The sequence below is a fragment of the Arthrobacter halodurans genome (genome assembly GCF_041877255.1).
GTDB classification, from domain to species: Bacteria; Actinomycetota; Actinomycetes; order Actinomycetales; family Micrococcaceae; genus Arthrobacter_N; species Arthrobacter_N halodurans.
The window spans coordinates 55261-465864 of the sequence record NZ_JBHDLJ010000002.1 but is presented as its reverse complement, the minus strand read 5'-3'; the positions used below and the strand labels follow the sequence as shown (position 1 = coordinate 465864).

General features: G+C 71.2%; 382 protein-coding genes, 4 tRNA genes, 1 pseudogene and 1 riboswitch. Of the genes and pseudogenes, 183 read left to right on the top strand and 204 right to left on the bottom strand.

What is annotated here, in order from left to right:
* The first annotated feature begins 401 nt into the window (after positions 1-401).
* Positions 402-2099 (top strand): ABC-F family ATP-binding cassette domain-containing protein, encoded by a 1698-nt coding sequence (locus ACETWP_RS04545; RefSeq protein ID WP_373971007.1) that lies wholly within the window; start codon positions 402-404, stop codon positions 2097-2099.
* Between the two features lie 142 nt (positions 2100-2241).
* On the opposite strand, the gene ACETWP_RS04540 is transcribed toward ACETWP_RS04545, so the two are convergent.
* Positions 2242-2706, bottom strand: coding sequence for an Hsp20/alpha crystallin family protein (locus ACETWP_RS04540; RefSeq protein WP_373971006.1), 465 nt, complete (start codon positions 2704-2706; stop codon positions 2242-2244).
* Positions 2707-2953: 247 nt separating this feature from the next.
* On the opposite strand from ACETWP_RS04540, the gene ACETWP_RS04535 reads away from it, so the two are divergent.
* Complete coding sequence (locus tag ACETWP_RS04535) at positions 2954-3313, top strand: hypothetical protein (protein WP_373971005.1); 360 nt, start codon at positions 2954-2956, stop codon at positions 3311-3313.
* Here the strand turns inward: ACETWP_RS04535 and ACETWP_RS04530 are convergent.
* From ACETWP_RS04530 to ACETWP_RS04520, 3 genes are read right to left on the bottom strand one after another with little or no spacing between them, the layout of a single operon-like run.
* Positions 3310-5514 carry a dipeptidyl-peptidase 5 gene (locus ACETWP_RS04530; RefSeq protein WP_373971004.1) on the bottom strand — a complete coding sequence of 735 codons (2205 nt, stop codon included), beginning with the start codon at positions 5512-5514 and terminating at the stop codon, positions 3310-3312. The genes ACETWP_RS04535 and ACETWP_RS04530 overlap by 4 nt on opposite strands.
* Positions 5515-5536: 22 nt before the next feature.
* Positions 5537-6598 (bottom strand): amidohydrolase family protein, encoded by a 1062-nt coding sequence (locus ACETWP_RS04525; RefSeq protein ID WP_373971003.1) that lies wholly within the window; start codon positions 6596-6598, stop codon positions 5537-5539.
* Positions 6595-7563, bottom strand: a complete 969-nt coding sequence (locus ACETWP_RS04520; RefSeq protein WP_373971002.1) for an ABC transporter substrate-binding protein — start codon at positions 7561-7563, stop codon at positions 6595-6597. Before ACETWP_RS04520 ends, ACETWP_RS04525 begins: the two co-directional genes overlap by 4 nt.
* Before the next feature lie 117 nt (positions 7564-7680).
* On the opposite strand from ACETWP_RS04520, the gene ACETWP_RS04515 reads away from it, so the two are divergent.
* On the top strand, positions 7681-8460 hold the full coding sequence (locus ACETWP_RS04515) for an IclR family transcriptional regulator (RefSeq protein ID WP_373971001.1): 780 nt from the start codon (positions 7681-7683) through the stop codon (positions 8458-8460).
* Positions 8461-8557: 97 nt separating this feature from the next.
* Positions 8558-9112: a DUF1697 domain-containing protein gene (locus ACETWP_RS04510; protein WP_373971000.1), complete on the top strand. Its 555-nt coding sequence runs from the start codon at positions 8558-8560 to the stop codon at positions 9110-9112.
* Here the strand turns inward: ACETWP_RS04510 and ACETWP_RS04505 are convergent, their stop codons facing one another.
* Together ACETWP_RS04505 and ACETWP_RS04500 are read right to left on the bottom strand one after the other, a co-directional pair.
* The gene (locus ACETWP_RS04505; RefSeq protein ID WP_373970999.1) at positions 9113-10381 is read right to left on the bottom strand and encodes an MFS transporter; all 1269 of its coding nucleotides are present in this window, start codon (positions 10379-10381) and stop codon (positions 9113-9115) included.
* 1 nt (position 10382) lies between these two features.
* Positions 10383-10925 (bottom strand): TetR/AcrR family transcriptional regulator, encoded by a 543-nt coding sequence (locus ACETWP_RS04500; protein WP_373970998.1) that lies wholly within the window; start codon positions 10923-10925, stop codon positions 10383-10385.
* 117 nt (positions 10926-11042) lie between these two features.
* Between ACETWP_RS04500 and ACETWP_RS04495 the strand changes: the two genes are divergently transcribed.
* Positions 11043-12593 carry an MFS transporter gene (locus ACETWP_RS04495; protein ID WP_373970997.1) on the top strand — a complete coding sequence of 517 codons (1551 nt, stop codon included), beginning with the start codon at positions 11043-11045 and terminating at the stop codon, positions 12591-12593.
* Between the two features lie 27 nt (positions 12594-12620).
* Here ACETWP_RS04495 and ACETWP_RS04490 read toward each other — a convergent pair whose 3' ends face one another.
* The 3 genes from ACETWP_RS04490 to nirB are packed head-to-tail and all read right to left on the bottom strand — an operon-like array spanning position 12621 to position 17466.
* Entirely contained in the window at positions 12621-13730 is a 1110-nt protein-coding gene (locus tag ACETWP_RS04490; protein ID WP_373970996.1) for a uroporphyrinogen-III synthase, read from the bottom strand.
* Positions 13727-14752: a uroporphyrinogen-III C-methyltransferase gene (gene cobA / locus ACETWP_RS04485; RefSeq protein ID WP_373971027.1), complete on the bottom strand. Its 1026-nt coding sequence runs from the start codon at positions 14750-14752 to the stop codon at positions 13727-13729. Before cobA ends, ACETWP_RS04490 begins: the two co-directional genes overlap by 4 nt.
* Positions 14752-17466, bottom strand: coding sequence for a nitrite reductase large subunit NirB (gene nirB / locus ACETWP_RS04480; RefSeq protein WP_373970995.1), 2715 nt, complete (start codon positions 17464-17466; stop codon positions 14752-14754). The genes cobA and nirB overlap by 1 nt, the downstream gene beginning before the upstream one ends.
* Before the next feature lie 333 nt (positions 17467-17799).
* Between nirB and nirD the strand changes: the two genes are divergently transcribed.
* The 3 genes from nirD to ACETWP_RS04465 all read left to right on the top strand — a co-directional run bounded on the left by nirD (position 17800) and on the right by ACETWP_RS04465 (position 19514).
* Positions 17800-18312, top strand: coding sequence for a nitrite reductase small subunit NirD (gene nirD / locus ACETWP_RS04475; protein ID WP_373970994.1), 513 nt, complete (start codon positions 17800-17802; stop codon positions 18310-18312).
* On the top strand, positions 18309-19070 hold the full coding sequence (locus tag ACETWP_RS04470; RefSeq protein WP_373970993.1) for a sirohydrochlorin chelatase: 762 nt from the start codon (positions 18309-18311) through the stop codon (positions 19068-19070). Before nirD ends, ACETWP_RS04470 begins: the two co-directional genes overlap by 4 nt.
* Before the next feature lie 240 nt (positions 19071-19310).
* A complete protein-coding gene (locus tag ACETWP_RS04465; RefSeq protein WP_343901574.1) occupies positions 19311-19514 on the top strand; it encodes a cold-shock protein in 204 nt (67 codons plus the stop codon).
* Positions 19515-19606: 92 nt separating this feature from the next.
* Here ACETWP_RS04465 and ACETWP_RS04460 read toward each other — a convergent pair whose 3' ends face one another.
* The 4 genes from ACETWP_RS04460 to ACETWP_RS04445 all read right to left on the bottom strand — a co-directional run bounded on the left by ACETWP_RS04460 (position 19607) and on the right by ACETWP_RS04445 (position 24615).
* On the bottom strand, positions 19607-20602 hold the full coding sequence (locus ACETWP_RS04460) for an ABC transporter substrate-binding protein (protein WP_373970992.1): 996 nt from the start codon (positions 20600-20602) through the stop codon (positions 19607-19609).
* 283 nt (positions 20603-20885) lie between these two features.
* The gene (locus ACETWP_RS04455) at positions 20886-22541 is read right to left on the bottom strand and encodes a thiamine pyrophosphate-binding protein (RefSeq protein ID WP_373970991.1); all 1656 of its coding nucleotides are present in this window, start codon (positions 22539-22541) and stop codon (positions 20886-20888) included.
* Positions 22542-22551: 10 nt separating this feature from the next.
* Positions 22552-23595: an ABC transporter substrate-binding protein gene (locus ACETWP_RS04450; protein ID WP_373970990.1), complete on the bottom strand. Its 1044-nt coding sequence runs from the start codon at positions 23593-23595 to the stop codon at positions 22552-22554.
* A gap of 144 nt (positions 23596-23739) precedes the next feature.
* The gene (locus tag ACETWP_RS04445) at positions 23740-24615 is read right to left on the bottom strand and encodes a LysR family transcriptional regulator (RefSeq protein WP_373970989.1); all 876 of its coding nucleotides are present in this window, start codon (positions 24613-24615) and stop codon (positions 23740-23742) included.
* Positions 24616-24792: 177 nt separating this feature from the next.
* On the opposite strand from ACETWP_RS04445, the gene ACETWP_RS04440 reads away from it, so the two are divergent.
* Positions 24793-25662, top strand: a complete 870-nt coding sequence (locus ACETWP_RS04440) for a methylenetetrahydrofolate reductase (RefSeq protein ID WP_373970988.1) — start codon at positions 24793-24795, stop codon at positions 25660-25662.
* Between the two features lie 120 nt (positions 25663-25782).
* On the opposite strand, the gene ACETWP_RS04435 is transcribed toward ACETWP_RS04440, so the two are convergent.
* Positions 25783-26766, bottom strand: coding sequence for an ABC transporter substrate-binding protein (locus ACETWP_RS04435; RefSeq protein WP_373970987.1), 984 nt, complete (start codon positions 26764-26766; stop codon positions 25783-25785).
* Positions 26767-27055: 289 nt separating this feature from the next.
* Here ACETWP_RS04435 and ligM point away from each other — a divergent pair, with 289 nt between their 5' ends.
* Both ligM and ACETWP_RS04425 read left to right on the top strand, forming a co-directional pair.
* Positions 27056-28477: a vanillate/3-O-methylgallate O-demethylase gene (ligM, locus tag ACETWP_RS04430; protein WP_373970986.1), complete on the top strand. Its 1422-nt coding sequence runs from the start codon at positions 27056-27058 to the stop codon at positions 28475-28477.
* Between the two features lie 165 nt (positions 28478-28642).
* Positions 28643-29254: a PadR family transcriptional regulator gene (locus ACETWP_RS04425; RefSeq protein WP_373970985.1), complete on the top strand. Its 612-nt coding sequence runs from the start codon at positions 28643-28645 to the stop codon at positions 29252-29254.
* 114 nt (positions 29255-29368) lie between these two features.
* On the opposite strand, the gene ACETWP_RS04420 is transcribed toward ACETWP_RS04425, so the two are convergent.
* Both ACETWP_RS04420 and ACETWP_RS04415 read right to left on the bottom strand, forming a co-directional pair.
* A complete protein-coding gene (locus ACETWP_RS04420; protein ID WP_373970984.1) occupies positions 29369-29617 on the bottom strand; it encodes a hypothetical protein in 249 nt (82 codons plus the stop codon).
* Entirely contained in the window at positions 29614-30258 is a 645-nt protein-coding gene (locus tag ACETWP_RS04415; protein WP_373970983.1) for an ArsR/SmtB family transcription factor, read from the bottom strand. The genes ACETWP_RS04420 and ACETWP_RS04415 overlap by 4 nt, the downstream gene beginning before the upstream one ends.
* Before the next feature lie 110 nt (positions 30259-30368).
* On the opposite strand from ACETWP_RS04415, the gene ACETWP_RS04410 reads away from it, so the two are divergent.
* The 3 genes from ACETWP_RS04410 to ACETWP_RS04400 all read left to right on the top strand — a co-directional run bounded on the left by ACETWP_RS04410 (position 30369) and on the right by ACETWP_RS04400 (position 32926).
* Positions 30369-31403: an LLM class flavin-dependent oxidoreductase gene (locus tag ACETWP_RS04410; RefSeq protein ID WP_373970982.1), complete on the top strand. Its 1035-nt coding sequence runs from the start codon at positions 30369-30371 to the stop codon at positions 31401-31403.
* Positions 31404-31591: 188 nt separating this feature from the next.
* Complete coding sequence (locus tag ACETWP_RS04405; RefSeq protein WP_373970981.1) at positions 31592-31903, top strand: hypothetical protein; 312 nt, start codon at positions 31592-31594, stop codon at positions 31901-31903.
* A gap of 90 nt (positions 31904-31993) precedes the next feature.
* The gene (locus tag ACETWP_RS04400; protein ID WP_373970980.1) at positions 31994-32926 is read left to right on the top strand and encodes a LysR family transcriptional regulator; all 933 of its coding nucleotides are present in this window, start codon (positions 31994-31996) and stop codon (positions 32924-32926) included.
* Positions 32927-33035: 109 nt separating this feature from the next.
* On the opposite strand, the gene ACETWP_RS04395 is transcribed toward ACETWP_RS04400, so the two are convergent.
* From ACETWP_RS04395 to ACETWP_RS04380, 4 genes are all read right to left on the bottom strand, one after another.
* On the bottom strand, positions 33036-33896 hold the full coding sequence (locus ACETWP_RS04395; protein ID WP_373970979.1) for an IclR family transcriptional regulator domain-containing protein: 861 nt from the start codon (positions 33894-33896) through the stop codon (positions 33036-33038).
* An 87-nt stretch (positions 33897-33983) separates the two neighbouring features.
* The gene (locus tag ACETWP_RS04390) at positions 33984-34640 is read right to left on the bottom strand and encodes a CoA-transferase (protein WP_373970978.1); all 657 of its coding nucleotides are present in this window, start codon (positions 34638-34640) and stop codon (positions 33984-33986) included.
* A complete protein-coding gene (locus tag ACETWP_RS04385) occupies positions 34637-35311 on the bottom strand; it encodes a 3-oxoacid CoA-transferase subunit A (protein WP_373970977.1) in 675 nt (224 codons plus the stop codon). The genes ACETWP_RS04390 and ACETWP_RS04385 overlap by 4 nt, the downstream gene beginning before the upstream one ends.
* Before the next feature lie 38 nt (positions 35312-35349).
* Positions 35350-36561, bottom strand: coding sequence for a thiolase family protein (locus ACETWP_RS04380; RefSeq protein ID WP_373970976.1), 1212 nt, complete (start codon positions 36559-36561; stop codon positions 35350-35352).
* Positions 36562-36928: 367 nt separating this feature from the next.
* On the opposite strand from ACETWP_RS04380, the gene ACETWP_RS04375 reads away from it, so the two are divergent.
* Together ACETWP_RS04375 and ACETWP_RS04370 are read left to right on the top strand one after the other, a co-directional pair.
* Positions 36929-37969 carry an enoyl-CoA hydratase/isomerase family protein gene (locus ACETWP_RS04375; RefSeq protein WP_373970975.1) on the top strand — a complete coding sequence of 347 codons (1041 nt, stop codon included), beginning with the start codon at positions 36929-36931 and terminating at the stop codon, positions 37967-37969.
* Between the two features lie 8 nt (positions 37970-37977).
* The gene (locus ACETWP_RS04370; protein ID WP_373970974.1) at positions 37978-38757 is read left to right on the top strand and encodes an IclR family transcriptional regulator; all 780 of its coding nucleotides are present in this window, start codon (positions 37978-37980) and stop codon (positions 38755-38757) included.
* Here the strand turns inward: ACETWP_RS04370 and purU are convergent.
* The 10 genes from purU to ACETWP_RS04320 form a co-directional block, all read right to left on the bottom strand.
* Positions 38754-39617, bottom strand: a complete 864-nt coding sequence (gene purU, locus ACETWP_RS04365) for a formyltetrahydrofolate deformylase (protein WP_373970973.1) — start codon at positions 39615-39617, stop codon at positions 38754-38756. The genes ACETWP_RS04370 and purU overlap by 4 nt on opposite strands.
* Positions 39618-39871: 254 nt before the next feature.
* On the bottom strand, positions 39872-40858 hold the full coding sequence (locus ACETWP_RS04360) for an ABC transporter ATP-binding protein (protein ID WP_373970972.1): 987 nt from the start codon (positions 40856-40858) through the stop codon (positions 39872-39874).
* On the bottom strand, positions 40848-41624 hold the full coding sequence (locus tag ACETWP_RS04355; RefSeq protein ID WP_373970971.1) for an ABC transporter permease: 777 nt from the start codon (positions 41622-41624) through the stop codon (positions 40848-40850). Before ACETWP_RS04355 ends, ACETWP_RS04360 begins: the two co-directional genes overlap by 11 nt.
* Complete coding sequence (locus tag ACETWP_RS04350; RefSeq protein WP_373970970.1) at positions 41621-42472, bottom strand: ABC transporter permease; 852 nt, start codon at positions 42470-42472, stop codon at positions 41621-41623. Before ACETWP_RS04350 ends, ACETWP_RS04355 begins: the two co-directional genes overlap by 4 nt.
* Positions 42472-43455 (bottom strand): ABC transporter substrate-binding protein, encoded by a 984-nt coding sequence (locus ACETWP_RS04345; protein ID WP_373970969.1) that lies wholly within the window; start codon positions 43453-43455, stop codon positions 42472-42474. The genes ACETWP_RS04350 and ACETWP_RS04345 overlap by 1 nt, the downstream gene beginning before the upstream one ends.
* Before the next feature lie 140 nt (positions 43456-43595).
* Complete coding sequence (gene menE, locus ACETWP_RS04340; RefSeq protein ID WP_373970968.1) at positions 43596-45134, bottom strand: o-succinylbenzoate--CoA ligase; 1539 nt, start codon at positions 45132-45134, stop codon at positions 43596-43598.
* Positions 45135-45264: 130 nt separating this feature from the next.
* Entirely contained in the window at positions 45265-45720 is a 456-nt protein-coding gene (locus tag ACETWP_RS04335) for a MaoC family dehydratase (protein WP_373970967.1), read from the bottom strand.
* 185 nt (positions 45721-45905) lie between these two features.
* Positions 45906-47141, bottom strand: coding sequence for an acyl-CoA dehydrogenase family protein (locus ACETWP_RS04330; RefSeq protein ID WP_373970966.1), 1236 nt, complete (start codon positions 47139-47141; stop codon positions 45906-45908).
* Positions 47138-47971 (bottom strand): amidohydrolase family protein, encoded by an 834-nt coding sequence (locus ACETWP_RS04325; RefSeq protein ID WP_373971026.1) that lies wholly within the window; start codon positions 47969-47971, stop codon positions 47138-47140. The genes ACETWP_RS04330 and ACETWP_RS04325 overlap by 4 nt, the downstream gene beginning before the upstream one ends.
* 62 nt (positions 47972-48033) lie before the next feature.
* Positions 48034-48960, bottom strand: coding sequence for an SDR family oxidoreductase (locus ACETWP_RS04320; protein WP_373970965.1), 927 nt, complete (start codon positions 48958-48960; stop codon positions 48034-48036).
* Positions 48961-49115: 155 nt separating this feature from the next.
* Here ACETWP_RS04320 and ACETWP_RS04315 point away from each other — a divergent pair, with 155 nt between their 5' ends.
* The 7 genes from ACETWP_RS04315 to pcaC all read left to right on the top strand — a co-directional run bounded on the left by ACETWP_RS04315 (position 49116) and on the right by pcaC (position 55333).
* A complete protein-coding gene (locus tag ACETWP_RS04315; protein ID WP_373970964.1) occupies positions 49116-49592 on the top strand; it encodes a MarR family winged helix-turn-helix transcriptional regulator in 477 nt (158 codons plus the stop codon).
* Positions 49593-49720: 128 nt separating this feature from the next.
* Positions 49721-50917, top strand: coding sequence for a 4-hydroxybenzoate 3-monooxygenase (locus tag ACETWP_RS04310; protein WP_373970963.1), 1197 nt, complete (start codon positions 49721-49723; stop codon positions 50915-50917).
* Between the two features lie 58 nt (positions 50918-50975).
* Positions 50976-51800, top strand: coding sequence for a protocatechuate 3,4-dioxygenase subunit beta (gene pcaH / locus ACETWP_RS04305; RefSeq protein WP_373970962.1), 825 nt, complete (start codon positions 50976-50978; stop codon positions 51798-51800).
* The gene (pcaG, locus tag ACETWP_RS04300) at positions 51801-52379 is read left to right on the top strand and encodes a protocatechuate 3,4-dioxygenase subunit alpha (RefSeq protein WP_373970961.1); all 579 of its coding nucleotides are present in this window, start codon (positions 51801-51803) and stop codon (positions 52377-52379) included. It begins immediately after the preceding gene.
* Between the two features lie 146 nt (positions 52380-52525).
* Positions 52526-54070, top strand: a complete 1545-nt coding sequence (locus ACETWP_RS04295) for a lyase family protein (RefSeq protein ID WP_373970960.1) — start codon at positions 52526-52528, stop codon at positions 54068-54070.
* Positions 54067-54885, top strand: a complete 819-nt coding sequence (locus ACETWP_RS04290; RefSeq protein ID WP_373970959.1) for an alpha/beta fold hydrolase — start codon at positions 54067-54069, stop codon at positions 54883-54885. Before ACETWP_RS04295 ends, ACETWP_RS04290 begins: the two co-directional genes overlap by 4 nt.
* Before the next feature lie 40 nt (positions 54886-54925).
* On the top strand, positions 54926-55333 hold the full coding sequence (gene pcaC, locus ACETWP_RS04285; protein ID WP_373970958.1) for a 4-carboxymuconolactone decarboxylase: 408 nt from the start codon (positions 54926-54928) through the stop codon (positions 55331-55333).
* A gap of 78 nt (positions 55334-55411) precedes the next feature.
* On the opposite strand, the gene ACETWP_RS04280 is transcribed toward pcaC, so the two are convergent.
* Together ACETWP_RS04280 and ACETWP_RS04275 are read right to left on the bottom strand one after the other, a co-directional pair.
* Positions 55412-55822: a DUF302 domain-containing protein gene (locus tag ACETWP_RS04280; protein WP_373970957.1), complete on the bottom strand. Its 411-nt coding sequence runs from the start codon at positions 55820-55822 to the stop codon at positions 55412-55414.
* Between the two features lie 59 nt (positions 55823-55881).
* Entirely contained in the window at positions 55882-56139 is a 258-nt protein-coding gene (locus ACETWP_RS04275) for a metal-sensitive transcriptional regulator (RefSeq protein WP_373970956.1), read from the bottom strand.
* Positions 56140-56326: 187 nt separating this feature from the next.
* Between ACETWP_RS04275 and ACETWP_RS04270 the strand changes: the two genes are divergently transcribed.
* Positions 56327-56497 (top strand): DUF8730 family Cys-rich protein, encoded by a 171-nt coding sequence (locus ACETWP_RS04270; RefSeq protein ID WP_373970955.1) that lies wholly within the window; start codon positions 56327-56329, stop codon positions 56495-56497.
* Positions 56498-56520: 23 nt separating this feature from the next.
* On the opposite strand, the gene ACETWP_RS04265 is transcribed toward ACETWP_RS04270, so the two are convergent.
* Together ACETWP_RS04265 and ACETWP_RS04260 are read right to left on the bottom strand one after the other, a co-directional pair.
* Entirely contained in the window at positions 56521-58344 is a 1824-nt protein-coding gene (locus ACETWP_RS04265) for an FMN-binding glutamate synthase family protein (RefSeq protein WP_373970954.1), read from the bottom strand.
* Between the two features lie 10 nt (positions 58345-58354).
* Positions 58355-58936, bottom strand: a complete 582-nt coding sequence (locus ACETWP_RS04260; RefSeq protein WP_373970953.1) for an acyl-CoA thioesterase — start codon at positions 58934-58936, stop codon at positions 58355-58357.
* Between the two features lie 135 nt (positions 58937-59071).
* Here ACETWP_RS04260 and ACETWP_RS04255 point away from each other — a divergent pair, with 135 nt between their 5' ends.
* The gene (locus ACETWP_RS04255) at positions 59072-60379 is read left to right on the top strand and encodes an MFS transporter (RefSeq protein ID WP_373971025.1); all 1308 of its coding nucleotides are present in this window, start codon (positions 59072-59074) and stop codon (positions 60377-60379) included.
* Positions 60380-60438: 59 nt separating this feature from the next.
* On the opposite strand, the gene ACETWP_RS04250 is transcribed toward ACETWP_RS04255, so the two are convergent.
* Positions 60439-62295, bottom strand: coding sequence for a glycoside hydrolase family 15 protein (locus ACETWP_RS04250; protein WP_373971024.1), 1857 nt, complete (start codon positions 62293-62295; stop codon positions 60439-60441).
* A gap of 268 nt (positions 62296-62563) precedes the next feature.
* Between ACETWP_RS04250 and ACETWP_RS04245 the strand changes: the two genes are divergently transcribed.
* From ACETWP_RS04245 to ACETWP_RS04225, 5 genes are all read left to right on the top strand, one after another.
* The gene (locus ACETWP_RS04245; protein ID WP_373970952.1) at positions 62564-63349 is read left to right on the top strand and encodes a DeoR/GlpR family DNA-binding transcription regulator; all 786 of its coding nucleotides are present in this window, start codon (positions 62564-62566) and stop codon (positions 63347-63349) included.
* Positions 63346-64302: a 1-phosphofructokinase family hexose kinase gene (locus ACETWP_RS04240; RefSeq protein WP_373970951.1), complete on the top strand. Its 957-nt coding sequence runs from the start codon at positions 63346-63348 to the stop codon at positions 64300-64302. The genes ACETWP_RS04245 and ACETWP_RS04240 overlap by 4 nt, the downstream gene beginning before the upstream one ends.
* Before the next feature lie 23 nt (positions 64303-64325).
* Positions 64326-66458, top strand: a complete 2133-nt coding sequence (locus ACETWP_RS04235; protein WP_373970950.1) for a PTS fructose transporter subunit IIABC — start codon at positions 64326-64328, stop codon at positions 66456-66458.
* A 36-nt stretch (positions 66459-66494) separates the two neighbouring features.
* The gene (locus ACETWP_RS04230) at positions 66495-68186 is read left to right on the top strand and encodes a putative PEP-binding protein (protein WP_373970949.1); all 1692 of its coding nucleotides are present in this window, start codon (positions 66495-66497) and stop codon (positions 68184-68186) included.
* A 163-nt stretch (positions 68187-68349) separates the two neighbouring features.
* Positions 68350-68628 carry an HPr family phosphocarrier protein gene (locus ACETWP_RS04225; RefSeq protein ID WP_373970948.1) on the top strand — a complete coding sequence of 93 codons (279 nt, stop codon included), beginning with the start codon at positions 68350-68352 and terminating at the stop codon, positions 68626-68628.
* A gap of 99 nt (positions 68629-68727) precedes the next feature.
* Here ACETWP_RS04225 and ACETWP_RS04220 read toward each other — a convergent pair whose 3' ends face one another.
* Positions 68728-72333: a proline dehydrogenase family protein gene (locus ACETWP_RS04220; protein WP_373970947.1), complete on the bottom strand. Its 3606-nt coding sequence runs from the start codon at positions 72331-72333 to the stop codon at positions 68728-68730.
* A 226-nt stretch (positions 72334-72559) separates the two neighbouring features.
* Here ACETWP_RS04220 and ACETWP_RS04215 point away from each other — a divergent pair, with 226 nt between their 5' ends.
* From ACETWP_RS04215 to ACETWP_RS04185, 7 genes are all read left to right on the top strand, one after another.
* Positions 72560-73585: a LysR family transcriptional regulator gene (locus ACETWP_RS04215; protein WP_373970946.1), complete on the top strand. Its 1026-nt coding sequence runs from the start codon at positions 72560-72562 to the stop codon at positions 73583-73585.
* A 149-nt stretch (positions 73586-73734) separates the two neighbouring features.
* Positions 73735-75261 (top strand): sodium/proline symporter PutP, encoded by a 1527-nt coding sequence (gene putP / locus ACETWP_RS04210; RefSeq protein ID WP_373970945.1) that lies wholly within the window; start codon positions 73735-73737, stop codon positions 75259-75261.
* 228 nt (positions 75262-75489) lie between these two features.
* The gene (locus tag ACETWP_RS04205) at positions 75490-75738 is read left to right on the top strand and encodes a hypothetical protein (protein WP_373970944.1); all 249 of its coding nucleotides are present in this window, start codon (positions 75490-75492) and stop codon (positions 75736-75738) included.
* A gap of 165 nt (positions 75739-75903) precedes the next feature.
* Positions 75904-77487, top strand: a complete 1584-nt coding sequence (locus ACETWP_RS04200; RefSeq protein WP_373970942.1) for a S10 family peptidase — start codon at positions 75904-75906, stop codon at positions 77485-77487.
* Positions 77488-77673: 186 nt separating this feature from the next.
* Complete coding sequence (locus tag ACETWP_RS04195) at positions 77674-77934, top strand: GlsB/YeaQ/YmgE family stress response membrane protein (RefSeq protein ID WP_373970941.1); 261 nt, start codon at positions 77674-77676, stop codon at positions 77932-77934.
* Positions 77935-78268: 334 nt separating this feature from the next.
* Positions 78269-79669, top strand: coding sequence for a DUF1731 domain-containing protein (locus ACETWP_RS04190; protein ID WP_373970940.1), 1401 nt, complete (start codon positions 78269-78271; stop codon positions 79667-79669).
* A gap of 109 nt (positions 79670-79778) precedes the next feature.
* Positions 79779-80201: a hypothetical protein gene (locus tag ACETWP_RS04185; protein WP_373970939.1), complete on the top strand. Its 423-nt coding sequence runs from the start codon at positions 79779-79781 to the stop codon at positions 80199-80201.
* Here ACETWP_RS04185 and ACETWP_RS04180 read toward each other — a convergent pair.
* Both ACETWP_RS04180 and ACETWP_RS04175 read right to left on the bottom strand, forming a co-directional pair.
* Positions 80176-81027: an SDR family NAD(P)-dependent oxidoreductase gene (locus ACETWP_RS04180; RefSeq protein ID WP_373970938.1), complete on the bottom strand. Its 852-nt coding sequence runs from the start codon at positions 81025-81027 to the stop codon at positions 80176-80178. The genes ACETWP_RS04185 and ACETWP_RS04180 overlap by 26 nt on opposite strands.
* A gap of 140 nt (positions 81028-81167) precedes the next feature.
* A tRNA-Ala gene (locus ACETWP_RS04175) sits at positions 81168-81240 on the bottom strand.
* A gap of 178 nt (positions 81241-81418) precedes the next feature.
* Here ACETWP_RS04175 and ACETWP_RS04170 point away from each other — a divergent pair.
* Complete coding sequence (locus tag ACETWP_RS04170; protein WP_373970937.1) at positions 81419-82654, top strand: AI-2E family transporter; 1236 nt, start codon at positions 81419-81421, stop codon at positions 82652-82654.
* A 6-nt stretch (positions 82655-82660) separates the two neighbouring features.
* On the opposite strand, the gene ACETWP_RS04165 is transcribed toward ACETWP_RS04170, so the two are convergent.
* The gene (locus ACETWP_RS04165; protein WP_373970936.1) at positions 82661-83935 is read right to left on the bottom strand and encodes an MFS transporter; all 1275 of its coding nucleotides are present in this window, start codon (positions 83933-83935) and stop codon (positions 82661-82663) included.
* 179 nt (positions 83936-84114) lie between these two features.
* Positions 84115-85359: an NAD(P)/FAD-dependent oxidoreductase gene (locus ACETWP_RS04160; RefSeq protein WP_373970935.1), complete on the bottom strand. Its 1245-nt coding sequence runs from the start codon at positions 85357-85359 to the stop codon at positions 84115-84117.
* A gap of 204 nt (positions 85360-85563) precedes the next feature.
* On the opposite strand from ACETWP_RS04160, the gene ACETWP_RS04155 reads away from it, so the two are divergent.
* From ACETWP_RS04155 to ACETWP_RS04135, 5 genes are all read left to right on the top strand, one after another.
* Entirely contained in the window at positions 85564-85929 is a 366-nt protein-coding gene (locus tag ACETWP_RS04155; protein WP_373970934.1) for a hypothetical protein, read from the top strand.
* A 13-nt stretch (positions 85930-85942) separates the two neighbouring features.
* Positions 85943-86596, top strand: coding sequence for a VWA domain-containing protein (locus tag ACETWP_RS04150; protein WP_373970933.1), 654 nt, complete (start codon positions 85943-85945; stop codon positions 86594-86596).
* Positions 86593-87201 (top strand): protein-tyrosine phosphatase family protein, encoded by a 609-nt coding sequence (locus tag ACETWP_RS04145; protein WP_373970931.1) that lies wholly within the window; start codon positions 86593-86595, stop codon positions 87199-87201. Before ACETWP_RS04150 ends, ACETWP_RS04145 begins: the two co-directional genes overlap by 4 nt.
* A gap of 82 nt (positions 87202-87283) precedes the next feature.
* Complete coding sequence (locus tag ACETWP_RS04140; RefSeq protein ID WP_373970930.1) at positions 87284-88561, top strand: glycosyltransferase; 1278 nt, start codon at positions 87284-87286, stop codon at positions 88559-88561.
* Positions 88558-89643, top strand: coding sequence for a glycosyltransferase (locus ACETWP_RS04135; protein ID WP_373970929.1), 1086 nt, complete (start codon positions 88558-88560; stop codon positions 89641-89643). Before ACETWP_RS04140 ends, ACETWP_RS04135 begins: the two co-directional genes overlap by 4 nt.
* On the opposite strand, the gene ACETWP_RS04130 is transcribed toward ACETWP_RS04135, so the two are convergent.
* Entirely contained in the window at positions 89637-90533 is an 897-nt protein-coding gene (locus ACETWP_RS04130; RefSeq protein WP_373970928.1) for a glycosyltransferase family 2 protein, read from the bottom strand. The two genes, ACETWP_RS04135 and ACETWP_RS04130, sit on opposite strands and share 7 nt — an antisense overlap.
* A 68-nt stretch (positions 90534-90601) precedes the next feature.
* On the opposite strand from ACETWP_RS04130, the gene ACETWP_RS04125 reads away from it, so the two are divergent.
* From ACETWP_RS04125 to ACETWP_RS04110, 4 genes are all read left to right on the top strand, one after another.
* Positions 90602-91783 carry a glycosyltransferase gene (locus ACETWP_RS04125; protein WP_373970927.1) on the top strand — a complete coding sequence of 394 codons (1182 nt, stop codon included), beginning with the start codon at positions 90602-90604 and terminating at the stop codon, positions 91781-91783.
* A complete protein-coding gene (gene mscL / locus ACETWP_RS04120) occupies positions 91783-92241 on the top strand; it encodes a large conductance mechanosensitive channel protein MscL (RefSeq protein WP_373970926.1) in 459 nt (152 codons plus the stop codon). Before ACETWP_RS04125 ends, mscL begins: the two co-directional genes overlap by 1 nt.
* A gap of 143 nt (positions 92242-92384) precedes the next feature.
* A complete protein-coding gene (locus tag ACETWP_RS04115) occupies positions 92385-92723 on the top strand; it encodes a hypothetical protein (protein WP_373970925.1) in 339 nt (112 codons plus the stop codon).
* A 112-nt stretch (positions 92724-92835) separates the two neighbouring features.
* On the top strand, positions 92836-94029 hold the full coding sequence (locus ACETWP_RS04110; RefSeq protein WP_373970923.1) for a M15 family metallopeptidase: 1194 nt from the start codon (positions 92836-92838) through the stop codon (positions 94027-94029).
* Positions 94030-94098: 69 nt separating this feature from the next.
* Here ACETWP_RS04110 and ACETWP_RS04105 read toward each other — a convergent pair whose 3' ends face one another.
* Genes ACETWP_RS04105 through ACETWP_RS04090 form a run of 4 tightly spaced genes read right to left on the bottom strand, consistent with a single transcriptional unit; the run spans position 94099 to position 97175 of the window.
* A complete protein-coding gene (locus ACETWP_RS04105) occupies positions 94099-95361 on the bottom strand; it encodes an MFS transporter (protein WP_373970921.1) in 1263 nt (420 codons plus the stop codon).
* Between the two features lie 12 nt (positions 95362-95373).
* Entirely contained in the window at positions 95374-96351 is a 978-nt protein-coding gene (gene trxB / locus ACETWP_RS04100) for a thioredoxin-disulfide reductase (protein ID WP_373970920.1), read from the bottom strand.
* Positions 96352-96390: 39 nt separating this feature from the next.
* Positions 96391-96822 carry an arsenate-mycothiol transferase ArsC gene (locus ACETWP_RS04095; RefSeq protein ID WP_373970919.1) on the bottom strand — a complete coding sequence of 144 codons (432 nt, stop codon included), beginning with the start codon at positions 96820-96822 and terminating at the stop codon, positions 96391-96393.
* Positions 96823-96827: 5 nt separating this feature from the next.
* Positions 96828-97175 carry an ArsR/SmtB family transcription factor gene (locus ACETWP_RS04090; protein ID WP_373971023.1) on the bottom strand — a complete coding sequence of 116 codons (348 nt, stop codon included), beginning with the start codon at positions 97173-97175 and terminating at the stop codon, positions 96828-96830.
* A 189-nt stretch (positions 97176-97364) separates the two neighbouring features.
* On the opposite strand from ACETWP_RS04090, the gene ACETWP_RS04085 reads away from it, so the two are divergent.
* The 8 genes from ACETWP_RS04085 (at position 97365) to ACETWP_RS04050 (ending at position 105137) form a co-directional block, all read left to right on the top strand.
* On the top strand, positions 97365-98855 hold the full coding sequence (locus tag ACETWP_RS04085) for an FAD-dependent oxidoreductase (RefSeq protein ID WP_373970918.1): 1491 nt from the start codon (positions 97365-97367) through the stop codon (positions 98853-98855).
* A gap of 5 nt (positions 98856-98860) precedes the next feature.
* Positions 98861-100027, top strand: coding sequence for an ArsO family NAD(P)H-dependent flavin-containing monooxygenase (locus ACETWP_RS04080; protein ID WP_373970917.1), 1167 nt, complete (start codon positions 98861-98863; stop codon positions 100025-100027).
* Between the two features lie 126 nt (positions 100028-100153).
* A complete protein-coding gene (arsB, locus tag ACETWP_RS04075; protein WP_373970916.1) occupies positions 100154-101251 on the top strand; it encodes an ACR3 family arsenite efflux transporter in 1098 nt (365 codons plus the stop codon).
* Between the two features lie 3 nt (positions 101252-101254).
* Positions 101255-101704, top strand: coding sequence for an arsenate reductase ArsC (locus ACETWP_RS04070; protein WP_373970915.1), 450 nt, complete (start codon positions 101255-101257; stop codon positions 101702-101704).
* A gap of 39 nt (positions 101705-101743) precedes the next feature.
* Positions 101744-102397, top strand: a complete 654-nt coding sequence (locus ACETWP_RS04065; protein ID WP_373970914.1) for an arsenate-mycothiol transferase ArsC — start codon at positions 101744-101746, stop codon at positions 102395-102397.
* A gap of 645 nt (positions 102398-103042) precedes the next feature.
* Positions 103043-103966: a sensor histidine kinase gene (locus ACETWP_RS04060; protein ID WP_373970913.1), complete on the top strand. Its 924-nt coding sequence runs from the start codon at positions 103043-103045 to the stop codon at positions 103964-103966.
* Positions 103963-104682, top strand: a complete 720-nt coding sequence (locus tag ACETWP_RS04055; protein ID WP_373970912.1) for a response regulator transcription factor — start codon at positions 103963-103965, stop codon at positions 104680-104682. The genes ACETWP_RS04060 and ACETWP_RS04055 overlap by 4 nt, the downstream gene beginning before the upstream one ends.
* Positions 104683-104912: 230 nt before the next feature.
* Complete coding sequence (locus ACETWP_RS04050; protein ID WP_373970911.1) at positions 104913-105137, top strand: helix-turn-helix domain-containing protein; 225 nt, start codon at positions 104913-104915, stop codon at positions 105135-105137.
* A gap of 152 nt (positions 105138-105289) precedes the next feature.
* Here ACETWP_RS04050 and ACETWP_RS04045 read toward each other — a convergent pair whose 3' ends face one another.
* Together ACETWP_RS04045 and ACETWP_RS04040 are read right to left on the bottom strand one after the other, a co-directional pair.
* Positions 105290-106156 carry an alpha/beta hydrolase gene (locus ACETWP_RS04045; protein WP_373970910.1) on the bottom strand — a complete coding sequence of 289 codons (867 nt, stop codon included), beginning with the start codon at positions 106154-106156 and terminating at the stop codon, positions 105290-105292.
* Between the two features lie 321 nt (positions 106157-106477).
* Positions 106478-106753 carry a three-helix bundle dimerization domain-containing protein gene (locus tag ACETWP_RS04040; protein WP_373970909.1) on the bottom strand — a complete coding sequence of 92 codons (276 nt, stop codon included), beginning with the start codon at positions 106751-106753 and terminating at the stop codon, positions 106478-106480.
* Positions 106754-106982: 229 nt separating this feature from the next.
* Here ACETWP_RS04040 and ACETWP_RS04035 point away from each other — a divergent pair, with 229 nt between their 5' ends.
* The gene (locus tag ACETWP_RS04035; protein ID WP_373970908.1) at positions 106983-108500 is read left to right on the top strand and encodes a CYTH and CHAD domain-containing protein; all 1518 of its coding nucleotides are present in this window, start codon (positions 106983-106985) and stop codon (positions 108498-108500) included.
* Between the two features lie 498 nt (positions 108501-108998).
* Here ACETWP_RS04035 and ACETWP_RS04030 read toward each other — a convergent pair whose 3' ends face one another.
* On the bottom strand, positions 108999-109955 hold the full coding sequence (locus tag ACETWP_RS04030) for a hypothetical protein (RefSeq protein WP_373970907.1): 957 nt from the start codon (positions 109953-109955) through the stop codon (positions 108999-109001).
* 1610 nt (positions 109956-111565) lie between these two features.
* On the opposite strand from ACETWP_RS04030, the gene ACETWP_RS04025 reads away from it, so the two are divergent.
* Positions 111566-111928 (top strand): hypothetical protein, encoded by a 363-nt coding sequence (locus tag ACETWP_RS04025; protein WP_373970906.1) that lies wholly within the window; start codon positions 111566-111568, stop codon positions 111926-111928.
* Positions 111929-112551: 623 nt separating this feature from the next.
* On the opposite strand, the gene ACETWP_RS04020 is transcribed toward ACETWP_RS04025, so the two are convergent.
* A complete protein-coding gene (locus ACETWP_RS04020; RefSeq protein ID WP_373970905.1) occupies positions 112552-113013 on the bottom strand; it encodes a hypothetical protein in 462 nt (153 codons plus the stop codon).
* Entirely contained in the window at positions 113010-113435 is a 426-nt protein-coding gene (locus tag ACETWP_RS04015) for a hypothetical protein (RefSeq protein WP_373970904.1), read from the bottom strand. Before ACETWP_RS04015 ends, ACETWP_RS04020 begins: the two co-directional genes overlap by 4 nt.
* Before the next feature lie 222 nt (positions 113436-113657).
* On the opposite strand from ACETWP_RS04015, the gene ACETWP_RS04010 reads away from it, so the two are divergent.
* Positions 113658-114575 carry an Ltp family lipoprotein gene (locus tag ACETWP_RS04010; protein WP_373970903.1) on the top strand — a complete coding sequence of 306 codons (918 nt, stop codon included), beginning with the start codon at positions 113658-113660 and terminating at the stop codon, positions 114573-114575.
* Positions 114576-114997: 422 nt separating this feature from the next.
* On the top strand, positions 114998-115513 hold the full coding sequence (locus ACETWP_RS04005; protein ID WP_373970902.1) for a tyrosine-type recombinase/integrase: 516 nt from the start codon (positions 114998-115000) through the stop codon (positions 115511-115513).
* Here the strand turns inward: ACETWP_RS04005 and ACETWP_RS04000 are convergent.
* The 4 genes from ACETWP_RS04000 to ACETWP_RS03985 all read right to left on the bottom strand — a co-directional run bounded on the left by ACETWP_RS04000 (position 115504) and on the right by ACETWP_RS03985 (position 117927).
* Positions 115504-115576: transfer RNA gene (locus ACETWP_RS04000), tRNA-Ala, on the bottom strand. The two genes, ACETWP_RS04005 and ACETWP_RS04000, sit on opposite strands and share 10 nt — an antisense overlap.
* Before the next feature lie 120 nt (positions 115577-115696).
* Positions 115697-117124, bottom strand: coding sequence for a phytoene desaturase family protein (locus tag ACETWP_RS03995; protein WP_373970901.1), 1428 nt, complete (start codon positions 117122-117124; stop codon positions 115697-115699).
* 14 nt (positions 117125-117138) lie between these two features.
* Complete coding sequence (locus ACETWP_RS03990) at positions 117139-117657, bottom strand: hypothetical protein (RefSeq protein ID WP_373970900.1); 519 nt, start codon at positions 117655-117657, stop codon at positions 117139-117141.
* Between the two features lie 63 nt (positions 117658-117720).
* A complete protein-coding gene (locus ACETWP_RS03985; RefSeq protein ID WP_373971022.1) occupies positions 117721-117927 on the bottom strand; it encodes a helix-turn-helix domain-containing protein in 207 nt (68 codons plus the stop codon).
* Positions 117928-118342: 415 nt separating this feature from the next.
* Here ACETWP_RS03985 and ACETWP_RS03980 point away from each other — a divergent pair, with 415 nt between their 5' ends.
* Positions 118343-118822, top strand: coding sequence for an Lrp/AsnC family transcriptional regulator (locus ACETWP_RS03980; RefSeq protein WP_373970899.1), 480 nt, complete (start codon positions 118343-118345; stop codon positions 118820-118822).
* A gap of 93 nt (positions 118823-118915) precedes the next feature.
* Here the strand turns inward: ACETWP_RS03980 and ACETWP_RS03975 are convergent, their stop codons facing one another.
* Complete coding sequence (locus tag ACETWP_RS03975) at positions 118916-120382, bottom strand: SDR family oxidoreductase (protein WP_373970898.1); 1467 nt, start codon at positions 120380-120382, stop codon at positions 118916-118918.
* The gene (locus tag ACETWP_RS03970) at positions 120379-121215 is read right to left on the bottom strand and encodes a TspO-related membrane protein (protein WP_373970897.1); all 837 of its coding nucleotides are present in this window, start codon (positions 121213-121215) and stop codon (positions 120379-120381) included. The genes ACETWP_RS03975 and ACETWP_RS03970 overlap by 4 nt, the downstream gene beginning before the upstream one ends.
* A 120-nt stretch (positions 121216-121335) precedes the next feature.
* On the opposite strand from ACETWP_RS03970, the gene ACETWP_RS03965 reads away from it, so the two are divergent.
* The 8 genes from ACETWP_RS03965 to ACETWP_RS03930 are packed head-to-tail and all read left to right on the top strand — an operon-like array spanning position 121336 to position 128904.
* Complete coding sequence (locus ACETWP_RS03965; RefSeq protein WP_373971021.1) at positions 121336-121851, top strand: MarR family transcriptional regulator; 516 nt, start codon at positions 121336-121338, stop codon at positions 121849-121851.
* Positions 121848-123005 (top strand): polyprenyl synthetase family protein, encoded by a 1158-nt coding sequence (locus ACETWP_RS03960; RefSeq protein ID WP_373970896.1) that lies wholly within the window; start codon positions 121848-121850, stop codon positions 123003-123005. The genes ACETWP_RS03965 and ACETWP_RS03960 overlap by 4 nt, the downstream gene beginning before the upstream one ends.
* Positions 123006-123009: 4 nt before the next feature.
* The gene (locus ACETWP_RS03955) at positions 123010-123894 is read left to right on the top strand and encodes a phytoene/squalene synthase family protein (protein ID WP_373970895.1); all 885 of its coding nucleotides are present in this window, start codon (positions 123010-123012) and stop codon (positions 123892-123894) included.
* Entirely contained in the window at positions 123894-125729 is a 1836-nt protein-coding gene (crtI, locus tag ACETWP_RS03950; RefSeq protein WP_373970894.1) for a phytoene desaturase family protein, read from the top strand. Before ACETWP_RS03955 ends, crtI begins: the two co-directional genes overlap by 1 nt.
* A complete protein-coding gene (locus ACETWP_RS03945; protein WP_373970893.1) occupies positions 125726-126091 on the top strand; it encodes a lycopene cyclase domain-containing protein in 366 nt (121 codons plus the stop codon). The genes crtI and ACETWP_RS03945 overlap by 4 nt, the downstream gene beginning before the upstream one ends.
* Positions 126088-126402: a lycopene cyclase domain-containing protein gene (locus tag ACETWP_RS03940; protein ID WP_373970892.1), complete on the top strand. Its 315-nt coding sequence runs from the start codon at positions 126088-126090 to the stop codon at positions 126400-126402. The genes ACETWP_RS03945 and ACETWP_RS03940 overlap by 4 nt, the downstream gene beginning before the upstream one ends.
* On the top strand, positions 126399-127253 hold the full coding sequence (locus ACETWP_RS03935) for a prenyltransferase (RefSeq protein WP_373970891.1): 855 nt from the start codon (positions 126399-126401) through the stop codon (positions 127251-127253). Before ACETWP_RS03940 ends, ACETWP_RS03935 begins: the two co-directional genes overlap by 4 nt.
* Before the next feature lie 40 nt (positions 127254-127293).
* Positions 127294-128904: a cryptochrome/photolyase family protein gene (locus tag ACETWP_RS03930; RefSeq protein WP_373970890.1), complete on the top strand. Its 1611-nt coding sequence runs from the start codon at positions 127294-127296 to the stop codon at positions 128902-128904.
* An 85-nt stretch (positions 128905-128989) separates the two neighbouring features.
* On the opposite strand, the gene ACETWP_RS03925 is transcribed toward ACETWP_RS03930, so the two are convergent.
* Genes ACETWP_RS03925 through ACETWP_RS03915 form a run of 3 tightly spaced genes read right to left on the bottom strand, consistent with a single transcriptional unit; the run spans position 128990 to position 132878 of the window.
* Positions 128990-130516 carry an APC family permease gene (locus ACETWP_RS03925; protein ID WP_373970889.1) on the bottom strand — a complete coding sequence of 509 codons (1527 nt, stop codon included), beginning with the start codon at positions 130514-130516 and terminating at the stop codon, positions 128990-128992.
* A 56-nt stretch (positions 130517-130572) separates the two neighbouring features.
* The gene (locus ACETWP_RS03920) at positions 130573-131454 is read right to left on the bottom strand and encodes a universal stress protein (protein ID WP_373970888.1); all 882 of its coding nucleotides are present in this window, start codon (positions 131452-131454) and stop codon (positions 130573-130575) included.
* Positions 131455-131456: 2 nt separating this feature from the next.
* The gene (locus ACETWP_RS03915; RefSeq protein WP_373970887.1) at positions 131457-132878 is read right to left on the bottom strand and encodes a flavin monoamine oxidase family protein; all 1422 of its coding nucleotides are present in this window, start codon (positions 132876-132878) and stop codon (positions 131457-131459) included.
* Positions 132879-132990: 112 nt separating this feature from the next.
* Here ACETWP_RS03915 and ACETWP_RS03910 point away from each other — a divergent pair, with 112 nt between their 5' ends.
* Positions 132991-133671, top strand: coding sequence for a TetR/AcrR family transcriptional regulator (locus tag ACETWP_RS03910; protein WP_373970886.1), 681 nt, complete (start codon positions 132991-132993; stop codon positions 133669-133671).
* A 113-nt stretch (positions 133672-133784) separates the two neighbouring features.
* Positions 133785-134126 carry a YciI family protein gene (locus tag ACETWP_RS03905; RefSeq protein ID WP_373970885.1) on the top strand — a complete coding sequence of 114 codons (342 nt, stop codon included), beginning with the start codon at positions 133785-133787 and terminating at the stop codon, positions 134124-134126.
* A gap of 33 nt (positions 134127-134159) precedes the next feature.
* Here ACETWP_RS03905 and ACETWP_RS03900 read toward each other — a convergent pair whose 3' ends face one another.
* Entirely contained in the window at positions 134160-134660 is a 501-nt protein-coding gene (locus tag ACETWP_RS03900; protein ID WP_373970884.1) for a DUF456 domain-containing protein, read from the bottom strand.
* Between the two features lie 122 nt (positions 134661-134782).
* On the opposite strand from ACETWP_RS03900, the gene ACETWP_RS03895 reads away from it, so the two are divergent.
* From ACETWP_RS03895 to ACETWP_RS03875, 5 genes are all read left to right on the top strand, one after another.
* Positions 134783-135703 (top strand): hypothetical protein, encoded by a 921-nt coding sequence (locus tag ACETWP_RS03895; RefSeq protein ID WP_373970883.1) that lies wholly within the window; start codon positions 134783-134785, stop codon positions 135701-135703.
* Positions 135704-135807: 104 nt separating this feature from the next.
* Entirely contained in the window at positions 135808-136566 is a 759-nt protein-coding gene (locus tag ACETWP_RS03890) for a LamB/YcsF family protein (RefSeq protein WP_373971020.1), read from the top strand.
* Positions 136563-138431: a 5-oxoprolinase subunit B/C family protein gene (locus tag ACETWP_RS03885; protein WP_373970882.1), complete on the top strand. Its 1869-nt coding sequence runs from the start codon at positions 136563-136565 to the stop codon at positions 138429-138431. Before ACETWP_RS03890 ends, ACETWP_RS03885 begins: the two co-directional genes overlap by 4 nt.
* Positions 138428-140170, top strand: a complete 1743-nt coding sequence (locus tag ACETWP_RS03880) for an acetyl/propionyl/methylcrotonyl-CoA carboxylase subunit alpha (protein ID WP_373970881.1) — start codon at positions 138428-138430, stop codon at positions 140168-140170. Before ACETWP_RS03885 ends, ACETWP_RS03880 begins: the two co-directional genes overlap by 4 nt.
* Positions 140171-140237: 67 nt before the next feature.
* The gene (locus ACETWP_RS03875; RefSeq protein ID WP_373971019.1) at positions 140238-140918 is read left to right on the top strand and encodes a GntR family transcriptional regulator; all 681 of its coding nucleotides are present in this window, start codon (positions 140238-140240) and stop codon (positions 140916-140918) included.
* Between the two features lie 37 nt (positions 140919-140955).
* On the opposite strand, the gene ACETWP_RS03870 is transcribed toward ACETWP_RS03875, so the two are convergent.
* Positions 140956-141519, bottom strand: coding sequence for a TetR/AcrR family transcriptional regulator (locus ACETWP_RS03870; RefSeq protein WP_373970880.1), 564 nt, complete (start codon positions 141517-141519; stop codon positions 140956-140958).
* Between the two features lie 94 nt (positions 141520-141613).
* Between ACETWP_RS03870 and ACETWP_RS03865 the strand changes: the two genes are divergently transcribed.
* A complete protein-coding gene (locus ACETWP_RS03865; protein WP_373970879.1) occupies positions 141614-142450 on the top strand; it encodes an alpha/beta fold hydrolase in 837 nt (278 codons plus the stop codon).
* 111 nt (positions 142451-142561) lie between these two features.
* Here ACETWP_RS03865 and ACETWP_RS03860 read toward each other — a convergent pair whose 3' ends face one another.
* The 6 genes from ACETWP_RS03860 to ACETWP_RS03835 form a co-directional block, all read right to left on the bottom strand.
* Entirely contained in the window at positions 142562-143344 is a 783-nt protein-coding gene (locus ACETWP_RS03860) for a putative hydro-lyase (protein WP_373970878.1), read from the bottom strand.
* Entirely contained in the window at positions 143335-144567 is a 1233-nt protein-coding gene (locus ACETWP_RS03855) for an NRAMP family divalent metal transporter (RefSeq protein ID WP_373970877.1), read from the bottom strand. The genes ACETWP_RS03860 and ACETWP_RS03855 overlap by 10 nt, the downstream gene beginning before the upstream one ends.
* Before the next feature lie 166 nt (positions 144568-144733).
* Entirely contained in the window at positions 144734-146488 is a 1755-nt protein-coding gene (gene treZ / locus ACETWP_RS03850; RefSeq protein WP_373970876.1) for a malto-oligosyltrehalose trehalohydrolase, read from the bottom strand.
* On the bottom strand, positions 146485-148800 hold the full coding sequence (gene treY / locus ACETWP_RS03845) for a malto-oligosyltrehalose synthase (protein WP_373970875.1): 2316 nt from the start codon (positions 148798-148800) through the stop codon (positions 146485-146487). Before treY ends, treZ begins: the two co-directional genes overlap by 4 nt.
* On the bottom strand, positions 148797-150983 hold the full coding sequence (gene glgX, locus ACETWP_RS03840; RefSeq protein ID WP_373970874.1) for a glycogen debranching protein GlgX: 2187 nt from the start codon (positions 150981-150983) through the stop codon (positions 148797-148799). The genes treY and glgX overlap by 4 nt, the downstream gene beginning before the upstream one ends.
* Positions 150984-151144: 161 nt before the next feature.
* On the bottom strand, positions 151145-151636 hold the full coding sequence (locus ACETWP_RS03835) for an Lrp/AsnC family transcriptional regulator (protein ID WP_373970873.1): 492 nt from the start codon (positions 151634-151636) through the stop codon (positions 151145-151147).
* A gap of 199 nt (positions 151637-151835) precedes the next feature.
* Between ACETWP_RS03835 and ald the strand changes: the two genes are divergently transcribed.
* Positions 151836-152960, top strand: coding sequence for an alanine dehydrogenase (gene ald / locus ACETWP_RS03830; protein WP_373971018.1), 1125 nt, complete (start codon positions 151836-151838; stop codon positions 152958-152960).
* Here the strand turns inward: ald and ACETWP_RS03825 are convergent.
* Together ACETWP_RS03825 and ACETWP_RS03820 are read right to left on the bottom strand one after the other, a co-directional pair.
* Positions 152957-153430, bottom strand: a complete 474-nt coding sequence (locus ACETWP_RS03825) for a DedA family protein (RefSeq protein WP_373970872.1) — start codon at positions 153428-153430, stop codon at positions 152957-152959. The genes ald and ACETWP_RS03825 overlap by 4 nt on opposite strands.
* Before the next feature lie 41 nt (positions 153431-153471).
* Entirely contained in the window at positions 153472-154728 is a 1257-nt protein-coding gene (locus ACETWP_RS03820; protein ID WP_373970871.1) for an MFS transporter, read from the bottom strand.
* Positions 154729-154870: 142 nt separating this feature from the next.
* On the opposite strand from ACETWP_RS03820, the gene ACETWP_RS03815 reads away from it, so the two are divergent.
* Both ACETWP_RS03815 and ACETWP_RS03810 read left to right on the top strand, forming a co-directional pair.
* The gene (locus ACETWP_RS03815; RefSeq protein WP_373970870.1) at positions 154871-155806 is read left to right on the top strand and encodes an NAD(P)H-binding protein; all 936 of its coding nucleotides are present in this window, start codon (positions 154871-154873) and stop codon (positions 155804-155806) included.
* 9 nt (positions 155807-155815) lie between these two features.
* Entirely contained in the window at positions 155816-156760 is a 945-nt protein-coding gene (locus ACETWP_RS03810; RefSeq protein ID WP_373970869.1) for a hypothetical protein, read from the top strand.
* Between the two features lie 64 nt (positions 156761-156824).
* On the opposite strand, the gene ACETWP_RS03805 is transcribed toward ACETWP_RS03810, so the two are convergent.
* From ACETWP_RS03805 to ACETWP_RS03795, 3 genes are all read right to left on the bottom strand, one after another.
* Entirely contained in the window at positions 156825-157157 is a 333-nt protein-coding gene (locus ACETWP_RS03805; protein ID WP_373970868.1) for a bifunctional 3-phenylpropionate/cinnamic acid dioxygenase ferredoxin subunit, read from the bottom strand.
* 79 nt (positions 157158-157236) lie between these two features.
* A complete protein-coding gene (locus ACETWP_RS03800) occupies positions 157237-159015 on the bottom strand; it encodes an MDR family MFS transporter (protein WP_373970867.1) in 1779 nt (592 codons plus the stop codon).
* The gene (locus tag ACETWP_RS03795) at positions 159012-159638 is read right to left on the bottom strand and encodes a TetR/AcrR family transcriptional regulator (RefSeq protein ID WP_373970866.1); all 627 of its coding nucleotides are present in this window, start codon (positions 159636-159638) and stop codon (positions 159012-159014) included. Before ACETWP_RS03795 ends, ACETWP_RS03800 begins: the two co-directional genes overlap by 4 nt.
* A gap of 285 nt (positions 159639-159923) precedes the next feature.
* Between ACETWP_RS03795 and ACETWP_RS03790 the strand changes: the two genes are divergently transcribed.
* Both ACETWP_RS03790 and ACETWP_RS03785 read left to right on the top strand, forming a co-directional pair.
* Complete coding sequence (locus tag ACETWP_RS03790) at positions 159924-160184, top strand: hypothetical protein (RefSeq protein WP_373970865.1); 261 nt, start codon at positions 159924-159926, stop codon at positions 160182-160184.
* Between the two features lie 4 nt (positions 160185-160188).
* Positions 160189-161082: an FHA domain-containing protein gene (locus ACETWP_RS03785; RefSeq protein ID WP_373970864.1), complete on the top strand. Its 894-nt coding sequence runs from the start codon at positions 160189-160191 to the stop codon at positions 161080-161082.
* 61 nt (positions 161083-161143) lie between these two features.
* On the opposite strand, the gene ACETWP_RS03780 is transcribed toward ACETWP_RS03785, so the two are convergent.
* Complete coding sequence (locus ACETWP_RS03780; RefSeq protein WP_373970863.1) at positions 161144-162136, bottom strand: aldo/keto reductase; 993 nt, start codon at positions 162134-162136, stop codon at positions 161144-161146.
* Positions 162137-162261: 125 nt separating this feature from the next.
* Positions 162262-163350: a carboxylate-amine ligase gene (locus ACETWP_RS03775; protein ID WP_373970862.1), complete on the bottom strand. Its 1089-nt coding sequence runs from the start codon at positions 163348-163350 to the stop codon at positions 162262-162264.
* A gap of 326 nt (positions 163351-163676) precedes the next feature.
* Between ACETWP_RS03775 and ACETWP_RS03770 the strand changes: the two genes are divergently transcribed.
* The 3 genes from ACETWP_RS03770 to ACETWP_RS03760 all read left to right on the top strand — a co-directional run bounded on the left by ACETWP_RS03770 (position 163677) and on the right by ACETWP_RS03760 (position 167281).
* Positions 163677-164222, top strand: coding sequence for a hypothetical protein (locus ACETWP_RS03770; RefSeq protein ID WP_373970861.1), 546 nt, complete (start codon positions 163677-163679; stop codon positions 164220-164222).
* 190 nt (positions 164223-164412) lie between these two features.
* Positions 164413-165879: a cardiolipin synthase gene (gene cls, locus ACETWP_RS03765; RefSeq protein ID WP_373970860.1), complete on the top strand. Its 1467-nt coding sequence runs from the start codon at positions 164413-164415 to the stop codon at positions 165877-165879.
* Positions 165880-165904: 25 nt separating this feature from the next.
* Positions 165905-167281: a hypothetical protein gene (locus ACETWP_RS03760; protein ID WP_373970859.1), complete on the top strand. Its 1377-nt coding sequence runs from the start codon at positions 165905-165907 to the stop codon at positions 167279-167281.
* 41 nt (positions 167282-167322) lie between these two features.
* On the opposite strand, the gene ACETWP_RS03755 is transcribed toward ACETWP_RS03760, so the two are convergent.
* The 4 genes from ACETWP_RS03755 to ACETWP_RS03740 all read right to left on the bottom strand — a co-directional run bounded on the left by ACETWP_RS03755 (position 167323) and on the right by ACETWP_RS03740 (position 169628).
* Complete coding sequence (locus tag ACETWP_RS03755) at positions 167323-167892, bottom strand: potassium channel family protein (RefSeq protein ID WP_373970858.1); 570 nt, start codon at positions 167890-167892, stop codon at positions 167323-167325.
* Positions 167893-167941: 49 nt separating this feature from the next.
* Positions 167942-168511, bottom strand: a complete 570-nt coding sequence (locus tag ACETWP_RS03750) for a potassium channel family protein (RefSeq protein ID WP_373970857.1) — start codon at positions 168509-168511, stop codon at positions 167942-167944.
* Positions 168512-168581: 70 nt separating this feature from the next.
* The gene (locus ACETWP_RS03745) at positions 168582-168971 is read right to left on the bottom strand and encodes a hypothetical protein (RefSeq protein ID WP_373970856.1); all 390 of its coding nucleotides are present in this window, start codon (positions 168969-168971) and stop codon (positions 168582-168584) included.
* Between the two features lie 231 nt (positions 168972-169202).
* Positions 169203-169628 (bottom strand): hypothetical protein, encoded by a 426-nt coding sequence (locus tag ACETWP_RS03740; protein WP_373970855.1) that lies wholly within the window; start codon positions 169626-169628, stop codon positions 169203-169205.
* 285 nt (positions 169629-169913) lie between these two features.
* Here ACETWP_RS03740 and ACETWP_RS03735 point away from each other — a divergent pair, with 285 nt between their 5' ends.
* Positions 169914-170744 carry a class II glutamine amidotransferase gene (locus tag ACETWP_RS03735; protein ID WP_373970854.1) on the top strand — a complete coding sequence of 277 codons (831 nt, stop codon included), beginning with the start codon at positions 169914-169916 and terminating at the stop codon, positions 170742-170744.
* 275 nt (positions 170745-171019) lie between these two features.
* Here ACETWP_RS03735 and ACETWP_RS03730 read toward each other — a convergent pair whose 3' ends face one another.
* Entirely contained in the window at positions 171020-173647 is a 2628-nt protein-coding gene (locus tag ACETWP_RS03730) for a LuxR C-terminal-related transcriptional regulator (RefSeq protein WP_373970853.1), read from the bottom strand.
* A gap of 65 nt (positions 173648-173712) precedes the next feature.
* Positions 173713-174933: an AI-2E family transporter gene (locus ACETWP_RS03725; protein ID WP_373970852.1), complete on the bottom strand. Its 1221-nt coding sequence runs from the start codon at positions 174931-174933 to the stop codon at positions 173713-173715.
* Positions 174934-175074: 141 nt separating this feature from the next.
* On the opposite strand from ACETWP_RS03725, the gene ACETWP_RS03720 reads away from it, so the two are divergent.
* From ACETWP_RS03720 to ACETWP_RS03705, 4 genes are all read left to right on the top strand, one after another.
* Complete coding sequence (locus tag ACETWP_RS03720) at positions 175075-176352, top strand: ion channel protein (RefSeq protein ID WP_373970851.1); 1278 nt, start codon at positions 175075-175077, stop codon at positions 176350-176352.
* Between the two features lie 93 nt (positions 176353-176445).
* Entirely contained in the window at positions 176446-177303 is an 858-nt protein-coding gene (locus tag ACETWP_RS03715; RefSeq protein WP_373970850.1) for a transporter substrate-binding domain-containing protein, read from the top strand.
* 124 nt (positions 177304-177427) lie between these two features.
* Positions 177428-177586 (top strand): substrate-binding domain-containing protein, encoded by a 159-nt coding sequence (locus tag ACETWP_RS03710; protein ID WP_373971017.1) that lies wholly within the window; start codon positions 177428-177430, stop codon positions 177584-177586.
* 191 nt (positions 177587-177777) lie between these two features.
* Positions 177778-178080, top strand: a complete 303-nt coding sequence (locus ACETWP_RS03705; protein WP_373970849.1) for a DUF4193 domain-containing protein — start codon at positions 177778-177780, stop codon at positions 178078-178080.
* 431 nt (positions 178081-178511) lie between these two features.
* Here ACETWP_RS03705 and ACETWP_RS03700 read toward each other — a convergent pair whose 3' ends face one another.
* The 3 genes from ACETWP_RS03700 to ACETWP_RS03690 are packed head-to-tail and all read right to left on the bottom strand — an operon-like array spanning position 178512 to position 180544.
* Complete coding sequence (locus ACETWP_RS03700; RefSeq protein WP_373970848.1) at positions 178512-179279, bottom strand: SCO1664 family protein; 768 nt, start codon at positions 179277-179279, stop codon at positions 178512-178514.
* A complete protein-coding gene (locus ACETWP_RS03695) occupies positions 179279-179827 on the bottom strand; it encodes a DUF3090 domain-containing protein (protein ID WP_373970847.1) in 549 nt (182 codons plus the stop codon). The genes ACETWP_RS03700 and ACETWP_RS03695 overlap by 1 nt, the downstream gene beginning before the upstream one ends.
* A 24-nt stretch (positions 179828-179851) precedes the next feature.
* Positions 179852-180544 carry an MSMEG_4193 family putative phosphomutase gene (locus tag ACETWP_RS03690; protein ID WP_373970846.1) on the bottom strand — a complete coding sequence of 231 codons (693 nt, stop codon included), beginning with the start codon at positions 180542-180544 and terminating at the stop codon, positions 179852-179854.
* A gap of 142 nt (positions 180545-180686) precedes the next feature.
* Between ACETWP_RS03690 and ACETWP_RS03685 the strand changes: the two are divergent.
* Positions 180687-180938 (top strand): annotated as a pseudogene (locus ACETWP_RS03685) (ATP-binding protein); the annotation flags it as partial.
* A 28-nt stretch (positions 180939-180966) separates the two neighbouring features.
* On the opposite strand, the gene ACETWP_RS03680 reads toward ACETWP_RS03685, so the two are convergent.
* The 5 genes from ACETWP_RS03680 to ACETWP_RS03660 all read right to left on the bottom strand — a co-directional run bounded on the left by ACETWP_RS03680 (position 180967) and on the right by ACETWP_RS03660 (position 184413).
* Positions 180967-181422, bottom strand: a complete 456-nt coding sequence (locus ACETWP_RS03680) for an SRPBCC family protein (protein WP_373970845.1) — start codon at positions 181420-181422, stop codon at positions 180967-180969.
* A gap of 182 nt (positions 181423-181604) precedes the next feature.
* Positions 181605-181856 (bottom strand): SOS response-associated peptidase family protein, encoded by a 252-nt coding sequence (locus tag ACETWP_RS03675; protein WP_373970844.1) that lies wholly within the window; start codon positions 181854-181856, stop codon positions 181605-181607.
* Between the two features lie 234 nt (positions 181857-182090).
* Positions 182091-182879 carry a TspO-related membrane protein gene (locus ACETWP_RS03670; RefSeq protein ID WP_373970843.1) on the bottom strand — a complete coding sequence of 263 codons (789 nt, stop codon included), beginning with the start codon at positions 182877-182879 and terminating at the stop codon, positions 182091-182093.
* A 765-nt stretch (positions 182880-183644) separates the two neighbouring features.
* A complete protein-coding gene (locus ACETWP_RS03665) occupies positions 183645-183950 on the bottom strand; it encodes a transcriptional regulator (RefSeq protein ID WP_373970842.1) in 306 nt (101 codons plus the stop codon).
* Positions 183943-184413 carry a hypothetical protein gene (locus tag ACETWP_RS03660; RefSeq protein ID WP_373970841.1) on the bottom strand — a complete coding sequence of 157 codons (471 nt, stop codon included), beginning with the start codon at positions 184411-184413 and terminating at the stop codon, positions 183943-183945. The genes ACETWP_RS03665 and ACETWP_RS03660 overlap by 8 nt, the downstream gene beginning before the upstream one ends.
* Positions 184414-184783: 370 nt before the next feature.
* Between ACETWP_RS03660 and ACETWP_RS03655 the strand changes: the two genes are divergently transcribed.
* Positions 184784-185443 (top strand): Type 1 glutamine amidotransferase-like domain-containing protein, encoded by a 660-nt coding sequence (locus ACETWP_RS03655; protein ID WP_373970840.1) that lies wholly within the window; start codon positions 184784-184786, stop codon positions 185441-185443.
* Positions 185444-185806: 363 nt separating this feature from the next.
* The gene (locus tag ACETWP_RS03650) at positions 185807-186043 is read left to right on the top strand and encodes a hypothetical protein (protein ID WP_373970839.1); all 237 of its coding nucleotides are present in this window, start codon (positions 185807-185809) and stop codon (positions 186041-186043) included.
* Between the two features lie 281 nt (positions 186044-186324).
* On the opposite strand, the gene ACETWP_RS03645 is transcribed toward ACETWP_RS03650, so the two are convergent.
* Positions 186325-186885 carry a TspO/MBR family protein gene (locus ACETWP_RS03645; RefSeq protein WP_373970838.1) on the bottom strand — a complete coding sequence of 187 codons (561 nt, stop codon included), beginning with the start codon at positions 186883-186885 and terminating at the stop codon, positions 186325-186327.
* Positions 186886-187231: 346 nt separating this feature from the next.
* On the opposite strand from ACETWP_RS03645, the gene ACETWP_RS03640 reads away from it, so the two are divergent.
* The 3 genes from ACETWP_RS03640 to ACETWP_RS03630 all read left to right on the top strand — a co-directional run bounded on the left by ACETWP_RS03640 (position 187232) and on the right by ACETWP_RS03630 (position 191877).
* Positions 187232-188110, top strand: coding sequence for an NmrA family NAD(P)-binding protein (locus ACETWP_RS03640; RefSeq protein ID WP_373970837.1), 879 nt, complete (start codon positions 187232-187234; stop codon positions 188108-188110).
* Positions 188111-188634: 524 nt separating this feature from the next.
* On the top strand, positions 188635-190014 hold the full coding sequence (locus tag ACETWP_RS03635) for an exonuclease domain-containing protein (protein ID WP_373970836.1): 1380 nt from the start codon (positions 188635-188637) through the stop codon (positions 190012-190014).
* Positions 190015-190611: 597 nt separating this feature from the next.
* On the top strand, positions 190612-191877 hold the full coding sequence (locus ACETWP_RS03630; RefSeq protein WP_373970835.1) for a 4-hydroxybenzoate 3-monooxygenase: 1266 nt from the start codon (positions 190612-190614) through the stop codon (positions 191875-191877).
* Between the two features lie 428 nt (positions 191878-192305).
* On the opposite strand, the gene ACETWP_RS03625 is transcribed toward ACETWP_RS03630, so the two are convergent.
* From ACETWP_RS03625 to ACETWP_RS03615, 3 genes are read right to left on the bottom strand one after another with little or no spacing between them, the layout of a single operon-like run.
* Positions 192306-192650, bottom strand: a complete 345-nt coding sequence (locus ACETWP_RS03625) for a DUF202 domain-containing protein (protein ID WP_373970834.1) — start codon at positions 192648-192650, stop codon at positions 192306-192308.
* Complete coding sequence (locus tag ACETWP_RS03620; protein WP_373970833.1) at positions 192650-193027, bottom strand: YidH family protein; 378 nt, start codon at positions 193025-193027, stop codon at positions 192650-192652. Before ACETWP_RS03620 ends, ACETWP_RS03625 begins: the two co-directional genes overlap by 1 nt.
* A 57-nt stretch (positions 193028-193084) precedes the next feature.
* Entirely contained in the window at positions 193085-193882 is a 798-nt protein-coding gene (locus ACETWP_RS03615; RefSeq protein ID WP_373970831.1) for an SDR family oxidoreductase, read from the bottom strand.
* A 169-nt stretch (positions 193883-194051) separates the two neighbouring features.
* Between ACETWP_RS03615 and ACETWP_RS03610 the strand changes: the two genes are divergently transcribed.
* Both ACETWP_RS03610 and ACETWP_RS03605 read left to right on the top strand, forming a co-directional pair.
* Positions 194052-195431 carry an aldehyde dehydrogenase family protein gene (locus ACETWP_RS03610; RefSeq protein WP_373970830.1) on the top strand — a complete coding sequence of 460 codons (1380 nt, stop codon included), beginning with the start codon at positions 194052-194054 and terminating at the stop codon, positions 195429-195431.
* Positions 195432-195451: 20 nt separating this feature from the next.
* Positions 195452-196393 carry an MBL fold metallo-hydrolase gene (locus ACETWP_RS03605; RefSeq protein WP_373970829.1) on the top strand — a complete coding sequence of 314 codons (942 nt, stop codon included), beginning with the start codon at positions 195452-195454 and terminating at the stop codon, positions 196391-196393.
* Positions 196394-196541: 148 nt separating this feature from the next.
* Here ACETWP_RS03605 and ACETWP_RS03600 read toward each other — a convergent pair whose 3' ends face one another.
* The 8 genes from ACETWP_RS03600 to ACETWP_RS03565 all read right to left on the bottom strand — a co-directional run bounded on the left by ACETWP_RS03600 (position 196542) and on the right by ACETWP_RS03565 (position 204764).
* Positions 196542-197921, bottom strand: a complete 1380-nt coding sequence (locus ACETWP_RS03600) for an MFS transporter (protein ID WP_373970828.1) — start codon at positions 197919-197921, stop codon at positions 196542-196544.
* 146 nt (positions 197922-198067) lie between these two features.
* Entirely contained in the window at positions 198068-199267 is a 1200-nt protein-coding gene (locus ACETWP_RS03595; RefSeq protein WP_373970827.1) for a cytochrome P450, read from the bottom strand.
* A 16-nt stretch (positions 199268-199283) separates the two neighbouring features.
* Positions 199284-200264, bottom strand: a complete 981-nt coding sequence (locus ACETWP_RS03590) for a PDR/VanB family oxidoreductase (protein WP_373970826.1) — start codon at positions 200262-200264, stop codon at positions 199284-199286.
* Between the two features lie 217 nt (positions 200265-200481).
* Positions 200482-201276, bottom strand: a complete 795-nt coding sequence (locus ACETWP_RS03585; RefSeq protein WP_373970825.1) for an IclR family transcriptional regulator — start codon at positions 201274-201276, stop codon at positions 200482-200484.
* A 79-nt stretch (positions 201277-201355) separates the two neighbouring features.
* The gene (locus ACETWP_RS03580; protein WP_373970824.1) at positions 201356-202345 is read right to left on the bottom strand and encodes an ABC transporter substrate-binding protein; all 990 of its coding nucleotides are present in this window, start codon (positions 202343-202345) and stop codon (positions 201356-201358) included.
* A gap of 27 nt (positions 202346-202372) precedes the next feature.
* Positions 202373-203218, bottom strand: coding sequence for an ABC transporter ATP-binding protein (locus ACETWP_RS03575; RefSeq protein ID WP_373970823.1), 846 nt, complete (start codon positions 203216-203218; stop codon positions 202373-202375).
* A gap of 2 nt (positions 203219-203220) precedes the next feature.
* Positions 203221-204006, bottom strand: coding sequence for an ABC transporter permease (locus tag ACETWP_RS03570; protein WP_373970822.1), 786 nt, complete (start codon positions 204004-204006; stop codon positions 203221-203223).
* On the bottom strand, positions 204006-204764 hold the full coding sequence (locus ACETWP_RS03565; protein ID WP_373970821.1) for an ABC transporter permease: 759 nt from the start codon (positions 204762-204764) through the stop codon (positions 204006-204008). Before ACETWP_RS03565 ends, ACETWP_RS03570 begins: the two co-directional genes overlap by 1 nt.
* 241 nt (positions 204765-205005) lie before the next feature.
* Between ACETWP_RS03565 and ACETWP_RS03560 the strand changes: the two genes are divergently transcribed.
* Together ACETWP_RS03560 and ACETWP_RS03555 are read left to right on the top strand one after the other, a co-directional pair.
* Positions 205006-205923 (top strand): LysR family transcriptional regulator, encoded by a 918-nt coding sequence (locus ACETWP_RS03560; RefSeq protein WP_373970820.1) that lies wholly within the window; start codon positions 205006-205008, stop codon positions 205921-205923.
* A gap of 86 nt (positions 205924-206009) precedes the next feature.
* On the top strand, positions 206010-207302 hold the full coding sequence (locus tag ACETWP_RS03555; RefSeq protein WP_373970819.1) for an MFS transporter: 1293 nt from the start codon (positions 206010-206012) through the stop codon (positions 207300-207302).
* Between the two features lie 426 nt (positions 207303-207728).
* Here the strand turns inward: ACETWP_RS03555 and ACETWP_RS03550 are convergent, their stop codons facing one another.
* Positions 207729-208748 (bottom strand): carbon-nitrogen hydrolase family protein, encoded by a 1020-nt coding sequence (locus ACETWP_RS03550; protein ID WP_373970818.1) that lies wholly within the window; start codon positions 208746-208748, stop codon positions 207729-207731.
* A 148-nt stretch (positions 208749-208896) separates the two neighbouring features.
* Here ACETWP_RS03550 and ACETWP_RS03545 point away from each other — a divergent pair, with 148 nt between their 5' ends.
* Positions 208897-209865, top strand: a complete 969-nt coding sequence (locus ACETWP_RS03545; protein WP_373970817.1) for an AraC family transcriptional regulator — start codon at positions 208897-208899, stop codon at positions 209863-209865.
* A gap of 403 nt (positions 209866-210268) precedes the next feature.
* On the opposite strand, the gene ACETWP_RS03540 is transcribed toward ACETWP_RS03545, so the two are convergent.
* The 8 genes from ACETWP_RS03540 to ACETWP_RS03505 all read right to left on the bottom strand — a co-directional run bounded on the left by ACETWP_RS03540 (position 210269) and on the right by ACETWP_RS03505 (position 219698).
* A complete protein-coding gene (locus tag ACETWP_RS03540; RefSeq protein ID WP_373970816.1) occupies positions 210269-211774 on the bottom strand; it encodes a glycoside hydrolase family 32 protein in 1506 nt (501 codons plus the stop codon).
* Positions 211775-211863: 89 nt separating this feature from the next.
* The gene (locus ACETWP_RS03535) at positions 211864-212784 is read right to left on the bottom strand and encodes a carbohydrate kinase family protein (protein ID WP_373971016.1); all 921 of its coding nucleotides are present in this window, start codon (positions 212782-212784) and stop codon (positions 211864-211866) included.
* A gap of 97 nt (positions 212785-212881) precedes the next feature.
* The gene (locus ACETWP_RS03530) at positions 212882-213832 is read right to left on the bottom strand and encodes an ATP-binding cassette domain-containing protein (protein ID WP_373970815.1); all 951 of its coding nucleotides are present in this window, start codon (positions 213830-213832) and stop codon (positions 212882-212884) included.
* Positions 213829-214863, bottom strand: a complete 1035-nt coding sequence (locus tag ACETWP_RS03525; RefSeq protein ID WP_373970814.1) for an ABC transporter ATP-binding protein — start codon at positions 214861-214863, stop codon at positions 213829-213831. The genes ACETWP_RS03530 and ACETWP_RS03525 overlap by 4 nt, the downstream gene beginning before the upstream one ends.
* A gap of 3 nt (positions 214864-214866) precedes the next feature.
* Positions 214867-215805 carry an ABC transporter permease gene (locus tag ACETWP_RS03520; RefSeq protein ID WP_373970813.1) on the bottom strand — a complete coding sequence of 313 codons (939 nt, stop codon included), beginning with the start codon at positions 215803-215805 and terminating at the stop codon, positions 214867-214869.
* Between the two features lie 13 nt (positions 215806-215818).
* Positions 215819-216796, bottom strand: coding sequence for an ABC transporter permease (locus tag ACETWP_RS03515; protein ID WP_373970812.1), 978 nt, complete (start codon positions 216794-216796; stop codon positions 215819-215821).
* Between the two features lie 135 nt (positions 216797-216931).
* On the bottom strand, positions 216932-218605 hold the full coding sequence (locus ACETWP_RS03510; protein WP_373970811.1) for an ABC transporter substrate-binding protein: 1674 nt from the start codon (positions 218603-218605) through the stop codon (positions 216932-216934).
* Positions 218606-218657: 52 nt separating this feature from the next.
* Positions 218658-219698: a LacI family DNA-binding transcriptional regulator gene (locus ACETWP_RS03505; RefSeq protein ID WP_373970810.1), complete on the bottom strand. Its 1041-nt coding sequence runs from the start codon at positions 219696-219698 to the stop codon at positions 218658-218660.
* 1316 nt (positions 219699-221014) lie between these two features.
* Here ACETWP_RS03505 and ACETWP_RS03500 point away from each other — a divergent pair.
* The 4 genes from ACETWP_RS03500 (at position 221015) to ACETWP_RS03485 (ending at position 224113) form a co-directional block, all read left to right on the top strand.
* Complete coding sequence (locus ACETWP_RS03500) at positions 221015-222076, top strand: AMP-binding protein (RefSeq protein ID WP_373970809.1); 1062 nt, start codon at positions 221015-221017, stop codon at positions 222074-222076.
* 2 nt (positions 222077-222078) lie between these two features.
* Positions 222079-222420 (top strand): hypothetical protein, encoded by a 342-nt coding sequence (locus ACETWP_RS03495; RefSeq protein WP_373970808.1) that lies wholly within the window; start codon positions 222079-222081, stop codon positions 222418-222420.
* 266 nt (positions 222421-222686) lie between these two features.
* Positions 222687-223196 carry an ASCH domain-containing protein gene (locus ACETWP_RS03490; protein WP_373970807.1) on the top strand — a complete coding sequence of 170 codons (510 nt, stop codon included), beginning with the start codon at positions 222687-222689 and terminating at the stop codon, positions 223194-223196.
* Between the two features lie 317 nt (positions 223197-223513).
* Complete coding sequence (locus ACETWP_RS03485; protein WP_373970806.1) at positions 223514-224113, top strand: putative glycolipid-binding domain-containing protein; 600 nt, start codon at positions 223514-223516, stop codon at positions 224111-224113.
* Between the two features lie 65 nt (positions 224114-224178).
* Here the strand turns inward: ACETWP_RS03485 and ACETWP_RS03480 are convergent, their stop codons facing one another.
* Positions 224179-224742, bottom strand: coding sequence for a TetR/AcrR family transcriptional regulator (locus ACETWP_RS03480; RefSeq protein WP_373970805.1), 564 nt, complete (start codon positions 224740-224742; stop codon positions 224179-224181).
* Positions 224743-224791: 49 nt separating this feature from the next.
* On the opposite strand from ACETWP_RS03480, the gene ACETWP_RS03475 reads away from it, so the two are divergent.
* Positions 224792-225496, top strand: a complete 705-nt coding sequence (locus tag ACETWP_RS03475; protein WP_373970804.1) for a DUF998 domain-containing protein — start codon at positions 224792-224794, stop codon at positions 225494-225496.
* A 97-nt stretch (positions 225497-225593) separates the two neighbouring features.
* A complete protein-coding gene (locus ACETWP_RS03470; RefSeq protein WP_373970803.1) occupies positions 225594-226187 on the top strand; it encodes a uridine kinase family protein in 594 nt (197 codons plus the stop codon).
* A 1-nt stretch (position 226188) separates the two neighbouring features.
* On the opposite strand, the gene ACETWP_RS03465 is transcribed toward ACETWP_RS03470, so the two are convergent.
* Positions 226189-226887, bottom strand: a complete 699-nt coding sequence (locus ACETWP_RS03465; protein WP_373970802.1) for a helix-turn-helix transcriptional regulator — start codon at positions 226885-226887, stop codon at positions 226189-226191.
* Between the two features lie 73 nt (positions 226888-226960).
* On the opposite strand from ACETWP_RS03465, the gene ACETWP_RS03460 reads away from it, so the two are divergent.
* On the top strand, positions 226961-227701 hold the full coding sequence (locus tag ACETWP_RS03460) for an alpha/beta fold hydrolase (protein WP_373970801.1): 741 nt from the start codon (positions 226961-226963) through the stop codon (positions 227699-227701).
* Positions 227702-228053: 352 nt separating this feature from the next.
* Here the strand turns inward: ACETWP_RS03460 and ACETWP_RS03455 are convergent, their stop codons facing one another.
* Positions 228054-229232: an acyl-CoA dehydrogenase family protein gene (locus ACETWP_RS03455; RefSeq protein ID WP_373970800.1), complete on the bottom strand. Its 1179-nt coding sequence runs from the start codon at positions 229230-229232 to the stop codon at positions 228054-228056.
* 237 nt (positions 229233-229469) lie between these two features.
* On the opposite strand from ACETWP_RS03455, the gene ACETWP_RS03450 reads away from it, so the two are divergent.
* From ACETWP_RS03450 to ACETWP_RS03400, 11 genes are all read left to right on the top strand, one after another.
* Positions 229470-230222, top strand: coding sequence for an enoyl-CoA hydratase/isomerase family protein (locus tag ACETWP_RS03450; RefSeq protein ID WP_373970799.1), 753 nt, complete (start codon positions 229470-229472; stop codon positions 230220-230222).
* A gap of 31 nt (positions 230223-230253) precedes the next feature.
* A complete protein-coding gene (locus tag ACETWP_RS03445; RefSeq protein WP_373970798.1) occupies positions 230254-231408 on the top strand; it encodes a TAXI family TRAP transporter solute-binding subunit in 1155 nt (384 codons plus the stop codon).
* On the top strand, positions 231398-233413 hold the full coding sequence (locus ACETWP_RS03440) for a TRAP transporter permease (protein WP_373970797.1): 2016 nt from the start codon (positions 231398-231400) through the stop codon (positions 233411-233413). Before ACETWP_RS03445 ends, ACETWP_RS03440 begins: the two co-directional genes overlap by 11 nt.
* A gap of 15 nt (positions 233414-233428) precedes the next feature.
* A complete protein-coding gene (locus tag ACETWP_RS03435) occupies positions 233429-234226 on the top strand; it encodes an enoyl-CoA hydratase/isomerase family protein (protein ID WP_373970796.1) in 798 nt (265 codons plus the stop codon).
* Between the two features lie 74 nt (positions 234227-234300).
* Positions 234301-235182 carry a 3-hydroxyacyl-CoA dehydrogenase family protein gene (locus ACETWP_RS03430; protein ID WP_373970795.1) on the top strand — a complete coding sequence of 294 codons (882 nt, stop codon included), beginning with the start codon at positions 234301-234303 and terminating at the stop codon, positions 235180-235182.
* 42 nt (positions 235183-235224) lie between these two features.
* Positions 235225-236439, top strand: coding sequence for a CaiB/BaiF CoA transferase family protein (locus tag ACETWP_RS03425; protein WP_373970794.1), 1215 nt, complete (start codon positions 235225-235227; stop codon positions 236437-236439).
* Complete coding sequence (locus ACETWP_RS03420; protein ID WP_373970793.1) at positions 236436-236891, top strand: acyl-CoA thioesterase; 456 nt, start codon at positions 236436-236438, stop codon at positions 236889-236891. Before ACETWP_RS03425 ends, ACETWP_RS03420 begins: the two co-directional genes overlap by 4 nt.
* Entirely contained in the window at positions 236888-238291 is a 1404-nt protein-coding gene (locus ACETWP_RS03415) for an MFS transporter (protein ID WP_373970792.1), read from the top strand. The genes ACETWP_RS03420 and ACETWP_RS03415 overlap by 4 nt, the downstream gene beginning before the upstream one ends.
* Positions 238292-238340: 49 nt before the next feature.
* Positions 238341-239576, top strand: coding sequence for an acyl-CoA dehydrogenase family protein (locus ACETWP_RS03410; protein WP_373970791.1), 1236 nt, complete (start codon positions 238341-238343; stop codon positions 239574-239576).
* Positions 239577-239618: 42 nt separating this feature from the next.
* Positions 239619-240818, top strand: coding sequence for a thiolase family protein (locus ACETWP_RS03405; protein WP_373970790.1), 1200 nt, complete (start codon positions 239619-239621; stop codon positions 240816-240818).
* Positions 240818-241669, top strand: coding sequence for a 3-hydroxyacyl-CoA dehydrogenase family protein (locus ACETWP_RS03400; protein ID WP_373970789.1), 852 nt, complete (start codon positions 240818-240820; stop codon positions 241667-241669). The genes ACETWP_RS03405 and ACETWP_RS03400 overlap by 1 nt, the downstream gene beginning before the upstream one ends.
* A gap of 88 nt (positions 241670-241757) precedes the next feature.
* Here ACETWP_RS03400 and ACETWP_RS03395 read toward each other — a convergent pair whose 3' ends face one another.
* The 3 genes from ACETWP_RS03395 to ACETWP_RS03385 all read right to left on the bottom strand — a co-directional run bounded on the left by ACETWP_RS03395 (position 241758) and on the right by ACETWP_RS03385 (position 244509).
* Positions 241758-242705: a LysR family transcriptional regulator gene (locus ACETWP_RS03395; RefSeq protein WP_373970788.1), complete on the bottom strand. Its 948-nt coding sequence runs from the start codon at positions 242703-242705 to the stop codon at positions 241758-241760.
* A 369-nt stretch (positions 242706-243074) separates the two neighbouring features.
* The gene (locus ACETWP_RS03390) at positions 243075-243773 is read right to left on the bottom strand and encodes a class I SAM-dependent methyltransferase (protein WP_373970787.1); all 699 of its coding nucleotides are present in this window, start codon (positions 243771-243773) and stop codon (positions 243075-243077) included.
* A 139-nt stretch (positions 243774-243912) separates the two neighbouring features.
* Positions 243913-244509: a class I SAM-dependent methyltransferase gene (locus ACETWP_RS03385; RefSeq protein WP_373970786.1), complete on the bottom strand. Its 597-nt coding sequence runs from the start codon at positions 244507-244509 to the stop codon at positions 243913-243915.
* A gap of 68 nt (positions 244510-244577) precedes the next feature.
* Here ACETWP_RS03385 and ACETWP_RS03380 point away from each other — a divergent pair, with 68 nt between their 5' ends.
* Positions 244578-244730, top strand: coding sequence for a hypothetical protein (locus tag ACETWP_RS03380; protein ID WP_373970785.1), 153 nt, complete (start codon positions 244578-244580; stop codon positions 244728-244730).
* A gap of 197 nt (positions 244731-244927) precedes the next feature.
* Here the strand turns inward: ACETWP_RS03380 and ACETWP_RS03375 are convergent, their stop codons facing one another.
* The 5 genes from ACETWP_RS03375 to ACETWP_RS03355 all read right to left on the bottom strand — a co-directional run bounded on the left by ACETWP_RS03375 (position 244928) and on the right by ACETWP_RS03355 (position 252611).
* Complete coding sequence (locus ACETWP_RS03375; RefSeq protein WP_373970784.1) at positions 244928-246358, bottom strand: APC family permease; 1431 nt, start codon at positions 246356-246358, stop codon at positions 244928-244930.
* A gap of 106 nt (positions 246359-246464) precedes the next feature.
* A complete protein-coding gene (locus ACETWP_RS03370; RefSeq protein ID WP_373970783.1) occupies positions 246465-247799 on the bottom strand; it encodes a M20 family metallo-hydrolase in 1335 nt (444 codons plus the stop codon).
* Positions 247796-249478 (bottom strand): amidohydrolase, encoded by a 1683-nt coding sequence (locus ACETWP_RS03365; protein WP_373970782.1) that lies wholly within the window; start codon positions 249476-249478, stop codon positions 247796-247798. Before ACETWP_RS03365 ends, ACETWP_RS03370 begins: the two co-directional genes overlap by 4 nt.
* Complete coding sequence (locus ACETWP_RS03360) at positions 249475-251130, bottom strand: thiamine pyrophosphate-dependent enzyme (RefSeq protein ID WP_373970781.1); 1656 nt, start codon at positions 251128-251130, stop codon at positions 249475-249477. The genes ACETWP_RS03365 and ACETWP_RS03360 overlap by 4 nt, the downstream gene beginning before the upstream one ends.
* 128 nt (positions 251131-251258) lie before the next feature.
* Positions 251259-252611 carry an MFS transporter gene (locus ACETWP_RS03355; RefSeq protein ID WP_373970780.1) on the bottom strand — a complete coding sequence of 451 codons (1353 nt, stop codon included), beginning with the start codon at positions 252609-252611 and terminating at the stop codon, positions 251259-251261.
* 161 nt (positions 252612-252772) lie between these two features.
* Between ACETWP_RS03355 and ACETWP_RS03350 the strand changes: the two genes are divergently transcribed.
* On the top strand, positions 252773-253960 hold the full coding sequence (locus tag ACETWP_RS03350) for a helix-turn-helix domain-containing protein (protein WP_373970779.1): 1188 nt from the start codon (positions 252773-252775) through the stop codon (positions 253958-253960).
* Between the two features lie 61 nt (positions 253961-254021).
* A complete protein-coding gene (locus ACETWP_RS03345) occupies positions 254022-254882 on the top strand; it encodes a fumarylacetoacetate hydrolase family protein (RefSeq protein WP_373970778.1) in 861 nt (286 codons plus the stop codon).
* A 34-nt stretch (positions 254883-254916) separates the two neighbouring features.
* On the opposite strand, the gene ACETWP_RS03340 is transcribed toward ACETWP_RS03345, so the two are convergent.
* Entirely contained in the window at positions 254917-255303 is a 387-nt protein-coding gene (locus tag ACETWP_RS03340; RefSeq protein ID WP_373970777.1) for an SHOCT domain-containing protein, read from the bottom strand.
* Between the two features lie 310 nt (positions 255304-255613).
* On the opposite strand from ACETWP_RS03340, the gene ACETWP_RS03335 reads away from it, so the two are divergent.
* On the top strand, positions 255614-256357 hold the full coding sequence (locus ACETWP_RS03335) for an ANTAR domain-containing protein (protein ID WP_373970776.1): 744 nt from the start codon (positions 255614-255616) through the stop codon (positions 256355-256357).
* Positions 256358-256694: 337 nt separating this feature from the next.
* The gene (locus ACETWP_RS03330; RefSeq protein ID WP_373970775.1) at positions 256695-256973 is read left to right on the top strand and encodes a DUF2630 family protein; all 279 of its coding nucleotides are present in this window, start codon (positions 256695-256697) and stop codon (positions 256971-256973) included.
* Between the two features lie 46 nt (positions 256974-257019).
* On the opposite strand, the gene ACETWP_RS03325 is transcribed toward ACETWP_RS03330, so the two are convergent.
* On the bottom strand, positions 257020-257487 hold the full coding sequence (locus tag ACETWP_RS03325; RefSeq protein ID WP_373970774.1) for an SRPBCC family protein: 468 nt from the start codon (positions 257485-257487) through the stop codon (positions 257020-257022).
* A 145-nt stretch (positions 257488-257632) separates the two neighbouring features.
* On the bottom strand, positions 257633-258070 hold the full coding sequence (locus ACETWP_RS03320) for a DUF6766 family protein (RefSeq protein WP_373970773.1): 438 nt from the start codon (positions 258068-258070) through the stop codon (positions 257633-257635).
* Positions 258071-258533: 463 nt separating this feature from the next.
* On the opposite strand from ACETWP_RS03320, the gene ACETWP_RS03315 reads away from it, so the two are divergent.
* Complete coding sequence (locus tag ACETWP_RS03315; protein WP_373970772.1) at positions 258534-258758, top strand: helix-turn-helix domain-containing protein; 225 nt, start codon at positions 258534-258536, stop codon at positions 258756-258758.
* A 114-nt stretch (positions 258759-258872) separates the two neighbouring features.
* On the opposite strand, the gene ACETWP_RS03310 is transcribed toward ACETWP_RS03315, so the two are convergent.
* Entirely contained in the window at positions 258873-259490 is a 618-nt protein-coding gene (locus ACETWP_RS03310) for a class I SAM-dependent methyltransferase (RefSeq protein ID WP_373970771.1), read from the bottom strand.
* Between the two features lie 100 nt (positions 259491-259590).
* Between ACETWP_RS03310 and rraA the strand changes: the two genes are divergently transcribed.
* Together rraA and ACETWP_RS03300 are read left to right on the top strand one after the other, a co-directional pair.
* Positions 259591-260055: a ribonuclease E activity regulator RraA gene (rraA, locus tag ACETWP_RS03305; RefSeq protein WP_373970770.1), complete on the top strand. Its 465-nt coding sequence runs from the start codon at positions 259591-259593 to the stop codon at positions 260053-260055.
* A gap of 214 nt (positions 260056-260269) precedes the next feature.
* Positions 260270-260473 (top strand): cold-shock protein, encoded by a 204-nt coding sequence (locus tag ACETWP_RS03300; RefSeq protein WP_373970769.1) that lies wholly within the window; start codon positions 260270-260272, stop codon positions 260471-260473.
* Positions 260474-260644: 171 nt separating this feature from the next.
* Here ACETWP_RS03300 and ACETWP_RS03295 read toward each other — a convergent pair whose 3' ends face one another.
* Together ACETWP_RS03295 and ACETWP_RS03290 are read right to left on the bottom strand one after the other, a co-directional pair.
* Positions 260645-261949: a cation:proton antiporter gene (locus ACETWP_RS03295; protein ID WP_373970768.1), complete on the bottom strand. Its 1305-nt coding sequence runs from the start codon at positions 261947-261949 to the stop codon at positions 260645-260647.
* 239 nt (positions 261950-262188) lie between these two features.
* Positions 262189-263034 carry an HpcH/HpaI aldolase/citrate lyase family protein gene (locus ACETWP_RS03290; RefSeq protein WP_373970767.1) on the bottom strand — a complete coding sequence of 282 codons (846 nt, stop codon included), beginning with the start codon at positions 263032-263034 and terminating at the stop codon, positions 262189-262191.
* A 119-nt stretch (positions 263035-263153) separates the two neighbouring features.
* On the opposite strand from ACETWP_RS03290, the gene ACETWP_RS03285 reads away from it, so the two are divergent.
* Complete coding sequence (locus ACETWP_RS03285; RefSeq protein ID WP_373970766.1) at positions 263154-263450, top strand: DUF503 domain-containing protein; 297 nt, start codon at positions 263154-263156, stop codon at positions 263448-263450.
* A 45-nt stretch (positions 263451-263495) separates the two neighbouring features.
* On the opposite strand, the gene ACETWP_RS03280 is transcribed toward ACETWP_RS03285, so the two are convergent.
* The 4 genes from ACETWP_RS03280 to ACETWP_RS03265 form a co-directional block, all read right to left on the bottom strand.
* Entirely contained in the window at positions 263496-265082 is a 1587-nt protein-coding gene (locus tag ACETWP_RS03280) for a GMC family oxidoreductase (RefSeq protein ID WP_373970765.1), read from the bottom strand.
* Positions 265083-265086: 4 nt separating this feature from the next.
* A complete protein-coding gene (locus ACETWP_RS03275; RefSeq protein WP_373970764.1) occupies positions 265087-266595 on the bottom strand; it encodes an aldehyde dehydrogenase family protein in 1509 nt (502 codons plus the stop codon).
* Positions 266592-268766, bottom strand: coding sequence for a choline BCCT transporter BetT (gene betT / locus ACETWP_RS03270; RefSeq protein ID WP_373970763.1), 2175 nt, complete (start codon positions 268764-268766; stop codon positions 266592-266594). The genes ACETWP_RS03275 and betT overlap by 4 nt, the downstream gene beginning before the upstream one ends.
* Positions 268767-268993: 227 nt before the next feature.
* Positions 268994-270172: an NAD(P)-dependent malic enzyme gene (locus tag ACETWP_RS03265; protein ID WP_373970762.1), complete on the bottom strand. Its 1179-nt coding sequence runs from the start codon at positions 270170-270172 to the stop codon at positions 268994-268996.
* 286 nt (positions 270173-270458) lie between these two features.
* Between ACETWP_RS03265 and ACETWP_RS03260 the strand changes: the two genes are divergently transcribed.
* From ACETWP_RS03260 to ACETWP_RS03245, 4 genes are all read left to right on the top strand, one after another.
* On the top strand, positions 270459-272000 hold the full coding sequence (locus ACETWP_RS03260) for a glycoside hydrolase family 1 protein (protein ID WP_373970761.1): 1542 nt from the start codon (positions 270459-270461) through the stop codon (positions 271998-272000).
* 7 nt (positions 272001-272007) lie between these two features.
* Positions 272008-272433, top strand: a complete 426-nt coding sequence (locus tag ACETWP_RS03255) for a helix-turn-helix domain-containing protein (protein WP_373970760.1) — start codon at positions 272008-272010, stop codon at positions 272431-272433.
* A gap of 165 nt (positions 272434-272598) precedes the next feature.
* Positions 272599-273276, top strand: a complete 678-nt coding sequence (locus ACETWP_RS03250; RefSeq protein ID WP_373970759.1) for a GerMN domain-containing protein — start codon at positions 272599-272601, stop codon at positions 273274-273276.
* A gap of 106 nt (positions 273277-273382) precedes the next feature.
* Positions 273383-274657: an aminotransferase-like domain-containing protein gene (locus ACETWP_RS03245; protein WP_373971015.1), complete on the top strand. Its 1275-nt coding sequence runs from the start codon at positions 273383-273385 to the stop codon at positions 274655-274657.
* Between the two features lie 270 nt (positions 274658-274927).
* Here ACETWP_RS03245 and ACETWP_RS03240 read toward each other — a convergent pair whose 3' ends face one another.
* Together ACETWP_RS03240 and ACETWP_RS03235 are read right to left on the bottom strand one after the other, a co-directional pair.
* On the bottom strand, positions 274928-276595 hold the full coding sequence (locus ACETWP_RS03240; protein WP_373970758.1) for a ribonuclease J: 1668 nt from the start codon (positions 276593-276595) through the stop codon (positions 274928-274930).
* Positions 276596-276839: 244 nt separating this feature from the next.
* A complete protein-coding gene (locus ACETWP_RS03235) occupies positions 276840-277628 on the bottom strand; it encodes an NUDIX hydrolase (protein WP_373970757.1) in 789 nt (262 codons plus the stop codon).
* 80 nt (positions 277629-277708) lie between these two features.
* Between ACETWP_RS03235 and ACETWP_RS03230 the strand changes: the two genes are divergently transcribed.
* Positions 277709-278323 (top strand): flavin reductase family protein, encoded by a 615-nt coding sequence (locus ACETWP_RS03230; RefSeq protein ID WP_373970756.1) that lies wholly within the window; start codon positions 277709-277711, stop codon positions 278321-278323.
* 25 nt (positions 278324-278348) lie between these two features.
* Here ACETWP_RS03230 and idi read toward each other — a convergent pair whose 3' ends face one another.
* The 6 genes from idi to hisC form a co-directional block, all read right to left on the bottom strand.
* Entirely contained in the window at positions 278349-278960 is a 612-nt protein-coding gene (gene idi / locus ACETWP_RS03225) for an isopentenyl-diphosphate Delta-isomerase (protein ID WP_373970755.1), read from the bottom strand.
* A 66-nt stretch (positions 278961-279026) separates the two neighbouring features.
* On the bottom strand, positions 279027-279863 hold the full coding sequence (locus tag ACETWP_RS03220) for a Gmad2 immunoglobulin-like domain-containing protein (RefSeq protein WP_373970754.1): 837 nt from the start codon (positions 279861-279863) through the stop codon (positions 279027-279029).
* Between the two features lie 80 nt (positions 279864-279943).
* On the bottom strand, positions 279944-281485 hold the full coding sequence (locus ACETWP_RS03215; RefSeq protein WP_373970753.1) for a dihydrolipoamide acetyltransferase family protein: 1542 nt from the start codon (positions 281483-281485) through the stop codon (positions 279944-279946).
* A gap of 54 nt (positions 281486-281539) precedes the next feature.
* Positions 281540-282514, bottom strand: coding sequence for an alpha-ketoacid dehydrogenase subunit beta (locus tag ACETWP_RS03210; protein WP_373970752.1), 975 nt, complete (start codon positions 282512-282514; stop codon positions 281540-281542).
* Complete coding sequence (gene pdhA / locus ACETWP_RS03205) at positions 282511-283719, bottom strand: pyruvate dehydrogenase (acetyl-transferring) E1 component subunit alpha (protein WP_373970751.1); 1209 nt, start codon at positions 283717-283719, stop codon at positions 282511-282513. Before pdhA ends, ACETWP_RS03210 begins: the two co-directional genes overlap by 4 nt.
* Before the next feature lie 120 nt (positions 283720-283839).
* Positions 283840-284961, bottom strand: a complete 1122-nt coding sequence (gene hisC, locus ACETWP_RS03200; RefSeq protein ID WP_373970750.1) for a histidinol-phosphate transaminase — start codon at positions 284959-284961, stop codon at positions 283840-283842.
* A 193-nt stretch (positions 284962-285154) separates the two neighbouring features.
* Between hisC and ACETWP_RS03195 the strand changes: the two genes are divergently transcribed.
* The 4 genes from ACETWP_RS03195 to ACETWP_RS03180 are packed head-to-tail and all read left to right on the top strand — an operon-like array spanning position 285155 to position 290911.
* Positions 285155-286663, top strand: a complete 1509-nt coding sequence (locus tag ACETWP_RS03195) for an MFS transporter (RefSeq protein WP_373970749.1) — start codon at positions 285155-285157, stop codon at positions 286661-286663.
* Between the two features lies 1 nt (position 286664).
* Positions 286665-288947, top strand: a complete 2283-nt coding sequence (locus ACETWP_RS03190; protein WP_373970748.1) for a molybdopterin oxidoreductase family protein — start codon at positions 286665-286667, stop codon at positions 288945-288947.
* Positions 288944-290473 (top strand): FAD-dependent oxidoreductase, encoded by a 1530-nt coding sequence (locus ACETWP_RS03185; protein ID WP_373970747.1) that lies wholly within the window; start codon positions 288944-288946, stop codon positions 290471-290473. Before ACETWP_RS03190 ends, ACETWP_RS03185 begins: the two co-directional genes overlap by 4 nt.
* Before the next feature lie 33 nt (positions 290474-290506).
* Positions 290507-290911: a phage holin family protein gene (locus ACETWP_RS03180; protein WP_373970746.1), complete on the top strand. Its 405-nt coding sequence runs from the start codon at positions 290507-290509 to the stop codon at positions 290909-290911.
* On the opposite strand, the gene ACETWP_RS03175 is transcribed toward ACETWP_RS03180, so the two are convergent.
* The gene (locus ACETWP_RS03175) at positions 290880-292313 is read right to left on the bottom strand and encodes a hypothetical protein (RefSeq protein ID WP_373970745.1); all 1434 of its coding nucleotides are present in this window, start codon (positions 292311-292313) and stop codon (positions 290880-290882) included. The two genes, ACETWP_RS03180 and ACETWP_RS03175, sit on opposite strands and share 32 nt — an antisense overlap.
* A complete protein-coding gene (locus tag ACETWP_RS03170) occupies positions 292313-292597 on the bottom strand; it encodes a hypothetical protein (protein ID WP_373970744.1) in 285 nt (94 codons plus the stop codon). The genes ACETWP_RS03175 and ACETWP_RS03170 overlap by 1 nt, the downstream gene beginning before the upstream one ends.
* A gap of 171 nt (positions 292598-292768) precedes the next feature.
* Between ACETWP_RS03170 and purB the strand changes: the two genes are divergently transcribed.
* The 3 genes from purB to ACETWP_RS03155 all read left to right on the top strand — a co-directional run bounded on the left by purB (position 292769) and on the right by ACETWP_RS03155 (position 295806).
* Positions 292769-294178, top strand: a complete 1410-nt coding sequence (gene purB, locus ACETWP_RS03165) for an adenylosuccinate lyase (protein WP_373970743.1) — start codon at positions 292769-292771, stop codon at positions 294176-294178.
* A gap of 120 nt (positions 294179-294298) precedes the next feature.
* Positions 294299-295363, top strand: coding sequence for an FUSC family protein (locus ACETWP_RS03160; RefSeq protein WP_373970742.1), 1065 nt, complete (start codon positions 294299-294301; stop codon positions 295361-295363).
* A gap of 2 nt (positions 295364-295365) precedes the next feature.
* The gene (locus ACETWP_RS03155; RefSeq protein WP_373970741.1) at positions 295366-295806 is read left to right on the top strand and encodes an acyl-CoA thioesterase; all 441 of its coding nucleotides are present in this window, start codon (positions 295366-295368) and stop codon (positions 295804-295806) included.
* An 18-nt stretch (positions 295807-295824) separates the two neighbouring features.
* Here ACETWP_RS03155 and ACETWP_RS03150 read toward each other — a convergent pair whose 3' ends face one another.
* The 12 genes from ACETWP_RS03150 to ectA form a co-directional block, all read right to left on the bottom strand.
* On the bottom strand, positions 295825-296430 hold the full coding sequence (locus ACETWP_RS03150; RefSeq protein WP_373971014.1) for a response regulator transcription factor: 606 nt from the start codon (positions 296428-296430) through the stop codon (positions 295825-295827).
* Positions 296427-297539, bottom strand: a complete 1113-nt coding sequence (locus tag ACETWP_RS03145) for a sensor histidine kinase (RefSeq protein WP_373970740.1) — start codon at positions 297537-297539, stop codon at positions 296427-296429. Before ACETWP_RS03145 ends, ACETWP_RS03150 begins: the two co-directional genes overlap by 4 nt.
* Entirely contained in the window at positions 297536-298288 is a 753-nt protein-coding gene (locus ACETWP_RS03140; protein WP_373970739.1) for an ABC transporter permease, read from the bottom strand. The genes ACETWP_RS03145 and ACETWP_RS03140 overlap by 4 nt, the downstream gene beginning before the upstream one ends.
* Positions 298285-299274 (bottom strand): ABC transporter ATP-binding protein, encoded by a 990-nt coding sequence (locus ACETWP_RS03135; protein WP_373970738.1) that lies wholly within the window; start codon positions 299272-299274, stop codon positions 298285-298287. Before ACETWP_RS03135 ends, ACETWP_RS03140 begins: the two co-directional genes overlap by 4 nt.
* 78 nt (positions 299275-299352) lie before the next feature.
* Complete coding sequence (locus ACETWP_RS03130; RefSeq protein ID WP_373970737.1) at positions 299353-299730, bottom strand: DUF2695 domain-containing protein; 378 nt, start codon at positions 299728-299730, stop codon at positions 299353-299355.
* Between the two features lie 171 nt (positions 299731-299901).
* Positions 299902-301059 carry a pyridoxal phosphate-dependent aminotransferase gene (locus tag ACETWP_RS03125; RefSeq protein WP_373971013.1) on the bottom strand — a complete coding sequence of 386 codons (1158 nt, stop codon included), beginning with the start codon at positions 301057-301059 and terminating at the stop codon, positions 299902-299904.
* 119 nt (positions 301060-301178) lie between these two features.
* The gene (trxA, locus tag ACETWP_RS03120) at positions 301179-301538 is read right to left on the bottom strand and encodes a thioredoxin (protein ID WP_373970736.1); all 360 of its coding nucleotides are present in this window, start codon (positions 301536-301538) and stop codon (positions 301179-301181) included.
* A gap of 86 nt (positions 301539-301624) precedes the next feature.
* Positions 301625-302386 carry an oxygenase MpaB family protein gene (locus ACETWP_RS03115; RefSeq protein ID WP_373970735.1) on the bottom strand — a complete coding sequence of 254 codons (762 nt, stop codon included), beginning with the start codon at positions 302384-302386 and terminating at the stop codon, positions 301625-301627.
* 247 nt (positions 302387-302633) lie between these two features.
* Positions 302634-304001 (bottom strand): dual-specificity RNA methyltransferase RlmN, encoded by a 1368-nt coding sequence (gene rlmN, locus ACETWP_RS03110; RefSeq protein WP_373970734.1) that lies wholly within the window; start codon positions 303999-304001, stop codon positions 302634-302636.
* A gap of 67 nt (positions 304002-304068) precedes the next feature.
* The gene (locus ACETWP_RS03105; protein WP_373970733.1) at positions 304069-304467 is read right to left on the bottom strand and encodes an ectoine synthase; all 399 of its coding nucleotides are present in this window, start codon (positions 304465-304467) and stop codon (positions 304069-304071) included.
* 47 nt (positions 304468-304514) lie between these two features.
* Positions 304515-305789, bottom strand: coding sequence for a diaminobutyrate--2-oxoglutarate transaminase (gene ectB, locus ACETWP_RS03100; protein ID WP_373970732.1), 1275 nt, complete (start codon positions 305787-305789; stop codon positions 304515-304517).
* 166 nt (positions 305790-305955) lie between these two features.
* Positions 305956-306504 (bottom strand): diaminobutyrate acetyltransferase, encoded by a 549-nt coding sequence (gene ectA / locus ACETWP_RS03095; protein WP_373970731.1) that lies wholly within the window; start codon positions 306502-306504, stop codon positions 305956-305958.
* Between the two features lie 305 nt (positions 306505-306809).
* Between ectA and ACETWP_RS03090 the strand changes: the two genes are divergently transcribed.
* Complete coding sequence (locus ACETWP_RS03090) at positions 306810-307628, top strand: CPBP family glutamic-type intramembrane protease (protein WP_373970730.1); 819 nt, start codon at positions 306810-306812, stop codon at positions 307626-307628.
* 10 nt (positions 307629-307638) lie between these two features.
* On the opposite strand, the gene ACETWP_RS03085 is transcribed toward ACETWP_RS03090, so the two are convergent.
* Positions 307639-308265 (bottom strand): DedA family protein, encoded by a 627-nt coding sequence (locus tag ACETWP_RS03085; protein ID WP_373970729.1) that lies wholly within the window; start codon positions 308263-308265, stop codon positions 307639-307641.
* 96 nt (positions 308266-308361) lie between these two features.
* Between ACETWP_RS03085 and ACETWP_RS03080 the strand changes: the two genes are divergently transcribed.
* A complete protein-coding gene (locus ACETWP_RS03080; protein ID WP_373970728.1) occupies positions 308362-308820 on the top strand; it encodes a pyrimidine dimer DNA glycosylase/endonuclease V in 459 nt (152 codons plus the stop codon).
* An 83-nt stretch (positions 308821-308903) separates the two neighbouring features.
* Here ACETWP_RS03080 and ACETWP_RS03075 read toward each other — a convergent pair whose 3' ends face one another.
* From ACETWP_RS03075 to ACETWP_RS03055, 5 genes are all read right to left on the bottom strand, one after another.
* Complete coding sequence (locus ACETWP_RS03075; protein ID WP_373970727.1) at positions 308904-310151, bottom strand: hypothetical protein; 1248 nt, start codon at positions 310149-310151, stop codon at positions 308904-308906.
* Positions 310152-310234: 83 nt separating this feature from the next.
* The gene (locus ACETWP_RS03070; protein WP_373970726.1) at positions 310235-310648 is read right to left on the bottom strand and encodes a DUF779 domain-containing protein; all 414 of its coding nucleotides are present in this window, start codon (positions 310646-310648) and stop codon (positions 310235-310237) included.
* 107 nt (positions 310649-310755) lie between these two features.
* Positions 310756-311787, bottom strand: coding sequence for an alcohol dehydrogenase AdhP (gene adhP, locus ACETWP_RS03065; protein WP_373970725.1), 1032 nt, complete (start codon positions 311785-311787; stop codon positions 310756-310758).
* 148 nt (positions 311788-311935) lie between these two features.
* A complete protein-coding gene (gene adh, locus ACETWP_RS03060) occupies positions 311936-313459 on the bottom strand; it encodes an aldehyde dehydrogenase (RefSeq protein ID WP_373970724.1) in 1524 nt (507 codons plus the stop codon).
* A gap of 184 nt (positions 313460-313643) precedes the next feature.
* A complete protein-coding gene (locus tag ACETWP_RS03055) occupies positions 313644-315002 on the bottom strand; it encodes a GAF domain-containing protein (protein ID WP_373970723.1) in 1359 nt (452 codons plus the stop codon).
* Between the two features lie 224 nt (positions 315003-315226).
* Between ACETWP_RS03055 and ACETWP_RS03050 the strand changes: the two genes are divergently transcribed.
* Positions 315227-315661: a VOC family protein gene (locus tag ACETWP_RS03050; RefSeq protein ID WP_373970722.1), complete on the top strand. Its 435-nt coding sequence runs from the start codon at positions 315227-315229 to the stop codon at positions 315659-315661.
* A 10-nt stretch (positions 315662-315671) separates the two neighbouring features.
* On the opposite strand, the gene ACETWP_RS03045 is transcribed toward ACETWP_RS03050, so the two are convergent.
* Entirely contained in the window at positions 315672-315839 is a 168-nt protein-coding gene (locus ACETWP_RS03045) for a hypothetical protein (RefSeq protein WP_373970721.1), read from the bottom strand.
* A 72-nt stretch (positions 315840-315911) separates the two neighbouring features.
* Positions 315912-317420 (bottom strand): SulP family inorganic anion transporter, encoded by a 1509-nt coding sequence (locus ACETWP_RS03040; protein WP_373970720.1) that lies wholly within the window; start codon positions 317418-317420, stop codon positions 315912-315914.
* A 368-nt stretch (positions 317421-317788) separates the two neighbouring features.
* Between ACETWP_RS03040 and ACETWP_RS03035 the strand changes: the two genes are divergently transcribed.
* The 3 genes from ACETWP_RS03035 (at position 317789) to ACETWP_RS03025 (ending at position 320857) form a co-directional block, all read left to right on the top strand.
* Positions 317789-318139 (top strand): MerR family transcriptional regulator, encoded by a 351-nt coding sequence (locus ACETWP_RS03035; protein WP_373970719.1) that lies wholly within the window; start codon positions 317789-317791, stop codon positions 318137-318139.
* 176 nt (positions 318140-318315) lie between these two features.
* The gene (gene nhaA / locus ACETWP_RS03030; RefSeq protein ID WP_373970718.1) at positions 318316-319671 is read left to right on the top strand and encodes a Na+/H+ antiporter NhaA; all 1356 of its coding nucleotides are present in this window, start codon (positions 318316-318318) and stop codon (positions 319669-319671) included.
* A 10-nt stretch (positions 319672-319681) separates the two neighbouring features.
* Entirely contained in the window at positions 319682-320857 is a 1176-nt protein-coding gene (locus ACETWP_RS03025) for a phosphate ABC transporter substrate-binding protein PstS (RefSeq protein ID WP_373970717.1), read from the top strand.
* A 53-nt stretch (positions 320858-320910) separates the two neighbouring features.
* Here the strand turns inward: ACETWP_RS03025 and ACETWP_RS03020 are convergent, their stop codons facing one another.
* Positions 320911-322059, bottom strand: coding sequence for a lipid II:glycine glycyltransferase FemX (locus tag ACETWP_RS03020; protein WP_373970716.1), 1149 nt, complete (start codon positions 322057-322059; stop codon positions 320911-320913).
* 108 nt (positions 322060-322167) lie between these two features.
* Between ACETWP_RS03020 and ACETWP_RS03015 the strand changes: the two genes are divergently transcribed.
* From ACETWP_RS03015 to ACETWP_RS03005, 3 genes are all read left to right on the top strand, one after another.
* On the top strand, positions 322168-322497 hold the full coding sequence (locus ACETWP_RS03015; RefSeq protein WP_373970715.1) for a metal-sensitive transcriptional regulator: 330 nt from the start codon (positions 322168-322170) through the stop codon (positions 322495-322497).
* A 23-nt stretch (positions 322498-322520) separates the two neighbouring features.
* Complete coding sequence (locus tag ACETWP_RS03010) at positions 322521-322829, top strand: heavy-metal-associated domain-containing protein (protein ID WP_373970714.1); 309 nt, start codon at positions 322521-322523, stop codon at positions 322827-322829.
* Between the two features lie 77 nt (positions 322830-322906).
* Positions 322907-325420 (top strand): heavy metal translocating P-type ATPase, encoded by a 2514-nt coding sequence (locus tag ACETWP_RS03005; protein WP_373970713.1) that lies wholly within the window; start codon positions 322907-322909, stop codon positions 325418-325420.
* Positions 325421-325472: 52 nt separating this feature from the next.
* Here the strand turns inward: ACETWP_RS03005 and ACETWP_RS03000 are convergent, their stop codons facing one another.
* Entirely contained in the window at positions 325473-325808 is a 336-nt protein-coding gene (locus ACETWP_RS03000; RefSeq protein ID WP_373970712.1) for a hypothetical protein, read from the bottom strand.
* Positions 325809-325856: 48 nt separating this feature from the next.
* Positions 325857-326831 (bottom strand): EamA family transporter, encoded by a 975-nt coding sequence (locus ACETWP_RS02995; protein ID WP_373970711.1) that lies wholly within the window; start codon positions 326829-326831, stop codon positions 325857-325859.
* Positions 326832-326919: 88 nt separating this feature from the next.
* Here ACETWP_RS02995 and ACETWP_RS02990 point away from each other — a divergent pair, with 88 nt between their 5' ends.
* The gene (locus ACETWP_RS02990; RefSeq protein WP_373970710.1) at positions 326920-327477 is read left to right on the top strand and encodes a CGNR zinc finger domain-containing protein; all 558 of its coding nucleotides are present in this window, start codon (positions 326920-326922) and stop codon (positions 327475-327477) included.
* Between the two features lie 71 nt (positions 327478-327548).
* Positions 327549-327878 (top strand): hypothetical protein, encoded by a 330-nt coding sequence (locus ACETWP_RS02985; protein WP_373970709.1) that lies wholly within the window; start codon positions 327549-327551, stop codon positions 327876-327878.
* Between the two features lies 1 nt (position 327879).
* On the opposite strand, the gene ACETWP_RS02980 is transcribed toward ACETWP_RS02985, so the two are convergent.
* The 12 genes from ACETWP_RS02980 to ACETWP_RS02925 form a co-directional block, all read right to left on the bottom strand.
* Positions 327880-328179 (bottom strand): hypothetical protein, encoded by a 300-nt coding sequence (locus ACETWP_RS02980; protein ID WP_373970708.1) that lies wholly within the window; start codon positions 328177-328179, stop codon positions 327880-327882.
* Between the two features lie 37 nt (positions 328180-328216).
* A complete protein-coding gene (locus ACETWP_RS02975; protein ID WP_373970707.1) occupies positions 328217-328783 on the bottom strand; it encodes a hypothetical protein in 567 nt (188 codons plus the stop codon).
* Positions 328784-328792: 9 nt separating this feature from the next.
* On the bottom strand, positions 328793-330037 hold the full coding sequence (locus tag ACETWP_RS02970) for an alpha-hydroxy acid oxidase (protein ID WP_373970706.1): 1245 nt from the start codon (positions 330035-330037) through the stop codon (positions 328793-328795).
* Between the two features lie 96 nt (positions 330038-330133).
* Positions 330134-331597, bottom strand: coding sequence for an MATE family efflux transporter (locus ACETWP_RS02965; RefSeq protein WP_373970705.1), 1464 nt, complete (start codon positions 331595-331597; stop codon positions 330134-330136).
* 49 nt (positions 331598-331646) lie between these two features.
* Complete coding sequence (locus ACETWP_RS02960; protein ID WP_373970704.1) at positions 331647-332897, bottom strand: cation:proton antiporter domain-containing protein; 1251 nt, start codon at positions 332895-332897, stop codon at positions 331647-331649.
* A gap of 171 nt (positions 332898-333068) precedes the next feature.
* Positions 333069-334307 carry an MFS transporter gene (locus ACETWP_RS02955; protein ID WP_373970703.1) on the bottom strand — a complete coding sequence of 413 codons (1239 nt, stop codon included), beginning with the start codon at positions 334305-334307 and terminating at the stop codon, positions 333069-333071.
* A complete protein-coding gene (locus tag ACETWP_RS02950) occupies positions 334308-335081 on the bottom strand; it encodes a CPBP family intramembrane glutamic endopeptidase (RefSeq protein ID WP_373970702.1) in 774 nt (257 codons plus the stop codon).
* Positions 335082-335146: 65 nt separating this feature from the next.
* Positions 335147-335893, bottom strand: a complete 747-nt coding sequence (locus tag ACETWP_RS02945; RefSeq protein ID WP_373970701.1) for a pentapeptide repeat-containing protein — start codon at positions 335891-335893, stop codon at positions 335147-335149.
* A 45-nt stretch (positions 335894-335938) separates the two neighbouring features.
* The gene (locus ACETWP_RS02940) at positions 335939-338131 is read right to left on the bottom strand and encodes an ABC transporter ATP-binding protein (RefSeq protein ID WP_373970700.1); all 2193 of its coding nucleotides are present in this window, start codon (positions 338129-338131) and stop codon (positions 335939-335941) included.
* On the bottom strand, positions 338132-339865 hold the full coding sequence (locus tag ACETWP_RS02935) for an ABC transporter ATP-binding protein (RefSeq protein WP_373970699.1): 1734 nt from the start codon (positions 339863-339865) through the stop codon (positions 338132-338134). It abuts the gene before it with no gap.
* Between the two features lie 212 nt (positions 339866-340077).
* On the bottom strand, positions 340078-340875 hold the full coding sequence (locus tag ACETWP_RS02930; protein ID WP_373970698.1) for a dioxygenase family protein: 798 nt from the start codon (positions 340873-340875) through the stop codon (positions 340078-340080).
* 100 nt (positions 340876-340975) lie between these two features.
* Positions 340976-341419, bottom strand: coding sequence for an SRPBCC family protein (locus ACETWP_RS02925; protein ID WP_373970697.1), 444 nt, complete (start codon positions 341417-341419; stop codon positions 340976-340978).
* 100 nt (positions 341420-341519) lie between these two features.
* Here ACETWP_RS02925 and ACETWP_RS02920 point away from each other — a divergent pair, with 100 nt between their 5' ends.
* From ACETWP_RS02920 to ACETWP_RS02895, 6 genes are all read left to right on the top strand, one after another.
* Positions 341520-342674, top strand: coding sequence for an exo-alpha-sialidase (locus ACETWP_RS02920; protein ID WP_373970696.1), 1155 nt, complete (start codon positions 341520-341522; stop codon positions 342672-342674).
* Between the two features lie 7 nt (positions 342675-342681).
* Entirely contained in the window at positions 342682-342969 is a 288-nt protein-coding gene (locus tag ACETWP_RS02915) for a MoaD/ThiS family protein (protein ID WP_373970695.1), read from the top strand.
* A gap of 18 nt (positions 342970-342987) precedes the next feature.
* Positions 342988-345780, top strand: a complete 2793-nt coding sequence (locus tag ACETWP_RS02910) for a cation-translocating P-type ATPase (protein ID WP_373970694.1) — start codon at positions 342988-342990, stop codon at positions 345778-345780.
* A gap of 34 nt (positions 345781-345814) precedes the next feature.
* Positions 345815-347119, top strand: coding sequence for a kynureninase (gene kynU, locus ACETWP_RS02905; RefSeq protein WP_373970693.1), 1305 nt, complete (start codon positions 345815-345817; stop codon positions 347117-347119).
* Positions 347120-347182: 63 nt separating this feature from the next.
* A complete protein-coding gene (locus ACETWP_RS02900) occupies positions 347183-348175 on the top strand; it encodes a pirin family protein (protein WP_373970692.1) in 993 nt (330 codons plus the stop codon).
* 29 nt (positions 348176-348204) lie between these two features.
* On the top strand, positions 348205-348546 hold the full coding sequence (locus ACETWP_RS02895) for a GNAT family N-acetyltransferase (RefSeq protein WP_373970691.1): 342 nt from the start codon (positions 348205-348207) through the stop codon (positions 348544-348546).
* Positions 348547-348595: 49 nt separating this feature from the next.
* Here the strand turns inward: ACETWP_RS02895 and ACETWP_RS02890 are convergent, their stop codons facing one another.
* A complete protein-coding gene (locus ACETWP_RS02890) occupies positions 348596-351601 on the bottom strand; it encodes an aminotransferase (protein ID WP_373970689.1) in 3006 nt (1001 codons plus the stop codon).
* Positions 351602-351724: 123 nt separating this feature from the next.
* Here ACETWP_RS02890 and ACETWP_RS02885 point away from each other — a divergent pair, with 123 nt between their 5' ends.
* The gene (locus ACETWP_RS02885; protein WP_373970687.1) at positions 351725-352261 is read left to right on the top strand and encodes a GyrI-like domain-containing protein; all 537 of its coding nucleotides are present in this window, start codon (positions 351725-351727) and stop codon (positions 352259-352261) included.
* 14 nt (positions 352262-352275) lie between these two features.
* Here ACETWP_RS02885 and ACETWP_RS02880 read toward each other — a convergent pair whose 3' ends face one another.
* Together ACETWP_RS02880 and dnaB are read right to left on the bottom strand one after the other, a co-directional pair.
* A complete protein-coding gene (locus ACETWP_RS02880; RefSeq protein ID WP_373970686.1) occupies positions 352276-353184 on the bottom strand; it encodes a ZIP family metal transporter in 909 nt (302 codons plus the stop codon).
* 24 nt (positions 353185-353208) lie between these two features.
* Complete coding sequence (gene dnaB, locus ACETWP_RS02875) at positions 353209-354576, bottom strand: replicative DNA helicase (RefSeq protein WP_373971012.1); 1368 nt, start codon at positions 354574-354576, stop codon at positions 353209-353211.
* A 535-nt stretch (positions 354577-355111) separates the two neighbouring features.
* Here dnaB and ACETWP_RS02870 point away from each other — a divergent pair.
* Together ACETWP_RS02870 and ACETWP_RS02865 are read left to right on the top strand one after the other, a co-directional pair.
* Positions 355112-355369, top strand: coding sequence for a hypothetical protein (locus tag ACETWP_RS02870; RefSeq protein WP_373970685.1), 258 nt, complete (start codon positions 355112-355114; stop codon positions 355367-355369).
* 30 nt (positions 355370-355399) lie between these two features.
* Positions 355400-355852, top strand: coding sequence for a hypothetical protein (locus ACETWP_RS02865; RefSeq protein WP_373970684.1), 453 nt, complete (start codon positions 355400-355402; stop codon positions 355850-355852).
* Between the two features lie 106 nt (positions 355853-355958).
* Here ACETWP_RS02865 and ACETWP_RS02860 read toward each other — a convergent pair whose 3' ends face one another.
* The 13 genes from ACETWP_RS02860 to ACETWP_RS02800 all read right to left on the bottom strand — a co-directional run bounded on the left by ACETWP_RS02860 (position 355959) and on the right by ACETWP_RS02800 (position 366767).
* Positions 355959-356465, bottom strand: a complete 507-nt coding sequence (locus ACETWP_RS02860) for a flavin reductase family protein (RefSeq protein WP_373970683.1) — start codon at positions 356463-356465, stop codon at positions 355959-355961.
* A 60-nt stretch (positions 356466-356525) separates the two neighbouring features.
* Positions 356526-356640: riboswitch (SAM riboswitch) on the bottom strand.
* 250 nt (positions 356641-356890) lie between these two features.
* Positions 356891-357346, bottom strand: a complete 456-nt coding sequence (gene rplI, locus ACETWP_RS02855; protein WP_373970682.1) for a 50S ribosomal protein L9 — start codon at positions 357344-357346, stop codon at positions 356891-356893.
* Between the two features lie 15 nt (positions 357347-357361).
* A complete protein-coding gene (gene rpsR / locus ACETWP_RS02850; protein WP_149956646.1) occupies positions 357362-357601 on the bottom strand; it encodes a 30S ribosomal protein S18 in 240 nt (79 codons plus the stop codon).
* A gap of 63 nt (positions 357602-357664) precedes the next feature.
* A complete protein-coding gene (locus ACETWP_RS02845) occupies positions 357665-358270 on the bottom strand; it encodes a single-stranded DNA-binding protein (RefSeq protein WP_373970681.1) in 606 nt (201 codons plus the stop codon).
* A gap of 40 nt (positions 358271-358310) precedes the next feature.
* A complete protein-coding gene (rpsF, locus tag ACETWP_RS02840) occupies positions 358311-358616 on the bottom strand; it encodes a 30S ribosomal protein S6 (RefSeq protein ID WP_373970680.1) in 306 nt (101 codons plus the stop codon).
* Between the two features lie 217 nt (positions 358617-358833).
* Positions 358834-359424: a GNAT family N-acetyltransferase gene (locus ACETWP_RS02835; protein ID WP_373970679.1), complete on the bottom strand. Its 591-nt coding sequence runs from the start codon at positions 359422-359424 to the stop codon at positions 358834-358836.
* Positions 359425-359513: 89 nt separating this feature from the next.
* Positions 359514-360800 (bottom strand): M18 family aminopeptidase, encoded by a 1287-nt coding sequence (locus ACETWP_RS02830; RefSeq protein WP_373970678.1) that lies wholly within the window; start codon positions 360798-360800, stop codon positions 359514-359516.
* Positions 360784-361011 carry a Bax inhibitor 1 family protein gene (locus ACETWP_RS02825; protein ID WP_373970677.1) on the bottom strand — a complete coding sequence of 76 codons (228 nt, stop codon included), beginning with the start codon at positions 361009-361011 and terminating at the stop codon, positions 360784-360786. Before ACETWP_RS02825 ends, ACETWP_RS02830 begins: the two co-directional genes overlap by 17 nt.
* Before the next feature lie 3 nt (positions 361012-361014).
* Positions 361015-361785 (bottom strand): response regulator, encoded by a 771-nt coding sequence (locus ACETWP_RS02820; RefSeq protein WP_373970676.1) that lies wholly within the window; start codon positions 361783-361785, stop codon positions 361015-361017.
* Complete coding sequence (locus ACETWP_RS02815; protein ID WP_373970675.1) at positions 361769-363091, bottom strand: sensor histidine kinase; 1323 nt, start codon at positions 363089-363091, stop codon at positions 361769-361771. Before ACETWP_RS02815 ends, ACETWP_RS02820 begins: the two co-directional genes overlap by 17 nt.
* A 99-nt stretch (positions 363092-363190) precedes the next feature.
* The gene (locus ACETWP_RS02810; RefSeq protein ID WP_373970674.1) at positions 363191-364063 is read right to left on the bottom strand and encodes an ABC transporter permease; all 873 of its coding nucleotides are present in this window, start codon (positions 364061-364063) and stop codon (positions 363191-363193) included.
* A 2-nt stretch (positions 364064-364065) separates the two neighbouring features.
* Positions 364066-365016 carry an ABC transporter ATP-binding protein gene (locus tag ACETWP_RS02805; RefSeq protein WP_373970673.1) on the bottom strand — a complete coding sequence of 317 codons (951 nt, stop codon included), beginning with the start codon at positions 365014-365016 and terminating at the stop codon, positions 364066-364068.
* An 80-nt stretch (positions 365017-365096) separates the two neighbouring features.
* Positions 365097-366767 (bottom strand): glycosyltransferase family 87 protein, encoded by a 1671-nt coding sequence (locus tag ACETWP_RS02800; protein ID WP_373970672.1) that lies wholly within the window; start codon positions 366765-366767, stop codon positions 365097-365099.
* Positions 366768-366977: 210 nt separating this feature from the next.
* Between ACETWP_RS02800 and ACETWP_RS02795 the strand changes: the two genes are divergently transcribed.
* The gene (locus tag ACETWP_RS02795) at positions 366978-367955 is read left to right on the top strand and encodes a hypothetical protein (RefSeq protein ID WP_373970671.1); all 978 of its coding nucleotides are present in this window, start codon (positions 366978-366980) and stop codon (positions 367953-367955) included.
* Between the two features lie 84 nt (positions 367956-368039).
* Positions 368040-369125, top strand: a complete 1086-nt coding sequence (locus ACETWP_RS02790) for an inositol-3-phosphate synthase (protein ID WP_373970670.1) — start codon at positions 368040-368042, stop codon at positions 369123-369125.
* A gap of 82 nt (positions 369126-369207) precedes the next feature.
* On the opposite strand, the gene ACETWP_RS02785 is transcribed toward ACETWP_RS02790, so the two are convergent.
* From ACETWP_RS02785 to ACETWP_RS02775, 3 genes are all read right to left on the bottom strand, one after another.
* A complete protein-coding gene (locus tag ACETWP_RS02785; RefSeq protein ID WP_373970669.1) occupies positions 369208-370869 on the bottom strand; it encodes a formate--tetrahydrofolate ligase in 1662 nt (553 codons plus the stop codon).
* Positions 370870-371799: 930 nt separating this feature from the next.
* The gene (locus ACETWP_RS02780; protein WP_373970668.1) at positions 371800-372390 is read right to left on the bottom strand and encodes a histidine phosphatase family protein; all 591 of its coding nucleotides are present in this window, start codon (positions 372388-372390) and stop codon (positions 371800-371802) included.
* Complete coding sequence (locus ACETWP_RS02775) at positions 372387-373835, bottom strand: CCA tRNA nucleotidyltransferase (protein WP_373970667.1); 1449 nt, start codon at positions 373833-373835, stop codon at positions 372387-372389. The genes ACETWP_RS02780 and ACETWP_RS02775 overlap by 4 nt, the downstream gene beginning before the upstream one ends.
* Before the next feature lie 163 nt (positions 373836-373998).
* Here ACETWP_RS02775 and ACETWP_RS02770 point away from each other — a divergent pair, with 163 nt between their 5' ends.
* The 5 genes from ACETWP_RS02770 (at position 373999) to trxA (ACETWP_RS02750) (ending at position 379585) form a co-directional block, all read left to right on the top strand.
* Positions 373999-374481 (top strand): NUDIX hydrolase, encoded by a 483-nt coding sequence (locus ACETWP_RS02770; RefSeq protein WP_373970666.1) that lies wholly within the window; start codon positions 373999-374001, stop codon positions 374479-374481.
* On the top strand, positions 374471-376168 hold the full coding sequence (murJ, locus tag ACETWP_RS02765) for a murein biosynthesis integral membrane protein MurJ (RefSeq protein WP_373970665.1): 1698 nt from the start codon (positions 374471-374473) through the stop codon (positions 376166-376168). Before ACETWP_RS02770 ends, murJ begins: the two co-directional genes overlap by 11 nt.
* A gap of 97 nt (positions 376169-376265) precedes the next feature.
* A complete protein-coding gene (locus ACETWP_RS02760) occupies positions 376266-378146 on the top strand; it encodes a hypothetical protein (RefSeq protein WP_373970664.1) in 1881 nt (626 codons plus the stop codon).
* 110 nt (positions 378147-378256) lie between these two features.
* The gene (gene trxB / locus ACETWP_RS02755) at positions 378257-379237 is read left to right on the top strand and encodes a thioredoxin-disulfide reductase (RefSeq protein WP_373970663.1); all 981 of its coding nucleotides are present in this window, start codon (positions 378257-378259) and stop codon (positions 379235-379237) included.
* A gap of 24 nt (positions 379238-379261) precedes the next feature.
* Positions 379262-379585 carry a thioredoxin gene (gene trxA, locus ACETWP_RS02750; protein ID WP_373970662.1) on the top strand — a complete coding sequence of 108 codons (324 nt, stop codon included), beginning with the start codon at positions 379262-379264 and terminating at the stop codon, positions 379583-379585.
* A 3984-nt stretch (positions 379586-383569) separates the two neighbouring features.
* Here trxA (ACETWP_RS02750) and ACETWP_RS02745 read toward each other — a convergent pair.
* From ACETWP_RS02745 to rpmH, 8 genes are all read right to left on the bottom strand, one after another.
* Positions 383570-385078 carry a ParB/RepB/Spo0J family partition protein gene (locus tag ACETWP_RS02745; protein WP_373970661.1) on the bottom strand — a complete coding sequence of 503 codons (1509 nt, stop codon included), beginning with the start codon at positions 385076-385078 and terminating at the stop codon, positions 383570-383572.
* 92 nt (positions 385079-385170) lie between these two features.
* On the bottom strand, positions 385171-386148 hold the full coding sequence (locus tag ACETWP_RS02740; RefSeq protein ID WP_373971011.1) for a ParA family protein: 978 nt from the start codon (positions 386146-386148) through the stop codon (positions 385171-385173).
* Positions 386149-386442: 294 nt separating this feature from the next.
* Positions 386443-387096, bottom strand: coding sequence for a 16S rRNA (guanine(527)-N(7))-methyltransferase RsmG (gene rsmG / locus ACETWP_RS02735; protein ID WP_373970660.1), 654 nt, complete (start codon positions 387094-387096; stop codon positions 386443-386445).
* A 37-nt stretch (positions 387097-387133) separates the two neighbouring features.
* Positions 387134-387679, bottom strand: coding sequence for a Jag family protein (locus ACETWP_RS02730; protein ID WP_373970659.1), 546 nt, complete (start codon positions 387677-387679; stop codon positions 387134-387136).
* A 2-nt stretch (positions 387680-387681) separates the two neighbouring features.
* The gene (yidC, locus tag ACETWP_RS02725) at positions 387682-388638 is read right to left on the bottom strand and encodes a membrane protein insertase YidC (RefSeq protein WP_373970658.1); all 957 of its coding nucleotides are present in this window, start codon (positions 388636-388638) and stop codon (positions 387682-387684) included.
* Between the two features lie 6 nt (positions 388639-388644).
* On the bottom strand, positions 388645-389016 hold the full coding sequence (yidD, locus tag ACETWP_RS02720; protein WP_373970657.1) for a membrane protein insertion efficiency factor YidD: 372 nt from the start codon (positions 389014-389016) through the stop codon (positions 388645-388647).
* Complete coding sequence (gene rnpA / locus ACETWP_RS02715) at positions 389003-389383, bottom strand: ribonuclease P protein component (RefSeq protein ID WP_373970656.1); 381 nt, start codon at positions 389381-389383, stop codon at positions 389003-389005. The genes yidD and rnpA overlap by 14 nt, the downstream gene beginning before the upstream one ends.
* Positions 389384-389467: 84 nt before the next feature.
* Positions 389468-389605, bottom strand: coding sequence for a 50S ribosomal protein L34 (gene rpmH / locus ACETWP_RS02710; RefSeq protein WP_003800212.1), 138 nt, complete (start codon positions 389603-389605; stop codon positions 389468-389470).
* Between the two features lie 547 nt (positions 389606-390152).
* Between rpmH and dnaA the strand changes: the two genes are divergently transcribed.
* The 12 genes from dnaA (at position 390153) to ACETWP_RS02650 (ending at position 403126) form a co-directional block, all read left to right on the top strand.
* Positions 390153-391568 carry a chromosomal replication initiator protein DnaA gene (gene dnaA, locus ACETWP_RS02705; RefSeq protein ID WP_373970655.1) on the top strand — a complete coding sequence of 472 codons (1416 nt, stop codon included), beginning with the start codon at positions 390153-390155 and terminating at the stop codon, positions 391566-391568.
* A gap of 415 nt (positions 391569-391983) precedes the next feature.
* The gene (gene dnaN, locus ACETWP_RS02700; RefSeq protein ID WP_373970654.1) at positions 391984-393105 is read left to right on the top strand and encodes a DNA polymerase III subunit beta; all 1122 of its coding nucleotides are present in this window, start codon (positions 391984-391986) and stop codon (positions 393103-393105) included.
* Between the two features lie 67 nt (positions 393106-393172).
* Complete coding sequence (gnd, locus tag ACETWP_RS02695) at positions 393173-394060, top strand: phosphogluconate dehydrogenase (NAD(+)-dependent, decarboxylating) (protein ID WP_373970653.1); 888 nt, start codon at positions 393173-393175, stop codon at positions 394058-394060.
* Positions 394061-394071: 11 nt separating this feature from the next.
* Entirely contained in the window at positions 394072-395304 is a 1233-nt protein-coding gene (recF, locus tag ACETWP_RS02690; RefSeq protein ID WP_373970652.1) for a DNA replication/repair protein RecF, read from the top strand.
* Complete coding sequence (locus tag ACETWP_RS02685) at positions 395301-395864, top strand: DciA family protein (protein WP_373970651.1); 564 nt, start codon at positions 395301-395303, stop codon at positions 395862-395864. Before recF ends, ACETWP_RS02685 begins: the two co-directional genes overlap by 4 nt.
* Before the next feature lie 382 nt (positions 395865-396246).
* The gene (gene gyrB / locus ACETWP_RS02680; protein WP_373971010.1) at positions 396247-398286 is read left to right on the top strand and encodes a DNA topoisomerase (ATP-hydrolyzing) subunit B; all 2040 of its coding nucleotides are present in this window, start codon (positions 396247-396249) and stop codon (positions 398284-398286) included.
* Between the two features lie 54 nt (positions 398287-398340).
* The gene (gyrA, locus tag ACETWP_RS02675; protein WP_373970650.1) at positions 398341-401016 is read left to right on the top strand and encodes a DNA gyrase subunit A; all 2676 of its coding nucleotides are present in this window, start codon (positions 398341-398343) and stop codon (positions 401014-401016) included.
* Complete coding sequence (locus ACETWP_RS02670) at positions 401013-401621, top strand: DUF3566 domain-containing protein (protein ID WP_373970649.1); 609 nt, start codon at positions 401013-401015, stop codon at positions 401619-401621. Before gyrA ends, ACETWP_RS02670 begins: the two co-directional genes overlap by 4 nt.
* Positions 401622-401732: 111 nt before the next feature.
* Positions 401733-401806 (top strand) — tRNA-Ile (locus ACETWP_RS02665).
* 37 nt (positions 401807-401843) lie between these two features.
* Entirely contained in the window at positions 401844-401960 is a 117-nt protein-coding gene (locus ACETWP_RS02660; RefSeq protein ID WP_373970648.1) for a DLW-39 family protein, read from the top strand.
* A 10-nt stretch (positions 401961-401970) separates the two neighbouring features.
* Positions 401971-402043 (top strand) — tRNA-Ala (locus ACETWP_RS02655).
* A 189-nt stretch (positions 402044-402232) separates the two neighbouring features.
* A complete protein-coding gene (locus ACETWP_RS02650; RefSeq protein ID WP_373970647.1) occupies positions 402233-403126 on the top strand; it encodes a DMT family transporter in 894 nt (297 codons plus the stop codon).
* Between the two features lie 26 nt (positions 403127-403152).
* On the opposite strand, the gene ACETWP_RS02645 is transcribed toward ACETWP_RS02650, so the two are convergent.
* A complete protein-coding gene (locus ACETWP_RS02645) occupies positions 403153-403992 on the bottom strand; it encodes a glycosyltransferase family 2 protein (protein ID WP_373970646.1) in 840 nt (279 codons plus the stop codon).
* 79 nt (positions 403993-404071) lie between these two features.
* Positions 404072-404998, bottom strand: coding sequence for a hypothetical protein (locus ACETWP_RS02640; RefSeq protein ID WP_373970645.1), 927 nt, complete (start codon positions 404996-404998; stop codon positions 404072-404074).
* 159 nt (positions 404999-405157) lie between these two features.
* Between ACETWP_RS02640 and ACETWP_RS02635 the strand changes: the two genes are divergently transcribed.
* The 5 genes from ACETWP_RS02635 to ACETWP_RS02615 all read left to right on the top strand — a co-directional run bounded on the left by ACETWP_RS02635 (position 405158) and on the right by ACETWP_RS02615 (position 410585).
* Entirely contained in the window at positions 405158-405703 is a 546-nt protein-coding gene (locus ACETWP_RS02635) for a peptidylprolyl isomerase (protein ID WP_373970644.1), read from the top strand.
* Between the two features lie 235 nt (positions 405704-405938).
* A complete protein-coding gene (locus ACETWP_RS02630) occupies positions 405939-406808 on the top strand; it encodes a rhomboid family intramembrane serine protease (RefSeq protein ID WP_373970643.1) in 870 nt (289 codons plus the stop codon).
* 1021 nt (positions 406809-407829) lie between these two features.
* Entirely contained in the window at positions 407830-408789 is a 960-nt protein-coding gene (locus ACETWP_RS02625; protein ID WP_373970642.1) for a GNAT family N-acetyltransferase, read from the top strand.
* 61 nt (positions 408790-408850) lie between these two features.
* Entirely contained in the window at positions 408851-410029 is a 1179-nt protein-coding gene (locus ACETWP_RS02620; protein WP_373970641.1) for a PQQ-dependent sugar dehydrogenase, read from the top strand.
* 67 nt (positions 410030-410096) lie between these two features.
* On the top strand, positions 410097-410585 hold the full coding sequence (locus tag ACETWP_RS02615; protein ID WP_373970640.1) for an SRPBCC family protein: 489 nt from the start codon (positions 410097-410099) through the stop codon (positions 410583-410585).
* The last annotated feature ends 19 nt before the right edge of the window (positions 410586-410604 follow it).

Below are 410604 nucleotides of genomic sequence, written 5' to 3'. Positions count from 1 at the left end.
ACACCGCCGAGGACCCCACGGCAACCGGCGCCGCACCCGCGGGACAAGCCGCGAGACCGGCCGCGCCCGGAGCGCCGGGCGTTGCGGCGGGACTGTCGGGCGGGCAGGCGGGCCCCGCGGCCTCGCCGACGACGGGCGCCGGTTCAGGGGAGGAACCCGGCCCCGACACCGCCGCACGCACGGGATGCGCGGTGCCGTCCACGGGTTCGATAGCCATGAACCAAGATTAGAAGATCAGTATGATACTTTGGGTAATGAGGAACTCCTTGTGGAATACTTCTTCGATTAAGCCAAGGTGGAAGTCCACTGACGAGGAGCCGCGGGGCCGCCTGGGGCTACGGTCCGCCGCGAGGGCCTTGCATCCGCGATCCTCGCGGATTACCCGCCGATAGGATGGGCTGATGGGCCATATAGACGTCGCCGGGATCGACTACTTCCTTTCGGATGGATCACAACTGCTGAACGGCGTGTCCTTCAAGGTGGGGGACGGCAGCAAGACGGCACTCATCGGGCCCAACGGAACCGGCAAGACCACTCTCTTCAAGGTGATCGCGGGCGACTTGGTGCCCGACGCGGGCACGGTCGGCCGCTCCGGCAGCATGGGGATCATGCGCCAGTTTGTCGGACAGGTCCGCGATGAGTCGACGGTTCGGGACCTCCTGGTCTCGGCGGCGCCACGCGCGATCGCCGAGGCTGCCGCGGAACTGACGGCTGCCGAGGATGCGATGATCGCAGACCACTCGTCCCCGGCGGCGGAGGAGAAGTCGCAGATGCGCTACGCACAGGCGATTGTCGACTGGGGCGACGCCGGGGGGTACGAGCAGGAAACAGTCTGGGACGAGGTGTGCCTGTCATCCCTTGGCATCCCCTACGACCGCGCGCAGTACCGGGCGGCGTCCACGCTGTCGGGCGGCGAGCAGAAGCGGCTCGTCCTGGAGGCGCTCTTCTCTGGACCCGACGAGGTCCTGCTCCTCGACGAACCGGACAACTACCTCGATGTACCCGGGAAGCGCTGGCTAGAGGCGAAACTCAACGATTCGAAGAAAGCCGTGCTGTTCATCAGCCACGACCGTGAGCTGCTTAACGTCGCGGCGGAGCGCATCGTCACCCTGGAACCGGGAGTCAACGGTGCCGGAGCCTGGATCCACGGAGGCGGCTTCGGTTCCTACGTCGAGGCACGCTCGGACCGCAACGCCAGATTCGAGGAGCTGCGCAAGCGGTGGGACGAGGAGCATGCCAAGCTCAAGGAACTGGTGAACATGTACAAGAACAAGGCCGCGTTCCGCTCCGACATGGCCAACCGCTACCACGCCGCCCAGACGCGGCTCGCGAAGTTCCTGGAGGCCGGCCCGCCCGAGGCCCTGCCGATCGAGCAGAACGTGCGCATGCGGCTGCGCGGCGGCCGCACCGCCAAGCGCGCCGTGGTCGCCGAAAAGCTCGAGCTCACCGGGCTCATGAAGCCGTTCTCCACCGAGATCTGGTTCGGCGACCGCGTCGGCGTCCTCGGGTCCAACGGATCGGGCAAGTCGCACTTCCTCCGGCTGCTCGCCAACGGCGGCACGGACCCCGAGAAGGAACACGTGCCCGTGTCCGACGTCGTCATCGCCGAGGTGCCCCACAACGGCACCGTGCGCCTCGGCGCCCGGATTCGCCCGGGCTACTTTGCACAGACGCACGTCCGCCCCGACCTCGCCTCGCGCAGCCTGCTCGACATCCTTCACCGCGGCGACGAGCACCGTTCCGGGCTCGGACGGGAGGCGGCCTCCGGCGCGTTGGACGGCTACGGGCTCGCGGGCCAGGCCGAGCAGTCCTTCGACTCGCTCTCGGGCGGCCAGCAGGCGCGGTTCCAGATCCTGCTCCTGCAGTTGTCCGGGGCGACGCTGCTCCTCCTCGACGAGCCGACGGACAACCTGGATCTCCACTCCGGCGAGGCGCTGGAACGCGCCATCGACGCGTTCGAGGGAACAGTGCTGGCCGTGACGCACGACCGCTGGTTCGCGAAGTCCTTCGATCGCTTCCTGGTCTTCGGGTCCGACGGCCGGGTCTACGAGTCCGACGCGCCCGTGTGGGACGAAAAACGCGTCGAGCGCGCGCGGTAAAGGCCCGCCCCGCGCGCGTCGGGACGGACGCCGGCCCCGGCGCTCCCCAGCGTGGGAACACCGGAGCCGGACGTCGCCCGGGACTCCAGACTCATGGACTCCACCTCGATGTGGGCTTGGGGAGTCGCCGGGATGGAGGTGCCTAGGATTCGACCTGCCCCTTCGACGAGGGGGCGTCCTCCAGCTGTCCGCCTTCAACCATGCCGTCGCCGCCCGTCTCGATGACGATCTTGCGCGGCTTGGCGCTCTCCCGCACGGGGATCGTGACGCTGAGGACGCCGTTGTTGTAGTGGGCGGCGATGGCGCTGGTGTCGATGCCTTGGCCGAGGTTGAGCTGGCGGATGAAGCTGCCCCCGCGGCGCTCCCGCGTGATCCACTTGACGTTGTCGTTGGACGCCAGCGTGCGCTCCGCCCGGATGGTGAGCAGCTGCCCGTCGACGTCGACGTCGACCGACCCCGGGTCGATGCCCGGAAGGTCCGCGGTGAGGATGTAGTGGTCGCCCTCGCGGTACAGGTCCATCGGCATCTCGCGCAGCGCCGACCGTGTGTCGAGGAGAGCTCCGGCCATGCGGTCGAAGTCGCGGAACGGATCGAAGTTGTGTGCCATGTTAATCAACTCCTGGTGTGTCTGCCGCCGGCGTTGACCGGCCATTCTTGTGGGTTCGAGAGTTGAGCGCCCTCCGCTCAACTACTATGAAATTAGCACTCCCCCCGTGAGAGTGCCAGAGGGTTTCCGGCGTGTTCTTCGTGGGCGAACACCGGTGGCCGGGGTCGCGGCGGGTGGGGTCGCGGCGGGTGGTGTCCGTGGTCCTTCCTCAGGCCCCACACACAGGTTCGGACCCTAGAATGGGGGCATGCTCCGCTCAGCCCGTCTCTTCGCCGCCCTTCCCGCCGCAGCCGCCGTCGTCCTGCTCGCCGCCTGCGGCGACGTGGGCCAGGTCGCCCAGGATGCGGCCGAGAGCGCCGTGTCCCAAGTCGCCGCGACGGGCAAGGCGGAACTCACAAAGCAGATCTGCGCCCCCGTAACGGACGGGACGCTCAGCGCCGAGGACCTCACCCTGCTCACCGGGCTGGTCGACGCCGCCGACACGGCGGGGTTGCCGTCGGACATCACCGAACCGCTGGGGGAACTCGCCGCCGCCGGGGACCAGGCCCCCGAGGACGCCCTGCAGAAGCTCCGCGACGGCTGCGCGGACGCGGCCGAGGCCGGTTAGGGCACCCGCGAGGCCGTCCCGGCGACGAGCTCGATCTCCGCGACGTCGGCGTCGAAACCGAACACCCTCGCGTAGAACGCCAGTGTCAACTCGTACGCCTTCACGATGTTCTCGGCCCGCCGGAATCCGTGCTGTTCGCCCGCGAACAGCACGTACGCGTGCGGGATGCCCTTGGCGGCGAGCGCGTCGGCGAACGCCTGCGACTGGCTCGGCGGAACCACCCTGTCCTCGTCCCCCTGCAGCAACAGCACCGGGCAACTCAGGCCGTCCACGTGGTTCACGGGGGCCCGATCCCGGTAGAGCTCCCGGGCCTCGGGCCACGGCCCCACCAGCCCCTCCAGATACCGCGATTCGAAGTCGTGGGTGTCGGTGACGAGGGCCTCGAGGTCCGCGACGCCGTAGCGCGAGACGCCGGCGTCGAACGTGTCGGTCGAGGTCAGACACGCGAGCGCCGTCCAGCCGCCCGCGGAACCGCCCTCGATGGCGAGCCGGCGGCCGTCCGCGATGCCGGCGGCCACGAGTCCGTCCATCACGGCCACGGTGTCCGCGACGTCCACCACGCCCCACTGTCCCTTCAGCCGCTCGCGGTAGGCGCGGCCGTACCCGGTGGAACCGCCGTAGTTCACGTCGACCACGCCGATGCCGCGGCTCGTGTAGTACGCGATCCCCAGCGACAGCCCGGCGCGGGCCTGGCTCGTCGGGCCTCCGTGGACGAAGGCGACGAACGGCGGCAGCTCCCCCTCGAGACCCGCGTAGCCCGCCATCCGCGGGGCGTAGACGTTCGCGTAGACCGGGCCATCCGGCGTGGGAAACTCCATCGACCGCACCTCCGGGAGCAGATCCGGATCCGGCCGGTCCGCGAGGGCGAGCCGCACGTCCCGCACGGCGCCCGTTTCCAGATCGATCAGGCGGATGCCGTCGCCCGCGTCGAGCGTGGTGGAGGTGGCGAGCACCTCGAACCGCGGCGCCGCGCCGTCGCGCGCCCCACCCGGAGGGCCTTCGACGGGCGGGTCTCCGGCGGGCAGGTCTTGCGTGGGCAGGTCGCCGGCGTACGGATCTTGCGCGGGCAGGTCGCCGGCGTACGGATCTTGCGCGGGCAGGTCAGCGGCGGGCAAGTCTCCCGCGGGCCCCAGCGCGCGCACGGCCGCGGGCAGGGCGTGGGTGAAGGGCAGGTCGAGGTCGGTGAGGCGCCCGGATTCCACATCCAGGACCCCGAGCCGCATCCCGTGGGTCCCGTGGGCGACCAGCAGACGGCCCGCATCCAGGACCCGGTACCACGCGGTCCCGACCTGCCAGAGCGGCCCGGCGAACTCCTCCTCGAGGGGGCAGAGCGGCCGCGCGGGTCCCGCGCCGCCTTCCACGGACTGCGCGTAGAGGTTCCACCACCCGCTGCGGTCCGACACGAAAACGAGCGTCCCGTCGTCGAGCCATTCGGGCTGCAGCACGGACTCGGAGGCCGAGCCGGCGACGTCCCGCACGCCCGTCGCCACGCCGTCGCGCAGGTCGGCGACGCGCAGGACGGTCCCGTCCCACGGCATCTGCGGGTGCTCCCAGCAGATCCACGCGATGCGGCGGCCGTCGGGGCTGACGCGCGCGCCGGCGACGAAACGCGACGACGGCGTCACGCGGCGCAGCGCGCCGGCGTCGGCGGCCGCCGATCCGTCGAGGGGGATGGCGACGACGTAGCGCTCGATCCGTGTGCCGCGGTGGTCCTCGCACTGCGCCAGGAGCTCTACGGCGTCGGTCCCGTCGGCCCCGGCCGACCGCGTGAACTCGGCGAAGCGCAGGGCCGGGTCGCCACCGTCGGTGCCCGTGGAGACGGGCGTGAGCGGCCGCGGCCCGCCCCCCGCGGGATCCAACAGGTAGGCCCGCTGGTCCGCGAAGTTCACGAACACGAGACGATGCCGGCCGCCGAGTTCCACCGAGGCCCAGGGAGTTCCGCCGTATTCGTTCACGCGGCTGCGCACGTTGAACGGCGCTTTGACCAGTTCCCGGGGCTCGGCGCGTGCGGCGTCCCGCGCGGCCCCTCCGTACCGGGCCTGCGCGAGGATGGTCATCCGGCCGCCCTCGGCGGGGCGTCCCTCGAGCCACCACAGCTCGTCGCCCGCAAACCCGGGGGACCCCAACGGAACGGTGCCGACAGCGAGCTGCCGTGCGGTGATCGGGGATGGCCAGGAACCGTAGGCTGCGCGGAGGGTCATGGCCAGAGCCTACCGCCGCTCCTCAGAACGACAGCCCGAACACGTCCCGCGCCGTCGTTTCGAAGAACGCCTTCTTCTCCCCCGGGCCGATCGGCAGGTTGTCCTGCGCCACGACCTCCGAAGCGTCGAACTGGTACGGATAGTCCATCGCGTACATCACGCGGTCCGCGCCCACGACTTCCCGCGTGAACATGATGGCCGGTGCCCACGGCATGCCGCTGGTGGTGATCCAGATGTTGCGCCGGAAATACTCGGAGGGCTTCATCTCGAGCGGCTTCAGGAACTCGTAGCGGCCCGCGCCGATCTGCTTGTCGTACCGGTTGTCGATGCGGTGCAGCCAGAACGGCAGCGCCTCGCCGAGGTGCCCGACGACCAGCTTCAGCGTCGGCAGGCGGTCGAAGATGCCCGAGGTCACGATCCGCAGCAGATGGAGACCCGTCTCGACGCCGAACCCGTAGATGGAACCGTCGAGTCCGGCCTCGAGGAACGGCGCGATCATGGAGGCCGGCGGCGCGGTGGGGTGGAGGTAGATCGGCACCCCGAGCTCCGCCACCGCCTCGAGGATCGGGAAGAACTTCGGATCGTCGATGTACTCGCCGTTGATGTGGGAATTGAGGATGACGCCCTTCAACCCCAGCTCGAGCACCGCCCGGCGCAGCTCGCGCACCGCGGTCTTTGGGTCCTGGTAGGCGACCGCGGCGAGCGCCGAGAAGCGGTCGGGGTGCCGGGAGCAGGCCTCGGCGAGCCGGTCGTTCGCCAGGGCCGCGATGCGCCGCGCGTCGGGCGCGGACATCATCTGGGTGCCCGGGGCCGTCAGCGCCATCACCTGATGGTCGATGCCCGCGCCGTCCATGTCCGCGATCCGCAGGTCGCCGGCGTCCTGCAGCTTCTCGAGGACCGAGCGGGGGTGTGCCCCGGGGCTCAACGCGTAGTGTCCCACCAGGCTCCGGAACCCGGGGTCGTCCACGCTGCCGTCCCGGAGCTGGCTTCGGAACAGCTCGTACATCTCGGGAAGCGCGTAGGCCTCTTCCGTGGCGATCCGGAGGTAGCCGGGGTTCGGCTCCGGGCGCAGCGCGGCGCTCATTCCGCCACCAGCGCATCGATGTCGACCGCCTCGTCGAAGAGCCCGTACTCCACGGACTTCTCGTTCAGGAACTCAAGCGATTCGCGGCTGACTCCCGGCTTCCACTCGGGCAGGTTCATCGAGGTCGCCGCGGCCTCGCTGACCTTCGCGTACTCCGGCAGCGCCGCGCGGAATGCGTCCGGATCGCTCGCGATGGACGCGCTCGTGTCCTCGAGTCCCTGCCGGAAGGCCGCCACGACCTCGGGGTTCCCGTTCAGGTAGTCCTCCGTGGTGATGTACGCGCCGACCATCAACCCTGGCATCGACTGCGCGTAGGGGCTGAGGACCGCGCGGGCGCCGTCCTCGACACCCATCGTCACGAAAGGCTCGATCGACAGCGCGGCGTCGACGTGCCCCTGCTCCAGCGCGGGCAGCATGTCCGGCAGCCCCAGCTCAACGAACTCGATGCTCGAGGCGTCGGCCCCGAGGTTGCCCAGTGCCGCGCGTAGCGAGACCTCGCTGATGTTGGCGAGCGTGTTGACCGCGACCTTGCGCCCGGCCAGGTCCGCGACGTCCTCGATGTCGCTGTCCCCCGCGACAAGCACCTTCGAGAAGTCCAGCTCGGCGCTTTCGGCGGTTCGCGTTCCGGGAGCGATGACCTTCAGCGGAAGCCCCTTCGACGACGCGATGAGCACGCTGACCGCATTCGATCCCGCGAACTGGATGTTCCCGCTGACCAGCGCCGGGACCGCGGCGGCACCGCCGGCGCTGACGTCGACGTTGACGGTCAGCCCCCGGTCGGCGAAAAACCCCTGGTCGACGCCGTATTGGAGAAAGGCGGACGGCACGCCGGTCGTCTCGGCGACGTTCACGGTGGTCGGCGCCTCGGTGTCCGGACCGGAGGCGGGGGTTGCGGCCGGTGCCGCGCAGGACGTGAGGGCCAGCAGGGCGGCGACCCCGGCGGCGTAGAGGATGCGCTGGTTCATGGATGCGCCTCGCCATTTCTGTGAGTCGGGTGGTTCCGGAAGGGATGGATATGGTTCCGGGGCCCACGGTAGAACCGTATCCCGCAGGAGGGAACGAAACAGACGTACCATTCCTCTATGCGGAACGAACAGGAGGACACCGGGCGGCCTCCCCATCTCATCGGGTCCGTGGACCACGCGCTCACGGTGTTGCTGCTCCTGCAGGAACGCGGCGAGCTGCGGGTGCGCGACGTGGCCCGCGAACTCGGGGTGGCGCAGTCCACGGCGCACCGGCTGCTGGCCACCCTGGCGTGGCGCGGTTTTGTCGTTCAGGACCGCGGCGGGAGGACCTATCGGGCCGGGAACGTGCTCGTGGGCATCGCGCTGGCGTCGATCAAGGACCTCGACGTGCGGCGCCAGGCCCGGACGCACATGCAGCGCCTGGCCCGCGAGCTCCACGAGACGGTGAACCTCATCGTCCTCGAACACGGGGGTTGCCGCTTCATCGAGGGGGTCGAGGGCGACCGGATGGTGCGGGTGACACCACGGACGGGCACGTTGCTGCCCGCGTCGTCGACCTCCGGGGGAAAGGTCCTGCTGGCCGAACTCGACGACGATCGCGTCCGCGCCTTATTCGGCGATGGCCTGCGGACGCTCACGGACCGAACCATCCGCACCGTGGACGAGCTGCTGCGGGAGCTCGCCGCTGTCCGCTCCCGCGGCTTCGCGACGAATCTCGGGGAGACCGAGGCGGGCCTGCACGCGGTGGCCGTTCCGGTCCGCGACCGCTCGGGCCACGCGGTGGCGGCGCTCGCGGTCGCCGCGCCCTCGGGACGCCTGAACTCGCAGACGATCCCGGTGGCGCTGGAACGGCTGCGCTCCACCGCCGAGGCAATCCGGGCCGACCTCCTGTCGTAGGAGCCGAACCGGAGCGGCGTCCGGCGAGGGCCGGGTGCCCCGGCGCGCCACGGCGGCGGGCTTCCCCTCCGGGCCCCCGCCGCGAAAGAATGCGGGCATGACGACCTTTGCGGTGTTCCTGCGGGGCATCAACGTGGGCGGGGTGCGGATCGCCATGAAGGACCTGCGGCAAGTCCTGACGGAAGCGGGCTACGGCAACGTCACCACCCTGCTGGCCTCGGGCAACGTCGTCCTGTCCGCGCAGAGCTCCGACCCCGCCCGCGTCAAGAGCCACATCGAGACGATCCTGCGCGAAGCGTTCGGCTACGAAGCCTGGGTCATCGTGAAGACGCCCGCCGAGATCGCCGAGATCGCCGCGGGCTATCCGTTCGTTCCGCCGGACGACGGCGTTCCCCGCCACGCGTACGCCGTCCTCACCACCGGCGCCGCGACGGCCCGTGAGGCCGCCGCCGAATGCCCCGCGCCGTCGCCCGGGGAACGGTATGCCGCCCGGGGGGACGTCCTGTACTGGGAGGTGCCCAAGGGTTCGTCCCTGGACACCAATGTGGCCAAGCAGCTCGCCCGGGCTCGGTACAAGCCGCTGGCCACCACCCGCAACCTGAACACCCTGCATAAGGTCCTCGCCGCGTGCGACGCCCTGCCGGAACGTTGATCAGGCAACCGGGACCCTAGCGCGCTCCGGGGCGGGGTCCTCGATGCGCCGCGGGCCGTTGATCATCACGGCACCCACCATCATGACGATGAGGCAAACCCCCAGCATGGCGAAGGACGCCCCCCAGCCGCCCGTCGCGTCGTGCACGACGCCGAAAAGCAGCGGGGCCACGCCGGCCCCCGCGTAGCCGAGCCCTTGGCTGAAGCCGGACAGCACCCCGGATCCGTGGGTCGTCCGCGAGCGCAGGTTCATCATGAGCAGCGCCGTCGCGAAGGTCCCCTGACCCAGGCCGGAGAAGGCCACCCACCACCACGTCCCGGCCGTCGGGGACAGGTAGAGGCCAGTGTGGCCGACGCTCCAGCAGGCGGCGAAGAGGGCGATCGCGATAATCGGATGGCGCATCCGCGGCACGACGAGCGGCACGACCAGGCTCACCGGCAGGCCGAGGATCGCGAAGAACGCCAGCGCGCTGCCCGCGGCCCCGGCATCGAGCCCCTGCCCGGCCAGGTAGGGCGGCAGCCAGGTGAAGTACACGTAGGTCTGCGCCGAGTTGCCCGCGAGGAAGATCGCCAGCCCCCAGGCGACGGGGTGGCGCCACGGGTTCAGGGGCGCCTCGGCGGCCCGGGCGCCGTACCCCGGCGCCGCGTGTCCCGCGCGATGCGCCGTCGGGTGGTCGGCTGCCGCCCGCCGCCGGTCCGCGGCCAGCTGCGCGCCCCACGGCAGCAGGACGGCGGCGCTCGCCAGGGACCAGACGGCGATCGAAACGCGCCAGTTGGCGGCCTCGGCCAGGGGTACGGCCAGCTGCGGGCTCATGGCCGTGCCGACGGCGAGCAGCGTGACGTAGCCGGCGGTCACGGGTCCCAGCCGGTCGGGGAAGTACTTCTTCACGAGCGGCGGCAGCACCACGTTGCCCATCCCGTAGCCCGCCATGGTCACCGCCGAGAGTCCGAGGAAGGGCCAGACACCGCCCACCAGGGCGCGGCCGACCTGCCCGGCCACAGCCAACAGCACCGCCGCCACCAGCACGCGCTCCAGGCCGTGGGAACGGATGAGCCGCGGCGTCGCGAGCCCGGCGCCGGCGAAAACGAGCGGCGCCAGCATCGCCAGGACGCCCGTGCTCACCGAGTCGAAACCGAGCTCCGGCCCCATGGTCCCCAGCAGCGGCGGGACCGCGGAGACCGCCGCGCGCAGGCTCAACGCCATCAGCAGAATGCCCAGCAGCGCGCCGATCCTCCCCCGCCACGGTTGGCGCGGCAGCCTCAGGGACACGTCAGCTCCCGGACTTCAGCCGGTCGACCTGGCGCAGCAGCTCGTCCAGGGATTCCACGAACGTACCCCGCGACCAGGTCCCGGGCAGCGTGGAGTGGTAGTAGAGGCCCTCGCCCATGAGCATGATCGCGCCCGCAGCGTGCGGGTCGCCGACCTCGCGCTGGATCAGCTCCAGCCAGCCGCGGTGCACGGTGTCCAGCGCGCGCACCGCCGGTTCGTAGGCGCCGGCGGCCAGCCGCACGACGGCGGAGTACGTGGTGTCCAGGTCCGATCCGCTCTGCAGGGACGTCCGCACGAAGTAGCGCGAGGCGCCCTCCTCCGCCGTCGCCATGACGGCCTGGTCCCGCTCGGCGGCCGCCAGCAGGCGCTCCACCACGGCCTCGGCCAGGGCGTCCTTGGACTTGAAGTGGTACAGCAGGCCGCCCTTGGACACCCCGGCCAGCGCGGCCGTGGAATCCATGGTCGCGGCGCGCTCGCCGTCGCGGCGGAGCAGGTCGCAGTAGGCGTCGAGGATCTTCTCCCGGGCGGCTGGCGGTCTGGACATGCCTGAAACTCTAGCGGCTCGGCGTGTGGCGAAGGCCATCTGCAGCGGCTTTTCTCTATACCGTCCAGACGGTATAGTTATGATTTCGACACCCAGCCCACCGATCCGGGAACAGCCATGACCACGCACCTGAACCACCACACCCCGCAGGCCCACGGCACCGCCGCCCGCGCGCGGCGCTGGGCCGCGCTGGCCGTGCTCATGTTCCCCGTGCTGCTGGTCGCCGTGGACAACACCGTACTGAGCTTCGCGGTCCCGGCGCTCTCCACCGCGCTGGCGCCGTCCGGCCAGCAACTCTTGTGGATCATCGACATCTACCCGCTGGTGCTGGCGGGCCTTCTGGTGCCCATGGGCAGCCTCGGCGACCGGCTGGGCCGGCGCCGCCTGCTGCTGATCGGCGGCACCGGCTTCGCCGCGGTGTCCGCCGCGGCGGCGTTCGCGCCCACCGCGGAGACGCTCATCGCCGCGCGCGCCCTGCTCGGGGTGTTCGGCGCGATGCTGATGCCGGCCACCCTCTCCCTGATCCGCAACATCTTCACCGACGACTCGGAGCGCCGCACGGCGATCGCGGTCTGGGCCGCCGGCTTCTCCGGCGGCGCCGCGCTCGGCCCGATCCTCGGCGGCTGGCTGCTGGAGCACTTCTGGTGGGGCTCCGTGTTCCTGCTCGCCGTTCCCATGATGCTCCCCCTGCTGGTGTTCGGGCCGTTCCTGATCCCCGAATCCAAGGACCCCCGGCCGGGCCGTCTGGACCCCCTGAGCGTCCTGCTCGTGATCGCCACCCTGCTGCCGGTCGTCTACGCGATCAAGGCCGCGACGACGTCGGGCTCGATCCTGGTCCCCGCGGCGTCGCTGGCCCTCGGGCTGGCCTCCGGCGTGGTCTTCGTCCGCCGCCAGCTGCGGCGCCGGGACCCGATGCTGGACGTCCGGCTGTTCCGCAACCCCGTGTTCTCCGGCGCGCTGACGGTGAATCTGCTCAGTGTGTTCTCGCTCGTGGGATTCATCTACTTCCTGGCGCAGCACCTGCAGCTGATCGCGGGCAAGTCGCCCGTCGAGGCCGGCGTCCTCATGCTGCCCGGCCTCGCCCTGACCGTGGCCTGCGGCTTCGCGGCCGTGCCGCTGGTGCGGCGCTTCCGCGCCTCGACGGTCATGGTCGCCGGGCTGGGGCTGAACGCCGTCGCCTACGGGATCGTGTTCGCCCTGGGCCAGACGGGGTCCGTCACCGCCCTGATGGTCGCCTTCGCCGTGCTCGGAGCCGGCGTCGGCATGGCCGAGACCATCTCCAACGACCTCGCCCTCTCCGCGGTCCCGCCGGCCAAGGCGGGGGCCGCCTCGGCCATCTCCGAGACGGCCTACGAGGTCGGCTCGGTCCTGGGCACCGCGGTGCTCGGCAGCATCCTGAACGCCGCCTACACCTCGGGAGTGCGCCTGCCCGCCGAGCTCAGCGCGGAACAGGCCGACCGGGCGCGGGAGACCCTGGGCGGCGCGGTCGACGTCGCGGGCGAACTGCCGGCGGACTCCGGGGCGGCCGCCGACGCGCTGCTGGAGTCGGCGGCCCACGCGTTCGACGCCGGGGTGACGGTGACCAGCGCGATCGCCGTGGTGCTCGCGGTCGTGGCCGCCGTCGTCGTCGCACGGGCCCTGCGCGTCGGGACCGCCCCCGCGCGGTAGCCCGGCGCTTCCCGGCCCGGGCGCGTCCTAGACGTTGAGGCGATAGCCGCGCTTGATGACGGTGGCGACCAGCTTGGCGTCGGGAAGCGCCTGCCGCAGGCGGCTGACGGCCATGTCCAGGGCGTGGTCGCCCTGCCCGTCACACAGCAGGCCGGCGAGCTCGGCGCGCGGGAGCACCGCACCCTGCGCGTCGGCGAGCACGCGGAACAGGGCCAGCTGCGACGCCGTCAGCTCGGTCCGCGCCCCGTCCAGTTCGACGGCGTTCCCGCGCACGCTGCAGGGGCCCAGCGCCGTCTCGAAGCGGTGCGTCCCGCGCCCTGACAGGTGTTCCACGACCAGGCGGATCATCGCACCCATGCGGAACCGGTCCGGAACCAGCGGCTCGATACCGGCGTCGACCAGCGGCTGCGCCGTGACGCTGCCGACCGCCGCCGCCGTCAGGTGCGTCTGGAACGCCTCCATCAGCCGCCAGTAGCGTCCGCTCTTCTGCGCGGCGCTCCACAGCGCGTCGACGGCCGGGGCCGACGTGAAGGTCACGACGTCGAGCCCGCCCGTGCAGGCGGCCTCGAGCAGCCGGTCTACCCGCTCCTCGCTGTCCGGAGGCGCCACCCACCGGTAGGGGGAGACGGTGAGGACGGCCGCGCCCGCGGCTCGCAGCCGCTCGAGCCCCTCGAGGTCGGCGTGGCCGTGGAGCTGGACGGCGACCGTGCGGTCCGCGATCCCCCGGGCGATGACGTTGTCCACCAGGGTGGCGGTGCGCTCGTCCGGGCTGATGCCGTCGTCGGTGAACCCCGCGGCCCGCACGGCCCCCCGCGCCTTCGGGCCGCGCACGTGGATGCTCGCCGACTCCAGGACGTCGGCAAGCTGCTCGCCGAGGCCGTGGGCGTCGGCGGCCTCGATCCAGCGGCGCATGCCGTAAGCGGTGGTCACCAGCAGGACGTCGGGGCGCGCGGCGATGAGCGCCTCCGTCTCGGCGACCAGTTCCGCGTCCTCGGCCACGGGGGCGATCTTCAGCACCGGCGCGTGCAGGACGGTGGCCCCGCGCCGTTCGAGGGCGTCGATGAGATCCGCCGACCTCCGGTCCGACGTGACGCCGATCCGGAACCCGGCGAGCGGCTGGTCGGCCGCGCCGCTCATCGCCGCGCCCCGGCGGGGGCGTATCCGGCGAGCTCGGCGGCGGCGTCCGCCCCGACCGCGACGACGTCCCCGATCACGACGACGGCGGGCGACGTGCAGCCCGCGAGGCCCGCCGCGACCACCAGTCCGTCGATCCGAGCGACCGTGCTGCGCTGCGTGTCGCTGAAGCCCCGTTCGACGATGGCCGCCGGGGTCGCGGGGTCCAGCCCGTGGCGCAGCAGCCCCCCGACCGTCTGCGGCAGCGTGCCGACGCCCATCAGCACGACGATCGTGCCGCCGAGCCCGGCCAGGTGCTCCAGCTCGGCCTCGGAGAAGGGCTGGTGCCCGGAGGCCACGGTGAACATGCGGCTGACCCCGCGGTGCGTGACCGGGATCCCGGCGGCGCCCGGCACGGAGACGGCGCTGGTGATGCCGGGGACCACGGTCACCGAGATGCCGGCGGCCACGCACGCGGCGACCTCCTCGCCGCCGCGCCCGAAGACGAACGGGTCCCCGCCCTTGAGGCGCACCACGGACTTCCCGGCGAGCGCCGCCTCGACGACCAGCCGCTCGATGAGCAGCTGCGGGACCTTGTGGTGGCCCGGCAGCTTGCCGACGTCGACCAGCTCGGCCCCCGGGGCGAGCCCGGCCACGGTGCCGTAGGGGCCGAGCCGGTCGTAGAACACCACGTCGGCGCGGGCCAGCGCCTCCGCGCCGCGCACCGTGACCAGGTCCGCGGCGCCCGGGCCGCCGCCGACGAGGGTGACCGACCCCGCGTCGGGAGCGGGCCGCTCCCGCACCAGCAGGATCCGCCGCTCGCGGCACAGCGCGGGGAGGATGTCCCACCCGGGATTGCCGTCGTCGACGGCGACCACCAGGGAGGCGCGCCGCAGCGCCGGGTCCAGCGTCGCCAGGGACGACGGCGCGACGGCGGGCGTCACGTCCGCGCCGAGGGCGCGGCACCGCGCGACGGCGTGGCGCGCCGCGCGCTCGGCGCCGGCGACGACGACCCGGTGCCCGCGCAACTCCGGCGTCCCGCCGATCACAGCGACCCCCCGGACGCTGCGCCGCCCTGCGGGCCCACCGGGATCGTCGCGCCGAGCGGGACCGGCTCCGCGGGCCGCAGCTGACCGCGCTCCCGCACGTAGGCCAGCGACGTGTCCCGCTGGTCGGGCGCGTTGACGAACGACCGAAACCTCCGGAGCCGGTCGGGGTCGGCCAGGGTCGCGGCCCACTCGTCCTCGTAGGACTCCACGTGGCGCGCCATGGCCGCCTCGAGCTCCTCCCCCAGGCCCAGCGAGTCCCCGACCACCACCGCGCGGACGTGGTCGATCCCGCCGTCGAGGTCCGCCATCCAGTGGGCTGTGCGCTGCAGCCGGTCCGCCGTGCGGATGTAGTACATGAGGTAGCGGTCGACGTACTTGAGCAGCGTGGCGTCGTCGAGGTCCTGGGCGAGCAGCTGGGCGTGCGCCGGGTTGGCGCCGCCGTTGCCGCCGACGTACAGGTTCCAGCCGTCCGCGGTGGCGATCACGCCGACGTCCTTGCCGCGCGCCTCGGCGCACTCCCGCGCGCAGCCCGAGACGCCCATCTTGAACTTGTGCGGGGCCCGCAGCCCCCGGTAGCGCAGCTCCATCCCGATCGCCATGGCCACGGAGTCCTGCACACCGAAACGGCACCAGGTGGATCCCACGCAGCTCTTGACGTTGCGCAGCGCCTTGCCATACGCCTGCCCGGACTCGAAGCCGGCGTCCACGAGCTCGCGCCAGATCTCGGGCAGCTGCTCCAGCCGCGCCCCGAACATGTCGATCCGCAGCGCCCCGGTGATCTTCGTGTACAGCCCGTACTCCCCGGCGACGCGAGCGATGACGGCCAGCTTCTCCGGGGTGATCTCCCCGCCGGGGATGCGCGGGACCACGGAGTACGTCCCGTCCTTCTGCATGTTCGCGAGCGCGCGGTCGTTGGTGTCCTGGAGGGCGCCGAGGCCGGCGTCGAGCGGGTACGCCGAGTGCTGGGAGGCGAGGATCGAGGCGATCGCCGGCTTGCAGATGTCGCAGCCGGACCCGGTGCCGAAGCGCTCCATGATCGCGTCGTAGGACGCGAGCCCCGCCAGCCGCACCGCCTCGAAGAGCTCGGCGCGGGACAGCGCGACGTGTTCGCACATGGCGCGGGAGACCTCGACGCCGCCCTTCACGAGCTCGCGCTCGAGCAGTTTCTTGAGCATCGGGACGCAGGAGCCGCACTGGGTCCCGGCCCGGGTGCAGGTCTTCAGCCCGCCGAGGTCCTGCACGGGCCCGTTGCCCTCGCAGGTGCCGCAACCGCCGACGGCGTCGCGGATGGCCCCGGCGGCGACGTTGTTGCACGAGCACAGGATCGCGTCGTCGGGCAGCTCGGTGTCCGGCGCGTCGCCGCCGCCCGCGGCGGAGAGGTAGGCGCCGGGCTCGGCCGGCAACTCGCGGCCCAGCAACGGGCGCAGTGAGGTGTAGGGCGCCGCGTCGCCGACGAAGATGCCGCCGAGCAGCGTCTTCGCGTCGCCCGTGACCACGATCTTCTGGTAGACGCCGCGGGCCGGGTCCGCGTAGACGACCTCGAGCGCGCCGTCCGCCTTCGCGAAGGCGTCGCCGAAGCTGGCCACGTCGACGCCCGACAGCTTGAGCTTCGTGGCGGTGTCGAAGCCGGAGAACGTCGCGTCGCCCCCGCAGAGCCGGTCCGCCGCGATCTCGGCCATCGTGTTGGCCGGCGCCACGAGGCCCACGCACAGGCCGCCGAAGTTCGCGACCTCGCCGACCGCCCACACGTGCTCGACGTCGGTCGCGCAGCCCTCGTCGATGACGATGCCGCCGCGGGCGCCCAGGCGGAACACGGGCACGAAGTCCTCGTCGCCCAGCTCGTCCGCGCCGATCCCGGCTGCGGCCGCCGCCTCGGCCCGGGCCCGGGCGTTGACCGCCCGGGCCAGCTCGTCGCGCGGCCGCACGCCGATGGACACGACGACCATGTCCGCGTCGATGATCCGCCCGTCCGCCATCTCGACGCCGGTGACGCAGGCCGCGCCGTCGCGTTCGCCGGTGAGGACCGCCGCGGGGTAGACCCCGCCGTGGACCTCGAGCCCCTTGCCCGCGACGAGCCGTCCCATGGCCTGTCCGGCTCCCTCGTCGAGCTGGGTTCCCATCAGCCACTTTCCGCCGTCGATGACGATCGGGCGGGCGCCCAGGGCCTGCAGCCCCGCCGCCGCCTCCAGGCCCAGCAGGCCGCCGCCGATCGTGACCGCGTTGACTTCCCGGCCCAGGGTGGCCCTGAGTTCGGCGACCTGGCGGTTGATGGACCAGACGTCCTCCAGCGTGCGGTACACGGACGTGTGCTCGTGGCCCGGCAGGGGAAGGGTCGCGGCGTTGGAACCGGTCGCGATGACCAGCTCGTCGTAGGGGTGCCGTCCGCCGTCGGCCGTGAGGACCTCCCGCGCGTCGAGGTCCAGGTCGACGGCCCGGGCGCCGGTGACGAGCGTGACGGCGTCGTGCCCCCACACGCCGCCACCGAGGGTGAGGTCGACGTCCGTCTCGGTGAGGGCACGGCTGAGGGCGACGCGGTCGTAGGGGACGTGGGCCTCCTCCGTCAGGACGGTGACGCGTGAGCCGGCGAGGCCGCGCGCGGCCATCGCCTCGGTGAACCGGTGCGCGGCCGGGCCGCCCCCGATCACCACGATCCTCCGGGGCCCGCTCGGGTCGCTGGTGGGTGCGGTTTCGCTGCCGGATGCCGTGCTCATGTGTCCTCCGTGGGGCGTGCTGGCCGGGTCTCGAGGCGTGGCGCCGCCTCCCGTTTCCCAGCGTAGGGAGGCGCCTTTGCCCGGCAGTTTCCCTCCTGTTTCGACCGCGATACGTTGTTTTGCGGGATCCCCGGAACTCCGGTGAGGACGGGGAAACATCCCGGAAACACGGCCCCGGGCGGCTCACAGGCGCCGCCGGCACGCCGTGAGCCTGGATTTACGGCGGGGAAACACGCTCCGGCACGGCGCGAAACACGCCGTTCCTAGGCTGGGATGAGCCCACGGGCCGCCCGAGGACCCACGGCGGCCCCCGACGACCCAGGAGCCAAACGCATGAGCGCTGTTGTTGAGGACACCGCAGTACAGGACGCGGAAGCAGGCTCCGGCGCCGCCGGGGACGCCGCGCCCGGGAACACCGCAACGGGGCTGGCCGCGGAGGCGGGAGTGGACGCGGGGGTGGCCGCGGAGGCGGGCGGGCCCGGCGGGCCGGCACGCCGCCCGCGACCGCTGACCTGGCACAACGTCTGCGACGTGACCGACCTGGAGGCCGGATGGGGCGAGGCGGCGTGGATCGGCTCCGGGCAGATCGCGCTGTTCCGGCTCGCCGACGGCTCCGTCCACGCGACCGATCAGCGCTGCCCCGCGACCGGCGCCCACGTGATGGCCCGCGGCATCGTCGGCGGCCGGTCCACCGACGCCGGGACCGTCGCCACCGTCGCGAGCCCGCTGCACAAGCAGGTCTACCGCCTGGACTCCGGCGAGTGCCTGAATGCCCCGGAGCTGCGCCTGGCCGTGCACCCGGTCCGCATCGAGGACGGCCACGTCTGGGTGGGGGTCTCGCTGTGAGCGCCGCGCTGCTGGCCCCGGCGTCGAACACGGCGTGGGGCGGCTGGGAACCTCCCGTGGAGGCCACCACGCTGGTCGCCGCCTCGCACGGGACCAACAGCCCCGCGGGGCAGGCGGCGATCGCCGGGCTCGTCGCGGCCGTCGCCCTGGCCCGGCCCGGGACGCGGGTCGAGCCCGCGTTCGTCGACGTGCAGCAGCCCGACGTCGGGGCCGTGCTCCGGGCGGCCGGCGGGCGGCCGCGCATCGTCCCCCTGCTGCTCTCGGCGGGCTTCCACACCCGGCACGACCTCGCGGGCGAGGCCGCGGCGGCACCGGGCACCACGCTCGCCCGCGCGCTGGGACCGGATCCGCGCCTTGCCGCGGTGCTCGAGCTGCGGCTGCGGGCGGCCGGCCTCCGCCGCGGCGACCGCGTGATCCTGGCCTGCGCCGGGTCCACCGACCCCCAGGGGGTCCGCGACTGCCGGATCACCGCGGACCTGCTGGCCTCCCGGTTGGAGCGGCCCGTGGAGGCCGCCTTCGTCTCCGCCGCGTCCCCGTCCCTGGAAGAGGCGCTCGGGGCAGCCGCCGCGCGGTCGGCGCGCCGGTGGAGCCGGGCGGGCCGCGTCGTCGTGGCCACCTACCTTCTGGCGCCCGGGCATTTCGCGGCCCGTGTCGCCGGATGCGGCGCGGACGTCGTCTCCCGCCCGCTGCTGGTCCCGGGCGAGGCGGTCCCCTCCGAGCTCGTCGAGCTGGTCCTGGAGCGCTTCGACACGCTGTAGCCGAGGGCACCGGCGGGCCCGTCCTTTCGCCCCCGGTGACCGCCGGATAGGTTTTGGGCCGGGCATCCCGTAGGGTTGACGTTGTAGTCGTAGTTTTCTCGCAGTAGTTTCAGTGCCAAGTCCCCGCTCGCGGGGCGTGTCTCTTTTTGACTCGCGGTTAATACTCGTAGCTGCATGGGGCCATCAAGTCCGGTGGTTCCAACCCCTACGTCCCCTGCGGACAGTCTGAAAGGACACATCATGGCAATTGGTACCGTCAAGTGGTTCAACGCTGAAAAGGGCTTCGGCTTCATCGCTCCGGACGACAACTCCGACGACGTGTTCGCGCACTACTCCGCGATCCAGTCCAACGGTTTCCGCTCCCTCGAAGAGGGCCAGCGCGTTGAGTTCGAGGTGACCCAGGGCCAGAAGGGCCTGCAGGCCACCGACATCCGCGCTGTCTAAGTAGCGGATCGGCTCGTTTGATCGAGCTTTTCTGACACCGCTCAACGGCGGCACCCGATTCGGGTGCCGCCGTTGTTCTTTAAGCGGTGGTCCTAGTTGACGACGATCTGCGTCAGGTCGGGCTCCTGGGACAGGAACTCGTACTTCACCGTCAGCCCGCCCATCTGTGTCAGCTGCTCGGTCGGGACCTCGGCGGACCAGGTTTCCATCTTCAGGCCCTCCGCCACCTCGGCGTCCATGCCCATGAAGTCCGGGAGAAGCGCCTTGGCCTCGTCCTGGTTCGCCTCGGCCTCGGTCAGGACCTCGGTCATCGCCTCCCGGAACTTGTCAACGGTTTCGGGGTTCTCCGTGGCGTAGGCGCCGCTGGTGAACGTGACCATGGTGGGCAGGCCCGGGATGGCCTTCTGGTTCGGGTAGCCGAGCAGCTTGTTCGCGGGATCGGCCAGGGCCTTGCTGAGGAAGGGCTCCGGGATCCAGATCGCGTCGGTGTTGCCGCGCTCGAGCTGCGCCTCCATGTCCGGGAACGGCATCTCGCTGAATTCCAGCGCGGAGGCGTCGCCGCCGTCGATGGCCGCCGACTCCATGATGGTCAGGTCGCCCTGGGTCTTGAGGGCGTTGATCGCCGTCGTCTTGCCGGCGAGGTCGGCGAAGGACTCGATGCCGGAGTCCGCCTTGACGACGACCCCGTTGATGTCCTCGCCCTCGGCCTTGGAGTTCGAGTACCCCGTGACGATCCGCATGTCCAGGCCCCTGTCCGCGGCGGTCATGACGGACAGGCCGTTGCCCACGGCGAAGTTCATGGTGCCCGTGGACACCGCCGGGAGCATGGCCGCGCCGCCCTGGCCGGTCTGCAGCTCCACCTCGAGGCCGTGCTTCTCGAAGAGTCCCTCCTCGATGCCGTACTGCATGGCGACCGACGGGGCGATCGCCAGGACGCCCACCACGATCTTCTCCAACTCGCCGTCCGAGGCTGCCCCGGACGACGGCGCCGCACCGGTCGAGCCCGACGGCGAACCCCCTCCACAGGCGGTCAGCAGCAGCGACGCGGCCGCTCCCAGAACGAGGATCTTCGGTAGGTGCTTCTTCATGGTCTCTCCTTCGAGACGACCCCGGGGTCGGGGTGGTGCGGGCGGATCGGGGATCTCCCGCGCGGCTGCGCGGAGGTACCCGGCGGGACGACACCCGGGCCCGGATGCGCGCCGCTGGCCGCCGCGCGACCCGGGGGCCGGATGGAACGTGTCCCGCATCACAGGCTAACTATGTCGATAGGTATCCGCAAGGGTCATGCCCGCCCGCGAACCCCGCCGAGCCCGACCGCCGTCGCCCCAGCCCCGCGGGGCCTCGACCCGCGGCACACCACCCCCGGCGCGCCTACTCGCCGTCGAACGTGTGGGCCAGCACCCAGGACGGGAAGGCCGCGATCTTCGCGTCGATCACCAGCGGCCGGTCGCGGGGCCCGGAGAGCCACGCGCGGACCGGTTCGAGGTCCTCGACCGCGCGGACGGTCAGCGCCTCGCAGCCGAATCCGCGGGCGATCGCCGCGATGTCCGTCTCCGGGAACTCCACGATGCCCAGGCGGTCGGTCTCGTGCTCGAAGTGGTGCACCTCGGCCCCGTAGGCGCTGTCGTTGTAGACAACGACCACCATGCCCAGGCCCAGCCGCACCGCGGTGTCCAGCTCCACCAGGCTCATCATCATCCCGCCGTCGCCGACGCCGACCACCGGCATCCGCCCCGGCAGGGCGACGCCGGCGCCGATCCCGCTGGCGAGGGCGAGCCCGATGGACTGGAAGGCCAGCGGCACGCAGTAGCCGAGGTGGTCCGGGACGCGGAACAGCATGGCCGGGTACGCGTTGAAGTTGCCGCCGTCCGGCACCACGACGCGGTCCATCGGCAGCATCGCGTCCAGGGCGTTGGTCAACGCGCGCGGATCGACGAGGCCGTCTCCCCCGCGGTCCTCGAACGGCTGCTCCGACCAGTGGCGCGAGGCACGCACGGCGTGGCCCGTCTCGGCCGTCCGGTAGCCGCGGCGTCCGTCCGGGGCCAGTTCCGCGAGCTCGGCGGCGACGGCCGCGGCGACGGCGGCGCTATCGCCGAGCACCCCGAGGTCCACGGGACGGTGGAAGCCGATCGCCTCCGGGGTGTCGTCGACCTGGACGACGCGCGCGCCGCGCAGCAGCGAGCCCGAGCGGGTGGTCCAGCGGTTCAGGCTGGCGCCGAAGGCCACGACGAGGTCCGAGCGCGAGATGAGCTCCGCGGCGCCGTCGGTGGAGAACCCACCCATGACGTCGAGATGCCACTCGTCCCCGGCGAAGAGCCCGCGCCCGGCGGCCGATGTCGTCAGCAGCGCGCCGGACGCCTCGGCCAGGCGCCGGAGCTCGGCGACGGCGCCCCAGGCCCCGCGCCCGCCGACGATCACCGGACGCTCGGCGTCCGCGAGGAGCCGCGCCAGGCGTCGGACGCCGTCGGGCGACGCCGCGGGCGGGATCCGTTCGAGCAGCTCCGGGACGTCCGCCTCGGAGAAGTCGACCATCTGCTCCTGCAGGTCGATCGGCAGCGACAGCACCACGGTGCGGCGCAGCAGCAGGGCGGTGGAAAACGCGCGGGCGGCGTCCGCGACGGCCGTCTCCGCCGCATGGATCCGCTCGGCGACGGCCCCGACGGAGCGGGCCGCGGAGTCCTGGTCGATCCAGAAGTTGGACATCTTCTGCGTCGGGGGCGTGTCGCCGGCCACGACGAGCACGGGCGTGCGGCACTTTGCGGCCTCGCCGACCCCCGTCAGCGCGTTGGTGAACCCGCATCCCTGGTGCACGCTGACGACGGCCACCCGGCCGGTGGCGCGGGCGTACGCGTCGGCCATGCAGGCGGCGCCCATCTCGTGGCGCGTGGCCGTGAAGCCGACGCCCGCGGCGAGCAGGGCGTTGGTGACGTGGAAGTTGCCGCTGCCCACCACGCCGAAGACGTGTGCCGCACCGAGGTGGGCGAGCGTCCGGCCCACGGCCTCGGAGACCTTGATTCGTTCGGTCATCACCGGTCTCCTATTCCGCCGGAAGCAGGGCGTCGAGGTCTGGCTCGTTGGCGAGGGTCCCGTACTTCACGGCCGCCCGCCCGAGCTCGGCCGCCGCGTCGCGGCTGAACTCGGGGACAAAGCGCGGCAGCTTGATCCTCTCCAGCAGTTCGGGGCCCGTCTTGGTGTAGGTGCCGATGGTCTCGCGGACCTCGTCCGGGTGCTCCTGGGCGTAGGCGAGGGACTTCTCCATCGCTGCGGCGAAGGCCGCGGCCGTCTCGGGGTCCTGGTCGATCCGCTCGCCCGTCGAGAAGTAGCCGCCGATGTCGAGCCGCTCGTGCGTCCCGGCGTAGGGCCACAGCACGGCGCGCCCGCCCTGGTCCAGCGCCGGCGTGAGGAACGGCTCGAGGATCAGCGCCGCGTCGACCTGTCCGGATTCGAGCGCCCCGAACGCGTCCGGGAACGCCATCTCCACAAAGGTCAGCCGGGAGCCGTCTCCACCTTCCCGGTCCACGGTGGCGCGGATGGCCGTGTCCCCGATGTTCGCCAGGTTGTTGGAGGTGACGGTCTTACCCTCCAGGTCCGCGGGACCCGTGATGGGCGAGTCCTCCGGGACGACGACGGCGGCGAAGTCCGCGCCGGCCTCGCCCGTGGTCGACGCGCCGTTGGACACGTACCGGACGTCGAGCCCCTTGTCGCGGGCGACCATCAGCGAGACGAGGTTGCCGAACGCGAAGTCGTAGCTGCCGGCCACGACGCCGGGCACGGCCACGGCTCCGCCGGTGGTGTCCTCGATGGTCAGGTCCAGCCCCTCCTCCTCGAAGAATCCCTTGGCCTTGCCCAGATGGACGGGGGCGACGTCCCCGATGGGGATCGCCCCGACCGTCACCGCGGTCAGCGGGCCCGCGTCGGTGTCGGTCGCGGGTTCGGAGCCCGCGGCCCCGGACGGCGAACCGGATCCGCAGGCGGCCAGCCCGCCGAGGAGCGTCAGGGCCGCGAGCGTGGCGAGGCCGCGGCGGGTGCCGCCGGCGGAGGCCGGGCGCCGGCGGGCGGTGGTGTGGAGCGTGTTCGTCATTGAGCATCATTCCTTGGGTCGGGGGGTCCGCCGGATGGGTGTCCCCCGACGTGCGCGGGGACTGCCGGCGGCTCCGATCCCATGCTCCGCCCGCGGGCGGGAACCCGTCCAATGAATGTTTTCGGGGTCATCCATGTCCGATATCTATGGATTGGCGTCGCGCACGCGCTCCCTGACCAGGGCGACGAACCAGGCGACGTCGGCCGCCGTCCCGGCGCGCCAGTGGAGCCGCACCCGCAGCTCCCGGACCGGAAAGGGCAGCGGGTCCAGGCGGATCGGCCAGCGCGTGGCCCACCCCTGGGCGATCGTCTCCGGCGCAATCGCGAGCATCCCGCAGTGCCCCACCAGCCGGGGCAGGGCGGCGAAGGTCTGGACGGTCACCACGGAGGGCGGGACGAGCCCCGCCTCCTCCATCGCCGCGAGCGGCGCCTCGTGGCCGACTGCCGGGCTGACCACCGCCAGCGGCGCGCCGGCGAACACGTCGCGCGTCAGCTCGCCGTTCCAGGAGTCGGGACGCAGGCACACGTACCTCTCCCGCTTGATGACCACGCTGTCGACGTCGGGACCCAACAGTGTGGAGGCGATGGCCGCGTCCGCGTCGCCGCGGCCGAGCAGGGCCGGGGCCTGCTCGGCATCCATCGGAAGGATTTCGAGGGACGCGCGCGGGGCGGCGGCGCGGAGGCCCGCCACGATCCCGGGCAGGAAGTCCAGCTCCCCGATGTCGGAGAGACAGAGGCGGAAGGTCCGCTCCGCGGCGGCCGGGTCGAACGTCCGGTGGCGCGAGACGGCCGCGTCGAGCGAGCCCAGGGGGTCGCGGACCTCCCGGTAGAGCGCGTCGGCGCGGGCCGTGGGGACGATGCCGCGCCCGGCCCGCAGGAAGAGGTCGTCGTTGAGTTCACGCCGGAGGCGGGCCAGGGCGTGGCTGACGGAAGGCTGGCTGGTGTTGAGCCGCCGCGCGGCCGCGGCCAGCCCGCCCTCCTCGTAGATGCAGGCGAAGACGTGGAGCAGATTGAGGTCCACGGCGGCTCCTCGGGTCGGTGGGCGTGTGTCGCGCGGCGGTCGGCGCACCACGAGCCTAGGCGCAGCACCATAGACACACCACTATGGGCATAGATAGTCTGGCCGTGCCCGACCCCGCAGGAACGCGACACCGCCGTCGCGCCGCGGGACGCCCACGGACCCGAAGGACGTGCACCCATGTCAGCAGAACCGTCACCCGTCGACAGCCCGGTACGCCGGCTGCTTGCCGACTTCTCGCTGGAGATGACCGGGAAGGACATCCCGGGTCTCCAGGAGGCGAAGAACTCGATCCCGCCCGGCACGCGCATCAACGTCACGTTCCTCGGCAACGAGGACCTGCCGATGCGCGTGGCCGCCGCGCGCGCCGTCCGGGAGCTCGGATTCGCCCCGGTCCCCCACGTGTCGGCGCGCCGGCTCGCCTCCGAGGCCGAGTTCGAGGAGTTCCTCGAGGCGCTTAAGGCGCAGGCCGCCGCCACGGACCTCTTCGCCGTCGGCGGCGACCCCGCCGAGCCGATGGGCCCGTACCCCGACTCGCTGTCCCTGATCCGCTCCGGGCTCCTGGAGCGCCACGGCTTCGGCCACGTGTCCATCAGCGGCTACCCCGAGGGGCACCCGGACATCGACGACGCCACGCTGTGGCGGGCGCTCGAGGACAAGAACGCCGCGCTGCGGGAACGGGGGCTGGAGGGGACGATCATCACGCAGTTCGGCTTCGACACCGAGCCCGTGCTCGCGTGGCTCGCCGAGGCACGGCGGCGCGGCGTGGACTACCCGGTCCGCATCGGCGTGCCGGGCCCCGCGGGCATCCGCAGGCTCCTCAGCTTCGCCAAGCGCTTCGGCGTCGCGTCCTCGGCCGGGATCGCGCAGAAATACGGATTCTCCCTCGCCAACCTGCTGGGCACGGCCGGGCCCGACCGCTTCATCAAGGACCTGGCCGCCGAACTCGACCCGGACGTGCACGGCGAGGTCCGCCTGCACTTCTACACCTTCGGCGGGCTGCTGGCGACGGCGGACTGGATCGGGGACTTCCTGCGGCGCACCCCGTAGCCGTCCCGGAACGCGGGAGGAGGGGCGCCCGCCGGCCGCGGCCGGCGGGCGCCCCTCCTCCCGTGCGCGCGCCGTTCCGACGCGCCGCTGGCTTCCGGGCGGTTCCCCGCCCGGCGGACCCTATTCGGCCGGCAGCAGGGCCGCCAGATCCGGGACTTCCTCGATCAGGCCGCGGTCCAGCGAGATCTGGGCGATCTCCTCGATGGACGCGCTGTTGACCTCGGTCGGGAACTTCGGGAGCGTCAGCTGCTCGATCACGTCCGGCTCCAGCGTGGTGTAGGTCGGAAGGATCTCGCGGACGCGGTCCGGGTTGGCCTCCGCGAACTCCAGGGACGCCTTCATCGCCCGCGCGAACTTCTCGGCCGTCTCGGGGTTCTGCTCGAGGTACTGGTCCGAGGTGAAGTAGGTGGCGACGGTGAGGTTCTCCACCGGCTCCGCGTAGTTGGAGAAGACCCGGACGTTGCCGTCGCCCTCGGCGATGGTGACGAACGGCTCGACGGCGGCGATCGCGTCGACGTTGTCCGCATCCAGCTGCCCGGCCATGTCGGGGAACGGCATCTCCACGAAATCGATCTGCGTGTAGTCGCCGCCGGCCTGCTTGACGGCCTCGGAGATCGTGGAGTCGGAGATGTTGTTGAGGGTGTTGACGCCGACCTTCTTGCCCACGAGGTCCTGGATCTCCTCGATGCCGCTGTCCGGCTTGGTCATCACCGCCGCGAAGTCGTCCTCGACGTCGCCGGTGGTGTTGGCCCCGGCCGCCACCATGCGCAGCGGCAGGCCCTTGGAGCGGGCGACGACCATGGACGTGACATTGGAGAAGCCGAAGTCCATCTGGCCCGACGTGATGGCCGGGACGATCGCGGCGCCACCCTGCGCCAGCGTCAGCGTCACGTCCAGGCCCTCCTCCTCGAAGAGGCCCTCCTCGACGCCGAGATAGATCGGCGCCACGTCGACGATGGGGATGACGCCGACCTCGATCGCCTCCAGCCCGCCGGCCGCGCCATCGGCGCTTCCGCCGTCCGCCGGCGCCGACGGCGAGCCCCCGCCGCAGGCGGCGAGGCCCATCACCGCCGCGAGGGCGATGGTGATCTTCAGTTTCTTCATGGTTTTCTCCGATTCCCGGCGCGACAGGCCCCGAACTGGCTTGCTGGTGATGTAGAGCACACACTACCTACACCGATAGCCATTGGGTAGGGCCTCCTCCCGCCGGACCGCCGCCGCCCAAGGGAAGCGCACCGGCGGAAAACTCCTCGAGCCCGACCCTCGACATACCTATGCTCATAGTCATATGGTCGAGGGAGACGGTGTGGTCCACATCACCGCGAAGTCTCCGAGCGCACCCCGGCCCAACGACGGGCCGCCGGACCGCTCCCGATGGATAGGAATGAAGCCCATGGCACCCAGGAACCTGCAGGACGTCCTCGACGCGGCCGGAAACACGGTGGAGCTGCTCCGCAACTCCCAGATCGGCGCGTACATCTACCCCGTCGTCGCACCCGAGTTCTCCAACTGGCGCAGCGAGCAGCGCGCGTGGCGCGAGACGGCCGTGCTGTTCGACCAGTCCCACCACATGGACAACCTCTTCATCAAGGGACCGGACGCGCTCAAGCTGATCTCGGACACCGCGATCAACAGCGTCGCGAACTTCCCCGTGAACAAGGCCAAGCAGTACGTCCCGACCACCCCGGCGGGCCACGTCATCGGCGACGGCATCCTGTTCCGCGAGGGCGAGGACGAGTACGTCTACGTGGGTCGCGCGCCCGCCGCCAACTGGCTGCTGTTCCACGCCGAGACGGGCGGCTACGACGTCGAGGTCGTCGCGGACCGCCGCTCGCCGTCGCGCCCCATGGGCAAGCCCGTGCAGCGCCGGTACTGGCGCTTCCAGATCCAGGGCCCGAAGGCCTGGGAGGTCATCGAGAAGGTCAACGGCGGCCCGGTCGAGCAGCTGAAGTTCTTCAACATGGACTACATGAACATCGCCGGCGAGCGCGTCCGCACGCTCCGCCACGGCATGGCCGGCGCACCGGGGCTGGAGATCTGGGGCCCGTACGAGTCCTACGACAAGGTCCGCGACGCCATCGTGGAGGCCGGCGCCGAGTTCGGCCTGCTGCCCGTGGGCTCGCGCGCCTACCCCTCGAACACCCTGGAATCCGGCTGGATCCCGTCGCCGCTTCCCGCGATCTACACGGGCGAGGAGCTGCGCGCCTACCGCGAGTGGCTCGGCGCCGACAGCTACGAGGCCACCAACGCGGTGGCCGGCAGCTTCGTCTCCGACAACATCGAGGACTACTACCTCACCCCGTGGGACCTGGGCTACGGATCCTTCGTGAAGTTCGACCACGACTTCATCGGCCGCGAGGCGCTGGAGGCGATGGACCCCGCCGCGCGCCGCAAGAAGGTCACGCTCGCCTGGAACGAGGAGGACCTGGCCAAGATCTTCACGTCGCTGCTGGACACCGAGGGCACGCCCTACAAGTACTTCGACCTGCCGCTGGCGAACTACGGCTCGTCCAACTACGACCGCGTGGTCGACGCCGACGGCAACACGGTGGGGCTGTCCATGTTCACCGGCTACAGCGCCAACGAGCGCCGGGGGCTCTCCCTGGCGACGGTCGACGCCGACGTCCCCGAGGGCACGGAGCTGCGCGTCGTCTGGGGCGAGCCCGACGGCGGGACGCGCAAGACGACGGTCGAGCCGCACCGCCAGCTCGAGGTGCGCGCCGTCGTCAGCCCGATCCCCTACTCCACGGTCGCGCGCCAGGACTACCAGGGCGGCTGGCGCACGTCCGGCAAGACGGTCGACGCCCTCTCCTGACGCGTGCGGCGGCGGCGCGGCCGGGCGGCCGGCGCGCCGCCGTCGACTCCCGCTGACGGTGCGCCAACGGGCGTGCCGGCGCGCCGCCGTCGTCCCGTCGGACGGGCGGGCGCCGGCACGCCGCGGACGTAGGATGGGCAGGATCCGCCCAAGGAAAGGGGAACCGTGAGCCTCCGCTACGCCCTGCTCGCGCTGCTGAACGTGGAGCCGATGACGGGCTACGACCTGTACAAGGTTTTCGAGGCCTCGGTGGGTCACGTCTGGTACGCGCCCGACTCCCAGATCTATCCCGAACTGCGGAAAATGGAGCGCGACGGACTCGTCCTGGGCGAGGACGTGCCGTGGGGCAAGAGCGGCACCAAGCGCCGGTACCACATCACCGATGACGGCCTGCGGGCCTTCCGGGACTGGATGAACGCGCCCATGGACTTCTCCCGCGTCCGCGACCCCGCGCACCTGCGCGCCGCGTACCTGGAATGGGCCACCCCCGAGGCCATGCGCGCCCAGATGCGCGACCACATCGCCCACAACACCGCGCTGCTGCGCCAGTGGGAGCTGAAGGTGAGGGAAATCGACACGGGCACCAGCTCCATGCTCAACCGGCGACTCGAACACACGGCCGACGCGGACAAGGCGCGCACCGTCTCGTTCAAACGCTTCGCCTACGAGGGGCTGATCGCGCGCGCCGAGGCGGAGATCGCCTGGGCCAACCGCGGGCTGCGACTCGCCAACGAGCTCTATGGCGACGAGAACGCGGCCCGGACCGCGATGGGGTAGCCGCGGGAGCGGCGCACCCGGGTGCGGCCGTCGGGGCAACGGCCCCGGCCCGACGCCGGCCGAGACTGCCGGCGTCAGGCCGGGACCACCGGCGTCAGGCCGGGACCGCCGGCGTCAGACCCGGAGCCCGGAGTGGGACAGCGAGACGGCGTCGCGGCGGAACTCGGCCCGCCGCTCGAGCAGGGCCGCGTCGACGCGCGGCCGGACCGCCCGGCGGGCGGCGATGCGCTCCCCCCAGGCGACGAGGACCGAACCGGCCCCGATGAGTGCGGCGCCGAGCCCCGACGGGACGGTGCGGACGCCCGCGGCGCGGGACGGCCCGCGGGTTCCCTGGAAGGCGAGGACTGCTGTGGTGGACGTCATGGCCTGGTCTTTCCTGAAGAGTGCCTGCGGTGGGGGACGGCCTGCTCGGCCGGATCGATGACGGGAAACGCGTTGAAGTGCAGCTGGACGGGGCGGGCGTCGGGGCCGCCGCGGTCGCGGTACTCGTCGGCGAGGCCGGCGAGGAAGTCGAGCACCCGCTGGGAGATCTCCCCGAGCTGTGCCGCGTCGACCCTCAGGTTGGCGGTGTTGAGGACCGTGGCCTGGAGCCATTCCTCCCCAAAACTCTCCTCGCCGAAGCGGAGGAAATCGCTCAGCGCCTCCGCGCGGTGTTGCTCGAGCTGGCGCGCGACGAGCTTGACGGCCGTCGTCGTCGAGGGGCCGGCGGACGGGTCGGCCGCCACCTGGATGGCCCCGGGATACCGGCGCCACCAGCGCTCGCGCGCGGATCCCCGGTCCGGGACCTCCTCGACGAGGCCGTGTTTCGCCAGCTGGCGCAGGTGGTAGCTGGTGGAGCCGCTGGACTCCCCGAGCCGACCGGCCAACCCGCTGGCGGTCTGCGGTCCGAACGTGGACAGGGCATCGAGGAGTTCGACCCGGAGCGGATGCGACAACGCCTTCAGCGCCGCCAGGTCCAGCCTGCGCGGCTCGTCGTGGGGGCGCTGTCCGGGATTGTTTTCCATGCACCGATCGTAAGACTGCAAAGGAATCTTTGCAATGGTTTATTTGCAATGAAATCTTTGGACATGTCCGCCGCGGGAATGAAGCCCACCCCGGGCCGGTTGGCATCAGGGTGAGCATTCCCCTTTCGATCCTTGACCTTGCCCCCATCGCGACCAACGGCACCGCCGCCGGCACCTTCGCGGAGTCCGTGGAACTTGCGCGGACCGCAGAGGCGTTCGGCTACTCGCGCGTCTGGTACGCGGAGCACCACAACATGGCGGGCATCGCCTCCAGCGCGACCGCCGTCCTCATCGGGCACATCGCCCACCACACCTCCAGGATCCGCCTCGGCGCCGGCGGCATCATGCTGCCCAACCACTCGCCGCTGGTGATCGCGGAGCAGTTCGGGACCCTCGAGACCCTCTTCCCCGGCCGCATCGACCTGGGCCTGGGCCGCGCGCCCGGCAGCGACCAGGCCACGTTCCGCGCGCTCCGCAGGGATCCAGCGGCCTCCGACGCGTTCCCGCAGGACGTGCAGGAGCTGCAGGCGTTCCTGGGCGCCACGTCGCGGATCCCCGGCGTCAGCGCCTACCCGGGGCGCGGCACCAACGTGCCGCTCTACATCCTCGGCTCCAGCCTCTTCGGCGCGCGCCTCGCGGCCCAGCTCGGGTTGCCGTACTCCTTCGCGTCGCACTTCGCGCCCGACGCGCTGACGCAGGCCGTGGCCCTCTACCGCGCCGAGTTCCGCCCCTCCCCGCAGCTCGCCGAGCCGCACGTGATCGCGGGGGTGGGCGTCGTGGCGGCGGAGAGCAACGCGCAGGCGCAATCCATCATGGAGTCCGTGCGACGCGACCGGATCCAGCGTTTCCTGGGCCGCGGGCGGGAAACGCCGTTCACGGAGGACGAGGTGGACATGCTCCTCGAGTCCCCCGCCGGCGAGTCCATCCTGCAGATGCTCGCCTACACGGCGGTGGGCACCCCGGCGGCCGTGAAGGAGTACCTCGAGGGCTTCGCCGAGCACGCCCGGGCGGACGAACTCATCACGGTGCACAACGCGCCCGAGGCGGCGGACCGGCTGATGTCCGTGCGGTTGACCGCGCGGGCGATGGGCCTCGCCGCGGCGGCCGGCGCGGACGCGGACGCGACGCTGGCGGCGCGGGCCTAAAACTGCGGGCCCAGAACCGCGGGCACAGCGCCCCGCATGCATGGACCGCCCGGGCGACGGGGCACGCGGCCGGGTGGCCGGGTGGCCCGCCGCGAGGGCGGTTCCCTTGCAGTCGTCCCCGTCCTAGGCTGTAGCCACGGACACAACAGGTTCAGCGGACCCCGTACCGCCTTAGCCAGGAGGCGCTCATGAGCGACTATTTCGATGACACGGTTTTCGACGATCCGGCGGCGGACGACCTCAACGAGCCGGAGGACGGCCGCGACGGACAGCCGCCAGAGGGGTCCTCGGACGCTCCCGAATCGATGGAAGCCATCGATCCGCTCCACAAGCACACCTACCTGCTGGACGAGGGCCTCGAGACAGAGCAGGACCTCGACGACGAGGACGCCGAAGAGGAGTGGGACGACGAGGACGCGGATGCCCCGCTCGACGACGACCGGCCGGTGGTGCTCGACGAGCCCGAGGAGGGGGAGATCGTCCTCAAGGACGACCAGTAGCGGACGGCACCATAGCCGGGCCGCCGCGGGGGACCGCTAGGATGGACCAGCAAAGCCGTTCATTCGGGCCGTCCACCGCAAGGGATCCTGATGGTCAACCCCGTGCACCTGCGCACGCTGCTCGAGGTCGTCAACCAGGGGTCGTTCGCGGCGGCCGCCACGAGGCTGGGCTACACGGCGTCCGCCGTCTCCCAGCAGATGTCCGCGCTCGAGCGGGACGCCGGCATCGCGCTGTTCCGCCGCTCCGCGCGGGCGATCGAGCCGACGCCCGCCGCGACGACCATGGTCCGGCACGCGCGGAAGGTCCTGACGGACATCGACGCCCTGCTGGCGGCCACGACGGCGGCCGCGGCCGGCCCCGACGGCACGGGGGCCCGGGAGCTCCGCTTGGGCATCTTTCCGTCGCTCGCCACGTACGCGTTGCCCCGGCTGCTGGGCGCCCCCGACTGGCAGTCCCTGGGCATCAGCCTGCGTGTCAGCGTGGGCGAGCCGCACCAAACGATCCAGGGCCTCCACGCGGACGGTGAGTTGGACCTGGCGCTGATCTTCCAGGTCGGCCAGGCGGGACTCGCGTGGCCCAGCACGCTGAACCGGCAGTGGATCGGCGACGACAACTTCCGCGTCGTGCTCCCCCGTTCCTGGCGGATCGCCGACGGGTCGGAGGTCAGCGCCGAGCAGCTGGCCCACATGCCCTGGATCATGCACCACCCGGGGACCTCGGACGCCACGGTCATCTCCCGGCTGTTCGCGTCCTGCAACCTGCACCCGCGCGTCGTCGCCTACTGCGACGACTTCAACGCCTCCCTCCACCTTGCGGCCGCCGGATTGGGCGCCGCGCTGGTCCCCGACCTGGCGCTGCAGAGCCGGCCCGACGGCGTCGTCCTGGTCGACGTTCCCGAGATCCGGCTGGCGCGCAGCATCTTCGCGCTCCAGCCCAACGACCGCCGCAGCTCGCAGGTGGACGTGGTCATGGACCGGCTCGCCGCCGTCCTCGCCGAACTCAGCATCAGCCCGCGCCGCTGACGGGCCGGCGGCGCGGACGCCGCGGCGGGACCCGCTCCCCCGGCGGCGCGGCTGGCGGCGCGCGGCTAGCGGCCGCGCAGCTAGCGGCGCGCGGCTAGCGGCCGCGCAGCTAGCGGCGCGCGCGCAGGGCGCTCTCGATCCGCCGCGCGGCCGACTGCAGGGCGGGCAGGACCTCCAGGGCCGCCGTCGTCGGGTCGGGATCGCTGTGCGCGGTGCCCGGGAGCGTGCTCATGGAGACGTTCAGCGCCGCCGCCACCGTGCCGTCGGGCGCGAACACCGGGACCGCGAGGGAGCGCAGGCCCACCTCGAGCTCCTGGTCCACGAGGCACCAGCCGCGCTCGCGGACGGCGGCGAGCTCGGCCCGCAGCGCATCTGGGTCCGTGATGGTGTTGGGCGTCAGCGCCTGGAGGGGCCGGGCCCGCAGCGCCCGCTCCAGCCCCTCGGCAGGAAGGTGTGCCAGCAGCACGCGGCCCATCGACGTCGCGTACGCCGGGAAGCGCGTGCCGACGGAAATGCCGACGCGCATGATGCGGCGGGTGTGGACCCGCGCGACGTAGACGACGTCGGCGCCGTCGAGCACGGACGCCGAGGCGGACTCGTTGAGCTCGGCCGAGAGCTCCTCGAGCACCGGTGCGATCAGCTGGGGCAGCGTGTGGCTGGACAGGTACGCGTAGCCGAGCTGGAGGACCTGCGCGGTGAGCTCGAAGTACTTGCCGTCGGTGCGCACGTAGCCCAGCTCGGTGAGCGTCAGCAGGAAGCGGCGAGCCGTCGCCCGCGAGAGGCCTGTGAGCTTGGCGACGTCGGTCAGCGTCATCGACGGGTGTTCCGCGTCGAAGGCCCGGATGACCTCGAGGCCGCGGGCCAGCGACTGGACGAACTGGCCCCCCGCGGCCTCGGCGTGCGGGCCGGCGTCCTCGGCCCGCGCGGCGGGTCCCGTCCGGGTGTCGGCGGCTCCGGCGTCGTTCTCCATGGGGTCCTTTCGGGAATGCGGCGCGGCCGCCTCGACGGCGGGGCCAGGCACCATCCTACGGGCGGCGTCCGGTCCCGGCCGGGCCGGTCAGGCCCGCTCGAGCGGGACGGGCAGGCGCTCGGCGAGTTCGTCGAACGTGATGCCGTGCGTGGAGCGGACCCGGACCGTGCCGTCGCCGAGGAGGAAAACCGCGGACTCCGTGTAGATCCGCGAGACGCAGCCCAGCCCGGTGGCGGGATAGGTGAGGGCCTCGACGAGCTTCGAGGAGCCGTCCTTGGCGAACAGGCCCATCATGACCCATGTCGCCTTCGCGCCGATGGCCAGGTCCATGGCGCCCCCGACGGCCGGGATCGCCCCGGGCGCCCCGGTGTGCCAGTTCGCCAGGTCGCCGCCCCGCGACACCTGGAAGGCCCCGAGCACGCACACGTCCAGGTGGCCCCCGCGCATCATCGCGAAGGAATCGGCGTGGTGGAAGTACGACGCTCCCGGCAGCTCGGTCACGGGGATCTTGCCGGCGTTGATGAGGTCGGCGTCGATCAGGTCGCCGGTCGCCTCCGGGCCCATGCCCAGCATGCCGTTCTCCGTGTGGAGCGTGACGTCCTGCTCGGCGGTGAGGAAATTGGAGACGTTCGTCGGCTGCCCGATGCCGAGGTTGACGAACGCCCCGGGGGCGATGTCGGCGGCAACCAGCCGGGCCATGTCGTCGCGGCCGAGCGCGGCGTCGGTGGAAAGGTCTTCGCTCATGGGTTCTCTCCCGTGATGGTGACGAGGGTGTCGACGTAAATGCCCGGGGTCACCACGGCCTCCGGGTCGATGCCGCCGGCCGGGACGATCTCCGAGACCTGCACGATCGCGTGCGTCGCGGCGGCCGCCATGACCGGCCCGAAGTTGCGCGCCGTCTTCCGGTAGACGAGGTTTCCCTTCTCATCGGCGCGGAGCGCCTTGACCAGGGCGAAGTCGGCGTGGAGCGGCGCCTCGAGGACGTAGCCCCGGCCGTCGATCACCCGGGTCTCCTTGCCCTCCGCGAGCATGGTTCCGTAGCCGGTCGGCGTGAAGAACCCGCCGATGCCGGCCCCGGCGGCCCGGATGCGCTCGGCCAGGTTGCCCTGCGGGACGAGCTCCAGCTCGATCTCACCGGCCTTGTAGGCCGCGTCGAAATGCCAGGAGTCGGACTGGCGCGGGAACGAGCACACGATCTTCGCGACGCGGCGTTCCTTGATGAGCAGGGCCAGGCCGGCGTCGGCCTGGCCGGCGTTGTTGTTCACGATGGTCAGCCCGGCCGCGCCGCAATCCAACAGCGCGTCGATGAGTTCCATTGGCTGCCCGGCGTTGCCGAAGCCGCCGATCAGCACGGTCGCCCCGTCCCGGATGCCGGCGACGGCGTCCGCGGCGGAGGTGGCGATGCGTGGTGCCATGGGTTGCCCCTACTTCCTCTGGTGGTCGGTGTCCCGCGTCAGCGGGTGGCGTCGGTGTTCTCGAGCACGACGGCGAGGCCCTGACCCACGCCGATGCACAGGCTGGCGACGCCGTAGCGGTCCCCGGACTCCCGGAGACGCCGCGCCAGCGTGCCGAGCACCCGGAGGCCGGAGGCCCCGAGGGGGTGGCCGATCGCGATGGCCCCGCCCCAGGCGTTGACGATGTCGCCGTCGATCCCCCACTGCCGGACACAGGCGAGGGACTGCGCGGCAAACGCCTCGTTGAGCTCGACCGCGGCGACGTCGGACCAGCCGATGCCGGCGCGCCGCAGCGCGAGGTTCGCGGCCTCGACGGGCGCCTCGCCGAAGTACTGCGGCTCGTTGGCGGCGGCTCCCCGGCCGGCGATGCGCGCCAGCGGCTCCGCGCCCAGCAGCCCGGCGGCCCGCTCCGAGCCGAGCCAGGCCGCGGAGGCCCCGTCGTTCATCGGCGATGCGTTGCCGGCGGTGACCGTGGCGTTCTCGCCGGACCGGAAGACGGTGCGCAGCCCGCCGAGCGTCTCGGCCGTGGAGTCGGGGCGCACCGTCTCGTCGCGCGCGAACTCCGCGCCTTTGGGGGAGTTCGGCGGCACCGGAACCACCAGGTCGCCGTACTTACCCTCCTCCCACGCCCGCGCCGCGAGCCGGTGGGAGCGGGCCGAGAAGACGTCCTGGTCCTCGCGGGTGATGCCGTGCTTCTCGCGCAGCTGCTCGGTGGCCTCGCCGAGGGACACGGTCCATTCGGGCGGCATCTCCGGGTTGACCAAGCGCCAGCCGAGCGTGGTGTTCGCGAGCTCCAGGTTGCTCATCGGGAACGGGCGGTCCGTCTTCGGCAACACCCAAGGCGCCCGGCTCATGGACTCGACGCCGCCGATAAGCATCAGGTCCGCCTCGCCCACCTCGATCTGCCGCGAGGCCATCATCGCGGCGTCCAGCGAGGAACCGCAGAGGCGGTTGACGGTGGTGCCGGGCAGAGACGTGGGCAGGCCGGCCAGGAGCGTGGCCATGCGCGCCACGTTGCGGTTCTCTTCCCCGGCGCCGTTCGCGTTGCCGAAGACCACCTCGTCGATCGACTCCGGGTCCAGGCCGGGCGCCCGGTCCACCAGCGCGCGGACGACGTGCGCCGCCAGGTCGTCCGGCCGGTGGCCCGCCAGGGCGCCCCCGATCTTGCCGAAGGGCGTGCGTACCGCGTCGTACACGAAGGCCTGCTGCATCCGAACTCCTGCATTGTCAACGAATGTTCACTGAATGAACGTGTGTGCGTAATTTGAACTTTAGCAGTGGGCCGGGGGCACCACAAGGGTCCCCGGCCCACCCCGTTGCAGCCCGGCGGCAGCCCGCGCCACATCGGCCCGCGCCGGGCCACCCCGTGCAGCCCGGCGGCCAGCCCGCGCCACATCGGGTCCCTGCCCGCGGGACCGTCGGCGCGCCACGGGCCGCATGGCGCGGGCTGCCGAGGGACGCGGGGCCCCGGACCCACGGTCCGCCCCGCGGACGGCGGGCAATGTGGCGCGGGCCATCCGCCGCCTGTAGCGTCGATGGCGGAATCGTCACCGCACGGAACGGAAGGGGCGCGACACCATGGGAGAACACATCCTCGCCGAGGTCGGCGACGGCCTGGGCATCATCACCCTGAACCGGCCGGAGAAGATCAACGCCCTCACGCGCGAGATGGTCGCAGACATCGGGGCCGCCCTGGAGGCCTGGCGGGACGACGCCTCCGTGGGGATCGTGGTGCTCCGCGGCGCCGGCACGCGGGGCTTCTGCGCCGGCGGGGACATCAAGGCCTTCTACGAATCGATCCGCGGGGACCGCCACCAGGACTTCCTGGACTTCCTGGCGGAGGAGTTCGCCGTGGACAGCGCGGTCGCGACCTACCCGAAGCCGGTCGTCGCGCTTATGGACGGCCTCTGCATGGGCGGAGGGGTCGGCCTCGCCGGGCACGCGTCCGTGCGCATCGTGACCCCGCGGTCCACGGTGGGCATGCCGGAGACGCGGATCGGCTACTCCCCCGACGTCGGCGGCACCCACCTGCTGGGCCAGGCGCCGGGGAGGCTGGGCGAGCACTACGGGCTGACTGCGGGCAGCATGGGCGCGGGCGACGCCATCGAGGCCGGGTTCGCCGACCTCTGCGTCGCCGAGGACGCGCTCGACGACGTCCTGGCGACCCTGCCGGACCTGGCGGGCCTGGCCGCGCCGGAGGTCGCCGCGGCGCTGGAGGTCCTGCACGGCACGCCCGCGCCGCGCGGGACGTCCACCGTGGCGTCGGAACGCCCATGGATCGACGCCGCCTATGCGGCCGGGACGGTCGCCGAGATCCTCGCCGCCCTGGATGCGACGCCGTACCCCGGCGCCGCGGCGGCGGCCGCCGCCATCCGGGCGAATTCGCCGCTGGCCACCGAGACGGCGCTCCGGGCCATCCGGGCCGCCCGCGCCGAGGGGACCCTCCCGGAGGCGCTGGCGCGCGAGCACCGCGTCGCCGCGTTCCTCATGGACCACCCCGACCTCCCCGAGGGCATCCGGGCGCAGGTCATCGACAAGGACCGCTCGCCGCGCTGGGTGCCCTCGGATCCCGCGGAGCTGGACCTCGCGTCCATCGCCGGCGTCATGCCGGGCCCCTGACGCGCGCCGTGGCCAATTCCCCCTCCGGCGACTCCATGCTGGACCGCCTGGTCCGCATCCTCGACGCGTTCGGCCCGGAGCAGCCCGCGCTGACCGTCAGCGCGCTGGCGCGGCGGGCCGGCGTGCCGCGCGCGACGGCGTACCGGCTGGTGGACGAGCTGGTCCGCCACGGCTTCCTCGCCAGGGACGACGACGGATCGGTCCGGCTGGGGCTGCGGCTGTGGGAGATCTCCAACCGCTCCTCCAGCACGCGCGACCTGCGGCTCGTGGCGATGCCGTTCATGGAGGACGTCAACCAGGTCGTCCGGCAGAACACCCAGCTCGCGGTCCTGCACGACGACGACGTGCTGATCGTGGAGCGCCTGTCCCGCCCCGGATCGGTGGTCAACCAGGCGCAGGTCGCGGGTCGGATGCCCGTGCACCTCACGTCGATGGGCATGGCGCTCCTGGCCTTCGCGCCGGCCCCCGTGCGGGAGGACTACCTGGCCCGGCACGCGGAGGAGGTCGCGGCCCGGCACCCGGACATCCGCCGCGAGCTCGCGCACATCCGGCTCAACGGCTTCGCCACGTTCGACGGTTTCATCGACGCGGAGACGACGGGCGCCTCCGTGCCCATCCTCGACGCGCGCGGCCAGGCGATCGCCGTCCTCGCCGTCGTGATGCCCCGGGGGTCCGAGCAACTGCCCGCCGCCGTCATGGCCCTGCGCACCGCCGCGCGCGGCATCGCCCGGGGGCTGGCGCAGCCGCGCCCGGGCACCGGGTCCGGAGCGGGCGACGGATCCGGTTAGGGAAACACCACCGTGCGGTGCCCGTTGAGCAGCACCTTGTTCTCGCTGTGCCACTTCACGGCGCGGAACAGCGCCGCCCGCTCGGCGTCCCGGCCGGCGAGGGTCAGCGCCCGGGCGTCGTAGGTGTGGTCCACCCGAAACACCTCCTGCTCGATGATGGGTCCCTCGTCGAGGTCGCCGGTCACGTAGTGGGCGGTCGCGCCCACCAGCTTGACCCCGCGCTCGAACGCCTGGTGGTAGGGCTTGGCGCCCTTGAACCCGGGCAGGAACGAGTGGTGGATGTTGATCGCCCGGCCGGCCAGGCTCCGGCAGAGCCCGTCGCTTAGGACCTGCATGTAGCGCGCCAGGACCACCAGCTCGGCCCCGTGCTCGTCCACGAGCTCCAGCAGGCGGCGCTCGGCCGCGGGCTTCGTCTCCGGGGTCACGGGCACGTGCTCGAAGGGGATGCCGGCCGCGCGCGCGATCGGCTCCAGGTCGGGGTGGTTGGAGACGATCACCGCGATGTCGATCCGGAGCGCGCCGGAGCGGATGCGGTAGAGCATGTCATTGAGGCAGTGGTCGAACTTGGAGACCAGCACCATGACGCGCATCGGCACCGCGGCGTCGACCATCGTCCAGTCCATGCCGAAGGAGCCGGCGATCGACTCAAACCCCGCGCGCAGCGCGGCCAGCTCCGCGGCACCGCCGTTGCGCGCCTGCACGCGCATGAAGAAGCGCCCCGACTCCGGGTCGTCGAACTGCTGGCTGGAGGTGATGTTGCAGCCGTGGTCGGCGAGGAAGCCGGAGACCGCGTGGACGATGCCGATCCGGTCGGTGCAGCTCAGTTTCAGGACGATGTCCGCGGGTGGGGTGGGGGACATGGCTCGCGCCGCCTCGCTTTCGGATGGCTCTCGGTGGCTGTTAGGGCTGTTCGGGCTTCTCGGGCATCTGGGGCCGCCTCGCGGCGCTGGCGGGACCCCCGGATCCGGGACGTCCCGCGCGCTGCGCACTGAGGCGTGCGATGCAGCTCACACTATCTATGGACATAGTGACTTTGCAAGGGTCGCGGGACAACGCGGGGCCGGGCACCGTACGGTGCCCGGCCCCGACGGGATCGGCGAGACGCCGCGGCAGGCTAGGAGAGCTTCTCCGCGTCCGGCCGGTGGCCCTTCTTCGCCAGCTGGATCTGCTCGTACACGTGGTGGCGCAGCTCGGTGAAGCGCGGGTTGGAGCGGGTCTCGAGCTGGTCGCGCTCGGCCGGGAGGTCGATCACGATGTCCTCCTGGACGACCGTCGGCGACGAGGACAGGATGATGACCCGTTCCCCGAGGTACACGGACTCGTCGATGTCGTGCGTGACGAACAGCACGGTCACGCCCAGCTTCTTCCACACGGAGCGGATGAGGTCCTCGAGGTCCGCCCTGGTCTGCGCGTCCACCGCCGCGAACGGCTCGTCCATCAGCAGGACCTCCGGCTGGTAGGCCACCGCCCGGGCGATCGCCACGCGCTGCTGCATGCCGCCGGAGAGCTGCCAGGGGTAGGACTTGGGCACGTGGGACAGCCCCACGGCCTCCAGGGCCTCCTCGACGCGGCGCTTCCGTTCGGCCTTCGGGACCCCGGCGTTCTTCAGCGGAAGCTCGACGTTGTCCGCGACGCGCAGCCACGGGAACAGCGAGCGCCCGTACTCCTGGAACACGACCGCCATCTTCTTCGGCGGGCCGGTGACCTTCTGGCCGTCCAGCCGCACCTCGCCCTCGGTCGCGCCCATGAGCCCGGCGATCACCTTCAGGAGCGTGGTCTTGCCGGACCCGGACGGTCCGACCAGGCAGACCAGCTCCCCGTGCCCGAGGTCGAACGTCAGGTTGCGCACGGCCTCGATCTCGCCGCCGTCGGTCTTGTAGACCTTCTTGACGTTGCGCACGGACAGCAGCGCCTCGCCCTCCGGGAGCGTGCGCCCGGCCGGCGCCGCACCGGCGTCGCGCGCCGCCCCGGCGGGCTGGGAGATGTGGTCGCCCGGAACGCCGGCGGTCGCCGTGGCGCCGGGTCCCGGCGCCGCGCCGGCCCGCACGGGCTCGGGGGCGGACGGCGTCCCGGAAACGGGGTTGTGGGTCTCAGGCTGCATTTTCTACCTCTTTAAGGCCGTGGTACCAGCGCAGGACGCGCCTCTCGCACCATTGGAAGATGAAGGACATCGCGACGCCGATGAGGCCGAGCACCGCGATGCCGGACCACATCTCGGGGATGGCGAACGAGCGCTGGAACTGCACGATCGTGAAGCCGAGCCCGGAGGACGAGGCGAACATCTCGGAGATCACCATCAGGATCAGGCCGATCGACAGGCACTGCCGGATCCCGGCCATGATCGACGGCGTCGCCGCGGGCAGCACCTGGTAGCGGATCCGGCTGAAGCCGGAGATGCCGTAGGAGCGGCTGGTCTCGTTCTGCACGGGGTCGATGGAGCGCACGCCCTCGATCGTGTTCAGCAGCACCGGCCACACGCAGCCGGAGATGATGACGGCGACTTTCATGCCGTCGTTGATGCCGACCAGCAGCATCAGGACGGGCACGAGCACCGGCGGCGGGAGCGCGCGGAAGAACTCGAACACCGGCTCGGTCAGGGCGCGCAGCGTCCGGTTCAGGCCGACGAGCAGCCCGACGACGATGCCCAGCACGATCGCGATGCCGACCCCGACGACGAGCCGGCCGATGCTCGGGATCACGTCGGAGGCGATCCGCTCGCCGTCGAACCAGGTCTCGCCGAACTTCTCCACCAGCAGGGCCGGCGTCGGGACGAAGAAGTTCGTCTCGCCCAGCGTCCCCACCCACCACAGGCCGATCAGGATGGCCGGAAGGGCCACCAGGTAGCCCAAGGACTTCAGCGTTTTCATACCGTCGCCTCCCCGCGGATCGAGGGGTGCCACGCGAGCACGCGCTTCTCCACGAACCGCATCGTCACGTTGATGAGCACACCGAGCAGGCCGGTGGCCAGGATGAGCGCGTACATGCCCGAGATCGCCCCGCCGGACTGGGCGAGCGCGATCTCCCGGCCCAGTCCCGGCGAGCCGATGACCAGTTCCGCGGTAATCGCGAGGATCAGCGCGACGGACGCCGCCAGCCGCAGGCCCGTCATGAGGTACGGCAGGACGGTGGGGAAGACGACGTCGCGGATCCGCTGCCATGTCGAGAAGCCGTACGACTTGGCCGTCTGCATGGCCACGTTGTCGACGTCGGCGACCCCGTAGAGCACCTGGATCAGCACCTGCCAGAAGCAGGCGTACATCACGAGCATCAGGGTCGACTCGATCTTCACGCCGAAGAGCAGGACGGCGAGGGGAATGAGCGCGACGGACGGGATGGGGCGCAGGAACTCGATCGTGGAGTTCGTGAAGCGGCGCAGGAACGGCGACATGCCGATCAGCAGCCCCACCACGGTCGCGATCGCCACCGAGGCGGTCAGGCCGATGAACCAGGCCAGCATGGTCTCGCCGACGGCCTCCCAGAAGGCGGTCAAGCCGAAGTCGGTGACGAGCGCCATGAGCACCTCGGAGGCCGGCGGCAGGTAGCGCGCCTGGATGATGCCGAGCGCGGGGATCAGCTCCCAGATGGCGAGGAAGCCGATCACGCCGATCAGGCCCATCACCGGCTTGGGGAGCCCCCCGCGGGACTTGCCGCGCACCGGCGCCGGGGTGCCGGCGCGGGTCCCGGGACCGCTTTCAACTACGTTCGGGGCGGACATCAGGGCAACAGCTTCTCGAGGTCGGCGTCGTTGGACAGCGTGCCGTACTTCTTCGCCGAGTCGGCGAGCTTCTGCGCCGCCTCCTGGTCGAACTCGGCCCGGTACCGCGGCAGGACGATCTCCGCGCGGGTTTCGTCGTCGATCTTCGTGTACGTGCCGACGATGTCGCGGACCTTCTCCGGGTTCTCCTGGGCGAACTCGAGGGACGCGTTCATGGCCCGCGTGAACCTCTCCACCAGTTCGGGCTCGGCGTCGATCTTGGCCTGGCTGGTGAAGTAGCCGGCGATGTCGAGCTCGGGGTGGAAGTCGACGAAGTTGGACGAGACCAGGCGCGCCCCGCTGTCGACCGCCTGGGTCAGGAAGGGGTCGACGATCCACGCGGCGTCGACCACCCCGTTCTCCAGGGCCGCCGGCGCGTCCGGGAAGGGCACCTCGACGAACTGCACCGAGGCCGCGTCCCCGCCGTCGGCCTCGATGACGTCCTTGATGGTCGTGTCGCCGATGTTGGACAGGTTGTTGACGGAGACCTTCTTGCCCGCCAGGTCCTTCGGCGTCCGGATGTCCGAATCGGCGTTGACGACGACGCCGCCGAAGTCGTGCTCGGCGTCGCCCGTCGTCGTGGCCCCGTTGGCCACCACGGACATGTCCAGGCCCTTGTCGTTGGCGACCATGATGGAGATCAGGTTGGAGAACGCGAAGTCGTAGCTGCCCGACTGGACGCCCGGGACGATCGCCGAGCCGCCCGTCGCGGTCTGGATGTCGAGGTCGAGGCCCTCCTCGGCGAAGAGGCCCTCGGCCTCGCCCAGCCAGATGGGGGCGGTGTCGACGATGGGGATCACCCCGACGGTGACCGGGGTCAGGCCCTCCCCCCCGGCCGCCGGGCTCCCGGAGGCGTCCGTTCCGGCGCTCGGCGAGCCCGAGCCGCAGGCGGCGAGGCCCAGGACGGCGGCGGCCGCCGCCGCCGTCTTCAGGAGATGTTTCATGGGTGACTTCCTTGTCGTACCGGTGAACGGTGGATCGTGGTGTTCGCGATGCGAACTATTGTGCGGATAACGCTCTTATCAACTTAGCCGCGCTCGGTGTGATTGAAAACACCCTGGGATAACGAATGGCAAACATTGGCCTATCCGCCGAAGTCCCGGCGCAGGTCGGCCTTGCGGATCTTCCCCGACGCGGTGCGCGGGAGGTCCTCGACGAACACCACGGTCTTGGGGATCTTGTACCGGGCCAGGCGGGTGGACAGGTGCTCCGTGATCTCGCGCTCGGACAGCCGCCCGCCCTCGGCGCGCGCCACGACGGCCCGCGGCACCTCCCCCCACTTGTCGTCGGGGATGCCGATCACCGCGACGGCGGACACCGCCGGCAGCTCCATGATCGCCTGCTCCACCTCGGCCGGGTAGATGTTCTCCCCGCCCGAGATGATCATGTCCTTCAGCCGGTCCGAGATGTAGAGGAAGCCCTCGTCGTCGACGTAGCCGATGTCGCCCGACCGGAACCAGCCGCCCTCGGCGTAGGCCTCGGCCGTCGCCTCCGGACGCCGCCAGTACTCGCGGATCACGTTCGGGCCGGAGATCTGGATTTCCCCCACGGTCCCGGGCGGCCGCTCCTCGCCCATCGCGTCCACGATGCGCACGTCGGTGAAGAAGTGGGGCAGTCCCGCCGACCCCGCCTTCTCGCGGGAGCGCTGGGGCTGCAGCGAGGTCGCGCCGGGCGCGGTCTCCGTCATGCCGTAGCCGCCGGAGAAGGACAGGCCGCGGTCCTCGTACGCGTCCATGACGCGCGCCGGCACGGCGGACCCGCCGCAGGTGAGCTTGCGCAGGGAGGTCAGGTCCGTCGTCGCCCACGCCGGGTGCTCGGCCAGCATCTGGAACGTGGTCGGCACGCCGGAGAGCGAGTTCACGCCGTGCCGCTCGATGGCCTTCAGCGCCTGGCCCGGCTCGAACCTGTCCTGCAGCACCAGCGTCCCGCCCTTGAGCAGCGTCGGCAGGGCGCCCATGCCCAGCGACGCGACGTGGAACATCGGCGCGATGAGCAGAGCCACCTCGCCGCCGACGACGTCGTAGTCGACGAGCACGTTGATCGAGTTCCAGGTCATGTTGCCGTGCGTGAGGACGGCCCCCTTGGGGCGTCCGGTCGTGCCGGACGTGTAGAGGATGATCGCCGGGTCCTCCAGGGAGACCTCCACGTCGCGCCGTCTCTCCGCGGCGGCGGCCACGGCGTCCGCGTACGCCACGGTGCCGGCCGGCGGCGCGCCGGCGTCCGCGACGTCGTCGACCACCAGCCGGAGTCCGACGGCGGTGCCGCGGCTCCCGGCCTCGGCCAGCGGCTCGAGGCTCCGCGCCCCGACGAGGACGGTGCTGCCGGAGTCCTCGAGCGCGTAGGCGATTTCCCGCGGCGCCAGCCGCGTGTTCAGCGGGACGAACACCGCGCCCAGGAGCCCGACGGCGAACAGCGTCTCCAGGAAGGCCGGATGGTTGTTGCCCAGGTAGGCCACGCGGTCCCCCGGACGGACGCCGCGGTCGGCGAGCGCGTTGGCCAGTCTGTCGACGCGCCCGGCCATGTTGGCGTAGGTCAGCTCGGCGTCCCCGCTGACCACGGCCACCGTCCCGGCGGACTTCACCCGCCGGCGGTGGATCCAGTTCCCCAGCCCTTGGTTGCGCATCGGTGTCCCTTCCCTTTCCTCTTCTGCGTTCCTGTGTGGCGGTTCCCGCATAACCGGCACGGCGTCGGACGGCGCGCGCGGCGGCTTCCTCGCGGGCACGACTCCCCGGTGTCCGTGCCCGGTGCCCGTTCTAGGCGTAGAAGCGGTAGATCCCGCGCGAGACGACGGACGGCTTTGCGGCGCCCTCCACCTCGACGACCTGGTCCACCGCGATCTGGTAGCCGCCCTTGACCTCTTCGACCTCGGCGATGGCGGCCTTCATCCGGACCCGCGATCCCACGGGCACGGGCGCCGGGAAGCGCACCTTCTCCAGCCCGTAGTTGACCTTGGTGGCCACGCCCGTCACGTCGAAAAGCTCGGTCCAGAACGCGATCTGGAGCGACAGCGTCAGGTAGCCGTGGGCGATGGGCCCGCCGAACGGTCCCGCCTTGGCCCTCTCGGGGTCCGTATGGATCCACTGGTGGTCGTCGGTCGCGTCGGCGAACGTGTTGACCTGCTCCTGCGTGATGGTGCGGTATTCGCTGTAGCCGAGGTCGGTTCCGGCCGCGTCCGCGAGGTCCTGGTAGCTGATGACCGTCTGTGCCATGGGGCGTGCTCCTTGAGTGGGTCTGGTGGGTGAAGTCGATGGGTCGGTGTCGGATGGGGGGCGGTTGGCCCGGTGCGGATGGACCGGCGCGGATGGCCCGGGGGCGGCGGGGCGCCGCGGCTGGGGCGCCGCGGCTGGGGCGCACCGGAGCCGGGCGGGCGGGACGGGCGACGCGTCCGGGGGCGCTAGCGGAAGGCGCCGATCCCGGTGACGGCCCGGCCGACGACCAGGGCGTTGATCTCGTGCGTCCCCTCGTAGGAGTAGATGGCCTCCGCGTCCGCGTGGAAGCGCGCGACGTCGTTCTCCAGCAGGATCCCGTTGCCGCCGACGACCTCCCGGGCCAGGGCCGCGGTCTCCCGCAGGGCCCGGGCGGTGAACATCTTGGCCAGCGCCGAGTTCTCGTCCCGGTAGACCCCCGCGTCCTGCTGCTGGGTCAGCCGGACCGCCATGCCGAGGCTGGCGGTGACGTTCCCGAGCATGGTCGCGAGCTTCTCCTGGACCAGCTGGAAGCCGCCGACCGGACGCCCGAACTGCTCGCGCGCACCGACATACCGCACGGCCGCCTCGTAGGCGCCCGCCGCCGCGCCCGTGGCGATCCACGCGACGTCGGAGCGCATGTTGCGCAGGCACGCCGCGACGTCGGGCCAGCCGTTGATGTTCGCCAGCCGCGCCGACGCGTCCACGCGCACGCCGTCCAGGACGATGTCCGCGTTCTGCATGATCCGCAGGCTCGTCTTGCCGCGCATCTTCGTGATCGTCAGCCCGGCCGCGTCCGTGGGTACCAGGAAGCACTTGACCAGGCCGTCGGCCTCGTCGCGGGCGAAGACCGCCAGCACGTCGGCCCCCGCCGCGCCGCCGATCCAGCGCTTGGCGCCGTCGATGGCCCACGAACCCCGGCCCGCCGAGCCCGCGCCGGTCCGGGCGCCGGACCCCGCCCGGGCATCCGCGCCGGCCGGCTCGAACCGCGCGCGGGTCTCCAGCCCGCCGGCGATGTCCGAGCCGTGGCCCGGTTCGGTCAGCGCGAAGACGCCCTTGAGTCCGAACGACCGGATCCGCGGCTCCAGTTCCGCCACCTGCGCCGCGTCGCCGCCGAGGCCCACGGTGGTGCGGAACAGCCCGGACTGCGCGTTGTACCAGGTGGCCACGGAGGCGTCGGCGCGGGCGAGCTCGAAGTTGCGGAACCCCGCGTACAGCCCGCCGGGGGTCTCGCCGGCCGCGGCCACCTCGGCGGGTTCCATGAGGTTCAGTCCGACCAGCGGGGCCACGATGGCGTCCGGGAACTCCCCGCGCTCCCAGTGGTCCGCGAGCAGCGGCCGGACCTGCCCGTCCAGCACGGCGCGCAGGCGCAGCAGCGCGGCGCGTTCCGCGTCGGTGAGCAGTTCCGCGTAGCCGTACCGGTCGCTCGGGTAGAAGCCGCTCACGCCAGCCCCAGCAGACGCACGGCGTTGTCCCGGAGGATCCCCGGCCGGACCTCGTCCTTCAGCGGCAGGTCGGCGAACGCGTCCAGCCACTTGCCCGGGGTGATCAGCGGGTAGTCCGTGCCGAACAGGACCTTGGAGGAGAGCACGTTGTTGCTCAGCCGCACCAGCGACTCCGGGAAGTACTTGGGGCTCCAGCCGGAGAGGTCGATGTGGACGTTGGCCTTGTGCGTGGCGATGGAGTTGGCCTCGTCCTGCCACGGGACGGAGGGATGCGCCATAATGACGGTCAGGCCGGGGAAGTCCGCCGCCACGTCGTCGAGCAGGAGGGGGTTCGAGAAGCGCAGCTTGATGCCGCGCCCCCCGGGCAGGCCCGCGCCCATCCCGTTCTGGCCGGTGTGGAACAGCGCGGGGAGCCCGAGCTCCTGCAGCGCGTCCCACAGCGGGTAGAAGGACGGGTCGCTGGGGTCGAAGCCCTGGAGCGAGGGGTGGAACTTGAAGCCCCGGACGCCCAGTTCGCCGGCCTGCCGCCGCGCCAGCGCGACCGCGTCCGCGCCGGTGCGGGGGTCGACGGAGCCGAAGGGGATGAGCACGTCGTTGTTGCGCGCGGCGCCCGCGACGAGGTCCTCCACCGAGTTCGGCACGTGGCCCAGCGCGGTGCGCGCGTCGACGGTGAAGATGACCGCGGCCATGTCCAGCCCGCGGTAGACCTCCGCGATGCGGTCCACCGAGGGAGTGCGCTCGCCGGACCGGAAGTAGGCGGCCGAGGCGTCGAAGAGGTCCTGCGGCATGGCCTTGTGGCCGTGCCCGTCGACCTCCAGGTGGACGTGCATGTCCAGGGCGGCCAGCGACGACGCGTCGACCGCGCACTCGTAGCGGACGGGGGCGGCCACGGCTACCGGTCCTCCGGCCGCAGATCGGCGGGGAGTTCCGGAAAGCTCTCGCCGACGCCCTGCAGCCTGCCGCCGAAGAGCCTTCCGAAGTCTGACGCCAGGGTCTCGTAGTCCCAGCCGCCGTCGTGGAACTCGGTCGCGACGGCCTCGGGGTGGGACCAGAGCTGCAACCGGTCGCCGCCGACGCCGATGGCCTGTCCCGTGACGTCCGCCGCGGCGTCCGAGGCGAGGTAGGCGACGAGGCCGGCCACGTCCTCCGAGGTGCCGAAGCCGAGTTCGCGGCGGAAGAAGTCCGGCATCGGCTCCCCGCGCTCCTCGGCCTCGACGGCCTTCTGGAAGTACGGCACCGTCTTGGTCATCGCCGTGGCGGCGACCGGGATCACCGCGTTGGCGGTGACCCCGGCGCGCTTCATCTCGAGGGCCCAGGTGCGCACCATGCCCACGATGCCGGCCTTCGCCGCCGCGTAGTTGGTCTGCCCGAAGTTGCCGCGCTGGCCCGTGGGCGAGCCGATGGCGATGACGCGGCCGGCGACGCCGTGCGCCTTGAAGTGCGCGTAGGCCTCGCGGACGCAGGTGAACGTGCCGCGCAGGTGCACGTCGATGACCGTGTCGAAGTCCTCGTCCGTCATCTTCAGGAGCGACTTGTCCCGGAGCACGCCCGCGTTGGTGACGAGGATGTCCAGCCCGCCGAAGGACTCGACCGCCGCGGCGACGAGCTGCCGAGCCACCGCGGAGGAACCGACGGGGGCGACGACGGCGACCGCGCGGCCGCCCTCGGCGGCGATGGCGTCGACCGCCTCCGCGGCGACGGCCCCGTCGACGTCGTTGACCACGACGGCCGCGCCGCGCCGGGCGAGTTCGCGGGCGTAGGCGAGGCCGAGCCCGCGCCCGCTGCCGGTGACGATCGCTGTTTTTCCTGCCAGTGACATGCTGGGCTCCTTTGCCCGGACCGGCGCCTGCCGTCCGCGGTGGTCGAATGCTGGAAGAACGTGAGTCTTGCCTTCGATCCATGACAACCAATATTCTTGAGAAAGTCAACGATTATTTTTCTCACGGTTTCCAAGCCGATCCGACGGGAGGGCCCTTGGCCCGCAACGACTCCACCGCCGCAACGCCGGGCGCCAACCGGCTGCTCGTCTCCGACCTGGCGCAGGACCTGAGCTTCCTCGTGGCGCGGCTCCGCTCGCAGGGCTCGGCGGCCGCGAACACGCGCCTGGCCCCGCTGGGGCTCAAGGTCCGCTCCTACTCCGTGCTGTCACTGGCCTGCGGGGACCCGGCCCCCACGCAGCGCGAGCTTGCGGAGTTCCTCTGGCTCGATCCCAGCCAGATCGTCGCGCTCGTGGACGGACTCGAGGGCGGGGGGCTCGTCCACCGTGAGACCGACCCCTCCGACCGCCGGTCCAAGCTGGTCGTCGGCACTCCCCGCGGCCGCGAGCTCTGCGCGCGGGCCAGGGCCGCGGCATCCGCCGCTGAGGACGACTCGCTGCGGGCCCTCGGGGCCGCGGAACGCGCCACCCTCCGGGCGCTCCTGGCCCGGGCCGCGTTCGGTCCCGAGGACTGACCGGCGCTTTTCCCATTGAATGGGACGAGCGTTGGCGCCGACAATGTGCACCGGGACACACTGGGGGCATTCCGCGGCCGGTCCACGGATCCGCCTGCCCGTCCGACCCACCCCGAGGAGCCCAGCCCATGGCCAATGAACGCACGGTCCTGAGGACCCGCGTCGGCATCGTCGGCGGCGGACCCGCCGGGCTGATGCTCAGCCACCTCCTCGCGCGCGCCGGCATCGAGAACATCGTCGTCGAGTCCCGCGACGCGGACACCATCAGCACCACGCACCGCGCCGGCATCCTGGAGTCCGGAGCGGTCGCCCTCCTCACGGACACCGGGGTGGACGGCCGCGTGCTGACCCTGGGCGACGAGCACGCCGGCATCGACCTGCGCTTCAACGGCGAGTCCCACCCGCTGGACTTCCGCGAACTCGTCGACGCCACGGTCACCCTCTACGCGCAGAACGAGGTCTTCGTGGACCTGGCCGCGGCCCGGGAGCGCGACGGCGGGGACGTGCGGTTCGGATCCGAGGTCACCGCGGTCCTGGATCTGGAGACCGAGACGCCGAAGTTCCGCTTCACGGCGGCCGACGGCGGCGAGTTCGAGGTGCACTGCGACCTCCTGGTCGGCGCCGACGGCTCGCGCAGCTTCTGCCGCCGGCAGATCCCCGAGTCCAACCGCCGGGACTTCACCGTCAAGTACCCGTTCGCCTGGTTCGGCATCCTCGCCGAGGCGCCGAAAAGCTCGCCGGAGCTCATCTACGCGAACTCGCCGCACGGCTTCGCCCTGGTCAGCCAGCGCAGCGAAACCGTGCAGCGGCTGTACTTCCAGTGCGATCCCGGCGAGGACGTGGACGCGTGGAGCGAGGACCGCATCTGGTCCGAACTCCAGCGGCGGGTCGACGGACCGGACGGGTTCACCCTCAAGACCGGGCCGATCTTCGAGAAGACCGTGCTGCCCTTCAGGTCCTTCGTCCGCGAACCGCTCAGCCACGGGCGCCTGTTCCTGGTAGGCGACGCCGGGCACACCGTCCCGCCGACCGGCGCCAAGGGCCTGAACCTGGCCTTCGCCGACGTCAGGGTGCTCTTCGAGGCGATCGACTCGTTCTACTCGACCGGGAATGCGGGACTGCTCGAGGGCTACTCCGACACCGCGCTCCGACGCGTGTGGAAGGCGCAGAACTTCTCCTACTGGATGACGACCATGCTGCACACCCCGCCGGACGCCGAACCGTTCATGCTCAAGCGGGCCCTCGGCGAACTCGACACCGTCACCGGCTCGCGCTACGGCCAGCAGTACCTGGCGGAGTCCTACACGGGCTGGCCGCATGGCTAGCCCGGGTGCGCAGACCCCCAGCCCCCCGCCACCCACCACCACGAAAGGAGCCGCATCCATGTTTGAGGAAGAGTTCGACGACAGCCACACGATCGACACGAACCCCGACTCCGCCGCGGACTCGCAGGACCGGATCAACGACGAGATGCGGCACATCCACGACGCCTACGAGGCCGCCAAGGGCTCCGGCGGCGCCGAGGAGACCCAGCCGCGCATCGACTTCGCGCCCTACCGCAGCTCGCTGCTGCGCCACCCGACGAAGAGCCTGCACCACGCCGACCCCGAGACGATCGAGCTGTGGAGCCCGGCCTTCGGGCACCGCGACGTGCACGCCCTGGAGTCGGACCTGACCATCCAGCACAACGGCGAGCCCATCGGCGAGCGGATCGTCGTGAGCGGCCGCGTCCTGGACGGAGACGGCCGCCCCGTCGCCGGCCAGCTGGTGGAGATCTGGCAGGCGAACGCCGCCGGCCGCTACATCCACAAGCGCGACCAGCACCCCGCGCCGATCGACCCCAACTTCACCGGCGTCGGACGGGCCATCACCGGCGCCGACGGCTCCTACGAGTTCACGACCATCAAGCCCGCCCCGTACCCGTGGAAGAACCACCACAACGCCTGGCGGCCGGCCCACATCCACTTCTCGCTGTTCGGCACGGACTTCACGCAGCGCATGATCACCCAGATGTACTTCCCGGGCGACCCGCTGTTCCCGCTGGACCCGATCTACCAGTCGATCACGGACCAGCGGGCCCGCGATCGGCTCGTGGCCACCTACGACCACAACGTCACGAGCCACGAGTGGAACACGGGCTACCGCTGGGACATCGTCCTGACGGGCAGCAACCGCACGTGGATGGAGAACGAGGAGGAGGAGCACTAAATGGCACAGGCACCCGCACTCAAGCTGGTCCCGACCCCCGGCCAGACGATCGGCCCGTTCTACGGCTACGCGCTCCCCTTCCGGGACGGGCAGAAGCTGGTGGACCGGGCCCATCCCGGCTCGATCCGACTGCACGGCACCGTCTACGACGGCGAGGGCGAGACCATCCCGGACGCTCTCCTGGAGATCTGGCAGGCCGACGAGCACGGGAGGGTCCCCCGGGAAACGGGCTCGCTCGTCCGCGACGGGCACACGTTCACGGGCTTCGGCCGCGCCGCCGTGGACAACGAGGGCCACTACACGTTCACCACGGTCAACCCGGGACCGACCGACGAGGGCAAGGCGCCGTTCATCCTGATGACGGTCTTCGCGCGCGGACTGCTGAACCGGCTCTTCACGCGCGTCTACCTGCCCGAGGACGCCGCGGCGCTGGAGGCCGACGCGCTGCTGTCCTCCCTGCCGGCGGAGCGCCGCAGTACGCTGGTGGCAACGCGCGAGGCCAACGGGGACCTGCATTTCGATGTCCGCCTCCAGGGCGCCGGGGAGACGGTCTTCCTGGAATACCCGCGCGGCGGCTGAGACACCGCGGCTTCGGCCCCGGCGGACACGTCGGGGCCGGGGCCGCACCGCGCGCCGCGGCGCCACGCGGCCGCTGACCTGTCGCGGCACCGCCGGGCGCCGACCCGCGCGGGATCCGCGCCGACGATTCTTGACGAGGGAGCACCATGAGCACCGCGGACCACGGCCTGCTGTCCCCGGCCTGGGCCGGCACGCCGGCCGCCGCCGCGACGTCCGACGAGGCCGTCCTGCAGGCCATGCTCGACGTCGAGGCGGCCTGGGTGGCCGTGCTGGCCGACGCCGGCCTCTGCGACCCCGCCGACGCGGACGCCCTGGACGCGGCGGCCGACGCGGCGCTGTACGACACCGCGTCCGTCGCGGCACGTGGGCGCGACGGCGGCAACCCGCTGATCCCGCTGCTGGGCGACCTGCGCCGGGAGCTGCGCGGGCAGGGGATCTCCGAGACGGCCGCGGCGACCGTCCACCGCGGCGCGACCAGCCAGGACATCGTGGACACCGCGCTGATGCTGGTGTGCGTGCGCGCCGGCGAGCTGCTGCGCGCCGATCTGGCCCGGGCGGCCGATGCCCTCGCCGGCCTGGCGACGGCGCACGCGGACACCGTCTGCGTCGCCAGGTCGCTCACGCAGCACGCGCTGCCGACCTCGTTCGGCCTGCGTGCCGCCAACTGGCTCGCGGGCGTCGTGGCGGCAGGCCGGCGGCTCGACGCGGCCCTCGACTCCGCGCCGCTGCAGTGGGGCGGCGCCGTCGGGACGCTGGCCTCGCTCACCGACCGGCTCGCCGCGGACGGCGCCGACGGCGGGACCGGCAGCGGGCCCGGCAGCGGAACCGCCGACGCCGTGCCCTCGCTGACCGCCGCGCTGGCCGACCGGCTCGGGCTCACCGATCCCGTCGCGCCCTGGCACACGAACCGGCTCCCCGTCACGGCGTGGGGCGCCGCCCTCGCGGACGTGACCGCCGCGGCGGGCAAGGTCGCCGCCGACGTGCTCATCCTCGCCCGCCCCGAGATCGGGGAGGTCGCCGAGCCGGGCGGCGAGGGGCGCGGCGGCTCCTCCGCCATGCCGCAGAAGCGCAATCCCGTCCTGTCCGTCCTCATCCGCTCGGCCGCCCTCGCCGCCCCGCAGCAGGCCGCCCAGCTGTTCCTCGCCGCGGGCACGGCCGTGGACGAGCGCCCCGACGGCGCGTGGCACTCCGAGTGGGCCGCCCTGCGCGAGCTGCTGCGCCTCGCGGCCGGCGCCGCGGAGAAGCTGGCGGAACTCGCCACGGGGCTGGAGGTGGACACCGCCGCCATGGGGCGCAACGTCGGGATCTCCGGCGACCTGCTCGTCAGCGAGCGGATCGTGGCGCGCGCCGCGCCCCTGCTGGGCCCCGGAGCCCCCAGCGGGACCGCAACCGCGGGAGGAACCCCGCCCGCCGGAGGCACCGGGCCCGCCGGCTCCGCCGGCGACGGGGCGGCCGGCGACGGGGCGGCCGGCGACGGGGCGGCCGAGGTCCGGCGCCTGGTGCTCCAGTCCCTGAACGACGGCGTTCCCCTGCGCGGGCTGTTGCGCCGCGCGATCGACCCCGCCCTGCTCTCCGACGACCAACTCGCCGCCCTGTTGGATCCGTCCGGCTATCTCGGCCAGTCCCGCGCCTTCATCGACCGCATCGCGGCGGACCACAGCGAGTGGGCCGCCTCCCGGAAGGAACCATGACCGAACCCCAGCTGACCGCCACCGCCCTCAACGTTTCGGCCGACGACGCCGCGGGCAAGCCCACCCTGGTGCTGGGCCCCTCGCTGGGCACCGGCGCCGCGGCCCTGTGGGGTCCGATCGTCCCGTATCTCGGCGACGACTTCCGCCTGGTCGCCTGGGACCTCCCCGGGCACGGCGCCGGCGTCCCGTCGTCCGCGGAGTTCTCCATGGCGGAGCTGGCCTCCGCCGTCGTTTCGCTCGTGCGCGGGCTCGAATCCGAGGGCCGCGTGGACCCCGCGCTCCCGGCCTTCTACGCCGGCGTGTCCGTCGGCGGGGCCGCGGGACTCCAGCTGGGGCTCGACTACCCGGGGCTGTTCTCCGGACTGGCGATCATCTGCTCCGCGGCGAAGATCGGCACGCCGGAGGGCTGGACGGATCGTGCGGAGCTGGTCGCGAAGGCCGGGACGCCGACCATGGTCGCCGGGTCCGCGGAACGCTGGTTCGCCCCGGGCTTCATCGAGAAGAACCCCGTCGTCACCACCGAGCTGCTGCACACGCTGCAGGACGCGGACCGCTTCTCCTACGCCCACGCCTGCCGCGCGCTGGCGGGCTTCGACCTGCGCGGCGAGCTGGGCCGGATCACCGATCCCGTGCTCGCCATCGCCGGCGCGCACGACGCCGTCTGCCCGCCGGCCGACGCCGAGGCCGTGGCGGCCGGCGTCGCCCGGGGGCGCTCCGCCGTCGTGCCGTCCGCCGCGCACCTGGCCCCCGCCGAGGATCCGGAGGCAACCGCCCGGCTGCTGCTGGAGTTCTTCACCGGGACCGACGGCGCCTGACGCCCGGCCCCTCCCCCGCCACCCCACCACAAGGAGCGACATGCCCGACACATCCCGCCTGCCCGGCGATCCCTACGACGCCGGGATGGCGGTGCGGCGCGAGGTGCTCGGCGACGAGCACGTGGACCGCGCGACGGCCGCCGCCGACGCGTTCACCGGCGAGTTCCAGGAGATGATCACCCGCTACGCGTGGGGCACCGTCTGGACCCGCCCGGGCCTGTCCCGCACGACGCGCTCCGCGATCACGCTCACCGCCATGATCGCCGGCGGCTACTGGGAGGAACTGGAGATGCACGTGCACGCGGCCCTGCGCAACGGCATGACGGCGGAGGAGATCCAGGAGGTCTTCCTGCAGTCGGCGATCTACTGCTCGGTTCCCGCGGCGAACGTGGCCTTCAAGATCGGCAAGCAGGTGCTCGCCGAGTACGAGGCGCGCCCGGAGGCCTGACGCGGGGCCGGGCGTCCCCCGCCGCGACCGGCGCGAGCGCCGGGGCCGGCGCCCCCACCGCGCGGCGGCGGGGGCCGGCTACCGCGCGATCAGGTCGGCCAGCGCCGCGCGCAGGCGGGTCTCGGCATCCTCGGCGACGAGCCGGACCTCGGCGCTGTCGCTGAGCTGGACCATCGTCTGCGGATCGATGGTCTCCACGGTGGTCGCCTCCGCGCCGGGCGCGCGGCGCACGACGACGTTGCATGGCAACAGGGCGCCCATCTCCGGCTCGGCGGACAGCGCGCGGCTGGCCAGGCCCGGGTTGCAGGCGCCCAGGATGATGTATTCGCCGAGCGCCTCCGCGGCTTCGGCGCCCAGCTTCGACTCGAAGGTCTGGCGGACGTCGATCTCCGACAGGATGCCGAACCCCTGCGCGGCCAGGGCCTCGCGCGTGCGCACGAGGGCCCCGTCCCAGTCCAGCGGTACGACGACGGTGTGCGTGTAGGCCATGGTGCTCCTCGGGTTCGTGGTGCGGCGTGCCGCCGGCGCAGTGCCGGCGGGTGAACGGGTCAGGCGAGGGACAGGAAGAGCTTCTCCATGTCCTTCTTGTTCATGGTCGAATCCTCGCTGAGGAGGCACTGCTCCAGCCCGGTCGCGATGATCGCGAAGCCGGCGCGGTCCAGGGCCTTGGAGACGGCGGCGAGCTGCGTGACGATGTCCTTGCAGTCGCTCCCCCCTTCGAGCATCCGGGTGACGGCGGCGAGCTGGCCCTGGGCGCGCTTGAGCCGGTTGATGATGGGGGTGACTTCTTGGGTGTCGAGCTGCATGGGGGTTCTCCAGGTCGTGGGCTGCCGGTTCCGTTCCGGGCTTCGCGGCTCCCGCCCGCCCGGTGCGGACCTGCCCTCAAGGCTAGCGGATCGGCTCCCGATTGGATACCCCGGGGGGTAGTTTGATACCCCGGGAGGTATGTGGGACGATGGGTGGGCGCCAACCCGCCGACCCCAGGAGAACACCATGTGCCGAGCCGTCAAGTGCCGCAGCTGCGGGAAGACCACGTGGGCCGGATGCGGCAACCACGTCCAGGACGTCATGCGCCACATCCCGAAGTCCGAGCGCTGCACCTGCGACCGCACCGCCACGACCGGGAACGGCGGGGGCTGGTTCGCCCGGCTCCTCGGCAAGTGACGCGGCGCTGAGTGGCGCCGCCGCTAGGGGCGGCCCTCCGGGCGCACCGCGTCCCCCGCGATCCGCGGCGTCGCCGGACCCCCCGGGCCGGCCCCCGGCTCGGTGCGGCGGGGCTCGGCCAGGATCACGACGACGGAACGTCCGCGGCGCCGCGCGCCGTCCGGCCTGCGCCACCCCTTCCCGGACGCCTCGGCGAACACCGAGCGCTGGCGCTCCAACGCCGCGGCCTCCGACGCCGTCGGCTCCAGCCACGGGGTGTCGGCATGCTCGCCGAAATGGTCGGCGTCCGATTCCTCCCAGTCCAGCCGCCAGCCGCGCGGCGGGTCCATCAACAGCTCCCCCGGCCGCAGCCAGTGGTAGAGCGAGGCGTAGCTCCGCGTGGTCAGGTGGTCGACGCGCCGCCGGAGCATGCGCTGATTGAGCCGGCCGGGATCGGCGACGCCGAGGGACGCCATGATCTGCTCGGCCTCCCGGACGGTCAGCTTGTGGTAGTTGTGCACGCGGTTCCCCTTGTCCTCCACGTCGAGGGCGCGCATGAGGCGCGCGTCCTGCGTGGCGACGCCGACGGGACACTCGTTGGTGTGGCACTTCTGGGCCTGGATGCAGCCGGTGGCCATCATCATGGCGCGCGCGCTCATCGTGAAGTCCGCGCCCTGGATCAGCCGCTTCACGATGTCGCTTCCGGTCGCGACCTTGCCGGCGGCGCCGAGCTTGATCCTCTCGCGCAGCCCGCAGCCGACGAGCGCGTTGTGCACCAGCATGAGCCCCTCGGTCAGGGGCGTCCCCACGTGGTCCTCGTACTCCAGCGGGGCCGCGCCGGTGCCGCCCTCGGAGCCGTCGACGATGATGTAGTCCGGGGTGACGCCCGTTTCCATCATGGCCTTGCACATCGCGAGGACGTCGGTCCGCGAGCCGACGCAGAACTTGTAGCCGATCGGCTTGCCGCCGGAGAGCTCGCGCAGCGTCCGCACGAACACCATGAGCTCGCGCGGCGTGCGGAAGGCCGAGTGCGACGCGGGCGAGACGCAGTCCACGCCCTGCGGGACGCCGCGGGCCTCGGCGATCTCCTCGGTGACCTTGGCCGCGGGCAGGACACCGCCGAGGCCGGGCTTGGCGCCCTGGCTGAGCTTGATGGTGATGCCCTTGACGTTGGGGTGCGCGGCCTTGGCCGCGAAGGATTCGGGGTCGAAGCGGCCGGCGTCGTCCCGGCACCCGAAGTACCCGGAGCCGATCTCCCAGAACAGGTCCGCCCCGTGCTCGAGGTGGTGCCGCGTCAGCCCGCCCTCGCCGGTCTCCTGGAGGAATCCGCCGAGCGCTGCCCCCTTGTTCATGGCCAGCACGGCGTTCTTGGACAGCGAGCCGAAGCTCATCGACGAGATGTTCAGCAGGGACGCGTCGTAGGGCCGCGCGCAGTCCGGGCCGCCGATGCGCACGCGGTGCGGCGACGACGGCGGCGCCACCGGGACCGTGGAGTGCAGCAGGTACTCGTAGCCCAGCTCGTTGACGTCGCGCTCGGTGCCGAACGCTTTGTGGCTGTCCGCCCCCTTGGCGCGGGCGTAGACCAGGGACCGGGTGTCGCGGTCGAACGGGCGCCCGTCGTAGTTCCGCTCGATGAAGTACTGCTGGATCTCCGGCCGGATCGACTCCAGCAGGTAGCGCAGGTGCCCGAGAACCGGGAAATTGCGCAGGATCGCGTGCCGGGTCTGGAGCACGTCGTGGACGCCGAGCCCGAGCACCAGCAGCACGGCGGCCGCGAGCACCCACCAGCCCGCCGAGCCGAAGGCCGCGGCCACAACGGTGGCGAAACCGAGGGACGCCAAGAGGGCCAGGATGAGGAAGCGCACCATGGGGGCGAGCCTACTCCCCGCGGAGGGCACCGTCCCGGGCGCCGCGGCCCCAGTGGTGCGGGGCCGGCTTGCGCGACCCCGGCAGCGCGGTCCGCGCCCGCCACTCGGCCACCCACTCCGGGAGCACCAGGTCCGCCGGGGGCTGCTCACCGAGCGCCGCGAGGATCTCCGCATTGGGCACCGGGCCGTGCTTGGACAACAGCCGGGTGGCGATGTGCGCGCTGGCGTAGACCTCGCCGTCGGCCACGATGCGCTGCTCGAAGTAGATGCACCTCTCGTCGAAGCCGGCCACCCGCGTCTCCTGGGTGAAGCGCTGGTTGAAGACCACGGACTTGCGGAACGTGATGGTCTCGGCCTGCACCACGGGGCTCCAGCCGTTGCGCCTCATGACGTCCCAGGCCCCGGCGCGGATCATCAGGTCGAAGCGCCCGAGGTCGAACAGCGAGAAGTACACGCCGTTGTTGATGTGCCCGGCGACGTCGATGTCCGTCAACAGCGCGCGCATAGGCAGCGAACCGGGCTCGAAGAGCGAGAGCGCGGGGCGGCGCCTGGCCGTGGCCAGCAGGGCGAGGAAGCGGAAGAGCATGTGCATGCCCCGATACTACCCACAGGTAACTTGCGCGGACCGGGACTGCGCCGGGCTTCGCCGTCCCTCAGTGATTGACATCATTCAATCACTCAGGCGATACTGGGGTGGACGCGCCCGGCCGGCGCGCCCGCGGCACCGATCCGAAAGGGACTTCCCATGGCTCCGCGCGCCCTGCGGCCCTTCGCCCACCGCGACTACCGCACGCTGATGGCGGCCCTCGTCGTCAGCGTCTTCGGCCACGGCATGTGGGCGGTCGCCATGGTCTACCAGGTCAGGCGGCTCGGCGGCGGACCGGTCGAGCTGTCCGTCGTCGCGACGGCCACCAGCGTGGGGTTGCTCGCGTTCGTCCTGGTCGGCGGCATCGCGGCCGACCGCGTCTCCTGCCGCCGGATCATCGTCTCCGTCGAGGCGGCCAGCCTGACGGTGATGTCCACCGTGGCGGTGCTGGCGCTCACGGGCGCCGTCGCCCTGTGGCACCTCGCCGTCGCCGGGTTCCTGGTCGGCGCCGGGGCCGCGTTCTTCTTCCCGGCCTACTCCGCGCTGTTGCCGCGCATGCTCCCGGCGGAGGACCTGCTCGCCGCCAACGGGATGGAGGGCACGCTGCGCCCCGTCCTGCAGCAGGCCGCCGGGCCCGCGGCGGCCGGCATGGTCGTCGCCGCACTGTCGCCGGCCCACGCGATCGCGGGCATCGCGGCCTGCCACCTCGCGGCCCTCCTCGTCCTCACCACGCTGGCACACGACCGCCGCTACGACGCGCACCTGCCGCCCGGCCGGCAGCGGCCGAGCGTCGTCGCCGATCTCCGCGAGGGCGTCTCCTACACGGTGCGCACCCCGTGGCTGCTGTGGACGCTGCTCTTCGCCGTGATCGCGGTGCTCAGCTTCATCGGCCCCCTGGAGGTGCTGCTCCCGTTCGTCGTCGAGGACCAGCTCGGCGGCGACGCCGAGACGTTCGGCTTCCTGCTGGCCGCCTTCGGCGTGGGCGGCGCCGTCGGATCCCTGGGGACGGCCTCGCTGCCGCTGCCGCGGCGGTACCTCACGTGGATGATCATGGTCTGGGGCTTCGGCGCCCTGCCGCTCGCCGCCGTCGGCTTCGTCGACGGCTTCTGGCAGCTCGCGACGCTCCTGTTCGTCGTCGGCGTCACGGGCGGGATCGGGCAGGTCATCTGGGGCACGCTGCTGCAGCGCCGCGTGCCGCCGCACATGCTCGGCCGGGTCTCCAGCCTGGACTTCTTCGTGTCGCTGTCCCTCATGCCGCTGTCGATGGCGCTCGCGGGACCGATCGGCGAGGCCGTGCCGCTCTGGATCGTCTTCGTGGTGGCCGGCGTCGTCTCGCCCGTGGTCGGCGTCGTCGCGTGGCTGGCCGCGCGCATGGCGCGGGACGAGATCGCACATCCGCTGGACGCGCCGGCGGCGCAACCGGAGCCCGCGGCGGACGCCGGACCGTAGCCGCCGGTCCGCCGCGGGCGCGCCGCAGATCGGCAGCCTCGGCGGGCCGCATCGACGGGCTACAGCGGCGGCTGGGCGTGGCCGTTGATCGCGTCGGCGGCCCTGATGAGCGCCAGGTGGGAGAACGCCTGCGGGAAGTTCCCGGCCATCCGCCCGCCGACGGTGTCGTACTCCTCGGACATCAGGCCCAGTCCGTTCGCGAAACCGACCAGCCGGTCCATGAGGGCGCGCGCGTCGTCGATCCGCCCCGAGCGCGCGTACTGCTCCACGAGCCAGAAGGAGCAGGCGAGGAAGGGGTGCTCCCCCGGCGGCAACCCGTCGGCGGCGGCCGCGGTCCGGTAGCGGCGCAGCAGACCCGCGTCGTCCATGAGGTCGCGCTCGAGGCGCGCCACGGTCCCGAGCATCCGCGGGTCGTCGTGCGCGACGAAGCCAACCTGCGCCAGGACCAGCAGCGACGCGTCCACCTCCCGGGACCCATAGGACTGGGTGAACGAGCCGAGCTCCTCGTCGAACCCCTCCTCCAGAAGCTCGTCGCGGAGCCGGTCCCGGAGCTCCTCCCAGCGGCCGGCGTCGCCGTCGAGCCCGTGGTCGCGCACCGCGCAGACGCCCCGGTCGAAGGCCGCCCACATCATGGCCCGCGAGTGGGTGAAGTGCCGCGGCTCGCCGCGCATCTCCCAGATGCCGTGGTCCTTCCGGTCCAGGTGGCGCTCCACGTACGCCAGGAGCGCCTTCTGCAGCGGCCAGGAGAAGTGGTCCTCCACCCCGCCCAGGTTCCGGAGCTTCTCGAGCGCGACGAGGACCTCGCCGACGACGTCGCCCTGGTACTGGGCGACCGCGCCGTTGCCGATCCGCACCGGCCGCGAGTCCGCGTACCCGGCCAGGTGGCCCAGCTCGCGTTCCGGCAGCTGGCGCTCCCCCGCCAGCCCGTACATGATCTGCAGGTCCTCGGGATCCCCCGCGACGGCGCGGAGGAGCCAGTCGCGCCACTGCAGCGCCTCCCGGCCGTAGCCGTGGGTCATCATCGCCTCCAGCGTCAGCGCGGCGTCGCGCAGCCAGCAGAAGCGGTAGTCCCAGTTGCGCTCGCCGCCGAAGTGCTCGGGGAGCGAGGTGGTCGGCGCCGCGACGATCCCCCCGGTCGCGTCGTGCGTGAGCGCGCGCAGGACCAGCAGCGAGCGCTGCACGATCGAGTGGTACGCCTCCTGCGCCGGCAGCGCCTTGGCCCAGTCCCGCCAGTACGACGACGTGTGGTGCAGCCGCGCGCCGGTCGCCGCGCGCGGCGGGACCTCGCGGTGCGACGGGTACCAGCAGAGCTCGAGGTCGACGACGTCGCCGGCGGAGACGGTGAACACCCCGGTATGCCGGCGGCCCTCGGCGTGCGGCAGCCGGTCCCCGTGCAGCACGATCGCGTCCGGCCCGGCGACGGCCACAATGGACTCCACTCCGGCCTCGTCGGTGTGGCGGCGGACCCACGGCACGACGTCGCCGTAGCCGAAGCGGATGACGAGCTCCTGGCGCATCCGCACCTCGCCCGCCAAGCACTCGACCCGGCGCACGAGCGACGCGCGTTGGTCCCCCACGGGCATGAAGTCGGTCACGAGCACCTCGCCGCCGGACGCGCGCCACAGCGTGTGCAACACGAACGTCCCCTCGACGTAGGAGCGGCCGACGACCTCCGGGACGTCCGCCCCCGCGGCGGCGAACCCCTCGGCACAGTCGTCCACGGCACCGTGCGGCGCCAGCAGCCAGCGGCCGTCGCGGGCGTCGCCCAGTAGGGCGGCGAAGGCGGACGGGGAGTCGAAGCGGGGCAGGCAGAGCCAGTCGACGCTGCCGGTCCGGGAGACGAGCGCGCCCGTGCGCAGATCCGACAAAAGGGCGTAGTCCTCGATGGGGGAAGCCATCCCCCCAGCCAATCCCAGTTCCCGAACCCGCGCAACACGCCGCCTCCCGCGCCGCGTCCGCCGCTCCGCCGGAAGGCGTGGCGGGCCGCCACGCGCCGGGGACCGCCGCTCCGCCGGGAGACGTGGCGCGTCGCCACGCACCGGGGACCGCCGCAGCCCCACCCCCCGATTTTCTGTGTTTATGTTGCTTTCTGTTGACATCTTTGTTTCGGGGAGACTAAGGTCAGGTAAACGCAGAAAGCATGTGATCCGCATCACGAGCGGATCCGACCGGGAGGATTCCGCAATGTTTGCCGAAGAACGCCACCGCCTGATCGGGGGCCTGGTCACCAGCAAGGGCCGCGTCACCGTGGCCGAGCTGTCCGGGAGGTTCGAGATCACCCGGGAAACCGTCCGCCGCGACCTGGCGCAACTGGAGCAGGTCGGCGTCCTGCGCCGCGTGCACGGCGGCGCGGTCGCCGCCGGCAAGGCCAGCACCTCCGAGGAGAGCCTCTCCGCCCGCACCAGCCGCAGGCACGCCGAGAAGGAGCGGATCGCCGCGAAGGCGCTGGGGCTGCTCCCGGTCGGCGAGGCCTCGGTTGTCCTCGATGCGGGCACCACCACCGAATTGCTGGCGGGGCTCATGGCCGACCAGCTGCCGCGGGAGCGCGCCGCCGAGCTGCTCGTCATCACGCACGCCGTCCCCATCGCCTACCGCATCTCCTCCGCGGCCGCGTTCCAGCTCGAGGTCATCGGCGGCCGCGTCCGCGGCCTCACCAGCGCCGCGATCGGCAACCGCACCGTCGTCCAGCTGGAGGCGCTGCGCCCGGACATCGCGTTCGTGGGCGCCAACGGCGTCGACGCGTCCTTCGGCCTGAGCACGCCCGACCCGCTCGAGGCGGCCGTGAAGTCGACCATCGTCCGGTGCGCGCGGCGCGTCGTGGTGCTGGCGGACTCCACCAAGCTCGACCAGGAGGCCCTCGTCCGCTTCGCCGGCCTCGACGAGGTCGACACGCTCGTCACCGACCGCCAGCCGGAGGCCGGCCTGGCCGCCGCGCTGGAGGCGGCCGACGTCGAGGTGGTCCTGGCATGATCGTCACCCTGACCGCGAACCCCAGCATGGACCGCACCGTCGAACTCGTCTCGGCCCTCGTCCGCGGCGGCGTGCAGCGCGCGTCGTCCGCCTCCGCCCAGGCGGCCGGCAAGGGCGTCAACGTCTCCCGCGGCCTCGTCGCGGCCGGGGTGCCCACCCTGGCCGTCCTCCCCGGAGACGCCACGGACCCCGTCGTGCTGGGGCTCCTCGAGGCCGGGCTCCCCCACCGCGCGCTGCCCGTGGGCCAGCCGCTGCGCAGCAACATCACGCTCGCGGAGCCGGACGGCACCACCACCAAGGTCAACGAGCCCGGGCCCGTGCTCACCGCGGAGCACCAGCGGCTGCTCGCCGCCGCGACGGTCGCCGCGTCCTCCGGGGCCGCGTGGGCCGTCCTGGCCGGCTCGCTGCCGCCCGGCGTCGACGCGGGCTTCTACGCCGCGCTCACCGTCCAGCTGCGCCGCGAACTGGGCGACGCGGCGCCGCGGATCGCGGTCGACACCTCCGGCGATCCCCTGCGGGCCCTCTTTGCGGCCGGGCGCGACAGCGCCCCGGACCTGATCAAGCCCAACGCCGAGGAGCTCGCCGAGCTGACGTCGCTCGGCAGCGAGGCGGAGTTCGAGGCCGATCCGCGCTTCGCCGCCACCGCCGCCCGCTCGCTGGTCGACTCCGGAACAGGGGCCGTCCTGGCCACGCTCGGCGCCCGGGGCGCCGTGCTGGTCACCGCGGACGGCGCCTGGCTCGCCACGCACCCGCCCGTCGCCGCCCGGAGCACCGTCGGTGCCGGCGACTCGTCGCTGGCCGGCTACCTGCTGGCCCACAGCCGCGGGGCCTCGGCCCCGGACTGCCTCCGCCAGGCGGTGGCACACGGCTCCGCCGCCGTGTCCCTGCCCGGATCCACCATCCCCACCGTCGAACAGACGGCACCCGCCTCCGTCACCGTCGTCGAACTCTGATGTCCCACCCTAAGGAAAAAGCCATGTCCCGACTGATCACCGAAGAGCTCGTCCTGCTCGACACCGACCTCGGTTCCACCAGCACCGACGTCATCGCCCGCCTCACCGAGACCGTGGTCGCCGCCGGCCGCGCGTCCGGCTTCGAGGGCCTCTACAACGACGCCGTGGCCCGCGAGCGCAAGACCGCGACCGGTGTGCCGGGCGGCATCGCCATCCCGCACTGCCGCTCGACCGCCGTGCTCGAGCCCACCCTGGGCATGGCCCGGCTCCGCCCCGCCGTCGACTTCGGCGCCAAGGACGGCCCCGCCGACCTGGTGTTCTTCATCGCCGCCCCCGAGGGCGCGGACCAGGAGCACCTGAAGCTCCTCTCGAAGCTGGCGCGCTCCCTGGTGAAGAAGGACTTCACCGCGGCGTTGCGCGCGGCCGCCACCGAGGCGGAAATCGTCGCGCTCGTCGAGCAGGCCGTGAGCCCCGCCCCGGCCGCCGCCCCGGAGAGCGCCGCCGGCGCCCCCTCGGCGCCCGCCGCGGCGGGTGCCGCCGGTTCGGCCGCCGCCTCGCCCGGCGGGCCGGGCTTCGCCGCCCCCGGGACACCGGCCGACTCCGGGACCCCGGCCGCCGGAACACCGGCGCCGTCCGCCGGCGCCTCCACCCGGCCGACCCTGGTCGCGGTCACCGCCTGCCCCACCGGCATCGCCCACACCTACATGGCCGCCGACTCGCTCGTCGCGGCGGCCGAGGAGGCCGGCGTCGACCTGCAGGTGGAAACCCAGGGCTCCTCCGGCGCGACGCCGTTGGACCCCGCGGTGATCGCGGCGGCCGGAGCCGTCATCTTCGCCGTCGACGTCGACGTCCGCGGCAAGGAGCGCTTCGTCGGGAAGCCGGTCATCCAGTCGCCCGTCAAGCGCGGCATCGACGAGCCCGACGTCATGGTCGCGGAGGCGCTCGCCGCCGCGAAGGACCCCAACGCCCGCCGGGTGGTCGGCTACGGCTCCGGCGAGGATTCAGAATTCGGCGCCTCCGGGGGCCGCGAGAGCGTCGGCGCGCTGCTCAAGCGCGCGCTGCTCACCGGCGTCAGCTACATGATCCCGTTCGTCGCCGGCGGCGGCCTGCTGATCGCCCTGGGCTTCCTGCTCGGCGGCTACGACATCACGGACATTGCCGACGACGTGGTGCTGGAGAACAGCTTCGCCAACCTGCCCGAGGGCGGGCTGGGCATCTACCTCGGCGCCGTCCTGTTCAAGATCGGCGCCCTGTCGATGAGCTTCCTGATCCCGGTGCTCGCCGGCTACATCGCGTTCGCCTTCGCCGACCGCCCGGGTCTGGCGCCCGGATTCACCGCCGGCGCCGTGGCCGGGTTCATGGGCGCCGGGTTCCTCGGCGGCATCGTCGGCGGACTGCTCGCCGGCGTCGTGGCCCGCTGGATCGGCTCCTGGAAGGTCCCGCGCTGGCTGCGCGGCCTGATGCCCGTCGTCATCATCCCGCTGCTCGGCTCGATCATCGCCTCCGGCGCCATGTTCCTGTTCCTCGGCGGCCCGATCGCCTACGCCAGCGCCGGCCTGAACAGCTGGCTCGGCAGCATGACCGGCGCGGCCGCACTGCTCCTCGGGCTCATCCTCGGCCTGATGATGGCGTTCGACCTCGGCGGCCCGGTCAACAAGGTGGCCTACTCCTTCGCCGTCGCCGGCCTCGGCGCCGCGACCGTCGCCAACCAGGCCCCGCTGCAGATCATGGCCGCCGTCATGGCGGCCGGCATGGTCCCGCCGCTGGCCATGGCGCTGGCCACCCTGCTGGACCACAAGCGCTTCTCCCTCGCCGAGCGCGAGAACGGCAAGGCCGCCTGGCTGCTCGGCGCGGCATTCATCTCCGAGGGCGCCATCCCGTTCGCCGCGGCCGACCCGCTGCGCGTCATCCCCGCGAGCATGCTCGGCGCCAGCGTCACCGGCGCCCTGGTGATGTCGACGGGCGTGACCTCGCAGGCACCACACGGCGGGATCTTCGTCTTCTTCGCGATCGGCAACGTGGCGATGTTCATCATCTCCATCGTCGTCGGCACGGTGATCTCGGCGCTCGCGGTCATCGCCCTCAAGCGCTACGCCGTGCGCGGCGCCCGGGCCGAGGCGCACGCCGACACCGCCCGCGCCGACGTCATGGCCTAGACCGCAGCCACCACGAGAAGGATTCGAGGTTCCATCATGAGTACCATCCACGGAGTGGGCGTCAGCCCCGGCCGCGTCGTCGGTCCCGTCCTGACGATGCCGCCGGCCATCGCGCCGCCCGTCGCGTCGGCGCCGCTGCCCGCGGGCGCGACACCCGAAACGGAGGCCGAGCGCCTGCGCGCGGCCGGAAAGTCCGTCTCGGCGGACCTCAAGGCCCGCGCGTCGGCGGCGACCGGCGACGCCGCCGACGTCCTGCAGGCCACGGCACTCATGGCCGCGGACCCGATGCTGCTCAAGACCGCGGTGAAGCTGCTGGGAACCGGCCTGAACGCCGAGGCGGCCGTCTGGGAGGCGGCCGAGAAGGTCGCCGCGCAGCTGGCCTCGCTCGGCGGCTACATGGCCGAGCGGGCCACCGACGTGCTCGACGTGCGCGCCCGGATCGTTGCCGAGCTCCGCGGGGTCCCCGCCCCGGGGATCCCGCACTCGGACCGGCCGTTCGTGCTGTGCGCCGAGGACCTGGCGCCCGCCGACACGGCCACGCTCGACCCGGCGCGGGTGATCGCGCTGGTCACCTCGGGCGGCGGGCCGCAGTCGCACACGGCGATCATCGCCCGCGCGCTCGGCCTGCCCGCCGTCGTCGCGGCGGCCGAAGCCGCGGATCTGGCCTCCGGGGCCGAGGTCTTCGTCGACGGCGCCGCGGGCGTCGTCGTCCCGGACCCCGGACCCGCCGAGCGGGCCGCCGCGCAGGCCTACGCCGACCGCGCTCCGCTGCCCGTCTTCAACGGGACGTGCGCGACCGCCGACGGGCACCGCGTGCCGCTGCTGGCGAACGTCGGCGGCGGCGCGGACGCCCGCGCGGCCGCCGCGGCGGGCGCGGAGGGGGTGGGCCTGCTGCGGACCGAGTTCTGCTTCCTGGGCCGCGATGCCGAGCCCGGCCACGACGAGCAGGTCGCCGCATACCGCGGGGTCTTCGACGCGTTCCCGGGCCGCAAGGTGGTCCTGCGCACGCTCGACGCCGGGGCGGACAAGCCGCTGCCGTTCCTCACCGACACGGCCGAGCCGAACCCGGCCCTGGGCGTGCGCGGCTACCGGACCGACACCACCGTGCCGGGCGTCCTGGCCCGCCAGCTGGCCGCGGTCGCGCAGGCCGAGGCCGAGTCCGGGGCCGAGGTCTGGGTGATGGCGCCGATGGTGTCCACCGCCTCCGAGGCCGCCGACTTCGCCGCCCTGTGCGCCGAGGCCGGCCTGCGCGTCCCGGGCGTGATGGTGGAGGTCCCCTCCGCCGCGCTCACGGCCGGCGCCGTGCTGCGGCACGTCGACTTCGCCTCGATCGGCACCAACGACCTCACCCAGTACACGATGGCCGCGGACCGGCAGCTGGGCCCGTTGGCCGCGCTGAACGACCCGTGGCAGCCCGCGGTGCTGGCGCTCGTGAAGGCCACGGCCGACGGCGCCGCCCGCGCCGGGACCGAGGGGTCGCCCAAGCCCGTGGGCGTGTGCGGCGAGGCGGCCGCCGACCCGGCCCTCGCCGTCGTGCTCGTCGGTCTGGGGGCGACCAGCCTGTCGATGACCGCGCGGGCCCTCGAGCAGGTGGCCGCGGTGCTCTCGACCGTCACGTTGGAGCGGGCCCGCGAGCTCGCCGCCCTGGCGCTGGATGCCGAGAGCGCGGTCGACGCGCGGGAGGCGGTGCGCGCGAGCCTGCCGATTCTGGAACAGTTGGGGCTCTAGCCGGGCGGCGCCGGCCCGGGCCACCGCCCGATCCGGCACCACCCGGGCCACCGGCCCACCAGACCGAACGTCCACCCCGAACCCCGCGACCACACCCCACACCGCAACCGCAACCCCGCAACCCCATCCCCGCAACCGCACCCCCGCAACCAAGGAGAATCCCATGGCAGAACGCACCGCAACCATCGCCAGCCGCGTCGGCCTGCACGCCCGCCCGGCCGCCATCTTCGCCGAGGCCGCCGCCGACCAGCCGGTCGAGGTCACCATTGCCCTGCAGGGCGAGCCGGCCGAGGACGCCCTCGACGCCTCCAGCATCCTCTCCCTCATGGGGCTGGGCGCGGAGTACGGAACCGTCGTCGTGCTGCGCGCCGAGGGTGACGGCGCCGACGGCGCCCTCGAGGTTCTCGTCCAGATCCTGGAGACGGACCACGACGCCGAGTAGTCCCGCCGAGGGCGCTTAACCACGGACGCTCCCCGGGAAGTGCGGCGTATGGCGGGTCCATACGCTGCGCATCCCGGGGAGCGTCGTGGTTTCAGGTGGCTAGATCAGCCCGTCGCTGAGGTGGTTCGGCGTGCCGAAGCGGTGCGCCGTGATGGACACCGCCTGCTCGTGCAGGAACGTCAGCAGCTCCACCCGGCCGGCGGAGACCACATCGCCCGCGTAGATCGCGACGTCCGGCTTGCCGCCCGTGGCCTCTGCCGTGTCCAGGACGCGGCCGCCGATCAGGCGGATCCTCGAGGCCGAATCGGGACCCGTCTTCGCGGCCAGCCGCGCGGCGCGCGCGGCCCAGGCCGCGGAGTCCTCGACGGCCAGCACGACGCCGGCGGCGCGGAGCGCCCGCTCCACGGGGCCCGGGAGCGCGACGGCGGTGCTCACCGTCAGGCGCGAGCCCGGCCGCGTGCCGTCCTCGGCGGACGCGTCGGCCCAGGCCCGGACGCCGGCCGCGACGACGCGGACGAGCTCCGCGACACCGTGGCCCGACGTCGCGGCCTCGAAGCGCACGGTCACGGGCACGGCGCGGTAGCGGAAGACGTTCCGCTCGGCCTGCAGCCCGGAGACGTCCCGGGCCGTGCCGAACTCGGCGCGCCAATCGGCGGCGTCCGTGGACAGCGCCGCGGCCAGCCACTCGGTGTCGGCGGCGGACAGCGCGTCCGAGGAGCGCACGGCGTCGAGCAGGGCGGACGCCGGCCCGGTCGGGTCGTCGGCGCCGGCGGCGGAGCGGCGCACCGGGGCGTCCTTCCACGAGCCCAGCCCCACAAGGTAGTTGGGCCCGCCGGCCTTGGTGCCGGTCCCGACGGCCGACTTCTTCCAGCCGCCGAACGGCTGGCGGCGGACGATCGCGCCCGTGATGCCGCGGTTGACGTAGAGGTTGCCGGCCTCGATGTTCCGCAGCCAGTAGTCCAGCTCCGTGGGGTCCAGCGAGTGCAGGCCGGACGTCAGGCCGAAGTCGACGTCGTTGACCAGCGCGACGGCCTCCTCGAGGGTCCGCGCCGTCATGACGCCCAGCACGGGGCCGAAGTACTCGGTGAGGTGGAACTCGGAGCCGCGCTCGACGCCGGCGCGCACGCCCGGGCTCCACAGCTGCCCGGAGTCGTCCAGGGGCCGCGGCTGCAGGATCCACCGCTCGCCCTCGCCGAGCTCGGTCAGGCCGCGCAGCAGCTTGCCCGCCGCGGGCTCGATGACGGGGCCCATCTGCGTGCGCGCGTCCGTCGGGTAGCCGACCCGCAGCGAGCGCACCGCGTCGACGAGCTGGTGGTGGAACCTCCGGGACGTCGCGACGGAGCCGACGAGGATCACCAGCGAGGCCGCCGAGCACTTCTGTCCGGCGTGCCCGAACGCGGAGGCCGCGACGTCCTTCGCCGCGAGGTCCAGGTCCGCGGACGGGGTGACGATGAGCGCGTTCTTCCCGGAGGTCTCCGCCAGCATCGGCAGGTCCTTGCGGAACGAGCGGAACAGCTCGGCCGTCTCGTACCCGCCGGTGAGGATCAGGCGGTCGACGGCGGGGTGCGAGACCAGCGCGGTGCCGAGGTCGCGCTCGGAGAGCTGGACGTACTGCAGCACGTCGCGCCCGATCCCGGCCTCGTCGAGCGCCTCCCACAGCGCCTCGACCATGACGGCCCCGCTGCGCCGGGCCTGCCGGGCCGGCTTGATGACGACGGCGGAGCCCGCGGCGAGCGCGGAGAGGGTGGAGCCGGCCGGGATGGCGACCGGGAAGTTCCACGGCGGGGTGACGACGGTGAGCCTCGACGGGACGAACTCGGCGCCGTCGACGGCGTCCAGCCCCTTGGCCAGCTCCGCGTAGTAGTGGGCGAAGTCGATGGCCTCGGAAACCTCCGGGTCGCCCTGGTCCAGGGTCTTCCCGCACTCGCTGGCCATGACCTCGAGCAACCGCGCCCGGCGCGCCTCGAGGCGGACCCCTGCGCGGTGCAACACGGCGGCGCGCTCGGCGCCGGAGAGGCGGCCCCAGGCCTCCCCCGCGGCGACGGCGGAGGCCACCACGGCCTCCAACGCGTCCCCGGTGGACAACGTGCCGCCGTCGGCCGTCGCCGTGCCGGCCTCGGAGCCGGGCACGCGGGCGAGGATTTCCCGGCCCCAGGCCCGGTTGGCCGGGAGGTCGGGGTCGGTGTCCGGGGTGTTCTCGAAGCTCTCGACGGGCCCGCCGACGCCGGACGGACCCCCGCCGTCCTCGGAGCGCGCGGCCCGGGCGTTGACGGTCTCCAGCGCCGCCACGGCGTCGAACGCGGAGCGGTCCTGGATGCGGTTGGGGCCCGGGACCTCGTCCGTGAGTCCGGCCAGCGAGTCGAGGAAGCGGTTCTTCTCCCGCTCGAACAGCGCCTCGTTGGCGTCGAGCTCGAACACGGCGGACATGAAGTTGTCCTGGCTCGCCCCCTCCTCGAGGCGGCGGATCAGGTACGCGATCGCGACGTCGAACTCGGCCGGGTGGACCACGGGGGTGTAGAGCAGGAGGGAGCCCACGTCGCGGCGCACGGCCTCGGCCTGCCCGGTCGCCATGCCGAGGAGCATCTCGAACTCGATGCCCCGCTCCACGCCCCGGGCCTTGCCGAGCAGCCAGGCGAGGGCGATGTCGAAGAGGTTGTGCCCGGCGACGCCCAGGCGGACGTTCCCGATCCGGTCCGGGTGCAGGGCGTAGTCCAGGACCGCCTTGTAGGAGGTGTCCGTGGCCTGCTTGCTGTGCCACGTGGCCAGCGGCCAGCCGTGGACGTCGGCGTCCATGGTCTCCATGGGCAGGTTGGCGCCCTTGACCAGGCGGACCTTGGTGGGCGCGCCGCCGGCGCGGACGCGGGCGGCCGACCAGTCCTGCAGGCGGATCATGGCGGACAGCGCGTCCGGCAGGTACGCCTGCAGCACGATTCCGGCCTCCAGCTCCTTGAACTCCGGCAGGTCGAGCAGGCGGGTGAAGACCGCGATCGTCAGGTCGAGGTCCTTGTACTCCTCCATGTCCAGGTTGATGAATTTCCCGGGGGTCGACGAGGCGGCCAGCCGGTACAGCGGCGCGAGGGTCTCGACGACGTGCTCCACGGCCTCGTCGAACGCCCAGTGGTTGTGCGGGGACACCGTCGAGGAGACCTTGATGGAGACGTAGTCGACGTCGTCGCGGGCGAGGAGCCGGCGCGTGCCCTCCAGCCGGCGGCCGGCCTCGCCCTCGCCGAGGATGGCCTCGCCGAGCAGGTTGACGTTGAGGCGGATGCCCTCCTTCCGGAGGCCCGCGATCGACTTGCCGAGCTTGGCGTCGGTCGCGTCCACGATGAGGTGCCCCACCATCTCGCGCAGCACGCGGCGCGCGATGGGAATGACGACGGCGGGCGCCACGGGCGCCACCGCGCCGCCGAGGGCGACGGCGGACTTCATGTACCAGGGCAGGAAGGAGGGGACCTTGGGCGCGAGGGCCTTGAGGTTGCGCGCCGCGACGGCGAGGTCCTCCGGGCGAACGACGCCGTCGACGAAGCCGACCGTGAAGTCCAGGCCGTTCGGGTCCTTCAGCACGCCGGCGAGCTGCTCGGCCGAGGCGTCGACCGGGTACGCGGCGGCCTCGGTCAGCCAGCGGCGGACCAGGGCGACGGCCTCGTCGGCGAGGTCCTGCGGGCGGGTCTGGTTCAGTCCCGCGTCGGTGGTGGGGATGCTCACGTCGTCGGTGCTCCTTGGTGGTGGCGGCCGGTCGGCCTGCTGGGGTTCCGGGTGGGGGTCCGGCGGATGGGTGGTTCCCGCGGCGCCGCGGCGCCTCGGCCCGCGGCGTTGGCACACGGGGTCTCAGGATTCAGTATCTGCCCGGGGTTGGTTAAGCAAAAGCGACGTTTCCCGAAGGATAATGTTCGGTGTCACCGAATGTTCGCGCCACCCCGGGAGGCACACCATGCTCGACGTCCGACGGCTCCGGCTGCTCCGCGAGCTGAGTATCCGCGGAACCGTCGCCGAGGTCGCCGCGGTCCTGAACTACAGCCCCTCGTCCGTGTCCCAGCAGCTGTCGCAGCTCGAGCGGGAGGCCGGCGTCGAACTCCTGCGCAAGAGCGGCCGCAGGCTGCAGCTCACGCCGCAGGCGCAGGTGCTCGTGGCGCACACCGCCGAACTGCTGGAGTCCCTGGAGCGGGCCGAGGCCGCGCTGGCCGCGACCCAGCCCGGAGTCGGCGGAACCGTGCGCGTCGCCGTGTTCCAGACCGCGGCGCTCGCGCTGATGCCGAACATGCTGCGCGCCCTCCGCGAGTCGCACCCCGAGGTCCGGGTGGAGATGGTGCAGCACGAACCGGAAACGGCCCTGCACGAGACCTGGGCGCGCAACTTCGACCTCGTGGTCGCCGAGGAGTATCCGGGCCATTCCGCGCCCCACTACCGGGAGCTCGAGCGCGAGCCGCTGCTCCACGACACCGTGCGGCTCGCCCTGCCCGACGGCGGACCGGGCGGCGGACCGGAGTCGGGGGCCGCCCGGTGGGCCGGCGGCGCCGACGGCCGGTCCGACACCTGGTCCGACACCGGCGGCGCGGGGACCCCGTCCGAGTTCCGGCGGGTCGACGCGCTCTCCCAGGCCGCGCACCTCCCGTGGGTCATGGAGCCGCACGGCGCGGCCTCCCGCCATTGGGCCGAGCAGGCCTGCCGGTCCGCCGGCTTCGAGCCGGACGTGCGCTTCGAGACGGCCGACCTCCAGGCGCACGTCCGGCTCGTCGAGTCCGGGAACGCCGTGGCGCTGCTCCCGGACCTCGTGTGGGCAGACCGACGCGCGGCGGTCCGGCGGGTTGCGCTGCCGGGCCTGCCCCAGCGGACCGTGTTCACCGCCATGCGCACCTCCAGCGCCCGGCACCCCGCGATCGCGGCCGTGCGGTCGGCCCTCCGCGCGCAGGCCGAAACCCTCGCCCGAAGCTCCCCGAACATGGTCACGGAACGGTAACGGCGGCGTGACCCCGCTCACAACGCCGGACGGCCGGCTGTCATACTGGGGAAACCCACCACCTCTGCGCGATATTTGTGGGTACCCAAAATGCCGGCGCGGCGTCGGTTTCCCCCGCCGACGCGCCGCACCGATCCACAAGGACGACCATGACTGACCAGACCTACCAGCTGCTCGCCATCGGCGTTTATATGGTCGCCATGCTGGCGATCGGCTACTTCGCCTTCAAGCGCACCAGCGACCTCGACGACTACATGCTCGCCGGCCGCGGGCTCAAGCCCGGGGTGGCCGCGCTCTCCGCCGGCGCCTCCGACATGTCCGGGTGGCTCCTCATGGGGCTCCCCGGCGCCATCTACGTTTCCGGCCTGATCGAGGCCTGGATCGCGATCGGCCTCACCATCGGCGCGTGGCTGAACTGGAAGTTCGTGGCGCCCCGCCTGCGCTCCTACACGCAGGTCTCCCAGAACGCCATCACCGTCCCGAGCTTCTTCGAGAAGCGCCTCAAGGACAAGACGCACGTGCTGCGCATCGCGTCCAGCGTGATCGTGCTGGTCTTCTTCACGTTCTACGTCTCCTCGGGCATGGTCGCGGCGGGCAAGTTCTTCGAGGGCTCCTTCGGTTGGCCCTACCTGGCCGGCCTGGCCACGGTCACCATCGTCACCCTGACCTACACCCTGTTCGGCGGTTTCCTGGGGGCGACGCTGACCGACGTCGCCCAGGGCCTCCTGATGCTGGCCGCGCTCATCGCCGTGCCGATTGTCGCGCTCATCCAGACGGGCGGCATCAGCGCCGCCGCCGAGGGCATCCGCGAGGTCAACCCGGACGCGCTGAACCTCTTCGCCGGCTTCGGCGAGGGCAACAACCTCATCTGGGCGCTCGGGATCTTCTCCACGGCCGCGTGGGGCCTGGGCTACTTCGGACAACCGCACATCGTCGTCCGGTTCATGGCCCTGCGCACCCCGCAGGACGCGAAGGCCGGTCGCCGCATCGGCATCGGCTGGATGATCCTGACCGCCAGTGGCGCCATCGCCACCGCCCTGATCGGCATCGGCTACTTCGCCGGCGACCCGGCCAAGGAGCTCACCGACCCCGAGACCGTGTTCCTGCTGATGTCGCAGATCTTCTTCCACCCGTTCGTCGCCGGCCTGGTGCTGGCCGCCGTGCTGGCCGCGATCATGTCCACCATCTCCTCGCAGCTGGTGGTCTGCTCGTCGGCCCTCGTCGAGGACCTGTACAACATCGTCGGCCGCGAGGCCACGCCGAAAAAGCAGGTCATGCTCGGCCGCACCGGCGTGCTCGTCGTGGCCGTGGTCGCGGCGCTGCTCGCCCTGGACCAGAACTCCACCATCCTGGATCTCGTGGCGTTCGCCTGGGCCGGCTTCGGCGCGGCGTTCGGGCCGCTGGTCCTGCTCAGCCTCTACTGGCGCAAACTGACCGCGACCGGTGCGCTCGCGGGCATGCTCGTCGGCGCCACGACCGTGTTCGTCTGGGGCAACATCCCCGCCCTCGCCGACGCGATGTACGAGATCGTCCCCGGCTTCATCCTCAACCTCGTCGTGACGGTGGTCGTCTCCAAGATGACCTACAAGCCGAACGCCGTCATCGAGGAGGAGTTCTCGCTCATGGAGCATCAGGTCTCCCCGAAGGCCGCGCGCACCGAGCCTGTCGCCGGCTAGGCCCGTCGCCCGGACCGCGGAGTCACCGCGTGCCGGGCCTCCGCGCGAAGGAGGCATCCTGCAGGGCACCCGGCCCCGCAGGGTGCCTCCCGCGCTTTCCGGCCGCGTTCGTTCCGTCCGCGTGGCGCCCAAACATCACGCGCGCCTAACCGCCCGGTAACAGCTCCGAAACACCGCGGCGGCAGAGTGGGGTCATCGACAACCCGCACCACCGCCGAGGAGCACACGATGAGCATCTCCATCTCCCACCAGGAACTCCACATCAGGGATCTGCGCACGCTCGGCCCCGGCGACACCGTCGAGGCCCTGCGCCACGGCGACGTCCACTACCGGGGGCGCGTCGAGGCGACCGCGCCGGACCACGGCGTCGTGTGGGTTCGCGACGACTCCACCGGCTGCCGCGCCATGCTCCACGGGAACGTCTACGACGTGTTCCTCCTGCGCCGCGCCATGGCGGGCCTGGCCCGGGCGGCCTGATTCCCCCGGAGGCCCGAGTCCCGCGGCAACCCGGCGCCCCCTGGCAACACGGCGCCCTCTGGCAACCCGGCGCGACCGGGTCCTCTGGAAACCCGGTGCGACCGGGTCCGGCGGCGTCGCGCGGTCCCGTCACTCCGGTCCCACCGGCCCCGGTACGCTCTACCCATGGCCGATGAGACACCCACGACACCCAGTCCCACACCCAGCTCCGCGCCCGCCGCCGAGCCTCCCGCGGAGGCGGCGGACGACTTCGTGGTCCGGCGCCACACCTCCCCCACCGGCCTCGCCTACACGACGACGACCGGACGCCTGGTGCTGCGCCGCGAGGAGACCGCGGACGGGAAGGCCGACGGGTTCCACCCCAAGGCGGAGATCTTCCTCGTCGCCTACACGGCGGACGGCCCCCCGCCCCAGGCCACCGGCCCGGACGCCGCGCCCGGCGCCAACGAACCGGACGCCTCGCCCGCGGCGCAGCCCCTGCCGCCCCACGGGGCGCGGCAGGGGCCGCCCGCGGCGAACCGCCGGCCCGTCGTGTTCGCCTTCAACGGCGGACCCGGCTCGGCCAGCGTCTGGCTGCACATGGGACTGCTCGGTCCCCGCCTCGTGGACTCCGGCGACGTGGGCGCCATGACCCCCGCGCCGTACGGCCTCCTCGACAATCCGGAGAGCATCCTCGAACACGCGGACCTCGTGATGATCGACCCGGTCAACACCGGCTTCTCCCGCGTCGTGCACGGCGGGAAGTCCGACGAGTTCCACGCCTTCGTCGAGGACCGGGACCTGGTCGCCGAGGTGATCCGTCTCTGGGTCACCCGGAACCACCGCTGGCTCTCGCCCAAGTTCCTGGTCGGGGAGAGCTACGGCACGCTGCGCGCGGTGGCGGTGGCCCGCCGCCTCTACGAGGCCTACGGCCTGGCCGTCAACGGACTCGGGCTCATCAGCACCGTCCTGAACCTGTCAACCCTCGACTTCCAGCCCGGTAACGACACCCCGTACGCGCTCCACCTGCCGACGTACGCCGCGATCGCCCACTACCACGGGCGCCACGGCGTCCGGCCCCTGGACGACGTCCTGCGCGAAGCCGAGGAGTACGCCGCCGGCGACTACGTCCTGGCGCTGCACCGGGGGAGCCGGCTCCCCCGGCACGCCCACGACGCCGTGGTGCGCCGCCTCGCCGAGCTCACCACGCTTCCCGAGGCGTTCATCCGGCGGACCAATCTGCGCTGGGAATACATGGAGTTCGCCACCGAGCTGCTCCGCGGCGAGGGAAGGATGGTGGGTCGGATCGACGGGCGCTTCTCCGGGCAGCCGCCGCGCCTGCAGGAGTCCCACACGTGGGACGACCCGAGCCTGCGCGCCATCGCCGGTCCCTACTCGGCCGCCATCAACCACTACGTCCGCGCGGAGCTCGGCTACGAGAGCGACCTGCCGTACGAGGTGCTGACGGGACGCGTCCACCCGTGGAGCTACCGCACGTTCGAGGGGGCGCCGGTGGACGTGTCCAAGGACCTGGAGCGGCTCCTCGTGGATCTCCCGGAACTGCGCGTCCACGTGGACTACGGGTACCACGATGGAGCCACGCCGCACGCGGCGGCCGAGTACGTCTGGGCCCACATGGACCTCCCGCCGGGGGCGAGCGAGCGGTTCACGCACCACTTCCACGAGGCCGGGCACATGATGTACCTCAACCCGCGGTGCCGCGCGGACCAGCTGCGGGAGCTCGCGGCATTCGTCGGTACTCCCGGCTAGGGCGTTCGCCGCAGGGTGCGTGAACCCGCCGAAACAACGGCGTCACAATCGGGGAACCGATTTGCGTTTCCCCGGTTCACAAGGAACGACAAATGCGTATCATGGTGCCTGTCACACCGGTGGCCTCCGCTGCCGGGGCGCCAACGTCCGTTCCAAGGGGGAATGGACCCAAGGGAGGAAAACCGCATGAATTTCCTGGCTTTTCTGCTTCTCGGCCTCATCGCGGGCGCCATCGCCAAAATGATCCTGCCCGGTCGGCAGGGCGGCGGCTGGCTGGCAACCCTGCTCCTCGGCGTCGTCGGCGCCGTCCTGGGCGGCTGGATCGGCAGCCTCTTCGGCAGCGGCACCGCCGGCTTCTTCGATCTGGTGTCGTGGATCTGGGCCATTATCGGCTCCCTGGTGGTCCTCGCCATCTGGGGATTCATCACCAGCAAACGGGCCGCCTAGCCACCCGGCGGGGCGGACTCCTCCGAGCTGCCGCCGCCGGCGGCCATTCCCCGGGATGGCCGCCGGTTTCGTGCCGGGAGCGGGTCCGGATCCGATATTGACAAGAATTTTCTGTCAAGACATTGACTGCGCGTGGTCCGCGGCAGAGACTGGGTCCACCAGACCGGGGGGTCTGCATTCGCGGAGGGGCGCGGCGTCGCGGCACGGGCGTCGGCCGGACTCGGCGGGCAGTGGGGGCGGGCGGCGACCTGACGCCGCTTGATTGTCCGGCGAGTCGTTGGGGGCGCGCCCGCCCCTCCGCCACCACCCGTCGCGCGCTGGCTAGGCTGGCGCCATGGCCTCCTGGAACCGCACGCAGTCCCATCACTTCGACCTGGCGCCCGAGGTCCTCTGGCCGGTCATCGCGGACCCGTCGGCGCTCCCGCTCTGGAACCGGGCCGTCGCCGCGCTGGTTCCCCGCACCGCGGACCCGGCGCCGGGGACCGCGCTGGATTTCGAACCGCGACCGGCCCTCATCGGGGCCATCCACGCCCGGACGGCCCCGCCCGCCGTGGTGGTGCGGCGCGTGGCGGGCAGGGAGTTCTCCTGGCGCCAGCCGCAGCCCGGCGGCGGACTGCTGGTGCGGTGGGAGCTCCGTCCCGAGCACGGGGGCACCCGCCTGGTGCAGACCGTGTCCGTCGACGGCCCCGGGACCCCGCTGTTCGGGCCGTCGTCGGCCGGTCCGCTGGCCGCGGGCTTCGCCGAGAACTGCGCGCGGCTCCACCGGCTGGCCGGGGGATCCGCGACCCGGGAACCGAAGATCGTCATCGCGGGCGGTTCCGGCTTCCTCGGTCGGCGCCTGGCCGCGGACCTCGCGTGCAGGAACCACGACGTCGTGGTGCTGACCCGCTCCCACGATCCCGGCTCCCCCTTCCGGCAGGTTGCCTGGGACGGCGCCGGCCCGGGCGCCTGGACGCGGGAGCTGGAACACGCCGGACCTGTCGCCGTCGTCAACCTCGCGGGCCGGAGTGTGGACTGCCGGCCCTCGCCTGGCCACGTCGCGGCGCTGCGCGACTCGCGCGTCCGATCCACCCGCGCCCTGGTCGAGGCCTGCGCCGCCCTGCCGCGGCCCGTGTCGCGCTGGGTTCAGGCCAGCACGACGGCGGTCTACGGCGACGCCGGGGAGGACCGGCTCGACGAACACTCGGCGCTACCGTCCGGCGGCGCCGCGCTGCCCCAGATGACGGGTGTTGCCGTGCCGTGGGAAAAGGCCGCAGCGGGGGCGAACACCCACCACCAGACGATCCTGAGGACCGCGATCGTGCTGGAGCGGGAGTGCCCCGCATTCGACCGGTTGTCCCTGCTCGCCCGTGCGGGCCTGGGCGGCCCGGTGGGCGACGGGCGCCAGTGGTTCAGCTGGATCCACCTGGAGGACTGGCTCGGCGTGGTGCGCGCTGGGCTGGGTCTCGAACCCTCGGTGGAGTTGCCGTCGGGAGTCGTTGTCGCCGCGGCGCCCGAACCGGTCCGCAACGCCGAGCTGATGTCCATGCTCCGCGAACGGCTGGCGCCGCGGCGGCTGCGCCGGTGGTCCGTCCCGGCCCCGGCGCCGCTGGTGCGGCTCGGGGCCCTGGCGCTGGGCACCGACCCTGCGCTCGGACTGACCGGCCGGCACGCCACGTCCGCGGTCCTGGGGGACGCCGGGTTCGCGTTCCGGCACCCCCGGCTCGGCGCGGCCCTGTCCGACATCACCGGATAGCCGTGTGAAAATCGGCGGTTCCAGACGGCCCGCCCGGGGCTACCCTTAAGGGGAGGGGCGGCCCGGCGGCGCGCCCGGACGGCGCCTCTCCCCAGCAGAGGGACCCGCCATGACCGTCGTCAGCATCGTCTACCACCGCCACCACCGTGCCACCCGGGAGTACGCCCAGCTGCTCGCGGACCGGTTGCACGTCACGGGCCACGCGCCTCAGCTGGTGGCAGTCTCGGAAGCCTCGCCCCACGAGGTCGTCTACTCGGGGGCGCTGGTCCTGCTCTCCCCCGTGATGTTCGGCAGGATCCACGGCGCCGCGCTGGCCAGGATCATCGCCGGCGTCCGGCCCACCGCGGTCCTGGTGGTTGGCGACGCCCGGTTGCGCGGCCGCGTGAGCCGCCTCTTCAGCGCGGAGCAGCTGCGCAACATCACGGTCTTCTCCGCGGCCGGCCGCGACCCGCAGGTGTCCGAGGTCGTGCCGGTGGCGGACTGGGTCTCCGGGCTGCCGGGGGCCCCTACCGGGCCCCTGGACGACCGGTGAAGCCGCCCATGCTGGAGTAGATGCCGAAGACCCGGCCCGCGAGGAAGTCCCACGCGGGCCGGGGTAGCGCTCCCCGGGCGAGCTGTGCGAGCTTCACGGTCCAGGGCATGAGCAGCAGCGGCCGACCCTCGAGCATGGACGCCCAGACCACCTCGACGACGTGCTCCGGCGTCATCAGCGGGGTCATCAGCATGCCCCGGGCGCCGGCGAACATGCCGGTCGACACGTAGGTGGGGCAGACCGTCGTCACCTTCACGTGCCGGTGCCCCGCCTGTTCCAGCTCGAGCCGCAGCGAGTCGCTCCAGCCCAGGGCCGCGGCCTTGGACGCGGCGTAGACGCTCATGCGGGGGTTGGAGACGAGCCCGGCAGCGGACGCGATGGTGACGATCCTCGCCGGGCGGCCGGCGGCGATCATCGCGGGCAGGAACGCCAGCGTCGTGCGCATCGGGGCCAGCGCGTTGACGGCCATCGTCGCATCGATGTCCGCGCGCGTGTGCTCCCAGAAATACGCCCCGCGGACGATCCCGGCGTTGTTGATGAGCACGTCGGGCACGCCGCGCTCAGCGACCCGGGCCGCGGCGGCCGCGAGCGCCGCCCCGTCCGCGAGGTCCACGGCCTGCGCCTCCACGACGGTCGCCCCGGCCGCACCCCGCCGGCGGTCGGCCGCGGACTGCAGTGCCGCGCGCGCCGCCTCGAGTCCCACGGCGTCGACGTCCCACAGGATCAGGCGGGCGGCTCCCTCGGCGACTGCGCGCCCGGCGTAGAGCCGCCCCATCCCCTGTGCCGCGCCGGTGACGAGCACCGTCGTCCCCGCCACGTCCGCCATTTGTCCCCTGACCACCACGCCACCCGACCCTCCAACGCCGCCTCTGCCACCCCGAGCATACGGGGGCCACCGCCGGCGAAGCGGGGAATCCGGGCATGAAAAAAGCACCCCGGCCCTGAGGGCCGGAGTGCTTTCCACGGTGGAGGTAAGGGGATTCGAACCCCTGACCTTCTGCATGCCATGCAGACGCGCTACCAACTGCGCCATACCCCCGCGGGGTGGATCGGACCGGCGGAAACCGGCGCCCGAGCCGAGTTAACAATCTACAGCATCGCGGCGTCACCGCGCCAATCGTCCGGGCGGGGGCGGGCATGCCGTCATCCGAAAGGGCGACCCTCTGCCGCGGACCCCGGCCATAGAATGGCCGCGGAGGGCAACCATGACTGCAGGGATGTCGAAAGGGCACGCGCCGAACGGCCCGGAGCCGGCCGGCGCGCCACGGGCCGCGGCGCCGCGGCTGGTGCTGATCGCCGTCGGCCTGGCGGGGGTGGCCGTCTTCCTCACCTTCGTCCACGAGCTGCGCGACGTCGTCGCGCCGGTCTTCCTCGGCCTGAACCTCATGATCGCGGCCTTCCCCCTGCAACGCTGGCTCTCGGTCCGCATCCACCGCTACGCCGCCGCGGTCCTGACCCTGCTGCTGGTGCTGGCGGTTCTCGGCTTCTTCTTCACCGCGACGGGATGGGCGGCCGGCGAGCTGGTGCGCGAGCTCCCCGGCTACAACGCGGAGCTCAGACAGCTCTGGATCGACGCGGCCGGATGGCTCGCCGGACTCGGCGTGAGCGAGGCCATGCTGATGGACCAGTTCCGCGGCATCGAGGCCTCCAGTGTCCTGGGGCTGCTGACCCCGCTGGTCGCCAACGTCTCCAGCGTCCTCGCCGTTCTGGTCACCGTCGTTATGGCCGTGTTCTTCCTGAGCATGGACTCGACCTCCATCCAGCGCCGCATGGCGATGCTCGGGCGCGGCTACCCCGGCGCCGCGGCGGCGATGTCGTCCTTCAGCCACGGCGTGCGCCGCTACTGGATCGTCACCACCGTGTTTGGGCTCATCGTGGCCCTGCTCGACGTCGTCATCCTGGCCATCATCGGCGTCCCGCTGATCTGGGTCTGGGGCGTCCTGGCCTTCCTGACCAACTACATCCCCAACATCGGCTTCGTGATCGGGCTCGCGCCACCTGCCCTGCTGGCCCTGCTGGACGGCGGCCCGGGCCCGGCACTCGCGGTCGTGGCCGCCTACAGCGTGCTCAACTTCTCGGTGCAGTCCATCGTGCAGCCCAAGTTCACGGGCCAGTCGGTCGGGGTCACCCCGACCGTCTCCTTCCTGTCGCTCTTGTTCTGGTACTGGGTGCTCGGCTGGCTCGGCGCGCTGCTCGCGCTGCCCGCGACGCTCCTGCTGAAGGCCGTCCTGATCGACGCCGACCCGCGGGCCCGCTGGGTCAACGCCCTGATCTCCAGCAATCCCGAGCGCGAGGTGCCGCCGGCCATGCGGACCCCGCCGGCGCCCGGGCCGGGCGCCCGGACCGCGGGGACGGCGCCCGGCGGGGGCGGCACGTCCGCCGGAGGCCGCGCCGGCGCCGGTCCCGCCGCGGCGGGACCGGCGGCACCGGACCCGTCGTCCGCCGACCCCTAGTCTTCGCTACGAGGGGACGGACGCCCCGGCCCCGGACGGTGCGGACGTGGCCTGCTCGGGCGTGGCCTGCGCAGCGGCCACCGCGGCGGCCGCCGCACGGCGCCGGGCACCCCACCCGGACGCCAGCGCCAGCAGCAGCCCCAAAAGGGCCAGTCCGGCGCCGAGGAAGGCCGGCGCCCGGTAGCCGAGCCCGAGGCCGATGACGACGGCGCCCAGCGCGGCGCCGAGCGCGTTGGCGACATTCAGCGCCGAGTGGTTCAGCGACGCGGCCAGGGACTGGGCCTTCGGCGCGGAGTCCATGAGCAGCGCCTGGAGGCCCGGCACCAGGATGGATCCGGTCCCCCCGAGGATGAAGACCAGGATCAGGGCGGGCACCGGGTACGGGGAGAGCAGTCCGAACGCGGTCATGAAGACCACCATGGCGCTGGTGGCGATGTAGATGCTCCCGCGCACCGACCAGTCGGCCAGTCGTCCGCCGGCGATGTTGCCGATGACCATGCCGACGCCGTAGAGGCCGAGCACCAGCGGGACGGACTGGATCGGGAGCCCCGTCACGTCGGTGAGCGTGGGGCTGATGTAGGAGTAGACCGCGAAGAAGCCGCCGAAGCCGATGACGCCGGTGAGCATGGCCAGCCAGACCTGGCCGCTGCGCAGGGCCGTCAGCTCCCGCCGGATGCTGGCCTCCGCGTGGGCCGGGCTGAACGGGACGAACGCCTTGATGCTCACCCAGGTCACCGCCCCGACGAGTCCGACGGCGGCGAACATCCAGCGCCAGCCCAGCTGTTGCCCCAGCCAGGTGACGAACGGGACGCCGAGCACGTTGGCGACGGAAAGCCCGAGCATGACCCAGGCGATGGCCCGCCCGCGCATGGACGCGGGCACCAGGGACCCCGCGAGGATCGCGGCGATGCCGAAGTAGGCTCCGTGCGGCAGCCCGGAGAGGAAGCGGGTGAACAGCATCCACTCGTAGTTCGGGGCCAGCATCGACGTCATGTTGGCCACGGTGAAGAACGCCATCAGCCACAGGACCATGGTCTTGCGCGGCGCGCGCGCGCCGATCGCCGTGATCGCGGGCGCGCCGACGACCACGCCGAGGGCATAGGCGGAGATCAGCAGCCCCATGTCGGGGTTGGTCACGCCGAGGTCGGCCGCGCCCTCCTGAAGCAGGCCCATGATGCTGAACTCGGTGGTGCCGATGCCGAAGCCGCCCAGGGCGAGGGCGACGACGGCCAGCAGGAGCGGGCGTCCGCGGAGCTGGGTGCTGCGGGCGGTGGGAGTCATGCGGGGGCCTGCCTTTGGGGGTGCACGGATGCGCGGACTGAAGAGTGCGGCAACACTGGCGCGGAAGCTTCCAGTCTACGGAACGCTTCCCGGGCCCACCCTCTTCCCGAGACGACCGCCACTATGCCGTTCGCCATGCCCGTCCGGCTCGCCCGGGGCGGCGCGCGGGGGCGCGCCCCTCAGAGGTCCTCGAGCTCGATGCCCGCATCCGCCAGGCGTTCCCGGGGAACCTCCCGCCCGACGATCCCCCGCAGGACGTCTCCGACGTCCCAGATGTTGACGTTCATCGCGGCCGTCACGCGGCCCCCCTCCGTCCAGAACGCGATGAATTCCCCGGAGTCCGGGTCTCCCCGCACCACGACGTCGGCGCCGCCGCCGGCCCGCCCGACGTACTCCATGCCGACGTCGTACTGGTCCGTGAAGAAATAGGGCAGCCAGTCGTAGAGGGCACCGCCGCCCGCCTCCGCGGCGGAGCCCGGGACGGAGTCCGCGAGGATGGTCGCGGCGGCCAGTTTGCCCTGGCGGATGGCGTTGTCCCAGTGCTCCACGCGTAGGCGGCCCAGGCTCGCGTGCTCGGCGTTGGCGACGTCGCCCGCGGCCAGGACGGACGGGTCCCGGGTGCGCAGGCGCGCATCCACGACGACGCCGTTGTCGACCTCCAGCCCGGCCGCCGCGGCGAGCGCGGTGTCCGGCGCGGCGCCCACGGCGACCAGGACGAGGTCGGCCCAGACCTCGCCGGCGTCCGTGGCAAGGCCGGCCGCGCGCCCGTTGGCCTCCAGGATTCCGGTGACGGAGGTGTTCATCCGCAGGTCCGTGCCGTTGCGGCGGTGCAGTTCGGCGAAGTAGCGGCCGATGTCGGGCCCCAGCGCCGCCTCCAGCGGGACGGCGTTCGGCGCCACGACCGTCACCTCGAGGCCGGCCTGCCGCGCGGACGACGCGACCTCGAGGCCGATCCATCCAGCGCCGACGATCGCCAGGCGCCCGCCGGTGTCGAAGGCCGCGCGCAGGACGTCGGCGTCGCCGATCCGCCGCAGGGTGTGCACGCCCGGCAGGGACGCGCCGGGGACGTCGAGCGTCCGGGGCACCGCGCCGGTGGCCAGCACCAGGCGGGTGTAGGGGACCCCTTCCCCGGTCGCCAGCCGGACCGTCCGCGCGTCCCGGTCGATTCCCTCCGCCCGGGTGCCCCAGCGCGCGTCGATCCCCCGTTCCGCGTACCAGCCGGCGTCGTGGACGAAGACCTCCGCGAGCTTCTTGCGGCCCTGCAGGTACTCCTTCGAGAGCGGCGGGCGCTCGTACGGGGGCACCGGCTCGTCGCCGATGAGGGTGATGGAGCCGGCGTAGCCTCCCTCGCGGAGCGCTTGGACGGTGTGGGCGGCGGCAAGCCCCGCCCCCACGACGACGGTGTGGTCCGATTCCGCGGACATGGCGCCTCCCTCGCTGCGGCGCCGCCGACGGGCGGCGCCCCTGCGGCCAAGCTATGGCCCGGGGGCGGGGCGGTCAAGGGTCGCCCCCGCCGGCCGCGCTGCGGGTCACCGCGCGGTCGGCGCGCGCGCGGCGCGTGCGCCCGGGCCCGAGAAACCATCATGCGCAGTATTTACATATGTGCAGTTTATGCGCATACTGGGAACATGAACACGACGAACCGGACCGGGGTCGAGCGGGCCCTGCGGCTGCTGGAGAACCTGCCGGAGGACGCGATGGAAGCCGTCGCGTGCCTCGGCGAGGCGCGCGGGCTCCTCGACGAGGCGTTGAACGACGCCATGGCCGAGGCCGCGCTGCAGGGCGCGTCCCTGCGCTCGGTGGCGCTGCGGGCGGGCCTGTCCCCGAACGCCGTGCCGCCGCGGTTGGCCCGGACGGACTCCCTCGGCGCCTACACGGACCCGGACGGCAAGGTCAGCAGCACCTCGGTGGAGCGGGCCCGCTACGACTCGGAGCTCGGCCGCCCGGCCCCGGAACCCCGGATGGCGTTCAAGCGCCGTCGCCCCACCTCCTGAAGGGAAACGTCCCATGACCAACACCGACTCCACCCTGCTCGTCTTCCTGCTCGACCGTTCCGGCTCCATGCAGTCCATCAAGGACGATGTCGAGGGCGCCTTCAGCGCCTACATCGAGGACCAGCGGAAGGTCGGGGGCAGCGCCACCGTCTCGCTCCACCAGTTCGACGACAGGTACGAGGACGTGTACCTGGACCGCCCCCTCGCCGAGGTCCGCCCGCTTCAACTGCGCCCGCGCGGCAGCACGGCGCTGCTCGACGCCATGGGACGCACCATCACCGCCACCCGGGAACGCATTGCAGCCCTGCCCGAGGACCGGCGGCCGGGGACGGTGCACTTCAACATCATGTCCGACGGGCACGAGAACGCCTCGCGGGAGTTCACGCGGCCCGCGATCCGCCGCATGGTGGAGGCGCAGGAGAAGGCGGACAACTGGCTGGTCGCCTACATGGGCTGCGACCAGGACGCCGTGGAGATCGGGGCGGCCCTCGGCGTCTCCGCCGACCGTTCGCTGACGTTCACCCGCGACACGGTGGTCAGCGCCATGGCGTCCGTCAGCGCCATGACGACGTCGGCGCGCGACACCCGGCGCGCCGGGGCCTCCATGGACGAACTCCGCGCGGCCTCCGCCTTCAGCGCCGACCAGCGCCGGGACGCCGGGGAATGACCGTCCGGGCCAACCTGAGCTGGGTCGCCGCCGACCTCGCCGTCGGCGGCGACCTCTCCTACGATCCGGCCAAGGCGGCCGCGCAGTTCGCGAACATCCTCGCCTCGGGCGTCACGCACATCGTGGACATGCGCAGCGAGGCCAACGACGCCGCGCGCTGGTCGGGGTCCGGCGTCGAGTACAAGTGGCTGGGCACCGACGACCGCGCCGGGCACACCGTGGACCCGCGCCTGTTCGACGCCGGAGTCCGCTTCGCGCGCACCGCGCGGCGATCCGGCGGCAAGGTGCTGGCCCACTGCCACATGGGCGTGAACCGGGGGCCGTCGATGGGCTTCGCGATCCTGCTGGACCGCGGCCACGGGGCCGTCGAAGCCTTCGAGATGATCCGCGCGGCCCGCCCGCAGGCGTTCATCGCCTACGCCGAGGACGCCCTGCTGGCGCACGGCGCGCGGCACGTCGCGAAGGGCGGCCACGCCCGCACCTGCCGGCGCGAGCTGAAGCTGCTCCGCGCCCACGTCGCGGAGACCATGACCCCGAGCAAGGTGGGCTTCATCCAGCGGGCCATGCGCCAGCACCGGCTCGACGACCTCCGCCCTCCCGCCTGACCCGGGATCCGCGCCGCGTCCCGGGATCTCCGGCGGAAGCATCAGACTTACGATATAAGCCGAATCCTGAGATGATGGCGAAATGACCCGCAACGCCCTGCCCGTCCGGAGGCACGACCACCTGAAGATCGCCCTCCTGGCCCACCTGCACCACCCCATCGCCAGCCCCTACGCCGGCGGCCTCGAGGCCCACACGGCCCACCTCGCCGAGGAACTGGCCCGCCGCGGCCACGACGTGACGCTCTTCGCCAAGGGCGGCACGTCCTCCCGCGCCCACGTCGTGCCGGTCCTCAGCAAGCGGTTCCGCGTGAGCGGCTACCCGGACGACGCCCGCCGCGACCACCAGCACGCCGCCCTGGACGGCGCGATGCTCAAGGCGGTCCGCCGCGCCCGCTCCGACGGATTCGACGTCGTCCTGAACAACTCCCTGAGCCCCGTCCCGTACCGCGGGCTGGCGGGCATGCCCACGCTCAACGTCTTCCACACGCCGCCGCTGCCGCGCGTCGTCGGGCTCTTCGAGAGCCCGGGGTGGATCCCGGATCCACTCCACGCATTCGCGAGCGTGTCCGAGTCCAACGCCCGGCTCTGGCGCCGGTACCTTCCTCACGTCACGGCGATTCACAACGGCATCCCGCTGGAGCAGTGGGGGCCGGACGCGCGGCGCCGGCCGGACCAGGCGATGTGGTCCGGCCGCATCACCCCGGAGAAGGGCACGCACCTGGCCATAGCCGCCGCGCGCCGGGCCGGCATGGACCTCACACTGGCCGGGCCGATCTTCGACGAGGAGTACTTCCGGGTCATGGTGCAGCCCGAGCTCGACGACTCCATCCGCTACGCGGGACACCTCGAGCACCGCGGCCTGCGGACCCTGCTGTCCCGCGCCGGCGTCTTCGTCAGCTCACCGCTGTGGGAGGAGCCCTTCGGCCTGAACGTGGTGGAGGCGCTGGCGTGCGGGACACCCGTGGCCGCGCTGCCCTCGGGCGCCATGCCCGAGATCGTGGGGCCCGACGCCGGCGTCGTCGCCGCGGGCCTCGACGCCGGCGCGCTCGCCGATGCGATGCTCGCCGCGCGCGAACTGCCCACCGTGGGAGTGCTGCAGGCCGCGCGGCACTTCTCCATCGAAGCCATGGTCGACCGCTACGAGGAGCGGCTGTGGGACGTGTCGCGGCGCCGCGCGGCACTCTCCGGCCAGGCCGTCGGCCGGGGCGGCGCGGGCCTGGCTGGCGGCGCGGGTCTGGCGGGCGGCGCGGGTCTTGGGGACGGCGCGGGGCCGACGGACGGCGCGGTCCCGCGCGAGACGGCGGAGCGGGGCGGCGAACAGGCTCCCGACGCCGCCGGTGAACCCGCGGCGGGGCATTGAGCGCGGCCGGGACGCCGGGGCGGCGGCCCCGGCTCGCCTACTACGCGCACCATCACGGGACCGGCCACCTGCGCCACGCCCAGAACATCGCCTCCTTGGACGTCGTGGACCTGCTGGTGACCAGCACCGGCGAGCGCGACCCCGCGCTCCTGCCCGGCCCCGCAGGCTACGTCGCGCTGGAGCCGGACGTCGGGGCCGGCGGCGAGCCCCTGCCGCAGGAGCCGGTCCGCGGGTTCCACTACCTGCCGACCGGCCCGCTCATCCGGAAACGTTTCGCGCGGCTGGCCGCGGCCTGGGACGCGTTCGGCGCGGAAGCCGTGCTGGTCGACGTCTCGGTGGAGGTCGCCGTGTTCGCCCGCCTCGCCGGCTACCCGGTGATCTTCCGGCGCATGCCGGGCCGGCGCGTGGACGACGCCCACCGCCTGGCGTACGACGCCGCCAGCCGGCTCGTCGCGTACTACCCGTCGGACCTCGAGGATCCGGAGCACCTCTCGGCGCACGGCGCGCGAAGCACCTACCTGGGAATGCTGGCCCCCGCACCGTTGCGCGGTCCGGCCGGGAGAGCCGGCGGACGCCGTCTCGTCGTCGTGCAGACCAGCCTCGGCGGCTCCCTGGGACTCGGCGGGATCGCGCGGGCCGCCGCCGCCACGCCCGGCTGGGACTGGATGGTGGCCGGGAACGTGGAGTCCCCGGTCGGCGTCGCGGCGCCGCCCAACCTGCGGCTGCTCGGCGTGGTGCCGGACCCGGCGCGCCTCATGGGGTCCGCGGACGTCGTCGTGACCTCGGCCGGCCACAACGCGATCGCGGCGGCCGCGTTCGCCCGGCGCCCCGCCGTCGTCATCCCGGAGGACCGGCCGTTCGGCGAGCAGGCCGCGTTCGCGGAGCGCCTCCGCGGCCTGGACGGGGTCGTCGTGGCGCGGGACTGGGACGCCGTGCCCGATTGGGGCTCAACGCTCGGCGCCGCGGCGGCCGGGGTTCCCGACGGCCTTGCCCAGGCCCTGCTCGTGGACCGCGCGGAGTTCCGCGCCGGCTTCGAGCGGATGGTCGGCCGCGTCGTGGGGGGCTGTCCCGGACCTCAGTAGGGTCCGCCGTGCGCCGCGGCCGCGACCTCGTCCGGCGTCGGCCCGCGCAGGACCGCGATGTCCCGCGCGTCCGGGGTCCAGTCCACGAGGCCGCGCTCGGCGAAGGCCGCCAGCCACCCCTCCATGGGCCAGCCGCCCCACTTCTCGCGGAACACGCGGGCATTGGCGACGATGTCCGCGAAGTGGTTCAGCGGCGGACGGTGCGATCCGTGGTGCTGGTGGAACATCGTGGCGCCCGAGTACGCCAGCGGAACTCCGAGCTCCCGCGCGGAGAACGCGAAATCCGTGTCCTCCGCCCCGTAGCCCGTGAACGACTCGTCGAACCCGCCGATCCGCCCGAACGTCCGCGCGTCGACGGCGAAACCCAGCGTCCAGAACATCTCGTAGCGCCCGGAGGCCCGGACGGGGCCGTCCGGGACCAGCCCGGCGCGGCTGGCGTGCGGGACGGAGCGGTCCAGCAGGACGGCGTCGTCGACCGCGGCGCCGGCGGGAAGCGGCGCCCCCAGGTACCGGGGGGTCGCCATGGCGATGCCGCCGACGGCGGCCGCGGCGGCCGGCAGGACCGCGAAGAAGTCGCGGGACGGGATGCAGTCGACGTCCAGGAACACCAGCGTGCCGCATGAGGCGGCCCCGGCGGCCAGGTTGCGGGCCGCGGCCAGCGGCAGGGTACCCCCGCCGGGGTCGTCCAGGTGGAGCTGGCGCAGCGGCACCGCGGACGGGACGGGCGGCGCCGTCGGCTCCCCCATGTGGACCACCACGATCTCCGCCGGGCGCGGATCCGCGCGGTTGACCCCCTCGACCAGGCGCCGCAGGTGCTCCCGGCGGCCGCTGACGATGACGAGCAGCGAGCAATCCGCGGTGTGCGGCGGCGCGGACGGCTGCGCGTGCATCCCCGATCCCTCCCGGCATGGCCTAAAGTCTGACGGGTCCAGCCTATCGGCCAGCAGAGAGGTCACACGTGCAGCAGGCAGCCGCCGATACCCCGATCCGGGTGGCGTCCATCCCCTACAGCCAGGTCTACATCCGTCACCTCGAACCGCCCCGGCCCGGCTCCGGCGCCGTGCTGCGGCTCCCGGATCCGGACCCGGCGGGCGGCGGGAAATTCACCCAGTCGGTGTGGTGGCCCCCGGTCATGCTGTCGGCGGGGTGGGTCGCGGAGCACCACGACGAGTTCGACCTCATGCACATCCACTTCGGTTTCGACGCGATCTCCGCGGCGGACCTGCGGGAGCTCGTCGACGAGCTGCGGCGTCGCGGGAAGCCGCTCGTCTACACGGCCCACGACCTGCGCAACCCGCACCATCCGGATCCCGGCGCCCACGACGCGCACCTTGACATCCTCATCCCGTCCGCGGACCGGGTCATCACGCTCACGCACGGCGCGGCCGACGCCATCCGCGCGCGCTGGGGCGTCGACGCCGTCGTCCTGCCGCACCCGCACGTCGTGGACTTCCCCACCCTGGAGAAGCTCCAGGCCGGGCGGCGGGACCCGGCCACCGGGCGGGTCCCGCCGCCGAGCGCGGACCGCCCCTTCCGGGTCGGCGTCCACCTCAAGAGCATCCGCGCGAACATGGACCCGGACATCGTGGACGCCCTCGCGGACGCGCTCGCCCCGCTCCCGCACGCGCGGCTGATCGTGAACGTCCACCGCGACGTCGTCGAGCCCGGCACCAAGGACCACCGGCCGGACCTGGCCGCCCGGCTGCGGGACGGCGCGGGCGCGGGGCGCTGGACCCTGGACGCCCACGACTACTTCGACGAGCACCGGTTCTTCGCGTACCTCGCGTCCCTGGACGTGTCCGTGCTGCCCTACCGGTTCGGCACGCACTCGGGCTGGCTGGAGGCGTGCCGCGACGTCGGGACGTCCGTCGTCGCGCCGAGCTGCGGGTACTACCGCGACCAGCACCCGAGCGTGGTGGAGTTCCGGCACGACGAAAAAGGGCTGGACCCGGCATCGCTGCGCGACGCCGTCGCCCGACTGTACGCCGACCGGCCCTGGCCGGCGCCCACCGCGGACGAACGGCGCGCCCAGCGCCTGGAGCTGGCCGCGGCGCACGAGCGGATCTACGCCGACGTCCTCGGCGGGAGCACGCGGCGGACGGTCGGAGCCCCGCGGCCCACGCGTGAAATAATCCCCTGATGACCTCCCCCCGATCCCTACCGAAGGGTCTGTTCACCGTGTTCAAAGGCTTCAAGGACTTCATCCTCCGCGGCAACGTGATCGAGCTCGCGATCGCCGTCGTCATCGGCGGGGCGTTCACCGCCCTGGTCACCGCCGTGACGAAGAACATCGTTATGCCCGTCGTCGCGGCCACGGGAGGGGTGGACGGCATCGGCCTCGGCTTCCACGTGCTGCCCGGCAACGACAACACGTTCGTGGACCTGGGCGCGGTCGTGACCGCGGCGGTGACGTTCCTCATCACCGCCGGCGTCGTCTACTTCATCTTCGTGCTGCCCATGAACAAGGCGCACCAGCTGATCAAGCACCGGGTCGGGGCCGGGGATCCGGAGGAGACGCCCGTTCCCGTGGACACGGCCCTGCTCACGGAGATGCGCGACCTGCTGCGGGAGATGAACGAGCGCTCGCTGCGCCCGTAGCTCACCTTCTCCCCGCGACGCTCCCCGGCTTGCGCAGGCTCTGGACGCCCCGGAGCCTGCCGAAGCCGGGGAGCGTTCCCGGACATCGAGGGCTGGCCCCGCGGCCTGCCCGCGGCCCCGCGAACCGGGGCAGAATGGAGCCCATGAACGAGAGCCCCGAGGTATTCCGGCACTCCGACCGGGCCGAGGCCAATCGGGCGGCGAAGGCGAAGGCGCTGGCGCGCTGGCTGTGGGACCGCGGCATCGACGGGGACGACCTGATCGCCTTCAGCCCCGCGCACCGCCGCCGGGTGGCCCGCGCCGCGGGCGTCAACCCTCCCTCGGGCATCGACACGTGGGCGGCGACGGCCGAGTTGCTGGACGCGAAGGCCGCCTGGGTGGCGGACCATCCCGGCCATCCGTCCGGGGTGCGGGCCCACGAGGACGAGCGGGCGGCGTGGGCCCCCGAGCCCGCGGCGGGATCCGGGGACACCGCCACCTGACGCTTCGCGGACGCTGCGGCGGCAAGACGTTATCCCATCGACATCCCCGGCTCTTCCCACTCGAGCGCCCCCTGACTAGGTTGGACGTAGTGTCTGGCGAAAAGGGGCGGCCGTGAAGAGGATCAACCGTGGAATCCCGCGGGCGGCGGTCCCCGTCCCGGGGCCGCCGTCCGGAGCGGAGAGCGACCGGCGCTGGGCGCGGCCCACCCCGGGACGCCTCCTGTGGGCCGCCGTGGCGGTCGCCGCGCTGGCCGCCCAGCTGGCGGCGCCGGCCGCAGTGGCCGGTTCCGTGGACCCGCCTCCGGGGGCGGCGGCGACGCAGAGCGCGGCACCGGACCCGACGCCGGGGCCGCCGGCCGATCCAGCCCCCGAACCCACGGCCGCGCCCTCCGCCGAGCCCGTGGTTCCCGCGGTGCCGAGCGCGGCCCCGCCACCGGCCCCGCAGCCGACGTCGGCACCGCCGACCAGCGCGGCGCCCACTCCGCCACCGACGTCCGCCCCGCCCACGAAGCCACCGCCGACGTCCACCCCGAAGCCGCCTCCCGTCGTGAAACCGGTCTACCGCTACGTCCTCGCACCCGCGACCGCCCGAAGCCGCCCGGGAGTCGGCAACGGCGTCGTCGTGCACCGCCTCGCCCGCGGCGCCCAAGTCCAGCTCGTCCAGGCCGGACCCGTCTGGTCGCACATCCGGTCCGGCGCCCGCCACGCGTGGATCCGCTCCGACGGGATGGCGTCCTCGCGACCGGCCCCGCTGCCACGGAACCCCCGCAGCTCCTTTGTGCTGGTCAACAAGAAGTACCCGCTCGTGCCCGCCAAGTACGCACCCAAGACCGTCGCCGTCGCGGGGGTCCGCCTCACTCCGGCCGCGGCGAAGGCGCACGCGGCGATGGTGAAGGCCGCCGCCCGCGACGGCGTCCGGCTGCGCACGCTCTCCGGCTACCGGTCCTACGCCACCCAAGCCTCGCTTTTCGCCCACTACCAGCGGCTCTACGGGACGGCCTACGCGTCCCGCATCTCCGCCCGGCCCGGTACGAGCGAGCACCAGACGGGGCTCGCCGTCGACTTCGGGGCGGCCAACGGGCAATGCCGGCTGCTCGCGTGCTTCGGATCCACCCGCGAGGGCAAGTGGCTGGCCGCGAACGCCGCGCGGCACGGCTTCATCCTGCGCTACCCGCGCGGCGCGGAGGCGGTCACGGGCTACAGCTACGAGCCGTGGCACTACCGGTTCGTCGGTGCCGTCACCGCGGGTTCGATGAAGTCCCAGCGCACGCCGACGTACGAGCAGCACCTCTACGTGGCCCCCTAGCGGGGGCCGCCCCGCCGACGGGGGCGGCGGGGCCAGGCGCTGGTAGGGGGAAGCCGTTGCCGCGGGAAGTCACGGGACGTCGCGCCTCCGCGTCGTGGATGGGCCGCTTCGGTACCGGCGTCGCGCACGCTCGGTGTGGAGGAGGGTGAGGACCATCAGGATCGCCGCACCGGCCATACCCCCCAGGACGAGGAGCATGCGGCGTTCTCCGAGGTGGTCGATGAGTACCGATCCCCACAGCGGTGCGGCGGCCTGGGCGAGCAAGGCCGGGACGGCGATGCGGCCCATGACGCGGGCGTAGTGTTCCCGTCCGAAGACGGCCAGGGGTGCGGTGCCGTTGCCGATGGAGGCGAGCCCTATGCCCGCGCCGTAGCAGACCACGAGCACCAGCGACACGGTCGCGGTCGCGCCCATCGCCGTCGTGGCCACGGCGATCGCCGAAACGGCGGCGAACAGCGTCCAGAGCGGGTGGTGCCTGCCGCCGGCCAGGAGTTCCACGACGCGGGCCGCGACCTGGGAGGGTCCAATCGCGGCGGCCAGCAGCACGGCAGCGGTCGCGGTGAGTCCGAACGCCTGGAACAACGTGAGCATGTGGACGGACATCGCGGTTGAAACCGTGGTCGAGATCGTGGCCACCGCGGCGACGAGCACCACGGTCGGCATCCCGGGGCCAGGTCCGGAACCCGCGGACGCCCAAGGAGTCTTGGGGGTCGGTGCCTGGGGCGGGGCGTGCCGGGGCAGTGCCGCCGCGTAGAGCGGCAGTGCGACGGCGACGTGGGCGGCCGCGTAGGCCAGACAGGTTCCGCGCCAGCCGATGTGCTCGACGAGCCATGCCGAGAGCGGCCAGCAGAGGGTGCTCGCGAATCCCCCGTAGAGCGTGAGTGCGGTGATGGCCGAGCGGGCGGACCCGCCGTACAGCTGGCCGAGGAAGGAGAACGCCGGGCTGTAGAGGCCCGCCCCCATGCCGATGCCGAGGACCGTCCAGGCGGCCAGGTACAGGCCGGGGGTGGTGGCCGCCGAAAGCGCGGCGAGACCGGCCGCGAGGACGGCGGCGCTGGCGATCAGGACGGCGCGGCCGCGCCCGCGGGAGATCAGCGTTCCGACGGCCGGGGAGACGGCGGCGGCGCAGAGCAGCGCGGCGGAGACGCCGCCGACGACAAGCGTGGTCGGCCATCCGGTGTCCGCGGTGATCGGGGCGGAGAGGACGGTGAGGAGGTAGAACGTCGATCCCCACGCGAGGATCTGGCCGATGCCCAGGGCTCCGACGACGAGCGGCCGCGGCCGGCCGACCCGCCCCGTGGCGGGTGGGGCGGCCGCGGCCGTGGGCTCCATGCGGGCCGGTCCCTACCGTGCGGCGGCGACGGTCTCGGTCCGGGTCGCGGGCAGGTCGGAGAGGTAGTGTTCGACGTCGAGGGCGGCCACGCACCCGGACCCGGCCGCGGTCACGGCCTGCCGGTACGTCGGGTCGATCACGTCCCCGGCCGCGAAGACCCCGGGGAGGTTGGTTTTGGACGTCCGCCCCTGGACCGCGATGGTGCCCTCCGCGGCCAGGTCCAGCTGGCCCTTGACGAGTTCGGTGCGCGGGTCGTTGCCGATCGCGACGAACACCCCGGTCACCGGCAGCGTCGACGCGGTCCCGTCCAGGAGGTTCCGGAGCTTCAGGCCCGTGACCTTCGCGTCGCCCTCGAACCCCTCGACCGCCGTGTTCCACACGAATTCGATCTTCGGGTGGCCCAGCGCCCGGTCGGCCATGATCTTCGACGCGCGCAGGCTCTCCCGGCGGTGCACGACGGTGACCTTGGAGGCGAACTTCGTCAGGAACAGCGCCTCCTCCATCGCGGAGTCCCCGCCGCCGACGACCGCGATCTCCTGGTCCCGGAAGAAGAACCCGTCGCACGTCGCGCACCACGACACCCCGTGCCCGGAGAGCCGCTTCTCGTCGGGCACGCCCAACTCGCGGTACGCGGACCCGGTGGACACGATCACCGCGCGGGCCCGGTGCACGTCGCCGTTGGCCAGGACCACGGTCTTCACGTCCCCGGCCAGGTCCACGGACGCGACGTCCTCGAACAGGACCTCGGCGCCGAAGCGCTCGGCCTGGGCCTGCATGTTCTCCATCAGGTCCGGGCCCATGATCCCGTCGCGGAACCCGGGGAAGTTCTCCACGTCCGTGGTGTTCATCAGCTCCCCGCCGGCCGTCACGGACCCGGCGACGACCAGCGGGGACAGGTTCGCCCGCGCGGTGTACACGGCCGCGGTGTAGCCGGCCGGACCGGATCCGATGATGATGACGTCGCGGATCGCGTCGGTGGTGGTGTCCATGCTGTGGGATTCCCTTGCGTGTCGGTGGTTCGGGCGGATTCAGGCGGGCGCGTGGTCGGCCAGGAGGCGGTCCTTGAGTTCGCGCACGCGGGCGTGGATGTCGTCGCGGACCAGTTCCATGCGTTCGCGGCCGTCGATGCCGCGCTGCGAGGGCTCGTCGGTCTCCCAGGTCTCAATCGGGACGCCGTCGACCGGGTCGACCTTGGCCTCGGTTCCCAGCACGACGACGAGTCCTGCCCGGCGCATGCTCTCCGCGGTCAGTTGCGTCGGACGCTCGTTGCGGATGTCCACACCGAGGTCGAGCAGTACCTCGGCGGAGAGGGCGTTGATCGCCGCGCCGGGCTTCGTGCCGGCCGAGGAGACGTCGATGGCGTCACCGGCCTCCAGTCGCATCAGTCCGGCGGCCATTTGCGACTTGCCGCCGTTCTTCTGGCAGACGAACAGGACGGCGGGCTTGGCGGATGTGCTCATCGGGATCATGCCTTTCGGGTCAGGGTGGCAGCGAGCCCTTCGAGGGCGCCGGGAACCAGCGAATAGTAGGCCCAGACGCCGCGCTTCTCGCGGTGCAGGATGCCGGCGTCGACGAGGATCTTCAGGTGGTGCGAGACGGTGGGCTGGCCCAGGTCCAAGGGTTCCGACAGGTCGCAGACGCACGCCTCGGCGTCGGCGCTGGAGGAGACCATGGACAGGAGGCGCAGGCGGTTCGGGTCGGAGAGGGCCTTGAAGCGTGCGGCCAGGACAGCCGCCTCGGCGGCGTCGAGCGCGCCGTCGCCCTGCGCCGGCACGCAGCACAGCGCGTCGGCGGCCCCGTCCTCGGCGACCATCAGTCCGGTGTCCGCGGTGTCTGCGAGTGGCATGGTTCCTCCTGTTGTCCGCCGTCTCCCTGGTCCAGGTCCAGGAGATTGACATCCTTCGATACCTCGAAGCATACTCGAAGCATCGATGTTCGTCGATACAGAACGGCCGCCCGGTGCGGATACCGGAAGAGCCGGCACACCGAGAAGGAGTACCCCATGGGCCAGATTGCATCCGGCACGCTTCCCGTCGTCGTCATCGGGGCCGGTCCGGTCGGCTTGGCCGCCGCGGCGCACCTGCTGGAACGCGGCCTCGAACCCCTCGTGTTCGAGGCCGGCCCGGACGCCGGCGCCGCGATCGGCGACTGGGCCCAGGTCCGGCTGTTCTCACCGTGGCGCTACAACATCGACGGGGCCTCCCGGCGGCTGCTGAAGTCGGCCGGATGGCAGGAACCCGCCCTGGATTCGCTGCCGACCGGCGCGGAACTGGTGCGCGACTACCTGGAACCACTCGCCCATCTGCCGGGCATCGCCGCCTCGCTGCGGACCTCTTCCCGCGTGGTGTCGGTCTCCCGCAACGGCTTGGACAAGACGCGCTCCAGGGGCCGCGGTGACACCCCCTTCCTGGTCCGCGTGCTGCGGGCGGACGGGACCACCGAGGACCATCTGGCGCGGGCCGTCATCGACGCCTCCGGCACCTGGACCTCCCCCAACCCGCTGGGCCAGGCCGGGCTGCCCGCGCCCGGCGAGGCCGAGGCCCGCGCCGCGGGGCTCATCACCGCCCCGCTCCCGGACGTCACAGGGCGGGACCGCTCCCGCTTCGCCGGCAAGCACGTGCTCGTCGTCGGTGCCGGGCACTCGGCGGCCAACACCCTGCTGAGCCTGGGCGAACTCGCCGCGGAGGCCCCCGGCACCCGGATCACCTGGGCGGTGCGCGGGTCCTCGGTCTCCCGGGTCTACGGCGGCGGGGACCTGGACGGGCTGCCCGCCCGCGGCGCCCTGGGCACGCGCCTGCGCTCACTCGTGGAGACGGGCGCGCTGGATGTCCTCACGTCCTTCACGATCACCGGGCTCGAGGCCTCCGACCGGCTGGAGGTCCGGGGTTCGACGCCGGACGGCGCCCGGCCCCTGTCCGTGGACCTGCTGATCCCGGCCACCGGCTTCCGCCCCGATCTGGACATGCTGCGCGAACTCCGGTTGGACCTCGATCCCGCGGTCGAGGCGCCCAAGGCGCTGGGCCCGCTGATCGACCCCGAATTCCACAGCTGCGGCACCGTCGAGCCGCACGGCCAAGCGGTCCTCGCCCACCCCGAGCAGGACTTCTACATCGTGGGCATGAAGAGCTACGGGCGCGCCCCCACCTTCCTGATGGCCACGGGGTACGAACAGGTCCGCTCCATCGCCGCGGCCCTGGCCGGAGACCGGCGGGCGGCGGACCAGGTCGAACTCGTCCTGCCCGAGACGGGCGTGTGCTCCAGCGACATCGGCACCAGTTGCGACGCGCCGCCCCCCGCGGCGGCGCCCCAGGCGGACGCCGCGTGCTGCGGCGCCGCGTCCGTGCCGGCCGAGGCCGTGCCGGCCGAGGCCGGTTGTGGCGGCACGGAATCTCCCGCCCAGGAAGAGGCGGTCGCCTGCTGCGGATCCGCCCCGGTCCTGGTCGGCTTCCCGACCGGGTTCGCCCACGGCCGGTCCGCCGAGCGGGACGGCTAGAAGGCGTGGCGCAGGTCCAGCCGCAACCACGGGACCGGGACGCCGACGCGCGCGACGTCGACGTGCTGGTGATCGGCGGCGGGCAGGCGGGGCTCGCCGCGGGGTACTACCTCCACCGCCTGGCCCGCGACGCCGCCAGCGGCCGCGGCGGACCCGCGCCCAGCTACGCGATCCTCGACGCGGGCGCACGCCCGGGCGGCGCGTGGCGGGACTACTGGAAGTCCCTGGAACTGTTCTCCCCGGCGGCGTTCAGCTCCCTTCCCGGCTACCAGATGCCCGCCTGGGAGGGGGGCGGCAACCCCTCCGCCGGGCACGTCGTCGAGTACCTGCAGGCGTACGAGGCACGCTACGGGCTGCCCGTGCACCGCCCGACCCGCGTCCTGGCCGTCCGCGACGGTGCCGGCGGAGGGTTCTCCACGGAGGTGGCGACCGGCACGGACACCTGGACGAGCCGGGTGGTCATCAACGCCACGGGCACCTGGACCAGGCCCGTGCTTCCCACGGTGCCCGGCTCGGGGGACTTCGCCGGCGAACAACTCCACACGGCCGACTACCGGGGGCCGGTCGCGTTCGCCGGCCAGCGGGTCGTCGTCGTGGGCGGGGGCAATTCCGGGGCACAGGTCGCCGCGGACCTGTTGCCGGTGGCCGAGGTCACGTGGGTCACCCGGAAGCCTCCGCGGTACCTGCCGGACGACGTCGACGGGCGGGCCCTGTTCCAGATCGCCAGCCGGCACGTGCGCGCCCTCGCCCGTGGCGAGGAGAGTCCCGGCGGGGTCGGATCGCTCGGGGACATCGTCGCGGTCCCCCCGGTCCGGCGGGCCCGGGACGCGGGCCTCCTGACACCCCTGCCCATGTTCTCCCGCGCCACCCCGACCGGCGTGGCCTGGGACGACGGGCGGAGCCAGGAGGTGGACGCCATCATCTGGTGCACCGGCTTCGGCCCCCAACTGGACCACCTCGCCTCCCTCGGGCTCGACGCAGACGCCGGGGTCCCGACGACGGATCCGGCCCTGCCCACGCTATCGGCGGACCGGCCTGGCCTGTTCTTCCTGGGCTACGGGGACTGGTGCGGACCCGCATCCGCGACGCTCATCGGGGTGGGTCCCTTCGCGCGCGACACCGTGGCCGCTGCCAGCCGGTACGCGCTGGCCCCCTCCCCCGCGCCGGGCTAGACGCCGGCGGTTCATCAACCGTTCACTCAGGCGCCCTACCCTGACATTGACAACCATCGATACATTTGCGGAAACTGGACCATCGACCGTCGTCGATACATCCCCGAGAGCTGGAGAGAATTCACCGTGACCAACACCGCCATCGCCGCTCCCGCGGACACCGGGCACATCACCGCGAAGCTTTCGCTGCTCGACCGGTACCTGCCCGTCTGGATCCTCGCCGCGATGGCCCTCGGCCTCGGCCTCGGACGGCTCGTCCCGGGCCTGGACGGGGCGCTCGACTCCGTGAAGGTCGCCGGGGTCTCGCTGCCGATCGCGCTGGGCCTGCTCGTGATGATGTACCCCGTGCTGGCCAAGGTCCGCTACAACGAGACGCGCCGGGTCGTCGGCGACCGCAAGCTCATGGTCACGTCCCTGGTCATCAACTGGGTCCTTGCGCCCGCTTTTATGTTTGCCCTGGCGTGGCTGTTCCTGCCGGACCTGCCCGAGTACCGCACCGGCCTGATCATCGTCGGACTCGCCCGCTGCATCGCCATGGTCCTGATCTGGAACGACCTGGCCTGCGGGGACCGCGAGGCCGCCGCCGTGCTGGTGGCCATCAACTCCGTGTTCCAGGTCTTCGCCTTCGGCGTGCTCGGGTGGTTCTACCTCCAGCTCCTGCCGACCTGGCTGGGCCTGCCCACCACGTCCGCGGAGTTCTCGGTCTGGGCGATCACGCTCTCCGTCCTCGTGTTCCTCGGCATCCCGCTCGTCGCGGGGTTCCTGACCCGCACGCTCGGCGAACGCGCCAAGGGACGCGAGTGGTACGAGGCAGCCTTCCTGCCCAGGATCGGACCGTGGGCGCTCTATGGGCTGCTCTTCACCATCGTGGTCCTCTTCGCCCTCCAGGGTGACACCATCATCGCCAAGCCGCTCGACGTCGCACGGATCGCCCTGCCGCTGCTGGTGTACTTCGCCGTCGTGTTCGGCGCGTCCATGCTGATCGGCCGCGCCCTGGGCATGGGCTACGAGCGCACCACCACGCTCTCCTTCACGGCCGCCGGCAACAACTTCGAGCTGGCCATCGCCGTCGCGATCGCCACGTTCGGCGTGACCAGCGGCCAGGCCCTCGCCGGCGTCGTGGGGCCGCTGATCGAGGTCCCCGTCCTGGTGGGCCTGGTCTACGTCGCGCTCTGGTCCCGCAAGTACTTCGCCCCCACCCCTCTCCCCACCGGAAAGGCCTGACCCATGGCAAACCCCACCCCCGTCCCCGCGGACACCGCGACCGGCACCGACAAGCCCTCGGTCCTCTTCGTCTGCGTGCACAACGCCGGCCGTTCCCAGATGGCCGCCGCGTTCCTGACCACTCTCGGCGACGGCCGCATCGAGGTCCGGTCCGCCGGTTCCCAGCCCGCCGACTCCATCAACCCCGCCGCCGTCGAGGCCATGTCCGAGGTCGGCATCGACATGTCCGCCGAGACCCCCAAAGTCCTCACCACCGAGGCGGTCAAGGCCTCCGACGTCGTCATCACCATGGGCTGCGGCGACGAGTGCCCGTACTTCCCCGGCAAGCGCTACGAGGACTGGAAGCTCGAGGACCCCGCCGGGAAGGGCGTCGACTCCGTGCGGCCCATCCGCGACGACATCAAGGGCCGCGTCGAGGCACTCATCGCCTCGCTGCTGCCGGCAACCGCCTGACCCGTCCCGGCCCGCCGGCACATAGGAAGAGGAACCGCCATGGAACAGCACCGGACCACCGCCGAATCCACCAGGGACACCCACGTCCTCCAAGGCACCGCCGAACACCTGGCCGAACGCTACCGCGGGATCTTCACCCCGCAGATGGTGGAGCGCTACGTCTTCGAGTCCTACGCGACCCTCGGCCGGACCGCGAGGATCAAGACGCACCTGGCGACGCTGGCGGGGCGCTTCGCGGACGACCGGCTGCGCGCGCTCGCCCAGTCGATGGGAAGCATCGCGAAGGACCACCCGCAAGTGCTGTTCGTGTGCGTGCAGAACGCCGGCCGGTCCCAGATGGCGGCCGCCCTGCTATCCAAGGTCTCGGGCGGCCAGGTGGAGGTGCGGTCCGCGGGGTCCCTGCCCGCGGGGCAGATCCACCCGCTCGCGGAGGACGTCCTGCGTGAGCGCGGCATCGATCTGGCGGACGCCTTCCCCAAGCCGCTCACCGACGACGTGGTGCGCGCCGCGGACTACGTCATCACCATGGGCTGCGGGGACACCTGCCCGATCTACCCCGGCAAGCAGTACCTGGACTGGGACGTCGCCGACCCGCAGGACGCGACGCTGGAGGGCGCGCGGGAGATCCTGGCCGACATCGAAGCGCGCGTCCACGCCCTCTGGGAACGCCTCCAAGCCCCGCAAGGCGGCTGATCCCCGCAGACCCCGCCGTGGGACCAGCGGCGGGACCAGCGGCGACGCGCCCCACGGCCCGGCGTCGATGTGGCCTGAGTGGCCCTGCACGCGGGAGACAGCGACTTCGTCACCACTGCGGACCGGACCGGGCGCTCCGACGCCGCCGCGTGACGATGCCTTCATGACCGCAGAGTGCCAAGCGACGCGTGTGTCAGGATCGCCGCGGCTGCCTTGACGAGGTGTCTTTTCCGGATGATCCTTGGTCTTGAGTTGCTATCACTCCCCGGCTTGAGGAGCCCGGCAGAGCAATTTTTGACACCTCCCGGACCCGCGGCAGATGGTCGAAACGACTGCCCAGTCCATGCGCAGAGGAACTCCCATGCATCTGCAACCGCTCCAGAAACCGATGCGACAATGATCTTGACCATAGTCACCACTCGGGACCTCAAGATCGCCGTGGGCGCGGTCGTTCTTGACACACTGCTTTTCACGAGTGTCGAAAGCGGGGGGTGGTCCACGTTCGGGCCCCCGTCCATGACCGTGGTGTTGCTTAATCTCGCGATGTTGCCTGTTCTGTGCCTCCGCCGGCGAGCGCCAATCCTCGTGTGTCTAGGTCTGTGCGGTTACGCCGCGGTTCTGACACTGGCCGTTGGGTCGCGCCCCTTGGCCAGCTTGCTGGTGGCACTCTTCACCGCAGCCGCGCTACGCCCGGCTCGCCTCAGTGGTTGGTGTCTGGCCGCAACACTCGGGACCCACGCGCTCAACGCGGCCTATCAGGCCTCCCTGCCCACGGCGGCGCGGGACTCCCAAGTGACCTTCGTCGTCGTGGGGATCGCGTTGACGCTCTTCGATCTTGCGGCCTGGTTCTTGGGTCGGTGGGCGGCCGAGTCGAGTCGCCGCACACGTGAGCTCGTCAAGACCAGCGAAGCGATGACCGCGGAAGCCGTTGCCGCTGAGAGGCTGAGGATCGCCCGCGAACTCCACGACATCGTGGCCCACGCCGTCACCATCATGGTGCTGCAAACGTCAGGTGCCCGGCGCCAACTGGGCCGGGACCCCGAGCTGGTTGCCGCGGCGCTGGCGTCCGTGGAGAGCGTCGGAAAGCAGGCGATGGCAGAGTTGCGCCGACTGCTTCAGGTACTTCGAACCGTCGGCAGCACGGATGAAGAAGCTCTGGAAACCGACATGATCGCCGGCCTGAAGGATCTGGATGTCCTGCTGTCGCAGACCACGGCAGCCGGTGTCTCCGTGGATCTTTCGGCGTCGGGCATCGAGGGGCGGCTCCCCTCGAGCATCGAACTGTGCGTCTACCGCGTGGTGCAGGAAGCCCTCACCAACGTGGTCCGGCATGCCGGGCCGGGCGCGCACGCCGATGTGGTCCTGGCCGTAGCGGATGGAACCGTCACCGTCGAGGTCAGCAACGACCATGCGGGAAGCGTGAGCAATGTGACCCGAGACCTGACGAGTGGGTATGGCCTGGCCGGGCTTCATGAGCGCATCAAGCTGATGGGTGGGGAGATCTCGACGGGCCCACTGGACGACGGCGGGTATCGCGTGGGCGTCACTTTACCGGCGGCAATCCCATGATCCGCGTGTTGCTCGCGGATGACGAGCAGTTGATCCGCACCGGCATTGCCATGATCCTTGCCGCAGAGGCGGACATCGAGGTCGTCGAGGTCGTTTGCGACGGACTCGCCGCCGTCACACGGGTGCGAGAGACGGCTCCTGACGTCGTGGTCATGGATGTCCGCATGCCGGTGATGGACGGCGTCGAGGCGACTCGACGCATCATCGAGGAGCAGGGATCAGGTTCACATCCGGTGGGGATTCTCGTACTGTCCACATTCCACGTTGATGAAGCGGTACGCGGTGCACTGCGCGCCGGGGCTTCCGGATTTGTGCTCAAGGATGCCGCTCCCGACGAACTGGTCGCGGCGATTCATGCCGTCGCTAGGGGTGAGGCTTGGTTGGACCCAGCGGTCGCCAAACGGTTGCTGGCGGAATTCAAGGGTAGGCCGGACTCACCGCTTCCTCGTCCGGAGCTGATCAACCGACTCACTCACCGTGAACGAGAAGTCCTCGTTCTTCTCGCTCACGCCCTGGGCAACAAAGCGATCGCCGACCACCTATTCGTCAGTGAGGCGACTGTTAAGACACATGTGACCCGACTTCTGACGAAGCTGGGACTGCACGATCGCGCCAGTGCGGTGGCCGTTGCCTACCGTACCGGTTTGGTTGGTCCCAGTGATCCGATGCCACCGCGCTCCCACCCCTCGAGCGGGACCTCTGCGCCGGGGCCATGAACAAGGCCATCGGTCGGCTTCCGCCGCTTTGTCCGCGCCGCCCCCAGCGACGGCCCCTCCCGCCCTTCACCATCGGGAAATAGCCGATATCCCTGAACGGGCTCGGGCACCGCTCTGGTGCCCAGACGACACATGTGCCTAGGATGGGCCCAACGTTGCACCAGTGGTTGAAGGTATGCACGTGTTGACTGATCGTCTTGGGGACGATGAACACCTTGGATTGGGGACAAATGGTTGATCTGCAGAAGTTCGAGAATGCCCACTACCTGACGGTGGCCGAGGTCGCCCTGGCCATGCGCGTCTCGAAGATGACCGTCTACCGGCTGGTCCACGCGGGGAGCCTGCCCGCCGTACGCTTCGGTCGGTCCTTCCGCGTGCCGGAACGGGCCGTGGAGGAGTACCTGGTCGCCGAACCGCCCGCAGCGATGCCCGTCCGCCGGATCGCGTCCACCTGAGAACAGCACGGCCCGGAACGCCTGGCGACACTCCCGGGCCATGCTCGCCCTCAACCGAAGAACCGTCCTGCGGGCCTCCACGGGTAGGCGACGCGGCGGTAGCGCCGACATGCGCGCCCCGCGGCGGATGCGGGAGGCGGATGCCTTCCATGTCATCCGGTGGCACCCGAGCCTGCGGGTTCGTGCCGCTGGAAGAAGTCCAGGGTCGTTTCCGCGACCTCCCGCCAACCGTGGTCGAGGATCAGCGAGTGGCCGCGCCCCTTCAGTTCGGTGATCTCGGTGGGCGCCGTGTTCTTCCGTTGTTGGTTGTAGGAGGCATTGGAGATGGCCCAGGGGACGGTGTTGTCCCGCTCGCCGGCAAGGATGAGCAAGGGTCCGCGCCGCGGATGCCGCGTGTCGACTTTGGCTCCCGTACGCGGGTTCAGGTTCGCGGTGGCCGCCTCGAAAAGGGGAATGCCAGACGTGGCGACGTGGAAGGTGTCGTAGAGCCGGCGGGCTTCCTGCGGTGGAAGTTGCTCCGTCCAGCCGTAGTTGAACTGCTCGAAGGTCAGCGCTACGGCGCGATTCCTGTTGGCGGGATTGCCGAGCACGGGAAGGGCCGACTTCAGCGCGGAACGGGGCAGGGGCAGCACGCCACGGAAGGGGGCCGGAACGATGGCGACCGTTGCCGCGGCCGCACCGCCGCCCGCGATCTTTTGCGCTATGAGTCCGCCAAAGGAATGGCCGACGACGAGTGGCCGCTTCGACAGTTGGCTGATGGCCGCAAGGTACCTGTCGGTCACCTGCTGCACCGTCTTGCGGGCGAAGACCTCCGGGTTCCGGCGGGCCTCCTCGACGGTGGCGGGGTCGTCCGGCCAGCCGGGGGCGAGCGTAGCGTAGCCCTGTTGCTCGAAGAACTCGCGCCAGGGGTCCCAACTGCTGGCCAACAGCCAGAGCCCGTGGACGAAGACCACGGGCCGCCTGTTCGAGCGGTTGGCCAGATCGATTTCTCCAAGTTCGCGTGTGGACAGGTCGGCCATCAGGGTGATCCGTTCTCGATTGGCGCAGTGGGTCCTCATCCGTCGAGGGCGCCCATGGGCTCGGGCACTGGTGCGGGGCCGCGTTCCGCGCATACGGCGCCTCTTTGGGGCGGAGGGGCGCCGGCACAGCAGCCACTATCCTCGGCGAATCCGGGATACGCAACGGTTCATGGCGTCACGCGGACGCCCCGCACAGGTCCCTGGGAATCCCGGCGCCCCGGTGGCGGGGCACGACCGCACCTGTCAGCGGCCGCGGGGCAACCGGAATCGTGAATGGGTCCGGCGCGTCGGAGGACGCCGACATCGAAAGTGTGACGACGCTCAGTGCGCGGGACGACCGCCCGCGGCGTCCCCGCCCTCCAGGAAACGGGCGAGGTTCCGCAACCGGTTTTCGGCCGCATGGCCTGCCGTCGCGGCCAAGTAGGTTCGGATCTTGGCGGTGCGCGCCAGGTCGGCGTACGACTCGAAGACGCACTGCTTTACCAGTTCCGCGGTGAACGTCCCCTCGAACCGCCGCGCGAGGTGTTCCGCGGTGCGCTGCAGCGCGTGCGCGTCCCGGGGGCCTGGTTCGGTTTCGGTCTCGCCTTCAATGCCCATGGGAGCTCCTGGGGCCGCCGTGGTCGGGTCCTTGATCGTCCGTCAGGCCCGGCCCCGCCGCAAGGGTTCAATCGCGCCGCCCGCTGTAGACGCCACCGGACCCCCAACGCCGGGATGCCGGGGTGCGTTGCGCGTCGGATCCTTGGGGACCCCACGCCGCACGAATCCAGCGGGCCCGCGGGACCGGATCCCCGGCGGCGGGACTTGTCCGCGGTCCTACAATGGGCCCATGCCCACCACGCGCTCCGTCGAGGTCGAGCGGAAGTACGACGTCGGCGACGACGCGGTCCTCCCGTCCCTGGCGGACCTGCCCGGAGTCGCCCGGGTGGACCCGCCCGTGGTGCACGAGATGTCCGCGGTGTATTTCGACACCCCGGACCTCCGTCTGGCCTCGCGCCGCATCACCCTGCGCCGGCGCTCCGGGGGGTCCGACGCCGGTTGGCACCTGAAGCTCCCGGGCGGCCCGGACGAGCGCCTCGAGATCCACGAGCCCGCCGGCCCGGATCCGGACGCCGTTCCCGCGGCGCTCCTGTCCCTGGTCCGCGCCCACACCCGGGACCGGCCCCTCGCCCCGGTCGCCCGCCTGGACACCCGCCGCGCCGTCCACCTCCTCCGCGGCCCCGCCGGCGAACCCCTGGCCGAGGCCGCCGACGACCGGGTCCGGGCCCAAACCCTGCCCCCGGGAGCCGACCCGACCCGCTGGCGGGAGTGGGAGACCGAGCTCGCCGGCGGCCCCCGGGACCTCCTCGACGCCGCCGGGGACCTCCTCACCGCCCACGGCGCCCGCCGCTCCGCCCACCCCACGAAACTGGCGCGTGCCCTGGGGCCCCGCCTCCCCGACCCCGCCCCCGACCCCCCGGCGCCCCGGCGCAAGGGACCGGCCGGGGACGTGCCGCTGGCCTACCTCCACACGCAGGTCCGGGAGCTCGCCGTCCAGGACCCGCGGGTCCGCCTCGACGCCCCCGATGCCGTGCACCGGATGCGCGTCGCGACCCGCCGCGCGCGCTCCGCGCTCGGAACCTACCGCGCGCTGCTCGACGCCGGGGCCGCCGAGCACCTGCGCGCCGAGCTCCGCTGGCTCGCCGGTGTCCTCGGACAGGCCCGCGACACCGAGGTCATGCACGACCGGCTCCGGGACCTGCTCGCCGCCGAGCCCGCGGACACCGACACCGGCCCGGCCTCCCGCCGGGTCGACGCCACCCTCGGGAAGCGCTACCGGGACGCCCACGACGAAGTGCTGCGGGCCCTAGACGGGGACCGCTACCTCGGACTGCTCGACGGGCTCGACACGCTCCTCGCGGAACCCCCGCTGACTCCCCGCGCCCACCGAAAGGCGCGCGCCGTGGTCCCGGAACTCGTCGACCGCGACGCCCGGCGGCTGCGCCGCGCCGTCCGCGACGCACTGGAAGCGCCCGGGGGCACCGGCGCGGACCCGTCACTGCACGAGGCCCGCAAACGCGGCAAGCGCCTGCGCTACGCCGCCGAGGCCGCAACGCCGCTGCACCCCCGGCGCGCGGCCCGCCTGGCCCAGGCTGCGCAGGCGGTGCAGCAGCTCCTGGGCGAGCACCAGGACAGCGTCGTGACCCGGGAGACGCTCCGCGAGCTCGGCACCGAGGCATACGCCGACGGCGAGGACGCCTTCATCTACGGGCGCCTCCACGGACTCGAGCAGGCCAGGGCCCTCGAGGCCGAAACCCGCTTCCGCCAGCGGTGGAGTAAAGACCCGCCCGTGCCGTTCGGGAAGTGAGCCCTTCCCGGGGCCGGCGTCTTGGTCCACGACGGTGGGCCGAGCCCACCGCTCCAAGTCAGGACGGGGCATGCGGGATCCTCCGCCGAACGCCGCCCGCATCCGTCCGCCAGCTCCAGGGTGGTGATTTGCGGTCAACGTCACGGGGCCGGCGTAGGGGCTCTGCCGGTGGCCACCACCGGTCGACAAGCATCGGTCTTAGGCGACCGGGCGGGCCCGTTCCAGCCAGCTCGTCGCTCCCGGACGCGCGGCCCTTCTCTTGCGCCCATACGCCGTCCTTGCGCAAGGCAGGATGTGGAAAGCGCACCGCGCCGGCCGCCCCATTGCGGGGCATCGCGCAATCATCCCGAAAGGACGCCATGGACAACTCATTCATCCGCGAAGGAGTTGGTCCGCCGGTCCTCAACCGGGAGATCACCAGCCCCTGACGCGAAGGAACCCCGCCCAGTGGCTCAGGGAGGGGGCGCTCCCGTGAACCCCGGGGTTCGGTGCGTGCCCCTACTTGACGGTGACGTCGGTGAACCGGGTCACGAAGTCCGGGCTGGCCGCGTTGAAGGTCTCGGTCAGGTTGCTCGTCTCCACGCAGGTGTTGTCGCCGTCGACGAACTCGCCGGAAACGAGAACGGTCGCACCCTCCTCCATCTCCAGGAGCTTCTCCCACAGCTTCGTGCCGGACTGGATGAGCGTGTCGTCCCCGATGTCCGACAGGGCGTTGTTCCAGGTGGCGAGCTCGACGTCGTCCCCGACCTTCACGGTGATGTGGGCGTGGCCGTCGTTGTTGGACCCGATCGTGGTGATCTCGCCCTCCCACCCGTTGAACTTCCCGCCGGTCGCGGCACACGCGGCCTTGTCGCGGTCGGTGACGACCTTCGTGCGCTTCAGCTCGGTCGACGCGTCGGAGTACGCGGCGGCGGACTTCGCGATCCCGGCAAGGAACGCCTGCTGCGCCTTCGGTCCAACGGACGGGGCTTCGGCGGCCGCCGGCTCGACGGGGGCAGCAGTCGTCTCTTCGGCCGCGGTTTCCTCCGCCTCGACGGTCTCCGCGGGTTGGGTCACCGCCGCGGCGGCCGCCTTCTCGGTCGTCTTCGCCGGCTCCGTCGCAGTCGCGGTCGGTGTGGACGCGGCGGGCTCGTCGTCGTTCCCGCCCATGCAGGACCCCAGGAGCGAGAGCACGATGATTCCGCCGACCACAGCCGGCCACACCTTCTTCTTTTTGGGCGGCTCGAGGGTCCCCACGGAGGCGAACGCCTGCGGCTGGGCCGCCCCGTACCCCTGGCCCTGGGGTGGAATGTGCCCGTACCCGGAGGCCGCGGGCGCGCCGTAGGAGTCCTCGACCCACAGCGGCCACCCTTCGGGGGCCGGGCCCCATGACGGGTCCGGTTGCCATCCGGCCGGTGGTGTCCAGCCGGCCGGAGGTGCGGGCCAGTTCGGCGGCGGATTGAAGCGAGATGACATGGTTCCCCCAGGGCTCTCAAAGCGGTGTGACTGATTCGTCCTACGAACCATATCGCCGCGATCCGTCGTATTGGGGCCGCCGCGACCGAATCGTGTCCTCGCGCGCCGCGGCCTGCTGGCCTTCCCGTGCGGCAACACGCAAGGCGTCCCACCAGTGGTGGGACGCCTGCGCTGGGATGCCCTTCGGTGGGGGTGTGGTGCCCGGAGCGGGATTAAAACCCGCGACCTGCGGATTAGGGTCCGCTGCTCGATCCGGACTGGTCACCGTGGCGGAGTACGAAACGAAGCGGATCGAGCTGCTCAGCGAGCTCTAGGGGTTCGGGCGCGTCACCACTGACGCCCCACAGCGGAAACCGTGGGCCCTGTGGCTGAAGCAGTGGGGTCCGTCGGAGAAGGGCTGCACCCTCGACAACGGCGCCAGACAGTCGCGACTCTGGATCCGCCTGCGCTTGGGACCAAGCCGATCCCCTAGGTCGATACGGGAATGGTCACGGATCTGTTCTATGACTTGCGGCTCGGACGGATCGAAACGGCTCCCGCGATGAAGGGTACCGTCGACGAGTTCGTCGGCGGTCCGTCCACCAGCCGCACTACCCTGAACGTGCTCCGGAACCCGAACAAGTTCGCGGACCAGCGCATCTTGTCCGAGAAAGCGCGCCCTCCGTATCACAGTGACAACTACACGAAGGATCGGAAGAACTCGAAGAAGAAAGTCGCGGGTTCTCACAGCGGAAGAGGAGGTGGTGTTTCTCGATTGCGTCACCACATAGACATAGTTCTGGAGGAACGGACGCCCCCTGTGCCACAGCGGGCTGAACATCGGGAGAAGACTAATGCCGCAGCGATCCGACACGTGGCCATGAGCGTTGGGATGCCCGACGACACGTCGCGCACATGGACGCGGCCAACTCTAGGATGACCGCGTGCACGTCGCGCCTGCTCCCACCGCGTGGACGGTGCCCTCCGTGGTGACCACGTCTATGTCGGCGAGCGGAAGGAGCTTCTGCCGGTCCGACCGCCCCGAAAATGCGTGGACGCGGCAGCCAGGTCATCGCGTGATGCCCCCTCATAGCGCTGTCCTGCGCGCCGGCCCCGAGCGGACACGTAGCGCGCTGTCCTGCGCGCCGGCCCCGAGCGGACACCTAGCGCGCTGTCCAGGCATCGGGACCGATCCGTGGGTGCCAGTCGGTATTTTCAGTGCTTGCAGCGAACCGCTGCGGCACCGAGGGGGACACAGGAGAAGCACGTACTGGGTTGCGGTCGTGGCCGCCGCCAAGCTCGCCGGATGTTCGGGCCCGGTACCGGCTGCACAGCAACTACCGGCGGCCACGTCGTCAGCTCCCCCGTGCTCGTTGTCCTCGACGGCTGCGTCGCCTTCCTTGTCCGGGCCGGCCGCCGCGCCCGGAGAGACGGTGCTGGGCATCATGGAGAGTTACGGCGGGTGAACGGCTGAATGGGAGTACGACGCGCGGTTCCCTTACGAAGTCGGCTGCGAGGGACTGGTCGTCAAGGTCATGGAGTTCGACGCGGAAAGTGAGTAGACCGCCAGGACCATCGCGCGGACCACGACGACCGACCCGGACATCCAATGGGCCATCGGAGAGAACTGGATGATCAGCGGGAATTTGGACTTCGTCCGAAGTGTGTCCGAGGCCCGGGGCGCTGAACTGATCGCGACGTTCCTCCACCAGCCGGCGCCCGAACCCGAACCCGCCGACGAGTCAGAGGCCACCATGGACGAACTCGCGGACGCCGTCGAAACCGACGTCGGCGGAGCCTGCGGAGAGGACCCCGCCTCCCAAATCGAGGGCGCCCTGGCCAGCGAGAAGTGCGACAAGCCTGGCACGGTGTTCTCCGTGACCGTCGGAGCGTTCCCCAGCTCCTACGATGCCGGCGTCGCCGCCGCGGAGATCTCTCGAGGCATAAGGCTGGCAGCCTGGAGTACTAAGTGTTCATGGGCCCGGACTGGGTGATCTTCAACGTCGACCCATCCCACGAGGACGGACTCTCCGAGCTCCTCGATGGGGACCTCATCGACCTCAGGGAGTGGTGAGGCACGTCCGGAATCGTACGGCTAGGACGGGGCGTTCTGGCAGTACGACGCGATCGGCGAGGGGAAGCACCGAACCGATCCCGCGCTGCCGTCTCCACCGCACCAAGAACGGCGCACCCGGTAGACGACGGAAAAGCGTTCTGAACCTCGTTCGAGCACGTGAACCACCCCAACCAAGGGAAGCGGAACATCCGACCGGTCTGCCTCGCACTTGCGCCGATGGTGGCGTCGCTGGATGCGCGAAGGTCGGAACTTCCATGGGTGCCCTTCGGGCACTCCGCTCCGCGGTTAGCCTCAAAGAAGACCGGTGCCGCTGGTGCCACGGCCTGGACGTCGGGGGACCGCTTGGTAGTCATAGCCATGGTCGTGCGCGCGCGACAGATGAACCGCCAACGTCCTCGAACTCGACTGGGTGACCGCACGGGCGGAGCGACCCAAAGACATCCAGGGGGGCATGACCGACGCCCCGGTGGAAGCCACCGGGTAGCCCGCCACGGAGTTCACCGTGTTCGTGCAGCTGCCGTTGGACCACAAGGTTCCTGATCAGGGCATGCCGGCAACCAGCTCGGCCCCGTGGCGTTCGATGTCGCCCTCGGTCAGAATGCCGGCGGCCGGGTTCAGCCACACGAAATGCTCCGGGTGGGCACTTTCCAGGTGCCAGGCACAGTACGTGTAGACGGTCCCGTCGAGCAGCGCGATCGTTCCTGGTCGTCGCAGGGGGCGTGTGCCCGAGGGGCGAGGAGGTCCCGCCGTGAACGCGATGGTCCCGCGGCGGAGCAACGCGTTGGTCGGGACGGTGAGCACCTCATAGGACTCGAGATCCCACGTGGGTTGCGGTGTGCACCAGACGAGTCCACCGAACGTGTGGGTCCTAGGGTCCCACGAGGTGGGGACGAGGGTCGCGGCGCGCCCGGAGTGGTCGCCGCCCCACTCCTCGATGATGGACCCGGCCGTCGATGGAAGGTCGTCGCTGGTCTCCATGACGTCCCCTGGTTGGCGGGTCATGGCATGCCCGGGACGAGCTCGGTCCCGTGGCGTTCGACATCGTTTGCTGCGACGCCTTTGGCCGCGTACAGCCACATCGCGTGCTCGGGGGTCCCGTTGAGGAGCCACATGGGACAGTACGTGTACACGATCCCGTCCAGAAGGGCGACGGTCCCGAGCCGGCGCAAGGGCCGCTTGCCCGTTGGCTTGGGAGCCGGACCGACATGCAGGACCTTCCCGCCGCGCAGTTTCTTGGGCGACACCGGCCACACGCCGGTCTCGTCGATCCCGGCCGGCTTGCACCAGACGAGCCCGTTGAAGGAGCGGGTCCTCGGGTCCCACTTGGTCGGGACCAGCGTGGCCATGAAGCCCACGCCGATGGCCGGGGTGCCGCGCTCCTCGACAATGGAACCGGCAGTCTCCGGCAGTTCAATGGCCTCCATGGTGCCTTCCCCTCTTTCCCGTGATCGTAGACCGAGAGTGCTGGCCAGCGCCCAAGACGCCTGCACATGAGTTCTTTCAGCACGTTTGCGCAACAGTGGAGGACACGGGTGTCAATCTGTCGGCTTCTGCCCCTAGGATCACGGCAGGGGCCGCGACCAACGGGGGGACGGCATCATCACCGCCACGACGCACTATGGTGCCGCACCACCGGAAGGACTCTCATGAGCCACCCCAACTACGCAGCGAACCCGGCACCGGCCGGGTACGGCTACGCGCCGCAGAACCAGAAGTCGTTCCTTGTGACCTGGATCCTCTCGCTCCTCCTGGGCGTGCTGGGCGTTGACCGGTTCTACCTCGGGAAGGTGGGCACCGGCATCCTGAAGCTCGTCACGCTCGGCGGCCTGGGCATCTGGGCGCTGGTGGACCTCATCCTCATCCTGGCGAACAAGATGCGCGACAAGCGGGGGCTGCCGCTGGAGGGCTACGACAAGCACAAGAAGGTGGCGCTCATCGTAACCGGCGTCGTCATCCTGCTGAGCATCATCGTGAACGCCGTCAACGGGAGCACCGCCATGACGGCCGCGACGACGGCCGCGCCGACGGTGGCCACCGTGGCCGAATCCGCCGCGCCGACCGAATCCGCGGAGGACGCCGCCGCGGCAAAGGCCGAAGAAGAGGCGGCCGCGGAGGCCGAAGCCTCGGAGCAGGCTGAAGCAGAGGCCGAGGCGAAGGCCGAAGAAGAGGCGGCCGCCGCCCAGGAGAAGGCGGACGCCAAGGCCGCCGCGGCCGAAGCAAAAGCAGCCGAGAAAGCCGAGGCCGAGGCTGCCGCCAAGGCCGAAGCCGAACGGGGTACGGTCAGCCAGCAGAACGCGCTCGGGAAGGCCGAAAGCTACCTCGGGTTCTCGGCGTTCTCCAAGACGGGTCTGATCAAGCAGCTCGAGTTCGAGGACTTCTCCGCCGCGGACGCGAAGTGGGCCGTGGACCGCGTGGAGGTCGACTGGAACGAGCAGGCCGCCAAGAAGGCGGAAAGCTACCTGGAGTTCTCATCGTTCTCCCGCTCCGGACTCATCAAGCAGCTGCTCTTCGAGGGGTACACCCAGAAGCAGGCGCAGTACGGGGTCAGCAAGACCGGGCTCTAACCCGAAACCTCCCGGCGGACGCCGGGAACCGCTAGGCGGCCGTCCCGGTTTCGGGGCGGCCGTACTGCTGTCCGTGCGCGGGACGGTCCGGGTAGAACTCCAACAGGTGCGGCGTCCGGGCTGGCGCCGCGCCACCGGTGCCTGACTACGTTGGCGCTCTGCAATGCGGAAATTGCGTGCGTTGAGAGCATGCGGGCTCACGTCTGGTGGAGCTGGGAAAACCAAACTCGCGCCGGCGTTCCATGACCTTGACTTACTGTGCGGGTTCCGCCACCGCACCCTGACTGTGTCACGGCTAGCCGCAGGACCGAGGGCGCTAGCACGACACGCCTGTATACGACTCGTATGACTACTTACGCGAGCCCCATACGGATAAGCGCCGCGTTCGCGTAGAACGGGCTGTCGCTGACGTTCGCGGAGAAATGGTCTGGGAGACGCCGAAGGGCAATGAGCGCAGGATCGTGCCCCTTACGCGATCTCTCGCCGGAGTGTTGCGGGATTGCACGGAGGGAAGGGCGTTGGACGATCTGGTGTTTACCTCGCCAGAAGGTGGCGTCATGAGGCAGGCGAACTTCCGGCAGGGGTACTTCAACAAGGGCGTCATCCTCGCGATGGCCGAGGACCCGTCGTTACCGCGTTTGAGCCCGCGCGATCTCCGACACACGGCTGCGAGCCTCGGCGTGAGCGCCGGTGCGAGCGAAAAGGTCATCCAACGGATGCTCGGGCATAAGGACGCTTCGGTAACTCTGAATATTTACGCTGACCTATTGAGGACGACCTCGATAGCGTCGCGGACGCGCTCGATGCTGCTCGCAACAGCGACGGGTGCACCCTATGTGCTCAAAACGTGTTCAGCAGTCGATCCAGAGCAAAAGAAAAACTCCGTTGAATTCACAAAATTTCGCGTGAATTCAACGGAGTTCGACTGTGGAGCTTAGGGGAATCGAACCCCTGACCTTTTCATTGCGAACGAAACGCTCTACCAACTGAGCTAAAGCCCCGTGCCGCGCCTCGTGGTGAAACGCAACATCCCTAGGTTAGCGGCCCGCGGCCCGCCGGGCCAAATGCGCCGCGCCGTTCCGGCGGCGACCGGGTGGTGGCTTCGCGCGGAACCCCGGGCGTCACCGGGCCCGGCGCAGGTCCCTCAGCACGGCCCGCGCCGCGTTGTGCCCGGCCATCCCGTGCACCCCGCCCCCGGGCGGCGTCGACGACGAGCAGACGTAGACCCCCGGCGCCCCCGTGTTGTACGGCTTGAGGGTCGGCGCGGGCCGGAACACCTGCTGCAGGCCGGCAAGCGATCCGCCACCGATGTCCCCGCCGACGAGGTTCGGGTTCCAGGCCTCGAGCTCCGTGGGGCTGGTCTCCACCCGCCCGATGATCCGGTCGCGGAACCCCGGGGCAAACCGCTCGATCTGTGCGTCGATCCGGCCGCCCATCGGCTCGCGGCTGCCGTTGGGCACGTGCGCGTAGGCCCACAGGACCTGGCGGCCGGCCGGGGCGCGGGAGGGGTCGGCCGCGGACTGCTGGCTGACCATCACGAAGGGCCGCTCGGGGATCCGGCCGCGGTTAACGAGGCGCTCGGCCTCCAGCAGCTCCTCGAACGTGCCGCCCACGTGAACGGTCCCGGCGCCGCCGGTCCGCGGATCCGACCACGGCACGGGGCCGTCGAGCAGGTAGTCGACCTTGTAGACACCGCAGCCATAGCGCCATCGCTGCAGGTGCCGGCGGTACCGATCGGGCAGGCCGGTTCCCTCGAGCGCGAGCAGTTGGCGCGGCGTGAGGTCCAGCAGCACGGCGTCGGCCGCGGGAAGCTCGCGCAGGTCGGTGACCTTGGTGCCGGTGCGGATGGTCCCGCCGTTCTCCAGGACGACGGCGGCGAGCGCGTCCGTGATGCGCTGTGTGCCCCCCTTGGCGACCGGCCAGCCGGTCGTGTGCCCCAACCCGCCGAAGATCGTGCCGAAGGCCGCCGTGAAGGGCTGGGTGAGCGGGAGCGTGGAGTGCGCCGACGATCCGGCGAACAAGGCCCGGGCGTGCCCGCCGCGGAAGGCGGCGCGGGCCAGGAGCGCCGCGGGCCAGGCGGCCCTCAGGCCGAACTCGACCATGGTGAGCGGATGCGGGGGCACGCGCACCAGCGGGCCGAGCACGTTCTCGAGAGCCTCCCGCGGGTGGCGCGTGACGGGCGCGTGCACGCGCAGCCACGCCGGTCCGTCCGCGCCTAGTCCCCGCGCTGTCTCCTCGGCGTCCCGGTGCAGGATGGCGGACTCCAGTCCGGGCAGCGGGTGCGCCATCGGGTAGCGCGGGTGGATCCACTCCAGCCCGCGGTCCTCGAGGCCGAGCGCGTGGAACGCGGGGCTGTTGACGCCGAAGGGGTGGGCGGCCGCGCCGAGGTCGGTGACCGTCCCCTCCCCAAGCACGGCCGAGGAGCGCGCGGCGCCCCCGGGGGTGTCGGCCTGCTCGTAGACGGTGACGCGCATGCCGGCCACGGCCAGCAGCGCGGCGGCGGTGAGCCCGTTGGCCCCCGCGCCGACGACGGCGGCGGTGCCTTCCATCCCGGGCGCCACGGTCACCGGTCCCCCGCCGGCGGGCGGAACCTGCGGACACACGTCTCCGCGTTCACCTCGCGGATCTGGCGGATCTGGTCCTCGGCGCGGCGCTCCAGGTCGGCGATGAACGCGCGGTCCAGGCGCTCGTCCACGTCGGCGACCATCTGGAGGGTCTCCCACATCATCTGCTTGGTGCGCACCATGCCCACGAGCACGTCGAGCTCCAGCTGGGTCATGCCGCCCTTCTTCGACCGGAAGATGTTCACGGGATTGAGGCGACCGAGGGTGTTCGCGGCCGCGGTCAGGAGCTTCTTGACCGGATGCGGACGGTATCCCAGGCGCAGCATCAGGCTCAGCAGGTCCCGCTTGTCCGCGTCGATCTGGCGGGCCAGCGACTGGAACGCGCTCCGGTGCTCCGTGCCTTCCCACGTGTCGGCCGCGGCCGTGAAGGCCTTCACCCCGGCCTCCGAGGCCAGCAGGTGCTCGTTGAGATAGGCGGCGTAAAGCCGATGGTCGATCTGCGCGGTCTTCTCCGGCATGGATGTCCTCCTCGATCGGGCGTGTCTTGACCCTACCCGCGGGCGCGCCGGGGACGACAGCCGCTACGCTCCGTCGTCGTGCGCGACGGCCTCCCGGGACTCGCGCGCCGCTGAATACTGGCGCTGGATGTAGGCCTCGAGCTCGGCCCGCTCCACGCGCCAGACACCACGGCCGCCGACCTTGATCGCGGGGAGGTCCCCGCTGCGCACGAGGGAACGGACCTGGGGCATGTTGACGTTCAGCTCCTCGGCCACGTCCTCCAGACGCATGAATCTCATGGTTCGAAGTTAGCGCGACTTACCTTCCCAAGCCAGCGGCCTCCGCCCGCTGGGGACAAGCCGCGGCCCGGCGCGCCGCGGGGGCGCGCCGGGCCGCCGGACGCTTCATCTCAGGTCGCGGGCCTCGTGGGCCGTGCCGGTCCGCCGCAGGGGTGGCGCTGGGAACCGTCAACCGGCCGGGTACCGCGGGTCTCGGTGCCCGGCATCTGCCCCCAGTGAAGCAGGGACCGGTCATACCGCGCAACGAACTTGGTCCCGAGTGGTCAATCTGACTAATCTGGGGGCAAGGCCCCGGCGCCGGCTGGTCAGACTGACCGCCGGAGAGCGGTGGCCGGCGCGGGCCCTCCCCGCGCGCCGCGCAGCCGCGCGGCGGCACCACCCCCGCGATCCCGCCCAGGAGCCGACCATGACCCCCGAGTCCCACACCCTCGACGAGACCGACCGGCGCATTGTGCTGGCGATGGACGAGGACCCGCGCATCCCCACCATGATGCTGGCGCAGCGCCTCGGACTGGCCCGCGGGACGGTCCAGTCGCGGCTGGAGAAGCTGGCGCACTCGGGGGCACTTCGGGCCAACAGCAGCCGCGTCACCCCGGCCGCGCTCGGACGCGGCGTCTCGGCGTCCGTCAGCGCCGAGCTGGACCAGTCGATGCTGAACCAGGCCGTCGACGCGCTGCGCCGCATCCCGGAGGTTCTCGAGTGCGTCGCCCCCGCGGGCGATACGGACCTCCTGATCCGGGTCGTGGCCAGGGATCCCGACGACCTCTACCGGGTCAGCGAGGAGATCCGCTTCTGCCCCGGCATCACGAGGACGTCGACGTCGATGTACCTGCGCGAGGTGATCCCCTACCGCACCACGGGGCTGCTGGAGGGCGGCCGGGCGTAGCCCGAACCGCCCCCTGCGGGTCCGCGCGGCCCGGACCCGCCCGCCGCGGACCCGCGCGCAGGCCCGCGCGCCGCGGACCCGCGCACCGCCGTCCTACGCCGCCCGCTCCAGCTCCGCGGCGGCCGTGATGCGGTCGGCCATGCCCTTGAAGATCAGCCCGTGGAACGGCAGGACCGCCAGCCAGTAGGCGCGTCCCGCCAGGCCCCGCGGGAAGAACACGGCCCGCTGGCGGAACACGCTTCCGCCGTCCTCGCCCGGCTCGACGCCGAACTCCAGCCACGCCCCGCCGGGCACCTTCATCTCCGCGCGCAGGCGCAGCAGCTTGCCCGGCTCCAGCACCTCCACGCGCCACCAGTCCACGACGTCGTTCAGCTGCAGGTGCTTGCGGCTGCGCCGCCCGCGCTCCAGACCCACCCCGCCCGCCAGCTTGTCCATCCAGCCGCGGACGGACCAGGCCAGCGGCAGGGAGTACCAGCCGTTCTCGCCGCCGATGCCCTCGATGACCTCCCAGACGCGATCGGGCGCAGCGGTCGTCGCCTTCTCCCGCGCGTCCGTGAACACCTTCCGGCGCGCCCACTCGGGGTCGCTCGGCAGCGGCTCGGCCGGGGCCGAGACGGCGTGCGCCGTGGCCCAGGAGGTCTCCACCGCGCCGGCCTCGATCTTGATCAACGCGAGCTCCACGGATCGCAGGTATCCGGTCAGCCCGCCCTCGGGCGGCGGGATGACGTCGTTGATGGACGTGTCGCGCATGACGCAGTCGTGCTGCAGCGACTCCACCAGCGGGATGGCGAGGTTGCGCGGGATCGGCGTGACCAGGTTGACCCACTGGGCCGCGAGCCAGGGCGTGAGCACGGGCAGCGCGATCACGAGCGGCTGGCGGATCCCGGCCATGCGGGCGTAGCCGCGCATCATCTCCGAGTAGGTGAGCACGTCGGGACCGCCGATGTCGTAGGTGCCGGACACCTCGGCGGGCAGCGTCGCCGCCTCGGCCAGATAGTGCAGCGCGTCGCGCACGGCGATCGGCTGGATCCGGTTCCTGACCCAGCGCGGCGCGGGCATGACGGGCAGCACGTCCGTCAGGTGCCGGACCATCTCGAAGCTGGCGGACCCCGACCCGATGACGAGCCCCGCCTGCAGCACCAGGGTCGGCACTCCCGAGGACAGCAGGATCTCGCCCACCTCGGTGCGCGAGGCCAGGTGCCGGCTGAGCTCCCCCTCGGGATGCAGCCCGGACAGGTAGACGATCCGCCCCACGCCCTCCGTCCGCGCCGCCGTCGCGGTGTTCAGGGCGCACCGGCGCTCGGTCCGCTCGAAGTCCTCGTCGCCGCCCATGGAATGGACCAGGTAGTAGACGACGTCGGCGCCGGCCACCAGCTTGCCGGCCGTCTCCCGGTCCTCCAGGCTGCCCTCGACGACCTCGACGTCGCCGCTCCACGGCACGTCCCGCAGCTTGGCCGAGCTGCGGGTGAGGATCCGGACGGTGTGCCCGCGCTCGAGCAGCAGCGGGACCAGCCGCCCGCCGACGTAGCCCGTGGCCCCGGCGACCGCGACGACGCTCATCGCGCGACCCCCTCGGCCACGCCGCGCCCCGGCGACCGGCGCCGTGGCGTGTGGATGAGAAAGCGCGCGGCCAGCGTGCCGAGGATGACCACGGCGGAGGCGATGCCGGCGGCCCACGCGATGGGCACGGACTCCGTGCCGCCGTCGAGCCGTCCGACCGCGATCCAGGCCAGGCCCCAGGCCAGCGCGGCCGCGGGCGCGAACCGGCCGCTCGTGTAGAGGGCGAGGAGGAGCCCGATGCCGGCGGCGACGGCGAGCACGATCGACGCGGCCGTGTCCACCGGCACCCCGAAGGCCCGGAAGCCGGAGGCGCCCAGCCAGGCCGCGGTGTTGGCGACCGTCGCGACGCTGACCCAGCCCAGGTACAGCCCGAAGGTCCCGTCGGTGACGACGGCGTCCAGCGCGCCGCCGACCGGGCGGGCCATGAGCAGCACCAGGATCCGGGCCAGCACGGCCAGCAGCGCGACGATCACGACGACGCTCAGCGCCAGCCAGCCGGCCTGCACCACCCAGATCCATCCGGCGTTGAGCACGGCGGACGCCGCGGCCCACGGGCGCAGGCTGCGGTGGCGCTCGTCGGTGCGGCGGGAGGGCAGGAGCTGGACGACCGCGTAGGCGGCCAGGCCCGTGTAGATCACGCTCCAGATGGAGAAGGCCCGGGTGCCGGGGGCCAGAGGCGTTCCGTCGGCGGACAGCCAGCCGTCCGCCGCGTTCTGGATGGGCGTGCCGCCCAACGCGCCGCTGCCGATGAACGCGGCGACGATCGACGCGCCGACGGCCAACATCACCGCCCACGCAGCGGCCGTGTCACGCGTGGTGTGTCTCGGGTCCATCGGGAGCTCCGTTCCCTCGCTCGTCTCTGCAGCCGTTGTACAGGCGGCTGCTCGACAAATCAATGTTGTTCCACCATTATGTTTTTAGATTATCTAATTATCAAGGAAGCGTGGTTGAGCATGGCACCGGCGAGACTACCCTCCAAGCCCCCGCCGATGCACGACGCCTCCAAGCGGCTCCGCGCCGTGCTGGTGCTGAACGAGCTCATGGAGTTCCAGATGCGCCGCCACATGCACATCAACGAGACGGACTTCCAAGCCATGCAGCACCTGCTGCAGCACCGGTCTCTGAGCCCCGGGGAACTGGCCAAGTCGTTGCACCTGACGAGCGCCGCCACCACCACCGTGATCGACCGGCTCGTCGTCGCCGGCCATGCCCGGCGGGTCCCGCACGCCACGGACAGGCGCCGCTGGCTGATCGAACCGACGCCGGAGTCGATCCGCGACGCGATGTCCCAGCTGATGCCGATGGTCATCGAGGCCGATGACATGGTGCGCGCCATGCCCCAGGACCACCAGGATGCCGTCGTCACTTACCTCGACGGCGTGATCGACGCCATCCAGCGCCGTATCGTGGAGATGGACGGGGAATCCACGGACGGTGCTTCCCCCGCGACATCGGGAGGCGCGTCATGAGCGTGGATGCACAGGGACGGGGAGAAGCGCGGGCTGCAGGCGCACAGGCCCCGGACGCGCGGTCCCCGCGCGCGGGACACCCGGCCGGGGATTCCGCGCCCCGCCCGTCCGACGGCGGCTGGCCCGGGTACCGCGACCGCGTGCGCGAGGTCCTCGCCGACGAACTGTCCGTCGCGCGCCGCCGGCCCGGCATCCTCTCCCCCAACTTCGGGCGCCTGTGGGCCCGCCTCGAAGGCACGCTCGAGGGCGGCAAGTGGATGCGGCCGCGCCTGGTGCACTACGCCTACCGAGCCTTCGGCGGCGCCGACCAGCTCGCGTGCGCCCGGTTGGGCGCCAGCTTCGAGATGCTGCACGCCTCCCTGGTCATCCACGACGACGTGATCGACCGTGACTTCGTGCGCCGCGGCGCGCCGACGGTCGGGGCGCTGTACCGCGACGACGCCGCGGCGCGCGGCCACGGCGCGGCGGACGCCGAGCACGCCGGCCACTCGGCGTCGATCATCGCCGGCGACCTCCTGTTGGCGGGCTCCATCAAGCTCGCCGCCACCGCCGGCACCGACTCCAGCTGCGGCACCGAGGTCGTGGACATCGTGCACGGGGCGATCCTCGCCTCGGCGGCCGGCGAACTCGACGACCTGCTCTACTCGCTGGATCCCGAGTCCGTGGACCTGGACCAGGTGCTGAACATGGAGCGGCTCAAGACGGCCGCCTACTCCTTCGAGGCCCCGCTGCACGCCGGCGCGCTGCTGGCGGGGGCCTCCGCCGCCGACGCCCGGCAGCTCGGCGACGTGGGGCGGCGGATCGGCACCGCCTACCAGGTCATCGACGACGTCCTCGGCACGTTCGGCCGCCCCGAGGTCACCGGCAAGTCAGCGGAGTCCGACCTCCGCGCGGGAAAGCGCACCGTGCTGACCGCCTACGCCGCGCAGCACGAGGCCTTCCAGTCCGAGCTGGCGGCCTTCCGCGCGGGCGCCTCCACCATCGACACCCTCCGCGCCGCGCTGCGCGAGACCGGGGCCGAGGCCCACGCGGTGGACCTCGCCGCCCGCCTGGTCGCCGCCGCCCTGCAGCAGGCCGAAAACCTCCGGCTGGAGCCCGCCCTCCTGGACGAGCTCGCCGGCATCTGCCACCACGTCCTGAACCGGGAGAAATAACGCCATGCCCCTCGATCCGTTGGAGCGCTACTCGGACGCCGCCTCGCGCAGCGCCGGAGTGGTGATCTCCCGCTACTCGACGTCCTTCGGGATGGCCTGCCGCCTGCTCGGCGCCTCAGCCCGGCGCGACGTCGAGAACATCTACGCCTTGGTGCGCGTCGCCGACGAGGCCGTCGATGGCGCCGCCGCCGCCGCCGGTCTGGACGCCGCCGCCGTGGGCGAGCAGCTGGACCGCCTCGAGCGGGAGACGGAGTCCGCGATGGCGTCGGGCTACAGCACCAACATGGTGGTGCACGCCTTCGCCCGGACCGCGCGCGGGCGCGGCATCGGCACCGACCTCACCCGGCCGTTCTTCGCGTCGATGCGCGCGGACCTGAGTGTCACTGCGCATTCGGACGCGTCGCTGCAGGAGTACATCTACGGCTCCGCCGAGGTCGTGGGGCTGATGTGCCTGCGCGTCTTCCAGACCATGCCGGGGGCCGTGCGCGGGCACGACGCCGAGCTGGCCGCCGCCGCGCGGCGGCTCGGCGCGGCGTTCCAGAAGGTGAACTTCCTGCGCGACCTCGCGGCCGACGGGCTGGAGCTGGGCCGCTCCTACTTCCCCGGGGCCGACCCGTCGCGCTTCGACGACGCCACGAAAACCCTGCTCATCGCCGACATCCGCGAGGACCTCGCCGCGGCCCGGGAGGGCATCCGGCTCCTGGCGCCGGGCGCGCGGCGGGCCGTCTCCCTGGCCCACGGGCTCTTCGAGGCGCTCGTGGACCGGCTGGAGCGGGTCCCGGCCGAGCAGCTGCTGACCCGCCGCGTCCGCGTGGCGGCGCCGGAGAAGGCGGCGATCGCGCTGCGGGTCCTGGTCCGCGGTCCCGGCCACGCGGAAGGAGCGGCCTGATGAGTTGGCTGTCCTTCCGCAGGCGCGCCGCGTACCGCTTCTTCGCCGCCCGCCGCCGCATGGCGGGCGGTGCCGGCGCACCCGCCGCGACCGGCGGCGCGGCCTCCGCGAAGGGCGCACCCGCCGCGACCGGCGCACCCGCCGCGAGGGGCGCGGCCTCCGGCGACTGCGTGGTCATCGGCGGCGGCATCGCCGGCCTGGCGACCGCCGCCCTGCTGGCGCGCGACGGCCACGCGGTCACCCTGCTCGAGCGCAACGACGGCCTCGGCGGCCGCGCGGGCCGGTGGGCCAGCGAGGGGTTCCAGTTCGACACCGGGCCCTCCTGGTACCTCATGCCCGAGGTCATCGACCACTGGTTCCGCATGATGGGCACCAGCGCCGACGCCGAGCTGGACCTCGTGGCCCTGACGCCCGCCTACCGCACCTGGTTCGAGGGGCACGACGCCCCGGTCGACGTCGTCACGGGGCGGGAACGCGCCGCCGCCCTGTTCGACGCGATGGACCCGGGGTCCGGGCGCCGCCTGCGCGCGTACCTGGACTCCGCGGCGGAGACCTACCGCCTGGCCAAGGCCCACTTCCTGTACGACGACTTCGCGAGCCTGCGCGGCCTGCTCCACCCCGCGGTCCTCGCCCGCGGGGTCCGGCTGGCCGAGCTGCTCGTGCGCTCGCTCGACGGCTTCGTGGCCTCGCGCTTCCGCGACCCGCGCCAGCGGCAGATCCTGGGCTACCCGGCGGTCTTCCTGGGCACGACGCCGTTCAAGGCGCCGGCCATGTACCACCTGATGAGCCATCTGGACCTGGCCGACGGCGTGCTCTACCCGCGCGGCGGCTTCGCCGCGCTGGTGGACGCCATGGAGCGCGTCGCGCAGCGGGCCGGCGTCCGGATCGAGACCGGGGCGACGGCCCGGCGGATCGCGACGGACGACGACGGGTCCGGACGGCCGCGGGTCTCGGCCGTCGAGTGGACCTCCGCCGACGGCGCCACGCACCGCCAGCCCGCGGGGACTGTCGTCGCGGCCGCGGACCTGCACCACATCGAGACCGAGCTGCTGCCCGGACACCTGCGCGCGCACCCGGAGAAGGCGTGGGTCCGCCGCGACCCCGGCCCCAGCGCGGTCCTGGTGTGCCTCGGCGTCCGCGGGGAACTCCCCGAACTCGTGCACCACAACCTGTTGTTCACCGCCGACTGGCGGGACAACTTCGGCAGGATCGGGGCCGGCCGGGACCTGACCCCGGAGACGTCCATCTACGTCTGCCGTCCCAGCGCCACCGACGACGCCGTGGCGCCGGAAGGGTCCGAGAACCTGTTCATCCTGGTGCCGGCGCCCGCGGAGACCTCCTGGGGCTCCGGCGGGATCGACGGCGGCGGCTCGCCGAAGGTGGAGGCGGTCGCCGACGCGGCCATCGACCAGCTGGCGGACTGGACCGGGGTGGAGAACCTACGGGAGCGGATCGCCGTCCGCAGGACGTACGGTCCGGCGGACTTCGCCGACAACTTCAACGCCTGGCGCGGCAGCGCCCTCGGGGCCGCGCACACCCTGCGGCAGAGCGCCTTCCTGCGCCCGGGCATCCGCAGCTCGAAGGTCGACGGCCTGCTCTACGCGGGCAGCTCGGTCCGGCCCGGAATCGGGGTGCCGATGTGCATGATCAGCGCCGAGCTGATCCTCAAGGCCGTCCGGGGTGACGCGACGCCGGGACCCCTGCCCGAGCCGGCGCCGCGCGCCGGGACAGAACGCGCCGGGGCAGGACGCGCGGAAACGGCGCGCCCGGAAGCGGCACGTGTCGAGGCGACCGCGGACCGGTCGACCTCCGGGACGGCGGGTGGCCGCGCGTGATCTACCTGCTGGTCCTGATCGGACTCCTGGGCTGCATGGCGCTGCTCGACGCGCGCTACCGGCTGTTCTTCTGGGCCCGGCCCGCCGCCGCCGCCGCCGTGATGGCCGTGGGGCTGGCCTACTTCCTCGCGTGGGACGTCTGGGCGATCGCCGAGGGGATCTTCCTGCACCGCGACTCCCCCCTCATGACGGGCATCATGCTGGCGCACCAGCTTCCGTTGGAGGAGGCCTTCTTCCTCGCGTTCCTCTGCTACCAAACCATGATCCTGTTCACCGGCGCGCTGGCCTGGCTCCGGCGGCGCGAGCCGCGGACGGCCGAGTCGGCCGTGGGCGGCCGGACCACGCGGGAGGCCCGGCCATGACTTTCCTCGAACTCAACGCCGTCTTCCTGGGCGTCGCCGCGCTCGCGTGGGCCGCCGCCTGGGCCGCGGGCCGCATTCCCCGGGGCGCGCCCGCCGCCGTCGGGATCAGCATCGCGGCGCTGTTTGTGCTGACGGCCGTCTTCGACAACGTGATGATCGCCTCCGGCCTGTTCGACTACGGGGGCGACACGCTCGCGGGCGTGCGGATCGGCCTGGCGCCGATCGAGGACTTCGCCTATCCACTGGGCTCGGCGGTGCTGCTCTCCGGGCTGTGGATGCTGTCCGGACCGCGCCGGGGGGAGGCGGGTTGAGGGACCTGATCGCCACCTCGCGTCCGGTCTCCTGGGTCAACACCGCCTACCCGTTCGCCGCGGCGTACCTGCTGGCCACGGGCGGGGTCGACTGGATCCTGGTGCTGGGCACCGTGTTCTTCCTGTTCCCCTACAACCTCGCCATGTACGGGATCAACGACGTCTTCGACTACGAGTCGGACCTCCTGAACCCACGCAAGGGCGGGGCGGAGGGCGCCGTCGTCGCGCGCTCCCGCCACCGGACCATCCTCTGGGCCTCGGCGCTGGCCACGCTGCCGTTCGTCGCCGTCCTCGCGGCGCAGGGCGGCTGGTGGGCGAACCTGGTGCTGCTGGTGTCCCTGTTCGCGGTCTACGCGTACAGCGCTCCCGGGCTGCGCTTCAAGGAGCGCCCGTTCCTGGACTCCATCACCTCGAGCACGCACTTCGTTTCCCCCGCCGCCTACGGGCTGGCGCTGGCCGGCGCCGAGTTCACGCCGGCGCTGTGGTGCCTGCTCGCCGCGTACTTCCTCTGGGGCATGGCCAGCCACGCGTTCGGCGCGGTGCAGGACATCGTCCCGGACCGGGAGGCCGGGCTGGGTTCGATCGGCACCGTCCTCGGCGCGCGCCGCACCGTGCTGGCGGCCGCCGCGGCCTACGCGGCCGCGGGCCTGCTGATGCTGGGCACCGACTGGCCAGGCCCGCTCGGGGCCCTCCTGGCCGTGCCCTACCTGGTCAACGTCCTGCCCTTCGCGCGGCTGGACGACGCCGGGTCCCCGGCGGCCAACGCCGGCTGGCGGCGTTTCCTCTGGCTGAACTACCTCACAGGTTTCCTGGTGACCATGCTGCTGATCTGGTACGCGGCGATCCGCTAGGACACCCGCGCCCTACCGGCGCCGACGGAAGGACACCCCTGTGGCATCAATCGTCTGGTTCCGCGACGACCTGCGCGTGGCGGACAACCCTGCCCTGCTCGCCGCCTGGCACGACGGCGACGCCGTGGCGCTGTTCGTGCTGGACGAGCAGTCCGACGGCATCCGGCCGCTGGGCGCGGCGGCCAAGTGGTGGCTCCACCACGGCCTGGAGTCCCTGCGGGCCGACCTCGGAGCGCTGGGCATCCCGCTGCTGCTGCGCCGCGGACCGGCCGGCGCGGCCGTCGCCGAGGCGGTCGAGGCCACCGGCGCCGCCTCCGTGTACTGGAACCGTCGCTACGGCGGCCCAGAGCGCGCCGTGGACGCGTCCGTCAAGGAGTGGGCCTCCTCCGCGGACGTGCACGCCGAGAGCTTCCAGGCCTCGCTGCTGCACGAGCCGTGGACGGTGAAGACCGGACAGGGCAACCCGTACCAGGTCTTCACGCCCTTCTGGCGCACCGTCTCCGCCCAGGACTTCCGCGCTCCGCTCGACGCCCCCGCGCCGGACGCGGCGCGGACGAAGGGCGGCGGCTCCCGGGGCTCCGATTCGGGGGGCTCCGGTTCGGGGGGCTCCGGTTCGGGGGACTCCGGGCCCCGCGGCGGCGGGAACCAGGACGCCGGGCGGCGCGCGACGCCGGAACCGGGCGACCTCGACGACCTGGACCTGCTGCCGACGCGGCCGGACTGGTCCGCGGGGCTCGCCGACGCCTGGACCCCGGGCGAGACCGCGGCGCACGAGGCCCTCGCGGACTTTCTGGAGGGACCCGTCCGCGACTACGCCGACGGGAGGGACCGGCCGGACCGCGACGGGACCAGCCGGCTCTCGCCGTACCTGCGCTGGGGCCACCTGAGCCCGTTCCAGGTCTGGGCCGGGCTCGCGTCCCGGCGCCGGGAGGCCGGGGACGGCGGGAGCGTGTTCGCGGCCGAACTGGGGTGGCGCGAGTTCTGCTGGCACCAGCTCTTCCACCATCCGGACCTCGCCACGGCCAACCTGCGCCCGGGCTTCGACGCATTCCCCTGGGAGTGGCCCCGCGAGCCCGGATCGGCCACCCCGGCTCTCCTCCGCGCCCACGCGCCCTGCCGGGACGCGTCCTCGGGCGCGGGCACGGCCGACGGGCAGGACGCGGCCGACGGGCAGGACGCGGCCGGCGGCGGGGATTCCGCGCCGCGCCCCGCGCCGCGCGACGACGACACTGATCCCGTGGACGCCTGGAAGGCCGGCCTCACCGGCATCCCGCTGGTCGACGCCGGACAGCGCCAGCTGTGGCACACCGGGTGGATGCACAACCGGGTGCGGATGGTCTCGGCCAGCTTCCTGGTGAAGAACCTCGGCGTGCACTGGCGGGTCGGCGAGGAGTGGTTCTGGGAGACGCTCGTGGACGCGGACGCCGCGTCCAACCCCGCGAGCTGGCAGTGGGTGGCGGGGTCGGGCGCGGACGCCGCGCCGTTCTTCCGCATCTTCAACCCGCAGACGCAGGCGAAGAAGTTCGACCCGGACGGGCTCTACGTGGCGCGCTGGGCGCCCGACGCGCTGACGCCGTCGTACCCCGAGCCCCTCGTGGACCTCAAGGAGTCGCGCCAGCGCGCCCTGGACGCGTACGCGACGATTCGCTGAGCGCGCCGGGTCGCACCGCCGCGGCGGCACGACCCGGCGGCGGTACGACCCGGCGGCGGCACGACCCGGCGGCGGACGGCGGGGCCTACTTCAGCTGGCGCAGCGTCTCCCCGCGGAAGAAGCCGGGACTCCTGAACCGCGTGACCACCATGACCGCCACCCCGAGCAGGAGCACGGCCATGCCGAGGATGAACACGGTGCCCACACCGCCGACCGAGCTGCCGGAGCCGTAGTCGGGATCCATCGAGTCGAAGGCGGTCTTGACGAACATGACCAGCAGGATGACTCCGCCCAGCAGCGGCGCGAGGAGCTTGAAGACGATGTTCCGCCACCCGTCGAAGAGGTTCCGGCGGAAGAACCAGACGCAGGCCAGCGCCGTGATGCCGTAGTAGAAGCAGATCATCATGCCCAGGGCCGTGATCGTGTCCCACAGGGCGTTCTCGGAGATCAGCCGGGTGATGACGTAGAACCCCGCCGCGGCGATCGCGGATGCGACCGTCGCCGTGGAGGGCGACTTGAAGCGCGGGCTGACGCGGGCGAAGCGGGCCGGCAGCGCCTTGTAGTAGCCCATGGCCAGGAGCGTGCGGGCGGGGGAGACGAAGGTGGACTGCAGCGAGGCGGCCGAGCTCGAGAGGATCGCCAGCGACATGAGGATGGCGAACGGGCCCATCACCGGTCCGGCGAGCGCCGCGAAGATCGACTCCTGGTTCTCCGGGTTGCCGGCGCCCAGCCCGGTCTCCCCGACGCCCGCGTAGGAGATCACGGCGAGCGAGACGACCATGTAGATGGCCATGATGACCAGGACGGTCAGCGTCGCGGCGCGGCCCGGGATGCGGTCCGGGTCCTTGGTCTCCTCGTTCATGGTCAGCGTGACGTCCCAGCCCCAGAAGATGAAGATGGACAGCGAGACGCCAGCGGCGAAGGCGGAGAAGGACTCGATGGCGAGCGGGTTGAACCACTCCAGGGACACCGGCGTGGCGTCGAAGGCCGTGCCGTTGGCGACGTGGATGAACGCCGACACCGCGAACCAGCCCAACACCAGCAGCTGGAACGCCACCAGCACGTACTGGAACGTCTTCGTCGCGTGCAGGCCGCGGTAGGAGATCCAGCAGGCGCCGGCGATGAACACCAGCGTCGTGGGGATGTTGATCCACAGGTTGGTGGTCAGGTCCGCGATCGCCGCGTCCCCCGTCACCTGAGCGATCATCAGGTAGAAGAAGTCCACCGCCACGGCCGCCAGGTTGGAGAGCACGATGATCGTCGCGGCGACCAGGCCCCAGCCGCCCATCCACCCGATCCACGGCCCGAACGCGCGGGTCGCCCACGTGAACGAGGTGCCGGAGTCCGGCATGGCCTGGTTCAGCTCGCGGTAGCCCAGGGCCACGAGCAGCATCGGGATAAAGCCGGCCAGGAAGATCGCCGGCAGCTGGGTCCCCACCTCGGCGACCGTGGGGCCCAGCGCGGCCGTCAGGGTGTAGGCGGGGGCGATGCAGGACACGCCGATGACGACGGCGCCCAGGAGGCCGACCGCGCCCTTGCTGAGCCCCTTCTCGTGCAGGCCCCCGGTGTCCGGGGCGCCCTCGCGCGCGTTTCCCGTCGCGATGTTGGTCATGGTTCCTACCTTGCTGTGTCGGTGGGGCGAGCCCCGGGGGTTGGGGTGGCCGGACGCTAGGGCGCCGGCGGCTTGTAGCCGCGCGGCACGACGACGAGCGGAACGGGCAGGGCGCGCAGCATGCGCTGCGCGGTGCTTCCCAGGAACAGCCGGCGCTTGCGGGCGAGCCGGCTGGAGCCGACCACCGCGATCTCGCGGGGCTCCCAGTCGAGTGCCTCGACGGCCTCCTCGGCCGTGTCCGCGGCGGCCACCACGACGTCGGCGCGCACGCCGAGCGAGGCGACCACGGAGGCGACCGTTTCCTCGGTCTCCCGCGCCAGGTCGGCGCGGGCGCCGTCGTCATCGGCGCGGAGGTCCAGCTCGACGAGCGAGACGACGCGCAGCGGGACGTTACGCCGGACGGCGGCCGCCGCGGCGGTGCGCACGACGGCGGCCGCACCGGGACGGGTGCCGACGAACGCGGTGATCCGCGACGGGCCCTCCTGCGAGCGCTCGGGATCGGTCTCGCCCACGGGCGCCAGGGCGACCGGCACCGGGGACGAGTGGAGCAGGGCGCTCGCGACGCTGCCCGGGGTGAAGCGTCCGGTGATCCCGCGGCGCTGCGCGCCGACGACGATCGTTTCGGCGCCCGCCTCCGCGGCGATCTGCATGAGTCCCTCCGCCTCGGAGGCCGCGCTGCGTGCGACGACCCGGCACGGGACGCCCTCCGGCACGAGCGCCAGGGCCTCGGCGGCCCAGCGGTCCACCGTGTCCCCGAGGATGGTGCCGTAGCCGTGGTCGGTCCCCGGGTAGTGGGCGTCGAAGGGCGTGTGTTCGGGCAGGACGATCGCCAGGATCAGCTCGGCGGGGGCGCCGGCGGCGATGGAGGCCGCCAGGGCCACCGCCTCCGCACCGCGGCGGTCGGCCGTGTAGCCGACGACGAACGTTGACGCTCCCATGCTCAGGCCCCCGCCGGCTTCAGCCCGAACGCCGGGGCGGCGCCGTCGTAGGACTCGTCGTAGGCGCTGCCGTCGAGCTCGGCGGCGATGCGCGCGGCGGCGCGGCGGCCCATGCGGACGGCCCCATCGACGTGCTGGTAGCCGGCTCCGGCCAGGTCGGAGGACGCGAAGTGGACGGCGCCGACCGGGTCGGTCTGTCCCGGTCCGAAGCGGAGCAGCCCGCCGAGGTCGTAGCTGGTGGCGTAGGCGCCACGCGTCCACTCCTCCGAGCCGAAGTCCGACTCGTAGTAGACGTCGGGGTTCAGCGCCTCGTCGCCCAGGAACCCGGCGATCGAAGCGAGCACCCGCGCGCGGCGCTCCCCGGCGTCGAGGGCGAAGAGTTCGTCGGCCTTCACGTCGGAGACGAATCCGACGAGCGTGCCGCGGGAGTCGCCGTGGAACGTGTTGTCGTAGACCTCCTGGACCAGCGCGCCAGGTCCGAAGCAGGTCCCGGAGAGCCCCTTGTCGCGCCAGAACGGCGTCGGGTAGACGGCGTGGACCTTGATCACCAGGCCCATGGACTGGTGCTGGTGCGCCACCTGCTGGCGGCGCGGCAGGCACGGCTCGTAGGAGATGCGCGAGTAGAGGTTCGGCGGGACGGCCAGGATGGCGCGGCGGGCGCGGACGGTGGTGTCCGCGCCGTGGGCGGTGACGCCGTCGGCATCCCACTCGAGGCGGAGCACCGGGTTGTTCAGGTGCACCGCGTCCCCGAGCCGCTCGGCCATGGCCAGCGAAACGCCCTGCATGGTGCCCACGACGCGCCGGTCGAGGATGAACTCGTCGTCGACGAGGTGGGAAAACGCGCCCGCGGAGGCGGCCATCAGCACGGCCTGAAGGGCCGAGAAGGTGTGCGCCGGCTTGGTGAGCATGCCCCCCGCGATGAACATGCCGATGTTGTCGCAGGCGGCCTCGTCGCCGGACAGGCCACGCAACCAATGGTGGAAGGAGACGCGGTCCAGCTCGGCTGCCCGCGGGTGCTCCCAGGGGCGGTCGGGGTCGACCTCGGCCGCGAGGACGTCCAGCTCGGCCGTGAGGCGGCGCATCTCGGCGACGGTCGCCGCGTCCACCGGAAAGTCCTCTCCGGTGAATTCGGTGCGGGCGCCGTCGGGGGCGACGAAGACGGACGCGCCGGCCTTGTGCCGCTCGTAGGTCTCGATGCCGAGCTCCTCCAGCAGCGAGTACAGCGCGGTCTGGTCCGGGGAGATCCACTGTCCGCCGATCTCCAGGGTGGCGCCGCCGACCTCCCCCGTCCAGGTCCTGCCGCCGACGCGGTCGCGCGCCTCCAGCACCGCGACGGATTTTCCGGCCTTGCGCAGTTCGAGGGCGGCGGTGAGGCCGGTGGGTCCGGCGCCGATGATGACGACATCGCGATCGAGCGTTGCCATGGGTATCCACTACTTTCGTTGCGACGGAAATAAATGAACGTCATTCATTTATGGGAAGATCGTACAGGCTTCGGCCCTAGAATGTGAAGCACGCCACGTCAGGAGGGGTTACATGGCCATGGCACCGCAGGCCCGACGCGCGGGGCGGCCGCGCTCGGCCGTGCTGGGCCGTGCGCGGATCACGGCCGCCGCCCGGCGCATCATCGAGGCGCGCGGCTATCCGGCGCTGACCATGTCCGCCCTGGCGCGTTCCCTGGGGGTCTCCCCGTCCGCGCTGTACAACCACGCGGCCTCGAAGCAGCAGCTGCTGCAGTGGATCCAGGAGGACGTCATGGCCGGCGTCGACTCCTCCGGGTTCGGGCGGCTGCCGCTGGACGACGCGCTGCGGCTGTGGGCCACGTCCTACCGGGACGTCTTCGCCCGGCACGCCCCCCTGGTCCCGGTCATCGCGGTGTTGCCCGTCGCCGGATCCCCGCGGACCCTGCGGATGTACGAAGACGTCGCGGCCGGCTTCCTGGGCGCGGGTTGGGCCGAGGAGGACGTCGCCGCGGCCATCATCGCGACCGAGTCGTTCATCTTCGGCTCGGCCCTGGACGCGACGGCCCCGCTGGACATCTTCGACGCCGGCGAGCACGCGGCGCGGTTCCCCGCGTTCTCCGGCGCGGTGGCACGCCAGCGCGCGTCCGGGATGCCGTCGGCGGAGGCGGCGTTCGGGCTGGGCCTCGAGGCCCTGATCGCCGGGCTCATGACACGCGGGCCCGGCGGGCCGGCGGCGTCCCGGTCCTCGTCCTGACCGCCTTTCCTTGACCACGGGTCGGGTGCCGGAGCCATAATCGGGCTGGGCGCCAGGGCGGTGCCGCAGGGAAGATCCGGCGGCTGGCGCCGCCGGGGCAGAGGAGTCCTCGCATGACGAAATACCTGATCTCGTTCCCCGGAGACGCCATGGTGTTCCCCAAGGAGGACTTCGAGGCGGTCGCCGCGGCCGCGCACGCCGTCATCGACGAGGCCAAGGCCGCGGGCGTGTACGTCTTCGGCGGCGGGATCGACGAGGACGTGGACCCGGTGCTGGTGGCCGGCGACGGCACCGTCACCGAGGGGACGCACCCGGGCCACCGGGTGCCCAACGGCGGCTACACCGTCCTGGAGCTGCCCTCGCGGGAGGTGGCGATCGAGTGGGCGGCGAAGATCGCCGTCGCCTGCCGCTGCGCGCAAGAGGTCCGGCAGTTCCAGTACGACCCGGCCAGCTGACGGGGGAAACCCCTGCCGGGGACCGCCACCCGGCTACCGCGTCGAGAAGTGCCAGACGACGCCGATCGTCCACACGGAGGCGGCGAGCGCCGCGCAGCCGAACTCCACGAGGATGCCCAGGCCCGTGGCCTTGAGCGTGGCGGCGCTGGAGCGCAGCGCCGCCGGGAAGTCCCTGCGGCGCGCGTACTCGGACAGCAGCAGGCCGAGTCCGAAGCCCAGGAACAGTCCGACGACGGGCACGACGAACATGCCCACGACGCCGGCGACCAGGGCGACCGCGATGGATCCCCGGGGGACCTGCTGCCGCTGCAGGCTCCGACCGGTGAGGACGGCCGACGCGGACCAGCCGATCGAGGCGAGGACGATGCCGATCACCGCCGCCGTCCACGAGGCCGTGCTGCCGAGCACCCAGCCCCAGGCCAGCAGGGTCGCGATGGCCAGCCAGCTTCCCGGCAGGATCGGATAGACGGTTCCGATGACGGCCACCGCCAGGAGCAGGCCGGCGACGACGCTCACGATGATTTGGGTATCCACCGCACCAGTCTGCCACCGGGCGCCCCGGGGAACGTCCGCGGCGTCCCGAGAGTTATGTTGGGGTGAAGGCGGCGCGTCGCGCCCGCAGCAGACGCACGTTCGACGAACGAAGGAGCACCACCATGGGCATGTTCGACAAGCTGGTTCGCAAGGGTACGCAGATGGCGGGCCAGTACGTGAAGGAGCAGCTCAACCAGCGGTCCGGCGAACAGGGCCGGCAGCAGGGACAGGGCGGACAAGGCTACGGCCAGGGTCAGGGCTATGGCCAGGGATCCGGACACGGATCGGGACAGGCCGGCGGCTACGGCCAGGGCCAGCCGCAGGGCTACGGACAGCCGCAGGACGGATACCGGCAGGCGCCCCAGCAGCGTTCGGCCTACGGGCAGGGTCCCTCCGGACGCCCGTCGGGTGGGACCGCGGGTCCGGCGTCCGACGCGGACCAGGCGGCCATCGCCAAGTACCGGTACATGCTGCGCACCGCGCCCCCGGAGGACATGGAGCGCGCGCACCGCGAGGCGTTCGAGCGCCTGACGCCGCAGCAGCGCACCCTGCTCCAGACGGAGCTCGGCGAGCAGCTCCCCCCGGCCGAGCGCCCGCGTTCGGACCGGCCCGAGGACCTGGCCCGCGCGGCGACGCGCGCCGAGGTCTCGCGGCCCGGCTTCATGGAGAAGGTGCTCGGGCGCAGCGGCTCGGGCGGCGGGCGCGGCATGGCCGGCGGACTCGCCGCGGGCGCCGCGGGCGGGCTCGGCGTCGGGCTGATGGCCGGAGTGGCGGGCGCGTTCATCGGGTCGGCCGTGGCCGGGCCGCTCCTGGAGGGCTTCTCCGGCATGGGCGACCAGGTCGGCGACCAGTTGGCGGGTGCGGCCGAGGGCTTCGGCGGCGACTTCGGCGGAGTGGGCGAGTCGGTCGCGGGCATCGGCGACCAGGTGACGGGCGCCGGCGAGGAGATCACGGGGCAGGCCGGCGGCCTCCTCGACGGCTTCCTCGGCGGGGGCGCGGGGGGATTCTTCGGCGGGGACGCGCCCACGGACTGGGAGATCTGATCCGCGCCGTCCCGGACCGGGGACTTCCCGCCGAAGGAAATTGTTGAACAATCCGCCTCGCTGGTGCATCCTTGAAGGACCACCACAACGAGACGGAGATCACCATGTCCTTCATCGACCTCAACAGCGACGTCGGCGAGTCGTTCGGCAACTGGACCATGGGCGACGACGAGGCGATCTTCCGTTCCGTGTCAAGCGCCAACGTGGCCTGCGGATTCCACGCCGGCGACCCGTCGACGCTGGCCCGCACCTGTAGGGACGCCGTCGCCTCCGGCGTCACCATCGGCGCGCACGTCGGCTACCGGGACCTCTCCGGCTTCGGGCGGCGCTTCCTCGACTGCTCCCCCACGGAACTCGCCGACGATGTGCTGTACCAGCTCGGCGGGCTCGACGCCCTGGCCCGGACGGCCGGCGGCACCATCCGCTACGTCAAGCCCCACGGGGCCCTCTACAACGCGATCTTCTCCCACGAACCCCACGCCCGCGCCGTCGTGGACGCCGTCCGGGCCTTCGGCGGCGACCTCCCCCTGCTGCTGCTTCCCGGCTCCGTCGCGCTCACCATGGCGGAGGCCGCCGGCCTGCGCGGCGTCTCCGAGGCCTTCGCCGACCGGGCCTACAACCCCGACGGCACGCTGGTGTCCCGCCGCGAGGCGGGGGCCGTCCTCCACGACCCCGAGCAAGTCACCGCGAACATGGTGCGGCTGGCCACGGAGGGCAAGATCGTGGCCCGCGACGGCTCGGTCATCGCGACGGACGCCGAGAGCATCTGCGTGCACGGCGACACGGCGGGCGCCGTCGAGATGGCCGCGGCCGTGCGGGCCGGGCTCGTGGGCGCCGGCGTCGAGATCAAGAGCTTCGTGTGAGCGCGGCCGCGATCCGCTGGGCCGGCACGCGCGCACTGCTCGTGGAGCTCGAGCCGCTGGACGCCGTCCTGGAGCTGCACGGCCGGCTCCTCGCGGACCGGCTCCCCGGCCAGGTCGACGTGCTCGCCGCCGCCGGGACCGTGCTCATCAAGTTCGACACGCGCGCCAACGCCCTGCGCGGGCGCGACGCCGTCGCGCGGCTCGACCTGTCCGGCGCCGCCGGGCCGGGACGCGGCCGTCCCGCGCGCCCTGTCGAGATCGAGGTCGTGTACGACGGCGAAGACCTCGCCGAGGTCGGGCGGCTCACGGGGCTGGGCGCGGACGGCGTCGTCGCCGCGCACACCGGCCAGCTGTGGACCGCCGCGTTCGGCGGATTCGCCCCCGGTTTCGCCTACCTCGTCGGCGAGGACGGGTCCCTGGAGGTCCCGCGGCGCGGCACGCCGCGCACGGCCGTCCCCGCGGGCTCCGTGGCGCTGGCCGGGACGTTCTCCGCCGTCTACCCGCGGCAGTCCCCCGGAGGCTGGCAGCTCATCGGCCGCACGGCCGCGACCATGTGGGACCTGGACCGCGAACATCCGGCCCTGGTGCGGCCCGGCGACACCGTCCGCTACGTGGCGGCGCGCCAGCTGGTCTCCGTGAGCGACGCCCCGGTGGAGGGGCAGGTCGAAACCCCGGCGGTTGAGCCTGTCGAAACCCCGGTGGTTGAGCCTGTCGAAACCGAGCCTGTCGAAACCGGTCTCGACAAGCTCGACCAGCGAAACGACGAGCTCGACCAGCGACCCGACAAGCTCGACCAGCGACCTGGCCAGTCCGACAAGCTCGACCAGCGAACCGGCCAGTCCGACCAGCGCAACGACCCGCTCGAACCGCACACCTCCGGTTCCGGCCATCGGCTCGAGATCGTGTCCCCGGGACTGCATTCCCTGGTCCAGGACCTCGGCCGACCCGGCTACGGCGACCTCGGCGTGTCCGCCTGCGGCGCCGTCGACCAGCCCGCCGCCCGCCAGGCCAACCGCCTCGTCGGCAACCCGGCCGGCGACGCCGTCATCGAGACCGTCCTCGGGGGCCTCGAGGTCCGCGCCCGCGGCCCGCTCGTCCTGGCCCTGACGGGAGCCGAGACGCCCGCGGAGATCGAGGGCCCCCACGGCGCCCGCGAGGCCCCCGCACGCACGCCGTTCGCCCTCCACGACGGCGAGACGCTGTTGCTGGGCACCCCGGAGTCGGGGCTCCGCAGCTACCTGTCCGTCCGCGGCGGCATCGACGTCCCCGAGGTCCTGGGCAGCCGCTCCACGGACACCATGTCCGGCCTCGGTCCGGCGCCGCTCGCGGCCGGGGACGAGCTTCCGGTGGGCGCGCCCGGTCCGGGCCGCATCGTCGGCGCGCCCGAGCCGCCCACCGCCGGGTCCGCCTCCGCCGCCGCACCGGGCGCCACGACCCCCGGCGTCGCCACCCTGCGCGTCATCCCGGGACCGCGGGACGACTGGTTCGGCCCGGGCGGCCTCGCGGCGCTGACCGCTCAGGTGTGGGAGGCGACCAGCCAGTCCAACAGGATCGGCGTGCGGCTCGCCAGCGACCCGTCCGGGGGCCCGCTGCGGCGGGTCCGCGACGGGGAGCTGGCCAGCGAGGGCGCCGTCGCCGGGTCCCTGCAGGTCCCGCCGTCGGGCCTGCCCGTCCTGTTCCTCGCCGACCACCCGGTGACCGGCGGCTATCCCGTGATCGCCGTCGTCGTGCCGGAGGACCTGCCCGCCGCCGCGCAGCTGGCGCCCGGCACCGGGGTCCGGTTCTCCGTCGTCGACCCGGACACCCTGCTGCCCCTCGACGTCCCGTCCACAGCCCCCGAATCGCCCGAAGGAAACCAGCCATGAAAAAGGTCCTGATCGCCAACCGCGGGGAGATCGCCGTGCGCATCGCGCGCGCCTGCTCCGACGCGGGCCTCGTCTCCGTCGCCGTCTACTCGGAGCCCGACGCCGATGCGCTGCACGTGCGCCTCGCCGACGAGGCCTACGCACTCGGCGGTTCCTCCGGCGCGGAGACCTACCTCAACATCCCGAAGCTGCTCGACGCCGCGTCGCGGGCCGGCGCCGACGCCGTCCACCCGGGCTACGGGTTCCTCTCCGAGAACGCCGACTTCGCGCAGGCCGTGACCGACGCCGGCCTGGCGTGGATCGGCCCGGCCCCGCAGGCCATCCGCGACCTCGGGAACAAGGTGACCGCCCGCGAGATCGCCGTCCGCGCCGGTGCGCCGCTGGTCCCCGGCACGGATGGGCCGGTCGCCGACGCCGGCGAGGTCCGCGCCTTCGCGGAGGCCCACGGGCTGCCCGTCGCGATCAAGGCGGCCTTCGGCGGCGGCGGCCGCGGGCTGAAGATTGCGCGACGGATGGAGGACGTGGAGGACGCGTTCGAGTCCGCGGTCCGCGAGGCGACCATGGCGTTCGGCCGCGGCGAGTGCTTCGTCGAACGCTTCCTGGACAAGCCGCGCCACGTCGAGGCGCAGGTCCTCGCGGACACCCACGGCAACGTCGTCGTCGTGGGCACCCGCGACTGCTCGCTGCAGCGCCGCAACCAGAAGCTGGTCGAGGAGGCGCCCGCCCCGTTCCTGACGGACGGGCAGCGCTCCCGCATCCACGCCTCCGCGAAGGCGATCTGCCGCGAGGCCGGCTACACGGGCGCGGGAACGGTCGAGTACCTGGTGGCCCCCGACGGCGTCATCTCCTTCCTCGAGGTCAACACCCGCCTCCAGGTGGAGCACCCGGTCTCCGAGGAGACCACCGGGGTGGATCTGGTGCGCGAGCAGTTCCGCATCGCGGACGGGCTGCCGCTCTCCCTCACGGAGGACCCGGCCCCGCGCGGCCACGCCTTCGAGTTCCGGCTCAACGCGGAGGATCCCGCGCACGGCTTCCTGCCCTCCCCCGGCGTCGTCGAGGCCTTCGAGGCACCGACCGGGCTGGGCATCCGCGTGGACACCGGAGTCCGCTCCGGCTCCACCGTCCCGGCGGAGTACGACTCGCTGCTGGCCAAGCTGATCGTGTGGGGCGAGGACCGCCCGCAGGCGCTGCGCCGGGCCCGCGCGGCCCTCGACGAGCTGGTGATCCGCGGCCTGCCGACCGTGGTGCCGTTCCACCGCGCCGTCGTTCGCGACCCGGCGTTCACGGCCGCCGACCGGCTCGGCGTGCACACGACCTGGATCGAGTCCGAGTTCGCCGCCACGCTGGCCGCGTCGGAGCACGTCGCGGCCGCCGCCCCCGGGGCCGCGCGCGAGACCATCACCGTGGAGCTCGACGGCAAGGCCGTCCAGCTGGGGCTTCCGGCCCGGCTGCTGGCCGCACTCATGAGTGGCGGCGGCGCGGCCGGAGCCGCCGGGGCGGCCGACGGCGCAGCCGCGGGATCCGCCGACGGCGAGCTCTCCGCGCCGATGAACGGCAATCTGGTCAAGTGGTTGGCGGAGGACGGCGCGGAGGTCGCGGCCGGCGATCCCGTGGCCGTGCTCGAGGCGATGAAGATGGAGACCACGGTCGCCGCACACCGCGCCGGGACGCTGGCCCGGTCCGCGCGCGAGCCGGGCGCCGCCGTCGTCCGGGGCGAGTCGCTGGCCACCATTGCCTAGCGCCCTCCCGCGCCGGCGGGATCCGGCATGAACGAAGCCAGGGGCCGGTAGATTGGTGGGTATGCCGATGATGTCGATGCTGGGTCCCGCCGAACACGCCCACACGGGCGCGTGGATCGCGTCCGTGCTGCGCGCCCGCATCGCCGGCGGACAGCTGACCCCCGGATCCAAGCTGTCCGAGCACGCGCTGTCGGCGGCGCTCGGGGTTTCCCGCAACACGCTGCGCGAGGCGTTCACGGTCCTCGCCGGGGAATCGATGGTCGACCGCATCCCCAACCGCGGCGTGTTCGTCGCCTCGCCGGGCGCGGAGGACGTGCGGGAGATCTACCGCGTGCGCCGGATGATCGAGCCGGCCGCCGTGCTGTGGGGCGAGACGACGCCGGAGGCCCTGGACGACATGGACGCCATCATCGCCCGGGCGCTCGCGGCGCGCGCCGCCGGCTCCGTCCCGGACATGGCCGACGCGAACCAATCGCTCCACCGGGCCGTGGTCGCGCTGTCGGGCAGCCAGACCCTCGAGACGCTCATGGCGCGCGTCCTGGCCCAGATGCGGCTGGTCTTCCACTCCATGGCCGCCGCCCCCGACTTCCACAGCCACTACGTGGACCGCAACGCCGAGCTGGTGGCCCGCCTGCGGGCCGGCTCGCGCGGGGAGGCGGCCGCCGGCCTGCGCTCCTACCTGGACGCGGCCGAGGCCGAGCTGCTCGGGCACCTGGAGCACGCGGGCTCCCGCGCCGCCGGATCCTGACGGCGCGCCTCCCGTCCTTCCCGTGGCCCGGCGGCCGCTAGCGACCGTCCAGGGCCGCGGCGAGGATGATTTCGGCCGCGGCGCGGGCCTCGCCGGCCGCGTCGGTGGTGCCCGAGATGGCGGCGGTCGTCTGCGCCCCCTCGGCCAACAGGGCCAACTGCGGGGCCAGCCAGCCGGGTCCGCCCGCCTCCGCCACCAGTCCGGCGAGGTACCCCCTGAAGGCGTCCTTATGGGCGCGGGCGAACCGGACCACCTCGGGCCACGTGCCCCCGAGCTCCCCGAAGACGTTGATGAAGCTGCAGCCGCGGAACGTCTCCTCGGCGAACCAGTCGGCGAGGAAGTCGTAGACCGCCAGCAGGCGCGTGCGCGGATCGGGCGCCGCCTCGACGCGCGCCGCCAACCCCCGCATCCACACCTCGTGCCGTTGCGCCAGGACGGCCACCAGCAGTTCCCGCTTGGAGGGGAACAGCCCGTAGAGCCGCTTCAGCGACACGCCCGCCGCCGTGCGAAGATCGTCCATGCCGACGGCGTGGACCCCCCGCTCGTAGAACAACCGGTCCGCCACGTCGACCAGCTGCCTCTGGTCAGGGGAAAGTTCCATGGACCCATCGTACTTGCCCGGAGAACAATCGTTCTCTAGGCTGGAGAGACTCGCGAGAACGATAGTTCTCGCTGTCCAGCGAAGGGAATCTGCAATGGGCTTCATCACGGTGGGACAAGAGAACAGCGACAAGATCGAGCTCTACTACGAGGACCACGGCGCGGGACAGCCGGTCGTGCTGATCCACGGCTACCCCCTCAACGGCGCCTCCTGGGAGAAGCAGACGGCGGCCCTCCTCGAGGCCGGGCACCGCGTCGTGACGTACGACCGCCGGGGGTTCGGCGCGTCCAGCAAGCCCACGGAGGGCTACGACTACGACACGTTCGCCGCCGACCTGAACACCGTCATGGAAGCCCTGGACCTCCGCGACGCCGTGCTGGTCGGGTTCTCCATGGGCACCGGCGAGGTGGCGCGCTACCTGTCCACCTACGGTTCCGGCAGGGTGGCCAAGGCCGCGTTCCTCGGATCGCTCGAGCCCTTCCTGCTCCAGACCGCGGACAACCCCACGGGCGTGCCGCAGTCGGTCTTCGACGGACTGGCCGAGGCGGTCACCGCAGACCGCTATGCCTTCTTCGGGCAGTTCTTCAGGGACTTCTACAACGCGGACACCTTCCTGGGCACCGACCGCCTCAGCCAGGAGGTCGTCGACGCCAGCCGGGCGGTCGCGGCCGGCTCGGGGGCGGTCGCCTCGGTGGCCGCCCAGCCGACCTGGCTCACCGACTTCCGCGGCGACGTCTCGAAGATCGACGTCCCGGCGCTGATCGTCCACGGCACGGCGGACCAGATCCTGCCCATCGACTCCACGGGCCGCGAATTCGCCAAGGCCCTTCCGGGCGCCACGTACCGCGAAATCGAGGGCGCTCCCCACGGCATGCTCTGGACGCATGCGGGCGAGGTCAACGGGATCCTTCTGGAGTTCCTGGCCCGCTGACCCGCACGACGTCGGCCGCTCCTTGGGGGGGCGGCCGCCGTCGGCGCGGATGGGTGCCGTGGACACCAACGCCGCGCGTAGCCGTGGCCACCACTGCGGCCGCGGCTACGGCTACGGCACCAGGTAGTCGCTGTCCCGCGCGTCGGTGACCAGCATGTGCCCCGGCGCGTGGCCGATGGCCAAAGCCGGGTGGGACTCCATCACGGCGGCCTGCGGCGTGACGCCGCACGCCCAGAACACCGGCAGGTGGCCCTCGGGAATCTCGACCGGCTCGCCGAAGTCGGGGCGCCCGAGGTCGGCGATGCCCAGCTCGCCGGGGTGGCCGACGTGCACGGGGGCCCCGTGCACCGCCGGGTAGCGCGAGGTGATCCGCACGGCGTCCGCGACCTGCCCCGCCGGGACCGGGCGCATCGAGACGACCAGCGGTCCGGACAGCGAGCCGGCCGGCTCGCACCGCACGTCGGTCCGGTACATCGGCACGTTCACACCCTGGTCGATGTGCGCGACGCGCACGCCGCCATCCTGCAGCGCCGCCTCGAAGGTGAAGCTGCAGCCGACGATGAACGTGACCAGGTCCTCGCGCCAGTATCCCGTGATGTCGGTCGGCTCGTCGGCCAGCACGCCGTCGCGGTAGACCGCGTATTTCGGCACGTCGGTGCGGATGTCGCCGCCGGCGAGCAGCGCGCCGGTGGTCTCGCCGGCGTCGAGCACGCCCAGGATCGGGCACGGCTTCGGGTTGCGCTGGGCGAAGAGCAGGACGTCGAACGCCTGGGCCTGCGGCACGATGATCAGGTTGGCCTGCGCGTAGCCGCGGGAGTAGCCGGCCGTCGGGGTGACGAGTCCCCCGCGGAAGGCCTCCCGGGCGGCCGCGGGACTGAGGTCCGCTACGCCCACAGCTTCACCAGTCCCGCAATGGAGTTGTAGCCAAGGAAGAGGGTCAGCAGCCAGGTGGCGAACCCGACTCCCAGGAGCCACTTCGGGTACGCGTAGCCGTGGAGCAGGTCCCGCCGGCGCCAGGCAACCCACAGCAGCACGCCGAAGCCGACCGGGAGAATCAGGCCGTTGAAGGCGCCCGCGAAGATCAGCAGCTGCTGCGGGGCCTGCCCGAGGAAGAGGTAGACCACGGCGCAGAAGGCGATGAACGCCACGGTGATGAGGTTGCGCTTGCGTTCGGAGGTCTTGGACGTGGTGATGAAGGAGACCGAGGTGAACGCCGCTCCGATGACGGAGGTCAGGGCCGCGGCCCAGAGCACGACGCCGAAGAGCCGCATGCCGATCTCACCGGCGGCGGCACCGAACGCGTCGGCGGCCATGTTGTCGCCCGCCAGGGTGACGCCTCCGGCCACGACGCCGAGGATGGCGAGGAAGAGCAGGACGCGCATGACGCCGGTGACGATGATGCCCAGCACGGAGCTGCGGGTGATCTCGCGGACGTGCTCGACGCCGGTGGCGCCCGAGTCCAGCATGCGGTGGGCGCCGGCGTACGTGATGTAGCCGCCGACGGTGCCGCCCACCAGGGTGGTGATGATCAGGAAGTCGATCTCCTCCGGCAGGACGGTGTTCTTCAGCGCCTCGCCGAGGGGCGGGGCCGCGACGATCGCCACGTAGATCATCAGGAGGATCATGACGGCACCCAGGAGCACGACGATCCGGTCCAGGGCCATGCCGGCCCGCTTGCTGACGAACACGAGGATCGCGATGAGGGCGGAGATCGCACCGCCGATCTTCGGATCCAGGCCCATCATGGCGTTGGCGCCCAGCCCGGTGCCGGCGATGTTCCCGATGTTGAAGACGATCCCGCCGAGGAACACCAGGCCGGCGAGGAACCAGCCGATGCCCGGCAGCACCCGGTTGCCGAGCTCCTGGGCGCGCATCCCCGAGACGCCGACGACGCGCCAGACGTTCATCTGCACGGCGATGTCCACGAGGATCGAGACCAGGATGGCGAACGCGAACGCGGCGCCGATCTGCACGGTGAAGACCGTGGTCTGGGTGATGAAGCCGGGTCCGATGGCGCTCGTCGCCATGAGGAACATGGCCCCCAGGAGGGCGGTGCGCCGTCCGGAGGCACTCAGCTTCGGCTTGACGTCGGTTTCGTTGGCGCCGGTCTCTGACATGGGTCCATCCATCCGGTACGGGTGACGACTGTCACAGGGTTGTTCCAAGGAACCCTACAGGTTGTTCAACAATTTAGGCAAGGGATTGTTCAACAACCGTCCGGATGACACTGATGCCGGATGAGTCCGTGGCCGCCCGACCCGCGGGCGGCCACGGGCGTTTCGCCTAGTCCCGGGCCGCCGCGCTCAGCCGCACGACGGCGGCCGACTTCGCGCCCAGCCACAGCCCGGCACCCTGCGGCAGCGCCGAGGACGTGGCGAAGGCGACCTCGCCGGCGACACGGCGCAGCTCCACGGTCCGATCCTCTGCGGCGAGGTTGACCACCACGGCCAGCGGGCCACGGTAGAGGACCAGCCAGCGCTCGTCCTCGTCGAAGTCGACGCCTCCCGGCCAGACGGGGGCGGTCAGCGCCGGCTCGATCCGGCGCAGTGCGAGCAGCTCCCGGTACAGCGCCAGCATCCGCGCGTGGTCCCCGGAACCGGGCTCGGACCAGTCCAGCTTCGAGTTGCTGAACGTCGACTCGTCCTGCGGGTTCGGCACGACGGCGGGGTCCCACCCCATGCGCTCGAACTCCGCCAGCCGGCCCTCGGCGGTCGCCTTCCCCAGTTCGGGCTCCGGGTGGGAGGTGAAGAACTGCCACGGCGTCGACGCGGCGAACTCCTCGCCCATGAAGATCATCGGCGTGAACGGCGCGGTCAGGTTCAGCACCGCCGCCAGCGCCAGCTCGTCGTAGCCGAGGGACGCGGTCAGCCGGTCGCCGGCCGCGCGGTTGCCGATCTGGTCGTGGTTCTGTGTGCAGACCACGAGCTGCCGCGGCTCGACGCGCCCCAGGTCGATGGGCCGGCCGTGGCGCCGCCCCCGGAAGGAGGACCAGGCGTCGTCGTGGAAGAAGCCCGCGGTGAGGACCTTCGCGAGGGCCCCGACGGACTCGAAGTCCGCGTAGTAGCCCTCCGTCTCGCCCGTGAGGTTCACGTGCACCGCGTGGTGGAAGTCGTCGCTCCACTGGCCCTCGAGCCCGTAGCCGTTCACGTCGCGGGGCTGGATGAGCCGGTCGTTGTTGAGGTCGGACTCCGCGATCAGGAACAGGTCCCGGCCGGTTTCCTCGGCCAGTTCCTCCGTGGCGGCGGCGAGCTCCTCCAGCAGGTGCACCGCGCGCTCGTCCTTCAGCGCGTGCACCGCGTCCAGGCGCAGCCCGTCCACGCGGTAGTCGCGCATCCACATCAGCGCGTTCTCGACGATGTAGGACCGGACCTCGTCCGATCCGGGGCCGTCCAGGTTCACGGAGTCGCCCCACGTGTTCGCGTTGCCCTGCGTGAGGTACGGGCCGAACCGCGGCAGGTAGTTCCCGCTGGGGCCGAGGTGGTTGTAGACGACGTCCTGGATGACGCCCAGCCCGTGGCGGTGGGCCGCGTCGACGAACCGCTGGTACGCCGCGGGCCCGCCGTAGGTCTCCTGGACCGCGTACCAGAGCACGCCGTCGTAGCCCCAGTTGTGGGTGCCGTTGAACGCGTTGACCGGGAGCAGCTCCACGAACGCCACGCCGAGGTCCGCCAGGTACCCCAGGCGCTCCGCCGCGGCGTCGAGCGTCCCCTCGGGGGTGAAGGTGCCCAGGTGGAGCTCGTAGATCGCGCCCCCGTCCAGGCCCGGCGAGACCCACCCCTCGTCGCCCCACTGGTGCGCGGCGGCGTCGAACGTGCGGGACAGCCCGTGCACGCCGTCCGGCTGGCGGCGGGACCGCGGGTCCGGGAGCGGTTCCTCGGCGCCGTCGATCAGGTAGCCGTAGTCCACCTCGCCCGCGGGTGCGGCGGCGGCCGGCGTCCACCAGCCGCCCCCGGCCTCGCGGAGGGGGATCGGGTCCCCGCCGGCCAGGAGCGAGACCCGGCCCGCGTCCGGCGCCCAGACGTCGAACGGCTTCCTCATCGTGCGTCCTCCTTCACCAGCAGCGCGGCCGGATAGGTTTCGAAGACCTCGCGGGCGGGGATCCGGCCGTCGCAGGACAGCTCCCGGCCCGTGATGACGTCCCGGTAGGTGCCGGGGTCGAGCAGCACGGCGGTGTCCCGCCAGCCGCCCGCGCGCTCGAGGCCCAGCGGCAGGCGGGTGACCAGCGTGATCGCCCCGCCGCGGTCGAACGCGAACAGGTGCTCTGCGGCCTCGCCCTCGACGGCGACCGCCTCGTAGCCCTCGAAGAACTCGGGGCGGGCGCGCTTGAGCCGCAGGGCGCGGCTGATCAGCAGCATCTTCGCCGCGGCGTCGTTCGCGACCGCGGGCGGCTCAGCCTCCCGCAGGGCGTCCAGGCGTTCCGCGCGGGCCGCGAAGTCCACGGGCCGGCGGTTGTCCGGGTCCACCAGCGAGTGGTCCCAGCGCTCCGTGCCCTGGTAGACGTCGGGGACGCCGGGCATGGTGAGCTGGACCAGCTTGGCCGACAGGGAGTTGGAGCGGCCGGCGGGCGTGATCCGGTCGACGAGCCCGTTGACGATCCGGTTGACCTCGGGGTGGTCGAACGCCGCGTCGACGGCGGCGTGCAGGCCCTCCTCGAACTCGGCGTCGGGCGCGGTCCAGCTGGTGCTGTTGCCGGCCTCGCGGGCCGCCTTCTCGGCGTAGGCGTGGGCCCGCTCGCGGGAGATCGGCCAAGAGCCGACGGAGGCCTGCCACAGCAGGTCCGCGAACGGCAGGTCGCCCAGCGGCGCCAGCGCGTCCAGCGCGGCGAAGACCTCGGCCCACTCCCCGGGCGTCTCGGAGAGCACGCTGATGCGGGCGCGCGTGTCCTCGCTGCGCTTGGTGTCGTGCGTGGACAGCGTCGTCATGGACAGCGGCTGCCCGAGCTGCCGGGCGGCGAACTTGGTGTGCAGGTCGAACGGCTCGATCGCGAACACGGACGGGTCCGCGCCGACCTCGTTGAGCGACGTCAGGCGCGTGAAGCGGTAGAACGCGGTGTCTTCCACGCCCTTGGCCATCACCATGCCGGAGGTCTGCTGGAAGCGCGTCGCCAGTTCCGTCTCGCCGTCCGCGGCGGCCAACAGCGGGTGCAGCGCCGTGAGGGTCTCGGCGAGGTCCGGGCGGTGGACGCGCGCCGCGATGATCGCCTCCTCGAGGTGCTCCGCGCCGACGGGCAGGTAGCTGCGGTAGACCGGGAAGCAGCTGAGCACCTCGGCCAGCGCATCGGCCGCGGCGTCGGGATCCAGCCCGGATCCGGCCGGGATGAGCCGGGTCAGCCGCAGGACCTCGGACCGCAGCAGGCCGTCGGCGATCGCCCGCTTGGTGTCGTGGATCATCGGCGCGTAGCGCTCGCGCGGCGCCACCTCGCTGAGGATCTCGCGGCCCGCGGGGTCCACGAACAACCGGTCGACGTCGGCCAGCGCGTCGTAGCCGGTGGTGCCCTCGCACGCCCAGTTCTCGGGCAGCTTCTCCCCCGGCTCGAGGATCTTCTCCACCAGCACGTAGGCGCCGCCGGTCAGTTCGCGGAGCCGCTCCAGGTACCCGGCCGGGTCGGCCAGCCCGTCCGGGTGGTCGATGCGCAGCCCGTCGACGAGGCCCTCGTCGAACCAGCGCTTGATCTCGGCGTGCGTCTCGTCGAAGACCCAATCCACCTCCACGCGCACGCCGGCGAGCGTGGTGACGCCGAAGAACCTGCGGTAGTTCAGCTCGCTGTCGGCGCGGCGCCAGTTGACCAGCTCGTAGTGCTGCCGCCCGTGCACGGCCCGCGGATCCTCGCCCGCGGAGGCCGTGCCCGGCGCCACGGGGAGCCGGTGGTCGTAGTAGTGCAGCTCGAAGCCGGCGTCCGCGGGCTCCAGGCGCAGCTGGGCGTGCTCGTCGTCGCCGTCGCCGAGGATCGGCAGGCGGAGTTTGCCGCCGGCCGCGTCCCAGTCGACGTCGAAGGCCTCGGCGTAGCGCGAGGAGCGGCCGCCCTTCAGCAGGTCCCACCACCACGGGTTCTGCGACGGCGTCGCAATGCCCATGTGGTTCGGGACGATGTCCACCAGCACGCCGAGGTCCGCGGCGCGCGCGGCGGCGGAAAGGGCCCGCAGGCCCTCGATGCCGCCGCGCGCCGGGTCCACGCGGGTCGGGTCGGTCACGTCGTAGCCGTGGTCGGAGCCCTCCTCCGCGGTGAGGATCGGCGACAGGTAGATCCAGTCGACGCCGAGGTCGCGCAGGTAGGGCACGACGGCGGCGGCGTCGAACAGCGTGAAGCCGGGCCGGATCTGCAGCCGGTACGTCGACAGCGGGTGCCTCATGCGGAGGTTTCCCGGTTCTTCGCGCCGGCCAGCGCCGCCAGCGAGGCGGCCACCGAGTGGTCCGGGTCCGCGTCGTCCTGCTCGTGGGCCCGCAGGACCAGCATGGAGCGCCCGACGACGGTCACCTTGCTGCCGGCCGCCACCGGCTCGGCGTCGGCGTACGCCCCGGCCGTATCGATGACCTGGTCCCACACGGCGCCGTACTCCTCGGACGGCAGGGCGAACTCGACGTCCTCGTGGTGCGGGTTGAAGAAGAGCAGGAAGTTCAGGTCGCGGATCTGCTGGCCGCGGCTGTCCGTCCCGGCGATGCCGTGGCCGTTGAGGAACACGCCCACGGAGGCCGCGATGTCCGCGTCCCAGTCGGCCGGCGTCATCGGCCGCCCGTCGGCGGAGAGCCACTGGATGTCGGGGAGGTCCTCGCCGTCCGCCCGCTCGACCGGCCGCCCGTCGAAGAACCGGCGGCGGCGGAAGGTCGGGTGCTCCGCGCGCAGCTTGTTCACCGCGGCCGTGAACTCCAGCAGCGGCTGGTCCAGCTCGTCCCAGTGGATCCAGCTGAGCTCGGAGTCCTGCGCGTACGTGTTGTTGTTGCCGTCCTGGGTGCGCCCCAGCTCGTCGCCGTGGGCGATCATCGGCACGCCCTGGGACAGCAGCAGCGTGGCCAGGAAGTTGCGCTGCTGGCGCGCGCGCAGCGACTGGACCTCCGGGTCGTCCGTGGGCCCCTCGGCCCCGCAGTTCCAGGAGCGGTTGTGGGATTCGCCGTCGTTGTTGTCCTCGCCGTTGGCCTCGTTGTGCTTCTCGTTGTAGGAGACCAGGTCCCGGAGCGTGAAGCCGTCGTGGGCGGTGACGAAGTTGATGGACGCGACCGGGCGGCGGCTGGAGTGCTCGTAGAGGTCGGCCGATCCGGTGATGCGGGACGCGAACTCGCCCAGCGTGGAGGGCTCTCCGCGCCAGAAGTCGCGGACCGTGTCGCGGTACTTGCCGTTCCACTCCGTCCACTGCGGCGGGAAGTTGCCCACCTGGTAGCCGCCGGGGCCAATGTCCCACGGCTCGGCGATGAGCTTGACCTGCGAGACCACCGGGTCCTGCTGGATGAGCTCGAAGAAGGTCGAGAGCTTGTCGACGTCGTAGAACTCGCGCGCCAGGGTCGAGGCCAGGTCGAAGCGGAAGCCGTCGACGTGCATCTCGGTCGCCCAGTAGCGCAGGGAATCCATGAGCAGCTGCAGGGAGTGCGGGCTGCGCACGTTCAGCGAGTTGCCGGTGCCGGTGTAGTCCATGTAGTACCGCTTGTCGTCGTCCATCAGGCGGTAGTAGGACTGGTTGTCGATGCCGCGGAAGGACAGCGTCGGGCCCAGGTGGTTGCCCTCGGCGGTGTGGTTGTAGACGACGTCGAGGATGACCTCGATGCCGGCCAGGTGCAGCGTGCGCACCATGGCCTTGAACTCCTGGACCTGCTGGCCGGTCTGGCCGGTGGAGCTGTAGGTGTTCTGCGGCGCGAAGAAGCCGATGGTGTTGTAGCCCCAGTAGTTGGAGAGCCCCTGGTCCTGCAGCGTGCTGTCGTTGACGAACTGGTGCACGGGCATCAGCTCGATCGCGGTGACGCCGAGCTTCTGCAGGTGCGCGATCACCGACGGGTGCGCGACGCCTGCGTACGTCCCGCGCTGTTCCTCGGGGACGTCGGGGTGGAGCTCGGTGAGGCCCTTGACGTGCGCCTCGTAGATGACCGACTGGTGGTAGGGCGTCTTGGGCTTGCGGTCGCCGTCCCAGTCGAAGAAGGGGCTGACGACGACGCCGAGCATCATGTGCGGGGCCGAGTCGTCGTCGTTGCGGGAGTCCTCGTCGCCGAAGTGGTAGCCGAAGAGCGCGGGATCCCAGTCGATCTCCCCGTGGACGGCCTTGGCGTACGGGTCCAGCAGCAGCTTGTTGGGGTTGCAGCGGTGCCCGTTCTCCGGGTCGTTGGGCCCGTCCACGCGGAAGCCGTACTTCTGCCCGGGGATGGTCTGCGGGAGGTAGCAGTGCCAGACGAAGCCGTCGACCTCGACCATCTCGATGCGGGTCTCCTGACCCTCGTCGTCGAACAGGCAGAGCGTGACGGACTCGGCGACCTCGCTGAAGAGGGCGAAATTGGTGCCGTTGCCGTCATAGGTGGCGCCCAGCGGGTAGGCGTCTCCGGGCCAAACTTCCATGACATCTCCTTGACCGAGGCACCGCTTCGTGGTGCCTGTGATAAACGGGCGTGGCTGTGTGTTTCCCGGCTCAACGATATAGGGCGCCGCGGCCGCCGGGAGCCACCTGCGGTGTGGCGTCCCGGGAAGGCACCTGGACCCGGGCGCTCGGATCCGCGCGTCTAGACCCAGGGGACCAGTCCCTGGGAGTGCTCGAAGACCAGCGAGGTCTGCGTGGAGGCGACGGCGGGATTCGCGGACAGGTTGTCCAGCACGAACTGGCGCACGTCGTTGGAGTCCTTCACGGCCACGTGGATGAGGAAGTCGTCCGTGCCGCCGAGGAAGAACAGCTGGGTCACACCCGGCTTGGCGCGGATCTCCTCCGCGAAGGAGGACATCAGGTGGCGGGCACCGGCGCGGATGCGGACGAAGATCAGGGCCTCCAGGGCGTGGCCGAGCACCTCCGGGTCGATGTCCAGCGTGAACCTGCGGATGACCCCCGATGCGCGCAGCGCCGTCACCCGCGCCAGGCACGTCGACGGGGCTATGCCGAGCTCCTCGGCGAGCGAGGAGTTGGTGCGCCGGGCGTTCTCGGACAGCATGCGCAGCAGCCCCCGGTCGATCTCGTCGAGCTCGACCCGGCGGTGCCGAAGATTTTTCGCTGTGGCCGCCATCACAAACCCCTTACCCCGCAACACCTCATCGAATGGAGGCATTCTACCGAAGATTATTCCGCGTAACATCCCTGAAACCGCAGAAAACCCTACGCTGGTGGGGAGAGATGCGCACGGGGCCGCGGCGGAGGCCACCGCACGCCGCCCCGGCACCCACCCGCACGAAACCCACACCACACCCACGGTTCAGGAGTCCCAGATGATCATCGGCGTCCCGAAGGAAATCAAGAACAACGAGTTCCGGGTGGCCATCACGCCGGCCGGCGTGTCCGAGTTCGTGGCCCGCGGCCACGAGGTGGTCGTCGAGGCCGGCGCCGGCGTCGGCTCCGGCATCCCCGACGAGGTCTACGTGGGGGCGGGCGCGCGCATCGCGGCGGACGCCGACGCCACGTGGGACGCGGCCGAACTGGTGCTCAAGGTCAAGGAGCCCATCGCGGACGAGTACCACCGGATGAAGCCGGGCCAGATCCTCTTCACCTACCTGCACCTCGCCGCGTCGCGCGAGTGCACGGAGGCACTGGTCCGGGCCGGCACCACCGCGATCGCCTACGAGACTGTCACCGCGGGCCGGGGCCTGCCGCTCCTGGCCCCGATGTCCGAGGTCGCCGGGCGGCTCGCCGCCCAGATCGGCGCCGTGCACCTGCAGCAGCCCAACGGCGGCGCGGGCATCCTCATGGGCGGCGTGCCCGGCACGCGTCCGGCGAAGGTCGTCGTCATCGGCGGCGGCGTCGCCGGCGAGAACTCCGCCGTCGTCGCGGCGGGCATGGGGGCCGACGTCACCATCATCGACATCAACCTGGCCCGGCTCAAGGAGATCGACACGGCCCACCAGGGGCGCATCAAGACGCTCGCGTCCTCCCCCTTCACCATCGCCGGCGAGGTCGCGGCAGCCGACCTCGTCATCGGCTCCGTGTTGATCCCCGGCGCAGCGGCCCCGAAGCTGGTCACCCGGGAGATGGTGGCGCAGATGCGCCCCGGCTCCGTGCTGGTGGACATCGCGATCGACCAGGGGGGTTGCTTCGAGGGCTCCCGCCCCACCACGCACGCCGACCCGATCTTCAAGGTCCACGACGCCGTGTACTACTGCGTCGCCAACATGCCCGGCGCCGTGCCGCAGACCGCCACGGCGGCGCTGACCAACGCGACGCTCCCCTACGCCCTGCGCATCGCCTCCAAGGGCTGGAGGCAGGCCCTCCGCGAGGACGCCGGACTGGCCAACGGCCTGAACGTGCACGCCGGCAAGGTCACGTTCGCCTCCGTCGCGCAGGAGTTCGGCCTGGAGCACCTCGCGACGGAGTCGCTGCTCGCGGGCGCCGCCGTCTAGTCCCCGCGGCCCGGTGGTCGGCCCTGGCGCCGCCGGTGCCGGATCCACGCGGCCGTCGCCACGCCGACCACGACGGCGCCGGCCGCGATCCACTGCCAGCCCAGCGCCAGCCACGCGTAGAAGACGGCCATGCCCACGGTCGCGTAGATCAGCGCCCAGAGCAGGCATCCGAGCACGACGGCGGGAAGGTAGCGCGCCAGGGGCATCCGGGAGATCCCCGCGCTCGCGTTGACGGCGGTTTGGACGCCAATGGTCAGGAACGACACGGGCACCGCGAGGATGCCCCAGCGGTCCATAAGGCGCCGGGCGCGCAGGTACACCGGGCCCTCGAGGAGATGCTCGAACCGGGAGTTCCGCACGCCGGCGGCGAGGCCCCGCCCGATCCAGTAGGTGGAGTTGGCGCGCAGCATCGCCCCCGCGAAGAGGAACGCGAACGTCCAGCCGAAGGGGGCGTCGCGGATCCAGTCCATGCCCCCACGGTAGCCGCCCGCCGGTTCGGCGGCCCCGGCCGCTACGGGACGGACTTGATGCGGTAGACCAGCGCGGCGCCGGCGAGGCCGATCGCGGCCGCCAGGACGAAAAGCGCGGTGTAGCCGCCGAGGAACCGCACGGCGAGCAGGGCCAGCGCGGGCGCCACCACCTGAGGCAGGGCCGCGGCGATGTTGATGACGCCCATGTCCTTGCCGCGCGCGGCGGCGGAGGGCAACACCTGGGTCAGGAGCGCGAAGTCCACGGCCAGGTACGCACCGAAGCCGACGCCGAGGACCGCGGCGCCGACCATCGCGCCCGGCCAGACCGGGAAGAACGCCATGATGAGCGCCGCGCACGCGATGACGGCCGAGGAGCCGGCGACGAACACGCGCCGCTTGCCGACCCGGTCGCTCCAGCGCCCCGCCACGACGGTCGTCACAATGACCATCAGCGCGTACAGGCCCGTGAGCACCAGGACGCCACCGGCCGGGTCCGGGTGCCGGATCACGTCCGTGAGGAAGAACAGCAGGTAGACGATGGTCAGCTGGTTGCCCACGAACATCAGGAAGCGGGTCAGCCACGCCCAGCCAAAGTCCGGGTGGGCCGCCGGGCTGATCCAGAAGCCGCGGACGAACTCGCCGAACCGGAACCGCGCGCGAGCGCCCCGCGGCAGCGCCGGGTCGTCGGCGCGGAGGAGGTAGGGCACGACCGAGAGCAGCAGCGCGGCGGCGCACAACCAGTACCCGAGCGCGATGTTTCCGAAGATGACGAACGCGATCACCGACCCGAGCAGGATGCCCAGCGTCTGGCCCATGGCCGCCAGGCCGCCCACCTGGCCGCGCTGGAAGACGGGGACCCGGTCCGGGACCGCGGCGGTGATGGTGGCGTACGCCGCGTTGGCTCCGGCCTGCATCAGGCACCAGCCGAGCACCAGCATGCCGACGGCGGTGGAGCCGGAGAGCATGAGCAGCGCCGCGGTGCCGAGGACGGCCCCGCCGAGGATCCACGGCGAGCGCCGCCCCAGGGGGGAGACGGTGCGGTCCGAGAGGGCGCCGAACAGCGGGTTGACCACCAGCGACACGGTAGCGCCGCACGCGGTCACCAGCGTCAGGATGGCCTCCTTGCCGCCCTCGTCGATGGCCGTGGCCTGCAGCCCGAGCAGCACGTTGATGGGCGCGAAGAAGGCGACGTTGATGCCCACGTTCACGAGCACGACGCCGGTGACCCAGCGGGGCCCGACCCGCCGCGTCGGCTCGGCCAGGGCTTCCTCGACGCCCGCAGCGGGCGCCTCGGTCATGCGGCCAGCGCCTGCAGCAGTCCGGCGCCCGTCGTCGCGACGAGGGCGATGGCGAGCAGCCAGGTCAGGGGTTTCTGGAGTTTGCGCATCGAGTTCATGGTGAGCCCATCGTAAGCCCGGCGGCCGCGCGTACCGTGGACGCATGACCACTCCCCCGCCCCCTTCCCCCGTCGCCGTCGCCGGGGCCACCGGCGAGGTCGGCTCCGGTGCCGCCCGCGCGCTCGCGGGCCGGGTTCCGCTGCGCCTGCTGGGCCGCGACGCCGCGCGGACCCGCGCCGCGGCCGAGGCGCTCCGCGGGGGCGCGGCGGCCTCCGGCCACGAGGTCGGATGGGACACCGCGCGCTACGGCGACGCCGGCGCGGCCGAGCGGGCGCTGCGCGGAGCCGGCGTGCTCCTGATGGTCTCGGCCGCGGAGACCGCCGGCCGGCTGGACGAGCACCGGACCTTCATCGACGCGGCCGCCAGGGCCGGCGTCCGGCACGTGGTCTACACCTCGTTCTTCGGCGCGGCGCCGGACGCCGTCTTCACGCTGGCCCGCGACCACTTCCACACCGAGGAGCACCTGAAGGCCTCCGGCATGGGCTGGACGATCCTGCGCGACAACTTCTACCAGGACGTCTTCCCGCTCTTCGTCGGCGAGGACGGCGCGCTGCGCGGGCCCGCCGGCACCGGACGGGTGTCGGCGGTGGCCCGGGACGACGTCGCGGCGTGCGCCGCCGTCGTGCTGCTGGACACGGCGGCGGCCCTGGCCGCGGGGCGGGCTGCCGCCCACGCCGGCCGCACCTACGCGCTGACGGGGCCCGAGGCCTTCACCCTGGCCGAGGCCGCCGCGGAGATCGCCGCGGCCACGGGCCGGCCCGCGGTGTTCCGCGACGAGACGACGGCGGAGGCCTACGCCTCGCGCGCGGCCTACGGCGCCCCGCCGTGGCAGGTCGACGCATGGGTCAGCACCTACACGGCCATTGCCTCCGGCGACCTCGCCGAGGTCACCGGCGATGTCGCGACCCTGCTCGGACGGCCCGCGCGGCCCCTCGCCCGGACCCTCGGCCTGCTCCCGGGCGGCCCCGCCCGCCGCTAGGCTGGCCGCATGCCCTTGCCCGAGCCGCCCCGTCCCGTCTGGGCTCCGCGCCACCGCGGGTGGAAGCTGGCCCACCACCTGCTGCCGGCGATGGTGCTCGCGGCGTTCCTGCTGGGGCTGGCCGTCGCCTCCGCGGCGCTCGGCCGGTGGCTGTTCGCGGCGCCCCTGCTGGCCCTGGCCGTCGGTGCGGCCGTCGCGATCGTCCGCGAGTTCCGGCGCGGGGCGCGCACCGACCCGCCCGCGAACCTCGCCGTGGAGACCTCCACCGGAGACCGCGCGGCCACCCGCTTCGCGATGGCCCCGGTGTCGGTGGCCTTCGGCTCCCTGACCGCCGGCCTCGGGGTGGTCACCCTCGTCGCGGCCATCGCGCTGACGGCGCGCTACCTCCTGCTCCACACGGAACCCAGCCGCTTCGCCACGCTGGCCTCGTCGGCCGGACTGCTCGTGGTCGGCGTGTTCGTCCTGCACGAGGGGATCCGCCTGCTCCGCACCGCGTCGGCGGACCAACCTCCCGGGGTGTACCTGACGCGCAGCCGCGTCGTCGTCCTGGGCCCCCAGGGCACGCGGGAGTTCTTCTGGGGAGACGTCGCGGCCGTGTCGGCGGAGAACCCGCCCGGCCGCGCGCCGCTGGGGCGCCGCGGCCCGTCGCTCATCGTCGTGCGCCTGCGCCCGGGTCACGGGCCGGTTTCGGGCGGCGCGCCGGACGACGGCGGAGCGGACGGCGGACCACCCGGCGGTCCGACCGGCGCGAACGGCGGCGGTTCGGACGCGCGCACCCGCATGGATGGCGGCGGCCCGGACGGCCACCGCGCGCCGCGTCCCGTGGTCATCCCCGTCCAGTACCTGTCCTGCGACCCCAACCGGCTCCTGGCCGCGCTGCGGCACTACGCGGCCCACCCGGGCGACCGGCCCGAACTGGGCACGGAGGCGGCCATCGGGCGCTTCGCAGGCTGACCGGGCGGGCGTTCGCCGCCGGGCGCATCGCCGGCCGGGGAAACGGCGGCTGGGGGAACGGCGGCTAGCGCGCGCCGGGGTAGAGGAGGATGCGTCCGTCGACGACCTCCACCTTGTGCGTGCGCGCATCCCGCGTGGCCGGCAGGCACAGGGCCGCGCCGTCCTTCAGGCAGAACTTGGCGGCATGCACCGGGCACTCCACCTCCGTGCCCTCGATCCATCCCTCGGCCAGCGACGCCGTTTCGTGGGTGCACTCGTCGTCGAGGGCGTAGAAATTGCCGTCCTCGGCGTGGAACACCGCGATGTCCTCGCCGGTTCCGGTCTCGGCGGCGTCGACGACGCGCGCCTCGCCCTCCGGGATGTCGTCGACGGATCCGACGTTGACTGATTCGCTCATTGCGGCGCTCCTCGTGTTGGCTTCTCCGTATCCATCCCACACCTTCCGGACGCGATCCGCCTAACCGGCGCGGTCCCGGCTACCGCGGGGAGCGGCGTCCATGCCCGTCCCCACACCCGGCCGCGACCTCTTCGCGCGCCGCCGCGCCGACCCGGGTGTCCCCCACGGGATCCGCGTCGGCGTCCGCGCCCGCATCGGCATCCGCGGCCGCATCCCAGTCCGCGGGCGTGCCCTGCGTGGGCGTGCCGAGCGCGGGCCTGCCGTGCGCGGGCGTGCCGTGCGCCGGATCGCTCGGGGACAGTGCGCCCTCGGCGAGCGACTCCGCCGGAAGCTCGCGCTCGATCTTCGTCGCCAGCGGCTTCTCGACGACGAAGAGCAGGGCCACCGCGGAGAGCACCGCGAGCGGGACCATCCACAGGAACAGCGGCACAAGCGCCTCGTTGTAGGACTCGACGACAACGTTGCGGATCGGGTCCGGCAGCGAGGAGACCAGCGCGGGGGTGAACGAGTTGCCGTTGCCGGCGGCACCGGCCGCCGGCAGGCGCTCCGCGAGCAGGTCTTTGAGCCGGCTGGCGAACAGCGTTCCCACCACGGCGGAGCCGAGCGTCGCGCCGACCTGGCGGAAGTAGTTCTGCCCCGCGGTCGCCGTTCCGACGAAGGTGATCGGGAAGGAGTTCTGCGCCACCAGCGTGAGCATCTGCAGGCTCGAGCCCAGACCCAGACCCATCACGCCGAGGTAGATGCAGATCAGGTAGACCGGCGAGTCGGCGTGGATCGTGGAGAGCAGCACCAGCGCCACCGCGACGACGGCCGTGCCCGCGATCATCACGGCCTTGTAGCGGCCGGTCTTGGACACCTGCCGCCCGACGACGACGGACGCGACCAGCAGGCTGCCCATCATCGGGATCATCAGGAGGCCGGACTCGGTGGCGCCGTAGCCCGTCACCATCTGCAGGTACGTCGGCATGTAGCCGATCGCGCCGAACATCGCGATGCCGGTCAGCAGCGCCGACGCGGTGGTGAGGTTGAAGTTGCGGTCCCGGAAGAGCATCAGCGGCATCACGGGCTCCGGGACCCGGGACTCGACGACGACGAACACGACGGCGGCGGCGACCGCGGTGGCGGCCAGGCCGAGGATCACCGGGGAGCCCCAGGCGTAGGTCGCCCCGCCCCACGTGCCGACGAGCACCAGGGCGGTGGTCGCGACGGCGATGAGCATCATGCCCGCGTAGTCGATCTTGGGGCGCGGGCCCGTGCGCCGTTTCGGGATGTGCAGCAGGAAGACGGCCGCCAGAATGGCCAGCACGGCCAGCGGGACGTTGATCCAGAAGGTCCAGCGCCAGCCGGGACCCTCGGTCAGGCCGCCGCCGATGAGCGGTCCCGCGACGGAGGAGAAGGCGAAGACCCCGCCCATGATGCCCATGTACTTGCCTCGGTCGCGTGCGGGGACCACGTCGGCGATGATCGCCTGGGAGAGGATCATCAGGCCACCGCCGCCGAGCCCCTGGATCACGCGGGCGACGATGAGGGTGGGCATGTCCCCGGCGAGCGCGCCGACGACGGAGCCGGCCATGAAGACGGAGATCGCGAAGATCAGCAGGGGCTTGCGCCCGAACAGGTCGCCGAGCTTGCCGTAGACGGGCATCATGACGGTGGACGCGAGGATGAACGCCGTGATGATCCACGCCATGTGCTCGACGCCGTTGAGCTCGCCGACGATGGTGGGCAGCGCGCTGGACAGGACGGTCTGGTTCAGCGAAGCCAGCAGCATGGTGACCATGAGGCCGGCGAAGAGCAGGGTCAGGTTGCGCTTGTCGTGGCGCCGCCTTTCCTCCGCGGTGGGTGGTGTGGGGTTCATAGGGTTGCCTTGACGACCTCTCGGAAGATGTTGACGGACTCTTCGATGTTGCCGCCGACGTCGACGGCCGTTGCCTCGGGGTTGCGCGAGTACGCGAACCGGGTGATGGTGCCCGCGAGCATGAGGAGCGCCCGGGGCGAATCGACGGCGTCCGGGAGCTGCTCGACGGCGGCGGCCGCGTCTGCCGCGCCGAGCCGGTCGTTAAGGACGGAGTCCACCAGCTGCTCGGAGGCGTCGATGTGCTGCATGATGCGCGCGCGCAGCTCGGGGTGGGCGCGGACCACCGCGCGGCGCCGCTCGTAGCCCGCGCCCCCGTGGAAGCTGGTCCCGAGGACGCCCGTGAGGAGGCGCACCGTCCGGGTCAGCAGGTCGTCGCCGCTGGTCCGGAAGCGTTCCAGCAGCTCGTCCGGAAGCGTCGGGGCGCGCGTGCCGAGGACCGCGTCCTCCTTGGTGGGGAAGTAGTTGAAGAACGTCCGCTTCGAAATGCCGGAGCGGGCGGCGATCGCCTCGATCGTGGCGCTGGACAGCCCCTCCTCGAGCGCCAGGCTCGACGCGGTCTCGTGGACGGCGGTCCAGGTGTCGATGCGGTTGCGCTCGCGCAGGCTGAGGGGAAGATCTTGCATAGGTACACTATATGCGCGAGTGCAAACTTTGCACCAGCGCATTTAGAGTGATGCTCGTCGCGCCACCGCGGTGACGGCCCAGCGGAGTCACTGCGGGGCGGTCGCCTCGGCGGGCGGAGAGCGCCGCGGAGCGGCGTGCGAGTGACCCCTATCACTCGCCGCGGAACTTCACTATCGTGGAACCACGGCCGCTGGCCGGGCATGACGGCACGTCGCCGCCGAGCCCGGACGGAGCGGCCGCAGATCCCGCCCGCCGCGCAGCGGCCCCGAAGAGGAGTGCACCCCGTGAGCCAAGAAGCCACCCGCCCCCAGACCCCCGACACCTCGCAGATCAGCGACTGGTCGGATCTCGGCCAGCAGCTCTGGTCCTATCTGACCGGCCGCGGCGCCGCGGTGAACTACACGCTCGTCGACATGACCGTCGAGGTGCCCCGCGACATCGGCCCCGACGCGCCGCGGGCCACGTGGAAGTTCGACGGGACCCTGCGCGTGACCACCAGCGACAACGAGGCCCCGGGTTCCGATCCCCTGCGCGGACAGCGATGACCCCGTGCGCCTGGACATAGACATCGCGTTCTCGGTCAGCGATCCGGGCGGGCCGAACCGCGAGGGAACCACCATCAACGGCACCATCACCGCCGCGGGGCGGGAGATCGTCGTCCGCGCCGACAACGCCGACTTCTTCCGCGTCGGACCCCGCGCGGGAATGGACGCCATCCGGGAGTTCGCCAAAACGCTCAACGAGCACGGCGTCAGCGTGTCTCTGGCATCGCCCGAGGGCACCATCGTGAGCTTCGGCGCCGTCAAGGCGTCGGCGGCCCACCGGCTCGTGACCAGATCCGCCCACATCAAACCGGGACAGGTCAGCGCGTGGTCCTCGCTGCTCCGCGGCGCGAAGGGTGGGACGACGCCCAGCCTGGTGCCGCCTGGGACGCCGTTCCCGCTCTCGCCGACGTTCCAGCGCCGCTACCGCATGCGGCCGACCACCACCCACTACACGCGCGGGGGCGGGCGGCCGCGCCTGCTGTTCGTCCGGGACAGCGAGACGTGGGACGGCCAGCCCGCCTCGGTGTTCGACCTCAAGGGCGAGACCACCGTGATCGGCGGGGCTCCGGAGGCGGACCTCGTCCTCGCGGGCCTCTTGCCCGCGCACGCCAGCATCACGCACACCGACGACGACGAGTACGTCCTCACGGCGCAGGGGCCGGTCGGCGGCAGCCCGAACCTGGGAGCCGAGCCCTCCTACACGCTGCGCACGGGCGCGCGGATGGCGATCGGCGACTGGCGCCTCGTGTACGTCCGCGAGGAGTACGCCGACCACGGCCGCCCGTACGGCGGACGCCAGGGCGGCGAGTTCGCCTACCAGCGCCCGCAGTACGACTCACGGAAGGGCGCGGTCGAGCGCGACGCGACGTACGGGGTGGGCGACCCGCGCCGGCACTAGGTGCGCGCGCCCGGCTACGGCAGGGGTTCGCCCCGCGCCGGCACTAGGTGCGCGCGCCCGGCTACGGCAGGGGTCGGCCGCGCGCCGCCACCCACAGCGAGTACCACTCGTCGCCGGTCAGCTCCGCGGCCACCCGGCCCGCGTCCGCGCACGCCGCGATACGCGCCGGGTTTGAGGTGCCGACGACCGGGCGGATCCGGGCGGGATGGCGCATGAGCCATCCGAGGACCACCGCCTCTCGGGAGCAGCGCTTCTCCTCGGCGAGCTCGGCGACCCGCCGCGCGGCCTCCGCGTCGGTGTCGACCGGCGCGCCGTCGGTCTCCGTGCGCCCCGCGCCGCCGTCGGACGCCGCGGGCCTGCCGCTGTAGCGGCCCTGGGCCAGCGAGCCCCAGGCCTGCAGCTCGACGCCCTCGCGTGCGCAGTGCTCCAGCGTGCCGCGGGGGAAGGAGATGGCCGCTCCCTCGGGATGGTTGACCAGCACGCCGGACTCCAGCCAGTCGCGGCGGTGCAGGCTCATCTCCAACTGGTTCACCGCGAGCGGCTCGTCCAGCTCGGCCACGAGGTGCCGCATCTGCTGCGCGGACATGTTGGAAACACCGAGCCGGCGCACCTTACCCTCGTCGCGCAGCCGGGTGAAGGCGCCGGCGATCTCCGCGGCGGTCGCCAGCGGGTCCGGGCGGTGAATGAGCAGCGTGTCGATGCGGTCGGTGCCCAGCCGCCGCAGGCTCTCCTCGACCCGGGCGCGGATCGAGCCGCCCGAGGAGTCGTAGCGAGCCTCGCGCCCGTCGCCAGCCAGCACGATCCCGCACTTGGTCTGCAGGCGAATGCCCGCGCGGAGTCCGGGACGCTCGGCGAGGACCCGGCCGAACGCCTCCTCCGCCTTGCCCCGGGTGTAGATGTCGGCGTGGTCGAAGTCCGTGATCCCCGCCTCGAGCGCGGCGTCGACCGCGGCGTGGGCGGCCGCCACGTCCGCGGCCTCGAGCGGTCCGGTGCCCCAGTCGCCGCCGAGGCCCATGCAGCCGAAGATGAGGCGGGATCCGTCGTCGTTCGTCATGCGCGTCCTTCGGTGGGGGCTGTGGGGATCCACCCAGCCTACGACGCCGGTCGCGCGACCGCGTGCCGCGACCGTGCGCCGCGACCGGTGGGCCGCGACCGGCGGGCCGGACGCCGCGCCGGCGGCTACCGCGGCAGTGCCGCCGCGGCGTAGGCGATCAGTCCGGACACTCCCCCGGAGGCCAGGACATCGCGCTGCCGCCGGGCGCCGGCGCCCTCCCGTTCCAGCCGGCGCAGGCCGCTGTCGACGAACTCCGTGTCCCCGTGGATCCGCAGGAACGGGCCGATCCTGCGCAGCAGCGCCGCCAGCACGTCCCCGGCCGGACGTGACGCGCCGTCGCGCGGATCCAGGAGCCGCCCGTCAAGCCCGGCCTGGGCCGCCTGCCACAACGCGACGTCCAGCAGTTCGGGCCCCGCGGCGCCCGGGTCGGGCACCGCCGGGTCCTCCAGTTCCGCACGGACCAGCGCGCGGACCATCAGGGCGATCAGGACCGCGTCGCGCGCCTCGAGCTGCGTGTCCGCGGCACGGACCTCGACGGTCGGGTAGCGGCTGGAGAGCCGGGCCGTCCACGCGAGATAGCCGGTGTCCAGCACCGTGTCGGTGGCCAGCATGCGCTCCAGCCGCGTGTCGTAGTCGTCCGCCCCCGCGAAGAGCGGCGGGATGCCTTGCACCGACCAGCGGCGGTAGTGGATGGTGCGCCAGCTGGCGAAACCGGTGTCGCGCCCCCGCCACAACGGCGAGTTGCCGCCGATCGCCACAAGAAGCGGGATCCAGGGACGCAGGGAGTTCAGCGCCCGCACCCCGGCCTCGCGGTCCGGCACCTCCACGTGCACGTGCAGGCCGCTGACGTACTGGTCGCCCACGATGCCGGCGGCCAGCGCCTCGATGCCACGGTAGCGCGGGGTGTTGGTCGCCGGGGCCGGCCACTCGGGCGCCAGCGGCGCCGCGCCGATCCCCAGGCCCCGGAATCCGAGCGCGACCGCCCCCGGCTCGAGTGCGCGCCGGTACCCGCGCAGCGAGGCCAGCGCCTGCTCGGCATCCTCCAGGACGGGGCTGGCGCTCTCCACCTGGCAGGTCAGCAGCTCCTGGTGCGTCCGGCTGCCCCCGCCCTCGATCCCGCACAGTGCCTCGATCTCGCTCTCGCCGGGAACGGCGGGCAACCCCGTCGCCGCGTCCACGAGCAGGAACTCCTCCTCGATGCCGAATCTGGTCATGCGCCGACCTTCCGTAGGACGGGCTACCGGTCCCGCCCGTCGACGATGGGACCAGGCCCCCGCGCCCCGACGACAGCGCCCCGGCGACAGCGCCGCGGACAGCCGCACCGGCGGCCGCTCGTGGATTCTCCAGCCGATCTCGTGGATCCGCGCACCTCGCGCGGATGCGTTTATCGGCATCTGCGGCTCATTCTGCAGGTGATTCCGGCCAAACTCAACACCGTCGCCGCCGTCCCCCGGGGGGCCCGGGCACGGAGGAATGCCGGGCAATCTCCGGGCAGGACCGCGGCGTATCCCCGGGGTCGAGGGAATGCTACAGTGTGCCGATGTCCCTGGGCCCGGACCAGCCGATCGCCAGCCCGCCACCGCGCGTGGCTGGCGTGGTGGTCGTGGGCATGAGCATGGCGGTCTGGTGGCCCGCGTTCACCCTGGGCGCCTGGGGCGTCTTCTTCTTCGACCAGATCCTCACCGTGTGGGCCGCCGCCACGGCCGCCCTCATCGTCGTCATCTTCCGCCACCACGAGGACCGGAACCGCCTCGGGCGCGCGGCCGCCCTGCTGCTGCCCTCGCTGTGGCTGGTGCTCGCGATCGCCGTCGACCCCGGGGACGACTCCCTGAACCTCGTCATCGACGTCCTCGGGGGCAGCGTGGCCGTGCTCGGGATTCCCGCCACGATCTGGGTGCTGGCCCGCATCATCTGGCCCGAGTTCGGCCACGACCTGCCCCTGCGGCGGCGCCTGGTGGTGGCCGCCTCCGTGGCCGCCATCGCCGTCGTCTCCTACCTGCTCGGCGTCAACCACGACGCCTTCCTGACGTGCGACGCGTTCACGCTGAGCGGCAACTCCGAACCCCCGGGCTGCCGACCCGCGTAGGCGCCGCAGGCTCACCCGTTGCGGATGATGGTCGAACGGGGCGAGGTGTGCCACGCTGTAGCCCACCAGACGGTCCGCCGGAGGGGGAGGAAGCCCATGACACACCAGCCGGCCGCGCCCGTGGCCGCGGCGCACGGAGCTCCTCCGGGCGGCCGCCGCGGGCCCGCTTCCCGGACCGCCCGGTAGCGGGATGCGCGACGCCCTGCAGAACGCGGACCTGGTCGCGCTGCTTCTGCTCCTGGCGCACCTGACCCTGTCCCTGATCGCGATCGTGATGGTGTCCGCGAACCGCCGGCCGTCCGCCGCCATCGCCTGGGTCTTGGCCATCCTGTTCATCCCCTTCGTCGGTGCCGTCGCCTTCCTGTTCGTCGGCATCGGCAGACTCCCCCGGGAGCGGCGGGAGAAACAGCGCTTCGTCGACGCGCGTGCGCTCGAGCGCACTCCGGGGCTCTCGCTCGTGAGCCACGCCGACGAGTGGCCTCCCTGGCTCCGCTCGGCGGCGGAGCTGAACCGGCGGCTGGGTTCGCTGCCGATGGTCGGAGGCAACGCGGCGCTGCTCCTGGAGGACTACACCGGCAGCTTCGAGAGCATGATCCGGGACATCGACACCGCGACCGATTACGTGCACGTCGAGTTCTACATCCTGGTCCTGGACCCCTCGACCGCGCCCTTCATGGACGCCCTGGGCCGGGCCGTGGAGCGCGGGGTCGCGGTGCGGGTCCTCTCCGACCACCTGGCCGGCCTCCTGGACTCGAACCGGGAGGGAACCAGGGAACGCCTGCGCGAGCTGGGTGCCGAATGGCACGCGATGCTGCCACTGCGGCCGCTGAAGGGCCAGTGGCAGCGCCCGGACATGCGCAACCACCGCAAGATCGTCGTCGTCGACGGGCGCGTGGCCTACACCGGGTCGCAGAACCTCATCGACGCCTCCTACAACAAGCGCTCCAACATCAAGCGCGGGTTGACCTGGCACGAGTTGATGATTCGCCTCGAGGGACCAGTCGTGCGCGAGCTCGACGCCGTCTTCGCCGCGGACTGGTACAGCGAGACCGACGTCCTGCTGCCGCTGGACACCTCCCCCGTGGTCCTCGGCACGGACCCGGGGCTGATCGACGCCCAGGTCGTCCCCAGCGGTCCGAGCTTCGACAACGACAACAACCTGAAGCTCTACACGACCCTGATCTACAAGGCCGAACAGCGCGTCAGCATCACCAGCCCGTACTTCGTCCCGGACGAGTCCATCCTCCTGGCCATCGTCACGGCGGCCTCCCGCGGGCTGCGCGTCGAGCTGTTCGTCTCCGAGGTCGGCGACCAGCCGCTCGTCTTCCACGCCCAGCGCTCGTACTACGAGGCGCTGCTGCGGGCGGGAGTGAGGATCTTCCTGTACCGCGCCCCGCAGGTGCTGCACGCCAAGCACTTCACCATCGACGACGACGTGGCGGTCATCGGATCCAGCAACATGGACCTGCGTTCCTTCAGCCTCAACATGGAGGTCTCCGTGCTGGTCCACGGGCGCCGGCTCGTCGCGGCGATGCGCGAGGTCGAAGACGGGTACCGCGCGAACAGCCGCGAGTTGCGGCTCGAGGACTGGCTGCGGCGCCCGCTCCGGCAGAAGGTGTTCGACAACCTCGCGCGCCTGACCTCCTCGCTCCAGTAGGCCACCGCCCAGGAAGGGATGACCCATGGCCCCCACCGACCAGCCGAACGAACACGCTGGCACGCCTCAGGACGAAGTCGCGCGTTTGCGGGCGGAGGTCGCCCTGCTGCGGCGCGAGCGGGAGGAGGCGCGGGACGCCGCGGCAGCGCCGTCCGCGGGGCGGGGGTCGCGGAGGGCTCGCTGGATCGCCGCAGTGCTCCTCGCGGTCCTCACGGCGGCCCTGGTCTTCGTCGCGGTGCCGGCCCTGTTCCTCCGAACCGAGCTGCTCGACACGGACCGCTACCTCGCCACCGTCGCGCCGCTGGCCGCCGATCCCGCCATCCAGGCGGAAATCACCGAGCAGGTGACCGAGCAGATCTCCGGGCTGGTGGACGTGGAGGGCATCACGCGCGACGCGCTGACGGAACTCACCCGCTCCACGCCCCGCCTGGCCCCCGTCATCACGTCGCTGGCCCCGGTCGCCGCTGAGCGGGCCGAGGCCTTGACGCACGACGCGGTGTCGCGCTTCGTGGCGTCGCCGCGGTTCGAAGACCTGTGGATCCAGCTCAACCGGGCGTCCCACGAGGCCATGGTCCGCTATGTCGAGGGAGAGACGGGCGGCGTGGTCGGCATCGACGACGCCGGGACCGTGACGATTTCGTCCCAAGAGATCATCGCGCGGGTCAAGGACCGGCTGGTGGAGGCGGGGCTGGGGATCGCCGCGAGGATCCCGGACGTCGACACCCGGATCACGATCTTCCAGTCGCCCGAACTCGTCCGGGCGAAGGAGACCATCAACCTGCTGGACCGCGTGGCCCCGCTAGTGGGCTGGCTGGCGGTCGCGGCTGCGGTCGCCACCGTGGCCGTGGCCCCGAGGGGCCGGCGGCTGCGCGCCGTCGGCTCCGTCGGGCTCGGCCTCGCGGTGGCCATGGCGCTGCTGGCGCTCGCGCTGGCCGTCGGGCGCGGCCTGTACCTGGACGGCCTGCCACCGGAGGGCCTGTCGCCGTCGGCGGCCGAGAGCCTGGTCGACGCGTTCCTGGTGCCGCTGCGCGCGATCGTCAGGGCGCTGTTCGTGGCCGGGCTGCTGGTCGCCGTGGCCGCGTTCCTGTTCGGCCGCTCGGCGACGGCCGGCCTGGTCCGGCAGGGACTGTCGCGGGCCCGCGACGGCGTGGCGAGCCTCCTCGCGGGAACGGAGGACAGGCCGTGGCGGCTCTGGCTGACGCGGTACCGGCGGATCATCCAGGCGGCGCTCGTCTGCTCCGCCGCGCTGGTCCTGATCTTCTGGCAACAGCCCACGGTGGCCGTGGCCCTGTGGACGGCGGCCGCCACCGGGTTGGCGGTCCTCGCGGTCGAACTCCTGGGCCGTCCCGCCACCCTGCGCACGGGGGATGCCGAGCCCGCGTCTGGACGACCGGGGAGCTGAGGCGGCGCGCCGATCCTTTCGGGCCGGCCCGCGGGGCCAGCTCAGGGCATGCGGCGCAGCCCGACGCGGGCGGCATAGAACGCGACCTTCGCGATGAGAACCAGGACGCCGAGTCCGGCGAGCATCTGGACGGTCACGACGGCCCGCGCCACCTGCGTCACGGGCGCGATGTCGCCGAAGCCGACGGTCGCGAAAGTGCTCGCCGTGAAGTAGAGGGCGTCGACCCGGTCCAGAGGCTCGTTGAACGACGCCGGATCGGTCGTGGACATCGACAGGTGCAGCAGGGCGAACAGGCAGACGAACAGCAGCACGCTCTCCACCACGGCGGCGACGGCCCGCGCCTGGGGAACCCGGGCGGACAAGACGATCCGCACCTCCAGGCCGAGGACCACCAGAAACACCCCGACCACGGTCACCAGACGCACCCACGCGGCCGCGGGGTTCTCGGCGTTGAACCCGCCGACGGGAACCGTGAAGTACCCCAGGAACAGGACCGTCAGGACGGCCAGCGACCGCAGGGCCGCGCCGAATGCGACCCGCCGCCGGTCGTGGGGCCCCAGACCCAGGAAGTCGATGCGGCCCTGCCCGCCGTTTCCGCCTTCTGGGTCCATGATCGGTGTTTCTCCGTCGCTCGCGGCCGCCGCTCCCGGCGGCGGATGTCTAGGGGTTTCGGGTCATCCCTTGCCGGGCCGCGTAGAAGGTGACCTTGCCGATCAGGACGAGAACGCCCAACCCGGCGAGCATCTGGACCGTCACCACGGCACGCGTCAGCTGCGTCGCTGGGCTGATGTCCCCGAACCCGACCGTGGCGAGGGTGCTCACCGAGAAGTACAGGGCGCCCATCCGGTCGAGGGGCTCGCTGAACGACGCCGGATCGGTGGTGGAGAGGGAGAGGTGCAACAGGGCGAAGAGGCAGATGAACAACATGACGCTCTCCACGGCGGCCGCGACGGCCCGCACCTGGGGAACCCGTGCGGCCACGACGATGCGCGCCTCCAGAACCAGGACGGCGAGGAAGACCAGGATCACGATCGACAGGCCCACCCAGGCCGCCGTCGGGTTGTCGGCCTTGAAGCCCTCGACCGGGACGACGAAGTACCCGCCCAGCAGCACCGCCAACACGACGAGCAGCCGGACGCTCGCGAGCACGGCGATGCGGCGGCGACCGGACTTGTCGAGACCGAGGACGTCGATCCGATCCGTCCCGGGGGTTGCCTTCCAAAACCGCATGGCCGGTCCTCCTCCGCTCCGGGCGGGGGCGGTCGCCCGGGATGACTCCCGTGCGACCGCCCCGAAACCCCTAGGCGGTCAGCGCGCGCTCTTTGATGAGCGCGTACTCCTCGGCGGTGATCGTCCCGGCATCGAGCAGGGCGCGTGCCTTGGAGATCTCCTCGCTGGCGCTTGCACCGGCCACCGACCGAATGTACGCGGCCTGCGCATCCTGGCGTTCGCCGGCATGCCTCATGCTTCGCTCCGCCATGCCCCGACCGCGCGCGATCAGGTACACGAGGATGGAGATGAACGGCAGGAAGATCAGGAACACCACCCAGATGGCCTTCAGCCAGCCGTTGAGCTCCTTGTCCCTGAAGATGTCGGCGAACACGGAGAAGAGGATGGTCAGAAACGCAATGAAGGCGTAGATCCAGAACAGGAACCAAAAAAATTCCCAGAAGTTTTCCCAGAAGTCCATTGTCACTCCTTTGATTCACGGCCCCCCGGCCGGGGGTGCCTTTGCCCTTGCGCGGTGCGCCGGCCGGAAGACCGGCCCACCGTGGCGGACCGCTTTCTTTGAGCCACACCGGTGGTTTACCGGCGCGGTTGACCCCGGCCGAGCAAGTCGCGCCATGCGCGGTCTGCGGTCCAGGACGCGTTGCCTCGGGTCCCCCGTGGCGCAATGCCGCGGCCGAAGGGACCGAGGCCTCTAGCAGTTCAGGTCGCTGTCGACGCCGTCCAAGGCGGTGCGCACGTCGGAAGCCTCGTTGCCCAGGGACTCGAGGGCATCCGACAACTGCGCGTCGTCCGGAACCTGGTCGACGGCGGAACGGAATTCGTCGACGTTGGCCTCCAAATCGTTCACCCGGTCCTCGGCGACATCCTCCATCTCCGCCGTGAGGGTGTCGTACGCGTCACTGACCTTGTCGCGCGCGGTGCGGACCTCCTCAACCGTGGCATCGGCGGACAGCGCGGCGCGGAACTCCTCGATTGCGCTCGCCATGGCGTCGGAGGCGGCGCAGGCCTGGGACACGTTCTCCTGAGGGCTCGGCGGGCTGCAGCCCGTCACGGCCAGCAGACCCATGGCCGCACCGGCGGCCGCGGCGCCCGCGAAGGCGGGAAGTTTTCGTTTCATCGGGTTCTCCTCTCGGGGATGTGCACTCTCGAGCATGCGCCGGGGCCGGCGGGCGCGCTTCACCCTCGCTAGATGAAATCCGCTCGAACGGGTCCAGGCTCCCGGACGGCACCGCAGCCGAAACCACACGGCACGGCGCCCGGAACGGCACGCATCCGGCCTTGGCGGCCGGCCGACGCGAGGGCGGACGGCGGGTGGAATGGCCCGGAACGCGCGGTGATCACCCGCCGGGGGTGATCCCCCGCCCTCCCTCGCATGCTTCGATGGTCGTGGAAAGGAAGACCCATGTGCCGCTGGCTCGCGTACTCCGGTTCACCCGTCAATCTGCAGACCTTGCTCTACAAACCCGCGTACTCGCTGGTGTCGCAGAGCAAACACTCCCGCATGGGAGCGGAAACGACCAACGGCGACGGCTTCGGGATTGGCTGGTACTCGCGACTGGAGCGCCCGGGGGTGTTCCACAGCACCGAGCCGGCATGGAACGACAGGAACCTCGCGGCGCTCTCCGAGCAGGCGTGGTCCGGTCGCGTCTTCGCCCACATCCGCGCGTCCACCGGTTCGGCGGTACAGCAGACCAACTGCCATCCTTTCCGCCACGGGAACTGGCTGTGGATGCACAACGGCCTGATCCGCGACTTCCCCACGGTCAAGCGGGACCTGACGCTGGCGGTGGACCCCGGCCTGTTCCCCCAGATCGAGGGATCCACCGATTCCGAGCTGTTCTTCTATCTGGCCCTGACGTTCGGGTTGGAGAAGGATCCGCTGCGCGCGGTCCAGGACGCCGTCGGGGTGATCGAGGAGACGGGCAGGCGTCACGGGATCGCCCACCCGATCCAGATGACGGTGGCGACCACCGATGGGGCGACGACCTGGGCGTTCCGCTACTCCAGCGAACGACAGTCGCGCACGCTGTACCGCAGCACCGATGTCACGGCGCTGCGCGCCCTGCACCCGACCAATACGCTGGTCTCGGAGCTCTCCGACGACGCCCGCCTCGTGGTTTCCGAACCCCTCGGCGACCTTGAGGGCGCTTGGCAGGAGGTTCCCGAGTCCTCGACCCTGGTGGTGCATGGAGGCGACACCGAGACCGCGCCCTTTGCCCCGACGGCAAGCTAGGACGTACTGATACGCCCCGTGGCGAGACCCTCCCGGGCGACTGGTCTTCGGGAGAACTCTGGCGTCCGCGAACCACCTCGGACCCTGCCCTGAAGAGGTCTCCCTGACGGGCGGACAACTCGGAACTTCCCGCAGGCGTTCACGCACCTCGCGCTCAGCGATGCCGCCATCACGCTCAACGACCGCCTGAACGCCGGCCCGGAGACCCGCGGCCGCCCGGGAACGGCACCGGCACGCCCACGGTCCTGACCGGGGGGTTGGCCGGTCGCGGGCGGCTAGATGAGTCCGCGCGAAATGCCGATCCGGACGGCCGAGCGGCGATTGGTGACTCCGAGCTTGCGGTAGATGGAGCGCTGGTGGGTCTTGAGCGTGTTCACCGAGACGAACAACGAGTCCGCGATCTCCGCGGCGGTGAGCATCGACCGCAAGTAGACGAGGATCTCGCGTTCCCGTTCGGACAGCGCCATCGAGGCGTGTTCCCGCCGCAGCACGTGCTCCGGCGGATGCTGGGCGAGGCAGGCCGCGACGAACGCCTCGTGGACGGTGCCCTGCGACACGTGCCGGACCAGCAGGTGCAGCAGATCCGTGCGTCGCTCCACGAACGGCCGCAGGATGGACTCCGGGGCAGCCCACCGAAGGGCCTCCTCCAGACGCTCGTGGGCGGCCACGGGATCGTCCCTCGAGGCCGCGACGAGCGCCTCGGTCAGGGCACCGCAAACCCGCGCGAACGGCGGGCTCGATTCGACGGCGATCCCGCGCGCACACGCCAGCGCCCGGTCCAGGTCCTGGGCCCGCCGGAGCATTTGGGCCACCAGGGCGTCGACCAGCGGGGACTGGCCCTCCCTGGCCAGGGGCCGGACCAGCGCCGCGGCCTCATCCGCATCGCCCGACGCTTCACACAGCTTCGCCGCGCACACGATGCTCAGGACCGGCCAGGAGGAGTCGTGCGGCTGCAGATCGAACTCTTGGAGGGCCGCCGCGGCCGATGCGACACGGGCGGGGTCGCCGGTGGCGCAATCGACGAGGACCCGATAGACCATGGCGAGCGAATCCGCCGGGAACGGATGGCTGCCGAATTCGAGGGCCTCGGACAGGCCGCGTGAGGCACGGTCGAGGTCGTCCTGCCAATACGCGACGATCCCCCGGGCGATCCCGAGGGGGGCGAGGCGTTGCCGGCACGACCATCCCGTCGACTCGGCTCGGGAAAGCGCCGCGGCGCACTGTTGCTCCGCGGCCGAAAAGTCGCCCGTTACGGCAAGCGCCAGGGCGAGCTCCGCACCCGCGCTGACCTCGACGGTGATGAGGTGGTTGGCCCGGCCCGCCGCGGCCGCCGACTGCAGCAGGTCGCTCGCGGCATGGGCGCTGCGTGGCGAGCGGACGGCTCCCCGGCCGAGGAGGAAGAGCCCGTGGGCCAGGGTCGCCGAGGGATGCCTCGAGGCCCGGTCGACGAGGTGCAGTCCCTCGCGGACGGTCGCGTCCGCGTCCTCGCTGCCGACGACGAACAGCTCGAACAGTGCGCGGTTCACTTCGAAGCGACGACGCCGGCCGGATCCAAGGCCGGGGACGCCGGCGAGCGCACGTCGTCCCAACGCCGCGGCGGACGAGTGGTCTCCGGCAATCCCCCGGCAGGCGGAGCGCACGAAGAGCATTTCCGGATCCTCGCTGAAGGGGAAGGGAAGCCGGAGGCACAGCTGTTCCAGCGACGAGGACCGACCCTGGAGAATCAGCTCCAGCCAGTGCTCGGCGATGGATCTCACGGCGATCCGCGGTTGCCGGCCCAAGAGGGCCTCCGACACGCACGCGGACACGTCCACGTCCCGGTAGTGTCGCGCCGCGACGCCGTGGAGGGATTCGGCCAGTCGGGGATCCCGGTGAGCCAGGATGCCGCGGCACGTGGCGGCGAAGAGCGGTTGCCAGTGGTAGGTCGGTCCCCCGCCTCCGTTGGTCTCCTCCAGGAAGATCCCGTCACGGAGGCAGTGCTCGAGCAGCAGGCCACCGTCGGCGCTTCCCCCGAGATCGATGGCCAGCTCACGGCTGCACCGATCGCGTGTCGTGGCGCGAAGGATGAAGTCCGCGAGCGGAGCGGGGCAGGGCGCCAACACCTCCTGCGCCACGTAGTCCGAGAAGGCGCGCCGCGGCTCCGCGGCGAAGACGTCGGCCGGGGCGATGCCGCGGTCGCGGCCGGCGAGGCCCTCCGCGACCGCCACGGGCCACCCGCCGGTCACGTTCCACAGCCCCTTGCCCTCCAGCTGGCCGTCGAAACCCCGCCGCGTCAGGAGCTGGATCGTCTCGTCCTGCGTGAAGGCCAGGTCCCGGGAGCGCAGGTCCCCCACCGTCCCGCCCAGCCGCCGCGCGGCCAAGGGCAAGGGAGGGTCGGCGCGGGAGGAGAGGACCAGGTGCAGTGCGGGGGGACCCGCCGAGAGGAGCGCGCCCAACAACCCCTCCGCCAGGCGCGGACCGGCGCGGTGCACATCGTCCACGACGAGGGACAGCGGCTCGGAGAGTTCCTCGAGGGCGCGGACGACGGCGCGGTAGTCCGCTGGAGGATCGTGCCCCGGATTGGCGGTCAGCTCCAGCAGCGCCGTGCGGGCCGGTGCCCGAAGGTTCACCGCGGCGCCCTGCAGGGCCGCCACGATCCAGCGGTACAACTCGCCGGGGTCGTCGTCGGTCTGCTCCAGGGACACCCAGGCGCACTGCGCGTCGCCGCAGCGCGCCCATTCGCCGAGCAGTGTGGTCTTGCCGAAACCCGCGGGCGCAGCCAAGACGGTGGTCCTGCGCGCCAACGCGTCGGAGAAGATGGCGTCCTCGAGGCGGCGGCGTCGCAGCGTGCCGGACCGGGCCTCGGGAATGCGGATCTTGGCCCGTGTGCCAGGTAGTCCCGTCGAAACCGGTGTTTCCCTCACGAGCCTCATGGTAGGCGCGGCGCCGGGCACCGACAACCCGTAGGTGACGCCCGCCGTCGATCGGTTCATCGGGTGTTCTGCCGCGGGACCACGATGTACCGGACCATGAGCGTGCACGCGGCGGCGATGGGGACGGCGACGAGGGCACCGGGCAGGCCCAGGAGGGTTGCGCCGGCGGTGGCGGAGATGAGCACGAGGGCGCCCGGGACATGGAGCGCCTTGCTCATGACCTTCGGCGTCATGACGTAGGCCTCGACCTGCATGTACACCAGCATGGTCAGCAGAACGATCAGCCCCGCGGTGGGCGAACTCAACAGCGCGAACAGGGTCATGACGCACGTGGTCAGGACGGTCCCGATCAGTGGAATCAGCGTGATGAAGAAAGCGGCGAGCGAGATGGCCCCGGCGAAGGGGACGCGGGTCAGCGTCAGCAGGACGAGACTGAAGATCGAGTTGCAGAGGGCCAGGATGACCATTCCGCCGAGGTACCGGCCCACCGAATCGGTGATCTTCTCGGTCAGGTAGATCGCCGTGCGTCGCCTCGAGGCGCCGATCAGAGAGTAGAACCCCCGCTTCATGCCCCGCAACGACACCAGGAAGTAGAGCGTGAGCACGGCAATGAAGACGCCGGAGGAGACCAGGCCGATCAGGCCGACGCCGAAGTTGATCGCCCCGCCGGCCAGCGCGGCCCACAGCGTTGGCTGGCCGGCCGCGTCGCTCAGCGACTGGAGGGCGGCGTCGACCCCGCCGCTCGTCACGGCGTTGAGATCCTCGACCCACGGCTGGTCCGCGAGGTTGGCCAGACCCGCCGGGAGGCCACGCACCAGTTGCTCGGCCTGACGGAGTGCCGCGGGGACAATCAGGGTCAGGGCGACGACGGCGACGACGGCGAAGCCCAGGGCGACGGCGAGAACGGCCTGTCCCCGGGAGAAGCCCGCGCGCACCAGGAGCCGGATCAGCGGATTGATGGCCAGCGCGATGAAGAGCCCGGCGAAGACGTCGAACGCCACGCCGCGGAGGAGTATCAGCGACCCGGCCAGGGCGATCGCCAGAAGCACGCCGAGGGCAACGGTGAATCCCTGGGCCACGGGTGGGCGCGTGCCGCGGCGCGGGGAAGGCGGGTGGCGTCGCGGCGCGTCGGACCGCGAAACCGCCGGCACGGGACGGGGCGCCCGCGCCTCCGCGCCGGGAGCGGGGAGCGACTCCGCGCCGGTGGTTCCGAGCGCCTTCGCGGGGCCGGCGAGCGCCTCCGCGGGGCCGGCCTGGTCCGTCGAATGCTCGCTCATCGCCTGCTTCGGTCCATTCTCGATCCGGTTCCGGGGTGCGCCGGTCTCCCGTGCGTCTGCCCACTGTCTCCCGCACGCACCATGCCCGTATCACCCCCGCCGGGTGATTTGCCCGTGATCCCCCCGAGGACAATGGCAGGTGTGAGCGGACATGGCGCACCACCCGTCGGGACCCTACTCCGGTTGTCGATTCCGGCGATCCTCGTGGGCGTGGTCTCGGCGCTGAGCCTGTTCGCCGTCGAAGAGGCGGCGCATCTGCTCGAACACCTGCTGTGGGAGGCCCTTCCGTTGGCCTGGGGCATCGACCCGGCCTCCGGCTGGTGGATCTTCGGGGTCCTGGCCGTGACGGGCCTGCTGATCGGCATCATCCTCACGTACGTTCCCGGGCACGGCGGCCACGATTCGGCCACCGTCCAGCTGATCGCTCCGCCGATTGCGCTCGCGGCGGTCCCCGGGTTGGTGGTCGTCACCGTCTTGGCGCTCGCCGGCGGAGTCAGCCTCGGGCCGGAGGGTCCCATCATCGCGATCAACACCGCGGTGCTGATCGCCCTCGTCGCCAGGCTGTGGCCGGGCGTCGGGGTGGAGCTCGTCATGATGCTCACGATCGCCGGAACGATCGGGGCCCTGTTCGGGACGCCGGTCGCCGCCATCCTCATCCTCACCGGAGTGGCCGCGGCCGCCGGGTCCGGTGGCGGACTCTGGGACCGGCTCTTCCTGCCCCTGGCCTCGGCCGGGGCGGGGGCCGTCACCATGAGGATGCTCGCCGGCTCGCCGTTCCCCGCCACGGGCCTACCGCCACTCGGAACGCCGGAGCTGTCCCAGGTCCTGGCCGGCACCGCGGTGGCCTGCGGTGCGGCGGCGGTGGTCGTGGCCGGAGCCTTCTTGTTCCGGCCCCTGCACGCGGCTTTCCGGCGGCTCGGCCGCCCGCTGGTCTACACCACTCTCGGCGGGCTGATCCTGGGCGGACTCGGAGCGCTCGGCGGTCCCCTCACTCTGTTCAAGGGGGGCTCGCAGGCCGCGGACATCGTGCGGAACGCGGAGGACTATACCGCCTTGCAGCTGGCGGTCATCGTCGCCATCAAACTCGCCGCGCTGCTGATCGCGGCCACCGCCGGATTCCGGGGCGGCCGGATCTTCCCGGCGGCATTCATCGGCGTGGTGGCGGGCTTGTTGGGTCACATGCTCCTGCCGGCGGTGCCGCTGGGGCTGGCCCTCGCCTGCGGGGTCCTCGGTGCCGTGATAGCGGAGTGCCGGGACGGATGGATCGCCCTGTTCATCGCGGTGGCGGTGGTCGGCGACATCACGGTCCTGCCCGTCCTCTGCCTCGTGCTTCTTCCCGTATGGCTGCTGGTGTCCCGCGCACCAGTCATGCACGTCCACCTCGCGGAACACCAGAAGCCGTCCGAATCGCCGGCGTAGAGCCCGCACGTCATGTTCAACGCTCCGACAACCCTTCTTGACATACTGGGGGCAAGTTCTCCAAAGAATGTCACAACCCGAAGGGATGTCTCCATGAACCGATCACCCCTCGCCGCGTGCGCCGCGGCCCTGGCCATGGCCCTGGCGCTGACCGCCTGCACCGGCGCGCCAATCTCCGGCGGTTCCGGCGTCTCGACGTCGACCCCGGCCGCCGGAGCGGCCCCGGAGTCCGCCGCCTCGGGCACGGAGTCGCGGCTCGACGCGATGCGCGAGGCGGGCAAGCTGCGGGTCTGCACGACCGGCGACTACCGCCCCTTCACCTACCTGGACCCGGACACGGGCGAATGGTCCGGGCTGGACATCGACATGGCCCGGGACCTGGCCGGGCGCCTCGAGGTGGAGCCGGAGTTTGTGCAGACGACGTGGAAGAGGCTCATGCCCGACTTCCTCGCCAAGTGCGACATCGGCCTCGGAGGGGTCTCTATTTCCTTGGAACGCGCTGAGGAGGCGTACTTCTCGGCCCCGACCCTGGACGAGGGCAAGACCCCGATCACCCGGTGCGAGGACGTGGAGCGCTTCGACACGGTGGCGGAGATCAACCGGCCCGGCGTCCGGTCCATCACCCCCATCGGCGGGACCAACGAGAAGTTCGCCGAGGAGCACTATCCGGACGGGGAACTCATTCGCTTCGAGGACAACAACACGATCTTCGACGAGATCATCGCCGGCCGCGCCGACGTCATGACGACGGACGCCTCCGAGACGCTATGGGTGGCCAACGAGCACCCGGAGCTGTGCGCGGTGCACCCGGACCGCCCCTTCAACTTCTCGCAGAAGGCGTACCTGCTTCCCCGCGGCGACGAGCCCTTCAAGGCCTACGTCGACGAGTGGCTGAACATCGCGGTCCACGACGGCACCTACGCCGAGGCCAAGAAGCCGTGGTTCGGCTAGCGCGCGGTTAGCTTCTCGTCGGGCGCCCTTTCCTCATGCCGTCCCACCGGCCCACTGGCGACGCCGTCCGGCCGGTAACGAGCCACGGACGCGATCCTACCCCGGCCGAGGGCCCCGCCCCGGCCTGGACCTGACCGCCGTCGCCCATCCCATGGTGGACATCGCCATCACGGCGGGCCGGCTCTTGATCCGCGGCATCGAGCACCCGGAGACGCGTCCGGATCCCGTGGTCTACCCGGCCGAGCTGGTGGTTCGGGACAGCACCACGGGCCGCCCCGGATAGGTCCCCGCCCCCGCGATTCACGCCCGCTGCGCTCGCGGCGCGTCACCGGTTCCATGGCAGGAAAACCGGCCTTCGGCACGGATGGACGCAGGGATGTGGGCGATGTCATGGTTGTCGCAGGCCAGAACACAGCCGGGTGACAGGATGGTGCCCTACCCTCGTTCAAGGACACCCGCGGATGAAGGAGAAACATGGCCCAGGACTACGACGAGATGCGACCCGACGTCGCCGAGGCGAGCGACGCAAACCTCAAGAGCCTGCAGACGATGAACGCCCCCGACGCGCGCAATGTCGCTGCGGACTTGGACTACGCGGACGAGACCGACGGTGTCACGCTCCCGGGCGCTGACCTCTCCGGCGAGGAGCTCGTCATCGCGGTCATCCCCCAGGGCGAGGACGAGTTCACCTGCGCGGAGTGCTTCCTGGTTCGCCACCGCTCCCAGATCGCGCGCGTGAAGGGTTCCCTGCGGTACTGCCGGGACTGCGAGAGCTAGGGAAACGCTCCCCGCCCGAGCCCGGTCCAGAGCGCCCGCTCAGGGCGGGAACAATGTTGGCTCAAGTTTCGCGCAAGGCCCTTGTGCATGGTGATGCCGTAGGTGAAGGTGGAACCGGCAGCACAGTCCGGGCTTGGGGAAGCATCAACCGGACGAACGCGGCCGCTGGGGGTGTCGATGGCCATGAACCGGCAGGGTCCGGATCGTGGCCATCGCCATGTCCGGGACCTTGGAGGGAACCGCGGCGCGTGCCGTCGGTGCCGCGTGGGCTGCGGCGGCACCGCTCGGCGGCGCAGGATCCGGGACGCAACCGTTCAGGTTCAAGCACCTGACCCGGATCGATTTCGCCGACGACTACAACATGGCCCTGGTGAAGGTGGCCGGGCCGAAACCCCCTGACACAGCCCGCGAAACCCGTAGCCGTCGTTCCCCTAGAACAGCGGCCAGGGCACTGCCGACATCTCACCGCTCGGAGCCGGAAACCGCCCTGCCGAGCGCAATCGGGCGCAGCGAGTGGCGAGCGATGCGATTTCTTCGGCACCGAGCAAGTCCGCGAGGTTTCGGCCCAGCCCGCCGTGCAGTCCTTCGCTGACACGATCGATGCCGTCGCGTTCCTCGGCGGTCAGAGCGTCTCCCAGCCAGCCCCACAACACCGTGCGCAGCTTGTGGTCACGATGGAAGGTGAGCCCATGGTCCACGCCGTGGCGGTGTCCGTCCGCCATGGCAAGAATGTGATCGCCTTTGCGGTCGGCGTTGTTAACGACCAAGTCGAACACCGCCATGCGTCTGAGCGCTGGCGAGTCTTCATGAACGAGGGCGACCATCCGTCCGTGCTCATCCCGTCCCTCGAGAACGTGCTTCCAGCCCGTCTCCGGGACCTGGTCCGTCGCGACGAGGTCCACGGCGCTTTGGGTGGGGTCTTGCTCCCGCCAGAGCTGCACCATTCCTTCGCCCAGCGGACCATCGCGCAGCCAGGTGTGCGGGACGACGTCCCAGCCGATGACCTGCGAGACCAGATAGGCCGCCACCTCCCGGTGAGCGAGTGTGCCGTGGGGAAAGTCCCGCAGCGGACTTTCACCTGCTATCGGCTTATAGACGACCACCACGTCGCCGATGCTGCCCAGAAATGTCGCGTTTGAAGCCGTCGTGATGCGGCCGGTGAGCGTCAACTCGGCGGTCAGGAGGTCCGGTGCTGGCATCAGGCCTCGGGAAGGGTGCAGATGTGCCCGTCGGCGTCGATGGGGTAACCGCAGAGCGGGCACGTCGGGCGCCCGGCGCCCACGACCTCGCGGGTGCGCTTAGCGAACGCGCGGGCGGTGCCGACCGGCATTCGCACCAGCAGCATTTCGGTCTCGTTGGCGCCGTCCTCGTCTGGCGATTCGTCGTCGTCATCGACATCGGTGATGGGGTAGGCCTCTAACACGACCTGGGCCGTGGTTGGGTCCCAACCCAAGCTCATGGCGCCGGCGCGAAACTGCTCCTGAACGGCGTCGAGCTGATCATTGTCGACAAGTTCAATGGGAGTACCCGTGGGAACGCTGAAGGGGTTGCCCTCGACGGCGATGAGCTGGTCGAGAATTTCCTCGATCTTCTCCGCGAGCAGAGCCGACTGCTGCTTCTCCAGGGCAATACTCACGATCTGCGTCCCTGCGCGCACCTGCAGGTAGAACGTACGCGCCCCCGGAAGGCCAATGGTGCCAACGACGACCCGATCGGGCCAGGCAAACTCGTGAACACGTGTAGGCATGTCAGTATTCTAGGCACATGAGGTTCACGGCGCCTTTTGCCCTGCACCGCCGCCTACCGGCGCATCGCCAGAGTGGATGCCGTTCGACAGCCACGACAGATCACCCGCGTCGGTGTTGGTCGCGTAGACGCTGGGCCGACTCGCGCTGTAGCGCACGATCGATACGGAGGCGGGGCCCACGTTTATACGCTGGAACAGGTCAAGGTGCATGCCGAACGCGTCGGCGAGGATTGACTTGATGATGTCACCGTGACTCACGGCCACCCACACGGCCCCTGGCCCGTGCTCGGCCTCAAAGGCTGCATCGTGACGTCGGATCGCCGCCACCGACCGAGCCTGCATCGCGGCCAAGGATTCACCGCCGGGAAAGACGACGGCGGACGGATGCGACTGCACGACCGGCCACAAATCCTCGGTCGCAAGATCACTCAGCGAGCGGCCCTGCCACTGGCCGTAGTCGCACTCGGTGAGATCCAGTTCGACCGGCGCGCACGGCGTGCCAGCCTGGCGATCGAGGATGAGCTGGGCGGTCTGCCGACAACGCTCAAGAGGGCTCGACACCACCCCGACTACGGGAACGGCCGCGAGCCGGTCTCCGGTCAGAGCCGACTGGTCGAGCCCGACTTGGTCCAGGCCGACACCAACGGCCCGACCCGCAAGCAGTCCAGTGGCATTGGCTGTGGTGCGGCCATGCCGCACGAGAATAACTGTCGCCATTCACCCAGCCTAGCCACCCCCTCGATGGTGGTGTGAACCTCGCCGCGTCGCGCGTCGGGCAGGAAGACAAAGCACTGGCGGAACCCTTCAGGCACGCGGGGCGCTCAAAGTCGCCCAGACGGATTCGGCACTCGTTGACCAGCTCAACGAACTCGGTTATGTGGAACTGGAATGCCGAGGCGCCGAACTCCCCTTCCAGGTCCTCACCGCACACGAAGGGAAGAACTCCATCGGCATCACTGGCGACGAATCGTTCTCCGGCTGGACCAAGAAGTTCACCGCCCCCAGGTTGTGCGCCGCGATCGCGGACGGGCTTTCGTTCAATGGAGCCATCATCGCAACCAGGACAGACTCCTACCGACTCGCCCACCATCGCCCACAAACCGGAGGCTAGCCGAGCGTGCTGGGACTAGTGATACGACCTATCCGCGAGCGGGGTCCTCGGCAAGGTGCCGATTCCGTGTCTCGATGAGCTTTTGGAGGTAACGGGCCAGCACCAGCCTCTCCACCAGGCGCCCTATGGGCCCGAACGGTGCCGCGAACTCAATCCGGTCAATCATCGTGGTGGCCGCCGAATCCTGGTTGAACTCATGAACGTGCCGGAACCGCCGAAACGGACCCTTAACCTGCTCATCCACGAAGTAGTTCGGCGACTCCATCTCGGTGATCCGGCTCGTCATGCGAAGCGGAACGCCGAAGTGCCAGGCTCGCCACGTGACTTCCTCACCCAAAGAGATGAGACCGGACGTGACGCCGGCAACCGCCTCTTCACGAGTCTGCGCCATCGAGTCCTTGTGGGCGTCGATACTCCGGGCACGGTCAAACAGGTCCGATTGGGGCGTGCTCGTCCGTGTCGTGCACTCGAAGTAAACGGCCATTGTCAGAGTATGGCAGTTCGTTCATGGTCTGTTCGAACCGCGGAAGCCTTGGTCCACTGCGCCCGCCGCCTCCTGAGATGGCAAGGTCGAACCCTCGGGCCAGCAGCGACGTGGGTGGTCCTCGATCAGGCCGTACCAGTCGTCCTGAAACAGTTGACATGCTCAGTCCGGGAGCGCGTCCATCAGCGACCGCCCCCCTTGTCCGTCAGCCCGGCATCCAGCCACTCCTCCCGCAGGTCCGTCGGCGCGATGATTGGCGTCCGGTCGTGGATGTGCCCCAAAGCGTCCGCCGCCGGCCGGGTCAGGATCGTCGTGGTCATCAGCCACTCCGCTTCCCCGCCCCCCGGGCGCCGCGGGGTCGCGCCAGAACTCGTGCAACCCCGCGAACGCCACCACGCCCCTGCTCTTCGACCGCACCGGGACCAGCCCCCCACCGGGCGGTCTCCAACCGGCGCCCGGCGTCCACGCCGTCCGGGCCCCACCGGGTCACGACCCGCACCTGTTGGGTGGGCGCGACGTTCCAGTTCGGGCGCAGCTCCTCCCCCACCACCACGTCGATCCCAGGGCGGCCACCAGGTCGCCGTCGGCCTTCGCCATCACGAATCTCCCGCACATGCTGGAAGTCTCGCACGCCCTGGCCGGGCACGGCCCTGCCTTCCGCGCTGTGGCTACGCCGCGCGGGCGCCGCCTCCCCCGCCGGTCGCACGCCTGATCCTGCCTCGGGATGTCCGGCGCATCCGTGCGCCGGCGACCCCGGCCACCGCCACGCCGACCCCGGCGAGCAGCGCCGCGGCCCCCGGTACAGGATGCTGGGGCAGTACCCGCAAGGCGACCCCGGCCAAGCCCCAGGCCACGGCCGCGGCGTAGGCACGGGAGACCGGTCGCCACCAGGCCACCCCCGCGGCGGCACCGCCCGCGGCCAGCAGCGTCGCCGTGCTCCACGCCTCGGCGCCCGGCCAGGGCGCGCCGATCCCCGAGGCGATGAGGGCCTCGCCGCCGCCGGCCACCGTCGCCACCGTGATCCAGCCACCGAACAGCCCCAACGGGACCCGCACGAGCCACCGGTCGCCCGCCGAGGCGACCTCGGCCTCCCCGACCGGGTCCGCCCGGAGGTAGGCCGCGACGGCGGCCGCGGCGGTCGCGCCGATCAGCGCCAGCTCCACGGCCGGGACATCCTGGGTCCATACCCAGAACCCGGACAGACCCACCGCGCACGCGGTGGCCCACCCGGTGCGGCGCAGCAACGGATCACGCCGCCGGGAAGGCAACGCCTGGTAGATGGCGTGGCTGAAGAGCCCGGCATAGATGGGAGCCCAGATGCCGAAGGCGTAGTTGGCCGGCACCACGAGACTGGGGCCCGCGGCCGCGTTCCCGTAGTCCCCGGAGACCCCGACGAGGAAGCCTCCGCCCACCGCCGCGACCACGGTCGCTTGGCGCAGTACGTCGCGATCGACCATCACCGACCTGCTCTCCCTCGGGCACTTCCCATCATCGCACCCGGCACGGCGGCAAGGTAGACCCTCCCCTCCGGCCGTCCGGCCACCACTCCCGAGGCCCGTGGCCCCCGGCCGGGGCAGTGCGTCCCCGCCGGTTCCGCGCGTGCGTCCCGCGAACGTTTCCCGAGGACCGCCAACGCATGGAGGGGACCTTCGCCCCGATAACGCCAGTGGACCCTGCGCGCCGAACACCGCGACGGCGGGCGCCTCCCGCGCCCATCCCAGCCCGAACCCGTGCTCCTCACGCGCCTCCTCGAGCATGCCCAGGGCCTTGGGCCCCACACCGTGCAACCCGGACACCTCGGACCGCGGGACGCCGTCCGGCCCTCGGAGAGACACGTAGCCGGCCCGGCCCAGAACGCGCGTGGCCGGCGCGCCGGCCTTCGGCAGGGAGTCCAACGGCGTCGTCATGCATCGTCCATGGGCCGGCCCGCGTCGGGCAACAGCGGCCGGGGAACCACCGAGTCGGACTGGACAGTCGTCGGCAGGCAACGGGCGAGCACGGCCTCCCGCCCGGGGTGAACCTCTGGCCCGCAACCGGTGGGCAGCAAGACGCGCTTGTGGAGACTTCGCGCCGAGTCCATCGAAGCCTCCTGGAACTCCGGCCCGCTCGGGCCGCCGCCATGGTCGCGGCACGTGGCTGCTCCGGCGCCCCCTTCGGGTCAGGCGGTGGCGGTGACGGACAGTCGGTGGGCAGGACAGGGCTCGCGGGTCCGGTGGCCGTGGTCAGTCGGGCGTGCCGGCGATCTCCTTCAATGCGCGTACGTGCCCGTCGAAGGCGTTCCGCCCGGCGGGGGTGAGCGTCACCCACGTTAGACGGCGGGCATCGGTGCGCGCCGCAGATGCGGCCTTGGTCAGGCGGACGTATCCCGCCTCGGCCAGGGTCTTCAGGTGCTTGGACAGTGTCGCGTCCGAGACGTCGAGCGTGTCGCGCAGCACGGCGAAGTCCATCTGCTCCACCGGCCGCAGCACTCCGCAGATCCGCAACCGTGCCGGCGCGTGGATAAGGGCATCGAACCGGGCCTCAATCACGACGCAGCCGGTCCAGCGCCGAGCGGTAGGCGATGCCCGCGAGCCACGTGACCAGACCGAAGGCGGCAACGCTGGTCAGAACCACGGCCCAGCGGGCGCCGAAGGAAACCAAACCAAGCGAGATCGAGAACAGCGTCAGGCAGACCAAGAGCATCGCGAGCGTTGCCATGGTGGCGCGTGTGCCCATCCTGCGGAATCGGATGCCGGTTTCGCGGCGGATCAGGTGAAGGACCACGAAAACCGCCACCAGGGCCAACCATCCGGAAGTCGGGGGTTCGTAGGCCTCGCCGGGGCTGGCCGTCGCGGCTGCCGCCACCCACCAGGCCGCCACGCCCCCGAGCGCGGCCAACAGTGATTTCGGAACGCGCACGCCGTCGGCCAGCGCCTGACGATCCGAAGCGAGGTCGCGGAGGCTGGCTGCGGCATCGTCTGCCGACGGACGCCCCTTAAGGTTTCTTTCCATGTCGGAAAGACTACAGAATGGCTTTCCTTGTCGGCAAGTGACATTCAACGCGCCATGGACCAGCGGGGGCGTGTGAGTCGCAGTGATATTTGGCGTTGTTCTGTAAGCGGTGGATGGCGGTGTCTGTGTGGGGATCCCTAACGGGACAGTCAGCAGTGTCGGCTGGAGCCGGGCTGTATTTCTCTCCTGAGTGGACAGACCAACGTGAGGTCTGCAACCATGCCGAATCATGGACAAAGTTCCACTGGGTGTGCACCTGTTGAAGGGCCGAGCGCGAGGCCGGCGGGCTTACCAAATCGGCCGGTGAGTTCCAGCCCGGTCCCGCGTCATCAGGCACATCCACCATCCGCGCGAAACTTTGGGGGCACGTTTGAAACTCTTGCTTACATCAGGCGGCGTGACGAATCCGAGCATCCACTCGGCGCTCGCGCAGCTTCTCAACAAGCCGATCGCCCAGTGCCACGCCTTGGTCATCCCGACAGCGCAGTGGGGTCATCCGATGTGCGGACCGGCATCGGTGCGGGGCCTACTGGCCGCCGAGCCCGACTTCCGTCACTTGTCAGGCCTGGGCTGGGCCTCGCTCGGAGTTCTCGAGCTCACCGCACTGCCCACCATCGGCGAGGAGCGATGGGTCCCCTGGGTTCGGGACGCCGACGTTGTACTGGTCGACGGGGGCGACGCGACGTACCTGTCCCATTGGATGCGGGAATCCGGGTTGGCCGAGCTGCTGCCGTCACTTCCCGACACGGTATGGGTGGGAGTGAGTGCCGGAAGCATGGTGATGGCGCCCCGGATCGGGGAATACTTCGTCGAGTGGCCGTCCGCGCCGGACGATCGCACCCTCGGGATGGTGGACTTTTCGATCTTCCCGCACCTGAACGCTTTCCCGACCAACACTCCGGCCCACGCAGAGCGTTGGGCCGCCGACATCGGAGGCCCGGCCTATGCCATCGACGAACAGACCGCCATCAAGGTCGTCGACGGCTCCGTCGAGGTGGTTTCCGAAGGGCAATGGAGGAAGTTCGGGTGATGAGTGCCTGGCATTTGTGAAGCCGCGTGGCCTGCGTGCGCAGCAGGAACGGGACGAACAGGGATTGTTGACAGCGGCAACGGGCAGGTTCGGACTGCCCCGACTTGTTGACTCCTCCATCTAAGGCCGCAGCGCACGGCAATGGGGCCCTCAGCGGGCACGCTGCATCAACGTTAGGGAATCAGCGTGCTGGGGACTTGCAGAGGCGGTCGAATAGAGACCAGCCCTCCTTTCGGAGAAGATGAACAGCCACAAATGGTTCGGCGATATGTGACAGGTCCCCGCCGGACTCACTAACTCCGAGGCCAGAGCGACGGTCCCCCCGAGCTTCTGTTCCACGGCGCGGCGCCACACACTGTGACCATGGATAACGAGCAGTGGTGGTCGAGATTGAAACCGGCAACGCGAGAGTGGCTGATCGCCAACAACGGTGATGCCGTGCCGGAGAGGGTGGCGACCGAGGTCGCCGTGGCAGGAGGACCGGTGGGGGTGGAGGCGACGGGCGAAGATGACACCCAACCGGGCCTGTTCTACCCCGACGAAATCCTCGACTGGGTTGAGGAGATCGCCAACACCGAGGATTCGCCAGACTCCGTGTAGGGGAAACAAATCCGGGTCCGTGCGCAATCGGCGCACGGGCAAGCCAGCGTACGAAGGCGTTCGTGAACGACGGGTCGCAAGATACCGCATCGCGGCATTCAAGGCTCCCTGTGGCCCTAACGCTCGACCGTCTTGCCACTGTGGCTCGCATGCGATTTCCGGATACCAACGACGCGAAGAGCGATGCGAGACACATCGGGAGCCGCGGCCCGACCGGGACCGCGGTCGGTCGGGTCCCGCCGCGACTGCGCCGATCCGTCCTGCGCTGATGACGGTTCAAGTCAGCGGTGGCGTGGGGCCCACTGGAAGAACTCGTCGCGGTTGGTCAGGGCGCTCGCCACGGCCACGTAGGAGGCGTACCCCAGCCACGCCAGACGCGGCGCGAGTCCCCACGCGGCCTTCGGGTCGATGCGGGAGGTTGCGGCGACACTGGCCGACGTGGCACCCAGGGAGGCCACGGTGACCGCCGCCCCCAGGACGGGGCTGCGCAGCCCGAAGTACAGTCCGGAGAAGGAGGCGAACAATGCCCAGGAGATCCCCTCATACGCGAGGGCCTTCCGGCGGTCTGGCGTGTCCGGCGCGAGGTTGGCCACCCGCAGGTTGCTCCAGAGCGTGGCGGCGTTGTTGAAGGCCCACACCGGAGCGAAAAGCCACCCCGGCGGTGAGCCCGGAGGGGTGTTGAGCCGGTCGAAGTAGGAGGTATCGCCCCGATAGCCCGCGGGCAGGGATCCGATCGCGTTGGCCGCGACGCCGACGGCGGCCGCGTGCCACCACCGCCACCGCGGCGCCGGCGGCACGCGGTTCGGGGTGGTCAAGGAGGCGGTGGAAGGGGTTGCGGCCATGGCGCGGCACCGTCCTGTTCGTTCGCGGCGGGGCCCGGCGCGGCCACCGTCATGGACCCGACTGTAGTTCCGCTGGCCCTCCTGGCCAAGAGTCTCCATGGCGGAGATACCCGCAGGGGTCGCGCCCCTGCTAGTCTCCGGACCGCGGTTCAGTCCGAACTCGCGCTCGTCCGTTCCGCCGTTGCCGAGGAGCGCCGCGGCAGGTCATACGACATAGTGGCCGCCGCGTGTCCGGTGTCGTGGTTCCAGGGACGTGAACGCCCATGGGATGGTGGTGGGGATCCGACGGGACAGGCTCCCGCGAACCGGACCGGCCGGCGCGGGGGACGGAGGGACGGAGGACCCGGTGGCGGACGAGACGATTCTGGTGACCGGGGCCACGGGCACCGTCGGCCGGGTCGTGGTGGAAGAGCTGCTCGCGGCCGGGCTAAGGGTCCGGGCCGCCGGCCGCACCGCTGCATCCGTGGAGCGGATGTTCGGGCAGCGGGTCGAGGCGGTCGCCCTGGACTTCAGGGACGCGGCGACCTGGCCGGCCGCGTTCGACGGGGTCGGCCGGATGTTCCTCATGCGTCCCCCGCAGCTGGGCCGGCCCAAGACGCAGATCATTCCCGCGCTCGAGTACGCGCGTGGCCACGGCACCGGGCAGATGGTGTTCCTGTCCCTCCAGGGCGCGGAGCGGAATAAGGCCGTCCCGCACGCAGCCATCGAGGCGTGGCTGCGCGCCTCCGGCGTCGCCTGGACCTTCGTCCGCGCCTCGTTCTTCCACCAGAACCTCACCACCACCCACCTCACCGACATCCGCGACCGCGACGAGATCCGAGTCCCCGCCGGGCGCGGCGCGACCGCGTTCGTCGACGCCGAAGACGTCGGCGCGGTCGCGGCGGCCGCCCTGCTGGACCCCGCCGCGCACCGCGACACCGCCTGGACCGTGACCGGGAACGAAGTGCTCACCTACGACCAAGTCGCCCGGATCCTGACCGCAGAACTCGGCCGACCCATCCGGTACGCCCGCCCCGGGATCCTCCACTATCTGATCCACGCCCGGCGGACCCTGGGCATGCCCCCCGGAATGGCCCTGGTCACCGCGGCGATCTACACCACCGCCCGGCTCGGGCTGGCCGGCGGGCTGACCGGCACCGTGCGCCGGGTCCTGGGCCGGGACCCGATCGGCTTCGCCGAATTCGCCCACCGAGAACGCCGGGTCTGGGAACCCGCCCCGCCCTGAGCGCACGCCTGTCCCGGACCGGGCCCCTCCCACGGGAATCGGCGCCCGCCGATCCCTCGGACGGCGATCCCGCGTTCCCCCCGCGGTTCCGGAACCCCGAACCCTCCGACGCGTAATGCCCGGCCATATAGGTGCGACGGGCCGCTGACCGTTTCGGCCCGTGGGGCCGTCGGCGATGTCCCGCGCGTCAGGGACCTGGCGAGGCAATCCAGTCCCCTATCCGACGCCGCGGTTCCGCCGGACCGTTGTCCGGGCGATGCGGGACGGTAGCCTGGGCTAACCTCGTGTCATGGGTGGGAAGGCGAAGAGCGTCGAAGAGTATCTCACTGCGCTCGACCCCGCCTACCGGGCCGAACTCGAACGGATCCGCGCGCTCGTCACACGGCTCGTGCCGGATAGCGAAGAGACCAATCAACCAGTGGCTAAACCGTCCAACCGCCCGCCAACCGGCACGGTAGAAGCGCAGGGATTCGTTGTTGGGACCGCACGGTCCGCTTGCACACACCGGGGGAAAAATGTCTGGAATGAACTTCACGACGATCGACGTCGAAACAGCCAACAGCAGCAGGGGTTCAGTCTGCGCGGTCGGGATGTGCCAGGTACGCGGCGGCAAGATCGTCAAGACCATGGAATGGTACGTGCGGCCCCCGGGCGGAATGGACTCGTTCGACCCCCGAAACACCTCGATCCACGGGATCACCGCCGAGATGGTCCGTGAGGCCAGCACGTGGGCCGCGTCGTTGGAGACCATCCGAGGCCTCGCCGAGAGCTACCCGCTGATCGCCTACAACGCGGCCTTCGACCGCAGCGCCATCGTTCAGGCCAGCGAATCGGTAGGACTCTTGGTGCCATCCAACGACTTCCATTGCGCCCTGCTGCTCACCCGCCGCGTCCTGGCCCTTGAGGCCTACAAACTGCCCCTGGTCGCCCAGGAGCTGGGAATCGACGAGTTTGAGCACCATCGGCCGGGAGCCGACGCGGTCGCCTGCGCACAGGTTGTTTTGGCCCTTGCCGGCCAGGAAGGCGCACGCACGGTGGACGATCTCTGGCCCCCCACGTCCACCCCCGCGCCCCGAACAAAGTCCGCCAACTATTGGTCCCAGGACGCGAAAGCCCGCGTGGCGGACCTGCCGCAACCGAACCCGGAGGCGCCAACAGACCACCCGTTCCACGGCCACCAGGTCATCTTCACCGGCGAACTGCAGGCCCTCGGCCGCTGGGAAGCCATGGAGCTCGTTGCCCACCAGGGCGGCAACAACGGCAAGAGCGTGACCAAGAAGACCGGGTTCCTCGTCGTGTCCGGCGCCGCCACAGTCGACGAGGTCAACTTGGCAACAGGAACCACCAAGGAACGCAAAGCCGCCACCTATATCGCCCAGGGTCAGGAGATCCGGGTCCTCACCGAACACGAATTTCTGCAGCTCGCCGGTTCTCCCCTGCGCGACTTCGCGGAGGTCTCGTCCGACACTCCGATCCCCGTCACGCCGGATCGCACTCCAGCGACCATCAACTCCGCTCCCCGCTTTCCGGTCTTGGCCGGCGAGACCGAAAACCACGTAAGCCCGATGCGGGAGGTTCCGGTTGAACCCGGTATCCCCCCGCGGGATCCCCAACAGGGAGAACGCCATGGCCAGGGGCCCCAGGATGCCCCACGAGCCCTGAATACAACTCCCAGTGCTCGCGGCAAAGCCACCAAGACTCTGCTCGGCATTGTTCTTTGGGTCGGGGCCCTCATAGGAGGCATAGGGGCCGCGCTCTTCGCGGCTGTAGGTATCGAGCTGCTTGGCGAAGGCACAACGGGAGCGGGCTGGACCGGACTCGTCTTCGCATGCCTCTGCGCAGCACTCGTATTCGCCTGCGTTCGAGGATTGGTCCGGAGAGGCCGCCGGGCAAAGCTCGCCTAAGGCGCTAGAAGGTTGCGTCCCGGCCGTTTCCGCGGAACGCCGATAACGGCGCATACGTCGCCCCGCTCTCCACGAATTCACGGACGTGGGGACCGTCATTCGGCGAAAATGCTTGCATTACTTTCATTACAAGCAACGCACGCAAGAGGGTCGATGAATATGCATATGACGGCTTCGTGTCAACTGTTTGTTGCCTCCACAGCGGTGGTCGCGAGGGTAGGTGCGGTGTGTGCCGCTGTGGCGATGGGAATCGCCGCGGGAGCTCGGGCAGTCCACAATCAAGCATCCGGTTGGTTTTCCCTGGCTGGTCGAACTACCGTCCGGGCACCGCGGGTCGCCAGCTGAATCCCACGCAGGCTGGCGCGGGTCGGCCACGAATCGGAAAAGATCGCGGCGGCGACAGTTCCTACGGTTTGGGGCGCTCCTCGCGCGTGACCGGGACGCGTGTGGACACAGGCTATGGCTAGTCCCTGCGGACGGGAGCGGAGCGACGCATGCGAGTGCCGTTATCCATTGAATGGAAAGGCCGTGGCATCCATTGACGTTGTGTCCGGATACTGGGCACAGTCCGTCTTCCCTGCAACCAGGAGTATCTCCATGAGCTCAGAGCGCACCGTCCTCACCACCCAGGTCGGCATCGTCGGCGGCGGTCCCGCTGGCCTCATGCTCTCGCACCTCCTCCACCGTGCGGGCATCGACAGCATCGTCGTTGAAAAGCGAGACAGGGACACCATCCACAACACCCACCGTGCCGGCATCCTCGAGGCCGGTACCGTTCGGATGCTCACTGACTCCGGCGTCGACGGGCGGGTCCTGACCGAGGGACACGAGCACGAAGGCACCGTCCTGCGCGTGCAGGGGGAAAGCCACCGCATCGACTTCAAGGAACTCGTCGGTGAATCCGTGTGGCTCTACCCGCAGAACGAGGTGTTCTGGGACCTGGCCGCCGCCCGGGCGCGCGACGGCGGCGACATTCGCTGGTCCGTCAGGGACACCGAGGTCCTCGACTTCACCACCGCGACGCCGAAGATCCGTTTCACCGACGCGGCGGGCGAAGATTTTGAGGTCCACTGCCAGATACTCGTGGGCGCCGACGGCTCCCAGGGCATCTGCAAGTGGGCCATCCCCCAAGAAGAGCGCACCGACAACTTCATCGAGTATCCCTTCGCCTGGTTCGGCATCCTCACCGAGGCCCCGCCCAGCGCCCCGGAACTGATCTATTCCAACTCCGAGTTCGGGTTCGCGCTGATCTCCCAGCGCAGCGAAAACGTGCAGCGGATGTACTTCCAGTGCGATCCGGAGGAGAACGTCGACGACTGGAGCGAAGAACGGATCTGGGCCGAGCTGCAACGCCGGGTCGATGGACCGGATGGGTTCCAGCTCGTGCGCGGCCCGATCTTCGAAAAGACCGTGCTGAAGTTCCGCTCCTACGTGTGCGAGCCGCTGCGCCACGGCAACCTGTTCCTCGTGGGCGATGCCGGGCACACGGTACCCCCCACGGGCGCGAAGGGCCTGAACCTCGCGTTCTGCGACGTCCGCGTGCTCGCCCCGGCCCTCGTCGACTACTTCCGCACCGGAAACGACACGGGGCTCGCGGGGTACTCGGCCACGGCACTGGAGCGGGTCTGGAAGGCGCAGAACTTCTCCTACTGGGCCACCAATCTCATGCACACCCAGCCGGGGGAGAACCCCTTCAACCAGAAGCGCAGGTTCGGCGAGTTCAAGGCGATCACCGGCTCCGAACGGGGCGCGGCCTACTTCGCCGAGTCCTACACGGGCTGGTCGGAAACTAGCACCCCGACGCACCATAACGCGGCAGAGGGTAGGCCCCCCGGTGTCAACGAGGCGCTTATGGGGCGGTGAAGCCCCCACGGGTGTCCGCTGAAGCGGGGCCATGGCGCCGGTGCCCAGCCAGCATCAAGTAGGGCTCTTCCATACCTTCGGTGGGACAGGTGGTCCCGTTCCCCACCAGGATCCTCGACGATCACCAGCGGTTGTCGACGTGAGGTTCTGGAAGTCGCCCGGTGGTGTGAATGCTGCGAGCAACCCGGCGGACTGCAATAGGTTCACGGGTCTCGTACCAGATGCCGCCGAGTCCTTTCGGGGCCACATCCGCGGAGCCCCGCCGGGCGGATCGACCCCGCCGGGACATACGCCGCCCAGTGGGTTCCGAACGGGCTCTTGCTTTCCTGTCCGGTGCCGCGCGTGAACCGGAAGGCGCCGCGCCGGTGGGCGGTCCGAGCGTCCGCAAACATTCGCTAACGCGTCCCCCCGCGGCCGGGTATCACGCCCTAGGCGGACAGCAACACCAAGAGCCCAGTCGCCCCCAGCGCCAGCAGCAGACCCGTGGTCCACAGCACCGCGGCGACGTCCGCGCGCAAGGCCCCGGCCTGGATGCCCGCCGCATGCCGCGCGTACCTTCGCCGCTGCGTGGCGTAGATACCCAACGCGGCGGCAGTCGCCAGGCCCACGAGCACCGCAATCGCCGGTCCGTAGTGCGGCAGCCAACGCAGGAACACGGCGCTGGCCACCAAGAAGGACACCATCGTGCGTCCCCACGCCATCACGGTGCGCTCTGGCTGCAGCCCCGCGTCGCCGTGTGGGCGGTATTGGGGCGGGGACGGGCCGGGGCGCATCAGCCCAGCAGGATCATCGCGATGGTGACCACGGCGGCCCCGCACGCCCCGAGAGCCAGTAGCGGCACAACCGCGGGCAGCGGCAGCGCACGGCCGCGCCGCATGGCGGATTCGACCCGCAGCCAACGGAACGCGGCCCCCGCGGCAATCAGCAGGCCGACGCAAATCACCAGCACCGCCAGCCAGGTACGCAGCGGCGCGGGGAAGGCGTGGGCGGCAAAGGCCTCCAGCGCGATCCCGCCGGCGAGGAACGCCAAGGACGTGCGGATCCATGCCAGGAAGGTGCGCTCGTTGGCCAGCGTGAACCGCGGATCCGGCTCCTCGCCGTCCGGCAGCAGCCGCAGCGCGAGCCACCCGCGCTCCGGGATCTCGCTCATCGCCGTCCTTCCCCGTCAGATGCTGCCCGGCCAGCCCGGGCACGACGGCGGCGCGCCTCAGAATCCCGCAACGATGGCCGCCGACGAACGGTAGGCGGTCAGGCCGCCGTCGACCCGGATGTCCGCACCATTGATCCACGGTGCGGCGTCGGACAGGAGGTAGGCCACCACCCGTGCGACGTCTTCGGGTTCGCCAAACCTACCCAGCAGCTTGGCGGCACCCTCGACCTTGTCCCGCCCGTGGTCGTTCTTGAAGTCTTCGAGGATTGGCGTTTGGACCGGGCCCGGGCTGACCGCGTTCACCCGGATCCGCCGTGGCAGCAGCTCGGCCGAGAGGTGCTCGGTCAGGAAGCAGACGCACTGCTTAGAAAAGAGGTACGACTCGCCGGTGGCGTGGGCGTCGCCGGCCACGGCATCAAGGGCTTCCTCGGTGTCCTGGGCCAGCGCGAAGCGGGCGCAGGCGTCTGCGAGGCCGCGCCAATGGAATGCCACGGACGAGGCAAGGTTGACGACGCTGGCGCCTTCGGCCAGCACCGGCGCGAGCGCCCGGGTCAGTTCCCGCACCCCGAACACGTTCACGCCCAAGACGGTCCGCCAAGGTGCCGTTCCGGGCACGCCGGCGATGTTCGCCAAACCCTGCAAGCCCCCGGGTGCTGCCTCGGCGACCTGGGCGGCCGCCGCGCGCGCGCCGGCGGGCGTCGACAGATCCGCCTGGATGAAGGTCCCCGCGAACGATTCCGGCACGGTCCGGTCGATGCCGACCAATTTGATGCCGCGGTCGTTGAGCATGCTGGCGGTGGCGGCGCCGATCCCGGAGGAAACGCCCGTGACGGCGATGGGCAGGTTCGTGGTCATGGAGACTCCTTCGCCCCGTGGGGCGCGTCGACTGGCTTCGTTCCCTCCATGGTGTCGCCGACAGTGAGGCTCAGGCCACGAAGTTTCCGCCCAATGGAACAGCGACGGGGATCGCACCGCGGCAGCCGGGATGCTTGGAGACAAGTACGTCCGATCCGAAAGGACCACCATGCCAAACGCCGTCTATGACGTCACCGATCCCGCCACCCTAGAGGTCGTGGGCCAGGCGCCCGAGCATACCGAGTCCGACGTGCGCCAGGCCGTTGGCTTGGCCCGCGCCGTGGCCGCAGCATGGGCCGCCGACCGCAAAGCCCGTCGGGCGGCGCTGCACCAAATGGCGGACCGGGTCCTGGCGGAGGCGGACCGGCTGGGACGCATCCTGTCCTTGGAGCAGGGCAAGGTCCTGGCCGAGGCCGTGGGCGAATTCCGCGTGGCGGCCGGCCTGTTCAACTACTATGCGGACCTGGAATGGGACGAAGTTGAGCCGCTCCCGCCGCGCGGAGACCGCTCCCTCGAGGTCCACTACCGCCCGGTGGGGCTCGTTGGCACCATCACGCCGTGGAACTACCCGATCTCCCTGCTCTGCGTCAAGCTCGCCCCCGCGTTGCTCGCTGGATGCACGGTCATCGCCAAGCCGTCAGCGACCACGCCGCTGTCGACCATCGCGCTGGTGGAGGTGTTGAACCGGGTCCTTCCCTCCGGGGTGCTGCAGGTGCGAACCAGCAGCCGGCGCACCGTCAATGTCGCGCTCAGCACGCTGGCCGGCGTCCGGAAGATCTCCTTCACCGGCTCCACCGATGTCGGAATCTCGGTGGCCGCGCAGGCGGCGGCCACGGTCAAGCGCGTGACCCTGGAACTAGGCGGCAACGACCCGGCGATCGTGCTGGACGACGCCGACATCGAGACCACCGCCCGCGGCATCGTCGGCAGCGCGTTCCGCAACGCCGGACAGGTCTGCATGGCCGTGAAGCGGGTCTACGTGCCGCGCAACCGGGCGGCGGAGCTGGCCGAGGCCATCTCCGCCGCGGCCGCGGCGCACGTGCTGGGACGGGGCGTGGCGGAGGGCACCACCATGGGCCCCATGCACAACGCCTCTCAGCTGCGGACGGTCCGGGAACTGGTGGACGACGCCGTGGCCTCCGGAGCGCGGATCGCCAGCGGGGGCTCGCGGGGCTGCGATCTGCCCGGATACTTCCTCTCCCCCACCGTCGTGGTCGACGCGGAGCCCGGTATGCGTCTGGTCGACGAGGAACAGTTCGGCAGCGCCCTTCCGATCGTCGCCTACGACGACCTGGACACGACCGTGGAGCACGTCAACGCGGGAGAGTTCGGCTTGGGCGCCTCCGTCTGGTCCCCGGATGCCGCCCGCGCCCACGGCGTTGCCTCACGGCTCGAGGCAGGCACCGTCTGGGTCAACCAGCACACCGTCGTCGAATCCGATGCACCCTTCGGTGGCTGGAAGGCCTCCGGCGTGGGCCGGGAGCGCGGCCGCTGGGGTCTCGACGAATACCTGGAAACCCGCACGCTCAACATGCGCCCCCACTCCTAGCCCGACGACGAAGGAAAGCCATGACATCGATACCCACCACCGAGCTCGTCACGCTTGGGACCGCCGCCGGGCCCGCCATCCGCGGCCCCGAGAACGGCATCGCCAGCGCGGTCGTCGTCGGCGATTCGTTCTACATGGTCGACTTCGGCCTCGGCTGCGTCCGGGCCGCGCACGATGCGGGTCTGCGCGGCAGGGACTTCGTCGCCGGTTTCGTGACGCACCTGCATTCGGACCACGTCGTGGAGCTGCCAGGTTTCCTGCTGTGGAACTGGGGCGCACCCGTGGACGGCTTCACGCGCGAGATCCAGATTCTCGGCCCCGGGCGGGACGAGGCGCACCCCCACGGCAGGCGCCTGGCGGGTACCAGCGACATGGTGGAGCACACGCTCCAGGCGTTCTCCTACGACGTCGACATCCGGGTGAAGGACGAGGCCCGTCCCGACTTGGGGCGATTGGTCAGGCCCACCGAGATCCGCACGCCCGAGTATGGCTCGGCGGCAGCGCAGTCGCCCTTCGCGGTGTACGAGGACGACCTGGTCCGCGTCAGCGCCGTCCTCGTGGACCATCCTCCGGTGCGGCCGGCCCTCGCCTTCCGCTTCGACACCGAGGCCGGCTCCATCACGTTTTCCGGCGACACCGCCGAGTGCTCCGCCTTGGCCCGCCTGGCCGAGGGAACGGACATCCTGGTGCACGAGGCGGTAAACCTCGAGTTCTTCGCCGGGCGCGGATTTCATCCCACGTTCCTGAACCACCAGAGCGAGTCGCACACCTCGCCCGAGGGCGCGGGCCGGATCGCCACCCGGGCCGGGGCGAAGCGACTGGTGCTGTCCCATCTGGCCGGCGTCGCCACCGCCGAGGAATGGGAAGGGCGGGCCCGCAGCACGTTCGCCGGGGCGGTCGATGTTGCGCGCAGCGGGGACCGCTTCGCCCTGACACCGGCATTGGCGCAAGCCACCGGCTAGGTTCAGCGGAACCACACTGCAGAGGCAGGCCCTAAGGGGTTGGTCCTCTGCTTTGCGCTTTGCGCGGCCGACTGCCGACCCAGACGGCGGAGAGCCGCCGCCCTCCCGGGCGGCGGCTCTTAGCCGTTCGTAGATGCTATTGGCGGGGCTATGCGGTCCGGGCGACGTCCAGTCCCAACCGGAGGCGGTCACGCTGCTGGTTGATGAAGAGGGCTCCGAGGACCCCCGCGACGCTCAACATCCCGCCGGTGAGAAGGAAGGCGTTCGCGTAGCCGACCGTCTCGCTCGCCGCACGGCCGATAATGATTCCCACCACCGCCGGGGCGAACAGGCCTCCGGCGGTCAGCACGGCATTCGTGACCTGCAACACCGCGCCGCGCTGACCCACCGTCGTCGTCTCGGATGCGACGAGGTACGTCAAGGCAAAGAGTGCCGGCGCGGTGCCGAAACCGAAGGTGAAGAACAACACGGCGAGCCACGAGACGGGGGCCAGCGTTCCCAGGATCACCATGATCCCCGCGAAGGCGGCCGCGAGGCCAAGCACCAGGCCGCGGGAGCGGCGCGTCGGAATCCCGCGGGCGGCGAGCCGCTGCGGCAGCACGCCCAGTCCTATCGTGGCGAACGTTCCCCACAGTGCCGGGAGCGTGATCAGCGAGCCGGCCTGCTGGGTCGTGGCCCCGTGCACGGTCTCGAAATAGGCGGGCAGCCACGTCGTGGCCACTGTGAACGTCCAGTAGCCCAGGAAGGAGCACAGCACCGCCAGGAGCCAGGTCGGCGTGGCGAAGGAGCGGCGATAGGACACCTTGGTGTCGGCCGCCACCGCGGCGGAGGCGTCCTCGTCACCCTCGGCGGCGCCGCCGTCGATTTCGCGTTCCGCCCGCGCGGACGTGTAGGGGCCCTCTTTGCCGACGAAGATCCACGCGACGGCCCAGACGACGCCGACCATCGCCAGGAAGATGAAGGTGGCCCTCCATCCGAATTCCGCCGTGATCCAGGCGAGCACCGGGGCGAACGCCACGATGCCCAGCGTGACGCCGGAGGATGTGACTGCCGCCGGGGCGGCGCTGCGGGCCGCGGGGAACCACTTGTACGTGGCGTGCATGGAGATCGGCGCCAGCGGGCCTTCGCCGGCCCCGAGCAGCAGGCGGCTGAACCACAGGGCAGGCAGCGAGGCGAAGACGAAGATCGGCACCTGCGCCACGGACCAGATCAGGCACAGCACCAGCAGGATCCATTTCGACTTCACGCGGTTGGCGATCGGCGCGGCCACCAGCTGGGCCACGCCGAACAGCATGAAGACGGCGCTGCCCAACAGGCCGAACTGCTCGGTGGTGAGGTTCAGGTCCTTCATGATAGGCACGGCGACGATGCCGAGGATCGCCTTGTCCGCCCAGCTGATCATCATGAGCACCAGCAGCATGCCGGTGATGGTCCAGCCGTAGGCGTTTCGCTTGCGTGGACTCCATCGGGCCGGGTCGCGCCGGTCGTCGGCATCGGCGGCTATGTGGGGCGGGATGTCGATAGCCATGGTGGCTCCTTCGGGGGAAAGGGACGTACTGGATTCCGGAACGGGCACCGGAATCCGGGCGCGGCGCCACTTCCGCGCCGAACGTCTGGGAGAACGGCGTGGCGCGGGCGCGGGTCCGCGACGGGCATGTCGTGCCCGGGAGGAGACTAGGCCGCCGTGATGCTCACGGGCAGGGACTCGAAGCCGCGCAAGACGTTGTGCACGATCGGCACCGGCGCACCGGCTGGCTCGATCGTGGCGACGCGTCGCAGCAGTTCCTGCAGGACGATTTCCATCTCAAGACGGGCGATCGGCTGGCCGACACACTGGTGCAGGCCCATGCCGAAGGCGACGTGTCCGGAGGAGCTGCGCTCGAAGCTGAACGTGTCGGCGTCGTCCCCCCACTTCCGCGGGTCGCGGTTAGCCGCCCCGATGAACACCAGAACCTTGGACCCCGCGGGGATCCGCACCCCGCCGAGCGTGGTGTCCACTGCGACGGTGCGGTGGAACTTCTGGAACGGGGACTCCAGGCGCAGCGCCTCGTCGACCGCGAACTTGGCCATCGTGGGGTTCTCGCGCAGGCGCGCCCAGACCTCGGGATGCCGGGCGAGCACGGACAGGGTGTTTCCGATGCCGAACACGGTGGTGTCCACGCCGGCGGAGAGCAGGGCGCGCACCAGCAGTGTGGCCTGCTGCTCGGTGATCAGTCCTTCGCCGACCTTGTCCCAGATGCGGGCGCCGAAACCGATGTCGTCGAGGGACTCGCGGGCGCAGTTCTTCATCACCGCCGCCGCGTGCTCGTCGCCCTGCGCGAAGGCCTGCTTGAAGATGTAGTTTTCCGGGCCGAACGCGTTGAAGACCATGTTGCCGTAGGGCAGCAAGTGATCGCGGCCCTCGTCCGGGATACCGACCGCGTCGGGGAACACCCGCAATGGGTACTTCTCGGCCAGGTCCTTGACGATGTCGAAGCCCCCGCGCTGGGCCAATTCCGCGACGATCTCCTCCGCCGGCGGGGTGAAGGGGCCGCGCAGTGCCCGGACGGTGCCGGGGTTGATGACGCCGGTGAGCGCGCGGCGCATCAAGGTGTGGATCGGCGGATCGGACTCGAGGATGCTCGGCGGGCGCCAGGCGTCGTCCTTGCGGATATCGCGCGGACCAAGGCCTCCGGAGGAGATGTACGTCTCGAAGTCCGTGAGGACCTCGTAGACCTCCTCGTAGCCGGCGACGGCGTAGCTTCCGGTAGCTTCCAGCCAGGTGACCGCTCCGGCGTCGCGCAGGCGCGCGAGGAACGGGTACGGGTCGGTGATGGCGGCCGGGTCGAACGGGTCCTCGGAGAGGACGGCGGGATCGTGGATCGTGGAAGTCATGGTGGCTCCTGGAGGGTCAGAGGTCGAGGACAAGCCGGTTGCAGCCGGCGGCTGCGCGGGAGACGCAGACCAGCATGATCTCGCCGGCGTCCCTGTCTTCCTGGGTGAGTGCGGCGTCGCGGTGTTCCGGCTCGCCGGCGATGATGCGCGTTTCGCAGGTTCCGCACAATCCGGCGCGGCAGCTGGAGAGCACCCGCGCTCCGACCTGTTCCACCGCCTCGAGGACCGTCTGGTTCGCTCCGACCGTGACGGTGCCTCCGGTGCGGGCCAGTTCCACCTCGAACGGTTGCGCGTTGGCGCCGGCGCCGAGGGAGTCCGCGACGAACCGCTCGGTGTGCAGGGAACCGGGGGGCCAGCCCATGCAGAGGTCCTCCACGGCGTTGAGCATGCCGCCCGGGCCGCAGGCGTAGACGAGCATGTGGGCGCGTGGCATGCCCAGGATCGACTGCAGGTCCATGCGGCCTTCGACGTCCTCGGCCACGATCCGGATGCGGTCCTCCCCGTACCGCGCGAGCAGCCGGTCGGCGAAGGCCATCGTCTCGCGGCTGCGCCCCCCGTAGTAGAGGACCCATTCGCGGCCTGCCGCCTCGGCGGCCTCGATCATGGGGATCATCGGGGTGACACCGATGCCTCCGGCGAGGAAGAGGTACTTCCGCGAATCGATCATCGGGAAGTTGTTGCGCGGAGCCGAGATCGCCAGCGGCGATCCCTGCGCCAGCTTCTCGTGCACGTGCTGCGAGCCGCCCCTGGAGTTGGGCACCCGCAGGACCCCGATGCGCAGGGTGGAAAGGTCGTTCGGCGTGGAGCAGAGCGAGTACTGCCGGATCAGCCCCTCCTCCAGGTGCACGTCGATGTGCGCTCCGGGATCCCAGGCGGGGAAGGGCTGGCCGTCGGCGCGGCGCAGCACCAGCGAGGCGACGCCGTCGGCAACGCCTTCGACGGCCTCTATGGTGGTGTCCATCGTGGCCGGAGCCATCACTGGGGCAGTGGTGGTCATGCTGTACCGCTCCTAGGTATCGGGTGGGTGCCAGCCCCGAAAGGGTGAGGCAGTGCTCACCATGCTAGGTGTCCCGTACCACAGCGCTTCCCGTGTTTTCCAGCCAATGGAAAAACGGCCGCGCACGACTTGGATAGGTGCGGCGGGCCGCGGGAGAGGGCGCTACTGCACCCGTCTGGGAAGCGCCGGGCAGTGCGCGTCGCTCACTGCGGACGGGTCAGTAGTCGCTGCTGGAGGCCAAGCGCCGGGCGATGCTGCGGGCGGCGATGCGGAGCACCGGCACCACCGTCCCGACCGACGGCGGCTCGCCCTGCGCGACGACGCCCAGCGCCGCGGTGCAGGTCCCGTTGGTCGTCAGCACGGGTACGGCCACGGCGTAGTTGTCCAGGCCGGCTTCCTCGCTGGTGGTGGCGAATCCCTGGGCGCGGACCCGTTCGATCTCGGTCTTGAGCACGGCGGGGTCCGTGATGGTGTGTTCGGTCTGCGGCTCCAGGCGGCGTGTGGGAAGGGCCCGGACGTCCTCCGGGCCGTAGGCCATGAACACCTTGCCGGCGGCACTGGCGTGCAGCGGCATTCGCGCGCCCACGCGGCGGAACGGCAGGCCGGCCCGGGTTCCGGAAATCCGTTCCAGCAGCAGGACCTCCCCCCCGTCGATGATGAAGAGGTTGACCACGTTCTGGGTCACGAACAGCACGTCCTGCATGTAGGGCGCCGCCAGTTCGGCAATGTTCTGCCGGGCCGGGGCCAAGAGGCCGAGCCGCCAGATGCGGTGCCCCACGACGTAGGCGGCCCCCGCGCGCTCCAGCGCGCCCCAGGCGACCAGTTCGGCCGCGAGGCGGTGTGCGGTGGCCACCGGCAGTCCCGAGCGCCGGGCCATGTCACTGAGCGAGAGCCGGCTGTGTTCGGTCCCGAACGCGCCCAGCAGAGAGAGGGCCTTGGCCGTCACGGTGCTCTGCGGTTCCGCGGCCGGGCCGTCGGTGGACTTCGGCCGGCGCGGGGTGGGGTTGGCCAACGCACCTCCTCGTGCAGCGTCCGGCGTCGGGGCGGCCGCCGTCGGCCGGACCCGGCAAGGGTCCGGCCGGGCGGACCGCCTACTTCAGGATCGAGGCCTCGACGTCCACGTCGGTGGTCAGGAAGCCGTTGTCCTTCATCTTAGCCGCCATGTCCTTCATGCCTTCGAGGTTGAAGTCCGTCTCGTAGGCGGGAAGGTTGACGGTTTCGGCCGTGGCCTCGGGCATGCCGCCGTGCTCGACGAGCGCCTTCCGCAGCACCGCCTGGTCCTTGGAGATGAGCTCGTTCGCCTTGGCGATCGCCTCCCGGAAGCCGGCCAGCGCCTCGGGGTTCTCCGCGGCGAAGTTCTGTGACGCGAAGTAGAGCGTGTGGGTGGTTCCGGCCGGGTACACGCCCGTGTAGAGCGGCGAAATGCTCGTGCCGCCGGCCTCGAGGCTCTGGGACATGAACGGCTCCACCGGCAGGATGGCGTCCACGCGCTTCTGTTCCAGGGCGGTCAGCATGTCGGTGAACGGCATGGCCACGAACCTCACGGCGTCGGGGTTGCCGCCGTCGGCGGCGATGCGCGCCACGGCGGCGACGTGTGGCAGGGAGCTGAGGGCGTTGACGGCAACGGTCTTGCCTTCCAGCCCGCTGGGCGAGGTGATGCCGCTGTCGGAGCCCACCACGAACGCGCCGGTGTCCTCACCCTCGACGGACGACGTGTTGCCCGCGTTGGCCACGGCGGTGACCGGGATCTTCTTCTCGACGGCGGTGAGGAAGGGTGGTGTGGCCGCCGTTCCGATGCTCAGCTGCCCGTTGAGCACGGACGGCACGATCGACGCCGCGTTGGACATGGATTCGACACTGACGTTCAAGCCGGCCTCGTCGAAGAAGCCCTGGTCCTCGGCCACGTAGACCGGAAAGAATTCGGCGACCGGGATCAGGCCCACTTTGATCTCTACCCCGCCGGCCCCGCCGGCGCCTGCCGTCGGCTGGTTGGCGGGGGCGGCTCCGCCGCAGGCGGTCAGGGTCAGGGACAGGGCGGCTGATGCCGCCGCGATGGCGAGCGTGGTCTGGGTGATGCGCATGGGTTGTTCCTCTCGGGGACGGGCTGTTTACGCGTCGGCGCGGTTGCGGACGGCGTTGGACTTGGCTGCCTGGATTTGTTCGAAGACGAAGGCGCGCAACTCCCCGAAGCGCGGCTCGCGCTTCGTGTCCACCTGGTGGCGGGGACTGGGCAGGTCCACGGGGATGTTGTGGCTGACCGAGGTGGGTGCGCCCGACAGGACGATCACCCGGTCGGCCAGGTAGACGGCCTCATCGATGTCGTGCGTGACGAAGAGGACCGTGGTGTTGTACTTGGCGCGGATTTCCAGGACCAGGTCCTCCAGGTCGATGCGCGTCTGGGCGTCGACCGCGGCGAAGGGTTCGTCCATCAGTAGCACGTCGGGCTGGTAGGCCAGCCCCCGCGCGATAGCGGCGCGTTGTTGCATGCCGCCGGACATCTGCCAGGGGTATAGGTGGCCCTTCCCGGCGAGGCCCACGCTCTCCAGGGCCTCCTCGATCCGCGCTTCGCGTTCGGCTTTGGCGAACTTGTTCTTCAGGGGCAGGGCGACGTTGCGGCGAATGGTCATCCACGGCAGCAGGCTGCGGCTGTAGTCCTGGAATACCACGGCGAGCTTGGCCGGCGGTTCGGTGACCTCCTCGCCCTCGAAGACGGTGCGTCCCGCGGTGGGCCGGAGAAGGCCGGCGATGCACTTGAGCAGCGTGGTCTTCCCGGAGCCGGACGGGCCGACCACGCAGACGAACTCGCCGCGGCGGACCTCGAAGTTGACCCCGTCCAGGATGGGGACGGCGGCGCTGCCCTTCCCGTAGGACTTGCGCAGGTCATGCAGTTCGACGACGGCCTCCTGCTCCGGGTGCGGTGTGGCGATGGTGGCTGGGCTGGTGGTGTGTTCCATGTTCATGCTCCTTGTGCGGCGCGGCGCATGCCGTGCTGCCAGTTCAGGACCCGCTTCTCGACGGCGAGGAAGACGAGTGTGGACAGGTAGCCGATGAGCCCTAGGACGAGCGTGCCCGCCCAGGTCTCGGCCACTGCGAAGGTCTGTTGCGAATTGAGGACGTAGTAGCCGACGCCGCTGACTGCGGCGACCATCTCGCTGACGACGATGAGGATGATCGACAGCTGCAGCGTGGTGCGCAGCCCGGCGAAGATTTGCGGTGCGGCGTTGGGCAGCACCACCGAAAAGAGGCGCTGGGCGAAGGTGAGCCGGTAGCTGCGGGCCATGTCCACGACCTGGCCGTCCAGGCTGCGGACGCCGTCCGCGGTGTTCAGGACGGTGGGCCAGATGGCTCCCAGGACAATGATGGCCACGTTCATGGTTCCGGTGATGCCGAAGAACAGCAGCCCGATCGGTAGCAGGACCGGCGGCGGAAGCGAGCGAAGGAACTGGACGATTGGTTCGGCCGCCTCGCGCGCCGCCGGGGAGAGGCCCAGCCAGGTGCCGATGGCGATGCCGCCGATTGCCGAGAGCAGGAACCCCAAGGCGAACTTGCCCAGCGAGGGCAACAGGTCGGTGGTCACCCGGCTGCCCAGCCAGTCGTTGGTCAGGGTTTCCACGATGGTGGCCAGCGGCGGGAAGTAGATGTTCTGGCTGCCGGCGGAGCTGAACCACCAGAGGGCAACGAGCAGGACGGGAAGCCACAGCCGCAGGGCGGCGGTGCCCAGGACCGGGAGGGTGCGGTTCATCAGTCCGATTCCTTTCGCTGGGAGGGGTGCCAGAACAGCAGCGGTCGTTCCGCGGCCGCGAAGGCGAAGTTGATGAGCAGGCCGAGCATGCCGGTGGTTAGGATCAGGGCGTACATGGCGGGGAGGTTCCCGGCTGACTGGGCGACCATGATGTCCCGGCCCAAGCCGGCCGCGCCGCCGATTAGTTCGGTGACCACCGAAACGACCACGGCGATGGATGCGGAAACGCGCAGCCCGGTGGCGGCGAACGGCAGCAGGCTCGGGATGACCACCCGGCTGGTGGTCAGCCACGCCTTCAGCCGGTAGCTGCGCGCCATGTCCAGGGCAACGTGGTCCACCTGGTTGATGCCGTACACCATCTGGGTGAGGAACGGCCAAAGGGCGCCGAAGGCGATGAGCGTGAGCTTCATGGTCTCGGACGGGCCCCAAAGCAGCAGGCCCAACGGAATCATGGCCACCGGCGGGATGGGCTTCAGGAACTCGACCACCAGCCACGTCGATTCTCGGACGAATCGCGAGAGCCCGATGGCCAGGGCCGCCGGCACGGCGATGAGGACCACGATCCCCAGCCCGCCAAGCGCGCTGGCCAGCGTGTGGCCCACGGAGGCCCAGAAGGCCGGCGCCGCGGCCAGAGTGGGCCACGCCATGAGCACGTCGCTGGCCGGGGGCAGGGATGCGGCGGGCAGCAGCCCGGAACGCGACGCTGCCTCCCATCCCAGCAGGACGACGGCGACGCTGGCGATTCCGCGCCAGCGCAACCTGCGGGTGGGGCTTGGCCGCCCGGGGCGCGGCCGGCGGGCGGACGATCCCGGCCCCCCGGAAGTGCCGGTCTTGGCCGGCCTTCGGGTGCCAAGATCGGCAACAGTGGATGTCACGGCGGTCCTTACGGTGTGAACGGGATGGAACGCTGGCGTTCCGGGCGGGCTGTACGACCAGTGTGATTTGAGACTCACCTATATGTCTATTACCGATTGGAAGGGGTAGGTATACATTGCATATATGGATCTTCGTCAGCTCGAGTACTTCCTGCGCGTGGCCACGGAGGGTTCCATCTCCCGGGCCGCCGATTCCCTGCACATGACGCAGCCTCCCCTCTCGGTTTCCATCGCCAAATTGGAGTCGGAACTGGGCAGGCCACTGCTGGCGCGCGAGTCGCGCGGGGTGCGGCTGACCGAAGCGGGATCGCACTTCGCCGAGCAGGCCGAGCGCATTCTCGCGGATCTCTACCAGCTGCGCGAGGACATGCAAAACAACCGGGTCGGCACGGCGGGCCGGCTGTCCATCGCCTCGGTCCCCACGATCACATGGTTCCTGCTGCCGCGCCTGCTGCGCAGCTTCGTCGAGACATCCCCGGCCACGGACATCACTGTCGCCGACCCGCCACCGGCCAAGGTGATCGAGATGGTGCTGTCCTCCGAGGCCGATGTCGGCCTCATCGCCACGGTCAGCTGCGACCAGCTGCAGGAGTCCTACCGCTCCTCGCTGAATGTCCTGCACGCCGGCGACCTGCGGATGCTGGTGGCCCTCCCGCCGTCGTTCGCGGACGCTCCGGACCGGCTCAGCCTCGCCGACCTGCACGGCCAAACGTGGATCATGCCGCGCAGGTCGCTGCGCATCCGCGGGCTGCCGGAGCTCTTCGACACCCTTTGGGACCGGCTCGGCCTCACTCCCCCGCTTACACGAAGGGTGGCGACGCTGCAAACGGCGATCCCGCTGGTGGCCTCCGGCCTGGGCGTCTCGTTGGTCCCCGAGTCGGTGCGGGGCATGGGGACGACGCCGGTCGTCCTGCGGGAGCTCATCGACGACGTGCCTCCCCTGCAGGCGGCTGCCATCTGGTCCTCCGAGCGCCCTCCCAGCCGGGCCATAGAGCTGCTGTTGGACATAGTGCGCGACGGCGGAATCGCCGCACGCACCTGACCGGGGTAGTTCCGGCGACGACGCTGCATCCTTTCCATTGGACGGAAGCCCATGACTCGGGCAGCTTCCGGTGCGGCAAGCTCTGGATGCAGACCACAGACCACCTGAAGGAGCGCACTGTGCCGCAGCCAGCTGCCACCGCCGGCTACGGGCTCCCGGCACGGCCCCCTGCCGTGGGTACGACGCGTGCTGGAGGGGAAGTCGGGTGGATCGTCGTCGTGCTTGCTGGCATCGCCGCCGCCACGCATATCTGGAAGTTGCCCAATGCTCTCGCCGCGATCCAAGCGGACCTGGGGATATCGCTTTTCGTCGCCGGAGTATTGGTCGGCACCATCCAGCTCGCCAGCCTGCTTGGGGGCCTGCTGGTCGCGTGGTCCGGCGAGCTGTTCGGCTTGCGCCGCCTCATGGTCCTCGGCCTGTTCCTGCTGGCGGGCGGCTCGTTGCTGGGTGCGACGGCGTCCGGCGTGGCACTGCTGATCGTCTCGCGGTCCATCGAGGGCGTCGGTTTCCTGCTTTGCACCGTGCTGGCACCGTCCTTGATCCAACGCAGTTGCGCCCCGGAACGGACAAACATCGCCATGGCGAGTTGGGGCGCCTTCCAGGGGACGGCGGCCCTTATTGGCTTCGCCAGCGCCGCCCTGGCTCTGCAGTCCGTCGATTGGAGGGTTTGGTGGATCGTCATGGCGGCTGTCGCACTGGCACCTGTGGTGCCGGTGCTGCGTTGGGTTCCACCCGACCCGCGGATAGGCGTGACCGGCGGGAACGTGCGGGAAGCGGGACGGCGGATGCGCGCCACATTGCAGCGGTCGGCCCCATGGACCGCCGGCGCGGTCTTCGCTTGCTACACGGTTCAGTGGATGGCCATCATGGGGTTCCTCCCCACGATCTACGCCACCGCCGGGCTCGGCGGCCCCTGGCCGGGTCTGCTGTCCGCTGCCGTCGGCGGCGTCAACGCGCTGGGCGCGCTGGCATCCGGGGTGCTCATGCAGCGCGGGCACCATGCCCGGGCCCTGTTGCTGGTGACGTTCTCGGCGATGGCGGCCGCCTCGGTGGCGATCTTCGCGGTGCCATGGCCCGTGGGCGCTGTTGGCATCGCGGGCCAATTCGGCTTCGCCGTTGTTTTCTCCCTGATCGGGGGCATGGCCCCGGCGATCCTGACCCGGGTGGCCGTCGGTCTCGCCCCACCCGAGGGATCGGTGCCGGGAGTCATCGGCCTGATGCAGCAAATCTTCAACGTCGGCAATTTCGCCGGTCCGCCCCTGATGGCCTGGATTGCCACCGCCACGGGCGGCTGGCAATCCACCTGGTGGATGACGTGCGGGTTCGGCGCGCTGGGGTGCCTGCTCACCTGGCGGCTGACGCGGGTCAGACCGGCTTGACGCCGACACTCGGATCCAGGGACCCGCGCCGTGGAAGCACCCGATGGTAGCCAAAGGTGAATTTCGCGAAGGGAAAGCCATGACTAATCCCCTCGAGGGAAAGGGGTAAGCGTATGCGAGCCTTTTGCGCATCGGCGTGCCTCACGCTGACATACGCGTAAGTCCTGCCGGTTGTGGGAGACCGCCCACCCCCGGATACCCAAGTGGACAACGTTGTCCGCTCGCTTCCGAGCCCTGCCGGCGATCGCGCAGCGTTCGCGGCGGCCGGGAAGCTGTGCCTATGGACATGGTCCCCTTCACCAGTTTTTGCGACCGAGGCCCAAAAGGTCGATAACGGCGCATACGTCGCCGCCAACGCGTCTCCCCGGCCACCGGTCGTCTCATCAGAGGATCCGTGAGCGAGACGCCTGGAAGCCGGGGCCCTTTCTACCGGTGGGACGTGTCGTTCTCCTGATCCGCGTCCATCCCAAGGTCCTGGAATTCCTGCGGGTCCAGCTCGCTGGGCCTGATCACGGGCTTCTGCGGCCGGTCGTCGAAGACGAGTCGGGTGACGTCCGCACGGGCATAGTGCCCGGCGGGATCGACAGTGTTCTTGGCGAGGTCGATCTCCGCGAGGTCAATGTCGGCGTAAACGATTCCTTCGGTGGTCGGGTCGAGGGGTTCGGTGATGAGTCCGGAGTGCGGCCCGTAAACCCGGGCGTACCCTCCGCCGCCGGTGTAGACGGGGGTCGGGCCACCGTCTGCCGTGGGGAACTTGCGTGCCCCGTCGTCGGACATGATCTGCGTGGCGGCGACGACGAAGGCGCTCCCTTCGAGGGCGTACGTCTGGGTGCAGGCCATGAGCGTTTCGGGGCTGAGGGCGGGAACGTTGCCCAGGATCCCCAGGCAGGGCCAGCCGGCGACATGGATCTGCTCGTTCTGCGCATACATGGCGTACTTCGTCAGCGGCTGGATGTGTTCGAAGCAGTTCAGCGCCCCAATGCGCCCCAGCGGCGTGTCGATGACCTTGATGCCACTCCCGTCGCTTTCCCCGAACAGGGTCCGCTCGGCGTGGGTCGGCTTGAGCTTGCGGCGGTGCAGGAGGATCTCACCGTCGGGTCCGATGACGGCCTGGGAGATGTAAAGGGATCCCGCGTCCTTCTCACTGAAGCCCAGAACAACGGTGATGGAGTGGCGGCGCGCCGCTTCGCGGATGCGGCGCAGGTGGTCTCCATCGAGCGTGGGTGAATTGGCGTGGTACCGGGCCACGAACTCCATCTGCTCATAGACCGGGTAGGACCACAGGAACACGGGGTACCCGGGGATCCATGTCTCGGGGAACGCAACCAGGCCCGCTCCCCCGCTCGCGGCCTCGGCGATGAGATCTATGGTCTTGTTGGTCGTTCCGTCGATGTCCAGCCAGACTGGCTCGGCCTGGACGGCCGCAACTCGTACCTTATCGCCCACGACTTCTCCTTAAAGGGTTTGGATGTACCCTCAATTTATGGCGTGATCCACGTCATGTCGTTGGCAATTCCCGCAGACTCGACTGCATTTCCTGCACGGTCACGCGTCTTCTGCGGGAAAAGCCCTGGTACGGAATGCGGGGTGCGGGATGGTTGACCTCGACGTCACCGACATCCTGGACTGGCAGGACGCCACCAGCACGGCTTTCGTTCCCCTGCGCTGCACCACCCTCACCCCCGGATTCACCGCGCACCTGGAATCGGTGCCGCTCTGCGCCGGCGTCTCGCTGGCCCACATCACGTCCGGCCCCCTGCGCGTGGAACGCACCGTGCAGCAGGCCCGTCAAAGCGACGACGACGACCTGCTGGTGTCGCTGCAACTGAAGTCGACCGGCGACGTCCACCAGCACGGGCGGACCGCAAGACTCGTCCCCGGAACCGCCGCGCTCTACGAGACGAACCGCCCCTACCTGCTGGACCAGCCCCAACCCGGCCAAGATCTCATCGTCCTCCGCGTCCCCCGCAACCGCCTCGGGCTGAAGGATGCGATCGTGACGGACCTGTGCGGGCGGACCATGGACGGTTCCGTCCCCGGAATGGCCGCGTTCACCGGCTACGTCTTCGGGGTTGTCGCCGGCCGGTCACAATTGTCCGGACAGGCGCGGCAGGCACTGGGCCAGATCAGCACCGACCTTCTCGCCCTGGCCCTGCGCTCCTTTGCGGAACTCCGCGGAACCGGCTGGGACAACGACCAGACGCTCCTTGAAGCCGCCAAGGCATACATCCGCAGCAACCTGGGCGATCCGAACCTCGGCGTCGAAGGCGTGGCCCGGGCAACGAACGTCTCCGCCCGAAAGATCCACTCGCTCTTCGCCTCAACGGGCCAAACGCCGGCCGCCTACGCGCGGCGGCTCCGCATGGAACGCGCGGCGTCCCTACTTGCCGACCGATCCCAGACGCAGCAAACCGTCCAGTCCGTCGCCAGCGCCTGCGGTTTCCGCGACACCTCCACCTTCACCAGGGCGTTCAGGCGGGCCCACCAGTGCTCCCCCACCGAATGGCTGCTCATGGAGACGCCCACCGACGGTCAATCTCGGGAAGGCCACGGGCGCGAGTAGCCGACCGAGGCAGGACCCGTGGCACCCGTTCAGGGGGTCGGGATGCACCTCCTGGGTTGGCAATAGGCGGACGCGAATAACCCTCGAGGCGGGAGGCGGCTTTGGTGTTTCGGGTTTCGAGTCACGATGCGGGGTCATTCGTCGGGGGCTGTACCCGACCAAACATCCTGATGGTGGCCACGGTGAACGCCGATAAAGGCGCATATGCAAGCGTCGCAGAAAAACCCCACCCGCGTTCGGGTGAGGGCTTTTCTGGCGCCGATCATATGCGGACGCTAGTTCAGCGGGCGGTGATGAGACGGATGGAACTGTCGAATGCCGCGAAGCTGGGGATGCCACGCAGCCATGAACGGCTTCGACTGGTCGAACTGGCCGGCAGCACCTATGAACGCGATGTGCCGGCCTACGCCAAATGGGTGACTCTCAGGTTCTCCAGCGTTGCTGTGCCTCCGTGCGCGTACATCGAAAACCCAGTGCTTGCCTTCTCCGGAAAGATCAGGTCGGTGAGCACCAGCTCGCCTTGTTGGGCGAAAATCTCGACGGAGCAGTGGTCGACGTAGATCTTCAGGGCGTACCGGCCGTTTTCGGTGTTGACGGGGGCGGTGTCCACGGAAGGGAAACCGGCGTGGAAGCCGGTATCACCGGAAGCGGTCCGGTCGAGAATGAGGCGGCCCTTGGTGGGGTTGATGCCGATTCGGGTTCCTTCTTTGTCGCTTCCGCGAACGATGAGGCCGAATTCTTCGGCCGTCCCCGCCGTGAACTCGGCCTCGATGAGCTGAACAGTTCCCGCGGCGGCAGGCATTTGGCGTGTTTCACTCGTCAGATGGATGGGACCAACCTGAACTGCCGGTGCCTCGTCGCCGCTTACGGCTCCGTCCACGACGGTCTGAAGTAGTGTGTGCCGGCCGCCCGTGGTGGCCAGGGAGAGTTCCCGGGGCAGGGACATCGGGCTTCGCCAAGGTGACGTGGGGATCTGGTTGGCGTAGTCCCAGTTGTTCATCCAACCGATCATGATCCGTCTGCCGTTGGGGGCGTCGCTGAAGGAGACGGCGGCGTAGTAGTCCCGGCCCCAGTCCAGCCATTGGTATTCGTTGAGGCGGTCGGATTCCTGCCTACCGTTGGTGATGGTGGAATCGGATGTGAAGGTGACGCCGTCGAAGCCTCCCGTGAAGTACTGCCCGGCCGAACCTCCGTTCGGACCGCCCGGGTTCAGATTCACGGTCAACACCCATTTGAGCTCTTCCGGGTTGCCGTCCACCGGCAGGGCAAACAGGTCAGGACATTCCCAGATGCCACCGGTGGCGTTGGCGGGGCCGAAATCACTTAGGTGTTCCCAGATTTTCAGGTCCTCGGACTTGTAGAGGACCACTTTGTAGTCTTTGGCTTCAACGGCGGCCATCACCCAGTAGGAGCCGGCTGGGCCGTCGTAGCGGAAAACCTTGGGGTCGCGAAAGTCCGCCGAGTTGCGGCTGAGCACGGGATTGGCCGCGTATTTCTTCCAGGTGAAACCGCCGTCCAGGCTGTAGGCCAGTGACTGCGCCTGGGTGCCCCGCAGCGGGGAGGCTTCCTTGAAGGCGCTGGTGTAGACGGCCACCAGCGGTGGCGCCGCGTCGGTGCCGAAACCGCTGCTGTTCTGGCTATCGAACACGATGCTGCCGGAGAAGACGTCCTCCTGCGCGTCGCAGGCAATCGCGAGAGGCTGTTCGGTCCAGTCGGCGAGGTCGTCCGACGTCGCGTGGCCCCAGGACATGTTTCCCCAGATGTTTCCGAAGGGATTGTTTTGATAGTAGAGGTGGTAAACGCCCCCATGATGGATCAGTCCGTTGGGATCGTTGAGCCACGTGTCGCGGGCCGTGTAGTGCAGGGCGGGCCGGAATGCTTCCGTGTGCATGGTGGTCGTGGCTGTCATGGGAGGCGTACTCGTTTCAGGTTCGGGATGGGGTAAGCGAAGGGGCTCGATCGTTCGGTCCGCGGTGCGCAGGCCGGAAGGGGGGATGGTCAACTAACCAGGCGGGCCCGCACTTCCGCCAAGGAGGGGAGATCCGCTCCCGGGCGCCCCACGGTGATGGCGGCCGCCATCGACGCCATGAGGGCCATCGATTCGAGAACGGAAGGGGCCAGGCTCTCGCCCTCTCTGCTCAGGAGCCCCAGGATGAGGGCGGCCATGTAGGCATCCCCGGCACCGATGGTGTCCGCGACAACGGATTCCACGGCCGGGACGCTGATGTCCGTGTCGGCGGTCAGCAAAAAGGAACCGTTGGAGCCACGGGTGATTACGACCAGATCCGCGCCGAGTCCGCGTATGTGGCGGGCCGCCTCCTCCAACGACATGCGCGGATACAACCACGCGGCGTCCTCGTCGCTGAGCTTCACGACGTCCGTAAGCGGAATGAGATCCTCGAAGATGTCTCTGGCCTCGTAGTGGCTCCCCAGCAGTTCGGGACGGATGTTCGGATCGTAGGTTACGGTGCTGACGCCCGCGCAGCGCCGCAGGACGGACTTCACGCCCGCGGCTCCCGGGGCGAGGAAACTGGCGATCGACCCGGCGTGCAGGACCCTGGGCGGGCGCGTCGGGGCGAACGTGGCCAGCTGCCAGACGAGGTCGAAGGAATAGGTTGCGGAACCGTCGTCGGCCACTATGGCCGTGGCCGTGGAGGTGGCGCCGGCGCAGTGTGAGCCTGGAAGTATGTGGACGCCCGCGCCGGTGAGGTGGGTGCTGATGGCAAGTCCCCGGTCGTCCCCGCCGATGGAGGTCAGGAACCCCGCCTCAACACCCAGACGGGCAAGTCCGTAAGCGACATTGGCGGGCGAGCCACCCGGGTGCTCGGTGATCCCGGCCCCTGTGTGGACCACGTCGATGAGTGCTTCGCCAACAACGATCACATCAGGCATGCCGGGGAGTGCGGTAGTCGGATTCATCATGGGATTCCTTCTCGAGTTCTCGGCGGCGCCAATGGAACCGCTTGGCGTCGATTCCGCGGCTAAGGCGATCGGGGTCGGGTTCGTGATGGGAACGTCAGGCGGTGGATTCCGGCACCTTCAGCGCCCAATGGGATGGGCTCAGGGTGACTCGTTCGCCGGCGCCCCGGCCGGCGTTCCGTCCCGTGGCTTCCCTCTTTGGCGGGCGGATGCCCTGTGCCCTGTAGGCGTCGGGTACGGCGGAAAGCAACAACCGCGTGTACGGGTGATGGGGCGCGGCCATCAACTCGATGCTCTCGCCGCCCTCGACCAGGTCCCCGGCGCACATCACCATGGTCGTGTCCGCGATGTAGCGTGCGGATGCGAGGTCGTGCGTGATGTAGAGCATGGACACCCCCCGTTCATCGCGGAGCTTGCGCATCAGATTGAGGATCCCGATGCGCACGGAGACATCAAGCATCGAGGTGGGCTCGTCGGCCAGGATGATTTCCGGCTCCACGGCCAGAGCCCTGGCGATGGCCACGCGCTGCCGCTGTCCGCCGGACAACTGGTGGGGGTACCGGTCCAGCATCTGCTCCCCTAGACCGACGGTGGCCATCAGCTCACGCAGTTTGAGTTTGAGGGCCCGCGGGCTGTCGTCTTCTCCGTGGAGTTGCAGGGGGCGCGTCAGGAAGTGCTCGATTCGGTGCGCCGGGTTGAGGGACCCGAAGGGATCCTGAAAGACCATTTGGACCTTGCTTCGGTACGTCATTGACGCTCGGCGCCGTTCGGTGGCGAAGATGTCTTGTCCGTCAATGATGAGTTGCCCGCCGGTGGGTTGCTCGAGGCGGGCGAGGATGCGTGCGATGGTGCTTTTTCCGCTACCCGATTCCCCGACAAGCGCCACGATCTCGCCCCGGTTGATGTCAAAGGAAACGTCGTTCACCGCACGCACGGTCGAACGAAAGGGAAAGCTCCCCAGGTGGTAGTCCTTGCTCAGGTTGCGTACCCGCACGAGGGGCGCGGTCGTCGTTTCGGGACTGGGCGGGGTGGTCTGCAGGGTTCTCATCGGCTTGACCTTTCGCTGGGGACGGCCTGTTCGGACACCAGCAGGCACGCCGCATCGTGGCGTGCTGCTACCTGGAGGAGTGGCGGCTCGGTGCTGCGGCACGCATCGACGGCGAGGGGGCACCGGGGATGGAAGCGGCACCCGGTGGGCGGGTGGGCCATATTCGGCGGCGCGTCCGGGATGCCCGTCAACTCCACCCTCGGACCGCTCAGCGGGGGGAATGCTCCCATGAGGGCGTTGGTGTAGGGATGAAGGGGGTTGCCCAACATGTCCTTGGAGGGAGCGACCTCGACCAGCCTTCCCGCGTACATCACCGCCATGCGGTGGGAGAGCTCGACCATTAGCGAGATGTCGTGCGTAATGAACAGGATCGAGAACCCCAGCTCCTGCTGAAGTTCCTTGATCTGGTGCATGATCTCCTGCTGAACGACCACGTCCAGGGCCGTGGTGGGTTCGTCCATGATGAGGAGTGAGGGTTTGAGCGCCAGCGCGATCGCGATGACCGCTCGTTGGCGCATTCCGCCGGAGAGCTGGTGCGGGTAGGACTTGAGGCGGTCGGGACTGATGTCGACAAGTTTCAGCAGTTCCGCGGCTCGTTCCCGGGCCGCCTTCTTGGGCATCCGTTCATGCGTGGTGAAGACATCGACGATTTGGTCGCCGATCGTCATGACGGGGTTCAGGGAGTTCATCGCGCTCTGGAAGACCATGGCCACGTCGCGCCAGCGGGTGCGCCGCAACTCTTCGTCGCCCAGGGCCAGGAGATTCCTTCCGTTGAGCTCGATGGATCCGCCGGTGATCTCCGCCGGGGACTGCAGGAGACGCATGACCGCGTTCGCGATGGTGGACTTTCCGCAACCTGATTCACCGGCGAGGCCGAACACCTCTCCGGCACCGATGTCGAAGCTGACGCCGTCCACGGCGGTGACGTTTCCGCTTTCCGCCGTGTAGTGGACCCGAAGGTCCTTCACGCTCAGCACGGGGGCGGCGGCACGGCCGGTGTCTTCCCGGTCCCGTTCAATCAGGGTTTCCACGGGTCAGCCTCTCTTTTCCGCGCGCAGGCGCGGGTTGGTGATTTCATCAACGGCGTAGTTGATCATGGCCAGGGCGAATGCGACGACGGCGATGGCAACGCCCGAGGGCAGGAGCACCCACCACTCGCCGGTCATCAGGGCACCGTCGTTGTTGGCCCAATAGAGGTTGGTTCCCCAGCTGACGGATCCCGTGTCGCCGAGCCCCAGGAACTCCAGGCCCGCTTGGGCGCCGATGCCGTAGATGACACAGCCGAGCAGGGTGCTCATGACGATGGAGGCCATGTTCGGCAGAATCTCCCGGAACATGATGCGCCACGCCCTCTCGCCCGTCACCACGGAGGCGGCGACGAAGTCCTTGCTGCGCAGGGACAGGGCCTGGGAGCGGAGCACGCGGGCGCTGCCGGCCCAGCCGGTGATGACCAACACGACGACGACGGTGGCGGGGCCCGGCGGGAGGAACGCGGCGAGAACCACCAAGAGCGGAAGCCCGGGGATGAGCAGGAAGATGTTGGTCAGGAGCGAGAGCACTTCGTCCATGGCCTTGCCGAAGTACGCGGACGCGATGCCGACGAGGCAGCCGATGAACGTCGCCGCCAGGCCGACAATGAATCCGACCGTCAGGGAGCTCCGCGATCCCCACAGGGTGAGGGCGAGCACGTCCTGTCCTTTGGAGGTGGTTCCGAGCAGGTGGCTGGCGGAGGGGGCCATGGATGCTTCGGGGCCGAAGTCGGAGGGGTTTCCCGGTGCCAGCACGGGTGCCAGCAGTGCCAGGAGCGCGAAGACGGCCAGGACGGCCAGCCCGAAGAGGGCCTTCTTGTGCGTGAGGATGCCGTGGACGAAGCCTCCGTGGGCCAGGCGCCCGGAGACCGGAGGCTCCGGTACCTGAACGGTCGGGTTGCCCGCCGTCGTGCTCGCGGTGGGTGTTGGATCTGTGAGTGACATGGGGAACCCGTTCCTAGCTGACCCGGACCCGGGGGTCCAGCCGTACGTAGATGATGTCGACCAGGAAGTTGGCCGCCAGCACGGCGGCGGTGATGGTCAGGAAGATGCCTTGGGTCAGCGGGTAGTCCAGCGCCTGGACGGAGGTCAGGAGCTGGTAGCCGATGCCCGGGTACGCGAACACGGTCTCGGTCAGGAGAGCGCCGCCGACGACGAAACCAAGTGACATGCCGAACGATGTCACCGAGGGGAGCATCGCGTTGCGGGCCGCGTACTGGAACATGATCCGTGAGGGACGCAGCCCTTTGGCCCTGGCCATCGTGATGTAGTCCTCGGCGGTGGTGGCGATCATCGTGTTGCGCATCCCCAGCATCCAGCCGCCGATGGAGACCAGCACGATGGTCGAGGCCGGGAGGATGAGGTGGGCGATGACGTCGCCGGTGTACTCGAGGGAGAACGAGGGGCTGAGCCCGGTGGAGAAGGCATGGCTCAGAGGTAGCCAACCCAGAGTGATCCCGAAGAGGTAGAGGGCGGCCATGGCCAGCCAAAAGTAGGGGAAGGATCCGATGAAGATCAGCAGCGGCGGGAAAACCGAGTCCAGGAACCTGCCGCGCCGCCATGCCGCCAGGATGCCGAGGAGATTGCCCAGGACGACGGCGATGATCAGGGACGTGCCGCCGAGTAGGAGGGTCCATCCGATTTGCGACGCGATCACCTCCGACACGGGGGCGGGAAACCGGGACAGCGAAATGCCCATGTCCCCCCGGAGGATGTTGCCGATGTAGGCGAGGTATTGCTCCCACATCGGCCTGTCGTCCAGCCCGAAAAGCCGGCGGAGCGCATCCACCTGGTCCGGACGCATCTGGGTCTGGACTTGGGAAAACATTCTGCTGACGGGGTCTCCGGGCATCAGCCTCGGGAGGAAGAAGTTCAGGGTGATGCAGGCCCAGAATGCGAGGATGTAGAACCCTAGGCGGCGAAGGAGGAATACCATGATTCCGTTTCTTTCTTGATGATGGTTGCGCGTCCCGGGAGCGGTCCGGGCGCGTGGCGTCGGGGCGGGTGCCGCGTGTGTGCAGCGGCCTGGGTGTCGGTTCGGGGCCGGCGGCCCCGAACCGACACCTGATGCCTACTGGGCCGGCGCGAGCGAGGTCAGCACCAGCACCGTAGTGGTGGAGCGCGCCGACAGGGTTGCGTACGGGTTGTCGCTGCTGGGCCAGCCCGTGAATCGCTCATCGGTGTATGCGCCCCACACCGGGCCGGAGAACAGCGGGATCACCGGGGCGACTTCATCGAAGCGTTCCTGGAGGTCGCCGACGAGGGCTTTCTGTCCTGCCGGGTCCGCCGTTGCCACCAGCTTCTCGAGCGTCGCGGTGGCTTCCGGATCGCCGAACCGGTGGTAGTTTTCGTTGGCCGTCTTACCGACGGGCTTGACCACCTCCTCGGACATGACGCCCCGGTAGAACTCGACGGGTGTTGCACCGGCGTTGCTCCAGACGATGCCGCTGTCGAAGGATCCGTCCGTGTAGCCGGAGACGACCTGGGACCAGTCCGGGGAGTTGACCTCGACCTTCACGCCGAGTTCTTCCATGTTCTTCGAAATGATCTGGGCGACGGAGAGCCAGTCCGAGGATGCGGAGCCGACGGAGAACTTGAACTGGAACGGCTTGCCGTCCTTGAGCGTGCGCAGACCGTCCGCTCCCTTGGTGTAGCCGGCCTCGTCGAGCATCTGGTTGGCCTTGTCCACGTCCAGCTTCGTCCACTCGCACTTGTCGACGATGCTCTGGTCGCGCCAGCTGCTGTAGGCGTCACTGAGGCCGGTGCAGTCGGCCGGCTGTGTGTAGCCGGACATGCCCAGGGTGGCGACCTGATCGCGGTCCACGGCCATGCTGAGCGCCTTGCGCACCACGGGATCGTTGAACGGGGCCTTGGTGGTGTTCAACTGCCAGTTGATCGTGCCGCCGGTGGTGGGATACCAGAAGTGGCGGTGTTCCGGATCCTTATCGACGAAGGTCTTCTGGACGTTGGGGATGAACTGGTCGCTCCAGTCCACGTCGCCGTTCTGCAGGGCGAGATTGGCCCCGGAGTTGCCGGCGAAAGCCAGCATCCTGATACCGGCGAGCTGCTGCTTCTCCGGCTGCCAGTACGTGGGGTTTTTGAGCAGTTCGAAGGACTGGGTCTGGAAACGGGAGACCTGCGTGTACGGGCCGGTGCCGACCGGGGTGTCGTTGGTGGCCTTCGCCGGGTCCGCGATCTTGGACCAGACGTGCTTGGGGGCGATGACCTGCTGGCCGACTTCGAAGAGGCCGGGGGCGTACGGCTTGTCGAAATCGAATCGGACGGTGCCCGCGTCGACGGCGGAGACCTTGTCCAGATAGTCGAAGCCGCCCAAGATCTCCTTCTGGAGCTTGAAGGTGTACACAACGTCATCGGCGGTCAGGGGCTTCCCGTCGGACCATTTGACCCCCTCGCGGAGCGTGAACGTCACTCCCCTGGCGTCGTCGTCCGCTACCCACGACGCGCCGAGCCACGGTACGGGCTCGCCCTTGACGGGGTTCACGATCAGCAGGGGCTCGAAGACCGACTGCTGCGTCATCGGCAGCGCGTTCGGGGAAAACGGGTTGAAGTTGCTGGTGAACGTTGCGGTGTCTTCGCGGGGGATTGTCAGGAGTTCGTTGGAGGTCTCCGCGCCGTTTGCCGCGCCTCCGGACGTGCTGGAGGCACTGCAGCCGGTGAGGGCCAGCGCGCCAATCGCCAGGGTGGCTGCAACAACCGTCAGTGGCCTTTTGGGGTTTTTGGGCATGATGGAGCTCATTTCGTCTATGAGAGGGAGATGGGTTAGCGGACGGTGGACGTCAGGACGCCCGGACGGGCAGGCGCACGGAGGTGCGCTCGACCAGGGGGCATTCAACGATGTGTTGGAGCGGAGCCATACTGCGGTTCGCCGCCAGTTGGGCCAGCAGCGCGACGCCCGCTGCTCCCATTTGCCGGAACGGCAACGCAACGGTAGTCAGGCTGGGCCGCAGGTAGTTGGCGATGATTTCCTGGTTGTCGAAGCCAACCACGGAGACATCGTCCCCGATGCGGAGCCCACGTTCCTTGATGGCGTCGTAGGCGCCCATGGCCATGCGGTCAGTGGCGCAGAAGATCGCGGTCGGCGGCTCGGCGGCGTCGAGGAGGGAGACCGCAGCGCGGTAGCCCTGGTCCGCCTCGCCGTCCTCGTTGATGACCAGCCGCTCGTCCAGGACAAGTCCTGCCTGTTCGAGCGCCCGGACGTAGCCGGCACGGCGGCCGATCGCGGCCGGAATGGCCGGGTCCAGATTGATCAGCCCGATCCGGTCGTGTCCGGCCTCGATGAGCCTCGCGGTGGCGGCGTAGCCACCCTGAGTCTCGTCCGGAATGACGGAATGGAACCTGGCCGACTCGTCAAAGCAGTGGACCAGGACCGTTGGCACCTCGGTCGCGATGGCAGGCAGCCGCACTTCCCGATGCCAGTTCGTTGCGTAGACCAGGCCTTCGACACGGTGTTCTAGCATCGTCTCGATGGCCTGCCGATCGGTGTCACTGCTGCCGTCGGTGCTGGCGATCAGTAGTGTCTTGCCCTCCCGCGCAGCCTGTTCCTCGGCGCCACGGACAATGTCGGCGGCGTATGGCGCCGTCACGATTTCCGTGATGAGCCCATAGAGCTTGGTCTGCTGGGACGCCAAGGCACGCGCTCCGGCGTTGGGTCGGTAGCCCAACTCCGTCACGGCCTGGTGGACACGGGCGCGGGTTTCTTGTGGAATCCCGTTGCCCGTCCCCCCGTTGAGGACAAACGAAACGGTCGTGCGAGACACTCCCACGTGATTCGCGACATCCTGCATCGTCACTTTGTCCTGCCGAGGGTTCGCCGTCATTGACCGTCCGATGTCTACGAAGAGAAGAGTTGAATGGAGGAAACATCTACTGATGCGCGTTACTAACGCGCGTTAGTGGATGTGACATAAAACATATCTGCCGCCGAGGCGGCGTGTCAAGCAACCAGTGGGAGAGTGCTCGCGGTGGCTACCCGCTGCCGCGGACTGCGCGTTAGGTCGTGTCTCTCGTTAGCCTCCCGATCGTTTTGCTCGATAGGGTCGGCGCATGACGGTGAAGATCCAGGACGGCGCGACATACACGGTCGCAAAGCGCCCCCCGCCGCAGCGCTGGACAGTCGGCCCACTACTGGCTCGGCGACAGCGGCCAGGAGCTCGAATTCACCGGTGAAGAGGCCGCTGAACTTCACCAGGGCGTTTCTCGATGCCGCGAATGAACCAGCGCAGCGGCGCGGCACGGGCCGGCGTGGTCATCGCGGGCGGTTTCGTCGGGACGCATCGCGATCCCGCGCCACGGCTGAGAGGTCCCGAAACCTCCACACGGCGTGATCGGGCCTCTCCTCTTCGCCTCGACGGGGCCACCATCCCCACCGGAAGATCCCCGGCGTCTCCGGAGCGGGCTCGGGTACCGCTCCACCATCTCGCGGCCACCGAAGGACAGCACGGTCCGGACCGGCCGGTGGCACGCCCAAGCAGCCCAAGGGCAACAAAGCCGATACCGGCGCATACGACGGCTTACGCCACCGCACCCAGGAAGGCACTATCCGACCCAGGCGATCCAATTGTCCAGACGGTGTCGACTCGGCGTCGAGCCCGGTGGGCAGGGCCTCGAGCCCTTCGGCCCGGACGTAGTCCAGAAAAACCCGTTCTACGGCGGCCGAACCCTCCGCACCGGCCGTCTCCGTCTCCGAGCCGTCGCTGGGCGCGACGGTGCGAAGGTCCTGAACGCGCTGAACGGCTTTTTCACGTGCTATGCCTACTCCTCCAAGTCTGCGTCTCCGACGCTAGTGAGCGCATGTTACGCATCGGTAGTCGGCCCGTTCCTCTCACCAGCCTGTGCCTTCCCTGTGATCCTAGGGACCGGCAGTCGGGGACCACAGCAAAGGCACAGGTCGATGCTAAGGAGGGACTAAGGGGCGGGCGGAGTATCGCCCCATGACTATCACAGCCTTGAGGGCTCAGGCCGGTGTCTGGGGACGCCCGGCCTCACTGGTCCACCGACCCCGTTCCGTTGATTTCCATGAGTGTCACGGCCCTGGCGGCGTGGGGGCCGTCCGGCCCCCCTTTTGCTCCGGGGCCGGCACGCGGCGATTACGCCGCCAAGTTTCCGCGCTGTTTGCCGCGTTCAAGGGTGCGGCATGAGCCCGCTGGACGAGGGCGCGGGGCAGGAGGCGCAAATTGCCGACTGCCCGGGTCTGGCCGGCGCCGGGTTCGTCTTGAGAATGGCCGGAGCGGATCATTCGGCCCGCTGGCGCCCGGGCATGCGGTTGGAGACTCTTTTCGAGCGGCGCTGCGACGAGCTTCGCGCCGCGGGCCTCAGCGAGCGCCGGGCCGTGGACGGGTACCGGAGCCTGACCTATGACCAGCTGGACCAACGATCGAACCGACTCGCCCGCCACCTGATCGGCCGGGGCGTGAATCCCGGAGACCGGGTGGCGCTCCTGTTCGACGATCACGTCCACGCCTACGCGGCGATCCTCGGAACCCTGAAGGCCGGTGCCGCGTTCGTCCCGTTGGATCCGGTGTTCCCCGAGGACCGTATCGCCTACATCCTCGAGGACGCCGGGGTTAACCTCGTACTCACGCTGTCGCACTTGCGCGCACGGCTCCCGGACACCGGCGTGCGCGTAGTCTGCCTCGACGAGGACGACCGGTCCATCGCCGCCGCGGATCGGACGCGCCCAGGGTTGCGGGAGACGGCGGATGACGCGCTGGCGTACATCATCTACACCTCCGGGTCCACGGGCAGACCCAAGGGCATTGCCGTGAACCACTCGAGCACCTGCAACTTCGTGCTCGTCGCGGCGGAAAACTACGGATACCGCCCCGGGGACCGCGTCTACCAGGGCATGACGATCGCCTTCGACTTCTCCGTCGAGGAGCTGTGGGTGCCATGGATGGTCGGGGCGACCCTCATCCCGAAACCGGCCGGTCCGGCCCTGCTGGGCGCAGACCTGTGCCGGTTCCTGATCGAACACGGTGTCACGGCGATGTGCTGTGTTCCGACCCTGCTCGCCACGTTGGACGAGGACCTGCCGAACCTGCGGTTCCTCCTGGTCTCCGGAGAGGCCTGCCCGAAGGACCTCGTCGTGCGCTGGCACAAACCCGGACGTAGGTTCCTGAACGTCTACGGACCCACCGAGCGGACAACCCCTTCCTCAGCCACGTCGGTTTCGGGACGATGGTCTCCGACGCCCTAGTGATGATGAACCAGGACTACACGAATACGTCCTTCCGCTCCTCCCACGTCCATATCACCGCGCACAACTACCTCGGCAACGACATCTCCGTACCCGCCGGCAGCCGCGCCGGCGAAAACTGCCTGCTGGGCACGAAGGTCGGGATCCCCATCGACGGACCCGTCCGGACTGGCGTGGGACTGCTCGGTTCCCCGGCCTTCGAGATCCCCCGGACCGTGGAGCGCGACCGCCAGTTCGACGGCCTGGACCCCGCGGACGCGTCGGGCCTGCCGAGCGGGCGGAGCCGGTGCGGTGACCCCGGCAGCCAAACCCGCGGTTGGGCATCCGCGGCGCGGAACCGATAACGGCGCATATGGATGGTTGAAGTGACTCTATTGCTGAATCTGCGGAATGGAACCCGGTATTGCGCACTTTCCAGCTTTCGCCGTCTTGACGCTCAATACCGTGCCGCTGCGGGGATCCGGGCCCACGCCACGGCCCACCTAACCGTCGGTCTGGTGGACGTTGGACACGCGGCGTTTCGCGACAGCCGCGACGCAGGCACAACCGAACAACCCCGCGCCCACCCACCGGAAGCCCAACACACGCCCCGAGGTGGAATACTGCGGCCATGACCGACCAGACAACCACACTGTCCCCCATCGACTATTCGGCCGCGCAGCGTATGTGGAACGAGTACGCCGCGGCCCGCCCGGAGGCCGCGGCGCTGTGCACGGAACACACCGTCGAACGCTTCGGCGACTCGGACGCCCTGGCCGACGCACTGCTCCTCGAGGTGCTCCACGGGACCAAAAGGGCCACCTCGGAGCTCGCCGACGAGTTCACGGCCCGCGGGGACCCGCTACCCCGCATCGGGTCCCACTGGGTCGCGTGCGACGGCTCCGGCCGCCCGCGGGCCGTGCTGCGCACCACCGAACTGCGCCTGGCCGCGTTCGACGCCGTCGACGCGGCCTTCGCGCGCGACGAGGGCGAAGACGACCTGTCGCTGGAAAGCTGGCGCCGCGAACACCGCAAGTACTGGATCCGCGGTTGCGCGGCCCGCGGCCGCGCCTGGTCCGAGACGGACCCGATCGTCCTGGAGCGGTTCGCCGTCGTCTGGCCCCCGGAGATCGCCGACTGACACCACCGGGAACCCCGTTCCACCCGGAACACCGGCCCACGAAAACCCCTCCTCTGCCCGGATCGCGAGAGTCGGCGGTGCGGGACCGGCTCCGACCGCCGGTCATCTGCACGGCGCCTGCAACAACGCGGCATGCGCGTGGACGGCGCCGTCCGGAAGCGGCCGCGGACGCCGTCGCCGAAGTGACCTCGTGGCGGTGCTTCTGACGACGCCTGCCGACCGGAGCCGGTTCGGCCGCAGCCACACAGGCAAGGCACCCGCGAACACGTTTTTGAGGCCGCGTTGATGGACCCGGCAGCGGCGGGGATACTAAACCGATGACCACCCGCCTCCTCACCTGGTCCGGCGTCGACGACGCCTCGCGCACCGACCACGCCTTCGTCGAGCTCTCCGGCACCTCCCTGCGTGCCGTCGGTGGAACCCAAACCAACCGGTTCAGCTCGAGCTGGGAACTCGACGTCGCCCCGGGATGGGTGACCCGGGCCCTGCGCGTGACAACCCGGGGGTTCGGCTGGTCGCGCACCCTCGAACTGACGCGGTCCAAAGCCGGCCGCTGGTCCGCCGACACCGCAACCCGGGGCGACAGCGCTCTCCCGGCACCTGGCCTGGACGATCCGGAGAGCCTGGACGGTGCGCTCGACTGCGACCTCGGGCTGTGCCCCGTCACGAACACGATGCCGATCCGCCGCCTGGAACTGCTGCGACGCGCCGCCGGCGACACCCCCCTGGTCATGGCGTGGGTAGAGATGCCCTCGCTGCGGATCCTGCGCAGCGAGCAGGTGTACGCCTCCGCCGCCGCACTCGAGGGCCGCGCCCGGGTGCTTTACAAGAGCGCCGGCGGGGACTTCAGCGCCCACCTCACCATCGACGACGAGGGACTCGTGATCGACTACCCCGGACTCGCCCGCCGCACCTAGAACCGGACGCCTCCACCCGCCGGCCCCCGGCCGGCCGGGTTGGCCGCGCGGCGCGCGGCCGCGGCCTACCCGGTCCGCAGGTTCGCGTCGAGGAAGGCGTCGATGACCTGCCCCGCCCGCCGTTCGGTCATGCGTTCGGGCTCGAGGGCGCGCGCGATGGCCAGACCGTCCAGCTGCGCGAGCAGTTGCGCCGCGAGGAGGGGATCCGCCCCCGGGTCGACGCGCGCCACGAGCACCGCGAGCCCGTCCTCGAGCCGCGCCCACGCCTCCCGGTGCGCGCGGGCCAGCCCCGGATCGGTGCACGCCATCGCGGTGAACGCGAGCCACACCACGGTGGCCCGGCGGGCACCGGCCCCCACGCCACCCAGCAGCAGCGCCGCGGACCTCAGGTTCCCCACGGCATCCCGGGTGGGGTCGATGGCGGCCAAGAGCCTGGCCGTGAACTCCTCCGCGACCCGGTCCATGGCCGCCTGGAGCAGGCCCTCCCGCGTGGGGAAGAGATGCTGGACCGCGCCCGCGGACAGGCCCGCGGCCGCGGCCACGCCTCGGATGCTCAGACCGTGGGCGCCCTGATCCACGATGGTCTCGAGAACCGCGTCGAGGATCCGGTCCCGCGTTGAACGTCCCATGAAACCTCACGTCAGCTCGTCAATACGTTTGTATTGTATCGTGTCCCCCATGCGCAGAACACGGTACGCCGCGATCCTCTGGATCCTCGGGGCGCTCGCCTTTCCCGCCCAGCTGCTGGCCTCCCTGCGGTGGCCCGCCCCCTACTCCTGGTCCGGCCACCTCATCAGCGACCTCGGCACGACGACCTGCGGGATCATCGACGCGGGATCGCGGGCGGAGCGGTACGTGTGCTCTCCCTGGCACGCCCTGGCCAACGGCGCCACCATCGCCAACGGGGCCCTGCTCGCCGCGGGGGCCCTGCTGCTGTGGAACGCATGGCCGCGCCGGACCCCCGGCCGGTGGGCCTCCGCACTGCTGGGCGCCGGCGGACTGCTGGTCGTGGGGGTGGGGCTCGTTCCCTGGGACGCGGACCCGGAGCTGCACGCGGCGTTCGCCTTGTCGCAGGCCCCGGCCCAGTGGGCCGGCATGGCGCTGGTCGCCGCCAGCTGGCGGACCGGCCGCACGCCGGGGATCCCCGCGCTCACCTGCGCCGCGCTCGCGGTCTCGGTGGCCGGGTTCGCGCTGTTCGTGGACGCCGTGGGCGGCGGCCCGTCGCTGGCCCTGGGGCTGGGTCTGGCGGAACGGATCGCGTTCGACACGCTCACCCTGTGGAGCGCGGCGGTCGGCTGTCTCCTGCTGCGCCGGCACCGCGGACCCGAGATCCCCGAACCGGTTCCGGCGAACGCGCGTGCCGCCACCAACGGGGGCCGATGACCCCGTCGGGGCCCGTCCGGGACACCGCGCCAACGGATCCGGTGAAGGACGGGCGTGCCGCGCCGCGGGCGGGGGCCCGCCATGGAACGCTGGCTCCATGAGCGAACCACGCATCGGCGCCGCCGACCGGATCCACGCGATCGCGTCCGCGAGCCCCGTGCCCGGCATCCGTCTGGTCGGCGTCGACGGACCCGCCGGAGCGGGAAAATCCACGCTCGCGCGCGAACTCTCCACCCGGTTCGGATGGCCCGTGGTGGAAATCGACGACTTTTTCTCCTGGACCGGCTTTCACAGCTGGTGGCCCCGGTTCCAGTCCCAGGTCATCACCCCGCTGCTTGCCGGGCAGGACATCCGCTACCAGGTCCGCGACTGGACCGGCGACGAGTTCGGGGACGGCCTGGCCGGCTGGAAGGAACTGTCGTGGAGCCCGACCGTCGTCCTCGAAGGCGTCGGATCGACCCGATCGGCCGTCGCGGCAGCCCTGGCCTGCCGCGTGTGGGTCGACGCCCCCGCCGCGGAACGCCTCGAGCGCGGGATCGCGCGGGACGGCGAGTCCCACCGCGAACTCTGGGAGAGCTACACCCTCCGCGAGCGCGACTTCCACGCGACCGACCGCACCAGGGAACGCGCCGACCTCCACATCGACAGCGGCACCCGCCAGCCATACCGGCCGGAGAGGTTGGCCGAGTGACTCACCCGCCAGGACCGTGCACCGTCCTGGCGTTCGCCGGGGGTTCTCCGACCTCGTGGACGGTATGGCCACCACAAGCCGCCTTGGTGACGCCGGCGCGCTCGATGCGCGACACGGTGAACCACCGCATTGCGTTGCGCAGCCGGCACCACCCCACCAGGTACCACTGGCCGTTCGTGGAGGCGAACAGCACCGGCTCGACGTCGCGGGTGGTCGTCGTCCCATCCCTCGACGTGTAGCGAAGGCGGATCACTCGCTGCTCGGCCATCGCCTCCTCCAGTGCCGACCTGATGGCGCGCGACGAGGAGGGAACCGCGGTGACCCAGACACGGCCGGCCAGCTCGTTGGCTCGTGCCCGGGTTCTGGGATCGAGGACGTCCAGGATCTTCCGGATCCCGGCCGCCGCCAGATCGGCGTAGGGGGCATCGGGCGCAGCGGACACGGCCGCCATGAGAGCCACGGCCTGCGCCGGGGACAGGCTGACAGGCGGCAGGGACGCGCCTGAAGCCAATCCGTAGCCACCGCCCGGACCCGGGCGCGACCATACGGGCGCACCGCTGTTCTCCAACGCAGCGAGGTCCCTCTTGACCGTGCGCACGGACACGCCGAACTCTGCCGCCAGACGCTCGGCGGAGCAACCCCGTGACCCGCTGCGGCGCAGCATCTCGGACAGGGCGTGGAGCCGTTCCGCCCGCTTCACCGTTCAACCCGCATCGAATTCATGACACGAATAGTGACATACCCTTGTCCGTGGTGCCTGCGAGGGTGGTGGCATGACAACCACTACGAGCAGTCCGACCATCATTCTCATCGCCGGCCACTGGCTGGGCGCTTGGGCGTGGGATGAAGTCCTTGAACACCTGACCACCGACCGCTCTGATGTGATCGCGATGACGCTGCCCGGTCTCGACGGGGACGATCCCAGCCGTGCGGCGAAGACCCTCGACGATCAGGCCGCGGCGGTCCTGGACGTCTTCGTCCGGTTCGGGGTCTCCGAGGACCGGCCCGCGACCATCGTCGCGCACAGCGGGGCGAACGCCCCCGTCAGCCTCGTCCTTGACCGGCGCCCCGAGCTTGTCCATCGGGTGGTGTGGGTCGACTCCGGCCCGGTGGCGCCGGGAAGCGTCTTCGCCCCGGACCTCCCGGAGGGGGTGGACGAGCTTCCGCTGCCCTCCCTCGACGCCCTCGCGCAGCAGGCGAGCCTCGAAGGCCTCAGCGCAAAGGTCCTCGAGCGTTTTCGGGACCGGGCCGTCCCCGAGCCCGGCCCCGTGCTCCGTCAGCCCGTCGAGCTCACCAACGATGCCCGCCGCAGGGTCCGGACCACCCTGGTGTGCTGCTCGATCCCGAGCGCGCAGGTGCTGGAGCTGGCGCGCGCCGGCCATGCCGTGTTCGCCGAAGTCGCGAACATCGAACACCTCGACGTCATCGACCTCCCGACGGGGCATTGGCCCATGTGGAGCCGTCCCCGCGACTTGGCCCGGGCGATTCAGTCAGCGGCTTCTCGAACCAGCTGAACCGCACGTACAACCTGAAAGGGGCCAGCCGAATCCGGCTGGCCCCTTCCGCCTCCGGGGGAATTCACGTCACACCCGAACGCTGCCCTCACACCACGCCACCGGCTGAAGGTCGCCCGCCTCGTCGTCGATGGCGGCTGGCCGAGCAGTTCGGCCCAAACCGGGAGTTCTCGCACTCAACGCAACTCCCGGGGTTTCGACGCCGATGGCGGCGCAAACGGCGGTCGCTCGGACGCGAACCTCTCCACCTGCGTCCGGACTTCGAGTCGCATCCACGTTCGTGGATTTCCCCGGTGAAACATCCCTGACCCTCGCCCGCTGGGGAACCCCCGTTGCGACGTGCGGGTCGTGCTCAGCGGAAGGCGGAGTGCCCGGTCAGCCGCTGTCCCAGGATAAGGGTGTGCACCTCGTCGGTGCCCTCGTAGGTGCGCACCGATTCCAAGTTGTTGGCGTGGCGCAGCGGCGAATGCTCGAGGGTGATCCCGTTGCCGCCGAGCATCGTGCGCGCCTCCCGGCAAACGTCGATCGCGATCCGGCAGTTATTGAGCTTGCCCACCGAGATCATGTGGTTCTCCAGGCGGCCCTCATCCTTGAGCCGCCCGATCCGCAGCGCCAGCAGCTGCCCCTTCTGGATCTCCAGGGCCATGTTCACCAGCTTCGCCTGCGAGAGCTGGTAGGCCGCGAGAGGCCTGTCGAACTGGATGCGCTGCTGCGAGTAAGCCAACGCGGCGTCGAAACTATCCCGGGCGGCGCCCAGGGCGCCCCAGATGATCCCGTAGCGCGCCTCGTTGAGGCACGAGAACGGGCCCCGCAGGCCCGGGTTGTTCGGCAGGATGGCGTCGGCCGGCAGCCGCACGTCCTTGAGGAGAATGTCGCACTGGATGGAGGCGCGCATGGACAGCTTCGGTTCGATCGGCGTGGCGGTGAATCCGGGGGTGTCCGTGGGCACCAGGAAACCGCGGACCCGCTCCTGCCCACTCTCGTCGACGGCCTTGGCCCAGATCACGGCCACATGGGCGATCGAGGCGAGACCGATCCAGCGTTTGGCGCCGTTAAGGATCCACCCCTCGCCGTCGCGCACCGCGGTGGTGGCCATGGTCGAAGGGTCCGAACCGGCGGTGGGCTCGGTGAGGCCGAAGCACCCGATGATCTCGCCGGCGGCCATGCCGGGCAGCCAGCGATGCTTCTGCTCCTCGGAGCCGTGCTTGGCGATCGCGGACATCGCCAGCGAGCCCTGCACGGAGACGAACGTGCGCAATCCGGAATCCCCGGCCTCGAGTTCCTGCATCGCGATGCCGTACTGCACCGCGGACTTCCCTGCGCACCCGTAGCCCTGGATGTGCATGCCGAGCAGTCCGAGCTGCGCCATCTCGGGCACGATCTCCTGCGGAAAGACGGCATCGGCGAACCACCCAGCGATGTTCGGGCGGATCCGCCGGTCCACGAACTCGCGGACCGTGTCCCTGGTATCGAGCTCCTCGGCGCTGAGATCTTCATCGACGCAGAGCAGGTCGGTCGCGGCGGCGTTCATGGGTCCTCCTGGGGATCGGGGTGCTCGGATGCCTCAGACAAGGATGGCCCACGGGCGCCACTCGCAACACGGATGCCGGGATAAATGATCCATAGGTATAAATGGGGGCCATATTAGGTATTTGCTCTTTCAAAGTGGTCATGAAAACGTGATGTGCACTACATCCACGAAGTTCGGAGAGCTCCTGTGCCCGATCCATTCCCCACCACCTTGAACGCCCCGCCCCAGGTGCGCGTCGTGCGCACTGGCGCCGTGACCGTCGTGACCTTGGACGATGAGCACCGCCGCAACGTGCTCGGCTCCGAGCTGCGGAATCGGCTGCGCGCGGTTCTGGCGGAGCTCTCGGCGGACCCCGAGACGGGGGCCGTGGTGCTCACGGGCGCGGGGAATTGCTTCAGCGCCGGAGGGGACCTCTCATCGATGCCGCCGGCGAACGAGGCCGAGGGTGCCGCTCGGATGAGCGAGGTGGCCGGACTCGTGCAACAGTTGGCGTCCCTGAACAAGCCGGTGGTGGCTGCGGTGGCCGGACCCGCGGCCGGGGTGGCCGCCGGGTTGGTGTGCGTCTGCGACGTCGTGGTGGTGGGCGAGGGTGCCCGGTTCCTCTTCCCCTTCACCCGCCTCGGGCTGGTCCCCGACGGGGGCCTGGTGCACTCGCTGGCCCAACGCGTGGGTCCCGCCCGGGCCCGGAGGATCCTCCTCGAGGCCGCCCCGGTGGACGCAAGGACGGCCTTGGCCGCAGGCCTGGCCGACCGCGTGGTGGCGGACCCGGAGGTGCTGTCCGCCGCGATCGCTTGCGCGCAGGAGCTCGCCGAGCGGGCGCCACTGGCCGTGGCGGCCGTGAAACGGGGCCTGCGCGAGGCCTCCGGCTCCTTGGCGGAGGCTCTTGCCTTCGAGCGGGAACGCCAGCCCACGCTCTTCGGGACCGCCGACTTCCTGGAGGGCAAACAGGCCTTCCACGAACGGCGCACTCCCTCCTTCTCCGGGTGCTGACGCGCCACCCACTGCACATCGAAAGGTCATCATGAGGACAACGAAGTCACGGATTGCCGCCCTGGGCGCCGCCGCGGTGCTGGGCCTCACCGGCTGCGGCGCCGCCAGCGGGGACGAGCCGGCGGGCCCGAACGGCCTGCCGCAGCAACTGGTGTGGTCCACCTACAACGTCGGCACCGGCACCTACAACGATCTCGCCGCCATCGCGAACACCCTCACCAGTCAGGAGGGGGTACAGCTGCGGCTGATGACCGCCGACACCGGCATCGGCCGGCTGGCGCCGCTCGTGAACGGCACCGCGGACTACTCGCGGGCCGGCGACGAGTACTACTACGCCTTCGAGGGCGACTACGAGTACGCCAGCAAGGAGTGGGGTCCCCAGGACATCCGCATGGTGTGGGCGCCGCCGGGCAACTACGGCCTGCTGGTGCGCGCGGACAGCGGCATCGACTCCTTCGAAGACCTCAAGGGCAAGCGGTTCCCCGAGCTGACCGCCAACACATCCATCAACAACAAGATGGAAGGCTTCCTCAACTACGGCGGCCTGACCGGGGACGACGTCCAGAAGGTCCCCATCTCGTACGGCGAGCAGATCGCCGGTCTCGAGACGGGCCAGATCGACGCCATGTACCAGAACGTGGTCGGCTCCAACATCGACCAGCTCGCGGCCACCACGGATGTCAAGTGGCTGGGCTTCGACGATCCGGATCCGGCCCGCTACGAGACCTGGGACGAGCTCATGCCCATGGTTACGGTCGGCGAGGTCACGGACGTCGCCGGCGTCGAGGAAGGCGAAAGTGCCCGCGTCCTGGAGTACACGATTCCGCTCACCACACTGGGTTCCCGCGACGCGGACGAGGTGTACCACCTCGTCAAGGCGATGGTCGAGAACTACGAGCACTATGAGGGCACCACCCCGGACACCAAGCAGTTCGATTTCGACGCCGTGCTCAAGGAGCCGCTGGTGGTCCCCTTCCACGAGGGCACCGTCCGCTACTTCGAGGAGCGCGGCGTGTGGAACGAGGAACTCGAGCGGAAGAACGACGCGCTTGTCGAGCGCGGCGAGCGGCTGCGCGAGGCCTGGCCCGGGGTCGTCGGTTCCTCCCCCGCGGGGGAGCTCGAGCGGAACTGGACGGACTGGAAGACCACCGAACTAAACATCGAGGGGACCGACGATGAGAACTGAGACCCGCGTGACACCGTTCTGGCGGGCGGTGGTCATCGCATTGACCGTCCTGGGCGTGCTGCTGGCCATGAACCAGGTCTTCTTCTGGAACGTCGGCGGAGTGTCCCTGCTGACCAACTCCTACCTCTACCTCATCCTGGCGGTGTTCCTGCCGGTCGTGTTCATCGTCAATCCCCTGCGCAAGATCCCGCTGGCGCAGCAGGTGGAGGCCCAGCAGGAACACGGCCCGGACGACGGCACCGGTGACGCCCCGGTCCGAGAGCGCCGGGTCCGGTGGTTCGACGTCCTGCTCATGGTCGCCGCGGCGGTCGTGTGCGGGTACCTCGCGGTCAACGGGACCCGGATCAAGGAGTACGGCTGGGAGTACATGGCGCCCACCACCGCCACATTCGCCGCGTTCGCGCTATGGCTCGTGGTGCTCGAGGCCCTGCGCCGCACCGGCGGACTGACGGTCACCGTGATCGCCCTGCTGTTCTCCCTGTACCCGCTGGTCGCCGAGAACCTGCCGATCGGTGTCCTGCAGGGCGTCACCTACGACCTCCCGACCCTGGCGCAGGTGCACATCATGGGCGCCGAGGGCGTTCTGGGACTGCCCATCCAGACCGCGGCGACCATCCTGATCGGCTTCCTGGTCTTCGGGGTGGCCCTGCAGCACACGGGCGGCGCGGACTTCTTCCACAACCTCTCCATGTCGGTCTTCGGCAGGTACCGCGGCGGCGCGGCGAAGGTGTCCGTGGCCAGCAGCGCCGCGATGGGCATGATGAGCGGAAGCGCCGTCTCCAACGTCCTGACCACCGGGCCCATGACCATCCCGGCCATGAAGCGCTCCGGGTTCAGCCCCACCTACGCGGGAGGCATCGAGGCCACGGCGTCCTCCGGCGGTTCCATCACCCCGCCGATCATGGGCACCGCGGCGTTCCTCATGGTCTCCTTCGTGGGCGTGCCATACACGGAGATCCTGGTGGCCGCGACCATCCCCGCGGTCCTCTACTTCCTCGGCATCTACCTGCAGGTGGACGGCTACGCTGCCCGCAAGGGGCTGAAGGGCGTGCCCGTGGACCTGCTGCCCCGAACCCTCTCCACGCTCGTGCAGGGCTGGCCCTACGTCCTGGCCCTGGCCCTGCTGACCGGACTGCTGTTCCTCACGAACTCCGAGACCCAGGTGCCGTACTGGGTCATCCTGGTGCTGCTCGTCGTGGCCGTCCTCCGCCCGGGCCAGAAGTTCGGCCTGCGGGAGTTCACCGACTTCCTCGTGGAGGCCGGCCGGACGCTGGGCAACATCATCGGCATCATCGCCGGCGTCGGCCTGATCGTCGGCGGTCTCACGGCGACGGGCGTGAGCCTGTCACTGGCCCGGGAGCTGGTATCGCTGGTCGGCGACAACGTGGTCCTCATCCTCATCGCCGGCGCCGTGACCTGCTTCATCCTCGGCATGGGCATGACGATTTCCGCGGCCTACGTCTTCCTGGCGATCGTCATGGTCCCGGCGGTCATCGACCTGGGCGTCAACCCGCTCGCGGCGCACCTGTTCGTCATCTACTGGGCCTCCGTCTCCTACATCACCCCACCGGTGGGGCTCGCCGCCTTCGCGGCGGCTGGCCTGGCCAAGGCCCCCGCCATGGCCACCAGCGTGGCGGCCATGAAGCTCGGCGCGGTGAAGTACATCGTCCCGTTCGGCTTCGCCCTCAACCCCGCACTGGTCGCCCAGGACTCACCCGGCCGGATCCTGCTGGCCTTCGCGCTGAGCATCGTGGGCGTCTACGCGCTGGCCTCGGCCATCGAGGGCTGGACGGTCGGCTTCGACCGCCGGATGCCCGCCCTGTTCCGGGTCGCGGCCGGCGTCGGAGGGTTCCTGTTGTTCCTGCCCACACCGCTCACCGCCCTCCTCGGTTTGGCCCTCGTGGCCGGGAGCGTGCTGCTCACCTTCCTCACCGTGAAGACCGGGCCCACCGACGACGACACCCCCGCGGCCCGGGCCGACACCCCCGTCACCGCAACCGCCTGACCGGAAGGACCAGCCATGACGAACACCCCCACGAACGGCGCGGAGCCCATCACCACCACGGTCCAGGACCGGGTCGCCGTCGTCACGGTGAACCGCCCCGAGGTGCGCAACGCCATCAACTATGAGGTCCTGGACGGGATCGAGGCCGCGCTCGACGCGCTCGAGCGGCGGGAGGACATCGGCGCCGTCGTCTTCACGGGCGCGGGCGAAAAGTCCTTCGTGGCCGGCGCGGACATCTCCCAACTCGTCCGATACACGCTGCGGGACGGCCTGCGGGCCCGCATGCAACGGCTCTACGACCGGATCCAGGACCTCGAGGTGCCCACGATCGCCGCCGTCAACGGCGTGGCGCTGGGCGGGGGCAACGAGCTGGCGATGTCCTGCGACATCCGCATCGCCGCCGCCCACGCCCGCTTCGGGCTGCCCGAGACCAACCTCGGCATCCTTCCCGGAGCCGGCGGCACCCAGCGCCTGTCCCGACTCGTGGGCCTGGGCCGGGCCCAGGAGATGATCCTCACCGGCCGAATCATCGACGCGGAAGAAGCCCTGCGCATCGGTTTGGTGACCAGCGTGGTCCCGGCCGAGGAGCTCATGGACACCGTACGCGGAACCGCGCGGACCATCCTCGCCAAAGGTCCGCTGGCCGTGCGGCTGGCCAAGGTGGTGGTGCGCAACGGCGCCGAGACGGATCAGCGCACCGGCCTGCTGCTCGAACGCCTGGCCCAGTCCCTGCTCTACGCCGCCGACGAGAAGGCCGAAGGCGCCAGTGCCTTCCTCGAGAAACGCCCCGCCCGCTTCGGCGCCGACGCCTGAGCCCGGACATCCGGAACAGGAACTTGTCCAAGACACCCCAACCCGAGGCTTCGCGGCCTCCCGAAGGAGCGAACATGAAACCCCGGCCGAACATCGACGCCGTCCGCACCGTCCTCGTCGTGGGGTCCGGTGCCATGGGCACCCAGATCGGGGCCGTCTTCGCCCTGGCCGGCTACGACATCACCACCAGCGACCTCGATCCCGCGGCCCTCGAGCGGTCCCGGGACGAGGCGCGCCGCCGCCTCGTCCGGCTCGCGGAGAAGGGCGCCCGCGGCCGGGAGGAGGTCGACGCCGCCATCGCACGGATGGCGTACACGACCGACTCCCTCGAGGCGGCCCGCTCCGCCGACTTCGTGCTCGAGGCCGCCGTCGAGCGGCTCGACATCAAGCGGGAACTGTTCACCGCCCTCGACGAGGCCGCGCCGGAACACGCCATCCTCGCGACCAACTCCTCGACGATCCCCTCGTCCCTCCTCGCGGACGCGACGGCCCGACCCGACCGGGTGTGCAACATGCACTTCTTCAACCCGGCGCTCGTCATGGCCTGCGTCGAGGTGGTGCGCAATCCGTGGACCTCGGACGCGACCGTGGAGACCGCGATGGAGCTCGCCCGCCGGCTCGGCAAGCAGCCCGTCCGACTCAACCACGAGGTCCCCGGCTTCGTCGCCAACCGACTCCTCGGGGCGCTGCGGGACGAGGCCCTGCGCCTCGAGGCCGACGGCGTGGCGAGCTTTCAGGACATCGACGCAGCCGCGCGGACGGCCCTGGGCCACCCCATGGGACCGTTCGAGCTCATGGACCTCGTCGGCATCGACGTGTCCTACCTGATCCGCCTGTCCGAGCACGAACAGAGCGGAGACCCCTCCGATCTGCCGCACCCGTCCGTGCGGAAGCTCTACGAACAGGGCCGGTACGGGCGCAAGACCGGCCGCGGCTGGTACGAGTACGCAGGCTGAGCGGACCTGCCGCAGCATGCCGAACCACGAGAGGAACCAGACATGAGCCATTCCATGGGTGCAGAGGACCTGCAAGAGATCTTCGGCCAACCCCGTACCGGCCCGCTTGCCGGGGTGGTGGTCGCGGACCTCAGCCGCGTGCTCGCCGGCCCCTACTGCACCATGCTGCTGGCCGACATGGGTGCCACGGTGATCAAGGTGGAGTCCACCGCCGGGGACGACGCCCGCGCGTGGGTTCCGCCCCACCGGGACGGCGAGAGCACGTTCTTCCTCTCCGTCAACCGCAACAAGCACTCGATCGCCCTAGACTTCTCGGACCCGGAGCAGCTCGCGGTCGTGGAGCGGATCATCGCCCGGGCGGACATCCTGGTGGAGAACTTCAAGCCCCGCGGCCTCGTGCGCTACGGCCTCGACTACGACAGCGTCAGCGCTTGGCGCCCGGACCTCGTCTACGCTTCCATCACCGGCTTCGGCACCGCCGGCGGCGCCGACCTGCCCGGCTACGACCTGCTGGCCCAGGCGCTCTCCGGGATGATGAGCCTCACCGGCAGCCAGCACGGCGAGCCGTACCGCGCGGGCGTGGCCCTCTTCGACGTGATCACCGGCCTGCACGCCGCCACCGGCATCCTGGGCGCGTTCCACGAGCGGCAATCCTCCGGGACGGGCCAGCACGTGGAGTTGAACCTGCTGACCTCGGCCCTGTCAGGGTTGGTCAACCAGTCCGCCGCCTACGTCTCCGGCGGCAGCGTCCCCACCCGGATGGGCAACGAGCACCCGAGCCTCTACCCCTACGAGCCCTTCCCCACACGGGACAAGGATCTGGTCATCGCGGTGGGCAACAACGGCCAGTTCGCGCGGCTGTGCCGGTGCCTCGGGGCGCCCGGACTCGCCGCGGACGAACGGTTCAGCACGGTGTCCGCGCGCAACGCCAACCGGGTGGAGCTGCGCCGACTGATGATCGATCGGCTCGCCACCCGGGACGCCGGGGACTGGTTCGAGCGCCTCAAGGCGGTCAAGGTTCCCTGCGCCCCGATCCTGGGCGTGGACGAGGGCGTTCGCTTCGCGGAGGATCTCGGCCTGCACCCGGTGGTCCTGGCCGGGACGGGGGACCGGGAGATCCCCACGGTCCGCCACCCGGTCGACTTCAGCCGGACCCCGGTCGACTACACGCAGGCCCCGCCCCGTCTCGACGGCGACCGGGACAAGGTCATGGCCTGGCTACGCCAGGCCCAGCCTGCCGCCCGGAAGGCATCGTGAGCTCCGTGTTCACCACGGTCCTCCCCGTCCGATGGTCGGACCAGGACATCAACCGCCACGTCAACAACGCCCGCGTCGTCACGCTGCTCGAAGAGGCGCGGCTCGCGGCGATAGCCTCCTGGCTGGGCGACGAGGGCGTCCCGGACCCCGCCCGTCCGCGCGTGGTGGTATCCCTCACGCTCGACTACCTGCGCTCCGTCGACCACGGCCCCGAGCTCACGGCCCGCGTCTGGGTTTCCCGGCTTGGCCGGTCCTCCTACACGGTCGCCTATGAACTCGTCCAGCACGGACAGGTCGCGGTCCGCGCGCGGACGGTGCTCGTGCAGACGGACCAGGCCACGGGCCGGTCCATCCCCCTGCCGGACCACGCACGGGCGACGCTGGAGGGCATCGTCGTACCCGACGAAAGCATCGCCGCGCATCCGGCAACCGTCGGGGACAACCGTGCATGAGTGCCGCACCGCCGGGACGCTCCGGCAACGGTCGAAGGAGGATCGCCTATCGGGCGCTGCTCGGCACCACCGCGCTGGGCACCCTGTCGGCGAACATGATCAACGCGCCGCTGTACGTGATCCAGACGGAACTGGGCATGACGTCCCAGCAGTCGGTCATGGCGGTAAGCGCCTTCACGATCGCCATGGCCACGGTCGTGCCGCTGGCCGGGTGGTCGAGCGACCGCTTCGGAGCCAAGACTCTGCTGGTTTGGGCCCTCGGCGTCATGGTCTTGGCCGAAATAGCGGCGGCTCTGGCCCCCGGGATGGAGACGCTGATCGCCGCCCGCGCCGTGCAGGGCGCCGCATGCAGCGCGATTCCACCGTGCGTGCTAGCCGCCCTGATGGGTTTGCGGCCGGAACGGGTCGCGCAGAACATGGGGGCCTGGGCCGCGGCCATCGGCCTGGGCCAGGCCATCGGTCCGCCGTTCGGCGGGATCGTCACCGAGGTCCTCGGCTGGCGGAACGTCTTTATCACGCACGCGGCACTGGTGCTTGTGATGATGGTGCTGCTCGCGGTTTCCCTGCCAGCTGCCGTCCGGCGGCGCCCGCCCATGCACGTCTCCGCGATGTTCTGGCTCGTGGCCGGGGGCGGATCGATGGCGACCGCCATACTGCTGGCAGGCCAGGGCGGGCCATGGGCGGGCGTGGCGCTGCTGACGACTGGCGCGATGGGCAGCTGGGCACTGTTTGGCCACCTCTGCCGCCAGCGGGCGAGGCGCGCCGCGAAACACGCAGGAACGCCGGGCCCTTTGCTGGATCCCGCGCTTCTGCGCGACCCGGGATTCCTGACGGCCGCAGCCGGCGCCGGCCTGGCCATGGTTTCGTTGGCGGTCTCCATCGTGGCCGTGCCGCTGTTCCTGGCCTCCGAGCTGGATCTCGGGCCGGCGCAGATCGGACTCGTGGTCTTCACCCTCGCCCTGGCCATGATCGTGGCCGGACCGGCGGCCGGGCGAATGGGACGCCTGCGTGGCACCGGCGCGCAGCTGCGCCGCGGCGTCGTGCTGATCGTGGTCGCAGCCCCGGTGGTTTCGGTGGCCATGGCGACGCCCGTCCTGGGTGTGGCCCGCTGGGGTGTCGTGTCCCTGGTGGTGCTGGGTCTCGTGATGGTCGGAACCGGGATCGCCTTCACGCAGAGTGCCGCCGCCACCGGACTCGTCACCTCACCGGCCGGACGCGCCGGAACCGCGGTCGGCATCCACAACATGCTCAGATTCCTCGCGATGGCCGTGGGCTACTCCGCGGTTTCCCTGGCGTACGCGACCGACGCATCCTTGCTGGTCTTCCCCGCCATCTCGCTGACGGGGTTGGCCATGCTCGCCGCACTGAGGGCCAGCCCGGGCCGGCCCCGGCATACCTGACCAGTGCCTCCATCCCGGGTCTCGGGACCCACCGACGAAAGGACCGACCATGACCACCACCTCAGGCGCACTCTCGACCGAGGCCCCGGCCACCATCCGCGCGGGGGCCGCGACCTCCGACTACTTCCGGCTGGACGACGACCTGACACCCGAGGAGACCGCCGTCAGGGACCGCGTGCGCGACTTCGCCCAGCAGCGCGTGCTGCCCGTGATCAACGGCTACTGGGAGCGCGCCGAGTTCCCTTGGGAGCTGCTGCCCGGCCTGGCCGGGCTCGGGATCATCGGCACCACCATCCAAGGCCACGGCTGCCCAGGGATGAGCCGCAAGGCCGCCGGCATGGTGGCCCGCGAGATGGCGCGCGCCGACGGCAGCATCAACACGTTCCTGGGAGTCCACGGCAACCTCTGCATGGGGGCCCTGAACATGCTCGGCAGCGAGGAGCAGAAGAACCGCTGGCTACCGGCCATGGCCCGGCTCGAGAAGACCGGGGCCTTCGCGCTGACCGAACCGGAGCACGGATCCGACTCGGTTGCCCTGGAGACCAGCGCCCGCCGCGACGGTGACTCCTGGGTCATCGACGGGCACAAGCGCTGGATCGGCAACGGGGACGCGGCCGACGTCGTCGTCCTCTTCGCGCGCAATGCCGAGGACGGCAAGGTCAACGCGTTCGTCGTGGAGAAGGACGTCGACGGGAACCACCCTGCCGGCTACCGGCCCGAGGTGATCACCGGCAAGGTCGGCAAACGGGCCATCCAGCAGGCCGACATCGTGCTCGAGGGCCTGCGCGTCCCGGCGGCCAACCGCCTCGAGCACTGCCGGTCCTTCAAGGACGTCTCCCGGGTCCTGCAGGCCACCCGCGGCGGCGCCGCCTGGGAGGCCGTGGGCCACGGCATGGCGGCCTTCGAGATCGCCGCCGACTACGCCGCGACACGGCAACAGTTCGGCCGGCCCATCGCCGGCTACCAGCTGGTCCAGTCCCGGCTGGCGAACATGCTCAGCGAACTCACCGCCATGCAGCTGCTGTGCGTCCGCATGGCGGAGCTCGCGGACCGGGGACAGCTGTCCAACGCCCAGGCCTCGATGGTGAAGATGGCCACCGCGCAGAAGGGAAAGTGGATCTGCAACGAGGCCCGCGACCTGCTCGCCGGCAACGGCCTGCTGCTGGAGAACCACGTCATCCGGCATATGACGGACATGGAGGTCGTCTCCACCTACGAAGGCACCGACTCCATCCAGGCCCTGCTCGTGGGCCGCGACATCACCGGGATCTCGGCGTTCAACTGAGTTCCCACCACAACCTGGCCGGACAAAGGATTGGAAGAAACCATGACGGAAGCATTCTTGGTCGGAGGCGCGCGCACCCCGGTGGGCCGGTACGGCGGCGCGTTGAGTTCCGTCCGACCTGACGACCTCGCCGCTCTCGTGGTCGGCCGCGCGGTGACCGACGCCGGGATCGACCCGCACGACGTCGACGAGGTGATCCTGGGCAACGCCAACGGCGCCGGCGAGGAGAACCGCAACGTCGCCCGCATGGCCTGGCTGCTGGCCGGCTTCCCGGACACGGTCCCCGGCATCACCGTCAACCGGCTGTGCGCGTCGGGTCTGTCGGCCATCACCATGGCCTCGCACATGATCAAGGCCGGGGCCGCGGACGTTGTCGTCGCCGGCGGTGTGGAGTCCATGTCCCGCGCCCCCTGGGTCATGGAGAAACCGGCCCACGGCTTCGCCAAGCCCGGGGGCGTCTTCGACACCTCGATCGGTTGGCGCTTCACCAACCCCGAGTTCGAGAAGCGCGACAAGATGACCTACTCGATGCCGGAGACGGCCGAGGAGGTCGCGGTTGTCGACAAGATCTCGCGCGAGGACGCCGACGCGTTCGCCTTGGCCTCCCACGAGAAGGCGATCGCCGCGATCGCCGCGGGGCGCTTCGCTCCCGAGATCGTCCCGGTGACCGTTAAGGGCCGCAAGGGCGCGACGACCGTCGTCGACACCGACGAGGGGCCCCGCCCCGGCACCACCATCGACGTGCTCGCCAAGCTGCGCCCGGTGGTCGACCGCGGGACTGTCGTCACCGCCGGCAACTCGTCGACGCTCAACGACGGAGCCTCGGCGGTTCTCGTGGTCTCCGAACGCGCCGCCGAGAAGTACGGGCTGACCGTCCGGGCCCGGATCGTCGAGGCCGCCTCCGCCGGCGTGCCCCCGCAGATCATGGGGATCGGCCCGGTTCCCGCCACGCGGAAGGTGCTCGAGCGCGCCGGGTGGGGCGTCGGCGACCTCGGGGCGGTCGAGCTCAACGAGGCCTTCGCCAGCCAATCCCTCGCCTGCATCCGCCGCCTCGGGCTCGACGCGGGCACCGTCAACAACGACGGCGGGGCCATCGCTCTTGGCCACCCCTTGGGCTCCTCCGGTTCCCGGCTCGTCGTGACGTTGCTGGGCCGCATGGAGCGCGAGGGCGCCGACCGCGGCCTCGCCACCATGTGCGTGGGCCTGGGGCAAGGAACGGCCATGCTTCTGGAAGGAATCTAATGCACGGCATGGTTCCGGTTGCCGTCGGCGTCCTGGGTGGAGGGCGCATGGGCGCGGGCATTGCCCACGCCTTCCTGCTCGCCGGCTCGGAGGTGGTCCTCGTGGAGCGGGACAGGCAGTCCGCCGAGGCCGCGCGGGCGCGGATCGAGCGGGCCTTGGCAGAGTCCCTGGAGCGCGGGATCGTGAACGGCAGCCTGATGGTCGAGAACCTGACGGTCTCCCTTGACCACGCGGACTTTGCCCGCTGCGAGCTCGTCGTCGAGGCCGTCCCGGAGGTGTGGGACCTGAAGGTCTCGGCCCTGCAGGAGGTCGAGCGCCACGTGGCGGAGACCGCGTGGTTGGCCACCAACACGTCCTCGCTGTCGGTGGACGGGTTGGCCGAGCATCTGGGACGCCCCGAGCGGTTCTGCGGGCTGCACTTCTTCAACCCCGTGCCGTCCTCGAAGCTCGTGGAGGTCGTGAACTCGAAGCACACCGGCGAGGAGCTCAGGCGGCTCGCGGTGCAGTGGGTGGGGGGCCTGGGGAAGACCGCGGTGGTCGTCAACGACTCTCCCGGCTTCGCGTCCTCCCGGCTGGGCGTGGTGATCGCGCTCGAGGCCATCCGCATGGTCGAGGAGGGCGTGGCCGCGGCCGCCGACATCGACAACGCGATGGTGCTGGGCTACAAGTTCCCGGTCGGCCCGCTGGCCCTGACGGACATCGTGGGCCTGGACGTGCGCCTGGGCATCGCCGAGTACCTGGAGTCGGAGCTCGGCCCGCGCTTCACTCCTCCCCAGCTGATGCGCGACATGGTCGTCCGGGGTGAGCTCGGCCGCAAGACCGGCCAGGGCTTCTTCAGCTACGATCGCTGACACCGATCGGCAAGTCATGCCGGTCCGCGACGGCGCCGGGTCCGAACCGCCGCACGGGAGGAGGCCGGCACCCGCCGCATCCCTTGATTCACCTTCCGGCGGCGTCGGGGAGCGGCGGGCATCCTGATGGCGCAGTCGTCCCGGCACGAGCCGTGAACACGGTCTCTGAGATCTCGATAACGGCCCGCAGCGTCGGGCTGAGATTGCCGCGCCGCCAGATGAGGCGCACCTCCACCGGCTTCTGCTCTTGTGCCAGCGGCTTGTAGACGACTCCGCGGGAAGGGATGTTGTCACGGACGCTGGAGAGGATCAGGGAAACGCCCATTCCGGCGCCCACGAGAACGACAAGTGTCCAGGAGTCCGGGGCCACCTGCACGATCCGCGGAACGAAACCCGCCCACATCGCCAGCATGTTGAGTCGGTTGGGCAACGTGGCGCTGGCCCCACCTGGCAAGACGATCCACGCTTCCCCAGCCAGGTCCTCCGCGGACACGGCCTCGCGGTCGGCTAGCCGATGGTTCTCCGGCAGGGCGATCAGCAACTCCTCGTGCGCCACGAGGTGGGAATCGATCTCCGCGGGCAAGAAGTCCCACCGACCGATCACGAGGTCGAGTGAGCCGTCCAGAATGCGTTCCAGTCCCACGTGGGAGAACTGGGAACTATAGAGCTCGAGGGAAATCCCGGGGCGTTGCTGGCGGATCTGCCGCGCGAGCTCTCCGACCGCCTGATTGACGGAGGCCCCGGCAAAGCCCAAGCGCACGCGTCCGACTTCGCCCTCCTGGGCCCCGCGGACCACGTCCTTCATGCGTCGCGAGAGCATGACCAACTCGCGGGCGGGCTCGAGGAGTGCCTCGCCCGACGGCGTGAGCGCGACATGACGCGTGTTGCGCTCGAACAGCGTGGCCCCGAGTTCCGCCTCCAGTTGGCGAATGAGGCGGCTGAGCGGCGGCTGAGCCATATGCAGTCGCTTGGCGGCGCGACCGAAGTGCAGTTCCTCCGCGACGGTGAGGAAAGCGCTGGCTTTGTTGACCTCCACTCCACCATGCTATGACGCGCACAGGAATATTGTCGCGTGATTCATAGCAGAAGAGGCATCAGTGATCCTGAGCCTGCCCTCTAGCTGGCACTACGCACCCGGCGTGGACCGCATACTCGCGCCGCCGCCGATCAGCATCATCCGTGGGCGGTGGTGTCGCGGTTGCGGAAGCCCCAGGAAACGTGACGCGGGAACTCAGGAAGGCCGGTGTTCGTCTCGTTGCCTCCGTGCCGGGATCAGGGTCGCGAGAACGCGTCCCTGACGTTTCCCCGGCCTGCCTTCGGCTCGGCTTTGCCCTGGTCGGTCCGGCGTTCGAGGCTGTCTTCGCCGGTCGCATCAACTTCATTCGCCGAGGCCGCGGCCGGAATCTCAGGGCGCTTCGAGAGCGAAGAAGAGGAAGCACATGAAGGCGGCTCGCTCACGCGCCTTGGCCGGCAGGAGGTCGGTGGGCGTGTCGGGTGCCCACGGCGGTTCGCTCACGGCCGCGATCCGGAAGCCTGCGTCGGTGAACGCGTCGGTCATGGCGTGCAGCGGACGGTGCCAGTAGGTCAAGACGGCGTTCTGGCCCTCGAACTCAAACTCCTCGGAGTACTGGGTAAGGGCGAAGTAGTCACGGTCCTGGTAGTTGAACATGTAGACCGTCGGGTGGGGCACTGAGAGGACCAGCCGCCCGTTTGGCCGCAGGACGCGCCGCAACTCGTTGAGGGGTGCGGCCCAGTCCCTCAGGTAGTGGAGCGTCAGCGAACAGACGACGATGTCGAAGGAGTCATCGTCGTAGGGCAGCCGCTCCCCGAGGTCCGCCACCTTCAGGTCGGCCTCATCGCCCAGGCGCTGGCGCGCCAACGCCACCATGCCGGGACTGAGGTCGAACCCTCTCACGACGGCGCCCTTCTCGCGGAGTGCCGCGGCCAAGGGCCCGGACCCGCACCCGGCGTCCAGGACGTGGCGTCCTGCGACGTCCCCGGCGAGATTGATCATCGCCGGTCTCTCGTACCAGGCGTTGAGCAAATTGTTCTCGTTCGCGGTGGAGTAGGCCTTCGCAAAGGCGTCGTAGTCGGACACGCTCATTCTCCCGGCTCGTCAGGTGTGGATTCGGTTTTTTGCCACCGTACCCGATCGACGTCCGGCCGTTCCTCCGTCGCAGGAGTCGTGTTTCGAGGGCGGCGGCGTCCGGGACTCCGTCGCCACGCTCGGCCGGCGGACACCGTCACCCGGGGGCGCTGACCACCAGGTAGCGCTCGTCCGTGATCGCCCTGCCCCAGAGGGCAGGGTCGTCCAACATGGTCAGTTCCGCCTTCTTGCGGTGGCCGCGAACCACCTCCAGGCAACGATCCGCGGGGATGCCCGCGCCGGTCCCCCACAGTCCCTCCACGAGAATCAGGGTGCCCGAACCGCGCAGCAGCCGAGTCCAGCGCGCCACGGCGGCGCCCGGATCCGGCAGGGCCCACAACACATGGCGGGCCAGCACGACGTCGAAAGAGCCTGGCGCAAAGGGTGGGAACGAGGCGTCGCCGACAACGAACTCCGCAGAGACACCGGTGCGTTCCGCCTTGGCGCGGGCGACATCCACCATCCTCTCGGAGAAGTCCAGGCCCCTGACCCGATGTCCGGCGCCGCCCAGCAGCAGCGAAAGGCTGCCGGTCCCACAACCCAGGTCCGCCACGTCGCTGCCCGGTCCGGGGACCAGCGGCAGCAGCAACGTCTCCCAGGCCTCCCGGACCGCGGGATCGACGAGCCCATGGTCCGCAGCGTCGTCGAACCCCTCCGCCTGCTCGTCCCAGTAGCGGCGCATGTCCCTCGTCATGCGGGACAGTCTCCCATGCACATCCTGGTCCGCATTCACGGCCGACCCCGCAGGTCCGTCTTCTGCGGTTGGACGAGCGGATCCGGCCCGAAAACGCCCCCATCCTCGCGCACGTCGTCTCCGCGGTCATGTTCCTGGGCATGGCGGCCACCATCAACGCCACCAAGACCGTTGAGGAGATCGTGCAGGATCTCGGGGCCCAGATCCGCGTCCCGTTCTAGGGCTGGCAGCGCCCGCCGCCTCAGGTGAACGATCGCCCCGCCGTCCGGAGCGTCACGCGCCGCCGCAGTTCGAGCTCGTCCAGCAGAGGAAAGGGGATTTCGCGTAGCGATTCCCCCACTGGACGAACCCGAGCGCGGCCGATCGAGTCGCCCCTGCCCGCGAGTTTGGGCGTTGCGCCATCCGGTCCGGCGTCGGGTTAGCGGCTCCGGAGCCGCTGCAACAGGCGCTCCTCGGCGTCCTCGCCCGCGGCGATCCCGGACGGGACGCGGAAGAAGTAGACGAGGCCGATGACCCACCACAAGCCAAACAGGATCCACGGCTCCATGCCCAGCTGGGCCGGCATGCCCGGCATGTACAGGCTGAACAGCGCCGTGCCGAGCACGGCGGCCGCCACGCCGATCGCCAGGCCGCCGTTGCCGCGGCCGCCGATGCGCAGCGGGCGGTCCATGCCGGGCTCCCGGCGACGCAGGATCAGGAAAGCCACCGCGACGAGCGTGTACGCCAGCACAATGCTCGGGGCTCCCGAGTCGACCAGCCAACCGAGCATCTGGGCCCCGAAGAACGGCGCGATGAAGCTGAGCGCCCCGATGAAGAGGAGGGCATTGTGCGGGGTGGAGTACTTGGGGTGCAGGCGGCCGAACCAGGCCGGCAGCATGCCGGAGCGGGCCAGCGAGAACATCAGGCGGGAGGCGCCGAGCAGCAGGGAGTTCCACGACGTCAGGATGCCCGCGATGCCGCCCGCGATGAGGACCTTGGCCATGAAGTCGGACGCGAACATCGCGCCTACGGCGTCCGCGGTGGCGATGTCCGCCCCGGCCAGATCGCCGACCGGCATGGCGGAGGACGTGGTGAGGATGACCATGACGTACCAGATGGTCGCCATGATGACGGAGACCACCACGAGCGAGCCGATCTGCCGCGCGGGGATGTCGACCTCCTCGGCGGACTGCGGGATCACGTCGAACCCGATGAAGAGGAACGGGACCACGACAAGCACGGCGAAGAACCCGGTGGTGCCGCCGTTGAACCAGGGCTCCATGTTGGCGGGCTCGCCGCCGACGAACGCGCCGACGACCATGACGACGCCGATGGCCAGCAGGAACAGGACCACGAAGGTCTGCACGATCCCGGCCTCCTTGACGCCGCGGATGTTGACCCAGGTGATGACGACGGCGGCTAGCGCGCCGACCAGGGCCCAGGTGAGGTGGACCTCGTCCCCGGCCACGGTCCAGAGCGGGATCTGGCTCAGGCCGGGGAAGATGTACTCCACGGTCCGCGGGAGCGCGACCGCCTCGAAGGCGACGATGGTGACGTAGCCGCCGATGATCGCCCAGGAGCCGATGAACGAGGTGCGCGGGCCCATGGCGCGCATGATGTAGTTGTGCTCGCCGCCGGCCTTGGGCATCGCCGCGCAGAGCTCGGCGTAGGTCAGGCCCACGATGGACATGATGACGCCGCCGGTCACCATGGCCAGCACGGCGCCCATGGTTCCCGCCGACTCCAGCCATCCGCCGGTGAGGACGACCCAGCCGAAACCGATCATGGCGCCGAAGCCCAGCGCGAGGACATCGAGGCGGCCCAGCACCTTCTTCAGGCCTGGTTCGGCGTGTTCATCTGTGGTGGCCATGGTTGCCTTCTCTCGCAGGTCCGCTCCGCTCCCGACGGGCGGCGGAGTCTCGCCGTCTGCTGACGACTCGACACGCAAAGTTACTACCGTCGACGGCCGGCCACAATCAGGACCGCACGAATTCCCCGTTGATGACGCGGCCCAGCAGCTCGGTCAGCAGGTCCACGCCGGCCAGCATGTCGCCGTCGCGGGTTAGTTCCTTCTCGTTGTGGGAGATCCCCTCGACGCTGGGAACGAACAACATGATGGTCGGGACGATGTCCTTGAGGTTCGTCGAGTCGTGCCCGGCGAGGGTGCGGACGACGCCGTGGCCCAGCCCCAGCGCGTCGGCGGCGTCGGCCGCCAGGCGCATGCCGGCGGCGTCGTAGGCCTTGGAGGCCCAGTTGTGCTCGGCACCGCGTTCGATGCGCACGCCGGCGGACCGCTCGATGTCCGCGATGCGGCGGTGCAGCTCGGCGTCGGCCGCGGCCAGCACGTCCGGGTCCGTGCTGCGCACGTCGACCAGCAGGTTGACGCGGCTGGCGACCACGACGGGCGAGTTCGGGAACACCGTGAACTCGCCGCAGGAGGTGATGACCATGTGCTCGTCGTCCGTGAACCGGTCCGCGACCTCGCGCGCGGCCACGACCAGCGCGGAGGCGCCAAGCAGCGCGTCGGAGCGGTCCGCAATGAGGGTCGCCCCCGTGTGCGCCTGCTCCCCGTGGACCACGAACTCGTACTTGTTGGCGCCCCACGTGGACTCCACCAGCCCGATCGCCAGCCCGTCGTCCTCCAGGGAACGGCCCTGCTCGATGTGGATCTCGACGTACGCGGCGACGTCCAGGCTGAAGTCCCCCACTGTGCCGATGGCCGCCAGCGCCTCGCGCACCGTGACCCCGCGCGGATCGGCGGTCGCCAGGGCCTGTTCCGCGGTGAGCTTGCCGGTGAACACGGAGCTGCCCATCATGGAGGGCTTGAACCGGCAGCCCTCCTCGTTGAACCAGTTGACGACGGCGATGTTGAACCGCGGCGCGCCGGCGGCTGCCCCGGCGTCGTCGGCGCCCGCCTCGTGGGCCTTGGTCTGGTCCACGGAGCGCTCCGCGGGCCGCGCCGCGAGGCGGATGCCGGCGTGCGCCGCGGCGAGGACGCCGTATGCGCCGTCGAACCGCCCGCCGAGCGGCTGGGAGTCGAGGTGGGAGCCGACGGCGATGTAGGGGGCCCCCGGCACCAGCTCCAGCAGGGCGAACTGGTTTCCCACCCGGTCGTAGCGGACGTCGAAGCCGTGGCCCTCGACCAGCCCGCGGAACCAGTGGCGCGCCTGCCCGTCCGCGACCGTGCCGGCCTGGCGGTCCACGCCGCCGCCCGGCGTCGCGCCGATGCCGCTCAGCGAACGAAAGTCGGCGAGGAAGGCGCGCGCGGCGCCCTCGTCCGTCAGGGGGTGGGCGGGGGCGGTGGCGCTCATGCGAGGGCTCCGTTCGGTTGGTGGGCGGCGCCGGCGCGGCGCCGGTCGTGGGTGAACTCGCCGCCGACGATCGTGGCGACGACGTCCAGCGCCGCGATGTCGGGCGCGGTCAGCGGCGAGCCGGAGAGCACCGCGAAGTCGGCGAGCTTGCCGGACCGCAGGGTGCCGCGGTCGGCCTCGAGGCCGGTGGCCCGCGCCGCCCACTCGGTGTAGGAGCGCAGCGCCTCCTCGGGCGTCAGGCCCTCCGCCGCGCCGCCGAGCACGCGTCCGCGCTCCGTGGTGCGGTCGACGGAGGACTGCATGGCGCGCCGGACGTTGTTGTCGGCCACGGGCAGGTCCGAGCTGCCCGCAAGGGTCACGCCGGCGTCCACCAGGGATCGTCCGCGGTAGAGCCAGCCCTCGCGGCCGGGGCCGACCAGCTCCGCGAACTGGTCGCCCAGCGGGCCGATGAAGGCGGCCTGCGGCGTCACGGCGATGCCGGCCGCCGCCACGGGCGCGAGCTGGTCCGGGCGGGCGATCCCGAAGTGCTCGATCCGGTTGGGCAGCGCGTTGCGCCCGTACCGGCGCTGGCAGTCGACGATGATCTCCGTCGCCAGGTCGATCGCCTCGTCGCCGATGGCGTGCAGGGCGATCGGCCAGCCGGCGCGGTACGCGGCCGCGACGCGGCCGCGGAAGGCGTCGGCGTCGTCGAGCAGGTAGCCGCTGTTGTGCGGGTGGCCGCAGTAGTCCTCCGTCACGGCCGCGGTCGCGCCAAGCAGGGAGCCGTCGAGAAAGACCTTGACCGGGCCCAACGACACCCACGCGTCGCCGAAGCCCGCGTGGACCCCGAGGTCCAGGCCGAGGCCCGAGCGTTCCCCGTGCAGGTCGCCGTCGCCTCCCGCGAGCGGGCGCAGGGCGTCCAGGGCGGGCATCAGCTGGGCCCGCGCGCGGAGCCGGCCCTCGCGGCGCGCCCGCTGGTAGGCCCCGAGCTCGAGCGGGCTGTGCCCGATCCAGCCGCCGCCGATGCCGGCCTCGGTGAAGCTGGTGATCCCCTCCGCCGCATAGCGCGTGGTGGCGTCGTCGAGCGCCCGCACGATCTGTTCCACGGGGTAGGGCAGCAGCAGGTCCTGGACCAGGGCCTGCGCCGATTCCTCGATCACCCCGGTGGGGCGGCCCGCGTCGTCGCGAAGCACGGCGCCGCCGACGGGGTCCTCGAATCCGGGCTCCAGGGCGCCCGCCAGCCGGAGCGTGGCCGTGTTGGTGATGGACAGGTGCCCGGAGACGTGGCGGAGGTACAGCGGGCGGTCGCCGGTGAGCGCGTCGAGCCGACCGATGTCGGGGAAGAGGCCGTCGTGGTTCTTGTGGTTGAATCCGGTTCCGCTGACCCACGCGCCCGGCTCCGGGGACAACCGCTCGACCTCGCGCTCGAGCAGCCCGTAGAGCTCCTCGAGCCCGCGGGCCGGCTCCAGGTCCACGGCGCTGAGGCCCAGCCCCCACCAGACGGTGTGGCAGTGGGCGTCGATGAAGCCGGGCACCACGGTGGACCCGGCCAGGGACTCGACGCGGTCCGCCGTGCACCCCGCGAGCTCCTCGTCGAAGCCGACGATCCTCCCGCCCAGCACGCCCACGCTGCGGGCGGACGGGCGCCCGGGCTCCAGCGTGATGATGTCGGCGTCGGTCAGGATCAGGTCCAGGTTCATCGCGCGGTCCTTCCGGCGTCGTGGGTGCCCGGCGCGTTGTCCGCGGGGGGCGGCATGGTCCCGGGATCGGTCCGCAGGTGGATCAGCGCCGGCAGGCCGCTGGCGAGCGCGCGCTCCAGCGCGTCCCCGAAGTCGCCGGTCCGCTCCACGTACTCGCCGTGCCCGCCGAAGGACCGGATCCCCGCCGCGAAGTCGGGGTTCGTCGCGGCGGTCCCGGACGGCCGTCCGGGGTACTGCGCCCGCTGGTGCTGGGCGATCGTGCCGTAGATCCCGTTGTCGGCGACGATCACCAGCGGCGCGGAGCCGTGCGCGAACGCGGCGGAGAGCTCCTGCGGGTTCATCATGAAGTCGCCGTCGCCGCAGATCGCGACGGCCTGGCGTTCCGGGAAGGCCAGGGACGCGGCGACGGCGGCCGGGACCGCCAGCCCCATCGCGCCGTTGCGCGGCCCGACGAGGGAGTGCGGGACGTTGTGGCTCAGGTACCGCTGTCCCCACAGGGTCGCGTTGCCGCTGCCGTAGGTGACCACGCGCTCGTCCGGCAGCCGGCGCTCCAGGACCGCGCACACCGCTCCCAGGTCGACGCCGGGGCCCGCCTCCGGGAGCGGGGTCGCGAAGCGGCGCTGGTCGGCGGCGAGCCCGGCCATCCAGTCCGCGCCGCGGACCCCGCGGGCCGCACCGGCGGGCGGGAGCGCCGCGGCGAAGGCCGCCGGCGCGGCGACGACGAGCAGGTCCAACCGCCCGCTGTGCATGGCGGCGTCCGGGTCGGGAAGCACCACCACGGTCCGGGCGCCGAAGCCGCGCGTGTAGCCGTCGCTGAGCACGTCCGAGCGGCCGCAACCGACGAACAACAGCAGGTCTGCCTCGTCGAGCCGGGCCGCGAGGGTGTCCGCGCGTCCGTACCCCAGCCAGCCGGCGTAGGCAGGCGAGCGGTGCGGGACGGCGTCGTGCGCCCTCCAGTCTGCGGCGACCGGCACGTGCGCGTCCTCCGCCCAGCGCGCCAGCGCGGTTCCCGCGGCGCCGTCCCAGCCGTCGCCGCCGACGACGATCAGCGGGCGCTCGGCCTCCGCGACCAGCGCGGCGACCTCCCCGGCCTCCGCCCGCGGCTCGGCGGACGGTGCCGGCGGGCGGGGCGGCACGGTGCCGGCCGCGGTGGCGCGAACCAGGACGTCCTCCGGCAGGCCGACCACGACGGGGCCGGGGCGTCCGGAGGCCGCGGTCCGCATGGCCTCGGCGACGACCTCGGCGGCGCGGTGTTCGTCGTCGAGCACGTACACGCGCTTGGCGGTGCTGCCGAACCAGCCGGTCAGGCTGAACTCCTGGAAAGAGTCGCGCCCCCGGTCCGCCACGGGGATCAGCCCCACGAACAGGACCAGCGCGGTGGCGTCCTGCCACGCGGTGTGCACGGCGATCATCGCGTTCGCGGCGCCGGGCCCGCGGGTGACCATCGCGACCCCCGGCGTCGTGCCCAGCCGCCCCTCGGCGAGCGCCATGAATCCGGCACCGCCCTCGTGGCGCGCCACCACGGTCTCGATCGGGGAATCGTGCAACCCGTCGAGGACGTCGAGGAAGCTCTCGCCGGGCACCGAGTACACGCGGCGGACGCCGTGGGCTTCGAGCTGGCGGACGATCAGGTGGCCGGCGGACTGGGACATCGTGCTCCTGGTTGGCTGGGGGGCGCTCGCGGGGTGCGCGTGCGCTGGCGGGCGTTCGCCGCTGTGCGTGGGTGTGCTGCGCGTGGGGTGTGCCGCGCCGTGGCGTCGCGTGGACGCCTCGCGGGCCCCTAGTGCTTGAAGCCCGGCAGGTCCACGCTCATCCGCGGCGCAATCGAGCCCGCGACGGCGGTGAACAGCGACAGGAAGACCAGCATCGCGGCGGCGGGCCACCAGTGGTTGCCGGCCCCGGCGACGAGCGCCGTGGCGAGCAGCGGCACGAAGCCGCTGACCATGCCGGCGGTGTTCTGGGCGAAGCCGACGCCGGTGTAGCGGGTGCGGGCCGGGAACAGGCCGGTCAGCACGGTGCCGGACGCCGCGTAGGGGAAGGAGAGCGTCGCCACGGCGAACGTCATGCCGAGCACCACCACGGCGTCGATTCCGGATTCGATCATGAGGAACGCCGGGACGGCGGCCAGGGCCGAGACGATGCCGCCGTAGATGATGACCTTGCTGGCGCCGAAGCGTTCGGCCAGGCGGCCGCCCAGGATCAGGACGGGGATTTCGACGACGGCGGCGACCAGGCCGCCGAACAGCATCAGCGACGGGCTGTAGCCGAGGATGCTGACGCCGTAGTAGACGACGAACGCGGTGACCAGGTAGAAGCCGCCCACGCCGAGCATCGCCGCGGCCATGCCGATGATGATGTGCTTCCAGTGGTGGCGGATCACGGTGCGGATCGGGGCCTTCTCCGTCTCCCCGGACTCCATGAGTTCGGCGAACACCGGGGACTCGTCCAGGCGGCTGCGGATCCACAGCGCGACGAGCAGCATCGGGAACGCGGCCAGGAACGGGATGCGCCAGCCGAACTCGTTGAAGCTCTCCTGCGAGAAGATCAGCGTCATCAGGAAGAAGCCGCCGGAGGACAGGATGGTGCCGATCGGCGAGCCGATCTGCGGCAGGGCGGCGTAGCGGGCGCGGCGCTTCAGGGGCGCGTTCTCCACCACGATCGTCATGGCGCCGGACCACTCGCCGCCGACGAACAGGCCCTGCGCCACGCGCAGCAGCACCAGCAGGATCGGGGCGGCGATGCCGATGGCCGCGTACGTCGGCAGCAGGCCGATGAACCCCGTGATGACGCCGATGCCCACGATGGTGACCATCAGCGTCTTGCGGCGGCCGATCCGGTCGCCCATGGCGCCGAAGAACATCCCGCCCAGCGGCCGGGCCACCAAGCCGACGCCGAACGTGGCGAAGGACGCGAGGGCCGCCGCGGTCGCGTTCTCGTTGGCGAAGTACTGGACGTTGAACACCAGCGCCGCGGCGGCGCTGAAGAGGAAGAAGTCGTACCACTCCATGGCGGTGCCGACGAGGGCACCCATGGCGACCTTGGTCGCCTCCTTGTCGGAGATGGTCCGGGTGGCCCCGGCCTCCAGGTTGGTCTGCGGGACCGGTGGGCGCGTGGATGCGCTGTAGTCGTTCATGGGTGCCTCCGCACTCGGGCCTTACTCAAGGCGTGTGCCCGCCGGGGATCGGCCCGCGGGTTGGAACTCGTACCAGCATGCCAAAGTGAGGCGCGTCACGCGCCCACGCATTCTGACGCGTTTCGCTATCTATCTTGTGCAAAAGCACATATTCTTGGTGTGTGAGCCAACTATTCACGTCACAGATTGTGGGATCGGCACCGGGCGACGACGCGGCGCGCTGGCACCGCCTGCTCGAGGGCCTCGACGTCGACCGGCTGACGGACACCTTCCTCGGGCGGGTGCTGCTGATCGAGGACTATGGGAAGTCCCCCCTCCCGGCCTCGGAGATCCGCCGCACCGGGGCCGCCTCCTTCGCCGCCCTCATCGACAGCCTGCGGCACGACGCCGACGCGGGCAGCATGGAACAGGCCCGGCTGGCCCAGGCGACGGACGTGGGGGTCTCCCGGGCGCGCGCCGGAATCCCGATCGAGTCGCTGATGACCGCCATCCGGCTGGACTTCTCCATCCTCTGGGAGGAGCTCACCGCGCTGGCCGAGGACACCGACGCCGCCCTGCTGGTCCGGCACACCGAAAGCATGTGGCGGGTCGTCGACTCCTACGCGAGCCAGACCCAGGCCGCCTACGTCGCGGAGCGCCAGCGCATGCTTTCCGAGGCCTCGTCCATCCGGCAGGGGCACGTGGCCGCCATCTTCGGCCAGGATCCGCCGGGTCCCGCGATGCTGGAACGCATCGCCGCGGAGATCGGCGTCGCGCAGGACGCGCCGCTGGGGGTGGCGGTGGCGCTGGGCGAGGAGGCGGCCGCCCTGCGGGTCGCCGTGGCCGTGGCCGCACGGCGCGGCAACGAGATGTTCACGCACCCGTTGGCGGACGGGCTGATCGCCTTCTGGCCAGCCGACGAGCGGCCGGGTTCGGCAGGACTGGAGGCCGCCGAGCGGATCCGCGGGCTTCGCTGCGGCCTCGTGGAGAACTCGCCCGGGCTCGCGTCCCTGGCCGCGGCCGCGCGGTTCGCCCGCGAGCTCGCGGGGCTGGTCGAGGACGGCGACGAGTGCGCACTGACGCTCCAGCAGTCCTGGACCCGGATCGCCCGGCTGCGCCTCGCCGAGGCGGGGATGCCGGTGGCGGCCGACGTCGAGGCCGCGCTCGCGGCGTGCGGTCCCGTCGCGCGGGAGCGCCTCGCGGAGGCGGCGCGGGCCTACCTGGCCACCGGGAGCGTCGCCGAATCCGCGGTGCTGCTGTTCTGCCACCGCAACACCCTGATGAACCGGCTGCGCCGCTTCGCCGAGCTCACGGGGATCGACGTGACCGTCCCGCGGCAGGCCGCGCGCCTCGTCGTCGCCTGGTCCTGAGTCACCCCCGTCCGACCGGAGGCCTTGCGCGGCGCCCCCGCCGCTGTGGTGGGATGAGGACATGAGACTCGCCACGATCCGCCGCCATGCCTCCAGCCCCGCCGAAACCGCGACGTTCGCCGCCGTCGTCCGCGACGGAGGCGCCGCCGAACTGACCGGCTTCTCCGACGTCGGCGCGTTCCTCGCCGCGCCCGAGGACGCGCGCGCGGCCGCGCTGGACGCCGCGGCCGCCCCGGGTTCCGGCCGGCACGATGCGGCCTCCGCCGACTTCGCGACGCTGGTGCCGAACCCCTCGAAGGTCTTCTGCATCGGGCTCAACTACCGCAACCACATCGCCGAGACCGGCAACGACGTGCCCCGCTTCCCGACGGTGTTCACCAAGTTCGCACAGTCCCTGACCGGGGCGCTCGACGAGATCGAGGTCCCGGCGGAGGACCACCGCATCGACTGGGAGGGCGAGCTGGCCATCGTGGTCGGTGCGCCCGGGCGGCGCATCGCCGAAGAGGACGCGCACCGGCACATCGCCGGCTACGCCGTGTCCAACGACGTCTCGATGCGCGGATGGCAGAGCCGCACCACCGAATGGACGCAGGGCAAGTGCTGGGAGGCCGCGTCGCCGGTGGGTCCCTACCTGGTGACCCCGGACGAGTTCACCGAGGGCGCCCGGATCACCACCCGGGTGAACGGCGAGGTGGTCCAGGAGGACTCGACCGCCGATCTGGTCTTCCCGCCCGCGGCGCTGGTCGCCTACCTCTCCACCATGGTCACGCTGCTGCCCGGGGACCTGATCCTGACCGGGACTCCGGCCGGCGTGGCGCTCGGCCGGCGGGACGCCGAGGGGCGGCGCCCCTGGCTCGGCCGCGGGGACGTGCTGGAGACGGAGATCGAGGGGCTGGGAACGCAGCGGAACGTCTTCGTCTGACCCGGAGTCCGGCCGGGGCCGGCACCGTCCCGCGCTACGCCAGGGCCTTCTCCTTGAGGCGCGTGTATTCCTCGTCGGTGATGGCCCCAGCGTCGAGGAGCTCGCGCGCCTTGACGATCTCCGCACTCAGGCTCGTCCCGGCCAGGGACCGGATGTACGTGGCCTGCGCGTAGCGGCGGGCACTGGCGTCGCGGTGGTGCCGCGCGGCCATGCCCTCGCCGCGCGCGACGACATAGACCAGCAACGAGACGAGCGGCAGGAACACCAGACAAACCAGCCAGATCGCCTTGAACCAACCGCTGAGCCCCGTGTCCCGGAACAGGTCCACGACCACCGCGAAAAACGCGCCCAGAAACGCGACGAACACGAAAACCCAGAACAGGGACCAGAAGAAGTCCCACAGGTTGTCCCAGATGCCCATTGTCGCTCCTTTGCCCTGCGCCCCGCGACACGGGGCACCTCGTTGCGAACGGAAGGCCCGACGCAATCCCGTGCCCGCAGTATGCGACCGCGCGACCGCGCCGCGCCTCACCCGTGCGAGGTGAATCGCGGCCGTGACACCGGACGGTGCCGCCCGCCGCATCGCGGCGCCCCGTCCGGGGCACGTGCCCCCGCCCGATGCTCCCCAGGGTGCCGCCCAAGCTCGGGACTGGAGTTTAATGGAGACAACCGGAGTCCGGCGGCATCTCGACCCGCACCGCCGGCATGCATCGCAGGAGAAACGACCCACCATGAGCCAGACCCTCGCCCCGGCATCCGACAGTTCGGTCGCGGCGGCCCTGCAGGACCTCGTCCTCGCCAGCGCCGACGTCGACGGCTTCCTGCACCAGCTCGCCGCCCACGCCGCCGAGACCCTCTCCACCGGCCCCGCGACCGTGCACTGCGGCGCCACGCTGCTGCGGGACAAGAAGATGGCCACGGTCGCCAGCAGCGACCGCCACGCGCTCGAACTGGACGAGCTCCAATACGACCACGGCGACGGCCCCTGCCTCAGCGCCGCCCGCACCGGCACCCTGGTCTCCGTGCCCGACGTGCGCCTCGAGCGGCGCTGGCGCCCCTACCTCGACGCCATCGCCCCGCACGGCATCGGATCCATCCTCGGCGTGCCGCTGGACCTCGGCGACCACGCGTCCGGGGCCCTGAACTTCTACGCCACCGCCCCGCACGCCCTCGGGGAGCAGACCCTCGCCGACGCCCAGGGCTACGCCCGGCAAGCCGCCGCGTCGCTGCTCCTGGCCGTGCGGATCGGCCAGCTCGCCGACAGCCGGGACCACCTCAAGACCGCCCTGGCCTCGCGCACCCCGATCGACCTGGCCACCGGCATCCTCATGGCCCAGAACCGGTGCGGCCAGAAGGAGGCGTTCGAGATGCTCCGCGCGGCGTCCTCCCACCGCAACACCAAAATCCGGGACCTCGCCGAGCACATCGTCCGGTCCGTCGGCGGCGAACCGTCCGAGGCGTACTTCAAGGACTAACGGCACGGGACACCTCCGCCACAACGGTTCCGCGTCCAAGCGCCGCCTTCCGCGAGCGCCCCGGCCCGCGGCCCTTTTTCTTGACCCCGCCGATGCGCCGTGCCTATCCTGCACTCAGCCGGTTCTGCCAGTAGCCGACGCACCAGTAGGCCACGCCTTTAACGCCGGCCCGCCGAACGGAAGGCAGACTCCGTGATAGCTCCCTCCCCCGCGCCGCAACGCCTCACGCGCGCGGCCGCCCGTCCCTCCGCCACCGCCGACGCGATCGACGATCCGTAGCTCCGCCCCAAATACGGAGCAGGACACGACGACCGGCCAGAAGCAAGGAGCGGAAGATATGGGCGATCAGGACCTCCTCGACCACCTCGAGGATCTGATCAGCGAAGAGAAGTGGCTGCGCCAGCAGGCGATCGAGCGGGCCTTCGGCGCGGAGACGACGCCGGAGGACGACGACGGCGCCCGGCGTCTCGGGGAGGTCTCCGCGCAGCTCGACCGCTGCCTGGAAACGCTACTGCGGCGTGCGACATCCCCGGACGCCGGGGCCGGCGCACATGCGGCGGAAGCGCCCCGTCCCGGGGCCCTCGCGGGCCTCGAGCCGTTGGAAGCCCGGGCCTGAGGGACCCCGCGGCGCCGGGGGCCCTTCAGGCCCGGGGCCCGTCGCGCTAGCCCTGGCGTCGCGCGACGGCCGCGCGCAGGGAAGCCAGACCCTTCTCGAAGTCCCGGCCGATCATCTTGTCCATGTTCATGAACAGCGCGAAGACCCTGCCGATGCCCTTGTTCTCCCCGGTCATGGTCCACGTCACCTCGGTCCAGCTGCCGGAGGGGGCGAAGGTGAAGACGGTCGGGCTGACCGATTTGAACGGCTTCGTGAACTCGAGTCGGATGCGGATGGTGATCGGCTCGTCCGACTCGACGATCTCCATCGTCCCCGCCCCGGCCTTCCGGTTGCCGCTCCACGCGTACCTCGCGCCGACGCCGGACTCGCTGCCGGAGTAGTCGCGGTCCATCGCCGGGTCCATGCCCTCCCACGGCGACCATTCGGTCCAGTTGCGGAAGCTGTTCACCAGCGGGAAAACCTCGCTGGCCTCGGCGGGGATGATGGCTTTTCGGGTGACTTCGTAGGTCGACATGACCACATCCTAGGTCCCGGAGGGGACGTCCGGAACGGTGCCGCCCGGTGCCCGGGCCGGGACCGGCCGGCTATTCGCTTTCCACGGCGCTGCGGGCATGGGGCGTGCCGACGGGTTTAGATTCGGACGAGCCGCGCTGCCGCAGTTAAATGGGCAGAACGACCATGCTGCCGACCGCCAACAGTTCGGACTGCCAGTTCTGCAGGGTGCGGTTCCAGAACTCCGCCCCCAGCACGTAGGCGCCCCAGCCGATCGCGTCCCGGCCGTGGCTCGACTGCTCGTGGTTGAACACGACGAGTCCGGCGAGGGACTGCGCCCACCAGGAAAGGAGGAAGACCGAGCCCATGACCAGCAGCAGCGAGTTCAAGTAGACGGTCCGGCGCCACCCGGCGGCCTTGGCCCACGCCGGGCTGTCGGGACGCGCGTGCGGGCCCACCAGCTGATCGGCGTCGTTCCCCACCCCCTCGTCTCCCGGCTTCTTGGACTCCGGCGATCCCCGCTGAACCAGCCAGATGGTCGCCAGGATGAACAGCGAAAACCGCAGGTACTCGGACTGCCAGTTCTCCGCGACGTCGACGACCACAGCGAGAAAACGAGCTTCATGGAGCCCAAGAAAACGCCGCGCGCAGCGGTTCCGGGAGCCGCTGGCGGGACGGCCATTCATCGCTCGAACCCGACCGCGCGCACAGTGAGGTCGCGCACGGCCCGGGGACCACGGGAGCCCTCCCCGGCCCTGGCCGCGGCCTCGGACCAAGAAACATGACGACGGCGTTCCCGCAGTCCCGTCCCGCGCCGTGCGTTCGCGTCGGTGCGTGGCGAGCGTCACAAACACCTTTGTCGGCTCGGCGTTTCGTCCATGAAGCATGCGTTGCGCGTCCCGGCGCCGTATCCCGTGGCCCCTGCCGTCGGGAAAATCGGGGACGGCCCAGGGCTGGCGCGCGGGGCCCTGCGCGTGCTTACCTTGCGATCAACGGCGCTCGAGTGACTCAGGTTGTTGGAGCGGTCCGTGATCCGTGGGGGGATTGTATCGAACGAACGGGGACACCGTGATTGAGTTGCAGAAGTTTGAGGATGCGCACTATCTGACCGTGGCCGAGGTCGCGGCCGCCATGCGCGTCTCGAGGATGACGGTCTATCGGCTCGTCCACGCGGGCGAGCTGCCGGCGGTGCGTTTCGGCAGGTCCTACCGGGTGCCCGAACGGGCCGTGGAGGAGTACCTCATCGCCGAGGAGCACGCCGCCGGGCCCGTCCACGGACGCATGGCGATCTGACCCCGACGCCGAGGGGCCCCCACGGTGGCCCGCCACGGTGGCCCGCCACGGTGGCCCGCCACGGCGGGCGCCCCGGTCCGGCCCGCCGGTGCGCGTCCGGGGGTGGAACGCGGTCTAGGGTGACGCGGCGATGCCGAGCGAGAACGCGGACTCGAAGCGCGGAGCGCCGGGATGGTAGAACTCCTCCAACTCGACGACATCGAACCCCGCCGCCGCAAGCATCCCCGCCACCGGGCGGGTCAGGTGGCATCCGCCGGCGAGCAGGCGCTGGGCGGGCTCGAGCCGGCGCTGCAGCCGGCGCACGGACTCGTCCGGCGCCAGTCCGTGCTCCACGAACCGGAGGAACCCGCCGGGCTTGAGGACGCGGCGCAGTTCGGAGAGCGCCGCCTGCGGGTCCGGGATGGTGCACAGGGTCCACGTCGAGAGCGCCTGGTCGAACGTGTCGTCGCCGAACGGCAGGCGCTGGCCATCGAGTCCCGTGCGCCGCACCGCCACGCCGGCGGCGGCCAGGCGCGTTCCCGCGAGCCGCCAGGCCGCGTCGACGGGTTCGACGGCGTCGACGCGGGTCACCCCGCCGGGGTAGAAGGGCACGTTGCGGCCCGAGCCGAAACCGATCTCGACGACGTCTCCGCTCAGGCCGGCGCAGACCCGAGCGCGCAACGGGGCCACCGCCGCCGAGCCGCACGCCGCGTCCACGAGCCGCGGCAAGACGTGTTCCCGGTAGATCCCCATGGCTTCCTCCCACCCCAGTGTCCACCGGCCCGCTCGGTGCGGCAACGCCGGCTCGTCCCGGCGCTTTCATGCCGAACGGGCGGTCTCGTAGGCTGGGCCCATGGACTTCACCACATGCGACCTCTACGACGCCGACGAGTCACTGCAGTCCGTGTCGCTGCAGCTGGCGAACTTCGGCGGGCGGCCCCGCTTTGCCGGCACCGTGCGGACCGTCCGGTGCCACCGGGACAACGGGCTGGTGAAGTCCGTCCTGAACTCCCCGGGCGACGGCGCGGTGCTGGTGGTCGACGGCGGCGGATCGTTGGAGTCGGCGCTCATGGGCGATCTCATAGCCGCGGCCGCCGTCGCGAACGGGTGGGCCGGCGTCGTCATCCACGGCGCCATCCGCGACCGCGTGGCGATCGCCGGGTTGGAACTGGGCGTCAAGGCGCTGGGCTCGAACCCACGGAAGTCGGCGAAGGACTCCGTCGGCGCAGTGGACGTGGCCGTGGAGTTCGGCGGCGTGGTCTTCCGCCCGGGCGCATCGCTGTGGAGCGACGAGGACGGCATCCTGGTGACGGCGTAGTACGCACCGGCACCCGCTGGTCACCGCCGGGCCGCCACTCGCGGACGGGTCCGACGCCGGTCCCGGGCACGTCACATAGGCCGGCGGACAAACCCGTTACCCCCAGCATCTTGCGACTTCGGCGCGGCCCCCCTAGGTTCGTGTGAGGGGACATGCGACGCTGCGACGCACCCTGATGGCTGATCGCAGTTTTGGAAAGATCAAAGGAAGCATCATGGCAACAGGTACCGTCAAGTGGTTCAACGCCGAAAAGGGATTCGGCTTCATTGAACCGGACGATGGATCAGCGGACGTCTTCGCCCACTTCTCCGCAATCGCGAGTAGCGGCTACAGGTCCCTGGACGAGAACCAGAAGGTCGAATACGAAGTCGTGCAGGGCCCGAAGGGTCTGCAGGCGGAGAACATCCGACCGCTCTAACCACCGTGCGCGTCCCTGAAGCCCCGGGCGGTATCCCCGCCAGTTTCTGAAGGAATACCGCCGCGCCATCGTGAATGCTGGTCGTCCGCCTCCCACCCGTGGGCGGCGGACACAGCACCGGAAAGCCCCCGAGGCCTCGCGCCCCGGGGGCTTTTCGGCGCCCGGCCGCCGCTAGACGGCCGTCTTCGGCGCCTGGCCCTCGTCGCCGAAATGCTCCACCGCTCGGCGTTCGCGGAGCCGGTCCAACCGGTTCATGACCGGCGCGGTCGTCGCGCCGTGCAGCACGATCGAGACGGCCACGACCAGTCCGACAATTGCCCAGAGCTCGGTCGTCTTCGCCCCGAACTCCCCCTGGGCCAGGGCGTAGGACAGGTAGTAGAGCGAGCCGATGCCCCGGATGCCGAAGAAGGAGATCGCGATACGCTCGCGCGGCCCCGTCTTGCCGCCCATCAGTGCGACCCAGCCGGCGAAGGGCCTGATCAGGAGCACGAAGGCGAGCGCCACGAGGAGCTCCGGCCAGCCGATGCCTTCCAGCAGGCCGCGCGCGATCGCTCCCCCGAGCAGCACCAGGATGATCACCGTCATGAGCCGCTCCAGCTGCTCCACGTAGCTGTGCAACACCCTGTGGTAGCCGTGCGTGTGCTCGGCGGAGCGGATCGTCACGGCGCAGACGAACACGGCCACGAAGCCGTAGCCCTCGATCATCTCGGTCACCCCGTAGGCCAGGAAGGTGGCGGCGAGCGCCACGAACCCCTCGGAGTGCTCCGCCAGCCGGATGTCCTTGAACCGGGGCGAGAAGAACACGGCGGCCAGGAGCCTGCCGATCCCGAAGCCCGCGAGCAGGCCGACGCCGATCCGCCACAGGACGTCGACCGCGAACCACTCGGGGAACCACGCGGCGGGCGAGGCACCGACGGTGCTGATGAGGATGGCCAGGTAGACGAAGGGGAAGGCCAGCCCGTCGTTCAAACCGGCCTCGGAGGTCAGTCCGAACCGGACCTCGTCCTCGCGCTCCGCCTCCTCTTCCCGGTCGGCCGGCTCGCCGACCTGCACCTCCGAGGCCAGCACCGGATCGGTGGGGGCCAGCGCGGCGGCGACGAGCAGCGCGGAGGCCAGCCCCAGCCCCAGGAACCAATACCCCAGCAGCGTCAGACCCAGGATGCACACGGGCATGGCGATGCCGAGCATCCGCCACGTGGTGGACCAGCGGCGCCAGCCGACGCGCCGGTCGAGCGCCAGACCGGCACCCATAAGGGAGATGATGACACACACCTCGGTGAGGTGCGTGGTGAACTCGTTGTACTCCACGGGATCGGGGTCCGGGAGGCCCGGCAACAAGGCGAACGCGAGAGCGCCGGCGCCCAGGAAGACCATCGGCATCGAGATCGGGGCCTTGCGCAGGAGCCGGGGCAGCATGGCGGCCGCGAAGACCGCCGCCCCCGCCGCGGCGTAGACGATGCTGGGGGCTTCGAACATCGGGGCCTTCCGTCGCCGAACGACAGCCCGCGGATGCCGGCTGCCTCGCTGTACTGTGCGCCCAGCGGGGGCGTCTCCGCAAGCCCCCGTCCGAATTCGCCGGACGGTTACCGCCCGGATTCACCGGCCGGGGCGCGGGGTTCTGCTGCCGAGACGTTCAGCCTTCAAGGCGCGGAGGAGCCGAGGCTTCCAAGCGCGGAGGCGTTCCAGGAGTGGAGGTTTTACAGGCGTTGAGGCGTTTAGGCGTTCCAGAGCCCGTAGGAGTCCGCGAGGTCCGCGATCTTCTGCGCGCGGGCCAGTCGCGGCAGGTAGGAGCCGTCGCCGATGGACGCGCCGGCGGCGTGCGCCTCCAGCATCTCGTGCGCCCAGCTGAGCTCGTCGGTGCTCGGCGAGAGCCCGCGGTTGACGTCCTCGACCTGCGCGACGGACAGGCACAGCTTGCCGGTCATGCCCATCGACGCCGTCGTCTGGCACGCGGCGTGCACCTCGTCGGGGGCCGCCGCGGGCGCCGCGGGACCGTCGATGGCCCCGGGCAGCTTGCCCACGCGCGAGGCCACCACCAGCTTGCCGCGGGCGTAGGCCAGCGCGAGCGGGTCCTCGGAGACTCCGGTGTCCTTGCGGAAGTCGTTGGTGCCGAACGCCAGGCGGAAGGTGCCCGGCGCGGAGGCGATGGCGGTGGCGTTCTCGATGCCGACCGCGGACTCGATGAGCGCCAGTACCGGAGTGCCGGCCTGGAGTCGCATGGCCGTGTAGGTCACCTGCTCCGGCTTCTCCGTCATGGCCAGCATGACCCCGCGCAGCCCCTTGGTCCGCGACAGCGCGGCGAGGTCCTCGGCCCAGAACTCCGTCTCGATCCCGTTGACGCGCACCCAGGCGGTCATTCCGGAGTTGAGCGCCTCGACGACGGCGTCCCGCGCCGCCGCCTTCGCGCCGTCCGGGACCGCGGCCTCCATGTCGAAGATGACCGAGTCCGCCTCCGAGGCCAGCGCCGCCGCGTACGTCTCCGGTTTGGCGGCGTTCACCAGAAGCCAGGAGCGGGACAGTTTCGCGGGCAGAGATGCCGCGCGTCGGTTGCGAAGGGCCATGCCTCCAGCCTACTCACTCCGTCCCGAGGCGTTCCACCACGGGACCTGAAATCCCGGTCTGACCTGCGAATTAACACTCACCGCGTGCCGAACGGCACACGGAGGGGCATGATGGGCGCATGTGGTTCGGATGGATCGAGTTCGATGTCCTGCTCGGCGACGTGCATTCGCTGAAGGAGAAGCGCGCGGCGGTGCGCCCGATCCTCGCCGAGGTGCGCCGACGCTTCGACGTCTCCGCCGCCGAGACGGGGCACCACGACCTCCACCGCCGGGCCGGTCTCGCGGCGGGCCTCGTGGCCGCCGACCGCGCCCACGTGGTGGAGGTGCTCGACGCCGTCGAGCGCCTGGTCGCCTACCGCCCGGAGGTCGAGCTCGTGGCGGCCCGGCGCCGCGTCTACTCCTCCGAGGACGAATAGGCGCGGCGCCTGGCGGACGGGCGGACGGGCGGACGGGCGGACGGGTCAGGCTCCCCCGCGGATCAGGTCCGCGCACCGCTCGCCGATCATCATGGTGGTGATGTTGGGGTTCACGGTCACCAGCTCCGGCATCACGGAGGCATCGGCGACGCGCAGGCCGGTGACGCCCTTGACGCGCAGCTCGGGGTCCAGCGGGGCGTCCGCGTCCGTGGCCGCGCCCATCTTCACCGTGCCAGCCGGGTGGTAGACGGTGTTGTGCGTCTTGCGGATGTAGTCGCGGATCTCTTCGTCGGTCCGCACGTCCGACCCCGGGTACAGCTCCCGGCCCGCCCACTCGGCCATCGCCGGCTGCGCGACGATCTCGCGGGCCTTGCGGATCCCGGCGACCATGACGCGCATGTCGTGGCCCTCGGGGTCCGTGAAGTAGCGCGGGTCCACCCTCGGCTTGTCCCGGTAGTCGCGGCTGCGCAGCCGGACCGTGCCGCGGGACCGCGCGTGCGTGACGTTGGGCGTCAGGCAGAAGCCGTTCTCCGTGGTCGGGTAGCCCTGGCGGAGGGTGTGCATGTCGAACGGCACCGTGCCGTAGTGCATCATCAGGTCCGGGCGGTCCAGCCCCTCCCGCGTGGGTGCGAAGACGCCGATCTCCCACCACTGGGTGGACTGCTCCGCCATGGGCTTCTTCGCCTCCCACTGGATGACGCCCTCGGGGTGGTCCTGCAGGTTCTCGCCAACGCCCGGCGAGTCGACCAGCACGTCGATGCCGTGCTCGGCGAGATGCCCGGCGGGACCGATGCCCGAGAGCATGAGCAGCTTCGGCGAGTCGATCGCCCCCGCGGACAGGACCACCTCGCGGCGCGCGGTCAACGTGTGCGTGTGGCCGAACGAGGAGTCCACCACGTCGACCCCAGTGCAGCGCCGGTCGTCGTCGAAGTTCAGCTCGCGGGCGCGCAGCCCGGTGAGCAGGGTGAAGTTCGGCCGGTCCATGATGGGGTGGATGTAGGACACGGAGCTGGAGGCCCGGGTGCCGTCGGCGCGGCGGTTGATCTGGAAGAAGTTCGCGCCGTTGACCACCGTGCTGCCGTCGTTGAACCGCGCGCGCGGGATGCCGGCCTGCTCGCAGGCGTCCAGCATGGCCACGCCGGACGGATCCGCCGGGGGGATGTTCATCAGGTGTACGGGACCGGAGTCGCCGTGGTGGGGCGCGTCCGGGCCGGCGTCCTCGTTGGTCTCGAGCCGCCGGAACAGCGGGTAGACGGCGTCGGCGTTCCAGCCGGCCGCCCCGTGGACGGACTCCCACTCGTCCAGGTCCTCGCGCGGGGCCCAGAAGGCGATGCAGGAGTTGTGGCTGGAGCACCCGCCCATGACCTTGGCGCGCGCGTGGCGCATGAACGAGTTGCCGTTCTCCTGCGGCTCGATCGGGTAGTCCCAGTCGTAGCCGGACTCCAGGAGCTCCATCCAGCGGTTCAGCTGCAGGATCTCCGGCAGGTCGCGGTCGTCCGGGCCGGCCTCGACGAGGCCCACGGTCACGGCCGGGTCCTCGCTGAGCCGGGCCGCCACGGCGGCCCCCGCGGAGCCGCCCCCGACGACGAGGTAGTCGAAGTCGCGCTCGGTCGGCGCTGCGTTCTGCGTCATGGCGTCACTTTCCCTTTCCGTGGTCCGCAAACCACCCGGTGACCTGCGGCGCGGTGTTCTGGTAGATGTGCTTGGCCTCCTGGTATTCGGCGAGGCCGCTGGGCCCGAGCTCGCGCCCGACGCCGGACTGGCCGAAGCCGCCCCACTCGGCCTGCGGGAGGTACGGGTGGAAGTCGTTGATCCAGATCGTGCCGTGGCGCAGCCTGCCGGCCACGCGCTGGGCCCGGCCCGCGTCCTGGGTCCAGACCGCTCCGGCGAGCCCGTAGTGGGTGTCGTTGGCGGTGGCCACCGCCTCGTCCTCGTCCCCGAACGTCTCGACGGTGACGACGGGCCCGAACGCCTCGTCGACGACCACGCTCATGCCGCGCTCCACACGGTCCAGGACGGTCGGCAGGTAGTACTGCCCGGCCTCCAGGTCACCGTCGCCGGACCGCCCGCCGCAGCGCAGCCGCGCTCCCTCGGCGACGCCGGCGCGCACGTACGCGTCGACCTTCTCCCGGTGCGCGGCGGAGATCAGCGGCCCGGTCTCGGCGCCGTCGTCGAAGGGGCCGCCCAGGCGGATGCCCTCGGCGCGGCGGACCAGCTCGTCCACGAAGCGCTCGGCGATGGACCGCTCCACGATCAGCCGGGCGCCGGCGGAGCAGACCTGGCCGGAGTGCACGAAGGCCGCGTTGAGCGCGTTGTCGACGGCGGCGTCGAAGTCGGCGTCGGCGAACACCACGTTGGGGTTCTTGCCGCCGAGCTCGAGCGCGACCTTCTTCACGGTCGCGGAGGCGGCGGCGGCGATCCGCTTGCCGGTCTCGAGGCCGCCGGTGAAGGAGACCATGTCCACGTCCGGGTGCTCGGACAGCGGCGCGCCGGCCGCGGCTCCGGCGCCCGTGACCAGGTTCGCGACCCCGGCCGGAAGGCCGAGCTCCTCGAAGACGTCCATCATGAGCATCGCGGTCGAGGGCGTCAGCTCGGAAGGCTTGAGCACGAACGTGCAGCCCGCGGCGAGCGCGGGGGCCATCTTCCACGCCGCCTGCAGCAGCGGGTAGTTCCACGGAGTGATCATGCCGCACACGCCGACGGGCTCGTGGACGACGCGGCTGACGACGGCGTTGTCACCGGCGTCGACCACGCGTCCGGCCTCCTGGCCGGCCAGGCGGCCGAAGTACTCGAAGCACGCCGCGATGTCGTCCATGTCGATCCGGCTCTCCACGATGCGCTTGCCGGTGTCCAGCGACTCGGCGCGCGCGAACTCCTCGCGGCGCTCGCGCAGCCGCGCCGCCGTGCGGAGCAGGAGGTCCCCGCGGCGCGGCGCCGGCACCGAGGGCCACACCCCGGAGTCGAACGCGGCGCGAGCGGCGGCGATGGCACGCTCGGTGTCCTCGCGGCCGGCCTCCGAGACCGTGGCGACGACGGCGCCGTCGGCCGGACAGACGATCTCCCGGGTGTCTCCGGAGCGGGCGGCGACCCAGGCCCCGTCGATGTACAGGGACGTGGCGGCGGCGGTGGCCGGTGCGGTGGTCATGGTGTCTCCTTCTCGGCGGTGATCGGTGCGGTGCTGGCGGGGGAGCCGGCCGGGGCGAGGGTCTCCTCGCCGACGGTCTCGTAGTCGGACTCCCACTCCGCCTTGGGGACGACGCTCTCGGCGACCGTGCTGGAAGCCAGCTTCTCCCGGTTCTGGTGCAGGAACTCGAGGTGGACCTCGTAGTGGTCCAGCACGTCGGCGATGACCTGTTCGCGGGAATACCCGGAGAGGTCGTAGCCGTGGCTTCCCTCGAGCGAGAAGACCTCCAGGCGGTAGTACTTCTCGCCCGTTCCGGAGGACTTGGCGTAGGACGGGACGTCGTGCTGGACGGGGTAGACCTGGTACTTGAACACCCGCTCCTCGCCGAGCTCGACGTAGAGGTCCACCGTGTCGATGCCCACGGGCTCCACGACCCCCTCCTCGAGGCGCGCGTCGACACCCTGCTTCACGAGCTCCTCGCGCACCTCCTCCAGCGCGGGGCGCACGACCTCCTCGACGAAGCGCTGCGCCTGGCGGCGGCCGGGGTAGCTCATCGCGCGGGCCAGGCGGTGCCGCCAGCCGCGGCGCGGATCCTGGGCGGCGGAGTCGGCGCGGGACGAGAGCACCCCGGGCAGCCCGGCGCGGAAGCTGGCGGCGAGCGCCGTCTCCAGCCGCAGGGCCTTGTAGAGGCCCAGCATGATGAACAGCAGGACCACGGAGAACGGCAGGCCCATGATCACGGTCGCGCTCTGCAGGGTCGGCACGCCGCCGACCAGCAGCATGGCCAACGTGAGCAGCCCGGTGGTCATGGCCCAGAAGATCCGCAGCCACTTGGGGCCGTCGGCGTCGGCGTCCTTGAGGTGGGAGGTGAAGTTGCTCATCACCAGGGCGCCGGAGTCGGCGCTGGTCACGTAGAAGAGCAGCCCGGTGAAGGTGGCCACGGCGGCGCTGAGCGGTGCCGCCGGGTACTGCTCGAGCAGCCCGTAGAACGCCCGCTCCGGGGTGCTCATGGCCATCTCTCCGAACGCGGCGTTGCCGTTCATGACCAGGTCCAGCGCGCTGTTGCCGAAGATGGAGATCCACAGCAGGATGAACGCGAACGGGACCACCAGGACGCCCGTGACGAACTCGCGGATGGTGCGCCCGCGGGAGATGCGGGCGAGGAAGAGGCCGACGAACGGGGCCCAGGCGATCCACCACGCCCAGAAGAACAGGGTCCAGGAGTTCAGCCAGGCGTCCGGTCGGTCGTAGGCGAACGTGTCCAGCGCCATCCCGGGGAACCGGGAGAGCGTGTCGCCGATGTTCTGGATGATCGCGTCGAAGAGGAAGGTGGTCTTCCCGGCCAGCAGGACGAAGAGCATGAGCGCGACGGCCAGCACCACGTTCAGCTCGGAGAGCCGGCGGATGCCCTTCTCCACGCCGCTGACGACGGACACCGTGGCCATCGCCACCGCCACGGCGATCAGCGCGATCTGGACGGCCGTCGTCTCCGGGACGCCGAACATGAAGTTCAGCCCGTAGTTCAGCTGCGCGACGCCGATGCCCAGGCTCGTGGCGATGCCGAAGATGGTGCCGAGCATCGCGGCGATGTCGACGGTGTCGCCGATCCGGCCGTGGATGCGCTTGCCCAGAATCGGGTACAGCGCGGAGCGGATGCTCAGCGGGAGGTTGTGCCGGTAGGCGAAGTAGCCCAGGGCCAGGCCCATGAGGGCGTACAGGCCCCAGCCGAGGATCCCGTAGTGGAACAGCGTCCAGACCATGGCCTGCCGCGCGGCGGCGACGTCGCCGCCCTCGCCCGTCGGGGGCTCGAGGAACTGCGTGACCGGCTCGGCGACCGAAAAGAACATCAGGTCGATCCCGATGCCGGCGGCGAACAGCATGGCGGTCCAGGTGAACAGGTTGAACGCGGGCCGCGAGTGGTCCGGGCCCAGCCGGGTCTTGCCGACCTTGCTGACGGCCACGCCGATGACGAAGGCGAGCACCAGGACCACGATCAGCGAGTAGTACCAGCCGAAGGTGGAGCCGACCCAGGTCACCACGGTGCCGATCACGGCGTCCGCGGACCCGCGGTCGAGGATGGCCCACAGGGCGATGGCGAGGATGCCGGTCGCGGAGCCGAAGAAGACGGTCTTGTTGACGCGCGAGCGTTCCTGCGTGCCGGGCGGCGCGGTCTGGGTGTCGGCGGGGTTCATGTTCGTCCTTGCATCGAGGCTGGAATCGTACAGAGCGGAGGGTCCGCCCCTTCACGCCGGTGGCCGCGGACCAGTTGGCAACGCTAACAAAGCACCGCGCCGGTACCCACCGCGCCCCGATCGCCGTATACCACACCATAGGGCGTGACCAACGCCACGGCCGTGTGTGGCCGGCCTCTCACGCGAAGCCGGCCACCGCCGTCGTGCATTCGCCGGGCCGCCGGGCGTCAGTGCCGCGAGGCCTCGCCGACCGCGCGCGCCACGGCGTCCGCGACGCGCGGGTCCAGCGGCGACGGGACGATGTAGTCGGCGCTGAGCTTGTCCTCGGCCAGCGCCGCGATCGCCCGCGCGGCGGCGATCTTCATCTCCGGGGTGATGCGCCGGGCGCCGGCGTCCAGCGCGCCGCGGAAGATGCCCGGGAAGGCCAGGACGTTGTTGATCTGGTTCGGGAAGTCGGAGCGCCCGGTCGCGACGACCGCGGCGTGGCGGGCGGCGACGTCGGGCATGACCTCCGGGTCCGGGTTGGACAGCGCGAAGATGATCGCGTCGTCGTTCATGCCCGCGAGGTCCTCCTCGGCGACCTTCGAGGAGGAGACGCCCACCAGCACGTCCGCGCCCTCGAGCGCCTGGCGGATGCCGCCGATGACGTTGTCCCGGTTGGTCTTGGCCGCGTACCGGGCCTTGATGGCGTTCAGGTCGTCGCGCTCGCGGTGGATGGTTCCCTTCGAGTCGACCAGCAGCACGTCGCCGGCCCCGGCGTTGACCAGGATCTCCGCGATCGCGATCCCCGCCGCGCCCGCACCGCTGACCACGACGCGCAGGTCGGCCAGCGTCCGGCTCGTGACCTTCGCGGCGTTGGTCAGCGCTGCCAGGACGACGACGGCGGTGCCGTGCTGGTCGTCGTGCATCACCGGGCAGTCCAGCGCCTCGATGAGCCGCTCCTCCAACTCGAAGCAGCGCGGCGCCGCGACGTCCTCGAGGTTGACCGCGCCGAAGCTGGGACGCAGCCGGACGAGGGTCTCGACGATCTCGTCGACGTTGGTCGTGTCCAGCACCAGCGGAATGGAGTTCAGGCCGCCGAAGGTCTTGAACAGGGCCGACTTGCCCTCCATCACGGGCAACGAGGCCGCGGCGCCGATGTTGCCGAGCCCGAGCACCGCGGTGCCGTCGGAGACGACGACGACGAGGCGCGAGGCCCACGTGTGCGTGGCGTGGCGGGACGGGTCCGCCGCGATGGCCCGGGACACCTGGGCGACGCCGGGCGTGTACGCGATGGAGAGGGCGCGCTTGGAATCCAGCGGCATGGTGGACTCGACGGACAGCTTCCCGCCCTCGTGGGCGGCGAAGATCTCGCGGTCGGTGATGGGGGCGGTGGCGGGCTGGGGTCCTGCGGTGGCGGTGGGCATGGGTACTCCTGGGGAGGGGGTCTCTGGTCTGACGGCGGGCCTGGCGCGGGTTCCGCGGGAATCGCCTCCGCCGATGGTGGGGCGACGGGCATTCCTGCCTCGCTCTGCGCGGGCCGGCCAGGGATGGTGGCGCGCGGCTCGTTCGCAGTGGTCAGTACTTTCTTTAGACCTGCGTCCCACGGTAGGCCATGCACGGGCTCCTGAGAAGAAGCCGACCGATCTTTAAGGGCCGCGCGGCCCGCCCGGCGTGCGTGCGCCGGGGGTTTGCGTGGCGCACAATGTGTCCATGACACCGCATCCCGTGGGCCCCGACGAGCTGGGACCCGACCACGTTGACCTCAGCATCTCCGCCCGCGTGCTGGCGGACAAGCTGCCGGCGGGCTTCGTCGTCGGCGCCGCGACCAGTTCCTACCAGGTGGAGGGCGCCGTCCATGCGGACGGGCGCGGACCGAGCGTGTGGGACACCTGGCTGCGGGACCGTTCGGTGACCGTGGACCGGTCCACGGCCGACGACGCGGTGGACCACTACCGCCGCATGCCGCAGGACGTGGCGCTCATGGGGGAGCTGGGCTTGGACGCGTACCGCTTCTCCGTCGCCTGGCCGCGGATTTTTCCGGACGGGGGATCCCGGCCGAACCGGCGCGGGCTGGACTTCTACCACCGGCTCCTGGATGAGCTGGAGCAGCACGGCCTTGCCCCCATGTTGACCGCCTTCCACTGGGACACGCCGCAGCACCTCGAGGACGACGGCGGGTGGATGTCCCGGGACACGGCCCTGCGCTTCGCGGACTACGCGGCGGTGCTGGGCCGGGAGTACGGCGAGCGCGTGCGCTGGTGGTGCACCATCAACGAACCGGCCACGGTGGCCGGCAACGGCTACGGCAGCGAGCTGCACGCCCCGGCGCGGAACGCGGGGGTCGGCGCGTTGCGCGCGGCCCACCACCTGCTCCTGGGGCACGGGCTGTCCGTGCAGGCGCTGCGCGCCGAGGGGGTGCGCGGGGCCATCGGGATGTCCAACGTGCACTCCCCCGCGGAGCCGGCCAATCCGGACAGCGTGCTGGACCGCGCCGCCGCGGAGGTCATCGAGACCGCGACGAACCGCCTCTTCGCGGATCCCGTGCTGCTGGGGACCTATCCGACGGCGGTCCACGCGGCCGCCCGCGTGGCCGGCCTGAAGATCCGCGACGGCGACCTGGAGACCATCAGCCAGCCGCTCGACTTCTACGGCCTGAACTACTACATGCCCACGCTGGTCGCCGCGGGCTCCGGAGACGACGGTCCGCTGCCCGCCTCGCTGGTGCTGCCCTCGGGCGGCGACGCGGAGGGCGGCCGCAGCCCGCTGCACATCGTGGAGTGGCCCGATGTCCGGCGCACCGCCTACGGCTGGCCGGTCGTCCCGGACCACCTGGGCGTGATGCTGGCGCGCATGAGGGACCGCTACCCGGACCTTCCCCCGGTCTACATCACCGAGGGCGGCGCCAGCTTCGACGAGAGCCCGGGGCCGGACCCGGAGACGGGCGTGGTCCAGGTGCACGACACCCGCAGGGCCGAGTACCTCGGCGACCACCTGACCGCGGCGCTGGACGCCGTCGGGCCGGGCGGGCACGCCGAGGGCGTGGACCTGCGCGGCTATTTCGTCTGGACGCTGATGGACAACTGGGAATGGGCGGCCGGCTACCGGCAGACGTTCGGGCTGGTGCACGTGGACCGCGCGACGATGGCCCGCACCCCCAAGGCCTCCTACCACTGGCTGCGGAAGGTCCTGCAGCACCGGCGCCGGCAAGAGACTCCGGCGAAATCCACCGCGGCGGGCGCCGCCACGGCATGATGGGGGCATGCCCTCGGAAACCACCGCGCTGACCCACACCACGCACCACGAGGCCCTCACCCCGGACGACGCCGCGCGGCTGGCGGACGCCCTCGGGGAGTCCCCGGACGCCACCGTGTTCGTGAACGGCACCGCGGTCCGTCTCCCGGAGGCGGCGGCCGGAGCGGTCGCGGACCTGCTCGCGCGCCTGGCGCGCGGCGAGGCGGTGACGCTGAGCACCAGCGAGCGGTTGCTCAACACCTCGCAGGCCGCCCGCCTCGCGGGGGTCTCCAACACGTACATGCGCCGGCTGACCGACGCGGGGACGATCCCCGTCGAATACCGCGGCAGCCACCGCCGCGTCCGACCCCGGGACGTGCAGGCCTGGCTGGATGCGCGCGCCGCGGAGAAGGCCGCCGGCGCGGAGCCCAGCCCGAGCGAATCCGCGACGTAGGCCGGCGAGGCCGACGCCCGCGCGCTGTGGGTCCGCGAAGGCGCGTCTCCGCGGATCCGCGGAGACGCGTGCGCCGCGGATCCGCGGCCTATGCGGCGGAGCCGACGCGTCCTACAGTGTGGTCTGACGCTGCGGAGGCGGCGCCAGCGACCCCAGGAGCGCGACATGACCCCACATCTCCTCCGATCGGCCCCCCTCCTGTGTGTCGCGACCCTGGCGCTCGCCGCCTGCGCGGGCCAGCCCCCGGGCGGCAGCGGTGCGCCCGCGCCGTCGTCGGCACCGGCCGCCTCCGGGGGCACCGGCTCCGCATCCGCCCCCGCGGCACCGCCCGGAACGGGGTCGCGGTCCGGTTCCACGACCGCCGCCCTGCCCTCGACCATGCCGTCCGGCACGACCGGCGCGGCCTCGCCGTCGGGCTCCTCTCGGCGCAGTCCCGCGACCGCCGCGCTGACCGTGTACTACGTGGCGGTCGGCGACGCCGGCGTCTCGGGTCCCGAGATCGGCTGCGGCGACTCCCTGGTGGCGACGCAGACCGAGCCGGTCACGTTCACCCACCAGGTGGAGGCAGCGATCACGCGGCTCCTCGCCGACCGGGACCGGACGCACGGCGAGTCGGGTCTGGTGAACTCGCTGTACCAGTCCACGCTCGACTACGTCTCCTCGTCCGTGGAGGGGGACACGGTGACGGTCGAGCTGACCGGGGAACCCCGCTCGGGCGGGGTCTGCGACGATCCGCGCATCCAGGAACAGCTGCGGCACACGGCCAAGGCCGCGGCGGGCGCGAACGAGGCGGTGATCCTCATCGACGGCGAACCGATCGAGGAGGCCATGAGCCTGAAGTGACCCCGGGAGGCGCTATTCGTATGAAAACAGCCGTTGCCTATCAAGCAACATCCGGGCGCCGGGTTGCTAGGATGTGTCGGTGAGCACACCTACCAACGAGTCCCCCGTGGGCGAGCGGCCCCTCCCGACCAACGAGGCCGAGCTGGCGCTCGCGCGCGCCGCGGCGGCCCACCGCCATGAGAGCCTCTACTCGGAGCGCGCGGCCAACATCAAGCAGTCCGCCGTCCGCGACGTCTTCGAGATCTCGCTGCGTCCAGGGCTCGTCTCGCTCGCGGGAGGCAACCCGTTCCTGCAGTCGCTGCCGCTGGAGAAGATCGGCGGCATGGCCTACCGGATCATCACGGAGGACGGACTGGCGGCCCTGCAATACGGCGGCGGCCAGGGCACGGAGGAGCTCCGCGCCCAGATCTGCGAGGTGATGGCCGAGGAGGGCATCACGGACGCGCGGCCCGAGAACGTCGTGGTCACCACGGGTTCCCAGTCGGCCCAGGACGTCGCTTGCAAGGTCTTCTGCGATCCGGGCGACGTGGTGCTCTGCGAGGACCCGACGTACGTGGGGGCGCTGAACACCTTCGAGGCGCACCAGATCGACGTCGTGCCCGTCGCCATGGACGCGCACGGGCTGGTCCCGGAGGAACTCGAGGCGCGGATCGCCGAGCTGCAGGCCGCCGGGCGGTCCGTCAAGTTCCTCTACACGATCCCCAACTTCAACAACCCGTCGGGCATCTCGCTGGCGCCGGAGCGCCGCCAGCGGATCGTGGACATCTGCCGCGACGCCAACATCCTGGTGCTCGAGGACAACCCGTACGGCCTGCTGAAGTTCGATGGCACCCCGCACCCCACCCTGCGCGCCGGGAACCCGGAGGACGTCCTCTACATGGGGTCCTTCTCGAAGATCCTGGCCCCGGGACTGCGGATCGGCTGGGCGCTGGTCCCGGAGCACCTCCTGCGCCGGTTCTACCTGGCCAGCGAGGCCGTGACGCTCTGCCCGCCGACGTTCAACCAGCTGCTGATCAGCGCCTATCTCGACGAACACGATTGGCGCGGGCAGATCGCCACGTACCGCTCGCTGTACGCCGAGCGCTGCGCCGCGATGCTCGAGTCCCTGGCGGACTTCATGCCGGAGGGCGTGGAATGGACGACGCCGGACGGCGGCTTCTTCGTCTGGGTGACCCTGCCGGAGGGCATCGACACCTATCCCCTGCTGCAGCCGGCGATCGAGGCCGGCGTGGTCTTCATCCCGGGCGCGGCCTTCAGCCCCGGCGACGAGCCGAGCAACAAGCTGCGGCTGGCGTTCAGCGCCGTCGCCACGGACAAGATCCGCGAGGGCGTTCGCCGGCTGGCGCCGGTCCTGGAGCGGGCGGTCTCGGCCGCGCGGTAGCCGGCCCGGCGGACGGCAGCCGGCCGGGCGCCGGCCCGGCGATCGCCGGCCGGCCGCTCCCGGCCGCGGCGGCCAGCCGTCGAAAAAAGACCGGGTCCCGTCCCGGGATCCGGCGGTAAAATGGAGGCGAGGGCCCCCGGGTGGACGTGATCGGCGTGAAAACCGCTTCCGTACCGGAGGCCCTCGCTGGTGTGCCCCGGTGCGGGGCGCCCGCCCGCCCGGGCGAACCGCGCCGGGCGGCGCGGTTCCCCGGGGCTGGCGGCTCGGCGCCTAGGCGTCGACGGCGATCGCGGTGATGACCGGGCTGCGGCGGTAGGTGCGCTTCATCCACACGGTGACGGCGTCGGCGATGACCTGCTCCGGGTCGCGGTTCTTCGCGCCGGCGAGCGCGCGCTCGACCGCCGCGACGGCCGGCTTGAAGTCGGCCGGCTCGTGGACGAAGCCGCGCGGGAAGAACTCGGGATCCTCCACCAGCTTGTTCGTGCGCGGATCGATGATCGCCAGCACGGTGATCGTGCCGTCCTCGGCCAGCTGGATCCGCTCCTGCAGCGACTCCTCCGTGGCCTTGCCGACGACCCCGTCCTCGACGTACACGTAGCCGGCGGGGATGCGGCCGGAGATCCGGGCCTGTCCCTTGTGCAGGTCGATCGTGACGCCGTCCTCGGCGATGAGGACCGACTTCGGGTCCACGCCGGTGCGGATCGCGAGCTCGGCGTTGGCCCGCAGGTGGCGGTGCTCGCCGTGGACGGGCATGACGTTGCGCGGCTTGATGATGTTGTAGCAGTAGACCAGCTCGCCGGCGCTGGCGTGGCCGGACACGTGCACCTTGGCGTTGCCCTTGTGCACGACGGTCGCGCCAAGCTGCGTCAGCGAGTTGATGAGACCGTAGATCGCGGTCTCGTTGCCCGGGATCAGCGAGCTGGCGAGCAGCACGGTGTCGCCGTCGTTGATGTTGATGACGTGGTCGCGGTTGGCCATGCGGGCCAGCGCCGCCATCGGCTCGCCCTGCGAGCCGGTGCACACGAAGACCGTCTTGTTGTCCGGCATCTTCTCGAGCGCCTTGAAGTCGACGAGCAGGCCCTTGGGCACGTTGAGGTAGCCCAGCTCGCGCGCCGTCGTCATGTTGCGCACCATCGAGCGTCCCACGAACGCCACCTTGCGGCCGTGCTCCTGCGCCGAGTCCAGGATCTGCTGGATCCGGTGGATGTGGCTGGCGAAGCTGGAGACGATGATGCGGCGCGGAGCCTTGCGGAACACCTCGTCGATGGCGGGGGCCAGGTCCTTCTCCGAGGTCGTGAAGCCCGGGACGTCGGCGTTGGTCGAGTCCGTGAGGAACAGGTCGACGCCCTCGGCGCCGAGGCGCGCGAAGCCGGCGAGGTCGGTGATGCGGTTGTCCAGCGGGAACTGGTCCATCTTGAAGTCGCCCGTGTGCAGCGCCATGCCGGCGCCGGTGCGGATGGCCACGGCCAGGCCGTCGGGGATGGAGTGGTTGACGGCGACGAACTCGAGGTCGAACGGCCCCATGGTCGTGCGGTCGCCCTCCTTGACCTCGATGGTCTTCGGGGTGATGCGGTGCTCCTTGAGCTTGGCCTTGATGAAGGCCAGGGTGAGCTTGGAACCGATCAGCGGGATGTCCCGGCGCTCGCGGAGCAGGTATGGGACGCCGCCGATGTGGTCCTCGTGGCCGTGCGTCAGCACGACGCCGACGACGTCGTTGATGCGGTCGCGGATCGCGGTGAAGTCGGGGAGGATGACGTCGACGCCCGGGTGCACCTCTTCCGGGAAGAGCACGCCGCAGTCCACGATCAGGAGCTTGCCCCCGAATTCGAAGACGGTCATGTTGCGGCCGATTTCACCGAGTCCGCCGAGGGCGACGACGCGCATGGCGCCGTGGGCGAGCTTGGGTGGGGTGGACAGTTCGGCGAGTGACTTCGTCATGTGTTCGCTTTCCTCAGCAGTGGTGTGGATGGTGGTGGGACGGGCCGCAGGGTGGTCCCTGCCGTCCGGATCCGCTGGTGTTTCGAGTAGTTGGGGTGCATCGGCTCGGGCGCGACTGCGTACCCGACGGGCCGCGGTGGGCCGGCGGCACCGGTGGATTGCACCGAAAGTGAAGGGCGGCGTGGAACGCGCCGCGCGCAAGAGAGCATTACCGGCGATTCTACCGCCCCGCCGGAACAGTCCTCTAATCGTCCGCCGGATGTTGCCGGAGGAGGGGCGTGGCGGACCGCTCGAACACCCACGGCAGCGAGGTGATGTCCAGCCGGTGCCGCGCCGCCGCCGCGCCGGGGGAACCGCCGGGGGAACCGCCGGGGCCGACGTCGTACGCCGCGTCGCCCGCCCAGGCGATCACCTCGCGGCCGCTGGGCTCCTCGATCCGGCGGCTGTGGAAGACGGCCCGCTCGCCGGAGGCGGCCTCCCCCAGGGCGTGGCCGACGCTGCGGGCGCCGAGCAGGCCCCGGAGGGTCACCCACGTCGGCACGACGAGGCTCATGCCGCCCCGTCCGTGCCGTTCCAGGGCCTCGGCGGGGGCGATCCACCGGTGGTCCACGTGCTCGTCCGGGCTCAGGGCGATGTCCCCCTCCGGGGAGCGCGCCAGGAAGAACCACGTGCGCAGCCGCTTCGGCGCCTCGACCGGCGGGACCCAGACCGAGAGCGGCACCAGTTCACCGGCGTCGGGACGCAGGCCCGTCTCCTCGTCGGTCTCCCGGACCCCCGCCCGGCGCGCGGCCGCCTCGACGTCCGGTTCTCCCTCCGACGCGGCGGCGCCGCGCCCGCGCCGCCCGGCCGTCTCGCCCCGATAGTCCCCGGGATCCACATGGCCTCCGGGGAAGACCCACGCGCCCGCGAAGGAGCCCCGGTGGCCGGGCCGCTCGAGCAGCAGCGCCTCGACCCCGGCCCTCCCCTCGCGCAGCAGGACGACGGTCGCCGCGTCGCCGTGGAGTTCTCCGGGGGGCCGTGCTGGGGTGTCCATGCCACTACTGTAGGACGCCGCCGGGGCGCGGGCCGGGCCGCCCACTGGGTGGGCCGCCGCCGGTGTGCTGTGATGGGTGGATGCGCATCGACTACGACGCCGGGTCGCTGGACCCGCGGGACACCTACCGCCTGCTCACGTCGCTCATCGTCCCGCGGCCGATCGCCTGGGTGTCCACGATGGACGGCGACGGCGTCGCGAACCTGGCGCCACATTCGTTCTTCACGGTCGCGTCCTCGGACCCCGGGATCGTGCAGTTCACCTCCGTCACCCGCAAGGACACCCTGCGCAACATCGAGGCGACGGGGGAGTTCGTGGTCAATGTGGCGCCGGCCAAACTGCTCAAGCAGGTCAACGCGACGGGCACGGGCTTCCCCCACGGCACCAGCGAGTTCACCGAGGCGGCGGTGCGCACCGAGCCCAGCCTCACGGTGGCGCCGCCGCGCGTCGCGGACTCCCCCGCGGCGATGGAGTGCCGGCTGCACCAGGTGGTGCCGGTCGGCAACTCCTTCCTGGTCCTCGGCCTGGTCACCCACGTGGCCGTCGACGCGTCGGTCCTGGACGGGCACGGACACCCGGAGCCCCAACTGCTGGACCCGCTGGCCCGCCTGGGCGGCAACGGGTGGTCCACGCTCGGCGAGGTGCTGCGCGTCGACCGCATTCGGCTGGCCGACTGGAACAGCGGCAAGCGCTGATCCGGTGCGCCGGCGGTGGATCCTGTCAGGCGCCGGGCCCCCGGTAGGGGACGCCGTGGGTGTCGAACTCCTCGATCTGCCAGACCATCCACGGACTGAACGCCCACGGGGCCGCGAGGGCCGCGGTGCGCACGTCCTCCGGGCGGGCCCACTGGAACTCGGCGACCTCGCTGTCCAGCGGCCGCGGCTCGGACGCCGCGCGCGCCGTGTAGACCGGGCAGTACTCGTGCTCGACGATGCCGGAGGCGTCCACGGCGCGGTACGTGAATTCCGGGAGGACCATCTCCAGGGTCCCGAGCTCCAGGCCCAGTTCCTGGCGGACGCGACGGCGCACGGCCTCGTCCATGTCCTCCCCGGGTCCCGGGTGTCCGCAGACCGAGTTGGTCCACACCCCCGGCCACGTCGCCTTGGACAGGGCGCGCCGGGTCACCAGAACGCGACCCTCGGCGTCGAAGATGTGGCAGGAGAACGCCAGGTGCAGCGGGGTGTCCTTCGTGTGGACGGTGGCCTTGGGCGCGGTCCCCACGGGGCGGAACACGTCGTCGAGCAGGACCACGCTCTCCACCGCGGACCCCTCCGCGTCGCCGGCGCCGCTCGGGGTTCCGTCCGCGGCTGGCGCGTTCAACCGTTCAGTCATGCCGGCTCTCCTTAGTAGTCCGTACCGGCCACTTTATCCGACCTCCCGGCGGCCGCCCGGGCCGGCTCAGGTGTCGTCGGAGCCGAACCCGACCGGCAGCGCGGCCGCGACCCAGACGCTGCCGTCCTTGGCGCTGGCGACGGTGAAGACCAGGGAGCCGCGGCCGGAGCCCGGGTCCTCGAAGGCGATCTCGCCGGTGAACGGGCCGAGGTCCGGTCCGCCGCTGCCGACGACGTTGCCCTCGCCGAGGGGCTCGTCGGACCCCCAGCCGTGGACGGCAACCTGCACGACACCCTCGAAGGCGCGGGCCCTGCCCTGCACGAGGACCGGGGATGCGATGGACTCGGCGGCTTCCGGGACCGAGACCTCGATCTCGGACGTCGCCGCCCCGATCGTGTACCAGTTTCCGTCGCTCATCTGCCTGACCATCACCGTGGTGACCGGCCCGTCCGCCGCGGCCTTGACCTCGAATTCCCCGGAACGGCTGTCCCCCTGCATGAACTCCCCGATGATCGGATCGGTGAAACCCACGAGGTCCTCCGCGAAGCCGGTGGCGGCGGAGAGCGGCTCGGTGTAGGCGACGCCTCCCGCCGGGTCCGGCCAGACGACGTTGGCCGCCTCCGCCTCGTTCAGGTCCCCGGTTCCGGGCGTGCCCGTCGCGGACGGATCGGGGGATTCCGAACCCGAGGGTGAGCCGCTGGAGGACGGTGAGGCGGACGCGCTCGTGGACGAGGACGAGCCGGTGGGCGAGGCGCTGCCGGACGGGGAGCCGCCCGGAGGGGCCGCGGGCGGCGCGTTCAGCAGCAGGACGATCCAGATGACCGCCGCCAGCAGCAGCGCGCCCAGGACGACGAGTGCGATCCGTTGACCCTTGCCCGACGCGGTGCCCGCTTCCCGTTCCATGCGCGCAGGCTACCACCCGTCCCCGCGTTTCACTAGGCATCTTCCTCGGCACGCGGCGGCACGGCCCGTCGGCCGAACCACTACTCCAGCAGCAGCGCCGGCTCCTCCATGATGGCCGCGACGTCGGCCATGAACCGCGCGGACAGGTCGCCGTCGACCACCCGGTGGTCGAAGCTGCCGCCGAGCGTCGTGATCCAGCGGGGCACCACCTCGCCGGAAACCACCCACGGCTTGAGCTTGATCGTCCCGAAGGCGACGATCGCGACCTCCCCGGGGTTGATGATCGGGGTGCCGATGTCGATGCCCAGCGCGCCGATGTTGGTGATGGTCAGCGTGCCGTCCCGCATGTCCTCGGGCCGGGTCTTGCCCTCCCGCGCGGTGGCCGCGAGCCGGTTCAGCTCGACGGCGAGCTCGCGCAGGCTGAGGTCCTGGGCCTCCTTGATGTTGGGCACCAGGAGCCCGCGCGGGGTCGCCGCCGCGATGCCGAGGTTCATGAAGTGCTTCACCCGGATCTCCGAGCCGTGCTCGGTGTCCACCCAGCTCGCGTTGACGCTGGGATTGCGCGCCGCCGCCCAGACGACCGCCTTGGCCAAGATCAGCAGCGGCGACACCTTGATGCCCTCGAAGTCGCGGCTCTTCTTCAGCCGCTGCACGAACTCCATGGTGCGCGACGCGTCCACGTCGACGAAGATGCTGACGTGCGGGGCGGAGAACGCCGAGTCGACCATCGCCTTGGCCGTGGCCTTGCGCACGCCGCGGACGGGGACCTGCTCGATCCGGCTGTCCAGTGGGGCCTCGCGCGAGGCCCAGAACGTCGGTGCCGCGGCCTGCTCGGCCTCGCGCTGGGCCTGGTAGGACAGCAGGTCCCCGCGGGTCACCTCGCCGCGGCCGCCCGTGGCGGGGACCTCGCGCAGGTCGATGCCGAGTTCCTTGGCGATCTTCCGGACCGGCGGCTTGGCCAGCACCCGTCCGATGAACGCCGGAACCCGTGGCCGCGGCGGGATGCCGCGCGACGGCGCCGTACCGGCCGGGGCCGCGGGATCCGCGGCGGGATGGGTGCCGGCATCCCTCGCCGTGGACTGGGCCGGGGCGGACGGTGCCGGTGCAGACGGTGCCGGTGCGGCCTGCGGCACGGACGTGGGTCCTTGCGTCGAAGGACGGCCCTGGCGCGGGCGGCGGCGGACCGGATCGGCCTTCGGTCCGGAACCGACGAGCGGGCCGGGGGCCACCTCGTCGTCCCCGACGGCTGCGGCGGCGGGCGCGGCGTCCTCCAGTCCCGTGGCGGGCACGGCCGGCGTCGCGTCGTCGTCGTCGGCACCGCCCGCGGCACTGCCCGCTGCTTCGGACGCCGCCGTCGACGCGGGGGCGGCGGGCTCCCCCGCGGCCGTCCCCTCGCTCACGGAGAACAGCGGCGCGCCGACCGCGAGCGTCTCCCCCTCGGCCGCGTGCAACTCGGTGACGACGCCGGCGAAGGGGCTGGGCAGCTCCACCAGCGACTTCGCCGTCTCGATCTCGACGAACACCTGGTTCACCACGACGTCGTCGCCGGGCTTGACCTTCCAGGAGACGACGTCGGCCTCGGTCAGGCCTTCGCCGACGTCGGGAAGATGGAAGGTGCTCATGGGTGCCTCCTCGGGCGGGGACTGCGGGGTGGACGGTGGGCCTGCGCCCGGCGGCTAGTAGGCGAAGGAGCGGTCCAGCGCCTCGAGCAGCCTGTCGATGTCCGGGAGGTACTGCTCCTCCACCTTCGCCACCGGATAGGGCATGTGGAAGCCGCCGACGCGGATGACGGGGGCCTCCAGGGACAGGAAGGCCCGCTCGGAGACGCGGGCCGCGATCTCGCCGCCGATGCCCCCGAAGGTCGGCGCCTCGTGGGTGACAACGAGGCGCCCCGTCTTGCGCACGGAGTCAACGACGGCGTCGAAGTCGATGGGGCTGATCGAGCGCAGATCGATCACCTCGACGTCGCGCCCGTCCTCGGCGGCCGCCTCCGCGGCGGCGAGCGCGACGGGAACCAAGGGCCCGTAGGCCACGATCGTGGCGTCCGCGCCCTCGCGCACGACCTGGGCCCGGAACGCGTCCGGCGCGGGGTTCTCCGTGTCGACCTCGCCCTTGAGCCAGTACCGGCGCTTCGGCTCGAAGAAGACGACGGGATCCTGGCAGGCGGCGGCCTGCTGGATCATCCAGTAGGCGTCGTTCGCGTTGGACGGGGTGATGATCCGCAGGCCCGCCGTGTGGGCGAACAGCGCCTCCGGGGACTCCGAGTGGTGCTCGATGGACCCGATGCCCCCGCCGTAGGGGATCCGGATGACCACCGGGGCGCCGAACCGCCCCTCCGCGCGGGCGCGCATCTTGGCCAGCTGCGTGGTGATCTGGTTGAACCCGGGGAACACGAAGCCGTCGAACTGGATCTCGGCGATCGGCGCGTAGCCGCGCAGCGCGAGCCCGATGCTGGTGCCGATGATCGCGGATTCGGCCAGCGGCGAGTCGACCACGCGGTCCTCGCCGAAGTCGGCGAGGAGGCCGTCGGTGATGCGGTAGACCCCGCCCAGCCGCCCGATGTCCTCGCCGATGAGCAGCGACTTCGGATTCTCCTCCAGCACGCGACGCAGCCCGGCCGTCAGGGCCTTCGCGATGGTCATGGTGGTCATCGCGCGTCCTCCCCCGCGGTGGTTCCGGCGTCCGGGGCGGCGCCGTCGTCGAACCCGGCCTCGTACTCGCGGTGCCAGCGCAGCTCCTCCTGGATCAGCGGGTGGGCCTCGGCGTAGACGTTGCCGAACGACTGCGCGAGCTCGGGCGGCTCGAAGGCCAGCGCCTCCCGCCGCACGCGCGCCGCCATCGCGTCCCCGTCCGCGGCGACCCGCGCGAAGAAGTCGTCGTCGGCGTGGCCCTCGGCGCGCAGGTGCTTCTCGAGCCGGCTGATGGGGTCCTTCTCGACCCAGGCCCGCTCGTCGGCGCCGAGCCGGTACTTGGTCGGGTCGTCCGCCGTCGTATGCGCGCTCATGCGGTAGGTGTACGCCTCGATGAGCGCCGGGCCGTCGCCGCGGCGGGCGCGCTCGAGGGCCCATCGAGTGACGGCCAAAACGGCCAGGACGTCGTTGCCGTCGACGCGGACGCCCGGGAAGCCGTACCCCCGGGCGCGGTCCGCCAGGGGGACCCGCGACTGCACGTGGAACGGGACGGAGATGGCCCACTGGTTGTTCTGGCAGAAGAACACGACGGGCGACGTGTAGCTGGCCGCGAAGACCATGGACTCGTGGACGTCGCCCTCGGACGACGCCCCGTCGCCGAAGTAGGCGACGACGGCGGTGCCGTCCTTCTCGAGGCGGGCGCGGTCCCACCCCGCCTGGTCGCGCTGGACGCCCATCGCGTAGCCCGTGGCGTGCGGCATCTGCGCCGCGAGAACCATCGTGTACATGTGGAAGTTGTTCTCCCGGGGGTCCCAGCCACCGTTGGAGATGCCGCGGAAGATGCGCAGCATCTGCGGGAAGTCCACGTCCCGGGTCAGGGCGACGCCGTGTTCGCGGTAGGTCGGGAAGATGTAGTCCTGGGGCCGGGTGGCGCGGCCCGATCCGATCTGCGCCGCCTCCTGGCCGCGTAGCGGGACCCACAGGGCCAGCTGCCCCTGGCGCTGGAGGGCGGTCGCCTCCTCGTCGAAGCGCCGGGTCAGGGCCATGTCCCGGTAGAACCCGCGCAGCATCTCGGCGTCGACGTCCGCGACATAGGGCGAGTACTCGGCATCGCTCCGCAACGCGCCGTCGGGGCCCAGCAGCCGCACCATCTCCGGATCTGCGAGGTCCGGATCGGCGTGTCCGGAGGCCTCCGGGTCGGTGACTTCCTGCCGGGTCGACGTCATGCGCTACTGCCCTCCACTAAGAAATATGCCCCCCGCGGCATGCATTCCGCGGGGGGCATATGACGGAAATACCTCACCAGCCTACTGGCCGGGCCGCTTCCGTCCCCGTTCTGTTACCGACTAGGAAACTCCGGGGCCCTTTGGATAGTTGCTACAAAGCTCGAGGAAGCGGGTGTTGGCCTCCTCCTCCCCGATGCTGACGCGGATCCCTTCGTTCCCGAAGGCCCGCACGGACAGGGCCCGCTCGGCGGCGAGGCGGGTGAACTCCGGGGTGTTGTCCCCGAGGTCGAGCCACACGAAGTTGCCCTGCGCGTCGGGCACCTGCCAGCCCAGGGCGCGCAGCCCCTCCGTCACGCGCGTCCGCTCGTCGACGAGGGTTTGTACCCTTTCGACAACGTCGGCGTGGTTCTCCAGCGAGGCGACGGCGGCCTTCTCCGCCAGCGACGACACCGCGAACGGCGTCGCCATCACGCGCAGGTACGCCGTGATGTGCGGCTGGGACACCGAGTAGCCGACCCGGAGGTTGGCGAGGCCGTGCGCCTTGGAGAATGTGCGCAGCACCACGACGTTGGGGTGCTTGCGGTACATCTCGATGCCCTCGACCGCGTCGGCCTGCCGGACGAACTCGATGTAGGCCTCGTCGATGACGACCAGCACGTTGCGCGGCACCCGGGCGATGAAGTCCTCGACCTCCGCGCGGGAAAGGGCCGGACCCGTCGGGTTGTTCGGGGTGCACAGGAGGACGACGGACGTGCGGTCGTTCACGGCGGCCGCCATCGCGTCGAGGTCGTGGCGGCCGTCCGCCAGCAGGGGGACCTGCACGGAGACCGCGCCGGTGGTCCCGACGCAGATCGGATAGGCCTCGAAGGAGCGCCAGGCGTAGACGACCTCGTCCGGGACGCCGTCGTCGTTCTGGCCCGCGAAGGTCTGCAGGATCTGGTTCAGGGCACCCAGGCTGCCCGCCCCCGTGACGATGTCCTCGGCGGGGACGCCGAGGAAGCCGGAGAGCGCCGCGCGCAGCCGGGTGGCCAGCGGGTCCGGGTACCGGTTGTAGTCGACGCCTTCGCGGATGGCGTCGAGGACCGCGGGGACGGGCGGCATGGGGTTCTCGTTGGACGAGAGCTTGTAGGAGGTCAGGCCGTCGATGGCGGCCGGGGGTTTCCCGGCGGCGTACTTGGGAAGGCGGTCCAGCACGGGACGCGGTTGCACCTCGTTGGGCGTGACGGAATTCTCAGTGGTCATGCCCACAAGCCTAACGCCGGGCCGGCACGCGCAGCCGCTCCGGATCCGGGGGCTTCCCCGGGGCCACCCGCCCTCACCGTCTCCCCGGAACGCTGTGAATAACGGTTTCTCCAATGGAAACGTGGGCCGACCTCGTCGGAAACGCGGGGTTGGGAGGGTGGAACCCAACGATCCCGAACACCAGGAGGTACCGATGGGTCCCGTCGAGCAACTCACGGCCGACGCCCGCGACCGCGCGCCGGTCCACGCCCCGGCCGCGACCGGGCATGCCGCGTCGGACACCGCGCCCGCGTTGGCCATGCGCCCCGGCCGCTGGATCGACAATTGGGACGCGGAGGACGCCCGCTTCTGGAACGGGATCGGACGGACCACGGCATCCGTGAACCTCAAGTGGTCGATCTTCTGCGAGTTCCTCGGTTTCGTCGTCTGGCAGCTGTGGTCCATCGTCGCCATCTATCTGCCGGCGGCCGGCTTCGACCTGACCACCTCCCAGGTCTTCTGGCTCATCTCGATGCCGAGCCTCGTGGGGGCGACCCTGCGCGTCCCCTACACCTTCATGGTCCCCCGCTTCGGCGGGCGCAACTGGACGGTCGTCTCGGCACTCCTGCTCCTGCTCCCCGCGGGGGGCCTGGCCTGGGCGGTGTCGGACCCGTCGACCCCCTTCTGGGTCATGCTCACCCTCGCTGGCATGGCCGGCTTCGGCGGCGGCAACTTCGCCAGCTCGATGGCCAACATCACGTACTTCTACCCGGCCCGCGAGAAGGGCTGGGCGCTGGGCCTGAACGCGGCGGGCGGCAACCTCGGCGCCTCCGTCGCGCAGCTGGTGGTCCCCCTGGCCGTGACGGCCTTCGCCGCCGGCTCGCTGAACCTGCCCCTGGCCGGGCTGGTGTGGATCCCCCTGATCCTGGTCGCCGCCTGGGGAGCGCGGCGGCACATGCACAACCTCAGCCACGCCAAGGGCGACGCCGCCGGCTCGCTCGCCGCGCTGCGCGAGCCTCACCTGTGGGTCATCGCGGTGTTGTACATCGGCACGTTCGGCTCGTTCATCGGCTTCTCCGCGGTCTTCCCGAAGCTCATCAAGGACACCTTTCCCGAGTTCTCGTCCTTCGCCGTCGCCGGGGCGTCCCTGTCGCTGGCGTTCCTCGGTCCGCTCGTCGGGTCGCTGGCCCGGCCGATCGGCGGCCGGCTGGCCGACCGCGTCGGCGGCGCCCGGATCACGGTGTGCGCCTTCGCCGTCATGGCGGCGATCACGGTGGCCGTCACCGCGGTGCTTCCGCTGGGGAACTTCTGGCTGTTCCTGGCGCTCTTCATCGCGCTGTTCACGGCGAGCGGCGTCGGCAACGGCTCCACCTACCGGATGATCCCCACGGTCTTCTCGCTGCGCCGGACCGCGGCCGCGGCCATGGGGGCGCGCGGAGCAGCGGACGCGGAGGCGGACGGGAACGCGGAAGCGGACGGGCGCCGGACCTCCGCCGCGCCGGTGTCCCCAGAACGGCAGGCCTCCGCGGCCCTCGGGCTGGTCTCGGCCATCGGGGCCTACGGCGGCTTCCTGATCCCGCAGGCCCTCGGCGCCTCGGCGGGAGCGACCGGGGCCTACACGGCGGCGTTCTCCGGGTTCGTCGCCGCGTATCTGGGCATGCTCGCGCTGACCTGGTTCTGCTACCTGCGCCCGGGCACCGCGTTCGCCCGGCAGGGGGTGTAGCGTGACCGGCCGCGCCCCGACCCCGACCCACTGCCCCTATTGCGCGCTGCAGTGCGCGATGACGGTCGCGGCGGCGCCCGAAGGCGTTCCCGAGATCGCCGGGCGCGACTTCCCGACCAACGGGGGCGCGCTGTGCCGCAAGGGCTGGTCGGCGGCGAAGCTGCTGGACTCGCCCGAGCGGGTCGTCCGCCCGCTGATGCGCGGAGCCGACGGCCGGCTCCGCCCGGCCGACTGGGACACGGCGCTGGACGCGGTGGCCGACCGGGCGCGGGCTGTCCGCCGCGACCACGGCGCCGACGCGGTGGCCGTGTTCGGCAGCGGCGGGCTGACCAACGAAAAGGCGTACCAGCTGGGCAAGTTCGCCCGGCTGGCGCTGGGCACCTCACGGATCGACTACAACGGGCGATTCTGCATGTCGTCGGCGGCCGCCGCCGGCAACCGGGCATTCGGTCTCGACCGCGGGCTGCCGTTCCCGCTCGCCGACCTCGCGGGGGCGGGCGCCGTCCTGCTGCTGGGCTCGAACGTCGCGGAGACCATGCCGCCCTTCCTCCGCCACCTGGAGGGCGTGCGCGGCGCCGGCGGCCTGCTGGTCGTCGATCCGCGGCGTTCCGCCACGGCACGCCTGACGTCCGACGGCGGGGGCCTGCACCTGCAGCCGACGCCGGGGACCGATCTGCAGCTGCTGCTCGGGCTCGCCCACGTGGTGCTCGCCGAGGGGCTGGCCGACGAGGAGTACCTCGCGGCGCGCACGACGGGCCGCGACGCCGTCGCGCGGTCGGCGGCGCCCTGGTGGCCCGAGCGCGTGCAGGCCGCCACGGGCGTTCCCGCGCGGCTCGTGCGCGACGCGGCGCACCGCCTGGCGGCCGCGGCCCGCGCCGCCGCGGCGGGGGGTCCGCGCGTGTACATCCTGACGGGGCGCGGCGTCGAACAGCACGAGAACGGCACGGACACCACGACCGCCGCGATCAACCTCGCCCTGCTGCTCGGGCTTCCGGGCACCGCGGCGGGCGGGTACGGCACGCTGACGGGCCAGGGCAACGGCCAGGGCGGGCGCGAACACGGGCAGAAGTCCGACCAGCTGCCCGGCTACCGCAAGATCACCGATCCCGCGGACCGGGCGCACGTCGCCGCCGCCTGGGGCGTCGACGAGGGCGTGATCCCGGGCCCGGGCGTCCCGGCCACGGAGCTGCTGCATAGCCTGGGGCTCCCGGGCGGACCCCGGATGCTCATGGTCCACGGCGCGAACGTCGCCGTCTCCGCGCCGGACGCGGGCCGCGTCGTCGACGGGCTGCGGCGGCTGGACTTCCTCGTCGTCTGCGACTTCTTCCTCTCCGAGACGGCCGCGGAGGCCGACGTCGTGCTCCCGGTCCTGCAGTGGGCCGAGGAGGAGGGCACGATGACGAACCTGGAGGGCAGGATCCTGCGCCGGCGCCGGGCCGTGGACCCCCCGGAGGGTGCGCGCTCCGAGCTCTGGATCCTCGCGGAACTGGCCCGGCGGCTGGACGCGCCGGGACGCTTCCCGGCCGACCCCCGCGCGGTCTTCGCCGAGTTGCGGGAGGCTTCGCGCGGCGGGCTGGCCGACTACTCCGGCGTCAGCTACGAGGCGCTCGACGGCGGGGCCGCCGTCTACTGGCCGTGCCCGGCCACGGGCCCGGACGGGGCGCCGTCCGGCGCCGATCTCCCGCCCGACGCCGCGCACGCCGGACTGCCGTCGCTGCTCGGGACCCCTCGGCTCTTTCTGGGGCGTTTCGCCCACCCGGACGGCCGGGCACGGCTGATCGCGGTCCGGGCGGGCTCCCCGTCCGGCGCGCCGAACGAGCCCGGCTTCCTGACCCTGCTCACGGGCCGCCTGATGGAGCACTACCAGTCCGGCGCCCAGACCCGGCGCGTCCCCGAGCTCCTCGCGGCCCAGCCCGAGCCGCGGGTGGAGCTGCACCCGTCGACGGCGCTGGCCCTCGGCATCGCGCAGGGGGACCTCGTGTCCGTCAGCAGCCTCCGCGGTCGGGCGGTCGGGCGGGCGACCCTGAGCGCCGACATCCGCGCCGACAGCGTGTTCATGCCCTTCCACTTCGGCGGCTCGGGCAGCGCCAACCTCCTCACGCGGGCGTTGACGGATCCGATCAGCTCCATGCCGGCGTTCAAGAACACCCCGATCCTCATGGCGCCCCTCGGCCCGGGCGCGTCGATGGCGGCCGGGTCCACGGCGGACCGCCCGGCGGACCCGTTCCCGGGACGGTCCCCGGGACACGGCCTGCCCGACCTGTCCGCGGCGGTGCCGCGATGAGCGCGTCAGGGCGGTCGGCCTGCGCCGAGCGGATCGTCGTCCTGGGCTTCGGACCCGCCGCCGCGCGGCTGGTCGAGGAGCTCCTGCCGCGGGTCGCGTCCGGCCACGCGGCGATCGCCGTCGTCGGCGCGGAACGCCATGCCGCGTACAACCGCGTGCTGGTCGCCGACGTGGGCACGGGCAGGACGACGCCGACCGCGGTCGCGCTGGCCGACGCCGACGAGCTGCGGGCCGCGGGCGTCGACGTGCGCCTGGGCACCACGGCCCTGCGCGTGGACCGGGCCCGTCGGCGCGTGGCGCTCTCCGACGGCGCGGAATTGCCCTACGACCGGCTGGTCTTCGCCACCGGCGCGCGGCCCGCCGTCCCCGTCCTGCGCGGGGTCGACTTCTCGCCCCACGGGGAACCCTCGCTTCCGGAGGGCGTGATCTGCCTGCGGGACCTGGACGACGCGGCGCGGCTCCTGCCCGTCGTGAGCGCGGGGGGCCGCGTGGTGGTGCTCGGCGGCGGGATCCTGGGCGTCGAGGCGGCCCTGGCCGTCCGGGAGCACGGCGCGTCGTCGACGCTCGTCCACCACGGAGACGTTCCGCTGGCCCGGGCCGTGGACCACGACGGCGGACGGGTGCTCGCGGGCGCGCTGCGTTCGGCGGGCGTCCACGTGTCGCCGCGCTCCCGCGCCGTGGCGGTGCGGCTGGAGGACGGCCGGTTCTCCGGCCTGGTCCTGGACGACGGCGCGGTGGTGCCCGGAGACCTGCTGGTCCTGTCGGTGGGGGTGCGTCCGCGCGGCGGACTCGCCGAGGGCTGCGGGCTGGCCGCGGACGGCGGCATCAGGGTCGACCGCCGGCTGCGGGCCGACACCGAGGACCGGGTGTTCGCGATCGGCGACTGCGCGGCCGTCGAGGGGCGCCCGCCGAGCGGGCTGATCGGTCCGGGATGGGCGCAGGCCGCCTGGTTGGCACGCTATCTCGCCACCCATCCGCTGGGTCGCTTTGGCGGCGCCGTTAGCACGGGCGGCGCGGACGACCCCGACACGGCCCTTCCCCCGGAGTCTCCGGCGGTGATCCTGCTCAAGTCCCGCGGGGTCGATCTCGCGGCCGCGGGAGACGTCTCGGCGACGCCGTGGGACGACGGCCCGCAGCGCGTGAGCGTGTGGGCCGACCCGCGCCAGGGCCGCTACTGCAAGATGGTGACCGTGGAGGGGGTGCTCACGGGCTTCGTCGCCGTGGGGATGCCGCGGACCGCGGCGGAGCTGGTGCTGCTGTTCGAACGCGGCGGCGAGCTGCCCGCGGACCGCAGCACGCTGTTCCGGCTCGACGACGACGCCCAGCCGGCTCCTGCGGCGCCGGCCGGCGCGCACGACGTGCTGTGCCGCTGCAGCGGAGCCACGCACGGCGAGGTCGCGGAGGCCGCGGCGACCGGCAGCGCGACGGTCGAGGAGGTCGGGCGCGCCTGCCGCGCCGGCACCGGCTGTGGCGGCTGCCGCGAACGGATCGAAGCCATGCTGGCCCGGGCGGCGGTGCCGGCCTAAACACTGGCGCCCGGCGTATGTCAGGATGGGCGCATGTTCCCTTTCCTCATCCGCGTCCTGGTCAACGCGCTGGCCCTCGCCGCCGCCGCGTGGATCGTGCCCGGCATAACCGTCAGCTCGCAGGCGGCCGCCCGCGCCACCGGCAACGACACGATCGGCGTCATCGTCGCCTACCTGGCGGTGGGCCTGATCTTCGGGTTGGTGAACGCCTTCGTCCGGCCCATCGTGAGCCTCCTGTCGCTGCCGATCACGTGCATTACCCTGGGGCTCTTCGCGATCGTGGTCAACGCGGGGATGCTGATGCTGACCTCGTGGATCAGCAGCTACACCCCCGTTGAATTCCACGTCGACACCTTCTTCTGGGACGCGATCTTCGGCACCATCATCATCAGCATCGTCTCCGCAGTCATGGGCTGGCTGCTCCCCGGGCCCGAGTAGCGCGCGGGGCCCCGGCCGCGGAGGCCCCGGTCCGCCGCAGGCTCACCGTGCGCGTCGTCGCCGCGGTGGCGCCGGCGAAGACCGCGCCCAGCGCCGCCCCCGCCTCCACCAGCGCCGGGTCCGTGGAAGCCCGGAGCGCGGACAGCTCGGCCGAGTAGTTCTGCAGATCGTGCGCGGCGCCGAAACCCCCCTGCCCGCGGTCGACGCCCCCGCCGTAGCCATCGAGATAGACCGTGACCCGGTTCCGGGTGTCCGGATTCGTGGCGCCCTCGGTCCCCGGCACGGGGTCGTCCACGTGCTCCACGTGGAACGCGCGCACGCCGGCCGGCAGGTCCATGTTGCCGACGGGGGACCCGACCGTGAACACCTGCTCGACGTCGAACGCCGCGGCCAGCCGCGGATCCGCCGCCAGATTGGCCGCGTGGATCCCGCCCTGGCTGTAGCCCGCCAGCACCAGCCGGTCCCCGGATTTCGCGCCCACCCGCTCCAGCGCCTCGAGGGCGGCCGCGGCAACGTGCTGGCTGCCGAGCCCCATCCCCTCCACGATGCCGCCCGCGTCCCAGGGGTTGGCGTGCGGGGCGGCCCCGGGGCCGGGCACGGAACCGGGGGCGTCCCCGTGCCGCAGCTGCGTCCCCGGGAGGGTCAGGACGTGCACGGGTCCCGACGGCGTGTCCACCGTGGTGACCAGCAGCGCGCCGGCGCCGGATTCCGGCGGCTCCGCCGCCCGTTGCAGCGCCATCAGGCCGTCCACGGTCCCGGCGAACGGGACGCGACGCGCCGGGGCGACCACCGAGATCTCGATCGGGGCCACCTCGACCCACTCCAGGCGCGTGGCGACCCCGGCCAACCGCGGATACAGGCGCTCCGCGACGGTGGTGTCGAACACGCCCCCGTGCGCCCGGTCCCGGAACGCCCCGAGCCGGGAGGCCACCGGGTAGGACGCCGGGAAAAGCAGCGGAAGCAGCGCGCCGGCGAGCGCCGGGGACTGGTTGACCAGGTCCTGGGTGGTGGCCGCGCGCGGCCTCACCGCGTTCGTGGCGAGATCGTGGGCGACAATGAGCGGCAACACCGCCGCGCGTGCCGCATGCACGGTCCGGAGCACCCGGGCCTCCGTCTCCTCGTAGATCCGCCGGGCGTGCAGCACGCCGGCGCCGAGCACGCCGACCCTCAGGTGGACGGCGCGGACCGAGACGGAAGCCCGCCGCAGTCCGGCCTCGGACCACACCGCCACGGCGGCGTCCGCCGAGACCAGCAGCCTGCCCAGCGCCGCGAGCGACCCGTCCAAACAGTCCGCGGCGGCGCCGAGGTCCGCCGCGGACCGGCCCAGAAGCGCGGCCGCCCGCTCCAGCTCGTCGAGGCTGAAGCCGGCGCCGGCCACCCCGCCGCGGACCACGTGCCCCATCACGCGCCTCCCCGCGCCGCCGCGTCCCCCAGCCGGCGCAGCGCCGACGCGCGGGCCCGTCCCAGGGCGACGTCCCGGCGCGCGTCCTCGACGTCGCCGTCGATCCCGCCGAGCTCGAGCGCGACGGCCTCCAGCTGCCGGAGGAAGGCCATGCCGGCCGGCGACCGCCAGTCGAGGCCGCGGAGCACCGCGACGCGGCGGCGTGCCTCGTCGACGTATGCCGCGGCCCGCGCCGCACGGAGTTCCATGTCCTCCCAGACCGCCTCCGACCCCTGACCGTCCATGACCCGCCGCTCCCTCCCGGCATCCACCACCGGTCGTTCCCACGCTAGGCGGCCGGCGCAGTACCCCGGCCGCCGCGGGCGCGGTTGTGCATCCCCCGCCCTCCGCGGCGCCTGTGCGGGGAGAAGACACCGACTCCCGGCGGCGCTGGCCCTCATGGAAGAATGGGTGGCATGGCTGATTCCGCGCGCATTTCCCTCGCTTCCGAACCGCTCGCACTGGGCGCCCTCGACGGACGGTACCGCTCCGCGGTCGCCCCGCTGGTGGACCACCTTTCCGAGGCGGCCCTGAACCGCGACCGCGTGCACGTCGAGGTCGAGTGGTTGATCCACCTGACGTCGCAGGCCGTCCTGCCGGGCACCCGGCCGCTCGCGCCGGAACAGGCCGCCGCGCTGCGGAAGATCGTCACCGAGTTCGACGCCGGCTCGGTCGCGGAACTCGCGGAGATCGAAGCCGTCACGGTGCACGACGTCAAGGCCGTGGAGTACTTCATCGGCCGCCGACTGGGTGGAATCGGGATCGAGGACCTCACCGCGCTGGTCCACTTCGGCTGCACCAGCGAGGACATCAACAACCTCTCCTACGCCGTCGGCGTCAAGGGCGCCGTCGAGCGGGTCTGGCTTCCGGCCGCCCGCGCGCTCGTCGAGCAGGTCGCGGCGATGGCCGAGGCGACGCGGGAGATCCCGATGCTGTCGCGGACCCATGGCCAGCCTGCCACCCCCACGACGCTGGGCAAGGAGCTCGCCGTGACCGCGTGGCGCCTGGGCCGCCAGCTGGATCGGATCGGCCGCACCGAGTACCTGGGCAAGATCAACGGCGCCACCGGCACCTACGCGGCCCACTACGCGTCGGTCCCCACCGCGGACTGGCAGGAGGTTTCGCGCACCTTCGTGGAGGCCCTCGGACTGACGTGGAACCCGCTGACCACGCAGATCGAATCCCACGACTGGCAGGCGGAGCTCTACGCCGACGTCGCGCGCTTCAACCGGATCCTGCACAACTTCTGCACCGACGTGTGGAGCTACATCTCGATCGGCTACTTCGCGCAGATCCCGGTCGCCGGGGCGACCGGCTCCTCCACGATGCCGCACAAGGTCAACCCCATCCGCTTCGAGAACGCCGAGGCCAACCTCGAGATCTCCAACGGCCTGCTCGACACCCTGGCGGCGACGCTCGTGACCAGCCGCTGGCAGCGCGACCTCACGGATTCCTCCTCGCAGCGCAACATCGGCACCGCGTTCGGCCACTCGCTCCTCGCGATCTCCAACGTCGCGAAGGGACTGGAGCGCCTCGACGTGGCCACGGACGTCCTGGCCGACGACCTGGACCACAACTGGGAGGTGCTCGGCGAGGCGATCCAGATGGTCATGCGCGCCGAGGCGATCGCCGGCGTCCCCGGCATGGAGAACCCCTACGAACGACTCAAGGACCTCACCCGCGGCCAGCGCGTCGACGCCGCCCGCATGAAGGAGTTCGTCTCCGGTCTGGGGCTCTCCGACGAGGCACGGGACCGGCTCCTCCGGCTCACCCCGGCCACCTACCACGGCATCGCCCCGCTGCTGGTGGACCATCTGTCGCAGTAGCCCCGGCAGCCGGCGGGCCGCGCGCGGGTTCGCCGCCGGTCCGCCGCTCCCGGGGACGGGCCGCGCGCCCCTGACTAGTGCGCGTTGTGCCGCGGGTCCGGGGTGGGGCAGTCTGGGGGGATGACCCTTTCAGCCCGGGCACGGGCATCCCTGGCTCCGCGCGCCATGATGGCGGCGAAGGTCGCGCTCGCGACCGGCATCGCGTGGCTCATCGCGCCGCACCTTCCCGGCGACGCGGCGAAGTACCCGTACTACGCCCCGCTGGGCGCCGTGCTCAGCATGCATCCGACGTTCGCGCGGTCGATCCAGTGGAGCATGCAGACGCTGCTCGGCCTCATCCTCGGCATCCTGCTCGCCGGCGTCTTCGTCCTGGCGTCCCTGCCGCCACTCCTCGGCATCATGCTGGTGACCGGGACCGGTGTCCTGCTCGGCGGGATCCGCGGACTGGGCGCCGGCCGCGAATACGTTCCGGTCGCGGCCCTGTTCGTTCTGGTCCTCGGCGGCGGCGACGCCGACGGGTACTCCTTCGGATACCTCAGCCAGATGGCCGTCGGCGTGCTGGTCGGCCTGGCCGTCAACATCCTGGTCTTCCCGCCGCTGACGACGGCCAGCGCGGCCGACGCCCTCCTCGACTTCCGGGAGCGGTTCGCCCGGACGCTGACCGAGATCGCCGACGACGTCGTGGACTCCTGGCCGGCCGACAACGAGATGTGGAACCTGCGCGCGCGGGACCTGCTCCGCGAGGCCCGCAACGTCCGGGCCCAGCTGGAGGTCGGGCACGAAAGCGCCCGTGCCAACCCGCGGGCCCGGCTCAAGGGCGTGGACCTGACGGACGACTTCGTCGTCCTCAACGCCCTCGACAGCGTGGCGTTCCAGACGAAGGACCTCACCGAACTCCTCGCCGGCCCCGAGGCCGGGCGGGGCATCGGGGGCGACCTGCCGGAGCCGTTCCGCGTGCTCGTGGCGGAGTGCCTGCGGACCCTGGCCATCCTCGCCACCGCACCGGAGGAGGATGCCGTCGAGGCCCAGCAGGCCGCGGAGGAACGGAACTCCGCGCTCGGCGCCTGGATGGACGACAACGACCTCGCCGAAGCCGGGACGCGCCAGGTCGCCGGCGCGATCGGCAAGTGCCTGCGCCGCATGCTGGACGTGCTGCGCCGCGACGAGCCCGCCGATAGGGTCTAGCCATGGTTCCCTACGGCGACATCACGTTCCACACGCGCAAATGGGTCCGCCCGGAGGACCTCAACGCCAACGGCACGCTCTTCGGCGGCAGTCTGCTGCGCTGGATCGACGAGGAGGCCGCGATCTACGCGATCGTCCAGCTCGGCAACGGCATGGCCGTGACCAAGTACATGTCCGAGATCAACTTCGTCAGCTCGGCCCGCCAGGGCGACCTCATCGAGATGGGGCTGACCGCTACGCATTTCGGCCGCACCTCCCTGACGATGCGCGCAGAGGTGCGCAACATGTTCACCCGCCAGTCCATCCTGACGATCGACAAGATCGTCTTCGTGAACCTCGGCGAGGACGGCCTTCCCGCGCCGCACGGCTACACCGAGATCACATACGACCGGGACCGCGTGCCGCGGCAGCATCTGGACCGGTTCCCGCCGCCCGTGGACTGAGGTCCCGCGGAGCGGGACTCACAACCACCCGCGGTCGGCGGCGGTCCTGGCCGCCTCGATCCGGTTCCCCGCGCCGGTCTTCCCGATGGCCGCCGACAGGTGGTTCCGCACGGTCCCGGACGTGAGGTGCACCGCGGAGGCGATGGCCGCGATCGGCAGCCCGTCCCGCGCCAGCCCCAGAACCTCGCGCTCGCGCGCCGTCAGCGGGTTGCCGCCCTCGGCCAGCGACTCGGCGGCGAGCTGGGGGTCGACGACCCGCAACCCTGCGTGGACCCGCCTGATGGCCTCCGCGAGTTCGGCGGCCGGCGTGTCCTTGACCACGAACCCGCTGGCCCCCGCCTCGAGCGACCGCCGGAGATAGCCGGTTCTGCCGAACGTGGTCACCATGAGGACCCGGCACGTCGGGGCACCGGCGCGGACCCGGGCGGTGGCCTCGATACCGTCCATCACGGGCATCTGGATGTCGAGGAGGCAGACGTCGACGCGGTGCTCCAGGACGGCGGCGAGGACTGGGCTTCCGTCGGACGCCTCGGCCACGACCTCGATGTCCGCCTCGAGGTTCAGCAGGGCCACCAGCGCGCCGCGGACCAGCGCGTGGTCGTCGGCGACGAGGACCCGGATCACCATGAGACCGCCACCCGGGTCCCGCCGTCGGGCAGCCCGGAGACCTCCAGCGATCCGCCGGCCTCCGCGACCCGTTCGGCCATCCCGCGGCGCCCGTGTCCGGGAGCGCTGGACCCGACCCCCACCCCGTCGTCCTCGACGGACAGCGCCCCGCGGCCGAAGCGGAGCGTGCAGTGCGCGGCGCGCGAGTGGCGCAGCACGTTGGTCCCGGCCTCGCGCAGCACCCACCCGAGGGGCACCTGGAGCGCGGGGTCGACGTCGCCGGGATCGCCCTCCGAGGCGACCTCGATGCCGGCGCCCCGCAGCGCCAGCTCGAGCGCCCGCGCCTGCGTGGTCAGGTCGTTGGCTCGCAGCCCCCCGACGGTGCTGCGCACCTCGCCGAGGGCCTCGCGCAGGAGCGCGCGCAACTCGCCGAGTTCGGCGTGGGCACGCGCCGGATCGGTGTCCAGGATGCGGTCCGCGAGCTCGGCCTTCAGGGCGACGACGGTCAGCGTGTGGCCCAGCCCGTCGTGCACGTCCCGGGCCACCCGCTCGCGCTCGGAGACGATGGCCAGGTCCCGTGCCATGAGCTGGTTGCGGTTGTCGGCGGCCATCAGGGACGCCTGGGTCATGTTGACGATGAACACCCCCGCCAGGATGATCAGCATGAACCCATAGCGCCCCGTCTGGGCGCTGGCGAGCAGGGCGGCGAGGCAGCCGGCCAGGGTCGCGCCGCCCACCCACCACGCACCGGCGCGCGGCAGCAGATAGCAGGCGTAGGCGATCACGAACGGCGCCATGAACGTGGCGGCGACGCCGATCAGGGCGGACATGGCCAGGATGATGGCCACCATGGCGCCCAGGCCCACCCAGTTCCAGTGGGCGAAGCGGAGCCGACCGCACAGCGGTCCGCCGAGGACGACGAAGGCCGCGAGGTACACCGCGGCGAAAAGCGCGACGAGCGCCAGCCCGGCGGCGACCCCGGCGGAGCCGAGCCCGGCCGAGAGCACGGCGGCGACGGTGTAGCCGAGGAACGCCAGCCAGACCGCGGGCAGGAGCCAGCCGTAGCGGCTCCAGCCGTCGCCGGGGTCCCGGGCCGTGCCGTCGGTCCGCTCCGGGAGGGCGCTCATGCCCGCCTCCGCCCCCGGGCGACGCCGACGACCGCCGCCGCGCCGAAGATGAGGACCCATGCCACCACATTGGCGAGCAGCCCGGCAACCGTGTCCGGCGTGGCCCCCTCCGTGGCGGTCGCGCCCTCGAGCAGCGGCCAACGGACCAGGCCCACGTAGCCGTACATCGGCGTGAACCGCGCGAAGTCCTGCATGGCCCCGCTCAACGGCATGAACACGTTGCCGACGAAGGACATGAGCACCAGCACGCCGGTGGCCACGCCGAGCGCCGACTCGCTCTTGAAGAGCATGGCGACGGCGAAGCCGAACAGGGCGAAGAGTGCCGCTCCGGCGAGGGAGACGAGGTACGTGGCGGCCCAGACGCCCGCCGTCGCCGTGGCCCCGGTCGCCGCCCCGGCCGCGTGGACCACGAGGATGCTCCCGGCGGTGACGACCATCGCCGTGGCGACCTTGCCCAGGACCACCTGGAGGGGGGCCACCGGCGTCAGGCCGATTTGTCGGCCCCACCCCTGCATCTGCTCGACGGCTGCGCCGCCCGTCGCGGTGGTGGCCGCCAGGGCCGCACCGTAGGCCGCCATCGAGGACATCACGTAGAACTTGACGTTGCCGTCGCCCACGGCGGCGTCTCCGTCACCCATGGAGACCCCGAAGACCAGATACATCGCCATCGGCATGAGCAGCACGAACATGATGTTGGAGACGTCGCGCAGCTGCCGGAGGAGATCGATGCGCAGATAGGTGGCGTTCATGCCGCTCCACCCGCCGCGATGACGTCGGCCGCCGGCACGACGGCGGACCCGCCCCGCGTCAGGTCGACGAAGGCGGTCTCGAGGCTCGGCGCGGACACCTCGAGGTCGTGCGCGCGGAAGTCGCGGAGCAGCGCCATCGCCAGCGCGTCCGAATCGGTGGCCGTCGCCGTGATCCGGGCGCCGCTGCGTTCGAGGCGCCGCACGTCCGCGCGTCCGCGCAGCGCAGCCAGGACGGGGTGGTCCCCGGCCGGGCCCGCTGCCTCGAGCGCGGGCAGGGTCGCCGAGACCGTGCGCCCGGACGCCATCGAACGGACCTGGGAGGTGGAACCGTCCGCGACGATCCCGCCCCGGACGATCAGCACGGTCCGCTGGGCGAACTGCTCGGCCTCTTCCAGGTAGTGGGTCGCGAAGAGCACGGTCCGTCCCGAGTCGGCGTCCTGGCGCATCGTCTCCCAGAAGTCGCGGCGCGCGTTCACGTCCATGCCGGCGGTCGGCTCGTCGAGGATCAGCAGATCCGGGTCCGGCAGCAGTGCGAGCGCGAACTTCAGCCGCTGCTGCTCGCCCCCGGAGCACTTGGAGACCTTGCGTCCGGCGATCCCGGAGATGGACGTGCGCTCCATGACCTCGGCCACGCGTCCGCCGGCGCGGTGCAGCGACGCGATGGCCTGCACGGTCTCCCGCACCGTCAGGTCGCGCAACAGGCCCCCGGTCTGCAGGACGGCGGACACGCGGCCGGACCGCACGGCCCGGCGCGGCGGGAGGCCGAGGACCTCGGCGGTTCCCGCGTCCGGTGGGGTCAGCCCCAGCAGCATGTCGATGGTCGTCGTCTTGCCGGCCCCGTTGGGTCCGAGGAACGCGACGATCTCGCCCCGTCCGACGGTCAGGTCGATGCCGTCGACGGCGGTCACGCGCCCGGCGCCGGTGGCAAAGCCCTTGCGCAGCCCGCGCAGGCGGATGGCTGGCGGTGTGTCGTGTGTCGGATCCATGGCACCAGTCTGCCGGTCCGCCGGCGCCTGCGCAGGTGGGGGCCGTCACGGGTTCGGCATGACATGTGTCAGGGCCGCTCACCAGCGAGGGATCCGCACCCAGAGGCAGCAGGGCTGGGTGGAGCCGCGGCGGACGCCGTGGCATTGCGGCATGGGGTCCACGATGTAGTCGCCGTCGACGTTCTCGGCGAAGTACCGGGGGTTGGGCTGGTACGCGTTCATGAAGACCTCGCACTCGCAACAAAGCCCGCCCATCCGGCCGAGCCGGGCCAGCAGGGCCGTCGCCCGGGGCGCGCGGAGGTCGCGGTAGCGCACCGTGAATTCGTGCCCGCGGCAGCCGAACTCCAGCATCCGGTACAGGTAGCACAGCAGGCATTCCCGCGCCCGGGGCCTGGTCATCTCCGAGGAGAGGAGCCGCAGCTCCTCCTCGAGGCTTCCGACTTCCGGCTGGCCCATGGCGTTCTCCCTCCGTTGCCCCGGGCGACGCGCCCGGTGACTCCAGCATGGGCTCGCGGCGCCCAGCGCGTTGCGGGAGCCGCCGCGTTGTGGATAACGCGCGTGCCCGGCGCCTTGTGGACGGGGGCGTGGACGGAGTCCGGGCAAGGGGACGGTGACGGTGGACGGAGCCTACCGCCGGCGATCCGCCTGGAAGCGCACGATCCGCTCGACCGCCTCGGCGACGGCCGCGCTGCCCGCGGCGAAACTCAGCCGGACGGCGGTGCGCCCGCCCTCGGCGTCGAAGTCGCCGCCCGGCACCAGCGCCACGCCCGCGCCCTCCAGCAGGGCGGAGCAGTATTCGGCGGAGTCCGCGAACCCCTCCAGCTCGTCGCCGAGGTCGGCGTAGAGGTAGAACGCGCCGTCCGCCGGCGCGGCCCGGCCCCAGCCGAGCCGCCCGAGGTTGTCCAGCAGGGTGCTCCGCGTCCGCGCGAACTCCTCCACGAAGGCCTCCGCCTCCGCGTAGGACTCCTCGGTGAACGCCTCGATCGCCGCGTACTGCGCCGGCGCCGGCGGGCAGAGCGCCACGTTGCCGGCCAGCGCGTCCACGACGGGCAGCAGGTCGTCCGGGACGATCGCCCAGCCGAGTCGCCAGCCGGTCATCCCCCAGTACTTCGAGAAGCTGGAGATCACCACGGCGTCGCGGTCGAGCTCCCACGCGCAGACGCCGCGGGGATCCTCGGCGCCCGCGCCGGGGTAGGTGATGCCGTGGTAGATCTCGTCGCTGATGAGGCGCGCGCCGCCGCGCGCGCACCACGCGGCGAGCTCGGCCAGCTCCGCGCGGGTGACCATGGTGCCGGTCGGGTTGGCCGGAGAGGCGAGCATCAGGCCCGCGAGCGGACCGTGCTCGCGCACCGCGGCGTCGAGCAGCTCCGCCGTCGGCTGGTACCGCGTCGCCGGGCCACAGTCCAACTCGACCACCTCGATGCCGAGGGCGCCCAGGATGTTCCGGTACGCGGGGTACCCGGGACGGGCCAGCGCGACGCGGTCGCCCGGGTTGAACGAGGACAGGAAGAGCAGCATGAAGGCGCCGGAGGAGCCGGTGGTGATGGCGACGTTCTCCGGCGGGACCTCGATCCCGTACCAGCGCCGGTAGTGCCCCGCGACGGCGCGGCGCAGCCCGGCGATGCCGAGCGCGGGCGTGTAGGTCAGCGGCGCCCCGGAGGAGTGCAGCGCGGCCGCGGCGGCCGAGACCCCGGTCGGTGCGCCGCCGCCGGGCTCGCCCGCGCAGAGCGAGACGACGTCGCGTCCCTCCCCGCGGAGCTCGGCCACGCGCCGGAGGATGTCCATCACCTGGAAGGCGGGCACCTGGGCCCGGCTCGCGATGGCGGGATGGCGTTTCACGGCGGCTCCTCGGGGTACGACGGCGGTGTCCGGTCCCAGCCTTTCACACCGCCCGCGCCCTGCCGCTAGCCGGCCGCGGCGACCTTGCGGCGCACCTCGTCCATGTCGAGCGCCCGGACCTGCGAGATCAGGTCCTCGAGCGCCGGCGCCGGAAGGGCGCCCGGCTGCGAGAACACCAGCACGCCGTCGCGGAACACCATGAGCGTCGGGATGGAGGTGATGCGGGCGGAGGCCGCGAGCTGCTGTTCCGCCTCCGTGTCCACCTTGCCGAACACGATGTCGGCGTGGAGGGCGGATGAGGCCTCGTAGACGGGGGAGAACTGCCGGCACGGTCCGCACCACGCGGCCCAGAAGTCCACCAGGACGATCCCGTCGCGGGCGACGACCTGCTCGAAGTTGGAGGAGTTGAGATTGACGGAGGCCACGGCCGGTCCTTTCGGTCGGAGGGTGGCGCGTTTGCGCGCCGGTGATTCCAACCATACCCCCCTGGGTATTATTCCCCTCGGGCGGACTACGCGGCGCGGAGGTAGTGACGCATCGGCGCGTGCCGGACGGCGCGGGGCAGCCGCGGGTAGACGACCCGAACCACCGCGAGCGCAGCCCGGAACGCGCGCTCCCGGCGGGGGCTCCACGCCAGGCCGAACGGCCCGCGCAGCCGGCCCGGCAGGAACCCGGCCGTCAGCAGCCGGGCGAGCGGCATCGCGGCCCGGACCCACCGGGGGGCGTTCCGCGCCGCGAGCAGATCCCGCCCGGCCCGCGCCACCTCGTCGTCCACGGACAGTTCGGCGATGACGCCGTCCCGGTATCGCGCGAAATCCTCCCGCGTCGGCGGCCACAGGTCGGGGGGCATCCGCAGGGCCGTGGCCAGCAGGGCGTAGTCCCGGTACAGCCGCTCCGCCTCATCCTCGCCCAGCGGCGGCAGGACGGCCTCACGCACCAGCGTCGCGGAGTCGTAGAGCGTCGCCGCGACCCACAACTGCAGCCGCGGATCGTGGGCGTCGTACGCCGGACCGCCGTCGCGCGCGGTGCCGTGAACGGGCTCGTGCGCCCGCTCGACCCAGGCCCGGGCCGCGGCGGCCTGTGCGGGCGTGCCGTTGGTCAGCGCGTAGATGTAGCGCAGTGTTCCGTGCAGGCGCTTCAGGGGATCGGCGGCGAAATCGCTGTGCCGCACGACGCCGCGACCCACGGGCGGGAGGGCCAGCTGGAGCAGCAGTGCCCTCCCCGCGCCGGCCAGCAGCACCGCTTCCGGGGCGACGTCGGCGATGCCGCGCACCTCCGACGGCGCCGCCGATCGTCTCGTGGACCGACGCCCGGGCCGCGCCTCGACCGGCGCCCCGGGCCGTCCGACCGACAACTCAGCCGATGCCGTCGCTTCGGCGGCCCCTCCGCTCCGTGGAGCGCTTCCCCGCAGTGTGCCCATACCGCCGATCCTAATCCGTGCGGGCCACCGGCGACGCGCGTGCCCGCCTGCCCCCGTCCGAGGAGTTCACCGGCACCGCCTGCGGGGGCAGGGGTAGCCGCTACTCCGCTGCGGCCAGCTGGCCGCACGCCCCGTCGATCTCCTTGCCCCGCGTGTCGCGCAGGGTCGTGGGGATGCCGGCGTCGATCAGCCGGTTGATGAACTCGGCGGTCACGTCGCGGTCCGACGCGGTCCAGATGGAGCCCGGCGTCGGGTTGAGCGGGATCGGGTTCACGTGGACCCAACCGCGGCCGCGCTTGTTCAGCTTCTTGGCCAGCAGGTCGGCGCGCCAGGCGTGGTCGTTCATGTCCTTGATCAGCGCGTATTCGATCGACACGCGGCGCCCGGTGGTCCGGTAGTAGTTGTAGGCCGCGTCGATGGCCTCGTCGACCTTCCAGCGGGAGTTGACCGGGATGAGGTCGTCGCGCAGCTCGTCGTCGGGCGCGTGCAGGCTCAGCGCGAAGGTGACCGGGATGTTCTCCTCGGCCAGCTTGTTGATGGCCGGGACCAGGCCCACGGTGGAGACGGTGATGTTGCGCGCGCTCATGCCCAGGCCCTCCGGGGCCTCGGCGACCATGCGGCGCACCGCTGTCATGACCCGCTTGTAGTTGGCCAGCGGCTCGCCCATCCCCATGAAGACGATGTTGGTGACGCGCTCGGCGTCGTGCCCCCCGTCGCGCCGCGTTCCGCCCAGCCCGCCCTCGGCGATGACCCGGTTGGCCTGGACGATCTGGTCCAGGATCTCCGCCGCCGACATGTTGCGGGTCAGTCCCGCCTGGCCCGTCGCGCAGAAGGGGCAGTTCATGCCGCAGCCGCACTGGGAGCTCACGCACAGGGTCACGCGGCCGGGGTAGCGCATCAGCACCGACTCCACGAGCGAGCCGTCGAACAGCCGCCAGAGGAACTTGACGGTGTCGCCGTTGTCCGTGGTCAGCCGCTTGACCTCGGTGAGCAGCTTCGGGAAGAGCGCGGAGGCGAGCTCCTCGCGGCCCTCCTTCGGCAGATCGCTCATCTGCGCGGGATCGGTCGTGTAGTGCTGGAAGTAATGCACGGAGAGCTGCTTGGCGCGGAAGCCGGGCAACCCCATGTCCTTGAGCTTGGCCTGGCGCTCGGCCAGCGACAGGTCCGCGAGGTGCTCCGGCGGTTGCGAGACGCGGGTGCGGGTCCCGAATTGAAGCTGCGGGCGTCCGTCGGGCCCCATGGCCTGCTTCCACCCCTCCGCCGTGGGGCGCACCTGAACGCGGCCGTCGCTGCGCACCGCGTCGATCGCGTCCGGAGTCCGCTCGGGACGCGAGGCGTGCGCGCGAGACGTCCCCGTGCGGTGGTGCCCGTCGGCGGGGTGGAGGTCGGCGGGCTGGTGGGCCGCGGTGGAACCCGGTCCCGCGGGAGTGTGCGGACGGTCCTCGCTGCGCTGCTGGTCGGAAGTCATTGGCTCCATTCTCCCACGGAGACCCGCCGAGCGGCAGGTCGGCGCGGGGAGGCGACCGCCGGGGCCGCTAGCGCGCGGGCGTCGCCTCGATCAGGGGATACACGCCGTTCTCGTCGTGCACCTCCCGGCCGGTGACCGGCGGGTTGAAGACGCAGGCCATCCGCAGCTCGGTGGTGGCCCTGACGGTGTGCTTCTCGTGCCCATCGAGCAGGTACATGGTGCCGTCGCGCAGCTCGTGGACCTGCCCGGTGACCTCGTCGGTCAGCGTCCCCTCGCCCTGCACGCAGTAGACGGCCTCCACGTGGTTGGCGTAGTGGAACGTCGACGTCGTGCCGGCGTAGATCACGGTGTCGTGGAAGGAGAAGCCGACGCCCTCCCCCGCCAGGACCATGCGGCGGCTGCGCCAGGTCTCGGACTTGATGTCGCGGTCGGTGTCGTTGAGGTCGTTCAGCTGGGTGACGAACATGGTTGCTCCTTGGGGTCGTGGTTGTTCGGTGGGGGCGGCCGGTGCCGCTAGGCTCCGGCGAGCGCGGGGGTCCGGGACCCGACGACGGCGCGGACGGACTCCGCGAGGATGCCGAGGCCGCGCTCGAGGTCGGCGTGCCCGATGGTCAGGGCGGGCATCACCTTGAGCACCTCGTCGCTGGGGCCGGAGGTTTCGACGAGCAGGCCGCGGCGGTAGGCCTCGGCCGCGACCTCGCCCGCGGCGTCGACATCCGGGAACACGATGCCGGCCAGCAGCCCGCGGCCGCGGACGGAGGCGCCCTCGACGGACCCGGCGATGGCGTCCAGGCCGCGGTGGAGCGCCGCGATCGTGCCGGCCACGTCGTTCTGGAAGTCGTCGTCGGCCCAGTAGCGCTCGAGCGCGGCGGTCGCCGTGACGAACGCGGGGTTGTGGCCGCGGAACGTCCCGTTGTGCTCCCCGGGGCTCCACGCGTCGAGGTCGCGGCGGAACAGGGTCAGCGCCATGGGCAACCCGAAACCGGAGATCGACTTCGAGAGGCACACGATGTCGGGCTCGATGCCGGACTCCTCGAAGCTGAAGAACGTGCCCGTGCGGCCGCAGCCGGCCTGGACGTCGTCCACGATCAGCAGGATCTGGTGCTTCTTGCACAGGTCCGACAGCCCGCGCAGCCAGCCGGCGCGGGCGGCCTTGAGCCCGCCCTCGCCCTGGACCGTTTCCACGATGACCGCGGCGGGCTTGTCCACGCCGGAGCCGCTGTCCTCGAGCACGCGCTCGAGCCACATGAAGTCGTCGGTCTCGCCGTTGAAATAGTCGTCGTACGGAATCTTGGAGCTGTTCGTCAGCGGGATGCCGGCGCCGGCGCGCTTCATCGAGTTTCCGGTGACCGAGAGTGCTCCGAGGGTCATGCCATGGAAGGCATTGGTGAAGCTGAGGACATGCTGCCGGCCGGTCACCTTGCGCGCCAGCTTCAGCGCGGCCTCGACGGTGTTGGTGCCCGTCGGCCCGGGGAACATGACCTTGTAGTCCAGGTTCCGCGGCTCGAGGATGAGCCGCTGGAACGTCTCGAGGAACCGGCGCTTGGCCGGTGTCTTCATGTCCAGCGAGTGCACGACGGCGCCGCTGGCCAGGTAGTCCAGCAGCGGCCGGAGCAGTTCGGGGTTGTTGTGCCCGTAGTTCAGGGCACCGGCCCCCGAAAAGAAGTCGAGGTACTCGGAGCCGTCCTCGGCGGTCATCGTGCTGCCGGAGGCGTGGGCGAACACCGCCGGCCAGGTGCGGCAGTAGCCGCGGACGTCGGATTCCAGCGTTTCGAAGATGTCGTTCATGAGGGGGATCCCTTCGGTCGTATGCGTGGGGGGCGCGGCGGAGCGGCGGGCGCTTCGCCGTCGTGCGCGGAGGTGGTCGCGGGTCCTCGCCGCCGGATTCGCCGCGTGTCGTCGAGGCGCGACGCAGCTGCGCGTGGCGGGCGGCCGGCGACGGCCGTGCGGGTGGCTAGCCCCCGGCGGACGCGCCCGCGAGCTGCAGCGAGCGCAGGTCCGCGTCGAGGCCGAGCGGGCCGATGCGGTACAGGTACTCCGTGTCGTGGTCGTCCGGGTAGAGGTCCCGGGTGAAGAGCGGCCGCCGCTCGCACCCGGCCCCGTGGCGCTCCGCGAACCGGGTGAACAGGCGCTGGGACGCGGGATTGTCCGCCGTGATCGTCGTTTCCACGCGGTCCGCGGCGGCGCGGTGGGCCAGATCGTCGAGCATGGCGGCGGCGAGGCCGCGGCCGCGGTGGGCCGCGTCGACGCCGACCTGCCAGACCATCAGCGTGCCCGGCTCGGCGGGGCGGATGTAGCCGGTGACGAAGCCGGCAACGTCGCCGTCGATCCGGGCCACGAGCGAGGTGTCCGCGAAGTCGCGGCACCACAGCAGGTAGGAGTACGAGGAGTTCAGGTCCAGGACCCGGGTGTCCCGGGCGAGGCGCCACAGTGCGGCGCCGTCGGACGTCTCTGGATGGTGGAATGTTGGCTCGGACAAAGTGTTTTCGAGTGCTTCAACCATTCCCTCCAACATAGCGAACCGCGCGCAAAGCTCAACCCGGGATCCCGCGACTTGACAGGGTTCCGCCCCGAAAAGGGTCCCTTGTGGCCCCGCGCCCGACCCCGGCGCATCCCATGGCACGCGCGGGATGCGCCGGAAGGTCGGGCCCCGCGGATCGGACCCCCCGGAATAGTTACCATTCCGTGATCCGATGCGCGGCGGAAGCGGGTCTCACGTCGACGCCGGGGCTTTCCGCCGCGGTGGATGGGTGCCGCGGCGCGGTGCCGGGGTAAGACAATCGGCGGCCGCACTGGCATGCTGTTGCCGTGACATCGATCTCGACGGAGACTCCGCGGACCGCGCTCAGTTGGAAGCTGCTGCCGGCCGCGCTCGTCTCGGTGTCCGCCGTCCTGCTGTTCGGCGTCGGGAACGACCCCCTCGGGTACGGCACGCTGGCCCTGGGCCTGGTCGCGGCGGCCGTCATCGACCGCGCGCTGCTGCGGCACCTCGCGCTGATCGCCGCGGGAATGGCCATCGTCAGCGCGGTGCCCCTCCACGCCGACCTGAGCCTGGGGCACATGGCCCTCATGGGCAGCGCCCTCGCGTTGGCCGTGCTGGTTCCGTGGTTCGTGTCGCGGTTCGTCTACGGCGAGGAGATCATCAGGTTTCCGGTGAACACGGGCCGCCCCTGGTCGCTGACCGCGCGGCTGTACCTGATCGGCGTCGTCCTGCTCGGATACCTCATCCTGCCCGTGTACCTGATCAGCACGGGGGTCTACCAGAACTGGCCGGACGCCTCCGACCCCACGATTTTCTGGCGGCTCTTCCTCGGAGTGAACGCCGTGGGCATCTGGGACGAGCTGTTCTTCATCTGCACCACGTTCACCCTGCTGCGGCAACACTTCCCGGACTGGACGGCCAATATCCTGCAGGCCGTGATCTTCTCGTCGTTCCTGTGGGAGATCGGCTACCAGGCCTGGGGGCCGCTTCTGACCTTCCCGTTCGCGCTGCTTCAGGGCTACACGTTCAAGCTGACGAAGTCCCTCAGCTATGTCGTGGCGGTGCACCTGACCTTCGACTTCGTGCTCTTCCTCGCGCTGGTGCACGCGCACAACCGCGACTGGCTGCCGATCTTCTGGTACTGAGCCGGCGGCCCTACGCCCCGCCGTCGCGGCGGGCGAACAGGGGTGACTCCCGGCCGTCGTTCCAAGCGATCAGCAGCGTGATGGCACGGCCCAGGAGGACCGAGGCGGCAATCGCCAGCAGCACCGCGAGCTCCGTCGACAGCTCGGGCCACAGGCCGGTGACCGTGCCGATGCCGACCGAGTACGCCGACCAGAGCACGCCCGCCGCCGCGGAGTGGGCGACGAACGCCCGGGCCGGCTGCGGCACGGAGGCCGCGGCGACATTGAGGGTCAGGCGTCCGAGCGGGACGAATCGCGAGACCATCACGAGCGTCACCCCGTTCCCGTCGAGCCTGGCACGCGCCGCGCCCAACGTGGACCGCCACCGGCTGCCCGCGAACCACCGCCGCGAGCCCGGTCGGAAGCGGCGCACCAGCACGAACGTCGCGGCGTCCCCCGCCACGGCGCCCGCGAGCATCGACAGGGCCAGAAGGTAGGGGTCCAGCTGTTCGGACTTCATGGACAGCGAGCCCAGTGCGACGAAGAGCGTCGTGCTCGGAACCGGCGGGAGCAGCGCCGAGACCGTCACCATCAGGGCGCCCACCGGGTACACCCACCAGAAGTCCGCGTCACGGAGCACCGAGACCAACGCGTCCATGGCACACCTCCACCGTCCTTCGCCGGCACGCGATGCGCGTTCTACCGTGGCCCGCTCCCTGACTCGATTCTACCGGCGCTCCCCTAGTCTTGACCGATGCGAATCTGGAGTCTGCACCCGCGGTATCTCGACGCGAAGGGGCTGGTGGCCTGCTGGCGCGAGACGCTGCTCGCGCAGAAGGTGTTGCAGGGCGGGACCGCGGGCTACCGCAACCACCCCCAACTGCGGCGCTTCCGGGCCGCCCCGGACCCGGTCGCGGCCATCGGTGCCTACCTCGATGCCGTGGAGCGCGAAGCCGCGGCCCGCGGCTACGGGTTCAACCGGGCCCTGATCGTGGCGCCGCCGCAGCGGGGAGCCGGCGATCCGCCGGGCATCGCGGTGCCCGTCCTGGACGTCACGCGGGGACAGCTCGCCTACGAGGCCGGGCATCTCGCGGCGAAGCTGGCCGTGCGCGATCCGGCGCGCCTGCCGGCCCTGGCCGCCGGACCTCCCGCGCCGCACCCGCTGTTCCGAGCCGTCGACGGGCCGGTCGAGGAATGGGAGATCGTGGGCTGAACCCGCGCCCGTCCGGGCGCGACGGCGGACCGCGGCGGGCGGTGTGGCATCGGGATCCGCCGGGCGCCGCGGCCGGACAGGCGTCAGGGCCGGGCCGCATGCCTGTCCGCGGCGCCGCCGTCGTCCACCAGCCGGCTCTCCGGTGCCCGCCCCGGCACCGCGCCCGCGGCGCCCGCGGCTCCGGCTTCGTCGCCCTCGGCCGGCTCGCCGGGCAGGGCGTGCCCGACCCCGGCCGCCTCGACGACGGCCGCGGTGGTGCGGATGAAGACCACGAGCCAGCCGAAGACGATGCCCGCGGCACCGAGTTCCAGCGCGGTCAGGTTGTAGTACTGCAGCGGGCGCCAGAGGACCGCTGCCCCGGCCAGCGAGGCGACGGCGATCAGGCTCAACAGGTAGAACGCGCCCGGGAATCCCGGAAGCCAGAGCGGGACCCCCAGCAGCAGGACCGCGAGGATGAGCGCCAGCAGGCGGACGAAGCCGGTGTGGACGGGCTCGAAGCTGTTCACGGGGAACACCCCGATCCCCGCCATGCAGACCCCGCCGGCGATGAGGCAGGCGCGCACCACCCCCGGGCGTGGACGCAGGAACCTGCGGCGGCGCCTGCCGTCGCGCTCGTCCCGCGCGTCGAGCGCCACGGCCCAGCGGCGCAGATCGCGGGTGATGAACGCCGAGAGCGTCGTCAGGATGACGCCCGAGGTGGTGATCGTGGTGTTGAAGGTCCAGAAGGACGTCAGCCCGGCCTGCCCGGTTCCCAACTCGCTGAACATCGAGTGCCACCACAACGGGTTCTCCGCGAAGAGCATGCTGACCAGCATCCCCGAGGCCATGAAGACCGCGAGCAGGACGGAGAGCGTGGCCGCCGTGATCCTGGCCCCGGACGTGTAGGCGAAGTAGCCGGCCACGCCCGAGGCGACGGCCAGCATGGTCGCACCCGCCACGGCGTCGACCGTCAGTCCGAAGAACGCCTGCTGGAAGAGCCGGAACAGGACCAGCGAGGACATGACGGCGATCGAGGAGTGGACCACCAGGAGCGCAGCGACGTCCACGACCTGCCGCAGCATGGGTCGGGATCCCCACCAGACGTGGACCGTGCGCACGTTCCGCACGTAGCCCGCCACGAACGCCAGCCCGGCCGTCGCGCCGCACACGACGGACGCGTGGATGGCCACCGACCCGTCCCCGGCCAACGGCGGCCGGTAGCCGCGGAACGCGATCAGGCCAACGGCGAGCGCCGCGGCCCCCGCGAGGACTGCGGCCCAGATCGAGCGGGACTCGATCTCCACGGCATGGGTCGGCGGCCCCGGAGTGCCGCCCTGCTGCCACTGCGCCATATCGCTCCCCCGCGTCGGCCGGGGCGGCCGCGCGGCCGCCCCGCCACGATTCTGCCACGGCGGGGCGGGTCGGCGCGGGGCCACTACGCGGGGTGGGGGTCCATGATCTCGCTGCGGATCAGGAAGCGCTTGCCCTCGGGGGCCTCGACCGAGAACCCGGCACCGCGACCGGTCACCACGTCGACCGTGAGCTTGGTGTGCCGCCAGTACTCGAACTGTTCCCTGGACATCCAGAAGTCGATGTCCCCCAGAGCGTTGCCCTCCGCGTCGGGCAAGGTGAAGACGCCCAGGAGAATGTCCGAATTCCCGGTCTTGAATTCGCCGGCCGGGAAGCACATCGGCGACGAGCCGTCGCAACAACCGCCGGACTGGTGGAACATCAAGGGCCCGTGCCGGTTCCAGAGCTTGCCCAACAGGTCGACGGCGGAAGCGCTCAGCGCGACTCGGGAAAAGTCCTCGTCCGGGATCGCCGGTCTGGATTCAAGGGTGGTGTCCATGGTCGTCTCCTTGGTGCGTCCGGTCCACCGCGGCCCGGAACCGCCGTGTTGGCGATCCCGGGCCGCGGTGTGACCGCACGGGTGTTGCGGGTGCTGCGGCCAGTGTCCTACTTTTGTCCGACGTAGTCGATGACCACCCGGCCATCGATCTTTGCGTGGATCATCTCGTCGAACACCGCGTTGATGTCCTCGAGCGGCCTGGTGTGGATGGTCGGCTTGATCTTGCCCTGCGCGAAGAAGTCCAGGGCCTCGACCATGTCCTGGCGGGTGCCGACGATCGAGCCGCGGATGGTCAACCCCTTGAGCACGATGTCGAAGATCGGCGCGGGGAACTCCCCCGGCGGCAGGCCATTGAAGACGATGGTTCCGCCGCGGCGGGTCATGCCGATGGCCTGGCCGAACGCCGCGGGGTGCACGGCCGTCACCAGGACCCCGTGGGCGCCGCCGGTTGCCGCGTGGATGGCCTCGACCGGGTCGGCGGCGAAGGCGTTGACCGTCACCTCGGCGCCGTGGCTGCGCGCCAGGGCCAGCTTTTCCTCGGCGACATCGACGGCGGCGACGCGCATGCCCATGGCGACCGCGTACTGCACGGCGATGTGCCCGAGGCCCCCGATACCCGAGATCACCACCCACTGTCCCGGCTTGACCTCGGTCTGCTTCAGCCCCTTGTAGACGGTGACGCCGGCGCACAGCACCGGGGCGATCTCGTATGGGTCCGATCCCTCTGGGATGTGGGCCGCGAACTTGGCATCGACCACCATGTATTCCCCGAAGGACCCGTCCACCGAATAGCCGCTGTTCTGCTGCGACTCGCAGAGGGTCTCCCAGCCGGTGCCGCAGTATTCGCAATTGCCGCAGGCACTGGCAAGCCAGGCGTTGCCCACGAGGTCCCCGACCTTCACCTCGGTGACGCCTTCGCCGATTTTTTCGACATGGCCGACCCCCTCGTGACCGGGAACCAGCGGAAGGTTTGGCTTGACCGGCCAGTCGCCATGGGCGGCGTGCAGGTCCGTGTGGCAGACGCCGGAGGCGATGACCTTGACGAGGGCCTGGCCGGGGCCGGGTTCCGGGATCGCAAGGTCACCGAGCTCGAGCTCTTGACCGAACGTCTTGACGATGGCTGCGCGCATGGTGCTCATGGTGGCTGGTCCTTTGCTGTGGGGTTCACATCGGGGGCGCGCCGAAGGGGGCCTGGGAGCGCCCTCTGGCGCGCCCGCGATGCGATGTGGCTGGAAGGATGCGTCCGGACGGGGTTTTTCGGGTGCAGGTCCCCGCCGGGGTGGGGGTTTAGAAGAAGCCGAGCTTGTTCTCCGAGTAGGAGACGAGGAGGTTCTTCGTCTGCTGGTAGTGGTCCAGCATCATCAGGTGGTTCTCGCGCCCGATGCCGGAGGACTTGTAGCCGCCGAACGCCGAGTGCGCGGGGTACGCGTGGTACTGGTTGACCCACACGCGGCCGGCCTGGATCTCGCGCCCGGCGCGGTACGCCTGGTTGCCGCTGCGGCTCCAGACACCGGCCCCGAGGCCGTAGAGGGTGTCGTTGGCGATCGACATGGCGTCCGCATAGTCGGAGAACGTGGTGACGGAGACCACGGGACCGAAGATCTCCTCCTGGAAGACGCGCATCTTGTTGTGGCCCTTGAAGATGGTCGGCTGCACGTAGAAGCCGCCGGCCAGGTCCCCGTCGAGCTCCGCGCGGCCGCCGCCGGTGAGGACCTCGGCGCCCTCCTGCTTGCCGATGTCCAGGTAGGAGAGGATCTTCTCCAGCTGGTCGTCGGAGGCCTGCGCGCCCATCATGGTGTCGGTGTCCAGCGGGTTGCCCTGCTTGATGGCCTCGGTCCGCGCGATGACGTCGCCGATGAACCGGTCGTAGATCGACTCCTGGATGAGGGCGCGCGACGGGCAGGTGCAGACCTCCCCCTGGTTGAGGGCGAACATCGTGAAGCCCTCCTGCGCCTTGTCGTAGAAGGCGTCGTCGGCGGCCGCGATGTCCTCGAAGAAGATGTTCGGGCTCTTGCCGCCGAGCTCCAGGGTGACCGGAATCAGGTTTTCGGAGGCGTACTGCATGATCAGGCGGCCGGTGGTGGTCTCACCGGTGAACGCGATCTTGCGGATGCGCTTGTTGGACGCCAGCGGCTTCCCGGCCTCCAGCCCGAAGCCGTTGACCACGTTGATCACGCCGGCGGGAAGGAGGTCGCCGATGAGCTCCATCAGCACCAGGATCGACGTCGGCGTCTGCTCGGCAGGCTTGAGCACGACGGCGTTGCCCGCCGCGAGCGCCGGCGCGAGCTTCCAGACGGCCATCAGGATGGGGAAGTTCCACGGGATGATCTGGCCCACCACGCCGAGCGGCTCGTGGTAGTGGTACGCCGTCGTGTCGTCGTCGATCTGGGAGAGCGAGCCCTCCTGCGCGCGGATGGCGCCGGCGAAGTAGCGGAAGTGGTCGATCGCCAGCGGCATGTCGGCGTTGAGCGTCTCGCGGACCGCCTTGCCGTTGTCCCAGGACTCGGCGACGGCGAGCATCTCCAGGTTCTGCTCCATGCGGTCGGCGATCTTGTTCAGGATCACCGCGCGGTCGGCGGGGCTGGTGCGTCCCCAGGCGGGGGCGGCGGCGTGGGCGGCGTCGAGCGCGGCCTCGATGTCCTCGGCGGTTCCGCGGCCCACCTCGCAGAAACCCTTTCCGGTCACCGGGGTGATGTTCTCGAAGTACTCGCCCTTGATCGGGGCCTTCCACTCCCCGCCGATGTAGTGCTCGTAGCGGCTCTTGAAGGAAACGGGCGATCCCTCGGTGCCGGGTGCGGCGTAGACGGTCATGGCAACTCCTTTGTTGTCGAACGGGTCCACGGCGAGTGACGTGGATCACGTGCGGGTCTCGTTCCACCGACGGTACGCCCGCAGACGTTGCATTCGGGTTGCACGCGGACCCCGCGGGACTCCGGCGGTCCGTCCTGGCCGGTTTCGCCGCGCGCGGCCCCCGGCCCCACCGGGAGCGGCGAGGTCAGCGGAGCTCGTCCTCCAGGCGCTCCAGCCGCGACACGACGACGGCGCGGCGCGGCGAGCGCGGGGGCAGGACCTGCAGGGCGGTGCGCAGCGCCTCGACGTCGTCGGCGGCCTCGGGCAGGTCAAGGTACTCCATCAGGACGTCGGGGGCGGCGTCCTGCAGCATCGCCTGGCGCAGGCCACCGGACACGGCGGCGCGGATGGACTCGATGCCGGGCGCCGAGGACCGGGGCAGCACGGGCCCGCGGTAGGCGGCCAGCGCGCGCCGGTGCTGCCCGCGGGAGACGAGGTACAGCACCTCGCGCGCGTCGATCCGCAGGGCGGGCTCCGTCCGGTAGGGGCGGGAGAGCAGCCCCAACCCGGGCACCCCGGCGGCACGGTGCCCGGCCAGCGCGCGGCGTACGCGCACGATCTCGGCGCGGAGGGTGGCCGTCTGCGCGGCGTCGCCCAGCAGCGCCGCCGCCAGATCGTCGGCACGCATGCCCTCCCGGTGCCAGGCCAGCAGGGTGAGGATCTCGGCGTGCCGTCCGCCGAGGGCCAGCCGGGCGTCGCCGGAGACCAGGGCCCCGCCGTCGTTCCCGAGGACCTCGAGGCGGTGTCCGGTCCGGACCGGGGACCCGGGCCGCGGGCGGGGTCCCGCGGGGCCGCCCCGGGGCGGAGCGCCGCCGCGGTCCGTGCCCGGACCGCCGGCGCGCGCCGGGCCGCCCCCGACGCCCAGGCCGAGGAGCCTCAGCTCGGTCTCCGCCGCGGCGACGGCGGCCTGCAGCAGGGCCAGGGAGTGTCCGGCGACCGCGTCGGCGCCCCCGGTGAGATCCACGACCCCGAGGATCCGCCCCGTGCCGGGGCAGCGGACGGGCACCGCGGTGCAGCTCCAGCGGTGGGCCTGGCGGCTGAAGTGCTCGGCCCCGCTCACCTGGACGCCCTCGCCGGTGGCCAGCGCGGTCCCGGGAGCCGAGGTTCCGACGGAGCGTTCGGACCAGTCCGCCCCGGGAACGAACGCCATGCCCTCGGCCCGGCGCAGGGCGGAGCTATCGCCCTCGACCCACAGGAGACGGCCGAACTCGTCGCCGACCGCGACGACCAGCCCGGTGTCCCGCGCGGGCCGGACGAGCAGCCTGTCGATCACGGGCATGATGCCGGCCAGCGGGTGCGCGCTGCGGTACGCGTCCAGTTCCGCGGCGCCGAGCCCCGCCACCGGTTCGATCCGGTCCGGGTCCGGGAGGAACCCCAGCGAGCGCAGCCAGGAGTCGTGGACGACGGGGCGCAGCCCGTCCAGCCCGTCGTCGTCGCTGCCCCGCCCCAGCACCGCGTGGGCCGCAAGGGCATGGCGCTGGAACGTCCGCGAGGCGGGCGACATCAACCGCATGCTGGTTCACCGTCCGTGACTGGCCGCGAGGCCGGAAGTCCGCTCCCCCGCGGGGCGCGGCGCTAGTGTGGCGTAGGGCACAGTCTAGGGGAAGCCGCGGCGGTGCGGGAGGGCCCCGCCGGGTCGATCGCGCGGTCTTGGAATGGCACGGCGCCGGTGCCACCATGGAGCCAGGCCGCGGGGGCGCGCCCCGCCGGCACATCGAAAGGAACACCATGGCCCGCATGATCTTCGTCAACCTCCCGACCAGGAACCTGGCCGCGGCGGACGCGTTCTACTCGGCGATGGGCTTCGAGAAGAACGCGTCCTTCTCCAACGACGACGCGAGCTCGTGGATGATCAGCCCGGAGATCTGGGTCATGTCCCTCAGCGAGGCCTACTTCGGCGGATTCCTCCGCGGCGGGGACGCCCCCGCCTTCGGGGAGGGCGGCAAGCAGATGCTCAACGCGCTCAGCTGCTCGTCGATCGGCGAGGTCGACGAGCTGACGCGGACCGCGGCCGCCCACGGCGGCGCGGTGTACCGCGATCCGAAGTCGGACTTCCCCGGGATGTACGGCTCGGCGGTCACCGACCCGGACGGCCACGTCTGGGAGCTCGTGTGGATGGAGCAGCCCGGCGACGGAACCCCGACCGAGGAGTCCGGGGAATAGGGCGGGCCTCCTATCCCTCGCAGGCCTCGTTCGAGCACCCGGAGTCGCGCGGGATCCAGCGGGCGCCGTCCTTCCCCGTGTCCTCCCACGTGATGTGGCGGTGCTGCCCGCAGCGCTCGCACGCGGGCGCCACGTAGGACGCCTTCTCCTCGTCGGTGTATGCGCGGTATTCGCCCATGGTCGCCTCCCCGTTCGCAGTCGGTAGCGCCACTCTATGCCGCGCGGCCCCGGCGCGACAGGGCCACGGGGTCTAGTGGCCGCCCGCGTTGAGCTTGCCGGCGAGGCGCGTTCGCATGAGGGTGCTGGCTTCGTTGAGGCCGACGATCTTCACGTCCTTGCCCATCCGCCGGTACTTCTCCTGGATCGCGTCGAGGGCCGCGACCGTCGAGGCGTCCCAGAGGTGCGAGGAGCCGAGGTCGATGACGACGTGCCGCGGGTCCTCGGTGTACTCGAACTGGCTGTAGAGGTCGTTGGAGGAGGCGAAGAACAGCTCGCCGTCCACCGTGTAGCGCGCGAACGCCTCCTCGCCGCCACCGATGACCTTCCGCTCCACCGTCACGAAGTGGGCCACGCGCCGGGCGAACATGACCATCGCCGTGAGCACGCCGACGCCGACGCCGATGGCGAGGTTGTGCGTCCAGACGGTCACGACGACGGTGGCCAGCATGACGGCGGTCTCCGACTTCGGCATGCGCCGCAGCGTGGCCGGCCGGACGGAGTGCCAATCGAACGTCACGATCGCCACGAAGATCATGACCGCCACCAGCGCCGCCATCGGGATCAGCGCCACGACGTCGCCGAGGCTGACCACCAGGATCAGGAGGAAGGCGCCGGCGAGGAACGTCGAGATCCGGGTGCGGGCGCCCGAGGCCTTGACGTTGATCATGGTCTGGCCGATCATCGCACAGCCGCCCATGCCCCCGAAGAAGCCCGTGACGATGTTGGCCACGCCCTGGCCCCACGACTCGCGGGTCTTGTCCGAGTGCGTGTCCGTGACGTCGTCGACGAGCTTGGCGGTCATGAGGGACTCCAGCAGGCCGACCAGGGCCAGTGACAGGGCGAACGGGAAGATGATGCCCAGCGTCTCGGCGGTGAGCGGGACGTCCGGGAAGAAGAGGGTGGGCAGGGACTCGGGCAGCTCGCCCTTGTCCCCGACGTCGGGGACGCCCGCGCGCGCCACCACGGCGAACAGCGTCAGCACGACGATGGCGACCAGTGGGGCGGGCACCACGCTGGTCAGCCGCGGGAGGCCGAACACGATCAGGAGCCCGACGGCGACCATCGGGTAGACCAGCCACGGGACGCCGATGAGCTCGGGCACCTGGGACATGAAGATGAGGATCGCCAGGGCGTTGACGAAACCGACCATGACGGACCGCGGGATGAAGCGCATCAGCCGTGCCACGCCGGCGAGCGCGAGGACGATCTGGAGGGCGCCGCCGAGCAGTACGGCGGCGATGAAGTAGTCGACGCCGTGGCTGGCGACCAGCGGCGCGATGACCAGCGCGACCGCGCCCGTGGCGGCCGAGATCATCGCCGGCCGGCCCCCGACGAAGGCGATGGTGACCGCCATGGTGAAGGAGGCGAACAGGCCGAGCCGCGGGTCGACCCCGGCGATGATGCTGAAGGCGATCGCCTCGGGAATGAGGGCCAGCGCGACGACGAGGCCCGCCAGCACCTCGGTCTTCAGCAGCCGCGGCGACTTGAGCGTGCGGAGCACCGACTGGCGTTCCTCGGGGGTTTCGGTGACGACGGACAAACCGCTTCCTTCGGTCGGGGGCCTGCGCGGCCCGGGGGTTCTGCGGTGGCAGACGCGGCGGCGCGTCCGGGGGTGCGGGCCGGGCGGTACGGCGGACTCGGACAGCACGCCTGCGCCCGGGGTTCGGGGTTCGGGGCTCGCGGTTCGGGACCCGAGGTTCGGGACCCGCGTCGGGCCGGGCGACGGAACCGCGCGCCATACCGGGTCTCGCGGCCCGCGGAACCAACTCTACCCCCATGTGAGGTTTGCCGTCGATTCGCGCGGACGACGATGCGGGGGACCCCGGATGCGGACGCCGGGCCGACACCCGCCGCGCGGGCGCCCTGTGGTTCAATGGCCCGGACACGGCATCGGGAGGAGCTGCAACCATGCACATCGGTGAATTGGCCGAACGGACCGGCCTGTCCCTGCGCAGCATCCGGCACTACGACGAGGTGGGGCTCCTGCCGGGGACGGAGCGCACGGAGGGAGGCTTCCGCGTATTCTCCGAGGCCGACTACGGGCGGCTGCTGACCATCATGCAGCTCAAGCCCATGGGCTTCGCGCTGGACGAGATGCCCGCGGTGCTCGACGTGCTGGAGGGCCGCCGGGCAGATTCCGGCGAGGTGGCCGGCCTCCTCGAGCGGAGCCGCGGCATGCGCGACAGGCTGGCGCGCCAGCTGGCGGCCGCGGAGGACGTCGTGCGGCGTCTGGAGGACCTCGGCCGGGCCACCGGCTGACGCCCGGGGCCGCCGTCGCGCCCCGCCGCCGTCGCGCCCCGCCGCCGTCGCGCCCCGCCGCCGTCGCGCCCCGCCGGCAACGTGCCCCGGGGAGCCGCGTCGACTACTGTTGTGGGGAGGTGAGCCGGGAAGTCTGGTCGGCGATGTATTCGTCGACCGTAGATCCAGGAGCAACCATGGAACCGAACACCCCGCCGAAAAACCCCGCCGTGCTGCGGCGCGGCAGCTACGCCGAGGCGCTGCGCATCGGCGAGATCCTCCGCCGCGAGACCGTCGGCGGCATCCTGCTGGTGATCGCCGCCGCCGTCGCCATCATTTGGGCGAACTCCCCGGCCGCGCAGAGCTACTTCGACCTCCGCGACCTGACCATCGGCTACGAGCCGTGGCACCTGGAGCTGAGCCTGGGCGCGTGGGCCGCGGACGGCCTGCTGGCCATCTTCTTCTTCCTGGTCGGACTCGAGCTCAAGCGCGAGTTCGTGGCCGGCGACCTGCGCGAGCCGCGCCGGGCCATGGTCCCCGTCGCCGCCGCCTTCGGCGGCGTGGCCGTCCCGGCGCTCTTCTACGTCGCACTGAACTGGGGCAACGCCGAGGGGCTCCGCGGCTGGGCGATCCCCGCCGCGACGGACATCGCGTTCGCCGTGGCCGTCCTGGCGATCATCGGCTCCCACCTTCCGGTGGCCCTGCGCATCTTCCTGCTCACGCTCGCCGTCGTCGACGACCTCATCGCCATCGCGATCATCGCGTTCGTCTACACCACCGAAATCGCCGTCGCCCCGCTGCTGTGGGCCATCATCCCGTTCCTCCTCTACGCGTTCCTGGCCCAGCGGCACCGCCGGTTCTTCCACCTCAAGCCGTCCGCCGCGTGGCTGATCCTGCTCCCGCTGGGCATGGTCGTCTGGGCGCTGGTCCACGCGTCCGGCATCCACGCGACCATCGCCGGCGTCCTGCTCGGTTTCGCCGTGCCCGTCCTGCACCGCAAGAACGCGCCGGACACCGAGGGCCCGGGGCTCGCCGAGGTCTTCGAGCACCGCTTCCGCCCGCTGTCGGCGGGTTTCGCCGTCCCCGTCTTCGCGTTCTTCTCCGCCGGGGTGGCCATCGGCGGCTGGGACGGGTTCACCTCCGCGCTGGGGGACACCGTGACGCTCGGCATCATCGCCGGCCTGGTGCTCGGCAAGCCGATCGGCATCCTGGCCACCACGTGGCTGATGACCAAGTTCACGCGCGCCTCCCTCGACAGCTCGATCCGGTGGGCGGACATCGCCGGGGCGGGCCTGCTCGCGGGCATCGGCTTCACGGTGTCCCTGCTGGTCGCGGAACTGAGCTTCCCGTCCGGGTCGCCCGCCAACGACCACGCCAAGGTCGCGATCCTCGTCGCCTCGCTGCTGGCGGCCACGCTGGCCTCCGTCCTCCTGACGGCCCGCAACCGGCACTACCGGAGGGTCGAGCTCGAGGAGTCCGTCGACGCGGACGGCGACGGCATCCCGGACGTCTACCAAGGGCAGGCCGACCGCCCCTCCGCCGGGCCCCAGTAGACTCGAATCCATGCATCCCCCACGCCCACGCCTGGCCCCGTCCGCCCGGCGCGCCGCCGCAGCGCGCGCCGCAGGAGTCCGCCGGACGCGGCGCGCCGCGGCGGCCACGCTCGCCGTCGGCGCCCTGCTGCTGTCCGCCTGCGGCTCCGACTACCCGCTCGGCGAAGAGCAGCGGCGCGCCGCCGAGGCCAACACGTCCGACCTCTCCGGCACCATCACCGGCGTCGGGTCCTCCGCGCAGAGTGCGGCCATGGCCACCTGGATCTCGCAGTTCAGCTCGCTCAACCCCGACGTGCGCGTCCAGTACTCGCCGGCGGGGTCCGGCGCGGGCCGGACGGCGTTCCTCGCCGGCGGCGTGGCCTTCGCCGGCTCGGACGCCTTCCTGGACGACGACGAACTGGCCGACGCCGAGGCGGCGTGCGGTCCCGGCGGGGCCATCAACATCCCCGCCTACATCTCGCCGATCGCGCTGGCGTTCAACCTGCCCGGAATCAGCGAGATCGACCTCGACGCCGAGACGGTCGCGCGGATCTTCCGGGGCGAGATCACCAACTGGTCGGACCCGGCGATCGCACGGCTCAACGAGGGCGTCGACCTCCCGGACCTCGGCCTGACCGCGATCCACCGGGCCGACGACTCGGGAACCACCGAGAACTTCACGGAGTACCTCCACGCGGCGGCTCCCGGCGCGTGGATGGACGAGGCGGACGGCTCCTGGCCCTCGGACCTCGGCGGCGAGAACGCCCAGGGCAACGCCGGCGTGATGAGCACCGTCACCCGCACGGTCGGCGCGATCACCTACGCGGACGACTCGGTCGTGGGGGCCGCGTCCGGCAAGGCGCGGCTGGCGGTCGGGGACCAGTTCGTGGCGGTCAGCCCCGAGGCCGCCGCCCGGGCCGTGGAGTCCTCGACCCGCGTCCCGGACCGCGGCGGGCACGACATCGCCCTGCACCTGGACCGCACGACGACCGCCGAGGGCGCGTATCCGCTGGTGCTGGTGTCCTACCAGATCTACTGCACCGGCTACCGGGACGCCCAGACGGTCGAACTCGTCAAGGCCTTCGGCGGTTTCGTGGTCAGCCCCGAGGGCCAGGAGCTCGCCGCGGACTCCGTCGGCAGCTCGCCCATGCCGGCGGGCCTGGCCGGGGACGCGGCCGCGGCGATCGAGAGCATCACCACCCGCTGACGGCGCGCGGGCCGGGACCTTGCCGGGCACCGGTCCCGCCGCGCCGGCCGCCGCTAGCGCTTCGCGCGCTTCTTCATGTAGAAATCGAAGCCGGCGGCAAGCGGCCGGTTGAGCGGGTAGTCCCACTCGCCGAGCGTCTGCACGACGTCGCAGCCGAGCGTGGCCTTGAACAGCGTCAGGCCCGCCAGGTGGTGGTCCTTCGACAGCGTGGCGGAGACGCCGCCATGGTCCAGGTAGTCGCAACCCTCCTCGAGGGAGTCGGCGACCATCCGGTGGATGAGCGCCTTCGGGGCGAACAGCTTGCGCTCGGCGGCGGAGGACGCTCCGTAGACGTACCACGCGCCGCGGCCCGTGTGCACGCGGATGGCGGCGGCGAGGTCCCGGCCCCCGTGCACCGCGAAGTAGAGGGTGCAGGTTCCCGGGGCGTGCGCGTTCAGCTCGCGGAACATGGTCGTGAAGTAGGCGGCGGGCCGCCCGGTGAAGCCGTCGCGCTCGGCGGTCTCGCGGTACAGCTCGTGGAAGCGCCCGATGTCCCCGGCGCCGCCGACCTGCACCTCCAGCGGGCCCGACGCCGCCTTGCGGGTCTCGCGCCGGGCGTTCTGGTTCATCCCGGCGAGGACCCCGTCGATGTCCAGCCGGGTGCCGTCGGCGGCCACCAGCGGGATGCGGGCCTGGAACTCGGGCTGTCCGGCGGCGAAGTCCTCCCCGACGTCCTGCTTGCGCCAGCCGGAGGTGCGCAGCTGGGCGGCGACGAGCGCGGCGCGGTCGTCGGCGGCCAGCGGCTCGAGCTCGGTGATCAGGGAGTGGCCGCCGGCGGAGAGCGCCTTGCGCACGGCGGCACCGGACCACCGGCGTGCCGTCAGCGGCGGCCCCATGCGGACCAGGAACACGCGGTTGCGCCGGAAGTGCTCCAGCAGCGGCTCGACGACGGCATGCGCGTCCTCGGCCTCCCAATCCACCACGGGCCCCTCGGGCAGGTAGGCCAGCGTCCAGCGCAGGACCGGGGCGGGGCGGTGGAGCACCTGGGCGGAGCCCCGCAGCGCGCCGGCGGCGTCGAACCATCCGAGGTACTCGGCCCGCCACTCGCTCTTCACGCCCGCCCACGCCGGAAGCTGGAGGAAGCTCGCCTCGGGGCGGGTGGCGAGGTGGTCCCGGTGTTCGTCGGGGGTGATCTGGCGGACGGAAAGCTGGTTGGCTGGCACCGGGACAGCATAACAACGCGACGGCGGGACCGGCCCCGCCGTCGCGCCGTGCCAGATACCCCCGAGGGGTACTTGCACGTTATACCCACCGGGGGTATAGTCTCCGGCATGGGAACGCAACAGGCGCCGGTGGACGAACACCGCGAGCACGCCTACACGACGGACACCGAGGCCCTGCTCAAGCGGCTCAGCCGCATCGAGGGGCAGGTGCGCGGCATCGCGCGCATGGTCGAGGACGAAAAGTACTGCATCGACATCCTCACCCAGATCTCGGCGGTGAACGCGGCCCTCCACAAGGTCAGCCTGGGTCTCGTCGAGGGGCACATCGCGCACTGCGTCGTCGGCGCGGCCCGCGACGCCGAGGCCGCCGGAGATCCGGCAATCGTCAACGACAAGGTCCGCGAGGCGTCGGCGGCGATCGGCCGCCTCCTGCGCTGACCACCCCCACCGAAAGGAACACCATGAGCGGATCCGGTTGCGGCTGCGGCTGCGGAACCCCGAAGACCGATGGCCTGACCATCACCACCAAGCCCGAGGAGAACCACGTGAACACCACCACCATCAGCATCGACGGCATGACCTGCGGCCACTGCGTCGCGTCGGTCACCGAGGAGATCCAGTCCATCGAGGGCGTGCAGGACGTCCAGGTCGACCTGGTGGCCGGCGGCGTGTCCAAGGCCACCGTCACGTCCGCGACGCCCGTGAGCGGGGCCACCCTCAGCGAGGCCGTCGCCGAGGCGGGCTACACCGTCGTGGGCGCGAACGCCTGACGGGCGCACCCGCGTCCAGTAAGGAGGTCCCGGCCGGAAACCGGCAGGCAACAGACGTAGCGAAGGGCAGTGAAGCGATGGGCAGCGAACCCGGGGACGGCCACGACCAGCGGGTCGTCGAACTGGACATCCAGGGAATGACGTGCGCGTCCTGTGTCGGGCGGGTGGAGCGGAAACTGGGCAAGATCCACGGCGTGGAGGCTCTGGTCAACCTGCCGCTGGAGTCGGCGCGGGTGACCGCCCCCGGCGACGTCACGGACGAGCAGCTGCTCGACACCGTCAGGGCGGCGGGATACCAGGCGAACGTCAAGCAGGACCGGTACGACGCCGCGGCGCACCGCGCGCCCGCCGGCGCCGTGGGCACGGTCCCCGGAACCGCGCACCGGGTCTCCGGTTCCGGCGCGGGGGCGCGGGGACCGGGTTCGCTGCGGGAGGCGGAAGTCCGGGGACCGGGCTCCGCCCCGGGGTCGGGCGCGGGGTCGGGCGCGGCGGAGGCATCCGCCGGGTCCCCGAACGCCGAGGGGAATCCATCCCTGGACGGCACCGGCCACGCGGACGGAACGCACGGGACCCGGGGAACCGGCGCCTCCGGCGACGCCCGGGACCACCTGCGCCACGGTGGCGCCGCGGATCAGCTGCGTCCGCGGTTGGTCGCCGCCGTCGTCTTCACGGTCCCGCTCTTCGTGATCTCGATGGTCCCGGCGGCCCAGTTCCCGCACTGGGGTTGGGTCGCGTTCGCCCTCGCGACGCCCGTGGCGCTTTGGTCCGCGTGGCCCTTCCACCGGGCCGCCGCCATCAACGCGCGGCACGGGGCGTCGACGATGGACACGCTCGTCTCCATCGGGGTGCTCGCCGCCTACCTCTTCTCCGCCTGGCAGCTCGTCGCCAACCCCGGCCTCACCGCCCACGCCGGCATGGGCATGCCCATGGACATGTCCGCGCACCAGCTCTACTTCGAGACCGCCGGCGTCGTCGCGACGTTCCTGCTGCTCGGCCGGTTCCTCGAGGCCCGCGCGAAGGCGCGCGCGGGGGACGCGCTCAAGACCCTGCTGAGCCTCGGCGCCAAGGAGGCCACCGTCCTGCGCGGGGGACGGGAGATCCGGGTGCCGGCCGGGGACCTGGTGCCCGGCGACGAGTTCGTCGTCCGACCGGGCGAGAAGATCGCCACCGACGGCTACGTCGTCGAGGGCGAGTCCGCCGTCGACAGCTCGCTGATCACCGGCGAGTCCGTGCCGGTGGACGTGGGCCCGGACGACACCGTCGTCGGCGCCACCATCAACACCTCGGGCCGCCTGCTGGTCCGCGCGACGCGCGTCGGCCGCGACACCACGCTGGCCCAGATGGGCCGGCTGGTCTCCGAGGCGCAGACGGGGAAGGCGCCGATCGCCCGGCTCGCCGACCGCATCTCGGCCGTGTTCGTGCCGATCGTGCTGGCGATCGCCGTGGCGACGTTCGCGCTGTGGCTGCTCATCGGCGGGGAGCTGCAGCCCGCCTTCACCGCCGCCGTGGCCGTCCTGGTCATCGCCTGCCCGTGCGCCCTCGGCCTGGCCACCCCGATCGGCCTGCTGGTCGGCACCGGGCGCGGCGCACAGCTGGGCATCCTCATCCGCGGACCGCAGGTCTTGGAGGACACGCGCCGGATCGACACGGTCCTGCTCGACAAGACCGGCACGCTCACCGAGGGCCGGCTCGCCGTCGTCGGGGTCCACCCGCTCGGCTCGCTCGCGGAGGACTCGGTCCTCGCCCACGCGGCCGCCGCGGAGGCCGGCTCGGAGCACCCGATCGCCCGCGCGGTCGTGGACGCCGCGGAGGCCGCGCCCGGCGCGGCGCCGCTGCCGGCCCCCCGCGGCTTCACTTCCTCCCCCGGCGGCGGCGTGCGGGCGCAGGTGGGCGCCGCCGTCGTGCTGGCCGGCAAGGCCGAATGGCTGGGCGAGAACGGGGTGGACCTGACCGGCGCGCACCGGGCGGCGCTGCTCGAGGCCCAGGAGGCCGGCTCCACCGCGATCCTCGTCGCCGTCGACGGGCGGCTCGAGGGCGTCGTCAGCCTGCGCGACACGCTCAAGGAGGGGTCAGCGGCGGCCGTCGGCCGGCTGCGGCGGCTCGGGTTGCGGCCGGTATTGATCACCGGCGACAACCTCCCGGTCGCGCGCGCCGTGGCGGCCGAGGTCGGGATCGGGCCCGGGGACGTCTTTGCCGACGTCCGCCCCGAGGGCAAGGCCGAGGCCGTGCGGGCGCTGCAGGCCGGAGGCGCGGTCGTCGCGATGGTCGGCGACGGCGTGAACGACGCCCCGGCCCTCGCGCGGGCGGACCTGGGGATCGCCATGGGCTCCGGGACCGACGTCGCGATCGAGGCCGCGGACATCACGGTCATGGGCAGCGACGTGAACCAGGTGGGCCAGTCGATCGAGCTCTCGCGCAGGACGCTCGCGACGATCAAGACCAACCTGTTCTGGGCGTTCCTCTACAACACGCTGGGCATCCCGATCGCCGCTTTGGGACTGCTGAATCCGATGATCGCCGGCGCGGCCATGGCGGCCAGCTCCGTCCTGGTCGTCGCGAACAGCCTGCGCCTGCGCCGGTTCGGGCGCTGACGGCCGGGGCGCCGACCCGGTCGACGGTCGACGGCGGCCGTGGCGCGCGCGGCTAGTCGCCGTGCCGGAGGACGAAGACGGCGTCCGGCCCGGCCTCGATGAGGCTGGCGCCGATGCGGCGCAGGTCGACGGCGTAGGGCTCGCCGGCGACCCCTTCCCCGTCCGCGAGTTCCTGCCAGAACCCGGGCTCGCGGAGCATCGAGAGGGTCCGCTCGGCATCGCCGAGCAGCTCCAGCCCCAACAGCCTCCCGTCGGCGTCCACATCGGCGACGACCGCCGTCAAACCACCCCGGGGCGGGGGAAGCTCGAGGGAGTCCTCGACGGCGCCCCCGCGCACGTTGACGTAGGTCGTTCCGTCCCGCCGGCTCATCTCCACCCGCAGTTTCACGCGCTTCCCGTCCTTCCCGGGGGCCGTGGGACGGCCCGCGGGGCCAGCCTATGCCCGGCGGCGGTCCCGCGGACCGGCTAGGGTCCCGCGGAGTTCGTCGGCGCGGACCAGGAGCACCCCGCCGACGATCAGCACCCCGCCCACCAGTTGGATCCCCGCGGGCAGCTCCCCGAGCAGCAGCCAGGCCCACAGGACCGCGAACAGCACCTCGGTCAGCGACACGAACGAGGCCATCTTGGTGCCGAGGGCGCGTGCCGCCATGATCCCGGTGACGTACGCCAGCACGGTGGACACCACCACCAGCGCACCGAGGACGGCCCACCACGGGGCGTCGAACCCGGCGAACCGCACGTCGCCGAAGGACGCCCGCATCGGCAGCAGCCGGGTCGCACCGAGCAGGAACATGAGGACGGCCCCGACCAGGAGCCCGCCGGTGGCGAGCACCAGCGGGGGCAGCGAGGCGTTCGCCTTGGCCGTCACGAAGAAGTAGACGGCGAGGCCGACCGCCGCACCCAAGCCCCACAGCACGCCGACCAGGTCGACCCGCTGCGCCCCCGTCAGGTTCAGGACCAGCACCAGCCCGACGACGGACAGCAGCGTGCCGGCGATGGTCAGCCGCGCGGGGCGGCGCTTGCTGCGGACCCAGAGGGCGAGCACGATCAGCACCGGGGCGAGGTACTCCAGCAGGAGCGCGACGCCGACGCTGAGCCGCTCGACGGCCTGGAAATAGGCGAACTGGCAGATGCCCACCCCGAAGACCCCGAAGAGCAGAATCGGCCGCCAGTTCGCCGCGACGCTCCCCCACCGGCCGCGCAGGACGAACACCGTGGGGATGATCAGGACGACGGCGGCGCCCGCCATCCGCGCGCCGACCGCGGCACCGCTCGTCCAGCCGGACTCGAGCAGCGGCTTCGCGAAGGATCCGGAGAGTCCGAAGACCGCCGAGGAGAAGAGCGCGATCCAGACGCCACTGAGGGCGGGGCGGATCGCCGCGATCCTGGGAAGGGTCTGCTGGGTGGTCATGGCACGGCCTTTGATGTCAGGAGTGAGTATACGTAGACTACTGACACTACGATACGTCGGGAGATGCCGCACATGTACAGGAGTGACCATGACATTTGCCCCTGACACAGAGGTGGCCCTGCGGTCCGTGGTGGGCCTCCTCAATACCGCGGAGTCCGACGTCGACGGCCTGCTGACGCTTGCCGACCTCGATGGGTTCCTGGCCCGGGAACGGTTCACCGGCTCGCGCACCCACACCCAGGGCGAGCTGCGCAGCGTCCGCCAGCTGCGGACCGCGCTGCGCGCCATCTGGACCGCCGACGAGGACCGGGCCGTGGAGCTAGTCAACAACATTCTCCGCAACGCGCGCGCCCTGCCCCAGCTGGTCAAGCACGACCACTGGGACTACCACCTGCATGCGACGACGCCGGAGGCCCCGCTGGCCGAGAGGCTGGCCGTGGAGGCGGCGATGGCGCTCGTGGACGTGTTGCGGTCGGGCGAGCTGGACCGGCTCCGCGTCTGCGCCTCGCCGGACTGCCGCGCCGTGGTCCTGGATCTCTCGCGCAATCGCTCGCGCCTGTACTGCGACACCGGGAACTGCGCCAACCGGGAGCACGTGCGCGCCTACCGGCAGCGCCGGGCCGCCCGTTCCGCGCGGGCGGGTTGAGTCCCGGCCGCGCCGTCCTAGACTGGAGACGGACGGTCCATCCGTCCACCGGCACCACGGAAGGAAGACACGTGACCACCCCAGACATCCCGCGGCAGCATGCCTCCGAGAACTACGACGTCGATCTGGAAAACGCCACCGACGGCGCGCTGAAGGCCGCCGGGCGGTGGGTTGTGGGCATCGTGGACGCGGTCCTGGGGGGCGACGGCTCCGACGCCATGGGGGCCACCGCCGTCGTGCGGCGGATCGACAACGACGCGGAGATCCTGCGCATCACGGGCAACAACATCGACGAGGCCGAGGGTCTCGTGGCGTTGATCCGCAAGGACCTGGAGGAGATGACCCGGGAGGAGTTCCTGCGGACCTGGGGCGGCAAGGACGGCGTCGAGACCGCCTCCTGAACTAGCGCCCGGGCTTCTTGTCCGGGTTCGCGGAGGACCGGTTCACGCCGGATCCCTCGCTGAGCTCGCGCGGGTTCTCCCTGCCGGCCATGGTCAGGACGGAGACCACCAGCAGGCAGGCGACGAACGCGATGCCGAACGCGGTCAGTCCGATGTCCACGCGCAGCGGCTCCTCGGTGCCGCCGGTGGACGCGATCGCGGCCACGACGCCGGAGATCAGGCCCATCACCAACGAGAAGATCAGCGGCGCCTTGATGCTCCGCTGCCACTCGGGCTTCTGCGGGGACGGGTTGATGCCCACGGGGGTTCCTCCTGCAGGGTTGGGGATGCCCCCCAGTCTACCGGCGTTCGGCCCGCTCCCGCGCATCGTGCCGGTAGCCGAAGGCGGCGATCAGCAGGAAGACCGCGACGATGATGGCGCCGCCGCCGGCGATGCCGAACAGTCCGTGCGGGTCCAGCCCCCGTCCCGCGAGCAACGCGGCGCCGGTGCCGAGCGACGCCCCGCCCGAGATCAGGAAGTCCCGCACGGGCACCAGCTCCGCGCGGTGCCGGAGCCAGGCGTAGAGCTCCAGCAACCCGGACACCGCCAGGGCGACCCCGCCGGCCACGGCCACGGCTCCCGGTTCGGGCACGAAGACCATGAACACGGCGGCCAGCGACCAGGCGATCGCCGCGCCGCCGAGCAGGCCGCGGACCGCCGACGGCACGACGCCGGCCTGCGCGAAGTCCCAGACGGCCTTGGCGGAGAACACCAGGTAGCCGGCGAAGGCGTAGGCCAGGACGGTCGCGTCGGGGGCGGGCCAGAAGACGGACAGGGCGCCGAACGCGGCCGCGGCGACCGCGCGGAACATCACGGGCTTCCAGAGGGCGGCGGCGACGTCGGCGGGGGTGGTGGGGGCAGGCACCCGACGATTCTACCGGCGCGGGTCCCCGGGGGCCGGTTCCGCGCCCCACGGCGTCCGCATCATCCCCGGCCCGAGGTCGGAGACGGTGGCCGCGCCCATCAGCTGCATCGTGACGCGCAGCTCGGCCGCGATCAGCTCGATCGCCCGCTCCACGCCCTGCTGCCCCCCGGCCATCAGCCCGTACAGGTAGGCCCGGCCGATCAGCACGAAATCGGCGCCCGCGCACAGGGCCGCGACGACGTCGGAGCCGCCCATGACGCCGGAGTCGAGCACGATCTCCACGTCCGGACCGGCCGCGGTGCGGACCTCGGCGAGCGCCCGGAGCGAGACGGGCGCCTTGTCGAGCTGGCGGCCGCCGTGGTTCGAGACGACGAGGCCGTCCGCGCCCGCGTCCATCGACTTCCGTGCGTCCTCGCCGGTGAGCACGCCCTTGACGAAGAGCCGGCCCGGCCAGACGGAGCGGATCCACTCCAGATCGGCGAAGGACAGGGTCGGGTCGAACATCGTGTTGATCAGCGTTCCCAGGTCGGCGCTGCTGGCGGAGAGCGAGGCGAACTTCAGCGGATCGGTGGTGAGGAAGTTGAACCACCATTCGGGCCGGACGGAGGCGTCCAGCACGGTCCCGAGCGTCAGCCGCGGGGGGATCACCATCCCGTTGCGTGTGTCCCGCAGCCGCTGCCCGGCGACCGGGGTGTCCACCGTCACGAGCAGGGTGTCGTAGCCGGCCGCCTGCGCCCGACGGAGGAGGTCCAGGGACCTCTCCCGGTCCCGCCACAGGTACAGCTGGAACCAGCGGCGGCCGTCGGGGGCGGCCTCGGCGACCTCCTCGATCGAACGCGTGCCCATCGTCGAGAGCGTGAAGGGGATGCCGGCGGCCGCCGCGGCCCGCGCGCCACCGGTCTCGCCCTCGGCGTGCATCATCCGCGTGAAGCCGGTCGGCGCGATCCCGAAGGGCAGCGCGGAAGGCGCGCCCGCGATGGAGGTGGAGAGGTCCGCCGTCGCCGTTCCGTGGAGGATCCGCGGAAGGAGCTCGACCGACTCGAACGCCTCGCGGGTGCGGCGGGCCGTGAGCTCGCGGCCCGCGGCGCCGTCGACGTAGTCGAACGCGGCGCGCGGGGTTCGGCGCCGCGCGATGCGGCGCAGGTCCCACAGGTCGGCCGCGCGGGCCAGGCGGGCCGCACGGCGGTCCGGATTGATCGGCTCGAAGGAGAGCAGCGGGCGCAGCTCGTCCCACCGCGGCAGGTGTCGTTCCATGGTGGCTCCTGGTCCGTCGTCGTAAGGGTCTCAGCTGGCGCCCCGGCGCCGTTCACAGCCTAGTCGGCGCGGCACACGCGGTGCCGAAGACCCGGATCAGGCCGCGACGGCGCCCATCCACCGGTCGTCGCGGATCCGCCAGAGCAGCGTGGCGGCACGCGCGGCCAGGTATCCGACGCCGAACGCCGCCCACAGCCACAGGACGGCCGCCGCTCCCCGCGGGTCGGCGGCGGACACGAGCCACAGCAACGGCAGGTACGCGGCGAGGCTCACGAGTCCCGCCAGCGACAGGTACCGGGCGTCGCCGGCGCCGATGAGGACGCCGTCGAGGACGAAGACCAGCCCGCACAGCGGCTGCGCCGCCGCCAGCACCCAGAGCCCGGCCGCGGTCGCGGCCCGGACCTCGGCATCGGGTGTGAAGAGCGCGCCGGCGAACGGCGCGGCGAGGGCGAGCGCGGCCCCCGTCGCGACGCCGAAGCCCAGGCCCCACCGGACCATCGTGGACGTGAGCCGCCGGGCGAGCGCCGGGTTCCCGGCGCCGAGCTCCTTGCCGATGAGCGCCTGGGCGGCGATGGCCAGCGCGTCGAGGGCGAAGGCGAGGAAGGTGAAGACGGTGAAGACGAGCTGGTGCGCCGCCAGCGTGGCCGTCCCGAGTCCGGTGGCGACCCACACCGTCGCGAGGACGGCGACGCGCAGGCTGAGCGTGCGCAGCATGAGCCAGGAGCCCACGCGTCCCGCCGCCACCAGGCCGGCGCGGTCGGGTCCGAGCCGCACCCCGTGGGCCCGGGCCCTCGGCAGCAGCAGGCGGAGGTAGACGGCGGCCATGCCCCACTGCGCCAGGCTGGTGCCCATCGCCGTGCCGGCCACGGAGAGTCCGGCGCCGTAGACCAACACGAAGTTCAGCACGACGTTGGAGCCGAACCCGGCGGCGGCGACGACCAGCGGGGTCCTCGTGTCCTGCAGCCCGCGCAGGGTCCCGGTGGCGGCGAGGACCAGCAGCATCGCCGGAAGCCCCGGCATGGACCAGCGCAGGTAGTCGATCGCGAATCCCTGCACCTGCCCCGTGGCGCCCATCGCCCCGGTCAGTGCGGGAGCGGCCGCCCAGCCGGCCGCGGCCAGGACGGCGCCCAGCGCGAGGGCGAGCCAGAGCCCGTCACGCCCCGCGGCCAGGGCCTGGTCCATCCGCCCGGCGCCGAACCGGCGCGCGACGGAGGGCGTCGTGGAGTACGCGAGGAAGATCATCAGGCCGACGGCGGTGTGCAGCACCGTGGTCCCGAGGCCGGCGCCGGCCAGCTCGTCGACGCCCAGATGCCCGACGATCGCGGTGTCGGCGATGAGGAAGAGCGGTTCGGCGATCAGCGCGCCCAGGGCGGGCACGGCCAGCCGCAGGATCGTCCCGCCGAGTTCCCGCTGCCGGCGGACGCCCGGCGGCGGGCCGGGGACCCCGGACCGCTCGGGGATCCCGGACCGTTCGGGGTCGCTAGGCCGCTCGACGTCGCTGGGCCGCTCGGGGTCGCTGGGGCCGTCCGCCGAGGAACGCGCCCCGCCGTCGGAAGTCATGGGGACAGCGTAGTGGCGGGACCCGCCCGACGCATTTTCCACCCCCGGGTCAGACCCCCGGTGGACGCGCGGGGCTCGGCCCCCCGGGTTCGCCCGGCCCCGGCGTGGACGCCGACGCGCCCCGCCCGTAGCGGTCCGCCAGCGGCCCGGCGCTGACCCCGTGGGCCAGGACGCTGAGGAGCACGGTGGACGCGATCACGGTGACGACCTCGTCGGCCAGGGACCCGAGTCCCTCGAGGGCGAGCAGCGCGAAGACCAGGGACGCCAGGCCTCGGGGCCCGAACCAGCCCACGAAGAGCACCGTGTCCCGGCCGAGGCCCGCGCCGATCGTCGCCAGCGCCACCGGCAGCATGCGCACCACGGTGAGGCTGAGCACCGCGTACGCCACGACCGCGACGCCGAGCCCGTCGAACATGAGCGGAACGGCGACGGCCCCGAAGAGCAGCCACACCAGCAGCGACACGAGGCTGCCCGCCTGCTCGAGGAAGACCAGCTCGCCCGCCGCCCGGGGTCCGGCGCAGGCTCCGAAGGCGAGGCCCCCGCAGAAGGCCGCGACGAATCCGTTGCCCCCCACGGCCAGCGCGCCGGTGTAGGCGAGCAGCGCCAGGGCCAGGACGCCGATGCCGACGTAGTCTTCCGCGGCGATCCCGCGCCGGCGCGCCTGCCGCAGCAGCCACCCGCCCGCGGCGCCCAGTGCGGCGCCCACGGCGGCGCCGACCAGCAGCTCGACGGCCGCCCGGCCGGGCCCTTCGGCGCCCTCCAGCCCCGCGGCGGCCGACGCACCGGCGATCGCAAACATCACGAGCGGGGTGGCGATCCCGTCGTTGAGTCCGCTTTCCACGGTGATCAGCTGGCGGATCCGCGCCGGCACCACCGGATTCGTCACCACGGGGATCCCCAGGGCCGCGTCGGTCGGTGCCAGCGCCGCGGCCAGCAGCAGGGCCAGCCACCAGCCGAGCTGCGGGAAGAGCCACGCGGCCAGCAGCCACCCGAGGACGATCGTCAGCGGCAGGCCGACGCCCAGAAGCCGAACGTACCGGCCGACGTCGCGCCGCAGCTGGACCAGCGGCATGCGGGCCGCGTCCGTGAAGAGCACCCAGACCAAGGTGGTCTCGACCAGCGGCGCCAAGGTCTCCGGTGCCCCGGATCCGTCGACCAGCCCGAACCCGGTCAGGGCCGCCCCGACGGCGATGAACGCGATGGGGGCCGTCAGGGAGGCCCGCTGGAGCCGCGCGGAGAGCAGCGACCACGCGAACAGCGCGGCCGTGATGACCACGAGCACGACCGCGCTCACGTGCATGGTGGCCCGCCGGGCACCTCCGGGGCTGTCGCTGGGCCCACGGTTCCCTCCCCTCGGGGTCTCGATGCCCCTCGCGGTCTCGAAGCGCCGGGCGTCGGCCCGGTCGCGCAAGGGCCGTGGGGCGGATGCCCGCCGGAGGGCCCAGTATCGCCCGCCGCGGCGGCGCCCGCATCACCCGCGCGGGATGACGCGCCGGGCGGCGCCGGGCGACCCGCGCAGCGCGGCGGCGGAAGCCGCGGCCGCGGCCATGAGCGCCCCGACGCAGGCCACGGCCCCGGGCCAGCCGAACGGCACGAACAGCAGCCCCACGGCCCAGCCGAACAGGCTCGAGCCGGCGTAGTAGCCGAGGTTGTAGAGGCTCGCCGCCTGCGCGCGGCCCCCGACGGCCAGCACGGGAACCCACCCGCTGGCCACGGCGTGCGCGGAGAAGAAGCCCGCGGTGAGGAGCAGCAGCCCCGCGACGACGGCGGGGAGCCACGGCGCCAGCGTCACCGCCAGCCCCGCCGCCATCACGCCGATCGACCCGAGGAGCACCGGGAGCCTGCCGAACCGGGCCACCATCGTCCCGGAACGGCGGGACGACCACGCCCCGGACAGGTAGGCCAGGAACACCAGCGATCCCCACGAGGCGGGGATCAGGAACGGAGGGGCCTCGAGCCGGAAACCCAGGTAGTTGTACACGGCCACGAAGCCGCCCATCAGGAACAGCCCCTGGGCGTACAGGGCCAGCAGCCGCCGGTCGCGCAGGTTCATCAGCAGCTTGCGTGCCAGGGTCGGCTCGCCCGGCGTCCTGCGCGGGACGGGCACGAAGCCGCGCGGCTTCGGCGCGGCGAGGATGAAGACCGCCGCGGCGACCGCGGCCATCAGGCTCACCACCAGCGTTCCCACGCGCCAACTGACGAACTCGCTGAGCGGCCCGGCCACCATGCGGCCCGCGAGCCCGCCGAGCGAGGTCCCGGAGATGTAGGTCCCCGCCGCGACCGCGGCGTACATCGGGGCGACTTCCTCGCTCAGGTAGGCGAGGGCGACGGCGGGGATGCCGCCCAGCGCGAGGCCTTCCACGAAACGGACCGCCAGCAGCGCCTCGTAGCCGGGCGCGAACGGCACCAGGAGTCCGAGCACGACGGCGGCGGCGACGGCCGCGTGCATGGTGCGCAGGCGTCCGAACCGGTCGGCGACCGCCGACCAGCCGACGACGGCCACCGCCAGTCCCAGGGTCGCTGCGGAGACGGCCAGCGCGGCCTGGGACTCGGAGACGTCGAGGTCGCGGGAGAGCTCCGGCAGGACGCCCTGCACGGAGTAGAGCTGCGAGAACGTCGCCACGCCGGCCGCGAAGAGCGCCAGGATCATGCGGCGGTAGCCCGGGCTGCCCTGGGCGTGGCCGGGCCAGGGCTCGCGGGGCCCCGCCACCTACTGTTCCAGCAGGGGCAGGACGGTGTAGGCCAGGACCAGCGCGACGCCGTTGTTGAAGAGGTGCAGCACGTACGAATACGCGAGCGACTTGCCGGAGAGCACGTAGGCCACGCTGATCACCGTGCCCAGCGTGAGGTAGGGGACCAGGGAGGTGACGTCGAAGGACCCGGCGCCGACGAAGTGGATCCCGGCGAAGAGCAGGATCGAGATCGCCACGCAGACCCACACGTTGATCCAGCGGCTCAGCTTGCCGATGAGCAGGTGGCGGAAGATGTACTCCTCGACGAACGGTCCCATGACGACGGCGGCCACGAACATGGTGGGGAAGGGGACCGACGTCGTCATGCCCTCGATCGCGAGCTGGTTCTCGCTCTTGACCGCCTCGCCCATCGTCATGAGGATCGACGCGGTGACGATCAGGCTGCCCAGCCACGCGCCGGGCACCAGGAACCCCTTGGCCCAGGGGTGGTACAGGAAGGTGCGGAAGGATTCCCGCAGGGCCGAGAAGGACATGATCATCGCGCCCGTGAACAGCACGGCGTACGCGATCAGGTTCACGGCGAACTGCGCGGTGTCCGGCGTGGTGAAGACGTCGCGGAACCCCGGGATGAAGAGCAGGAAGCCCGCGAGCCCGACGATGAAGAGCAGCAGGTAGGCCGCAAGCACCACGAAGTCGCCGCGGCGGAAGGGTCCCGGGTCGAACACGGGTTGGCGGCGCTTCGCGGCCGGCGGATACTGGCCCGGAACGCCGGGCGTGGGGTTGTGCTGCATGACCCAACCCTATCGACTCGCGGACCCGCGCGGGGGCGGGGCGCCCCCTCCGGTCGGACGCCGCGTCAGCGCACCCGGAGGCCGGCCTCCGCGGCGAGCAGCGGGGCCAGGTCTTGGAGTTGCAGGGCGTCGACCGTCGCGCCGCGCAGGCCCGAGAGCCCGGTGATGGAGCGCAGTCGCGCGCCGCGCAGGTCCACGTCGGCCAGCCGGGCCCCGTTCAGCAGCAGCGCGTCGATCCGGCAGTCCTCGAAGGCGACCCGCCCCAGGGTGGCGCCGCCGAGGTCCAGCTCCTCGATGATGGTGCCGCGGAAGACGACGTCCCGCAGCGTGGCCTGCCGCAGGTTGACGTAGCCGAGTTTGCCGCCGTCGAACAGCACCGCGCGGAGATCGGCGCCGTGCAGTTCCGCGGAGCCGATCCGGGAGCGCTCCAGCCGGGTGTTCCACCACGCGGAGCCCGGCGCCTCCAGCGCGGGCGCGATCAGGTCCACGAACTCGCAGTCGCCGAAGGACGCCCGGGCCAGCCGCGCCCCGGACAGGGCGACGCGGCGGAAGCCGCAGTCGGTGAAGACGGTGTCCTCGAGATCCAGCCCGTCCGCGTCGTCCCCCTCGAACTGGAGCCCGTCGCTGCGCCCGTCCGCCTCCGGCGCGGCGAGGTCCCCGGCACGGCCGGGCGCCCCGGGCGCGAAGGACGGCAGCCGAGGCGCCTTCGGGGCACCGGGCTCCGCGGCCCCGCGCCGCGGAACGCCGGGTTGCCGGGCGGTGGTCTTCGCGGCTGCGGGGTTCGAACCGGAGGAGGCTGGCACGGCGGGCATGTGCCCAGCCTAGCCGCGCCCCGCTCCCGCCCGCTCTCCCCCGGATCAGCTCCCGCCGGACGGGCCCCGCTCCGCGGACGGTGCCGACTCCGGGGTCGCCCCCGCAGCGGCCCGCGCCCGCCCGTCGGGCGACGTCCCGTCGGCGGCGGCGGGCGAGGCCGCCCCGGCGCCCTCCGGCGGCGGCTCACCGGGGGCATCCCCCGGCGCCGGTCGGACCGGCCCGGACCCGTCGCCGGCGTCGTCCGCGTCCGGGTCCTGCGCCGGGCCGGCGAACTGGGACATGTAGAGGCGGTGGTAGGCGCCCCGCGCGGCCAGCAGCCGCTGGTGCCCGCCCTGCTCGACGATCCGTCCGGACTCCATGACCAGGATGGTGTCGGCGTCGCGGATGGTCGAGAGCCGGTGGGCGATGACGAAGCTCGTCCGGTCCGTGCGCAGCGCCGCCATGGCGTGCTGGACCAGCAGCTCGGTCCGCGTGTCCACGGAGGAGGTGGCCTCGTCGAGGATCAGCAACGACGGATTCGCGAGGAAGGCCCGTGCGATCGTGATCAGCTGCTTCTCGCCCGCGGAGACGTTCGTGCCCTCGTCGTCGATGACGGTCGCATAGCCGTCGGGCAGCGCGCGCACGAAACGGTCGACGAAGGTCGCCGTCGCCGCCGCGCGCACCTCGTCGTCCGTCGCGTCGAGCCGTCCGTAGCGGATGTTCTCCAGGATGGTGCCGTTGAAGAGCCACGCGTCCTGCAGGACCATCCCGACCTTGGAGCGCAGCTCCGAGCGGGAGATTTCCGTGATGTCGGTGCCGTCCAGGGTGATGCGGCCGCCGTCCAGTTCGTAGAAGCGCATCACCAGGTTCACGAGCGTCGTCTTGCCCGCGCCCGTCGGCCCGACGATGGCCACCGTGTGCCCGGGGTGCGCCTCGAAGGAAAGGTCCTCGACGAGGGTCTTCTCCGGATCGTAGGAGAAGGTGACCGCGTGGAACTCGACGTGCCCCTCCGTCCGTTCGGGCAGGTGCGCGGTGGCGGTCTCCGCGTCCTGCTCCTCGGCGTCGAGCAGCTCGAAGGTGCGCTCCGCGGACGCCACGCCGGACTGCAGCATGTTGGCCATGCCGGCCATCTGCCCCAGCGGCTGCGTGAACTCGCGCGAGTACTGGATGAAGGCGGTCGCGTCGCCGAGGGTCATCTGGCCCGAGGCCACGCGCAGCCCGCCGACCACGGCGATGCCCACGTAGGCCAGGTAGGAGATGAACTGCATCACCGGGTAGATGGTGCCGGAGACGAACTGCGCGCCGAACGAGGCCCTGAACAGCTCCTCGTTGCGCTCCTCGAAGCTCTCCCGCGCGTCGGCCTCGCGGCCGAACACCTTCATCAGGTCGTGCCCGGAGAAGGACTCCTCGATCTGGCCGTTCAGCGCGCCGGTGGACTTCCACTGGGCCGCGAAGAGCCCCTGCGCCCTGGTCCCGATGACGGCGGCCGCGATACCGGACAGCGGCAGGGCCACCAGCGCGATCAGCGCCATCTGCCAGGAGACGATGAACATCATGATGATGATGCCGATGACCGTCAGCATCGACTGGATGAGTTGGGCGAAGGCCTGCTGCAGCGCGTTCTGGATGTTGTCGACGTCGTTGGTCACCCGGGACAGGACGTCCCCGCGCTGGCGGGTGTCGAAGTAGTTGAGGGGCAGGCGGTTGAGCTTGTCCTCCACGTCCCGGCGCAGGCCGTAGACGACGCGCATGACGAGCCGGTTCAGGATGTAGCCCTGCGCCCACATGAACACCGAGGCGACGAAGTACATGGCCAGCACGATCATGATGAGCCGGCCGAGCTCCACGAAGTCGATCCCGGCTCCGGGGACCACGGTCATGCCGGAGATCATGTCGGCGAGGTCGTCCTGCCCCTGGGCGCGCAGTCCCTCGATGACCTGCGCCTGCGTCGCGCCCTGGGGCAGCCCCCGGCCCACGACGCCGGAGAAGATGACGTCCATCGCCTGGCCCAGGATCTTCGGGGCGATGACGGTCAGGACGACCCCGGCCGCCACGAAGAGCAGCACGAGCGCCAGGCCGAGCCTCTCCGGCGCGAGCAGGCCGATCAGGCGCGCGGCGGAGGGCCAGAAGTGCCGCGCCTTGCGCACCGACTGCTGGCCTCCCCAACCGTCGTCGATGGCCATCTCCTGGAATTCCTCGGCCTCGTCCACGGCGGCCGGCTCGGCGGCGGTCCCGCGGTTCCCGGTGTTCCTCGCCATCTAGGCCACCTCCTCCACGCTGATCTGCGACTCGACGATTTCGCGGTAGGTCTCCGAGGACTCCAGCAGCTCCGCGTGCGTCCCGCGGGCCACAATCGCGCCGTGGTCGAGCACCAGGATCTGGTCGGCGTCGGTGATCGTCGAGACGCGCTGCGCCACGATGATCACCGCGGCGTCGCGCGTGGTCTCCTTCAGGGCGGCCCGCAGCCGCGCGTCCGTGGCCACGTCCAGCGCCGAGAACGAGTCGTCGAAGAGGTAGACGGAGGGGCGGGCGACGATGGCGCGGGCGATGCACAGCCGCTGCCGCTGGCCGCCGGAGACGTTGGTCCCTCCCTGCGAGACGGGCGCGTCCAGCCCCCGCGGCTTGTCGCGCACGAAGCCGTCGGCCTGCGCCGTCGCCAGCGCGGCCCAGAGCTCGTCCTCCCCGGCACCGGTGTTGCCGAAGCGGAGGTTGGAGGCGACCGTCCCGGAGAACAGGTAGGGCCGCTGCGGGACCATGCCCACCCGCTCCGAGATCTGCTCCCGGGTCAGCTCGCGCACCGGGACCCCATCGATCAGGACGTCGCCGGATCCGGCGTCGTACAGGCGCGGGATAAGGTTCAGCAGGGTCGTCTTGCCCGCTCCGGTGGAGCCGATGATCGCCGTGGTCTGCCCGGGCCGGGCGGTGAAGCTCAGGCCGCTCAGCACGGGGGCCTCGGCGCCCGGGTAGCCGAAGCCCACGTCGCGGAACTCCACCGTCCCGCCCCGGGAGGGGTGGGTCCGGGGAGCGGCGGGGTCGCGGAGCGAGGGCTCGACGGCGAGCACCTCGGCGATGCGCTCGGCGCAGACCGCCGCGCGCGGGATCATCATGGCCATGAAGGTGCCCATCATGACGGCCACCAGGATCTGCAGCAGGTACTGGAGGAAGGCCGTCAGCGCGCCGACCTGCATCTCCCCGGCGTCGACCCGCTGCCCGCCGAACCAGAGCACGGACGCCGTGGCGAGGTGGAGCACCATGCCGATGAGCGGGAACATCAGGACGAAGAGGTTGCCCACCTTCACCCCGACGTCCGTCAGGCGGGCATTGGCGTCGCCGAAGCGCCGTGTCTCGAACGGCTCGCGGACGAAGGCGCGAACCACGCGTATGCCGATGATCTGCTCGCGCAGCACGCCGTTGATGGCGTCGATGCGGTCCTGCATGAGCCGGAAGAGCGGCATCAGCAGGTAGACGAGCACGCCGACGACGACCACGAGGACGGGCACCGAGACCCAGACGAGCCAGGAGAGGGCGATGTCCTCGCGGAGTGCCATGATGATCCCGCCGATGCACATGATGGGCGTGGAGACCATGAAGTTCAGCCCCATCAGGACCAGCATCTGGACCTGCTGCACGTCGTTGGTGCCGCGCGTGATGAGCGTGGGCGCGCCGAACCGGTTCACCTCCTGGGCCGAGAAGGAGGAGACCTTGTGGAAGACGCCGCGCCGGATGTCCCGGCCGACCGCCATCGCCGCCTTGGCCCCGAAGTACACCGCCGCGACCGCCGTGATCACCTGGACGAACGCGACGGCGAGCATCACGCCGCCCGTCCGCCAGATGAAGTCGGTGTCGCCGCGGGTGACGCCCTCGTCGATGATGCGGGCGTTGAGGCTCGGCAGGAAGAGCGTGGCGAGCGTGGTGGCCAGCTGGAAGGCCAGCACCGCCCCGATCCATCGGGCGTAGGGGCGCGAGTACCGGAGTATCAGTCGCATGAGCATGGTGTTCGGTCCTTTGTGCATCCCCCGCGGCATGGCGGCGGACGGTGGGCGCCCGTGGGGCCGGCTGCGCCTCGGGCAAGCCAAACACTACCTCGCGGCGGGGACGGTTTGATCAGCCCCAGGGATGATTCCGCGGGCCGCGTCCCGCGCGTCCGTGCCGCGGGCCGGCCGCGGCTCGATCCGGTGTCGCCCCGCAGGCGCCGCGGGTCCGCTCAGCCCAGCGTCCAGGACCTTTTCGAGAGCCCGAACCAGAAACCGTCGATCGCGGTCCGGGCGTCGATGCCTCCGGAGGCATATGCCGCCCCGAGGGCGACGTAGAGAGGCGCCCAGTGCTCGGAGCGGGGGTGGGCCTCGCGGGCCGCGGGCGCCTTGCGCAGGAAGTCGAGGATGGAGTCGACGTCGCCGCGGGACATGGCCTCTTCGGCCCACTGGTCGAACTCGCTGGACGCCGCGGGCGGCGCGGTGTCCGGGCCGGCCGCGGGGTCGAACCAGCGGAGGTTGTGCGTGGTGAAGCCGGAACCGACGATCAGCGTGCCCCGATCGCGCAGGGGCGCCAGCGACGCCCCGAGCTCGAACAGGCCCTGCGGGTCCAGCGTGGGCATGGACATCTGGACCACCGGCACGTCGGCCGCGGGGAACATCTCCTTCAGCGGGACGTACGCGCCGTGGTCCAGTCCCCGGCCCTGGTCGTGCTCGACGTGGTGGCCGTGGGCCCCGACCAGGCGGGCCACCTCGCCGGCGAGCCCGGGGGCGGGCGGGGCGTCGTAGCGCACGTCGTAGTACTTCTGCGGGAAGCCCCAGAAGTCGTAGACCAGCCCGGCCGGCCGCTCGGTCGCGCTGAGCGTGACGGGGGCGTTCTCCCAGTGCGCGGACACCATGAGGATGTCCTTCGGCTTCTCGAAGGTCGCGGACCACTCGGCGAGCTCGCGCGTCCAGCGGGCGTCGTCGGCCAGCGGCGGGGCCCCGTGGCTGAGGAAGAGGACGGGCGGGCGGTCCAGTGTCGGTGTCATGGGTCGATCGTACGCCCATTTTATTGAATCTTCAAGTATAGGGCGTAGAGGGGTCTGTCCGGCGGCGCGCCGCGGCATCCAGCGGCCTCCCCGACGTGTCCTAGCCGGCGGCGAGCCGCCGGTCCAGCTTGGCGAACGACGACATCCAGCCCTCCCCGGCCATCGGCAGCAGATCGGCGGCGTACGGGCCCTGGGTCAGCGTCAGCCGCGTCCGGCCGCCGTCCAGCTCCGCCAGCGCCACGCGCAGCACCATCGCCCGGCCGCCCGACTCCTCGGTGGCCTCGGTGTGCCCCACGAGCAGCCGGGGCTCCTCGACTTCCCCGAGCCGCGCGGTGACCGGCGAGCGCTGGGCGGGATCGTCGTCGGAGGCCATCTCCAGGTGCCATTCCCCGCCGGGACGGGCCTCCACGCGCACGGTCTCCTCCGCCACGGACCACCCCTCGGGGCCGAACCAGCCCGCCAGGGACCGGGGATCCGTGAAGGCCCGCCACAGCGCCTGCGGCGGTGCGTCGAAGTCGCGTTCCAGTACCAGATGCTCGTCCATGCCGCCGAGACTACGCCCGCCGGGCCGACGTCGGAAGGCGCCGAATTTGCCCCGCGGCAAACCCTTGCCCGGCATCGGTCGCGGTGGTGGACTGTGGGGCATGAGCAACCGAACCCCCACCACCACTGCGCCCGCCGCGGCCGAGGCTCGAGCGGTCACCCCCGGGGACACCACCACGGTGATCGCCATCGGCACCAAGAAGGGCCTTTGGCTGGCCACGAGCGTCGACCGCGCCACGTGGACCCTCGGCGGGCCGCACTTCCTCAACCTCGAGGTCCCCTCCGTGGCGATCGACACCCGCGGCGGCCGGACGCGCATCCTTGCGGGGATCAACGACTGGCACTGGGGGCCCACGGTCGTCTATTCGGACGACCTGGGGGCCACCTGGTCCGAGCCCGAGGACGGCGCGATCAAGTTCCCGGAGGACACCGGCGCGGCGCTCGAGCGCATCTGGCACCTCCGCCCCGACACGGCGGAGCGGCCCGGCGTCGTCTGGGCCGGCTGCGAGCCGATCTCGGTGTGGAAGTCGACCGACGGGGGCGAGCACTTCGAGCTCAACCGCGGGCTGTGGGACCATCCGCACCGCAAGGACTGGGCTCCGGGCGGGGGCGGCGCGACGGCCCACACCGTCGTACCCCACGCCGCGGACGACAACACCGTGCACGTGGCCATGAGCACCGGCGGCGTCTACCGCTCGCGCGACGGCGGCGGGACCTGGGAGCCCCGGAACAAGGGCATCGCGGCCGGCTTCATGCCGGACGAGGAGCCGGAGTTCGGCCAGTGCGTCCACCGGATCACGGCCGACGCCGGCGACCCGGAGCGGCTCTACGCGCAGAACCACGGCGGCGTGTACCGCACGGACAACGGCGGCGACCAGTGGATCAGCATCGCCGACGGGCTCCCCGCGGACTTCGGCTTCGTGTTCCTGAGCCACCCGCGCTCGGCGGGAACCGCCTGGACCATTCCGCTGCGCGGCGACTACGAGCGCGTCCCCGTCGGCACCCGCCTCAGCGCGTACCGCACCACCGACGCCGGCAACACGTGGGAGGAGCAGCACGCGGGCCTGCCCGACGGCGAGTGGAACTCCGTGCTGCGCGACGCCGCCGGCGTGGACGACCACGACGGCGAGGTCGGCGTCTATTTCGGCACGCGCGCGGGCGAGGTGTTCGCCAGCACCGACGAGGGCGCGACCTTCACCGCCGTGGCGGAGCGGCTGCCCGACGTGCTCAGTGTCCGCGCCGCGGTCGTCCGCTGAGTCCGCCGTGGCGACCGTGACGCTCGAGGTTCCCGCGGTGCTCGCCCCCACCGTGGGCGGGCGGCGCGTCCTCGAGGTGGAATGCGAGGACGGGGCCAGCGTCGGCGCCGTGCTGGACCGGGTCTCCGCCCGGTTCCCGGTCTTCGCCCGGCGGATCCGGGACGAGACGGGCAGCGTCCGCCGCTTCGCCAACGTCTTCGTCGGCAGCGACAACATCCGCGACCTCGCGGGGCTGGACACCCCGGCCCCGGCCGGCGCGCGGATCATGGTGATACAGTCCGTGGCGGGCGGCTAGCCCGGGAAGCCGGGGCGGATGGACTGGTATCGAAAGCCCGCCCGGGCGGCGGCGGAGGCCTTCGGGGTGGACCGCGCCACAGGGCTCCCGCCCGAGGAGGCCGCGCGACGCCTCGCCGAGGCCGGGCCGAACAGCCTGCGCAGCGCGCCGCCCACGCCGACGTGGCGCAAGATCCTGTCCCAGTTCCAGGACCCGCTGATCTACCTGCTGCTCGGCGCCATCGCGGTCTCGGTGCTCGCCTGGGGCGTCGAGGGGGCCGCCGGGGTCCCCGTGGACGCCGTCGTGATCGCCGTCGTCGTGGCGCTCAACGCCGCGCTGGGGTTCCTGCAGGAGAACAAGGCCGAGAACGCGGTGGCCGCACTGCAGTCGATGACCGCCGCCAGCTCGACCGTGCTGCGCGGCGGCGCCCTGCGCACCGTGCCCACGGCGGACGTGGTGCGCGGAGACGTGCTGGTCCTGGCCGAGGGCGACGCCGTCGGGGCCGACGCCCGGCTGTTCTCGGCCAGCGGCCTGCGCGTCGCCGAGGCCTCGCTCACGGGCGAGAGCGAGGCGGTCACGAAGGACCCGGGCACCCTCAGCGTCGAGGCCCCCCTCGGCGACCGCACGAACATGGTCTACAAGGGCACCGCCGTCGCCCAGGGCGTGGGGCGCGCCGTGGTCACGGGCACAGGCATGGGGACCGAGGTCGGCGCCATCGCCGGGCTGCTGGAGGCGACGGAGGCGGAACCGACGCCGCTGCAGCGCGAGCTCGCCGTGGTCAGCCGGGTCCTCGGCGCCACCGTGATCGCGATCGCCGTGGTCGTGATGGTGGTGACGGCGCTCGTCAACGAGGTGGACACGCTTCCCGACCTCGTCACGGTCCTGCTGCTCGGCGTCTCGCTGGCCGTGGCCGCCGTGCCCGAGGGCCTGCCGGCCATCCTGTCCGTCGTGCTCGCGATCGGCGTCACCAACCTGGCCCGCCGGCACGCCGTCGTGAAGAAGCTGCACTCGGTGGAGACCCTCGGATCGGCCTCCGTGATCGCCTCGGACAAGACCGGCACGCTGACCCGCAACGAGATGACCATCGTGCGCCTGCGTACCGCGTCGGGCGAGGTCGAGCTCTCGGGCACGGGCTACGACCCGGCGGGACAAGCCACCAGCGGCGGCCGCCCCGTGGAAGACGGGGACCTCCTCACGGAGGCCGGGCTGCTGCTGCTGGGCGGCTCGCTGTCCAACAACGCGCAGCTGGAGCTGCGCGGCGGCGCGTGGGAGATCCAGGGCGACCCCACTGAGGCCGCGTTCCTCGTCGCGTCCAGGAAGCTGGACGGCGTGGCCGAGCGCGCGGACCTGTTCACGCGGCGCGCCGAGATCCCCTTCACGTCCGAGCGCAAGGTCATGTCCACGCTCCAGCACCGGTCCCGCGACGACGTGGTGGCCATCGTCTCCAAGGGCGCCCCGGACGTCCTTTTGGCGCGCTGCACGGCGGTGCAGGTGGGCGAGGGCGTGGAGCCGTTCGACGACGTTCGCCGCGCCACGGCGCTCCGGGACGTCGAGGACCTCTCCTCCCGGGCGCTGCGCACGCTCGCGGTGGCCTACCGCCGGTTCGAGACCCACGAGCGCGGCGCGCTGGAGGTCTTCGACGAGGACGACGAGGGGGACCTGGTGTTCCTCGGGACGGCGGGCATCATCGATCCCCCGCGCGCCGAGGCCGCCGCGGCCGTCGCGGAGGCGCGCCGTGCCGGCATCCGGGTGGTGATGATCACCGGGGACCACCCGGTGACCGCGGCGCGGATCGCGGCCGACCTGGGGATCGTCGCCGAGGGCGAGCGCGCGGTCACCGGGGCCGAGCTGGACGCGCTGGATCCCCCCGGCCTCGCCGGGACCGTGCGCCGCGCCTCCGTATACGCGCGGGTGGCCCCGCGCAACAAGCTGCAGATCGTCGACGCCCTGCAGTCCGGCGGCAACGTCGTCGCGATGACCGGGGACGGCGTCAACGATGCCCCCGCCCTGAAGTCCGCGGACATCGGCGTCGCCATGGGCATCGCGGGCACGGAGGTCACGAAGGAGGCGTCCGCCATGATCCTCGCCGACGACAACTTCGCGACGATCGTCGTGGCGGTCCGCCAGGGGCGCGCCATCTTCGACAACATCAAGAAGTTCCTGCGCTACCTCCTGTCCTCCAACATGGGCGAGGTCTTCACGGTCTTCCTCGGCGTCGTGTTCGCCGGCGTGCTCGGGCTGACCGGGGCGGGGGCGGAGGCCGTCGTCGTGCCGCTGCTGGCGACCCAGATCCTGTGGATCAACCTGGTCACCGATTCGGGGCCGGCGCTGGCCATGGGCGTGGACCCGGAGATCGACGACGTCATGGCGCGCGCACCGCGCGGCGCCGGGGACCGCATCATCGACGGCCGCATGTGGACGGGGATCCTCACGATCGGCCTGGTGATGGCCCTGGCCACGCTGCTGACGATCGACGTCTTCCTGCCCGGCGGCCTCATCGAGGGCGGGGACTCGCTGGAGGTCGCGCGCACCGCGGGCTTCACGACCCTGGTCTTCGCCCAACTCTTCAACGCCTTCAACTCGCGCTCGGAGACCACCAGCGCGTTCCGCCGGCCGTTCGACAACGCGTGGCTCTGGGGGTCCGTCGGTCTGGCCGTGCTGCTGCAGGTCGCGGTCGTGCACCTCGCGCCGCTGCAGGTCGCGTTCGGCACCGCCGCGCTGGACGCCGCGCACTGGGCCGTCTGCGTCGCCGCGGCGTCGTCCGTGCTCTGGTTCGACGAGCTGCGCAAGCTCGCCCAGCGGCTCCACGACCGGCGGGGCGCCGCCGGGTAGGCTGATCGGGCCAGCCCAGACCCGAAGGGACCCCATGTCCGCCACGACGCCGTCCGCCCCGCCCCACGCCACCCGCGGGGACTGCCTCGCCGCCGACGCCGCCGATCCGCTGCGCGGCTTCCGCGACCGCTTCCTGCTGCCCGACGGCGTCGTCTACCTCGACGGCAACTCGCTCGGCGCCCTGCCCGCCGGCGCGGAGGAGCGGGCCCGCGAGGTCGTGGCCGAGGAGTGGGGCCGCGGCCTCATCCGGAGCTGGAACACCGCCGGGTGGTTCGACCTGCCAGGGCGCCTAGGCGACAAGCTCGCCTCCCTGCTCGGCGGCAACCCCGGCGAGGCGGTCGTCACGGACACGACCAGCCTGAACCTCTTCAAGGCCCTCGCCGCGGCCATCCGCATCCAGCAGCGGGACCGCCCCGGTCGGCGCGTCATCGTCAGCGAACGGGACAACTTCCCGACCGACGTCTACATCGCCGAGGGCATCGCGGATTTCCTGAACTCGGTGGCGGAGGAGACGGGCACCCGCTACGAGGTGCGCCTGGTCGACGCCTCGCTGTCCCTGCGGGACGCGCTGGCGCCGGGGGACGCCGCCGTCGTCTCCCTGTCGCACGTCAACTACCGCACCGGATCGATGTGGGACATGGACGCGGTCACCGCCCAGGCGCACGACGCCGGCGCACTCATGGTCTGGGACCTCGCCCACTCCGCGGGGGCCGTGCCCGTGGACCTCAACGGCGCCGACGCCGACTTCGCGGTCGGCTGCACGTACAAGTACCTCAACGGGGGGCCCGGCTCCCCCGCCTTCATCTGGGTCCACGCGCGCCACCAGGACCGGTTCTGGCAGCCGCTGGCCGGATGGTGGTCGCACGCGGCGCCGTTCGCGATGGCGGAGAGCTACCGGCCGGCGGGCGACATCCGCCGCTTCCTCTGCGGCACGCAGCCGGTGACGTCGCTGGCCCTCGTGGAGACGGGCCTGGACATCACGCTCGAGGCCGACCAGGCCGCGCTGCGCGCGAAGTCCCTGGCGCTGACGGACCTGTTCGTCCGGCTCGTCGAGCAGCGCTGCGCCGCCCATCCGCTGGAGCTCGTCACGCCGCGCGAGCACGCGCGGCGCGGCAGCCACGTGAGCTTCCGGCACCCCGAGGGGTACGCCGTGATGAGCGCGCTGATCGCCCGCGGCGTGATCGGCGACTACCGCGAGCCCGAGGTCCTGCGCTTCGGCGTTACGCCCCTCTATACCGGGTACGCCGACGTCTGGGACGCCGTCGAGGCGCTGCGCGACATCCTCGACTCCCGGGCGTGGGACGCCCCGGAGCACCGCGAGCGCAACGCGGTCACGTAGCCGGCGGCGGGCCGCCGGAACGGCGGCCGTGACGCGGCCCGCGGGACGGCCTAGGGTTTGAGCATGAGCAACCTGGAGACCGCCCCGGAGGAAGTCGTCTGCGAGCAGGGGCGCGTACCCGCCGGGCCCGAGATGCTGGTCCCCCGCGACGTTCCCCTGGGCGGGCCGCGCGCCATGACCGTGCGCCGGACCCTCCCACAGCGGGCCCGCAGCCTGATCGGCGCGTGGTGTTTCCTGGACCACTACGGCCCCGACGCTGTCGGCGCGTCGGGCGGCATGAGCGTCCCGCGGCACCCGCACACGGGGCTGCAAACGGTCAGCTGGCTGTTCACCGGGGAGGTCGAGCACCGGGACTCCGCGGGATTCCACGCGATCGTGCGGCCCGGCGAGCTCAACCTGATGACGGCCGGGCGGGGGATCAGCCACTCCGAGTTCTCCACCGGGGACACGGTGACGCTGCACGGCGCCCAGCTGTGGACGGCCCTGCCGGACGCGGCCCGGCATGCGGAGCCCGGCTTCGAGCACTACCGCCCCGAGCCGGTGCGCGGCGACGGCTGGGAACTGCGGGTTTTCCTGGGGTCGCTGGGCGGCGACGCCTCCCCGGTGCGGACCCACACGCCGCTGCTCGGCGCCGAGATCCTCCTGGCCGCCGGTTCCACCCTGGAGCTGGACCTGGACCCCGCCTTCGAACACGGGATCCTGCTCGACGCGGGCGAGCTGCGCCTGGACGGGCACGCCGTGCCCCGCGACCACCTGGCCTACCTGCCCACCGGGAGCATGCGCGCGCGGCTCGACGCCGGAGCCGCCGACGTCCGCGCACTGCTGATCGGCGGGGAGCCGCTGGGCGAGCAGATCGTCATGTGGTGGAACTTCGTGGGCCGCAGCCACGACGAGGTCGCCACCTACCGGGCGCAGTGGCAGGCGGAGATCGGCGCCGAGCCGCCGGCGCCCGGCGACGCCTCCGGGCCGCCGCGCTTCGGCTCCTTCCCCGCCGGCCAGCCGGCCCCGCTGCCCGCCCCGGCCCTGCCCAACGTCCGGCTCCGGCCGCGCGGCTGAGCACCCCGCACCCGACCGGGAGGACGCCGATGGACCCCGTGAACGCCGCCGCCGAGATCACCGTCCGCCACAACGCCGAGGGGCGCCGCTACGAGCTGGTCGACGCCGGCCGCGTGGTCGGCGCGGCCCACTACGTCCCCTTCGGCGGCGACGAGCGGATTTTCTACCACACGACCGTCGACGGGTCCCACGGAGGGCGGGGGCTCTCCGCGCGCCTGGCGGCCTTCGCCCTGGACGACACGCGCGCCCTGGGGCAGCGGATCGTCGCCGTCTGCCCGTACATCCGCGGCTACGTCGCCAAGCACCCGGAGTACCGCGAGGCGGTCGCCCCGACGCGCCCGGACCACCTCGGGGCCGTCCCGCGGGGCTAGCCGGCGGGCGGTCGCCGCCCCCGCGCCGCCCTCCAGCCGGTGGACGGGACTACCAGCCCGTGGACAGGACGTGGTCGATCGCGTCGACGACGAAATCGGCGCTCTCTCGGGTCAGGCACAGCGGGGGCTTGATCTTGAGCACGTTCTGCCGCTCCGACGTGGGCTGCACGATGACGCCGAGCTCGCGCAGGCGTTCGCAGATCGCCGCGGTCTCCCGCGCCGCCGGCTCCAGGGTGGCGCGGTCGGTGACGAGCTCCACGCCCAGGTAGAGCCCGGCCCCGTGGACGTGCGCGACCATCGGGTGCCGCTCCCCCAGCTCCTCGAGCCGCCGGCGCAGGTGCCCGCCCACGTCGCGGGCGTTCTCGGCCAGCGACTCGTCCCGCATGGCGTCCAGCACGGCGAGCCCCACGCGGCACGCGAGCGGCGAGCCGCCCGCCGAGGAGAAGAACATGCCCTCCCCGCCGAGGGCCTCGGCGATGGCGCGCGTGGTCAGGACGCCCCCGATCGGGAAGCCGTTGCCCATCGGCTTGGCGATGGTGACGATGTCCGGGACCACGCCTTGGAGGCCGAACCCCCAGAAGCCGCTCCCCATGCGCCCAAAACCGACCTGGATCTCGTCGGCGATGCACAGCCCGCCGTGCGCGCGGACGGCCGCGTAGACGTCGCGGAGGTACCCGTCGGGCAGGAGCACGCCGCCCGCGTTGCCCAGCACCGACTCGCAGATGAACGCGGCGGCCGGTCTCCCGTCCCGCCGGAGACCGTCCAGCTCCCCGGCGAGCTCCGCCGCGTAGGCCGCCCCGGCGCCGGGCCCCGTGTGCCGGCCCCGCAGCGGGTTGGGCACGTCGGCGACGTGCACCCACTCCGGCCGGGACGCCAGGGCCCGCGGGTTGTCGTAGGCGCTGGTGGTCACGGCGTCCGCGCCCACCGTCCAGCCGTGGTAGGCCTCCCGGAGGGCGACCATCGTCGTCCTGCCGGTCGCGGCCCAGGCCAGCCGGATCGCCAGGTCGACCGCCTCCGAGCCGCTGTTGACCAGGAGCACGGTGTCCAGCCCCGATCCCGCCGGGGCGAGCGCGACCAGCCGCTCGCCGTACTCGGCCAGCGACCGGTACAGGAAGCGCGAGTTCGTGTTGAGCAGGCGCAGCTGCTCCGCGGCCGCGCGCGCCACGGCGGGATGGCTGTGCCCGATGCCGGCGACGTTGTTGACCATGTCGACGTAGGCCCGCCCGTCGGCGTCGACCAGGTGGTGGCGCCAGCCGCGCTCGATGTGGGGCGGCTTCGCGAAGTAGCGCTCCTGCGCGGAGGACAGGAGACGTTCCCGGCGCCGCTGTTCCGCGGAGGCGGAGGCGGGCGCGGCCCGCGCCGGGAGCCCGAGCAGCGGGCCCGGATCCGGGGCGAGGATCCGCCAGGCCGCGGCGTGGCCCGGCACGGCGAAGAGGGGCACCGCCTCGGGCGCGTCCGCCGTCGCGATCCGGACCGACGCCGGGCCGGACCGCCCGGGGGACGACGCCGGGACGACGGCGAGCGCGTCGCCGGCGCCCACGCGCGCCGCGCCCCGGGCCGCGGTCGCCACGCCGTCGAGCAGCAGCCGCGTCCCGTCGCCGGCGAGCAGCTCGAGTGCGTGCGGGCCGACGGTCCGCGCCATCCCGGCCCACGGCGCCCGGAGCCCCACGGGGGCGTTCGTGTACAGCTGGAGGGCCAGCGGGACCGTTGCGCCCGCCGCCCTGCTGTTGACGGCCGTGCGGGTCAGCCTCGGGTCGCCGCGGGGCAGCACGACCGTCGCGTGCCGGGTCAGCGCCTCGGCCGCGAGGCGCTCCTCGATGCCGTCCTCGAGCCAGCATCCGTCCGCGAGGTGCGGGGACTCGACGCCGAGGTCCAGGACGTATGCGTCCTCGAGCATGCAGAGCGCACCCGCCGCGGCGTCGTCGGCGGCCGTCGGCGCGGTGCGGGTGGGAAGATCCAGCTCCGCCAGCACTGCCGCGGTGGCGACCTCGATCGGCAGGCATGTGGCGGTCTCGAAAATCAGCCATTCGTGGTCCATGCGTTCGGCGGCATATTCGTTGCCGGGCTCGATCCCGGTCTGCGCCCAGCCGGCGCCGACGAGGACCGCGGCGCGCAGGACCAGCAGGGGCCAGAGGGCCCGGGCCTCGGGGACCGACAGCGGGGCCCGCGCGTGGAACGCCGCGGCCGCCGGCAGGACGGCCAGCGGATCGCCCGGCCGGTGGTGCAGCAGGGAGGAGCACGTCACGGCCAGCTCCGCGGCCCGCCAGCCGAGGGCCAGGTCCCCGAAGTCGATGACCGTGAGGTTCCGCGCGTCCGCGACCGGGCCGCGCGCCACGATCACGTTGTCGTCGGTGAGGTCGCCGTGGATCGGCTGCACCGGCAGCCCGGACGCCAACGGGGCCAGCGCCCGCTCCGCGGCGTCCACGGCGGCCGCCACGCGGAGGGCCCGGTCCGGGTCGCCCACCGCGGCGAGCAGCGACCGCGCGACGTCGGCGCCGCGGCGCAGGTCCCACTGCAGCTCGCGGTCGAGCCCCGGGTGTTCGAACCCCTCCAGCGCGGAGTCGACGGCGGCGGCGACGGACCCCAGGGCGCGGAGCGTGGCGTCGGGCAGGTACCCCGCGTCCACCAGCGAGCGTCCCGCCACGTGCTCGAACAGCCGGACGTGGTGCCTGGCCCCGGATACCTCGGCGACCTGGAGCCGCGAGCCGTCGAGCCCCGGCAGGACCCGGGCGACGCCGATTCCGGCCGCGTCGAGCCTGCCGATGGCCCGGTTCTGCGCGGCGAGCTCGTCGGCGCCGAACGCCGCGTTGTCGATCTTCAGGACCCACCGCGCGGCCGGACCGGCGGCCTCCGACTCGAGCAGGAAATTGCGGTCCTGGTTGCTGCCCAGCTCGGCGGCCGTGGCCCGGAGGCCGTAGAGCCGCAGCGCGAGCCCGGCGGCCGCGGCGGCGTCGACGTCGGGTCGGGTCAGGGCGGGGGCGACGGCGGCCTCCGCAGCCGGCCGGACATGGCCGGAGGCGGGCGCCTCCGCGGAGCGGGGAAGGTCGGGGTCCATGGATTCTCCGGCGGGGCGGCGGCAAGCGGTCGGACCCCATTATCCGGCGCCACCGATGCATTTGCGAGGTGCGGGCGCGGGCGTACAGTGTCTCCCACAGCCTTCCGGCCCCAGGAGCAGGTCATGACGGAACACGACACGCACACGCGCGGTCCCCGCCGCGAGCCCGAGGTGCTGACGTTCGCCGAGGCGCGCACCGCCGTCGTCCGCGGACGCGACATTCCCTCCGGCGAGCTGGCGGCGTTCTTCGACGCGTCCTTCGGCGCCCTCGCGGGCTTCCTCAGAAGCCGGGCGCTCAGCCCGGTGGGGCCCGCCTTCGCCCTCTACCCACGGCTCCCGGCCGAGACGACGGACCTGGACGTTGGTTTCGCGATCGACCATCCGCTGGTCGGTGACCACACGACGGACTCCGGGATCGTCGTCTCCGCCTCGCGGCTGCCGGGAGGTCCCGCGGCGACGGTGTCCCACGTGGGCCCCTACGACGCCTTGGGCGACGCGTGGCGGGGGCTGCTGGATTGGGCCTCGCGGAACGGACACGCGCCGGGCTTGCCGTTCTGGGAGGTCTACGTCACCGAGCCCTCGCCGACCGCGGATCCGGCGACCCTGCGCACCGACCTGTTCCTGCCGGTCGAGGCGGAGCGCGTTCCCCCGGCCCCCTAGCGCGCGGCGGGGGCTCAGAGGCCGTGGTGGAGCACGAACGCGGCCAGGAACCCCAGCGCCGCGATCAACCCGGTGAGCATGTGCTGCTCCTCGAACGCCTCCGGGATCATGGTGTCGGAGAGCATCGAGAGGATGCCGCCGGCGGCGACAGCGGTGACGACGGCGACGAGCTCGCCCGGCGCGTCCCGCAGGGCCAGATAGCCGAAGAGCGCCGAGAGGCCGGAGATCGCCGCGATGCCGCCCCAGATGCCGAACACCTGCGCCGCGGGTTTCCCGGCGCGCTTCATGTCGTCGGTGCTGGCCAGCCCCTCCGGCACGTTGGAGATGATGACGGCCGCGAGCATGGCGGGATTCACCGACGCCCCGCCGACCAGCCCGAGACCCAGCACGATCGACTCCGGGACGCCGTCCAGCAGCGCGCCGACCGCGATCGCCGTGCCGCCGGACGCCTTCTGCTGGGCCCCGTCAGCGGGCTTCCGCCGCGCGTCCCCGGAGGCGTCCCGCCGCACTTCGCCGGAGGCCTCCCGCGGGGCGACGCCGAGGGCGTTCCGCCCCGCGTCCGGCCGCGCGCCGCCGACCGGTCCCGGTCCGGTCCCGCCGAACCTTCCGGAGCTTCCGCGGCCCGGCGGCCTCCTGGCGCGGCGGCGGTGGTGGGCGCCCGAACGGACCAGCAGGGCGTTGGCCGCGACGTATGCGGCGGCCCCGGCCAGGAATCCGGCCGCCGTGGGCCAGAGGCCCCCGGTCTCCAGCGCGTCGGCAACGAGTTCAAAGGAGAGCGCGGAAATCAGGGCGCCGGCGCCGAAGGCCATCACCGTGGACACGGCCCGGCGGGGGATCGTGTATTTCCAGGCGACGGCCGCCCCGACGAGCAGCGCGCCGCCGGCGAACGTGCCCCATGACAGGGCCTGCAGCCAGACGGGCATGGGCCCACCCTACCCGTGGACCGGCTAGAAGCCCCCGCCGCCCTCGCTGGCCATGTTGTTGAAGCGCGAGTAGTGGCCCTGGAAGGCCACCACCATGGTCTTGGTGGGCCCGTTGCGGTGCTTCGCGACGATCACGTCGGCCTCACCCGCCCGGGGGGACTCCTTGTCGTAGATGTCCTCGCGGTGGAGCAGGATCACCATGTCGGCGTCCTGCTCGATGCTGCCGGACTCGCGGAGGTCGGAGACCATGGGCTTCTTGTCCGTGCGCTGCTCCGAGCCGCGGTTGAGCTGCGACAGCGCGACCACCGGGACCTCGAGCTCCTTGGCCAGCAGCTTGAGCGCTCGGGAGAACTCCGAGACCTCCTGCTGGCGGGACTCCACGCGCTTGCCGGAGCTCATCAGCTGCAGGTAGTCGAGGACGACGAGCTTGAGGTCGTGCTTCTGCTTCAACCGGCGGCACTTCGCGCGGATCTCCATAAGCGACATGTTCGGCGAGTCGTCGATATAGAGGGGGGCGTCGTTCAGCCGTCCCATCGTCGTGGCGATCTTCCCCCACTGCTCGTCCTTGACCGTGCCCTTGCGCAGGTCCTGGAGGCCGATGCTCGCCTCCGCCGACAGCAGGCGCATGGCGATCTCGTTGCGTCCCATCTCCAGCGAGAAGAAGACGGTGGTCATGTTGTGCTTGATGGCCGCCGACCTCGCCCAGTCCAGGGCGAACGTGCTCTTGCCGACGGCGGGACGCGCCGCGATCACGATCATCTGCCCGCCGTGCAGACCCTGGGTCAGCTCGTCGAACTCGTAGAAGCCGGTGGGGACGCCGGTCATGCCCTCGCCCCGGTGCCCGGCCGACTCGATCTCGTCCACCGTGCCCTCGATGATGTCGCGCAGCGGCACGTAGTCCTCGGCGGTCCGTCGTTCCGCGACGGCGTAGATCTCCGCCTGGGCCTGGTTGACGATCTCGTCCACTTCGCCGTCCTGGGAGTAGCCCAACTGGACGATCTTGGTCCCGGCGTCGACGAGGCGGCGCAGGACGGCGCGCTCCCGGACGATCTCGGCATAGAACCCCGCGTTGGCGGCGGTGGGGACCGATTGGATGAGGGTGTGGAGGTATGCGGGACCACCGATGCGCGAGATCTCCGAGCGCTTGGTGAGCAGATCGGAGACGGTGACCGCGTCGGCGGGCTCGCCGCGTCCGTAGAGGTCGATGATGGCCTCGAAGATGGACTCGTGGGCCGGCCGGTAGAAGTCGATCCCGCGGAGGACCTCCACGCAGTCGGCGATGGCGTCCTTGGACAGCATCATGCCGCCCAGGACACTCTGCTCCGCCACCAGGTCCTGTGGCGGGGTCCGGCCGAACTCAGACTCCCGCGAACCCTTGGAGTCTGTCTGCATCAGCGACACGTCGCTTCCCTTCACCTCGGTGGTGGGCGGCCGTCGGCGCACCCGTGCTGCCTCCATTATCCCAGCCCGCGCCGGGTCCGTCTGGAGGTTGTGGAGATCGCGGGGCGAGGCCCGTCGCAGTGCGCGCGGTGGACCGGAGACCCTGTCACCATAGACCCTTTCCGCGCCCTTCCCAACCGAGTTGTCCACAGCCCATGTGGAGAAGCTGTGTGCAGTGCGGCGTGTTGTGTGCACAGACTGGGGAGGAGGTTGTGGATGAAATATTTCTTTCAGATTCGAAACGGCTCTGACTAGGCTTTTTATCCACGACAACCTGTGTACAAAAAGATTTTCGGGATCAACATTCAGGGGCTACTTGGAGGTTGTGTGGTGGGTTACGATCCCACGAGCGTCACTTTTCCACAGAAGCAACGGCACTATCCACAGACACGCGGGTCGCGCCTGTGCATGCACGCCGGATCTTGGTTGTCCACCCCACCCGGCACTGCGATACTGTCCCCATGACCACCAGCGCGATGCCTTCCCCGTGAGCGAAGCCACGACCCGGGCTGCCGCCGTCGACCCCTTGGATCGCGTGGACGGTGTGGGGCATCCGGTGCGCCGCGCGGACGCCCACGCGCTGCGGGCCCGGCTTGGCCGGCACGGGCCCGGCGCCGCCTGCCTCTCCGTCAACAGGCCGGCCGACATCGATCCCGGGATCCTCCGCCAGCTCGTCGACACCGGATACCGGCACGTCATGTCGGACCTCCCTGCACCGGTCGGCTCACCGAGCCACGACCACTAGCCGCGCACACCCAGCCACAGGAGATGCACCATGCCCGGACTCACCCTTCAGGAGATGCTGGTCCTCGGCCTGATCTTCGCGGCGCTCGCCTGGCTCCTGGTCGCCGCGATCCGGTCCCGACCGCGCCACCAGCTCAACGAAGCCGACCAGTACATCGCCCGGCTCAATGAGGCCGCGGCGCGGCAGCAGGCGGCGGACACCGAGCGCGCCGAGCAGCTCCGGCTCGCGACAACGCAACGGACGGCGGCGGCACGGCGCGCCTCGACCGGACGCACGGGCCAGGGCGCCTCGTCGACCGCGGGACGGGCGGCCACCGAACGGCAGGCCGCTGCGAGACTCGGAGCGACCGACCCGGAATACGCCGAGGTGCTGGCACTCGTGCAGGCCGGGAAAACCCGGGAGGCGGTCCAGAAGATCCACCACGACACCGGTATCCCCCTGACGGAGGCCCGGAAGTTCGTCGACTCCCTCCAGGCGTCCTAGGCGGCTGACGACCCACTCGGCCACTCGCCCCTGCATGTCGCTGACCCGGCTGGGTTCGGGGCACGCGCCACCGGCCCGCACCCGTGCCACGCGCCTCGGACCGCGACTACACCAGGGCGGTCTCCCGGAGACGTCGGAACGCGGACCCGTGGAAGACGAGGGGTTCGTTCGCGTCCGCGTGTGCCGCATGGCCGTGGACCCGCAGCAGCACCACGCGGTGGTCCCCGGCGGGGATCTCCTGCTCGACGCTGCATTCGAGCCAGAGCGCTGCCTCGTCCAGGAACAGGGCGTCCTGGTCGGTCGACTCGAGCCGGAGCCCGGCGAAGCGATCCCCCTGGCGGGACGCGATCTGCCGGCAGACGCCCTCGTGGCGCTCGCCCAGCACGGAGACACCGATCCGCGGTGCGGAGCGCAGGATCGGCCAGGTGCGGGAAGAGTTCTGCACGGCAAACATCACGAGCGGCGGATCGAGCGAGACGCCCACGGTGAACGATGAGGCGACGATGCCCTGCGGCTGGCCGTCCACCAGGGCGCAGAGGGCGGCCACCCCCGAGGGGAAGCGCGCGAAGGCGCCGCGGAGCGAGTCGGGGTGCAGGTCGTCGGAGAGAGACATGGCGGGATCCTTCGGCGTTGCGCACACCGCGGAAGACCACCCGTGGGGGCGCCCGCCAATGTGCGGTACTTGCCGCACGGGGTGTCCGGACGGCCGAATCATCACCTGGAGCACCCCACTACCGTGAGAGGGTTGCCGTCCAACGAGCCAGGGCTTGACGTTGGCGCTCTTGATTCACCTACCACGCTAGGCCCGTGCCGCATCACGGGTCAAAGGCCCGGCGGAATGTTTCTCCGGGCTACGGAGCCGGCCGCCGGGGACCGCGGCCCATCCGCCGCGGCGTGGGCCTCCGCCTCCGAACCCTCCTCGCTCCTGGCCTCCGCACCGGCACACCGGCACACAAACGCCGAGGGACCCCGCCGTGTGGCGGGGTCCCTCGGTCGTGTCCGCCGGGGCGCGCAACGGCGCGCCACCGGCGGGACGGACTACTTCTTTGCGGCGACGACCTGGAGGTCGAGCGTCGCGGAGACGTCCTCGTGCAGTCGCACGGTCGCCTGGTAGTTGCCGGTCGACTTGATGTGCTCCGGCATTTCAACCTTGCGCTTGTCGATCGAGCCGAGGCCGGCGGCCTCGACGGCCTTGGCGATGTCCTCGGCCTTGACGGTGCCGAACAGCCGTCCGGTCTCGCCGGCCTTGACCGTCACCTTGACGGGCTTCGCGGCGAGGGAGGCGGCCAGCTTCTGGGCCTCTTCCAGCGTCGCGACGGCGCGCGCCGCGCGGCCGGCCTTGATGGACTCGACCTGCTTCTCGCCGCCCTTGGTCCACGTGATGGCGAAACCGCGGGGCAGAAGGTAGTTACGTGCGTAACCGTTCTTCACCTCGATGATGTCGCCAGCGGTGCCGAGACCGGTGACTTCGTGCGTCAGAATGAGCTTTGCCATGTTGGTATCCCTTCCTTAGCCGCGGCCAGCGCCGGAGTAAGGCAGCAGGGCAACTTCGCGCGCGTTCTTGATGGCCTGGGCGATCTTGCGCTGCTCCTGGACGGAGACGCCGGTCACGCGACGGGCACGGATCTTTCCGCGGTCGGAGATGAACTTGCGCAGCAGTGCTACGTCCTTGTAGTCGATGACCTTAACGTCAGCGGCCTTCAGGGGGTTGGACTTTGGTTTGGGCTTACGGAGTTCAGCCTTAGCCATCGTGGAGCTCCTTTGATCTTGTGGAGCCCGCAGAAAGGTTCTGCGGGATGGTGAATATGGGTGTTAGAAAGGCGGTTCGTCGGAACCCGGGTTGTTGCCCCATCCGCCGCTGCCGGAGGAGGAGGACGACGATGCCCACGGGTCTTCGGCCGGCGCATTCCAAGTGCCGCCCGAATTTCCGCCGGAGTTGCCACCGGGGTTTCCGCCGGCGTTGCCGCCGCCAAAACCGCCGGAGTTGCCGGCGTTGCCGCCACCGAAGCCGCCGGAGTTGCCGCCGCCGAAGCCGCCGCCCCCACCGCTGGAGCGCTGGGTGCGGGTGACCTTGGCGGAGGCGTAGCGCAGCGACGGGCCGATTTCATCGACCTCGAGCTCGGAAACGGTCCGCTTCTCGCCTTCCTTGGTTTCGTAGGAACGGGACTTCAGCCGGCCCTGGGCGACGACTCGCATGCCCTTGGTCAGCGTCTCGGCGACATTCTCGGCAGCCTCGCGCCACACCGACGCGCGGAGGAACAGCGTTTCGCCGTCCTTCCACTCGTTGCTCTGGCGGTCGAAGGTCCGCGGGGTGGAAGCGATGGTGAAATTCGCCACCGCCGCCCCGGACGGGGTGAAACGGAGTTCCGGGTCGCCGGTGAGATTACCGATGACCGTGATGATGGTCTCGCCTGCCATGGTGCCTCCTTCTGTCTGTTTCTACTGAGGAAAGCGCAGACTACTCTGCGACGACCTTCTGCTCTTCCGGACGGGTGATCTTGGTGCGCAGGATCGTCTCGTTGAGAGAGAGCTGGCGGTCAAGTTCCGCGGAAGTCGCCGGGGTGGCGGTGTAGTTGACCACCGCGTAAATCGCCTCGGTCTTCTTGTTGATCTCGTAGGCCAGACGACGGCGGCCCCAGATGTCGACGTTGTCGATGGTCCCGCCATCGTTGCGGACCACATCCAGGAACTTGCCGAGAGTCGGCTCCACGGTACGCTCGTCGACCTCGGGGTCGATCAGTACCATCAATTCGTATGCACGCATGTGAACCCACCTCCTTTGGGCTAAACGGTCACGGTCTTTCCGTAACAGGAGGTTCTTCGCGTTGGCCGCGGCCGCACCCGGTTCCGGGCGCGACACAAACAGCCTGAACCATCCTACGGGATGTCCCCAGCACAGACTAACCAGGCCCGCGGGCCGGCAGCCCCCGGCGCCCCGACCGGTGGACGGGACCCGGCGGCGGCAGCCTGTGGACGGAAGGTCAGCCGGGCCCGTCCATCCATTCCGGCAGCAGCGCGCACATGGTGATGGCGTCGACCCGCACCCCGTCGAACACGAGGGCCGCCAGGCGCCGACCCTCGACGAGGAAGCCGGCCTTCTCGTACACACGCACGGCGCGGGGGTTGAAGCTGTAGACCTCCAGCCCGATCCGGAAGAGGTCGGTCTGCGTGAACGCGTACTCCACGAGCAGGCGGACGGCGGCCGTGCCCAGCCCCCGGTCACGCCCGGCGGGTCCGAGGAGGATGCGCAAGCCGCAGGACTGGTTCGCGGGCTCCCAGTCGTTCAGGACGATCTCCCCGACGCAGCCGCCCGTCGCCTCGTCGACCACGGCGAGGTCCAGCCGGTCGGCCTGCTCGGCCCGCGTCCGGTACCAATCCAGCGTCGCCGCGTCCAGCACCGGCGCCGCCGCCCGGAGCTCCCGCGTCGAGTGGACGCTGCCGGTCAGGCGCAGCACGTCGGGATCCGCCAGGATCGGCCCCATCGCCTCGATGTCGGCGGGCGTGAACGGCCTCAGGACGACGCCGTCGCCGCGCAGGGTCGGCTTGTGGGAGAAGATCGTGTCCCGTTCCATGCGTGCCTGCCTCTCGCGCCGCCGTCGTGCCCGGACGGCGGGCGCCGGGCGCCGCCCGCCCCGGCACCGCCATTCTAGGTCCGCCCGCGTCAGGCGCGGAAGAACGCCCCGGCCGCCAACGCGAGGCGCAGCGGGTCCTCGACGCCGCACATCTCGCGCGCCGAATGCATGGACAACAGGGCGATGCCCACGTCGACGGTGCGGATGCCGAGGCGCGTCGCGGTCAGCGGTCCGATGGTGGACCCGCACGGCAGCGCGTTGTTCGACACGAACTCCTGGTACGGCACGCCCGCATCGGCGCAGACCCGCGCCCAGAGCGCCGCACCGACGGCGTCGGTGGCGTACCGCTGGTTCGCGTTGATCTTCAGCAGCGGCCCCCCGTTGAGGGCCGGACGGTTGGCCGGGTCGTGGCGGTCCGGGTAGTTCGGGTGGACGGCGTGGCCGGCGTCGGCCGAGACGCACACCGAGTCCGCATAGGCGCGGGCCCGCTCCTCCAGGCCGGCACCGAGGCCCGCGGAGATGCGCTCCAGGACCTCCTGCAGGAACGGCCCGCTGGCTCCGGAGCGCGTGGCGGAGCCGATTTCCTCGTGGTCGAACGCGGCGAGGACCGCGATCCTCCGGCCAGCGCCGCCGGAGGCGTGCGCCGCCAGCGCGGCCACCGAGGCGTGCACCGAGGAGAGGTTGTCCAGTCGGGAGGAGGCGAAGAACTCGCCGTCGCCCCCGAACACCGCGGGCCGCTGCGCGTCCGCGAGGACGACGTCGTACCCCCCGACCTCGGCCGCGTCGACGCCGGCCGAGGCCGCGAGCACCGCCAGCACGTCCGACTGCGCGGGGGTCCCGAGCCCCCAGACCGGGTTCATGTGCTGCTGCTTGTCCAGGACCAGCCCGTCGTTCACGCCGCGGTCGAGGTGGATGGCCAACTGCGGGAAGCGCAGCATGGGCGCCGTGCGGACCAGGTGCTCCGCGCCGTCGCGCGTCACGAGACGCCCGGCGAGCAGCAGCTCGCGGTCCAGCCAGGAGTTCAGCAGGGGTCCCCCGTAGACCTCGACGCCGGCCTGCAGCCAGCCGTCGCGGCCGGTGCTGGGGCGGGGCTTGAGCTTGAACGTGGGCGAGTCGGTGTGCGAGCCGAGGATGTGGAATCCGGTCGTCGGACCGGCGGCCTCGGGAACGACCCAGGCGATCACGGCGCCGTCGCGCACGGCGTAGTAGGCCCCCGGCGCGGAGGTCCACGCGTCGGGCTCGGCCAGCGGGGAGAACCCGGCGGCCGCGAGCCGCCGCGCCGCCTCGGCGGCGGCGTGGAAGCTGGACGGGGACGCCGCGACGAACGCGCCCAGGTCGGCGACGTGGTCGAGGGCGGCGTTAGTGGCCATGTCCATCCTTCGTTCGGTGTCCGGGTCGGGTCCGGGGGCCGCCGCGCGGGATCCGGGCCCCCTGCCGGTGGCGGGCGAAGGCCAGGACGGCCAGGCCCACGACGATGCTACTCCAGCCCGGCACCGGCCGGCCGAGCACCGACGCCACGAACGCACCGCCGGCCAGCAGGACCATGGCGAGCATGAACCACGGGTTGCGCAGGGACTCGATGTTCACGGGCTAGAAGTCCAGTCCCTGGCTGGGCACCACGAGTCCGGTCTCGTAGGCGTACACGACCGCCTGGACCCGGTCCCGCAGGTGCAGCTTGGTGAGGATCCGCCGCACGTGCGTCTTCACGGTCGCCTCGGAGAGGAAAAAGCGGTGGGCGATCTCCGCGTTCGACAGGCCCTCGGAGATGGTGCCCAGCACCTCGAGCTCGCGCGGCGTCAGGTCCTCCAGCAGCGGGTCGCGCTCCGGCGCCGCCGGGGCCGGGCGGGCCCCGGGACCGGTCGCGGCGGCGGACGCGCCCCCGTTGCGCACGTAGGTTTCCAGCAGCCGCTGGGTGACCCGCGGCGCGACGACGGCGTCCCCGCTGGCCACCAGCCGGACCGCGTTGACCAGCTCCTCCGGCGCCACGTCCTTGAGCAGGAACGCGGACGCCCCGGCCTGCAGCCCAGCGAACGCGTACTCGTCCAGGTCGAACGTCGTCAGGATGATGATGCGGGAGTCCGGGTTCGCCGCGGCGATCCTGCGGGTCGCCTCGATGCCGTCCATCCGGGGCATCCGCACGTCCATCAGCACGACGTCGGGACGCAGCTGCGCGGCCCGTTCGACGGCCTCGGCGCCGTCGGACGCCTCCCCGGCGATCCTGAGATCGGGCTCCCCCTCCAGGATCAGCCGGAAGCCCATCCGCAGCAGCGGCTGGTCGTCGACGAGCAGGACGGTCACCGGCGCCGCCGGATCCCGTTCGGCCGGCGGTCGCGCGTGCCCCCGTTCAGCGGGCGTCTGCATGTTCATCCGTCTCCTCCCCCTTGCTGGAACCGTGCGCGGCCTCCCCGTCCGGGACGGCGAGGATCGCGTGGACCACCCAGCCCCCCTGGGGGCCGGGTCCCGCGTAGACCGAACCGCCGTAGATGGCGGTCCGCTCGGCGATGCCCTTCAGGCCCTGGCCGCTGCCGATGGTCTCGCGCGGCGTCGGCGGCGGCTGGCCATTGTCCGCGACCTTGATGCGGACGGTGTCGTCCTCCCGCGACAGCGCGACGGCGACGCGCGTGACCCCGCGGCCATAGCGCAGCACGTTCGTCAGGCTCTCCTGGATGATCCGGTAGACGGTGAGCTGGAATGCGGCGTCCTCCGGCAGGGCCGGACCCGTCTGCTCGAACCTCAGGGGGACGCCCGCCACGCGGAAGCCCTCCAGCATCGCGTTCAGCGACGATGACGCGGGCTGCGGCTCCAGGGGCGCGTTGCCACCGTCGCGGAGCACGCCGATCACGCGCCGCATGTCGGCCAGGGCGCCGCGGCCCGTCGCGGAGAGCTTCGTCAGCACCTCGGCGGCGCGGTCGGGGTCCCTCCGGACCACCACGGCGGCGCCGTCGGACAAGGCGATCATGACGGACAGCGAATGCGCCACGACGTCGTGCATCTCGCGGGCGATCCGGTTCCGCTCGGCGGTCTGCGCAAGTGCCTGGACACGACGCCCCCAGTTGGCCAGTTCGGCGTCGTGCAGGCGGTTGTTGCGGACGGCCGCGCCGATGCCCACGGCGACCATGTCGAAGACCAGCAGCAGGGCGGCCAGCAGCAGCATGACGTCCGACGGGTTGCCGAGGGCCCGGGAAAGCTCGCGGTGCTCGGCGTCCGGACTGGCGGTCGCCGGGAGCACCCAGAACAACAGGAGCAGGATCTGGACGGCGCTGGCGAGGCCGCCCATGGCGAACATGCGCCGGGCGGAATACTGTGTCGCCGAGGTGTACAGCGCCACCCAGAGCCCCACGCTGTTCAGCGTGAACAGGGGATCGTCCAGGAGGATGCCGGTCTCGACGAACAGCACGGCCACGAGCACGGCCAGGGACCGGCGGCGGCGGAAGAAGAGCAGCACGGCGACGACGGCGACGCCTGCCGCCGGGACCCAGTGTCCGTGCTCGATCGACGTGAGCACCGCCCCCGTGGACAGCAGCAGGTACGCGGCGCAGACCGCCACGTCGGCGGCCACCGGCCGGTCCCGCGCGAAGCGGCGGATCGGTCCCCGGCGGCGCTCCGCGAGCTCGGCGAAGGTGACGTCGGGTGTCCCCGAACCTTCCATCGGCTGCGCTGCGGTCATGGCTAGAGCTTAGCTTTCGGTGGCTCGCCGGGCGGGAGTCCGCGCGGCGGATCTGGCGTCGGGGGCGTCGGCCGTTCGTTCCGCCGCCCCCGACGCGGCTTAGACGTCCCGGCGCTGCGTCGCGATGCCCGCGATGACGAGCGGGACCACGACCCACGCACCCAGGACGAGGGCGGACTGCCACTTCTCCAGGGCGTCCGGGACGGACTGGACGATCATCAGGTTGTTCACGGCCTCGGAGGGCAGGAACCTGCGCACGTTGGCGACGACCTCCCCGGGGATGACAACCGACGCGATCGGGAGGACGAAGATCAGCCCGGCGAGGGACACGATCCCCCCGGCCGAGTTGCGCAGCAGGGATCCCAGGGCGAAGCCGATCAGCGCCACGGCCATGATGTAGAGGCTGGCCACCCAGAGGGTGCGCTGGAACGCCTCTCCGGCGAAGTCCTGCGCGATCCCGTAGTGCTCGGTGATGGGCGTGATGACCGCGAAGGACAGCAGGATCGAGGCCGCCGCGACGACGAAGGAGACGACGGCCACGAGCAGGGTCTTGGCCAGGAACACCGGGTAGCGCCTGGGCACCGCGGAGAACGTCGCCCGGGCCATCCCGGTGGCGTACTCCGAGCTCATCACCAGCACGGCGAGCGAGCCGATGATGAGCTGGGCGAAGGTGACCCCGCTGGCCGCGAGGGTGTCGGCCGCCCCCTCCATGTCCGGCCCCGCCCCGGCCATCTCCGGGTCGTTGGCGACGGCCTCGACGAGTGACCCCGTCGCCCACGCTCCGAGCGCCGCGAAGCCGACCATGACGGCGACCGTGCACAGGATGAGCACCAGCGTGGAGGGCACGGTGGTGAACTTGGTGAACTCGGCGCGCAGCACGCGGCCGAAGGTGGTGTTGCCGCCGGCGTTCTCGGCGCGCCGCCGGGGCGCGGGGGCTCCCGCGGCGTCGGCGATGGGGGTGGTGGTGGCCATGCTCAAGCCTGCTTTCCTGCGTCGACGCCCACGGCGGCCGGCGGCTGCTGGCCGCCGGAGTGGTATTCGACGTCGTCCTTGGTCAGTTCCATGTACGCCTCCTCTAGGGAGGCCTGCAGCGGGGTCAGCTCGTAGACCAGAACCTGGCGCTCGAGCGCCCTGCGCGCGATGTCCTTCGGGTGGGCGCCGAGCACCTCGAGGGTGTCGGGGCCGACGACGCTGATTTCCACCCCGGGCGCGGCGAGGGCGTTCATCAGTTCCGCGGGGTGATCGGTGCGCACACGCGTGCGCACGCGTCCCTGCCCGCCGAGGATCTCGGAGATGGGGGCGTCGGCGACGATCCTTCCCCGTCCGATGACGATCAGGTGGTCCGCCGTCACTGCCATCTCGCTCATGAGGTGGGAGGAGAGGAAGACGGTGCGGCCCTCCGCGGCCAGCCCGCGGGCCAGGTTGCGGACCCACAGCACGCCCTCGGGATCGAGCCCGTTGACCGGCTCGTCGAGGATCAGGGTCTGCGGGTCGCCAAGCAGGGCCGCGGCGATGCCGAGCCGCTGGCCCATCCCCAGAGAGAAGCCGCCGACCCGCTTGCCGGCCACGCCCGCAAGACCGGTCAGCTCGATGACCTCGTCGACGCGCGGGCGGCCGACTCCGTGGGTCGCGCCGATCGCGCGCAGGTGGTTGCGCGCGCTCCGGGACTTGTGGACGGCCTTGGCCTCGAGGAGCGCGCCGACCTCGTGGAGGGGGGCGCGGTGCTCCGCGAACGGCTTGCCGTTGACGGTCACGCCGCCCGAGGTGGGACGGTCCAGCCCCATGATCATGCGCATGGTGGTGGACTTGCCGGCGCCGTTGGGGCCGAGGAAGCCCGTCACCTTGCCGGGTTGAACGGTGAAGCTCACGCCGTCGACGGCGCGCTTCGCGCCGTAGGACTTCGCCAAAGAGGATGCCTGGATCATGCACCCAACGCTACGGTCGATCGGTCCGCGCGTCGCCGCCCCTGCGGATGATCTTCCCGGGGTCGGATACTCCTTCCGGACTACGGGCGATCCCCTACGGGGTCGCCGGCCGCGGCGGGCACGGGACGGGCTTCGCGGCGGGGACCGGGCGGAACGGTCTCCGGACCGGCCTCCGGGCCGCCCGCCGGGACGGCCGTCCGGGCCCGGCCGCGGCCCGGAGGGATCCGGCCCAGCAGGGCCGCGGCGGTCCAGCGGTCGGGCAGGCCCGCGAACGGGCCGGCCTGCGGATCATCTTGGCCGACGCGGCGCACCGGGTCGTCGGAAGGCCGCATGATGCTCCGCGCCACCCGGAACATGATGTATGCCGTCGCGAGCATATGCCCGGCCACGGCATAGACGTAGAAGGCGTCCGGGAAGGTGTTCTGCTCCTTGATGTCCGTGTTCGAGGCGTACAGGTACATCCAGATGGCCCAAAAGTGCAGGACCTCCAGCAGCTGCCACGCGAGGAAGTCGCGCCAGCGGGGCCACGCCAGCGCGGCCAGCGGGATCAGCCACACGACGAACTGCGGCGAGTAGACCTTGTTGAAGAGCACGAAGCTGGCGACGATGAGGAAAAGCAGCTGGGCGAACCGCGGACGGCGCGGGGCGCAGAGCCCCAGCACGGCGATCCCGGCGCAGCTCGCGGCGAACAGCCAGAAGCCCGCCGAATTGATCGTCTCCGCGCTCAGCGTCGGCGCACCGGGGACGACCTCCGCGGCGACGTTCCAGGCGTGCCAGACGGAGGAGAGCCCCGCCTCGCGGTCCCGGGTGAAGCGCAGGAAATACAGCCAGGAGTCGAAGTTCACCAGCATCAGCGGCACGTTGACGGCCAACCAGGACGCCGCCGCGCCGGCCGCCGTCAACAGCAGCGGCCTGCCCCTGCCGGTGCGCAGCGACAGGACCAGGACGGCGCCGAAGAAGAGGACCGGGTAGAGCTTCATGGCGGTGCCCAGCCCCACCAGGACGCCGGCCAGGAACGGCTGGTCGCGCGAGAACGCCAGCAGCGCCAGGGCCAGCAGCAGCACGGCCCACATGTCCCAGTTGATGGTGGAGGCCAGGATGATCCCCGGCGCCACGGCGACCATGGCGGCGTCCCAGGGGCGCCGTCCCGCCGTGCGGGAGGTCGCGACGACCGTGGCGAGCCACAGCAACACCACGAAGAGGACGTTGAGGTCGAAGAACGCCAGGGCGCGGTCGTACTCTCCCGGGACCACCATCAAGGCCGTCAGGCTCGCCACCACGGACATCAGCACGGGGTATTCGAACTGCGCCCCGGCGGCGAACGGGGCGAACGCGTCCTCGGCGAAGCCGCGGGCGTAGAACAGGGCCGGCCAGTCGGAGTAGCAGGCCCAGAGGTAGGAATTCGAACCGCCCCAGCCCTGCGTGCGGCACATGTTCTTGGCGAGCACGGACAGCACGGCCGCCACCGTGGTGAGCAGGACCAGGACGCGCTCCACGCTCCAGAACCCCGGGCTCACGCGGCCCGGGTCCGCGAAGCGGCCCAGCGGGCCGCCGATGGATTCGGTCAACCGGCGCAACAGCGGGTCGTTGCGGGTCGGCACGGTGGTGCGCAACGGCCGGCGCGCGGGTCCCCGCGGCCCGTCCGCGCGGCGGCCGCCTGGCGCGGCGGCGGGCGCGACGGCGGGCGCGGCGGCGGGCGCGACGGTATCCGGGACCGCGGGCGGTTCGCCCGCCGGGGATTCGTGCACCATGCGCTTCAGCCTACTGGCCAGCCGGGCGCGTTGGCCCGACCCCTCACCGGACGTTCACCGCGGCGCCCCCGGGGATTCACGTCTCCGCCGTAGCCTCGGGGTGTGAACCAGCTCCGCGGAACCAGCGACCGCCGACGCGGCCGGAAAACGGACGCGGCCGGGCGCGGAGTGGAGACCCCGCGGCCGCGGTCCGGTTCGGCCGAGGCGTGGGTGGAGTCTCCCCTTCAGCTGCTCGGCGCGATCGAGGCGCACGGGGCCGGGCTGCTCGGCGATGCCACGGTCATCTTCCCGCGCGGGGGCACGGCGGGGATGGAGTCGGCCCTCGGCGCGCTCGTCGACCACCTGCCACCGGGGGTCACTGTCGTGGACCGCGGCTCCGGGGCGCCCCGCGTCGGCCAGACCCGCGCGGACCGGTGGGTCACGGGGGACGCCTATTCCGGCGTCGTGCAACGGGCGCTGGTGGCGCCGCTGTCCGTCGGCGAGGTGGTCGTGGTCGACGACGGGCTGGCCGCACTGGACCTCCTGCGCGCGCTGACCGCGCACCGGCGCACCGCGCTGGTGCGGGCGCGGACCGCCGGCGCCGCGCGCACCGCCCTGGGGCTCGCGAGCTGGTACCGGCTGCGGCACCTGGCCCACCGCGGCAGGCTCCTGGTGGTCACCGCGCTGCCGGTTCCCCCGGAGACCGCCTCGCGCTTCCGCGGGCTCGGCGGCCGCCTGGAGCACCACCGGTTCGAATGGCTGGACACCCAGCCGGTCCGGGAGTCCTTCAACGACCCGACGATCGTCGTCGGTTCGGCGCTGGCCGCGGACGGACTCCTGGACGAGGCCGCGTACCTGGCGTGGATCGTCTCGCTGAGCGACGACGGCCCGGTGAGCTACCTCGCGCACCGTCGCGAGGGCCGCCGGTTCCTCGATCTGCTCGGGAGCCAGCCGCGCGTCACCGTGCACCGCTACACGGTGCCGGCCGAGATGCGGCTCCGGGGCCTGCGCCGGGGGCAGACCGTCCACGCGCTGCCGTCCTCCGCGGTGCCCGCGCTGCTGCTGCTGCTGGATCCGCACGGCGTCGAGGTCCGGCGCACGGACATCCCGGGGAACTGGTGGACGGCCGCGGCCGGCGTCCGCGAGGGGTACGCGCCGCCGGCCCGCTCCGCGCGCGCCCGCTCCGCACGCGCGCGCCCCGCGGAATAATGAGACGGCACCGTCACTTAGACTCGTTAAGGCTTGTCGCGGCCGGGTGCCGCAATTTAACGAATTTTCTGCTGAGGAGTCATGGTGTCGGGAAACCCCATTCGGGTCGCAATCGTTGGCGTGGGCAACTGCGCCACGTCGCTAGTTCAGGGCGTGCAGTACTACAAGGACGCCGATCCGGACGCGACGATTCCCGGGTTGATGCACGTGCAGTTCGGCAAGTACCACGTCAACGACGTCGAGTTCGTCGCGGCGTTCGACGTGGACGCGAAGAAGGTCGGGCTGGACCTCTCCGAGGCCATCCTCGCCAGCGAGAACAACACCATCAAGATCGCCGACGTCCCCCACTCCGGCGTCGTGGTGCAGCGCGGCCACACGCTCGACGGGCTCGGCAAGTACTACCGCGAGACCATCGAGGAGTCCGACGCCGAGCCGGTGGACTTCGTGGCCGCGCTCAGGGAAGCCCGCGCCGACGTCCTGGTCTGCTATCTCCCCGTCGGTTCGGAGGAGGCCGCAAAGTTCTACGCCCAAGGCGCCATCGACGCCGGCGTGGCCTTCGTCAACGCGCTCCCCGTGTTCATCGCGGGCACCAAGGAGTGGGCCGACAAGTTCACCGCGGCCGGAGTGCCGATCGTCGGCGACGACATCAAGAGCCAGATCGGCGCCACCATCACCCACCGCGTGATGGCGAAGCTCTTCGAGGACCGCGGCGTCACGCTGGACCGCACCTACCAGCTGAACGTCGGCGGCAACATGGACTTCAAGAACATGCTCGAGCGCGACCGCCTCGAGTCGAAGAAGATCTCCAAGACGCAGGCCGTCACCTCCAACGTCGAGGCGACGCTCCACGCCGACGACGTGCACATCGGGCCCTCCGACTACGTCGCGTGGCTCGACGACCGCAAGTGGGCGTTCGTGCGCCTCGAGGGCCGCAACTTCGGCGACGCCCCGGTGTCCCTGGAGTACAAGCTCGAGGTCTGGGACTCCCCGAACTCCGCCGGCGTGATCATCGACGCGGTGCGCGCCGCGAAGATCGCCCTGGACCGGGGCATCGGCGGACCGATCCTGTCCGCCTCCTCCTACTTCATGAAGTCGCCGCCGGAGCAGTACAACGACGACATCGCCAAGGAGCGCGTCGAGGCGTTCATCCGCGGCGACATCGAGCGCTAGGAAACCACCCGGGGCCGGCCCCGGCCAGTCCCGCGGGACCGACGCGCGCGTCGGCCCCGCGGCCGTGGGAAAGCGCCGAGGCTCAGAACAGGCCGACGGCCCGCCCGTCCTCGTCCACGTCCATCCGCAGTGCGGCGGGGACGCGCGGCAGCCCGGGCATCGTCATCACGGCGCCGGTGAGGGCGACGATGAAGCCGGCCCCGGTCTTCGGCAGCAGGTCGCGCACGTGGAGCGTGAATCCCTCCGGGGCGCCGAGGAGCGTCGCGTCGTCGGAGAACGAGTACTGGGTCTTGGCCATGCACACGGGCAGGCCGTCCCAGCCGTTCTCGCGGATCTCCGCAAGGCGCCTTCGGGCCGCGGCGCTGAACTCCACGGCGCCGCCGCCGTAGATCTCGCGGACGATCGTGCCGATCTTCTCCTCGACGGTGAGCTCGAGGCCGTAAAGGTGGCGGAACGCGGCCGGCTCGTCGAGGGCCGCCAGGACCTTCGCCGCGAGGTCGGCGCCTCCCTCGCCGCCGCGCGCCCAGACGTCCGCGACCGCGGCCTGCACACCCCTCTCCGCGCACCAGTCCAGGACCAGCCGCAGCTCCTCCTCGGTGTCGGTGTGGAAGCGGTTGATGGCCACGACGGGGGCCAGGCCGAACTTCCCGACGTTGCGGACGTGCCGCTCGAGGTTGACGAGGCCGGCGCGGACCGCGCGGGGATCGGGCGAGCCCAGCAGGTCCTTGGGCACGCCGCCGTGCATCTTCAGCGCGCGGATGGTGGCCACCAGTACGACGGCGGAGGGCTCGCACCCGGCGTACCGCGCCTTGATGTCCATGAACTTCTCCGCGCCGAGGTCCGCGCCGAAGCCCGCTTCCGTCACGACGACGTCGGCGAGCCGGCGGGCGGTGTTGGTCGCGATGGCCGAATTGCAGCCGTGCGCGATGTTGGCGAACGGACCGCCGTGGACGAGCGCCGGCGTGCCGGCGATGGTTTGCACCAGGTTGGGCTTGATGGCGTCCTTGAGCAGCATCGCCATGGCGCCCTCCACCCCCAGGTCCGAGACCGTGATCGGACGCCGGTCGTAGCCGTAGCCGATCGTCATGCGCCCCAGGCGGGCCCGGAGGTCGGGCAGGTCGGAGGCCAGGCAGAACACCGCCATGACCTCGGAGGCCACCGTGATGTCGAACCCGTCCTGCCGCGGCACCCCCTCCGTGGGGCCGCCCAGCCCGATGACGATGTCGCGCAGCGCCCGGTCGTTCATGTCCAGCACGCGCTTGAAGGTGATCCTCCGCGGATCGATGCCCAGGGCGTTGCCCTGGTGGATGTGGTTGTCCACGAGGGCCATCAGCAGGTTGTTCGCGCTGGTGATCGCGTGGAAGTCGCCCGTGAAGTGCGTGTTGATGTCCTCCATGGGGAGCACCTGCGAAAACCCCCCGCCCGTGGCGCCGCCCTTCATCCCGAAGATCGGGCCCAGCGAGGGCTCGCGCAGCGCGATGATGGTCCGCCGACCCGCGAGGGCCAGCGCGTCTCCCAGCCCAACCGTCACGGTGGACTTGCCCTCGCCCGCGGGCGTCGGGGACATGGCGCTGACCAGCACCACCTTGCCGGGGGCGGTGTCGGCGGCGGGAAGCTTCGCGATGTCGATCTTGGCCTTGTGCCGACCGTAGAGCTCGAGGGCCTCGGCGGGGATCCTCGCCGACGCCGCGATGCTTTCGATGGGCCGCATCGTGGCCCGTCCGGCAATGGCGAGGTCGCTCATATCGGTCGCTGACGTCGTTGTCATCTGATCACAGGGCCTTCCCGGCTGGTGGGCCGCGTCGGGGTCGGCGAGGCCGGTCGGGTCGCCGTCGAGACCAAGCTACCAGCACGCGCGCCGCGGCGTCCCAACGATCCGGGCCCTTTAAGCGGCAAAGCCCGCCGGTGAAGCCGGCGGGCTTTGCGGTCGGTGCTGATGGCGGGAACATCGATCCTCCTGGTGGTGGGGCCGCTGATTCGGCCGGCGGTGCCGGCGGCGTGCCCCTACCGGAGGCGGTAGAGCACCTCCACGGGGAGCTGGGCCTCGTGGCGGTTGCGCGGTTGCGGGTTGTACCGGGTGGACAGGCGTTCCTGCCCCCGGGGCTCGCGGTTCTTGCGTTGCATGCGGGTCACCTCCCCCCCAAGCTGCGGAGGGAAAGGGGCTGCACGGGAGCCGTGCGGTTCGCCGGGCGGGCACTGAGGACCTCGGGTCCGGAGAAGATGAACTCGGCGGCGCGCGCCGGGGTCGGGGACGTGGAACCGGTCTTGACGGACATGGCTGCTCTTCCTGCTGGAAACCTCTACGGTGGGGTTCCTCGGGAGCAGCGTCTGCGACGACGTCGGGGCGCTTAGCGGGGCGCTGTTCCGGAGGCGGGGGCGATGGCACGGGCGCGGCGGCCGATGCCTGCGGGGGTCTTGAGCACCCCCGCGAAGTCCGGGTTCTTCATCACGATTCCCACCTCCTTCGGGTGAACAGGCCGGCGTGCCGGCTCCAACAGTGTCCGTGGACCAAGTCGTCTCATTGAGAGTTCTCAATCACAAGACCAAAGCTACCCCATGCAAAACGTGCCGCGCCACAGGTGGCGGCGTCTTTTTCGGGATCTTCGGGCCCTCGTCGGCGTGTCCCGGGCGACACGCCGCGTCCGGCTGGTCTGGCGGTCCGGTCCCGCCCCGCTCAGATGCCCCAGGCCTCGACGGCGGGCGTCCGCTTGTCCCAGCCGAGGCGGCACAGCTGGGACGTGCCGAGCACGAAGTGCCGCCCCTGATCCGGTCCGAGATCCAGCCAGCGCGCGGTGAGCACGCGGCTGAAGTGCCCGTGGGAGAACAGCAGCGCGTCGCCGCCGTGGGTGAGTTCGGTGCGCACCCGGTCGATGACGCTGTCGGCCCGCGCGCCGACCTGGTCGAGCGTCTCCCCGCCCGGCACGCCGTCGTCCCAGATCAGGTAGCCCGGCTGCCGGGCGCGGACGTCGGCGGAGTTGACGCCCTCGTAGTCCCCGTAGTCCCATTCGTGCGCCCACGGGACCTCCTCCGCGTCCCGGAACCCGGCGAGCTCGGCGGTGCGCCGGGCCCGGAGCATGGGGCTGGTGAGCACCAGCCCGAAGTCCACGCCGGCGGAGCGCACGGACGCGAGCTTGCGGCCGACCTCGGTGGCCTGCGCCTCGCCCTGGGGCGTCAGCGGCAGGTCGGTGAGTCCGGTGTAGCGGCCGATCCGGGACCATTCGGTCTCGCCGTGCCGGACGAGCCAGAGGCGGGGAAGCGTGTTCACGGGGTGTCCTTCGCTCGGGATTCGGGTTGTTCGGCCCACCAGCGGCGCAGTTCCGCCTCCGCCGCCTCGGCGCCCAGCGGGCCGCGGTCCAGCCGGAGCTCCAGCAGGAACCGGTACGCGCGCCCCACGATCGGCCCCGGCGCGAGGCCGAGGATCGCCATGATCGCCTCGCCGTCCAGGTCCGGGCGCATGGAGTCCATCTCCTCGCGCTCGGCCAGCTCGTCGATGCGGCGCTCCAGGTCGTCGTAGGCGAACGCGAGGCGGTCCGCCTTGCGCTTGTTGCGGGTGGTGACGTCGGACCGGGTCAGCCGGTGGAGGCGCTGCAGCAGCGGACCGGCGTCGGTCACGTACCGGCGCACCGCGGAGTCGGACCAGCCGGCGTCGCCGTAGCCGTAGAAACGCATGTGCAGCTCCACCAGCCGGGCCACGGCCTTGATCGTGTCGTTGTCGAAGCGCAGGGCGCGCATCCGCTTCTTCACGAGCTTCGCGCCGATCGCGTCGTGGTGCCGGAACGTCACCGCGCCGGACGGCTCGAACCGCCGCGTCGCCGGCTTGCCGACGTCGTGCAGCAGCGCGGCGAAACGCAGCACGAAGTCGGGTCCCGGGACCTCCCCGTCCGGACCCGTCTCCAGCGTGACTGCCTGCTCGAGCACCTGCAGGGAGTGCTGGTAGACGTCCTTGTGCCGGTGGTGCTCGTCCACCTCCAGCCGCAGCGCGGAGATCTCGGGCAGGACCCGGTCCGCCAGCCCCGAGTCGACGAGCAGGTCGATGCCGGACCTCGGGTCCGCGCCGCACACCAGCTTCACCAGCTCGTCCCGGACGCGTTCGGCCGAGATGATGCGGATCCGATCGGCCATGTCGCCCATGGCGGAACGGACATCCCCGGCGACGTCGACCCCGAGCTGGGACGCGAAGCGCGCGGCGCGCATCATGCGCAACGGGTCGTCGGAGAAGGATGTCGCGGGAAGCCCGGGCGTGCGGAGGACGCCGTCGCGCAGGTCCTCGAACCCCCCGAACGGGTCGACGAGCTCGAGTGCGGGGAGGCGCAGCGCCATCGCGTTCATGGTGAAGTCACGCCGGAACAGGTCGTCGCGCAGCGACGAGCCGAACGCCACGGCGGGCTTGCGCGAATCCTGGTCGTAGGCGTCGGCGCGGTAGGTCGTGACCTCGATGGTGTGGTCGCCCTTGCGCAGGGCGATGGTGCCGAACGCCCGGCCCACCTCCCAGGTGGCTTCGGCCCAGCCGGCGACCGCCGCGAGGGTCTGCCCGGGATCGGCGCTGGTGGTGAAGTCCAGATCGGGGGAAACGCGCCCCAGGAACAGGTCTCGGACCGGTCCCCCGACGAGGGAGAGCTCGTGCCCGGCCTGCACGAAGCGGTCCGCCAGGTCGAAGACGACAGGGGGAAGGAGCGCGGCGAGCGCAGTCGGAGCGGGAAGCTGCTGCATAGTCCTTTAACCCTGCCAGACTTTCGCGCAATCGCCATGCCCGGTTCCGGGGACGCGCGTGCGTCCCGGGGTTCAGCGCAAGGGTGGCTGAAAGATAGATAGAGTGGAGTGTATGGCCCATCCAGTTCCCAGCGCCCCGAAGCGCACGCCGTTGACTGCGTCAATGGCGCACGCGCAGGCGCAGCCGGGCCACCACTCCCTGCCGACCGTTGAAGAGGTCTCTTCCGGCGGCGTTATCGTGGACACGTCGCGGCCCGGGCTCCCCGTCGCCATCATCGCCCGCTACAACCGCGGGGGTCGCCTGGAGTGGTGCCTGCCCAAGGGCCACCCGGAGGGCCAGGAGACCAACGAGCAGGCCGCGGTCCGCGAGGTCGAGGAGGAGACCGGCATCGCCGGGAGCGTCCTGGCCCCACTGGGCAGCATCGACTACTGGTTCACGGTCTCCAGCTACCGGGTCCACAAGACCGTCCACCACTTCCTGTTGCGCGCCACCGGCGGCGAACTGACCATCGACAACGACCCGGACCACGAGGCCGTGGACGTCGCGTGGGTCCCGATCGCGGAGCTCGGCAAGCGCCTGTCCTTCCCGAATGAGCGCCGCATCGCGGACCTGGCCCGCGAAGTCCTGCCGCAGCATGTCGACTAGCTCCACCAAGACCCCCGCGGCTGGCGGCCACTCCAAGGCCTACGCCCTCATGGCGTCGGGGACGATGGTCTCCCGCCTCCTGGGGTTCGTGCGCACCGCGCTGCTCGCCGTGGCCATCGGCTCGGTCACGTCCGTCGCGGACATCTTCGAGAAGGCGAACGTCATTCCGACGATCATCTTCATGCTCCTCGCCGGCGGCATCTTCAACGTCGTGCTCGTCCCGCAGCTGATCAAGGCGTCCAAGGCCGCGGACCGCGGCTCCGACTACACCAGCCGTCTCATCACCCTGACCGTGGTCGTCATGGCCGGCTTTACCCTGCTGCTGACCCTCCTCGCCGGCCCGATCATCACCGTCCTCACCAAGGACTGGACCGCTCCCATGCTCGCCCTGGGGACGTCCTTCGCGTACTGGAGCCTGCCTCAGGTCTTCTTCTACGGCGTCTACGCCGTGGTGGGGCAGGTCCTCAACGCCCACGGGCGGTTCGGCGCGTACATGTGGGCGCCGGTGGTCAACAACCTCGTCCAGATCGCGGTGATCGGCGTCTTCCTGGCGCTCTTCGGCCCCTACGCCGGCCAGGACCAGCTCGCGGCCTGGACGCCGCAGCAGACGCTGCTCCTGGCGGGCGGCGCGACGCTCGGCATCGCGCTCCAAGCCATCGTCCTCTTCATCCCGCTCGCGAGGACGGGGCTGGGCATCCGGCCCAAGTTCGGCTGGCGGGGCATGGGCCTGCGGCACGTGGGCAGGATCGCGGCGTGGACCCTGGCCTCCATGACCGTCGGCAACCTCGCGTCCCTGGCATACGCGCGCCTGGTGTCCAGCGCCACGGCGGCGCGCGACGCCCTCGAATCCGGCGGCGCCTCGGTGGCCGGCGAGTACGCGCTGAACACGTCGCAGCTGGTGACGGTGCTGCCCCACTCCATCTTCGCCCTCGCCCTGGCGACCGTCCTGTTCAACGAGCTCTCGCGCGCCTTCGCCGATGGCGACCGCGCCGCCGTCGGCCCGTTGGTGGCCAAGGGACTGCGCACGACGGCGGTGCCCGTGGTGTTCGCGTCCGTCGCCTTCATCGTCCTGGCGGGCCCCCTGGGCCGGATCTTCGGCGGCACGGGACCCAGCGCCGCGGACGCGGGCGCGGCCATCGCGCAGCTGCTGGTCCTGACGGCGTTGGGTCTGCCCTTCAAGAGCATCCACTTCTTCCTGATACGCGTGTTCTTCGCGGAGGAGGACACCAAAACCCCCATGCTGATCCAGACGACCATCGCCGTCGGCGGCCTGGCCGCCGCCTACACGATGGCCGCGTTCGTCCCGGCGACCCGGATCGCGGTCGGCATCGCGCTGCTCTACGGGGTGACCAACGTCCTCTCCGCCGTCCTGGCCCACGTCCTGGTGGTGCGCCGCTACGGCGACTACGGCACGGCGGGGGTCGCCGACACCTATATCCGCATCGGCTGGTTCTCAGTCCTCTCCGGCGCCGTCGGCGCCGGGGTCCTGTGGCTCATGGGCGGCTACGACCGGGGGTTCGCCTGGGACGGGATCCCGAACGCCATCCTGACCATCGCGGTCGTGGGCTCGGCCATGCTGGTGGTCTACCTCCTCCTCTTGCGGGCGGCCCGCGTGCCGGAGCTGGACGAGTTCCTCGGTCCGCTGGCCCGCCGCATCCCCAACCTCCGCCCGTCGCGGCGCGGATAGCCCCGGGATTCCGCGGCCGTTTCGCGGTCACCGGTAGCATGGATACAGCAATGCACCAGGGTGCCCCGTACCCGCAACCCAATCCCGGGAGGGAATAGTGTCGCAGCCCATCGACGTCGGAGCAGTTCTCGGAGGCCGCTACAAGGTCACCGAGGTGGTCCTGGCTTCCGCTGACGGCGACGTTGTCCTGGACGGCACGGACCAGGTCCTCAACCGCACCGTGAGCATCCTCGTCGCATCGAGCGCCAACGCCAGCCAGGTCGCGACCAGCGCGCGCGAGATCGCGACGGGAGAGCGCTACGGCGCCATGCAGGTCCTCGACCTGGGGATTTCCGAGGGCAGCACCTACCTCATCACGAACACCGCGGAGCCGGCCGACCTCCTGGACCTCGTGATCCAGCGCGACGCACCGTTCGTCGAACCCTTCTACACGGACACCCTCGGCTCCGAGATCTTCGGGGTGAGCCGCTCCACGGAACCCCACGTCTACGACGACGACGACGAATACTACGAGGAGCAGCGCGCACAGGAGGCCAACCGCCCCGGCGTCATGGACCGGCTGCCGGAAATCAACCTCTCGGAGCGCTTCTCGGGCCTCAAGGCACGCTTCAACAAGGGACGCGACACGGACGGCGACGGCACGGGAGACCCGGGTGCCGCCCCGGCCGCCGGCTCCACCGACGACGCCTCCCTCACCGACGCCACCGACGCCCCAGCCCACGGCCCCGCCGCGGCTTCTGACGGGCCGCCGGCCGCCCTCCCGCCCCGACCCGCCGGGCCACCCCGCCGGCAGCCCTCGCCGTCGCAGCAACCGGCGGGCGAGGACACGGGCGAGATCCAGCGCCCACCCGCCACGCAGGCCCAGTCGCTCCCCCCGGTGAAGCCCGCTACACCCCGGGCCAGCGACGCTGACCAGGAGCGCGGGGCCGCGAAGCCCGCGCGCGGACGCACCTCGAACAAGGTCTCCCTGTATGACGATGCCGAGCCGCAGGAGGGCCGGGAGTCCCCGGCCCCTCGGGAGCAGGCGGAACCGGCGGACCGTGGCCTTTCCGCGGCAGCGGGCGCGGCCGCCGCGGCCGCCGCGGGCGCGGCGGCCGGAGCAGCCGGGGCGGCTGCGGGAGCGGCCGGCACGCCCGCCGAATCCGCCGGTGCCGGCGCCGGCAGCATCCGCGGTGGATCCGGCCACCCTTCCGCCGAGACCGGCGCCGGACGGAAGGCGTCCGTCTTCCCGGCGGGCGCCCGGAACTACCAGCAGTCGTCCCCGCACGCAGACCCCGATGCGGCGGACGACTACGACGAGGACTCCGACGGCGGCAGGAAGGCCACCCGTCTCATCGTCGGAGGGGTGCTGGCACTGTTGCTGGTGTTCGCCGTCGTCTTCGCGTTCAACAACCTCGGCCCCCGGGGCGAGGATCCGGTGGCCGGCGACTCGCCGTCGTCCGCGCCGGCCGAGTCCGGCGGCGGAGGCGCCGAACCCACCGGTGAGGCCGAGCCGACCGACGCGCCGACGGTGGCACCGCAGATCGCGGGTCTCTCACGCCTCGTCCCCGGAAACCAGGAACTCAACGCGGAAACCGACGCGACCCTCTCGCGCGCCATCGACGGCAACCAGGGCAGCATGTACCGCTCCTACTCGTACACCCAGCCGCAGTTCGGCGGGTTCGCCGCCAACATGGTCCTGGTGGTGGAGCTCGAAGAGGAGTCCGACGTCTCGTCCGTGGAGCTGTCCGGCCTCAACGGGACCGGCGGCGCGTTCCAGATCCGGGTCGGGGAGACCGACGACCTCGGCGCCGCCACCGAGGTAACCTCCGGCTCCTTCACCGGCCCGACCGTCACCGTGCCCGTCTCCGGCGACGACGGCGGACCCGCAAAGGCCCAGTACGTCTTCATCAACGTGACTGAACTTCCGCGTCTCGCATCCTCGTCCAACGAATCCCGCCCGTACGGCCTTCAGGTGGCCGAAATCAAGGTGTCCTAGACCCCGAAGCGGGAATACGGCCCGTCGGCGCTTCGTTGTGCTGGGCAGACTCGATCATTCACACCGGACGGCCATGCCGCCCTTCGGTCCTACAGGGAGGTTCACAGCGCGTGGGCACTGAAACCAGCGACGCCGTCCGCGACGTCATCATCATCGGATCCGGTCCGGCCGGCTACACCGCGGCCGTGTACACCGCGCGGGCGAACCTGTCCCCGCTGGTCGTCGCCGGGTCCGTGACCGCCGGCGGGGAGCTGATGAACACCACGGACGTGGAGAACTTCCCCGGGTTCCGCGACGGGATCATGGGCCCGGACCTGATGGACAACATGCAGGCCCAGGCCGAGCGCTTCGGCGCCGAGGTCCTGTTCGAGGACGTCGCCTCCGTGGACCTGGCCGGGGACGTGAAGACCGTCGTCCTGGCCAACGGGGACGTGCACCGGGCCCGCGCGGTGATCGTGTCCACCGGGTCCGCGTACCGCGAGTTGGGCGTGCCCGACGAGAAGCGGCTCTCCGGGCACGGGGTGTCCTGGTGCGCGACCTGCGACGGGTTCTTCTTCCGGGACCAGGAGATCGCGGTCGTCGGCGGCGGGGACTCCGCGATGGAGGAGGCGCTGTTCCTGACGAAGTTCGCGTCCAAGGTCACCGTCGTGCACCGCCGGGAGAGCCTGCGCGCGTCGAAGATCATGGCCGACCGGGCGCTGGGCCACCCGAAGATCGAATTCGTGTGGAACACGGCGGTCGAGGGGTTCGAGGGCGACGCGAAGGTCACCGGCCTGAAGCTGCGCAACCTCCTGGACGGGACCGCGTCGACGCTGCCGGTGACCGGGGTGTTCGTCGCGATCGGCAACGACCCGCGCACCGAACTCGTCAAGGACCAGCTGGACCTGGCCGCGGAGGGCACCATCGCGGTCCAGGGGCGGACGTCCAAAACCAACCTCCCCGGGGTCTTCGCGGCCGGGGACGTGATCGACCCGACGTACCGGCAGGCCGTGACCGCGGCCGGGTCCGGATGCGTGGCCGCCCTCGACGTCGAACACTACCTCTCCAGCATCCCCACCACAGTCAACGAGGCTGCCGGCGTCAGCCGGTAGCCTGTCTCCAGAAAGGGTAACCCTATGAGCCACGCCAAAGACGTCACCGACGCCACCTTCCAGGCGGAAGTCCTGGACGCCGCCAAGCCCGTGATCGTCGATTTCTGGGCGGAATGGTGCGGCCCCTGCCGCAAGCTCTCCCCGATCCTCGACCAGATCGCCGCCGAGCACTCCGAAAAGATCGACGTCGTCAAGGTCAACGTCGACGACAACCCGGGCATCGCGGCGAAGTACGGCATCACGAGCATCCCCGCCGTCTACGTCTTCCAGGGTGGCGAGCACGTGGCCAGCTCCATCGGGGCCAAGCCCAAGCAGGTCATCGAGCAGGAGTTCGCCGCATACCTGTAGCCACACGCCTACCGGGGAGGCCGTAGAACGCGGATCGACCGCCCGGTCCAGTGTCACGAGGGTCCGTTCAAGTTCGCACTTGAACGGACCCTCTGGCGTGTGTCGATCCCACATGCGCGCCCGCGCGTCGGAACGCCGCGCCCCCGCCCACAGCAGTCCGGCGCCCTAGCAGGGGATCTCTTGGATGGATGTGGCACTGAGAATGGCTCCAGAACAACATGCCGCTTTATACAACCTATAGTGTGTGCCTTCCAAAACATGATCCGACTTGCCAACGGAATCGGCAGTGCGCCTCTTCCCTGGAGCCGCCAGCGCCACCTCTTCATGGATCCTGGCCGTCTCGGATGCGCGGCCGGGCCTCGGGCGGCCGAACCACCAGTCGATGAAAGATCGGCCGGATGGAGAGGGCTCGGGCGTGCACCCCTGCGACAACGCCACGTTTCGGAAAGCCCACGTCGGGTGAGGCGCCGGGCCCATATAGTGACCAGCCGCCGGAGCATCCGACCACCACGAGTTGCGGTCGAACGCTGGGCCGTCCGGCACGAGACGCCACTGCGACGACGACTGGGAAGGCGTGTCCCGGCCGTTTGATCGAGTCCTGGCCACGGGCCGGCATCCGATGCCGACTGGATGGGGGACTTCGTTCGCGGAGTCTTCGACATCGCACCGGCAGGGATTGCGTCACTCGGCGTTTCACGTGAAACGTCGAGCTCCCGTGGTTCGCCGACGCCAAAGCCACGGTCTAATGGACCGCACCGACGCCCGCCTACGGCGGACTGTCCCGGTCGGAGAGGAAACGTCGTCAGGCCCTCCGACTCCTGGGCCCGCCACACAGCTCGGTGCCTCCAACGGGGCTGGCGCATAGCGCGGTGCCTCATTCGGGTTCAGACACAGTTCGGTGCCTCAGCCGGGTCCGCCAGACAATCCCAGGGCCAGTCCCGGCGTCCGAATGACATGCCGCTGCGTGCAGAACACGGGCAGAGTACCGAAGTCATCGCTCGGGAGAAACGCTCGCCCCCGACCGAAATAGTCGGGAATCCAATGTGATCGCGTTGTTCAGCTCCGACAGGGATAAGACACGCTCAGAGGCCAGCTCCTACGCCGCGTGTACCAGCCTGGGACTCCTGTCGGTCGCAGCATCACCCTTGCGTCCGTGCCGGCTCCCGGACTTCTTACCCCGGCGAACCGGCATCGACCAGCGGCAGGGGCTGCGCGGCTGCGACGTTCGACGGAGGGAATATGACCCGGCTTTCGGACGCTAACGGCATGCTTTGCGCGGATGCGCCGCCGCAGGGCGGCACGATCGTGGGCTGCGCATACGCGATCGGTACCCGGAGGTGATGCTATGTCGGCGCCGCGGCGCCGACGGTGGGGACCGCTGCAAGCCATCCCCGTCGGTCCTTTGTCCTGAGGCTCTTCGACCGTGCCGACCTGGCCCCGAGGTCAGCACCAGCCACGTCGGGGGCCTTGGCGGGCGCGAGAGGCCCAGCGAAGGCCACTGCAGAAGTGAGGACCGAACGTCCACGAAACGGGAAGGACCGGCATGCTAACGGTGGAACCAATGGCGGAGGCAGTCCTTCTCCCCACACACAGAGACCGAATACGTCGGCATAGAGCGGCGTTTCACGTGAAACCGATGATGGGGAACCACACTATCTGCCTTCTTAGGTTTCAGATCACGACTGGCAACAAGTCTAGGGAATCGTCGAGGAAGTGATCGAACCGAAACGGCACGGCGTGCCCACTCTCCGGCAAGGAGACCATCGCATAATCGTTTCACGTGAAACGCTCGATGGACGTAGGTCAAGGCTGCATGCTGCAGGGCGTGCCAAGAATCAACTCACGGCCTTTCTAGCCGGGCATTTCATGGTGGGGTACGCAGATGGCGGCGTCCATGCGACTCCCACGGCCCACTCCGGAGTGAGACTCACTCTCGGGCATACTGGTTGGCGAAATCCGAACGACCTTTGTAGTTCAGGCCGGATGCACTCCATTCCCTGGGCGGTAGCCAACGCGCGTTGGGGTCAATTTGGTCGGGGAATACAGAGAACGACAACGCGTGGCCGCACCGGCTGAAGCGGATCATCGAATCCTCCTCAGGCTCTCACCCAGCGGCCTTGCGACAGATGTTCGTAGCCCGCCAGAACTCCCGGAACTGCGGCGCCTGTTGCCGCAGCACCCACGAGTGCGGGTATCGCCCGTGCCGACGGACAGCAGACCAGGAGACCCGAAAACCAATCGTCCCTCAGGCATGGACCTCCACCCCCACCACCGCGTGGATTCCGCCGGTTTGCTGCGGGCCCACGACACGTCATGAACGGCCGGTTGGCTTCCGACGGCGCTTTCGGGACAACTTCGTGAACCGAGTGGTGGCGGTGCGGCTATCGTCACCAATGCGTTCTTGGCCGATCTTCATTCCGAGGAGATAGCAGCTGGACGCGTTTCACGTGAAACCCTGACCTGCGCGCAGTTCCAGTACATTCCGGTGGCCGCTGACTCCGCGACGGGTCCATGCTCGCGCTCACGAGTTCAACCACTGAGATGCTTGGCCACAACACCAGAATAATGGAGATGCAGGCTTAGCTTGGTTCCTGCGACCACCGCAATCAGTGCGGTCCGGCCCAAGGAACGAACGCTCGTCTTCAGGACACTCCTTCCGCGCCGCATCATCCGGTCTCTGCTGCCGCATGTGCATCCTCGTGCCAAGGGATGATCGAACCAACACTCTTCGGCTCGCCCTGCAACGCCGACGTAAAGGACGGTTCCACGTGAAACACATGCCGGCGACTCCATCCCAGGCGCTGGGAATGCGACGGGCAAGCAGTACAACATCGCACAACCGCGGTCGTCACCCCGCGGAGAACATGCTTCAGGATGCACCGCTGCCGCAAGCCATTCATGGCCAGCGGAAAACCAACGGTCGCCGCCCGCCTCAGCAATGCCACGGTCCTTCAGCTTCGCCGCCGGCACCCAGACCGCATCCCGGATCATCGCACGGCGTCGCACTCGTCCCGAAAGGGTCCTTGCGCCGACTATCCATCGTTCGTGTGCCTGATGAAGCTGGGAGCGTCCCTCGTGACCAGGGTGTACATAACCGACTGTGCTTCTGCGAAGCGACGCGATGAAATGGCGAATCAACGCACGACAGACAGAACAGAGCAGATTAAACCGGAGCCACGAGACACGCAGACCCGGTCGAACCACGCGTATGGAAACAACGAGCGACGTGTGCGCGGCACTAGACTCCCCTGCGTGGGGCTCGGCTGCCAGAACCATGACTCACGCATCGGAACGCCCCGCAAGGTTTCACGTGAAACACGCTGCCCTCGAACCATCCAAGGATGGCCCTGAATCGACCTCGGCGACGGCCACATACGCCACACGGATCCCCTGGGGACGGACAATACCGGCGTGTTCCAAGACTCCCCACCGCCATTCGGTGTGGAAGCAAGGGGGGTCTAGAAACGAGGCGAGCCTACTCGTCCTCGTGGGAGCCTTCGAGATGATGGCTGTTCCCGACCTGGAGTTCTCGAGCGGCCGGCCCTGCTCTCGTCGACGGCAGATGGCCAACTGCTCAGGGGCGCGTGACGGGCGCTCCAGCAAACATGCGACTGGCAAAGTACGGTGAGCGTCCGGGCCCGCACTCAGGCGGTCCCTGAGGGCTTCTCAGGGCGTCTGGCGGGAGCTCCAGCACCATTGGGGCATTTGGCTCTACGGTGAGCGTCCGGGCCCGCGCTCAGGCGGTCCCTGAGGGCCTGTCAAGACGCCTACAGGGACAGCGTGCGGGTGCCGAGCGCGGGTACCGTGCGCCGATGCCGCGTGCTGGTGTCGCGTGCTGGTGACGTGTGCCGTGTGCCGGCGAGGGGATCGCGTACGGACCGCACCAACTTCCCACCCAGGTCGATCGACCCTGCGTGCCGCGACGTCAGCCTGCACACACGACAGAGGCGTCGTTTCACGTGAAACGGCGCCCCATCGCGGTCGCTAGTTGGGAGAGCCCGGCGCAATCACTCCCATGATGCGATTCAGGTCGTCCACGCTCGCAAACTCGATGCTGACGCGTCCCTTCTTCGCCCCCAACGTGATCTTGACGCTCGTATCGAGACGGTCCGACAGGGCCGTGGCCAGGAAATCGAGGCGCTCGTGGCGTGCCGTGGAGCGCGGCGTCGGTTCCTTCGCCGGCCGCCGCAATCCGTCGCTCATGGCGACGAGCTCCTCCGTCGCGCGGACAGACAGCCCCTCATTGACGATGCGCTGGGCAACACGCTCCATGTCTCCGGGATCGGCCAATGCCAAGAGCGCGCGCGCGTGTCCGGCACTCAGAACACCGGCGGCCACCCGGCGCTGCACCAGAGCGGGGAGCCGCATGAGGCGTATGGTGTTCGAGATCTGTGGACGGGACCTTCCAATCCGCGCCGAGAGCTCCTCCTGCGTGCATCCGAACTCCTGAAGCAGTTGCTGATAGGCAGCGGCTTCCTCAAGCGGGTTCAACTGCGAACGGTGGAGATTCTCCAACAACGCGTCACGCAGCAGGTCCATGTCCGTTGTAGCCCGCACGATCGCGGGGATGGTCTCCAGTCCCGCTTCTTGAGTCGCCCGCCAGCGGCGCTCGCCCATGACCAGCTCGAACTGACGGTCGCCGTCTTCGCTGGAACGCCGGACGACGATGGGCTGTAGGAGGCCGACCTCCTTGATGGAGTGGACCAGCTCAGCCATGTCCTCTGCGTCGAAGACGGTCCTGGGTTGCTTGCGGTTCGGGTGGATGTTGCCGACCGGGATCTCGGCAAACGTGGCCCCGGGCACCTCCACGAGGGCTTCACGTGAAACGGCGACGTCGCTTGAGGCGAGACCGTCCCCGTCGGAAGACCCGGGCGCCGGCGCCTGAACAACGTCCCCGTCGGACGGCGGCGCTTCGGCACGTGCCCGTGCTTCGCCGATAACGTCCGGCATCTGGGGACGCCTGGGGGTGGATGCGCGCGGGACGGACCGGGAACCCGACCCCGAGCCTTCCTCGTCGGACTGACCCACAGGGTCCTCGGGCGTCTCAGCAGACTTTCCCGGCGCAAAGAACATATCCACCGGTCTGGGTTTCCTTCGATTGGACGAAGGCGACGGGCGGGAGGAATTGCCCGTCCCTGATTTCGCGGTCGCCTTGCCGGCACCGTCGGTAGACGCAGCACTGTCTGCCCGCGCCGCCGCCGTGGAGCCTCGGGTCGCAGACCCGCCGCCGCTTCCGTCCGCCCTGGGCGTGCCGCCCGGTTTGGTCATCCGGTCTGCGTCTTCCGCCGTCGGATTCGGCATCGACGCCGACTTTCCAGCGGTGGACGTCGGGGTTTCACGTGAAACGACGCCGCTCCGCGTGCCGGTCCCGTCAAGCGGGGCGGACTCCTCCGACGTCTTCGCGGGCGCTTCCGCACGCTCTGGATCGGCCTGCGGTGCACTGGATATCAGGGCTCCCAGTCCCCGTCCTAGTCCCCGACGCTTCTCCGCCATGTGATTTCCTCCCGGCGCGTGGATGCCCACTGTAAATGGGCGTGTTTGCTCGACACCGAGTCTACGCGGTCTCGAGGGAGGGGGCGGGAAGGCTACCCGCGCTCGGCGATCTCCGTCGCGGCCTCGAGGTAGGACAACGCGCCCGTGGAGCCCGCATCGTAGGTCATCACCGTCTGCTGATAGCTCGGAGCCTCGGAAATGCGGACGCTGCGCGGGATCAGGGCGCGCAAGACCTCGTTCGGGAAGTGTTCCCGGACCTCTGCGGCGACCTGGGACGCGAGATTGGTCCGTCCGTCGTACATCGTGAGCAGAATCGTCGAAACAACCAATTCGTCGTTCAGGTGCTTCTGGATCATCTCGATGTTCTTCAGCAGCTGGCTGAGACCCTCCAGCGCGTAGTACTCGCACTGGATGGGGATCAGGACCTCGCGCGCGGCGACAAAGGCGTTCACGGTCAGCAGCCCCAGGCTCGGCGGGCAGTCGATGAACACGTAGTCCAAACGAGGCTCCCCGTGCTCTTCGCGGTACTTCGCGTACTGGTCCAGGGCGCGGCGCAGCCGCTGTTCGCGGGCCACGAGGGACACGAGCTCGATCTCCGCGCCGGCAAGGTGGATCGTCGCGGGGGCGACCATCAGGTTCTCCACGTCGGGGCACGCGGCGACGACATCGGCCATCGGCACGTCGTTGATGAGGACGTCGTAGATGCTGTCCACGTCCGCGTGGTGCTCAATGCCGAGGGCGGTCGACGCGTTGCCCTGGGGATCGATGTCCACCACGAGCACGTTCAGTCCGGCCGCGCCCAGTGCGGCGGCGATGTTGACCGTCGTCGTCGTCTTGCCGACGCCGCCTTTCTGGTTGCTGACGGTGAAAAAGCGCGTCTGCTGCGGGCGCGGCAGCTTTTGGCCGCGCAGGCGCTCGCGCCGCTTGGTTTCGCTGACGAGTTGGCTGGCGAGGGGGGTGCTGTCGTCCATGGTGTCCATAACGTTCCGTACCGGTGCCTCTGCTGGGGCCTGAGCTGCTGCTGGCTGGTGTGCGTCATCGGCGCCCGCCGGGACGCCGTCGTCCGCCAAGCGTTGCGTGGCGTGAGCGCCGTCCGTGCGGGCGTCATCGTCGCCCGAACCGGAATCCTCGAGCGGGGAAACATCGCGCAGGGTCTCCGGGGCGGCGGGCCGCGAGGGTTCCGTTTCACGTGAAACCTGCGCCGAAACGCCCTCCTCAACCTCTACCGGTTGCCTAAGTTCGTGCGAGGGCGGCGCCGACGCGAACATCGCCGCCAGCGGCGGAATCCTGCGTCCGGTCTTCTTCACGTACATCCCTCTCTCGACGGTCGGGCAACCTTCCGGCCACCTGTACAGCCTAGCGGCTCAGTCCTGACCGACGCGGATGCGGACGACCGTCGTCGGCTCCTCGAGGGTGTCCGCCCCCACCGTGACGACCTCCGTGTGGCGGCCACCGAGCTTGCGGATGGCCTTATGGGCCTTCTCAACCTCTTCGGCGGCGCTGCGGCCCTTGATGGCCAGCACCTCGCCCTTGCCGTGGAGCAGTGGGATGGTGAGTCCGGCCAGAGTCGAGAGCGCGGAGACGGCACGGGCCGTCACGACGTCGACGTCGATCTGCGCCACGGCCTGCTCCGCCCGCGACCGGTACACCGTCACGTTGTCGAGGCCCAGATCGTCGACCACCTCGGACAGCCAGATGCAGCGGCGCTCCAGGGGCTCGATGAGGGTCACCGTCAGGTCCGGCCGGGCGATGGCGAACGTCAGTCCGGGCAGGCCCGCCCCGCTGCCGACGTCGGCCACCTCGGCGCCCTCCGGAATCAGCCCGGCGACCACAGCGCAGTTGAGGACGTGGCGCCCCCAAAGCCGCGGAACCTCGCGCGGTCCCAAGAGGCCGCGCTCCATGCCCGAGGTCGCCAAGTGCTTGACGTAGCGCTCGGCCAAGGGCAGGCGGTCTCCGAAGACCGCCTCGGCAGCCAGCCGCTCGGCCGGCGTCGGGACAGGGTCAACACTCACGCTCATACCGCTTTCCGTCATACCGCTCTCCGTGCCGATGGCACTACGCCTCGCTCAGGGAGACGACGATGTGCCGCCGCGGCCCCTCGCCGTCGGACTCGCTGTAGAGGCCCAAGGCCGCCACGGCGTCGTGCACCAGCTTGCGCTCGTACGCGCTCATCGGCGCGAGGGCGACGTCCTGGCCGCTCTCCTTGGCCCGAGCGACGGCGTCCTCGGCGACGCGCTGCAGCTCGCCGGCGCGGCCCGCGCGGTACCCGATGATGTCCAACACCAGGCGCGAACGGCTGCCGGTGGATGTGAGGACGGCGAGACGCGCCAGATCCTGCAGCGCCTCCAGGGCCTCACCGTCCTTGCCGATGAGCGCGCGCAGCGGCTCGTCGTCCCCGTCCTCGTTGACGATGGAGATGTAGGTGCGGCCGCCACGCACCTCGATGTCGATGTCGCCGTCGATGTCGGCGATGTCGAGAAGCTCCTCCAGGTAGTCGGCGGCGACGTCGCCCTCTTCCTCAAGCCGGCTGGGGGAGGCCTCGTCGGCCTCCTCGGGTGCCGTGTCCTCGGCCGCGCGCGCGCTCTCTTCCACATTGCTCATGGCTACTTCTTCTTCCTGTTCTTACGCTGCGGCTGGACGCGCTGAACCTTCGGCTCCTCGACGACCGGTACGGCCTCCTCGACCTTCGCCTGGCCCTTCGGCGGCAGCCCCTTGGCCGCGCGGCGCTCGTTCAGCTCGCGTTCCGCCTGCGAGCCCGGGGTGGGGTTGTTGCGGATCACGTAGAACTGCTGGCCCAGGGTCCAGAGGTTGGAGGCGGTCCAGTAGATCAGGACGCCGATGGGGAAGTTGATGCCGCCGATCCCGAACACGAGCGGCAGGATGTAGAGCATCATCTTCTGCTGCTGCATGAACGGACCCTCGAGGGCCTCCTTCGTCATGTTCTTCGACATGATCTGCTTCTGGGTGATGAACTGCGAGGCCGTCATCGCAATGATCATCACCAGTGCGGTGATGATCACGGAAATGCTCGGGGAGCCGGAGTTGATCGTCGCCAGGAAGGTGTCGGAGAGCTTGGCCCCGAAGATCGAGGACTGGTCGAAACTGCGGATGTGCTCCGCCGACAGCGCGCCGATGGGTTCCCCGGCCTGGCTGGCCTTGGAGGCGTTGTTCAGGACCGTGAAGAGCGCGAAGAAGAACGGCATCTGGACGAGGATCGGCAGGCATGACGACAGCGGATTCGTCTTGTGCTTCTTGAACAGCTCACGCTGCTCGGAGATCATCGCCTGCTGCGAGAGCTGGTCCTTCTTGCCCTTGTACTTCGCCTGCAGCTTGCGCAGATCGGGCTGGAGCGCCTGCATGGCACGCTGCGCCTTGATCTGCTTCACGAAAACGGGGATCAGGGCGGTGCGGATGAGGAGCACCAGGAAGACGATGGACAGGGTCCAGGTCCAGCCCGAGTCCGGATCCATGCCCAGTGTGGTGAAGAGCTCGTGGAACGCCCAAAGGATCCACGAAACCACCTGGCGGAAGGGCCACAGCAGCGTGTCAAAGAATTCCATTAACTGTCATGCTCCTCGAGCCGCGTCTGCGGCGTCATCGTCGGCGGGAATCGGCGGATGATTCATCACCATGATCTTGGGGGTCTTACCCTCTGGCCAAATCCGGTGCCCCGCGGGCACGTGGTCGACGCCGCCGTGGCTCCACGGATTGCAGCGGACCAAGCGATAGGCCGCCAGCCCGGTTCCCTTCACCGCTCCATGGACCGTGACGGCTTCCAGGGCGTAGGCGGAGCAACTGGGAAAATACCGGCAGACGTCGCCGTAGAGCGGCGACACCACGGTCCGGTAGGCCTTCAACAGGAGGATCAACACGTGGCGCGGCAGGTCGATGACCTGGCGAACGAAGCCGGAGGCCAGCTGGCGCTCATGCGATGCCATCGTTGTCCTTCCCTGCGCGGCCGGATGCCGCCTTGCGGTCCGCCGCGCGGCAGGCCTTCTCCAACGCCTCGGCCATCTCGGCCGAAAGCTCGGTCCAGCCGGCCGTGGCCGCCGAAGGAAGCGCGCGGACGACGACGTCGTAGTTGACGCCACGATGGGACAGCGCCTGGGCGGCCACTGCCCTCAGTCTTCGCTTAACGAGATTGCGCGTCACCGCGTTCCCGACCGCCTTGGACACGATGAAGCCGAACCTCGTCGGAACCGTGGTCCCGGGTGTGGTCCGGCCTCGCGCGTATAACACTACGTTCCGGCGCCCAGAGCGGGCACCGGAACGCACGGTGGTCGAGAAATCCGCGGAGGACCGCATCCGATGCTCCCTTGCCAGCATGGCTAGGCGCCGGGGCTGAGCGGTGGGGAGATCACGGGGCGATCCGCGCGGACCAGCTCGTGGTTATGCAGAAAGTTCGGTACGGCCCTTGCCGCGGCGGGCTGCCAGGATGGCGCGGCCGGCGCGGGTGCGCATACGAAGACGGAAGCCGTGCTTCTTGGCACGACGGCGGTTATTCGGCTGAAAAGTCCGCTTGCTCACAGTAGTAACTCCAAGACGATCATTTGATGCGCCTTAACCCGTTGCTACAGGGGGGAAGAACAGGCTGACGCTCGTATTCAAGTGGCGCTTCCGGGCGTCGCGGCGCCCCTCGCGGAAAACCGCAGGGAGGGCGTACGACAGCGACGAAAGCGCACACACAGGACTAAACCACGGTAGGGGACGGAGCCTCCCCGCGTCAAACCGGGCCTGGGCGCAACACGACGCCGGCGCTCGGCGCCGGACGGGACAACCCTAGCGTGAGTTCACACACCCTGTGGGTAGCGAATCCACAGATGTGGACAAGGTGCGGCCTTCGGCAGGCGTCCGGGCCCGGGCCCGAGGCCCCATTGGCCGCGGAACCGCGCGGTTTAAGGCGTCCACTGCGGCACACCATCACATCCCGGTCCAACCAGCAAGTTATCCACCGTCTGTGAATAACACTGTGGATGACGGCTAGAATCGTAGTTCCGGTTCGCGGCCTCGCGGCGCGCATCCGGGCCCCGAACCGCCGCCGGTCGGGCGGCAACACTCCTGAGGGGAACCAATTGTGAGCACGGACGAATCCAACAGCGTGGGCAGCGCCTGGCGCCAGGTGGTGCGCAAGCTGGAGCAGGACGACAGGGTGACCCCCCGGCAACGGGGCTTCGTCGTTCTGGCCCAGCCCCAGGGGCTCATCGGCACCACGCTCCTGCTCGCCGTCCCGAACGAGCTCACGCGCGAGGTCCTGCAGACCCAGCTCAAGAACGCCCTGGACGACGCGCTGCGCCAGGTTTTCCAGGACGACATCCTGTGCGCGTTCAGCATCGATTCAGATCTGGTCCCCGAGCCGGCGCCGGCCCCCAAGGAATCCGAGCAACCCCCGGTGCCGAAGGAACGCGTCAGCGACAACCGCCCGCAGCCTTCCCCGCCGTCGACGTCGCAGGAGTTCGGCCGCCTCAACCCGAAGTACATCTTCGACACCTTCGTCATCGGATCATCCAACCGTTTCGCTCACGCGGCAGCGGTCGCCGTCGCGGAGGCACCCGCCAAGGCATATAACCCGCTGTTCATATACGGCGACTCCGGTCTGGGAAAGACCCACCTCCTGCATGCGATCGGGCACTACGCGCGCCATCTCTACAACGGAATCCGGGTGCGCTACGTGAACTCCGAGGAGTTCACCAACGACTTCATCAACTCGATCCGCGACGACGAGGGCGCCAGTTTCAAGCAGACCTACCGCAACGTGGACATCCTGCTGATCGACGACATCCAGTTCCTCGCGAACAAGGACGCCACGCAGGAGGAGTTCTTCCACACCTTCAACGCACTCCACAACCACAACAAGCAGGTCGTCATCACCTCCGACCTCCCGCCCAAGCAGCTGGCGGGCTTCGAGGACCGAATGCGCTCGCGCTTCGAATGGGGCCTCCTCACGGACATCCAGCCGCCGGAGCTGGAGACCCGCATCGCCATCCTCCGCAAGAAGGCCACCGCGGAGGGCCTCTCGGCTCCGGACGACGTCATGGAATACATCGCATCCAAGATCTCGACCAACATCCGAGAGCTCGAGGGCGCGCTGATCCGCGTCACCGCGTTCGCCTCCCTGAACAGCCAGGGCGTGGACATGGCCCTCGCCGAGGCTGTGCTGAAGGACCTGATCACGGATGAGGGAGCGCAGGAGATCACGCCGGCGGCGATCGTGGCCCAGACGGCGGAGTACTTCAACCTCAGCATCGAGGAGCTCAACAGCAAGTCCCGCACGCGGACGCTGGTGACCGCGCGGCAGATCGCCATGTACCTGCTTCGTGAGCTCACGGACATGTCGCTCCCCAAGATCGGGCAGGAACTAGGCGGCCGCGACCACACCACGGTGATGCACGCCGACCGGAAGATCCGGCAGCTCATGGCCGAGCGGCGTGCGATCTTCAACCAGGTGACCGAACTGACCAACAGGATCAAACAACAGCAACGCGACGGCTAAAGACCCGTTCAGCCCCGGAAAACCGGCGAAAACCACAGTTGTGGACAAACCTGTGGATAGTTAAGTGGACGAAGGCCCTTAAGCTGCGCATAACTGCCCACACCCCTGTGGATCCCTTAAACGACGCGGAAGTTTGTCCACCGGCCCCCGGCACTTGGCCCGGCTGAACCAACATGTTGTGAACATGCTTAAACTGCGAAGTTGAACCAACGAGCGGGGTTATCCACAGTATCCACAGCACTTATTAACACTACGAATCCCACCTTTTCTAAGATTCCAAATAACAAGTTCCCCCCGCCGACCCGCACTCTCCGCACCGCTCCACCGAACCCCGATCTTGGTATTCCCCGTTCCGGGCTTCGGGCTAAGCTTGCACGGAAAGTTGTCACCCACATGCTGTGAAAGGCGGAGCTACGTGAAGTTCAGTGTCGAAAGGGACGTCCTGGCGGAAGCCGTGTCCTGGACCGCCCGGTCACTGTCCCAGCGCCCGCCGTCACCCGTCCTCTCCGGAATCCTCATCACCGCCGCGAACAGCACGGTGACCCTCGAGGGTTTCGACTACGAGATTTCCGCGCACCTGGAAATCTCCGCGGACACCACCGAAGAGGGAACCATTCTGGTGTCCGGCAAGCTCCTCGCCGAGATCTGCCGCAGCCTTCCCCAGGCAAAGGTGACCATCGAGACCGAAGGTTCGAAGGTCACCGTCACCTGCGGCCGCAGCCGCTTCCATCTCGCGACCATGCCGGTCGCCGACTACCCGACGCTCCCCGTCCTCCCGGAGATCGCCGGCATCGTCGACGGCGAGGCCTTCGCCCAGGCCATCAGCCAGGTCATCGTCGCGGCCTCCAAGGACGACACCCTCCCCATCCTCACGGGGGTGAAAATGGAGATCGAGGACGACCTGATCACGTTCCTCGCCACGGACCGCTACCGCCTCGCCATGCGCGAGGTCTCCTGGCGGCCGTCCACCCCGGGCATCTCGACCTCGGCGCTGGTCAAGGCCCGCACCCTCAACGAGGTCGCCAAGACCCTCGGCGGGTCTGGGGACATCAAGATCGCACTCGGAACCTCCAGCGACCTCATCGGCTTCGAAAGCGGCAACCGCCGGACCACGTCCCTGCTGGTGGACGGCGACTACCCCAAGATCCGGTCGCTCTTCCCGGAAAACACCCCGATCCACGCGACCGTCCGCACCAGCGACCTCGTCGAGGCCGTGCGTCGCGTCGCCGTCGTGGCGGAACGCAACACCCCCGTGCGCCTCGCATTCACGGATGGGCAGCTGGCCCTGGACGCCGGAACGGGCGAAGACGCGCAGGCGGAAGAGGCGATCGAGGCGCAGCTCGACGGCGAAGAGATCACCGTCGCGTTTAATCCCGCCTACCTCGGCGAGGGACTGAACGCATTCAGCAGCGAGTTCGTCCGCTTCTCCTTCACCACGGCGCCGAAACCGGCGATGATGACCGCGCAGAAGACCATCGACGGCGACGACGAGGACGACTACCGGTACCTGGTCATGCCGGTGCGCCTGCCCAACTAGACCCACCCGCTCGGAGCGGCGCCGCCACAGGCGGCGGAGGTCTCCCGAAGAGACGGAGGAGAATCCCGTGCACATCGGTCTGATCGGCCTGGGCAAGATGGGCTTCAACATGCGCGCCAGGCTCCGCGAACGCGGCGTCGAAGTCACCGGCTGCGACCGCAACCCCGAGGTCTCCGACGCGGCGTCCGTCGACGAGATGGTCGCGGCGCTTCCGACGCCGAGGATCGTCTGGATCATGGTTCCCGCCGGCGGGCCCACGGATTCCGTGGTCTCCGAGCTCGGCGGGAAGTTGCGACCGGGCGACCTCGTGATCGACGGCGGAAACACCCGCTTCAGCGACGACATCCGACACGCCGCCGAACTCGCGGACCGGGGCATCCGTTTCGTCGACTGCGGCGTCTCGGGCGGCGTCTGGGGTCTGCGGAACGGCTACGGCCTCATGGCGGGGGGCTCCTCGGAGGACGTCGAGGAGATCCTCCCCATCATCGACGCACTGCGCCCCGACGGGGAGCGCGCAAGGAGCTTCGTCCACGTCGGAGACGTCGGCGCCGGCCATTACGCCAAGATGGTCCACAACGGGATCGAGTACGGCATCATGCAGTCCTACGCCGAGGGCTACGAGCTCCTCGCGGCCAAGGACATCATCAAGGACGTTCCCGGGACGTTCGCCGCGTGGCAGGAGGGCACCGTCATCCGCTCGTGGCTGCTGGACCTGCTGGTCGAGGCGCTCCGCGCCGACCCCGAGCTCGCCGACGTCGCCGGCTACGTCGAGGATTCCGGCGAAGGCCGGTGGACCGTGGAGGAGGCCATCTCCAGCGCCGTTCCCGCGCCGGCCATCACGGCCGCGGTGTTCGCGCGCTTCGCGTCCCGCCAGGTGGACGCGCCGGCGATGAAGATGGTGGCCGCCCTGCGCAGCCAGTTCGGCGGGCACGCGGTCAAGCGCCCGGGCGCCTAGCCGGTACCGCGATGTACGCCTCGCACGTCTCGCTCACCGATTTCCGCAGCTACGCGCAGGTGGACATCGAACTCTCGCCGGGAACCACGGTCCTGGTGGGGCCCAACGGCGTGGGCAAGACCAACATCGCGGAGGCCCTCGGCTACCTCTCCACGCTGTCCTCCCACCGTGTCTCCACGGATGCCGCCCTCATACGCTTCGGGGCCGAGCGGGCGCTGGTGCGCGCGCGGGTCCACCGGGCCGGCCAAGCGAGTTCCGTGGAGCTGGAGATCACTGCGGGAAAGGCCAACCGGGCGCGGATCAACCGGGCCAACCCCGTGCGCGCCCGCGACGCGCTGGGCATCGTGCGAACCGTGCTCTTCGCGCCGGAGGACCTGGCGCTCGTCAAGGGGGACCCCGCGAACCGCCGCCGGTTCCTCGACGACCTGCTGGTGTCCCTGCAGCCGCACCACGCGGCGACGCGCGGAGACTACGAGAGGGTGTTGCGCCAACGAAACGCCCTGTTGAAGTCGGCGCGGGCCGCTGGACGCTTCACTTCGGGCCACGAGTCGACACTCGAGGTTTGGGACCAACACCTGGCGCAGGCCGGGGCGCGGCTCCTGCGCGGGCGCCTGGACACGCTGGCCCTGCTCGCGCCCCACTTGCAGGACGCCTACGCCGGACTCACCGACGGATCGAAGGCCGCGACCGCGGTCTACCGGTCCACGATCCTTGAGGACCTCGACGACGACGGCGCCTCCGCTCCGACGGCGGGGGCCGTCGCCGAGCAGGAGTGGCTGGCCGCGGCCGCGCCGGCAGAACTCGAGGATCGTTTCCTGGCGACCCTCGCGGCACACCGGAAGAGGGAGCTGGAGCGCGGGCTCACCCTCGTCGGACCGCACCGCGACGAGCTGCTCCTGAGCCTCGGATCCGCGCCCGCGAAGGGCTACGCCTCCCACGGGGAGACCTGGTCGATGGCGCTGTCGCTTCGCCTGGCGTCCTACCGCGCGCTGTGCGAGGACGACCCGCGCGAGGGCGCGCGTCCCATCCTCATCCTCGACGACGTCTTCGCCGAGCTCGACACGGGACGGCGGACCCGGCTGGCGGCCGTCGTCGCGGATGCCGAGCAGGTCATCGTGACCGCGGCCGTGCCGGAGGACGTTCCCGCGGAGCTCGGGGGACGCGTGCTCACGGTCCGGCCGGGCAGCGTCGGACCGGCCACGGTCGGATCGGACACGGCCGGACCGGACACGGGGGCCCCGTGAGCAAGGACAAGGCCACGGGGGGCCCGGCGCCTCGCCCCGAGGAGTTCGACGCGGCCCGCGCCATGTTGAACCGGATGAGGGAGGCGGCCCAGGCGCGCGGAGAGATCCGCATCAACGCCGCCGCGGCGCAGAAGGCGGGCGAACGGCAGGCGGAGGCCCGCGCGAAGCGGTGGAAGTCCCCGGCGGCGATCCAGTATGAGGACGGCCGCGATCCGCAGGGGATCGGGAACGTGTTCTCCCGCATGGTGCGCGACCGCGGCTGGACCTCGCCCGTCGCGGTCGGATCGGTCATCGCCCGGTGGCCCGAGCTGGTCGGACCGCAGATCTCCGCGCACTGCACGCCCGAGAGCTTCGAGGACACCACCGTGATCGTCCGCTGCGACTCGACGGCGTGGGCGACGCAGCTGCGCCTGCTCAGCCACAGCCTGCTGAAGACGTTCGACGAGAAGCTGGGCCCCGGCGTCGTGACCATGATCCGCGTCCTCGGGCCCTCGGCGCCGAGTTGGCGCAAGGGGATGCGCCGGGTGGCCGGGCGCGGGCCCCGCGACACCTACGGATAGCCGGTCCGCGGAGGAACCGGGTCGCCCGCCGCCGGAGCGCCTGCAGGCGCTCCGCGAGGCGGGCGGGCACATAGACCCTTGGCGGGTGCCCGCCGAGGCCGTCCTACGCCGCTTTTTTCGCCAATGACGGGCTATTGGCGCGGGATCAGCGCGCTTCTGCGGGGCGGAAGCGGTAGAATTGTGGCCATGGCGTCTCTCCCTGACGGTGAGACGCCGGTTCATGAGTGGCCGCCCGCGCGGCGGCCGCCCGCCGCGAATGCACCGAGTGCACAAGGAGTCTGCTGCGCCTGTGGATACTGAGAACACCGCACCCCAGGAAAACCCCTCCGAGGAACCGGCCGATCCCGGCACCGGGGGGACCGCGGGCGATGCGGCGCAGGCCGTGCCGGCGGAACCGGACGCCCCCTCCAGCACGCGGGTGACGCACGAATACGGCGCCAGCGACATCACGGTCCTCGAGGGTCTCGAGGCTGTCCGCAAGCGCCCCGGAATGTACATCGGCTCGACGGGCCCCCGCGGCCTGCACCACCTGGTGTACGAGGTCGTCGACAACTCCGTCGACGAGGCGCTGGCCGGCCATTGCGACCACATCCAGATCACCCTCCAGGCCGACGGCGGCGTTCGCGTGGAGGACAACGGGCGCGGAATCCCGGTCGACATCCACCCGACGGAGGGCAAGCCCACCGTCGAGGTCGTCATGACCATCCTGCATGCCGGCGGCAAGTTCGGCGGCGGCGGCTACGCGGTGTCCGGCGGACTCCACGGCGTCGGCATCTCCGTGGTCAACGCCTTGTCCCGCCGCGTCGACACCGAGGTCCGCCGGCAGGGGAGCGTGTGGCGGATGACGTTCGCCGACGGCGGCAAGCCGCAGGGCGAGCTCGTCCGGGGAGAGGACACCGACGCCACCGGGACGCTGCAGACGTTCTATGCGGACCCGGCGATCTTCGACACCGTCGAGTACGACTTCGAGACGTTGCGCGCCCGCCTGCAGCAGATGGCGTTCCTGAACAAGGGTCTGCGCATCACCATGACGGACGAGCGCACGGTCGACGACTCGGCCGACGAGATCGCCGAGGACACGGACGAGGAGCGGGCCGAGGAGGCCGACGAGCCGAAGCACCGCGTCGTCGACTACTGCTACAAGGATGGCCTGCTGGACTACGTCAAGCACCTCAACGCCTCCAAGAAGGTCGACCTGGTCCACGACGACGTCATCGCCTTCGAGAGCGAGGACAAGGACAAGCGGATCTCGGTCGAGATCGCGATGCAGTGGACCACGGCCTACTCCGAGTCCGTGCACACCTACGCGAACACCATCAACACCCACGAGGGCGGCACCCACGAGGAGGGTTTCCGCGCGGCGATGACCTCGCTCATCAACCGCTACGCGCGGGAGAAGAGCCTCCTGAAGGAGAAGGACGAGAACCTCACGGGCGACGACATCCGCGAGGGCCTCACGGCCGTCATCTCCGTCAAACTGGGGGAACCGCAATTCGAGGGCCAGACCAAGACGAAGCTCGGCAACTCGATCGCCAAGGGCTACGTCCAGGGCGTGGTCAACGAGGAGCTGGGCGACTGGCTCGAGCGCAATCCGAACACCGCGCGGGACATCATCCGCAAGTCGCTCTTCGCGGCGCAGGCCCGCCTGGCCGCGCGGAAGGCCCGCGACAACGCCCGCCGCAAGAGCCCCCTGGAGTCCTTCGGCATGCCGGGCAAGCTCTCCGACTGCTCCTCGAAGAACCCCGTCGAGTGCGAGGTCTACATCGTGGAGGGCGACTCGGCCGGCGGCTCGGCCAAGCGCGGCCGCGACCCCCGCACGCAGGCGATCCTGCCGCTGCGCGGGAAGATCCTCAACGTCGAGCGCGCGCGCCTGGACAAGGCGCTGGGCAACACGGAGGTCCAGTCGATGATCACCGCGTTCGGCACGGGCATCGGCGAGGAGTTCGACGCGACCAAACTCCGCTACCACAAGATCGTCCTGATGGCCGATGCCGACGTCGACGGCCAGCACATCACCACGCTGCTGCTGACGCTGCTCTTCCGCTACATGCGGCCGCTGATCGAGAACGGCTACGTCTATCTCGCACAGCCGCCGCTGTACCGCATCAAGTGGTCCAACGCCCCACACGACTACGTCTACACCGACCGGGAGCGGGACGACGCGCTCAAGGCCGGGGCCGCGGCGAACAAGCGCCTGCCCAAGGAAAACGGCATCCAGCGCTACAAGGGCCTGGGCGAGATGGACTATACGGAGCTGTGGGACACCACCATGGATCCGGACCACCGCACGCTGCGCCAGATCACCATGGACGACGCCGCCGCGGCCGACCAGATCTTCTCCGTGCTGATGGGCGAGGACGTCGAATCGCGGCGCAACTTCATCCAGCAGAACGCCAAGGACGTGCGCTTCCTGGACATCTAGTCCGGACCGCCCCGTTCCCCGCGTTCCCAGGCCCTTGACCACAGAAAGAATTCGATGAGCGACGAGACTCCCGAAAACCCCGACTCCCCGGAGATCGAGGGACAGATCCTGCCGGCCGCGACGGTCGACAGGGTCGACCAGATCGACCTGCAGACCGAGATGCAGCGGTCCTACCTCGACTACGCCATGGCGGTCATCGTCGGCCGTGCGCTGCCCGACGTCCGGGACGGGCTGAAGCCCGTCCACCGCCGCGTGCTCTACGCGATGTTCGACGGCGGCTACCGCCCCGAGCGTTCGTACAACAAGTGTGCGCGCGTCGTCGGCGAGGTCATGGGGCAGTACCACCCGCACGGCGACACCGCCATCTACGACGCCTTGGTGCGCCTGATCCAGGACTGGACCATGCGCTACCCGCTCGCGCTCGGACAGGGCAACTTCGGCTCGCCCGGCAACGACGGCGCCGCGGCCCCCCGGTACACCGAGACCAAGATGGCGCCGCTGGCGATGGAGATGGTCCGGGACATCGACGAGGAGACCGTCGACTTCCAGGACAACTACGACGGCAAGAACCAGGAACCGACGATCCTGCCGGCGCGCTTCCCGAACCTGCTGGTCAACGGCTCCTCCGGCATCGCCGTGGGCATGGCCACCAACATCCCGCCGCACAACCTCCGCGAGGTCGCCGACGGCGTGCAGTGGTACCTGCAGAACCACGAGGCGACCAAGGAGGAGCTCCTCGAGGAGCTCCTGAAGCGCATCAAGGGCCCGGACTTCCCGACCGGGGCCCTGGTCCTCGGCCACAAGGGGATCGAGGACGCGTACCGAACCGGGCGCGGCTCCATCACCATGCGCGCCGTCGTCAACGTGGAGGAGCTGCAGGGCCGCACGTGCCTGGTGGTCACCGAGCTCCCCTACCAGGCGAATCCGGACAACCTGTCGATCAAGATCGCCGAACTGGTCAAGGACGGCAAGGTGCAGGGCATCGCGGACCTCCGCGACGAGACCTCGGGCCGCACCGGGCAGCGCCTCGTGATCGTGCTCAAGCGCGACGCCGTCGCCAAGGTCGTCCTGAACAACCTGTACAAGCACACCCAGCTGCAGGACAACTTCTCGGCGAACATGCTGGCGATCGTCGACGGCGTGCCGCGCACGCTCTCGCTGGACGCATTCATCCGCCACTGGGTGGCGCACCAGATCGACGTCATCGTGCGCCGGACCCAGTTCCGCCTGCGCAAGGCCGAGGCCGAGGCCCACATCCTCCGCGGACTGCTCAAGGCCCTCGACGCGCTCGACGAGGTCATCGCGCTGATCCGCGCGTCGAGCACCACGGAGGCGGCCCGCCTCGGGCTGATGGACCTGCTCGACATCGACGAGGATCAGGCACGCGCCATCCTCGACATGCAGCTGCGCCGGCTGGCGGCGCTGGAGCGCCAGAAGATCCAGGACCGGCACGCGGAGCTCGAGGTGATGATCACCGACTTCAAGGCGATCCTGGCCGATCCCGTCCGGCAGCGCTCGATCATCTCCCGCGAGCTCCAGGAGATCGTCGACAAGCACGGCGACGACCGGCGGACCAACATCCTCATGGGATACGACGGCGACATGTCGGTCGAGGACCTCATCCCCGAGGAGGAGATGGTCGTCACCATCACCCGAGGCGGCTACGTCAAGCGCACGCGCAGCGACAACTACCGATCGCAGAACCGCGGCGGCAAGGGCATCAAGGGCGCGCAGCTGCGCGGCGACGACGTCGTCGAGCACTTCTTCGTGACCACCACGCACAACTGGCTGCTCTTCTTCACCAACCACGGGCGCGTCTACCGGGCCAAGTGCTACGAGCTGGTCGAGGCGGGGCGCGACGCCAAGGGCCAGCACGTCGCCAACCTGCTGGCGTTCCAGCCGGACGAGCACATCGCGCAGGTCCTGGACCTGCGGGACTACCAGCAGGCCCCGTACCTGGTGCTGGCCACCCGCAACGGCCTGGTCAAGAAGACCCGGCTGGCTGACTACGACACCAACCGGTCCGCCGGCGTGATCGCGATCAACCTGCGCGACGGCGATGAGCTGGTCTCCGCGCAGCTGGTCTCGGAGACGGACGACCTGATGCTTGTCTCGCGCAAGGGGCAGTCGGTGCGGTTCACCGCCACGGACGAGGCGCTGCGCCCGATGGGGCGCAACACCTCCGGCGTGACGGGCATGAAGTTCCGTGGCGACGACGAACTCCTGGCCGCAGACGTGGTCACCGACGACTCGTTCGTGTTCGTGGTCACCGAGGGCGGCTACGCCAAGCGGACGTCGGTCGACGAGTACCGCATCCAGTCCCGCGGCGGCATCGGCATCAAGGTGGCCAAGCTCGCGGAGGACCGCGGCGACCTGATCGGCGCACTGATCGTCCAAGAGGAGGACGAGGTGCTCGTCGTGATGGGCGGCGGCAAGGTCGTGCGCTCCCGCGTCGAACAGGTCCCCGCCAAGGGACGCGACACCATGGGTGTCATCTTCGCGAAGCCGGACAAGAAGGACCGCATCATCGCCATCGCGAAGAACACCGAGCGCGGGCTCGGAGTCGACGCCGAAGACGATGCAGTACCGTTGGATCCAGACCAGAACCAGGCCGCGGCGGACGGCGAGCCGTCCGAGGGCGCCGTCCCGGAGTCCGGTGGGCCCGCGAGCGCCCCCGCCGGGTCCCCCGAGGAACCCACCGCTGCCGAGAACGACGGAGGTAATGCGTGAGCACCCCCAACAGCCCCCGCCCGGGCACGCCACGCCCGGGCGCGTCCGCGGGCCAGCGCCCGGCCGCTCCGCGCCAGGCGCCGTCGTCCGCCCAGCGTCCCGCGGCCGCGGGCCAGCGGCCGCCGGCCTCCGGGCAACGTCCCGCCGGCGCGGGGCAGCAGCGTCCCGCCGGCGCGGGGCAGCAGCGTCCCGCGGGCTCCGGCCAGCGCCCGCAGCAGCTGGTGCGGCCCGCGCCGAAGGCCAAGGTCCGCAAGGCCCGGTTGCTGATCAGCAAGGTCGATCCGTGGTCTGTCCTGAAGATGGCGTTCCTGCTGTCCGTGGCGCTGGGCATCGTGACCGTGGTGGCCTCGGTGGTGCTGTGGACCGTGCTGGACCTGACCGGAATCTTCGACCGGGTCAACGACCTGCTCCGCGAGGTGGCCGGAACGGAAAGCGCCTTCGACCTCAAGGAGCTGGCCTCCCTGGGCCAGATCGCCTCGTTCGCGACGATCATCGCCGTCGTGAACGTGGTCCTGCTGACCGCGTTGTCCATGCTCTCCGCCGTGCTGTACAACATCTCCTCGACGCTCGTCGGGGGCATCGGCGTCACCCTGACGGACGACTAGGGGCGTTGAGGGTCGGTTCCCCCCGCCGCGGCCCCGCCCGCCGGGGGGAACCGATTTGTTTAAGCGCCAAATCTTCGGGTAAAGTCATATCTCGTCCTGAAGGGACATCGAGGGCGTATAGCTCAGGCGGTTAGAGCGCTTCGCTGATAACGAAGAGGTCCCAGGTTCAAGTCCTGGTACGCCCACGGAATCCCTCCCTCCGGTCATCGACGAGGAGATCCCATGCGGAAGCTGCTGATCATGGCGGCAGCCGCTGTCGGAGTCCTCACGTACCGGAAGTGGAAGGTGACCGAAGCGGAGAAATCCGTGTGGAGCAAGTCGACGGACACCATCGACTAGGGCTTCCCACGGGGGCATGGCGCAATTGGTAGCGCACCTGCTTTGCAAGCAGGGGGTTAGGGGTTCGAGTCCCCTTGCCTCCACCGCGGAACGACAGGTCCCGGGCCATCGGCCCGGGACCTGTCGTGTTTCATCGGCGGGTCCGCTCGCCCCCACGACGCCATCGCCCGTGGACACCGGTCCCGGCCGCCCGACGTCGTGCCGGCGGGGCCACCGCCCCGCACGACGGCGGGGCGACACGGCGCGGCGCCGGGCGCACCTAGAGTGGTGCAGTGATCTTCCTTCTGGCGACCCTCGGGGTGCTGGGCGTCGCGGCGTCCGGGCCCATCATCGCGGCGACCCCCAGCGTCCCCCCGATGGCCATGGCGTTCTGGCGCAACGCCATCGGCGCCGTCGCCATGGCCGGCCCGGTCCTGGTGCGAAACCCCCGGACGCTCCGGGAGGCGGGGCGCCGCGAGTGGGGGTGGAGTGCCGTGGCTGCGGTGGCGCTCGCCCTGCACTTCGTCTGCTTCACCACGTCCATCCGCATGACGTCCGTGGCGGCGGCGACGGCCCTGGTGTGCCTGCAGTCGGCGTGGATCGCGCTGTTCCAGCGTCTCCTGGGGATCCGCCTGCCCGCACTGGCGACGCTCGGCATGGTCCTGGCGTTCCTGGGTGTCGTGCTCATCACGGGCTTCGACCTGGGGGGCTCCGAGGAGGCGCTCCGCGGGGATCTGCTCGCCATCGCGGGCGGAGCCCTCGCGGGCGCCTACACACTGGCCGGAAGCAAGGCCCGGGAGACCATGGCCACGGGCTCCTACACGACGCTCTGCTACGGGATGACCGCCGCAGTGCTTCTGGCGCTCTGCGTCGTCTTCCGGGAGCCGTTGTGGGGCTTCCCCCTCGAGGGATGGATCGGGATCCTGGCGCTGACGGTCTGCGCCCAGCTCATGGGGCACAGCATCTTCAACCACCTGCTGTCCTCGCTGGGCCCGCTGACGGTCTCCACGATCATCCTCCTGGAGATCCCCGGCGCGGCCATGCTGGCCGCCGTCTTCCTCGACGAGCAACTGCCGGCCGGAACCTACGCGGGGCTGGCGCTGATCATGCTCGGCCTCGCGGCCGTGGTCCGCGGCCAGGGGCGCGCCGCAGCCCTGCGGAGGACCGCGGAGCTGGGCGCCGACTAGCTGGCTGAGTACAACTAGCGCGGCGCTCAGACCCCGCCGCGGCGCACCGGCTGGGAACTGCGCGCCGTGTGGAGGTAGCGCAGCATCTTCGCCGGATAGTAGATGGACATGAAGATCAGCATGGGGATCTTCAGCACCGGCTTGTTGATCTGGTGGGCCTTGTAGGTCCTGTCGAACCGCGTGACGTAGTACCGGTAGTCCTTCGGAGAGTCCTCGAGGCGGCGGGCGGACATGCCGGAGACCATGCCGGGGACGTAACGGATCAGGAGGTCGTGGTCCGCCAGGTGCACCGAGATGTCGATGTCCTCGTGGAGCTCGTCGGCCTCGTCCCGGCAGACCTCCCCGGCGATGGTCTCCCACGCGGTCCGGCGCAGCGCCATGTTGGAGCCGAAGAGGAAGTGGTACTGCTTGTAGGCGACCTTCAGGACCAGCTGACGCATCCTGTCGTCGGCCTTGAGCCCCCAGCGCCTCATGGGCATGTCGTAGTAGACGACAGGTCCCGTGGCGCCCATGACCTCGGGGTCCGCGAAGGTGTCGGAGACCTGCTCCACCCAGTCGGGTTCCAGGATCGAGTCGGCGTCGATGCGCCCGAGGACATCCCCCGTGGCCTTGCCGAGACCGAAGTTGCGGGTCGGGATGAGTCCCTGCTCGCGGTCCTGACTCACCAGGATGATCGGCGCCTCGGGGTACTCCGCCTGCATCTGGCCGACGATGGCGGCCGTGGTGTCGCGCGACATGTTGTCGACCACGATGATCTCGTGGGCCGGAACGGTCTGGTAGATCGCGGCCACCAGGCACTGCCGGATGACGCTCTCCTCGTTGTACGCAGGAACAACGATCGAGACCGTCGGTTTCACGTTATTCACCTGGCCAATCTATCAGCGGCACGACGCGCGGGAGGGGAGGACCGCTGTCGCGGTCCTCCCCTCCTGGCGGCGGAGGGCCTTAGCTCTCCGTGGAATCCGCATCGGTCGACGTCGCCGCGCGGCGGCGGCTGGCCGTCTTGGGTCCCGGCTTCGGGGCATCGGCCCCCTCGGTGGCGTCGCCCGCGGCGGAGGGGTCTCCGGCCACGAGGTCGGCGTCGACACCCTCGGCGGCGGGGACCGCGGCCGGCAAGTCGGGTGCCGCGAGGTGCTCGCGCACCTCTTCGATGGTCGCCTTCGTCTCGGTGGACGCCGCGGCCGGAACCGGGGCGGTCTCGGCCGGGGCCGGAGACTTCCACGGGTCCTCGACGGGCTTGGAGGCCTTCCACGCCGCCACGCCGGCGGTCACCGCCGCGGCGATGATCCCGAAGATCAGGAAGCCGCGCTTGCGGCCCTTGCTGGCCTGCTGGCGCTTCAGCTGCTTGGCCGCGTGCTTCGTGGCCTCGGCGGTCGCCTTCTGGTAGCGCTTCAGCGCCTTCTTGTCACCCGTGAACGCGGCGACGGCCTCGTGCACCGGCTGCGGGATCCGGGCCGAGTCCAGGCGGCGCGCGGTGTAGTCCGCGGCATCGCCCAAGCGGGCGCTGGCGGCCGGGATGTAGTCGAAGACGACCACGTCGCGCGCGTGGTGCAGCGCCGGCGTCGCACGGTCGAGCGTGTGCTGAAGGCGCGGGGAAACGTCGTCGACGACCTGGGAGATCCTGGGGGCGACGCGATCGAGGCTGTCCTGGATCTTCGGCGTCACCTTGGCGACCCCGTCGGCCAGTTCGGAGGCTGCTCGGTGCAGGCCGTCCTGGATCTTCGGGGATGCCGTTTCGATGCCCTTTTCGAGGCGCGGCACCGCCCAATGGACGGCCGCTTCGACACGGGGAACCGCCCAATCGCGCGCGCCCTCCACGCCGGTGGCGACCGAGCCGCTCAGATCACGGGCAATGCGTTCTGTCTTCTTCACACGTTCCTCCCGAATTGTTGGAGTATTCGGGTTTAGCCTAACCGTTGCGTAACGGAGCGGCCATTCCCGGCGCGGCATACGTTGCCGCGCCGCCCGGTGTTCACTGTCCGCGTACCGGAGCGCTCCAGTGCGCCGCGGCCCCCGTGGAAGAATGGCCCCATGACTGCTATCCCTACGCACAAGGCCACCATCCACACCAACCACGGTGACATCGTGGTCGATCTCTTCGGCAACCACGCCCCTAAGACCGTCAAGAACTTCATCGGCCTCGCCACGGGCGAACAGAAGTGGGTCCACCCCGAATCGGGCGAAGAGCAGACCAACGTCCCCCTGTACGACGGCACGATCTTCCACCGCATCATCTCCGACTTCATGATCCAGGGCGGGGACCCGCTGGGGCAGGGCGTCGGCGGACCCGGCTACCGGTTCGACGACGAGATCAATCCGGATCTCGACTTCACCCAGCCCTACAAGTTCGCCATGGCGAACGCGGGGATCCAGATGGGCCGGGGCACGAACGGCTCGCAGTTCTTCATCACCGCCGCGCCCACCACGTGGCTCCAGGGCAAGCACACCATCTTCGGCGAGGTGAACGACGAGGCCTCCCGCGCCGTCGTCGACAAGCTCAACGCCGTGGCCACCGACGGCCGTGACAAGCCGCTCGAGGACGTCGTCATCAGCAACATCGACGTCGCCGCCGTCTAGGACCCGGCGGCCGCTTGCGCTGCGGCCGCACCCGGTCCGGTGCACGGGGACCCGTCCGGTCCATGAGAATCCGGACGGCATCCCGCGGACTCTCCCCGCGCCCGCGGAGCCTCCCGACGCTCCGCGGGCGCGGCCGGGGTTCCACGGGCGCCGGACCCGCCGAATCGGGTCCGGAAGGTCCCGCCCGCACCGACGGCCCGGATCGACCCACCACTTCCCACCAGGAGAAGCCTCCATGGCCTTCGGTCTTCCCGCACACCAGCCCGAGATGCAGGCGCCCGTGTGCCCGCGGCATCCCGACCGGCCGTCCTACGTCAGGTGCCAGCGGTGCGGTCGCCCGGCCTGCCCGGAATGCCAGCGGTCCGCGGCCGTGGGCATGCAGTGCGTCGAATGCGTCGCGGAATCGAACGCCGCGGTCAGGTCTCCCCGCACGGCCTTCGGCGGCACCGTCCGCGAGGGCAAGACGGTGGTCACGTTCTCGCTGATGGCCGCCTGCGTGGTGGTGTTCCTCGGCCAGTTCGCCATCCCGTCCCTGGAGCGGGAACTGCTCTACGCGGGCGTCTACACCGGCAGCGAGCCCTGGCGGATGCTCACGGCGACGTTCCTGCACTCGACCGGCTTCCTCATGCACATCGCCTTCAACATGTACGCGCTCTACGCCATCGGCCAGACGCTGGAACCGATGCTGGGGCGTCTCCGCTTCCTGGTCCTCTACCTCGTCTCCGGCTTCGGGGGTTCCGTCGCGGTCCTCCTTCTGGAGGATCCCCGGGTCGGAGTGGTGGGCGCCTCCGGCGCCGTGTTCGGCCTCTTCGGCGCACTGCTCGTGGTGATGAAGGCCCGCGGGGGCAACTACATGCCCATCCTGATCCTGATCGGCATCAACCTGGTCCTCGGTTTTCTGCCCGGGGTCAACATCTCGTGGCAGGCCCACCTCGGCGGGCTCGTCACGGGGGCCGCGGTATCCGCGGTCTTCGCCTACGCCCCGCGGGGGCCGCGCCGCGCCGTCGTCCAGTGGTCGGGCGTCGCCCTGATCGTGGCGGTGCTGCTGTTCCTCACCTGGTGGGGTTGGCAGCTGGTGCCGGGCAAGCTCTTCGACGCCGTCTAGCGGCTATCCGCCCGCCCCGCGGCTATCCGCCGGCGCCCGGCGGCGAATATTGCGGTCGGGCGCCCTCGCTGGCGCCTGGCCTCCGGCACGCGGCCCGCGCCGACGCTCGGCCTCCACCCGCCCTCCGGCACGCGGCTCGCGCCGACGCTCGGCCTCCACCCGCCCTCCGGCACGCGGCTCGCGCCGACGCTCGGCCTCCACCCGCCCTCCGGCACGCGGCTCGCGCCGACGCCCGGCTTCCACCCGCTTCGGTTCTTCGCGCAGCGCCCTGCGACGTCTCCTGGTCGCCGGCTCTTCGGCTAGGCCACCCCGCCCGGTGGAACCGTGCAGGCCATCGATTCGACGCGCGCCGTGCGGCCCGGCGGTCGACGAAGGGGCCGCTATCCACAGTCGTTGTCCACAGTGTTAATAACTGACACGGATGTGATTCACCGTCGGCCGGTCCCACGGATCCGCCGCAACTCCCGGTCAGGGGCACGCTCGTCCCCAGGAAGCTTGAAATCCCCAGCTTTTACCCACAGCTGTGGATAACTTAGTGCACAACCTGTGGGCATGTTGAAATAGCAAGCCAAAGTGCCCAATGTGATCTGAGTTACCCAGAAATCAGAGTTTTGAGTGAAAGTTTTCCCCAGTTGCTGGCCTTTTCCACGTTATCCCCAGCATTTATCCACATTGTTCACAACTTACATCCGTGTAGTTCACCCCTCCAACGTCCTCGCATCGGCCCCATGACGGCAAATAGAACATACTTACCAACAGACTTGTCCCCACCTGTGGATAACTCTGTTCACAGCATGTGCATTCAGCGCCCCTGTGGCCGGGGCCGCGGCTGCGTCGGATCCCGCCCGGCGGAGCCTCCGAGCGCGGCCAGGGACCGATGGCCGCCGCGGTCCACGGCACGCGGGCCACGGGCGACATCCGGCCTACGGCAGGGTACATTGGAATGAAAGCATTGGGATATGCCAATCACTAGGTTGGCCGAGCGCACGGCCCGACGATGCGCGAACAGAGGAGACCACGGATGGACTGGGAAAAGCGCCACATCACCGCCGAGGACGTCCGCGCGTGGAGCGTCCTCACGAACATCCTTGCGGCACACGACGACACCGACGAGACGTACGAGCCGGAGGATCTGGCCGAGGAGCTCGTGGAGACCGGCGTGGACCCGGTCCGGGACACCGTCGCGGTGTGGGACGGGGAAACCATGGTCGGCTTTGCCCAGGTGCGCGTCAACGACGGCCTGCGCGACGGGGTGGCCAAGGCCTCCATCGGCGGCGGCGTGCATCCGGACTACCGCGGCAGGGGACTGGGACGGGAGCTGATGGACGCGATGGAGCAGCGCGCCCGCGCGGTCGCCGCGGAGAAGCACCCGGGGGTCCCAGCGCTGGTCGAGGTCTGGGGCAACGCGCCGGGTTCGGGCGGCGCGCGGCTGGCGCAGGCGCGCGGCTACGATCCCGTCCGCTACTTCCGGGACATGCGGGTGGATCTCGACGGCTGGAAGGAACCGCGCCCCGGCCCCGACGGCACGGCGGAGACCGTTCCCTTCGCCGAGCGGCACGCCGAGGCCGTCCGGCGGGCGCACAACGAGGCCTTCGCCGACCACTGGGGTTCCACCCCGCGCTCGGAGCTGAAGTGGGCCGACATGCTCAAGGCCCGCAGCTTCCGTCCCGCCTACAGCCGGGTCGTCCTCTCACCCGAGCCCGGCGCGGATCCGGAGGACGCCGTCGACGCGTACCTGCTGAGCGGGGAGTGGGCCGCCGGCGAGCTCTACGTGATGCTCGTGGGCACGCGCCGGCGCGCCCGGGGCCGCGGGCACGCCGCGCGCCTGCTCGTCGACGTCATCCGGGACGCCAGGGACGCGGGCTACAAGATGGTCGACTTGGGCGTGGATTCGGAGAGCCCCACCGGGGCGGTGGGATTGTACGAGCGGGTCGGTTTCCGCGGAATCCGCACCCACGTCGTGTTGTCGCACGCGCTCTGACCCCCGGGACCGGGCGCGCGGCGCCGTATACGCACCGCGTCGCCCGGCATAGGCTGGGGCGATGACACGGCCCGAATCGGACCCCACGCGGCGCACGCTCCTCGCGGCGGGCGCCGCCTCGGCCTGCGCCGTCGTCCTGGCGGCCTGCGCGCGGACCGGCGCCGGGGACGGCGGGGCCGCCGGCCCGGACGCGGCCGGGACGGCCGCCACGCCCACGGACGGCCCGCGCGTGGACGGCACCGTCGCGGAGGGGTTGGACAACCCCTGGTCCATCGCTTTCCTCCCCGACGACACGGCGCTGGTCTCGGAGCGCGACACGGGCGTGATCCGCTCCATCGCCGCGGGAGCCGGCGGAGCGGGGCCATCCGGGGTCCCGCCGGTGCTCGGGGTGGTGCCCGGCGTCGTCCACGGCGGCGAGGGCGGCCTGCTGGGCCTCGTGGCCTCCCCGGACTTCGCCACCGACCGCCTGCTGTACGCCTACTTCACCGCGGGCGACGGGAACCGCGTGTCGCGCTTCGAGCTCGGACCGCAGGGACTGGGGGCCGAGCAGCCTGTCCTCACGCGCATCCCGTCCGCCGGCAACCACAACGGCGGGCGCATCAAGTTCGGCCCGGACGGGATGCTCTACGTCGGCACGGGCGATGCCGCGAACCGGGAAGCGTCCCAGGACCCGGATTCACCCGCCGGCAAGATCCTTCGCCTGGATCCCGCGGACGAACGCGTGACGCTGCCCGTCGAGGCCTCCGGAGGTCTTGCGCACACCTCCGGGCACCGCAACGTGCAGGGCCTGGCCTGGGATGCGGACGGTCGGATGTGGGCCACGGAGTTCGGTCCCGACCGCGACGACGAACTCAACCTCGTGGAGCCCGGCGCCAACTACGGCTGGCCCGCGGTGACGGGCGCCGAGGGCGAGGGCTACACCCCCGCGGTGCACGTGTGGCCGTCCACCGCGGACGCGTCGCCCAGCGCCCTGGCGATCGTCGAAGGCGTCGCCTACGCCGCCTGCTTGCGCGGGCAGCGGCTGTGGCGCCTGCCGCTGCCGGAACCGGGCCGGGAGACCGAGGCCGGCGGGACACTGCCGGGGGCCGCGGAGTTCCTCCGCGGCGGCTACGGCCGGCTGCGGGACGTCGTGGTGGCGCCGCGGGGAGCGGCCGCGGGGGACCGGCCCGAACTGTGGGTCGCCACCAACGAGGGCGGAGCGTCGCGGATCCTCCGCGTGACCCTTGCCGAAGGCGGCTGAGCGGCGCACACTGGATCGCCCGGGGGCGCGGAAGGCGGCCCCGGCCGACCACGAGGAGGGCGGGGCCATGACAGTCGATCCGACCGGACGAATCCGGCCGCGCGAGGGCGGCGTGGACCTGACCGTGCAGCGCTATTTCCAGTCGCCCATCGACGATGTCTGGGCCAGCGTCACGAGCAGCGAGCGGACGGCACTCTGGTTCGGCCCGTGGTCGGGCGACGGCAGGCCCGGCGGCCGCGTCGTGGTGACCATGACCGCGGAGGACGGCGAACCGACCGCCCACCTGGAGGTCCTTGCCTGCGAACCGCCGCACCGGCTGGAGCTGGCGATGAAGGACGAGCATGGGACGTGGGACCTGGAGTTGCGGCTTAGGCGGGACGACGGCGGCACCACGGTCCAGATCGTCCAGCATCTGGAGCGGCGTGCCGGGATCGGCGAGATCGGACCCGGCTGGGAGTTCTACCTCGACCGGCTTGCGGCGAGCCGCGTGGAGAGCCCCATGCCGGACTTCGCGGACTACTATCCCGGCATGCGCGAGTACTACGAGTCGCTGTAGGCAGGCGGGACGGCGTCGG

Bases quoted from the DNA above. Each gene is read 5' to 3' on its own strand.
- ACETWP_RS03875 (WP_373971019.1), top strand. From the start codon at position 140,238: ATGATGTCGATGCTGGGTCCCGCCGAACACGCCCACACGGGCGCGTGG.
- ACETWP_RS04150 (WP_373970933.1), top strand. From the start codon at position 85,943: ATGACCAACACCGACTCCACCCTGCTCGTCTTCCTGCTCGACCGTTCC.
- ACETWP_RS03500 (WP_373970809.1), top strand. From the start codon at position 221,015: ATGAGCCCGCTGGACGAGGGCGCGGGGCAGGAGGCGCAAATTGCCGAC.
- ACETWP_RS03405 (WP_373970790.1), top strand. From the start codon at position 239,619: ATGACGGAAGCATTCTTGGTCGGAGGCGCGCGCACCCCGGTGGGCCGG.
- rpsR (WP_149956646.1), bottom strand. From the start codon at position 357,601: ATGGCTAAGGCTGAACTCCGTAAGCCCAAACCAAAGTCCAACCCCCTG.
- ACETWP_RS03295 (WP_373970768.1), bottom strand. From the start codon at position 261,949: ATGTTCGAAGCCCCCAGCATCGTCTACGCCGCGGCGGGGGCGGCGGTC.
- ACETWP_RS02730 (WP_373970659.1), bottom strand. From the start codon at position 387,679: ATGAGCAATGTGGAAGAGAGCGCGCGCGCGGCCGAGGACACGGCACCC.
- ACETWP_RS03070 (WP_373970726.1), bottom strand. From the start codon at position 310,648: ATGGACACCACCCTTGAATCCAGACCGGCGATCCCGGACGAGGACTTT.
- ACETWP_RS03255 (WP_373970760.1), top strand. From the start codon at position 272,008: ATGCCCTCGGAAACCACCGCGCTGACCCACACCACGCACCACGAGGCC.
- ACETWP_RS02960 (WP_373970704.1), bottom strand. From the start codon at position 332,897: ATGCACGTGAGCGCGGTCGTGCTCGTGGTCATCACGGCCGCGCTGTTC.
- ACETWP_RS02820 (WP_373970676.1), bottom strand. From the start codon at position 361,785: ATGCAGACGCCCGCTGAACGGGGGCACGCGCGACCGCCGGCCGAACGG.
- ACETWP_RS02835 (WP_373970679.1), bottom strand. From the start codon at position 359,424: ATGGAACGGGACACGATCTTCTCCCACAAGCCGACCCTGCGCGGCGAC.
- ACETWP_RS04495 (WP_373970997.1), top strand. From the start codon at position 11,043: ATGACCACGCACCTGAACCACCACACCCCGCAGGCCCACGGCACCGCC.
- ACETWP_RS03265 (WP_373970762.1), bottom strand. From the start codon at position 270,172: ATGCCCACCGCCACCGCAGGACCCCAGCCCGCCACCGCCCCCATCACC.
- ACETWP_RS03375 (WP_373970784.1), bottom strand. From the start codon at position 246,358: ATGGCCACCACAGATGAACACGCCGAACCAGGCCTGAAGAAGGTGCTG.
- ACETWP_RS04065 (WP_373970914.1), top strand. From the start codon at position 101,744: ATGGAACAGCACCGGACCACCGCCGAATCCACCAGGGACACCCACGTC.
- ACETWP_RS03600 (WP_373970828.1), bottom strand. From the start codon at position 197,921: ATGGCTATCGACATCCCGCCCCACATAGCCGCCGATGCCGACGACCGG.
- ACETWP_RS04360 (WP_373970972.1), bottom strand. From the start codon at position 40,858: ATGCAGCCTGAGACCCACAACCCCGTTTCCGGGACGCCGTCCGCCCCC.
- ACETWP_RS03005 (WP_373970713.1), top strand. From the start codon at position 322,907: ATGGGCAGCGAACCCGGGGACGGCCACGACCAGCGGGTCGTCGAACTG.
- ACETWP_RS03555 (WP_373970819.1), top strand. From the start codon at position 206,010: ATGCAGACCACAGACCACCTGAAGGAGCGCACTGTGCCGCAGCCAGCT.
- ACETWP_RS03015 (WP_373970715.1), top strand. From the start codon at position 322,168: ATGGGAACGCAACAGGCGCCGGTGGACGAACACCGCGAGCACGCCTAC.
- ACETWP_RS04230 (WP_373970949.1), top strand. From the start codon at position 66,495: ATGAGTACCATCCACGGAGTGGGCGTCAGCCCCGGCCGCGTCGTCGGT.
- ACETWP_RS03155 (WP_373970741.1), top strand. From the start codon at position 295,366: ATGGTTCCCTACGGCGACATCACGTTCCACACGCGCAAATGGGTCCGC.
- ACETWP_RS02965 (WP_373970705.1), bottom strand. From the start codon at position 331,597: ATGACTTCCGACGGCGGGGCGCGTTCCTCGGCGGACGGCCCCAGCGAC.
- treZ (WP_373970876.1), bottom strand. From the start codon at position 146,488: ATGAGGAAGCCGTTCGACGTCTGGGCGCCGGACGCGGGCCGGGTCTCG.
- ACETWP_RS04510 (WP_373971000.1), top strand. From the start codon at position 8,558: ATGACGACCTTTGCGGTGTTCCTGCGGGGCATCAACGTGGGCGGGGTG.
- kynU (WP_373970693.1), top strand. From the start codon at position 345,815: ATGTCCGCCACGACGCCGTCCGCCCCGCCCCACGCCACCCGCGGGGAC.
- ACETWP_RS02860 (WP_373970683.1), bottom strand. From the start codon at position 356,465: ATGTCTCTCTCCGACGACCTGCACCCCGACTCGCTCCGCGGCGCCTTC.
- rplI (WP_373970682.1), bottom strand. From the start codon at position 357,346: ATGGCAAAGCTCATTCTGACGCACGAAGTCACCGGTCTCGGCACCGCT.
- ACETWP_RS04320 (WP_373970965.1), bottom strand. From the start codon at position 48,960: ATGTCACTGGCAGGAAAAACAGCGATCGTCACCGGCAGCGGGCGCGGG.
- ACETWP_RS03175 (WP_373970745.1), bottom strand. From the start codon at position 292,313: ATGGGGCACGTGGTCCGCGGCGGGGTGGCCGGCGCCGGCTTCAGCCTC.
- ACETWP_RS03925 (WP_373970889.1), bottom strand. From the start codon at position 130,516: ATGACCAACATCGCGACGGGAAACGCGCGCGAGGGCGCCCCGGACACC.
- ectB (WP_373970732.1), bottom strand. From the start codon at position 305,789: ATGAACGACATCTTCGAAACGCTGGAATCCGACGTCCGCGGCTACTGC.
- ACETWP_RS02930 (WP_373970698.1), bottom strand. From the start codon at position 340,875: ATGACACCGACACTGGACCGCCCGCCCGTCCTCTTCCTCAGCCACGGG.
- ACETWP_RS04415 (WP_373970983.1), bottom strand. From the start codon at position 30,258: ATGGAAAACAATCCCGGACAGCGCCCCCACGACGAGCCGCGCAGGCTG.
- ACETWP_RS03145 (WP_373970740.1), bottom strand. From the start codon at position 297,539: ATGAGCGCCCTCCCGGAGCGGACCGACGGCACGGCCCGGGACCCCGGC.
- ACETWP_RS04455 (WP_373970991.1), bottom strand. From the start codon at position 22,541: ATGACCGAACGAATCAAGGTCTCCGAGGCCGTGGGCCGGACGCTCGCC.
- ACETWP_RS02920 (WP_373970696.1), top strand. From the start codon at position 341,520: ATGAGCAACCGAACCCCCACCACCACTGCGCCCGCCGCGGCCGAGGCT.
- ACETWP_RS03125 (WP_373971013.1), bottom strand. From the start codon at position 301,059: ATGGACATCCTCCGGCGCGTGGCCGAGCTCCGCGGGGAGGGACGCGAC.
- ACETWP_RS03300 (WP_373970769.1), top strand. From the start codon at position 260,270: ATGGCAACAGGTACCGTCAAGTGGTTCAACGCCGAAAAGGGATTCGGC.
- ACETWP_RS03455 (WP_373970800.1), bottom strand. From the start codon at position 229,232: ATGAACGCCGCCGCGACCGACCTGCTCTGCGTCGATGAAGATCTCAGC.
- ACETWP_RS04375 (WP_373970975.1), top strand. From the start codon at position 36,929: ATGGGAGAACACATCCTCGCCGAGGTCGGCGACGGCCTGGGCATCATC.
- ACETWP_RS04280 (WP_373970957.1), bottom strand. From the start codon at position 55,822: ATGGCCTACACGCACACCGTCGTCGTACCGCTGGACTGGGACGGGGCC.
- ACETWP_RS03325 (WP_373970774.1), bottom strand. From the start codon at position 257,487: ATGTCGACCTACGAAGTCACCCGAAAAGCCATCATCCCCGCCGAGGCC.
- ACETWP_RS03385 (WP_373970786.1), bottom strand. From the start codon at position 244,509: ATGACGAGGGACATGCGCCGCTACTGGGACGAGCAGGCGGAGGGGTTC.
- ACETWP_RS03650 (WP_373970839.1), top strand. From the start codon at position 185,807: ATGGATAACGAGCAGTGGTGGTCGAGATTGAAACCGGCAACGCGAGAG.
- ACETWP_RS02995 (WP_373970711.1), bottom strand. From the start codon at position 326,831: ATGACCACCCAGCAGACCCTTCCCAGGATCGCGGCGATCCGCCCCGCC.
- ACETWP_RS03460 (WP_373970801.1), top strand. From the start codon at position 226,961: ATGACAACCACTACGAGCAGTCCGACCATCATTCTCATCGCCGGCCAC.
- ACETWP_RS04540 (WP_373971006.1), bottom strand. From the start codon at position 2,706: ATGGCACACAACTTCGATCCGTTCCGCGACTTCGACCGCATGGCCGGA.
- ACETWP_RS03750 (WP_373970857.1), bottom strand. From the start codon at position 168,511: ATGCGGTTTTGGAAGGCAACCCCCGGGACGGATCGGATCGACGTCCTC.
- pcaH (WP_373970962.1), top strand. From the start codon at position 50,976: ATGTTTGAGGAAGAGTTCGACGACAGCCACACGATCGACACGAACCCC.
- ACETWP_RS04490 (WP_373970996.1), bottom strand. From the start codon at position 13,730: ATGAGCGGCGCGGCCGACCAGCCGCTCGCCGGGTTCCGGATCGGCGTC.
- hisC (WP_373970750.1), bottom strand. From the start codon at position 284,961: ATGACCACTGAGAATTCCGTCACGCCCAACGAGGTGCAACCGCGTCCC.
- ACETWP_RS03080 (WP_373970728.1), top strand. From the start codon at position 308,362: ATGCGAATCTGGAGTCTGCACCCGCGGTATCTCGACGCGAAGGGGCTG.
- ACETWP_RS03480 (WP_373970805.1), bottom strand. From the start codon at position 224,742: ATGGGACGTTCAACGCGGGACCGGATCCTCGACGCGGTTCTCGAGACC.
- ACETWP_RS03275 (WP_373970764.1), bottom strand. From the start codon at position 266,595: ATGACCACCGCACCGGCCACCGCCGCCGCCACGTCCCTGTACATCGAC.
- ACETWP_RS03530 (WP_373970815.1), bottom strand. From the start codon at position 213,832: ATGAGAACCCTGCAGACCACCCCGCCCAGTCCCGAAACGACGACCGCG.
- glgX (WP_373970874.1), bottom strand. From the start codon at position 150,983: ATGGAAGTTTGGCCCGGAGACGCCTACCCGCTGGGCGCCACCTATGAC.
- ald (WP_373971018.1), top strand. From the start codon at position 151,836: ATGATCATCGGCGTCCCGAAGGAAATCAAGAACAACGAGTTCCGGGTG.
- ACETWP_RS04180 (WP_373970938.1), bottom strand. From the start codon at position 81,027: ATGGCGGACGTGGCGGGGACGACGGTGCTCGTCACCGGCGCGGCACAG.
- ACETWP_RS02880 (WP_373970686.1), bottom strand. From the start codon at position 353,184: ATGCCCGTCTGGCTGCAGGCCCTGTCATGGGGCACGTTCGCCGGCGGC.
- ACETWP_RS02950 (WP_373970702.1), bottom strand. From the start codon at position 335,081: ATGCAGCACAACCCCACGCCCGGCGTTCCGGGCCAGTATCCGCCGGCC.
- ACETWP_RS03195 (WP_373970749.1), top strand. From the start codon at position 285,155: ATGGGTCCCGTCGAGCAACTCACGGCCGACGCCCGCGACCGCGCGCCG.
- adh (WP_373970724.1), bottom strand. From the start codon at position 313,459: ATGACCGTCTACGCCGCACCCGGCACCGAGGGATCGCCCGTTTCCTTC.
- ACETWP_RS03660 (WP_373970841.1), bottom strand. From the start codon at position 184,413: ATGGAAAGAAACCTTAAGGGGCGTCCGTCGGCAGACGATGCCGCAGCC.
- ACETWP_RS04275 (WP_373970956.1), bottom strand. From the start codon at position 56,139: ATGCAGCTCGACACCCAAGAAGTCACCCCCATCATCAACCGGCTCAAG.
- ACETWP_RS03895 (WP_373970883.1), top strand. From the start codon at position 134,783: ATGGGCATGTTCGACAAGCTGGTTCGCAAGGGTACGCAGATGGCGGGC.
- mscL (WP_373970926.1), top strand. From the start codon at position 91,783: ATGACCTCCCCCCGATCCCTACCGAAGGGTCTGTTCACCGTGTTCAAA.
- ACETWP_RS04545 (WP_373971007.1), top strand. From the start codon at position 402: ATGGGCCATATAGACGTCGCCGGGATCGACTACTTCCTTTCGGATGGA.
- ACETWP_RS04450 (WP_373970990.1), bottom strand. From the start codon at position 23,595: ATGACGAACACGCTCCACACCACCGCCCGCCGGCGCCCGGCCTCCGCC.
- ACETWP_RS04155 (WP_373970934.1), top strand. From the start codon at position 85,564: ATGAACACGACGAACCGGACCGGGGTCGAGCGGGCCCTGCGGCTGCTG.
- ACETWP_RS03545 (WP_373970817.1), top strand. From the start codon at position 208,897: ATGGTTGACCTCGACGTCACCGACATCCTGGACTGGCAGGACGCCACC.
- ACETWP_RS03865 (WP_373970879.1), top strand. From the start codon at position 141,614: ATGGGCTTCATCACGGTGGGACAAGAGAACAGCGACAAGATCGAGCTC.
- ACETWP_RS03915 (WP_373970887.1), bottom strand. From the start codon at position 132,878: ATGGCAACGCTCGATCGCGATGTCGTCATCATCGGCGCCGGACCCACC.
- ACETWP_RS03495 (WP_373970808.1), top strand. From the start codon at position 222,079: ATGATGAACCAGGACTACACGAATACGTCCTTCCGCTCCTCCCACGTC.
- ACETWP_RS03310 (WP_373970771.1), bottom strand. From the start codon at position 259,490: ATGGGGATCTACCGGGAACACGTCTTGCCGCGGCTCGTGGACGCGGCG.
- ACETWP_RS04270 (WP_373970955.1), top strand. From the start codon at position 56,327: ATGTGCCGAGCCGTCAAGTGCCGCAGCTGCGGGAAGACCACGTGGGCC.
- rpsF (WP_373970680.1), bottom strand. From the start codon at position 358,616: ATGCGTGCATACGAATTGATGGTACTGATCGACCCCGAGGTCGACGAG.
- ACETWP_RS02615 (WP_373970640.1), top strand. From the start codon at position 410,097: ATGACAGTCGATCCGACCGGACGAATCCGGCCGCGCGAGGGCGGCGTG.
- ACETWP_RS04205 (WP_373970944.1), top strand. From the start codon at position 75,490: ATGAGCATCTCCATCTCCCACCAGGAACTCCACATCAGGGATCTGCGC.
- ACETWP_RS03510 (WP_373970811.1), bottom strand. From the start codon at position 218,605: ATGCCCAAAAACCCCAAAAGGCCACTGACGGTTGTTGCAGCCACCCTG.
- ACETWP_RS04260 (WP_373970953.1), bottom strand. From the start codon at position 58,936: ATGCACATGCTCTTCCGCTTCCTCGCCCTGCTGGCCACGGCCAGGCGC.
- ACETWP_RS03215 (WP_373970753.1), bottom strand. From the start codon at position 281,485: ATGAGCACCTTCCATCTTCCCGACGTCGGCGAAGGCCTGACCGAGGCC.
- ACETWP_RS03825 (WP_373970872.1), bottom strand. From the start codon at position 153,430: ATGGACTGGATCCGCGACGCCCCCTTCGGCTGGACGTTCGCGTTCCTC.
- ACETWP_RS03855 (WP_373970877.1), bottom strand. From the start codon at position 144,567: ATGTCAGAGACCGGCGCCAACGAAACCGACGTCAAGCCGAAGCTGAGT.
- ACETWP_RS02925 (WP_373970697.1), bottom strand. From the start codon at position 341,419: ATGGACGAGCATCTGGTACTGGAACGCGACTTCGACGCACCGCCGCAG.
- ACETWP_RS03965 (WP_373971021.1), top strand. From the start codon at position 121,336: ATGGCACCGGCGAGACTACCCTCCAAGCCCCCGCCGATGCACGACGCC.
- ACETWP_RS03960 (WP_373970896.1), top strand. From the start codon at position 121,848: ATGAGCGTGGATGCACAGGGACGGGGAGAAGCGCGGGCTGCAGGCGCA.
- ACETWP_RS04345 (WP_373970969.1), bottom strand. From the start codon at position 43,455: ATGAAACATCTCCTGAAGACGGCGGCGGCGGCCGCCGCCGTCCTGGGC.
- ACETWP_RS02805 (WP_373970673.1), bottom strand. From the start codon at position 365,016: ATGATCCAGGCATCCTCTTTGGCGAAGTCCTACGGCGCGAAGCGCGCC.
- ACETWP_RS03140 (WP_373970739.1), bottom strand. From the start codon at position 298,288: ATGAACGCCACCTATCTGCGCATCGATCTCCTCCGGCAGCTGCGCGAC.
- ACETWP_RS02810 (WP_373970674.1), bottom strand. From the start codon at position 364,063: ATGGCCACCACCACCCCCATCGCCGACGCCGCGGGAGCCCCCGCGCCC.
- ACETWP_RS04020 (WP_373970905.1), bottom strand. From the start codon at position 113,013: ATGACCCGCCAACCAGGGGACGTCATGGAGACCAGCGACGACCTTCCA.
- ACETWP_RS03130 (WP_373970737.1), bottom strand. From the start codon at position 299,730: ATGGGCCAGCCGGAAGTCGGAAGCCTCGAGGAGGAGCTGCGGCTCCTC.
- ACETWP_RS03045 (WP_373970721.1), bottom strand. From the start codon at position 315,839: ATGGGCGAATACCGCGCATACACCGACGAGGAGAAGGCGTCCTACGTG.
- ACETWP_RS04195 (WP_373970941.1), top strand. From the start codon at position 77,674: ATGAATTTCCTGGCTTTTCTGCTTCTCGGCCTCATCGCGGGCGCCATC.
- ACETWP_RS02630 (WP_373970643.1), top strand. From the start codon at position 405,939: ATGGCCTTCGGTCTTCCCGCACACCAGCCCGAGATGCAGGCGCCCGTG.
- ACETWP_RS04190 (WP_373970940.1), top strand. From the start codon at position 78,269: ATGGCCTCCTGGAACCGCACGCAGTCCCATCACTTCGACCTGGCGCCC.
- ACETWP_RS03470 (WP_373970803.1), top strand. From the start codon at position 225,594: ATGAGCGAACCACGCATCGGCGCCGCCGACCGGATCCACGCGATCGCG.
- ACETWP_RS03735 (WP_373970854.1), top strand. From the start codon at position 169,914: ATGTGCCGCTGGCTCGCGTACTCCGGTTCACCCGTCAATCTGCAGACC.
- ACETWP_RS04290 (WP_373970959.1), top strand. From the start codon at position 54,067: ATGACCGAACCCCAGCTGACCGCCACCGCCCTCAACGTTTCGGCCGAC.
- rsmG (WP_373970660.1), bottom strand. From the start codon at position 387,096: ATGAGCGTGAGTGTTGACCCTGTCCCGACGCCGGCCGAGCGGCTGGCT.
- ACETWP_RS03820 (WP_373970871.1), bottom strand. From the start codon at position 154,728: ATGACCGAGGCGCCCGCTGCGGGCGTCGAGGAAGCCCTGGCCGAGCCG.
- ACETWP_RS04140 (WP_373970930.1), top strand. From the start codon at position 87,284: ATGACCCGCAACGCCCTGCCCGTCCGGAGGCACGACCACCTGAAGATC.
- ACETWP_RS03415 (WP_373970792.1), top strand. From the start codon at position 236,888: ATGAGTGCCGCACCGCCGGGACGCTCCGGCAACGGTCGAAGGAGGATC.
- ACETWP_RS04040 (WP_373970909.1), bottom strand. From the start codon at position 106,753: ATGGGCATTGAAGGCGAGACCGAAACCGAACCAGGCCCCCGGGACGCG.
- crtI (WP_373970894.1), top strand. From the start codon at position 123,894: ATGAGTTGGCTGTCCTTCCGCAGGCGCGCCGCGTACCGCTTCTTCGCC.
- ACETWP_RS03445 (WP_373970798.1), top strand. From the start codon at position 230,254: ATGAGGACAACGAAGTCACGGATTGCCGCCCTGGGCGCCGCCGCGGTG.
- ACETWP_RS02815 (WP_373970675.1), bottom strand. From the start codon at position 363,091: ATGACCGCAGCGCAGCCGATGGAAGGTTCGGGGACACCCGACGTCACC.
- ACETWP_RS04355 (WP_373970971.1), bottom strand. From the start codon at position 41,624: ATGAAAACGCTGAAGTCCTTGGGCTACCTGGTGGCCCTTCCGGCCATC.
- ACETWP_RS03360 (WP_373970781.1), bottom strand. From the start codon at position 251,130: ATGTCCCAGTCCGCCGGCCACCTGATCGTCCGCCAGCTCGAAGCCCAC.
- ACETWP_RS03345 (WP_373970778.1), top strand. From the start codon at position 254,022: ATGAGACTCGCCACGATCCGCCGCCATGCCTCCAGCCCCGCCGAAACC.
- ACETWP_RS03805 (WP_373970868.1), bottom strand. From the start codon at position 157,157: ATGAGCGAATCAGTCAACGTCGGATCCGTCGACGACATCCCGGAGGGC.
- ACETWP_RS04165 (WP_373970936.1), bottom strand. From the start codon at position 83,935: ATGACTCCCACCGCCCGCAGCACCCAGCTCCGCGGACGCCCGCTCCTG.
- nirB (WP_373970995.1), bottom strand. From the start codon at position 17,466: ATGAGCACGGCATCCGGCAGCGAAACCGCACCCACCAGCGACCCGAGC.
- ACETWP_RS02620 (WP_373970641.1), top strand. From the start codon at position 408,851: ATGACACGGCCCGAATCGGACCCCACGCGGCGCACGCTCCTCGCGGCG.
- ACETWP_RS04145 (WP_373970931.1), top strand. From the start codon at position 86,593: ATGACCGTCCGGGCCAACCTGAGCTGGGTCGCCGCCGACCTCGCCGTC.
- ACETWP_RS02890 (WP_373970689.1), bottom strand. From the start codon at position 351,601: ATGGACCCCGACCTTCCCCGCTCCGCGGAGGCGCCCGCCTCCGGCCAT.
- ACETWP_RS04325 (WP_373971026.1), bottom strand. From the start codon at position 47,971: ATGCACGTCCACCTGGAGGTCGACGGGCACGGCCACAAGGCCATGCCG.
- nirD (WP_373970994.1), top strand. From the start codon at position 17,800: ATGAGCGCTGTTGTTGAGGACACCGCAGTACAGGACGCGGAAGCAGGC.
- ACETWP_RS03955 (WP_373970895.1), top strand. From the start codon at position 123,010: ATGCCCCTCGATCCGTTGGAGCGCTACTCGGACGCCGCCTCGCGCAGC.
- ACETWP_RS04090 (WP_373971023.1), bottom strand. From the start codon at position 97,175: ATGGTCGCCGAGGACGGGGCCGCCGACGCGCTGTGCTGCGTGCCGGCG.
- ACETWP_RS03985 (WP_373971022.1), bottom strand. From the start codon at position 117,927: ATGCGTCTGGAGGACGTGGCCGAGGAGCTGAACGTCAACATGCCCCAG.
- ACETWP_RS02660 (WP_373970648.1), top strand. From the start codon at position 401,844: ATGCGGAAGCTGCTGATCATGGCGGCAGCCGCTGTCGGAGTCCTCACG.
- ACETWP_RS03280 (WP_373970765.1), bottom strand. From the start codon at position 265,082: ATGACGCAGAACGCAGCGCCGACCGAGCGCGACTTCGACTACCTCGTC.
- ACETWP_RS03170 (WP_373970744.1), bottom strand. From the start codon at position 292,597: ATGGACGGTCAGGGGTCGGAGGCGGTCTGGGAGGACATGGAACTCCGT.
- ACETWP_RS03890 (WP_373971020.1), top strand. From the start codon at position 135,808: ATGTCCTTCATCGACCTCAACAGCGACGTCGGCGAGTCGTTCGGCAAC.
- ACETWP_RS03435 (WP_373970796.1), top strand. From the start codon at position 233,429: ATGACGAACACCCCCACGAACGGCGCGGAGCCCATCACCACCACGGTC.
- ACETWP_RS02625 (WP_373970642.1), top strand. From the start codon at position 407,830: ATGGACTGGGAAAAGCGCCACATCACCGCCGAGGACGTCCGCGCGTGG.
- ACETWP_RS02885 (WP_373970687.1), top strand. From the start codon at position 351,725: ATGACGGAACACGACACGCACACGCGCGGTCCCCGCCGCGAGCCCGAG.
- ACETWP_RS04225 (WP_373970948.1), top strand. From the start codon at position 68,350: ATGGCAGAACGCACCGCAACCATCGCCAGCCGCGTCGGCCTGCACGCC.
- ACETWP_RS03970 (WP_373970897.1), bottom strand. From the start codon at position 121,215: ATGGACCCGAGACACACCACGCGTGACACGGCCGCTGCGTGGGCGGTG.
- ACETWP_RS04105 (WP_373970921.1), bottom strand. From the start codon at position 95,361: ATGGAGCCCACGGCCGCGGCCGCCCCACCCGCCACGGGGCGGGTCGGC.
- ACETWP_RS03695 (WP_373970847.1), bottom strand. From the start codon at position 179,827: ATGCCTACACGTGTTCACGAGTTTGCCTGGCCCGATCGGGTCGTCGTT.
- ACETWP_RS03690 (WP_373970846.1), bottom strand. From the start codon at position 180,544: ATGGCGACAGTTATTCTCGTGCGGCATGGCCGCACCACAGCCAATGCC.
- ACETWP_RS03210 (WP_373970752.1), bottom strand. From the start codon at position 282,514: ATGACCACCATGACCATCGCGAAGGCCCTGACGGCCGGGCTGCGTCGC.
- ACETWP_RS04395 (WP_373970979.1), bottom strand. From the start codon at position 33,896: ATGGAGAACGACGCCGGAGCCGCCGACACCCGGACGGGACCCGCCGCG.
- ACETWP_RS03010 (WP_373970714.1), top strand. From the start codon at position 322,521: ATGAGCGGATCCGGTTGCGGCTGCGGCTGCGGAACCCCGAAGACCGAT.
- ACETWP_RS03230 (WP_373970756.1), top strand. From the start codon at position 277,709: ATGCGCATCGACTACGACGCCGGGTCGCTGGACCCGCGGGACACCTAC.
- ACETWP_RS04240 (WP_373970951.1), top strand. From the start codon at position 63,346: ATGATCGTCACCCTGACCGCGAACCCCAGCATGGACCGCACCGTCGAA.
- recF (WP_373970652.1), top strand. From the start codon at position 394,072: ATGTACGCCTCGCACGTCTCGCTCACCGATTTCCGCAGCTACGCGCAG.
- ACETWP_RS04095 (WP_373970919.1), bottom strand. From the start codon at position 96,822: ATGAGCACATCCGCCAAGCCCGCCGTCCTGTTCGTCTGCCAGAAGAAC.
- ACETWP_RS03075 (WP_373970727.1), bottom strand. From the start codon at position 310,151: ATGGCGCAGTGGCAGCAGGGCGGCACTCCGGGGCCGCCGACCCATGCC.
- ACETWP_RS02900 (WP_373970692.1), top strand. From the start codon at position 347,183: ATGAGCAACCTGGAGACCGCCCCGGAGGAAGTCGTCTGCGAGCAGGGG.
- ACETWP_RS02775 (WP_373970667.1), bottom strand. From the start codon at position 373,835: ATGCAGCAGCTTCCCGCTCCGACTGCGCTCGCCGCGCTCCTTCCCCCT.
- ACETWP_RS02940 (WP_373970700.1), bottom strand. From the start codon at position 338,131: ATGGCGAGGAACACCGGGAACCGCGGGACCGCCGCCGAGCCGGCCGCC.
- ACETWP_RS03485 (WP_373970806.1), top strand. From the start codon at position 223,514: ATGACCACCCGCCTCCTCACCTGGTCCGGCGTCGACGACGCCTCGCGC.
- ACETWP_RS03440 (WP_373970797.1), top strand. From the start codon at position 231,398: ATGAGAACTGAGACCCGCGTGACACCGTTCTGGCGGGCGGTGGTCATC.
- ACETWP_RS03780 (WP_373970863.1), bottom strand. From the start codon at position 162,136: ATGACGAACGACGACGGATCCCGCCTCATCTTCGGCTGCATGGGCCTC.
- ACETWP_RS03920 (WP_373970888.1), bottom strand. From the start codon at position 131,454: ATGGGAGCGTCAACGTTCGTCGTCGGCTACACGGCCGACCGCCGCGGT.
- ACETWP_RS03035 (WP_373970719.1), top strand. From the start codon at position 317,789: ATGCACATCGGTGAATTGGCCGAACGGACCGGCCTGTCCCTGCGCAGC.
- ACETWP_RS04520 (WP_373971002.1), bottom strand. From the start codon at position 7,563: ATGAACCAGCGCATCCTCTACGCCGCCGGGGTCGCCGCCCTGCTGGCC.
- trxA (WP_373970662.1), top strand. From the start codon at position 379,262: ATGAGCCACGCCAAAGACGTCACCGACGCCACCTTCCAGGCGGAAGTC.
- trxB (WP_373970920.1), bottom strand. From the start codon at position 96,351: ATGGACACCACCACCGACGCGATCCGCGACGTCATCATCATCGGATCC.
- ACETWP_RS03570 (WP_373970822.1), bottom strand. From the start codon at position 204,006: ATGAACCGCACCCTCCCGGTCCTGGGCACCGCCGCCCTGCGGCTGTGG.
- ACETWP_RS04460 (WP_373970992.1), bottom strand. From the start codon at position 20,602: ATGAAGAAGCACCTACCGAAGATCCTCGTTCTGGGAGCGGCCGCGTCG.
- betT (WP_373970763.1), bottom strand. From the start codon at position 268,766: ATGAACCCCGCCGACACCCAGACCGCGCCGCCCGGCACGCAGGAACGC.
- ACETWP_RS02635 (WP_373970644.1), top strand. From the start codon at position 405,158: ATGACTGCTATCCCTACGCACAAGGCCACCATCCACACCAACCACGGT.
- purU (WP_373970973.1), bottom strand. From the start codon at position 39,617: ATGTCCCCCACCCCACCCGCGGACATCGTCCTGAAACTGAGCTGCACC.
- ACETWP_RS03340 (WP_373970777.1), bottom strand. From the start codon at position 255,303: ATGGGCATCTGGGACAACCTGTGGGACTTCTTCTGGTCCCTGTTCTGG.
- ACETWP_RS03645 (WP_373970838.1), bottom strand. From the start codon at position 186,885: ATGGCCGCAACCCCTTCCACCGCCTCCTTGACCACCCCGAACCGCGTG.
- ACETWP_RS04085 (WP_373970918.1), top strand. From the start codon at position 97,365: ATGGGCCAGATTGCATCCGGCACGCTTCCCGTCGTCGTCATCGGGGCC.
- pcaG (WP_373970961.1), top strand. From the start codon at position 51,801: ATGGCACAGGCACCCGCACTCAAGCTGGTCCCGACCCCCGGCCAGACG.
- ACETWP_RS03535 (WP_373971016.1), bottom strand. From the start codon at position 212,784: ATGAATCCGACTACCGCACTCCCCGGCATGCCTGATGTGATCGTTGTT.
- ACETWP_RS02910 (WP_373970694.1), top strand. From the start codon at position 342,988: ATGGACTGGTATCGAAAGCCCGCCCGGGCGGCGGCGGAGGCCTTCGGG.
- putP (WP_373970945.1), top strand. From the start codon at position 73,735: ATGACTGACCAGACCTACCAGCTGCTCGCCATCGGCGTTTATATGGTC.
- ACETWP_RS03670 (WP_373970843.1), bottom strand. From the start codon at position 182,879: ATGGTCGATCGCGACGTACTGCGCCAAGCGACCGTGGTCGCGGCGGTG.
- ACETWP_RS04185 (WP_373970939.1), top strand. From the start codon at position 79,779: ATGACCGTCGTCAGCATCGTCTACCACCGCCACCACCGTGCCACCCGG.
- ACETWP_RS04215 (WP_373970946.1), top strand. From the start codon at position 72,560: ATGCTCGACGTCCGACGGCTCCGGCTGCTCCGCGAGCTGAGTATCCGC.
- ACETWP_RS04515 (WP_373971001.1), top strand. From the start codon at position 7,681: ATGCGGAACGAACAGGAGGACACCGGGCGGCCTCCCCATCTCATCGGG.
- ACETWP_RS03700 (WP_373970848.1), bottom strand. From the start codon at position 179,279: ATGCCAGCACCGGACCTCCTGACCGCCGAGTTGACGCTCACCGGCCGC.
- ACETWP_RS03365 (WP_373970782.1), bottom strand. From the start codon at position 249,478: ATGAACCTGGACCTGATCCTGACCGACGCCGACATCATCACGCTGGAG.
- ACETWP_RS04265 (WP_373970954.1), bottom strand. From the start codon at position 58,344: ATGGTGCGCTTCCTCATCCTGGCCCTCTTGGCGTCCCTCGGTTTCGCC.
- ACETWP_RS04050 (WP_373970911.1), top strand. From the start codon at position 104,913: ATGGTTGATCTGCAGAAGTTCGAGAATGCCCACTACCTGACGGTGGCC.
- ACETWP_RS03370 (WP_373970783.1), bottom strand. From the start codon at position 247,799: ATGAGCGCCACCGCCCCCGCCCACCCCCTGACGGACGAGGGCGCCGCG.
- ACETWP_RS03425 (WP_373970794.1), top strand. From the start codon at position 235,225: ATGAGCCATTCCATGGGTGCAGAGGACCTGCAAGAGATCTTCGGCCAA.
- ACETWP_RS03540 (WP_373970816.1), bottom strand. From the start codon at position 211,774: ATGACAGCCACGACCACCATGCACACGGAAGCATTCCGGCCCGCCCTG.
- ACETWP_RS04070 (WP_373970915.1), top strand. From the start codon at position 101,255: ATGGCAAACCCCACCCCCGTCCCCGCGGACACCGCGACCGGCACCGAC.
- ACETWP_RS03185 (WP_373970747.1), top strand. From the start codon at position 288,944: ATGAGCGCGTCAGGGCGGTCGGCCTGCGCCGAGCGGATCGTCGTCCTG.
- ACETWP_RS03240 (WP_373970758.1), bottom strand. From the start codon at position 276,595: ATGACGAAGTCACTCGCCGAACTGTCCACCCCACCCAAGCTCGCCCAC.
- ACETWP_RS03290 (WP_373970767.1), bottom strand. From the start codon at position 263,034: ATGGCCCTTCGCAACCGACGCGCGGCATCTCTGCCCGCGAAACTGTCC.
- ACETWP_RS03835 (WP_373970873.1), bottom strand. From the start codon at position 151,636: ATGGCGGCCACAGCGAAAAATCTTCGGCACCGCCGGGTCGAGCTCGAC.
- ACETWP_RS03940 (WP_373970892.1), top strand. From the start codon at position 126,088: ATGACTTTCCTCGAACTCAACGCCGTCTTCCTGGGCGTCGCCGCGCTC.
- ACETWP_RS04530 (WP_373971004.1), bottom strand. From the start codon at position 5,514: ATGACCCTCCGCGCAGCCTACGGTTCCTGGCCATCCCCGATCACCGCA.
- ACETWP_RS04295 (WP_373970960.1), top strand. From the start codon at position 52,526: ATGAGCACCGCGGACCACGGCCTGCTGTCCCCGGCCTGGGCCGGCACG.
- ACETWP_RS03400 (WP_373970789.1), top strand. From the start codon at position 240,818: ATGCACGGCATGGTTCCGGTTGCCGTCGGCGTCCTGGGTGGAGGGCGC.
- ACETWP_RS03595 (WP_373970827.1), bottom strand. From the start codon at position 199,267: ATGACTTCCACGATCCACGATCCCGCCGTCCTCTCCGAGGACCCGTTC.
- pdhA (WP_373970751.1), bottom strand. From the start codon at position 283,719: ATGACGTCGACCCGGCAGGAAGTCACCGACCCGGAGGCCTCCGGACAC.
- ACETWP_RS03180 (WP_373970746.1), top strand. From the start codon at position 290,507: ATGTTCCCTTTCCTCATCCGCGTCCTGGTCAACGCGCTGGCCCTCGCC.
- ACETWP_RS03160 (WP_373970742.1), top strand. From the start codon at position 294,299: ATGACCCTTTCAGCCCGGGCACGGGCATCCCTGGCTCCGCGCGCCATG.
- ACETWP_RS03880 (WP_373970881.1), top strand. From the start codon at position 138,428: ATGAAAAAGGTCCTGATCGCCAACCGCGGGGAGATCGCCGTGCGCATC.
- ACETWP_RS04400 (WP_373970980.1), top strand. From the start codon at position 31,994: ATGGTCAACCCCGTGCACCTGCGCACGCTGCTCGAGGTCGTCAACCAG.
- ACETWP_RS04045 (WP_373970910.1), bottom strand. From the start codon at position 106,156: ATGGCCGACCTGTCCACACGCGAACTTGGAGAAATCGATCTGGCCAAC.
- dnaB (WP_373971012.1), bottom strand. From the start codon at position 354,576: ATGCAGACAGACTCCAAGGGTTCGCGGGAGTCTGAGTTCGGCCGGACC.
- yidD (WP_373970657.1), bottom strand. From the start codon at position 389,016: ATGGCATCGCATGAGCGCCAGCTGGCCTCCGGCTTCGTTCGCCAGGTC.
- ACETWP_RS02845 (WP_373970681.1), bottom strand. From the start codon at position 358,270: ATGGCAGGCGAGACCATCATCACGGTCATCGGTAATCTCACCGGCGAC.
- ACETWP_RS03575 (WP_373970823.1), bottom strand. From the start codon at position 203,218: ATGGAACACACCACCAGCCCAGCCACCATCGCCACACCGCACCCGGAG.
- ACETWP_RS04130 (WP_373970928.1), bottom strand. From the start codon at position 90,533: ATGCACGCGCAGCCGTCCGCGCCGCCGCACACCGCGGATTGCTCGCTG.
- rraA (WP_373970770.1), top strand. From the start codon at position 259,591: ATGGACTTCACCACATGCGACCTCTACGACGCCGACGAGTCACTGCAG.
- cls (WP_373970860.1), top strand. From the start codon at position 164,413: ATGCGCGACGCCCTGCAGAACGCGGACCTGGTCGCGCTGCTTCTGCTC.
- ACETWP_RS03680 (WP_373970845.1), bottom strand. From the start codon at position 181,422: ATGGCCGTTTACTTCGAGTGCACGACACGGACGAGCACGCCCCAATCG.
- ACETWP_RS03770 (WP_373970861.1), top strand. From the start codon at position 163,677: ATGTCCCTGGGCCCGGACCAGCCGATCGCCAGCCCGCCACCGCGCGTG.
- ACETWP_RS02990 (WP_373970710.1), top strand. From the start codon at position 326,920: ATGACATTTGCCCCTGACACAGAGGTGGCCCTGCGGTCCGTGGTGGGC.
- ACETWP_RS03390 (WP_373970787.1), bottom strand. From the start codon at position 243,773: ATGAGCGTGTCCGACTACGACGCCTTTGCGAAGGCCTACTCCACCGCG.
- ACETWP_RS02800 (WP_373970672.1), bottom strand. From the start codon at position 366,767: ATGGTGCACGAATCCCCGGCGGGCGAACCGCCCGCGGTCCCGGATACC.
- ACETWP_RS04055 (WP_373970912.1), top strand. From the start codon at position 103,963: ATGATCCGCGTGTTGCTCGCGGATGACGAGCAGTTGATCCGCACCGGC.
- ACETWP_RS03285 (WP_373970766.1), top strand. From the start codon at position 263,154: ATGTGGTTCGGATGGATCGAGTTCGATGTCCTGCTCGGCGACGTGCAT.
- ACETWP_RS04535 (WP_373971005.1), top strand. From the start codon at position 2,954: ATGCTCCGCTCAGCCCGTCTCTTCGCCGCCCTTCCCGCCGCAGCCGCC.
- ACETWP_RS04310 (WP_373970963.1), top strand. From the start codon at position 49,721: ATGGCCAATGAACGCACGGTCCTGAGGACCCGCGTCGGCATCGTCGGC.
- ACETWP_RS03795 (WP_373970866.1), bottom strand. From the start codon at position 159,638: ATGCAAGATCTTCCCCTCAGCCTGCGCGAGCGCAACCGCATCGACACC.
- ACETWP_RS03975 (WP_373970898.1), bottom strand. From the start codon at position 120,382: ATGAGCGTCGTCGCGGTCGCCGGGGCCACGGGCTACGTCGGCGGGCGG.
- ACETWP_RS03250 (WP_373970759.1), top strand. From the start codon at position 272,599: ATGACCCCACATCTCCTCCGATCGGCCCCCCTCCTGTGTGTCGCGACC.
- ACETWP_RS04385 (WP_373970977.1), bottom strand. From the start codon at position 35,311: ATGGCACCACGCATCGCCACCTCCGCCGCGGACGCCGTCGCCGGCATC.
- ACETWP_RS04235 (WP_373970950.1), top strand. From the start codon at position 64,326: ATGTCCCGACTGATCACCGAAGAGCTCGTCCTGCTCGACACCGACCTC.
- menE (WP_373970968.1), bottom strand. From the start codon at position 45,134: ATGCGCAACCAAGGGCTGGGGAACTGGATCCACCGCCGGCGGGTGAAG.
- idi (WP_373970755.1), bottom strand. From the start codon at position 278,960: ATGACTGAACGGTTGAACGCGCCAGCCGCGGACGGAACCCCGAGCGGC.
- ACETWP_RS04010 (WP_373970903.1), top strand. From the start codon at position 113,658: ATGAGCCACCCCAACTACGCAGCGAACCCGGCACCGGCCGGGTACGGC.
- ACETWP_RS03605 (WP_373970829.1), top strand. From the start codon at position 195,452: ATGACATCGATACCCACCACCGAGCTCGTCACGCTTGGGACCGCCGCC.
- ACETWP_RS03235 (WP_373970757.1), bottom strand. From the start codon at position 277,628: ATGGACACCCCAGCACGGCCCCCCGGAGAACTCCACGGCGACGCGGCG.
- ACETWP_RS03980 (WP_373970899.1), top strand. From the start codon at position 118,343: ATGACCCCCGAGTCCCACACCCTCGACGAGACCGACCGGCGCATTGTG.
- ACETWP_RS03620 (WP_373970833.1), bottom strand. From the start codon at position 193,027: ATGAGCGAGATCCCGGAGCGCGGGTGGCTCGCGCTGCGGCTGCTGCCG.
- ACETWP_RS03515 (WP_373970812.1), bottom strand. From the start codon at position 216,796: ATGGTATTCCTCCTTCGCCGCCTAGGGTTCTACATCCTCGCATTCTGG.
- ACETWP_RS02785 (WP_373970669.1), bottom strand. From the start codon at position 370,869: ATGAGCGACCTCGCCATTGCCGGACGGGCCACGATGCGGCCCATCGAA.
- gyrA (WP_373970650.1), top strand. From the start codon at position 398,341: ATGAGCGACGAGACTCCCGAAAACCCCGACTCCCCGGAGATCGAGGGA.
- ACETWP_RS04160 (WP_373970935.1), bottom strand. From the start codon at position 85,359: ATGTCCGCGGAATCGGACCACACCGTCGTCGTGGGGGCGGGGCTTGCC.
- ACETWP_RS03335 (WP_373970776.1), top strand. From the start codon at position 255,614: ATGAGCCAGACCCTCGCCCCGGCATCCGACAGTTCGGTCGCGGCGGCC.
- ACETWP_RS02830 (WP_373970678.1), bottom strand. From the start codon at position 360,800: ATGGACATGGCCACTAACGCCGCCCTCGACCACGTCGCCGACCTGGGC.
- ACETWP_RS04245 (WP_373970952.1), top strand. From the start codon at position 62,564: ATGTTTGCCGAAGAACGCCACCGCCTGATCGGGGGCCTGGTCACCAGC.
- ACETWP_RS03705 (WP_373970849.1), top strand. From the start codon at position 177,778: ATGGCCCAGGACTACGACGAGATGCGACCCGACGTCGCCGAGGCGAGC.
- ACETWP_RS04115 (WP_373970925.1), top strand. From the start codon at position 92,385: ATGAACGAGAGCCCCGAGGTATTCCGGCACTCCGACCGGGCCGAGGCC.
- ACETWP_RS03560 (WP_373970820.1), top strand. From the start codon at position 205,006: ATGGATCTTCGTCAGCTCGAGTACTTCCTGCGCGTGGCCACGGAGGGT.
- ACETWP_RS04015 (WP_373970904.1), bottom strand. From the start codon at position 113,435: ATGGAGGCCATTGAACTGCCGGAGACTGCCGGTTCCATTGTCGAGGAG.
- ACETWP_RS03580 (WP_373970824.1), bottom strand. From the start codon at position 202,345: ATGCGCATCACCCAGACCACGCTCGCCATCGCGGCGGCATCAGCCGCC.
- ACETWP_RS03430 (WP_373970795.1), top strand. From the start codon at position 234,301: ATGAAACCCCGGCCGAACATCGACGCCGTCCGCACCGTCCTCGTCGTG.
- ACETWP_RS03260 (WP_373970761.1), top strand. From the start codon at position 270,459: ATGACACCGCATCCCGTGGGCCCCGACGAGCTGGGACCCGACCACGTT.
- ACETWP_RS04030 (WP_373970907.1), bottom strand. From the start codon at position 109,955: ATGTCATCTCGCTTCAATCCGCCGCCGAACTGGCCCGCACCTCCGGCC.
- ACETWP_RS03610 (WP_373970830.1), top strand. From the start codon at position 194,052: ATGCCAAACGCCGTCTATGACGTCACCGATCCCGCCACCCTAGAGGTC.
- ACETWP_RS03625 (WP_373970834.1), bottom strand. From the start codon at position 192,650: ATGCGCCCCGGCCCGTCCCCGCCCCAATACCGCCCACACGGCGACGCG.
- ACETWP_RS04200 (WP_373970942.1), top strand. From the start codon at position 75,904: ATGGCCGATGAGACACCCACGACACCCAGTCCCACACCCAGCTCCGCG.
- ACETWP_RS04390 (WP_373970978.1), bottom strand. From the start codon at position 34,640: ATGAGCGAAGACCTTTCCACCGACGCCGCGCTCGGCCGCGACGACATG.
- ACETWP_RS04025 (WP_373970906.1), top strand. From the start codon at position 111,566: ATGATCAGCGGGAATTTGGACTTCGTCCGAAGTGTGTCCGAGGCCCGG.
- rnpA (WP_373970656.1), bottom strand. From the start codon at position 389,383: ATGCGGTCCTCCGCGGATTTCTCGACCACCGTGCGTTCCGGTGCCCGC.
- ACETWP_RS03760 (WP_373970859.1), top strand. From the start codon at position 165,905: ATGGCCCCCACCGACCAGCCGAACGAACACGCTGGCACGCCTCAGGAC.
- ACETWP_RS03135 (WP_373970738.1), bottom strand. From the start codon at position 299,274: ATGGATCCGACACACGACACACCGCCAGCCATCCGCCTGCGCGGGCTG.
- nhaA (WP_373970718.1), top strand. From the start codon at position 318,316: ATGGAACCGAACACCCCGCCGAAAAACCCCGCCGTGCTGCGGCGCGGC.
- ACETWP_RS03995 (WP_373970901.1), bottom strand. From the start codon at position 117,124: ATGGAAGGCACCGCCGCCGTCGTCGGCGCGGGGGCCAACGGGCTCACC.
- rlmN (WP_373970734.1), bottom strand. From the start codon at position 304,001: ATGACTTCCGACCAGCAGCGCAGCGAGGACCGTCCGCACACTCCCGCG.
- ACETWP_RS03220 (WP_373970754.1), bottom strand. From the start codon at position 279,863: ATGGAACGGGAAGCGGGCACCGCGTCGGGCAAGGGTCAACGGATCGCA.
- purB (WP_373970743.1), top strand. From the start codon at position 292,769: ATGGCTGATTCCGCGCGCATTTCCCTCGCTTCCGAACCGCTCGCACTG.
- ACETWP_RS03630 (WP_373970835.1), top strand. From the start codon at position 190,612: ATGAGCTCAGAGCGCACCGTCCTCACCACCCAGGTCGGCATCGTCGGC.
- ACETWP_RS03740 (WP_373970855.1), bottom strand. From the start codon at position 169,628: ATGAAACGAAAACTTCCCGCCTTCGCGGGCGCCGCGGCCGCCGGTGCG.
- ACETWP_RS02945 (WP_373970701.1), bottom strand. From the start codon at position 335,893: ATGCCCGCCGTGCCAGCCTCCTCCGGTTCGAACCCCGCAGCCGCGAAG.
- adhP (WP_373970725.1), bottom strand. From the start codon at position 311,787: ATGAGCACCATGCGCGCAGCCATCGTCAAGACGTTCGGTCAAGAGCTC.
- ACETWP_RS03755 (WP_373970858.1), bottom strand. From the start codon at position 167,892: ATGGACCCAGAAGGCGGAAACGGCGGGCAGGGCCGCATCGACTTCCTG.
- ACETWP_RS03590 (WP_373970826.1), bottom strand. From the start codon at position 200,264: ATGACCACCACTGCCCCAGTGATGGCTCCGGCCACGATGGACACCACC.
- ACETWP_RS03025 (WP_373970717.1), top strand. From the start codon at position 319,682: ATGCATCCCCCACGCCCACGCCTGGCCCCGTCCGCCCGGCGCGCCGCC.
- ACETWP_RS03520 (WP_373970813.1), bottom strand. From the start codon at position 215,805: ATGTCACTCACAGATCCAACACCCACCGCGAGCACGACGGCGGGCAAC.
- ACETWP_RS03815 (WP_373970870.1), top strand. From the start codon at position 154,871: ATGACCACTCCCCCGCCCCCTTCCCCCGTCGCCGTCGCCGGGGCCACC.
- ACETWP_RS03050 (WP_373970722.1), top strand. From the start codon at position 315,227: ATGGCCCGCATGATCTTCGTCAACCTCCCGACCAGGAACCTGGCCGCG.
- ACETWP_RS04440 (WP_373970988.1), top strand. From the start codon at position 24,793: ATGTCAGCAGAACCGTCACCCGTCGACAGCCCGGTACGCCGGCTGCTT.
- ACETWP_RS02935 (WP_373970699.1), bottom strand. From the start codon at position 339,865: ATGCTCATGCGACTGATACTCCGGTACTCGCGCCCCTACGCCCGATGG.
- ACETWP_RS03085 (WP_373970729.1), bottom strand. From the start codon at position 308,265: ATGGACGCGTTGGTCTCGGTGCTCCGTGACGCGGACTTCTGGTGGGTG.
- ACETWP_RS03810 (WP_373970869.1), top strand. From the start codon at position 155,816: ATGCCCTTGCCCGAGCCGCCCCGTCCCGTCTGGGCTCCGCGCCACCGC.
- ACETWP_RS04035 (WP_373970908.1), top strand. From the start codon at position 106,983: ATGCCCACCACGCGCTCCGTCGAGGTCGAGCGGAAGTACGACGTCGGC.
- ACETWP_RS03800 (WP_373970867.1), bottom strand. From the start codon at position 159,015: ATGAACCCCACACCACCCACCGCGGAGGAAAGGCGGCGCCACGACAAG.
- ACETWP_RS03775 (WP_373970862.1), bottom strand. From the start codon at position 163,350: ATGACCAGATTCGGCATCGAGGAGGAGTTCCTGCTCGTGGACGCGGCG.
- ACETWP_RS02895 (WP_373970691.1), top strand. From the start codon at position 348,205: ATGGACCCCGTGAACGCCGCCGCCGAGATCACCGTCCGCCACAACGCC.
- ACETWP_RS02745 (WP_373970661.1), bottom strand. From the start codon at position 385,078: ATGGCGGAGAAGCGTCGGGGACTAGGACGGGGACTGGGAGCCCTGATA.
- ACETWP_RS03715 (WP_373970850.1), top strand. From the start codon at position 176,446: ATGAACCGATCACCCCTCGCCGCGTGCGCCGCGGCCCTGGCCATGGCC.
- ACETWP_RS03475 (WP_373970804.1), top strand. From the start codon at position 224,792: ATGCGCAGAACACGGTACGCCGCGATCCTCTGGATCCTCGGGGCGCTC.
- yidC (WP_373970658.1), bottom strand. From the start codon at position 388,638: ATGGAATTCTTTGACACGCTGCTGTGGCCCTTCCGCCAGGTGGTTTCG.
- ACETWP_RS02970 (WP_373970706.1), bottom strand. From the start codon at position 330,037: ATGGAACGACACCTGCCGCGGTGGGACGAGCTGCGCCCGCTGCTCTCC.
- ACETWP_RS04405 (WP_373970981.1), top strand. From the start codon at position 31,592: ATGAGCGACTATTTCGATGACACGGTTTTCGACGATCCGGCGGCGGAC.
- treY (WP_373970875.1), bottom strand. From the start codon at position 148,800: ATGAGGCACCCGCTGTCGACGTACCGGCTGCAGATCCGGCCCGGCTTC.
- ACETWP_RS04350 (WP_373970970.1), bottom strand. From the start codon at position 42,472: ATGTCCGCCCCGAACGTAGTTGAAAGCGGTCCCGGGACCCGCGCCGGC.
- ACETWP_RS04335 (WP_373970967.1), bottom strand. From the start codon at position 45,720: ATGGCACAGACGGTCATCAGCTACCAGGACCTCGCGGACGCGGCCGGA.
- ACETWP_RS04435 (WP_373970987.1), bottom strand. From the start codon at position 26,766: ATGAAGAAACTGAAGATCACCATCGCCCTCGCGGCGGTGATGGGCCTC.
- ACETWP_RS04170 (WP_373970937.1), top strand. From the start codon at position 81,419: ATGTCGAAAGGGCACGCGCCGAACGGCCCGGAGCCGGCCGGCGCGCCA.
- ACETWP_RS04465 (WP_343901574.1), top strand. From the start codon at position 19,311: ATGGCAATTGGTACCGTCAAGTGGTTCAACGCTGAAAAGGGCTTCGGC.
- ligM (WP_373970986.1), top strand. From the start codon at position 27,056: ATGGCACCCAGGAACCTGCAGGACGTCCTCGACGCGGCCGGAAACACG.
- ACETWP_RS03910 (WP_373970886.1), top strand. From the start codon at position 132,991: ATGGCCATGGCACCGCAGGCCCGACGCGCGGGGCGGCCGCGCTCGGCC.
- ACETWP_RS03870 (WP_373970880.1), bottom strand. From the start codon at position 141,519: ATGGAACTTTCCCCTGACCAGAGGCAGCTGGTCGACGTGGCGGACCGG.
- ACETWP_RS03410 (WP_373970791.1), top strand. From the start codon at position 238,341: ATGACCACCACCTCAGGCGCACTCTCGACCGAGGCCCCGGCCACCATC.
- ACETWP_RS03615 (WP_373970831.1), bottom strand. From the start codon at position 193,882: ATGACCACGAACCTGCCCATCGCCGTCACGGGCGTTTCCTCCGGGATC.
- pcaC (WP_373970958.1), top strand. From the start codon at position 54,926: ATGCCCGACACATCCCGCCTGCCCGGCGATCCCTACGACGCCGGGATG.
- ACETWP_RS03905 (WP_373970885.1), top strand. From the start codon at position 133,785: ATGACGAAATACCTGATCTCGTTCCCCGGAGACGCCATGGTGTTCCCC.
- ACETWP_RS03635 (WP_373970836.1), top strand. From the start codon at position 188,635: ATGAACTTCACGACGATCGACGTCGAAACAGCCAACAGCAGCAGGGGT.
- ACETWP_RS02865 (WP_373970684.1), top strand. From the start codon at position 355,400: ATGCCCGGACTCACCCTTCAGGAGATGCTGGTCCTCGGCCTGATCTTC.
- ACETWP_RS03725 (WP_373970852.1), bottom strand. From the start codon at position 174,933: ATGAGCGAGCATTCGACGGACCAGGCCGGCCCCGCGGAGGCGCTCGCC.
- ACETWP_RS03745 (WP_373970856.1), bottom strand. From the start codon at position 168,971: ATGGACTTCTGGGAAAACTTCTGGGAATTTTTTTGGTTCCTGTTCTGG.
- ACETWP_RS04420 (WP_373970984.1), bottom strand. From the start codon at position 29,617: ATGACGTCCACCACAGCAGTCCTCGCCTTCCAGGGAACCCGCGGGCCG.
- ACETWP_RS03505 (WP_373970810.1), bottom strand. From the start codon at position 219,698: ATGACGGCGAACCCTCGGCAGGACAAAGTGACGATGCAGGATGTCGCG.
- ACETWP_RS04005 (WP_373970902.1), top strand. From the start codon at position 114,998: ATGGTCTGGGAGACGCCGAAGGGCAATGAGCGCAGGATCGTGCCCCTT.
- ACETWP_RS03105 (WP_373970733.1), bottom strand. From the start codon at position 304,467: ATGTTCGTCACCCAGCTGAACGACCTCAACGACACCGACCGCGACATC.
- ACETWP_RS04500 (WP_373970998.1), bottom strand. From the start codon at position 10,925: ATGTCCAGACCGCCAGCCGCCCGGGAGAAGATCCTCGACGCCTACTGC.
- murJ (WP_373970665.1), top strand. From the start codon at position 374,471: ATGTCGACTAGCTCCACCAAGACCCCCGCGGCTGGCGGCCACTCCAAG.
- ACETWP_RS04380 (WP_373970976.1), bottom strand. From the start codon at position 36,561: ATGCAGCAGGCCTTCGTGTACGACGCGGTACGCACGCCCTTCGGCAAG.
- ACETWP_RS03355 (WP_373970780.1), bottom strand. From the start codon at position 252,611: ATGAACGACTACAGCGCATCCACGCGCCCACCGGTCCCGCAGACCAAC.
- ACETWP_RS04525 (WP_373971003.1), bottom strand. From the start codon at position 6,598: ATGAGCGCCGCGCTGCGCCCGGAGCCGAACCCCGGCTACCTCCGGATC.
- ectA (WP_373970731.1), bottom strand. From the start codon at position 306,504: ATGGTTGAAGCACTCGAAAACACTTTGTCCGAGCCAACATTCCACCAT.
- ACETWP_RS03490 (WP_373970807.1), top strand. From the start codon at position 222,687: ATGACCGACCAGACAACCACACTGTCCCCCATCGACTATTCGGCCGCG.
- ACETWP_RS03055 (WP_373970723.1), bottom strand. From the start codon at position 315,002: ATGTCGCCCGCCTCGCGGACGTTCCAGCGCCATGCCCTTGCGGCCCAC.
- ACETWP_RS03990 (WP_373970900.1), bottom strand. From the start codon at position 117,657: ATGCCGGAGAAGACCGCGCAGATCGACCATCGGCTTTACGCCGCCTAT.
- ACETWP_RS02770 (WP_373970666.1), top strand. From the start codon at position 373,999: ATGGCGCACGCGCAGGCGCAGCCGGGCCACCACTCCCTGCCGACCGTT.
- ACETWP_RS03330 (WP_373970775.1), top strand. From the start codon at position 256,695: ATGGGCGATCAGGACCTCCTCGACCACCTCGAGGATCTGATCAGCGAA.